Below are 461,373 nucleotides of genomic sequence, written 5' to 3'. Positions count from 1 at the left end.
CCTGGAGGATGACCTGCGCAAGGTGGCCTCGCTGATGTTCGCCAATGACATGACCTGGATGCCGTGCGTCGATGACGAGGGGCGTATCGTCGGCCAGATTACCCAGCGCGCCATCACCCATCATCTGGGTTCGCGCTATCGGGCGCATGCGGGTGGCGGGGCTTCGGGCCAGCAGGGTGAGATGTCCGCGACCGCGCTGCACAAGGAGTAAGCCCATGCCGACACTGAAATTCACGGGCTTGCTGCGGCTGGTGGCCGTGGTCGCGATCTTCATGGCCGGGGTCTGGAGCCAGTCGAGCGGTGTGATCGAAGAGTTCCTCTTCTATATCCCCGACATCCAGTTCCTGACGGTACAGCACCTCTGGTTGACGGCGCTGTCCGGCGGGCTGGCCATCCTGGTCGCGGTCCCGCTGGGCATCATCCTGTCGCGACCGAGCATGACGCGCTACGCCGAATCCGCCATGCAGGTGCTCAACGTGGGCACCACCATCCCGACGCTGGCGGTGCTGGCCCTGTCGATGAGCTTTCTGGGCATCGGCACCGTGCCGGCGGTCTTCGGGCTGTTCGTCGCGACCCTGCTGCCCATCACCCGCAATACCTACACGGGGCTCAAGGGCGTGTCACCGGCCTTGAAGGAAGCGGCAGCCGGGATCGGCATGTCGCCTCTCCAGCGTCTGGTGCGGGTCGAGTTGCCCAATGCGCTGTATGTGATGTTCGCCGGGATTCGTACCGCCCTGGCCATCAATGTCGGCACGGTACCGCTGGCCTTCCTGATCGGCGCCGGTGGACTGGGGGAGCTGATCTTTACCGGGATCGACCTCTATGACCCCATCATGATGCTGTCCGGTGCCATCCCCACGGCGCTGCTGGCGATCGGGGTGGATGTGCTGGTGGCCTTCGTGGCCTTCCTCGTGGTGCCGCGAGGCGTCAACCCGGCGCGAGCATGAACGAAGACCCACGCGCCGACTCGCTCGGCGCGTGGTGACAGACTGCACGACCTGAACAACAACAACCGGCTGGACCGAAATTTCACAGGATAGGAGAACACCATGAAGACCTTGACGACTCTGCTGACCGGCGCGGCACTGGCCGCTTCACTTTCCACGGCTCAGGCTGACGAGATTGTGGTGGGTGGCAAGAACTTCACCGAACAACAGATTCTCGCCAGCATGACGGGGCAGTATCTGGAAGGCCTGGGGTATGAGGTGAAAGAGCGCTCCGGCATGGGCTCCGCCGTCCTGCGTCAGGCGCAGGAAAACGGCCAGATCGATCTCTATTGGGAGTACACCGGCACCTCACTGATCAACTACAACGATGTCAGTGAGCGCCTGAGCCCGGAAGACACCTATGCCCGCGTCAAGGAGCTGGACGCCGAGAAGGGCCTGGTGTGGCTGGAGCCGTCTGCGGCCAACAATACCTATGCACTGGCGATGCGTGAGGCGGACGCCCAGGAGCGCGGTATCGCCTCACTGTCCGACCTCTCGCAGGCGGTCAATGACGACAAGGGGCTGTCCTTCGCGCTGAACGCCGAATTCTACGCGCGTGATGATGGCTGGCGTCCGCTGCAGAAGGCCTATGACTTCCGTGTCGGGCGCGCCGACGTCAAGCGCATGGATTCCGGTCTGGTCTACCAGGCCCTACGTGATGGTCAGGTCGATGTCGGCCTGGTATTCGCCACCGATGGCCGCATTCCGGCCTTTGATTTCACGGTGCTCGAGGACGACAAGGGCTACTTCCCGGCCTACGCCCTGACACCGGTGGTGCGTGAGGAGTCGCTCAAGGCCAACCCGGAACTCGAGTCGCAGATGAATGCGCTGTCCGCCGAGCTCAATGACGACACCATGGCGAGCCTGAACGCGCAGGTCGATGTCGAGAAGAAGAGCATCGAGCAGGTCGCCGAGGACTTCCTGAAGGAACACGGCCTCAAGTGACCTTCAGGTACGCCTGATCCTCTGACAGCGAGGTTCAGGGGCCACGCCAGCATGGACAAGGCCGCCTGCGGGCGGTCTTGTCGTCTCTGGCGGCCGCGTCTACTTCGCTCGCAACTGTCCCCATCCCGTTGGTCATTTCCGTGTCTGCCAAATTGGAGAAGTCCCATGTCTGCTCCGGATTGTCTGCCTCATGCCACGTCTACCTCTCATGCCATGCCCACCTCTCATGCACCTGCCGAGGATCGCCTGGCGCCTGCGCCGCTGTCCCTGATCCATGAATATGACGAGACCCGTCTCAGTGCAGAGCATCTGCACCAGGCCAAGCGCTGCCTGCTGGATCTGCTGGGCGTCGCGGCAGGTGCGACGCGGACTCCCCTGGCCGCCAAGGCGGTTCGCTACGTCACGCGCCAGCACGGCGGCGACTTGCCGCTGTTGTTTGCCAGCGGCACGGCCTCTTCCAGTGGCGTCGCCCTGCAGGGTGGCTGGTTGATCGATGCACTGGATGCCCACGATGGCCAGGTGCTGACCAAGGGGCATGCGGGGGTGGCCTTGTTGCCCGGCCTGCTGGCGCTCCCGGAAACCCGGCAACTCAGCGGGCATGCGTTTCTGGCGCTGCTGGCCTATGGCTATGAGGTCGCCACGCGCGCGGGCATCGCCTTGCATGCCCAGAGCCCCGATTACCATACGTCGGGGGCCTGGAATGCGCTGGGCGTGGCCGCAGTGACTGCCCGCCTGCGCGGCTTTGATCGTGAGACGTTGCACCACGCGTTGGGCATCGCCGAGTTCTATGGGCCGCGTAGCCAGATGATGCGCTGCATCGATCATCCCACCATGCTTAAGGATGGCTCCGGCTGGGGCGCGATGACCGGCATCTCGGCGGCGCTGCTGGCGGAAGATGGTTTTACCGGAGCGCCGGCATTGACGGTCACGTCGCCGGAGGTCGCTGCGCTGTGGCAGGACCTCGGTCAGCGTCATTATCTGTTCGAGCAGTACTTCAAGGCCTATCCAGTGTGTCGCTGGGCGCAGCCGGCAGTGGAGGCGGTACTGTCATTGGCAGATGCCGTGGCTGAGCCCGACGACATCATGCGTATCGAGATCATCACCTTCCATGAGGGCAAGCGGCTGCATGTCATGCACCCTGTCACCACGGAGCAAGCGCAATACAGCCTGCCGTGGTCGGTCGCCTGTGCTCTGGGGCGGGGCAGCGTGGATGTGGAGGGCGTCTGCGAGGCCCTTGACGATGCCGGCCTCAAGGCGCTGGCGAGCAAGGTGGTCATCGAGGAGGATGCTGCATTCAATGCCCGTTTCCCTGCCGAGCGCTGGGCTCGTGCGCGAATCGTGCTGAAAAGTGGTGAGGTGCTGGAAAGCGCAGACCATGAGGCATTGGGCAATCCGGACAAGCCGCTGACGGATGCTCAGGTGCTGGCCAAGTATCAGGCCCTGGCGGAGCCGGTGCTGGGAGACCGCGCGGCCAGGTTGCGTGATGTCGTGATGGACCTGGAGTCACACTCGGTCTCCGAGCTGCTGGCGCTTCTAGGCGCACCGGCTTGAATCTGGCGGCTGCGGCTGACATTCTGCGCGGCGCTTGATTCTCATTGGCCTGCTTCCTGGCCCTGGCCCTGGCCCTGGCCTTTCGCCTGGTTTTCTACCTGGCTCTGACCCTGACCCTGGCTTCTGCTGTTCGTTGCCTTCTCTTTTCATTACCGAGACATGCCCATGCACCATCAAGATCACCTGCGCTTTGGCGCGGCCCAGATCAACGCCACCCTCGGCGATATTGAGGCCAACCTGGAACGTCATCTCGACATCATCCATCAGGCGCGGGATGTCGATCTGGACCTGCTGGTCTTCCCGGAGCTGTCGCTGACGGGCTATGGCATGGGCAGCCGGGTCATCGATCTGGCCTTTCCGCCGCATGACCCGCGCTTGCTGATGCTCGCGCGTGCCGCGGGCGACATGCAGCTGGTGGTGGGCTTTGTCGAGGAGGCCAGTCCGGGGGAGTACTACAACGCCCTGGCGATTCTGCAGCACGGCGCGCTGCAGGCCGTGCATCGCAAGCTGAACCTGCCGACCTACGGCGGGCTGGAGGAGGGCAAGTTGTTCACCCACGGCAGCGACCTGACCCAGAACGATGTGCGTGAAGGCTGGTCGGCCACCTCACTGATCTGCGCGGACCTGTGGAATCCGGGCCTGGTGCACGCCGCCATGCTCGCGCGTCCCACCGTGCTGTGTGCGCCGATCAATTCGGCCTCGGGCATCGTCAGCGATGATTTCTCCAACGAGCAGAACTGGGCGATCAACCTTCAGTTCTACGCCATGACCTACGGCACGCCGGTCATCATGGCCAATCGCTTCGGGCCGGAAGGCGGCAGTCATTTCTGGGGCGGGTCGCGAATTCTTGGCCCGCGCGGGGAAACGCTGGCCCAGGCGGAAGACCGCGAGATGCTGATACATGCCGAGCTGTCGCGGACCGCGATCGCCAAGGCCCGTTTCGAGCTGCCGACGCACCGTGACGCCGACACGCCGCTGGTCCGTGATCTGATGTTGGGCTATCGCTGAGCGACTGGTGTTGAGCAACAGGCGCTGAGCGGCAGGTGTTGATCAACAGGAGCTGAGCAAGCCCAGCAGCAAGATATAAGCCTGTCGAACAACAAGACGCCCGCGCCAGAATTCTGGCGCGGGCGTCTTGTTTGCGGTCTTGTTTACGTTTTCGGCAATGCGGCTCAGGACGGGAAGCTGAACGGCTTCTTGGGAGCCCTAAAATGGAATGGATACCGGAAATTAGTTATCCCGGTATTGCTGCGGCTAAGCTACCTGTCACTGCTTACATGATTGGCTATTACAGTCGACTCAGGCCGCACCAGCATAACAATCTATCGCCGCCGAATGCGGCGGGAAAGAATTACTGGAATGTTCAAAGCTCTGTAGCCAAAGATACTTGAACACTACAATCACCAGTCATGAGAGTTAAGTGGATAACGGCGTGATTGTTGCTGTCTCGGATAATATCTCGAGGCGGTAAAATATCGTTAGGCTGCCATGATTGATTTTTCCATAATTAGCCTCACCCGAGCAAGCCATAGCTCGCTCGGGCCAGAAGCTCAGACGGCACTTTTTGGTGTTGGGTAGCGACGATTAGCGCGACCTGCCTTGACGACCTGGCCGGGCATCTCGTGGCCTAGCAAAGTTGGTAGCGTTTGGGCGACTTTTATCAAGGCTTCTAGATCGACTCCGGTATCTACCCCCATCTCCTCGAACATGTGAACTAGGTCCTCGGTACAGACGTTGCCGCTGGCGCCCGGCGCGAAAGGGCAGCCTCCCAGGCCGCCTAGCGCGGCATCGAAATGAACTACACCCACTTGCCACCCGGCCAATGCATTGGCCAGCCCCATACCTCGAGTGTTGTGTAGATGTAACGTCAAGCGGAGTTCCGAGTGGTGTGTCAGCACATGTTTGCACAGGTTGCTCACCTGGCTCGGATTAGCCATGCCGGTAGTGTCGCATAAGCTGATGCCGTCGACGCCCAGTCCACCGAGCCGCTCGACGATGCCCAGTATCTTGGCCTCGGCCACTGGTCCTTCGAAGGGACAGCCGAACGCAGTGGAGATAGAGGCGTTGAAGATCGTCGCGGGGGCGCGTGCTCGAACGTGAGCTATCACTCCCTCCAAGCGTTCCAGTGACTGCCAAGGCGTCATGCGCAGGTTAGCCAGGCCGTGGCTGTCACTGGCTGATAGCACTAGGTTGTATTCGTCGGCACCGCTTTCCAGAGCGCGTTCGGCACCGCGCTGGTTCGGTACCAATGCTACGTAGCGTACCCCTTTGTGACGGTGAATCCCGGCCAACACGTCGGATGCGTCCGCAAGGCTGGGAATAGCTTTCGATGATGTGAAAGAGGTTGTCTCAATGGCGGCCACGCCCGTGGCCGATATCGCATCGATAAGTGCTACTTTTTCCGTAGTCGGTACGAAAACGGGTTCGATCTGCAGGCCGTCGCGGGGAGCTACCTCATTGATGTAAATGCGCTCGTTCATGACTTCTCCCCCATACTGCTTTCATACAGCACACCACGCTCAAACAGCGCGCGCTGGGTGTCGCTATCGATACCCAGTTCGTCGAGTATCGTTCGCGTGTGCTGTCCCAACTGCGGGCCGCCGCCACCGACGCGGCCGGGCGTGCGACTCAGTCGTGGCAACACCCCCGGCACCTTCAAACGTCTACCACTCTCGGTGGTGATGGTTTCGATCATCTCCCGTGCCTGATAGTGAGGATCCTCGACAATATCCCGGGCGGTATAGGGGTAGCCGGAGGGAACGCTGGCCGCTTCCAGCACTTCCAGTACGTGGTCGCGTTCGTGCTGGGCGGTCCATTCGCCAATAGCGGTATCAATGCGTTCGGCGTCTCTCGAACGGCCATCGTTATGCGCCAGTGCGGCTTCTTCAGCAAGGTCGTCTCGCCCTATCGCCTGCATCAGTCGCTTGTAGATGCTGTCGCCGTTACCAGCAATCAACACGTGTTCACCGTCACGGCAGAGGTAGGAGTTCGATGGTGTGATCCCGGGCAGAGCACTGCCACTGGGCTCTCGTATGATGCCCGCGCCGTCATATTCGGGAACCAGGCTCTCCATCATGGCGAATACTGACTCGTAGAGTGCAACATCGATGTACTGCCCGCAGTCGCTGTGGTTACGCTCCTGCAGTGCTAACAGGGCGCCGATGACGCCGTACAGCGCCGAAAGCGAATCGCCCAAGCTGACGCCGACCCGCACCGAGGGTTCGTCAGGGTGCCCAGTGAGGTAACGCAGCCCCCCCATCGCCTCACCTATGACGCCGAAGCCGGGGCGGTCCCGGTAGGGCCCGGTCTGACCGTAGCCCGAGATTCGAACCATGATTAGTGCCGGATTCAGTTCGCTGAGCGCCTCCCAGCCCAACCCCCATTTTTCCAGCGTGCCGGGGCGGAAGTTTTCCACCACGATATCTGCCTCGGTGGCTAGCTGACGCACGATCTCCTGACCATCTTCGCTTTTCAGGTCTAGTGATAGCGAGCGCTTATTACGCGTTTGAACGTGCCACCACAGTGAGGTTCCCTCTTCGAGGACACGCCAGCGCCGCAATGGATCCCCGCTAAAGGGTGGCTCTATCTTGATGACATCAGCGCCAAACTCGCCTAGAAGTTTGGTTGCAAAAGGGCCAGCAATTAGCTGGCCAAGCTCCAGTACCTTCAGGCCGGAAAGTGCCGGATGATGGTCGGTATTAGTCATTGCAGTTCTCCCGAGGGTGTACTGTCTTTGAGCATGACCCAGGGTCGTGCGATGCAACAATTGGAGTTTGACCAAGGAAGATTTCGCAAACGACGAAGACGCATGCAAAATAGCGATCCCATCTTCATTGCCTAGATAGCAACGCTGACCATTACTGGAGAGCACCATGAAACGTCTCGACTTCGTTACCTTGCGGTTGTTCGTGGCAATCGCCGACGAGCGCAGCTTGACGCGCGCAGCAGAGCGCGAACACCTGGCACTGGCAGCTGTCAGCAAGCGCATTAGCGACCTAGAATATCAGCTCGGTATCTCTCTGCTCTATCGCCGGTCGCGAGGTATCGAGTTGACCGCCGCCGGGCATGCCTTTCTTCATCACGCTCGCCAAATGCTGGATGGTCTCCTTAGGCTGAACGCTGATATGAGTGAGTACAGCATAGGTATTAAGGGACACATTCGCCTGCACGCTAATACCTCCTCGATTATCGAGTTTCTTCCCGACGACCTGAGCGTATTCATGGAGCGCTTCCCTCAGATTCGTATCGACCTACGAGAGCGCGTTAGCCAAGAAATCGTTGGCGCGGTGCGCGACGGTCTCACCGATATTGGTCTCTATGCCGGCCATGTGCCTGCAGAGGGGCTCGATACGCGGCTATGGCGACGTGATCGTTTGGTACTGGTCACGCCCGCCGATCATCCGCTGGCCGTTCGAGGCAATGTAGCTTTGGCCGAGACACTTGATAACGACTTTATTGGTCTAGAGCAGGATACCTCTCTGCAGAGCCTTCTGCAGTGCGGCTCGCAGGGGCTCGACCGACCGTTGAGAATGCGCATTCAAGTGCGCAGCTTCGAAGGGATTTGTCGCATGATCGACCGTGGTATGGGCGTCGGAATTCTGCCTGAGCGAGCTGTGGAAGCGGTGCGCCACGGGCTGGCCTTGTCTATCGTGCCATTGATCGATGACTGGGCGGTACGCGAGCTGCATCTTGCGGTGCGCAATGTCGAAGACCTACCGGTAATCGCTCGCCAGTTGGTTGAACACCTAATGCTTTGCGCCAATGCGAGAAGGGAAGCATCTGATGATGATTAGACCATCGTATCGAATTTACGACCATGGTTCTAACTCTTCGTGATCGACGAAGTCTTGCTAGCTCAAACATTGATATCCAGCCTGCCGAGCTACTGGATAGAGTCTCTCCTGACTGTGCAGCAGTAAATCTGGGATAGTGCTCCCCTATAGAGGAGGATGACATGAACAAAATAACCGAGCCGGTGCATAATCGCCGTGTCTGGATCGGCTTTGCGTTGCTATTTATGCTTATAAATCCATGGTATTTCCCTAATGGTATGACCACGCCATTAGTCCTGGGTGTCCCACTTTGGGCTCTTATTGTGTTGGCGGCTTCACTATTAATGTCGATCTTTATCACTTGGGTAGTGATGACTCAGTGGCATACCGACAGTGATGAGCTCTACGGCGGCGCTCATGAGCGCCAACAAGAGGAGGAATAAATCATGGAAGTCGAACTGGCATTCAGTGGTTGGTCGGGGGTACTGGTCCTAGCGTTATATGGCGCACTAATGCTCGCTGTGGGACTCTATGCCTTCATACGTAATCGCGGCATGAGAGAAAGCTTGGACGAATACTATCTCGGTGGCCGTGGATTGGGTGTGATGGTGTTATTTTTCACCTTCTTTGCTACCCAATATAGTGGAAATACGGTTGTTGGCTATCCGCCCACCTCCTACCGGCTGGGGTATCAATATCTCGTTTCGGTTCCATTTTTTATCATGATCATTATGATCTACCTGTTTTTTGCGCCGCGCCTTTATGCTCTTGGTCGACGTTTCAATCTGCTCACGCCAGTGGATTGGATTGCACTTCGATTTCGCTCGCGCCGAGTCGCAATCTTGGCCGCCTTACTGATGCTCTACGGCTTGGCTAATTATCTGCTTGAGCAATTCGTGGCCATTGGTCAGGGCGTAGCGGGTCTCACCGGCGGCACTATTCCTTACCAGGTGGGAGTTGTCTTCTTCATTATCATCATGGTTGCCTACAGCTGGCTGGGCGGCATGCGCTCCGTCGCCTGGACCGATACTATCCAGGGACTGGCGCTACTATTTGGCGTCTTCACGCTGTTGTTTGGTTCGCTCTACTACTTCGGAGGCCTCGGTAGCGCCGCCGAGCAGATGCAGGCCACCTCTCCCGAAAAGCTCTCGCCGCCCGAGGGGCCTGCGCTCACGCGCTGGTTTAGTCTGCTCATACTGGTAGGCATCGGGGCAGCCATCTACCCCCATGCTGTGCAGCGTATATTCGCCGCTAAAAGCGAAGCGACCCTCAAGCGCTCTTTAATTCGCATGGCTTATATGCCGTTTTTTACTGCCGGTGTGGTGTTCATGATCGGTATCATCGGTATCGCCGCCTTCCCTGGGTTGACTACCGCTGAATCTGAGCAATTGGTGGGGTTCATGGCCAATGCGCTCGCCAACCAGAATTCCTTCTTTTACTGGGCCATGGTGCTACTTTTCGGCGGTGTAATCGCGGCGATAGTTTCGACCGCCGACTCGGTACTTTTGACCTTTTCTTCGATCGTCTCCAACGACCTCTATGGACGCTACATTCGACCCGATTCCAGCGAATACCAAAAGGTACTGGTAGGAAAGCTGGTGGGCCTGGTGGCCGTAGTTATTCTGGTCCTGATCGCCTGGTACCCACCCGCGACTCTCTATCAGATCTTTGTGATCAAGTTTGAACTGTTGATCCAGACCGCACCCGCGTTGATTCTGGGGCTCTACTGGGCGCGTCTCAACGAGCGTGCGGTGTTCATAGGCATGTTGGTAGGGGCGATACTGGCTGCCGGTTTTACTTTCATCGGGCTGCGTCCATTAGGTATCTACAGTGGCCTTTGGGGGCTGGCGCTCAACCTGACGATTTGTGTAATTGGCACCCTGTTGTCAGCGGCCTCGGAAGAGAAGCGCGAGCATGCACGTGAAGTCATTGGTTTTCGCTACTGACTCGCTTTCCGGCATTCATTCAATCGTGATACCAACACGCGGAAGACAACATGTCTCGTACTCTGACACGCATATTGATTGATGAGCGTCTCGTGGTGGGAACACCGGTACCATGTGAAGAGATCGCTTTGCGCATTGACTAGGCACTATATACAGGATGTGCTGGGTAGCGTGGTGATGCTCGAATTAGAGGCAATGGGGGTAGAGCGTGTGATCACTGCGCCCAGTGTCTAGTTAATCGATCATGATGTTGCCCAGTGACCATGAACACCAACCTAAGCGATCATTCGGGTCTCGAAGGCCGCTTGGCTGATCATCCCGATGGCACTGTGCCGCCGATGCCGGCCGTAGTCCAATTCAATATACTCGCATATCTGCCGCTGCATGGCTGCCTGGATATTGAATCGTTCGCCGTGGATCGACCCGGCCTTGAGGCTGTGGAAGAAGCTCTCGGCAAAGGCATTATCATAACTATTCCCCTTGTCGCTCATGCTGCATGGGATATCGTGTCGCGTCAGCGGCGACTGAATAGAGGGTCGAGCAGTACTGGCTGCCGAGATCTGAGTGGACAATCACATCTTTAGACTCATAGGCCCATCTTCAGGGCGTCACCGACCAAGCCGGCGGTCATCCGTTCACTCATCGCTGAGTCGGTGAGTAAAGATCGTTCAATAGCCAAGTAAAGCTAGCTTTCGCCGCTCGCCAAGTAGGTGTTGTCGCGGGCCTATTTCTGCTTTGGGGCCGTTGTTGTTAAGTTCTATTTCAGCAAATTGGACGCTACCGGCAGTGTGTGGCGTGAGTTCGTGGTGGCCTTGTGCTTCCGCGTCGCCTTGCCGCTGGAGACTGGCAGCGACGGCTTTGCGGTTTACCTGCAGTCCCTCGTCACACAGATCTAAGGCCAATTTGGGGGTGTCTGAGGGCCTCTACCCGTGGTGGTAGGCCTGGTCCCACTCGCTGATCAATAACGGTCTGCCGGCATCGCCCTCTACACGGTTTACCGCCACGCTGTCGCCAAGCGTAGTAGCCACTGCGAGCAACGATTAGAATGGCGCACATGCGCTGAATACTGAATGCCTGATGAAAGCGTACTTCACTTCAGGTTTTTGGCGAAGTACGCCGCGGATTTTTTGCGATTTTAAGCTCTTCTGACTTCTCGGTCAGTTAACGTTTAAGGCGAGTATTCTCGTCGGCTAGTGCCTGCTCTCGGGCCGAGGCACTTTGCTGCTGTTTAGCCTTGACGCGCCACTGTTAGAGTTGCTGGGCTGCAGACCCAACTTTCGGACGGCGGCACTGATAGCGATACGGTCGGTGAGTGCCAGGGACTCATCCTACTAGGCTTGAGAGTAACGGTACGGATCTTCTTGCCTTGCTATGGGTTACCTTGTTCAGTGTACTTCCTTGACGGAGTGTCGACTGTTGCTGGGCAAGATCAATTCGGCCTCGGGCATCGTCAGCGATGATTTCTCCAACGAGCAGAACTGGGCGATCAACCTTCAGTTCTACGCCATGACCTACGGCACGCCGGTCATCATGGCCAATCGCTTCGGGCCGGAAGGCGGCAGTCATTTCTGGGGCGGGTCGCGAATTCTTGGCCCGCGCGGGGAAACGCTGGCTCAGGCGGAAGACCGCGAGATGCTGATACATGCCGAGCTGTCGCGGACCGCGATCGCCAAGGCCCGATTCGAGCTGCCGACACACCGCGACGCCGATACGCCGCTGGTGCGTGACCTGATGCTGGGCTATCGCTGAGCGACAGGTGTTGAGCAATTAAGCCTGTCGAACAACAAGACGCCCGCGCCAGAATTCTGGCGCGGGCGTCTTGTTTGCGGTCTAGTTTACGTTTTCAGCAATTCGGCTCAGGACGGGAAGCTGAACTGGGCGGCTTCCTGAGCACTGCGCTCAGGCCAGCGCTGGGACACGCTCTTGCGCCGGGTATAGAAGCGCACGGCGTCGGGGCCATAGGCGTGCAGGTCACCGAACAGCGAGTCCTTCCAGCCGCCGAAGCTATGGAAGGCTACCGGTACCGGCAAGGGCACGTTGATGCCGACCATGCCGACCTCGATCTGGTCGGCGAAGCGGCGTCCGGCCTCGCCATCGCGGGTGAAGAGGCAGGTGCCGTTGCCGTACTGGTGATCATTGATCAGCGCGATGGCGTCTTCGAAGCTTGCCACGCGCACCACACAGAGTACCGGGCCGAAGATCTCGTCACGATAGATGCTCATGTCCGGCGTGACGCGATCGAACAGCGTGGCGCCCATGAAGAAGCCGGGCGAGCTCTCGACCAGCGGGTGAGTGCGGCCATCCACGATCAGCTGGGCGCCAGCGCTGGCGCCTGCCTCGATATAGCCGGCGACCTTGTCGCGCTGCGAGGCATTGATCAGGGCGCCCATGTCGTGACCGGGTTCGGTACCCGGGCCGATGCTCATGGCGCGGGCCTGAGGCGCGAGGCGTTCGATCAGGGCATCCGCGGTTTCATCCCCCACGCAGACGGCCACCGAGATGGCCATGCAGCGCTCGCCTGCGCTGCCGAAGGCGGCCCCGATCAAGGTGCTGGCGGCATTGTCGAGATCGGCGTCCGGCAATACCACGGCGTGATTCTTGGCGCCCCCCAGCGCCTGGATCCGCTTGCCCTGACGAGTGCCACCTTCGTAGAGGCTCCGCGCCACGGGCGTCGAGCCGACGAAGCTCATCGCCTTGACTTCCGGGGCCGCGATCAGCGCCTCGACGGCTTCACGATCACCATGCACCACGCTGAAGAGCCCTGCGGGCAGTCCGGCTTCTTGCAGCAGGTGGGCCATCTTGTTGGCTGCCGACGGACTCTGCTCCGACGGCTTGAGGATGAAGGCGTTGCCGCAGGCCAGCGCCATGGGGAACATCCAGAGCGGCACCATGGCCGGGAAGTTGAACGGCGTGACACCGGCCACGATGCCCAGCGGTTGATGGTTGGACCAGGTGTCGATGCTCGGCCCGGCATTGTGGGAATACTCGCCCTTGAGCAGCTCCGGCACGCCGCAGGCATATTCGACGTTCTCGATGCCGCGCTTGAGTTCGCCCATGGCGTCGTCGAGCACCTTGCCGTGCTCTTCACTGATCAGGGCGCAGATTTCCTGAGCATCCCGTTCCAGCAATGTCTTGAAGCGATACATGACCTGAGCGCGCTTGGCGGGCGGCATGGCGCGCCAGGCGGGCAGGGCACCCCTGGCGGTCTCTATCGCGCGTTGCACGATGGCGGCATCGGCCAGTGGCAGGCGGCGCACGGCTTGCGCGGTGGCCGGATTGAGCACATCCAGGGTGCGTTCGCCAGTCACGGCGTCACCGCCAATCAGGTGAGTCAGGGTATCCATCGGTCAGTTTTCAGCCTTGTGTTCAGTCGCAGAGAATGTGGCAGGGAAAGTCGCTGTCTTGAGCTGAGGTTGCTGTGAGCCTGGAATGACCAGTGCTCAGAATTGACGCCCCAGCAGTGCCTCATCGAAGGGATAGCGCGAGATCTTCTCGATGCCGGTCTCGGTGATCAGCACCTCTTCCTCCAGCTTGACGCCATCGGCCGCGCCGACTTCGCCGATATAGCTTTCCACCGAGACGACCATGCCGGGTTCCAGCACGCCATCCTTGGAGAAGCGATCAAAGTCCATGTGGTGCGCGACCAGTGGCGTCTCGCCATGCATGCCGACGCCGTGGATGATCGAGGGGTAACGGCGGTCGAGGAAACGCTCGGGAATCTTCCAGGCGCTCTCGGCGATCTCGCGATAGCTGATGCCGGGCTTGAGGATCGACATGTTGTGGTGCACCTGCTCGTGCGCCATCTGGTACAGACTCTGCTGATAGGCGGTCGGTCGGCCCGGTCCGACATGGAAGGTGCGTGAGAAGTCGGAGTAGTAGCCGTGGCAGCCGATGGTGTCGGTATCCAGCGCGACCAGCTCGCCGGGGCGTATCACGCGGTCGCTGGCCTCGTTGAACCACGGATTGGTGCGCGGCCCGGACGACAGCAGGCGCGTCTCGATGAACTCACCGCCCTGGCGGATGACATCGCCGTACATGATGGCGAACAGCTCATTCTCGGTGACGCCGGGCTTGATGGCGGCTTCCACGGCGGCAACTGCGGCCTCGCTTCCGGCCATCGACTGGGCCAGACAGGCAATTTCCTCAGGCGTCTTGAGGCGACGGCAGTGCAGGGTGTCCTGCATGCAGTCGAAGACTTCCAGCCCCTGCGCTTCCAGCGAGCGCGCCAGATTCAGGGTGCAGCGGTCCAGCCCGACCTTGCGATTGCCGCCACCATGTTCCTCGACCAGCTGGGCAATCTCGATGCCGAACGGGTCGCTCGAGAGGTTGTCGCGCTGGTTGACGGCGGACCACACCACCTTGGACGTGCGCGCCTCATCGATGGTTTCAAGCCAGGTCGAGACGTGGGCGCTGCCGGGGTATTCGAACAGGATCACCGGCCCCTCGAGGGGCACGTAGATGTAGCGGGTGGAGTTGCGCAGGAAGTAGCCGAACATGTTGCGCGAGCCGGTGGCATAGCGCTGGTTGTTGGGATCAAACAGCACCACGGCGGCGTAGCCCTTCTCCGCCATCATGGCGCGCAGGCGAGCCAGACGACCGCCGCGCAGCTGCACAGGGTCAAAGGCTGTGGGAATGCTGTCGCCATTGGCCATTGGCGCGGACGGCACGATCGGGAAGCTTGCGGGTTCACTGTCGGTCAGGCGTTCAAAGTCGACGATGCTCATGGTTGGTCTCGGCTCACGGTCTGGTGAAAAGGTCAGGAAAGGCGCTGGAAAAAAGGACTGGCACAGGCGCTGGTACAAGAACTGGTAGAGGACAGGGCGCGCCGGGCTCGGGCATGTCAGTCCGCCAGGTTGTCGCTGCGCTGCATGCCTTCCTTGAGCAGGCGCTCGTGGATAGGCGCCATGCGGCCGAAGATTCGCTGGGCGCGCTCAGGGCGACCGATGAAGCCGGGCTCCTTGGCGTACGCGAAGATCACGGTATGGCGTTCTCGCTCACCGCGAACCGGGGTGACGCGATGCAGGGAGTAGCGACCGAAGAAGATCTGCAGGTCGCCCGGCTTCAGATCGATGGCGGTCAGGCGCGAGCGGTCTCCGTCGAGCACCTTCTCGACGCCCTCGAAGTTCTCGCCCTCAGGGCTGCGGATTCCGGCGGCGTATTCGAAGCGGCCACCCGCATCGGACTTGCGGGTCATCATGGTGACGATGAATTCGTTGGTGTCGTAGTGCCAGGGATGCTGGCAGCCATCGCGCAGCACGTTGACGACCAGATCCGCGAGCGGGTCGGCATATTGGTGAATGTCGTCCATGCCGACGACGCTGGCGATGAAGTCCTGGAAATCGGGATGCGAGTAGACCTGGCGAATCAAGGTGTCCGAGCCGATGCGGTCACCCGCCACGAAACCGTTGGTGCGATCACCGAAGCGATTGCGCGGATGTGATGCGGGCAGTGAGTCATCACCGTCGCTGTTGTAGGGGTTGGTGACGGTCTGGTTGTAGTGCGCCAGCGGTGAAAGACGCTCCGTTTCCTGCTCCAGTCGGGCCAGCGCCTCCTGCGGCACGAAGCCCTCCAGCACGACGCAGCCATCCTGCGCGAGCTGTTCACGACATTGGCGCATCAGTTCGCGACCCCGCGCTTCTGTCAGCCGATGGATGGGATAGTGTTCAAGATCTATCAGCCCATCGAGAGAGGTATCACTGTCCTGCTGCTGGATTGCGTTCATGCCCGGCCTCCTGTTCCCTGATCGCTAAATAACGTAGGAATAGGTTAGAGGGCGTGTTTTGATAATAGAAATGAATGGTCAAGATCAAATGCATTGCGAGGGCTCATAGATCATGGATACCGACCTGCTTCGTGCCTTTGTCACGGTGGCCGAATGTGAAGGGTTCAGCGCCGCCGGCAAGGTGCTGCATCGCACCCAGTCTGCCGTCAGCCTGCAGATCAAGCGGCTGGAGGATCAGATGGGCGGGGCGCTGCTGTCCCGCACCAGCCGTCGGGTAGAACTCACGGCATCGGGAGGGCGATTGCTGCCCTATGCGCGGCACATTCTCAAGCTGCAGGATGAGGCACGGCAGGTGCTCGGGGTCGACCGTAAGAATGAGCTCATCCGGCTGGGCACGTCGGAAGAACAGGCCAGTACCTACCTGCCCGAATTGCTGTCACGCTTCGCCGCGGATCACCCCGAAGTGCGCCTGGAGGTGACCTGCAAGATCAGCGCCTCGCTGGTGCATGATTTTCAGGAAGGCTTGCTGGACGCCGTGCTGGTGGTGCGTCACGGGCCGACCCAGACCGGGCGGCTGTTGGGGCGCGAGCGCATGGTGTGGGTGGTCGCCGAGGACCAATCGCTTGCAGACTGGGAGGTACTGCCGCTCGCGCTCAATCCGGAAGGCTGCATCTTCCGCGCGCATGCCTTCGCCGCCTTGGGGCGGGATGACCGACAGTGGGATGTGCGTTACTCGAGCCAGTCGCCGACAGGCATCAATCTACCGGTGAAGGCCGGACTGGCACTGACCGTCAAGACCCCGCGCAGCGTGCCCTCCGGCTGTCGAATCGTCGGCGATGACGAAGGCTTGCCGCCGCTTGGCCATGTGGAAATCGAGCTTCATCGCTCGCCGGGCCATGTCAGCGATGCGCTGAGTGACTTCTGCGATCACCTGGAAGCCATCGTCACCGGCAAGGGCAAGCTTGAGGAAGTCGGGGCGCTGGAGGCGAGCGCTGAGGTTGGCACTGAGGTCAGCCCTGAGGTTGGCGCCGATTCAGATGTCGCGACAGCGCGTGAGGCAGCGACCGCTGGTTGAGCAGTCAGCTTGTGCCGATGACTCACTTTTCGAACATCTTGCCGGCGGGAAATACCGACTCTCGGGGAAGATTGATCTGTCGCAATGAGAGACGATGCGGTCATATGAACTACATGAAAACATGAGTCGTATACGCGAAAATGAAAACGATACGGGCACCCTGATCAGGGTGCCCGTATCGTTTTCATGCCAGTAGCATTGTCATTGAAAGACGCTTGATGGAGTCGCGAATATCAGGTGCGTCCTGCCAGTGGTGCCGAGGGAGATTGCGCACCCGATACCGGTTGCTGTGAGGCATCATCGACCGGCTCATTCATCATGTGTCCCCCCGGGATATTGGCCAGATTGAGGGTGGCATCGACCTGGCTGAGGAACAGCAGGTGGCGCTGATATTCATTCAGCACGTCATGGATCACCTGATTGCGTGTGAAGCCATTGAGGTCCTGACCGATGCCGCCTTCGGCGAGATGCACATCCAGGCGCAGGTAGTAGTCATCGTCCGCAGGCAGGAAGCTGGGAGTCCGCATGCGGCATGGGCGCACCTGATACAGGAAGCTGGGGGCACCGGGGAAATCGACCTGCAGCGTCGGGCAGCCACCCTCTATTTCTTCACTGTCGCGCTCCGTGACCGAGGCCTGATGGCCATGAGCCTGCAGCTCGCTGGCCAGCTGCTGCAATGCCGGGCGTACCGAATGCTTGAGCAGGCTGGCAGCACCATGTCGTGTCGAGCCATCCAATGTCCGTGATAGCCGCTCACGCCAGTCACTGTCTTCACCGCTGACGATGGACACCATCTGGCGCGCTTCGGCCTTGTCGCTTTCGATGCTCAGCGCGCGGTACATGCTGATCATCACCAGGAAAATGACCGCAGAGAATGGCAGAGCCGTGATCACGGCAACGCTTTGCAGTGTCTGCAGGCCACCGGCCATCAATAGCGCAATGGTGATCACGCCGATGACAACGGACCAGAAGATGCGCAGCCGGATGGGGGCATCGTGGTTCACGTCACGCAGCACATAGGTGAAATTGGAGAGTACCAGGGCACCGGAATCGGCAGAGGTCACGAAGAACACGATGCTCAGAAGTGTCAGAAGGCTGGCGGTAAAGCCCACGCCGGGCAGTTGTTCCAGGAAGGTATAGATGCTGGTCTGCGGCGTATTGAGTGCCTGCTCGCCCAGCTCCACGACACCGGACTGCACCAGCTCGATGGCCGAGTTACCGAAGACGCTCATCATGATCATGATGAAGGACAGCGGGATGAAAAGAGCACCGGCGACGAACTGGCGAATGGTGCGTCCTCGCGAGATACGCGCCAGGAACAGGCCGACGAACGGTGCCCAGGAAATCCAGAAGCCCCAGAAGAAGACGGTCCAGCTATTGAACCAGGGCTGCTTGTCGGGGGCATAGGCGTAGGTTTCAAAACTCAGGCCGAGATAGGCGCTGGCATAGTCGCCGACATTGGTCACCAGTGCATTGAGCAGGTGCAGCGTGGGGCCCTGGAGCATCACGAACAGTACCAGCCCTCCGACCAGCAGCAGGTTCAGTTCCGATAGCCTGCGGATGCCTTTCTCTACGCCGGAGATCACCGAAAGCGTGCCCAGTACGATCACCATGATGATGATCAGAAGTTGCGAGACCAGCCCTTCACCGACACCGAACAGATAGTTCAGACCGTAGTTCATCTGCATTACACCAATCCCGAGGGCGGTGGCGATGCCGAACACGGTGGCCAGAACGGCGGTGATGTCCACCGCGTTGCCGATGGGGCCATAGATGCGCTTGCCGAGCAGCGGGAAGAGTGTCGAGCGGATGGCCAGCGGCAGTCGATGGCGATAGCTGAAATAGGCCAGTGCCATGCCCATCACCACGAAGACGCCCCAGCCGGAAATGCCCCAGTGCATGAAGGTCTGCACGATGGCACGGCGCTGCATCTCTTCGCTGGTCCCGGGGCCGCCTGGCGGTGTCAGGAAGTGTGAGAGTGGTTCGGAGACCACGAAGAACAGAATGGCGCCACCGATACCTGCCGCGAACAGCATGGCCGACCAGGAAAGCGTCGAGAATTCTGGTCGTGAGTGGTCTGGCCCCAGTCGAATGCGGCCGAAGCGGGACAAGCCGATAGCGACCACGAACACGACATAGAGTGTGACGGCCAGCATGTAGTACCAGCCGAAGGTGTTGCCGATCCAGTCCAGGCAATGCTTGAAGAAGGCGGTGGCCTGTTCCGTGAAGCCCATTGAGTAGACCACGAGCAGCACGATGGCGATCAGAGAGTAGCGAAAGACCGCATGATTCAGGTGGCTACCCGAGTCTGTCTGGGGCGCATCATGCGCGACATGATGCGCTGCATCCTTTGGTGTCATGCTCAAGCTCCCGAAGAAAATGAACGAGGTGGGTGAGTTGCCAGCAGCGTGGCTTGGCCATCAGCAGGCAGGGGCTTCGGGGAAGCGTGAACGGCGCTCAAGGTCATCGAGATCAATGGTATTGCGCATGTACTGAGTGCTGGCATCGAATTGTGGGTCGTGATCCCAGGCGGTGGTCTTGCCCCTGGACAGGGCACGTGACACCAGACGCCGACGGCGCTGGCTGGCCAGGACCCCTTCATGGAGTTGCGGCATGTCCCAGCGCTCGGCGACCTCCGCGCGCAGCTCTGCCATGAGCTCGGCATGCAGGGGGGAGTCGGCGAGATTCTCCACTTCCAGCGGGTCACGAGACAGGTCGTAGAGCTGGTCAGGGTCGGCGGGAGAGTGGATGAACTTGTAGGAGTCGCGACGGATCATGATCAGCGGAGCCACCGCGCCTTCGCCCATGTACTCACCGATGACCTCGTCATGGCCTTCCTTGCCTTCAAGGTGTGGCACGAGGCTGCGGCCATCCAGCGGTGCGGCGTAGTCTGGTGGTGTGCCGTGGCCGGCCAGCTCGGCGAAGGTAGGCAGCAGATCCATGGTCGAGACACAGGCGCTGACCCGCGCGGGGCTGAAGTGGCTGGGGGCATGCACGATCATCGGCACACGGGCGGAATTCTCGAACCAGCTCATCTTGTACCAGAGGCCACGCTCTCCCAGCATGTCGCCGTGATCGCCCGAGAACACGATGATGGTGTTGTCATCCAGCCCCGTCTCTTCCAGCGTCGCCAGAATGGTGCCGATCTGATCGTCCACGTAGCTGATGGCGCCGTAGTAGGCATGCCGGGCATTGCGGATCTGCGCTTCGTTCACCGTACCTTCCTGCATCTGATAGACGTAACGCAGGCGTTCGGAATGCGGGTCACGTGGCGCGGACTGGTAGGTCAGCGTCGGCATGTCGATATCTTCATGCCGGTAGCGGTCCCAGTATTGCTGAGGGATGGCGTAAGGATCGTGCGGGTGCGTCAGCGAGACAGTCAGGCAGAAGGGCCGCTCATCGGCGCTGCGTGCCTGATCGTAAAGGTAGCGGCGGGCACGGAAGGCGACTTCATCATCGAAGTCCAGCTGGTTGGTGCGCACGGCAGGCCCAGCCTGAATGACCGATGACATGTTGTGATAGTAGGTCGGGCGCTTGTCGAAGTTCTCCCAGTCCACGAACCAGCCATAGTCGGCCGGATAGATATCGGTTGTCAGGCGTTGCTCGAACCCGTGCAGCTGGTCCGGGCCGCAGAAGTGCATCTTGCCGGAGAGAGCAGTCTTGTAGCCGGCATCACGCAGGTAATGAGCGAATGTCGGAATGTCGGCTGCCAGGTCGGCTGCATTGTCGAATCCGCCGATGCGGGAGGGCAGCTGGCCGGTCATCAGCGTGAAGCGTGACGGAGCACAGAGGGGGCTGTTGCAGTAGGCCGCATCGAAGACGACACCCTGGCTTGCCAGGCGCGAAAGATGCGGTGTCTTGACCAGCGGATGACCGTAGAAGGGCAGGCAGGAAGCAGTCATCTGGTCTGCCATGAGAAACAGGATATTGGGCTGTCGAGTCATCTTGAGGCCTCTGGCTTATTATTGGATGTGGGACATGTCGCATCGGGGGTTCAATGCACCGAGCGAGTCTCACTGGTGGCCAATGACCTGTAAACTGGCTGTTTTTTAATTCGAGGTATTAGCAGAGTTTATGGCAAACATCGGCCGGCATGTGTCACCCAATCTATTGCGTGTATTTGAGGTGGCGGCTCGTCATCTGGCGTTCACGCGTGCCGCTCAGGAATTGCGCTCCACCCAGTCCGCCGTGAGTCAGCAGATCAAGGCGCTTGAATCCTCGTTGGGCGTCGCGCTCTTTCGGCGGGTGCATCGCGGGGTGCGTCTGACAGAGGCCGGTGAGGAGCTGTTCAAGGGTGTGACGGAAGGCTTCGATGTCATCGAGCAGAGCATCAATCATATTCAGCACCCGCAGACCTGTGGCCCGCTCAATCTGCTGACGGACTTTGCCTTCGCCAGTGCCTGGTTGATGCCGCACCTTACGGAATTCCGGCGCCTGAATCCGAGCATTGATGTGCGTTTCATGACCAATCAGGGCGTGCTGGATCACTCAATGCAGGAGATGGATGTCGCCATCCTGTTTCGAGGGGCTGATGACCCCCAGCCCCGGCTGTTGCGCGAACGCGTCTTTCCTGTCTGCAGTCCGGCATTCCTGGAGCGGCACGGCCCGATCGAGAGCCTCGAGCAACTCAGCCATTTGCCCCTGCTCACCTTGACGGCCGAACAGGGCCAGGCCTGGATGGATTGGCCGACCTATCTCGCCGCGCAGGGCATTCATGGGGATGGCGGGCAACGCGAACTGACACTGAACAATTACCCATTGCTCTTGCAGGCCGCCGCCGCAGGGCAGGGGGTCGCACTTGGCTGGCAGGGTCTGTGTGAAGAAGCGCTGGCATCGGGCACCCTGATCGCGCTGGAGGAATTTGGGCTGAGTACCGATTGCGGGTATGTATTGATCGACGTAAATCCCGATGAGCACTCTGCGGCCAAACAGGCACTGATGGACTGGATCAAGGCGAGTTTTACAACGCCGGTAGCAGAGGTCTCATGAGAAGTGACGTGGCCCGTGTCGGTATTGATGATTCCTCCAAAGCAGCATGGCCCTCTCGGTAAGGCTACAAGCATTTTTGAAACCCGATCATTCGGCCTCGGCGACGGCGATAATGGATGTGTGGGTTACTATGCCCCAAGCCTTAAACTCTCCGCCACGCAGCGCGATAGGCTAGTGCTCGGGGCCCCCGACAGCAACGCCGGCTGGCCATGCCATTGGCCCAGCTGCTTGCAGGTCAGCTCACTGTCGAGGGCAACCACAATGATGTCGCTCGTCACAGCCACCAGCGATTTGTCATCGCTAAGCAAAACCTAATCATGAATGCTATAGCCCACCATGCTGTCGCCCTTGGCTCGACAGAAGTAGCTGGCGCTGAGGTGAGAGATCAGGTGTTCGGTGAGGCCCAGGACGTGACCAAGTTCCGCATCCGCGTGGATGGAAACCCTGTCCGAACCTCCCCAGCCATCAACGGCAGGGTATAGCAAGAATCGCTATCCGACTGCCCCAGCATTTCGACTCCGCAAGAGGTAGCGTCATCATGTTGGAAGGGCAACGTCTTTCTCTCGATTGCTGTGCAGGCATAAAGTGTCAGAGGGGCGAAGGAGCGAGGTAATAGCGCTCCTGAGAGAAAGAAAGGGCAACACACGGCTTTCCCGGTCCAAGGGAAGCGCTGACACTGAGGAGCGGGCGCTACAGGCGACGATCTGGAGTGAATTCGACCTCTTCGGCACTCTGGGCCAGCACCAGAAAAGCGGGGTGCTCTGGATTAACGAGGTAGTTCGTTTCTCGGGGCGCGACCACACTCGGAACCGCCAGAGCTAGGCTCGACTGTCCCTCAAGGCAGTCGTCACCGATCTCGGCTGTGGAGGGTGGCGCCGGCTCAGCTCGCCAATCTGCTGGCAGAACGTCCTCCGGGAGCTGCATTAGCACCTCCTCCCGGAATGTCACCTCCAGGAGCGCATACTCCTTCAGCAGTTGATTGTCTTCCAGGTGAACCATCACCTCGAGCATGGCCAATGACTCTGTGCTCGCGAGGTACACACAGGCCTTACCTTTGCTGTTCCAGCGCCCGCCGTACAGCCGAGCCCCTTCCCCATCAAAGGCTGTCTTTAGCCACTTCCGCTTAACGAGCCGATAACCGCGCACCACAGTCATGCAAAGACGCCATGCTCAAGCCGGCCGATCAGATCTAGAACGGCTTCGGCGCCAGCAGTGGTAGCCACCATCTCGACCGGTCGACGGCCCCCCAGCCCACGCACGGGGCTGAGCAACCATTCTTTCGCCTTCGCCTTGTCGCCTTCGAACAGGTCCACCGCGCTCTTGTACACCTCGGCGAAACGGTAAAGCCGATCGCCCTCGGCAGGTTTGAAGTAGCCAGTATCGGCACGACGCTTCAGGGTTGCCGGAGGAATGACCACATACCGTGCCAACTCCTTGCTCTCAAGCCCGGAGGCCTCGGTGAGCTTGGTATAGACTTTGTACGAGATGCCGGCACTCAGCGCTTCATGCAGCTTGGCTCCACGCGAGGGAAGACCCAGAGCCCTCCAGAAGTCGTCCTTCCGAGCGGCTGGATTTGGGCGATACTCTTTGATAGCGGCTTGCATAGCTCTCTCCCGTGACTTCATCTGATACCTCTTCAGGGTATCAGATGATTAATTTGACAGCATCTCGTATCGTTTGTCGGCTTCCTGAGGTGGTACTGGCCGTAGGCCAAAACCTGAACAGGCATCAGACAGAAGAACACGAACGCCGCCACCAGCCTCGCCAACGCGATATCGACAAGGGTGCCCGAGCGGATATCAATCTTGTTGTTGGTCATCACCCTGTCATTGCTTCCTGAAGTTTGACGCTATCAATCACAGGCTAGCGGGTTTACGGAGAAGGGGTTGGGCGAGGTTCGGGTGTCCATGGCCTACGCGCCCCCAGTATACCCGCGCGCTGGATGATCTCGGGCACGAAGGCTTCCTGACGGTGCGCCATGATATGCACGCCGCTGACGCCCTCGATCTCCCGTAATTGCTGGATCATCTCGATGCAGATATCACGGCCCTCCGCCTTCTGATCCCGGGCTCCCTTCAAGCGCTTGAGCACGTCATCCGGGATATGCACGCCGGGGACATGGCGACGCATCCATTCGGCGGTGCGTGCCGAGGCCAGTGGGCCGACGCCGGGCAGGATGAAGCATTTCTCCAGCAGGCCCAGATCACGAGCACGATGCATGAAGTCCTGAAAGCGCGGCAGATCGAAGCAGTACTGTGTCTGGATGAACTGGGCGCCGGCAGCAATCTTCTTGGCCAGACGGTGAGGACGAAACGCGAAGGGCGGGGCGAAGGGGTTGGCGGCTGCGCCGAGAAATACCTGGGGCGCTGAGGTCAGTGTTCGCCCGCTGGCAAAGGCGTGCTTGTCACGCAGCCCGGCGACGATTTCCAGCAGTGATAGAGAGTCGAGATCGAACACCGGCTTGGCCTCGGGATGATCCCCGACCTGCACGCCATCCCCGGTCAGACACAGCATGTTGCGGATGCCCAGCGCCGCAGCGCCCAGCACATCGCCCTGGATGGCGATGCGGTTTCTGTCACGACACGAGATCTGCATCACCGTCTCATGGCCTTCGCGGGTCAGCAGGGCGCACATCGCCACGCTCGACATATGGCAGTTGGCACCCGAGCCATCGGTGGCGTTCATGGCATCCACATGGCCGGCAAACAGCTGCGCGCGCGCATGCACCTCCTGTGGATCGGCCGAGTCGGGCGGCGCCAGTTCGGCAGTGACGGCAAACTGACCGCTGCGAAGCACTCGCTCCAGGCGACCGACGTTGCCGTCGCGCTCTGCAGGTGGCAGCTGGGAGCTGCCCGGGATAGTGAGTCTGGAGGTCATTTCAGGCTCTCTCGGCGTTCAGCGGCTTGCCGGGCCACGCGCAGCCAGGATGAGGTGCCCTGCAGGCGATGGTCTACCGGCAACTGCACGATCTGGATCGCGTCGCTGTCCTTCATCCGCTGGCTGCCTTCCCACGCTTCCACCCACACGCAGCGCGTGTCCGGTTCGACTTCACAGCTGCCATTCTGCATGACACCGCCGCAGGGGCCGTTGCGCAGGTGCTTGGGGCAGTTCATTGAGCAGGACATGCCGGTCGAACTCAGAATGCACTGGCCACACATCTGACAGTCAAACAGCAAGCCCTTGCAGGCTTGCTCTAGCCTGGCGACGGGCTTCTCGGCGCGTGCGTAACCGACGGACTTCCACAGCGGCTGCAGTTTGATGATCACCGGCTCGACGGCCTGATAGGTGAGCTCCAGCAGTCGCGCGTGACGTGCGGCCCACAGACGAATCGAATACACGCATGCCTCCTGTCAAAACCTGGCGGGGGTAACGCCCTGGGCGTTCTGGAGCGCTATCTTCGCATGGCCGCTGCCCGGGCCGACATCCCGTGGGCGACAGCGTCACTATCGAAAGGCGCAGGATAAGCCCGGAAAGGCATCGTTGCTTGGACTGAAGCCAAAAAGCCTCCGAAGCCCAGAAAGTCCCTGAAACCAAGAAAGCCCCTGAAACCAAGAAGACGCCGGAGCATTCGCTGCTCCGGCGTTTTTTGGTGTCTACGTCATGTCTTATTTCTCTGCTCTCAGGGCGTAAGGCCCGCGGCCTGCATGAAGCGGCGCAGTGCCAGAGAGGCGAGGCCCAGCGTGGGGACACTTGTTTTAAGGCATGGCTCATGTGCTTCGTGTGTCAGTGTCTTGAGCAGACCTCATGTATCCTGATTGTGCGTAACCTGATGCAGCAACGATGCTCTTTTCCGCTCGTCGTACGACACCGAGTTACCTCGAATACAGCTTCCCTCGGCCGTCCTGGTAGTGCCATGAGATGCGCTGACAAAAATGTGGTGGCGCTTGTTAATAAATGATTGTCAACCATTAACCATGGTGCTAGCTTTTGCTCATACCGCAGAAGGCATGCGGAGTTCATGTGTCCTGACATTCAGTGGAGGAAGCAGCAATGGCAGAATTTGAAGGGGCCACCTCGGCCAAGCCTCGCTTTACGCAAGATGAATGGAACGTTCGTGTCGACCTGGCTGCCATGCACCGTCTGGCGAATGTCTACGGCTACGATGACATCGTATGGAATCACATCACGGCGCGCGTGCCTGGAACCGACCATCACTTTCTCATGAACCATTTCGGTCTCCACAACACCGAGATCACTGCCTCCAATCTGATCAAGATTGATGAACACGGTAACGTGCTGGATGGCCCACCTGAGGTAAATACCGCTGGTTTCGTCATCCATCGCGGCATTCACCTGAACATTCCGAACGCCAAGTTCGTGTTCCACTCCCACGCCCCGGCGGGCCTGGCTGCCACCGCGATTCGTGATGTCGTGCACCTGGTGCAGGACTCTTCAATGCTTTACGGCAAGATTGGCTATCACGACTGGGAAGGACTCTCTGTGGATACCGATGAGAGCCAGCGCATTGCCGAAAGCATGGGCAACAACAAGTGCCTCATTATGCGCAATCACGGTTTCCTGACCGTCGGTGAAACCGCCGGTGAGGCCTTCATGAACATGCATTATCTGGTACGTGCCTGCGCCAACATGCTGCAGGTCTGTGCCACCGGTTTGCCGCTGGCCGAGACATCGCCGGAAATGTGGGAAAAAGCCGCTGAACAATATGCTGCCTTCGTGCCGGGCAAGTATGAGTGGCCAGCGCTGCTGCGCCAGATAGACCGGATCGATCCTTCCTACAAGTATTGATGGCCCGCTGTAATGGGGTAGCAAGGAGCGGTTCATGCAGATTTCACTGAAAGGCAAGCGTGCCTTCGTCACTGCTGGTGGGGCTGGCATGGGACGCGCCACGGTTCTGGCCATGCACGCACTGGGAGCGCGGGTATTTACCTGCGATGTAGATGGCGAGGCACTTTCCAGCTTGCCTGACGACATCACGACATCACGACATCACGACATCACGACATCACGACGTTCGTGTCTGATGTGTCAGACCCTGCTGCCGTGGATGCGATGTTCGATGAGTTCCTGCCCGGTGGCCTTGATATCCTGGTCAATAATGCGGGTATTGGTGGGCCGACGAAGCCTGTCGAGAATGTCAGCAATGAAGAATGGCGCGCCTGCATGGGCGTATGCATCGACTCACAGTTCTATTGTGCCCGTCGTGCTGTCCCGACATTTCGTGCCCAGAAGCATGGAGTGATCATCAATCTGGTGTCGGCCGCGGGCATCCACGGCTTCCCCAATCGCAGCCCCTATGTCGCGGCGAAGTGGGCAGTGACTGGCTTCACCAAGACATTGGCGATGGAGCTGGGGCCGGACAATATCCGGGTGAATGGTGTCGTTCCCGGCAACGTCAACGGAGAGCGCATGGAGCGAGTGATCCAGGCGCATGCCGAAGCCGAAGATATCGCACCTGAGGAAGTCCGCAGGCTCTATGGTATCGGCGTGTCAATGCAGTGCTATGTCGACCCGCAGGAGATTGCAGACATGATCTGCTACCTGTGTTCGGACTACGGACGGCATGTTTCGGGACAGATCATCGGTGTCGATGGCAATACTGAGACGCTTTATCCACGTCAGTGATGAAAGGTCATCCTGCCTGATCTACCCGCGGGATGATGCAGAATTTCGAGCAAATGAACGGCCATCTGATATGGGAGAACAAGAATGAAAATAGCTTTCATAGGTCTGGGTAACATGGGTGAGCCGATGGCCGCCAATCTGGTCAAGGCTGGCTTCGATCTGAACATCCATGACGTCGATCGCAATAAGGCCGAGAGTCTTGTTCAGGCCGGTGCGCATTGGGCCGACAGCATTCAGGCGGCCGTCAGCGAGGCCGATGTCGTAATGACCTCCTTGCCATCGCCAGCCATCATCAAGCAGGTGGCCAGTGCTGAGGATGGTCTGATTGCGCACATTCGCGAAGGCGCCATCTGGATCGAGCTGAGTACAAACAATCTGGATGTCTGGCGCGATGTACGTGAGCTGGCAGCATCGAAGCAGGTGCGCACGCTTGATGCACCGATTTCCGGTGGTGCCGAAGGCGCGGCAGCTGGCACTCTGACCGTGCTGGTGGGCGGCGATCAAGCAACCTTCGATGAATGCCAGCCAATCTTCTCTGCCATTGGCAAGCGCATCGATTATCTGGGCGAGGCTGGCGCGGGTTATGTCGCAAAGATCGCGCAGGTCGTACTCTGCTATCTGCACTCGGTGGCCTTGTCCGAGGCGTTGATGCTCGGCGTCAAGGGCGGAGTGCCAGCTGACAAGATGCTGGCAATCATCCAGAACAGTACCGGCCGCAGTTACGTCGCTGATCGCTATGGTCCAAGTATCCTTAATGGGGACTACGATCCGACTTTCGAGTTGGGGCTCGCACTCAAGGATATGCGCCTGACACTGGAGTTGGCCGGCCAGGTCATGGCTGAGCTGCCGATGTGTCGTCAGGTCGAGCAGATGTATGGGCAGGCGGTCGACCAATTCGGTGGCAAGGCTCCGCACCTGATGGCCGTCAAATTGCTGGAACAGGCCAACGACAAACCGCTCCGCGGCTGAATCATGCGCCCGATACGAGCACGCTGAAACATGAACATCTGAAGCCCTGGATTCCAGGGCTTTTTCATGTTTGTCACTTCTGATTTGGCGGTATGCCTTGAATCTCTTTCAATAGCGCTTGGCAGTACCAGCATCCGTGTACCGCCAACTGGGCCGTCACCATATGGGGGCAAGGTATAAATAAGCATTGCTGGTGACATGTGTATCCAAGGAGAGGAAAACACAAGCATCTGAGCGACGATGATAGGGGTATTGTCGTCGGTGTCGATGCGTCGTAATTGCAGATGAATTGGGTAACGAGCCTGATCACGAAACGTCAGTGTCGAGCCGTCTAAAATGCTTGTAGTCAGCGCTATAAGGACAGAATTATATAAATAAGGTCCTAGAGGCCGGGAAGCGTATATTGAGACTGAGCAGGGCGGTGGGGAGGGCGAGTGGGGAGGGCAGGAGAGAGCATAGTGCGGGGATGAACAGCGAGGTAAAGAGGCCGGGATATAGATAAGCAGAGAGAGGCGATGCTATTGGCCGAGTCATGCTGCAATGTGCAACCCCCCGAGATGATTCCCGGGAGCTTGCGCGGCACAGCCAGGGGTGGCGAGTTTAGCGATGATTTATATCATTGAGCTGACAAATTGACATCGCATCAAAACTCAATGATATAGCGCCGTCATTACCTTGTTCTTGTTGAGGTAACCAGTCAGGTTGGCATCATCGTCGAAGACCGCAAGATCGCTATCCGTTTCCATCAGCAATGGCATGATCTCCTCCAGTGATTGGCTCGCGCGCACCATCTCATGGCCCGCGGGTGGCGTCTGACTGAAATTCTCGCCTCCTTTCACCATGGCCAGCGGTTGTGCCTCGCGCATCACGTGGCCGACACGAATCGCCTTGTAGCGATTGACCCCGCCGATGAAGGATTTGACGTAATCGCCCGCTGGTTCCATGAGAATCTGTGCCGGAGTCCCTTGCTGAATCAGCTCACCATCCTTGAGCAGGGCGATACGGTCTCCAATCTTGAGGGCTTCATCCAGATCATGCGTGATGAACACGATGGTCTTGTTGAGTTTCTGCTGCAACTGCAGCAATTGATCCTGCATCTCGCTCTTGATCAAGGGGTCGAGAGCGCTGAAGGCCTCATCCATGAGCAGAATATCCGGATCATTGACCAGCGCACGTGCCAGGCCGACGCGCTGCTGCATGCCGCCGGAAAGCTGATGCGGGTAGTGTTCCTCGACGCCTGACAGGCCGACCTGCTCAAGCCAGTAGCGAGCCTTTTCCTCACGCTGTGAGCGCTCGACACCCTGAATCTTCAACCCAAAGGCGGCATTCGCCAAGACGGTAAGGTGCGGGCAAAGCCCGAAGCGCTGAAAAACCATACTGATCTTGTGGCGACGATAATGCTCGAGTTCCTGCTTGTTGAACTGGAGCACATCCTGTCCATCGACGATGACCTGGCCGCTGGTGGGGTCGATCAAGCGGTTGAAGTGACGGATCAAGGTCGACTTACCAGAGCCGGACAACCCCATGATTACGTGGATATGGCCAGCTTCAATGCCAAGTGATACGTCATTGAGTCCAACGACGCAGCGAGTCTGATCCAGGATGTCGCTCTTGCAGGTACCGGTCTTGATCTTGTCCATGGCAATGCCAGGGTCGGCACCGAATATCTTGTAGATATTCTTGATCTCGATCTTGTAGTGGTTGCTCATAATCGTACCCATCAGCTGTTGGTGTGCAGGTGCGCCTGAGCGCGCTTTCCAGAGGCCTGGGTGATGCGGTCGAAGACCATGGCCAGGAGAACGATGGCGAGACCCGCCATCAAGCCGCGTCCTACTTCAAGACGAGTAATGCCCTGCAATACCTGGAAGCCGAGTCCCTGGGCGCCGATCATCGAGGCAATGACCACCATGGAAAGCGCCATCATGGTGGCCTGGTTGATGCCGGCCATGATGTTGGGGAGTGCCAGAGGTGCCTGTACCCAGAACAGTTTTTGCATGCGGTTGGCGCCGAAGGATTGCACCGCTTCGACGATTTCCTTGTCGACCTGACGGATGCCCAGGTCAGTCAGACGAATCAGCGGTGGCACTGCATAGACGACCGTTGCCAGGACTGCCGGAATCTTGCCAGGGCCAAAAAGCATGATTGCGGGGATCAGGTAAACGAAACTCGGCATGGTCTGCATGATGTCCAGGATGGGCAGCATGATCGCTCTGAAACGGTCCGACCACGACATCAGGATTCCCATCGGGATGCCGATGATGATGGCGACAAAGGTACATACCAGCATCAAGGCAAGCGTGCGGATTCCTTCCTCCCACAAGCCGAGCAGGCCAATCCCCAGCATGGCCACGGTCAAGCCGATCGTCAGTGATATCTTGCGAGAGCTTGCGTAAGCCGCTGCAGCGACAAGGCCGATAATCAGCCACCAAGGGCAATTGATCAGCAATGATTCAAAGAGGTTGAGTGCCTTGAGAATGGGGTAGAACGACTCTTCCAGGAATGTCGCCCAATGGATGACAAACTGCTCTATCAAGTCGTCAATGGTGCCTCGTAGATACCGCGGGTCAATCAGGTCAGGGAACATGATGAAATCACCTGGTAGTCATTATTGTTGGCAATGATTCATTTGTGACGTTTGAATGATCAGGTCAATGCCAGTTATTTGAGCTTGGCAATGACTTTCTCGGCTACCTCGGCGGGAACCCAGGCGGTCCAGGTCGCTTGCTGGGTCTTCAGGAAATGCTCAGCAGTCTGCTCAGGGTCTGCGTCATTGTCTGAATTCCAGGCCAGCAGTGTGTTGACCATGTCATTCTCGAACTGGACCTTGCTCAGGAATTGATAGATCGAGGGCGCATTATCCTTGATGTTGTTGGCCACCAACGTATTGACTGCTGCGGTACGGAAGCCACTGGTCGTCGGGTTCTTGCAGTTCTGCTCTGCATTGCAGGAGTCATTTTCCGGGTCATAGGGGGCCATATCCAGCTGCACCATGTCGTACTTGCCGAGAATGGCGGAAGGCCCCCAGTAATAGAAGAAGATCGGCTTCTTGCGCTTGTAGTTCGAGACGATGGCAGCATCAAGCGCCGCCCCGGAGCCCGCCGAAAACACCTCGTATTTGTCATCCAGACCATAGGCATGCATCAAGTTGGTGCTGCGTGTTTCCGTGGTCCAGCCCGGAATACTGTTGTAGAAACGCCCCTTGTCAGAACCGGTGGCCGCGAAGAGTTCGCTGTGCCTTGCCATGTCCTCGACTGACTTGATGTCCGGGTATTGATCGACGACATAACGCGGTACCCACCAAGCATCCACTCCGCCACCTGCAAAGACATCACCTGCCACCACGGCAGTGCCTTTTTCCGCCCCTTCTTCGAGCAGGGCCTTGGCGTTGCTGCTCCAAAGCTCAGGCGCGATATGTGGGCGACCTTTCTTCACCATCGTGGTGGCCGTGGTCACGGTCTCGCCTGGAATCAGTTGAGTTTTGCACTCAAAACCGTTCTCGAGAATCTTGGCTTCTATGTGGGCGATCGTCGAGGCGGAAACCCAGCTCATGTCGGCAATCTGGATGGTTTCCTCCAGCTCGCAGCTCGCCTGGGCCTGGTTCGTGAGTGCTAGTGAGGAAACGATACAAGCTGCCAGCGTCGTAGCGGTTCTGACGGACTTATTCATGCTCAACCCCCTTGTAATTGTTGATATCTGGTCTTGCCGATCAAGCGACTCGCATGTTGCCCATCACCCTTGTCGTCCATCGCAGGAATGGCGATGTCAGGAATCGTGCAACGCGTCTGGTGTTACAGCCTATCAATCTTGTAAATCGATAATTGATGATTGTCAACCATTGTCAGTGGTTCTATGCTGAGTCTCAGAGAGCCAGACAGCAATGATCCGATGGCATCCAGTGAGAGCGTGGCCAGGACAGCGCAGCACCTCGGCCGACGCTTAAATTCAGTGAGTCAGGAAACGTACAAATGAAGATTACGAATCTGCGTACCGTGTTGGTTGAGGTGCCGCTGGACAAGCCGCTCATCACGGCGATTCACGAGACGCGCTCGGTAGGCTGCGTGCTGATCTATCTGGAAACCGATAGCGGTCTGGTCGGCGAGAACTATATCTTCACCCTGAATAGTGCTCGCTTGAGCGTATTCGACAGCATGATCAAGAGCTTGGCCCATCATGTCATTGGCCAGGACCCGCATTATGTGGAGCGCATGTGGGACGGGATGTGGCGCGAGATAAACCCCATCGGGCATGAGGGGATTACCATCGGCGCAATGTCGGCACTGGATACGGCGTGTTGGGACCTGATTGGCAAGGCGGCCAATCAACCGGTCTACAAGTTGTTCGGCGCATATCGTGACTCGGTCAAGACCTATGCCAGCAGCGGATTGTGGCTATCGCAGACCACCGATGAACTGATCGAGGAAGCCCGCGAGTTCATGTCGCAAGGCTTCCGCGCCATGAAGATGCGCCTGGGCAAGCCCCGCATGACGGAGGATGTCGCTCGCGTGGCGGCGGTACGTGAAGCCATTGGCCCGGACATCGAGCTGCTGGCGGATGGCAATCAGGCATTTACGCCGTCACAGGCAATACGGCTGGGGCGTATGCTGGAACCTTATGATCTCGGCTGGTTCGAGGAGCCGGTGGCTTCCTATGACCATCAGGGGCATGCCGATGTGGCGGCCGCACTGGATATGCCGATCGCCTCGGGAGAGACCGAGTACACCCGATATGGCATGCAGCGCATGATCCAGGCCCGGTCAGCGGATATCTTGATGCCAGACTTGCAGCGAATCGGTGGTCTGACCGAATTCCGTCGCGCGGCCAGTCTGGCGGCGGGGCACAATGTGCCCATTTCCACTCATATCTTTACTGAACAGAGTCTGAGCATTGCCGGCTCAGCTCCCAACTGCCTGTCGGTCGAGCATGTCTCCTGGTTCTCGCCGCTGTATCGGGAAAAGATCGAAATTGTCGATGGATTGATCACCATTCCTCAGCGCCCCGGTCTGGGGTTCAGCTTCGATGCCGATGCCGTGGACCGTTTCCGTGTTCGGTGATGTCAATTCCGTTCTTTGATGGAGGCCACTATGGCATTGCTGTTCAGTTATGCAGGCGCAGACCCGGAAGTCTGGCGCCAGGAGTTCACGAAGCACTTGCCCGAGACTGAATTCCGGGTCTATCCCGAGGTGGGGGACCCGGCCGAGATTGAATATGCGGCCATCTGGATGCATCCGGTGGGAGACCTGTGCCGCTACCCGAACCTCAAGGCGATACTGTCCTTCGGGGCAGGGGTCGAGCACATCCTCCGTGATTCGGACCTGCCACAAGGTGTCCCCATCGTGCGCCTGGTCGATGACCTGGTCGTGCGTGACATGGCGATGCATGCCGTGCATTGGGTGATCCATTTTCATCGCCAATATCATCGCTATCAGCAGGATCAGGCGCGAGCCCTCTGGCAACGACATCCTCACCGTGACCCAGCCCAGCGTCGTGTCGGTTTTCTTGGCATGGGTGCCATGGGTGCCGTGGCCGCCGGTTTCGTGCGTGAGCTTGGTTTCTGCGTGGCGGGTTGGGGACGCGATGTCGTCGACATCGAGGGCGTCGAGTTCTATAAGGGGGATGCGCGTCTTGACGAGTTTCTGCAGCGCACGGATATCCTGATCAACGTGTTGCCGCTGACACCCGCCACGCAAGGGTTGCTCAACGCCGAACGCTTCGCACAGCTGCCTCAGGGGGCCTGCGTCATCAATATCAGTCGCGGTCCCATTCTCGTGGAAGACGATCTGGTGGCAGCGCTGGATATTGGCCATCTGGAGGCTGCCGCGCTGGATGTATTCTGCAGTGAGCCTCTCGTGGCAGAGAGCCCCTTGTGGCGTCACCCCAAGGTGCATGTGACGCCGCATATCGCCGGCATCAATTACACCCACTCGGCTGCCAGGCTGATGGCTGACAATATCAAGCGCATCCAGCAAGGCGAGCCACCTTTTCCTATCTATGACCCTGTGCGCGGTTATTGATTCTTCTCGGACGAGAACAACTCTCCGGCGCTTGTCGTTGCTCCCAACGTCAGGCGCCTTTTGGTGTGTCAACGATATCGGACGGGAATTGAAGAGTTAGGCATACGATGCGCGGGGTCGTGTTGCAGGCAGTAAGAGCATGAGCATAAGGCAGCAGCGCAGTAGGCAGCAGGGAATGGTCAGCAGGCAATAGCAGGGCTGATGCAGAGAAGCAGGATAGGGAAAGAGCAGCAGGGTATAGGGCGAATAGAGGAAGAGACAGAGAGCGGGACGTGGAAAAAGGATTGTAACGAAGCAGATAGCGCTAAAGAGAGGGGCGTCGAAGCGAGTCGTAGCCAGAGGATTACCGCGAAGGGTGTTGGCGAAAAGCGAGCGTTAGAGAGCAAGGCATACCGAGTCTTTCAATCAACAAGGCGCCCGCCATACCGCTGGCGGGCGTCTTGAAAGGTGATTCACTCAGTCAAGCAGTGAGTCAGGACGCTTGGCTTCACGCTCATAATGGATCGCTTCTGCTCGGCCATAGAACTGCTTGGCACGCTCGGGACGATTGACACTGAAGGGGTCCAGAACATACGTCGGCAAGGCGATATAGCGGGGGCGACTGCCCTCGACCTTCGTGACTCGGTGCATCGAGAAGCGGCCCTTGAAGATCTGCAGGTCACCCGGCTGGAGGTCCAGTACTTGAACCGGGCCACGATCCCCGCGCAGTACCTGCGTGACAGCCTCAAGATTCTCGTTTTCCGCGCTGCGAAGATCCGGACAGTACTCGAACATGCCGCCTTTCTCCGCCGCCTGCACCAGGATGCTGATGGTGAATTCATTGCCATCGAAGTGCCAGGAGAACTCATGGCCCGGGTCCATCACGCTGTAGGGATTGCTACCCAGTGGGTCAGCCCAGCGATAGATGGGGGAGACGCCGAGACACTCGGACACGAAGTTCAACATCTCATCCGAGTCGTAGGCGCCTCGCAGGACGGAATCTGACTCGAGAATGTCGGAATTGATGAAGCCATTGCTGCGTTTGTTGAAGATTCTCTTGGGATGGTCTTCCGGCAAGGAAGGATCATCCTGGGTCATGTAGGGGTTGTTGGAATTTTCGGACCAGTAAGTCTGAGGCTTGAGGCGCTCAGCTTCGTCAAGCATGCGGGCGATGGCTTCAGGACGAATGAAATTACGTACGCAACAGCAGCCGACGGCATCAAGTTCGGCTCGACATTGCTCTATCAGCGCCACGGTCAGGGGGTTGTCTGGCTGCTCGATAGGGTACCGCTCGAGGTCGATGATTTCTTCCAGTGCGAGGCGGGTATCGGGCTCAGCGAGGAGAGTTGCGGCTTGATGCATTGCAGTGCCTCCGAAGTTATTGTCGTTTTGTTGACTTCAATGGTTGTCGTCTTGATTACATCGCGTGATCCACCCCCGAATCATCTGAAAAACCGGGAAATTAGAAAAACGATTTTATTCGCTGGCCTCCATTGAAATATTCGATGCAATCAGGAATACACCTTGAATATCAATCATATGAAAGCATTCATCGAGGTCGCCAAGAGCGGTGGATTTCAGTTGGCAGCGGATCGCCTGCACATCACCCAGTCGACGGTAAGTGCTCGTATCAAGGTGCTGGAAACTCAGCTGGGCCGACAGTTGTTCGTACGCAAGCGTGAAGGCTGTGAATTGACGGTGGCCGGACGGCATTTTCATCGCTTTGCCTACACCGCTGTGCGCGCCTGGGAGCAGGCACGTCAGGAGGTAGCACTGCCTGAAGAGCTCAATGCCGTCGTCACGTTGGGTGTGCAGATGAATCATTGGGAGCGGATCGCGCCTGCCTGGGTCGACACCATGCAATTGCGTGCACCGGATGTGGGGACGCGTGTCGTGGCGGATTACTCGGAGAACCTGCTGACGGACCTCAGCGATGGACTGATTGATCTGGCCATCACCTATATTCCGCGTCAGCAGGCAGGTTTGGCCTGTGAATTGTTGATGGAAGACCAGCTGGTGCTGGCTTCGACCGCACCGCGCAAGGTCACCAAGCATTGGCAGCAGGACTATGTCTTCGTCGATTGGGGGGCCGAGTTTCGAGCCGCACATAGCCTGGCGTATCCAGAGACTCGTGCGCCGCGGCTGTCGGTGGGGATGAGCATGATCGGTCTCGACTACATCCTGAAATATGGCGGGGCGGGCTACTTTTCCGCGCGCACCATCGAGCCATTGCTCAAGACTGGTCAATTGCACCTGATCGAGAAGGCGCCAACCTTCCAGAGACCCGTCTATCTCCTGCACCCTTTGGTCGCCATCGACGCCGAGCTATTGGAAGTTGCCAAGAAAGGTCTGAAGGATGTCGTGAAGGATAAGGTGAATCAGTCATCTGGGAGTGATGACGACATTTGAGGAGTCGAGACACCAGCCCCGTGAGGCAGGGGGCTGGTATGAGACGCATCACTTGCCATGAGGTATGACGAGTGATGATTCGCTTTGGGGGAAGGCACTTATTGAGTTTCCAGCTGACGCAGGCTGCTGATGAGCTCATCGCCTTGCGTAGCATTGTGCTCCTTGGCCAGACGTTCAGCCGTATCAGCATCGCCCGCCAGAATCGCCTTTATCAGCGGGTCGTGGCGTTTGCCAATATTCTTGTAGTCCGAGAATTCCGAGTCGCAGGAGGCGATGAATACGCGAATCTGCTGCTCCGTCAGCGTGTAATGTTCCTGCAGGCGACGATGGCCTGACAGCGCGACGATCAGCTTGTGCAATTCGAAATCTGCATCCGCGATATCTCTCGGGTCACCGCTATCGCAAAGCTCGCATAGCTTCTGATAGGCGTCTTCCAGCTTCTTGGCACCTTCAGGCTCGATACGCTCTGCAGTCAATCGAGCCGCCAGTCCATCCAGAACACGACGCAGGTTATGCAGCTCCCAGGCATCCTGTGCATCGAGTGCGATGACATGCCAGCCTGTATAAGGTACCTGAGAGACGAGGCCTTCATTGTTGAGTTTCTGCAGGGCTGCACGAATCGTGCCGCGGGAGACGTGGAATTGTTCGGTAAGCTTGGCTTCTGTCAGCCGTGAGCCTGCCTCAAGACTGCCTGTCACAATCATTTCACGCAGAATATTGGCGGTTTGAACATCAAAGCTTTGTTTTGAAATCATGCTGTTGCCAGGCATGTATGGCGCTCCAATCATGAATGCGGTGTAAGCGGGATCAGTCATCCATCCTGTTATGGAGCGATTATCGTATAATGGTCAACAATTGTCATGTGCTGTTGCCATCATGCTGATTGATGGACAGGCTGGAATCTGCCCATGGCACTTGGGTGGGGGGGGGGTGAAGCACGCCCCGTCATAGTGCGCTCTCCTCAGCAAATCGTTCACTGATGAAATCACCCATGGCCTGCGCCGCCGGCGACAAGCTGGCGCCCTTGCGGCGAATCAGGCCCACTTCGCGACTGACTCGCGGTTCAGCGAGCTCAATGAACCGCAGGCGCTCATATTCCTGCGGAAATGCCAGGCGGGGCAGCGTCGTGACCCCCATCCCGGCGACCAACGTGGCTGTCAACGAAATCATGTTGGAGATATACAAGGCATGCATCTCGAGCAGTGACTCGGCCGCCGTGCCCTGCAATAGCCGCGAGGTGCCATTGCCGATCAGGGATTCTGTCTCCAGTGCTTGCCATGTCAGAGTCTGGCGCTCGGCCAGGGGGTGATCGTCACGGCAGACCACGCCGACTTCGTCATGAAACAACGGATGAAAGAGCAATTCTTCCTCCAACCCCCACAGGCTGGTGATGCCGATGTCGACCTGACCGCTGATGACCTGCTCGCGGACAAAATCGGCGTTGCCATCGTGGAGACCGACCTTTATCCCCGGATAGCGACTGACGAACTCGGAGAGCAGTTTCGGCATCAGTCGGCTGGCCACTGACGGCACCACTGCCATGTCCAGTTGGCCTGCCTCCTTGGCGGCGCGCGCCTGCAGCTCCCGGCTCAGACGATCATGCTGATTGATCAGCTCCCGAAAGCGCGGCACGCAGTAGCTGCCATAGGGTGTCAGAGTCGCCTTGGCACCCTTCTCGAACAGCGCCTCCCCCAGGCGGTTTTCCAGCTCGCGGATGGCCATCGACAGGGCAGGCTGCGTGCGATGCAGATAACGAGAGGCAGCGTGAAAGCCACCGTGATCCACCACTGCCAGGACATAGCGCAGCGGCGTGATCTTCAGCTCTGCGACCATCGCGTCGATCCTCTTCAAAGTGGTAAGGGAAATTTATCATAGGGTATTTATTATTGATTATCTTTATCCCTCTGGGCCTCCTAGTCTGTTGTCACCGCGTTCAAGGAGGTTCACATGTCACACCACACTACTACCGCCACTCACGCCGCTGTTCACGATCTCTACATCGATGGTCAGTGGGTCGCAGGTCAGGGCAGCATCGCCAATCTCAATCCGTCCGATACCCGTGATGTCATCGGCCAATATGCGCAGGCCAGTGTCGATCAAGTTGCCGATGCCATCCATGCGGCCAAGCGTGGCCAGGCACAATGGGCCCAGTCGGGTCTCGAGCAACGTTATTCCGTGTTGATGGCCATCGGCGATGAGCTGATCGCCCGCAAGACGGAGCTGGGTGAGTTGCTGGCGCGTGAAGAGGGCAAGACCCTGGCGGAGGGAGTGGGTGAGGTTCATCGCTCCGGGCAGTTCTTCTATTACTACGGCGCTGAAGTGCTGCGCCAGATTGATGAGCGCGCAGACTCGGTGCGTCCTGGCGTTGAGGTCGAGGTCCGTCGGGAGCCTGTCGGTGTCGTCGGTGTGATCAGCCCCTGGAATTTCCCGATGGCGACAGCGGTCTGGAAGATTGCGCCTGCGCTGGCCTTCGGCAACTCGGTCGTCTTCAAGCCGGCCAATCTGGTCCCTGCGAGCGCATGGGCGCTGACCGAAATCATTCATCGCCAGTCACTCCCGGCAGGCACTTTCAATCTGGTGATGGGCCCGGGCAGCAGCATCGGGGATGAACTGATCTCCAGCCCTGACATTCATGCCCTGTCCTTTACCGGTTCTCTGGAAGTGGGTCGTCGAGTGGCGGCGGCCACTGCCGCCAATCTGGTCAAGTGCCAGCTGGAAATGGGCTCCAAGAACGCCCTGATCATCGCCGATGATGCCGACATGGAGCTGGCCGTCGAGGCAGCCTTCAATGGTGCCTACTCGGGCACTGGCCAGAAATGCACGGCATCTTCGCGGCTGATCGTGATGGAATCGGTCCATGACGAGTTCGTGGAAAAGCTGACTCAGCGCCTGTCTCAGGTCCGCGTCGGCCACGCATTGGAAGAGGGCGTGCACATGGGGCCGGCTGTCGATGCCAGACAGCTCGAGTCCAACCTGTCCTGGGTACAGCGCGCCCAGCAAGAGGGGGCAACGTTGGTCTGCGGCGGCGAGCGTGTGGAGTGCGCCACCGAGGGCTACTTCATGAGCCCGGCGCTGCTGGTAAATACCAGCAACGACATGGCCATCAATCGCGAGGAGATCTTCGGTCCCATCGCCTGTGTCATCAAGGTGAGCGACGCAGAAGAGGCCATCAATGTGCTCAATGACACACACTTCGGGCTCACGGCGGGCATCATCACCAACTCCCTGAAACTGGCCAGCAGCTTCAAGGCGCGTGCCGAGACTGGCTGCGTGATGGTCAATCTGCCGACTGCGGGGACGGATTACCACGTGCCCTTCGGCGGACGTAAGGCCTCAAGCTTCGGGCCTCGTGAGCAGGGGCGATATGCGCGCGAGTTCTACACCGTCGTGAAGACCTGCTACATCAAGGCGTGAGGAGGCCCCATGTCAAAGACAATGCTGACGATCGATGGCCTGCAGTATTCCAACTGGTCACGCGAGATATTTGAACAGATGCGTGAAGGCGGGCTGGACGCCGTGCATGCCACCCTCGTGTACCACGAGACGACGCGAGAGACGTTGTCGCGTCTTGGCGAGTGGAATCGTCGTTTCGAGGCCTGGCCTGATCTGATCATGCCCGTGCATGTGCCGCAGGACATCGCGGTTGCTCAGGCCAGCGGGCGTGTCGGCATCATCCTGGGGGCGCAGAACTGCTCCCCCATCGAGGACGATATCGACATGGTCGAGGTGATGCGTGACCTCGGGTTGATGATCATGCAGCTGACCTACAACAACCAGAGTCTGCTGGCCTGCGGGTGTTATGAGGCGGAAGACAGCGGGATCACACGCTTCGGACGCCAGGTGATCCGTGAGATGAATCGCGTCGGCATGGTCATCGACATGTCACACAGCGCAGAGCGCTCCACGCTCGAGGCGATCGAGATATCCGAGCGCCCCGTGATCATTTCCCACGCCAACCCGGAAAGCTTCCATCCGGCAAAGCGCAACAAGTCCGACAAGGTGCTCAAGGCCATCGCGGAGAGTGATGGGCTGTTGGGGTTCTCGGCGTATCCCTTCCATCTGCGCAATGGCTCCGACTGCACCCTGACCGAATACTGCGAAATGATCGCCAGAACCGCAGACCTGATGGGCGTCGAGCACCTGGGGATCGGCACCGACCTGTGTCAGAACCAGCCGGTGTCTATTCTGGAGTGGATGCGCAATGGCCGCTGGTCCAAGGACATGGATTACGGTGAAGGCAGTGCCAGCAACGCTGACTGGCCGCGCCCGCTGTCTTGGCTACGAGACAGTCGTGACTTCCCCAACCTGATTGCTGGTTTGCGCAAGGTCGGCATGTCCGAGGACGAAGTGGCCGGCATCATGGGCAAGAACTGGGTCGCGCTTCTAGAGCGCGCCGCGACCCGTCAGGAGACCGCGCCTGCCTGATCGCCGTAACGCTATGCCATGGCACCTGTGCCGAGCCAGGAATCCTCAGGGTATCGCTCGGCAACCAACAACCATAATAAATGCCTGCCAATGACGAGAGCTCGTCAGAGGAATGCCACATGACTTCATCTCGCAAGACCACGACGTCCGCCACGTCGGATGCGTTACCGGAAGGTCAGTACCGCTTTGGTGACCCTGTCGTTCTGACCTGCAGCATCGGCTTCATACTGTTGTTCGTCGGCCTGTCCTTGTTTGATCTTGAAGGGGTCGCGCAAGCCATCAGTGCCGGCTTTGCCTGGACCGCCAGAACACTGGGCAGCTACTTCCAGATTCTGTTGCTGCTCACCTTCTTCATTGCCCTGGGGCTGACCGCAACGCCTGCGGCCAGTGCCCGTATCGGTGGCACGCGAACGCCTGAGCTATCCACCTTCAAGTGGGTGTCGATCATCATGTGCACCTTGCTGGCGGGAGGCGGGGTCTTCTTCGCTGCCGGCGAACCGGTGTACCACTTCCTGGTGACGCCGCCTGCCTTTGATACCGAGCCGGGTACTGCGAATGCCATCGCGCCTGCACTGGCGCAATCCTTCATGCACTGGGGTTTTCTCGCCTGGGCCATCCTGGGCAGCCTGACCGCCATCGTGCTGGCGCATGCCCATTACGACAAGGGTCAGCCCCTGCAGCCGAGAACGCTGCTGTATCCCGTGTTCGGCGAGAAGATCATGAAGGGCAAGCTGGGCGGCGTGGTGGATGCCATGTGCGTCATCGCCGTGGTGGCAGGAACGGTGGGCCCCATCGGTTTTCTGGCCACCCAGGTCAGTTTTGGCCTGCATGAGCTCTTTGGCGTGACCAATGACTATTCGACGCAGCTGAGCGTGCTGGTAGTGCTCGGGGTGATCTATGTGACCTCGGCCGTGACCGGCATCGACAAGGGCATCCAGATCATGTCGCGCTTCAACGTCTTCCTGGCGCTGGGTGTGGCGGCGGTAATTTTCGTCTTCGGGCCGACCCTGTTCATGGTCAATGCCTTCACTCAGGGCTTTGGCGAGTATCTGAGCTCGTTCTTCACCATGTCGACCATGACGGCACAGAGTGCTCCTGACTGGTGGATGCAGTGGTGGACCGTGTTCTTCTTTGCCTGGTTCCTCGGCTATGGCCCGCTGATGGCGATCTTCGTGGCGCGTATCTCCAAGGGCAGAACCATCCGTCAGATGATCCTGACCGTTGCCGTGCTGGCGCCACTGGCCACCGCTGTCTGGTTCACTCTGCTGGGCGGGGCGGGCATCTTCTATCAGTTCACCGGCGTGATCGACCTCACCGAAGCGCTCAACAACTTCCAGTTCGATGTCGCGACCCTCACCGTGGCGCAGGCATTGCCCGGCGGGACCGCAATGGCAGCTGCCATCCTGACGCTGACCACCATCTTCGTCGCCACCACCGGTGACTCGATGAGCTACGCGATCGCTGTCGTCAGTGCCGGACACGATGACCCCAGCCCGCTGGTGCGTGCCTTCTGGGGCATCAGCATGGCGTTGATGGCTGCGATACTCCTCTATATGGGGGCCGGTCAGATCAGTGCGCTTCAGCAGTTCATCGTCATCACGGCCATCCCTGTCTCGCTGGTGCTGCTGCCCTCCTTGTGGACAGGACCTCAATCAGCCTTCGCGATGGCACGTGCGCAGGGAATCACCAGCCAGCGGTCAGCCATGCCGGCCCCGGAAGACGCAGGAGAGCGTTGATATGTCTCGCAATCACCAGGGCATGCGCCTCTCATCCACCGAGCAACGGCTGCGGCTGCGGGCACCGGACGATGTGATGCAGCTGGAGCGCCTCGGCAGCCTGCATGCCAGCCGCCTGAGTTTCGTGAGAAGTCTGGTGCGCCAGATGGCACACGAAAAATGGAAGATCACCACGACCCGCTTCGAACTGGATGCCCTCGGTCACGGGGTGGCGATCTACTGCCTGCAGACGCCCAGCAAGCGCTATCACGGCGTCATATTTTCTCAGGCGCTTGAGGATTCCGCACGTTCTGACCGTGTCATCGCCGAGGCCTGGGATGTCACCTTCGGCGTAGTGGAGGGGGATGTGGATGATGCGCTTCTCGAGCAGATGGCGGCCAATGTGCCGTTGCAGGAAGCCGGGCGCCAGCATCCCAGACTGCTGGTCCTTTCGCGTGCCAATCGCAGCTTGCGCAACTTCGCAAGCTTCCTGGAGGCACTGAGTGCAGGCCAGCAACCTGATCCTGCGTGGCTGACCCGGGTCGGCTATCTGTATCGGACCACGGCCGTCTATGGCAATGGCAAGTTCGGCATCGCGGATTATGGCCGTCTCAAGGACAACGCGGATTTCCATCGGCCATTTTCTGCCCAGATGCTGGGCGTCTATCTGCTGCGTCACTTCTCGATCCAGCAGATAGAGCACATGGCCCGTGCCCGGGCTCCCGAGACCGCCGCACCTCTGGCAACCTCATTGAAGCGCTATCTGGGCATCGGCAACTCCACCGGCCTCGGGATGGCGCCGTTCCTGATCAATCATCCGCAGTTGGTACAGCGCTGGGTGGAAAGCCGAGAACTGGCGCTTGCCGAGGTGACGGCACAGGTACCGGGAGAGCAGGAGCGTTCATGTCTGCTGGCACTCCTCAAGCGCGCCGAGACTCATCTGCGCCAGACGGTCACGGACGATCACGAGCAGACCCTGCGCAACCAGGCCACGGTTGCGTCCTTGCCTGAGCTGATGACATGGCTCGAACTCGTGCCGCTGTCGCCGGAGCTCTGGCAGGAGCTGATCGACTGGAGCCACCAGCAGCATGGGCTCGAGGCTCAGGAGCTGGTGAACACTCTGCTGCTGGAGCTGTATCCGAGCATCGTCGACCGCTATGAGGACCTGATGGCCGTGGAGGAAAGCCTGGAGCTGACCCCGGACATGCCGCTGGTTCACCTCAAACAGGTGATCGAAACGCACTACGACTGGGCGTTGCGCTTCGATTTTTCACTCGCCGAGAATCGCCACTGGTTCTGGTATCGCTCGGTCGAGAAGGAGGAGCCCCGTCTGGGAGTCCGCGACACGGAGGCAGGTGCCGACAAGGAAATGAAGCTGGCGATTGCCCCGCGTGTCGCCGATACCCATGCGGCGATCAGTCAGTACCTGGAAGATCACCCTCGTGCCTTGGTGGTGGAATTCCTGATCCAGTGCCCGCGTCACAAGGATATCGTTCGCCGCATTCAGAGCATGGCCAGCACGAGTTTCGGCGAGATACGCGCCAATCTGTGGGCGCGCGACATGAAGCCCATGCACCTGTTGCGGACCAAGCTGTCGTTCTTCGGTGCCAGTCGTTTCGATCCCAAGTCTGATCGTTGGGTGCGTATCACGCTCTTCCAGGGGGCTCCGCTGGTGGAGGAACTCAACGCCGAGCCGCAGGATCCTGTCGCGTTTGATGATTGGAGCTTCCCGCTGGCACCGCAGATTGCGCGCACGGTGCTGCCAGAGATGACCGCCGACCCTCGGCAGGTCAATACCACGACAGTGGGAGGAATGTCATGAAGGTCTCCTACAACGAGCTTCACGGACTGTGTCGCAAGGCCTTTCAGGCGATGGGCTTTGAAGACGGTGACGCCGGTGACGCCGCCGACATGGTGGCCTGGATGCAGCTCTATGAGCTGGAAGGGCTGGCGGCGCTCAATCGCGGACTGCGTTTCTTGCTGGAGGATACCGATGAGCGTCCGCCGGAGATCGTCTATGCCGATGGCGACCTTGCGGTACTCGACAGCCACGGTCACAGCGTATTGAAGAGCTCATCGCTGGCGCTGGAACTCGGCTTCGCCAAGGCACGTGCGCGTGGCCTCGCCGTCATCAAGATCCAGCATTGCCACAATCGGCAGCTGATCATGGGTTATCTGGCGCGCCTTGCGGGGCGCGGCATGAATGTCACCGCCTTCTGGCGCAACGCCCAGGACGTGGACGAGGCGGTCGGCTGCCCCATGATCGAGCAGGTCGTGGGCTTCAGAGCCAACAGCTCGGTCCCCGAGATACGGGTCTATGCCGTGCGTGAAGTGCCAGAAGAAAATGAGCCCAATGATGGCATCACGCTGGTGATGGCCAACCATGTCGACCTGCTGCCATCCCTTCGCTCCGACTATGACGTCGACCTGCTGGCCTGTCATGAAGAGTCGAAGCTGCTCGCCTGTCGCCAACGAGCCATGCAGGAAGGCATCGAGGTGGATGACGAACTCTGGTCACGCCTGAAAGCACTCTCGACACGCCTGCTGGTCGAGGCAACGGAAGATTCTCGCAGTGGTGCCGGCGCCGGTTCCACCGACAACGACTGACCTCTCGCCTCTCAATACGTCCCATCATTCCATGATCCGCCGCTCTTGCGCCGGCGGGTCATGGAGTGCGCCATCGAAAGATTCTCGAGGAATACCCATGGTTCATCCCGTCAAGACCGATCTTTTTGCTTCTCGTGCACCCCTGTCATGGGCGAGTGTCGGCAATGGCATCCTGTTCACTGCCCAGATTCCGATCGATGCCGCCGGCAATGTCGTGGAGGGCGGGATTGCTGCCCAGACCCGCCAGACGCTGGATAATCTGATTCATACCCTGGAATGCGCCGGTGGTGACGCCTCCTCGCTGACTCAGGTGCTGATCTATGTGACTGATCGCGAGCACCTGGCGACAGTGAATAGCCTCTATGCAGAATATGTGCGTGAGCCCTATCCCAATCGGGCTGCCATCATCGTCTCCGGGTTTGCACGCGAAGAGATGCTGGTCGAGATGGTCGCCTACGCCGCACTGGAGGTTGATGTCTAAAGTCGCCGTGATGCGGGTGAGGGAGTGACCCGTCACATTTGCGCCCTGCATTGACTGGTCATTGAGGCCCATCGGTTCACCAAGCCCTCAGGCCAACAAGAAAGACGCCGGAGCATTCGCTGCTCCGGCGTCTTTTTGTGTCTACGTCATGCCTTCTTTCACTGCTGTCAGGGCGTAAGGCCCGCGGCCTGCATGAAGCGACGCAGTGCCAGAGAGACGAGTCCCAGCGCGCTAACGCTGCCTCCCCAGATCACCACCAGCCAGCCGATCTTGCTGAGCCAGCTGGCCGGGCGCGCGAGCGTCCCGGATGGCTCGTCGTCGAGTCTGGCTGTGGGGGCATGCAGTGGCGCTGAATGTGTCTCGCGTGTCGGGGATGTCATGTCAGCACCTCTCAATGGTAGCCATCGGTATGACGGACCTTGCCCTTGAACACGAAGTAGCTCCACGCCGTATACACCAGGATGATCGGCAGGATGAAGAGCGTGCCGACGAGGGCAAAGCCCTGGCTTTGTGGCGGAGAGGCCGCTTCCCAGATCGTCACATGACCGGGAATGATGTCAGGCCACATGCTGATGCCGAAACCGCTGTAGCCCAGGAAGATCAAGGCCAGCACCAGCAGGAAAGGCTGGGCATGATATTCAAGGGCGACGGCGCGGATCAGCGCATAACCGGCCAGCACTACCAGCACTGGCACCGGCAGGAACCAGAACAGCTGCGGCAGCGTGAACCAGCGTTCGGCGATGGCGGGGTGTGCCAGCGGTGTCCACAGACTGACGGCCGCGATCATGATCAATACCCACAGCGTCAGCGGGCGCGTCAGGGCAAACATGCGTGCCTGGAGAATGCCTTCGGTCTTCATGATCAGCCAGGTGCTGCCGAGAAGCGCATAGGTGAACAGCAGCGCCACACCGCAGAACAGCGGGAAGGGTGACAGCCAGTCCAGCGAACCGCCGCTGAAGTGAACCCCACCGAAGGCGATGCCCTGGATGTAGCCTCCCAGTGCGACGCCTTGACTGAAGGTGGCCAGCACCGAGCCGCCCACGAAGGCCTTGTCCCACCAGTGGCGACTCGCGTCCGAGGCCTTGAAGCGAAATTCGAAGGCGACACCGCGGAAGATGAGGCCGATCAACATGGCGACAAGAGGAATGCTCAGGGCTTCCAGCAAGACGGCGTAGGCCAGCGGGAAGGCCGCGAACAGCCCCGCGCCGCCCAGCACCAGCCATGTCTCGTTGCCATCCCACACGGGCGCCACGGTATTCATCATCACATCGCGGTCCACCTTTTCCTCCACCCACGGGAAGAGAATGCCGATGCCCAGATCAAAGCCGTCCATGATCACGTACATCATCAGGCCGAACAGGATGATGCCTGCCCAGATGACAGAAAGGTCGATACCCATAGCGTTCATCGCTCCGGTCAGTGAGTGGTGCCGTCGAGAGATTCCTCGATGGCCGACAGTGGGCGGGATGGCGTGCGTGGCTTGCCGGGGCCGCCGCTGGGGGCGTGGCTGTCATCACCCTCAGGCCCTTTCTTGATCAGCTTGAAGATGTAGTTGATCCCCGTGCCGAAGACGATGAAGTAGACCGTGACAAAGGCTGTCAGGCTGATGCTGAGGTGAACGGCACTGTGGGCAGAGACGGCATCTTCCGTTCTCATCAAGCCGTAGATCACCCACGGCTGGCGGCCGACTTCGGTGGTGAACCAGCCTGCGAGTATCGCGATCAGCCCGGCCGGCCCCATGGCGACGGCCAGCCTCAGCCAGCGCCGCGAGGTGAAGAGCCTGCCCTTGCGGGCCAGATAGACACCCGAGAGGCCGAGCAGAATCATCGCAAGGCCCAGGCCGACCATCAGGCGGAAGCTCCAGAACACGACGGTCGAATTGGGGCGGTCGGCGGCGGGGAAGTCCTTGAGCGCCGGCACCTGTTTGTCGATGTCATGCATCAACAGCAGGCTGCCGAGGGCCGGAATCTCGAGCGCAAATCGCGTCTCTTCGCGCTGCATGTCGGGCACACCGAACAGGATCAACGGCGTCGGTTCCCCATGGCTGTTGTCCCAATGGCCTTCGATGGCCGCGATCTTGGCCGGTTGGTGCTTGAGCGTATTCAGGCCATGCATGTCGCCGACGAAGGCCTGCAGCGGGGCGGTCACCATCAACATCAGCACCGCCATGACGAGCATCTTGCGCACTTCCGGGGTATCGCGCTTCTTGAGCAGCAACCAGGCGGCGGAGGCAGCGACGAACAGCGAGGTGCTCAGGAAGGAGGCCAGTGCCATGTGGGCCAGGCGATAGGGGAAGGAGGGATTGAAGACGATCGCGAGCCAGTCGACCGGCACGACGATGCCATCGATGACCTCATGCCCCTGAGGGGTCTGCATCCAGCTGTTGGACGACAGGATCCAGAACATCGAGACCAGGGTGCCGAGCGCCACCATGCAGGTCGAGAAGAAGTGCAGGCCGCGGCCGACGCGATTCCAGCCAAATAGCATCACGCCGAGGAAGCCGGCTTCGAGGAAGAAGGCGGTCAGCACTTCATAGGTCAGCAGTGGCCCGGTCACGCTGCCGGCAAAGGCCGAGAAACCGCTCCAATGCGTGCCGAACTGGTAGGCCATGACCAGCCCTGACACCACGCCCATCGCGAAGTTGACCGCGAAAATCTTCGACCAGAAATGATAGAGGTTGCGGTAGACCTGTGTGCCCGTCTTCAACCACATGCCTTCCAGCACCGCCAGATAGCTGGCGAGGCCAATGGTGATGGCCGGGAAGATGATGTGAAACGAGATGGTGAAGGCGAACTGTATCCTGGCCAGGTCGATGGCCTCGGTGCCGAACATGGCAATGTCTCCTGAGTAGGCGGCAAGGGGGACGGCCCTGCCTGAATCTTCGCCGCTACTCTAGGGAGCCACCGGAAGCCATAACAGGCTCAGTTGTGCGAGAAAAAACCATATCAGTTGCGAGCTGAATCTTGGTCAGTCGTTAAATGCCCGTGAGCCAGTCAGCCGGCCAGCCAGGTGGTATGGCGAGAATCCAGCAAGGCGAGTCGGGCAGGAGGGCGCACTCTGATTCATGTCAGCACTATGACGGGGTCAGGCGCGTGCCACATCGCCCTTGGCGGCAGGCCCCGCCATGGCGGGCTCTTGCGCACCCTGCTAGGGCTCTTGCGCACCCTGCTAGGGCACGCGTGCGGCATCAAGGCATGCAGCCAGGGTGCGCAACAAGGTGCGACATCCAGATGTGGCAAGCGGCTGGCGCGCAAGTGACATGTGCCGCAAAAGGCTGTTTTCGCCCCCGCGGATGACGAGTGAAGACTGTGTGGCAAGGCGGCCACAAGGGCTGCGGCATTTGCGCGCATATACTCGAGGCACTCCTCGTACCTCGCATGCAGCCTGAGCGGTCCGCGTTTCAGGCTGCCTTGAGCAATTCACCCAATGTCTGCATGGCGCGCTCTGACGCCGCATCCCATGGGTGGCCGTAGCTCAAGCGAATGCAATGCTTGAAGCCCTGGGTGGCCGAGAAGATAGGCCCCGGCGCTAGGCTGATGCCGTGGGCCAACGCCTGCTGGAACAGGGCCAGCGAGTCGATGTGCTCGGGAAGCTCGCACCACAGGAAATACCCCCCGTGGGGGTGGGTCACGCGAGTGTCTTCGGGGAAGTAGCGATCAATGGCTGCCAGCATGGCTGTCTGCTGGGTTTCGAGCGCCAGACGTAGCTTGCGCAGGTGGCGGTCGTAGCCGCCATGCTGAAGGTAGTCGGCCAGGGCCACTTGGGCGGGCAGCGATGGCGAGATGGTCGTCATCAGCTTGAGGCGCGAAATCTCCCGGGTATGCCGCCCCGCGGATATCCAGCCCACCCGATAGCCCGGTGCCAGGCACTTGGAGAACGACCCGCAATGCATCACCAGACCTTCGACATCCAGCGCCTTGACGGGTTGCGGGGGCGACACCTCGGCACGTTGATCGAAATACAGTTCCGCGTAGACATCATCCTCCAGCATCGGTAGCTGATGACGGCAGAGCAGCGCATACAGTTCGGCCTTGCGTGCATCGCTCAGGCTGGCCCCCAGCGGATTCTGCAGATGACTCATGAACCAGCAGGCCTTGATGGGCAGCGTCTCCAGACGATTCTCGAGTACCTCGAGATCAATCCCGTCGCGTGGGTGTACCGGAATTTCCACCGCGCGCAGCTTGAGCCGCTCAAGCACCTGAAGCGTGGCATAGAAGGCCGGCGCCTCGATGGCGACAAGGTCCCCGGGCTGGGTGACACATTGCAGGCCAAGATTGAGCGCCTCCATGGCGCCATTGGTGATCACCAGCTCCTCCGTCGGCAGCTGCATGCCGTTGACCATGTAGCGCTGAGCGATCTGTCGGCACAGGTCAGGATGGCCTGTGGTCATGTCGGAGATCACGGCATGCGATGACAGCTGGCGCAGCCCGCGTGTCATGCTGGTCGCAAGCCGCGCGAGGGGGAAGAGCTCCGGGCTCGGGAAGGCAGACCCGAAGGGGACGGTGTCGTTGTCGCGCAGTGAGCCCAGCACTGAGAATACCAGTTCACTGACTGCGACATCGGAAGGGGCTTGCTGCTGCAGGGCGACATGCGGCTCATCGAGTATCCGCGAGGCATTGTCACGCACGAAATACCCCGAGCGCGGCCGCGCACTGATCAGGCCCTGATTCTCCAGCAGGTAATACGCCTGAAAGACGGTAGAGGGGCTGATGCCATGCGCCTTGCTGGCCTGACGCACCGACGGCACGCGCTCACCCGGCGCGAGAATGCCGGTACGAATCAGGTTGGATATCTCGGCGGCAAAGCGTTCATAACGCTTCATGGGGGATTTCCTGGAGAAGTCGGGGAGGCAAGGATACCGGAGTGATTACGCCGGCGCATGGCGCGGTGGCCGGCATAGATTATTGTCCATGCCAAAAGAGTCGGGGAGGGCAATGCATCATCAGCGTGCTGCTGATGCTGACGTGTCCTGCTCGACTTTCGCCCGCTGCACCAGTCAAGGCCATGCTTTTGACTGGTAATCTCCTCATTGCGCCATGCCGGGATGAGTTTTGTGCACGATATTCATAAATTCACCTGTTTGGTGCAAAAAGCTGGCTGGCATATTTTTGATTGAGCATATTTGGTGCGGCTTATATTCAAAACGATATCGAGATTTCCTTTTGACTGAACGATGGCAACGCACGGCACCGATGTTTCGTGTGATTGCCTGCTTTGCTGGCACATCAATTGCACTACCTCAGTCGGGATAACAAGTACAACAAGATACGAGGGAATGTCGTGAACAAGAAAATTGCTGCCGCAATGCTGTCCGCCTGTGTCGGTTTCTCGCTGGCCAATGTCGCCCAGGCGGAAGAGGGGCCGATCAAGGTCGGCATCCTGCATTCACTGTCCGGCACCATGGCGATCAGTGAATCGACTCTGAAAGACACCATGTTGATGCTGATCGAGAAGCAGAACGAGAAGGGCGGGCTGCTGGGACGCAAGCTGGAGCCCGTCGTGGTCGACCCGGCCTCCAACTGGCCGCTGTTTGCCGAGAAGGCGCGTGAACTGCTGGCGCAGGACAAGGTCGATGTGATCTTCGGGAACTGGACGTCCGTCTCGCGCAAGTCGGTGCTGCCGGTGGTCGAGGAGCTCAACGGCCTGTTGTTCTATCCGGTGCAGTATGAGGGCGAGGAGTCCTCGGAGAATGTCTTCTATACCGGGGCGGCGCCCAATCAGCAGGCGATTCCGGCAGTGGATTATCTGATGAACGACGTGGGCGTGGAGCGCTGGGTGCTGGCAGGCACGGACTATGTCTATCCGCGTACCACCAACAAGATCCTGGCCGCCTACCTCAAGTCTCACGGTGTGGCCGATGAAGACGTGATGGTCAATTACACGCCCTTCGGTCATTCCAACTGGCAGTCCATCGTCTCGGACATCAAGTCCTTCGGCAGCGCGGGCAAGAAGACCGCCGTGGTGTCCACCATCAACGGCGATGCCAATGTGCCGTTCTATCGTGAGCTGGCCAACCAGGGCATCGATGCCGAGGACATTCCGGTGGTGGCCTTCTCGGTGGGCGAGCAGGAGCTCTCGGGCATCGATACCGCACCGCTGGTCGGGCATCTCGCGGCCTGGAACTACTTCATGAGTGTGGACAGCGACACCAACTACGACTTCATCGATGAGTGGATCGCCTACACCGGCAAGGAAGATGCGGTCACCAATGATCCGATGGAAGCCCACTACATCGGCTTCAACATGTGGATGGAAGCCGCTCGCAAGGCGGGCAGTGTCGAGGTCGATGCGGTCAAGGACGCCATCATCGGCGTGTCCGTTCCCAACCTGACCGGCGGCTACGCCACCATGATGCCCAACCATCACATCACCAAACCGGTGCTGATCGGCGAGATCCAGGACAACGGTCAGTTCTCCGTCGTCTGGCAGACCCCCTCCACTGTGGCAGGTGATGCCTGGTCGGACTATCTGGAAGGTTCCAAGGACCTGATCAGTGACTGGCGCAAACCGATGGAATGCGGCAACTACAATGTCGTGACCCATTCCTGTGGGGCTCAACAGAACGTCGCCACGCAATGAGGCGTAGCACGTTCTGAGAGTGAGGCGGCGTGCAGGGGAGCCTGCACGCTGCCTCGTTGAGTGTCAGTCTCCGAGGCCACGATGCCCTCGGAGACTGATGACGCCTTTGCGCGTTCACCATGGATGGCCTTCTTGATGTCTATCTCCGTTGCAACGATGTACCGCTGGTGCTGGCAGTGGATGCTGCTGGTCTGTCTTCTGTCATTCCCCCTGTTTGCCGCTGCCCAGTCCGAGTCCGCGACTGGCCAGTCTGCGCGCCTGTCTGATGGCGCTGCCCAATCCCTGTTGACCCGGCTTGCCGAGGCACGCAACCCGGCCAAACCGGCCGTGATCGATGAGATCGCCATGAGCGGCGATGCGCGCGCGCGTGGCTGGCTGGAAGCCTTTTCCGCCAGCAAGCTGGCTCGCCTCAAGGACGCCGAGCGCTTCTTGATCATCGACAACAATCGTGGCCGCGAATGGGCCGTTTCCGACGCCCTGTCGGGAGAATCGGCGGGCAAGGTCTCGCGCCGCGACCTCAAGACACTGCGCAGCAACAACTCGCTGCGTGGGCATATCGATGGTGTGCTGTCGATGATCGACCTGTCTTCCCCGGATGCCGAGGTCAGACTCGCGGCGGCGCGCGGTCTGCGCGGCAGCGTCGATGAGGCCATGGCCGAGCGGTTACCGAGCCTGATCGAGCAGGAGGGTGATGACGCTATCCGCACCACGCTCAAGGAAGCGCTCGCCATCCAGCAGCTGGAAGCCACTGGCGACCCCGCAGCGCTGGAGACGCTCTCCGGCAGCCTGAACGCCGCCGCGATCGCCGCCATCAATGGCGCCGCGGTGAGTGATGATCCGCAGCTGGCCCAGGCCGCCAAGGTGGCGCTGGCCGGTATCGAGCAGAAGCTTCAGCTCAACAGCGGGCTCGAGACGCTCTACTTCGGCCTCTCGCTGGGCTCGGTGCTGGTACTGGCCGCCATCGGACTTGCCATCACCTTCGGTGTCATGGGCGTGATCAACATGGCGCATGGCGAACTGATCATGCTGGGCGCCTACACCACCTGGGGCATGCAGCAATTGCTGCCGGGGCAGCCGGGGCTGGCGCTGCTGCTGTCGATTCCGGCGGGCTTTCTGGTCGCGGCGGCGGTGGGAATCGTCATCGAGCGCAGCGTCATCCAGCACCTCAAGGGGCGTCCGTTGGAGACCTTGCTGGCCACCTTCGGCATCAGCCTGATCCTGCAGCAGCTGGTGCGTACCACCATCTCGCCCTTGAATCGCATCGTGGTCACGCCGGAGTGGATGAGTGGCTCGCTGATGATCAACGAGGCGCTGTCACTGACGCTCAATCGCCTCTACATCATCGGCTTCGCACTGTTCGTGTTCGCCGGGCTGATGCTGATCATGCGCCGCACCCGTCTCGGCCTCGAGGTGCGGGCGGTGACCCAGAACCGGGCCATGGCGCGCTCGATGGGCATCAAGGCAACCCGTGTCGACATCATGACCTTCGCGCTGGGCTCCGGCGTTGCCGGCCTGGCCGGTGTCGCGCTCTCCCAGATCACCAACGTCGGGCCGAACCTGGGCCAGAACTACATCATCGACTCCTTCATGGTCGTGGTGTTCGGCGGGGTCGGCAATCTGTGGGGCACGCTGGTGGCTGGCATGTCGCTGGGGCTGCTCAATCAGTTCCTCGAGCCCTGGGCGGGTGCGGTTCTCGCCAAGATCGTGGTGCTGGTCTTCATCATCCTGTTCATTCAAAAGCGCCCGCGGGGACTCTTCCCGCAGAAGGGCCGCGCCGCGGAGGGTTGATCCATGCCTGATTCACGTTCCTGGCTGGCGCGCCCCTTTACGGAGCGCTCCACCCAGATATTCCTCGCGGTGCTGACGCTGTCGGTGCTCGCCATCACGCTGCTGCATGTGCTGCTGCCCGAGGGGCATCCGCTGCATGTCAGCACCTTCACCGTCACCCTGCTGGGCAAGTACCTGTGCTATGCGCTGCTGGCGGTAGCGGTGGATCTCGTCTGGGGCTACCTGGGCATTCTCAGCCTGGGCCACGGCGCCTTCTTCGCGCTGGGCGGTTACGCCATGGGCATGTATCTGATGCGCGAGATCGGCGACCGCGGCGTCTATGGCAATCCGGAGCTGCCGGACTTCATGGTCTTCCTCAACTGGCAGGAGCTGCCGTGGTTCTGGCAGGGCTTCGACATGCCGGCCTTCGCCTTCCTGATGGTGCTGCTGGCGCCGGGGCTGCTGGCGCTGGTGTTCGGCTTCCTCGCCTTCCGCTCCCGCGTCACCGGCGTCTATCTCTCGATCATCACCCAGGCGCTGACCTTTGCCTTGATGCTGGCGTTCTTCCGCAACGAGATGGGCTTCGGTGGCAACAACGGCCTGACCGACTTCAAGGACATTCTCGGCTTCGACCTGCGCACGGATGCGGTGCGCATCGCGCTGTTCATCGCCAGTGGCGTGGCGCTTGGGCTCGGCTATCTGCTGTGTCGTGGCATCGTCGGCTCCAAGCTCGGGCGTTTGAGCATCGCCTGTCGCGACGCCGAGGCACGCACGCGCTTTCTGGGCTACCGCGTCGAACGTGTGCAGCTCTTCATCTTCGTGGTCTCGGCGATGCTGGCCGGGGTAGCCGGGGCGCTGTACGTGCCGCAGGTCGGCATCATCAATCCCGGCGAGTTCTCGCCGCTGTTCTCCATCGAGGTGGTGGTGTGGGTGGCGCTCGGTGGTCGCGCGACACTCTACGGTGCCGTGCTGGGCGCGTTGATCGTCAACTACGCCAAGACGGTGTTCACCGGCATCATGCCGGACGCCTGGCTGTTCGCCCTCGGCGGCCTGTTCGTGCTGGTCACCGTGCTGTTGCCCAAGGGCATCGCCGGCCTGTTCGCCCAGCGTGGCTGGGGCAGACGCTCGCAGTCGTCGGCGGCCAAGACCGAATCGGCATCCGGTTCCCGTCCCATCGAGGAGGCCACCGCATGAGCCTGTTGAAAGAGATGGCCACGCGTGACCGCGTGTTCGACTTCCTGACCCCGCGCATCTCGCCGGTGGACGTGACCCACGGGCCGATCCTCTATCTGGAGGATGTCAGTGTCAGCTTCGATGGCTTCAAGGCGATCAATGACCTCAACCTGACCATCGACGATGGCGAGCTGCGCTGCATCATCGGCCCCAACGGCGCGGGCAAGACCACGATGATGGACATCATCACCGGCAAGACGCGCCCCGACAGTGGCTCGGTGTGGTTCGGCAGCCGTCACGATCTGCTGCGCATGAGTGAGCCCGAGATCGCCACCCTGGGCATCGGGCGCAAGTTCCAGAAGCCCACCGTCTTCGAGGCGCTCAGCGTGTTCGAGAATCTCGAACTGGCCATGGCCACCGACAAGCGCATCTTTCCGACGCTGGCCGCGCGCATGAGCGGTGAGACCCGCGCCAGGATCGAGGAGGTGCTCGAGACGATTCACCTCAAGGAGTGGCATGCGCGCGAGGCGGGCATCCTGTCCCACGGCCAGAAACAGTGGCTGGAGATCGGCATGCTGCTGATGCAGAAGCCGCGACTGCTGCTGGTCGACGAGCCGGTGGCCGGCATGACCGAGCAGGAGATGGAGCGCACCGCGGAGCTGCTGACCAGCCTGGCGGGGCGTCAGTCGGTGGTGGTGGTCGAGCATGACATGGGCTTCGTGCGCTCCATCGCGCGCAAGGTCACGGTGTTGCATCAGGGCGCGGTATTGGCGGAAGGCAGCATGGATGCGGTATCGAGCGACCCGAAAGTCGTCGAGGTCTACCTGGGAGAGAGTGACGGATGACGCAAGCGCTGAACACCAAGGCACCGATGCCGAGCGGCGAGTCGCCGCTGCTGACCATCGACACGCTCAACCAGTTCTACGGGGAAAGCCACACGCTGTGGGACCTGACGCTGGAGATTCCCGTTGGGCAATGTACCTGCGTGATGGGCCGCAACGGCGTCGGCAAGACCACGCTGATGAAATGCATCATGGGCGAGGAGAGCGTCCGTGACGGCAAGCTCCTGTACCGCGCCGATGGCGATGCCAGTGGCAGCGATTCCGGTCGCGATGCCAGTAGCAATGAGCCGCTTGATCTGACGCGGCGCAAGCTCGAGGAGCGCGCCCGCCTGGGTGTCGGCTACGTCCCCCAGGGGCGACAGATCTTCCCGATGATGACGGTGGAAGAGAATCTGCGCACCGGGCTTGCCGTGCGCCGGGATGGCCTGCGCCAGATTCCCGAGCGCATCTATGAGCTGTTTCCCGTGCTCAAGGAGATGCGTCACCGCCGCGGGGGCGACCTGTCTGGCGGCCAGCAGCAACAGCTGGCCATCGGCCGCGCACTGGTGATCGAACCGCGCCTGCTGATCCTCGATGAACCCGGTGAGGGCATCCAGCCCAATATCGTCGCCCAGATAGGCGAGGTCATCCGTCGCCTGATCAAGGAAGACGGCCTGACGGTGCTGCTGGTCGAGCAGAAGTTGCCCTTTGCGCGCAAGTACGCCGATCGCTTCGTGATCATGGATCGCGGCCGGCGGGTAGCCGAAGGCGAGATCGCGGCGCTGTCCGATGAACTGATCAAGCAGCACCTGACCGTATGACGATCCGATGCGTGATTCCCGTTGATGGTGCGACGGATGCCGCGCGCAGTGAGGCCAATGCCTCCGGCCATCGCTTCGATGACCAGCGCCAGTGGCAGGCCGCGCTGGCGCTGCGTTTCGAGGCGGATGCGCGCGACACCAGTGATAGCGGGCGCGCCATCACCCGCCTGACGCGTAGACGTCATCATGGCCCGCTGCGCGTGCAGCGCCCCTTCTACCCTGAGGGCCGCCACGGCTGCTGCCACGTCTATCTGCTGCACCCTCCGGGGGGGCTGGTCAGCGGCGATGCGCTGCAGATCGAGGCCGAGGTGGAGGAGGGCGCGCATGTGCTGTTGACCACACCGGCGGCGGCCAAGCTCTACAAGGCGGACCGCAACGGTGTGGCCTGGGGCCAGCATACGCATCTCAAGGTCGCCGACGGGGCCACCCTGGAATGGCTGCCTCAGGAGACGCTGGCCTTCAATGGCTCGCGCGGTGAGCAGACCACTACCCTCGAGCTTGCCGGCTCTGCGCGCTGTCTGGGCTGGGAAGTGCTGGCACTGGGGCGCCCGGTCGGTGAGCTGCCCTTCGTCAGCGGCCATCTCGAACAACGCTTTCGCCTGACCCGCGACGGCAAGCCGGTGTGGATCGAGCGCCAGTCGCTGGACCCGCTGCATCCGCGCTTCACCGGACGCTGGGGGCAGGGCGGCTGCAGTGTGCAGGCCACGCTGTGGGCGGTCGGACTCGAGGATGAGGCGGCGGCCATCGAGGCGCTGCGTGAGGCGATGCCGGCTTCCCCGCGCTGGGCGGTGACCCGCCGCGAAGGCGTATTGCTGCTGCGCTATCTGGGCCATGAACGCAACGAAGCCTGGGCGCTGTGCCAGCAGGCATGGCAGCTCCTGCGCCCTCTGATGACGGGGCTTGAGGCACAGGTGCCACGTATCTGGCTGACCTGATCTCGAGAGACCCCACTGAATGACAACCACAAGAGCCACGACATGGAACTGACGCCAAGAGACAAGGACAAGCTGTTGCTGTTCACCGCAGCGCTGCTGGCGGAACGCCGCAAGGCCAAGGGCCTCAAGCTCAACTACCCGGAATCCATCGCCTTGATCAGCGCCGAGATTCTGGAAGGTGCACGCGAAGGCTTGAGCGTGGCCGAGCTGATGGGGCGCGGCGCGGAGGTGCTGACCCGTGACGACGTGATGGAGGGCATCGCCGAGATGATTCCCGAAGTGCAGGTCGAGGCGACCTTCCCGGACGGCACCAAGCTGGTGACCGTTCACAACCCCATCGTGTGAGGCGATCAATCATGATTCCCGGTGAATACCTGGTGGCTGACGGCGAGATCTCTCTCTGCGAAGACCGTCTGCGCACCACGCTCTCGGTCGGCAATACCGGCGACCGGCCGATCCAGATCGGCTCGCACTATCACTTTGCCGAGGCCAATCCGGCGCTGGTGTTTGATCGTGAGGCCGCCCTCGGGCAGCGCCTGGACATCGCCGCCGGCACGGCGATTCGCTTCGAACCGGGACAGACGCGTGACGTCACGCTGATCCCCTTCGCCGGCAGCCGTCATATCTATGGCTTCCGTGGCGAGGTGATGGGGCAACTCAAGGATGACGGCAGTGTCGAGCGCTGAGCGAGCGACGCCCTTTACCTCAATGCGCCAGGCAATGGCGCTGACAGGCATTCAGTTCGGAGCTCACTTGGCAACGGCAGTTCAGCAACTGCAGCTCAGAAGCGTTGGCTTAAAAGCTGTAGCTCAGGGATCAAGAGGCAACCCATGAAGATAACGCGACAGGCCTATGCCGACATGTACGGCCCGACCACCGGGGACCGCGTGCGTCTGGGCGACACCGCGCTGTGGATCGAGGTGGAGAAGGATTTCACCCACTACGGGGAAGAAGTGAAGTTCGGCGGTGGCAAGGTGATCCGCGATGGCATGGGCCAGAGCCAGCGCGCCGATGACAGCGTGATGGATACCGTGATCACCAATGCGCTGATTCTGGACTGGTGGGGCATCGTCAAGGCGGATGTCGGTCTCAAGGCCGGGCGCATCGCGGCCATCGGCAAGGCGGGCAACCCTGATACCCAGCCCGACGTGGATATCGTGATCGGCCCGGGCACCGAGATCATCGCCGGTGAGGGCAAGATTCTCACTGCCGGTGGCGTCGACCCGCACATCCACTTCATCTGCCCTCAGCAGGTGGAAGAGGCGCTGATGAGCGGCATCACCACCATGCTCGGCGGCGGCACCGGGCCTGCCACCGGCACCAATGCCACCACCTGTACGCCGGGGCCGTGGCATATCGGCAAGATGCTGCAGGCGGTGGATAGCCTGCCGATGAACATCGGCTTTCTCGGCAAGGGCAATGCCTCGCTGCCCGAGGGACTGGAGCAGCAGATCGAAGCCGGCGTGATCGGCCTCAAGCTGCATGAGGACTGGGGCACGTCGCCGGCCTCCATCGACAACTGTCTGAGCGTCGCCGATGCCTATGACGTGCAGGTGGCGATCCATACCGACACCCTGAACGAGTCGGGCTTCGTCGAGGACACCCTGGCGGCCTTCAAGGACCGCTGCATCCACACCTTCCACACCGAAGGTGCCGGTGGCGGCCATGCCCCGGACATTATCACCGCGTGCTCGCGGCCCAATGTGCTGCCGTCATCCACCAACCCGACGCGTCCCTACACCGTCAACACGGTGGATGAGCATCTCGACATGCTGATGGTTTGTCACCATCTGGACCCGAGCATTCCCGAGGACGTCGCCTTCGCCGATTCGCGCATTCGCCGTGAGACCATCGCCGCCGAGGACATCCTGCATGACCTGGGTGTCATCTCGATGATGTCCTCGGATTCCCAGGCGATGGGCCGCGTGGGTGAGGTGATCTGCCGTACCTGGCAGACGGCGCACAAGATGCGCGAACAGCGCGGCCTGCTGGCAGAGGACAGCGAGCGTGGCACCGACAACTTCCGTGCGCGACGCTATATCGCCAAGTACACCATCAACTCGGCCATCACCCACGGCATCGCCCATGAGGTCGGCTCCATCGAGGTTGGCAAGCTGGCGGATCTGGTGCTGTGGTCGCCAGCATTCTTCGGCGTCAAACCGGCCTGCATCCTCAAGGGCGGCATGATCGCCGCTGCGCCGATGGGCGACCCGAATGCCTCGATTCCCACGCCGCAGCCGGTGCATTACCGCCCGATGTTCGGCGCCTTCGGCAAGGCGGCTAGCGCCACGCGCCTGACCTTCGTCTCCCAGGCGGCGCTCAAGGCCGGTGTTGGAGAAGCGCTCGGGCTCGACAGCCCGCTGTCCGCCTGCCGCGATGTACGCCAGGTGCGCAAGTGCGACATGAAGCTCAATGACGCCTGCCCGGAGCTCAAGGTCGACCCCGAGACCTATGAAGTCTTCGCCGACGGTGAGCTGCTGACCTGTGAGCCAGCCAGCGAGCTGCCGCTGGCCCAGCGCTACCACCTGTTCTGAAGGCCCGTTTTAAGTGCCTGTTCTGATTCCCTATTCGAGATCGACGCCATGATGGAACTGATACATCGCCTGCCAGACGCCAGTGGGTCAGGCGACCCAGCGAGCGCTCACACCGACGCCGAGCCCCTCGACATCCTGACCCTGCCGCTGGAGCTGCGCATCCGCGGTCGTCTGCGAGCCACCACGGACGGCGGACGCGAGGTCGGCCTGTTTCTGGATCGCGGTCCGGTACTGCGTGACGGTGATCGGCTGGCCTCGCGCGAGGGTGAGGTGATCCGCATCCGCGCCGCGGATGAGCCGGTAGTGACTGCCCACATCGCCGCCGGGCGCCCGATGGCCGCGCTCTGCTATCACCTGGGCAATCGCCATGTGCAGCTCGCCATCGGCATGCAGGCGCCTGACGCTGGCGCTAGTCAAGCAAAGAGCGAAGGAAAGGACGAAGCAAAGGGCGAAGCAGAGAGCGCAACCGGCTGGGTGCGCTTTCCGCCGGATCACGTGCTGGAAGAGCTGGCCGAGCGCCTGGGCGCGACCCTCACCCATCACGAGGCGCCTTTTGACCCTGAGCCGGGCGCCTATGCCCAGGCGGGGCAGGGGCATGCTCATTCACACGGCCACTCACACGGTCATGGCCACGGCCACTCACATACTCACGACCATGCCCAAGATCATGACCATGAGCACAGCCACGGTCATTCTCACAGCCACGCCCATGAGCACTGATGCCATGGCGGGCCTGCCGGCGCAGGAGGATCTGGCGCTGCTGGGGCTGTTGCAGCTGGTAAGCCCTGCCTTGCCCATCGGCGCCTTTGCCTGGTCCCAGGGGCTGGAGAGTGCCTTCGAGCTTGGCTGGGTCACTCAGGAGAAGGAGCTTGGCGAGTGGATCGACGGTGTGCTGGAAGACGGGCTTGGCCGTTGCGAGCTGCCATTGTTGGTGCGTCTGCAGCAGGCGTGGGCCGAGGGGGATGCAGCGGCGCTCGACGAGTGGGATGGCTGGCTAAAGGCCACCCGTGAGACCGCCGAACTCAGCGATGAGGACGCGCGTCTCGGGGCGGCGCTGCTGCGCCTGCTCAGAAGTCTCGAGCTCGAACCGCCAGTCGCGCTGATGCCGCAGGCGCCCGGCTACGTCACGGTGTTTGCCTGGGTGGCGCACCAGCGTGGGGTACCACCGCGTCAGACCTTGATCGGCTTCGCATGGGCCTGGCTCGAGAATCAGCTGGCGGTGGCCTGCAAGGCCATGCCGCTGGGGCACACCGCGGCCCAACGCCTGACCGAGCAGCTGCGCCCCCGCGTAGTGGAGGTCGTCGCGCAGGCGCTCACGCGCCCGGAGGCAGAGCTTGGCCCGATATTGCCGGGGCTGGCGCTCGCCTCCGCCCAGCACGAAACCCAATATTCCCGTCTGTTCAGGAGTTGAGCCAAGGCCGCCTGTCTTGAGGCGGCGGCGCCTGAACCGACCGACATGAACGTCTGATATCTCACGAGAAAGGAAGCTGCCATGAAGCATTGTCTACGCGTAGGAGTGGGTGGGCCGGTGGGCTCCGGCAAGACGGCGCTGCTGCGCCAGCTGTGTCTGGCCCTGCGCGATCATTACGACATCGGGGTGGTCACCAATGACATTTATACCCGCGAAGATGCCGATTTCCTGCTGCGCCATGAAGCGCTGGAGGCGGACCGTATCCTCGGGGTCGAGACTGGCGGCTGTCCGCATACCGCGATTCGCGAGGATGCCTCGATGAATCTGGCGGCCATCGATGATCTGCAGGCGCGTCACCCGAACATGGAGCTGGTGCTGGTGGAATCCGGTGGCGACAACCTGTCCGCGACCTTCAGCCCCGAGCTTTCCGATCTCACCCTCTATGTGATCGATGTCTCGGCAGGCGACAAGATTCCGCGCAAGGGCGGGCCGGGCATCACCAAGTCGGATCTTCTGATCATCAACAAGATCGACATCGCCGAGCAGGTGCATGCCTCGCTCGAAGTGATGGATCGCGATTCGCGCAAGATGCGCGGTGAGCGGCCCTTCGTGTTCGCCAATCTGTATGACGGTGTCGGGCTGGAAGAGATCATCGCCTTCATTCTGGATCGCGGCATGCTGCCGGAGCGGCGCCCGCAAAAGCTGGCGGCACAGGCCTGACGGCGCAGCGTTGTCTGCCGCTAGCTCAGGATTCATTGTCTCCCGGCATTCGTGTCACCACGGGTGCCGGGGGGATCCATCATCATCTTGTTCAGGAATGACACATGAAGCGTTCTCACTCCGCACTGCTTGCCACCTCGCTGCTGCTGGTGGCGACCTCGGCCTCTGCCCACCCCGGCCATGATGCCCAGGGGCTGTTGGCGGGCCTGTCGCATCCCTTCACCGGGCTGGACCACCTGCTGGCCATGCTGGCCATCGGCATCTGGAGTGCGCGTCAGTCGCGGGCCTTTACGCTTGCCACGCCGTTGTTGATGGTCGTCGGCATGCTGGCGGGGGCGGGCATCGCGCTGCTCAGCGGTGGGCAGGCGCTGCATGCGCTGATCGCCGAGCAGGGCATTCTGCTCTCGGTGCTGGCCTCCGGTGCGCTGGTGGCACTGCTGCTGCGTCTGCCCACCCTGGCTGGCACCGTCATGGTCGCCGGTTTCATGGCCTGCCACGGCTTCGCCCATGCGCTGGAAATGCCGGCAGCGGGCAGCGCCTTGGGCTACATGGCGGGCTTCGTGGTCGCGACACTGGCCCTGGCGTTGCTGGGCCGTGCAATCGGCCAGCGCCTGATGGGCGTGCCCGCCATCGCTTCACGCCTGGTGGGTGGGGCGGTGATGGCCTCTGCCGTGATCATGGCGGTCTGATCGTCAGCTGAGATTTGCTCGCGGCTAAGACGTACTGCTGATTGCACCACTTCACGCCCCGCTGGCTTGCCAGCGGGGCGTTTTTGTCTTCTGGAAGAAGGGGGTAAGGGATTGCCTTGTAGAAATGTTATAACGTATCATTTTTGGGGTCGAGTGGATGATGGCGCATTCCTCGACCTGCCGCGCAATCGTGCTTGCTGATGCAAGGGCTCTGACAAGGGCTCTGTGAGACAAGCCCTCATGGGCGTCATGCAGCACCTGATTCGGCGTGATGCCCCCTCATGAATCCAAGGCAATGACTGATGACAACTCTGCAATCGACTTCCTCTCCTGACAGGCCCGCTTCACTGCCTCCGGCTCTGCCAGTCACCGTGCTGTCCGGCTTTCTGGGCGCCGGCAAGACGACGCTGCTCAATCACATCCTTGCCAACCGCGAAGGGCGCCGGGTGGCGGTGATCGTCAATGACATGAGCGAGGTCAACATCGATGCCGCCATGGTGCGTGGCGCACCCGGTGCGGACAACGAGGTGACGCTCAATCGTGCCGAGGAGCAGCTGGTCGAGATGAGCAATGGCTGCATTTGCTGCACGCTGCGTGAAGACCTGCTCATCGAAGTACGGCGACTGGCCGAGGAAGGGCGCTTCGATTGCCTGGTGATCGAATCCACCGGCATTTCCGAGCCGCTGCCGGTGGCGGAAACCTTCACCTTCGAGGACGAGGACGGCCAGTGCCTCTCCAGTGTCGCGCGTCTCGACACCATGGTTACCGTCGTGGATGGCGCCAACTTCCTGACCCAGTATCGCGAGGCGCAGTCACTGGCCGAAGCGGGGGAAAATCTCGGCGAAGACGATGAGCGCAATGTCGCGGATCTGCTGGTCGATCAGATCGAATTCTGTGATGTGCTGTTGATCAGCAAGACGGATTTGCTCGATGCCTCGCAGCTGGATGAGCTGAGCGCGGTGCTGCGCTCGCTCAACCCGGAGGCCGAGATTCTGCCCATGACGAAGGGCGCCGTGCCGCTTTCCAAGGTGCTGGACACTGGCCGCTTCAGTTTCGATCGCGCGCAACAGGCACCGGGCTGGCTGAAGGAGATGCGCGGCGAGCACGTGCCGGAGACCGAGGAGTACGGTATCTCGAGCTTCTCCTACCATGCGCGCGTGCCGTTCCATCCCGAGAAATTCCACCAGCTGCTCCACGGTGACTGGTTCGGAGGCAAGTTGCTGCGTTCCAAGGGCTTCTTCTGGCTAGCTACGCGGCCGCAGTTTGCCGGGCAGTGGAACCAGGCCGGCGGCATCGCGCATTACGGGTTCGGGGGCATGTTCTGGAAGGCAGTCCCGGAGGTTGAATGGCCAGAAGATCCCGAGTACCTGGAGTCGATCCGGGAAAAGTGGCAGGAGCCGTTCGGTGACATGCGCCAGGAGCTGGTATTCATCGGTCAGAACCTGGACGAAGCCCGTATCCGCCAGGCGCTGGATGAATGTCTGCTCGATGACGCCACGCTGCTGGCGGGCAAGGAAGCCTGGCGTGACCTGCCGGACCCATTCCCCGCCTGGGAATGAACGACGGCACCTGAGTCCCTGATCGGCTGACACTCGCCAAGACACCCCACTGATCCGCGATCAGTGGGGTGTCTTCATTGTTGGCGCGTCTTTGGCGCTCTTGATCGGCACAGTCGTGCTGATCAAGAAGGGAGGGGCCGTCACTTTCCTCGAGCAGACGCTTCGCTGCCGGTCTGTGAGGCAAGGCGTTAGACAAGGCGTGAGATGCGTGCCGCTGCGCTACTCAGGACAAACAGCAGGGTGGCGAGGCACACGATGGTGGGGCCGGTGGGGGTATCCAGCCAGTAAGCCGCCTGCAGTCCGCCGGTGGTGGAGACTCCGCCGATGAGGGCGGCGGCGATCGCCATCAGCTCCGGGGTGTGACAGAAGCGGCGCGCCGTGGCGGCCGGGATGATCAGCAGCGCGGTGATCAATAGCGCACCGACCACCTTGAGGGCAACCGCGACCACCACGGCCAGCGACAGTGTCAGCACCAGCTGCTCGCGTCGCGGGTTGATGCCGCTGGCACGCGCCAGGTCCTCATTCAGGGTGGCGGTGAGCAGCGCTGACCAGCGCCAGTAGATGAGGCCGATGACCAACACGCCACCTGCGGCGATGATTGCGAGGTCTGTCTTGCTGACCGCCAGAATATCGCCGAACAGATAGGCCATCAGGTCGATGCGCACGCCGGGCAGGAAGGAGACGGCCACGAGGCCGAAGGCGAGTGCGGAGTGCGCCATCACGCCAAGCAGGGTGTCCATGGCATAGCCGCGTCCGCTGAGCAGCGTGACCAGGGTCGCCATGATCAGCGAGACGACGAGCACGCCGGCCAGAATCGAGGTGGACATCAAGAGCGACAGCGCCACGCCGAGGATCGCGGCATGGGCCGTGGCGTCGCCGAAATAGGCCATGCGTCGCCAGACGACGAAACAGCCCAGCGGCGCTGCCGCAAGCGCTACGAATATCCCGGCCAGGGCGGCGCGGAGCATGAAATCATCTAGCATCAGTCCCTCCAACATCAGTGACATCCCTCTGCGGTCGGTGCGATGAGCTGGAGCGCTGGCTCCCGACTCTGCGTTGTCTGCTTGAGCACAGGTTTGGCTGCAGGCGCGGGTGCAGGTCCGGATGAGGGCCGACAGGTGGGCGCAGCGTCAGCGGGCGAGTGGGTGCGAGAGTCAGAGTGATCGTGAGACAGAGCAGGAGAGTGATCGTGAGAGTGAGCAGGAGAATGCTCATGGCGATAGAAGGCCAGGGCGTCAGCGGTATCGAGCCCGAACAGGTCCTGGTAGGCCGGTGAGGCCATGACGCGCTCAGGCGTGCCCTGACAGCAGACGTGGCCATGCAGGCAGACGACACGATCGGAGGCGCGCATCACCACATGCAGCTCGTGACTGACCATCAGTACCCCGCAGCCGAGGGTGTGGCGGACGCGATCGATCTGACGGTAGAAATCCGCGATGCCACGGTGATCCAGCCCCTGGGTTGCCTCATCGAGCAGCAATATATCGGGCGAATCCATCAGGGCACGGGCCAGCAGAATACGCTGGAACTGTCCCCCCGAAAGATCGGCGATCTGCTGTTGCTCGACGCCGGGGATGCCGGCCTGCGCCAGGGCATTTGCCACCGTCGCGCGCGAATGGCGATGGGGCAGAGTCAGGAAACGCACCACCGTCATCGGCAGCGTCGGGTCCAGGCTCAGGCGCTGGGGCACGTAGCCGATTCTGCAGCCTTGCTGACGATGTATCCGCCCGCTCGTCGGGGCCACCGCCCCGATGATGCTGCGCAGCAACGTAGACTTGCCTGAGCCATTGGGGCCTACCAGGGTGACGATTTCGCCGCGCTCAACCTCGAGATCGATCGCATCGAGGATGCGATGCCTGCCGAGCGTGACACACAGATTCTTGATCGATAACAGCGACATGGGGACCTCTTGGCGCTGAAGAGTTGACGGGTCAGTGACCATTAATGTTATGTTATAACATATTGAGGGTGGCCATTGCAGCCTTCGATCTTCCTTCCGTGATTTCGCTTCTATTGGAGAACCGCCATGCGCCATCGGTTACTGCCTTCCCTCTCTCTGCCCCTCATGCTGGCACCTGCCGTGGCAGTGGCCGAGGTGCCATCGGTCGCGGTGGACATCCCCCCGGTGCACTCACTGGTGGCACGTGTCATGGGGGAGCTGGGCAGCCCCGATCTGGTCATCCAGTCTGGCGCCTCACCGCATGGCTATTCCATGCGTCCCTCCGAGGCCAGGGCACTGTCGGATGCGGATGTGGTGTTCTTCGTCAGTGATGAGCTGACGCCCTGGCTTGCCAAGGCGCGTGCGTCGCTGGCCGCGGATGCCGATACCGTCGAGTTGATGGAGGTGCCGGGCACCCTGCACCTGACCTATCGTTCGGGCCCCACCTTCGAGGCACATCATCACGCTGATGAAGCCTCTTCCGCGCATGGCGAAGAGCACGACGAGCATGGTGGCCACGAAGCCCATGCGGATCACGACGAGCATCACGGCGACCATGACGAGCATCACGATGGCGATCACGAAGCCCATGCAGATCACGACGAGCATCACGACGAGCATGGTCATGACGGCGAGAATCCCCATGGCTGGCTGGACCCGGTGAATGCTCACACCTGGCTGGGCGCCATTGCGGAGTCACTGGCAGCACAGGACCCGGAGCACGCGGCGACCTATCGCAGCAATGCCCAGGCGGGGCAGCAGGAGCTCGAGGCGCTGACCGAATCACTGTCAGCTCGTCTGGCTCAGGTGCAGGGCACTCGCTACATTGTCTTCCATGATGCCTATCAGTACTTCGAGCACCGCTTCGACGTGCCGGCGTCTGGTGCCATCTCGCTGGGCGACGCCTCCACCCCCAGCCCGGCCCGCGTCAAGGAGATCCAGGCGCGCGTGAAGCAGGACGACATCCAGTGCGTCTTCCGAGAGCCACAGTACAACCCGGCGTTGATCGAGAGCGTCTTCGAGGGAACCGGCGTCAAGACCTCCATCGTCTTCGAGCCGCTGGGTGTGGGACTGCCGCTGGGCGAGACGCTGTATCCGCAGCTGATCGAGCGCCTGGGACAGGGCATCCTGCGGTGTGCCGACGCCTGATCGCTCCGTGACAAATCGACGGGGCCGCTGTCGGCCCCCGTCTTTCCTCAAGAGCCTCATCCTCAAGGGAGAGCCACCGCATGCCCCACCCGACATCGCCACCGCTGAGTGAGCGTGACGCAGAGTTCTGCATCAATGCCGCGACGCGCACGCTGGAGCGCTGGGCGATTGCCGTCACTCGCGGGGAGAAGGAGACGCTTCTCTCGCTGTATGCAGAGGACGCGATTCTGGTGCCGACGGTCGCCGATGATGTGCGTGAGAATCGCCAGCAACGACAGGCCTACTTCGATGGCTTTCTCGCCAATGAAGCGCTGGCCTGCGAGTTGGGGGAGTACTCACCCCGAGTCAGTCGCAAGCTGGGTACCGTCGTGATTGGAGGGCACTACACCTTCGAATATCGCGTCGCTGACGAGACGGTCACGATTCCGGCCCGTTTTCTGTTCACCTTCGAGGAGATCCTCGGTGAGTGGAAGATCACCGGTCATCATTCCTCGCGACTGGCGGGATGATTCTGACCTGACGACGAGCCGTCCGCGCTCTGCTCTTCATTTCTCCTGACACACCCCACACTTCGGCTGAGCTCAGTGCCGCCTTCCTGCATCCTGGGGGAGGTGGTCGCTGACGAGGTCCGCCTTGGATATCTGACGAATGACCGCAATACTCCCTGACGTTTCCCTGACCGAGCGCTCGCGCTCCTTGAGTCCCCTGGAATGGGTGGGCATGCAGGGGATCGATCTGCCTGTACTCATCGAGGAGGGCGATTATCGCCGTGAATTGCATGCCCACGTGGATGCGCAGGTCGACCTGCCGATGCCGCATACCAAGGGCATTCACATGTCGCGCCTTTACCGCCTGCTGGATGGGCTGGCGGAGGGCAAGCCACTGACCCCGGGCATTCTGCGGGAGGTGCTTGCTGCGATGGTGGCAAGCCATCACGACTGCGCCTCGCGCAATGCCCGCGTCAGGCTGGAATTCGCGCTGCTGGTTAAGCGTCCGGCGCTAGTCACACCGCAACTCTCAGGATGGAAGTCCTATCCCGTCACGCTGGAGGCCAGCCTGCACGAGGGCAGGTTCACACTGCAGGCCAGTGTCACGGTGGGGTATTCCTCCACCTGTCCGTGCTCGGCGGCCCTGTCGCGCCAGCTGATCGAGCAGGCATTCCTGGCGGCTCATCGCAATGACACCACGCTGACGCCTGCGCAGGTCGCCGAGTGGCTCACCCACAACGCCACTCTGGCCACGCCCCACAGCCAGCGTAGCGAGGCGCAGGTCCAGGTCGAGCTGAAGCCCGCTGCGCGGGATCTGGGGTTGATCGCACTGATCGATGCCATCGAGCAGGCCGTGGCCACGCCGGTCCAGACGGCCGTGAAACGCGCTGATGAACAGGCCTTCGCGGCGCTCAATGGTCAGAATCTGATGTTCGTCGAAGACGCTGCACGCAGGTTGATCAATGGCCTGGCTATCTCAGACGGCGAGGCGCATGTGAATGTACGGCATATCGAAAGCCTTCACCCGCACGACGCCGTGGCCTGGGGTCGCCGTGACTAAGTGAAGTCCAGCCTGGTTCTTCAGCTTCGTTCTTTAGTTACGCCCTATTTCGAGGCGTTGACGTCTTTGATCCGCATGCACGCCCCGCCGAGGAAATCGGCGGGGCTTTTGGTTTTGCAGGGCTAAAAAACCTCCAGACACCGCTGCTAACGATAGCAGACGGGCGATGTCGGTATGTGGTTTGCCATCCAGTCCAGATGAGGCTGTGGAAGGGGGATTGTTGCGTGCTTCGCTAGACAAAGGTCTATTTCTGCGGCGGTGTGATTGACCGATGCGGCAGTAGACGGCTAAATTTTGCTTCATCTGGTATGGTTTGCAGTCCACTTGAGGGAGTGGAATTTGAACGTGACGCACGTGAGTCAGTCTCGCCAACACAGACTCAGGTCCGGAGCGATCAAATGGCAAGCCAGGCCCGATACGTCCATATCCAGAATCATAACAATCAAAGGGATTCGACAATGAAGCGAGCCATGCTTGCCGCCACGCTGTTAGCCGCCGCCTTGGGTACCACCACCGCGCATGCCGAGAAGATCGTGTTTGCCATCGGCGGTAGCCCCAACAGTCTGCAAGGTCTGACTGCACAACATTTCGCCGATAGTCTGCAGGCTCGACTCGGGGATGAGCATCAGGTCGAGTACTACCACAGCGGTCAGCTGGGCGATGAGCGCCAGCTGATCCAGAAGCTGCGCCTCGGCACGGTCGATCTGGCCGCGATTTCCTCGGTGATGTCGTCCGTCTCGCCAAGTTTTGCGCTGTTTGACATGCCGTTCATGGTCAAGGATCGCGAGCACCTCAAGCGCATCGATGACGAGATCGTGATGACTGACCTGGCCGAGGATGCCAAGGCAAAGGGCCTCAAGCTGGTCTCCACCTGGGAGAACGGCTTCCGCCAGATCACCAACAATGAACATCCCGTGGTGGAGCCGGAAGACCTGGACGGGCTGAAGCTGCGCACCCCGCAGAGCGAATGGCGTACCGGCATGTTCACGGCGTGGGGCGCCAATCCGACACCGATGGCCTTCTCGGAAGTCTTCGTGGCACTCCAGACCGGGGTGGTCGACGGCCAGGAGAACCCGCTTTCCAACATCGATGGTGCCAAGTTCCAGGAGGTCCAGAAGTACCTGTCACTCTCCAATCATGTCTATTCGCCCATCTGGCTGACCAGCAGTCAGGCCGGCTGGGGCAAGATGCCCGAGGACGTGAAGGCCGCGATTGCCGAGGTGTCCGCCGAGACCCAGAGCTGGGCCTTCGCCAAGGGTGCAGAACTGGATGACAAGCTGCTGGCGAGCCTCAAGGCGGGCGGCATGGCCGTCAATGAGGTGGATCGGGATGCCTTCGTCACCGCGAGTGCGCCGGTCTATCAGGCGTTCTCCGACAAGGTCGACGGTGGCCAGGCGATGGTTGACCGGGCCATGGCACTGGCCAAGGAGTAAGTCATGAGCTCGCATTCCCATGCGGCCAAGGCAACCTTCCCCACCGAGAGTGGGGAAGGACTGACGGCCACGACTGACGTGACTCTGCTGGACAGAGTCAACCAGGTGGTGGAACGCTGCCTGGAAGTGTTCACCGTCGGGTTACTGCTCTCGCTGACGGTGATCGTGCTGGCGGCGGTGGCCTTGCGTACCTTCGGTAGCTCCTTGCCCTGGTATGACGAGGTCGCCTCGATCAATCTGGCTTGGCTCAGCTTCTATGGTGCTGGTCTGGCGGCTCTGAAGCGTTCCCACATGGGCTTCCCTGGTCTGATCACCAAGGCGCCCATCGCACTGCGCAGTACGCTGTTCATTACCTCTGAGCTAATCGTGATCGGTTTCTTTGCCGTGGTGGGCTGGTTCGGCTATCAGGTGCTGGACGTGCTGGCCTGGGACTCCCTCATCGCCTTGCCGACCATCGGTCTAGACGTCACCCAGTCGGTGATTCCGATCAGTGCGGCGCTCTTCATTCTGTGTGAACTGCTGAGTATGCCTCATGCCTGGCGCAAGATGTGTGCAGGCGTCAACAGTGAAGAGGAAGAGATCGCGGAAGCCATCCGTCTGGCCGAGCAAGACCTCAAGGAGCACCGTTCATGACGCTACTGATCATTATCGCGGCGCTGTTCGCACTGGTGTTGATCAACGTGCCCATTGCGGTCGCCATCGGCACCGTCGGGGTCGTCGGAGTGGTGATCTTCATGGGCGTGGATGCGCTGGTGAACGTGCCGCTGACACTCTTCAATGGCGCCACCAAGTTCCCGCTGATCGCGATTCCGCTGTTCATTCTGGCCGGCGCGCTGATGAATACCTCGGGTATCTCCATGCGACTGATCAACCTCGTCACGGCCATGGTCGGGTTCGTGCGCGGTGGTCTGGCGATGGTCAATGTCGGGGTATCGCTGTTCTTCGCCGAGATTTCCGGCTCCGCGGTGGCCGATGTGGCCGCGACGGGTTCGGTGCTGATTCCCGAGATGAAGAAGCGCAAGTACACGCCGCAGTTCTCGGCGGCGATCACGTCGTCTTCGGCGTCGCTTGCCATCATCATTCCGCCGTCGCTGTCGATGATTCTCTACGGAGCCATCGCGGACACGTCCATCGTCAAGCTGTTCGTCGCCGGCATCATCCCGGGGATTCTAGGTGGTCTGGGGCTGGCGATGCTCTGCTACTACTACGCCCGCAAGTACGACATGCCGCGTGAGGCTGCCTTCTCGCTGTCGACACTCGGCAAGTCGTTCCGCGAGGCCTTCTGGGCCCTGACGCTGCCGGTCATCATTCTGGGCGGCATCTTCGGTGGCTTCGTGACCGCCACCGAAGGCGCGGGCATCGCCGTGCTGGCGGCGCTGGTCATCGGGGGGCTGGTCTATCGTGAGCTGAACCTGCAGGTGCTGTATCGCGCGGTGATCGATGGCGTGATCCAGACTTCCGTCGTGATGCTGCTGGTCGCCACATCCGCGGTGCTGGGGCTCTTCCTGACAGAGATGCAGCTGCCGCAACAGCTGGCCCAGGAGATCACCGCGATCACCACGGACCCGGTGGCAGTGCTGGCGTTGCTCAACATCCTGCTGCTCCTGCTCGGCATGTTCCTGCACGGCGCCGCTGCCATCATTCTGGTGGTACCGATCGTGATGCCATTGATCCAGCAGATCGGCATCGACCCCATCCACTTCGGCCTGATCCTGACCCTCAATCTGGCCATCGGTCAGCAGACGCCGCCCGTGGCCTCGGTACTGGCCACCTCATGCTCCATCGCCAAGACGGACATGTGGGAAACCACCAAGGTCAATCTGCCGATGATCTTCGTGCTCTTCCTGGTGCTGATGTTGGTCACCTACGTGCCGGCGATTCCCATGAGTCTTGTCGAGCACTTCTATGGTTGATAGCTATGGTTAAGCGCTATGGCTGAGAGCAATGGTTGAGAGGGCAGTGGTGGAGACTGCCCGTCAGACACGCCAAGGCCGCCCTTTGAGGCGGCCTTGGCGTGTCTGAAATAGGCGAGTGAAATAGGCGAGTGAAATGTGCGGGGGATACCCATCAGGCGACCCAGACTTCATCAGGCGGGATATATCACTGATCTGATCCCGTAACAGGTACGCCTTTCGCAACCTCTCGAGGGCCGGCCACACGCTGCTCGGCGCGCAGCGTCCACATCACACCGCCGAGAATCAACAGCATGCCCAGTACTTCATTGGTCTGCGGCCATTGCCATGCCAGCAGATATCCGTAGAGCAACGCACAGCAGGTCTCGAAGACGATCATCTGGCCGCCCACCGATACCGGCAGGCGCTGGGCCGAGGAATTCCACAGGGCATTGGCGATCCAGGAGCCCCCGACCGACATGAACAGGGCTGCGGCAGCGAAGGCCAGCCAGCGTTCAGACGAGAGCTCCAGCGGCAACATCCGCGGCTGCAAGACGGCGACCAGCACAAGAATCATCACTGCCACGACCCCGGTCGCGATGCCTTGCAGGGTGGACCACTCTCGCGCGGAAAAACGTCCGGCCTTGAGCTGCTGGGCATTGCGCAGCGCGAACCATGCCCAGGACATCACGCCGAGCGAGCCACACAGCACGCCGAGCAGGTCTTGCCACTCTCCTGCGCCCTGCAGGAAGCGAAGCAGAACAGGCACGTTCATGCAGACGATTCCCACCCCGATCAGCGTCAGGGACAGGCTCACGGACAGGCGGCTCGCCTGAATATGGCGTCTCCCGATCAACATCACCGCCACCGGCACCAGCCCGTTGATCAATGCCGCGATGGCCACGCCGGCATATTGGACGGCCGCCGTCAGCAGGATGAAATACGCCACATTGCCTGTCAGCGCCAACTCCAGCAGCAAGCGGGTATCGCGCGCAGTGAGGCGAGCGGACAGGCAGCGAGCATGGGGCAACGCGATCGCCGCGGCAAACAGCCCATAGAGCCCGAAACGTGCGCAGCTGATGACAACTGGATGGATGTCACCCAGCAGTGATGGCAACACGATGACGCCTCCCCAGAGGGCACCTACCATGCCAGCATGGACTATTGCTTTCTTCATGATGAGTTGCCCTTGTCTTGATCAAGGGGCCACTCTAATGCGTTACTTAGCGATGAAGCAGCGACTTTGCCGCATCCAGCCATTCCATCAAGGAATGTGTGGTGAGAGTGCTGCCTGGAGCCATCCGCGCGAGCGCAATGACGAACACAGACACAATTCCAAATACAGGGAGCCACCATGGCAGGACGTTTCCGCCATCTTCCCTCACTGGAGGGACTCGCGGCCTTCGAGTCCGTGAGTCGCTTGGGAAGCTTCACCCGTGCCGCCGATGAGCTGTGCCTGACCCAGAGCGCCATCAGCAAGCAGATTCGCGCGCTGGAAGCGTCACTTGGCACGCCGCTGTTCGTGCGCAAGGCGCGCGGTGTCACGCTTTCCAAGGCGGGAATGCTCTACCAGCAGCACATTCTCCCGGCGCTGCAAGGGCTCGAGATGGCCGGACAGCTCCTGCGCGCGCTCCAGCACTCTGACACCGTCAGCGTGCTGGCAACGCATGCCGTCTCCCAGTACTGGCTGTTCCCCTGCCTGTTGAGCTTCAGCGCCGAGCACCCCGAGATCACCGTGCACATCCACGCCAGCAACGAGATGGATGCCAGCATGGTGCCGGACCATGATCTCGCGATCCTCTATGGCGACGGCGAATGGCCAGCGCTGGGTGCCACGCCGCTGATTCACGAAGATATCTATCCGGTGGCGCGTCCGGAGGTGATCAAGGAGCAGGGACTTTCGCTGGAAGAGCTGGCCCAGCGGCCATTGATCCAGCTGGATTCCTCCTGGAACTGCATGGACTGGTCTCATTGGTTCGCCCACTTCGGTATTCGCTACCGTGCGCCCAAGTCCGACATCACCTTCAATCAGCTGACGCTGACCTACGCCGCCATTCAACGAGGCGCCGGCATCGGGCTGGCGTGGGACTTCATGGCGGCGGACGCCATCGCCAAGGGCGAGCTGGTTCGTGTCACGGATCATCGCGCGATCACCGGCCTCGCGGAGCATCTCGTGTTTGATCTCGATCGACCGCTCTCGGCCTCCGCGCGATTGTTCCGGGATTGGCTGATCGCCAAGGCTGGGGAGGGCGGTGTGACAGGGCAGAAGGACTGAGCAGGAGAGCTGAACAGGAAGGCTGAGCATCGTGTCTAGACATGAGCCCTGAACGAGAAAGAGCCACCCCGTGGGGTGGCTCTTCTGGCAGGTGTGGACTGCACTACACCTTGTTCAATAGCGGGGTATCACCCCTCCCGCTCGCCATCCACCAGGCGGCTGATGTCGGAGGGTGCATCGTGCTTGAGCTCCGGTGGCAGCAGGGCATCCGGCAGGTCCTGATAGCAGACCGGACGCAGGAAGCGGTGAATCGCGGCGGTGCCCACCGAGGTGGTGCGGCTGTCGAAGGTGGCGGGCCAGGGGCCACCGTGGACCATGGCGTCACAGACTTCGACCCCTGTCGGCCAGCCATTGACGAGGATGCGCCCGGCGCGACGCTCCAGCACCGGCAGCAACTGGCGTGCGGCATCGTGATCAGCATCATCCAGGTGCAGAGTGGCGGTCAGCTGGCCTTCCAGCGCGCTGCAGACCTGCTTGAGCTGAGCGAGATCATCGCATTCGATGATCAACGAGCTGGAGCCGAAGACTTCCGCCTGCATGGCCTCATTGGCCAGGAAGTCGCTCGCCTGGGTGCTGAACAGCTGGGTCTGGCAGGGGCTGGCGATGGGCGAGTCGCTTTCGCCACTGGCCAGGCAAGTGATGCCGGGCTGTGAGGACAGGCTCGCCACGCCCTCGGCATAGGCCTTGTGGATGCCCGGCGTCAGCATGGTCTGCACCGGACTTGCCTGGATGGCGGGAATGGCGGCTTGCTTGAAGCGCTCCAGTGCTTCGCCCTTGATGGCCAGCACCAGCCCCGGGTTGGTGCAGAACTGACCGGCGCCCATGTTGAGCGAGCCGACGAATGCGCTGCCCAGCGCTTCGCCGCGGGCTTCCAGTGCGGCCGGCATCAGGATGACCGGGTTGATGCTGCTCATCTCGGCATAGACCGGAATCGGCTGCGGGCGCGCCTGAGCGAGGGCCAGCAGGGCGGTGCCGCCACTGCGCGAACCGGTAAAGCCGACCGCCTGGATCTCGGGATGCTTGACCAGCGCCTGGCCGACCTCATTGCCCGGGCCAAACAGTAGTGAGAAGACGCCTTCCGGCATGTCGCAACGCTTGGCGGCGCGCGCCACGGCCTGACCGACCAGTTCCGAGGTGCCCGGGTGAGCCGAGTGTCCCTTGACCACCACCGGACAGCCCGCGGCCAGCGCGGAAGCGGTATCGCCACCGGCCACCGAGAAGGCCAACGGGAAGTTGCTGGCCCCGAAGACGGCCACCGGGCCCAGCGGGATCTGACGCTGGCGCAGGTCGGCACGCGGCAGGGGCGCGCGTTCCGGCAGCGCAGGATCGACGCGCACATCCTGCCATTCACCGCGGCGCAGTACCTTGGCGAGCAGCTTGAGCTGCCCGCAGGTGCGGCCGCGTTCACCGTTCAGGCGTGCCTCGGGCAAGCCGGTCTCCTGCATGGCGCGCTGGGTCAGGGTATCGCCCAGTGCATCGATTTCCTCGGCGATGGTCTCGAGGAAGACGGCTCTCGCGTCGGGCGACGTGGCGCGATAGGCATCGAAGGCCTGGCTGGCCAGCTGGCAGGCCTCTTCCACCGTGCTCGCGTTGGCACCCGGATAGGCGGGCTCCAGACGCTCACCCGTGGCCGGATTGATGGCGTGGAGCGCCTCGCCCTGAGCGGCGAAGCTGCGTTGTCCGATAAGCTGATGACCGTTGAGTGACATCGTGTCTTCTCCTTGATAAGTGAAGCCCTGAGGCAGGTTGAGTCAGGCTGTGGGTGTCTTGTGGGCTGCAGTAGAGGACGTAATAGAAGGTGTAGTAGCGGTGGAGCTGGGGACAGCGGCAGCGCCTGTAGGCGATGCGATAGCGGCAATCGGCAGTCGGTACCAGTGAATGGCGTTGTCGTGCAGTACCTTGTCGAGCGTGCACTGGCGCAGATCGGGTGACAGGAGGGCGGAAGGTGGTGTGATCCCTTGTTATTGTCATGAAGCCTGGACGTACGGCACATCATCGGAACGATGGGAGTGGCATTGCGAGTGACGTCCATGCTCTTGCAAGTGTCGGACGTTGGCGGGAGTGCGCCCGACACTGGCTAAACTTTCTCTCAGGGCTGTCTTGTCGGTCTGTCTTACAGATCTGTCTTGCCCCTCTCTGCGCTGACTGCCGTGAGCGTCGGCGGCCCTAAAGCACTGCCATGGCGGATGGCTGCTCCGCTTGGTTGTCATGGGACTCGAAGGCGACCGGGTTGCGTAGCGCGCGCCCGAAGGCCGGTAGTTCGATCTCGAAGCGGTCTCCTTCCTGCACCTTGATCTGATCGGCGAAGCTCAGCGTGGCGGTGCCGAAGAAGTGCACATGCAGGTCACCGGGCGCGCGGAACTGGGCGTACTTGAAGTGGTGGTGTTCCAGGTTGGCCAGGCTGTGCGCCATGTTGGCCTCACCGGTCAGGAAGGGCTTCTCCCACAGGGTCTGGCCTTCGCGGGTGATACGGCTGGTGCCTTCCAGGTGTTGGGGCAGTTCGCCGATCAGCAGCTCAGGTCCGTAGCTGCAGGCGCGCAGTTTGGAGTGGGCCAGCCACAGGTAGTTGGCGCGCTCGGTGATGTGGTCGGAGAATTCGTTGCCCACGGCGTAGCCGATGCGATGCGGCTGGCCATTGGCATCGTTGAGGTACAGGCCGACCAGCTCGGGCTCTTCGCCGGCATCCTCGGCGAAGGCCGGCACGCTGATCGCGGTTTCCGGCGCGACCACGATGCTGCCGTCACCCTTGTAGAACCATTCCGGCTGCGCGCCGACCTGGCCTGCGGCGGGCTTGCCGCCTTCGAGGCCCATGCGGAACATGCGCATCGAGTCGGTGACGTTGGCGTCATTCTCGCTCTGTGCCTGGGCGGCGGCATGCATGGCATCGCGGGTATCGGCACTGCCCAGGTGGGTCAGGCCGGTGCCGGTGACGGTGCAGCGCGCGCGGTCGGGGTGGGTGACCGGCGGCAGCACTTCGCGGCGATCGATCGCCTGCTTGTAGTCGACCAGGGTGTGCGAGTAGTGCTGTTCGATCAGCGCGCTGAGCCCGATGCCCAGCTCGATGGCGCGGGTGGCCAGCTCATAGGTGCCACCGGGCAAGTCGAGCAGGCGCAGCTGGTCGCGGCTTTCGACCACGGCGACCCGCGGGCCATTGGCGGTGCGAAGTTGGACGAGTCTCATGATGGCTTCCTCACTCGATGATGTTGAACTGATCGAAGTAGTCGCTGTTCAGCTCGAGGCCCAGCCCCGGGGTCTCTTCGTCGAGGTCGATGAAGCCGTTCACCGGCTCCGGGTCGCCCTTGAAGATGTAGTAGAAGAGCTCGTTGCCGATCTCGACATCGTGCACCGGGAAGTACTCGCTCATCGGGGAGGCCAGTGAGGCCATGGTCAGGTGGTAGTTGTGCATCTGGCCGGCGTGTGGGATGACCGGCACGCTGAAGGACTCGGCGAGGGCGTTGATCTTGCGCGCGGCGGTGATGCCACCGACCCGGTTGGTGTCGTACTGGATGACGGAGACGGCGCGCTTTTCCAGCAGCTGGCGGAAGCCGTAATGGGTGAATTCGTGCTCGCCGCCGGAGATGGGAATGCTGGTCAGCTGATTGAGTTCGGCGTAGCCATCGATGTCATCGGCGATCACCGGCTCTTCCAGCCAGCGCGGCTGGAAGCGTTCCAGCTTCGGCAACATGCGCTTGGCGTAGTCCAGGTTCCAGCCCATGTAGCACTCGAGCATCAGGTCGACATCCTCGCCGATGACTTCGCGCACGGCGGCCACGCTATCCAGGTTGGCACGCACGCCCTCGACCCCATCACGCGGACCGTAGCCGAAGCGCATCTTCATGGCGGTGAAGCCTTGATCCAGATAGGACTGGGCCTCTTCCTGCATGCCCTTGAGGTCGGTGCGGTAGAGCTTGGAGGCGTAGCAGGGAATCTTCTCCTTGGTGCGCCCGCCCAGCAGCTTGAAGACTGGCTTGCCGACCGCCTTGCCCATGATGTCCCAGATGGCGATATCGACGCCGGAGATGGCGGCCATGCCGATGCCCTTGCGGCCCCAGGCGTGGGTGGAGCGGTACATGCGCTGCCACAGGTATTCGTAGTCGAAGGGGTCCTGACCGATGATCAGCGGCGTGAGGTACTGATCGATGATCGCCTTGGCGATGCGCGGTGCCAGCGCCACGTTGCCCAGCCCGACCAGGCCGTTGTCGGTCTCGATCTCCACCACTGTCCAGCCGTGGAAGCGGAAGGTGCCCATCGAGTCGCCCTTGTCCCACAGCTCATCCATGGCGTTGGAGCAGAAGTGGGCGGTCGGGGGGACGGTGTGGCCTTTCCATTCGAAGACGCGGGTTCTGACGTTGGTGATCTTCATCGAATTATCCTTGTTGTGGATGGCGTTGATTCAGGTTCATGAGCGAGAGGCGCAAGCGCATCAGGCAGAAGCGGTCTCGAGGCGCAGCGCACGCAGGTTGGTGCCCATGCGCTTGGCGATCGCGAAGGCATTGCGGGTCGGGTTGACGTCTGCCTTGCCCTGACCGGCGATATCGAAGGCGGTGCCGTGGGCCGGCGTGGTGATGGGGATAGGCAGGCCGCCCTGGACGGTGACGCCGGACTTGAAGCCCAGCAGCTTGATCGCGATCTGCCCCTGGTCGTGGTACATGGTCACGATGGCGTCGTACTCGCCATCGCGCGCCTTGATGAAGATGGTGTCGGCCGGGAAGGGGCCCTCGACCGGGTAGCCCTGTTCATTGCAGCGCGCGACGGCCGGCGCGATGACGTCGATTTCCTCGCGCCCACAGGTGCCACCTTCACCACCGTGGGGATTGAAGGCGGCGACGGCGATGCGCGGGTGTTCGAAACCGGCCAGTTTCAGCGAGTCATGAATCAGCTGGCTGGCGGCGATGATGCGCTCCTGGGTGACGTACTCGGCGGCGTCCTTGAGCGGGATGTGCGAGGAGATGCGCGAGGTCCACAGCGTCCCCAGGGTGTTGAACTCGCAGAAATAGCCCTCGACTCCCAGTTTCTCGGCGAAGAAGTGCAGCTCGTCCTCGTGGCCGAGGCAACCTTTCTTCATCGACAGCTTGTTGAGCGGTGCGAAGCAGATGGCGTCGACTTCCTCGTTCTGGGCCGCCTCCAGGCAGCGGGACAGCACCGCGAGGGTCGAGGCGCCACAGGCGGCGCTTTCCTCGGCCAGCGTCACCTCCTGCTGGGCCACGCTTTCCACCAGCATCAATGACAGGCCTTCATGCTGGCGGGCCTCGGCGAAGCTTGCGACGCGCGGCAGCTGGGTGAAGAGACCGGCCTGGCGTTGGCCCTGCTCCCACAGCCACTGATCGGCGACCAGTACGCTGTGGGTCTCGGCGAATTGCTCGGGTTCCGCGACCAGGCGCGCGATCAGCTCCGGGCCGATACCGGCGGGGTCACCAAGGGTGAGGGCAATGACAGGGCGTGTTGCTGACATGTGAATTCCAGCCTTGTGAGAGTTGGCGTTGTTGTTGGTTTCTTCAATCAATTCGCACTTTATGGTCTGCTGGTTGGTTTACCGGACCAGTTGAGATAAAAATTAGCCGAGCCCACGCTGATCGGTCAAGGTTTTCTCGAAAATTGCGACCATGGTCGGTTTGTGGATGCGCGATTAGCGGTTGTCGGTTATGCTGGTATGAAATATATACCAGTGGAGGCTGCATGAAGCAGACGCCTTTCGCCTTCGAGAAAGCGCTGAAGAATCAGACCAAGAAGGAAATTCTCGCCGACAAGCTCATCGAGATGATCCTGACGGGGCTGCTGCGCGATGGAGATGAGCTGCCCAGCGAGCGTGAGCTGGCGCAGTTGTTTGAAGTGAGTCGTGAGACCGTGCGCGGGGGGCTGGCGCTGTTGACGGGCTATGGCCTCTTGAATGTCTCGCACGGCAGCAAGTCACGGGTCTGTGCCAGTGAGGTCGTGATTGACAGCTTCCGCAATCATCCCGCGCGTCAGCAGGGCGATGAGCTCAACAACCTGGATATCGAGAGCGTCTTCGAGAGCCGGATCGTGGTGGAATCGGCCATCGCCCGCCGCGCCGCGCGGCATATCGATGAGGTGGGGCTCAAGAAGCTCGACGCCTTGCTGGAGGCTCAGTCGCAGCACTTTGACTCACCGGTGAACTTCCAGCTCTCGGATCAGAACTTCCATCACGTCATCGCCGAATACTCGCGCAACGAGATCCTGATCCGCTATGCCGATGAGCTTTATACCTACGCGCTCAACATTCGCCGCCAGGTCATGGCCGAACATGGCTCGATCAAGCGCAGCTATGGAGAGCATGTGCGTATCGTCGAGGCGCTACGTGCCGGTGACCCGGATGCTGCTGAACGCGCCATGCTCTCGCATATCGACAGCGTCTATTACACCACGCGCGACAAGATGCCCCACTGAGAGGGGGGGTATGAAGCACGAGAGTTATGCATAAGTGGGATGTATATAAGCAAGAGAAAATAAAAGAGAGCGAACAAGCGGACTCTGAGCGCGATGCCTCAGTACTCCACGCCCGTCATCACCCAGACGATGCGGGTCTCGGTCTCGCCGGGGTTGCGAATCCAGTGGGGTTCTTCCCCGGTCAGCGAGAAGCTGTCGCCCGGGTTGAGCAGGAAGACCTGCTCGCCGAGGGTGAGCTCCAGTTGGCCACTTTCTACATAGCCCGCTTCCTCACCGCGCCGTTCACGCGGCGTCTCGCCGCCGCTGCCACCGGGTTGCAGGCGGGTCATGATCAGGATGAGCTGACCGCTCAGGCGGGGGGAGAGCAATTCTTCCCGCGCACCGATGGCACCGAGGTTCATGGCACGGCGCTGATCCGCACGCACGATGGTTTCCTGCTCGACCGCCGAATCACTGCCGCCCGGCTGGAAGAACCAGCTGACGCGCACGCCAAGGGCGTCACTCAGCGTCTGCAACACCCCGATGGGCAGCGAGGAGACGCCGCGTTCCACCTGGCTGAGATAGCCGACGGATTTGCCGACGCGTTCCGCCAGTTGGCTGAGGGTCAGCTGGCGGGACTTTCGCAGGTCGCGCAGCTGCCGGCCGATTCGGCGGTCTTCCTGTTCTGCATTGCTGAGTGTGCTGCCGGTTGATGCCGGTGAGGAGTCTGAGTCCGTGGTCATCCGGTTTCCTCTTGGCAATGGGAGCTGGCGGTCAATGAGTGGCATTTCATGTGGATGAAAAGCATGCAGCGGTTTTCATCAGCAAGATTATCAGCATGCGGCGTCGAGAGATAAGCCTGTGTCGTTATCAAATCGTCGTGTCGAGGCGGAGATTGATAGGGGGCTGGCGGGTATTGATAAGGGACTTGAGATAGAGACTCTTGAGATAGGAACCTCAGAGATAGGGCTTGAGACGCAAAAGGCCAGTCATCACGACTGGCCTTTTGCGTCTGAGCTGCGCATGAAAATCACGCGGCTGGCGTAAAGGCCGGTCGCTGCTTGCGGAAGGCCTGTTTGCGGGTGATCTTGCCCTTCTCGATGGTGAAGAGATCCACGCTATCGGCCTCGACACGCAGGCCATCGGGCTGGGTCGCGATGAAGGTGCATTCGGAGACGACGCGCTGATCGGCGAAGAAGAACTCGCCCTTGGCCCACTGCACATCGGGCATGGTCGTCCAGGTATTCACGAAGGCGTCGCGCACGGCGGCCTTGCCGACGATACGCGTGCCGTGCGCCTCATCGCCGGACACGGTGTCGAAGACCACATCGTCGGCGAAGTATTCCATGACCTCATCGATGGCGTGGCGATTGAAGGCATCGAACATGGCGGTCATCTGTTCACGATTCATGGTGCGTCTCTCTGGTGCTTGCATGCCGAAGGAGGCATGTCAGTGGGAGGTGCCGCGACGGGGTTCGAGAGCGCCGCGGCGTGTCGGGAAGTGATAGCGGGAAGTGATAGGAGCGATCAGTGGCGCAACTCGCGCGGCGCGTGACTCAGCTCACCTTGTCCAGCACCTGGAAATACTTGTAGAGCAGGTGTTGCCCCATGCGCCGGATAGGCCTGAGCGGATGGGCGGGCAGCGGCGAGTTGAAGATCGGCAGATGAACCTCCGGCAGCGACTTCCCGGCGATCAGCGCGGCCAGCTGCCTGGAGGCATAGGCCGAGAACGACACGCCGTTGCCGCTGTAGCCCTGGGAGTAGAAGATCTGCTGCTTGGGGTCCGGCTGCACGATGCGCGGCATCATGTCGTGGGAGATATCCATCCAGCCATGCGAGAACCACGGCGTCTCGATGCCGGCCAGCGCGGGAAACTTGCGCGCGATGGCCTCATGCACCACATCCAGATGTCGGGCGTTCTGCGCATCCGCACCACTGATGGCGCTGCGCGTCCCGATCTGCAGGCGCTTCTCGGGCAGCAGTCGGTAGTAGTGGCGCAGCTTGCGGGTGTCCGTGGCGAAGATGGTGGAATGCAGGCCGCAGGCCTCGATCTCCTCGTCGGTCAGCGTGCGCGTCCACACCGAGTTGGCCATGATCGGCATGTTGCGATAGGCGGTCAGCGAGTGAAGGTTGGGGCTGGTATAGCCCGCCGTGGCGATGCCCACCGCGCGAGCCTTGACCGTGCCACCCGGCGTCTGCAGATAGTGGATGCCGTTCTCGGTCGTCCAGTGCTGCACCGGGCTGCTGGTGTGGATTCGGGCGCCATGGCGGCGCGCGATACGCGCATAGCTGTAGGCCAGCTTGAGCGGCTGCACGGCGATGCCCTCTGGCTCCAGCATCGCACCGTGACTCTCCTGATCGCCCATGAAGTCACGATGCACTGACGCGCGGTCCAGCGTTCGGGTCCGGTAGCCGAGGATGTTGTTGCACAGGCGTGATTCGGCCTCGAGATGCTGCATGGCCTGCGGGCTGTGGGCGATCAGCAGGTTGCCCAGCGGCTGAGGCTCGCAATCCACCTCCGGGTCCTGGGTCAGGGACTTGAAGACCTCGAACCCCTCCAGGCTATTGGCGTGCAGCTGGCGCGCCATGTCTACGCCCCATTTCCTGACCCACTGGCTGCGGCTCAGGCGCCCCCAGGCCAGATGCCCCTGGCCGCCATTGCGGCTGGTGCAGCCCCAGCCGATCTGATTGGCCTCCAGCACCACCGCCTTGATGCCATGCTCACGCGCCAGGAACATCGCGGTGGCAAGGCCGGTGAAGCCGGCGCCGATCAGCACCACGTCGGCCTCCATGTCGTCAGTGACCGGGCCATCATCCTCGGGCGGCGGCCCGGCGTGGTAGCGCCAGTAGCTCGGCGCATAATCCACCCCTTCGCCCGGGGAGCTGTCCTTGAGAGGGTCGTAGTGAGGGTTGTAAGGCTGCTTGACAGTCATCGTGGGTCACCATCCGTCTTATTGTTGGCGATCGTTGTCATTGGTGATCGTTGTTGGTGATCATTGTCATTGGCGATCAATGGCGGTGTTGGTTCGTGCGCGTTGCGCTCGGCTGGCTTGCCTGCTCGAGTCGACGTGTGCCCGTCTTGCCGCTCAGGTCGCGCCCGGGATGGGCTGGCTTCCCGACCCCGGGAGGGAGGGCGGTGTTGGCGTGGGCGTGCTAGTTGGCGTAGCGGGTGTCACAACGCTGGGGGCTTCCGGCTCAGCGGCTTCGGCAGGCATAGGCTTTACCTGATGGGCCGGCTGCATGGCCGTCGCGGGCTGTTCATGGGTCGCCTTGAGCATGCGATAGACCGAGAACATGTAAGCGATGCTGACGAGGAAGAAGGGCGCGCCGACCACGATCGCCAGGCTCTTGATGGCGTTGAAGCCACCGGCAAGCTGGAAGACGATGCCGGTGACACCGATGATCACGCCCCACAGCAGGCGCATCAGGATCTTCGGATTCTCGTTGCCATTGGAGACCTGCATGGCCGAGAAGAACGAGGCCGAATCCGAGGTGGTGACGGCAAAGACGATGATGTTGAACAGCACCGCGAGACATAGCCACCAGCCGCCGGGCATGCTCTGCAGCAACAGGTAGATGCCGGATTCCGGATTGCCCTGCACGCTTTCCCACAGCGGCACGATCTGATTGACCTCGGCATAGCCGGCCGAGCCACCCCAGATGCTGAACCACACGATCGACAGCAGCATCGGCACCACCACTACGCCGAACACGAATTCGCGCAGGGTGCGGCCGCGGGAGATGCGCGCGATGAAACCGCCGCAGAAGGGGATATAGGAGATGTACCAGAGCCAGTAGAAGATCATCCACCAGCCCACCCACTCACGCTGTTCGAAGCTGCCTGCGTCGGTCCAGAACTGGTTGACGAACACCGAGCCGAAGTAGTCACCGAACTGCTGGGTGATCATGTTCAGCAGGTACTGCGCCGGGGCGTGGCCGAAGGCCAGCAGCGCCAGCAGAATGGCGCCGGCCATGATCATGTTGAGCAGGCTGAGGTACTTGATGCCGCGCTCGATGCCGGTCGCCGCCGATGCCACATAGGCGATGATGATCACCAGCATCACCATGGCCTGACCGAAGGCACCGAACTCGAGTCCGAACAGTACCTTCAAGGCATAGCTGATGGAGGTGACGCCCAGCCCGATCATTGTGGCATTGCCGCCGATGGTGCCGATCACGCCAAGACCATTGGCAAGCTTGCCCCACACGCTGCTGTTGCAGCGCTCTCCCAGAAGACCGTAGAGGCCGGTGGCGACCGTCAGCGGCTGCCCGAGGCGATAGGCCGGAAAGGCGATGGCCCAGGCGGCCACGGCAAACAGTGCCCAGCCATTCATGCCCCAGTCCATCAGCGTGTTGCGGATTGCGGTCGAGACCCCGGCCTGCTGGCCGACCTGATTGAGGTCCTGCACATGCGAGGAGGTATAGAGATGCGTCAATGGCTCGGCGACGCTGAAGAACACGAAACCGATGCCCAGCCCGCAGCTGAAGATCATCGAGATCCACGCTACATAGCTGAACTCAGGGCGTGAATCGTCTGGCCCCAGGCGAATGCCGCCGAAGGGGCTGAGCAACAGATAGAAGCTGAAGATCAGCGTCGCGGCGACCCCGAGCACGAAGCTCCAGCCGAAATTGAAGATCAGGAAGTCACGTATGCCGGATAGCGCCGCGCCGGTCTGCTCCGGCGCCGCCAGGGCATAGATCATGATCAGGGTGTAGATGCTGAGGACGGGCCAGAACAACCCTTTATCGTAGTCGCCAAGCAGACCGGATGAGCGCGGAACGCCGTTGTTGCCAGCGCGCTCAGCCGCTGCGGGATTGCGTGTTGCTGTCACTGGGGTGCCTCCAGGAAGGGGCCCTGATGCTCCACGCCAGATCTCGTCAGACACCTGACAAGCCGACAGGAATATCGAGAGCAGATTTTATTGTTGTCATGGGAGCGGGGCTGGGACATCGCCTTCATCGAACCGGCTAGGTCCCCATCCATCGTCAGTGAATGCGCTGCAGCTGATACAGCACTCGATGAATCTTCACGCGTCACAAATGAAAATAGACGGCGAGTAAAATCGCGCAAGTGAAATTTTTCAGTATTTTTTCATTCATATGTAAATTGATTGTCTTCCGACATTAACTTCTTGAAATACAGAGAAAATAACGCTGATGCGCCGCCTGGCCCGATGGCGGCAGGCCAGCGAGCAGAGGCAGGAGGGGATAGAGAGCGGAGTAGAGGTAGGAGCAGAGAGGGGGCAGGGATAAGAGTCGGGAGGTGAAAAAGGGGACAGTGCTCATGTCCTGGTGTATCTCTCCCAGCACGCTGGGCCAGCTCGGGTATCGCTTGCTCGGGCATGAAGTTCACGCCCCATCACACGCAACGCCGTGTGCCAACGTGAGTTTCGGGGCTGGCCATTGTTTTCCGCGGCTTGGACCCAAGGTCATGTTCACTGTTTATTCGAATGAGTGAATGCATTGCTCATCCTGACCCGAAAGTTCACCGGAAAAGGAAAGCACCTCCATGGCACTAACCACATCTTCGTCAGCGTCCGTCTCCGAGATCATCGTCGATTCACTGCTTGAGGCCGGCGCCAAGCGTTGCTACGGCATCGTGGGTGACACCATCAACCACTTCACCGACGCCATTCGGCGCTCCGAGATGGAATGGGTGCATGTGCGGCACGAGGAGGTGGCCGGTTTCGCGGCAGGGGGCGAGTCCTTCATCAGTGGCGAGCTTTCCTGCTGTGCCGGCACCTGCGGGCCGGGCAGCACGCACTTTCTGAATGGTCTGATCGAATCACACCGCAATGGCGCGCCAGTGGTGTTCATCGCCTCGCAGATCGATACCAGCGAGATGGGCGTCGGCTTCCCGCAGGATGTGGATCAGAAGGCGCTCTATTCCCAGTACAGCGTGTTCTGCGAGTACCTGACCAACCCCGAGAATGCTCGCCGCATGGTCGCCATCGCGGCGCAGAAGGCGCTGGCGGAAGGCGGGGTCGCGGTGCTGATCGTGCCGGGGGATCTGTTCACCCAGAAGCCCAAGGGCTCGCTGCCGTGGCGTGCCCATCGCTTTACGCCGGTGATTCGTCCCGGCGAGCAGGAGCTGGCCGCCGTGGCCGAGGCGCTGAATGCGCCGGGCAAGGTCTCTATCTATGCCGGCATCGGCTGTCAGCACGCGCAGGAGGAAGTGCTGGCGCTGGCACGACGACTCAAGGCGCCAATAGCCTGGACGTCGCGCGCCAAGGACTTCATCGAGCCGAACAATGAACTCGAAGTCGGCATGACCGGCGTGTTCGGGCTGCAGGGCGGCTACGAGGCTGTCGCGGAGTGTGACACCTTGCTGCTGCTCGGTTGCAGCTTCGCCTGGACCCAGTTCTATCCGGACAAGGCGACGGTGATTCAGGTCGATCTGGACCCCGGCAAGATCGGTATCCGCCACCCGGTGGATCTCGGGGTCGTCGGTAGCGTCAAGGACACCTGCGCGGCGCTGCTGACCCGCGTCGATCCGCGTGACGATAGCGCCTGGCTCGACAGCTGCCGCAAGAAGTATCTCGAGGCGCGTGACGATGCCGCTGTCACCTCCGATGACGAGCGTCTGATCCACCCGCAGGAGCTGACACTGGCGCTGGATCGTCACGCCAGCGAAGACGCCGTTTTCACTGCCGATGGCGGCAGCCCGATGGTGTGGTGCCTGCGCCACATCCGGGCCAACGGCAAGCGCCGTACCCTGCCGAGCCTGATGCACGGCACCATGGCCAACGCCTACCCTCAGGCCATCGGCATCCAGAAGGCCTACCCGCAGCGTCAGGTGATCACCATGTGTGGCGATGGCGGCCTTGCCATGCTGATGGGGGACCTGCTGACCCTCAAGCAGGAGAAGATCCCGCTCAAGATCGTCATCTTCAACAACAGCACGCTGGGCTTCGTCGAGCTCGAGCAGAAGGTCGAGGGCATTCTGGATACCTACACCGAGCTCGAGAACCCTGACTTCTCGCTGCTGGCACAGTCGATGGGGCTGTGGGGGCGTCGCGTCGAGGAGAAGCACGAGCTGGATGAGGCGGTGCAGAGCCTGCTGGCCCAGGACGGCCCCGGGGTGCTCGAGGTCAAGGTCAACCGCATGGAGCTGGTGATGCCGCCACACGTGGAGGCTGGGCAGGTCGCCTCCACCGCGCTCTACTCCGCCAAGGCGGTGCTCAATGGTCGCATGGATGACGTGGTCGACCTGGTGCGCAACAATTTCACCAAACGCTGAGCGCATGACATGAGCCGGTAAGCTGCTCGGTTGTCTGTGCGAAGCTGATGCGACAGAAGGCCCCGATCCTGTGGATCGGGGCCTTCTGTATCTTTCTGTCGGGGGTATCGCTGGAATTTTTGATACTTGGCTCCTTTCGTTGTTAACGGGGCACCTCGTGCTGCTCATATTAGAAATTTGCGTCGATTCGATATCAGGTTTGCAGTGCGGGTTATGGCTAAACAACGTTATCCTTTGTTGCCAGTATCCTTTTGACGGCAGTCGGCTCTTGGTGTAGCCATCGCAATGCTTGAATTTTCGAGTGGGCGGATGTCAATTGATATATGAACGAATATAGGAATTATTGGAATGAAAATCGCCATCGCAGGCACTGGCTATGTCGGCCTCTCCAACGCCATGCTGCTCGCACAGCATCATGAAGTGATCGCACTGGATATCGTGCCGGAGAAAGTGGAAGGGCTGAACCGTGGTGTCGCACCGATTGAAGACGCCGAGATTGACGAGTTTCTGGCACGTGGAGATCTGAATTTCCGCGCTACCCTCGACAAGGAAGAGGCCTATCGTGGTGCCGATTTCGTGATCATCGCCACGCCGACCGATTACGATGCCTCTACCAACTACTTCAATACCAGGAGTGTTGAAGCGGTGATTCAGGATGTGCGCGACATCAATCCTGACGCGGTTATGGTGATCAAGTCCACTGTGCCGGTGGGCTATACGGTAGAGGCGCGTGAGCGTTTCAATACCCAGAATCTGATCTTTTCGCCGGAGTTCCTGCGCGAAGGCAAGGCCCTGTACGACAACCTGCATCCGTCTCGCATCATCGTCGGTGAGCGCTCCGAGCGTGCCGAGGTGTTCGCTGGTCTGCTCAAGGAAGGCGCGATCAAGCAGGGCATTGATGTGCTCTTCACTGACAGCACCGAGGCGGAAGCCATCAAGCTGTTTGCCAATACCTACCTGGCGATGCGCGTGGCCTACTTCAATGAGCTGGATACCTATGCCGAATCGCGTGGCCTGGATGCCAGGCAGATCATCGAAGGTGTGGGGCTGGACCCGCGCATCGGGCAGCATTACCACAACCCGTCATTCGGGTATGGGGGCTACTGTCTGCCGAAGGATACCAAGCAGTTGTTGGCCAATTATCAGGAAGTGCCCAACAACATGATCCAGGCCATCGTCGATGCCAACACCACGCGCAAGGATTTCATCGCGGAATCCGTACTCAAGCGCAACCCGCAAGTGGTGGGGGTGTATCGCCTGGTGATGAAGTCCGGTTCTGACAACTTCCGTGCCAGTGCCATGCAAGGCGTTATGAAGCGCATCAAGGCCAAGGGCGTGGAAGTGGTGGTATACGAGCCGGTGCTGGAAGAAGACACCTTCTTCGGTTCACGCGTCATGCGTGATCTCGAGGCGTTCAAGCAGGAAGCGGATGTCATTCTGAGCAATCGCATGGCCGAGGAGCTAGCTGATGTGGTCGACAAGGTCTACACCCGCGATCTGTTCGGCAACGATTGATCCAGAGTTCTGATTCTTGATCAAGACTCAAACGCCGCATCCTCGTGATGCGGCGTTTTCGTATGGGTTCACAGGGTACGGGGTAGAGGGAGCAGGTGATGACTTTCATGCTGCGCGCCTGATGCCAAGGAGGAGGGCAGTTGTGTCAGGCTATCTCGCTCATCAAGCTCACGATAGCGCTTTGCCGTATTCGATTGAGTTGCCCGTATCACCGTTCACATCGTCATCATTGGATCAGGAAGGCAAGGTATGCCGTCATTCGCTTCTGCTGCGCGCTCGGATTCATCCGGTGTTGCTCCGTATTTTCCCCCTATGATCTCGCGCGCCGTTTCCTGCAGTGTCTTCCTGTTCGGCTTGCTCAGCCTGGTGATGCCTTCTGGCTATAGCCTCGGGCCGGCGTTGCTGGTGTTGATCAGTGGCTATTGTCTGCTGCGCGAGCCGCGCAGGCTGTTGGGGGCCGCCCACAAACAAGACCTGGCAGTGATCGGCGTGGTGGCGGGCCTCGCTGCCTTGTTGCTGGTGAGCATCCTGCTGCAGGGGGATGCATGGCAGACGACAGGCGTGCCGATTCGTCTGTTGCTGGCTGTGCCGGTGCTGTTGCTGGTGTTGTCGTGTCCCCCCTCGCTAGGGGCCATGTGGGGCGGGTTGATCCTCGGCAGTGTGCTGACCGGCAGTTGGGCGATGTGGCAGAAGCTGGTGTGGGGTGTGCATCGTGCGGGAGGCTTCACCAATACCATCAACTTCGGTGATATCTGCATGTTGATGGGGCTGATGTGTCTGGCAGGCCTTGGCTGGGCGATGAGTCAGGCGGGAGCTCGGCGGCGCTATTGGTTGCTGGTGCTGCTGATTGGCGGTGCGTTTGGCATCATCGGCTCCTTGATGTCGGGGACTCGCGGCGGTTGGATCGGCTTCCCGTTTGCCGCCTGGGTGCTGTATCGCAGTTATGGTGAGGTGATCTCGCGGCGTGTGCTGCGGTTGGGCGTCTTCATGTGTGCCGTGGTGATCGCCTTGATGGTGATGACGCCGGCGACCGGTATCCAGCAACGTGTCGAAGCCGGCGTCTCGGATGTCACGAAGTACGTGGAGGACCGCAATGCCGGCACCTCGGCGGGGGCGCGCCTCGAGATGTGGCGGGGCGCCTTGTTGATGATTGCCGAGCAGCCGTGGCTGGGCAGGGGCGAGACAGGCTACGCCGAGGCGCGTGATGCGATGATCGAGCAGGGCGAGCTGAGCCGCCATGTGCAGCCCTATGAACATCCCCATAACGAGTTTCTCGATGCATGGGTCAAGCGCGGGGTGTTGGGGCTACTTGCGTTGCTGGCCCTCTATCTGGTGCCACTGCGTCTCTTCTATCGTCGCCTGGACAGTGACGACCTGACATTGCGCTCACTGGCTGTCGCCGGGGTACTGCTGCCGCTGACCTTCCTCGACTTCGGCATGACCTGGGTGATGTTCTCCCAAGCCAGCGGCGTCATGGTTTACGCCTACTGGTTGTCGATCGTCTGGGGTACGCTGTGCGCCCACGAGCGTCGCTTTGAGGCAGCGTCGCATGCCGCTTGCGATACAACCCAAGCCAAGCATGACTGATCGCGATGTCTGCATGGAATGTCAGACCTGAAGAGGCGACAGCGTTCAGCGCATGACGCTCTCGAGGTTCAGCGCTTGGCGCTTCGGAACTCTGGAGAGGCTTTGACCTGAGCGCGCACGGGGTCTACAGTACGCGCAAATTTGAGCAGTCGCTCACGAATATTGACGAGCGGTGAGGCGTGTTGCCTCGCCGCTCAGGAGAATGGATATGCAAGACAAGCTCAAGATCGACATCGTCTCCGATGTGGTGTGCCCGTGGTGCATCATTGGCTACAAGCGCCTCGAGAGCGCCATTCAGTCACTGGGCCTGGAAGACAAGGTCGAGATCGAATGGCAGCCCTTCGAGCTGAACCCGGACATGCCGGCCCATGGCGAGAACCTGCGCGCGCACTCTGAACGCAAGTACGGCACCACGCCCAAGGGCAGTGTCGAGGCGCGCCAGAACCTCGCCAACCTGGCGGCCGAGGAAGGGCTGGTCTTCAACTACTTCGGCGACATGCGCATGGTCAATACCTTCGAGCTGCACGTATTGCTCGAGTATGCCGCCGAGCAAGGCATGCAGCATGACCTGATGATGCAGTTCTTCGCGGACTTCTTCACGCTGCAGAAGGACATGTCGGACCGCGCCGTGATGGCGGACTCGCTGGCAGCGGTCGGGCTGGATGCCACGGAAGGGCTCGCGCAGCTCGATGACGCCGAAGCACGTGAGCAGGTGGTGCAACATGAGAACCACTGGAAGCAGATGGGCATCTCCAGCGTGCCCACCTTCGTCTTCAACCGCCGCAGTGCCCTGAGCGGTGCTCAGCCCAAGGAAGTGTTCGAGCAGGTGCTGAGCGAACTGATGGCAGAGAAGTCTTGAGTCACTGACGCCTGGCTCCGTCACTGACTCCTGTCGTGACAAAAAACGCGGCCCCGCTGAAAAGCAGGGCCGCGTTTTTTGTTGTGAGTGGGCAGCAGTGAAGGCATTGCGAAACCCCGATCAGCCTTGGCTCACGATTCTGAGTTCTTGCGCTGACTTGTCACTCTGGCTCACAACTCTGGCTCACAAGTCTGGTCAAAGACCCGCCTTGATATTGCTCAGCTGCTGCATGAGCGTGTCGAGGACGGCGTCCACCTGCGCTTCGGTATGCTCGCAGGAGAGGAAGAAGCGCAGCCGCGCGCTCTTCTCCGGGACGGCGGGGTGCAGGATGGGCTGGACGTTGAAGCCTGCCTCGAACAGCTGGTTGGAGAGGCGAGCGGCCACCAGCGAGCTGCCCAGAATCACCGGCACGACGGCAACGCCCAGGCTGTCGCCGACATCGAGCCCCAGGGCGCGGGCGCGCTTGAGGAAGTAGCCGGAGACATCATGCAAACGTGCGATGCGCTGCCTGGCATCGTCGCCTTGGAGCAGTTCGAGAATCTTCAGCGACGGGGCGGCGACCTGTGCCGGCATGCCCACCGAGTAGAGGAAGCCCGGCGCGAAGTAGCGCAGCATGCTGACCAGCTCCTTGCAGCCGGCGATATAGCCGCCGCAGCCGGACAGCGTCTTGCTCATCGTGCCCATCCAGATATCGACGTCACGCGCAGCGATGTCGAAGTGCTCCCTCAGGCCGAGCCCGCGCTCCCCAAGCACGCCGAAGGAGTGGGCTTCGTCGACCATCAGCCAGCAGCGGTACTTCTGCTTGAGGGCGATCAGGCGCGGCAGGTCCGGCACGTCACCGTCCATGCTGTAGAGGCCTTCGGTGACGATCAGCACGCGCTCGAACTTGCCCCGCTGGGCACGCAACAGCGCTTCCAGCGCGTCCGGGTCATTGTGCGCGAACGGCATGCGCCGGGCGCCGGACAGCTGAGCGCCGACCAGCGAGCTGTTGTGGATCCACTCGTCATGCAGGATCAGGTCCTTCGGCCCGAGCAGATAGCCCAGCGTGGAGACATTGGTGGCGTGGCCACTGACGAAGACCACCGCATCCTCGACGTCGTAGGTGCGCGCGACGGCGGCTTCCAGCTGCTGGTGGATCGGTCGCTCGCCGGAGACGGCGCGTGAGGCCGACACCGAGGTGCCATAGTGCGCGGCAGCATCCGCCGCGGCCTTGACCACCTCCGGATGGCGCGAGTAGTCGAGGTAGTTGTAGCTGGCGAAGTTGACCAGCTCACGCCCTTCGATACGCGTCGTGGCGCCAGCACAGCCTTCATGCACGCGGAAGAAGGGCTCCGGCACGCCAAAGGCGGCGCCGGCCTGCTGCATCATGCTGAGTTGCTGATAGCCCGGTTGGCGATCGAAGCGCACGAAGTCATCGCTGATCTGAAGCGGTTCAGCGCTCTTGTGGGCGAAGATATCCTCATCATTCGACTGCGTATTGGCCGGGCGAGTGCGGCGCGCACGCGCCTTGTCGAGCAGTTGCTGCTTCATGTCACTGGCGGATGAACCGGGGGAATTGCGGGTTGCCAAGAGTCGAGTTCCTTACACATGTGATGCTGACCCAAAAACGGGCGCAAGAGCTTTGGCTCTCCGCCCGTCGGGTATCTTCAAGCTGATCGTGTGCGCTGACGAGGCATGGGCCTTGGCGAGAGCGAGGACTGCTGTCAGGGCCCGATCTGGCGATGTCCGTCTGCCTGTCACCGTTGCGCGAATGGGTCGACGTTACGCCAAGATGGCGCATGGCACCAGCCCACACCTGCCATCCGGCATCAAGGCGTGGGCTGGGCGCCGAGGCTGGCGGCTACTTGCTGACCATCTCTCCCCGCTCTGTCAGCGTGGCCGTCTCGCCGCCATGCTGCTTCACCAGCTGCGCCATGGCCTGGTCTTCGGCGTTGCTTTCGGCTTCCTCGCCGTCGGCATTGCCCATCTTGTGCATCAGACGCTCCGCCAGTCGCCACAGGGTGGCGGCTTCGCTGATCATCATCACCGGAATGCTGATGCCCAGGCGCGCCTCGACCGCCGTCATCAGCTCGACCCCCATCAGCGAGTCGAAGCCCATGTCGTAGACGCTCTTGTTGACGTCGATGGCGCTGGCGTCAATCAACAGAATCTTGCTCAGCTCGCCCTTGAGAATCTCGACGATGGCGGTCTGCAGCGCTTCGCCGCTCAAGCCCGCCAGTGCCGCGGCGATATCATCCTGCTGCGCCTGGCTGTTGTCATCCTCACCGGCGCGGCGGGCGATTTCCTCGAAGCGTGGGGTGGCGGCGGTCGGCAGAAAGCGTGCAAGCGCGCCCCAGTCCAGTTCCAGCACGCCCAATGAGCGTCCCGGCAGGCCGAGTGCCTGGGCGTGCTGATCTGCACTGATCATCTCACCGAGACACGCCAGTGCGTGGTCTGCCATCAGCGCATCACCGCCGAGGCGATTCTTGAGTGCTTCGCGGGTCTTCTCGTTGCGTGCCAGGAAGCCGGCATCCTCGATCGCGCCCCAGCGTGCGCAGGTGGCGGGCAGGCCACGCGCACGACGGTTGGCGGCGAGGCCTTCCAGCCAGTGGTTGGCCGCCACGTAGACGCTCTGCCCCGGGTTGCCGAACAGGGTGGTGGCCGAGGAGTAGAGCACGAAGAAGTCCAGCGCATGCTCGGCACTCAGGCGATCCAGCAGGCGCGCGCCTTCCAGCTTCGGCGTCATCACGCGCTGGATGCGCTCGGCATCGAGATGGCGAATCAGCGCATCATCGATCACCGCGGCGGCATGTATGATGCCCTTGAGCGGGGCGATGCCATCGTCGTCAGCGGCTTTGCCGAAGCGTGCGAACACCTTTGACAACGCGGCGTCATCGGCGACATCACAGGCCAGCGCATGCACGTTCACGCCCTGGGCCTCGAGACGCGCGACACCTTGCTGCGCTTCCTCACTGGCCGCGCCGGAGCGCCCGAGCAGTACCAGCTCACGCGCGCCCATCGCGGCCAGCCACTCGGCGCTGCGCAGGCCAAAGCCGCCCAGACCGCCGGTGACCAGATAGCTGCCCGCCGGGTCGATCGTCAGTGTCTTTTGATTGGCCGCTAGCGCGTCGCGCTGATTGGATCCTGCACTTGCACCCGGCCCCGCACTTGCACTTGTCTGCTCAGCGGCGTGTTCGGCTACGCGCTGAGTGACGACGACCTTGCCGATCTGGCGGGCCTGCTGCATGTAGCGGAAGGCCTCGACCACCTGGCTGGCATCGAAGGTGGTGTAGGGCAGCGGCGCCAGGGTGCCGTCCTCGAACAGCGCCATCATCTCGCGGAACAGACGCGTGGTCAGGCCCGGGCATTCCTTCATCAGCTGATCGGAATCGATGCCGAAGTAGCTGAGGTTATTGCGGAACGGACGCAGCCCCATCGGGGTGTTCTCGTAGAAGTCGCGCTTGCCCAGCTCACAGAAGCGCCCGAACGGCTTGAGCACGCGCAGGTTCTGGGCGATGGCTTCACCGGCCAGCGAGTTGAGCACCACATCGACACCGCGCGCATCAACGGATGGGTCGCGCTGCTGGCGTGCGGCGAGATCGGCCAGGATATCCTCGGCGAAGCCATGGCTGCGCGAGTCATAGACGTTGTCGATGCCCATCAGCGCGAGGAAGTCGCGCTTGGCCGGCGAGCCGACGGTGGCGAACACCTCGGCGCCCAGCCACTCGGCGATCTGCAATGCCGCGATGCCCACGCCGCCGGCGGCGCCGTGAATCAGTACCTTCTCGCCTTCTTCCAACCGTGCCAGATGCTTGAGCGCGTAGTAGACGGTGAAGAAGGTGGTCGGGATGGTCGCCGCGGCTTCCAGGCTGACGCCGTAGGGCACATGGGCCAGCGCCGTGTCGGCGATCACCAGGCGGTCGGAGAAGCTGGCCGGGCCGAAGCCGACCACGCGGTCGCCGACCTTGAATTCGGCATTGGCGCCGACCTTAGTGACGATGCCGGAGAACTCGAGCCCCAGGCTCGGGCCGGAGAAGCCGTGTTCGATGGCTTCATCCGACAGCAGGCCGAGGGTGTACATGACATCGCGGAAGTTGAGACCGGTCGCCTCGACACGCACTTCGACTTCGCCGGCTGCCACGGCGGGCAGAATGCGTGGCTGCCATTCCAGATTGCGCAATTGGCCGGGCTGGCTGAAGCCGAGGCTGACGCCGTGGCGCTGAGCGCCTGGGGCTTTAGAGGCTGATGTCTGAGCGCCTGAGGCCTGCGAGCCTGAGATCTGGGAGAGGGCGCTCTCGCCACCAGCGTCCTGCTGAGGCGCCGCCACCTGACGCAGGCGTGTCGCGAAGCGCGCGCCAGTGGCATTCAGCACCACCTCCTGCTCGTGATCCGGCGCTTCGAGTTCCTGCACCAGCGCGCCCATCAAGGCCGGCGTGCAGGCGTCGTCGTGCTCAAGCGTCGGCGTATCCAGCAGGCGAATGGCCAGCGACTGGCTCTCATTGGCCAGACTGCGCGCAAAGCCCCAGCTGGCGGCATCTGCCGGTGGCGTCGCGGCGGGGGTGCCATCTGTCTGCCAAAGCGTCGCCACGTCATGTGTAAGCACCCACAGGGTCGGGGCGACGCGGCTGTCGTCCTGCTCCTGGGCGCTATCAAAGGCCTGGGCGACCTGTGCCAGCAGCTGTTGGCGTGCGCACTGGAGAGCATTGGTGTGATCCGCGTCGCTCTGCTCATCTGTCGTCGCAGCGCTTGGCAGCGCGATCAGGTGATCAACGTCGCCAAGCTGCTCGATCAGTGCGGAGACGTCCGCAGGCAGGCTGGCTGACAGGCGCTGATGGCGGACCTGATGACCACGCGCGGTCAGTGAGTCGCTCAAGCGCGTCAGCAGTGCCTGATCCGCCGGTGCCTGCGGGCAATCCAGCAACGCGATGGAGAGCGTGGCGGCTTGGCTTTCTGCGGCCTGGCTTGCTACTGATTCGCTCTCGACTGATCCACTTGCCGCCGTCTGGCCTTCCGCAAGCGGTGCCTGAGCGGCAAGTGTCGCGGACAGCCACCAGGCGCCTGATGTTTCAGTACCCAGGTGATCGCTGGCCAGGCTATCGCTGGCAGGCGCTGATGACTCTATGTCGAGGCCCAGCTGGGTCAAGAGACGCTGCCATTGCGCGATGCCCGGATGACTGCGCAGCTGCTCACCATCATCGAGGGCCAGAATCGGCCCGGCCCAGGCCGCCGGTTCACAGCCACACAGCAGCAGCTGCGCGCCGGGGGCCAGACGGGCGATCAGTGCTGTCAGCAGCTCGCGCGCCTGTGACGGTGCCTCGAAGTCCAGATGCACGATGGCGAGCTGCGTCTTGTGGGTCGTGGCGGTGTCCTGGAAGGCCTCGCCCGCGATCACCTCGATCAGCGGCAAGTCATCCTGCAGACGATTGGCTTCACTGAGGGCGCCGGCACTGGCGGCCACGAAGCGGTAATCCAGCGCTGAGTAGCGACCGTTGCGTACATCCGCCTCGCGCAGTGTCGCGAGACGCTGGCCCAGCCAAGGGCCGCCGGCACCCAGCTCCAGCACATCGAGGCGCTGGCCGGCAGGCAGAGTGGCAAGTGCGCTGCTGATACGTTGATCGAGCTGTGAGCTCAACCACTGCCAGCCGGCATTGCCGACCGCTGTCTTGAGCAGCGTCGGGATCAGCGGCTGGCGCAGATGCTCCAGTGCGGCACTGGCGTCCGTTGAGAGCAGCGCCTCGCGATCTGCCACCACTTCATCAGCGGTACCGTCCAGCTGAGTCCCTTCTGACTGAGCCCCTTCTAACTGAGTCCCGCCCAAGGGCATGCCGCGATTGAGCCATTCATCCAGGTGCAGGTGCAGGCGACCGGCGGCATGCGTCAGCGGGAACTGGCCCGGGTAGTCGCGTACCAGCAGCTGCCAGATGTCATTGGCGGCGGGCAGATCCAGCGAGTTGATCTGCCAGTCGCCGCTGTCGAGTGCTTCCGTCAGGCCTTGTGACTCGGCCCAGTCGAGCAGGGCACGGCTGAACAGCGGGCAACGGCGCTGCCAGCGCGACAGCGCCTCGTGATCGAGATGGGCCAGTTCCGGGTCACCCGGCGCGGCGTGACGCAGCAGGGTCTCGTGGACGCTGGCGAGCATCAGGCTGTCGAGCAGCGGCTCCAGCTCATCGCGGAAACACTGGCTGTCGGCCAGCAGCGTCTGTGCGCTGGCGGCCGCGTCTCTCTCACCCACATTCTCACCAACACTCTCACCAACATTCGCCTCACCGTCATCGGCAGCCTCTGTGGCCTGCATGGCGTCATTCACCAGGCCTGCGAGATTCAATATCGGCGCGGTCGGTTGAGTGAGCGGGTGCGGGGCGGCAGTCAGTTCGATATCCAGGTAATCCAGGTGCGCCGTGCCATCACGTCCCAGGCGTACGGCGCGGAAGCGGGCCTCTTCGGCAACCGCCACGGCGCGGCCTTCGGCGTCGAACAGCTCGAAGTCGGCACACAGGGAGTGCGGGCCACGCGAGCGCAGCACGACACGCGCGGTGACGATCTGTGAGGCGCGTACCTGCTCACGCACCTGCAGGCGACCGACGCGTACCGGCACGAAGGCCATGCCATTGCTGGCCGCCATCTGGCCCTTGAGTACGCCCAGCAGCGGAATGAACAGCTGGAAGGCGCTGTCGAGCACGCCGGGGTGCAGGTGGAAGTCTGCGTCCTGGCTGGCCATTTCCTCGGTCAGCGAGAAACGGGCCAGCACCTGCGGACGCGCAGTGCCCGGTGCGTGATGGTCGGCGCCCGCGTCGACCCAGATCTGCTCGGCGGCGCGGAAATGCGGACCGTAATGCAGGCCGAGTTGCGCGGCAGCCGCCACGTGCTCATCGCGGCCGAAATCGGCGGCGCGAGTCGGCATGATCGGGGCGGCTCGCTCCAGCAGGCGTCCACGCGTGGCGGTGAAGGCGCGCGCCACGGCGTGCAGATTCCACTTGTCGGCATCTTCCGCGCGTGTCTCACGACTCTCCAGACGCATGGCGCCATTGGCGCTGTCCAGCGACAGGCGGGTCAGACGCAGCGTGCTGTCATCGAGCAGCAGCGGGGCGCGAATCTCGAAGTCTTCCAGATCCAGCACGTCGGGCAGGCTGTCCGCATCGGCGCTGGCGGCCTGCCATTCGTGGGCGGCGGCCAGGCATTGCTCCAGATAGCCGGCCCCCGGGAAGACGGCACTATCGCCGACCTGGTGATCGGCCAGCCACGCGACCTTCTGGGTGTCGAGCTGGGCTTCCCAGGTCAGGCGTTGCTGGGCGAGACGATAGCCGAGCAGCGGATGTACGTAATGACGATCCAGCAGACGCTGGCTTTCGCTGGTGGTCTGGATCCAGCACGGGATGCGTTGCCATGGATAGCTTGGCAGCTCGATGAACTGACCGGCGACCGGGAACAGGCCGGTGATGTCGACGGCGCCGGAGAGCAGCACGCGACCGCGCAGGTGCTCCAGGGCATCTAGCCCGGCATGGCGACGGTCGAGACTGGCGAGCACCTGGCCGGCGGGTGCCTCGTCACTGCGCGCCTTGAGGATGTCGTTCAGGTAGCTGCGCAGGATCGGGTGCGCGCCGATCTCGACCAGCAGGCGATGGCGGCCGAGGAAAGCGTTCTCTTCCGCGTCGGAGTGCCAGTTGACCAGCGACGTGACGGCGGCCTCGAACATGACCGGCTGGCGGATGTTCTCCCACCAGTAGCGTGCATCCAGCTGCTCGCCGGCAATGACGCTGCCGGTGACGGTGGAGATGAACGGGGTATGGGTGGCGCGGGGCGTCAGGCCGTCGAGGGATTCGAGCAGGCCGGGCTTGATCGGATCCATCGCCGGGCTGTGGAAGGCGTAATCCAGCCCCAGTACTCGCGCGAAGGTGCCCTGGGCGGAGAGCTCCTTGCTAAGCGCCTCCAGCAGCTCACGCTCGCCGGCCAGGGTGGTGCCGCGTGGGCCATTGATGCCAGCCAGTGACAGCGACGCCCATTGCGGCTGCTCCAGCCACTCGCGCATCTCGCACTCGCCGAGACCGACGGCCATCATTGCGCCGGTGCCACGGGTGCGCCCCTGGTGATAGCTGCGCTGGAAGATGACGCGGGTGGCCTGTTCGAGCGTCAGCGCGCCACTGGCCCAGGCGGCAGCGACTTCGCCGACACTGTGGCCGGTGACGGCAGCAGGACGGATACCGCGTTCGATCAGCCACTCGGTGACCGCGACCTGCAGCGCGAACAGCGTCGGCTGGGCGATCTCGGTGGCGTCCAGGCGGTTCTCGCCTTTGTCGCTCAGGCTGCCGTCCAGCTCCTTGAGCAGCTCGAAGCCATTGAAGTCGCGGAAGGCGACATCGAGGCGTTCAAGACAGGCGCGCACGCTGGCGGATTCTTCCAGCAGGGCACGGCCCATGCCGGCCCACTGGCAGCCATTGCCGGAATACACGAACACCGGGCCGCGCTCCTGCTGCGCGCTGCTGACGGCGTTTGCGCCCTGGCGCGGCGATGCACCATTGTCGCTGGCGCTCGGCAATGCCGGCAGACGGTCCGCCAGGGTAATGCGCGGATGGTCGCCGAGATCCCCCTCGCTGCCGAGGGTATCGAGGTCCTCAAGCAGGGTAGTGAAAGTGTCTGCGCTGAGCAGGGCGCCATGCACATGGTGCTCACGACGGGCGGCCAGCTGCCAGGCGAGATCGTAGAGGCCTGGCGCCATGTCGTGGGCGGCGAGCTCACGCAGGTGCTCTGCCAGCTCCAGCGCGGATTGCCTGAGCGCCTGTGGCGAACGGGCGCTCAGGCGCAGCGGCGGCGTCTGTTCGCCTTCAGTATGCGGTTGCGCTACCGACTGTTCGGGGGCACTTTCCAGCAGCACGTGGGCATTGGCGCCACCGAAGCCGAAGGAGTTGACGCCGACGACCAGGCGACCGTCTGCCTTGAGCTTGCGCGGCTGGGTGACGATATCCAGATTCCACTCGTCGCTACGAATCTTCGGATTCAGACGCTGGATCTTGATCGTCGCGGGCACTTCACGGTGCGCGATCACGCCGAGTGCCTTGGCCAGGCCGGCCACGCCAGAGGCGGTTTCCAGGTGGCCCATGTTGCTCTTGATCGAGCCGATCGGCAGCGGGTTGGAGCGCTTCTGGCCGATGGCGGCACCGATGGCGCGGGTTTCCAGCGGGTCACCGACTGCGGTGCCGGTACCGTGGGCCTCGAGGTAGTCGATCTCGTCCGGGCTGATGCCGGCCTGCTCGCAGGCCTGTTCCATCAACTGGATCTGCGCCGCCGGGTTGGGCACGGTCAGGCCGGACTTGTAGCCATCGGTATTGACCACGGAAGAGGCCACCACGGCGAGAATGCGATCGCCATCTGCGATGGCCTGATCGAGATCCTTGAGCAGGAAGACGCCGCCGCCTTCGGAGCGCGCATAGCCGTCGCCGGCCTCATCGAATACCTGACAGCGGCCGGTCTTCGACAGCATCGTGGCCTTGGAGAAGATCAGGAAGCCGTACGGATGCAGGTGCAGGCTGATGCCGCCGGTCAGCGCCATGTCGGTCTCGCCGCTTCGGATCGACTGGCAGGCCTGGTGGAAGGCGACCATTGAAGAAGAGCAGGCGGTATCCAGCGACAGGCTCGGGCCGTGCAGGTCGAAGGCATACGACAGGCGGTTGGAGGCCACGCTGGAGGTATTGCCGGTCGCGGTATTCGGGCCGATGGCGCTCAGGTCATCCGCCATGCGGTAGGAGTAATCCAGGCTCGCGATACCCATGAAGACGCCACAGCGTGAGCCGCGCATCTTCTCGGCCGGGATGCCGGCGTGCTCGATGGCTTCCCAGCTCATCTCCAGCAGCATGCGCTGCTGGGGGTCCATGCTGGCGGCTTCGCGCGGGCTGATGCCGAAGAAGGCGGGGTCAAAGCCGGTGATGTCGCCCAGTGAACCTGCGGCGAAGCTGTAGCTCATGCCCGGGGCTTTCTTGTCCGGGTGCGAGAGAGATTCCTTGCTCCAGCGGTCGTCGGCGACTTCGGTCACCATGTCCTTGCCGGCCAGGAGGTCGTCCCACAGGGTGGCCTGAGTGGTGCCGGGGAAACGGCTGGCTGCGCCGATGATGGCAACGCGTCGGGTCATGACAAGCTCCTGAACTTCTGAGTCACGGCACTGTGGCGAGCATGTTTCGCGGTCGCCTTCAGCAGCGCACTTCCTAATGTATCGATATTGATGACGCGCGGGTCGCCCTTGCGGCATTGCTCGTCAGTCTTGAAGGGCCCTTCGCAGTCGAGGGCCCACTCCATCAGCTGCGGGTCCTTGTCGCGCACGGCCGCCATGGTCTGGCGGGCGGTGTCGTCGGACTCCGGCAGGGCGCTGGACCAGATGAAGCTGTCGGTCACGCCATTGGGCTCGCCCAGGGTCGTATAGACCTCGGGCATGATCGGCACATGGTCTCCATAGAAACACAGCAGCCCGCCGCGCGGCAGTCGCGCCAGCGCGGTGGTGAGCTGGTCGATCATCGCATCGGCATTCACCAGATGACGCAGATAGATGCCCAGTTCCTGACAGTTCTCCGGCAGGTCTCCGTCATACCACTCCGCCAGACGTACGCTGTCGAAGGTTTCCAGATGCAGCGGGCCATGATTCTCCATGGTGATCACCTGGATGAACAACGGCGTGTCGCCGGCTTCCAGCAGGCAGTCTTCGACCTTGGCGGCTACGGCGGCATCGCTGATGTACTGGCCACTCTTGTCGGCATCGCTGAAGTGGGCGATGTCGAGAAATTCATCGAAACCGAGCTGTTTCAGCACCTGATTGCGCAGATAGAAGGTGCCGGGATAGGGATGGATGCACAGCGTGCGATAGCCCATTGCCTTGTAGCTGGCGGCCAGATTGGGCACGGCGCGACGCGCCAGCTGATGGTAGGGGTTGAACTGGTGCACGCCGAGCTCCTCGGCGGTCAGGCCCGTCAGGAAGGCGGTTTCGGTGCGCACGGTATTGGCGCCCCACGCCGGCACGGCCAGGCGCCCGCACGGCAGGCCCTGGGCCAGGGCGATGAAGTGGCAGCGGTCCAGGTTCGGCAGCAGGTCGTCACGTACCCGGGGGTAGACGCGGCGGGCATCGAAGAAGGATTCGCTCTGCACGCTGACCACATGGGGCAGTGCCTTGGTCGCATCTTCATCATCGAGTTCGCGCAAGGTGGCGTCGAGCTCGCGCTGTGCCTCCTCCAAGGGGTTGCGCAGCGGCGTCAGCGGGCGACGCGCCAGCCGCGCATAGGCCAGCAGGTAGGCCACCATGCCCAGCTCGCTCAGGTCGAACTCGGGGACCAGCATCACCTTGCTGGCCAGACGGTTGCCCAGGGCATAGGTCAAGACGCTCGCGCCGATCAGAACGCTGATCAACGGCACCAGCCATAGAGCGGCGTTGCCTGAGTAGGCGGCGGAGAAGCCCAGCGCGGGCTCGAGCCAGAGTCCCAGACCGATCGCCAGCGCCCCGGCCGTGGTCGCGGCGATGGTCAGCCCGATGCCGAAGAAGGGGATATACAGGCGCGGGTGCTTGATGGCGTCGGTGAAGTACTCGAAGTCCTGGCTGAGGAAGGGTTCGCGCAGCGACACGTACTTGGTGTGGCTGACCTGCAGCACCACCAGCCACAGCGCATTGACGACGATCAGCGAGAACCAGGGGCGCTGGGTGATCAAGGTGCACAGTGACCAGCTGGCGCACCAGTACCCGACATGTGCCAGCCTGGCGCTGACGGGGCGGCGCCAGAATGCGGCTGGCGGTGACGTCATCTGTTTCAGCAGCAGATGCTCAAGCCCCAGCGTCAGCCCGAAGCCGACCAGCAGTGGCCCGGCCATGAAAGACACAAACGCAATGACAAACTCCATGTAATGCCGACCTCGTTAGCCTCTGCCGTCGCAGGGGCTGTGTAGTGTCCGGTCGAGTACTCGACCCTGATCAAGATCCATGGCGGCCAGGGGAGTGACAAGTCGGCCCCTCGCCGCAGTATTTTCAGGCGCTCTGGTGTCCAGGTCCTGATCGTTCCAGCGTGTTCAACTGTCGCTTTGGCGTTCCCGCCACTGTCTTCTTTATCGATCCTGCACGATGTACTCCAGTGGCAGGTGCTGGGGTATTACGCTAACTCATTGTCATGACAATGGAAAAACGCTGAGTCATCGCCTGCTGCGCATGGCGGGCCGTCTCACGGTTCACGGCTCAGGTTCACGAAGACGCAAGCCCCGATCAATGAGTGTAATTGAACCACCCGAGCAGGCGCTGGGAGATTCCGGCGGGCAGGACGCTTAACCACCAGCACCCGAAGTTGAGCGGGAAGGGAAAGCTGATACGCGCCCGGTTACGCGCTGCACCCTTGAGGATCCGGCGTGCGGCCTTCTCGGGTGGCATCTCGAAGGGCTTGGGCCCTGGCATGGCCTCGCACATCGGCGAGGTGACATAGCCGGGCATGACGACGGTGACACCCACGCCATGGGGTTTGAGCCAGCTGCGCAGGCCTTCGCCATATGCCTTGACCGCCGCCTTGCTGCCGCTGTAGCTGGGCGTCAATGCCAGGCCATGCCATGCCGCCAGAGAGCTGAGCAGTACCAGCTGGCCACTGCCGCGCTGCTTCATCGCCATGGCCAGATGGTGGGCCATGCCCAGCGTGCCGATCACGTTGGTCTGCAGCAGGCGGCGTGAATCCTCCCAGCGCTCTCCGTTGCCCTGGGGGCCGATATCGGTGTTCATGCCGGCGTTGGCGATGGCGATGTCCGGCACGCCGCGCGCGCAGACTTCATCCAGCCAGGTGAACAGGGTCTCTTCATCACACAGATTGAGTACCGTGCATTCCACCTCGGCGCCCAGCTTGCGGCAGTCGTTGGCGATCGCATCGAGCTTGCGCTGCTTGCGGCCGGTGAGGATCAGCGTGGTGCCCGTCTCGGCGTAGGCGCGCGCCAGGGCGCTGCCTATCTCGCCCGTGGCACCGGTGATCAGGACGCGCCGCTGGCGGCTGGCATCCTGGGCAGCTTTCGCACTGGCGTCGCTCTCTGCAGGCCGGCTATCCGCTCGGTGAGTGCCAGTGTCGCGTTCAGCGTCGGTAGGCTCTGGCTGCTGGGGGGGCATGGCCGTCATCTTTGGTCTCCTTGAATCCCGACACCGAAGGTCGGCAGTTCCCTTGCGTTTCTCGTTATGGTCGGGTGAGAGAGGCTGCCATCATTGGCGTATCTCACCGTTGTTGCGTGGTCCAGCAGTCTTTTTGCATGTTCAGCAGCGGCTCAACATGTTCTCCAGCGGCGAGCGTTCGGCGCACAGTATCTTGGAGGCGCCCAACACGGCCAGTTGCATGCCCGGCTTGCAGTAGAAGCCGCCATTGAGCTGCACGGTATGAATCACCGTATTGCGGAAATGTCGGAAGAGCGTGGTGTCGGGGCGCTGACCCTGGGTCCAGAAATCATGCAGCGAACCCTGGAAGGTCAGGCCCGGCAAGTTGAAGATCGGATCGCCCATGCAGAAGGTCGGGCAGCGATATTGCAGCGCCACGTTGCCGGTCGTGCTGTTGACCGTGATCATGCCCTTGGCCTGCTGCAGCAGCTTCTCCAGGTTGCCGCTCTCCAGATAGACGATACGCCCGATCAGGTCGTAGCGGCGCTCCAATGAGCGAATCAGCCTAGGGTAATCCACCAGCCCCATGTCGAGGGGGTGGTTCTTGATCACCAGGCGTGCACCACGTGGCGCATTCAGGGCGAAGCTCTTCATCACCCGCTGGATGACTTCCTGCATGTTGGCGAAGCGCGAGTGGTGGCGTATCTGGGCATCGGTATTCAACTGCAGCGGCAGCATGTAGTAGGGCGCGCCACTGCCCATCAGCTGATCGATACGCTTGGCATCACGCCGCTTGTACCAGCGCATCAAGGGCAGTCGTGTCGCATAGCCCGCGTATTCCTGCACGGCGTGAATGCTGTGCGGGCGGTAGCGCGGGAACAGCAGCGGATTGGCCGCGCCCGCCAGGTGGTAGGTGATGTCATGGCGCGCACGCTCACTGAAAGGCGCCTTGAAGCGCTGTGGCGTGGGGGCATCTTCGAGATGCTTGCCTGCCTCACGGAACCAGTCAGGGTCGCGTGGCAGCAGGGAGTGGCCATTGACGCCTTCACGCTCCAGTGTCACCCAGTAAGGGCGGAAGTAGCCCTCCTCGAACACGTGGGTACGGATGCCGAGATATTCCGCCTTGAGCACGGCATCACGATGTACCGGGCGTCGGTCGCCGAACAATACCTGATCGGTGACGTGATGCTTGCGCCAGAGTTCGGCGATCCAGTCGCCGAGGTCCTCGAGCTTGCCGCGATAGGCATACGCCTTGTCGTGGCGCCAGTAGAAGCTGTCGCCGCTGTTGAAGTTGACCTTGATGACCTCATGGCCACCCTGCTTGAGCTTTTTCGCCAGGTGCAGGAAGAAGGGCGAGCACACCCCCTGCAGCAACATGAAGACGCGCCGGCGTCCCCCCTCACGGGGGCGCAGCTGGATATCGGGTGCCTTCGATGCTGCCCAGCCATCGCTGATGAGAGGGGCTGAAGGGTGATTCAGCGGGGGCGTCAAGACGGCATCATCAGACAGCTTTGCAAGAGCGCCATCGCCCATGATCCGCTCCAACGCCTGGCCAAGCCTTGCGCTGACAGGCATGTCGGCACCGGTTGGTGGCGTGAGGCTAAGGGGTGGTGTCAGACGTCCATGTTCCATGAGTCAGTGCTTCCCGATGAACAATGCTCGATAGCCGCGATATAGCCGGGTTTTCCAAGGTAATGAAAGTCGCATGGTGCCATTCCTGAGCATGGTTCGTTGGCGTTCAAGTATTGTGACAACTGTTTCGGCATTGCATAAGTCCCCCCGATCGGGATCCACGTAGATCGGATATTCGATCAGCGCACCAGCGACAAGGGCATCCACGCTCAAGTGCCGAGTTCGTCCTGGACACTCGACAAGGTCATTAGTCAGCCCCCAGCCAGCATAGAAGGGCAGGCCATGGGTCGTGACGGGCACACCTCGTATCAGGGCTTCAAAGCCCGCGAGCGAGCAGAGCGTGTGTACATGATCCACCTGCTCAAATAACCGACTGATATTGCCGGTGGTCAATTCGAGATCGTACGTCCCGCCTTCAGTCGCCACCTCGCCACTACGCCCCCCTGTGACAACGTCGGGGTGCGGTTTATAGATCACGTAGCTTTCAGGGTGCAATTCCCGCGCCGCCTCAAGCAGAGCCTGATTGGTACGTATCCCGGGACACGCATGGCGTATCGAGGCGTCTGACTCCACCTGGCCGACGACCAATATCACGTCACGGCCCTTGGCCATCGCGCGAAGGTCCGGCAATTCATCACCTTCCGAATTGTACTTGCTCAGGCCCAGCGTGATCAGGCGCTCGCGTAATTGGCGTGCGCGGCCTAACTCGGCATCGGTGAAATCATGATGCATCAACCACTGCTCCAATGCGCTTGAGCGACTGGCGTCAAAATGCATGCCGAGCGGGTCGAGGATCAACGAAAGTGGCCGCGTGAGATCCACCCCCAGGCCGACTGAGCGCAAGAAACCGTCCTCGATTCGCCACAGAGCGCCCCCTTGTGCAATGACGGAGGCTTCCAGCTCTGCTGTGGTTCGGCTCGCCCAGCTCAGCACGCGGGTAGGGTGTGGGGCCTGTTGTTCGCGCTGCGACAATGCTCGCGGATCATGCGCGATGGTGACACCAGCTGTCTTTTGCAGCTTCTGCAGTGCGATGGCATCGCTTTTGACAAAGTCGCAGTGCGCCAAGGGTCCCAGGAAGCCGGGCAGGAAATTACGCTTCCAGCGCGAGTACCCCGGCGCTATCCAGTGACCTGCCAGTCTGGCAGCCATTCGCTTCTGGTCTGCAAGCAGTTGAATGACCTCTTCGAGCGTCGCGGCCTGCTGGGTATAGGGGTTGGCATAGCGGCTGTATTCGAGATAGGCCGCGGCAAACACCTGCTCAAGCGTGCGTGACTGGCCTCGGCGCGGACATTGCTGCCGATCATCCGTCAGGCCCCACCCGGCATAGAACGGCATACCGTGACAGGTCACCGGCAGGCCTGCCATCAGGGCCTCGAACCCAAGCTGGCTGGTCACGACATGGACGCCATCGACCTGTTCGAACAGGCACCATGGGTTGATGTCGTCACTCAGCAGCGTGCAGCCAAGCTTGCGTGCCTCTTTCAGCAGATAGCCGCGCTTCTTGCCGGCGATCACATCCGGATGCACCTTGACCCACACTTCGGCTCCCTCGATGGCACAGGCCTCCCTCAGCATGGCAAGGAAAGTCTCCGGGCTGGCCATGCCGCCCACGACAGACGCATCCTCGGCGGTCTGATCCACGATGAGGAGTCGCTGCATGCCAGGCTTTCGGGCTGGCAGCTTGCGCTCTGGTGCATGGTTGTACTTGCTCAAGCGATGCATGCGCAGGCTTTCGAGAGCCGCGCGCGCGCGCGCCAGCAATGCGTCTCCCTGACGAGCTGGCGCTTCATCGATCAGTTGCTCGAGATCGCTCGGTTGGCGCGCATCGTAATAGATGCCTTGGTAGTCCACCACCATCGACATGGCTGGATAGCCCGCGCTGGACAAGGTGAGTGAGCGCAAAAAGCCGTCTTCCAGCGCGATATAAGGTAGTGCCTGTTGTCTGGCGTAGGTGCGAGCCTTGTTAGCGGTTGCCTTATGGCCCCAGCCAACAACGGCACTCGCCCTTTGCTGACATTCTCTATGGTCTTGGCCGGCCATTGAGTCAAAGTCAGGCCATGCATTCGCGTGCTTCTCAGTGGTATTTGTTCGACAAAAGTCTAGCGGGGGGGCGGCGGCCATGTCTTTGACAGGGGCTCGCTTTTTGCAAGAGAAAAAGCCAAAAAGTAATGGTCTTCTCACATTATTGTAACTTGTGTCTTCTTCTGTGCCGCCTGTTGATGCCCTAACTGAGTGCAAATGGTCTGCTGTCGCGCGATGCGCCATGGCAAGTCGTGCCCGAAGGCTCGCCCGAGTCAATGGCTGCAGCTCCGGGATGAAGGCATCCAGGTGCGGCTGGAGAAAAATAGCGCGAGAAAAGCACAATACCTTCCGGAAAGTCTCGCCATGCGGGGCCTTGCAAGCATCACGAGAGATGGGTTGGCAGATGTGGTGAGACTGCATGGGAAGCCACCATCCATGTTTTTGGGTTGCGTCGAACAGGCAAAAGCTCCGTTGCACAGTCCGAAAATACTGCTCAACTTGTCACCCGTGTTGGCGGCAATATTCTCGCAACACTTTCTGTATTACCGTTGACGCAGAGTTCGTAAATAGGGAAAGTACGCAAAGTGACGACTGAATTCAATTAAACTCTTCATGGGCAAAGTTGCTAGCAAGCAAACTATTAGCTTGTATATTTTTCATCGGTTAACCTTATTGGCCGTATGCTTTAGTGGCATGAGGTTTGCTGTTAATGTGTCGCGCTTACACAGAGTAAACCTATCCCCAGGTTTGGTAGTCGTAGACCTCACGAGCGAAAGTACAGAGCAGAGCAAAGCAAAGAGTAGCGGCAGGATGCCAAGGGAACGCTTGTCAATGGAAATCGAACAGCACGTAGGTACTTTTGCCACCTTGATGGCGACGTCAGTAGTGTCGGCAAGACTTGTCGGGAATCATTGGCCGGCGGAATGGCTGTTGATCGCTGCATTGCTGCTGATACTGTCGAGGGCCGTCTCTAAAGCTCTGCACTGTTGCGACAGGTCAAAAAATTCCCCCCTTCTGTTCAGTGGTTCGGGCCTTTGCAGCATCAGGATACTTTCATGATTCAGAAATTTTATTGTCAGACATCATCTCGCATCGGTCGCTTGATCTGTGCCGCTGGCCTGGCACTGGCCATCACCGGTTGCGCGACCTCCTATCCGGAATCCACCGGTGCCGGCAGTACCAACCTGGCCAACCTGACCGGCGCTGCGTCGCTGCCGGCGGATGTCTCGTCATTTCTCGACAGCGCGGCCCCCGGCAGCGTGGTTGCCGTGCCGACCAGCCCCTGGGGCAGCAACGTCGAAGTGGTCGCCCATGAGCGCTACTTCGCGGCCAGCGGGCGTATCTGTCGTGAGCTGACGGTCTCCAATCAGCGTGATCTGCCCAGCAAGGAACTGGCGTGCCGGACCAGCAATGACGGCAAGGCCGGTGAAGGCACCTGGGTGACCCAGCGGTTGGTGACCGGCCTGCTGGAAGAGGCCCACTGAGGAGCTTCTCAATAACTTCTCGGTACCTTCTCGCTGAAAGGCCCGCACCTGGCTTGGCGTGAAACGACGATTGCAGGAAGCAGGCTGGCCTGGCCGGCGCTGCCATTCCTGACTGACACTGCATTATCTTTTTGCACGATTTTCTTTGCATTACGAGGGGCCTAGCCCGATGACAATTTCCAGATTCTTGCTCCGGGCCGGGTGCCTGGTGGCGGTAGCGTGCCTGAACGCCAGCCCTGCCATGGCAGCCGGCCTGGACAGTGGTTCCATCCTGTCCAGCAATGACCAGGCCTCCAGCATTCCGCAAAAGACGGATAGTGTAGAAGACAAGGCGCGTGCCGATTGGCGCAGCGGAACCTACGGGCCGCTGACCTCCCAGGAGCAGACCGACCCCGACTCTCTGCCGCCGTTCGGCGAAAACCTCTTCAGTGGTGGTTTCCGCGGCATGATGGCCGATGGTCTCAATAGCAGCTACACCATCAAGCCGGGTGACCAGATCACCCTGCGCGTTTGGGGTGGCGTCGAGATCGAATCCGTGCTGCCTGTCGATGCGCAGGGCAACATCTTCCTTCCCGGTATTGGCCCGGTAAATGTGCAGGGCACCACCAATGGCCAGCTGGATGGCAAGGTGCGCAGCGCCATTCAAGAGGTGTATCCCGAGAATGTCAGTGTCTATACCAATCTGCAGGGCGTGCAGCCGGTGGGCGTCTTCGTGACCGGGTATGTCAAGAATCCGGGCCGCTACGCCGGCACGCCGAATGATTCCATGCTGTATTTCCTCGACCAGGCCGGCGGTATCGACCAGGCACTCGGCAGCTACCGCAAGATCAAGATCAAGCGCAACGGTCGTGTCATCAATACGGTCGATCTGTATGACTTTCTGATCAATGGCGAGATTGCCCGCCCGCAATTCCGCGATGGCGATACCGTCGTCGTCGAGGAGCGTGGCCCGGCGATCAGCGTGGTCGGGGATGTCGAGCGTGACTATCGCTATGAGCTCACCGACTCGCGTCTGAGTGGTGAAAACGTCCTGAACCTGGCGCGCCTCAAGTCGGGTGTCTCTCACGTGCTGCTGCGGGGCTCTCGTCCCGACGGGCCCATCTCGCGCTATCTGCCAGTGACGGAATTCCGCGCTGCTGACGTGCGCGCAGGGGATGAAGTGCTGTTCAGTGCCGACCAGCGTGACGAGACCATCGTCGTGCAGCTGGAAGGCAGCTTCTATGGCCCGTCACGTTATGCACTGCCGCGCGATGCCCACTTGGGTGAATTGCTCAATGCCGTCGGGGTGCCGAAAGGACTGACCGATTACCAGAGCGTTTCCATCCGTCGTGAGAGCGTCAAGGAACAGCAGGCGCAGGCACTGCAGGACAGCCTCAAGCGTCTTCAGGCCACCTATCTTGGCGCGTCTTCCTCGACCACCGAAGAATCCGAGCTTCGTGTCCAGGAAGCTGAGATGATCGAGAAGTTTGTCGAGCAGGCGAAGCAGGAAGAGCCGACCGGACGACTGGTCGTGGCACGAGAAGACGGCAACATCGCTGATGTGCGTCTGCAGGATGGCGATGTCATCACCATCCCGGAAATCAGCGATTCCCTGTTGATCAGCGGCGAAGTCGTGGTGCCTCAGGCCATGGTCTACACCCAGGGCATGACGGTGATGGACTATATCAACAGCGCCGGTGGCTTCACGCAGCACGCGGATGAAGACCAGATTCTGGTCGTGCGTCAGAACGGCGCCGTGCGTCGTGCCGAGGAAGTCGAGCTGCGCTCGGGTGATCAGATTCTGGTACTGCCGGAACCGCCGACCAAGAACCTGCAGCTGGCCACCAGCATCACGCAGATTCTCTATCAGGTCGCCGTCGCCACCAAAGTCGCGATAGACCTCTGATCATGGCCAGTGACATGAACGGAGACATGAGACCTACAACTGAACTCCCATCTCGCGGCAGTACGAGTGGATCCAAAGCTCGCACTTGTTGGGCCGTAACGCGCAGTGTCTGGTACGCCATGTTCATTCGTGAAGCAATTGGCCGCACCATGACTGACCGCATGGGTTGGTTCTGGATGGTACTTGAACCCTTCGCCATGGTAGCTCTTATGGTGGGTATGCGTTCCTTTATAAAAGGGGATGGGCTCATCATGAATGCCCCATTCATTCCATGGATGGTAACGGGTTTAATGGGGTTTTATTTACTGCGTGATGGATTGATACGAGGAATGGGAGCGGTTAAGGCAAGTCAAGCACTGTTTACTTATCGACAAGTACAAACTACAGATCCTGTCATAGTTAGAATTTTTTTAGATGGTATGTTACGTACCTTCGTTTTAATGATTTTTGTTTGTATAGGAGTGTTGTTGGGCTTAGAGCTCTATCCGGATAATGCAATAGAAGCATTTTTTAGTTGGTTTTCACTCTGGCTGCTTGGTTTAGGGTTTGGATTGACACTATCGGCATTAGCAACACTAGTTGAGGAAATAGGAAAAATAGTTAAACTACTTAGTTTGCCTTTGCTCATGATTTCTGGTGTGATGTTCCCATTGAATCATTTGCCCCATTGGCTCCTTGAGTATGCAATGATCAACCCGATACCGCATGGTATAGAGATGCTTAGGTTAGGCTTTTTTGAAAACTACCATATGGTCAGAGGGACTAGTAATCTATATCTTTGGTTCTTTATATTAGGGTCTAACGCTTTAGGCCTCATGCTACATATTCGTTTTTCACATAAACTCAAGGCACAGTAATCAATGAAAGCCTTTATTCAGCGTCAGCCGCATTGGGCAGTAGCGATACTAGCTATTTTACTTGCAACCTTTTATTGGAGCTTCTGGGCAACAGATCGTTATGTTTCCAAAGCAACTGTTGTCTTGGAGAGTCCTCAAATCACTTCTACAGAAATCAATTTCTCTTCAATATTAACTGGAGGAGGGGCAGATAAAGATTTGCTTTTATTAAGAGAGTATTTGCTTTCTACTGATATGCTCAAGGTGGTTGATGAAAAATTAGGATTCCGGCGGCACTATAGTGAGCATGGAGACTTTTTTTCCACTCTGGGAGATGCAGATTCTCCTATTGAAGATCTACATAATTATTATTTAAAGCGTGTCAGTGTTGAAATGGATGATTATGCTGGTGTGCTTAACGTGGAAGTTCAGGCTTATACGCCTGAGTTTGCTCATCAAATGACCCAGTTACTACTCAATGAGGGCGAAGCTCACATGAATGATATGGGGCGTCGTTTGGCAGATGAGCAGGTCAATTTTCTTGAGAAGCAAATGAGCCGGCTAGAAGCAAGGTTGAATCATACTCGAGATGATCTTTTAAAGTTTCAGAATAAAGAAGGCTTGATATCTCCCACTAGCACGGTCGAGAGTATCAATCAAGTTGTTGCAACTCTAGAGGGTCAGCTTGCGAAGCTACAGGCGCAGCGTAAAGCATTGGCAAGCTACCAAAGTGAACGCTCCTCTGATATGAAAAGGCTTACTTCTGAAGTCGAGGCGATGCGTGAGCAGATTTTGAAACAAAGAGATAGGCTGGCCCAAGCAACAGGGGATTCTTTGAATAAAGTGTCTTCTCAGTACCAATCTTTAGAATTGAAAGCGAAATTTGCGCAAGAAACCTATTCTGGTGCAATCGCCGCATTGGAAAGTACCAGGCTGGAGGCGGCACGTAAGTTGAAACAAGTTAGTATCCTACAAAGCCCATTGATGCCAGAGTATTCTACGGAGCCAAAGAGGGTATATAATATTACGGTATTCGCCTTGATTACCATTCTTTTGGCATTTATTGCAAGTATGCTAATGTTGGTGATCAAAGAGCATCGTGATTAACTATGATAGAAATAAAGAACCTCTATAAGCGCTATCATAACCATCATAGTAATGAATGGGTGTTGAAGAATGTTAATCTTACAATCCCAAAAGGCATAAGTGTTGGCTTGGTAGGCCGGAATGGTGCTGGGAAGTCCACACTGCTGCGTTTAATCGCTGGCATGGACACACCGGAACGCGGCGAAGTCATTCGGCATAGCCGAGTTTCATGGCCAATAGGGCTTAGTGGTGGCTTTCAAGGCAGTATGACTGGGCGTCAAAATGTCAAGTTTGTGACACGCGTGCATGGTCGAGGAGATTATGTCGATAGCATCATTCGTTATGTTGAAGAATTTGCCGATATCGGCCCTGCTTTTGACGAGCCTATAAAAACCTATTCCTCTGGCATGAAAGCACGTCTGGCGTTTGGTTTGTCGTTAGCTTTTGATTTTGATATTTATATCTCAGATGAAGCTACGGCGGTGGGTGATAAAGCATTTAAAGCTAAAGCGAAAAATGCGTTCCGAGATAAGGTGAATAAGGCTAGTTTGATCATCGTTTCTCATAATGAGGGGATATTGAGAGAACTCTGCCAATCCGGGATTATGATTCATAATGGAACTGCAATATGGTTTGAGGATATTGGCGACGCTCTTAAATCATATCATGATAGCCTGGTAAAGGGTAAGTAACCTTTTAGCTTATGCTATGTCATTTATATTCGATATCTAAAGGATGAGATTGTTGTGAAATTCAGCGCGCTCAGTTTTATCTATAAGTATGTAAAAACATTTCATGCGTTTTTTGATAATGTTAAAAGGAAAAGAGAAGCTGTAGAGCTGGTTGGAAGTAACTGGTTGGAAGGGAGTGACCTTCCCATAGCTATTTTGTATGGGTTTAACCCTTGGAAGCGAGAAATTATAAGTGCCTATCTGCCTGAGTATAGAACTGCTTTTGTTCAAGGGAAGTCTTCTTTCTCTAGGGTAAAAAAGAATTTTATAAATCATCTTTCCGATGATGAAGAATTCGTTTTTATCGGCTGGGGGAAAAAGTTACCTAAAAGTTTTGTATTTTATGCAAGTTACCTTAATAAATACAAAGGTAAGTCTGTTAAGTGTGGGTCTATTGAAGATGGTTTTTTGAGGTCGATAGGTGCAGGGCTTTTACATACACGTCCAAGCTCAATATGTATTGATTGGCAAGGAATATACTTTGATGCTACTCAGGCCTCGGATCTCGAAAGCATACTTAATGAGTATGATTTTTCTAGTAATACAGAATTGCTCAATAGAGCTGAAAGATGTATGGAGTTAATGCGAGATGCTCGCTTAACAAAATATTATAATCCAAGGCCATATGAAGGAAAGGGTAAGCTGGAAAGAACAGGAAATTATTCTATTCTTGTGATAGGGCAAGTTGAAGATGATGCCTCAGTGTTGAGCGGCATGTCTAGAATTAAAGATAACGTGTCATTGGTTTTGCAAGCTAGGAAGGACTTTCCAGATGCGGATATATACTTTAGGCCACATCCCGACTATTGGTCTGGGATCCGAAAACAGAAAACTAAGCTTGATAAATTAAAAGATGTTTGTGCGATAGTCTCTCCTGAGATAAGTTTGTATGAACTATTCGATGTTTCTGATCATGTGTATACCATTACTTCATTGTCAGGCTTTGAAGCGCTAATTCATGGGTTGAAAGTTACCACTTTCGGTGCACCATTCTACTCAAATTGGGGATTGACAGACGATAGAGTTAAAGTAAAAAGGCGTAAACGGAATCTTTTGTTGACTGAGCTTTTTGCTGCCTCTTATTTGCTTTACCCCCGCTATATATCTATTTATAGTGATACTTTTGTTAGTTATGAGTATACTGCGGGGGAATTTTTAGTTGAGGCTTTGAAGCATGAAAATACCTTTAACTTACAGAATAATACTCTCTTCAAAAAAGCTGAAGGGTATAAAACTCACCTGGGGAGCAGTTATCGAATTCTTAGCTATTTGGTAGAGACAGGTAATTTTGCTGAGGGTGATGTTTCAAATATCCATGAGTTGGTTGTTAAGCACTCTTCAGTAGAAGAGTTGCTTAAGTTCTATCCTCAAATTAGTTACTTGTTAATTAGAACTTCTAACTATGACTCTCTCGTTTATTATACTAATATTTGCCTAGCTGGTTTAAGTAAGGAATCTAGCGTACACACAAAGAATTTCTCTTTGATAAGTAGCTTCTTTTATGCACTTTCCGTTTCTCTTTATCAGACCAATGGGCGCTCTCTCGATATCATTCCCGATATCTCTAGCCAATTGTTAAAAGAAGCAAGCTATTTCAAAGGCTCACAAAGTTTACTCAGAGATTATTTAAAATGTCTTTCAGCTAATCTTCAGTATCAGGACTCAGAAAGATTGATTTGTTTGACTCAGAAGAAATTGTCTGAAAAAGAAAGTGTTACTAAGTACATTCCCCATTATACGTTTGATGATTATATTTCTGGATTTTTCCGTGTGAAGTTTAATCATAATGTGTATAAGCATTTTTCACACATTTTAGCTCAGAAGCCATCTCGCTCAGAGAGAGACGCAAATACTCGTCATGCTTTATTAACTAAAGCCGCGGGGAATTATGAGAAATTTCTACACGAGAAATTTTCAGGATCAGATGACGCCTGGCTAAATAAAGTTATTTTCCATATGGTGCAAAGTGATCATGTGCAGGCTCGTCGCGAGTTTTTAAAATTTTCTAAAACCACATCTTGGATGCGTTTAGTAGAACAGGCTGAACAAAAAGATCGTTTTTCTCATCTAAGAAAGAAAGATATTCTTGCCATTGGGAATTTCTTCTTGAAAAAGCGATTACTTGATGTTGCAAGGCTTTTCTCTCCTTTGTTTAAGGTTGAAGGTGGAGTTGTTGGAGCTTTATACATGCTGTCACTTTATAGGCATGGTCAAGATGATGTTTCGTTTATTGATTTTTATCATAACCTTGAAGAGAATGTAAAAAATGACGAAAAAATAATGGCTCTTTACGCTCGTCAGATGCGGGAAAGAGGTTTCTTTGAGACATCAAAAGAAATATATCAAACATTGGCAAGGCGTCCAGCTACACTTTCAAAGAAAGTAAGTGTAGAGTTAGATGCTGAAAAAATAAAATTTTGTCAAGAGTCGAGTGATATACTCAACTCTATTCCTCAGCCGAGGTTACCAAAAGGTGTGATATTTCTGACCTCCCAGACCTGTTTCAATACCTTGGCTATGATGATCCCAAGTTTGCTTCAGTTGAAGAAAAAAGGTTATGCGGTTGTTAACCTATGTTCAGGTATGACGGTGCATCAGTCGACAGGCATTGATTATATTGATGAGTTTGCCGGCTCAATTCCTCTTGACTTGTCTTATTCAGAGAGAAAAAACGATTGGTATATTGATTGGGAGCAAAAAACTGTTTCTGCAAAAGGAATTAATTTCTACCAAGGATTTTATGAAAGGCTTTCAACTTCATGCAGGCGTTTCTTTGTTGATATCAATGTCCCCTCTGTTTATTCTGACTTTGAAAATTATTTGATTAGGTCGGACACGTGTTTATGGCTATGTGAAAAAATATTTGATAATGTGGTTAAAAAAGGCATTCCCGTAGCTTTTGTCTCAGGGAATAGCCATGTCGCACCCTTTAGTGTCTTCAGGGATTATGCTAGATTTAAAGATCATCCGAAATTGAGTTTTATAAATTGCAACGTGGCTTATGAAGCATATTTCTCTAATCTTGGGAGTAAATTTGCTAATACTATGTGCGTAACCGATATGACCTTGTATCCTAATGTGCGCGCTCCGTTTATGGCAAGGGAAGATAAATTCAATTCTTGGTACGAAAAAAATAAAAGCAATATTGATTATGTTGATTATGCCAATAGTTTGATTAATGTTAATAGGGTTGGTTCAACTTCTGATATAAAGGAAAAGAAGTTGATAGAATTTTTGGAGAAGAAGAAAGGCGAAGGAAAGAGAATAATTTGCGCTTTCGGGAAGGTTCCAGTTGATTTAAATGTTCCTTACGATGGAGGCGCAGCACATGCTGATATGTCCGATTGGATAACTCATACTGTAGCTACAGCCAGTATGTCAGATGATATTATTTTGCTCGTAAAGCCGCATCCACATGAATTGCGTCCTGAAATAGCTCTAGATTTGGTCGAGAGCTTTGAAGATCTAATAAAATGTGTGGTGCCTAAGAATACTATTGTTCTGGGCCATAAAGATATTAATGGCCATGCTTTGGCCCCTTTCCTTGATCTTGCGTTGCTTTATAATGGATCTAGTGCTCTAGAGTTGTGTGCTCAAGGGGTACCAGTTATGATGGCTTCTTACTTTGGGAAGCATGACTATCCAATAGAATTGAATTATCCTCAGTCTCGTGAGGATTATGAAAGGTTTGTTTTGTCAAGTGATTATCCTAAGCCCAGTTCGGAGCTGAGAAAGAGGGCGGCTTTTTTAATGAGCTACCTAGGAACAGATGAAATTTCTATTGTTAATCAATATTCGTTGCGTCAGTTAACAAATGACAGGGTTGGTATTCCAAAGTGGAGGTGGGATAAGGTAGAAGAGTTTCTGACGAATGGTGATGAAAAAATGAAACTTGTAGCGGACAGAATTGTCGAGAAGTTTGAGAACTGTAATTAAGGATGATTTGATGAAAAACTCTACTATTTTAGTGACTGGTGGCACTGGTTCATTTGGGCATATGTTCGTGCCTATGGTGCTCGAAAAGTACAACCCCAAAAAAGTGATCATTTACTCGCGCGACGAGATGAAGCAGTGGGAGATGGCCAAGAAGTTCGCTGGCGATTCCCGCGTACGATTCTTCATTGGTGATGTGCGTGATCGGGATCGCATCTATCGGGCGCTGGATGGTGTCGATTATGTGGTGCATGCGGCGGCCACCAAGATCGTACCTACTGCCGAGTACAATCCCTTCGAGTGCGTCAAGACAAATGTCCAGGGCGCCATGAACTTGATTGATGCTTGCATCGACAAGGGTGTCAAGAAGGTAGTGGCGCTGTCTACTGACAAGGCCAGTAGCCCGATCAATCTGTATGGCGCCACCAAGCTGACCTCCGACAAGCTCTTCGTCGCCGGCAATTCCTATGCCGGGGGCCATGATACCCGCTTTGCGGTCGTGCGTTATGGCAACGTAATGGGATCGCGCGGTTCGGTGATTCCGTTCTTCATGTCGATCCGCGACAAGGGTGTGCTGCCGATCACCGACAATCGCATGACCCGCTTCATGATTTCCCTTGAACAAGGGGTTGAGTTGGTGTGGCACGCCTTCGAGGATATGGAGGGGGGCGAGATCTACGTCAAGAAAATCCCTTCCATGAAAGTTACCGACCTGGGCCGCGTCGTCGCACCGGAAGCCCGGCAGGAGGTCGTTGGCATTCGACCCGGCGAGAAGCTCCACGAGCAGATGATTGGCGCCGAGGATGCTTACTACACCTATGAGTACCCCGAGCACTTCAAGATTCTGCCCGCGATCAATAGCTGGGACCAGGATGCCAACCGCATCAAGGACGGCAAGAAGGTGCCGGAGGGGTTCGTCTATTCCAGTGATAACAATGCAGACTGGATGAGTGACGATGAGCTTGATGCATGGATTGATACCAACTGGGACAAGATCGGAGCCATCTGATGATTCCCTACGGACGCCAGGATATTCAGCAGGCCGACATTGATGCCGTGCTTGCTGTGCTGCAGTCGGACTTCCTGACCCAGGGCCCGATGGTACCGCGCTTCGAGAGCGCGGTGGCCGATCAGGTTGGCGCGCGCCACGCCCTGGCGGTCAACAGTGCCACTTCGGCACTGCATATCGCTTGTCTGGCGCTGGGGCTGGGTGAGGGTGATTGGTTGTGGACCTCGCCGATCACCTTTGTGGCCTCCGCCAATTGTGGCCTGTACTGCGGCGCGGGGGTCGACTTCGTGGATATCGATCCCCGCACTTACAATCTGTGCCCTACGGCACTGGAGGCCAAGCTCAAGCAGGCCGAGCATGCGGGAAGGCTTCCCAAGGTGCTGGTGGTGGTACACCTTTGCGGCCAGCCTTGCGACATGCAGGCCATTCATGCCCTGGGTCAGCGCTACGGCTTTCGGATTATCGAGGATGCCTCGCACGCCATCGGCGGCAAGTATCAGGGCGACTACATCGGCAGTGGTCGCTACAGTGATATCACCGTCTTTAGCTTCCACCCGGTGAAGATCATTACTACTGCCGAGGGCGGCATGGCGCTGACCAATGATGATGCCCTGGCCAGTCGTATGGAGTTGTTGCGCAGCCACGGCGTGACCCGCGCCCCGTCGCTAATGACCCACGAGGCCGACGGGCCTTGGTATTACCAGCAGGTCGACCTGGGCTTCAACTACCGCATGACCGAGTTGCAGGCGGCCTTGGGGCTCTCCCAGCTTGAGCGCCTGGATAGCTACGTATCACGGCGCAATGAGATCGCTGCTCGTTATGATGACCGGTTAGTCGCGTTGCCCGTGATCACGCCTTGGCAGCACCCGGATGCTTATTCCGGGCGCCACCTCTACGTGATTCGCCTTGAGCTTGGTCAGATCAATGTGACGCATCGCCAGGTGTTCGAGGCGCTGCGCGAGCAGGGTATCGGTGTGAACCTGCATTACATTCCGGTTCACACCCAGCCCTATTACCAGCAACTGGGCTTCCGGCAGGGCGACTTCCCCGCCTCTGAAGCCTACTACGCCGAAGCGATCAGCCTGCCGCTCTATCCCAACATGACCGATGTCCAGCAGGACGAGGTGGTGACGGCCTTGGCACGAGCCTTGGAGGCCCCATGACAGAGCCGACAGAATTGCAGGCCATTGCGGTCATTCCTGCTCGGGGTGGCAGTAAACGCATCCCGCGCAAGAACATTCGCGAGTTTGGCGGCAAGCCCATGATCGCCTGGTCGATTGAGGCGGCCTTGGCAAGCGGCTGCTTCGACAGAGTCCTTGTCTCCACCGATGATGATGAGATAGCCGCCATGGCTATTGCGCTTGGCGCCGAAGCACCCTTTCGGCGTCCGGCTCAACTCGCTGACGACTATACAGGCACCGTGCCGGTCATCGCTCACGCTATCGACTGGCTTCAGTCTCAGGGCGAAGCACCGCAAGCAGTGTGCTGCCTCTACGCTACTGCGCCCTTTGTGCAGGCAGAAGATCTGAAGTCAGGTTTCTCGGCGCTGCAGGGCGGAGACGTGGACTACGCCTTTTCGGTGACGAGCTACGCCTTCCCCATTCAGCGCGCCCTTCGTCTGACGGACGAAGGGCGCGTGGAGATGTTCCAGCCAGAGCACTTCACCACCCGCTCGCAGGACCTCGAGGAAGCGTGGCACGATGCCGGACAGTTCTACTGGGGCAGGGCTGAAGCGTGGTTGGCCGGGATGTCGATCTTCAGCCAGCGTACAGTGCCGGTGAAGCTCCCTCGTCATCGCGTGCAGGATATCGATACGCCGGAAGATTGGCAGCGTGCCGAGTGGCTGTTCCGAACCTGGCAGGCTGAACTCTCCAAGAGGCCAGAGGATCAAGTATGAGTGCTGAAGGGAATCAGGCAGCCGCCCCTGTAGTGGTTTTTCGCGCCGATGCTTCGATCGAGATCGGTACTGGGCATGTGATGCGCTGCCTGACTCTTGCCGATGCCCTCAGGACGCAGGGCGCCGACTGTCACTTCCTCTGTTGTGAGCATCAGGGCCACCTGATCTCGGTGATCGAGGCGCAGGGTTTTACTGCTCATCGCTTGCCCGGTGTGAGTCAGGTAGGCGCCGTACAGGTGGATGATACCCAGCCCGATCATGCCCATTGGCTGGGTACTACCTGGGAGCATGACGCCGAGGTCTGTCTTCCCCTGATAATGCAATTGGCCCCGGACTGGCTGGTAGTGGATCATTACGCTCTTGATGCCCGCTGGGAATCGACCGTACTGGCGGAAGCCAAGGCGAATCCCGTTACCCGGCTGCTGGTCATTGACGATTTGGCCGACCGCCATCATCACGCTGATGTGTTGCTCGATCAGAATCAGGGTCGTGCGGCCGAGGATTATATTGGTCTGGTGCCAGCAGCTTGCCAGGTGCTGGCCGGCCCCCGGTTTGCTCTCTTGCGATCGGAGTTTGCCGAAATGCGGGGGAATAGCCAGGCTCGCCGACGCCAGCAACCGCGGCTCAAACGTTTGCTGATAAGCTTGGGCGGCGTCGACAAGGATAATGCTACTGGTCGGGTGCTCGACACTCTCAAGGCTTGCCATCTTCCCGATGAACTCGAGATCACCGTGGTGATGGGCCCCACGGCCCCTTGGTTGGATGACGTCAAGACCTCGGCTGCTGAATTGCCGTGGCCCACCGAGGTGGTGGTCAGCGTGTCGGATATGGCTCGGCGCATGGCCGAAGCGGATCTCGCCATCGGCGCCGCAGGCAGCACTTCCTGGGAGCGCTGTTGCTTGGGCCTACCCACACTGATGCTCATACTGGCCGAGAACCAGGAGGGCATTGCCCGAGCGTTGGATGCAGCCGGGGCGGCGATCTGTCTGGGCAGGCCGGAACAGCTTGCCGATAGGCTGTGCCACCATCTTTCCGCCCTCCAAGTGCCCCATCCCCTGCAGGCAATGAGCCACGCCGCCGCTCAGCTGACATCAGGTGAGGGGGTGATGACTCTCTGCCATACCATACTGCAGGAGGACGTATCTGTATGACACCGTCGGCTACTATCTTGCGCCCTCTTGAGGAAGCAGATCTCGCTCAGGTGCGCCAATGGCGCAACCATCCCGAGGTACGTCGTTTCATGTATACCCAGCATGAAATCGTCGAGGCCGAGCATCGCGCCTGGTTTCATCGTTCCCAACAAGAGCCACATCGCCATTTGCTGCTGGCCGAAACGGAAGGACGGCCATTCGGCTTTGTCAACATTCAGCTTGAGGATGTTGAGGCTCAGCGTGCGATATGGGGTTTCTATCTCGCTCCCCAGGCGCCGCGAGGCAGCGGCCAAGCGCTAGGACGAGCCGCACTAGCGCATGCCTTCGGAGAGTTAGGGCTGTACAAGCTGTGTGGTGAAGCGCTTGCCGGCAATGTGCGTTCACTCAAATTTCACGAGCGGCTGGGCTTCATCCGTGAAGCTCATCTCCGTGACCATCACTTTGATGGTCACATTTATCACGACGTCATTGGCTTCGGTTTACTCCGCAGCGAATGGCAAGCACTTCAAGGAGCCTGACGTCTCATGATGCTACCCCCTATTGAAATCGCTGGCCGTCGTATCGCGGCCGATCAGCCTCCCTATATCATCGCTGAGCTCTCTGCCAACCATAACGGCAAGTTGGAAACGGCCATGCGTATCATTGAGGAAGCCGCCAAGGCCGGTGCAGATGCCATCAAGCTGCAGACCTACCGCCCTGACACCATCACGCTCGACTGTGACAGTGAGGACTTCAAGATCAAAGGGGGGTTATGGGATGGACGTACCCTCTACGAACTCTATGAAGAAGCGCATATGCCTTGGGAGTGGCACCAGCCGCTCTTCGAACACGCCCGCAAGCTGGGCATCACCATCTTCAGTTCGCCCTTCGACACCACGGCTGTGGATCTTCTTGAAGAACTCGGCGCGCCGGCCTACAAGATTGCCTCCTTCGAGGCCGTAGATCTTCCGTTGATCGAGTATGTGGCCAAGACAGGCAAGCCGATGATCATCTCCACCGGGATGGCCGACGCCGAAGAGATCCAGGAGGCTGTTGACGCCGCCCGCGGTGCCGGATGTGAGCAATTGGCCATCCTGCAGTGCGTCAGCGGTTACCCGGCACCACCTGAAGACTACAATCTGCGTACTATCCCTGACATGATCGAGCGCTTTGGCCTGGTAACTGGACTCTCTGACCATACCATCGACAATACAACCGCCATCACTAGTGTGGCGCTGGGTGCCAGCCTGATCGAGAAGCACTTTACCCTGGACCGCGACGGAGGTGGCCCTGATGACAGCTTCTCGCTTGAACCGGCAGAGCTTGCCGCACTTTGTCGCGATACCAAGACTGCTTGGCAGGCACTCGGAAAAATCGACTATGGCCGTAAGTCAAGCGAGCAAGGGAACGCTCAATTCCGTCGCTCCCTATATTTCGTCAAGGATCTGAAGGCTGGGGAGGTGGTTACCGCGGATGCTGTGAAGAGTGTAAGGCCGGGCTACGGGATGTCCCCAAAATTTCTTGATAGTGTTGTCGGTAAAGAAGTAGCAGTTGACTTGAAAAAGAATTCACCCGTCAAAGAGGATGTTTTGAAAGTCTGAGGTTTGGTGCGGTTGTTGGCCTGGCGTTGCGAGGTGGCCTTTCGCTTGGCCGAGGGCATGGGCTTGTTCAAGGTGGTATTGAGGGAGTGTCGGAGCGACGAGCGCCGGCTCATCTGTCTTGGGTGCCATCTGGCACGTGGTGGGCAGGCGCTGCAACCCGAGCTCGGATCTTGCCGACACTGGCATCAAAGGCTCGGTCCAAATGGGGGCACCCTTGGGCGGTTTCTTGAAGTTCTGCCTGGCGGCGGGGGGAAGCCCCAGACGAGAGTAATGCATGAAAACTGCCTAAACCGGACTTTGTAGCGCATTGCCAGCAGGATTGAGCGGCCTTATAACAGTTTTTGCTCATGGATGGTCTGATGCATGCACCGTCCTATTTGCAACATTCGTGATTTTTACGACTTTCACCAAGCGTTGAAAGTGTAACAGAAGTTGTCAGACATCTTCTTTCTAAACGTTCTGCGGTAATTTTGGCTGCCGAAGACTGGGGTGAAATCGAAAATTTTTGAGGCATATAAAGCTTTGATTTTCTGCGTCAGTACGGCGTTTTTGATTCGGACGTGTCCAGTCATAAGCCGCCAGTACCAGCTCTTGCCACCAAGCGATTGTAGAAGGATTCTTCCGGCTCCTGTGTCATTCGCAGACGCAGGAGTGGAGAAGCACTCACGAGATGTAAAGAGGCCTTTTCATGTCGAGCCATCTCAAGACATTGTCTGCCGGCCTTGCGGTACTGACAGGTGCCAAGTCCTTTGTGGCCAATCCTGTGCTGGGGAACCCCGGGCTGAACCGTCGCGGGCTTCATCTTGTGCGCTTGCGCGCCGCGCGTTGGATGATGCGTGTACGTCAGGCCTGGTTTGCCTATGGGGTGCCACGGGAACAGCGTCAGGCCTTTCAGCAGAATGGCTATCTGCTGCTGGAGGATTTTCTGCCTGCGGAGCAGTATGAGCGGCTGGTCAGGGAGGCTGAGGGGGCACGTGGCGAGATTCGTCAGTGCCGCCAGGCAGATACCTTGACCCGTCGTCGTGTGATGGCGCCGGACAATGTCGCAGCCTTGCCGGAAATGCAGGCCTTGATGCGTGACAAGCGATTCCGGCGCCTGATGCGTTACTGCAGTGGACATGCGCGACAGCCCATCATGCATCTGGAGCGTATTCACAATGGCGTGCTGGAAAGCCATGAGCGCGACCCCCAGAAGTCCCTGCATGTGGATACCTTCCAGCCCACCATGAAGTTCTGGCTGTATCTTCAGGATGTGACACCTGCACAAGGGCCTTTCATGTTTGTCCCGGGCTCCACGCGCATGTCGTCAGCGCGTCTGTCGTGGGAAAGACACATGAGCCTGATTGCACGCGACCACCCCAATCGATACACGCAGCGTGGGTCTTTCCGTGTGGATGAAGGGGATCTCGAGCGATTTGGTCTAGGCGAGGTCAAGCACTTTGCCGTCAAGGCCAACACACTGTTGATCGCCAATACCTATGGCATGCATGGGCGTGGTGAAGCAGAGCAGGGCAGTACACGCTTTGCACTGTGGGGGATGAGTCGCACGACTCCCTTTTCCCCCTTGCCGGGATTTGGCTTCGAGTGGATCAATCGTCTCCAATATCGTGTGCTGGAAGCGGAGCGGCAGCGTGATGATCGCAAGGCCGCCGCGCGAGGTGAGAAGGCTTCCTGGTTCGTGCCTGCTGACAACGGGGATCTTTGACCCGGGCTCATGTGACAGAGCCTTGTGACAGGGCGTTGTGACAGCGCCAGGAGTCAGTGAGCTTTATTGCTGCCGTCAGATTTTGCGTGTCATCAAGCCCTGAGGCTCATCCTTTAGCCACCTTGCAAGCCAGGCCTCTCTCATGATGGACGAGAGAGTGAAAAGCCCCGTTCGCTACGCGTTCGGGGCTTTTTTGTGCCTGTCATACTGGAGACGGAGTCATCTGGCTCTCTATATAAGTTGGTTCTCATTATGTGGGTATGCCATTCGGGCGAGGAATTTCAGCTGTGATACTGCACGCTAATCGGCCAAGGGCGGGCGGGGCGGTGGCGTATCATCTGAGAGACAACAAGGGACGAGCCTGGGGACGTTGTGTGGCAGCCCCATGACTCTGACCCTTGATTCTCTGCACTCTCAATTTTCTTTCTGCGCCGAGTGCGTGGCTGAGGTGAAGCATGAAGTTCCTGATTACCGGTGGAGCCGGGTTCATCGGCTCTGCCGTGGTGCGCGAGCTGATCGATTCGACGTCTCATGAAGTGGTCAACCTGGACAAGCTGACCTATGCGGGCAATCTGGATTCGCTGGAGTCCGTCAGTGATCATCCGCGCTATGTCTTCGAGCATGCGGATATCTGTGATGCTGAGGCACTGGCACGAATCTTCAGTGTGCATCAGCCGGATATCGTCATGCACCTTGCCGCCGAGAGCCATGTCGATCGCTCCATCGATGGGCCGGAGGCCTTCATCGAAACCAACGTCATGGGCACCTGCCGGTTACTGGAGGCGTCACGCCGTTACTGGAAGCAATTGGCATTGGTGAATCCTGCCAAGGCTGAGACGTTCCGCTTCCATCACATCTCGACCGATGAGGTGTTTGGTGATCTTGCTGAGGATGACCCCGGCTTCACGGAGCAGACACCCTACGCGCCGAGTTCGCCCTATTCGGCCAGCAAGGCGGGGTCGGACCACCTGGTAAGAGCCTGGCAGCGAACCTTCGGTCTACCGACAGTGATGACCAACTGCTCGAACAATTATGGCCCCTATCACTTCCCCGAGAAGCTGATCCCTTTGACCATCCTCAATGCCCTGGCGGGCAAGCCACTGCCGGTGTATGGCAATGGCCACCAGGTGCGCGATTGGCTGTATGTCGAGGACCACGCGCGTGCCTTGATCAAGGTGGCGTGTGAGGCGCCGTTGGGGGAGAGCTACAACATCGGCGGGCATAACGAGCAGCGCAATATCGACGTGGTTCGCCTGATCTGTGAGACGTTGGAAGCCTTGGTACCGCAAAAGCCTCAAGGCCTTGCGCACTACAGTGATCTGATCACCTTCGTGACCGACAGGCCCGGGCACGATCTGCGTTATGCCATTGATGCCGACAAGATAGCGCGTGATCTGGGGTGGCGGCCGCGGGAGACCTTCGAGTCGGGCCTGCGCAAGACGGTTCAGTGGTATCTGGATAATCCTGAGTGGTGGCAGCGGATTCGTGATGGCCGCTACCAGGGAGAGCGTCTGGGAGCCGAGATCTGATCCGGGCAACGCGCAGGAGGTGAAGTGACTCAACTGCCTGAGGTGACTTGGCATGAGTCTCATCATGCTCCTGCCTTGCCCAGCTCTGAGCTGTATATATTGATTTAGTGATATTTTGATAAGCAGTATAAATAGCAATAAAATGCGCAATCTTGCGGCGAAAACCATGCTGCAGGCGGCCTTCTTGCTGTTTACGCTATGAGCTGAATCAGATGCTGCGTCAGGGAGCCCGGTGAGCTTGTCAGTTCACTGGGTCAGGGAGCGTAGGCACTGACTGATCCGCGACGACAGCGGAAATTCAGCAGGGACAGGGAGCGTAACATGGCACGGAAAGGCATCATTCTCGCGGGGGGCTCCGGCACTCGCTTGCACCCGATCACGTTAGGCGTTTCAAAGCAGTTGCTGCCTATCTACGACAAGCCGATGATCTTCTATCCCGCCTCGGTCCTGATGTTGGCCGGCATCCAGGACATCATGATCATCTCGACGCCTGAGGACTTGCCGCAGTATCAGCAGCTGCTGGGCAGTGGCGAGCAATATGGCGTTCGCTTTGAATATGCCGTGCAGCCTAGCCCTGATGGGCTGGCTCAGGCTTTCCTGATCGCCGAGGACTTCATCGGTGATGATGATGTCTGCCTGGTGCTGGGGGATAACATCTTCCATGGCCCCAACTTCACGGGTCAGCTCCAGCACGCCGCGTCCCGCGCCACGGGGGCGACGGTCTTCGGGTATCTGGTGCAGGATCCGGAGCGCTTTGGCGTGGTGGAGTTCGACGAGCAGGGCAAGGCGCTTTCCATCGAAGAAAAGCCTGCCCATCCTCGTTCGCCCTTTGCGGTGACCGGCCTTTATTTCTACGACAACGATGTCGTGGAGATCGCCAAGCGCGTCAAGCCTTCCTCTCGGGGGGAGCTGGAAATCACCTGCATCAACAATGCCTATCTGGAGCGGGGCGACCTACATGTCGAGCGCTTGGGGCGTGGCTTCGCCTGGCTGGATACCGGCACGCATGACAGCCTGCTGGAGGCGGGGCAGTACGTGCAGACCATCGAGCATCGTCAGGGACTCAAGATCGCTTGCCTGGAAGAGATCGCCTGGGGCAATGGCTGGATCGATGACGATGAGATGTTCGCGCTCGGCCAGCGTCTCAGCAAGACTGGCTATGGCCAGTACCTGCTCAAGCGACTGGAGGATGTGCGCCGCGCCACGGCGCTCGGTGAAGACCGCCATGAACTGATACGCGTGGCGTGATGAGAGTCAGCTTCACGCAAGGCAATTGACCCGATTCGACATCGGATTCATCAACCCACAAGGCCCGCAGCTTACCCTGCGGGCCTTGTCGTTTCTGGACTTGGACCGTCCAATAGGGCGCTGCCAGCGGCGATTTGGCGTCCAACGCAGGTAACACGTTGATTACATCCGCTACACATCAGCAAAATTTGAGTGGTGTGATGCCCAGAAATCATTAAGCTCAAAGTAAGCGTCCCAGAGTCAGTGTGTGCTCTCGCTCGCGCTTGTTTGGCGGTGACGCCGAACGTGCCGGGACCATGAATGCCTCGAGTAAAGGAGACTGACATGACCGCCTTCCCGACCACTCCTCGTTGGATCGTACTCAGTGATGAAGCCCAGGCGCTGGAAGATATCTACTTCTTCCTGCCTGCCATGGCCGCGTTGCGCAAGGAAGGCACACGTGTCGAGCGTTTTGAAACCCGCCGCTGGAAGTTCTCTCCCAAGCTTGCCCAAGCGCGCCTTACCGGCGCTTGCCTGCTGATCGCGCGTAGCCTGGGGCGGGAATGGATCGAGATGCTGGAAGCACATCGTGAGCAGCACGGTCGTATCTGCTACCTCGTCGATCATCTGTATTCGCCTGAGTTGCTGCCATCGGAGCAAGATACCTCCACCCCTGAAGCAGGCTCTGAGGCTGAAGCGGCTCAATTGCAGCAGCGATTGTTCGCGCTGGCGGATGAGGTCGTCGTGGTCAGCGAGCAGCTGGAGGCCGCTCTGGCGAGTCTGCATCCCAAAGTCAGCCTGTTGACGCCGCCGTTGACCGGCATGCTGCCGGATCTGCATCATCTCGAGCAGAGCGACTGGTGCATCGGCTTTCACGGCACTCTGGCGCATCGTGTGGACATCCTCACGCTGGCCCCAGTGCTGCGCGATATCCAGACGCGGCATTCGGACAGTGAGGTGGAACTTATGATGGGCCGCCATCTGCCGCTGGCGCTCAGCGATATTCCCCGCCTCAAGACGATGGAGGCCGTCAGCTGGGAGGCCTTTCAGGATTATTGCTCGCGGCGTCGGATCGCCATCGGTCTGGCGCCCTTGATGGAAAACTCCGACAACCGTGCCGCCTCCTGGCTGCGATTTCTCGATATCACCCGCATGGGCGGGGTGGGCATCTACAGTCGCCGGGCGCCCTATGTCGATCTGATCGAGGACGGCGTCGATGGCCTGTTGGTGGGGGATGACTCGGCAGAATGGACAGCCGCCCTTGAGCGCCTGCTGGGCGACCGTGATGCGACGCGTGCCATGGCGCACAACGCGCAACACAAGGCCCATGAAGTGGGCGACCCGCTGCGGGTACTGGATTTCTGGCGTGCGCGTTCGACGGTGGCGCGTGCCCGCTAGCGGAGTCGTCTGTAATGGCCTGACTCAAACAGCTTGACCGAAATCGCCTGATCCAATCACTGTTTGCTCAAGCGCCGCACCCCTCAGGGGTGCGGCGCTTTGTTATGATCTAGCCATCTTTTCGTTCTGAGTCATTTGCCCTGTTGAAAGGAGTGCTGCATGGCCACCCCCGAGTTACCCGATGACTTGCCAAGCGCGACGTCGCGATCATCGCAGCAGGATGCCGAGGTAGCGCACAGTCAGCGTCTCGCGAGCCCAGCGGTCGCCCGCAATCGTGACGTGATTCTTGATGTCCTGCGGGATGTGCTGGCACAGCGGCGTCAGGTGCTGGAACTCGCCAGTGGTAGCGGCGAGCATGCGGTGCATTTCGCTCACGGATTGCTTCATCTCGAATGGCAACCCAGTGATGCCAGCCCGCGTGCCTTGGAATCCATCGCGGATTGGCGCGCCGAAGCCGCACTGCCCAACCTGAAGGTGCCGATCACGCTGGATGTGCAGGCCGAGTGGCCTGAGGTGGCCTGCGATGCGCTGGTGGCGATCAATCTGATCCATATATCACCATGGCGAGTCACGTCCGAGCTGATGTTGCAGGCCGGTCGACGTCTCCCGAAGGACGGCGTGCTGTATCTCTACGGTCCCTACAAGCGGGGAGGGCAGCACACGGCGCCGAGCAACGAAGGCTTTGATGTGCAGCTCAAGAGCCGCAACCCGTTATGGGGCGTGCGTGATCTGGAGGCGGTCATCGAGGAGGCGGAGCGCAACGGCCTGACCCTCGACAAGGTGGTCGAGATGCCGGCGAACAATCTGAGCGTGGTCTTTCGGCGCTAACGCTGGCGGTCAGTAGCCCGTCAGAGCGGGTGAGTACACCTGATGTGACCCACTCACTACGACAATGCCCCGTCCTGTCGCCAGGTCGGGGCATTGTCGTGCATTGACGAAGGAAATGCGGCTGCACGGTAGTGCGCAAGCGCTTGAATCCCCGACTCACCTTCAATAAGGGCCGTGATGTAGACGTGAGCGGTCGAGGAGCGCCGAGGCAGGCGCAATGCCGCCGGCGGTCAGGGAGGCGCGGCGCGGATGGCCGTCAAAAAGGCCAGCCTCAAGGAGGCTGGCCAGGACATGCGAGAGGCGGGAGTGGCGTCAACTTGCCGCTTGCGGCGCGGGCATCACGGCAGGGGGCGTGGAGCTATTGGCGCCAGGCGTCGTGCGCCATACTGCGATGTTGGCGTAGCCGTACAACAAGGTGATGGCCAAGACCAGCATGTGATACCAGAGGAAGGGCAAATACGACAGTGTGGAGACACCAAGCGTGGTCGCCATGAAGACCCCGCCATCCGTCCAGGGCACCATCGGGGTCGTGACAGTCCCCCCAGCTTCGGCATTGCGTGACAGGACACGCCGGTCGATGCCCTGGTCATCGTAATTTTTCTCGGTAATCGTGCTGGCGGTAATCAACGAGACGTAGGCTGCTCCGCCGAAGAAGTTACCGAAGAAGCCCCCCAGCATGGTAGAGAGCGTCAGGCGCCCAGGAGTGCTGGCCCAGCGTAGGAAGCCTTCACTGATGGCTTTGAGAATTCCGATACGCTCCATCAATCCGCCCAGCCCCAGTGCGAAGAGAATCAACACGACGACTCCCAGCATGGATTCAATGCCCCCTCGATTGAGCAGGGTGTTGAGAAACTCGACATCCGAATGCATCGCGTTACCGACATAGGCGATCTGAATCGCCTCAACCGGGCTGATCCCTTGCACCCACCAGGCACAGACGCTCCCCAGGAGTGCGCCAAAGGTAATGACTGGAATCGCCGGGTAGCTACGCGTCAGCAGCGCGATGATGACCACGGCAGGCAAGAGCAACCAGGGGCTGATCGTGAAGTGCTCTTCCAGGGCTTGCATGGCGAGGGTGGCGCGTGAGGTATCGACGTCGCCATTCACATAAAAGAAGCCCACGATGAGAAACATGATCGAGGCAATGACGATCGCGGGTGCGCTGACGAGCATCATCGAGCGAATGTGGTCGATCAGGCTGACTTTGCACAGTGAGGCGGTCATGACGGTGGTATCGGACAACGGCGACATCTTATCACCGACATAGGCCCCTGAGATCACCGCACCGGCGACAAGCGGCAGCGGTATGCCAAAGCTGTGGCCGATCCCTATCATGGCCACCCCGGCTGTCCCGACTGTCCCGAAGGAGGTGCCGGTGGCCAGCGAGGTGAGTGCGCAGATCACGAAGGCCGCAAACAGGAATATCTGCGGATTCATGACCGTTAGCCCGTAATAGATGATGCTGGGCACAATCCCCCCGGCGATCCATGTCCCGATCAGTGCCCCGACCGTGGTCAAGACCAGTACGGCCTCCATGCCGTTATGAATGCCATTGATGAGGCCTTCCTGCATGCTGGCATAACTGACCTTGAGCCTAAGCCCCAGCGCCATGACCAGAAACCATGAGGCAAAGAGTGCCAGTTGGATGGGAAGGTGGAGCACATTGATGCTCAGGAACATGATGGCAATGAATCCGACCATCACGGCCAGCACCTCACTGAGGGTTGGCAGCCGTATTGGGCCCGTAGTGGTAGACATGATCTCTCCTTTGCGTTGTTGTCGTTATTGCGATTAAAAGCGAGTGAGCCGATAGGGCGTCATCTCGGGGAGGGCACTTGCGAGGGAAGGCTGACGCGTGCTGGCGAGGTGGGCGACCATCTCTGCGGTGATCGCGGCTTGCGTCAAACCCAGGTGATGATGACCGAAGGCCAGAAGCACTCTGCCGTTGTGTACTTGGTCAATAATCGGGAGCGAATCTGGCAGTGACGGTCGGAAGCCCATCCATGGCGTGGCGTTCGTGGTGTCGAGGGGAGTCTCGAACAATCCTTCGGTCAACTTGTGAAGTTGCCAGGCGCGTTGCATGTTAGGCGGTCGTTTCAGTCCGGCAAATTCGACGGTGCCTGCCAGGCGAAGTCCATCTTGCATGGGCGTCATGATGAAGCGGCGCTCGAGTGATGTGACGGCGCTGGGAAGGCGGTCCGCTTCTCTCGGCAGCATCAGGTGATAGCCGCGTTCGGTATCCAGCGGGACGTTGACGCCCGTCAGGGCCTTGGTCAGTGCGGCGGAATGCGCGCCACAGGCGATTAGTACCCGGGACGCTTCCAGCGTTTGCGCATCATGCGTGCGCAATGCCACGCCGCTGGAGGTCAGTTTGCCTCCGACGATTTCCTGCGTCTGAAATTCGACACCTGTGTGCCGCGCTGCGCGAACGAGCGCCTCGGTTACCGTGAACGGATTGACGACATGGCCCGTCTCCGGGAAGCACAAGCCGCCTTGTATCCGGGAGGAAAGGGCGGGCAATTGTTGACGGATCGCTGCGCCTTCCCATAGGTCGACGGTCACGCCCTGCGCGGCCATTCGGGCGTGGACGGCCATGAGATCACGGCGGGTGCTGGCATGCTCATGGATCAGGAACGAGCCATGGTCCTTGAGAAGGTCCTGCGCCCCGATGGACGAGAGCAATGCGCGCCAGGCCCTCAGACTGGATTCATTGAGGACCCGCAATGCCGTTACGCTCTGGGCGTAAGGGCTCGCGCGCAGGTTGAACAAGAGGCGGGTGAACCAGGGGGTTGCGCGGGGAAGGTGTCGCCAATCCAGACGCAGGGGCCCCATGGGGTCTGTCAGCATGCCCGGAATTTTTTTCAGTAGGCTGGCATCCGCAATCGGGAAGACTTGCTCGGTGGCCATGTGACCGGCATTCCCCCAGGAAGCGCCATACCCGGGGAGCTGGCGGTCAATGACTGTCACTTTCTTCCCCTTGCGAGCCAGTGACAAGGCGCAGGCCACGCCGATAATCCCTGCTCCGACGATCGTGATGTCGTCACCCGCTGTGACGGCCGCGTGTGTGCGGTTTACCGAGCCCATGATGTCTGCCCTGTGTTGTTGTTTTGTCGATTGTATAAAATATATGTTAGCGGGTCGTCCGGAGCAATAACCCTGTGACTAAAGTCGGGGGAGTGTCGCTAGAGCTGCCCCCGACTCGGCGCCATCGGGGACGCATCACCCGGCGCAGGCGGAGGAGGCTAGACGCCTGCGCGACTTTGAACGAGGCGATCATGGTCGCTCGAATGCTCGTCGATATTGCGCAGTCTCTGAGGGAGCGTCGGTCGTGCCGTTCTTGTGTGGCAAGACGAACGGGCCGATGGGGGATGACTCATTGGACCGTTAAGGCCAGGTGACTGGCCGCACCACCAAGCAGAGGAGGTATCAATCATGGCATGGTGAGGGGGAGCAAGAAGCCTGTGAGTGAAGCTAGGCTGGGGGCAGGAGGCGTGGGCTACGCGAAAGGGAAACTGGGATACATTGGCGTATCAGTCATCGGGGGGGGGGCGTTTAGGCTTGGGCAGGCCTGACTGAGCATGGCGGCAGGCATTCGTCTGCGATTCATGAAGCGATAGCGCATCCGTTAGGCATGCGCTTGGGCCCTCAGGTACCTGGTTTTATCGGCCCCTGTCCACTTGGCGAAGCGTACTCATGATCAGCGGCTGGCATCGGACTCGACATCTAAGGCCGGATAAGAAAACGGTAAAGAGGACGGGCAGAGATCGCGCACGTTTGCCTCCTATCCGGCGGGTTGCGCGGGGCGGCAGGAGGGGGGCTTCGCTATTTGAAAGGGCCCGCCGAGACAGCGTATCAGCGCCCCGCTGCGAGGGGGGGCAGGTTAGAGGCGTTCCTCGGGGAGCGTGCGATTCTCCAGAAGCGTAATAATGCCATCGCAGGCCTCCTTGATGTGGACTTCCAAGAGGTGGCAAGCCTCTTCGATCTTGCCGTGGCGCGCGAATTCCAAGAGTGCGTGATGCTCGCGCTCTGCTTTTTCGATCTCTTGGGTATACAGCAGCTGCATACGAATGTAGCGATCGGACTTGGTATTGAGGTGACTGATCAGCGCCATCGTTTCTGGCAAGTTGGCGGGCGCATATAGCGTTTGGTGGAAAGCAAAATTGTATTCGCTCCAATTATCGATCTCTCCGCGGGCGTCCAAGGCCTCATCGTATTTATTGAGAATTGCCTCCGCCTTATCTAAATCTTGCGCTGTCAAATGATCGATAGAGTGGCGGAGTACGTAAGTCTCCAGCAAGATTCTTAGGTCAAATAATTCTCGAATCTTGGCGATGGAGAGCTCCGTGGTGAAAGCACCACGGTGAGCATGGAATTCTACAAGCCCTTCGGCTTCCAAGGTGAGCAACGCCTCGCGGACAGGAATGCGACTGACACTGTAATCGCTGGCCAGTGCATCCTGTCGCAGTTGAGTTCCCCCTTTGAACTCACCGCTGAGGATGCGGCTTCTCAGGTCGTCAGCGACGAGTTGAGCTCGAGTCTTGAACGCTGCCATGGGAACTCCCTGTCATCGGATATAAGTTTGCACATTGTATACAAGGAGTCCCAGAAGTCTATTTGTCGAGCTGCGTGGAAGCCTCGAGATAGAGTGGTGCGCCCATTGAGCTCCTCCCCCCAGGCATACATGGTGTGCCTGGGGGGCACTACCGGCGAGGCCTGTCACCGGTAGTGCACGTGAGCTCATTGTTCGCGGCTGCCATTCACCAAGCGTTTCAGGGAGAGGGGGTTCCCCTGTTTGAGCGCATCTGACAGCAAGACCTCTGGGAGGTCTTGATAACACACCGCACGCAGGAAGCGCTGAATGGCGGCAGTGCCAACAGACGTTGAGCGGCCATCGGATGTCGCCGGATAGGGGCCGCCATGCACCATGGCATCGCAGACCTCTACGCCTGTTGGCCAAGCGTTGGCTAGGATGCGGCCGGCTTTTCGTTCCAATATCGGGAGTAGGCTTGAGGCGAGAGCATAGTCGGCTTCGTCCATCTGAAGGGTTGCTGTCAGCTGGCCTTCCAGACCTTTGAGAACGCTTCGAATTTCCTCATCACTGTCGCACGCTACGATAAGCGCAGTCGCGCCAAAGATTTCGGCTTGTAGTGAGGTGTCCTGCAAGAAATCTGTCGCAGTGGTCACAAATAAGCCAGTGCGACATTGATTCGCTGCCTCGCCTTGGGTGCCACGAGCGATTTCACGTGCCTTGTCATTGCGCTTTAGTGCGTCGACACTCTTTACATAGGCGTCATGGATGCCTGGGGTCAGCATCGTTTGGGAGGCGCTTTGCTCTACGGCTTGGCGTGCTGCACCGATAAAGGCCTCCAGGGAAGCCCCACGTCGGGCGATCAGAAGGCCCGGGTTGGTGCAAAATTGTCCTGCTCCCATGTTCAGCGAGGCGATAAATGCTGCGCCCAGAGACTCGGCGCGACATTCAAGTGCCGATGGCATCAAGATGACGGGGTTGATTGAGCTCATCTCTGCATAGACGGGGATGGGCTGCGGACGCGCTTGGGCATGGTTCAGTAGGGCGGTGCCACCACTACGCGAGCCGGTGAACCCGACGGCTTGAATCTCTGGGTGCTTCACTAGCGCTTGGCCCACTTCACGTCCTGACCCAAATATCAGGGAGAAGACGCCCTCAGGCAGCTCGCAGCGTTTCACTGCCTTTTGAATAGCCCGACCGACCAATTCACTGGTGCCGGGGTGAGCAGAATGTGCTTTCACAATCACCGGGCAGCCTGCTGCGAGTGCTGACGCCGTATCTCCCCCTGCGACAGAGAAGGCCAGTGGGAAGTTGCTGGCGCCAAATACAGCGACTGGCCCCAGTGGAATCTGCTGCTGTCGAAGATCTGCACGAGGCAAGGGAGCCCGCTCTGGCTGTGCTGGATCAATCCGCACATCGAGCCATTCCCCGGTACGAAGCGTATTGGCAAACAGGCGAAGTTGACCGCAAGTCCTTCCACGCTCTCCCTCAAGGCGTGCTGACGGGAGCCCTGTTTCTTGAAGAGCACGTTGAGTGAGATGCTCACCGAGCAACTCGATCTCTTCGGCAATACATTCCAGGAACTGCGCGCGTTTCTCGATCGACGTTGAGCGATAAACCTCAAAAGCGTCGCTTGCCAACAGGCATGCCTTGTTGACATCGGATGACTTACCGCCTGGATAAGCGGGACTGAGTTGCTGATTGTCAGCAGGGTTGATGGCATAAATAGGGGCTTGGTCGCCCAGTATCGCGGATTGACCGATTAGCATCTTTCCTTCCAATAGCATATTAAATCTCCGTAGTAGTAAGAGGGGGAAATCTTTACAGTAATGATGATAATTCTTGATAAAGATGGTCAGGTAGCCAGACACCCTCGCGCTGAGAGCGTTCGCGTGCCTCGTAACGCCGCTGTGAGGGGAGGCGTGCACCTTGTGATGTAATGGAGGTGAACACCTCTTCGGCTTGCTGGAGGAAGTGTTCCGTCCTCTCGCCAAGGAAGCGCTTCGGATCCATGGCGATCAGTAGCACTCCGTGGTACGGGGAGCCTCCTGCCCCTGCATCATGCTTGAGTGACTGGGCACTGGTCAGGTCGCCGATCAACGGGCCTGCAATCAATTCAATCATGGTGGACAGGGCAGACCCCTTATGGCCGCCGAACGTCAACATAGCGCCTTCCAGCACGGCTTCAGGGTCGCGAGAGGGATGGCCACAACGATCAATTCCCCAGCCTTCAGGCAATGCCTTGTTCTCTCGCCGATGTAGCTCGATATCCCCTCGCGCGATGGCACTGGTAGCAAAGTCGAAGAGGTAAGGTGGGCTGGCAGCGCGAGGCCAGCCAAAGGCCAGCGGGTTGGTGCCAAGTACCGGTAAGATTCCACCCGCCGGGGCGACCCACGCATGGCTTGGGTTGCAGGCAAGCCCGACTAACCCGTGGCCGGTAATGGCTTCTATCTCTATCCACAGGGCAGAGAAATGGACGCAGTGATTGATCGCCATTGCCGCGATACCCTGTGTCCGAGCCTTAGAGGCGAGTAATGGCAAGCCTGATTCGAAGGCGAGTTGGGAAAAACCGCCCTGAGCATCGACTCGGACGATACCGGGGGCAATGTCGTCGATCATCGGTGCGGCTTCTGCATTGACTTTGCCAGCGGCGAGTGTCTTGATGCAATTGAGCAATCGATAAAGGCCATGCGATCGGCATTCATCACGCTCGCCAGCGACAACGGCACGGGCCAGTGCCTGGGATTGTTCCTGGCTGAACCCGTGGCGACTCAATACGTTCAAGGCCAGCGTATGGGCTTCGTCTAGCGTTAGAGGATGCATGCTCAACTCCTCACGACAGATGCATCGGCCCCTTTCGAGAGGGGCCGATGATGAATGGAGCAAGGGGGGAGAGTTAGACCAGGTTTTCTGCCTTTGACCACTGTGCATACCAGCTGCGGAACTGGTCGTACTGCATCTCTACATAGCGTTGCTGAGATTTACTCAGTTTGTCTGTCTCATTGAAGTGTAAGGCGTATTCGTTATCCCCATTGATGACCATCAGGTGCTTGTAATACAAAACGAGGTCGGCTCCTTCATCGAAAGAGGATAAAACATTTAGGGCCTCTTCCAGTTCCTGGGCCTGGCGGCGTGCAGTGGCATCTCCCTTGGCGGCCTTCTTGCTAAGTTCCACCATCTTGAGAACTTCTTTGGGAAGTGCGTTACCGATACCAGTAATCGCTCCCGTTGCACCACAGTTGACGAAGCCATGATAGACCGCAGTATCGACACCCACCATCAGAGTCACATCTTCATCTTGAGAGGTAATGTTTTCTGCGGCATAGCGGAGTGCCTCTGCGCCACCGAATTCTTTGAAACCAATCAGATTCTGGTGATCTTTGCGCAAATCAAAGAATAAGTCAGCGCGCGTTTCGAAGCCATAATGAGGGCTGTTGTAGATCACGGACGGAAGGTCAGGTGCGGCTTCCAGGATGGCCGAGAAATGCGCCTTCTGTGCGGTAATGGAAGAGCCACGCGATAACACACGAGGAATGACCATGAGACCGGCGGCGCCGACTTTATGCGCATGTGCAGCATGAGACACCGCTTCTTTTGAGTTGACTGCGCCAGTGCCCACAATCGTCGGTATCCCCGCTTCTACCAGTCGTGCCACGCCTTCCTGTCGCTGCGCTTCTGTCAGTAACGGCCAATCCCCCATGGAACCGCAATACACGACACCACTCATGCCGGCCTCAATCAGTGCATGCCCTTTCGCAACAAGTGCGTCGAAGTCAGGCTGACGTTCTGCGTTGCAAGGAGTCATGAGAGCCGGGATACAGCCAGTAAAAATGGAATGATTCATTGTTTATCCTAATTTTATAAAGGGTGTTTAATGCGAGCTCTTGAGAGCTGACGTATTGTTGTATGCGTTTGTATGAAACCGCACTAGTGGTGTATTCCCCAGGCGAAGGGGTCATCGTCATCAATTACTAATATACTTTCTGCACTGATATAGGCATGCCCTTTGATAGAGGGGATGAGGTCAGTGCCTTCTTGTGTAAAGAAAGCTTCAAATATACCGCCACAGATACCTTCCTGCCGCCAAGTATGGCCAGGGGACAGTGCACCTTCAGCCGCAAGGCATGCTAATTTCGCACTTGTCCCAGTACCGCATGGTGAGCGGTCGTAGGCTTTTCCCGGACACAGTACAAAATTTCGACTATCGGAATTACTTCCTTTTGCAAATAGCTCGATGTGATCAATGTCGCCGCCACATTCCCCCTGTATATTTTGTTGAATCAATGCCTGCCTAACAGACCAGGTATATTCTGTTAGGGCATCAACATTTTCCAAGCTGAGTTGCTGGCCATGGTCGCTGATCAAAAAGAACCAGTTACCCCCCCAGGCAATATCTCCCTTAACGATCCCATGCTCCGGAAGCGTTACTTCTACTTCTTTCCGGAAGCGATATGAGGGCACGTTGTGAACGGTAACCGCGCCATCTTCATCTAGTTGCACCGTTACGGTTCCTACCGGGGTGTCGATCTTGTGAATGCCTGAGGTGATCTTTCCTGTATGGGCAAGAGAGGCGACTAACCCCATCGTGGCGTGACCACACATGCCCAGGTATCCACTGTTATTGAAAAATATGACCCCGCACAGGGAGTCCGGGGCCGTGGCCTCGCACAATAGTGCCCCCACCAGCACGTCATTCCCACGCGGCTCAAGAACGGTAGCCCGTCGCCAAGCATCGTGGTTCTCACGTAGATCAATGAGTTTCTCGGCTACAGTGCTGCCCCTGAGAGCCGGGAACCCATCAAGCACCAGGCGCGTCGGCTCACCGGCAGTATGAGAGTCAATGACATGCACACGCTTCATGGGACACCTTTAGAGTTGTTGTGGCGGAACGAGGGCACGCTGCGCCTCATTTGGATGATTTATATTTTATACAATCTTCAATGAGAGAAGGGAAGAGGAGCTGGTGCCTCATATGAGATCGCGATAGGAGAGGAGGAGGGCCAGTGAAGTGCCAGGCCGCGTGGTTCTTGGGGTGGCTGAGGAATGGGCTTAAGCGTGTAAGGTGAGTATAGGAGACTAAAGTTTAACCAAGATGGGGTATTGTTAGACCAGATCCGGCAGTGAGAGCACCCGATGAGAGTGACAGCGTCATCGAGGGTGATAGTTCACTGATAAGCCGCTCAAGTGCGAAGCCCTGCAGGTGCTGAAGAGATAGCGTTTGAGGTCTCGTTAGGTTTTGTACGAAAAGTCATTTTTGCTAATGTCACCCATGCATATCCAGCATAGGTGCGGCATGGCAGGACGCTACGAAATCTCGGATAGCCAATGGCAGTTGATCGAAGACATTGTCTCACCGGCTCAATCGATGGGCAGGCCCAGGAAAGACGACAGACAGAAACTGAACGGCATCTTTTGGGCCCTATGTTCTGGCGCCAAGTGGCGCGACCTTCCCGAACGTTATGGCCCTTGGAGTACTGTCTACGCCAGGTTCCGACAATGGCGTGATGACGGTACCTTTGAGGCAGTCTTGTCGCGGCTTCAACTTCGGCTTCGTGAAGATGGCCTGATGGATCTCGAGACCTGGATGATCGACTCAACCGCCGTTCGTGCAACACGCGCCTCCGCTGGTGGAGGCAAAAAGGGGGATCTGAAGACCCCTTAGACCATGCGTTGGGCCGGAGTCGTGGCGGCATCACGACCAAAATCCATTTGATCTGTGATCGCCTTGGCTGGCCCGTCGCCTTCACGCTGTCGGCGGGGCAAGAGTCGGATACACGGTACTTCATGCCCACTCTGGTAAAGGTTCATCTACCAGGAAGTCTTGGTCGGCCACGAAAACGTTGCCGCTACATCGTGGCAGACAAGGGCTATGACAGTGACGAGTTGCACCGTTACTGCGACCGTGTACGAATCAAGCCGGTCATCGCTCAACGAAAGATGAAGCGGAAACCCCGGCCAGGTTTCCCACGCGGTTTCGATAAACCCATGTACCGTCAGCGAAATATCGTGGAGCGCTCTTTCAGTTGGCTGAAAGAGTTCCGTCGTATTGCGACGCGATATGAGAAGTTGGCCCGTAGCTTTTATGCGATGGTATGCGTAGCTTGCATACGCCGCTGCCTACCAGCCGACTTTTCGTACAGAACCTAGGGCTACACAAGTGAAATAGTGGTGCAAAAGCGTTCGCTCCTGGGAAATATCGCGACGATTGTCCGAACGATACGCATTACACAGCAAGTTGACCCCTATCGGGATAGTCCCGTGTCGGCGACTCACGCGTCTGCTGTCTCGCCGCCGTCGTCTTCCTTGAGCGAGCCTTCTGCCAGAGGGGATGAGAAAGGTTGCGGGTCGTGAGAGGCAGACCTTGCGTCACTTTCCATAGTAAAAGGCAGGAGGGCTGACAACAGGACCGCCGCGAACAGCGAGAACAATGAATCGAAGTGTTTCATGCGCATACCCCTCTAGACCGTGAGTGTGTCTACAGAGCCTATGCCGCCCAAGGCGTGATTGCCTTTCGGTAATCTCGATATGGGCTAGTGGCGCAACCGATGTCACCCCCTTCAGGCGTAGTAACCGAAGTATCAGCGAACGTCGGGTTCTCGCTCGGTATCATTCCAGTCGATCACATGGCTGATGATCTTCCAGCCGGCCTTGCGTGCCGCCTTCTCGGCATGGATACGCGCTTCCATTCGCGAGATGCTGTCGGTCTGCACCGTGAAGGGCACTTCCAATGCCAGTCGCTTCTGCTTGACGCCAAGCGTCACCCGCAGCCCCTTGAGGGGAGTGGTGGTCTCTCTGGCGCGTGGTGCTTCAGGACGCGCGCGAGGAGCGGTCTCTCGGGAGGTTGAGCTGGCGGTTCTGTTGGTACTACGCACGAACTTGTCGAGTTCGCGTTTCATGCTTTCTTCGAATTGGTCGACTGACATGTCACTCATCTGGGTAACCCCGTTTGATCAAAGGAATTCACATCTGAAGCAGCAGGGAGTCAACACACATAGGTGGTGATGACTTGTGAGATTTCGGTAAGGCGTGTCTTGCCGGTAAATTCAAATCTCACCGTACCGAGTGCCGAGAAATAGATCGTGAGCTCTGAATCAAGATCAAAGGTGCCGGAAGTTTCGATGGAATAGGTTTCAATCTTCTTGTAAGGGAGGGAGGTGAAGTCTTTCTTGCTGCCTGTCAATCCTTGAACATTGACAGCGATAATACGCTTGTTGGTAAACACGACCCCATCACGCATTGATTTATAGGCTGAAATGATTTCTTCGCCATCGATCAGCAGGTCATTGACGCGTTCGGCATATTCATCGTTCTGTTTGAGTTTAAAAAAGCCTTTATTATTGAAATCTATCATTGTATTACCTTGTGATTCGACAGTGCTGCCATCTGGGGATACTTCGATAGCGCATGAGCAGGGGCCATCCCTCGGCCTCTGGCGGGACATGCGGCTTTTTCAGTATCACGACTAGAATAATCCATCCCGCGCCAACGGAGTAGCCCCGTGCTCTGACACCAGAGCTCCGAGGCGATCAAGTGTGCTGCATGGCAGTGCAAGAAGGGAGAACGTCGGAATGCACACCTGCCTCTCTGGACAGCATATAGCTTGCTGTCCGATCTCGGGAGGTCACCTTCCTTCACTCAGACGGCCAGACCTCTTCGAGACTTTGCAGGGCGGCTTCGACACAGGGTTCGTGTTGCTTGTCGTGACGCCATACCACGCTCAAGGCGCAGGGCAGGCGGGTGTCCGGCACGATATTGAGGCCGCGTTCCTGGCGCTCGGCCAGCGCCAATACATCGCGAGCCAATGTCAGTCCGACGCCGGCGCGTACCAGGTCCAGCATGCAGACTTCCTGATCCACCTGCGCGACGCGGTGGGGTGTGCACTGACTGTCGCGCATGGCATGCGCCAGCAGGCGTGAGTGGACGGAATTTTCCGGCGTCACGATCCATGGTAGGGCGGCCAGGGAGGGCCAGTCAGTCTCCGTCAGGCGCGATGACCAGCCGGTGGGGGCGAGAATGAAATAGTCGAAGAATGCCAGCTCGCGATAACAGAGGGAGTCATCGCGTGGGCCTTCACCGGGGGGAGCGAGGTAGAAGCCGATTTCCAGCTCATTCTGGCGCAGCGCCTTGAGGACGCAGCCGCTCATGCCGTGGTGGAGTTCCGTTTCCAGATTAGGCGCGCGTTCCAGTAGATGGCGCAGCAAGCTGCCCAGACGGATGAACTCCGGGTCGACGATGGTGCCGATGCGCAGCTTGCCGCGCACTGTGCTGTGCAGTGCCGCAGCGGCCTGCTCGAAGCCACGCGCGCTGGCCAGGGTCTTCTCGGCACTGGGCAGCAAGGCCTGGCCATCAGCCGTCAACAGCAGGCCATGGGGGTGACGCTCGAACAGGCTCAATCCCAGGCCTTCCTGCAATTGCTTGAGCTTGAGGCTGATCGCGGGCTGGGTGAGGTGCAACGCCTGCGCCGCTCGCGACACGCTGCCGGTGCGCGCCACGGTGACAAAGGCGTTGAGTCGGGACAGATCCTGCATCAGTGACATCCATGTGTTTGGCATTTTCTGGCTGGCGAGACACGTGCTGCTGGCCCTGCATCACGCATTGTGGCCTGAATGCGTTCTCTGCCACCTATTGGCCATTGGTCGCGGTAAGCCGTGTTCACCCGGGACAGGCCTCGTGATCGAAGCGCCTGTCGCTGTCGGCACTCCTTTCTTATTTATCGTTATAACTGATTGATTCCCAACACTTAACTGCTTCTCTGGTTCTCGAGGAGAGCTGAGGCGTTTTCGAACGAAATTGGATATCAGCAATCGTTATATCTCACCCAAGAATTACTCAATTGCACCCTGCGCGTGGCGGCGTAATTTCATGGACACCTGCTGATGGCATGTCCTCATTCGTCATAGACCAGGCGAAGGACCTTCAGCGCCAGACATGTGCATTACACAGGCTTATTCCTATAAAACACCGCCAGCGGAGATCAGCACCATGACGACAGCAGCCAACGCTATCCAGCATTTCATCAACGGCCAGGTGACTCGAGGCGACTCCAGCGCCACTCAGGATGTCTTCAATCCGGCCACCGGCAAGGTGACCGGTCAGGTCGCGCTGGCCCGCAACAGTGATGTCGATGCCGCCGTGGCTGCTGCCGACGCCGCTTTCCCGGCCTGGGCCGACACGCCGCCGATTCGCCGTGCCCGAGTGATGTTCAAGTTCCTCGCACTGCTCAACGAGCACAAGGATGAACTGGCGGAGGCGATCACCCGCGAGCACGGCAAGGTGTTCACCGACGCCCAGGGCGAAGTGGCACGCGGCATCGATATCGTCGAATTCGCCTGTGGTATCCCGCAGCTGCTCAAGGGTGACTTCACCGACCAGGTCAGCACCGGCATCGACAACTGGACGATGCGCCAGCCGCTGGGCGTCGTCGCCGGCATCACGCCGTTCAACTTCCCGGTGATGGTGTCGATGTGGATGTTCCCGGTCGCCATCGCGGCAGGCAACAGTTTCGTGCTCAAGCCGAGCCCGCTGGACCCCAGCGCCTCGCTGATGATGGCGGACCTGCTCAAGCAGGCGGGCCTGCCGGATGGCGTCTTCAACGTGGTGCAGGGCGACAAGGATTCCGTCGAGGCGCTGATCGATCATCCCAAGGTGCGCGCCCTGTCCTTCGTGGGCTCGACCCCGATCGCCAACCTGATCTACGAGCGCGGCGCACGTCACGGCAAGCGAATCCAGGCATTGGGTGGCGCCAAGAACCACATGGTGGTGATGCCGGACGCCAACCTCGACAAGGCGGTGGATGCCCTGATCGGCGCGGCCTACGGCTCCGCCGGTGAGCGCTGCATGGCCATCAGTGTCGCGGTGATGGTGGGCGATGTGGCGGACACCCTGGTGCCGCGTCTGGCCGAGCGTGCCCGCGAACTCAAGATCAAGGACGGCATGAACCTGGACGCCGAGATGGGCCCGATCGTCACCCGTCAGGCGCATGAGCGTATCTGCGGTTATATCGAAAAGGGCGTCGCGGAAGGCGCCGAGATGATCGTCGACGGGCGTGAGTTCACCGGCAACGACATCGGCGGCGACAGCACTGAAGGCTTCTGGATGGGCGGCACGCTGTTCGATCACGTCACGCCGGACATGACCATCTACAAGGAAGAGATCTTCGGCCCGGTTCTGGCCTGTGTCCGTGTGCCGGACGTCGCGACCGCCATCCAGCTGATCAACGACCACGAATTCGGCAACGGCGTGAGTTGCTTCACCGAGAGCGGCAGTGTCGCGCGGGAATTCGGGCGCCGCATTCAGGTTGGCATGGTCGGCATCAACGTGCCGATTCCGGTCCCGATGGCCTGGCACGGTTTCGGTGGCTGGAAGAGCTCCCTGTTCGGGGATACCCACGCCTACGGAGAAGAGGGGGTGCGTTTCTACACCAAGCAGAAGTCCATCATGCAGCGCTGGTCGGATTCCATCGATGCCGGTGCCGAATTCGCCATGCCGACGGCCAAGTAAGTCGCCATGCCGACGGCCAAGTAAGTCGCTCGCGACTGCGGTCATCTGCACTGTCGCCATCTGCATCGTAGTCATCTGCATTCTGGTTACTTACCAGCATACGCCAGCTGTCTGGAGAGGGACGCGCCATGTCAGACAACAAGAACAACCCGCATCGATCCCCGGAGGGCGAGCAGGACGCTCGCCCCGCCAAACCGGGCGACGATCTCTCTGAATTCGATTACATCATCGTGGGCGCCGGTTCCGCCGGCTGCCTGATGGCCAATCGCCTCAGCGCCAACCCTGACCACCGCGTGTTGCTGGTCGAGGCGGGCGGACGTGACAACTACCACTGGATTCACATTCCAGTGGGCTATCTGTACTGCATCAACAACCCGCGCACCGACTGGATGTTCCGCACCGAGCCGGACAAGGGACTCAACGGCCGTTCGCTGATCTACCCGCGCGGCAAGACGCTGGGCGGCTGTTCCAGCATCAACGGCATGATCTACATGCGCGGCCAGGCGCGGGATTACGATCACTGGGCCGAGGTGTCCGGCGACGACGAGTGGCGTTGGGAGCAGTGTCTGGCTGACTTCATGCGTCACGAGGATCACGCGCTACTGGATGACGGCGCCAGCAGTGATCCTGAGCAGCGTGATTTCCACGGTCACGGCGGGGAGTGGCGCGTCGAGCGTCAACGACTCAATTGGGAAGTGCTGGATGACTTCGCCAGTGCGGCCGAGCAGGCCGGCATTCCGCGCACCAAAGACTTCAACCGCGGCAGCAATGAAGGGGTGGCCTATTTCGAGGTCAACCAGCGGGCGGGTTGGCGCTGGAACACGGCCAAGGCCTTCCTGCGCCCGGCGCTCAAGCGCAGCAACCTGACCCTGTGGCATTCCACCCAGGTCAATCGTCTGCTATTTGCGGGCGGCGAGCAGGGCATGGGGGCTGAAACACGGGCTGGCACAGGGGCGACGGACGCAGCGAAGCAAGCCTCCGATCTGCGCTGCACGGGGCTACAGGTCGTGCGTGATGGCAAGGTCATCAACCTCTCGGCGAAGCGTGAGGTCGTGCTGTGTGCCGGCGCCATTGGCTCGCCACATCTGCTGCAGGTTTCGGGCGTCGGGCCCAGGGCATTGCTGGAGGAACATGGCGTCGAGGTGGTGAAGGACCTGCCCGGCGTCGGCGAGAACCTGCAGGACCACCTGCAGATCCGCTCAGTCTACAAGGTCACCAATGCCAAGACCCTGAACGCCATGGCCAGCACCTTGCTGGGCAAGATGGGCATCGGCATGCAGTACCTGTTCAAGCGTTCCGGGCCGATGAGCATGGCGCCGTCGCAGCTGGGGGCCTTCACGCGCAGCAGCGATGACTACGCCCACCCCAATATCCAGTATCACGTCCAGCCGCTGAGCCTCGAGGCCTTCGGGCAGCCGTTGCATCCTTTCCCGGCGATCACCGCGAGTGTCTGCAATCTCAACCCCACCAGCCGTGGCACGGTGCGTCTGCAGAGCGCCGACCCGCGTCAGGCCCCGGCGATCGCGCCCAACTATCTGAGCACCGATGAAGACCGCAAGGTCGCGGCCGATTCCTTGCGGGTCACGCGGCATATCGCCTCCCAGCCGGCCTTTGCGCGATACAAGCCCGAGGAGATCAAGCCGGGTGTCGAGTACCAGACTGATGAAGAGCTCGCCAGGCTCGCCGGCGATATCGGCACCACCATCTTCCATCCGGTGGGCACCACGCGCATGGGGCGCGCGGATGACCCGATGGCGGTGGTCGACAGCCGTCTGCGTGTGCGCGGTATCCAGAGATTGCGGGTGGCCGATGCAGGCATCATGCCGACCATCGTCAGCGGCAATACCAACTCGCCGACCCTGATGATCGCGGAGAAGGCCGCCGGCTGGATTCTGGAGTCTACTGGCGGTGCCGATTTGGTCGAGCTACCGCCGCGATCGGCCTGACAACGGCCATCTTCCTCCACCCATATCACGACCTTGCCGATACGCCATGCATGGAGACCTTGCGATACGCCAATCGCAGGGAACTCCCCGCGTCTCAACACCGAATCGCATAACCACAATAACGGTGATCAACATGAGCAGTTCTGCGCCCAAGACGGCTTCCGGCAGCGGGAGCCCGACACGCGAGCCCCGCGCCTCCCACAAGGCCCGCGACGAGATCGACTGGCGGGTTTTCCTGCCCTCGGTGCTCGTCATCGCTGGCCTCATCATTCCCATCATCCTGTTTCCCGAATCCGGTGAGGCTGCCGTCAATGCGGCCTTCGCCTTCGCGACCGGCAATTTTGGCTGGCTTTACCTGCTGGCGGGCTTCTCCGTCGTCGTGTTCCTGATCGGTCTGGCGTTCAGCCGCTACGGCAATGTCCGTCTGGGCGGCCCGCAAGACACGCCGGAGTTCTCGTATTTCAGCTGGGTCGCGATGATCTTCGCCGGCGGCATCGGTATCGCCATCGTCAACTGGGCGTGGGTCGAGCCGATCTACTATTTCACCGGCCCGCCATTTGACGTCAAGGCCGGCAGTGACGCAGCGGCCGAGTGGGCGCTGGCCTATGGCCAGTTTCACTGGGGGCTGACGCCCTGGGCGTTCTATTGCCTGCCGGCGATTCCCATCGCCTATTCCATGTATGTCCGCAATCGCCCGGGCGTGCGTCTGTCCGTGGCCTCCAGCGGCGTGCTCGGCAAGCATGCCGATGGCTGGTGGGGCGTGTTGCTGGATGCAGTGGTGGTGTTCGGCATCGTCGGCGGTGTCGGCACCTCGCTGGGGCTGGCGGTGCCGCTGGTATCACGACTGCTCGGCGATCTGCTGGGCATCGAGCCGTCCTTTGCGCTCAATCTGGGAGTGCTGCTGATCTGGACGGCGATCTTCTCCGCCAGTGTCTGGTTCGGGCTGGCCAAGGGCATCAAGATCCTCTCCGACATCAACGTGATTCTGGCCATCGCCTTGCTGGCCTTCACCTTCACCGCCGGGCCGTCGCTGTTCATGGTGGAAGGCTGGGTCAACAGTCTCGGCACCATGCTGTCGAGCTTCGTGACCATGAGCCTATGGACCGACCCGGTGGGCGATTCGACCTTCTGGAAGGACTGGACCGTCTTCTACTGGGCCTGGTGGATCGCCTACGCGCCGATGATGGGGCTGTTCGTCGCCCGTATCTCGCGGGGGCGCACCATTCGTGAACTGATCATCGCCGAGCTGGTGTTCGGCTCGCTGGGCTGCTGGGTGTTCTTCGCGGTCTGGGGCGGTTATGCGCTGGACCTGCAGGTGAGTGGCACCCTGGATGTCGCGGCTGCACTCAACGACGGCGGTATCCCCGGCGCCGTGTCCGCGATTCTCGCCACGCTGCCGTTCTCCGAGCTGATCACCGCAAGCTTCATCCTGCTGTGTTTCATCTTCCTCGCCACCACCCTGGACAGTTCGGCCTATGTGCTGGCGTCGGTGACCACGCGTGAGCTCTCAGGCTATCAGGAGCCCAAGCGCAGCGTGCGCCTGATCTGGGCCTTCCTGATCGCCGGTGTCGGGGTGGCATTGATCCAGCTGGGCGGCCTCAAGGCGGTGCAGACTTCCACCATCGTGGTCGCGCTGCCGATGATTCCGGTGCTGTTCATCCTGACCTGGTCGCTGGTGCGCTGGTTGCGCCAGGACTTCGCGCGCAAGGTGCTGGAACCGCATCTGGTGCTGGAGACCCCCAGCCCGCGCGATGACGCCAAGCCTCGCTGAGTGCACTTTTTCCTGTCTCTCTCAACACATGACGCTCACCGGGGCTGACGCAACCCGCATGCCCCCCGGACAGAAGGACCGCACCGATGACAATCCACTCCGAAACCCGCCTGCCGCTGACTGACGTCAAGGTCATCGATTTCGGTCAATACATGGCGGGCCCGGCCGTCGCCATGATCCTCGCCGACCTGGGCGCCACCGTGGTTCACGTCGACCCGCCCGGCGGGCCGATGTGGCAGTCGCCGGCCAACGCCACGCTCAATCGCAACAAGCTGATCGTCTCGCTGAACCTCAAGTCAGAGGAGGGCGTCGAGCAGGCGCTGGCGCTGATCGAGGAGGCCGACATCGTGATCGAGAGCTTCCGCCCCGGGGTCATGAAGCGGCTGGGCATCGACTTCCAGGCCCTGCGCGAGGAGCGCAATGAGCTGATCACGCTGTCGATTCCCGGCTTTGCCTCCAATGACACCCTGCGCCGCGACTGGCGCGCCTTCGAGAGCGTGATCGCCGCCAACTCCGGCGTCTTCACCGACATGGGCCTCAACCGGGTGCTGATGGGCATCAACCCGTCCTTCTCGCCACTGCCGCTGGGCTCGGCCTACGGCACCATGCTGGCGGCTTCCTCGGTGGTACTGGCGCTGCAGGCCCGCGAGCGGACCGGCATGGGTGACGAGATCGAGGTACCACTGGTCTGCGCGCTGATGGAGGGGCTCTGCTACAACTCGATCAAGATCGAGGGCCTGCCGGAGCGCTACAAGACCCAGCGCGAGAAGGAGATCGAGCGTCGGCGTATCGAGGGCCAGCCGATGAATCTCGACTACGACGAGCTGCAGGAGCTGCTCGATCCCTTCTATCGCAGCTACAAGTGCAAGGATGGCCGCATGTTCTATGTGGTCTGTCCGAGTCATCGCGAGCACGCCAAGCGCTGCCTGAAGGTACTGGGCCTCTACGATGAGCTGGTCGCCGAAGGCATGAGCGAGGAGCCGGATACCTATCGCCCGAGCAGCGAATGGCAATCCGACATGTCGCTGGGCGTCTATCCGTTGCCCAAGTCCTGGGCGGACCATATCGCGGCGCGCATGAAGGAGGTCTTCCTCACGCGCACCTCCAAGGAGTGGGAGAAGATCTTCGGTAAGGGCAAGTTCCCCGGTGCGCCGCAGCGCTGGCTGCAGGAGTGGATCCACGATGACCACGCCGAGACGGCGGGCCTGATGGTCGAGGTCGAGGACCCGGAATTCGGGCTGATGATCCAGCCCGGCCCGATGGTGTGGATGGCCGACAGCGGCCAGGAGATGCTGACGCCCAGGCCGCGGCGCTGGGTGAGCGTCACCCATGCGCTGTCGGTGCTGACCCGCATCGAGACCAAGCTGCCACGGGTGCGGGCACGCAATGCCCGCGATGGCTGGCTGGAAGGCGTCAAGATTCTGGACCTGTGCAACGTGATCGCCGGGCCGCACTCGGTGGCGTATCTGGCGCGCTTCGGTGCCGAGGTCATCAAGGTCGATCCGGCCAAGCCGTTCTATGACTGCTGGAATACCGTCATCTTCGGCCTGTCGCACATGCGTTCCAAGCGCTCGCTGCTGACCGATGTCAGACAGCCCCGCGGGCGTGCCATCCTGGATGAGTTGATTCGCCAGAGTGATGTGGTGGTCTGGAATGCCACCGACCGGCAGGTGGCCTCCATGGGCCTGAGCGAGGAGGCCATGCGCGAGCTGAATCCGGACGCCGTCTTCTGTCAGCTGGACTGCTTCAGTGGCGTACTGCCCGGGCCGCGCACCAACTACCTCGGCTATGACGATCTGGTGCAGGCCACCACCGGCATCATGCTGCGCTTCGGTGGCAGCATGGACACCCCCGAGGAGCACGCCCACGTCGGCACCATCGATGTCATGTGCGGCTTTGGCGCGTCGCTCGGGATTGCCACCGCGCTGTATCGCAAGCTCAAGACCGGCCGCACCTCGCGCATCAAGACCTCGCTGTCGGCATTGAGCGGTCTGGCCCAGCTGCCGTTCTGCTATGACTATGAGCGCCGTGGCCTGTTCGACGAGCCCTCCGGTCGTGAGGCGACCGGCTACGATGACCTGGCGCGTTTCTATTCGGCCTCCGATGGCATCCTGCTGGTCAGTGCCTATGAATCGGAGCTGGAGAAATTCCGCAAGGTCGAGGGACTGGAAGAATTGCCGGAAATCCCGCGTGAGGAGCGCGCCGCCTACCTGGCACCGCGTTTCATCAGCGCGCGAGCCAATGACTGGGTCGAGCGACTGCAGGCGGCGGATATCGCCGCGGCCGTGTGCGAGAACCTGGAGACATTGCGCTCCTACAACGTCCACCCGGCTGGCGAGCGGACCGGGATCGATGCCGGCAGCTATTCGTTCTCGGTCTACTCGGACCACCCCAGTGGTCACGAGATCACTCAGCTTGACCCCTATGCCATCCGTCCGCGGCGTGGACGTATCTACCCACTGTCGCCGGCCGAGAAATACGGCGCCTCGACCCGCTCGGTACTCAAGGGGCTTGATCACAGCGATGAAGAGATCGATCAGTTGATCGAGGAGGGCGTGGTGTCCGAAAGCTGGAGTGAGGAGTACCTGCCAAGCTGATCGCGCCATACGGTGCCTGTTCACTGAGGGCCGCCGACTGAAGGCTGTCGATAGCGCCTGAGACGTTCAAACACCTCATCTCGTGATTCACGAGGTGGGGCGTTTTCGTGACCCAGTACGTCAGCCAGTGCTGATTGCTCAAGGCCGGCTTGCCTGACCCTGAGCTGGCAGGGGGCAGCTCCCGGCGCATGAGAAGTGCTCAAGCGCTGAGCGTCTTGTGACATGAGGTGAACGTCGAGGCTTCTGCGTATGACGTTGGTGCATCGGCTGGCGTGACCCTCGCGATGCAAAGGCGAAAGACTGCTGCGACAGGTGCAGGATTCTGCGTGACAGTCGCCGCTCATGAGCGCTTGAGACCCACAGGCCGCCGACATTGACGTGTCGGCGGCCTGTTCGCGTCTGGTGGAAGTCAATGTACGAGGAGGGCGCGAGAAGGCGAGTGCGCAGTGCGAGATTAATGAATTAAATTCATGTTTTCATGAGAAAATACCGTGTCGCGATTCATACTCCCCGCAGTTTCCGGGAAAGTATAATGCGCGTGGAATAGAAAAATGTATAATACCGCGCTCTTTTCATTACGAAAAATTATTGAATACAGCGAACTGCCCGAGCAAGAGCGATGTCTCGCCCCTCTTGCTCGGGCTTTCTCACTAAGGTGGTAGTCGTGCAAGAAGCAGTTCCCCCCGCCAGTGATGGCGATCATCTGGACCCGCGTGTCTTCATCCCCGCCGTATTGGTCATCCTGGCCTTCATCGGCCCGGTCATCCTGTTCCCGGAGGCCAGCACCGCGCTGATCAATGCTGCTTTCTCCTTCGCCACCGGCAAGTTCGGCTGGCTGTATCTGGTGGCCGGCCTGAGCGTCGTCGGATTCCTCATCTGGCTGGCCTTCAGCCGCTACGGCAACGTCCGCCTGGGCGGGGCAGAGGACACGCCCGATTTCTCCTACTTCAGTTGGGTGGCGATGATTTTCACCTGCGGGATGGGGATTGCGATCGTCAACTGGGCGTGGGTCGAGCCGATCTACTACTACACCTCGCCGGCCTATCACGTGGCGGCCAAGAGCCGTGAGGCCGCGGAGTGGGCGCTGGCCTTCGGTCAGTTCCACTGGGGGCTGACACCGTGGGCCTTCTATTGCCTGCCGGGCCTGCCGATCGCCTACTCCATGTACGTCAAGAAGCGTGATGGCGTGCGTCTGTCCGTCGCCTCGCGCGGCGTGCTGGGCCGTCATGCGGATGGGGCCTGGGGCGTGTTGCTGGATTCCATCGTCGTGTTCGGGATCGTCGGCGGTGTCGGCACCTCGCTGGGGCTGGCGGTACCGCTGGTGTCACAGCTGGTCAGCGGTATCCTCGGCATGGAAGCCAACTTCGGGCTGGAAGTCGCGGTGCTGTGCATCTGGACGGCGATGTTCTCCGCCAGTGTCTGGTTCGGCCTGGCCAAGGGCATCAAGATTCTCTCCGACGTCAACGTGATCCTGGCGATCTTCCTGCTGGCCTTCACCTTCATCGTCGGTGACTCGCAGTTCATGGTCGAAGGCTTCGTCAACAGTCTCGGCAAGACCCTGGGTAACTTCATTCCGATGAGCCTGTGGACCGACCCAGCGGGGGATTCCACCTTCTGGAAGGACTGGACCGTCTTCTACTGGGCCTGGTGGATCGCCTACGCGCCGATGGTGGGCCTGTTCGTGGCCCGTATCTCGCGCGGCCGTACCATCCGTGAGCTGATCATCGCGGAGCTGGTGTTCGGCTCGCTGGGAACCTGGGTGTTCTTCGCGGTGTGGGGCGGTTACGCGCTGGACCTGCAGATCAGCGGCGCGCTGGATATCAAGGCGCTGCTGGACAGTGGCGGTATCCCGCTGGCGGTGGAAGGCATTCTGCAGACCCTGCCGTATGCCAAGCTGGTCACGGTGGCCTTCATCCTGCTGTGCTTCATCTTCTTGGCAACCACGCTGGACAGCTCGGCCTACGTGCTGGCCTCGGTGACCTCACGCAAGCTGTCCGGGTATCAGGAGCCCAAGCGCTCGTTCCGCTTGATCTGGGCCTTCCTGATCGCGGCCGTCGGCGTTGCGCTGATCCAGTTGGGTGGCCTGCAGACGGTGCAGACCTCGACCATCGTGGTGGCGCTGCCGATGATTCCGGTGATGCTGATTCTGGCGCTCTCGATGCTGCGCTGGCTCAAGAATGACTTCCCCAAGGAAGAGCTGAATCCGGTACTGGTCATCGATGACATGCCGGCCTTCCAGCGCAAGTCGAAGAAGACGAATCGCCAGGCGTAACCGCTATGCGCTGAAAGAGACGTCGCAAGACCTAACGACAAGGGCCCCTCACATGAGGGGCCCTTGTCGTTTCTGGCGTATGGACACGCCTGACAGGGAGCAGGTTTGGCCTTGCTCAGGCATACCATGCCCATCCCTTCGCTCGGCCCTTTCTCTTGGTCATTTGTATTCGAGGTGGGCGACGGCCAGCATCGAGTATCTTGAGCCGCGCGGATTGGATGACAGGACGCAACAATCCTGGCCTGAACGTCTTGCCCTCAGACCTTGGATTCGCGTTTTCTCGCTGGGAGATTGATGACGGTGAAGTTTGCATCTGACCTGAAAACCGCAGCAGCGCGACACCTGTATGCATGAACATGCAGAAAGTCGTGGCCGTCGTGGTGGACGCCACCTCGGGTTCCTCGCTGGCGGGATGAATCAACTGGTGCTTATATTGCAACACGTTAGGTTTTCGCTATTCCCTGGTTAGTTATTATTTATTTTTGCTATGGGAACTTCTCGCCAATACTCCTCGCCCCGTTACTCCCTGATTTAACGAGGAATTTGCGAGATGCTGAACGTACGTTTTCCCATGAAGACCCTGACGGCCGTGATGGCGCTGGGCCTTTCTGCCAGCAGTCTGGCGCAGCAGGAAGTGATGACTCGCTCCAATGGTGCGCCGGTCGGCAACAACCAGAACTCCCTGACCGCCGGCCCGAACGGCCCGACACTCCTGCAGGACCACCACCTGCTGGAGAAGCTGGCGCACTTCGAGCGCGAGCGCATTCCGGAGCGTGTCGTCCACGCTCGTGGTACCGGTGCCTACGGTGAGTTCCGTGCCACCGCGGACCTGACCGACCTGACCGTCGCGGCACCTTTCCAGGACAAGGGCCAGGTGACGCCGGTCTTCGTGCGCTTCTCCAGCGTGATCAACAGCAAGGGCTCGCCGGAGACCCTGCGCGACCCGCGTGGCTTCGCCGTCAAGTTCTACACCGAGCAGGGCAACTGGGACATCGTGGGCATCAACTTCCCGGTGTTCTTCATCCGCGATGCGATGAAGTTCCCGGACATGATCCATGCGCTGAAGCCGGACCCGCGTACCAACCTGCAGGACCCGAATCGCTACTTCGATTTCTTCAGCCATATCCCCGAAAGCACCAACATGCTGACCTACCTCTACTCGCCGCTGGGGATTCCGACCAGCCTGCGTGAGATGGATGGTTCCGGCGTGCATGCCTTCAAGTTCGTCAATGCCGAAGGCGACTGGAAGTACGTGAAGTTCACTTGGAAGTCGCGTCAGGGCAACCACGGCATGACGCCGCAAGAAGCCGCCAAGGTGCAGTCCACTGACTTCAACCATCTGACCGATGACCTCTACACCCATCTGGATGCCGGCGATGACCCGGTCTGGGATCTCTATATCCAGACTCTGGATCCCAGCCAGCTGAACAGCTTCGATTTCAATCCGCTCGATACCACCAAGTTGTGGCCGGAAGACCTGATTCCTGCCCGCAAGGTCGGTGAGCTGACGCTGAATCGTACGCCGGACAACTTCTTCCAGGAAACCGAGCAGGCGGCCATGTCGCCGGCCAACCTGGTGCCGGGTGTCGAGCCCTCCGAAGACCGCATGCTGCAGGGACGTCTGTTCGCCTACGCCGATGCCCAGCGTTATCGCCTGGGGGCCAACTTCATGCAGCTGCCGGTGAATGCGCCCAAGAATGAGGTGCACAACAACCATCAGGACGGCGCGGGTTACTCCAAGCCGCGTTCCGGCTCCATCAACTATCAGCCGAGCCGCAACGCCGACTCGCTGGTGGATGACAGCCAGTACGAGTACAAGCGCTACACCCTGAATGGCACCACCCAGCAGCAGCCGATCGGCAAGCAGCAGAACTTCGCTCAGGCCGGTGAGCTGTATCGCTCCTTCTCCGAGCAGGATCAGGATGCTCTGATCCAGGCGCTGGGGACTGACCTGAGCAAGGTCAAGAACGAGGAGATCCGCGAGATCATGGTCAGCCACTTCTACCAGGCCGACCACGAATACGGTGAGCGTCTGGCCAAGGTGGCAGACGTCGACATGGACGACGTGGAAGAGCTGATCGAGGACTGAGACATCTGAGTCAGCGGCTGAAAGCAAAGCGTACAAAGAAAAGCGTGATGCGATCGCGATCAACCGCTGCCGGAAGTCCCGGGCCTGATTGACCCGGCAGGGGAGCTTGCGCTCCTCTGCCGGCCGGCACACGAGCGCAACATGTGCGCCAGACGAGCTCAACACGAGCGAAAGACGAGAGAGGAGCGCAAGATGCATACGATGCGAGCCACAGACTCCAGCGAGCAGCAATACGGCCTGGGCAGAAGATGGCTGGCGGTGTTGGCCAGTCTGCTGATGATGGTGATGGCGGGGCAGGCTGTCGCGGCTGGCGACATCGATATCTTTGACGCCGCACGCGATGGCGACAATGCCGCGATCCGTGAATATGTTCAGCAGGGCGGTGATCTCTCGGTCACCAATTCCCGCAGCTATACCCCTTTCATTCTCGCGGCCTACTACGGACATACCGACACCCTGGCGCTGCTGAAGTCCGCCGGTGCTGACGCCTGTGCACTCGATGAGAAGGGCAGCAATGCCTTCATGGGCGTGGCGTTTCGCGGCTTTGACAAGACAGCCAGATGGCTGATCGCCAATACCGACTGTGATGTGAATCATCGCAATTACAGTGGCCAGACGGCGCTGATGATGGCGTCCCTGTTCGGCAATGAAGACATCATCAAACTGTTGCTGCAGGCAGGTGCGGACCCCTCGATCCAGGATGCGCGTGGCAATACTGCGCAGTCATTGGCGGCGGCCCAAGGCCTGTCACGTATCGTGACGCTGGTGAAGTTCAATATGTGAGGTCAGGCGTGGCCAAGGGTGGCCAGTGAAGCCTGTTCGGTGAATCTATCGGCTGACAACGCGCTTGGCTCACAGGCCCTTAGCTCACAGGCCCTTAGCGCCACCAACCTGACGTTCTATCTATTTTACGTACCATCAATCTGACGTTCAGCAAATTGCAAGTCTTGCAGATCTGACCAACCCAACGCAAAAGACGAGAAGTGACATCATGAAAGCCATGAAAGTACTGTGTGTGACAGCTGCGCTGTGTGCTGCGAGCAATGCGGCATTTGCCGACAATGGCGAAAGCGACACCCGTGTCCGTGAGGCATTGAGCGAGAGCCGTATCATGGGGCAGGCGCAGCCGGCCGAGCGCAGCACGCAAGTCTATGTGGAGAGTGGCATGAGCGTGGCGGCAGGCAGGGTGCAGCATGCCTTGAGTGAAGAAGGCAGCCGCGGACATGCTCGCAAGTGGGCCATTGAAGACAAGAATCACGCGACGGATTTCGTGAATGATGCCGGCAAGAGTGTTCCCGCCACCCGCATCGAACATGCCTTGAGCGAGAGCGCCTGACAGCCGATATCACCTCCGGGATGGAGTGTGCGTGACATCATGGTCGAGTCTTTCTGAGCGCTAGCTGCCAGCCAGCAATGATCAGCACGACACAATAACGTGAAGCCCGCCATTTGCGGAAAGACGCTTGACCATGACGATGTCATCTTGCTCCCGGAACCGGCAGGAACCCTTCAGCAAGGATTCTTGTTGAACCACGCGTTCAATCGCTGACGCCAGAATGTCTTCAATCGGCGTGATTCAGCGGAACAGAGTCCTTGCTCAAGCGCTCCTCGCGCCTATATCACTACCGACTGTGCCCCTCCCATTACCCCCAGTGTTGTGCCCTGATCAGTCCTTTACGCATCTCACCGAGAACATGCCACTTTTGCCAAGTGTCGCTCGGCGGATCTCGCCCTTGTGCGGATTCCACCAGGAGTAGGCCAGTGTTCTGGCAAACGCTTTGGTCGGCGTCGCCTCACTGCGGGTCCAGAATTCGGCGTAGGCGCCCTGGGTGATATACCAGCCCTTCCACTTCACGCCCGCCGGCCTTGCAGAAAAGCCGGTGAGATTGATGCGCGCCTGATCGAAGGACGTCAACAGGGAGTCGGGTTGAGCCGCCTTGAGCGTGATGGCGATATCATCATCGCCACGCCAGCCCGTCGAGTCGATCTCCTTTTCTGCAATTCCGATGGCGCGTTCCAGCGCTTTCCAGTCCTCATCCGAGGCGACTCTCCAGCCCACCGGGCAGAGATTGCGTGCATCACTGACATCGTGCCAGTCATACAGACGGCCATATGACAGCAGGTTGTCAGGGTCATCCTTGGGGATGAATGCCGTTCGGATGGGCGAGCCATCCTGAAAGCGAGTCGTTCTTAGGTTGTCGGCAAGCCAGGTCTGAGCGCCGATCTTGACGGTACGATAGAGATTGCCTTCACTGTCCTGAATCGAGGTCTCCGGCTGGATGATCTCGTCATAAAGGCGGTTGGCAAACGACATGTTCGGAATCATCATCAGGAGACCTGTGACTACCAGTGGTACATTCATGGGATTCGCCTCCCTGAAGGTGGCGGGAAGGTCGGTGGTCGGTTCAAGGTCAAATCGGCCAGCTCAACTGCGTTGCCTTCTCCGAGACTTGCCATAGCCGGGTCATGACGCTCTTCTCCAGAACGAATGCCCCCAATTCGCACTCACCCACCGGCCCGCCGAAATTCATCAGCCCCGTCGGGCCATGGTAGGCCCGCTGCCTGAGGGTCTTCTCGGTGGCGCACATGACTTCCGGGTAAGCGCCTCTCTTGGCCGTCTGCGCCATTCCCGTCTTCACCATCACTGCCCAGCTGAGTCGAGTCGCCAGATTGGCGTTGTCACGAATCAGTGAGGTGTTGGACGCGCCCGGATGGCAGACAAAGACTTTTACCCGGCGGCCTGCGGCCTCAATCCTGTCCTGCAATTCATAGGCGAACATCATCTGCGCCAGCTTGCTGTGGCTATAGACCTTGTTCGGGTGATAGTTGTGCTCCCAGTTCATGTCATCGAACTGGATGGTTTTCAGGCCCATCTTGTGGCCTTCACTGGAGACCACGACGATCCGCCCGTTGGAGGCATCGATACGCTCGAACAGCAGCCCGCACAGCAGGAAATGCCCGTAGTGATTCACGCCCAGCTGACTTTCGAAACCGTCGACGGTGAGTTGCTGTCGGGAAACCTGAGCGATGGCGCCATTGCAGATGAGGGCATCGATCTGCGGGACCTTATCCAGCACTTCCGCGGCCGCGCTGAGCACGCAGGCCAGCTCCGCCAGATCCATGTGTATATGACTGACATTCGCCGCGGGGCCAAACTCCTCTTGCAGCGCCGCGATGGCCGCCTCTGATCTGGTCGGGTTGCGATTCAGCATCACGACGTCGGCACCCTTGCTCAGCAATATGCGCGTTGCCTGAAAGCCCGCGCCGCTGTTGGCGCCGGTGATGAGATAGGTCTTGCCGACGAGCGAGCCGATTCTGTCCGGGGTCCAGCCCTTGGGGCCAAATGGTTGGTTGCGAGTCATGGTCAAGATCCTGATGGCAGGTGTGCGGCGGTTGCGCTTGGGATACGTCAGGGGCGCGCACGACAGCTGCGACTGGCTTTGCGTACGGTCGTGTCCTGCGAGCCTTGCGTATCTGGTGCGTGTTTGCTGTAAAGACACTATAAGTATCGAGAAGGGCGATATATAGGCGCTATAGTCGCTAAAACGTGCCTATTCGTATCGGTAGGAGGGGTGGGCTTGCGGCATTCGCGAACGGGAGTGCTGGTGGCTGCAACAGGCAAAGCGAGTCACACCACAAGCAGCCTGTCTTGTGCGCCAGGCATGAAAAATCCCGCCTCTAGGGACGGGATTTCTCGGTGCGGAATTTCATGGGGCGGGAACTGAGGGAGAAGGCGCGACGATGTCTAGTACTGCGCAGCGAGCTTCTGAGAAATCTGCGCCACCAGCCTCGGCAGCTCGCGCGCGTGGTGCATGCGCAGTGCGCCACGCGGCGTTTCATGGCCGTCGTCGTGATGGGCGAAGTGGATGACCTGCATACCGGCATCCAGCCCTGCCTGTACCCCGACGATGGCATCATCGATCACCACGCAATGTGATGGCGAAAAGCCCATCTGCTCGGCTGCGAGTCGATAGATGCGCGGGTCCGGCTTCCACACGCCCAGGGTATAGGCGCTGTAGATATGGCCATCGAAGAAGCGCGCCAGGCGTGTGGTATCGAGCGCCAGACGCACCTTGCGCTCAGGCCCGTTGGACACCACACCACAGGGGTAGCCTGCAAGCTCCATCAAGGCGGCTGCCATGTCGGGCATCGCCGTCAGGCGTGCCTTCATCAACTCTTCCAGCAGGGCGCGCATCTCGCCTTCCATGCGCCGTGTGGGCGCTTCTTCCAGAACGCCATGGGCTGCCTCCAGCGTGCGCACGATGCTCATGAAGCGCATGCCGCGAAACTCGTTCATGTAGCGGTCGCTGGTAAACGGCAGACCATAGCGGGGCAGGGTGCTGGACATGGCCTCGGCGAGGAGGATTTCGCTATCAACCAGGGTGCCATCGGAATCAAACAGCAGGCAGAGTTCAGCCATCGATGCCTCTCGTGGGCGTCAGGAATGTGTGGCCTTCGACCTTAGCAGGTTCCCGCTCGCTGTCACCATGTCACGCAGCAAGAGTTGCCGAAAGCGCGCCTGGCAGTGGAGGGAAGAGTGATAGGCACATGAGGTTTTTGGCATTAAGATGAGAATGCTTCTCGATCATGTTTTTGTTGACAGTATCAACCATCTGCCAATATAGTTGACCTATACCAACCATATGGTGAATGACACATGAGTCAGGCATCACTCAATGATGTGCTGCATCAGCTGATGCATGTCTATCGCAGGCAGCTTCGCATGGGCATTCAGCGCTACCAGCTTGATCTGCCTGTCACGCACGTTCGGGTGCTGAAGGGCATTGGCCGTACCTCCGAGTGCACGGCGCACAAGATCGTGCAGCATCTTGGGCAGGACAAGGCGCGCGTGACGCGGGTGCTCAATGAATTGATGACGGCGGGATTGATCGTCAAGACGGAAAATCCGCAGGACCGTCGCAGCCTGTTTCTCGCCCCTACCGCGGCGGGCCACGACATGCTCAAAGAGATTGAAGCCCTGGAAGATGAGACCGCTCGGCGGATGGCGGGAGACCTCAGCGATGAAGAGGTCGCCACATTCCTGAAAACGGCATCTGCCATGATCCACAATACAAGCGAGTGTGAAGCACGCGATGCTGAACAACTTGAAGGCGTTTGCCAGAGGAGTGCGCAAGATGGGTAAGCCCGCAATGCGAGAGCTTGAAGTGATTCGTTCCACCCCGGTGACGGAGCACATGCTGCGCGTCACCCTGGGCGGGGAGAATATCGGCTCCATCCCCGAGGGGCAGGAGAGCGCCTATATCAAACTGGTGTTTCCGCGCGGGGAAGGCGAGCGCCCGATGATGCGCACCTATACCATTCGTCATCAGCGTGCGACCGAGATCGATGTCGATTTCGCGCTGCACGATCACGCCGGCCCGGCATCTGCCTGGGCCGTCAGCGCCCAGCCGGGGGACCGCATCACCATCGGCGGCCCGGGGCCAAAGAAGCTGATCAACATGGAAGCCGACTGGTTCCTGCTGGCGGGTGACATGACAGCCTTGCCGGCGATCAGCGTCAATCTGGCCGAGCTGCCGGCAGACGCGCGCGGCCACGCCGTCATCGAGGTGACCAGCGAAGCCGATATCCAGACGCTTGAGCATCCGGCCGGCATCGAGCTGCACTGGGTCATCAATGCGCAACCGGACCCGAGCGGACAGCCGCTGCTGGACAAGATCGCCTCCTTGCCGAGCCTGGAGGGTCAGGTGTCTGTCTGGGCGGCCTGTGAATTCGGCAGCATGCGAGCGCTGCGTGCTCACCTCAAGCAGGTGCATGAGATCCCCAAGTCCCACTTCTACGTCTCCAGCTACTGGAAGATCGGGCAATCAGAAGACGGTCACAAGCTGGCCAAGCAGCAGGACGCCGAGGCGGAAGGGGCGAACTGAAGCCTGAGCCAGTGACGCCATCCAGCTCCAGAGAGGAAAATGCCCCACAGGCCAGGCCTGTGGGGCATTTTTTCGTCAGCTCATCGCGAGCTGATCGTGAAGTCAGGGACTGGGTCAGAAGCTGTAGCTGGCACCCAGGCGGATGTCACGGCCCGGCTCCAGCATGCTGTCACCGCTGCTGAGCAGGTAGCTGCTGTGGTCGCTGTAGCGCTTGTCGAACACGTTGTTGACCGCCAGTGTGAGGGTCAGGTCCTGATATGAGGCGGGTGTCCACTGGGCGCGTATGTCGTGCGTCACGTAGCCCGGCTTCTCCTCGTCGCCTTCTGCCACCCGATCCAGGCGTTCCACCGCGTTCAGGGTGTAGCCCAGGGTGACGTTGTGGTTTGGCAAGCGATACTGGTGATCCCAGGTCCACTTGTCGCCGGTGGAGGCGCCGATGTTCATCTCGTCACCCAGCGGGTCGCCGTCGTTGTTCTTCATCACCACCTTGGCATAGCCCAGACGCGTATCGTAGCCGCCCACGCCCCAGTTCAGGCTGGCTTCATAGCCACGGCTCTCGACTTCGCCCTCCAGGTTGTAGAGCACCGCCGGATCACTGCCGCGATCATAGGCCTGATAGTTCTCGATATCGGTATGGAAGCCGGTCAGCGCGAAGCCGAGGCGATCTCTCGCCATCAGGGCATCGCGCTGATGCCAATCCAGACCGATCTCGCGCTGGCGAGCGCGTTCCGGCTCAAGCCCCTCCGCGATGGTGACGTCATCGCCGATCAGGATCACTTCACGTGCCTTGGCACCGCGAATGGCCTCGCCGTAGCCGGCATGCAGGGTGAGGTTGTCTGTGGCATCGACACTCAGAATCGCGTTGGGGGAGACCTCGCTGCCACTGACGCTGCCCGCCTCGCCGTAATCACTGTCGTAATCATCCAAACGCGCGCCAACGGACAGGGCCCACGGGCCCAGCGTCATGCGGTTCTGGGCGTAGACTCCCAGGTTGCGTGAGGTGTCTTCGTTGTTGGGGCCGGCGCTGCCTGAGTCATCGGAGCGACGAGTGTCCTGATCATAGAAGTCCACGCCAGTGGTCAGCGCATGTGCCACGTCACCCGTCTTGAGGCGCAAGGTGTTGCGGACATCCGCGCCGAATTCGCGGGAACGGCTGGTGCTGCCGGCCTCGACACGATCCAGTTCCTGGGTGGTGTGATAGAGGGTGGTTCTGGTGTCGATCAGGTCATTGCCCGGGTGCCAGGCATGATTGACGGTGAAGGTCTCGCGCTCCATTTCCTGATAGGTCGGCTGCTGACTGCTGAAGCTCGGCATGTGCGGACGCGTGAAATAGGTGCCGTGATCGGTGGTGCGCTCGGCGCTGATGCGCAGGTCCTGATCATTGACGTCCAGCAGTGACATCTTGAGCAGGTAGCCACGCTGCTGGCCTGCGGTCTGTTCCTGCTCACCGCCACCGCCAACTTCATAGTCATCGCTGTTGCGGCCGCTGACATATCCCATCAGACCGAGATTCTCCCCCAGACGGCCATAGAACGCCGTGGTGCCAGAGGTGGCGTCCGCCGCACTTTCGGTGCCGACGGAGACGCGTGCGCCCAGGTCCTGGCCGGGCTTGAGCAGGTCCTGCGCATCCTTGGTCTCGAAGCGGAGGCTGCCGCCAAGCGCGCCCGGGCCGTCATCGGCGGTCGCGGGGCCTTTATCGACTTCCGCCTGCTTGAGCAGTGCCGGGTCAATGGTCAATCGACCGGTATGGTGGAAGAGGTAGCCGCCCTGACGCGCGCCATCGATGGTGACGTTCAGGTTGGTGTCTTCCAGGCCGCGTACATAGACCTTCTGGCCGATGGCGATGCCACCGCCGACACTGACGCCCGGTTCGGCGCGGAACAGGTCTTCCAGGTCGCGTGCCTGACGCTGATCGATCTCTTCAGCGCTGATCACGACATTCTGTTCGAGACGGTCTTCGCTGATGACGAGGGTGGACATGTCGTCAGCCGAGGCGTGGCCCGAGAGGCTCAGGGTCAACGCACTGGCGGAGAGGACGGCTGCGGTAAGCGGATGGAGGCGGAGGTGCACGTGAGATCCCTTGCTCTGAATAGTTATATGTTGCGTCTGGCAATGCTAATCGTTCTCAATAATGAATTGCAAGATTCTTGCACAATTCTTGCCTGAAGGGTCTGCTGGCGTCGTATCGGGGAGAAAGACCGCGATTGAGTTGCCCGTGCAAGGCATTGTCACGTGCAAGCCGATAGGGTTGCTGGAGATAAGGGTTGCTGAATAAGGGTTGCTGGATAAGGGCTGCCGGATATCGGTGCGCTCTGTATCGTGCTCGGTTATCGTGGCAAGCCACGCCCCCTTTTTTGACCACCGTCACGTGAGGCACCAGAGTGGATCAAGCAGAAGCACTGTACGAAGCCGTCAATCAGCTCATTCGTGTCCATCAGTTTCGCGACAGGGAAAGCATCTGCCACCACAACGTCTCCGTCGCTCAATGCTATGCACTGGAAACGCTGGTCAAGCGCGGACCGCTGAGACTGCAGGCGCTGGCGGACGAGATGTACCTCGACAAGAGCACGACAAGCCGGGTCGCCGACTCACTGATCCGCAAGCACTATGTGCGCAAGATCGAGGACCCCAACGACCGGCGTGCCGTTGAGCTTTCGCTGACCCCGGAGGGCAGGGCGCTGTACCAGCAGATTCACACCGAGCTGGTCGCGGAAGAGGCCTCGATGATCGAGGGCCTGTCGCCGGAGGTCGTGGAGGGCGCAGTGACACTGCTCAACAAGCTGACCCTTGCCGCGCGGCAGCGCCTGGGTGACTGATTGAGCGCCTGGCAGTAGACATTAGCGTGGAGGGATACTAGGTTTGTTGTCACTGACAACATATTGCTGCGAGAGACTGCCATGAGTCGTGATATCAAAAGCCTGCCGGTGGCCATCATCGGCGCCGGGCCGATAGGGCTGAGCGCTGCTATCAATCTGCTGGAGGCAGGGTTGGAGCCGATTCTCTTCGAGTCGGGCGCACACGCAGGCGCCAACCTGGCCAGCTGGGGACATGTACGCATGTTCTCGCCCTGGTCATGGAATATCGACGCTTTAGCGGCCGAGTTGCTGCAGGAACAGGGTTGGCAGGCCCCGGACGCCGCTGCCTATCCCACCGGGGCCGAGTTTCTCGACCGCTATGTCGCACCGCTCGCCGCGCACCCGTCGATCAGCTCGCGCCTGCATGTCGATAGCCGCGTCACCCATGTCAGTCGACAACAGCATGATGTGCTGCGCAGTGGCGGTCGCGATGAGGCGCCCTTCGTGCTGCGCGTCGAGGGCCCTGATGGCCCGCGCGATGTGCTGGCCCGCGCGGTGATCGATGCCACCGGCACCTACCAGACCCCCAACTGGATCGGGGCGCACGGCATTCCCGCCATTGGTGAGCAAGTGGCGGCCGAAGTCATTGCCTATGGCGTGCCGGACATCCGCGGCACACAAGCGGCTGAGTATGCCGGCAAGTCGGTACTCGTGATCGGCAGCGGCCACTCGGCGCTGAATGCGTTGCAGGACCTGATCGCGCTGGCAGACCGTGAAGAGGGGATGCGAATCGTCTGGGGTGTTCGCTCCGCCAATATCGAGGAGGTCATCCGCCCGGCGCCCAATGATGAGCTGGAGGAACGCAAGGCGCTCGAACTGCGTATCAAGGCACTGCTTGAGGAAGGCCGGATCGAGGTAGTGACCGAGCTTGCCGTCGAGGCGATCGAACACCAAGCGGGGCGCTGGGTAGTACAGAGTGGCGAACACCGGCTGCCAGCGGTGGATCGCATCATCGCGGCCACCGGCTTCCGCCCGTCTCTGGGGCTGCTGTCTGAATTGCGTGTCTCGCTGGACCCCGCGACGCAGAGCCCTATCAAGCTTGCGCCGCTGATCGATCCCAACCAGCACAGCTGTGGGTCGGTGCCGGAACACGGCGCGGCCGAACTGCTGCATGCCGAGCCAGGCTTGTTCATCCTCGGCATCAAGAGTTACGGCAGAGCGCCGACCTTCCTGATGCGCACCGGCTATCAGCAGGTCAGATCCGTGGTGGCCGCGCTGGCAGACCCCGCCTCCATTCGCCCGGCGCCTGTCTGCAATGCCCCAGCTACTCGCAACGCCTGCTCTGCCCCTGCCTGATCGTCGCGCACCGGCCTGGAAGTGTGATGTGTTGGCAGTAGTGGTGATCGGCGGCTGATACCGCGATACCTGAAACGCCCCACCCACTGATGCGGTAGTGGGTGGGGCGTTTCGTATTTCAGGACTTGTAAGCGATTATCGTGGGGTTCGTTACAGCCCGAATAGGCGGAAAGCTTTCTGGCGAAGTTGTTCGCGGTGATAATCGTTGATCAATGGAAGGTCGTAGCAGGTCACGCCTTCAATATAGACGCCCGTCACCTTCTTGTTATGGTTGTGGGCAGAGAGCGTGATGCGTTGTGCGCAATCTGGCGCCAGTCGTGGGATAAGACTGGACTCACTTACCATGTCTTCGAATCGCCCCTGAGCAAACTTGTATTGCACTCTCTGGTTACCCACGAACTGGTAGCCATCCGTGTCTGTCCATTCGAGATAACGCGCTGAGTGCCCGAGTGACCCTGCAATCACCATCATCAGAGCAGTATTGTCATCATCGGTATTCCAGGCGACAGCTTCTCTTCTGACATGTGCATTGCCCTCCGTTGATGCACTGGCGAACCCTTCACGAGAATCAGAACTGTCCTGTCCTACCAGCTTGAAGCCCTCGGGTTGATTGACCCGCTCGATGGGGTAACCCGGTGAAAGAAAAGCGTGCTGTGTCTTGTCATAACTGGGAGGTGTGGACTGCAAGGCTGCACAACCAGAGAGCAGGCAGAGGGCGGCGAGACTGGCAAAGGACTTCATGTGACGTTCCCTGTCGTTTCCATTGACTCCGATCAACTTCAGCACTGCTGGCTCTTGAATGCTGCTATCCGAGCCTGTCAGAGGCATGATGGCCAGCGTTGCGAAGCCTTACGGAAGTGAATTCTCGCATTCTTGATATATATCAGCTGCGAGTATTAGATTTTTGATTTCGAATATAAAGTGCCAACATTGTGAGGTATTGGCAAGTAACACTTTTGGCAAAATTGGTATGGCTGATGAATACAAAAAAGCCCGATACCTTTCGGTGTCGGGCCAACTAATCATCGAGATATGGTCTGGTCAGGACTCGAGCGGTGATTGCAATCTATGACGCTGTCACTTTCCAACCTGTCCTTTCAAGGGCTGGCTCTGCGTTTTCGGATCCGCCTGCTTCAACTGCACCGGTTTGCGAATGCCGAGGAAGTAGACGAAGACCACCGTCAGTACGACGAAGAACAGGCTGTCCGGCGTGGTGATGAAAGTCATCGGGTTGCCGTTGGAGAGCGTCAGCGCGCGACGCAGGAATTCTTCCAGGTTCGGGCCGAGGATGAAGCCGAGCAGCAGCGTGATCACCGGATAATCATGTTTGCGCATCAGGTAGGCGACGATGCCCAGCACCAGCGTCATCATCATCTGGAACACGGAGTAGGTGGCCACGAAGCTGCCGACCACGGCCAGCAGAGCGATGGCGCCATAGAGCACGTCCTTGCGGATCGTGACGATGCGCAGGAAGTAGGGGCCCATCAGGTAGAGCGTGAGAGGAATCAGGATCAGCGCGCTGAACAGCAGCGAGGCCAGCATCGGTGCGATCAGTCCGGATTGCGAGGCCATCAGCTGCGGTCCCGGCTGGATGCCGTTGATCACCAGCACCCCCAGCACGATGGCCGTTACCGGGTCGCCCGGAATCCCGAAAGTCAGCATCGGCACCAGGGCGCCACCGCACACGGCATTGTTGGCACTCTCTGCGGCGGCGATGCCTTGGGGATTGCCCTTGCCGAAGCTCTCCGGCTTCTTCGAGGTGCGCACGGTTTCCACGTAGGCGAGAAAGCCGCCCATCGAACCGCCTGCGCCGGGCAGGGTGCCGACCATGTAGCCGATCAGCGTCGACTTCAGATAGCAGCCGATGCCGATCTCGCGAATGGCGCTCAGCGGCGGAATGAAATCACGCCGCTTGAGCTGCTTGCTGGCCTTGAGTTGCTGGCGGATGGCGGCGTCCTTCTTGCGGTTGCCGACCTGGATCAACAGCTCGCTGATGGCGAAGGTGCCGATGATGACCGGCATCAGGTCGATCCCGGCGGTCAGCTCACTGATGCCGAAGGTGAAGCGGGCCAGCGGCTGCATGGCGTCCAGCCCGACGGTCGCGAGCATCAGGCCCAGGCAGGCAGTGATGCCGGCCTTGCGGATGTTGCCGCGTTGGGCGACCACGATCACGATCAGCGCGAAGGCGATCAGCGCGCACTTGCCCGTCGTCTTGACCAGCAGTGAGGCCTCGGCGATGAAGGGGGCCAGCACGATCAACAGCAGCGCGCCGAGGCTGCCGCCGATCATCGAGCCGAAGGAGGCATGGCCCAGCGCCAGCGCGCCTTCGCCACGCTGCTGCATGGGGTAGCCTTCCAGCGCTGTCATCATCGAGGACGGCGCGCCGGGAATATTGATGGTGGTGGCCGTGATGCTGCCGCCACACATGCCGGCCATGTAGATGCTGGCACACGCCATCAGGGCGGTGGTGACATCGAGGCTGTAGGTCAGCGGCAGCAGCAGGGCGAGTGCCAGCGTCGCGGTCAGACCCGGAATGGCCGAGAAGATGGTGCCGATCACGAAGCCGGCGACCACGTAGAACAGAATCACGGGGTCGAGCAGCAGGGCGAAGCTCGAGAATACCTGGGCGATGAATTCCATGGGTCAGCTCCCGTTGCCCAGGCCGAGCGCTGATAGATCCAGCGCAGGGAGATGGACGTTGAACAGTTGCTCGAAGAGGCCATAGCCCAGCGCGGAAATGGCGCAGGCGATCACTGCCTTGCTGATCCACTTGTCGCGCCCCGCGAACAGCAGCATCACGGCGAAGACATACAGCGCTGACGAGAGCAGGTAACCCAGATGCGAGAACGCCAGGATATAGAGCGCGGTCACCAGCATCAGGCGCAGCGCCGGCGAGAAGAGAGGCGAGCTTGCGTCGCTGTGCGCGCTGATGGCGTCATCGTTGGCGGTCTCGGTGCTGGTGGACTCAGTACTGGCGGACTTGCTACTGCGGGAGTCGTGGCTCGCCCGTTGTTGGCTCACCAGCTGCGCCACGCAGAGCACGAGCGCGATGCTGCCGATCAGGGCGGGGAAGAAGGAGGCCGTCAGGCGGCCATTGTCCAATGGCGGCGCCATCAGGAAGGCACTGATCAGATAGAGGGCGCTGATGGCGGTCATGACCAGCGTCAGCGGTGTCGCCCCGCTGAGCAACCAGTGACGCCGGACGGGAGGAGAGGCGGAAGGAGGCATGACAGAATTCCCTGGCGGCGCCCGTGGCCGAGCGCCGCTTGACGATGGAGTGAAGGGGGACGGGTAGATGTGAAGTGGCAGCGGCACTCAGAGGTGCCGCGTGCCAGCGCGTCTACAGGCCGAGTTCATCCATGGCAGTGAAGGTCTTCTGTTGGTAGTCCTCGATCCAGGCGTTGACCTCATCGGCCCCCAGCCAGCTGGGCGTGACGCCGACTCCCGTGATCCACTTCTGGAATTCTGGTGTCTCGTAGGCGCTGTGGTAGGCGCTTTCCAGGGTGCTGACCACATCCTCCGGGGTGCCCTTGGGCACGGCCAGCACGATGAAGCTGCCGGTCTCGAGATTGCCGCCCAGCTCGCTCATCGGCGGCACTTCCGGGTAGGCCGGATTCTGCTCGGAGGAGAACTCGACGAGGCCGTGGGCGTCGCCGGAATCCAGAATGCCGGAGAAGTCTCCCAGGCTCGAGATGGCGCCGTCGATCTCACCGGAGAGCAGGGCTTCGGCTTCGGCGGTGGAAGAGCCAGGATAGCTGATGACATTGAACTCGACGCCCGCTGCCGCTTCCAGGCGGCGCACCGCCAGATAGGGGCCCGAGCCTTTAGGAGCGACACCGATCCTCACGGTGCCGGGGTTTGCGCGTGCGGCCTCGATCAGTTGCTCATAATTCTCGTAACCGGACTGCTTGGAGACCACGATGGCATCCGCTTCCTTGGTAATGCGGGCGAAGGGGATCATCCGGTCCAGCGAATAGCCGGGCACCAGATTGCCGCGTGGCAGGGTGATGATGCTGTCATAGGTCATCACGCCGACGGTATGGCCGTCCGGACGCGCCTTGCTGAGCTGCATCAGGCCGGTGGCGGTGATGGCGCCGCCGATGTTCTCGACGTAGATCGATTTCGGCAGGTCCTGCTCGGCAAGGTTGCTGATCTTGCGACTGATGGCGTCGGCACCACCGCCGGCCGGCCATGGCACGATCAGGCGAATGTCTCGCACGGGATAGTCGGCCTGCACACCGCTGCTGACGAAGGGTGAGGCCGCCACCATGCCGGACAGGGCCAGCGGGGCGAGCAAGGCCAGCAGCGGTCGACTGCGGCGCTTGCGGTCTGCGCGGGATTGCTGACTGGCATCAGAGCTGGCGTGAGGGATGGCCTGACGGCTATTGAGACGGCTATTCAGATGGGTCATGGCATGACTCCAGTGTTGTTATGGTTGTGGTCACTCGAGGCGCATTGAGGCAGGAGGGATGGCGGACGACAGGTCGGCGTGGCCTGTCGTCCGTGGCCGCCGTGGACAAGACGGCGGCTGGCGAGCTGATTACTGCTTGGCGGCCATATAGCGTTCGAATTCTGCGCGCGCTTCGTCGGTCGGCGGATACAGACCGATCACCGGCGTGCCGTTGCGTACCTTTTCCAGCACGTAATCCTCGAAATCTTCCATCTGGCTGGCTTCCTCGGCGATCTCATCGGCCAGTTCCAGCGGCACGACCATGACACCATCGGCATCGCCGACCAGTACATCGCCCGGGAAGACCGGCACGCCACCGCAACCGATCGGCACCTGCAGTTCTACCGCGTGATGCTTGGTCAGGTTGGTCGGCGCGCTCGGCTTGGCGCAGAAGATCGGCAGGTTCATCTCGGCGGCGGCGCCTGAATCACGAATGCCGGCATCGGAGACGAAGCCCGCGCACTGACGATACTCCAGACGTGTCAGCAGAATGCTGCCGGCGCTGGCGGCCGAGGCGTCTTGGCGGCAGTCAGACACCATTACGTGACCGGCCGGGACGGTTTCCACCGCCAGACGCTGCGGGTGCTTGGGGTCGCGGAAGGCGGCGACGGTATCGATGTCTTCCCGCGCCGGGATGTAACGCAGCGTGAAGGCCTGGCCCACCATCTGGGTGGTCCTGTTGTTCATCTGCACCACGTTCTGGATGAAGGTGTTCCGCAGGCCGCGCTTGAACAGCAGGGTGTGCAGGGAGGCGGTGGAGGCGCGCATCAAACGCTCGCGGGTCACGGAGGAGAGCTCGGCGTAGCTGGGATGCTCTGTGGAGGTAATGGCAGTCATATGGCGTCCGTCGTCAGTATAGGTAAGGAGTCTCGGCTCTCGGCAACGTGCCTGGCCCAAGTGATCAGTCGACACGTGCGTCTGATGTGTTTTCGAGACTCACTATAGGGGGGAAGGAGTGACTGATCAAACAAATATTGACAACTTTTGATGAGCAATAAGTCTAGTGTCGTGACCCAAAAAGCGCGTCTTGGTGGCCACCAACAGACATGTCACGAAAGGGGTGTGGCAGCGATTGCGCAAGGAGGAATGATGGTGAGCTATTGGGTAATGATGGCAAGCTACTGATTGCAAGGGGTTTTTTGTGAGGTGTGAGCGCGATGGGTATCTGGTCGGCCTGGTATCTCGAGACGCGATCAAGGGTTGAGCCCATCTTCAGAGGGAAGTGCGCCGGGAGAGCCGCTCGCCGGCAGCGACATAGGTCGCATGGCAGCAGCTGATACAAGTTGTCATATTTTGTCGGCAGGTGGCATTTGTCCCCTTTGACCGTCAAGGAGATGACATGGAAGCGACATGGCGCTGGTTCGGTCCCGCGGACCCCATCACGCTCGAGGAAATTCGCCAGACCGGCGCGACAGGTATCGTGACGGCGCTGCATGAGATTCCCAATGGCGAGGTCTGGCCGCTGGAGGCCATTCGTGAGCGCAAGGCGCAGATCGAGGCGGCCGGCCTCAGGTGGTCGGTGGTCGAGAGCATTCCGGTGCATGAGAGCATCAAGCAGGCCGCGCCCGGCAGTGATCGCCATATCGCCAACTATCAGCAGTCGCTGCGCCACCTGGCGGAATGCGGGATCGGCACCGTGTGCTACAACTTCATGCCGGTGCTGGACTGGACGCGCACCGACCTCGCCTGGCAGCTGCCGGAGGGCGGCACGGCGTTGCGCTTTGATCAGGTTGCCTTCGCGGCCTTTGATCTCTATCTACTGGAGCGCCCCGGCGCCGAGCACGAGTACAGCAGCGAAGAGCAGCAGGCCGCGCTCAGGCATCTGGCGTCGCTCGATGATGCCGGGCGTGAGACGTTGATCCGCACCATCATCGCGGGGCTGCCGGGGGCGGAAGAAGGCTACACGCTGACCCAGTTCCGAGCGGCGCTTGCGGCCTATGACGGTATCGATGCCGCGCGACTGCGCCAGCACCTGGCCACTTTCCTCAAGGCCATCGTGCCGGTGGCGGAAGAGGTCGGCATTCGACTGGCCATTCACCCTGATGATCCGCCGCGCCCGATGTTTGGCCTGCCGCGCGTGGTCTCGAGCATGGTGGATGCCGATTGGCTGCTGGGCGTCGTGCCCAGCCCCGCCAATGGCCTGACGTTCTGCACCGGCTCCTACGGGGCCAATCCGGATATTGATCTCAGCATCATGGCGCGCCGCTTCGCCCCTCATATCCACTTTGCCCATCTGCGGGCCACTGGGCGTGATAGCGAGGACAAGCGCTCCTTCCATGAGGCTGAACATCTCGAGGGCGACCTGGACATGGTGGAGATCATCCGTGTGCTGGTGGCAGAAGAGCGCCGCCGCCTGGCGTCTGGCGGCGCGCCCCTGCCGATGCGCCCGGATCATGGCCACCACATCCTGGACGATGCACGCCGCGAGACCCGCCCGGGGTACCCGCTGTATGGGCGCATGAAAGGGCTGGCGGAAATCCGTGGCCTCGAGATGGCGATCCAACGGTTGGCGACCTAGCGGCTGGCGATCCAGCGTTTGGTATAACGGCGTCGCGTGATGACAGATACACAAACGGCCACCTCATGGGCGGCCGTTTGTGTATCTGTATGGTGTCATGCATGCCTCACGTTGTTTTGAGCTTTTTTGCTTGAGGAGCATTACGACGTGAGGCATTGATGCGGAAATGGACTTCGTGCTAAAGATGAGAGCTGGCACAAATGCTGATGGCGCTCATCTCAGAGTTTATTGGTCTTGCATGTTGGCATCGGTGATGACGAAATATTTCTTTACGTAGTTTTCGACTGACCATTCAGTTTTCAAACCTGGCTCCATGACAAAGGCATCGCCGGTAGTGACGAGGTGGGTCTCTCCAGTGCCAAGGTTTTTCACCTGAGCTGATCCTTCTATTATGTAGCAGAACTCGATTATACCATCCATCGTTGCAAGGTGGCTGCCTGCCTGACAGTCCCAGGTTCCGAATCGTGCACCTGCTGCTGTATTGTTGCAGTATAGCCAGACGTTCTGCTGTGGATTTCCGGCTGTGGCGCACGATGAGATATCCTTTTGAAAAGGAGCGACATCGGTGCTGGAAAATGGAATGAATCTGGGGATGGAATTCATATGAGTCCTCTGGGGTTGAAAACAAGAATCGAAGATATCTTCAGTAGAGTGATCAATGATCTTCGAATAACGTTATCGAATAGCTATTTATAACAAGTCAACGAGAATCAAAATGAGCACTCGACAGGTAAAGCAGAATTTCTCAGCTAACTTGCAGCATCTTTGTCATTTTTATTCCTCTGCGTCCGAGGTCTGCAGAAAGATCGGAATCAATCGGCAACAGTTCAATCGCTATCTGCATGGTGAATGCTTACCCTCTTTTTCCAACATGAAGAAAATATGTGACTTCTTTGGTGTGGAAAGTGAAGAGATCACTATCGATAATCATGACTTTTGCAAGAAGATATCTCCTGTCAAGGCAGATGATTCCGAAGATGCGACTGCAAAACTTGTAAAACGCCTGCATCCCGTCATCACCAACCATGGTGAATCATTGCAGAGATTTGTAGGGTATTATTACCGATACTTCATCTCGCATGGCTACCCGGGGCATATCTATCGGTCGTTCAATCATATTTACCAAGAAGATGGAGTCACGTATCTCAAGCACATAGAGCGCGTGCGCAAGACGGATGTTTCACTCGGCGGTGGCTCTTCTGTCAAATACGATGGAGTCGTCATTATGATGGCCAATAGAATTTTCATTGTAGAGACAGAACCCTTTCTGAATGCGACAGTGTCAGAAACCATTCTGGCGCCCAATAATCGACCTTCTGAACATTATATACCTGGTCTACAATTATACGCTTCTGCATGTAGTAACCATTATCCCGTGGCTGCGCGGGTGATCTTTGAGTTTCTCGGCAAGAATATCAATGTCAGGGAAGCAATGCGTAAATGTCGCCTGGTACATCATGAGGAGGATGATATTCCTCTCTCCATTCGTGAAGCGATCAAGAATACAATATCACCATCGGATATGCTGTTGCATCCAGCAAAATTATAGACCTCATGGTGCACTCTCTATCTTCCTTCGTGTATTCATGAAGAGCACAGTAGGGAGGGCTGATGGTTCAAGCCCTCCCTTTCTGATCTATTCCTGAATTGGTTCACGCCCTAGCGTGGTCAATGCTTTATTGATATTGTCAAGCCCGATGGTTTCATAGTAATTTGGCCAGACATTCTTGACTACCTTTTCTCTCCATTCTGATTCATCAAGAGATGTGATCTTCATGCCCTGTGTCTTCAATGACTCAATAGCGGATTCCTCTTCGCGCTGAAGGAACTTGAAGCTCTCTTCTGTTGCGAGTTTCCCTGCTTTGAGAATGGCAGATTGGACCTCTTTGGGCTGAGATTGGAAAATCGACTCAGACATGATCAAAGGTTCCAGAAGGAAGTTGTAGTGCAGCCGAGATAAATAATTCTGCACTTCGTAAAACTTGGATTTTTCAATGTCAATAACCGAGAGGTCTTGTCCATCCACTACTTTTTGTTGCAGAGCAGTAAAGACTTCAGACCATGCCATGGGAGTTGGGTTGATCCCCCAGGCACGGTAAGTATCGATCATGATTTCATTCTTGGGAACACGAATAACCAATCCCTGGAGGTCATCAAGTGTCTTGATTTCTCGTTTTGAGTTGGTCAGATACCGGAAGCCAGATAGACTCCATCCGACGATTCTAACGCCTGCATCACGCACTGTATTGTCAACGACAGACTGAGTTGCATCACTCTTCAGGACCTTCATGACATCATCTTCATTGTTGAAGATGTAAGGAAGCGTGAATAGTCCAGAGGTCGGGGAAAAGGGAGTGATATTGTTGATTGCGACAACAGAGAAGTCGAGCAACCCCATCGCGGCGTCATTCACGGTACTTTGTTCTGTTCCAAGTTGACTATTGACGAAGAGATCAGTCGAGTACTTCCCATTCGTGAGTGATTCAAGCTCTTCTGAGAACTGGGATGCCATGAAATACTGAGAACCGCTTTCTGGTCCACCCAATGCGATCTTGAATGTTTCATCAGCTTGTACGCAAGAGAATGCTGAGGGGATCATCAATGCAGCTGTCACTATTGATGCGATTTTCTTGAGTTTCATTGTTTCACCTTTTGTAATTATATTGGTTCGAGAATCAATTTCCCTGAAGGGTGCTACGATGGCGAGATTGCCAATATGTCACTTGTGTCTCCATATAGTCGTACAAACCGTGTTTACCATCTGTTCCTCCTATCCCTGATTGCCGGCGCCCTGCATGATATCCTTGCATGGTCTCGATGTTCTCACGATTGACATATACCTCACCAAACGCAAGATTCTCACATGCATATCCTATTTCATTGATGTCATCAGAGTAGACTGAAGAGGACAAGCCATATCTTGAGTCATTGGCCAGGTGAACTGCTTGCAATATATCATCCACGATCATGACAGGAAGTACTGGTCCGAATATCTCTTCTTGCATGATTGCCATGGAATTATCTTCTACGACGAGCAGAGTTGGTTGGTAATGAGCGCCATTCGTCTTCACTGAACGTGATCCACCACATAGTAGTTGTGCGCCATCTGCGATGGAGTCATTTACCATTTTCTCTATCTTTTCGAGCGCATTGAAGTTGATCAACGGCCCCATCTCTACCATCTGATCTTCGATGGAATCGCCAAAGGTCGTCTCTTTGAAGGCCTGGGTCAATTTACCCAGAAAATCATCTGCAATGGCTCGTTCTACATATACTCGTTCTACGCAGATACAAGTCTGGCCTGCATTTATGATTTTGGAATCTTTTATGGCTTGCACTGCAAGATCAATATCTGCTTTTCTTGAAACAATGGCGGGAGCTTTTCCTCCTAGCTCAAGGTTGACCTTTGTTATGTTCTGAGAACATGAGGCCATGATCTTCTTTCCTGTTTCAACACTACCTGTAAAACTGATCATGCCGACTTCAGGTTGCTTGCAAAGGTGGTCGCCTGCAAGGCCATCGCCATAGATAATATTGCAGACACCCGGAGGAATTCCGATCTTGTGCAATATATGTGCAAATATATCGCAACAGTCAGGTGTTTCTTCACTTGGCTTTATGATTAGGGTATTGCCCGAAAGAAGAGCAGGGGCAAATTTACGCACTATCATGAAGAAGGGGAAGTTCCAGGGCAGTATGGCACCTACGACCCCGATCGGCTTTCTGCTAAGGTAAAGTGTTTCACCTTCTCTGTCGCTTTCCAGAACTTCACCTTCGATGCGTCGTGCCCACCCAGCAACGTAGAGCAAGTATTGTGCAGCACCTGCGACTTCAGCATTAGCCTGGGGAAGTGTCTTGCCTTGTTCCTTGACAAGCTGGAGAGCGATAACTTCCTGTTGACGCATCACTTCTTCAGCTATGAGGAGGAGGTATTCAGCACGCTTTGTCGTTTTCAGGCGAGCCCACTCAGGTTGTGCATCCTGAGCTGCCATGATGGCCATTCTGACATCATGCTCGTTGCTATTGTGAAAGACACTGATGATGTCTTGTGTGTTGGGGTCAATATTCTTCAGTGAATTTTTTTCACGGTAGTCAGTGAAGCTTGAATTGATATAGTTGTGTATTTTTCTCATGTCATGATCCCTTCAGGCAACGCCAGATATCTTGATATCCCAACGGTCACGTGTTTCTAGGTAGGGTATTACTAGCCCGATGGCGAGTGACTTCGCATCGGAGAAGCGGTACCGCGGAAGATCAGTTGTGGGAATGTCCAAATCTTTTGAGGCTTTCCCCAGCACTCTTTGTGCCATGACTCTACCCATCGTACTGCCCATTGCGACGCCACGACCATTGAATCCAAGTCCTGCAAGAATTCCTGGGGCTGGCTCATGAAGGTGAGGCAGCAGGTCGGGAGTAAAAGCAACACGCCCTCCCCAGAAGTATTCAATGTCATTTTCTGAAATACTGGGGTAGACAGTCTTGAATGCAGTAATCAATCGTCGCTTGTCGGAAGCTAGAGAGCACTCCGGAGTCCTCCCGAGACTGCCGAGAAGGATACGGTTGCGATTGTCTCGTCGTGAGTAGTAAATGACACGTCGCGTATCAGCGATCGTATGGCCTTCGGGCAATATCTTCTTATATTGTTCATTTGAAAGTGGTTTGGTTGCTGCTTGCAAGCTGACAAGGGGAATGAATGTCTTGTTCAATCCTGCTAGTACATTATCCGTATAGCCATTGGTGCAGAAGAGTACCCAATCACTGAGAACGCTGCCATCATGGAAGTTGACACGCCATTTATTTCCTTCAGGCACGACGCTTGTGACTCGTGTGTTTCCATGAATTTTGCCACCCATGGAAGATATTTTCTTGGCCATGCTACGGCAATAGGATAGCGGATGAATACAGCCAGCCGACTTTGTCAAAGTTCCAATCCGATAGGAGTTGGAACCTGATAGGCGAAGGAGTTCTTCTGTATCAATCATCTCGATATCCAGGCCTTCACGTGCCCACCCCTGCTGCATGGAGTGCAGGCTTTTCTCTGCCTTTCGGCAGTGCGCTGCTCTTATCCATCCTTTTTGAACAGGCTCACAGTCAAGGTTATTGCTCTTGATGACTGAAAAGAGTTCGTCAGCGGAGTTGATATAGGCCTGTGACAAGCGTGTGCCGAAGACATCACCGAGCTTGCTTCTCATCTGATCGGGTGTTTCGTGTGCCATTGGATTGACTTGGCCGCCCGTTCTTCCTGATGCTCCAAAGCCGGGCTCCTGGCTGTCCAGAATCATGACATTGGTGCCTTGGCTGACAAGTTCAAACCCGGCTCGTAGCCCCGTGAAGCCGGCACCGATAATGGTGACATCCGCTTGATGATGATCATGAAGCGCAGGATATTCCGTTCTTTCGATTGCTGTCTGGCTCCATAGAGAGATGCCAGGCTTCGAAGAGTTCGTCATGAATTTTTCCTGTTGTTGATATTATGTTTCGAGCATATCAACACGTTCTTGCCGTCTGCCATTCACCTCTTTACGCTGTTTTAAGCAGTTGAGCTGAATATTTTTCGCACATCAATATCTTCAGGAGGTGATGGGGCATTATCCAACAATATTCGTCGAGGGCATTATCCTGATGTCATCATGTTGATGAAGGCTGGAAGGAGATGGTTGGCTGTGATGCGGCAGACACTCACCCTGTTTGAATACAAACGGCCACCCATGGGTGGCCGTTGTCGTTGCCGCAGATAGGCGCGCCAAGCCGCGCATGGCTCAATTTTCACTCCTCGACGATGTCGAAATCACCATTGGTGCGCACGTAGAGCAGAGTCTCGCCGTCGGCGCCGGTGGTGATGTCATGGGTGATCTCGCCCTGAGAGCCGAAGTAGCTGCCAGTCGCCAGGCTCTGGCTGTCGTCCTTGCCTTCGGTCTCGTGGGTCAGGTCGCCCTTGATGACCACGGCGCGGAATTCGTCAGCGTGGCTTTCGATCTCGCCGGAGAAGTCGGCCGGCAGTTTCACCAGGCGGCCGCTCAGCTGGCCGACGTCCGGGTTGCCCCACAGGAAGGCGGTCTTCGGGCCTTGCTCGGCGTCGTCGCTGCCCGGCAGGTTGATCCAGCGGATGTCATTGGCATCCAGCCACACCATGTTGTTCTCTGCGACATTCAGCGGCTCTTCATCGTTGTGGAAGGCCTCGGATTCCGGCTGTACCAGGTAGGGCCCTTCATTGATCTCGATGTAGGCCATGTTGACCTTGTCTCTGGCCGCGGTGATGTGCGATTCCCCTGACGGCTGGATCCAGAACGAGCCTGCGGGCAGCCACTGCTCATCGGCGTTCTTGTCATCGTTGTGGACCTCGCCCTGGATGACCACGCCACGGTAGGTGATGTTGTGGATGTGAGGCGGTGAGGAGAAGCCTTCGTTGAACTTCACCAGGAAGCCTGAAGCGCCATCCTTGGTGCGGTCGCCCCACAGGTCGCCGGCCGCCGGGCTCTGGTCACCGCGCAGCGGATTCAGGTAGCCCCAGTCGATGTCGGACTGCTGGACGACTTCACTGGACGGTGTGGGCGTGGAGTGGTCATCGGCGTGGGCGGTCATGCTGGCGAAGGCGACCGAGAGGCCGAGAAGAGCAAGAGAGAAGGGACGTTTCATGGTGGCTGCCTGTCTGGTCATGGGAAGAAGGGGGACAATGCCGATGCGCTGGCAATCGACGCAGTGAATCTTGGAACGGGCAGGCGGCGGGATATAGCGGCAGATGGCGTAAAGACTTTCAATCAAAGCATGATAATCAGCCGTTCATCTTGGGCGTGTTATCGGCGCAAAGGCTCAAGACGATGCCATGACCTGTGGCGTGGCGCTCACCCTGAGTTGCGGAGGATTCTTCGACGGATCACGACGTTGGCGCGCTTTTGGGGCGGGTTCGTGCCGCTAGTGCGGCCCGGCCCGCTGGGATGAGGCGGGCAGGAATGAGCCGCTAGGGGAGGCAGAGAGGTATGCGAGGACGAGAAGTTGGCAGTTCCGGACATTCCTCAAACAGTTTTCGGAATGTCCGGATAGTGCGCCGGGTCAGACGAAGTCAGGGGCGATGAGGCGCGGAATGGTCAGCACGAATTCCGGGAACAGGATCATCAACAGGATCACGGCCAGCATCACGCCAAGATACAGCATGGTGGTCGCCATGGCCTTGAGCAGAGGAATGCCGCCTATCTTGGCGGATATCATCAAACACAGGCCGTAGGGCGGCGTGATCAGGCCCAGCCCCAGCGCCATCACGCCGATGACACCGAACTGCACGGGGTGCACACCTGCCGACATCGCCAGCGGATAGAAGATGGGCGCCATGATCGCCATCGCGGGCAGGGCATCCATGAAGGTGCCGATCACCAGCAGCACGATGGTCATCACGATCAACAGCACCGTAGGGTCAGTGATGCTGACGCCCGCCATCAGCTTGGGCGGAATCTGATAGAAGCTGATCAGATAGCCGAAGATGGCCGCGCCCACCAGGCTGAACAGCGACAGCGAGCACAGCCTGACGGTGTCGGTGGAAGCATTGAGCAACTTGGTGAGATCCAGCTCGCGATAGACCACGAAGCCCAGCGCCAGCGCATAGACCACCGCGATCACCGCGGCCTCGGTGGGGGTCACGATGCCCAGGGTGATGCCACCGATGATGACGATCGGAATCCCGGCGGCCAGCAGGCCATCCTTGCCGGAGCTGGCCAGCTCCTTGAGGGTGGCGCGCTTGCGCACCGGCACATCATAGCGGCGGACATAGCGGGTATTGAGCAGCAGCTGAGCCACGCCGATCATCACGCCGGGCAGGATACCGCCCAGAAACAGGCCGGCGATCGAGGTATTGGTCAGTGCGCCCCACACGATCATGTTGATCGACGGCGGGATGATGGTGCCCATCACGGAGGAGGCCGCGGTGACCGCGACGGCGAAGCTGACCGGATAGCCTTCGCGTTTCATGGCCGGAATCAGCACCGTGCCCACGCCGGCACTGTCGGCGGTGGAGGAGCCGGACACCCCGGCAAACAGCATGCTGACCAGCACATTGACGTGGGCCAGCGCGCCACGGAAGTGGCCGACTAGGCGCATGCACAGCGTGATCAGACGATCGGTGATCCTGGCGGCATTCATCAGGTTGCCGGCCAGCAGGAACAGCGGCACGGCCAGCAGCACGAAGGAATCCATGCCGTTGTACATGCGCTGGAACATGATCCAGTAGGTCAGGCGCGGGTCGAGCAGAATCAGTGTCGTCGCCGTCAGCACCAGCGCCATGGCGATGGGGATGCCGATCACGATCAACACGCCCAGCACGCCGAACAGCAGCCAGGGCATCAGGTAGAGCCAGTCCATCGGCATCATGACAGGGGCCTCCGATCAGTCGCGCCATGCGCATGGCTGGCGATGGCGGGAGACAGAACCGCTGCCGTCCCCTCCGGTATTGCCAGCGCTTCCGCCTCGTTGGGCGTATTGAGCGCCTTCTCCATGGCCTGCATGCCGTGCAGCCAGGCATGCAGCAGCCGTTGCAGACTGAACAGCACGATGAAGATGCCGCTGACGGTGAACACCGAGTAGACGTAGATCATCGACAGTCCCGAGGCCATCGCACTGCGGCGTAGACCGGAAAGGGCGAAGTCCTTGCCGTGCACGATGAACAGTACCCCCAGCAACAGGCAGGCGAGATCACGGATCCAGCGCGTGACGAGATCGGCACGGCTGCCACGCGCAAAGGCTTCCAGCACGAAGTGATCGGCGTGCAGCACCCCGACCGCAGTGCCCAGCATCACCATCCACTGGAAGGCGAAGCGGCTGAATTCCTCGGTCCAGAACAGGCGAGGCAGGAAGGCCAGATTGCGACTGGCGATCTGATAGATGATGAAGACGATGAAGCTTGCCAGCAGCGCCAGCAAGACGAGATAGAGCAGACGTTCGAGCGTCCGGTTCAGGCGCGAAAGCCCTGAGAGCACAGGATGCATGGCACTGTCCTCAAGAAGAGTGCGAGGGGGGGAGGAGCTCGACGCAAGGCGGCGAGATCATTCAAGCCAACCTGAAGGCGGGGCAGCCAGACGCTGAAGGGCTGCCCCTCAGGCGTGACTTACTTGACCGCACGCACCTTGTCGTAGATTTCCTTGAGGCCCATCTCGGCGATCACTTCCTTGAGTGGCTCGGCCACGATTTCCTGCATGCGCTCACGGTCGATCTCATGCAGCTTGGCGCCCTGCTTCTCGAGCTCGGCGAGGGCGTCCGCATCCTGCTCGAGCTGCACCTTGCGGGCATAGGCCGCCGCGTCATGGGCCGACTCCATCAGGGTCTTCTGCTGCTGCTCATCCAGATTGTCCCAGGACATCTTGGACATGGTCAGCAGGCGCACGGTGATGTCGTGCTCGGACAGCGCGATGTTGGGCGCGACTTCGTGGAAGCGCATGCGCAGGGTCCATTCCGGCTCGTTGAGCAGCCCGTGGATCGCGCCCAGCTGGATGGCGGTGTAGATCTCCTTCCAGGCCACCACGCTCGGTTCGACCCCGAGTGCCTGCCAGGCGACGATCAGCGGCTTGGTCGGGTTGGTACGCAGCTTGAGGCCCTTGAGGTCATCGAGTGAGGTGACCTCGCGCGAGCTGACGATATGCCGCTTGCCGCCCCCGAAGTAGGCCAGAACTTTCACATCGGTCTCGTCACTGATCTTCTGGGCGATCTCCTGGCCGACATCGCCATCCAGCACCTTCTGCCAGTGATCGACATCGCGATACAGGAAGGGAATCGTGAACACGTTGGCGGTGGGCGAGAAGTCGGTGATCAGCCCCGGGCTGACGATGGACATGTCCAGCGCGCCGGCCATCTGTTGCTCGAACATCTCGGTCTCATGGCCCAGCACCGAGTTGCCCATGATGGTCATGGTGATGTCGCCATCGGTCTTCTCGGCGAGCAGGTCGCGCAGCCGCTCGGCGCCGAGTTGATAGGCGGTATCTTCGGTGCCGGCGTGGCCGAAGCGCAGCTCCATCGCCTGGGCACTGGCCGAGACACCGAGCGTGGCACCCAGCAGGGTGCCGGTGGTGGCCGCGACGGCCAGGCTCTTGCTTAGCCCTTTGCCTAGCCCTTTGCTTAGCCGGGCGCTCAAACGGGAGCCCAGAGGTGAGCGCTGGGAGGGAGAGGTGGGAATAGAGGTAGAGGTGGAGATAGAGCGAGAGAGAGAGGCATTGGTTGGATTGATCCAATTCAGCATGATGGCGTTTTCCTTGGCGTTGTTTGTTGTTGTGCCTTGTATCTTCTGGTCTTGCCGTCTTGCGCTTGCCAGACCGACAGTCTCCAGACTGCCGGTCCATGCTCGGGTGCTGCGCGGCTTGTCGATGCTCTCCAGGCATGACGTGCCGTTCAGCTGAAGCTTGGTATCACTCCTTCGGGGGCGTCGCGACGCTGGCGTCGTCAGGACTCCCGCAGGAGCGGCGTATCTTGAGTTCCGGCGGCATGATGACGCTCTCTCGCTCGCCGCCGGGATTGGCAATCCGGCGCAAGGCCAGGCGCGCCGCCTGTTCCCCGATGGCGTAGGGGTGCGTGGCGATACTGGTCAGGGGCGGGTCGCCCAGCTCGGCTTCCTCGACGTCATCGGTGCCGATCACGGCGCAGTCGCGGCCGGGCTCGAGCCCCATTTGGCGCAGGCCCAGCATGGCGCCGAAGGCCACCAGGTCGTTATGGCAGACCACCGCCGTCGGGCGCGGGCTTTCTTGCATCAGACTCTTGATCAATTCATGGCCGACGCGTCGGGTCACGCCATTGCCGCGTACCAGACGGCGATAGGCCAGGCCGTGGCGATCCAGCGCGGCCTGATAGCCCAGCCAACGGTCATGGCTGACTGAGTGATCCGCGCCGCCGATGAAGGCGATGCGCTGATGGCCCAGGCCGACGAGATGATTGACGGCCATCTCGGCCACGCGCCGAAAATCGGTGCCGGCGTAATCGAAAGGCGGCGCGTCCAGATAGCGCATCACCTGGATGCAGGGCATGCCCCAGTCGGCCAGTTGATGGATCAGGTTGGGGTCTGTGTGTTCGGCGGGGCACAGCAGCAGGCCATCGACGCGATGTTCACGCATGCGCTCGATGAAGCGTTGCTGGCGCTCGGGGGAATCCTCGCTGTTGGCGAGAAATGACACATAGCCTTCCTGATGCAGGGCGGCATCGATGCCCGCGACCATGGAGCCGAAGAAGGGGTTGGCGATGTCATAGACCACCACGCCCAGGGTGGCGGTGCGGCTGCCACGCATGGCGGCGGCGCCACGGTTGTAGACATAGCCCAGTGCCTTGATGGAGGCTTGGACCTTCTCGCGGGTGCGCTTCGCCACCAGCGGGCTTTCGCGCAGCACCAGCGAGACCGTGCTGCGCGAGACCTTGGCGTGGGCCGCGATATCCTGGAGCGTGATGCTGCTCGAGGCGCCCGGGGTTGAATGGCCCTGTGATAACGAGGCCTGCGATGACGAGGCCTGTGATGACGGGTCGGCATCTTCCCGTGCAGGGGGTGGCGTGATGGGCGCTTTCATGGCGTCGTTCCTGGGCGTTTTCTTGTTGTCATCCCAAGCCTGGGCTGGGGCGCTGGCGTTTTGGATTGTTCCAATTCCTTGTCGTCAGCATAGAGCAATCCCTCGGCTATCCCTTCAGCACTTTGGTCTGGCAGGCGTGCCCGTGCTAGCGGCGCGTCCAGTGGGCTTCATTGACCGTGCTCAAGGGGGATTCGCTTGCCAGCGCCAACAGCAGGTTGTCCAGCGCACGCTGCGCCATGGCGCGTCGGGTCTCATGGGTCGCCGAGCCGATATGCGGCAGCGCCACGACTTGAGGCAGGCGCGTCAGCGGCGAGCTTGCCGGCAGCGGTTCCTGCTCGAAGACATCCAGCCCCGCCCCGCGAATGCCGCCGCGCTCGAGACACTCGATCAAGGCGCCTTCATCGATGACGCGCCCGCGGGCGATGTTGATCAGAAAGGCGCTGGCGGGCATCAACTCCAGCTCGCGCTTGCCGATCAGGCGTTCGGTCTGCTCGCTGAGCGGGACGGTGACGCACACGAAGTCGCTGGTCTTGAGCAGTGAGTCCAGTTCGACGCGGGTCGCGCCAAGCTCGCTTTCCAGCTCAGGCTTGAGAGAGGCGTTCGAGTACTGGATGCGCATGTTGAAGCCGAGCGCGCCGCGCCGTGCGATCGCCGCGCCGATGCGCCCCATGCCGATCATGCCTAGCGTCTTGCCGTGCACATCCGTGCCGAAGTGGGACGGTGTGAGGCTCTCTGTCCATTGGCCATCGCGAACCTTGCAGGCCAGCTCCACCGCGCGCCGCGCCGTGGCCATGATCAACAGGAAGCCGGTGTCCGCCGTGGTCTCGGTCAGCACATCCGGGGTATTGCACAACAGGATGCCGCGCGTGTTCATCGCCGCCAGCGGGTAGTTGTCATAGCCCACCGAGACCGAGCAGATCACCCGCAGGTTGGGGGCGGCGTCCAGCAGCGCTGACGTGATCACATGACCTGAGCTGATCAGGCCGTGGGCATCGCGCAGGGTATCGCGCAGCGCGTCTTCCCGCGCCTGTGCGGACAGACCCTCAGGCAACACCACGACATCATGATGCTCGCGCAGGGTGCTCATCTGGTCATCGTCGAGTGCCTTGAGCACGACGACCTTGCGGCGGGGTAGGGGGTTGGCCGCATCGCTGGCCATCTGGCTGGCTCCCTGTGGCGAGTAGTGCTGTGCGTGCATGGAGGTCTCCTTGAGTTCATGAGCGTTCGACAGGCGCGGATCGACAGGATTGGATCGCGGCTCAGGACACGAGACTGGCGGCCTCTCCGTTCTCGATCGCCGTGAGTGTCTGGCGATCCGGCAGGCCCTCCATGTCACCGCGCACCTGCACCGCGCGACTGCCCAGCAGGTTAGCGCGAATCATGGCAGCTTCAGGTGACAGTCCATCGAGCAAGGCGCTGATGGCACCCACCGCAAAGGCATCGCCGGCACCGACGGTATCGACGACCTGGTCGACGCGCTGGCCGGGGACACTGAAGGCGGCTTCCTGGCCACCGATCAGCCCACGGTAATAGCTGCCCTCGGGGCCGAGCTTGATGATGACGGCCTTGGCACCTTGTTCGAGGTAGTGGCCCGCGATGGCCTCGGGGGTCTTGTGGCCCGTCAGACGTTCGCCTTCCGCCAGTCCCGGCAGTACCCAGTCAGCGCGGCTTGCCAGCTTATTGAGGGTGTCGCGCATCTCACGCTCGCTCGACCACAGGGTGGGGCGCAGATTGGGGTCGAACGAGATGCTGGCGCCTGAGGCGCGGGCCTGCTCGAAGAGGTGGAAGGACAGCTCGCGGCAGCTGGGGGAGATGGCCGGCGGAATGCCTGTGGCATGCAGGTGGCGCAGGGCGCTGAAATCGATGCCATCGGCATCGCGTGCATTCATGCGGCTGGCGGCGCTGCCCTGGCGGAAGTACTCGACGTGGGGGTCTTCGCCCTGACTGGCGCGCGCCTTGAACATCAGGCCGGTGGGCGCTTCGCTGTCCCGAGTCAGATGGCGACAGTCCAGGCCATTGTCTTGCAGGGTCTGGCGCAGATAGCACCCGAGACTGTCGTCACCCACGCGGCTCAGCCAGCCGACATGAAAGCCCAGGCGGGCGAGGCCGATGGCGACGTTGGTGTCGGCCCCGGCGATACGGCGCTCGTAATGTGAGACGTGCGCAAGATCTCCCTCGCTCTCGGCGACCAGCATGGCCATGGCTTCGCCAAAGGCGAGGATTTCCAGTGGCGAGGAAGAAGTGAAAGAGGTGGGCGTCGAAGACGCGCTGGCTTGCTCAGACATCATGGCGTGTCCTTTGTCTTGGAGACATTCCTTGTATTTGTCAGGCATGACGGCGCGGCTGGCGAAGCCGCGCCGTCATGGTAGTGCTGCACCGATAGTGCTGCGCCGTCTTGCTGGTCGCGTGTCACTTGTTGCGTACTGATTGTCGCGTACTGATTGTCGCGTACCAGTTGCCGACAGACTCAGTGCTGGCGCGACTCAGTGCTGGCGCTTGCCGTCCACCAGGCGTGGCAGGTCGGCGCTGTCACGCAGGGTCGGGCTCAGCAGTGCTTCGGGCAGGTCCTGGTAGCACACCGGACGCAGGAAGCGTTCGATCGCCGCGCTGCCCACCGAGGTGGTGCGGCTGTCGGAGGTGGCAGGCCAGGGGCCGCCGTGGACCATCGCCTGACAGACCTCGACACCGGTTGGCCAGCCATTGGCGAGAATGCGGCCCGCGCGGCGCTCCAGTACCGGCATCAGGCTGCGCGCGGCATCGATATCGGCATCGTCCAGATGCAGGGTGGCGGTCAGCTGGCCTTCCAGGTGCTCGCAGACCGCACGCATCTCGTCCAGATCGCGACAGGCGATGACCAGCGAGCTGGCGCCGAAGACTTCTTCCTGCAATGCGGCTTCACTCAGGAAGTCGCTGCCAGTGGTGCGGAACAGCGCGGTCTGACACGGGCTTGCGTTATCGCCATCCAGCGCACCGCGCGCCACTTCCTGTACCTGGGGCAGGGCGGAAAGCTTCTCCACGCCACCGCGGTAGGCGTCATGAATGCCTGGCGTCAGCATCGTCTGGCAGGCACTGGCCGCGACGTTGTCGGCGGCGGTGTTGAGGAAGCGCTCCAGCGCCTCACCTTCCAGCGCCAGCACCAGCCCCGGATTGGTGCAGAACTGGCCGGCACCCATGTTGAGCGAGGCGATGAAGGCCTGTCCCAGCGCTTCGGCGCGAGCTTCCAGCGCGGCCGGCATCAGCAGCACCGGGTTGATGCTGCTCATCTCGGCGTAGACCGGAATCGGTTGCGGGCGGGCTTGAGCCGTCTTGAGCAGCGCCGTGCCGCCACTGCGCGAGCCGGTGAAGCCCACGGCCTGAATGCGCGGGTCATTGACCAGTGCCTGGCCCAGGGTGTTGCCGCTGCCGTAGAGCAGCGAGAAGACGCCTTCCGGCAGGTTGCAGCGCTTCACGGCACGCTGGATGGCGCCGCCGACCAGCTCGGATGTGCCCGGGTGAGCGGAATGCGCCTTGACGATGACCGGGCAGCCCGCCGCGAGGGCCGAGGCGGTATCGCCACCGGCCACCGAGAAGGCCAGCGGGAAGTTGCTGGCCCCGAATACCGCCACAGGGCCGAGACCGATACGCCGCTGACGCAGGTCGGCACGTGGCATCGGGCTGCGTTCCGGCATGGCCGGGTCGATGCGCACATCCAGCCATTCCCCTGCGCGTACGACACCGGCGAACAGACGCAGCTGACCGCAGGTGCGTCCGCGTTCACCTTCCAGACGTGCACGCGGCAGGCCGGTTTCCTGAAGGGCGCGTTCGGTGATCTGCTCGCCGATAGCCTCGATTTCCTCGGCGATGGTCTCGAGGAAGCCGGCGCGGGTCTCGGCGTCCGTCTCCCGGAAGCTGTCGAAGGCGTCATGTGCCAATTGGCAAGCCAGCTCCACCTCGCGGGAACCACCGGCCGGATAGCCGGGGGCCAGTCGTTCGCCATTGGCAGGATTGATGGCATGAACCGTCTTGCCGTCAGCCAGCAGGCTCTGCTGGCCGATGAGCTGATGGCCGCGCAGTGTCGTCTGATCGGAAGGTGACATGAGGCGTCTCTCTTTTCGTTGGGCGTGCTGTGCGTGGGACGTACGGTGCTTGGTAGGTGCTGTGCGTAGGACGCGCAGTGGGACAAGGGGGCAGCCGCCTCGACAGGCCAGGCCGGTCGAGGCGTCACCGCCTTGGGGGTTGCGCGTCAATTCACGCCATTCCACCGCGCTGAAGGTGACAGGCGACATGCCTTACGGGCACATCTGGCCGCCGTTGATGTCGATCACCTGGCCCGTGATGTAGCCACTGGTGGCGTGCGAGGCGAGGAACAGGAAGGTCGGCGCGCATTCTTCGGAGGTGCCGAAACGGCCCATGGCGATGCTGCCGGCGATCTTGGTGCGCAGCTCTTCGCTCTTGTCGGCATGGAAGACGGTATCGATGGTGCCCGGCGACACGATGTTGAAGCGCACGTTGTCCTTGGTGAATTCCTTCACCCAGTTGCGATGCAGGTTGTGCAGCATGGCCTTGGTGCCGCCGTACAGGGAGGCGCCCAGTCCGCCGCCTTCGCGACCCGCGATGGAGCCGGTGCTGATGACGCTGGCGGTGGTGCCGGAGTCCTTGGCGGAGGCCTTCAGGTGCGGCATGGCGTACTTGGTAGTCATGATCGCGGAGCGCAGGTTCAGGTCCATCACCAGGTCGAAGGCGGCATCGTCCAGACTCTCGAGTCCCGCACGCACGCCCAGGCCACCGGCGTTGTTGACCAGCACGTCCATGCCGCCGAAGGCCTTGGTGAAGTCTTCCACCAGGGCGGCGCAGCCTTCGCTGGTGGACAGATCACGTGCGAAATATTCAAAGCGTGCCCCGGTGGCTTCCAGCTGGGCGATGGCGTCACGCGCGGCGTCATCCTGCTGACGGCTGTTGATGCCGACCACGGCACCCTCACGGGCGAAGGCGACAGCGGCAGCCAGACCAATGCCCTTGGTAGAGCCGGTGATGAGAACTTTCTTCTGCTTGAGATCGGTGAACATGTGGGATTCCTGACGGTGGAAAGCCGTACGCTCTTGGAGGCGGCATGGCGAATGAAAGGTGGAGGGGCCTGCGGCGAGCATCGGCTCCCTCTCGGCACGAGTCACCTTAGCCCAGACAAACAGGATCGACAAACAAATAATGACAACTAACGAATAGTGCTTTAGTGCAGTCCCGCCTATCAAATGACGTGAGAAGGCTGTCTTGAGACCTGGTTCGCGCGGTGCTGACTGGGGCTGGAGGGGGAAGGGGTTGTGCTTATCAGGCAAGAGACTGATTTGTCGTAAAAACTCTGATAAATAATCTATATCAACGGCTTATGGCGGCGCGTTCGATGCGGATCGGTCAATGAGTCGCAAGACATTGCGGCCATTGGATAAGGGTCGCAGGGGCCGGGGTCGGCTATCCTAGGGGTTGATCCGGCCAGCCCGTCACGACCTGCAATCCCCGCTCCCTCCCTGCCGTCCATTTTTGGATTGGTCTAAAGTTCAAGTTGTCATAACTTGTAAAATTCGTGCATCCCGCTGACACTGATCTGCGTATTCGGGGCAGTCAACGCCAACCCTCAAAGCGGCTGCCCCACGCTGCAACGCCACAATCGACACAGCCACGCAACGCCTCCATAACAAGACAACGAGAGAGTCTTCGCCATGCGTAAATTGTCACAAGTCCTCTGTGCCTCTGTGCTGACCCTGTCCGCTTCCGCGGTGATGGCAGCCGACTATCCCTACAAGCCCATCACGCTGATCGTGCCTTGGTCTGCCGGTGGTGGTACTGATGCGGTCGGTCGTCAGCTGGCGGCGGGCCTGCAGGAAGAGCTCGGTCAGCCGGTCAATGTGGTCAACAAGACCGGCGGTTCCGGGGTGGTGGGGCACATGGCCATGAAGATGGCGCGTCCCGACGGCTATACCCTGGGGCTTGGCACGGCAGAGATCGCCACCTATCAGCACATCGGCACCGCGCAACTGTCCTATGAGGACTTTACGCCGATCGCGCTGCTCAACCTGGACTACGCCTCCTTCACGGTGAATGCCGATTCCGAATGGAAGACGCTGGATGATGCGCTGTCCGCGCTGAAGGCCAACCCCAGTGACTACACCGTGTCAGGTTCTGCGCCGGGGGCGGCCTACCATCTGTCCTTCGCGGGCTTCCTGGATCAACAGGGCATCAACCCGAATGACGTGACGCTGGTACCCAGCGAAGGCGCGGCACCGGGCCTGCAGGAACTGGCCGCCGGTGGCGTGGATGTCGTGTTCTCCTCGCTGCCGGAAATCGAATCCATGCGCCAGTCGGGTCGCGTCAAGGCGCTGGCGGTACTGGCCAATGAGCGTGTCGATTCCTTCGAGGACATTCCGTCTGCCAAGGAGCTGACCGGTTCCGAGTGGAGCCAGGGTTCCTGGCGTGGTCTGGTCGGTCCTGAGGGCCTGCCGGAAGAGGTCACCGCGCGTCTATCTGAAGCCACCGAGAAGGTCTGGAAGTCCGAGCAGTTCCAGGACTTCATGGCCAGCCGCGGTTACGGCACCGTGTGGGAAGATGCCGAAGGGTTCCGTGCCTTCATGAAAGATCAGGATGAAAAGAACGCTGCCACCATCGAAAAACTGGGGCTGGCCAACTGAGCATGTCGCATCGCTTCGTGTTCGAACGTTTCCTCCTGAGTCTTCATGAGTAACCGCACATGCGTACCAACGACAAGGTAACGGGTGTGGTGACGGCAGCCTTCGGGGCTGCCGTCATATATGCCTCCCTCGACCTGAAGAACCTGCCGCGCCAGGAATATGGGGCCGGTACCTTTCCCACCGTTATCGGCGCACTGCTGATACTGTTCGGGGCCATCCTGCTCGTCCGTGGGCTGCGCAATCGTGAAGTCTGGTTTGCCTGGCAGCACCCCGTGCCGCTGATCACCTTCATTCTGACGCTGGTGGCCATCTGTGCCTCCATCATCGCCTACATCTATCTCACCCCGGTGGTAGGCTTCCCCGTGGTGTCCTTTGTATTGCTCACCTTGCTGCTCTACACCTTCCATCATCGACGCTGGATGCCCGCTGCCGGCATCGCGGTGACGGCGACGGGGGTGATCTGGGGTGTGTTCGGCCAGTTGCTGCACGTGCCGCTCGAGCTGGGACTGCTGGAAAAGGTGATTTACTGATGAGTGACTTACTGCAAGCCGCCACGATGGTCTTCACTTGGGAAGTGATGCTGATCATCCTGGCCGCCTCCCTCTTCGGGCTGTTCATGGGCGCGATTCCGGGCCTGACCGCCACCATGGCCACGGCCCTGCTGGTGCCGGTCACCTTCTTCATGGACCCGCTGCCGGCCATCGCCGCCATCGTGTCCGCCACGGCCATGGCGATCGTGGCCGGGGACATTCCCGGGGCGCTGTTGCGAATCCCCGGTACGCCAGCCTCGGCGGTCTATACCGAGGAAGCCTATGCCATGGGCAAGCAGGGCAAGGTGGGTCTGGCGCTGGGCCTCAACGTGACCTGCTCGATGATCGGCGGCGTGATCGGGGTGCTGATCCTGGCCTTCTTCGCACCGCGCATCGCCGAGTTCGCCATCCAGTTCACCAGCGATGAGTACTTCTGGCTGGCACTGCTGGGGCTGTCCTGCGCGATCCTCGTCTCGGGGCGTGATCCGCTCAAGGGCGGCATCTCGATGCTGGCAGGTCTGGTCATCGCGATGGTGGGCATGGACAGTGTCTCCGGCCAGATGCGTTTCACCTTCGGCAACTACGACCTGCTGGCCGGTATCTCCATCCTGCCGGTGCTGATCGGCCTGTTCGCGATCTCCGAGCTGATTCGCCGCATGCCCGAGACGCGCAACCCGGCGCCGATCGTACCGCCGGTCATCAAGCGTCCCTTCGAAGGCGTCGGCTCGACCCTGTGGAAGTACAAGGGCGGCGTGCTGCGCGGTGGGGCACTGGGAACCGTGATCGGCTCTCTGCCCGGCGCCGGTGCCGACATCGCCTCCTGGATCAGCTATGCCGTCAGCCGCAAGTTCTCCCGAACGCCGGAGAAGTTCGGCAAGGGCCATCCCGAAGGCCTGGTGTCGGCCAGTTCCGCCAACAATGCCTCGCTCTCCGGTGCCTACATTCCTGCGCTGGTGTTCGGTATCCCGGGCGATACGGTGACGGCGATCATCATCGGCGTCCTGATGACCAAGGGCATCACCCCGGGGCCGGACGTCTTCACCGACCAGGCACCGCTGGTGAACGCCATCTTCATGGTCTTCGTGCTGGCCAACCTGCTGCTGTTGCCGCTGGGCTTCATGGCGATCCGTGGGGCGCGTCACATCCTGTCGATTCCCACTGGCATCCTGTTCCCGCTGATCCTGATGTTCTGCATCGTCGGTGCCTTCGCGGCCAACAATGCCATGTTCGACATCTGGATCATGCTCGGCATCGGTCTGATGGGCTTCTTCATGGCCGAGAACGACTTCCCGGTCGGGCCGATGATTCTGGCGGTGATTCTCGGGCCGATCGTCGAGAGCAACTTCATGCGCTCGATTCTCAAGTCCAATGGCGACCTGACCGCCTTCGTGGACCGCCCCATCGCCATGGTGCTGGCCATTGCCGCGGTGGCGGTGTGGAGCATGATCATCGTCAATGGCGTGAAGGCAGGGCGCAAGGCACCGCAGGCAGAGGAAGCGACTCAGCCCCAGGATGCCTGAAAGGACGTCAGCCGAGTGGAGCGGGTGGGCGAGCGGCAGTGATGACGCCGGGGAACGTCGCTGTCCCGTGGCCTTTCCTCAACTGGCAGGGTTTCCGGTAGAATTGCACACCATCTGACATGCCTGAAGGTGGACCAAGAGTGATGAGAAAGGGCGACATGACACGATGAGTGACGCAGCCAAGCATTCACTGGCACTGGTGGTCTACGAGAAGATTCTGGCGGCCATCATCAGCGGTGATTACCCCGTCAACAAGAAGCTGCCCACCGAGGCGCGCCTGTGCGAGCTGTATGAGGTGTCGCGCCCAGTGCTGCGTGATGCGCTGGCGCGGCTGCGCGAGGACAATCTCGTCGTTTCGCGGCGGGGCTCCGGCAGCTTCGTCATCAATCGACCCGACAGCGCCGTGCTCGAATTTGCGCGCATCTCCAGCATCGCCGACATCCAGCGTTGCTTCGAGTTTCGCACCAATGTCGAGGCCAGTGCGGCGGGTCTTGCCGCACTGCGACGCACCCCGGAGCAGCTGGAGCACATTCGCCAGCGCTTCGAAGCCATCAACCAGGCCAATCTCAACCACGATCGTGCCTCGGATGAAGACTTCGAGTTCCATCTGGCGATCACCGAAGCGGCCAGCAATCACTACTACGCCACCGTGCTGCGCTCGCTCAACCAGAGCATCAAGGAGGGCATGAACCTGACGCGCGGCCTGTCACTGCGAGCCTCGGAGGAACGCCTGCGCATCGTTCAGGATGAGCATCAGGCGATCATCGATGCGATTGCCGACAAGGACGCCGCCGCGGCCGAAAGCGCGATGCGGGCGCATCTCGAAGGGGCGCGCCGACGCATGTTCGAAGGCGTCCATGCGCCTTAGTCCCACAACAGGTAAGCGCCTCGACTGGTGAGTGTTTCGCCGACGCGTCATGACCCACGACAATGCCTCTGATCGTCACCGATCAGAGGCATTGTCGTATCGGGAGACTTGAAAACGCGGCCTGCAGGTGCGCAAGCGGCCTATGAAGATATGCATAGCACGATGCTCGCAAGGCTAGTGTTCGCCCAGCCAGCGACGTGCCACGGCGACGGCGCGTGGCAGGCTGCGGCACCAGCTGAGCTTGTGCGCACGCGTGCGAATCCCGGCCCGGCGCAGCTTGACGATCAGATGGCTCGGCAGCCCCGCCAGAATCAGCGCCACTCTCTGGTGATGCATGTCATCGATCAGGGATTTCAGGGCCACGATGGCCGTGCCATCCATGCTCGGCACATCGCTCATGTCGAGAATCACGACCCGGACCCTGTCATCGACCAGGCGCAGTGAGGTCAGCGCCTTCTCGGCCACGCCGAAGAACAGGGGGCCATCGATGTCGTAGAGCGCGATGGCGCTGCTGTCGCTTCCCTCGCACGGTGTCTGGCGAAGCGCCTCGCCCTTTTGCGTGTCGGTGATCTGGCGGGTCTGCGTCAGCTGCATCATGCGGCGTATAAACAGCGCCGCCGCCAGACCGACGCCGACTGCCACCGCCAGCACCATGTTGAACAGCACGGTGAGGCCGAAGCAGATCAACAGGATCGCCACATCGCCTCCCGGGGCGGAACGCAGGCTATGCACGAAGTGGCGAGCCTCGCTCATGTTCCAGGCGACGATGAACAGCAGCGCCGCCAATGTCGCCATCGGCACCTTGCCCAGCAGATCCGCCAGTGCGATCACCGCAAGCAGTACCACCGCGGAATGCACCACTGCCGCCAGTGGTGAACGGGCTCCGCAGCGAATGTTGGTGGCGGTGCGTGCGATGGCGGCAGTGGCCGTGATGCCCGCGAACAACGGCGCTATCAGATTGCCCAGCCCCTGGCCGATCAACTCCGCATCCGGGTCATGGCGCGTTCGCGTCAGTCCATCGGATACCACCGAGCACAGCAGGGATTCGATCGCCCCCAGCATGGCAATGGCGATGGCGGGCCCCATCAGTGCACGGATCAACTCGAAATCCAGTGTCAGCGGCTGGCCATCCGCGCCGGGCAGCTGCCAGGGAGCCACCAGCGTTGGGGCGATGGGCGGAATGCCCGTGCCGCTGCTGCCCGCCGCTTCCCAGCTGAAGCGGGAGGCGATGGTTTCCACCAGCGGGCCCTGGGTGTCGCCGCCGAAGGCGAGTTCGAGCGCATGGGCCGCCAGTGCGCCGACGATCAAGCCGACCAGTGGCGCGGGGACGGGCAGGTGCAGGCGTGGCCACAGCAGCATGACGGCCAGTGAAAAGACCCCGATGGAGAGCTCATGAGGATTCAGCGTCGGCAGGGCGGCCAGAATATGCCCGACATTCTCGACGAAGTGCTCGCTGAGCTGTCCGACACTCAGGCCCAGAAAGTCAGGCACCTGCAGGACGGCGATCACCACGGCGATGCCGGCGGTAAAACCGAGCACGACCGGATAGGGCACGAACTGGATCAGCCGCCCCATGTGCGTCAGCCCCAGCAGTATCAGAATCGCCCCCGCCATCATGGTGGCGATCAACAGGCCGCCGAGTCCGTACTGCTGAACGATGGGAAACAGGATCACCACGAAGGCCGCGGTGGGCCCGGAGACGTTGACGCGTGACCCGCCCGTCATGGCGATGATTGCCCCCGCGACGATGGCCGTATAGAGGCCATGCTGTGGCGCGACCCCGGCCGCGATGGCCAGTGCCATGGACAGCGGCACTGCCACGGTGCCGATGGTCAACCCGGCCAGGATGTCCTGACGCAGATCGGTGAGGCCGTAGCCTGAGTGCCATGCACTGCGCAGGCCGGTGGCAATCGGGGGCAGGCGCATGGGAGAGCGCTTGGAGGTCATCGGGGCGGGTCCTCGCGGAGGGAATCTCGACGCTGAACCTGGTGCTGGCCGTTTCAGGGCATGGCGTGGCATGTCCGAACATGTCACTGCGCCAGGCGACAGCAGGCCAGCCGTCTGTGACGGACTGCCCTGGCATGATTACATGATAATCACATGGTAAAAAACATTAACATGTAATTAGCATGATCGTCATTCGCTTGCCCAAAGAATCGACTCGGGTTCACAAGGATTGGCTTGTCGGTATCGGCGTCCCGGCATTACCATCTGATGTTAATGATTTCGGGAGAGCTGAAGATGGAAAAGAAGACCGCACGCCTGACCCTGATGATTGACCCGCACAAGAAGCAGGCCTTCGAGCAGCTGTGTGCCTCGCAGGATCAGACGCCGTCTCAGGTCGTCCGTCAGTTGATCCGCGAGTATCTGCAGGCGCATGGCGTCGAGTACGCGTCCCAGCCCGGGCGTCCACAACCCCCATCTTCCTGAACGAGCGGGTTGGGTGGGGCGCTCTGGCAAGCCCTGCGCTGATGAGCCCTGCTCTGATTAGCCCGGCTATGACGCAAGAAACAAGAAGCCCCTGACAGGTTCGCCTGTCAGGGGCTTTCGTCTTCATGGGCAAGAGTGCAGTTCTGCTTGCTCAGGCGAGCGGGATCATTGGCAGAACCTGGCGGGCGACAGGCTGCGCGCGTATTCCGGCAGGGGGTCGTGCGCCACCGTGCGTGCCACCAGATCTCCCGTCTCGGCCGAGAGTGTCAGGCCCAGGTGGCCATGCCCGTAGGCAAGCAGCAGGCCGGGGCAGCCGGGCATTTCGCCTACTACCGGCAGGCCATCGGGAGTGGAGTGGCGCACGCCCATCCAGTGGCGGGCGACGTCGAGCGGCTGACCGAAGAGTGTCTCGCCCCATTGCTTGAGGGCTTGCCAGCGTTGCGGCGAGGCGGGGCGCGATGGCGCGCAGAACTCGGTGGTGCCCGCCAGGCGTATGCCTGCGGCCATGGGCGAGGCGTAGAAGTGATGCGCCAGCCAGCCCACCGGGCGTGCGAGTGGCAGCGAGGTGGCGAGTTCGATGTGATAGCCGCGCTCGCTAACCACCGGCAGTCGCTTGCCGAGTCCTGCCAGCAGCGTATTGCTCGCGATACCGGCGCAGATCACCACATGCGGGACCTCCTGTGAGGTGGTGGCGGTGTCGATGCGCCAGCCACCACTGGAAAGCGGCGTGAGGGCATCGACCTGCTGAGCCGTCCACTCAAGGCCGCCTTCTTCCAGCTGTGCGAAGAGCTGGCGGCTGAGTGACAGCGGGCTGGTGAGATGGCGGGTATCAGGGTAGTAGAGGCCGCCTGCCAGTCCCTTCGAGTTGAGCGACGGCTCCAGATCCCGCAGCTGGTTCGCGCCCAGTGCCTGACATTCGACTCCGTCATGACGTTTCGCCTGGGCCATCTTCTCCAGCGCTGCCGGGGTGATGGCGGTGTCGCGCTGGATCTGCAGGCAGCCTGTCTGGCTGGCCAGCGCAGTGGGCGCTCTGGTCTGCAGATCATCGATCAGAGCATGCTGTCGTTCGACGGCATTGGCCAGCAGGGCGATCAGGTCCGCCTTGTGGCGCTGGAAATTGGAGGGCGTTGCCGCCTTGAGGAAACGCCAGCCGAAGTCCGCGAGGGCAGGCGTGTGGCGCAGGGCGATGGCTAGGGAGGGCTGCCTGCTCAGCAGGTGGCCCGGCAGCTGACGCAGGGTATCGCCGCTGGCCATCGGTGAGGTGGCGTAGTTGGCGATGAGGCCGGCATTGCCGAAGGAGGTGCCTTCGCCGATGGGGTTCGGGTCATACAGTCGAACGTGATAGCCACGTGCCTGCAAGGCGCGGCAGGTCGCCAGACCGATGATGCCGGCGCCAATGACGGCAATGCTGTCGTGGCTCGCCGCTTCGGCGGCGGAGGATTGCGGGGTCATCGCGCGTACTCTCTTTGCCGGTCATGCCGGGCGGATTGCCCGACATGATCGGCGTGATGAAGACGGTGGCAGGGCCATGACAGGGCCTTGGAAGACTCATGGTCGAGCGGCGCAGGCCCTGCCGATGGCTCAGTTGTCGCGGTAGAACTTCCAGGAGGCGATGGCGATGCCCACGGCGGTGAGGATGCTCAGCAGGCAGATCACATACAGGGTCAGTCCGAACATGGTCAGGTCCTCAGGAGTGGGTGGGCTGGGTCGGGGCGTTATTGCCGTTGTGGTCCGGCACCGCGTTCAAGAACTGATAGACGAGGGTGAAGACCACGATATTGGCGATGACGCCGGCGATCAGCGGCGTGATGCCGCTCAGTGCCTCAAGTTCCAGGCTGCTCCACTTCCAGACGCTGGTGGCCAGTGCCCCGGCGAGCATCGCGGCGATGCCGGCACGCTTGCAGCGAATCTTGAACAGCACGGCGAAGATGAACGGCAGCAGGATGGTCGGTGCCCACAGCGCGTAGCTCAGCAGCAGCGCATCGATGATCGAGGTGGCGTAAAGCGCGAAGACGATGGCGCCCAGCCCGATGGCCAGATTGACGCCGCGCTCGATCCACAGCTGCTGCTTGCCGGACATGGCGGGATTGATGAAGGGCTTGTAGATGTCGGTCACGAAGATGACCGCTGCCGAGTTCAGGTAGGAATCCGCCGTCGACATCACCACGGCCAGCAGTGAGGCGAGCACCAGACCGGTCAGGCCCAGCGGCAGGGCGTCACGAATCAGTTCCGGCATGGCCTGATCCGGCGAGATCTGCGGATAGAGCACCAGCGCGATCAGGCCGATGGTGGAGCTGACGGCATAGAACAGCAGGCCAAAGCCGCCGGCCAGCGAGTAGCCGATCTTGGCATGACGCGAATCCGGCGCCGACAGGGCGCGCTGGGTGTAGGGCGGGACGAGGGTCTCGCCGAGCAGGAAGGCGATGAAGATGCTGATGAACATCAGCGGCGTGTAATCGCCCATGATGCTGAAGTGCTCGGTGGGCAGCGCGGCGATCAGGGCATCGGGGCCGCCGATCTTGTCGAGCCCGACGATCATGGTGATGGGCAGGAAGACCGCGAGCATCACGAACTGCACCACGTCGGTCTGGATCACGGCCCACATGCCGCCGGCCGTGGAGTACACGAGTACCACTGCCATGCCGATCAGGATGCCGGTGCTGATCTCGATGCCCAGGATGGCATTGAAGACGGTGCCGATGGCCAGCGCCTGAGCGCCGAGGATGCCGACGCAGAAGATCAGCGAGAAGATGCCGGTCAGCAGGCGAGCGCTGCGACCATAGTGATGCGCCATGATGTCACCGACCGTCTGGGCGCCCGCATAGCGCTTGAGGCGCGGTGCGATGTAGAGGCCTGCGATGATGGTGGCGATGGGGAAGGCGGAGGCCGCGAACATGAAGGCGTAGCCCTCATCGAAGGCCTTGCCGGCACGGCCCATCGAGGCACCTCCGCCGAGGAAGGAGGCGGCGAGTGTGGCGAACAGCACCGGCCAGATGATCTTGTTGCCGGCGACGGCGAAGTCGGCACTGCTGGAGGTCTTCTTGGCACTGCGATAGCCGATGTAGAGCAGTATCGCGAAATACAGCAATAGCCCCATGAGGTCGATCATATGCATTGTCTGTGGCCCTTTGTTGTTGGTTATGAGGGTCTGGTCAGCTTCCTACCGCAGGGGGTATAAGCACAACTAAAGGCTGTCTATTAAGTCATAAGAACAATTTAGAGTCTGCCCGAGAAAGGCTAGTCTCGAGAATCCGGACATGATTGCCCCGCCGCGAGAGCTTGGCCACAAGAGCCCTGTCACAAGAGCTCTGCCACGAGAGCCCTGCCACGAGATGAGAGCCCAGCCGTCATGAAACTCAGACACAACCTGCGTCAATTGCAGATCTTTCAGGAAGTGGTACGCACGGGCAGTCTCTCCCAGGCAGCGCGTCGCCTGGCCATCACCCAGCCCGCGGTAAGCACGGCGATCACCAATCTGGAAAGCGAAGTCGGCTTTCTGCTTTTTCGCCGCAACCACTACGGCACCCAGTTGACGCCGGAAGCCGTCCATCTGGCCGAGGGGGTCGACAAGGTGCTGGCCTCGGTGGGCCACCTTGATGAGCTGACCGATGGGCTGCGTGACGGCCATGCCGGCAAGCTCACCGTGGCTTCGATGCCGGGGCTGTCTCCCACGGTGATGCCCCGAGTGATGGCGCGCTATCTGGTCGATTTTCCCGACAGTCGCCTGTCGTTGCAGACGTTCAGCTCGCGCAAGATCGCCGAGTGGGTCGCCGAGGGCCAGTTCGATCTCGGCGTGATCGAGTCGGATGCCGCCATCGAGGAGCTGGTGCTCGAGGAGTATCGGCTGTGCATGGCGCTTGCGGTTCCCGAAGGCAATCCTCTCGCCGAGAGGGCATCACTGAGCCCGGCGGACCTGACCGGGGAGACCATCATCACGCTGGACCAGCATCACCAGAGCACTCTGAAACTCGCGCGGGCCTTCCAGCAGGTCGGCATGACCTTGCAGGCGAGCATCGAGACCCATCTATTTCCCTCGGTCGCGATGCTCGTCAATGAAGGGCTGGGGATCGCCCTGATAGATCCGGTGACGGCGGAGGCGATGCTGGCACGTCGCGATTGCCATCTGCGCATCGTGCCCTTCACACCGACCATCAATCTGGATGTCGCGCTGGTCACCTCGCGCTTTCATCCCGTCTCGCGTCAGGGGCAGCGCTTCATGCCCTATCTGGCGGCGGAGCTGGCCGCCTGGCAGCAACACTCGCAGGACAGATACGCGCCAGGCGCCTGAGTGGGCGCCTCAGACCGATGTTCTCGGCAGAGTGCGCTGCCAGTCACGGCGGTGGACCTCCTCGTCGTCTTGCCAGGCGATCTGCTCGGCTTCGAGATAGAAGTTCTCGGCGTCGCAGCGCATGCGGTAGTGGCTCTCGACGCGGACGTCGAACTGGCCCGGGGTGGTCTCGCCAAGCGCACTGTCACGCTCGTGCTGATCGCGTCCGGCGTGGTAGTGCCAGACGATCTCGGCACGCGTGCGATCCGCATCTTGCGGATGCGCGGTATAGCGCTCGGTACAGCGATACTCGACCCGCATGCCGGTGTCTTCGAGCGTCATCGCGCCCATGTCGTCCTCGACGATGGTGGTGACTTCGCCGCTGGCCACGTCCTCTACCACGCTGCGGCTGGGCTTGGCAGCGCGTTGCTCACTGATGTTGGCCGGTGGGGCGGATTCCGGTGCCGCGAAGGGGTTGTCGACGGCCTCGCCGGTAAAGACCGGCAACGCGAGTGACTGCAGGCCCGGTTGCAGGGTCAGTGCCGCTCGCCGGGGCGCCGGCCACACCATCGGGAAGTTGGCTGACGCCAGTGCCACGCGTAGACGGTGGCCGGCTGGAATCCGATAGCCCGCCATGTCCAGTTCCAGCTCGATATTGACGGGCTCACCGGGAGTGAGAGGTTGCGGAGTGTCATGATCGCGCAGCGCGAGGTTGAGCACGCCGTAGGTGATGCGTGCGACCTGACCATCCGGCTGCACGTCACTCAGGCGCACCGTCAGCTGGCCGCAGGTCTGGTCACTGGTCAGTGACAGCGTGACCCTGGGCTTGCCGAGGATATCCAGCGGCGCGTCGAGCGGTTCACTGTCAAAGCACACGGCGAGTGCATCATCGAGACGCTGATCTCCCGGCAGGTCAGGCCCGAACCAGATGGCGCAATACTCGCCCTGATGGCGGCCAGCGGTCAGCGGTGAATCCACCACGACCGGCCTGGCGAGTGCCTGCTGACCCTGATGTGCGTCGTCGCTCAGGCCTGATTCGCTCAGCGACATCTGGTGCATCTCGACATGGCTGGCGGGCCAGCCGTCCGTCTGCACCCAGCGTCCCGGACGTTCGGCATACATCGTCTTCGGCGGCAGAGCATCCTGCAGATAGAAGGTGGCGGACGGCTCGTCCATCACGCCATTCTCCGCGCCTTTCAGCCAGTGGTCCCACCAGCGCAGCGCTTCCTGCAGGAAGCCGATGGCCGGATCGGGCACCGCGAAGTGCGGATACTTGTGAATCCACGGGCCGATCAGCGCCTTGCGCGGGCAAGTCAGATTTTCCATCATCCGCCCGACGGTGTTCTTGTAGGCGTCGCCCCAGCCACCGATGGCATAGACCGCCGCTTCGATGTCGGCGTAATCGGTATTGATGGAGCCCTGCTTCCAGTAGGCATCGCGGTGCTGATGCGAAAGCCAGGTCTCGGCCAGCAGCGGCATCTCGTCCAAACGCTCCTGCCACATGGCGCGCCACTCATCGCCGACCAGGCGCGGGTCCGGCGGTGCTGCGGAGAAACTCAGCATGGTGGCGGCCCAGGCCAGGTTCTCGTTGAGCAGGCAGCCACCCTTGTAGTGGATGTCATCCGTGTAGCGATCATCGGTGGAGCAGAGGGTGATGATGGCCTTGAGTGGCTCGGGTCGGTGCGCGGCCAGTTGCAGCGAATTGAAGCCGCCCCAGGAGATGCCCATCATGCCGAGCTTGCCGCTGCACCAGGGCTGATTGGCGATCCAGTCGATCACCTCCAGCGCATCGGACTGCTCCAATGGCAGATATTCATCTTCCATCAGCCCCTGGGATTCGCCGTTGCCACGCATGTCGACGCGCACTGAGGCGTAGCCGTGGCCCGCGAAGTAGGGGTGGGTGAGGGCATCCCGCGCGATGGTGCCGTCACTCTTGCGGTAGGGCAGGTATTCGAGGATGGCCGGCACTGGCGCCTGTTCCGCATCTTCCGGCAGCCAGATTCTGGCGGCCAGCTGGGTGCCGTCGGAGAGTGGAATCAGCGTGTGCTCGATCTCGCGGACGCGATGGGGGAAGTCGGTCTTGACGCGCATTCACGTATCCTTGTGTCGTCGGGGCGATGGACGGATGCCTTGTCTCGAGAGTACTGCTTGCCACTGGCCGCGACGCCGGGACTCAGAATTCGGAAATCAGAAGTCGGGAGTCGATGCTGGCGCATGCCGTCAAACGCCGCAAGGCGACGTGGAGGGAAATCCACGGCGCCTTGCGGTGTCATGCGGGGAGGGAGCAAGGATGCATGGCATTTCAAGGCCATGCATCCCGTTGACCACTGCTTGTCTTGAGTGCTGCCCTGCTGACAGGCAACACGATCACATCTGGCTACTCCAGACTCGCCCCATAGCCGAAGCTGGCGGCGGGCTCGGCTGCCGTCTCGACCCACACGCTCTTCACTTCGCTGTATTCGCGCAGCGCATCCAGCCCAGATGAGCGGCCATAGCCACTCTCGCCGTAGCCACCGAAGGGTGAGCTGACGTGAATGGTCTTGTAGCCATTGACCCAGAAGGTGCCGGCACGCACCTGACGTGCCACGCGGTGGGCGCGGCCGACGTCGCGAGTCCAGACGGCGCCGGCCAGCCCGAAGCGACTGTCGTTGGCGATGCGGATGGCGTCGGCTTCCTCCTCGAACGGTATGGCCACCACGACCGGGCCGAAGATCTCTTCCTGCGCGCAGGTCATGGCGTTGTCGCCCAGCAGTACCGTCGGCGCGACATGATAGCCGCCGGTGTCCGGTACGGGGTCTGCTGAGCCATCGGCGAGACGCGCGCCGTCCTCAATGGCGCCGGCAAGCATCGACTTCACATGCTGATATTGCTTCGCGTTGTTGATCGGGCCGATCTGGGTATTCGGGTCCTGCGGGTCACCGAGGGTGAACTGCGTGGCAGCCTTGGCCAGCGCAGTGGTGAACTTGTCGAAGATCGAGGCCTGCACCAGCAGGCGCGAGCCCGACACGCAGCTTTGGCCGGCGCCGGAGAAGATGGCCGCCTGGGCGCCGCGCAGGGCCACCTCGAGATCGGCATCCTCGAACACGATGTTGGCGGACTTGCCGCCCAGCTCCAGCACGCAGGGGATGCAGCGCTGCGCCGCGGCGGTGGCGATGTGGCGGCCGGTGGCGGGCGAGCCGACGAATACCACCTTGCGAATGTCGCCCTCGGCGATCAACGCCTGGCCGATGCTATGGCCGTAGCCGGCGATGACATTGACCAGCCCGCGCGGCACACCGGCGCGCTCGATCAACACGCCCAGCGCCAGCGAGGACAGCGCCGTCAGCTCCGAGGGCTTGAGAATCACCGCATTGCCGGCGGTGATGGCCGGGGCGATCTGCCAGCCGGCGGTGAAGATGGGCGCATTCCACGGCGTGATCTGCAGTACGGTACCCAGCGGCTCGTAGGTGACGTAGTTGAGGTGCGAGGTCGGGACCGGAATCACCTCACCGTGCAGCTTGTCGGCCCAGCCCGCGTAGTACTCGAACATCTCGGCGACCTTGGCCACCTCGACCCGTGCATCGCGAATCGGCTTGTTGGCGCTCAGCGCCTCCAGTTCGGCCAGGGTATCGGCCTGCTCACGGACTAGGCTGCCTATGCGGTAGATGGCGCGTCCGCGGGCCTGGGCGGTCAATTCAGCCCATTGCTGCTGGGCCTCGCGGCTGGCGGCATTGGCAAGCGCGACCTGAGAGATGTCGGCATCCGGGAAGGACAGCATCAGGCTGTCATCCTGAGCGTTGCGTACCTCGATGCTCTCACCGCTTCCTTTGATGAACTCGCCACCGATCAGGCTACTGACGACAAGCGTGTCGTCATGAGATTGGCTGCTGTCCTGAAACGCCTGCATCAGTTCCGCGATACGCTGAGTCGTTGAGGGTACCGGGGTCATGTCGTGGGTCAGCATGGCTTATGCTCCGTGGCCAAAGAGAGTCGGGTCAGTGCGTTGCACGATGGCGCAGAAATCCTCGCTGTCATCCAGCGTCGCGCTGCTTTCATTCCAGAGCTGGGCGACGGCGCGAGCGAGGGGCAGCTCCATCCCGAGCTGTTGCGCCAGATCACTGGCCAGCCCGACATCCTTGCGCATCAGGCCCATGGTGAAGCCGGAATCGTAGGCCTTGTTGATCACCCAGCTGGGGAACATCACCTGGCTCGCGCCACTGCGCCCGGAACCCGCATTCACGCCTTCCAGCAACTTCTCGGGGGAGACGCCCGCTCTGGCGGCCATGGCAACGGCCTCCGCCGTGCTGATCAGGTGACAGGCGGCCAGCATATTGTTGGCAATCTTGGCCACATTGCCCGCGCCACAGCGACCGACATGCACTCGGCTGCCGCTCATGGCCTCCAGTACCGGCATGGCGCGTGCCAGCACCTCATCCTCGGCGCCGATCACCATCGACATGCTGCCGCTCGCGGCGCCCTTGGGGCCGCCGGACACCGGGGCGTCGATGAAGTCGATACCGCGCGTCGCCAGCGCCGCCGCCACCTTGCGGCTGGTCTCGGGGGTCGAGGTGGTGGTGTCGATCACGATCAGTCCCGGCCTGGCCATGGCCAGCAGGCTTTCGGCCTGGCGGTCTTCTGCTGCATCGCCGCCCAGACACAGGCGTTCGACATGCTCGGCCTTGGGCAGCGAGAGGATTACCACCTCAACATTCGCGAGCAGCTCGATGAGGGAATCGACCGGCGTGACGCTTGCCGCAGCCGCCTTGTCACGCGCAGCCTGAGAGAGATCGAACCCGATGACGGGGAAGTCATGACGGGCGAGAGTCGCGGCCATGCCGCCGCCCATGTTGCCCAGTCCGATGACACCGACGGTTGTTGTCATTGTGTGATTCCTGTCGTGGTGAAAGGGGGAGTAGCACCCGGTGACTCGAGTATGGACAGCGCTTCTGTGTTCCAGCAATAATCCAGAATTCACTTTAATGTTGCCTTCAGGGCAATGCTGGGGGCGTGATGAGTCTGGTGCAGGATCGACGTATCAGTCACTTCCATGAGGCGGCAAGACTCGGTAGCGTGCGCGCGGCGGCGGATTTCCTGAATGTGGCGCCTTCCGCGGTCAGTCGACAGATCACCCAGCTGGAGCATGAGCTGGGCATGCCGCTGCTTGAGCGCCATCGCCGCGGGGTCAAACCGACGGAGGCGGGCGAGCGGGTACTGGAGTATTACCGGCAGCGTCTGGCCCAGCAGGAGGTTCTACTCGAGTCGTTGCAGTCATTGAAGGGGCTGCAAAGCGGCTCGCTGGTGCTGGCGATCGGTGAGGGCTTCATCGAGGGGCTGGCGGGGCCATTGAGTCGTTTCTCCGCGCGTTATCCGGGCATCGAACTCAAGGTGAATCTATGCGGGACCAATGAAGTGATCCGGCAGGTGGTCGAGGACGAGGCGCATCTGGGGCTGGTGTTTCACCCGACTCGCGATCCGAAGATTCGCACGCACGTCTCGCGGCCGCAGCCGGTGTGTGCGGTAGTCAATCCGCAGCATGACTTGGCTCGACAGTTCGGGGGGCAGCCGCTCGGGGGGCAGCAGTTCGCGGCTCAGGAAGGCTCAATGCGGGCGGCAGGAAAGGCCGAGCCGCTGTCGCTGGCGGTACTGGCCAATCACTCCCTGGCCCTGCCGGAGGTGTCATTCGGCATCCGCCAGATCGTGGCCCAAGCCGAACATCAGGCCGGAGTGATGCTGAGCCCGACCCTGACCTGCAACGCCCTCGCCATGCTCAAGCAATTCGCGCTGCATGGCGGCGTGACCCTGCTGCCGGAATTCGTGGTCTCCGAGGAGGTCGCCGCCGGCCGCCTGTGTCGAATCCCGCTGCAGGAAGCCCAATTCGTCACGCCGCATGTGCAGTTGATCAGCCGCCTGGGCCGTCAGTTGAGCGACGGCGCCAGTCGGCTGTCGAGCCTGTTGCAACAGGACATGACGGCCTTCAGCCCGTCGGAGGGGGGCTCAGTCGGTCAATCGCGCTGACGGTGAGGGATTCAGTACAGAATTGGCGCGCAGGCGTTCGGCGGCAAAATCCAGGAAGGTGCGTACCTTGGCCACCGCGCCGCGCCCCTCGCTGTGCAACAGGTGGATCGGCAGCGGCGGTGGCTCTAGCTCCTCCAGCACGGCCTGCAGTCGACCCGCGGCGAGATCCTCGCCGACCTGATAGGACAGCACGCGGGTGATGCCCCAACCACTGCGGGCGGCCTCGATGCAGGCGGCAATGCTGCTCATCGTTAGCCGGGGGCTCACTCGTATGGCGTGTTCTCCTGTGTGGCCGAAGCGCCACTCCTTGCTGGCATTCATGTTGCTCGCGGCAACGATGCGCAGTCCGGCCAAGGCCTCCAGCGAGTCCGGCGTGCCCTCGCGGGCGAAATAGCTCGGTGAGCCACACACCACGAGCCGCACGCTGCCGACTCTCAGTGCCGAAAGCCCCGAGGACGGCAGGGAGCCGATTCGCACGGCGATATCGAAGCCTTCCTCGATCATGTTGACCACGCGGTCCACCATGACCACCTCGGCGCGCATCTCGGGGTAGCGTTCGAGGTATTCCATCAGCAGTGGCATCACATGGAGACGGCCGAATTCGGTGGGACAGGTGATGCGCAATACGCCAGTGGGGCGTGTCGCGGCGCCGCTGACACCATCCTCCGCTGCCTGAAGCTCCGCCAGGATGCGCCTTGCATCCGCCAGATACCGCTCACCGATCTCGGTCAGGCGCACGCGACGTGTGGTGCGCGTGAAAAGACGTGCGCCCAGGCGGGTTTCCAGGGCATTGATGCCGCGTGTCACCGAGGGGGCGCTCATGCCCAGCGCCCGGCTGCCTGCCGCGAAGCTTTCGGCATCCGCCACGGCCACGAAGACCTCCAGTGTCTGCAGTCGGTCCATCTATGGCTCCCATTGGCGTCGATTATCGTCATTATCTGGAATGATCAATTGTGTCTGCTGAGGATTCTAGCAGCCAGATGAGGAGAGTAGTGTGGGGATGTGTTTGATCACCCCAACCGCTGGAGCCTCTTTCATGTCAGCCAATCTCCCCCGCCATCCCTTGCCACCGTTCACGTCAGACACTGCGGCACACAAGGTGCGTCTTGCCGAAGATGGCTGGAACAGCCGTGACCCCGAGAAGGTAGCGTTGGCGTATTCGCCGGACGCCCGCTGGCGCAATCGTGCCGAATTCGTGACCGGCCGTGATGAGGTGGTGGCCTTCCTGACCCGCAAGTGGGCAAGCGAGCTCGACTATCGCCTGATCAAGGAGCTGTGGGCCAGCGCCGGAAATCGGATCGCCGTGCGTTACGCCTATGAATATCGCAATGACAGCGGCCAGTGGTTTCGCGCCTACGGCAATGAGAACTGGCAGTTTGATGAGCTGGGGCTGATGACCCATCGCCACGCCAGCATCAATGAGCACCCCATCGCGCAGAGCGAGCGCAAGTTTCATTGGCCATTGGGGCGCCGACCGGATGACCACCCCGGGTTGAGCGATTTCGGCTTCTGAGTCGTCATCGCCAGCCACGTTTCCTGCAGCGCACTGCGCTTTGCCGCTCTCGGCTTTTTCCTCTTTTCTCACATTGTCAGGTGAATCATGAACTCACGCTTTGCTGCCACGTCAGCGCCCATCCGTCTGTTCCGCAATCCGAAGTCCGGCCACTGTCACCGCGTCGAGCTGATGCTGGCGCTGTTGGACATTCCCTATGAGACGGTGGATCTCGACATGGCCAACGGCGCGCACAAGGCGCCCGACTTCCTCAAGATCAGTCCGTTCGGGCAGGTGCCGGCCATCGAGGACAATGGCGTCTTCCTGAGTGATTCCAACGCCATCCTCGTCTATCTGGCCCAGCGCTATGACGGCGAACGACGCTTCATGCCCGGCGACGCCCTGGCAGTGGCCCAAGTGCAACGCTGGCTCTCGGTCGCGGCCGGGGAGATTGCCGCTGGCCCCTGCACGGCACGTCTAGTGACCGTCTTCGGTGCCCCCTTTGACCACGAGCAGGCCATCGCCCGCGCGCAAGCCCTGTTCGCCGTCATGGAGTCCCATCTGGATCAGCGGCAATACCTGGTGGAGGAGCGGCTGACGTTGGCCGACATCGCGGGTTACAGCTACATTGCCCATGCCCCGGAGGGGGGTGTCAGCCTGAGTCCTTATCCCGCCATTCGTGGCTGGCTTGCGCGTATCGAAGCCGAGCCGGGCTTCGTGGGCATGGCGACGAGCCCGGTACTGGCCTGAGCCCCACCGTCATTCTGAGGGTTTGTCCATGAATGAGCATCGGCAGGTGTTTCATGCAGGTGAGCGACGTGTCCAGGCTCGCGCAGGCGTGCCGGAGCATTATCTCGAGCAGGTCGCCCCCTACGTGCGCGACCGGATGCCTGAGCAGCATGTCGCGTTCTTCGCGAGTCTGCCGGTGCTGTTCATGGGCGTGCCTGACAGCGACGGCTGGCCGTGGGCGGTGGTGAGCCTTGCGCCGCCCGGGCAGCTTTGCGATGCCACGCCCGGTGAGCTGCAGGTGCATGCACGACCGGCGCTGGGGCAATTGCTGGGGCTGAATTTCACTCCCGGTACCAGGGTCGGCGTGCTGGGGCTGGATCTGGCCAGTCGGCGGCGCAATCGCCTGAATGGCACCCTGCTTGCCCCTGAAGCGGTGGCGGGTATGGCGCCCGATGGGCTGCGGATCGGGGTCGATCAGAGCTTCGGCAACTGTCCGCAATACATCCAGCAACGTGAGATCGACTGGGCTGCCGAGCAGGCGAAAGCGCTGGTCAGCCGCGAGGTGGCACTCAATGACGAGGCGACATGGAACGATGAAAAAGCGCGCGCCTTGCTGGCCCAGGCGGACACCTTCTTCATCGCGACCTGCGCAGGTGAGCTGGACGATGCTGCGCCCAACGGCGTGGATGTCTCGCATCGTGGCGGCAGGCCAGGCTTTCTGCACCTGAATGCCGATGGCAGCCTGTCGTTTCCCGATTTTGCCGGCAATCACTTCTTCAACACCCTGGGCAATATCGAGCTGGATTCCCGCGTCAGCCTGTTGATTCCTGACTTCATCTCGGGCGAGGTGTTGGTGCTCAAGGGGCATGCCCGGGTCGACTGGAACCCCCAGCGGGCAGCGCTGGTCGCGGGCGCCGAGCGCATCGTGGATGTGGTGCCGGAGCAGGTACTGCATGTCGAGCATGCCTTGCCGGCGCAGGGGCGTCTGATCGAACTCTCGCCGTCGCTTGAGCAGACCGGTGACTGGCCAGCCCCTGATGAGGCGCCCGTACCCTTGCGTCGTCTGAGAGTCATCGACAAGGTGCGCGAAAGTGACTCGATCACCTCCTTTTATCTGGAGCCATGGCTGCTAGCGGGGCAGGAGCGCGAACCGGCGGAAATCGCCGCCTATCACCCCAGCCAGTTTCTGACCCTGCGTCTGGCCTCGACGCCACGCAAGCCCTTGTCCTGCGGCGAGATCGCGGTGATGCGTAGCTACAGCATTTCACAGGCCTGGCGGGCGGGGCAGAGTGCCTATCGCATCTCGGTACGCCGCGACCCCAAGGGACTTGCCTCACGACTGCTGCATGATGAATTCGCGGTGGGCGATGTGCTGGAAGCGACACCCCCGGCGGGGGATTTCGTGTTGCAAGACTCGCCCACACCTCGCGTACTGCTGTCATCCGGCGTCGGCATCACGCCGATGATCGCCATGCTGGAGGCCTTGATACAGCAGGCAGAAGCGGGGCATCCGCCGCTCGGTGAAGTGGTCTTCCTGCATGCCGCGCGTGATGGGCGTGAGCTGGCATTTCTCGACACGCTGGAGCGCTGGTCGCGCGCCCATGCGTGGCTGCATCTGCATATCGCCTTGTCGCGCCCGAGTGCGGCGGATCTCGTGGCCGGGCGGCATCAATCTGTGGGCAGATTGGAGCTGGTGAGTCTGGCGGGCAGCCTGCCGGAACTTGCTTCCAGCCATGTCTATCTGTGTGGCTCCGAGGGCTTCATGCGCGCGCAATATGCCGCCTTGCTGGCGCTGGGGTTACCGCGGGAGCAACTACATCACGAATTCTTCGGGCGTGGTTCGCTGGAGGAGGGGGAGGCAACCGCGGTTGCGCTATCGTCAGACTTCCAGGCGAGCTTGCCGGAGCGTGCTCGGGTCACCTTCACGCCTCGCGTGGCACCCGGGCAGCCATCGGCCAGCGCTGCGGACATCACACGACAGTGGACACCCGTACAGGGCAGTCTGCTTGAGCTGGCCGAGCAGTCAGGCGTGAATACCCTGTCCAGTTGCCGCACCGGGCGCTGTGGCAGCTGCGCATTGCGACTGCTCGAGGGTGAGGTCAAGTATCCCGAGCCGCCACAGGCCGGCGTGGCTCAGGGACAGGTGCTGATGTGCTGTGCCTACCCGGCTAATGATCAGCCGCTGGTCATCCAGACGCTTTGAGCTGCGTCATCGGGCGCGAATGGCTCGGTGTGAATGGCTCGGTGTGAATGGCTCGGCGTGAATGGCTAGGCATGAATGACTGGGCGCGGCTGACAAGCTCGAGGAGAATCAGTGAGATAGCGATAGGTCAGTTCATGGTCCTGACAAGTGGCTGGCGGTATAGTACGAAGCGTGTGTCATTTATCCGAGCCTGTCGCAGATTGTTGCCCGATCGGCATCACAGACAAGGGTTTTCACGATGGCTTCATTTCGTATTCTGACGCATCCCGAGCACGGGACGCGTGCCGTCAAGATCGGCTGGTCGTGGCCGGCGTTCTTCTTCGGTCTGTTCTGGGCGCTCTACAAGCGCATGTGGCTGCTGGCGGCCAGTCTGTTCGGCTTCATCGTGCTCAGCTCGGTCTTCATTCCGGCGACGCAGGGAGGGCAGCTGATCTCCAATATCCTGTTCCTGGGCCTCAACTTGACCATCAGCCTCAAGGGCAACCTTTGGTACGCGAGCCTGCTGGAAACCCAGGGCTATCAAGAGCAGGCCCAGGTCTCGGCGCGCAATCCCGATGATGCGCTGGCCGTGTACGCCAATTCACAAAAGGCCTCTGCTGCCAATATCCGCGACCATGAACAAGGCGGCGCTGACTCACGGGATCAGGGCCTATGGGGCGATCAGCGTGACGAGCGGGAGCGTAAGGATGGCAGGGGTAACAGAGTTGAAAGAGATGAAAAAGATGAAAGAGATGACGACAACGGCGATGGTGGCTCCAGTGGCAAGGGCGGCGGCAACGCCACGGGCACCTTCATCGGTTAAGCTTTGCACGATAGGGTGACACTCAGTACCAGACGGTCTGATTTAAGGCATGCCATCGACCGGAGTGGCGCTTAATATTGTGGAGGTGCTGCTCCGGTCGATGGCATTTCTGGGGTCAGACTTTAGCGGCATGTGAATCAGGTCAGTGAAGCTCGGTTGACAGTTGATGGGAAGCGGCAGGCCCTGATAGCGTCACTCCAAGCGATGCCAGTACTACTAGGCCAACGGCTACCCACTGGAGAAGCGCCAGCTCCTGCCCCAGCAGTAGCAATGCCGAGAGTGCAGCTGCGGCAGGCTCCAGGCTCATGAGCGTGCCGAAAGCGGGGGCGGAGAGCCTGGGAAGCGTATACATTTCCAGCGCGTAGGGAATCGCCGCCGAAAGGACTGCTACACCCAGTGCCAGTGGCAGGATGTCCCAGGACAGCAGCGTGCTACCTGCCTCCCATATGCCTATCGGCGCCACGACCAACGCTGCTATAGCCATGCCCAGCGCAACGGCCGAAGTACCATGTCGATTGCCTGCCCGCTGGCCGAACAGGATGTAGCCTGCCCAGCAAGCTCCTGCGCCCAACGCACAGACCGCACCCCACGGGTCGATCGGGCCTGAATCCTGTGGCCCGAGAGTCAGTAGCATGACGATACCCAGGATAGCGAGGCACACCCAGGCAAGGTCTCCTCTACGTCTTGAACACAGCAATGCAACGCTCAAGGGGCCGGTGAATTCCAGTGCAACGGCGATACCCTGTGGAATCGTCTGCAGAGAGGTGTAGTAGAGCAGGTTCATCATGCCCAGGGCCGCACCATAGCCGAGGATGATCGGCCAGTCGGCTATCGTGATGGGCTTTCGCCATGGACGGAGTACCGCAAGCAGCAATATTGCGGCGACGAGCAAGCGCAATGTTGTGACACCGCTGGGTCCTATGCTGGGGAACAGGCTCTTGCCGAGAGATGCGCCGACCTGGAAGGATGCGATGGCAGCGATCAGAATCATCACCGGCCATATGCGATGGACGATGTCTTGAACAAAGGGGGGCATGATGGACTCCGGTAGCGACTTCCCCAGGGTGGCGTAGGGAAGTCATGGCGCAGGTTTTTTTCTGTAGAAGCTGTGTTGGCCTGAGTGGCACTTGGCTCTTTTATTTGTCGCTTGATGATGGGAGGCGATGAGTGAATTTCATGGTGTGCCTTTCGCCGTGGTTGTCAGCGCCATGAATCCGGTTATATTCGAAGTCTTGCCAGATGGCATGGCTGGCCTTCTGGCGTGAAAAATCGAGCAAACCACAAACGCAGGTGGCACTTAGATGCTGGGCAATCTTCACGATATCGATCTCAAGTTGTTACGAGTCTTTCATGCTATCTGTGAGTGTGGTGGCTTCACTCAGGCACAACTGCGGTTGGGCATGAGCCAGGCAAGCATCAGTACCAAGATGGCTCGTCTCGAGGGGCGCCTGGGGTATCGGTTATGCTACAGAGGGAATGCCGGGTTTAGCCTGACACCGGAAGGCACTCAGTTGCTGCGCAGTACCCAGCGACTGCTGGCGGCGGTAGACGCTTTCGTCGATGAGGCTGGTGACGTCGGACAGCAACTCAGTGGTGAGCTCAATCTGGGAATCATTGATAATGCGGTCTCCAATCCGGACTTTCGGGTGGCCGATGCTCTCGAGGTATTCCTAGCCGAGGCCCCCGGCGTCAGTGTCAATATCAGTGTTGGTGATCCTGCCAACCTGGAAGCTCAGGTGCTGGATGGTCGCTTGCATCTGGCGATCGGTCTCTTCAATGGCAGTCGTCAGAATCTGGATTACCTGCCGCTCTATCAGACAACTCATGGCTTGTTCTGTGGGCGAGAGCATCCTTTGTTTGCCATCGAGGACGAAGAACTTACCGAGGATGATCTGCATAAAGCCTTGTGTCTGGATGCCGGCTATCTGGACACGATAGAGGGCTTTCAGCGCGATATAGGTCTGGGCCAGGTCAAGAGCGATACGCATCAGAATGCTGAAGGCGTGGCACTGTTGGTTCTCTCTGGACGCTATGTTGGCAACTTGCCCGTGTCCTACGCGCAGCGCTGGGTAAAGGAGCAGCGGCTGCGCTTGTTGAAGCCGGATGTCAGTCTGGTGACATCGACTGTCACTGCCATCCATCGTGCTCAACGACCGCCTGCTGCCTTGGTGCGTTTTCTTGAGGTGTTGCGCTTGCAGCATGGATCAGCCCGAAGTTCTTCAAGCCAATCCCCCTGACGGGTGCTTGTGAACCGAATCTTTGTGAACAGGCATCGGCATGCACTGGCACTGATGTCGTTGCAATGACATCAGTGCCAGTGCATGCCGGTTGTGGGGGTTACAGAATGAATCGTCCCATCAGGCTGAGGATCGGGATAGCGATCAATAGACGTAACAACCAGATCATGAACAGCTGCAAAAGATTCAGACCAATGCGCGCCTTGAGAATCACGATGGCCACTTCCGTCAGGAAGATGATGCCATTCACGGCAGCCCCGGCGACCACGAAGCGTGTCAGTTCGCTTTCGATGCTCGAACCGAGAATCACGGGCACCAGAAGGTCAATGAAGCCTGTCAACATGGCGGTTGCGGCGATTCTGGCTTCCGGCAGTCCCACCAGCTCCAGATAGGGCACCAGGGGAGTCGCCAGCACCTCGACGACCGGGGTGTACTTGATCAACGCAAGCCCCAGGACCCCCAGGATCATCATGGTCGGGTAGACCGTGATGGAAAGGTCGGCAGCTGCATACAGCGAGCTCTTGAGCTTTGCCAGTGGCTTTTGCGCCCTGTCTGCACGCTCGATGCCGCGTCGCAAGGCCCAGCCCAGCAGTGGCTCGTCAGCGGCGCGATCTTCCTGTTCCGGTTGAGGCGGCTCATCATCGCGCGTCAAGTTCGCGACTCTGCTCAGCGGTGGCAGGCGTGGAACGATCAAGGCACAGGCGATACCGGCCAGGGTTACCGACAGATACCAGCCCAGAAAGACGCGTTCCAGATTGACGAAGCTCAGCACTACATAAGCGAAGGCGATGGAGACAATTGAATAGTTCGTCGCAATCGTCGAAGCCTGACGTTTGGTGTAGTGACCATCATGATACTGCTGTGAGGTCAGAATGATGCCCACTGAGGAGGCGGACAACCAGGAAGCCAGACAATCGATAGCGGCACGTCCCGGCAGCTTGAACATGCGCTGGAAGGGACGATTGATCATGACGCTGATGAATTCCATCAGGCCGTAATCCGTTAGCAGCGGCAGCAGAATGGAGCTCAGGAAGAACAGCGTCAGCAGAATCGGTGCCACTTCATATAACAGGACGCCACCAGTATCCTTGTCCCACACCCAGACGGGCCCAACTTCGAAGTACACCATCAGCAGTGCCGCGGTGCCAGCCAGGCGCAGCAGCAGCCAGCCCGGGCGGACATTGAAGAGCTGAAAGAAGGGATGTGGATGACGTTTCAGGGCGGGGGACAACAGAATGACCAAACTGAAAAGCGAGGGGATCACCACGATGATGATGGCAATCGTCATCATGTAGGGAGCTACCATTGCGGTGACCTGGCTGATCAGATAAGCGATGGGCACCGTCCACTGGCCCCCCAGCAGCATTGGTGTCATGAATAGCAATACGCCAATCATTGACGGTATCAGAAATCTGAGTAGTCGCTTAGTGCTGACGGGTTGTCCAGTGGAGTGAGTGCCATCCATCAGGTCGATAGTTCCCCGACCTGTACTTGTCTCACGGCGGGTAGGTTTCATGTCAGTTGCCTCGATATTGTAATTATCATGTGCTGCTGGCAGTAGGTCTTCGCGGATATTGTCTTCACGTGCTTCATGCACATGCAGTGCCAGGCATATGCAGCTTCACAACGCCAAGGGCGGGAGATTCGCTTGCGGGCTGTCCATGCTGCATCGTAGGACGTCAATCCGTTGCCATTTCTTTCCCTGTCCTTGCCGGGGGCGAACAGGCATGAACGACGCCATGCTGGCGCTTCATTGAGCCGGTTGCCCCTGAGATAGTCATCTCACGGCCTCGCCATCCACTCGCTTGATCATGAGACGATGACGAGGCAGTGAGCCTGTGAATTTCAGCTCTCTGGCAATGCGGCAATGACCATCATCTCGACCTTCCACTCAGGTCTGGCGAGCACAGCCTGCACTGCAGCACGCACCGGCGGATGTTGCGGTGAGACCCAGGCATCCCAGACCTCGTTCATCTCGGCAAACTCGGCCATGTCAGTTACCCAGACCTGAGCTGAGACGAGGTGATGCTTATCCGTGCCGGCGCGTGCCAACAGGGCATCGATCTGTTTAAGAATCTGGCGAGTCTGGTCTCCCATGCCGGTGGAAGTGTCGTCAGCCACCTGGCCTGCCAAGTGAACGGCCTGGCCGTGAATAGCGACCTGACTCATTCGGCGGCCTGAATCAATGAATTGCAGTGTCATGATGAATTCCTTTCGAGAGGTAAGCGGGAGAACATTCAGTATTTCTTGCCCAGAATGGGAGGGAGACTCCGTGCAAGAGCAGGCGTACTGCTAGGATGATCGGGGGATTCAGACACGGCGTTCAGGCTTGATATGGCTGTCCATTGCACTGAGCATGCTATCAAGGGAGCGCCGCGCGCCACGCTGCAGGTACTCCATGGCCTCCAGCGCACCTTCATGCGCTCGGTAGGACGATCCGGCCACACAGTCTTCGGCGACACGACAGAAGTAATCTCCTTGATGGCCATCAACGAAGGTGTAGTGCACGCAGACATCGGTCAGACCACCGCACAGCAGCAGAGTGTCGACATCCAGGCCTCGCAGTAGAATCTCGAGGTCCGTGCCATAGAATGCCGAGTAACGGCGCTTCTTGATCAGATAGTCATCTTCGCAATAGCCAAGTTGTTCAGCGGCGATCTCGGTATGTGGGTGGCCTTCGATGCAGTGGCGATCTTCATCGCCATCCAGCTCGCGACCAAAGTCGATGCCGTCTGGACGATGGACTTCCTGAATAAAAATGACGGGAATACCGCGTTCGCGCGCCTTGTCGATCAACTTGCGTGACAGGGCCATGCGCTCGACATAATCCGGCATGTGGGCGATGGCACGCTTGTCTTGATTGATGAAGGCGCCCGCCAGGATGTCGATGACGATGAGGGCCGGGCGGCCTTCGATGATCTTGCGGTTCTTGGCGTCAGGGATAGACATGATGGGCTCCAGCAACGGGGGGGGGGTTATTGTCGGGAATGTTGCACCGCGTGAGGGCAGCGATGATTGACGAGAATCATCCTGCTACAGGCCTGAGCATTCGGGAATTTCGCGCTGGTGATGTGTACATTGCGCTGCCGTTAACTAGCTGCTTAGTTACGGTTAAATTATTGATATATGATTTTTTGTACCGACGTGATGCTGGATCATGTGGTGGTGACGCTAGTTAAAAGGGTCGTGTACGAGAACTGCCATTGTTTCGATGGTGATGCTGACAAGAGAAGATGCAATGAATCATCAGGGAAGATTGACGCGCTGGAACGATGACAAGGGCTTTGGCTTCATTACCCCGGCGTCGGGTGGCAAGGATGTCTTTGCCCACATCAGCGCCTACCAGGGGCGCGGGCGACCCAAGGCCAGCGCGCAGGTGCACTATCAGTTGGGCATGGATGACAACAACCGCCCACGTGCCATCCGCTTTCGCACCCATGGGGCCGGAGCTTCCACCACCTCTACCGGGATGTGGCTTGCATGGTTGGTGGCGTTAGCCGTGATGGTCGTTCTCGGGGCGGGATGGCAGCAAGGGCGTCTGCCATGGATGTTGCCTGCAGCGTATCTGGGCATGAGCCTGGTGGCGTACATGGCGTATCGGGTAGATAAATTGGCCGCTACTGAGAGTGAACAGAGAGTCCGCGAGGATACCTTGCACTTCATGGAGCTTCTGTGTGGATGGCCGGGCGCGCTGATCGCCCAGCAGAGCCTGCGCCACAAGACGCGCAAGACAAGCTACCGGTTCGTGTTCTGGTGTGCGGTACTGCTCAATATCGCGGCCGTGAGCTGGCTGACTCTCTCGCCGGATGCCGCGACCCTTCGTGACCTGCTCGGCTTTCCCGTCATGGCAGGCGAGGCCATGATCAGATGGTCATGAGCGGATAACCAAGCGCCGTTATCGATCGCATGACAACGACAAAGGGGGCCTATCAAAGGCCCCCTTTGTCGTTGTTGCTCACTAATGTTTACCAGTAGAGCACGCTGGCCATCAGAACGGTGCGAAATCATCCTGTTCGGCGCTCGAGGCGACCCAGCGGTCTCTGGCAGGTATCGCCCGGCGTTGGGCGCCCTGTGGCGGTATCTGGCCTCGCTCACCATACAGCCACAGCACCAGGTTGGAGCGCTGGCCGCTGGTGATCGGCTGCGCGGCATGCGGCACATTACCGCGATGCAGCATGGCCGAGCCGGACGTGAACGAGAAGCGCACTGCGTCGCCGCTCGCGGCGTCCAGAACGTCCAGTTCAGAGCCCTCGAAGGTCTCATCGGGCAGGTTCATGTTGATGTTGAGAGTCACGGACGAGGCGTCGGTATGCGGCCGAATCGAGGCGTCCGTGGTGGGCTGGTAGTGGATCGAGAAGCCGAAGGACTGGCTGTCGTAGCCGATGATTTCCGGGAACAGCAGCCGCGAGATCGGGCGCATGTAGGTGTCCAGCAGCTGCTGATAGAACGCCTGGAAACCCGGTGCCGCCAGATAGCCCTCTGAGCGACGGTCGAGCATGGCGCCGCGTCGGTTGAGCACGATGCCGTAGGGCGGGCGCAGCGGAATGCCGGCGTCCCATGCCTGTTCCAGCATGTTGCGCAGATCAGCAATTCGCTCGACATCGAAGAGCTGGAACTGATAGACGTCAGTAGCGACTTCTGTCATCAGCGCCTTGACGTCCGTCTCGCGCTCGGGATTTTCCCACGCCTGCTTGACGGCAGTGCGCAGCGCCTCGTCGATCAGTCCACTATCGAGGATGGCGAGGTCGTCTTGCTCGACGGCTTCCCATTCACGCCAGGCGTCACTCAGCAGCTGACGATGGCTGTCCCAGAATTGCTGGACGGAGGGAGCGCGTCGCAGCATGGCCTCGCGGGAAGGAAGTTCAAGCTCGCGGGCCTGCTGCAACCGGGTCTGCTGTAGTCGGGTAGGGTGCAATACAGAATGGGTCATGGGATGTCTGCTCCAGAAACTTGCGACATGAAGGCTGCCGTTTCGGCGATGTTGGGCAATTTATTACGCCGTGCCTTGTTGATAAACAGGCCCCTGGAGTAAACACATTCAATATTCTGTTGATGATCTCCACACGACAGCAGGCCCGCACACAATGCGGGCCTGCTGTCGTTTGCCAGAGTGATACGAGGCGTGTTGTCAGCTCATCAAGCCGTCGACCACCCCCAGGCCGTGGAAGGCGATCATGCCGATGATGCCAGCGAAGATCACGTAGTAGAGCGTCGGCAGGATCGTCTTGCGGAGCGTGACGCCTTCGCGACCCAGGAGGCCGACGGTGGCCGAGGCGGCTACCACGTTGTGGATGGCGATCATGTTGCCGGCAGCCGCGCCGACCGCCTGGAGGGCGACCATCATGGCGCTGGAGATGCCCAGGGCCTGGGCGACGTTGAACTGGAAATCGGCCAGCATCAGGTTGGAGACGGTGTTGGAGCCGGCGATGAAGGCCCCGAGGGCGCCGACACTCGGCGCGAACAGCGGATAGATATCGCCCACGCTATCGGCGATGAACTGCGCCATCGCCACCGGCATCGACACCAGGTCCGCCTCGTTGACGCCGGAGTTGATCAGGATGCGCACCATCGGGATCGTGAACAGCAGCACGAAGCCTGCGCCGAGAATGGTGCGTCTGGATTCGCTGACGGCAGCACTGACGTCTCGCATGCGCATGCGGTGCAGCACGATGGTCAGCAGTACCACGACCACCAGGATACCGCCGGGCAGGTACAAGGGCTGCAGGCTGCCGGAGATGTCAGCCTCCCCGAGAATGCCGCTCCAGCCGAAGCTCCATGAGGTCAGCGCCTCCTTGATCGGCGCGATGACGCGCGACATCACCAGCAGCACCGCGAGCAGCACGTACGGCAGCCACCCCATGCCGACCGAGAGCGGCTTACGGCCCTCGACGGGCTCAAGTGTCATGTCCAGCTTGCCGATCCACTCCGCGGGCCAGCTGTCAGCGTTCGGGAAGTCCCAGGTCCGGCTGGGCAGCAGGAAGCCCTTGCGCGCCGCCGGAACCACGATGGCGAGCCCCACCATGGCGCCGATCATCGACGGAAATTCCGGCCCCAGCAGCATGCCGGCCAATACGTAAGGCACCACGAAGCAGACACCGGCGAACAGCGCGAAGGGCGCGACTTCCAGCCCTTCACGCCAGGAGCGATTGGCGCCGAAGAAGCGCACCATTACCGCGACCATGATCAGCGGCATGCAGATCCCGATGATGCCGTGGGTGATGGCGACCTCAGAGGTCACCAGTTGGAAGTAAGCGTCCCAGCTCGAGCCATTCGCGGTCAGTGTCTCGCTGACACCGGCCTTGTCGAGGCCACCGGAGACCCCGACCACGATCGGCGTGCCGACCGCACCGAAGGAGACCGGCGTCGATTGCACCATCATGCCCACCACGACCGCCGCCAGGGCCGGGAAGCCCAGCGCCACCATCAAGGGGGCGGCGACGGCGGCAGGGGTGCCGAAGCCGGAGGCACCTTCGATGAAGCAGCCGAACAGCCAGGCGACGATGATGGCCTGTACGCGGCGGTCTGGGCTGATGCCGGAGAAGCCGTTGCGTATCGCGGCAATGCCGCCGGAATGCTTGAGGGTATTGAGCAGCAGCAGGGCGCCGAAGATGATCCACAGGATCGCGACCGTCAGTATCAGCCCTTGGAGTGACGAGGCCAGGACACGAGTGAAGGTCATGTCCCAGGCCAGAAGGGCGATCAGCGCAGTAACCACGAAGACGATGGGCATGGCGAGGCGGGCGGCCATGCGAAAGCCGATCAACAGCACCCCGGCGAGCAGCAATGGCACAAAGGCCAATAGTGCCAATAGCGACTGATTCATGTGCAGCACTCTCCCTATGTTGCGTGGCGAACGTCGTTTTAAAAGCTTTTGTTGTTGGTGGGTGCGTGGTTATGTCGCACCTGACGCTAGCTCAAGGTAAGAGAGTCCATTTGTTTCTGCTACTTGAGGTCATCTGGTATTACCAGTGATGATCGTGAGGTTTATTTGCGCCAACTCATTGATAGTCAATGCCTCTGTGAGGTGTCGCAGCCCACTCATCACGCGCAGCAGGTCACTTTATTAGACTAAAAGGCGGCAGTTTACCGGGTGAGAGGCGTCTGCTTTCTGAGCGTGACAGGAAGGGCGTCCGGCCAATGACATCTGCATGTCACGCGCTTCACGTGCCCCAAGCGCCCCAATAGAAGGAGGAATGGCGAACAAGAAGCTGTCGGGCGGGGTTGTCTTGCGCGCCATAAGGGCGGCTCACGCCTTGTTGGCTTGCGTGAATCCCCTCTTTCTGGTGGTCGTCATTGTCTCGAGATGCTGGGCGAAATGAAGGCCTACTCAGGCAAGGATATATCCACTGATTATTCAAGAAGTCGCGCACGATTCAGTGACAAGTCACTAGTAGCCGTCATGTCTGTCATGCATTGGCGACAGGTATTCAAGTTTAACTTTCGTTGGCTGATTGAGAATAACAATTGGATACCATTTAAATAAAAGAAAGCACAAATAAGCCGGCTGTGTATATTTACAGGGTGTGGGCGTGTCTTGTTACGCTGTCTTTCCTCAATCAATCACGTCTATGGAGAGCGCATGGCACAATGGGGCATGTTATTGGTCATTCTTGCAGCCCTCCAGTGGGGGATTACCGGTGGGCTGGGAAGTCAGTTGATGTCGTGGGGCTGGCAGGCCGAAGTCATTTCGTTCTGGCGCGCCATGGTGGGGTTCATCTGCATGCTGGGCTGGATGTTTCTGCTGGGCTATCACAAGCGCCCGGCCGACTCCACGCGGGGTCTGTTGGGGTGGTCATTGTTGGCGGGGCTGGGTGTCGCCGGCAATTTCATGTTCTATTTCAAGAGCGTCAATGAAAGCAGCGTCGCGGTGGCTGCCACGCTGATGTACAGCGCGCCCATCTTTGTCTATATCGCCTCTTTCCTGGCGCGGGTCGAGAAACCGACGCCGGTCAAGTTGGGGTCGATCGTGGTGGTGATGATCGGCATCGTATTGCTGACAGGCGTGCTGCAATCCGGCTCTGCCTCTGTCACCCCATTGGGCATCGCCTTTGGCTTGTTGGCGGGCGTGTCTTATGCCGTGTTCATCTTTGCCTTCAAGTCCGCTTCGCGGCACGGCAGTGTGCCGGGCATCCTGGCCATCGCGCTGGGCTTGAGCACCTTGATCATGGTGCCGTTCACGGACATGGGGCAGGCGATTGCGGTGCCCTTCGCCGACGAGTGGTGGGTCTTCATCCTGTTCGGGCTGGTGGGCGGTGGCTTGTCCTTCTATTGCTATATTGCCGGGCTGCGTCATAGCTTGCCGTCGGTCGCCTCCATCGTCGCCATGATCGAGCCGATCACTGCCACTCTCTACGGCCTGTTGATTCTGGGGCAGGGCTTGAGTGCCATGCAGGTAGGTGGCATGGCGCTGATTCTGCTCGCGATCACGGTGCTGAGCCTGGCGCAGAATCGCCCGGATGTGTTGCTGCGCATGCCGCTCGGGCTGCGCAAGGCCATGCCGAATGAAATGCAGCCGAATCAAACGGAACAGTCAGGTAAATGATGCCTTGTGAGCCCTGAACTGATGTCTTCATTCTGCTCGCGATCGTGCTGAATGCCGCGCGGTACACGATGCGCGAGTCTCGAGGGCAATAGCGAAGGGGTGAAGGGGCCTGAAACACGACAACGCCTCGTCAGCATGGCTGGCGAGGCGTTGTCGTGTTTATGGTTTTCATGAGCTCGTGTCTTGCCAGTGCGTGCTGGATCTACCTCGCCGTCAGCTATCGCTGAGTACGGCGGCAAGTTCAGGGCTCGGGCGACTGGCGTTGACGAAGAAGTCATTCATCGTCAGCAGCAGGTACTTCTTCATCATGTTCTGGGCCGGCAGGAAGATGCGATCACCGAAGTCGAAGTTGCCTGCCTGGTGCGGCACGGAGTCCTGAACGGCGTAATCCTTGCTGAACAGCAACTGCTCGTTCTTGTCGTAGAGACGATACTGGACATCGAAATCGGCAATGATATCGAAGTCTTCATTGGCGACACCGAAGGTCAGCAGATTCTTGGTCAGGTTCTGGGCGATCAGGTAATCAAGATAGACAGGGCCACGATTCTCATGGGCCTGGATTTCCACCTGCAGGCGGTAGTCGCTGGCACGTGCATCATGGGTGATGCGCGAAGACGCGGGCAATTGCTCACGCAGCAATTGATTGAAGTGGGTCATTGCCGGTGAACAGGCGCGCGACAGCTTGATGTTGCCCAGTGGTTGCATGGCCTGTTGGGCTGCGCCGGAAAACAGATTGGCCTGTGGCTGACTGTAATAGACGTCGGAATAGAACACCTTGTGCTGGTAGGCCTGCGCCTCCACCGGCGTTACCTTCGGGACATCGATCTGCGCGCGCGACACACAGCCGGCCATCACCATGAGGGCAATGCCCGCGCTAGCGAGTTTCATCAATGGCATGGGCATTCGAGTGACGGGCATATGACGAATTCTCAGGCGTGGCGAAGTTGTCGCTCACCGTAACATGCGCATGTGACAAGGCTAAACACGGGCCAGACAACGCCTTTCAACCATTGTTAACTTTTGTTGAATATTGTTGCATTTGTATATATGAAGACTCGCAAGAGGCGCCAGCTCAATCGAACCAGCGCTTGAGCGTCGTCTCCGCGCGCGCGGAATGTTCCGGTTTGATATGCGCGGCGACGATGGCGACGGCACCCGCCATCAGCGTCAGGTCATCGGTGTAGCCAAGCAGCGGTGTGAAGTCGGGCAGACCATCGATGGGCGAGATGAAATAGCCCAGCGCCCCATAGATGGTGGTGCGCGCCCAGAGAGGCGTATCGGGGTCCTGGGCGGCAAAATACATGCGAAATGCGGGATTGAGCACGCGTTTGCCGGCCTTTCTGGCGGCGCCGCTCACCTTGCGCCAGAAGCCGGCCTCCGAGTAGTCCTCGGTATGGGCGTCGAGGGCCTCCTGGTGTGGACGGCTGCCATCGCCCGTCTGCGCTACCTGATCCGGTGCTGGCAGCCTGAGTGTCTCAGGCGGCTCGGCGGCGATGATCGTCTCATTCGTCATGGCGCTGTCTCCGTCATCTGAAGGTGTCGGCAATGGCTGCCAGCTTCATACCCTGCGCTGTAAGCCTTACTCTACCATGTGACTTTGCGCGGGTTGTGTCGTTCCGTGAGTCGCTTCGGCAATCGCTGCGTGCTGGCAATGACAGACAGAAAGACGCCGCCTCCTCACCCGTATCGACTGGGCAAGGAGGCGGCGTCTTTTTTGGCGATCAGGAATTGGTCAGCAATAACGGCTCAGGCGGGCAGGTCGAACAGCAGGGCGTGCAGCCGGTGGGCTTCGCTCAGCGAGAGCCGTGATGCCTGATCCAGCGTCACGGCGTCACCTGCGCCCAGCGAGATACTTTGCGCATCGTCCGCGCTCAAGCGCGTGGCCCCGTCGATCACGTGCAGATAGTAGCGGCGCTCGCTGTCCAGTGGCAGCTCCAGTGCTGCGCGCTGCTCGTCATCCCCTTGCAGGGCGATGCGATACATCCGGGCATCCTGATTGATGGCCAGCACCCCAGGCGCGGCTTGCGCCGGTGGTGCGATCAACAGGGTGAGGCCGTCGCGGGCGGCGAAGGGCTGCTGCTGATAGCGCGGCGGCAGCCCCTTGGCCTGTGGCGTGATCCAGATCTGCAGAAAGCGCAGTGGCTCGCGGGACGAGGCGTTGTATTCGCTATGCTCGATGCCCGTCCCGGCACTCATCAGCTGGACTTCGCCCACTCCCAGGGTATGCCGTGAGCCCATGCTGTCGCGGTGCTCGATGCTGCCTGACAGCACATAGCTGATGATTTCCATGTCGCTGTGCGAGTGCGGATCGAAACCTGCGCCCGGTGCCACGCGGTCATCGTTGATCACGCGCAGCACGGAGACGCCCATGTGAGCCGGGTCGTAGTAGCTGGCGAAGGAGAAACTATGGCGGCTCTCCAGCCAGGCGAACCTGGCATGGCCGCGCGCATTGCCGGGACGTAACGTGAGCATGGCAACCTCCTGAGACTGTGCGGGCGCGCATTGAGTGATGAATAGCCAGCCTTCAGCAGGCTCATGAATCGTGCCTGGCCGGGCTCAGCAGGCGGTCGAGTGACAGCTTGCCGCCGCCGGTGATCGCCAGGCTCGCCGCGATGGTCAGCAGTGCCAGCGCGTATTCGTAGCCGTTGTTGCTCGCGAACAGCCCATTGCCGATATGCACGGTCAGGATGGCGACCAGCATGGTGAAGGCCAGCACGGCAGCCGCCGGACGTGTCAGCAGGCCGATCAGGATCGCCAGTCCGCCGAAGAACTCGCCGCTGCCGGACAGCAGCGCCATCAGGTAGCCGGGTTCGATACCGATGGAGGCCATCCACTGGCCGGTGCCTTCCAGACCGTAGCCGCCGAAGGCGCCGAACAGTTTCTGTGAACCGTGGGCCATGAAAATGATGCCGGTCGGGACACGCAGCACCAGACTTGCGAGGCTGGAATCGGTGGTCATCAGGCGAGAGAGGGCAGACTTGAACATGTGTGGCTCCAGTGATCAGGGGATATGAGGTCTTTCAGATCAGTGTGTTTGATCGATGGAGCTACTATAGAATGGGGCTTATCAAAAAAATAACGGAGGATTCTGGTCTCAATGATCAGAATTTTTGAATCATGGTCTCTCCCATCACACTCGACGCCCTGCGCGTGCTAGATGCCATCGAGCGGCGGGGCAGTTTCGCCGCGGCCGCCGAGACGCTGCACCGCGTACCCTCGGCGATTTCCTATTCGGTCCAGAAGCTGGAGGAAGAGCTGGGCGTGCCGCTGTTCGACCGCTCGCGTCGCAAGGCCGAGCTGACCGATGCGGGCCACCTGGTGCTGGCGCATGGGCGGCGCATTCTGTTGGCCACCGAGGAGATGGCGGCGCTGGCGCGTCAGGCGGGAGCGGGCTGGGAGGTCGAGCTGCGTATCTGCGTCGATACCATTCTTGATCCGGAGGCGCTCTATCCGCTGTTGGAGGAGTTCCAGGCCATCCAGCCGCGCACGCGGGTGGTGTTGAGCGAGGAGGTGATGGCGGGTGCCTGGGATGCGCTGCATGACAATCGCTGTGATCTGGTGATCGGCGCGCCCGGCGAGCCACCGGTGTCGGGTCTTGCGTGCCGGCGGTTAGGCGCAATAGAACCGGTCTTCGCCGTGGCGGAAGATCATCCGCTGACCCGGCTGGCGCAGCCGATTGCCATCGAGGCGCTGCAGGAGTATCCCACCGTGATCGTGGCGGACAGTTCGCGCAGCCTGCCCGGCCATTCTTCCGGCTTGCTGGATGGCCGCAGCCAGATCATCGTCAAGACCACGGCGCAGAAGATCGAGGTCCAGTGCAAGGGGCTGGGAGTTGGCTATCTGCCGCGGCATCGAATCCATCGCCAGCTGGAGGAGGGCAGTCTGGCACTGCTGCAGCTGGAGACGGCGCGCGCGCCGATCGATCTCTCGCTCGCGTGGCGCAGTGGCCGTCAGGGCAAGGCGCTCAAATGGTTCCTCGAGCGCCTTGCCGCCCCCGGCATTGGTGAGGCCTTCGGGCTGTTGCCGCGCGCGCCGGCGACTGACTTGCGTGGAGACTGAACCGAGCAAACGCCCTCAGCCCCAGTCGAGCACCACCTTGCCCGACTGACCGGAGCCCATGATCTCGAAGCCCTGTTGGAAGTCTGCGACGCCCAGGCGATGGGTGATGATGGGCGAGAGATCCAGCCCTGACTGGATCAGGCTGGCCATCTTGTACCAGGTCTCGAACATCTCGCGGCCATAGATGCCCTTGATGGTCAGCCCCTTGAAGATGACCTTGGTCCAGTCGATGGCCATCTCGCCGGGCGGAATGCCCAGCATGGCGATCTTGCCGCCATGATTGATGACATCGAGCATCTGCTCGACGGCGGAGGGCACGCCGGACATTTCCAGCACCACATCGAAACCTTCATGCATGTCGAGCTCCGCCATCACCTCCTTCAGGGATTCGCGGCTGACATTGACGGTGCGGGTCGCGCCCATCCGCTCGGCCAGTGCCAGTCGATAGTCATTCACGTCGGTGATCACCACATGGCGAGCCCCGATATGGCGGATGACCGCCGCCGCCATGATGCCGATGGGCCCGGCACCGGTGATCAACACGTCCTCGCCGACCACATCGAACGCCAGTGCCGTATGCACGGCATTGCCGAAGGGGTCGAAGATGGCCGCCAGGTCATCGCTGATCTCATCCGGCAGCTTGAAGAGGTTGTAGGCGGGCAGGGCAAGATATTCGGCGAAGGCGCCGGGGCGGTTGACGCCCACGCCCTCGGTATTGCGACACACATGGCGACGCCCCGCGCGGCAGTTGCGGCAATGGCCGCAGGTGATGTGCCCTTCGCCTGAGACACGGTCGCCGATCTCGTAGCCACGCACCTCGCTGCCCAGTGCGACGATCTCCCCCGCATACTCATGACCGGTGACCATCGGCACCGGCACGGTCGCCTGCGACCACTCATCCCACTGATAGATGTGCATGTCCGTGCCGCAGATCGCGGTCTTGCGGATCTTGATCAGCACGTCGTTGTGGCCGATTTCCGGCACGGCCGTTTCGGTCATCCAGATACCGGGTTCGGCCTTGAGCTTGGCCAGCGCCTTCATGCATCACCTCCCGTCGTGGACTCGATCACGCCCATCTCGCCCCCGATACGCGTAAAGGCGGCAATGGCTGTCTCGATCTGCTCCGGAGTATGCGCCGCCGAGATCTGGGTGCGAATGCGCGCCTGTCCCTTGGGCACCACCGGATAGGAAAAGCCGATCACGTAGATGCCGGCCGCCAGCAGGCGATTGGCGAAGTCGCCCGCCAGTCGTGCATCGCCGATCATCACCGGAATGATGGCGTGACCGGCGCCCGCGAGGGTGAAGCCGGCCTCCTGCATGCCACGACGGAAGCGTTCGACGTTCTCCCACAGCTTACGGCGCGCCTCGGCGCTGTCCTCGACCTTGTCCAGCGCCTTGAGAGTCGCCGCCACGATGGGCGGCGCCAGCGAGTTGGAGAACAGATAAGGGCGCGAGCGCTGGCGCAGCCACTCGACGATGGGCCCGCGCGCGGCCGTCACGCCGCCCGAGGCCCCGCCCAGTGCCTTGCCGAAGGTCGTGGTGATGATGTCGATCTGGTCCATCACGTCATGGTATTCGTGGCTGCCACGCCCGTTGGCCCCCACGAAGCCGGTGGCGTGGGAGTCATCCACCATCACCAGCGCGTCGTAGCGTCTGGCGAGCTCACAGATGCCCTTGAGGTTGGCGATCACGCCATCCATCGAGAAGACACCGTCGGTGGCGATCAGCTTGAAGCGTGCACCGGCGGCGTCCGCTTGCTGGAGGCGGGCCTCGAGTTCGCGCATGTCATTGTTGGCATAGCGATAGCGGCTGGCCTTGCACAGGCGCACGCCATCGATGATGGAGGCGTGATTGAGCGCATCGGAAATGATGGCGTCCTCAGGGCCGAAGAGTGTCTCGAACAGGCCGCCATTGGCATCGAAACACGAGGAATAGAGGATGGCATCGTCCATGCCGAGAAAGGCCGCGAGGCGCTTTTCCAGCACGCGGTGCTGATGGTGAGTGCCGCAGATGAAACGCACCGAGGCCATGCCGAAGCCGTCACGCTCCAGCGCCTGTTGCGCGGCCGCGATCAGCTCGGGGCTATCGGCCAGGCCCAGATAGTTGTTGGCGCAGAAGTTGATCACCTCCGACCCTTGCCCCTCGTGTTCATCACCGCCCGCGACCCGCAGGCTGGCACGCTGGGGCGAGGTGATCTCGCGCTCCTGCTTGTAGAGGCCTTCTTCATGCAGCTCATTGATCTGACGGCTGAGGTGGTCGTGGAAACTGGCTGGCATGCGTCGCTCCTGTGGTCCGTCACACTGTCGGGTGTCACCGCTGGGCTCGGTCTGCTTGAGCCGTCTTGTTCGCAGAGACGGTCAACCTGTTACTGACAGCATAGTGGTCTGCCAGAGCGTATGCCGACAAGGGGCGAGCGTCGGGGGAGGGAAAAGGTCTGCAGCAGACGTGACACGGCCCTGCACCTCTTGCGAGGGCAGGGCCGTGGGGTCTAGAGACATGAACACCGATGTCTTGGCTTGCTATCACGCATGGCGAGCGTTGGAAGTGATGCTGTCCTCACGTCAAGCGCCAGAATAGAAGTTGGAGTCGTGTTCCATGGGCTCCCTGCGAGGCTTGGCGTTATAACGTTGATTTATTGGATAATTTGATTGGGCTAACACGCCTGTGAAGATAAATTATCCGGGTTGTCCGAGAAGGGTGAAGCATCAGCAATACCATTGCAGGCCTGTCAGTGACAGGCCTGTCGTGTGGGTTTATTGCAGTACCTTCGTTCTTTCTTCCTTGCCTTCCAGTATCTCCAGAATACTATCGAGAAAACGATGTGCTTCCTTGGGCTCGGTAGCATCACGCAGATATTTGGGGATCATCTCGACAAACTCTGAACGTGAGCAGGGCTGGTGCTCGGCCAGCGCTTCTATCATTGCTGGTCTCAGCAGCCGGCGCTCGGCTGGTGTGTCTGGGAAAGCCTCTTCAATCACCTGTTCGGCGAAGCCCTTGAGACGCAGGCTCAAGGGCTGATCTCCTGAATCAACTGCTTGGGGCCCTGGACTCTGAGCAACTGCTTCGAGTTGCTCATTCACTTCAACTGCAACTGCTTCTTCGATAAAAGGCTGTTGTTCAGTTGCCGTTTTCAGTTGATTCAGCTCACGAATGATAGGGTCCAGCTCGCCATCCGGGTTACTGAACCAGTCGGTTGACCAGATGCGTCGAATGCGCCACCCCAGGCGTTCCAGCACTTCCTGGCGCAGGCGGTCTCGGTCTCTGGCTGACTTTGCTGAGTGGTAGGTCGCACCGTCGCATTCGATGCCCATGAGATAGCGCCCTGGGTTACCTGGGTCTCTGACCGCGATATCTACAAAGAACCCCGCTACGCCGACTTGAGGCTCGCAATGGAAGCCGGCGGCTTGCAGAGACTCCATGACTGCAATTTCGAAATCACTGTCAGGTGCCTTGCCGGTGGAATAGCTGATGCCTTCCATGTTCCCCTTTTCAGCAAAGTGCAGGAAGCCACGCAAGGCACGTACACCGCTTTTGGTGGTTTCACTTACCAGAATGTCTTCAGACTTCATGGAGCTGAACACATGCATGCGCTTTTTCGAGCGAGTGAACAAGACATTCAGTCGACGCCAGCCAACATCGGAGTTGATAGGGCCAAAGCGTTGATAGACTCGTCCTCCAACTTCTCCCGGACCATAGGTGAAGGAGATGAAGATGACATCCCGCTCATCACCCTGAACATTTTCCAGGTTTTTGATGAATAGCCCATCCTCCTGATTGCGAAGAGCATCTATGGCGTTGCTGATCTCTGAGCTTGTCTTGCAGAGCTCATCCACCGCTCGCTCAATCTGCTCGCGCTGCTTGGAGTTCATGGCGACGATGCCCAGTGATTCATGTGCATTGTGCACCGCATGTCGGGCCACGGCTTCTGCCACGACTCGGGCTTCTTCGATGTTGTGCTGGTTGACGAACCGCCCCTGCTTTACAAGCGTAAACTTGACGCCGAAGTCTTCCGACTGCGCATGTGGGGAAGGGAATACCACCAGGTCACTGTCGTAAAAGTGGCGGTTGGAGTAAGCAATCAGGTGCTCATGCTGCGAGCGGTAATGCCAGCGCAAGCGCCGCATGGGGAACAAGGGTAGAGCAGCATCCAGAATACTGTCAGTTTGTACCATTGCCGCCACATCTTCTTCTTCACCTGAGACATCGGAGCGGTCGAAGAAACTGGTAGGCGGTAACTGTTTGGGGTCTCCCACGACCACCAACTGACTGCCTCGAGTAATGACCCCCAGGGCGTCTTCAGGTTTCACCTGAGAGGCTTCATCCATCACCACCAGATCAAATTGTATTTCACCCGGCTGCAGATAGTGCGCCGCAGACATGGGCCCCATCATGAAGCAAGGTTTGAGCTCTTGCAGAGCTCTACCGGCACGGTTGATCAACTGACGGATAGGAATATGCCGCGCCTTCTTGCCCAGCTCATGCTTGATCAATGCAAGCTCGGTATACTCCGACTTTCGTCCACCAGATACTCCTTCGGGAATCTTTCTCTGGGCGATGATGCTGGCGATACGCTTGCGCTGGAGCTTTTGAAGCTCCTTGTCGTAATGACGGAACGTTTTCTGGTCCTGATTTTTGCTGAGACCGGAGATTCTTGCCAGATGCGGTTTGGCCGCAATGATCTCTCTGGACAACTGATCATGGATTGCCAGTGACAGCCCTTCATCGACCTGATCGATGAGGATGTTGCCTGCCATGACTTCCTTCCAGATTCTCTCCAGGCCATTGGCGAACATCTCATGCTCTGAGCGAATAAAGTTGACCCAGCCATTCAGCCAGCGAGGGTTTGAGATAGCTCTGTCATTACGTTTCGTAATGCCAGTGAGGGTAGGGTCGGTTGACGCCACCCAGAGCTTGTTGTCAAGTTGAGTAGCCTCTGCATAAGTATGATAGGCCGATTTCTGCTGCTGCCATTGTTGTTGATATTCAAGTGCATCATGCCGTAACTGCTGGAAATCTTCGGTTGATTTCATCTCTTTAATGGCCTGAGCCAGCGAGCTTACCGAAAGATGTTGCAGTTTTCTGGCAAAGGACAACGTGCTTTGAATCGTGGTGAGAGCAGCTTGATTGTCCTTGCCCACCCCCCAGTACAATCGGGCTACGTCTCCAAATAGAGAGGAGACCAGCGGGTCATGGCTGAGGCGCTGTTGCAGCGAGGATAATTGCTCTAGCTGTGACACTCTTTGCTGCAGCTCTAGTAAAGAAATATCCTGTTTCAACACCCAGGCCAGAGTCGTTTCCAGCACTGTCGACAGAGACATGATGACCTGTTGGATTTGCCCGGTGGCCCCTGTCAGCTGTTCCCTGTCACTGAATGATTGTTGCAGTTTTGGGTAGAGTCCCAACGTCTGCTCGAGCCCGGCCATGGTGTCACGAATGGAAGTGACGATATCTTGTTTATGAAGTTGCTGGATGCCCTTGATCAATTGAGCGTCAAGGTCGAGCAAAGCAGTCCCTGCTATGACTCTTGGGCCAAAGCCAATGCCATAAACCTCTCGAACTTGGCGATACCAACTTCTGAGCATCAGCAGTGATTCAATATCTGTATCCAGGCTGGCATAGAGTTCTCCTAGAAGCTTGCTGAAATTGCTTCTTTCCAGATGCCCGACCTGTTCAGAATATTTGATCAAGGTATCCAGCTTTTCGACCATTTCCGCTATTTTGGTGTCAGGGCTCTTCGCCATGCTCTTGAGATTTTTTCGAGCAGTACGCCAGTCACTATTGAACCACTTGAACATGCCTGCATTGGCAAGATGATGTTGTATGTTTTGCAAATCTTCATGTGGAAGCAGTGCGTCTAGATGATAAGTGTTGCGCAATGTAGCTCGTAGTGGGTGGAGCTCATGCAGTTGCTGCTTCAAATTGGCAAGAATCGCATCCATTTCATCATCGTCGAAACGACTTGACCGAAGTTTGACAAGCTCGCCTGGAAGTTCGTTGGTAAGCTCTACCAGTTCGATGAAAGCTGACAGTCCTTCCTTGCTGTTGGTCAGGAGAGCTGCAAGTGGCTCCGGCAGCGCAGTCTTCAACTCTTGTTGCTTGACAAGATATTCATCTAGTTCGTTTGAGGCTTTGGTCAGATGAATTACGGACTTCACTATATCCGATAGCAATAACTGCGTTGATGCTCCGAAAGCAGTTACAGGGTCAGTGAATACCGGTGGTATCTCCCCGTCCATAAGCAAAGTCAGTTTATCCCGAACCAGTTCTGGATCTAACTCTTCATACAGGCTTTGGAGAGTGATGAAGTCATTTATATTGCGCTCAACATCATCTATGGTTTCTTGATTCAGTCGTCTCAAGGCTGGGAAGTACTCTTGGCCTTTCAGATCCGGCAATTTTGAAAAATCTTGATCAAGACAGTCAAGTTCTGGAAGCATTTGTAGTGTATTCGAGTCAAGCTGCCAGCGTGATACCAAATGCTCAGTGGTGTCGATAAGCTGACCAAGTGTTTTCTGCCAGCTACTCAATAACAGGACTATTCTCTCGCTATCAAAGATCTGAATGTCGGTATTGGTGACGCCACTCCAAGGGTGATCATATATAGCTGAATTTTCACCGACCTGTTGGCGAACTTCAGCATAAATCCCCGTGAATGCTTTTATCTGATCGCGTAGTCTGAGTAGTTTGATCTCATCGAGGCTTTCCCCAGAAAGGCCAGTCACATGTAAGCGTGTAGGATCAATGGTCAGCTGGCGGCGGTAGCGTGAAGCCCCGCTGAAAATATCATGGATACTCTTGTTTGTGGCACCCCAGATCCCGTTTATTTCTTTGGCATAATCATTGAGTTGATTTTTCAGTTCTTCATAGCGAGCTACTTCGGCATCAATTTTTTGGGGGCTCTGTAGCTTTGACTGACCCACGATGCGAGAATTTATCTCCTCAAGGACTTTCCGCTTCTGCGACTTGTGGCTGTGAAGCTCCAGACAAAAATCGCCCAAGCCGGCTTTGTCGAGTCGGCGTTTGACGACTTCCAGTGCTGCCAGTTTTTCGGCAACAAATAATACTTTCTTGCCGCTTAGCATGGCGGCAGCAATCAGATTGGTAATGGTCTGCGATTTACCGGTGCCCGGTGGGCCTTCAATCACCAGGTTATGACCGTCCACAGCATCGATCAAAGCACTATGTTGTGAGCTGTCAGCATCATCAATAAGTGGGAAACGCTGATGAATGTCACCAAGCTCATCTATTTCATGCTCCAGCTCAGTGCCAACTCCACCCTCGTTGGCACTTGTCTCTACGCTGGTAAAGAACCGGGTTACCACTGGATGTTGAGTGATATTGCGACCGTCCAGAGGCCAGCGTGCCGGATCGAGATCCAGGTACATCAGCATCTTGCCAAAGTTGAGCAAAGCCAAGGAAGCATAACGCTTGACTGACCACCGAGGTTGAGTCTTTGAGATAATGTCTTCTACCCACGAAAGATATTTCTCGGGTGGCATGTTTTCTTCAAGATCTGGTAAATCAATGCCAAAGTCATTGGCTAGCTTTACCTGCAATGACAAGTTGGGAATGATATCTTCGCCGGTATATTTTATCTGGTACCGGTACACCCCAGCGTTGGCATTCAGCTTTCCTCTTTCCAGCATCACTGGAATGGTAAACAACGGGGCGAGTCGACTCTTGTCGGAATTCGGTGATTCAAACCATTCCAGGAAGCCCAGCGCAAGATACAGAATACCTGTACCGGTTTCTTCAATTGCAGTTTGGGACTTGTTTCGGATTCCACGTAGCCTGGATTCCATTTCCTGAGGAAATAACAGGATCTGGATGTCATTATCACAATGTTCAGGCTTGGTGTGATGCTCATCGGGGCGGGGTAGATCGTAGCTATTATCAATGCCCAATACCTTTGCCCACTCGCGTGCAGTCGGATCCGGCTTCAATCGCTTCTCGCTGCCGTCTTCCTCAGTCGTCAGGTATCCGTGTTCGAGCAGCTGTTTATATTGTGGGTCGGGTACAGCAGCGAACTGCATACCCTTTTCATCAATCAAGTTTTGATACAATTGATCTGGCAGCTCATTCACGACACGAAGTGAGCTACCTTTTTGATCAATTGGAAAGTTAAGCAGTCGATTCCTGCTGGTAATGTCTAGCAGCTTTCTGCGCATATTCTCGAGCGACTCGAGGACAAAAGGATCGACGTCTTGTGAAAATTTCTCGAATTGAGTCATTGTCATCTGCTCTACCATAAGTAGTTGACCGGGCCCGCTTACCACGGTTGGCAGCCATCTTCTTGGTGGCTGGATATGCGTCTTGTCGACCGCCGGCTTCTGCGAGCTAGCTTGAAGTGGGGTTAACCATATGATTCTGAAAATTGTTGGTAATGGTTAGCGATGGTTGATAGTTGACTAACGATGTCACTGGACCAGGCAGCAGGCCTGTCTGCGCATGACAAAATGGAACAATACTAGCATATATTATAATTTGAGTATGATTGGATGAAACTTCTGAGCTAATACCGTGAGCGCAGTAGTAGCGGTTCCCTGGGGGCGTAAATTATTCCTTGGGAGCACCAGCACTGGACTCGCTTGCTGAGTGACTTTGCTCAGCTGCCTGGCGGCGATTTCATTTCGTTCGCAGCTGGGATAGCTGGCTTGCTGGAAGCCCTTCCGGAGCTTGCAACGTGAGGGGGAGAGTTAAGAAGGAGGCGGAGGCGGGTAGTGCACAACCATTCTTCACTACTGCGTAATACACAACGGCCCTGCACCTCGTTTGAGGGCAGGGCCGTTGTGTTGGATAGATTGTATTGCGTCAGTACGCGCTGCGACGCCTCTCACTCCATGGCGTTCAGCGCTGGGTGAGTGGCGCCAGTGCCGGGACGGCGCGGGAGGCGCGATCACGGCGTACGCGGATCACGAAGGCGATTACCAGCGCGAAGATACCGAAGGCGACCGGGATGGCGGCGACCGAGATCAGGCTCAGCAGGGTCTTGTAGACATCGCCGCCCAGCCAGCTGACCACGACAGCCAGGGCCGCCATGGAGATGATCCAGAAGGCGCGTGAGCGTTTGACGGTCAGCATCTCGCACACCAGGCCCGCGGAGTCGGCGCTGGTGATGAAGAACAGCAGGATGTTGAGCGTCAGGATCAGGGACAGCAGGCCGCTGCTGTCGATGGTGTCGATCAGCTTGAACACGTCATTGACGCCCAGGCTCAGGCTGCCGAGCCCGAAGACCACGAACCACAGGCACGAGAACAGGGTCGGCACCAGCATCACGCCCAGCACCATGCCGCGCAGGGTGCGGCCTTTGGAAATGCGGGCGATGAAGACACCGGTGAAGATGAACCAGCCATACCAGGCCGCCTCGAAGGCATACAGCCAGTCTGCCAGCCATGTCTTGCGCTCTGGGTCGCCTAGGCCGATATCGGTGGCCATCGCGGGGTACTTGAGCAGGTATTCCGGCACCAGGCGCACGAAGGTGGAGAGGATGTCGCCGGGCACGGTCAGCACCAGCACGCCGAGCATCAGGATGATCGCGAACAGGGTGTTGTAGTTGCTCAGCCACTTGATGCCGCGCTTGAGGCCCGAGGCGGAGGAGATGATGGCGCACACGGCCAGCACGCAGATGATCAGGGTCGGGCTGAATTCGATGCCGACCAGCTTGACCAGCCCCTGCTGGATCGGGGTGGTCGCGTAGGTGAAGGACAGTGACAGGCCGATGACGGTGGAGACGACGAGGCTGATCAGGTTCAGCTTGCTCCACAGGCCGTTGCCCAGCAGTTCTTCGGCAGGCTTGGCCATCTTCATGTTGTACATGGCGTGGGCGAAGAGCGCGCCGATGGCCAGATAACCGGCCCAGGCGAGCAGGCCCCAGTGATTGAAGGCGTTGAGCAGCGCCATGTCGGTGCTCAGGCCGGCATCGGTGTGATATTTGGGTTCCAGCACGCCCCAGGTGAGCAGGCCGATGCCCATGCCGGTAGCGAACAGCATGCCCATCCAGCTCAGGGTATGGAATTCAGGGTCGCCTTCGCCGAAGCGCAGCTTGCCCAGCGGGGTAAAGCAGACCGCGACCAGCAGCAGCGAGACGGCAAAGGCCGGCCAGGTGAACAGGAAGCCGAAGTTGCCGATCACCGAGCCCTTGATCAGGTCGAGACTGGCCAGAAATCCTTCGGGAAACAGGGCGGCGGCACCGATCAGTAGCGCGATCACGCAGACGGTCGCGATCGAGGTCAGGTATTGCTCCTTGCCACAGGTCGAGTTTCCCAGTCCGCAGATGTCGTCAGCGGAGTGCGCGTTCTGTTGTTCATGATTGGACTGTCCAGAGACGGACTGTTCAGAAGCAGGCTGTGCAGAGGGCGAGTGGTGGGTCATTGTGCGAGTCCTGATGTTGTTATTGTCGTGGCAGGCAACGTGATACGGGGATGAGGTGACGCGTTGAAGAGGCCGATGCTGAGCTCCTGTGAATGGCAAGGACCTCATAAGACTATCCGTACTGGGTAAGCAGTTTTGGATATGCACGACAACTAATTGGCTTGTTGCGACATGACGGCCCACTCCAGCGCGATATCGGCAGGCATGAGCTTGATGTGTTGCCCACCCCCACTCGCCGAGCCGCCCCTGTGACGGGATGGCTCGGCGAGTGGGGGTGGGCAGGACCGGTCTGGCAGAACATGTCATGCCAGTGAGGCTTTATATGGGGACTGGCACAGGTTCAGGCTTACTCTCAGCCTCGAGCTCAGGCCTGGCTTCTGTCCGGCTTTGGCTTGCCGAGCTTCATGAGGGCGATGCCGGACTCCTGACATAGCGCCACCAGAAGGCCCAGCGTCATCGCCACGATCACGAAGCTCATCGGCAGGGCGGCGGCCATCAGGATGGTCTGCAGTGCCTTGAGCCCGCCCGCCATCAGCAGCGTACCGGCCACCAGCCCGATGCAGATGCCCCAGAAGATGCGGTGGCGTGCCAGCGGTTCTTCATCGCCCAGCGACAGGATGGTCGTGACCACCAGGGTGCTGGAATCCGAGCTGGTCACGAACCAGCTGATCAACAGGAAGATCAGCAGAGACGACAGGATGACGCTCAGCACGCTGTTGCCCGCCAGGGCATCGGCGGTGGCGAACAGCGCTTCGGGCAGGTTCCAGTTGCGCACCAGCGTCATCAGCTCGCCGCTGCCGGCACCCATGCTGGCCGTCAGCTCCTGATACAGGCCAGTACCACCGAACAGCGCCTGCCAGATGAAGATGATCAGCGGCGGGGCGATCAGCACGCCCAGAATGAATTCCCGCAGGGTGCGGCCCTTGGAGATGCGGGCGATGAACAGCCCGATGAACGGGGCCCACGCCAGCCACCAGGCCCAGTAGAAGATGGTCCAGCCGACCTGCCAGCTGTTTTCCCCCGCAGTCTCGGCGACCCACAGCCCCATCGGCACCACATCGCGCAGATAGGCCAGCAGCGTTTCGCCGAACAGCGAGATCAGCCATAGCGTCGGGCCGCCGATCAGGAAGCTGCCGACCACGAGGACCGACACGCCGATGTTCAGCTCGGAGATGAAGCGAATCCCGCGCTTGATGCCGGAAACCGCCGAGGCGATGGAGATCGCACTGATCGCGACGATCAGCGCCAGCTGGGTGCCGATGCCGGCATCCAGACCGGTGAGGCGATTGAGGCCCACCGCGATCTGGCTGACGCCCAGGCCCAGCGAGGTGGCGATACCGAACACGCAGCCCAGCACGCCCATGATGTCGACGGCATGGCCGATCGGACCGTAGATGCGATCACCGATCAGCGGATAGAGCGCGGAACGCAGCGCCAGCGGCAGTTTCTTGCGATAGGCGAAGTAGGCCAGCGTCATGCCGACCATGCCGTAGATCGCCCAACCATGCAGCCCCCAGTGGAAGAAGGCCACCTTGAGCGCCTCGACGGCGCGGGCGTGATCCATGGCGGTCGCGCCGGCCAGATCCGCATGCGGGTTGTTCGGGTAGCCGAAGCCACCGGAATTGTCGAAATAGAACATCGGCTCGGCGACACCGAAGAACAGCACGCCGATGCCGACACCTGCCGAGAGCAACATCGAGATCCAGGTGAAGCGTGAGAACTCCGGGGCGCTGTCCTTGGGACCGAGGCGCAGGCTGCCCCACGGCGAGCACACCAGTACCAGCGACAGGGCGATCATCGCGACCACCAGCACCAGGTAGTAGGTGCCGAAGGTATGTTCGATCCAGCTGCGCGCGGCACCGAAGATGGCGGCCGCCCCATCGGGAGAGAGGCCGGCCCCGACGACGAACGCCAGCAACAGGCCGGCCGATGTCAGGGTCATGCCCTTGTGCATGCCCTTGAGCGGGCCGCTAGTTTCCACCTGGATATGTGCCGTGAGGGCATTGTTCTGCGAAGGGTGTGGTGCGGAATCACCGAGCGGATCATGGTCTGTCGCTGCCATGAGAAGACTCCTGAATTGTTGTAGTTGTTGTGTGAGTTGTTGTGTGAGCTGTCGTTCTAATTGCTGTTTGAGCGTCGCTCCTGCTGCAGCCTGAGTGCCTTGAGGCCTTGAGAGCGGAATCGATACGGGCAAGGCCGGTGGCTAAAGTGGGGGTGGGATTCTCGTTCAGGCCAATGCCGGGGATGGCCAATCTCGAGAGCGCCAAGAGTGTCATGCGTACCTGGCTAGGCACTTTTGCTGTCAGTGTCCTGTCAGCAACGCAACCGGTTGTCAGGCTGAGGGTTGCGCCTTTCCAGACTAGTCAGGCGCGGTGCGTGGACGTTGGAGGTAAGCGACGCCTGCTTGCCACAACACGACGTGAAGAGCATGCAAAAGACGCCAGAAATGACAATGCCCGCTCAGGTGTTGGCCTGAGCGGGCATTGATGACGCGTGGGTGACACGATTGTGACGCTATGGTCACGCGATTCTTATGCTGTGGTCACACACATTCTAATAAATGCGGGCCAGTGAGCCTGTGATCTCGGTGCAATTGCCGAGAGAGCCGTGTTGTCTTCTCTACGCTTGCATTATGAAACCTTACATTCCGAAACCACTGGCAGAGGGCCTAGCCCGCGTTGGTCTGGCTGACTGCTCGCGGCGTGGCTTGCGGGCCGGTCTTCGGCTGACGACGCGACTTGATCATGCTGCGCGATTCATCGACCAGCGCGACCAGCAGGCCAAGTGTCATGGCGAGGATCACGAAGCTGACCGGCAGGGCAGCAGCCATCAGGACCGTCTGCAGCGCCTTGAGCCCGCCTGCCATCAGCAGCACCGCCGCGACGGAGCCGATGCAGACACCCCAGAAGATGCGGTGACGCGGCAGCGGGTCTTCATCGCCCATCGACAGGATGGTGGTGATGACCAGGGTGCTGGAGTCCGAGCTGGTCACGAACCAGCTGATCAGCAGGAAGATCAGCAGCGATGTAAGCACGGTACTAAGAATGTCATTGCTCACCAGCGCATCGGCGGTAGCGAACAGCGCCTCTGGCAGATTCCAGTCGCGAATCATGCCCATCAACTGGCCAGTGCCCGGGCCCATGGCCGCGTTCAGCTCCTGATGCAGCGCGGTGCCGCCGAACAGGGTCTGCCAGATGAAGATGATCAGCGGCGGGGCAATCAGCACGCCGAGGATGAACTCACGCAGGGTGCGGCCCTTGGAGATACGCGCGATGAACAGACCGATGAACGGCGCCCATGCCAGCCACCATGCCCAGTAGAAGATGGTCCAGGCATCCTGCCAGTCGCGCTCGACCGGCGTGCTCGCGACCCACAGCCCCATGGGGATGACGTCACGTACGTAGGAGACGACCGTCTCGCCGAACATGCTGATCAGCCATAGGGTCGGGCCACCGATCAAGAAGCTGCCGACCACGATGACGGACACGCCGACATTCAGCTCGGAAATGATGCGGATGCCGCGCTTGACGCCGGAGACCGCCGAGGCGATGGAAATGACGCTGATGATCGCGATCAGCACGACTTGGGTGCCGATACCCGAGTCGATACCGGTCAGGCGGTTGAGGCCGACGGCGATCTGACTGACACCCAGCCCCAGTGAGGTAGCGATACCGAACACGCAGCCCAGTACCCCCATGATGTCGACGGCATGGCCGATGGGGCCGTAGATGCGGTCACCGATCAGGGGATAGAGCGCGGAGCGCAGTGCCAGCGGCAGATTGCGGCGATAGGCGAAGTAGGCCAGCGTCATGCCGACGATGACATAGACCGCCCAGCCGTGCAGACCCCAGTGGAAGAAGGCCAGCTTGAGAGCGTCGACGGCGCGGGCGTGATCCATCGCCATATGGCCGGCGAGGTCAGCGTGCGGATTGTTGGGATACCCGAAGCCGCCGGAGTTGTCGAAGTAGAACATCGGTTCGGCGACGCCGAAGAACAGGATGCCGATCCCGACGCCTGCCGAGAGCAGCATCGAGATCCAGGTGAAGCGCGAGAATTCAGGGCGGCTATCCGGCGCGCCCAGGCGCAGCTTGCCCCAAGGGGAGAAGACGAGGGCAATGCACAGGCCGATCAGGCCGACGATGGTCACCAGGTAATAGGTGCCGAAAGTGGATTCGATCCAGGCGCGCGCGGCGCCAAACAGGCTGGAGGACAGCTCGGGAGCCAGACCGGTGGCGAGAACGAAAAGCAGCAGCAGGCCGGCGGAGGTCAGGGTCATGCCCTTGTGCATGCCCTTGAGCGGGCCGGAGGTCTCGACGCGCAGGCTCAGGTCCGGCGAATGGTAGCGCTGAGAGCCGACGGCTGCCGCGGCGCTGCCATCAGAAGTGGCGTTGTTGGAGGTGGTGTCTTTAGCGGTGGCGTTTTTGGTACTGGCAATGTCAGGTGAGGCGGGATCAGGCTGAGGTGGGGTCACGCAATATCTCCTGTTCGAGCTGGTCGTAGGGCCAGCGTTCCCTGTCGCGGTCACGGCGGAATGACCGTTCATCTGTCGCGAAAAATTGTTGTCGATAAGGCAACGAGATGAAGACGTGAATGCTTGTCGAGAGGCGCAAGAAGACGCTAACTCCCTCAAAGCATTACAATATATTATGTATGGAATTGATTTTGATGGCTACAGCTTCTGGTAAATTGGCTGTGTCGCAAGAGCGCGTTTGCCAGCGAGCCCATTCGGTCACGCAGACTCATTGGCAAGGGCTATCGCGCTGGGGCGTCGTGGCTGTCCGAGAGGCAGAAAACATGCAATGATATTCTTGACGTTATGCGACTCTTGATTGCCTGAAAGCGACAATGTTGGCCGTCTGCTGGGCGCTTTTGGGATAACATTCGGCGGTGCAGGGTCGTGAGCGGAGCCTGCACCTCAGGCGCTTGCCCTCACGACGTCATTGACGCTGCTTGCGCTCAGCCGGCGGGCAGGGCGGATTTACCTTCTTACTCTCTGGAGCCACTGCACGATGCGACTCGATTACATCGGCCCGCTACCGGAAACCATCGGGTTTCTCTTGCTGCCACGCTTCTCGATGATGGCGTTCTTCGCGGCCGTGGAGCCTCTGCGAATCGCCAATCGCATCAGTGGCAAGCCGCTGTTTCGCTGGTTGCTCATCAGTGAGGATGGCCAGCCGGTCACGTCTTCCAGTGGCATGACGCTGGTCGCCGACCACAGCATTCTCGATATTCGCTCCCTGCCTTCGCTGGCGGTATGCAGCGGTTTCGAGCCCGAGGCGCACCTCAATCGCGCCTTGACCGGTTGGCTGCATCGTCTCGATGGCGGAGGCTGTGTGCTGGGTGGCCTGGATACCGGCTGTTTCCTGCTGGCGGCGGCAGGACTGCTGGACGGTGAGCGTGTCACGCTGCACTGGGAAAGCCTGCCGGCGTTTCGTGAGCGATTCCCGACCATCAGTACCTCGGATGAGCTGTTCGAGCTGGGCGCGCGGCGCTTTTCCTGTGCCGGTGGGGCAGCCGCGATGGACATGGCGCTGGATGTGATTGCCCGCCGGCACGGCACGGCGCTGGCGGTGGATGTCTCGGAGCAGCTGGTACACGACCGTATGCGCACGCGGACGGACCAGCAGCGCATGACGTTGGCGCGCCGCCTGGGCACCCACAAGCGCCAGCTGGTGGATGCGGTCGCCCTGATGGAGCAGAACCTGGATACCCCCTTGTCGCTGGAGGAGCTGGCGAAGCGCTGTCGCGTCTCGCTGCGCCAGTTGCAGCGCCTGTTCGAGCAGGAGCTGTCGACCTCGCCGCGGGCCTGGTACCTGCGGCTGCGCCTGGAGCGGGCGCGGCATCTGCTCAAGGAAACCGACCTCGATATTCTCTCGGTCGGGCTGTCGAGCGGTTTTACCTCCAGCTCCAGCTTCTCGCGTGCCTACCGCAACCACTTCGGGCATTCCCCGCGCCAGACGCGCTGAGACCTGGCCAAGGGCGCTTCTTTCAACACAAGGGCGCTGCTTTCAACAATTGCTGCAAGTTCGTGCGCCACCTTGCCTGCGTTCGGCTCTCACCACTGGCTTTTGCCGGCGGTCCTCATGCGGCTGTCATACCCGCGTGTCAAAACGTGATCTGATGGGAAAGGCTGCCAGAAAGCGGGTATCCACGCCTTGAGATGCCATGCTGTCGGGCAGGGTGCGTCTTGTGCTGGAGGAAGTACGAGGTTTCAGTCGGCGTTTGCCGCAGGTGAGTGATAGCTGCGTGTGGCCTGCAGAGGCATGAGAGCGACTTTCGCAATGACAAGGGGATGGGGAATGAAGCATCTGACAAGCAAGCTGCTATTGGGGAGCGCCATCGCCTTGATGGCCTCCACGACCGCCGTGGCTCACGGCACCGACATGAGCGAGCGCCTGGCAACTATCAAGACGATGTTCGATGCCGATAGCGTCGTGGCAGGCCCCGAGGTGGTGGATTGCACGCTTTCCGGCGGCACCGAGACCCAGTGTTTCAGCATCACGCTCAAGAACTCGCTGGCCGCCGATGAGATGGGCCCCTGGTGCCCGGGCAATATCTCGGACACTGCTGATGAGGGCGGTATCTGGGTGCGCGACGGCACCCAATACGACGTCGATGGCGCCTTCATCGAGAATCTGGCCACCTTCTATGATGACCCCGAGTGGCAGTTGTTCGATGAGGACACCGGCAAGGTTCACGTCACCGATACCAGGGCCGCGTGCGATCAGGCGGCGCGGCCGGATGTGGCCGAGGAGTACAACAACTACTGCGTGGAATGCCGCACGGAATACATGGAAGAGGTCGTCGAGACCACCTATGTGCTGCCCTTGGTGCCTGTCGCCCGTCAGGATGAGGCAACAGGGCGCACGCCAGGCACGCCAGGCCCACGGGGTATCGCCTTCAATGGCGTCAGATTCGATGCCGCAGCGCCGCAGGATGCGATTCTCGCTGCCCATACTCTGGCCCCGTTCGACGATTGCGGGGGGCATGTGAATCTGCACGTGGGCTATCACTACCACGGTGCCAATGGCTGTAGCCCCAAGCAGGAGAAAGCGGAAGCGGATGCCCCGATGATCGGCTTCGCGATGGACGGTTACCCGATTCTGGCCAAGCTGACAGGTGATGACGCTGAAAAGGCCGAGCTGGATGCCTGCAGCGGTCACGTCGCCGTAGGGATCGGCTATCACTATCACGGTAACAGCGCCGAGAAGAACGAGATTCTGGGCTGCTTCAAGGGCGAGATCGGTTGTGCGCTCGACTCGCCGGATGCGGTCTGCAAGGCAGATGAACGCCCGGCAGGTGGGCCGCCAGAGAGCGGGCCTGAAGGGCAAAAGCCTCACGACGAGGCGTGAGGCCGAAGGCTTCTCTTGTGTGCATGGGGGAGCCCTTGTAAGTGCAGGGGATGCCTCGGGTTGTCGGCTTGGTTGCGGCTTTCTGACATATTACCTGCACACTCTGGCGGCACCCTGCGTTCATCCGCATGAATACACAAGGAACGAGCATGATGAAGCTTTCTGGTCTCTCTGGCGTGAGTCAGGCCATCGCCCGCAGTGGCGCAATGTTTGCCATCACCGGTGCCCTGCTGGCAGTCAGTGCCGTGAGTGCGGCGCAGCAACCGCCGCGCGGCAAGCCGCCTCAGGAAGCGTTGGAGGCATGTATCGCCAAGCAGGTGGGAGACCAGTGTCAGATTCAGGTGCAAGGGCAGCAGGATCTGATCCCCGGTCAGTGCATCGCACCGCCCGAGGGCGGCCCTGGCCCGGGTGCATCAGATGACGCGCCGGCCGATGGTGGCGAAGGTCTTGCCTGTCTGCCCGAGGGTGCCAAGCCGCCGGGTGGCCCAGCGGAACGCTGAGGCTGAAGGCGCCTGCGCCGCATGCACCGTGAATGCTTCGCCCGCCACTCTGATGATGTTGCATGGAATCAGAGGGCGGGCGTTGCTGTCTGTGGGCTGCCGGTTGTCAGTGCTGGCTTTTGGACTGAAGCGCTCTCTTTTGCATGCGTTCTGGTTGATTCACCCTTTCTGTCGCGGTGGCACCTTGCGCTTGCCGCGACGTTCAAGCGTCCTGTCAGGAGTCATTGAATGACCATCACACCTCCTCAGCGTGCAACTGCCGTGCGGCACAAGGCACGCTTGCCCGCTTATGTGCTGTCAGCATCGGTCGCGATGCTGATGGCCGGCGCGGCTCACGCTGAAGTCGTGCCGAGCCAATTCTCCTCGGCCGCGCTGGTGAAAGCCCCTGAAACGGTGAGCTGTACGCTGGAAAATGGCACGCAGACCCAGTGCACCCGTCTGGTGGTCAAGTACAAGCCGGATGGCCTGAAAACCGGCCCGTTCTGTCCGCCATCTCTGGATGACGAGGGCGGTATCTGGGATTGGGATGGCGAGAACTCGGGCCTCTATCGTCTGGATCGCGCCTTCTTCGAGATGCTCGATACGCTCGGCTTCCATTTCCATGATGATGACGAAACGCTCCACATCATGACGGACCTTAGCAAGAGGCCGGTCGAGGCCAACAACTGCCTCAACGTGGCCGAGGATGAAAGCGTAGAGATGACCGTGCTGCTGCCCCTTGAGCCGGTCGAGGCTGCCGAGCCCACGCCGCTGGGCACCGTCGCCAAGATCGGCCTCGCCCTGGATGGCGTGCCGATCTTCGCTGACGCCCCGTCAGTGCTGGATACCGGCAACCTGCCGGCGCTGGATACCTGCGGCGGGCATGTCGATCCCGGTGGCTGGTATCACTGGCATGCCACGGCGACCGATATCGACACCCTCTATGATGAGCACGGTGTTGATGCCCACTGTCAGCTGCCACAGAGCCATACCGCCCAGTTCGCCTATGCCTTCGATGGCTATCCGATGTTCGGCACCCAGGACGCCGGCGGCAGCGCCCCGACGGACCTCGACAGCTGCAATGGTCACTTCGGCCCGACCGAGCGCCACCCCGAGGGCGAGTACCATTATCACGCCACCGACGAGTTCCCGAATCTACCCAAGTGCCTCAAGGGCGTGGTCGCCAAGGACAACTTCGTGACCACGGCCAGCATTGGCATCGGCTCGCCGCGCATACCGGGCCAGGGCCCCGGCCCGGGTGGGCCGGAGAAGGACACGTCTGATCGCCCGGAGTCTGATCAGCCGTCAGAGGCCCCGTCTCAGGCATCCAGCGAGCAGTAGAGGCGGTTGTTTATCAGGCTGCTGACTGCCAGCTTAGGACGGCAGCTTGGGGCGGCAGCTTGGGGCGGCAGCCTGGCGCGCCACCTTGCCGACAGTCGCGCGGACTGCCTGAGCACACGCGCTGCATGAAATAGCGTGCTGTATGAAGAAGCCCTGCGGCCATGCGAGAGACCTGCATTGCCGCGGGGCTTCATGCTTTTCACCGAAGGATTGTTACCTCATGACGTTCACCCGCTTTTCGGCGCCGCGACTCACGCGGGCAGCCATCTCTCGCCTGGGCCTGTTGCTGGTCATGTTCTCCGGGGCTGCGCATGCCCATGTCGATACCGATTCGGTCGGCGGCTTTGCCGCGGGCTTCCTGCATCCCCTGACCGGGCTTGATCACTTTACGGCCATGGTGGCGGTGGGCCTGTGGGGCGTGATTCTGGGGCGGCCCGCCACCTGGCTGCTGCCGGTCGTCTTCCCGATGATCATGGCGCTGGGCAGCGTGGTCGGCATCGTGGGCCTGGCGCTGCCTGGCATCGAGATCGGTATCGCGCTTTCCGCGCTGGTGCTCGGCGCCTTCATCGTGTGGCGGGTCGCATTGCCGCTGTGGCTCGCCTGTCTGGTGGTCTCGGTGTTCGCGATCTGTCATGGCTACGCCCACGGGGCGGAATTGCCCCTGGCCTCTGATCCCTTCGCCTTCGCGATGGGCTTCATGTTGGCCACCGGCAGTCTGCATGCCGCCGGTATCGGCGTGGGCGTAGTGGCAGAGCGCTTTCGTCAGGGCGTGTTGCTGCGGGTACTGGGCGCAGTGACGGCGCTGTTGGGTGTCTACTTCCTGATGGAGGCCCTGGCATGATGATGTGGGATCAATGGCTATTGGGTGTTCGCGCCGCCACCGGAAGCCCGGTGATCCTGTATCTGCTGCTGACGGCCAGTCTGGTGGGCGTTGCCTGTCAGAGCCGCTTCACGACTGGCGAGGGGTTGCGCGGTGTTCTGCGTCTTATCAATGCCATGGTGCTGGGAATCGTGGTGGCGCTGTACGCGCCGGATTCGCTGGTGATGGCAGTGGTGGGGTTCGCGATCGTCACGGCCTTGCTGGTGTCGATTCATCTACCGCTGCGCACGCTGTGGGGCAGGGCGCTGATGGCGCGTGTCCCGGCAACGTTGTCGGGGCTGGTGGTCGCCCTGCTGTTCGTCGGGCATGACGTGGCCACTACCCCAGTGGCAATACTACTGGGCGTAATGACGGCCATATTCCTCATCGTTGTCGCCGGCTGGGGGATTCTTGCACTGGCCGGGCGCTTGCTCCCCGAGTCGGCTTTCGTCATCGCCCAACGCGTGCTGGGCGCCTGGCTGGTTGCCATCGGCGTGATGACCCTGACATTCATCGTCATGCAGTGGTAGTGCCTGCTGTTCGAGCCGGCATCGGAACCACCACAAGAACCCAAGAACCACCACACGTGAAGTTGCCCAGGGTTGGGCGTGGGGCGGCCCATCGGGCCGCTCTCTCTTCAAGGAGTCCGGACCGGATTCCATCGCCACGACATCAAAGGAGGGGGCATGTCATCCACCGATCAGAACTCGCATGGACGAGGACGCGTCATGCGTCGTTCCATTGCGCTGGGCATGGCGACTGCGCTTCTGGCGCCGTTGGCATTTCACGCTGCGCAGTCTATCGCCAACGACCCGGCATCACTGACAGCCCTGCAGAAGACACGCTGTGATGCAGTGAAAGCCTCGGTGAAGGACGCCGGCTTTGACGATTCGGTGTCGGTCAGCTGTCACGATGGCAAGGCATTGATTGCTTCGGACACCTGGCCGGACCACGAGATGATGACCGGCATCGTCGGCACCAATGAGCAGGTACCGGTGCCGGCCAAGGGTTACGCATCGCCCGTAGTGCTGGAGCCCAAGATGCGCGGCAGTGAGGAGATACCTTATACGCGTGATGCTGCGCTGGGTGTCGCCGTCAATGGCGTGCCGATCTACGACTACACCGGGGGCGGAGAGATGTCTCAGGATGACCTCGCAAGCTACCAGGCAGACAACGATACCCTGGCCACCAAACAGCTGGATGCCTGCGGTGGGCATTCCGGGCGTGGCGATGATTACCACTATCATGTCAAACCCACCTGCATGATAGACAAGATGAAGAATGCCGATGACAACCCCATCATCGGTTGGGCGCTGGATGGGTACCCCATCTATGGCGACGATAATCCAGATGGCAGTCATATCGCGAACGAAGCGCTGGATATCTGCAATGGCCAGCCGGACAAGACCTTTGGCTATCGCTACCACACTTCGCAGAAGGCGCCCTATATCGTGCAGTGCCTGATGGGAAAAGTGCCTGACCAGAAGGACTTGCCACGTGTGGCGCCATTGTCAGCCGCAAACGATACCAGCGATGCCAATAGCCGTGGGCGTCCTGCCGGGACACCTCCGCAGGGCGGCGTGGAAGACCTCGTTTTTACGCAGCAGGAAAACGGCAAGCGCAGCATGGATTACATCTATCACGGTGAAGCCTATTACATTCGCTATACGCCCAGCGACACGCCCGATTGCTATGACTTTGAAATGCGTACCGTGACAGATGGTGGAGACGTCAAGACAGGGGAGTACTGCCGATGAGTCATGCAGAGTCGTGCAAGTCATCGTGCAGTTCATCAAGCAATCTGGCGGGCAAGTTCTCAAGTGCCTTGCAGACGCGCCTCGCGCGTGGGGTGGCCGCTGGGCTTTGTACGTTGGCCCTTGCCGAGCCCATGGTCACGCCTGCGCTGGCACAAGGCGACTTCACGCTCACCAGTCCTGCCTTCAGTGATGACGGCTGGTTGCCGGATGACTTGAAATGCACTCGTGACGGCGGCGATGGCCTCACACCCCCACTGACATGGGGGGATGTGCCTGACGGCACACAGAGCCTTGCCCTCATCATGCATCGCTATCCCAAAGGCACTGTCGAAGGTCGTGACGCTCCGAGCCAGTATTGGCTGCTGTGGAATCTTCCGGCAGATACCCACGCTTTGCCGCGCGGCAACCCGGCGTCGTTGGGGGATGAGGGCGCCGACAAGGACAAGAAACGTATCGGGTATACGCCGCCTTGTTCACCTCCCGGCCTCGAGGGCTCATATCACGAATACATGATCACGCTGTATGCCTTGAAAGCACCGCTGGATGCATTGCCGGATCATGACGACATGAGCGTGAACTGGGAGACGATGACCGAGGCGCTCAAGGGCAAGGTCATTGATTCATCCTCCATCACTTTGCGCAACTGAGCAGATGATGGACGCAAGCCCCCCCTGCAAGCCAAGAAGACCTATCGCTATTCACCACGAAAGGAATCCTCATGCGCACATTACTGACCGCCGCCCTAATTCTGGCTGCCGCACCTGCCTTTGCCGATTCACACGCCAAGGATGCGCATGCAGCAAAGCCCAAGGCCGGGCCCCAGAGCGGTACCAGACTCAAGGCCGAGGTCTGGGTCGATAACTGGTTTGAAATGTACGTCAATGGCGAAAAGGCGATGCAAGACAGCGTGCCGATCACCACTGAGCGCTCTTTCAATTCAGAAACCGCCATCATCGAGACGCAATTCCCGGTGACGATTGCCATCAAGGCCAAGGACTTCAAGGAGAATGACTCAGGACTTGAATATATCGGCACCGATCGTCAGCAGATGGGTGATGGCGGCATGATTGCCCAGTTCAGTGATGCAAAGACAGGTGACGTCATCGGTGTCACCAACAGCGACATGCATTGCCTCGTGGTACATCACGCACCGGTGAAGACTTCCTGCGAAGACGAAAATGACCCACAAGCGGGTGAGGGTGCTTGTGCCTTCGAGGAAACCACGGTTGATGGTGATTGGACCGCCCCGGATTTCGACGATAGCGACTGGCCGGCTGCCATTGAGCACGCTGCCAGCGACGTCAGCCCGAAAGATGGCTATGACGATATCGACTGGGACGACAACGCCAGGTTCGTCTGGGGGGAAAGCCTCAAGCAGGACAACACACTGCTGTGCCGCATGACTCTCGAACGCTGATCGAAAGCGCTGGCTCATTTTGCTGTGGCCCTGAAAAGCCGCCTCTGAGAAAGCTGCGGCGGCTTTTTATCGTGCTCATCCCTAGTGCAGGAAGTTACTTGCTCCAGACACCCTTGAGTGGCTTGGAGAAGTGCGCCGGCACGGCGCTCATGCAGACTTCAATCGATATGGGCCAGTAGATATGGCCGAGCGCTTCGTTCCACAGTTCATAGCCGTTGAGGTTCCAGAGTCAACCAGTCGTTTCATCGCCAAGATAGGCCGGGTGGCGGAAGCCAAGTGGCTACGCGGTGTCCTGCGTCTGATCAATGCCATGGTGCTGGGAATCTTGGTGGCGCTATACGCGCCGGATTCGCTGGTGATGGCGGTCGTAGGCTTTGCGATCCTCACGGCGTTGCTGGTGTCGATTCACCTACCGCTGCGCACGCTATGGGGCAGGGCGCTGATGGCGCTTGTCCCGGCAGCGATGTCGGGGCTGGTGGTCGCCCTGCTGTTCGTCGGTCATGACGTGGCCACTACCCCAGTGGCAATACTGCTCGGCGTAATGACGGCCATACTCCTCATCGTTGTCGCCGGCTGGGGGATTCTTGCCTTGGCCGGTCGCTTGCTCCCCGAGTCGGCTTTCGTCATCGCCCAACGCGTGCTGGGTGCCTGGCTGGTCGCCATCGGCGTGATGACCCTGACCTTCATCGTGATGCAGTGGTGAGGCTGGCCTCTTGCATTATCGGGCTGCTCGCCCCCATTGCATGAGGATGCCCTCAGTAAGCCCCAAGGAATGGAGCGCGTATGCAGTTCATGAAATATGCCAGGCAGTTGGCGCGGAACCCGCTGGGGATCATCGCGTTGTTCATCTCGTTGATCTATGGCTTCGCGAGTCTGTTGCTGAATTCGGCGGCCGAGACGTTGACGGTGGCGGAGCGTTGGCCGTTGATCGGTTTCATCGTGGTGTTTCCGCTGCTGGTGCTGGCGGTGTTCTATCGACTCGTGACCCATCATCACGGCAAGTTGTATGCGCCGGGGGATTACGACAAGGACCGCTCCTTCATGCGCACGCTGTCGCCAGCCGAGCAGGAGCAGCGTCTGACTCGCGAGGTGCAGGAGTCGCTGGGGGAGAGTGATTGGCAGCAGGGCGGAGCAGACGCCGAGGCTCAGGGGTCAGCCGTCGCTGAGGATAGCGGGCAGGCCGTCGACGATGCCGATGTCGCGCAGCTGTTGAGCCCTGAGGACGGCGCCGACAAGAAGGCGCCGTTATCGCGTGCCGAGCATCTGGATCATCATCGCCAGCAGATGACCCAGCTGAAGGATGCGGTGCTGCGTCAGATGCAGGAGTCCTCCACTGCGGGTGGCGGTGCGAGCGGCGCGATGACGCGGCATGTGCGTGTCGGCGAGACCGATGCCTGCTTCGATGCGTTGCTCGAGGGAGAAAGTGCCCCCTTCACGTTCATTGAAGTGAAGGTGCTCAAGCACTACGCCAGAGCGCAGACGGTGCTGCAAAGTCTGCTCTACGAGGCGCTGCTGGCGGACCGCACTCTGGAGGCCAATTTCAGACTCATCGTCGTGGTCGTGCTGACGGACGATTCGTCTCAGGACATGACGCGGGAGCGGCTGGAGCAGGAGTGGCATCAGCGCATCCGTCAGTGCCCGGTCGCCATCGAGCTGCGCTTCATGTCACCGGCCAGCCTGAAGACTTGACCGACGGCTAGACGCTCGAGCGGTGGTCACCGAGCCTTTCAGTAATCAGCTATATCTGCCGTCAGCTATGTCGGTCACCAGATACACAAACGCCCAGTCACGACTCTCGTGGCTGGGCGTTTGTGTACGTGAGGGGCTTTCGCTAGTTCAGGGCGCACAGGCGCCGATCGAGGGCTTCACAGAAGGCCTGCCAGGCTTGCTGCATCTCGGGGAGCGCATGATGCGCATGCAGCGCCGCATGCACCATGCCGCGTGCACTGCGATAACCGACATCGGCACCGCGCCAGCGCCAGACATCCACCGCTGCCTCCAGCGGTTGCGTCAGCGGGTCATGCTCGGCGGCCAGTACTTCGATCTGGCGTGCCGGCGGCTGCTGGGAATGGGCCGGCGAGGGCGAGTAACTGGCGGAGCGGTCGCCCTCAGCGATGGTCAGCCACATGCTGACCACTTCATCGCGGCCGAGCAGCGGCGCATCCGAACCCAGCGCGAACTCGTTCTCCTTGGCCAGTACGAAGACCGGGTCCATCGGCGGGTAGATCAGCCCCAGCACATAGCTGACGGGCTTCTCGGGGGCCGGATGCTCCTGATGGCGGGCCGTTTCCATTTCCGCGCCATGGGTGCCGAGGCTCTGCATGCGCGTGCCTTGCAGGCCGATGTTGGGCATCTCGGTATCGAGTCGGCGTGCCACATCCATCGCCAGTCTTGCGCCGGCGCTGTCACCAACGATGGCCACTGGCTCGACAGTGGCGGAGAGGTGCTTGATGGTCGCTAGGCAATCCGCCAGTGCGTCCTGATAGTTGGCTTCGGGCAGCAGGCGATAATCAACACTGACCACCTCACGACCCAACTGGGCGGCCAGGCTGGAGGCGATGCCCTGATGGCTCTCCGGCGAGCCTATCTGCCAAGCCCCCCCATGCAGAAACACCACCGGTGCCGGCAGGTTACCGTCCGCCTTGCGCGCCACCTCCGGGATGAAGTGGCGCAGGCGCAGCGGTGTTGCCCGGCCGATGATCTCGACATGATTCTCGTGGGTCGTGACGCCCTCGGCGAGCGGCGCGCCAAGTTGCTGGCATAGTTGTTCATAGCGCATGCGGGCGTCTGCCAGCGGCATCTCTACCATTTCATCCATGCCGCGCGCGAAGTCAGCGATGAAGGCGCGACAGGTGATGGGGGAAGGGGTCATGGTCATGAATCGGCTCTCGGCGGGTGTCCCAAGACAATAACACCCCGCCAGAAGACTGGCAGGGTGCGGGTTTCGACGCTAAATCAGCGACTTGTTATCCGAAGCGGACATCGGTTGTCACACGTCTCAGGCCGTCTTGCGGCGGATGGCGATACGACGACCGGTCGCCTTGGGCCAGTCCTCTTCGCCTGCCGGCTGGGGCAGGACGGCAATGCGCTCCGCCACCGATTCCGGGCAGGGCGTCGGACGACCGCCACTGATGCTCATCGCCATCAACATCTGCTCGCTGGTGGCGATCTCGCCGCCGTCGGCATCCGTCAGGGTGAACAGCACATGTTGACGCTTGGCGTCATGGTCCAGCAGCAGCACCTTGACCTTGAGCGTCTGACCTTCATGCGCTTCCGCCAGATAGCACAGGTGCGTCTCCAGGGTGTAGATGGTCAGGTCGTGTTCGCGACGACCCTCGGCATCCAGCCCCACGTGCTCCATCAAGGCTTCGACCGCCATCGAGAAGGCACGCGCGTACTCGGCATCATTCATGTGGCCGTTATAGTCGACCCACTCATGCGGTACCGTGATCTCGAGCAGGTCCATCAGATACGTCCCTCGAGGCCTTCGGCTTCCGGCCAGTACTTGCGCGTCAGGCTCAAGAGCTCGACCAGGAATTCATCGCGACGACGGTCCAGCTCGGCGACCGGGCGACCCGCAGCCTGGTATTCGCAGCCTTCCACGACCTTGTCGATCAGCTCGTCGGTCAGCTCCGGCGCTTCGAGTTTGGTCCACGGCAGTTTCAGGGCCGGGCCGAACTGCTCGAGCATGTGACGCATGCCCGGCTCGCCGCCTGCCAGGTGGAAGGTCAGGAAGGTGCCCATCAGCGACCAGCGCAGACCACAGCCATAGACGACGGCAGCATCGATCTCTTCGGTGGTGGCGACGCCGTCGTTGACCAGGTGCAGGGCTTCACGCCACAGCGCTTCCATCAGGCGGTCAGCGATGTGACCTTCGATCTCGCGACGCACGATCAGCGGACGCATCGCCAGCTGCTGGTAGTCGTCACGGGCGCCTTCCAGCAGTGCCGGTGAGGTGTGCTCGCCACCGACCAACTCGACCAGCGGCAGCAGATAGACCGGGTTGAAGGGGTGAGCGACGATGACGCGGCCCGGTGCCTTCTTGCAGTCCTGTTGCAGATCGGTCGGCTTGAAGCCGGAGGTGGAAGAGCCGATCACGACGTGCTCTTCGGCAGCGGCATCGATGGCGCTGAGGATTTCCTGCTTGAGCGGCAGACGCTCCGGCACGTTTTCCTGGATCAGATCGGCGCCGACCACGGCTTCCTCGAGGGTCGCGGCGAAGCGCAGACGATCGACGGAGGCACCTTCTGCCAGGCCATCCTTTTCCAGCGCATGCCAGGCATTCTCTACGAAGGCGCGAGTGCGGGCTTCAGCGTCCGGCGCCGGGTCAAAGGCGACCACATCCCAGCCATTGGCCAGTGCGCGTGAGATCCAGCCATTGCCGATGACACCGGTTCCTACGACAGACAACTGGCTCATGCGACACCTCCAGCGGTTTCGAGTGCAGCGATATCGCCAGCGGTCTTGCCGGTGGACGGATCACGCAGCTTGAGGAATTCACGCGTCTCGGCCGGGGTCATCACGCTGGAACCCAAGTTCTCGATGATGCCAGAGGACTTCTCGACCAGCTGCGCGTTGGTCGCCATCACGCCCTTGGACAGATAGAGGTTGTCTTCGAGACCGACGCGAGCGTGACCGCCCAGCAGCACGGCCTGTGCGACCATCGGCATCTGCATGCGGCCGATACCGAAGGCTGCCCAGTTGGAGTTGGTCGGCAGCTTGTTCTTCATGGTCAGCATGGTTTCGGTGTCAGCTTCTGCGCCCCACGGGATGCCCAGGCATAGCTGGAAGAGCAGGTCGTCGTCGAGCAGACCTTCCTGCTGCAGCTGACGGGCGAACCAGACGTGGCCCAGATCGAAGCACTCGAGCTCCGGCTTGACGCCAGCGGCCTGCACCAGACGAGCGTGCTCGCGCAGCCAATCAGCGGTGTTGATGTAGACCATGTCGCCGAAGTTCAGGCTGCCGCAGTCCAGGGTGCACAGTTCCGGCAGCAGTTCCTGGATCGGCGCGTGACGCTCGGCGGGGGTCTGGATGTCGGTGCCCGGGCCACCACGAGTCGGGTCGTTGACGTCCGGAATCCAGTCGCCGCCGCCACCTGCGGTGATGTTCATGACGATGTCGGTGTCGGCGGAACGCACACGGTCCATGACTTCACGGAAGTGCTCGGTGGAGTGGCTGATGCCGCCGGTCTCCGGATCACGCACGTGAATGTGGGCCACGCTGGCACCGGCCTTGGCGGCCGCGATGCAGTCATCGGCGATCTGCTTCGGCGTCACCGGGACATTTGGGTTCTTGCTGGCGGTATCACCCGCGCCAGTGATGGCGCATGTCAGGATAGTCTTGCGATTCATCGTCGGGCCTCACGTGTCAGAACACTTGTCTGCGGTAAGTCGCAGCGGCCATGTCACCAGACGTCGACCTGCACGTCCCGGTCGCATCGCCTCTGCGCCTTTGTTGAACACAGTGTCGTGAAGTTGAGGGCAGCGAGATGATCAGAAGACGCCGGATACTTTGCGTTTTACGCCAATTTTCCGCTCTCGTAAGATTGAGGGCGGTCACTGGCTCCCATTGCAGGCTCGTCGATGTCTTCCTTCGGCGACCATGGCAAGGGGCACGATACTCTCAGAGCGTCGAGGAAAAGGTGAAAGAGAGCGAAGAGGGCGGGGTCATCGACAACGCAATTCCCCTTGGATTGGCAGAGATACGGCTTCTGACAATCCAAGGGGAAGAGGGGGATACGGCATTTCTGTAGAGGAAGAGTGGCAGTCCCCTGTCCGAGATCTGCGATCTCACACGGATTTCATCACTTCAGTTTCTTTTCTTCAGCTCCATTTCTTCAGATCCAGCAGTGCAATATCACATCCGGACGACTTGTCATCACTGAACTTTGCCGCTTTCAAGCTCGGTGAAGACCACCTTGGCATAATCGCCATTGGCTTCATCCTTGGCCCATTCGCCGGTGCCTTCACAGGCATTGGAGGAGGGCTTGGTGTTGCACTGGTTGTAGGAGCCCGCCTTGAAGTACATCCAGTCACCGGCATACCCCGCTGGCAGGTCTTCCTGATCCACCTGGCCGTTGGCATCGACATTGTCTGCCAGGTTGATCTCGAAGTTGCGCGTGGGGTGGCCTTCCGCATTGAAGGTCAGATGCATGATGTCGCCCTTGACCACGACCTTGTAGCTGAAGGTCTCACCCAGTGAAATGCCTTCCTCGCCGGGGTCAGCGTTGCTGCTCCAGTCGTTGCCCCAGACCGCGTAACTGACATCCGTGCGTCTGGGATCTTCCTTGGCGAGATTCTTCTCATAGTTCCAGAACACGGAGCCCGTGTCCTGATCCGGCAGTTTCTTGTAGAAGATCTTGAGCGGCTCATTGCCGTGACCGAAGCCCTCATCCTCTTCCATCAATGCCTTGTCCTTGCCGGCATGAATCTGACCGACCACCACCGAATAGGCTGACTTGCGATCAGGCTTGCGGGAACGTTCCGCGACATGCTCCACCCGTAGTGTCGCTTCAAGGAAGCCGCCGACCTGAGCATATTGATCGGCATGCTTGTGGGAGGCGAGCGCGAAGTTGTTCTGAGGGTCGTGTGTGCCGATGCTGGTATCGGTTCCACGCAGCATCTGACGCAGTTCAGTCCGTGCATTGCTGGAATTTGGTGTCGTGAATGCCTTGTTGGGGGTCACGAATACCAGGTGATCTTCATCGTCGAGATAGAAGTAATCCGCGTGTCGATAGGACTGAAGGTCGCTGACTTTTATCTCGTCGACCTTGCCATCACCGTTACCATCCATGGGAAGCGTCAGTTTCCAGGTGTCCAGGTTGAAAGCTTCGGCGGGTGGCGTGTCATTGGCCAGAGATGGCGCGGAAATGGTGACTGTTCCCAGAGCGAGAACCAGTGCATTCATGAGGGGCTGGCGTGCCCGATTGTGTTGCATGGCGTCCTGCCTTTTCTTGTGCTTTTGGGAGGGTTTCCGTTGCAGCAAGCGAAGGCTAGAGCCTGACAGTTCTGACTGTCAAGGTATCATTCAACAATAATGAAATGCTATTTCATATTTATTTTTATCGTTATATCAATGGGTTGCAGGTTGTCTGTGCATTTCTTCAAGCCCTGTGAAGGATGTTGCAGCGATGAGTGATCGATCTGCTATCCGCTTGAATAGACTGGATAAAATTGGATTAACTGCAAGTCGTTGCTCAATGATCATTATCCATTGGTCTTGGGGTGGCAGCGTCAAAGTCGTCAGCAGTCCCGTCAGAAGCGCCGGCTTGTCGCTACCCATATCTTGCCTTCAGCCACGCGAGGGAAACTGACATCCGTGTCTGTTTTCCTCCGCGTCATCAGCCATGGGCGTGTTCATGAGATGGCTTCCAACCAAGGTTCGCGGAAATGTTCCGGCCGGATTCACACAGGATCTTCTTGTACTCGAGGGTGACATCCTGATGATAACGAATCGTCGGGATCGACATGCTGAGCGCCGCAATGGCCTTGCCGGTGTGATCGAGAATCGGTGTCGCGAAACAGCATACCCCGGCGTCCATTTCCTCGAGGTCTTCTGCCAGACCGGACTGACGTGCTTGTGCGAGCTGCTCATCCAGTGCCTGCCGCGAGGTCAGCGTGCGCTCGGTACGTGGCTCCAGCGGCTGCAGGGTCAACAGGTGCTCCAGCTGGGCGTCACTCATGCGTGACATCAGCGCCTTGCCCATGGCGGTGGTATGCGCGGGGCAACGGTCGCCGATGCGGGTGTTCATGCACAGGTTGAAGTGCGAGTTGTACTTGTGGACATAGACGATCTCCCCGGTGCTGGCATCGAGAGTGCCGAGATGAACCGCTTCTCGCGTCAGCTGAGACAGCGCGGCCATGTCGGGGTCTGCCATCTTGATCAGGTCCATGTTGCCCAGCGCCGAGCTGCCCAGCACGAAGGCTTTCATGGTCAGGCGATATTTCTCGCTTTCGCTGTCCTGGGCGACGTAGCCGAGGTTCTTGAGGGTCTGGAGAAACCGGTAAGCAGTGCTTTTCGACATCATGGCGCGCTGTGAGAGTTCGGCAAGACTGGACTCATGGTCGATATCCAGTCCCTCCAGCACGGCCATCACCTTCATCACCGCAGTGACGTTGTCCACCTTGGCTTCGGCAGGCTTGGTTTCTGAAGACATGAGATCCCTTATTCTGAAATTAATGAAACTCGATTTTAGAGTACTCACCTTCGCTTTTACACTCTCAGCCGCGCTACCACAACGCCTGGCGCCATCTGGGCTTCATTCTTCGGCCATCGGCGACGAAGCGTCTTCCAGGCTTGGAACGGTCTAAAAGTCTAAGATGGAATGAAATGCTGTTTCAAAAACAAAAATCCCCTGCTACGTTTTCAAAACGCCATTTCAGATTGATGTCTCAATCGACGGTGTCCCTTCTGGCTTTGCTGTCTTTGTGCCTCTATCGCCAACTGAGGCCATCGCGGCAACAAAGGCAAAGCAGGCAGAGCAGGGTCAAGGGAGCGTCTCAAGGATGGGGCATGTACCGGTGACACAACGGGTACCCAGCAGGGAGTCATAGCGATGAACGCAGGCAGTTTCTTCATCAACGACGAACATGATTGGCAGGATGTCGAACCCGGCATCCAGCGCAAGATTGTCGCCCACACCCCGGACTTGATGGCGGTATGCGTCAAGTTCGATCGCGGTGCCGTCGGCACCCCACACCAGCATGAACGTCATGACCAGATTGGCTATGTCGTGCAGGGCGCTTTCGAGGTCGAGCTTGAGGGTGAAAAACGCAGGCTCTCGCCAGGCGATGCCTTCGTCGCTCCGCATCACACCTCGCATGGCGCTGTGGCGCTCGAGCCCGACAGTCTGGTGATCGACCTGTTCTCGCCCCGCCGCGATGACATGCTGACCCCATGATGTCATGCCGCTTTCAGGCTCAGGCCTGGGCAGCATTTTGACGCGCTAAATAATGCGAAATATCTAAAAAAGAAGTTGCTTATTTGTTAGTGGCGGTCGCGTCAGCGAAGCGCCTGATCACAAGAGTTCACCCGTTTCAGGAGTAGTCGTGATGTTTGATGATCTTCAAGGCAAGCGTGTACTGGTGACCGGTTCGACCGCGGGCATCGGTCTGGATGTGGCGCGCTCCCTGCTCAAGGCCGGGGCCAAGGTGGTATTGCATGGAAGCCGCGCCCCTGCCGAGGCAGAAGCCCTGCTTGCCGAGCTGGATGCACCGGGACGTTCCTTCTATCTGCAGGCAGATGTGCGTGATACCGCGCAGTGCGAGTCACTGGTGGCGCGTGCGGTAGATCAACTGGGCGGTCTGGACGTGTTGATCAACAATGCCGGTGGCCTGGGCGGGCGTCAGGGTCTGGAGAGCATCGATGATGCGTTCTTCGACACCGTCATCGATCTCAATATTCGCTCCGTGGTGATGGTGACGCGTTTCGCGATTACGCATCTGCGTGAGTCTGCCCGGCAGAGTCAACAGACCAGTAGCGTGATCACCACCGGCTCCATCGCGGGGCGTGAGGGCGGTGGTATGGGCGCCAGCCTGTATGGCGGCAGCAAGGCGATGGTTCACAACCTGCATCGCAACTGGGTGAAGGAATTCACCAAGGACAACATCCGCTTCAACACCGTCGCACCGGGCACCATCGATACGGCCTTCCATGAAGACAAGAGTGATGATCTCAAGCAGACCATCGCCGGCAGCATCGCCATGGGCCGCTTCGGGCAATGCCACGAACTGGCACCGACCTACCTGTATCTGGCATCGCATGCGCTGAGCGGCTACATCACCGGGCAGGTGATCGACGTCAATGGCGGCCAGATGTGCCCCTGAATCGGGCACCCGTCAGGGTGCCCAACCGAAAACGCCACAGGTCATCACACAACGAGCGGTTACGTCATGGAACAGACATTGCTATTGGATCGTGCGGCCCTTGCCGGACTGCGCGCCGCCCACGAGGCACCGGATTCCTCGCGCGTATTGTCAGAGCGGCTCGCGCTTGCAGAGCAGGACATGCGCTCGGTGCTGGCCGAGCCCCTGAGCATTCCCGGGCAAGGTGAGGCGGGCGGAGAAGAGCACGCGCGCCACAAGCTCAATTATCAGCATGTCAGCCTGGCCTCTCAGCTGTGGCTGGTGACGCATGATGAGCGCTATCTCGAATTCGTGCGTGGCCTGTTGCTGGGTTACTCGCAGATGTATGAAGCACTGCCGGCGCATGTCTCCAGGGACAGCAATCCTCCCGGCAAGCTGTTTCACCAATGCCTGAACGAAGGCATGTGGCTGTTATATGCCGCGGACGCCTACGGCAACATCAAGGCACAGCTACCGGTCGGTGAGCGCGAGCAGATCGAACAGCACCTGTTGCGGCCGATGATCGACCTGCTGGTGGTACAGAACGCGCATGACTTCGATGTGGTGCATAACCATGGCATCTGGTCGGTGGCCGCGGCTGGCATTGCCGGGCTGGTGCTCGAAGATGAAGCATTGGTGGAGCAGGCCTTGCTCGGCAATGCACGCGATGGTGTCAGTGGGGGCTTTCTGGCTCAGCTTGACCAGCTGTTCTCACCAGATGGCTATTACCTGGAAGGCCCGTACTACCATCGTTTCGCGCTGCGACCGATGGTGCTGTTCGCCGATGCGCTGATCAACAGTGGGGTGCGTCCTCGGATTCAAGAACATCGTGATCAGATCATCCGCAAGGCCATTGTGTGTCTGCAGCAGATGGCCTTCCCGGATGGGCGTTTTCTGGCCTTGAATGACAGCTCGAAGACGATGGGGCTGGTCGACGAAGGTGCGATGCTCGGCGCGGCCTTCCTGCTGCAGCACTACCGGGATACCCGCTTGAACCCGGCGGTAGCAGGGCTGATTCGCGACAGGGTACAGCGCTTGCCGCTGTGCACGGGCTCTCTTGCATTGGCCGAGTTCGTCGAACAGGCGAGTCAATCAAGTGAAGCGCGTGACAGTCGCTTCATCAGTGATGGCAGTCAGGGAGATGCTGGCGGAATCGCCATTCTGCGCGCCCCGACGTCGCGTGGCAGCGAGAGCATGCTCTACCTGAGCTTCGGTCAGCATGGCAGCGATCCGACACTGCATTCCGCGCTGGATCACGGACATTTCGATGGCCTGCATTTCGGATACCACAATGGCCAGCATGAGGTGCTCACGGATTATGGCTTCAGCCGCTGGGTGAATATCGAACCCAAGTTCGGCGGGCGTTATACCCCGGAAAACCGTAGCTACGCCAAGCAGAGCGTGGCGCATAACACCCTGGTGGTGGATGAGACCTCGCATCATGACCTGGACACCGCACGCGCCTGTCAGCATCACGGCACCCTAGTGTGTTTCGAGACCTCCCATCCGCAGGTTCAGCTCGCCAGTGCGCGTCTGGATGACTACGTGCCCGGCGTCACTTTGCAGCGCAGCCTGATGCTGGTCACCTTGCCGGAGCTCGCCGAGCCACTGGTGATCGACCTGATGCGCGCCACCAGCGATACCCCCCATCACTATGATTATCCCCTGCACTATCAAGGCCAGTTGATGGTCGCTCAACCCGCCTTGCACCAGCAGACCTCGCCCACGGCATTGGGCGACGCCAATGGCTATCAGCATCTCTGGCAGATGAGTACCGGGGATGAGCTGCCCGCAGGTGCCGATCAGGCAGTCACCTGGCTGCAGGACGATCAGTTCGTCACGGCGCGCATGGTGTGCTCGGCGCCTGCCACCCTGGTGCAAGGCCTGATCGGCGCGAATGATCCCCAGAGCAATCTGCGCAATGAGCCTTATCTGATCCTGCGCTCCACCGGCAGTCGTCACACCGTTGCCAGCGTGATCGAGACACACGGTGTCTTCGATGAAGCTCGCGAGATCTCGCGTGACGCCCGCCCGCAGGTAAGCCGTTGCCAGTTGCTGCATGACAGTGACGAGGCCTGCGTGCTGGAGCTTGAGACGTGCAGCGGCGCTCGACATCGTCTGGCCGTGGCATTGCGCCCCTCACAAGGGCAAGCGCCAGGCGAGCATAGGGTGGAAGTGGCGGGAGAGACCCTCTGCTGGCAAGGCTGGTGGACGATGGAGCCATGACTCGACCACAAGCTTGTGCCATCGCGTTCGTCCGTGGCAATCGGCAGTAGCACTCGCCCATTGTGAGGCAGCACGGGTTGTTGCCTCCTTTTTATCCCTATCGATGGTCGGTCGACAGCGCCAGGGCAATGCGCTCGGTCGGCGGGGGTTGTCTCGGCCTGAATTTCCCCGACGACCCGCCATTCATCAGTGAGAAATCGTTATGTCTGCAAAGAGTGAGTATCTGTTGTGGTCATCCAGTGAGCTCGAAATGCTTCGTCGGCAATGCGAGGCAGATAGCTCACTGGGGCGCAGCTTGAAGGTGTTGGAGCAGCAGGTGGCTGCCAGCATCGCACGCGGCGTGGTGGTGCCTGGCCAGGGTGAGGCCGGGAGTTTCGAGCACAACACCCACAAGGAGAATGCCCGCCTGATAGAAGGTGCGGCGCTGTTGGGACGGCTCAACGATGATGAGGCGGCCCTGGCGCATGCCCGGGAGTTGCTGGAATCCTACGCGGCCTGCTATCGCGAGATGCCTTTTCAGGTCGCGCGCAATACCAACCCGCCGGGCAAGCTGTTTCACCAGATTCTCAACGAACATATCTGGTTGCTGCATGCCTCACTCGGCCTTGCCTTGCTCAAGCCGTCATTGAGCGATAGCCAGTATCGGGCGCTGCTGGAGGACTTGTTCCTCCCGATGCTTGAGATGTTCACCGAGACCTATCGGCATGATTTCGATCGTATCCATAACCACGGGCTGTGGGCCGTGGCGGCGGTCGGGATCTGCGCGATGGTGATCGAGAGTCCTGAGCATCTGGCGATCTCCATCGACGGACTGGATGGCAGCGGCGAGACCGGGGGCTTTCTCGCCCAGATAGCGCTGCTGTTCTCGCCGCAGGGCTATTACGTGGAAGGGCCGTATTACCATCGTTTCGCGATTCATCCGCTGTGCCTGTTCGCCGAGGCGATCGAGCGGCAACAGCCCGAGCGCAATATCTTCGCGCACGCCGACGGACGTATCGGCAAGTCGCTGCATGTCTTGCTCTCCACGGCCTATCCGGATGGTCGCTTCCCGGCGCTGAATGACGCCTCACGCACCATGAACCTGGATGATGAAGGGGCGCGCTGCGCCATGGCGCTGCTGGCAGCGCGCTACGAGGCGGCCCCGGAACTGCTGACTCTCGCGCATCAGCAGCAAGGCAGCTGGTTGCATGCCAATGGCGTGGCACTCAAGCAGGCCATGCAGCAGGTCCATGCTGATGTGCAGGCCACCAGTCAGCGTTTCAGCGATGGCCCCGAAGGCAACAGCGGGGCGCACGCTCACCTCAAGCACGGCTATGGATTGCAGGCGCAGCATGTGGTGCTCACCGCGGGGCAGCACGGCATGGGGCATGGCCACTTTGATCAGCTGGGCATGACGTATTTCGCGCGCGGCAAGGAAGTGCTGCAGGAATATGGTTTCGCGCGCTGGGTCAATGTCGAGACCAAGTTCGGCGGGCGTTACCTCAAGGAGAACGAGGGCTACGCCAAGCAGAGCGTCGCGCACAACCTGGTGGTGGTCGACATGCAATCCCAACATGACGGTGATCACGCGCTGGCGGATACGCACCACGCTGAGCTTGCGCTGCTGGCGGGCAGTGATGCCGCGGCGACTGCCCGCTGTGACAACGCCTATGCGGGCGTGACCATGCAGCGTCAGCTGGTATTGCTGCACTCGCGCCATACGCAGACACCGCTACTGGTCGATATCTTCGCGCTGAGCTCTGCAGAGCCGCATGTCTATGACTACACCTTCAATCACGGCGGCCAGGTGGTGCGGTGGTGGGAAACGGAATCGTCTCCGCAGCCTGTCTCCACCGCCCTGGCGACACTTGAGGTACTGGGCGACAGCGCGGGCTATCAACACCTATGGAAGGTGGCCCAGCGTCCGGCGGACACCGCGCACTGCATGACCTGGCTTGCAGGCGACAGCTTTCATAGCTGGCACCAGATCACCCAGGCACCCGCCGAAGCCTATCAGTTGCGGGTCGGGGCCAACGACCCGGACCACAACCTGCGTCCTGACGCCAAGGTGATGACACGTCTGACCGCCACCTCTCAGACCTTCTATTCGCTGTTCGAGAGCCACGGGCATTTCGATGAATCCCTGGAGCAATGCAGTGGCGCACGCCCACAGGTGCTGAACCTGCGTGCGCTGGAAGCCTGCGAAGGGGCAGTAGCGGGTATCGAGGCCCTCGAGATCACCTTGCGTACCGGGCAGCTGCTGTTGGTGCTGGCTGAAGCGGACGCCGTGCCGCCGGGGGGCAACATCACCCTGGGGGACCATGAATGTCGCATCCATGCCGGGGTGAATCTGATCGATCTCTGAGGCTTGAGAAGTCCCTGAACCGACGCCTTTCCCTGGATGAGAGCTCTTTGTGATGAAGGTTCTTTGAGGTGAGGTCTCCCTGAGCTGAAGGCACGTCTGTGGTGAGGGCACGGTCGGTGCTGTTGTTGGAACGATCTAGTTGGATCGATCCAGCCGGAGCGTTTCAAGTTCGAGCGATCGTCCCACCAGTCATCAGCAGAACCTCTGGCCCAGGGAAGGGGCCAGAGCCAGGCGCGCACTGCCGGGTGCGCAACAACAACGACAAGACAGATAAAGACAAGAGTGCATCGCCATGAATCTGGATCTGGATACTGCCGTCATCGGCATCTACTTTCTCTTTCTGATCGCCATAGGCTGGCTGTTCAGAACCTTTACCTCGAGCACCAGTGACTACTTCCGCGGTGGCGGCAAGATGCTGTGGTGGATGGTCGGCGCGACCTCCTTCATGACCCAGTTCAGTGCCTGGACCTTCACCGGTGCGGCGGGCAAGGCCTATAACGATGGCTTTGCCGTGGCGATCATCTTCATGGCCAATGCCTTCGGCTACCTGATGAACTACCTGTATTTCGCGCCGCGTTTCCGACAGCTGCGCGTCATCACCGTGATACAGGCGATCCGACAGCGCTTCGGTGCCGTCAACGAGCAGGTCTTCACCTGGTCTTCCATGCCCACCAGCATCATCAATGCGGGTATCTGGCTCAATGGCCTCGCCATCGTGACCTCAGGTCTGTTCGGTTACGACATGGAAACCACCATCATCGTGACCGGGCTTGTCGTGCTGGTGATGTCGGTGACGGGCGGCTCCTGGGCGGTCATCGCGTCCGATTACATGCAGATGGTCATCATCATGGCCGTCACCATCACCTGCGCCATCGTGGCCGTGATTCATGCCGGCGGGCCGACCCAGGTCGTGGATGACTTTCCGGTCGACTTCCTGATTGGCGGTGACATGAACTATCTGTCGCTGTTCGCGCTGTGGGGGTTCTTCATCTTCATCAAGCAGTTCAGCATCACCAACAACCTGCTCAATTCCTATCGCTATCTGGCGGCGAAAGACTCGAAGAATGCGCGCAAGGCCGGTCTGCTGGCCTGTGTCCTGATGACCATGGGGCCGTTCATCTGGTTCATGCCCAGCTGGTTCATGGCCAATGAAGGGGTGGACCTGTTCGCGATGTATCCCGAGGCAGGTGCCAAGGCGGCCGATTTTGCCTACATGAGCTTCGTCAGTCTCTACATGCCTGCCGGGATGCTGGGGCTGTTGGTGGCCGCGATGTTCGCCGCGACCATGTCCTCGATGGATTCCGGCTTGAATCGCAACTCCGGCATCTTCGTGAAGAACTTCTATGAGGTCGTGCTGCGTCCCAAGGCGTCTGAAAATGAACTGCTGCTGATGTCGCGCCTGTCTTCCACCGTCTTCGGCCTGGCGATCATCGGCTTTGCTCTGTTCATCAACTCCCTGAAAGGGTTGAGCCTGTTCGACGCCATGATGTACGTCGGTGCCTTGATCGGTCTGCCGATGACCATCCCCGGTCTGCTCGGCTTCTTTATCCGCAAGACACCGGACTGGGCAGCATGGGCCACCCTGGTGGTCGGTGGCCTGGTGTCCTATCTGGTCGGTTTCGTGATGACACCGGACTTCATCGTCGACACCTTCGGCCTGGAGGCGGACCTGACCTCGCGTGAGTGGAGTGACATGAAGGTGGCGGTCGGCATCATGGCGCACACCGTGATCACGGCAGGCTTCTTCGTGATGACCACGCTGTTCTACCGCGGTCTTTCGGCTGAACGCGAAGCGGAAGTCGCAACCTTCTTCACCAACCGTGACACGCCCGTCATCAGCGATGACGAGGAACACCGCAGCGTCGACAATCGCCAGCGCAACATTCTCGGCTACCTGATTCTGGTCGCTGGACTTGCCGTGATGCTGATGTTCCTGGTGCCCAATCCCTTCTGGGGACGCATGGTCTTCGTACTGTGTGGCGGCATCATCGTGGCAATCGGTCTGCTGCTGGTGACTTCCATTGACAGGAAGTCTCACCCCAAGGAAGAGAGCCTGGTCGGCGAAGGCAGCACGCGCTGAGACACCATGAGTGAGGGGGAGCGGCGCTGGCATCTGGTGCCACGTCGCTCCCTGACCTCGCACTCGTCTTCGTCACTCCTTTGCCAGCCGCTTGTCACTCGCTTGCTGCCAATCTGGCACCCCGAACCCGAATCTCCCTCTCTGCTCGGTCAACGCCAATGACCACGTCAGCAGAAGAGTCGATGCGCCCTTTGCGCCATCGGCAGGGGATTCTGCGGCCTGCATCTGGCGTCTGGATCGATCCAGGACGCCGATGCCAACACAGGGCAACCCACGCGCTAGCCAATGCCGGGCTCGCGACAGGACGCAGGTTGCCTGCAAGTCAATTGACTGACTCCCCATAAAAACAAAGAGGTACGCCATGAAACACTACAACAAGATCTCCCTTTCAATTGCCGCACTGGTATTCACTACCAGCGCCCAGGCTGTGACATTGGATATTCGTCATGAATACAAGCATCACGCCAAACAACATGCCACCCGAGTCAAGGTGAGTGATTCCATCGACAACTTCTATTATGGGCTGGAATCCAAGTTTGCCTCGGAAAAGCGCGACGATGGTTCGCAACCTGCGATGGGAAATCTGCAGCGCGGTGACAGTGAGATTGATTGGGGCTTCAAGTTCAAGCTGGACAAGAACTGGTATATCCAACCAGGCATGCCCATTGCCTTCGGGGACGGCAAGTACACCCTCAAGCCCCAGCTACGCATCGGCTACAAGGCCAGCAGTATCCCGCTGACCACGGCGCTGCGCTACCGTCGTGAATATGCCAACTACAGTGAAGACTTCAATGATGATTATGAACAGAACAAGATCACCTTCACCATGTCCTACAAGCACGGCAAGAATAAATATTGGCTAGAGGCCAATTATTATCGCAATGAAGACAAGGATATCTACAACAATACCCGCGAGAACTACGACTATATTCTGAGTGCCGGGCGGCGCATGGGGTCATGGTTCCCGTATATGGAGTTGGCGGATGTCAGTTCCAGCTCCAGTTCCGATACGCGTCAGCTCAAGACGCGTGTTGGCCTGAAATATTATTACTGATCATGAATTGCTAGATAGATGAGCGCGCAAATCTTGCGCGCCCGGCGAATGTATCATGCCTCATGATGAGGAAGGGCACTCTCGAGCCCCTGAATGCGCGGGTTCGAGAGTGCGGAAATGCGCGTTGGCACGGGAATGATCGGCAGGGAGCCACATGACACAGCTGGATAAAGTTGCATTGTTCTTTTCCGTCGTCCTGATCGTGCTGACCATTCTGGTCTATCGACGTCGCAGTCAGACCCCGGACAGCTTCATCCGGGGAGGTGGCAACGTGCCCTGGTGGATGGCGGGAAGTACCGCGTTCATGACGCAGTTCTCCGCCTGGACCTTCACCGGCGCCGCCCAGAAGGCCTACGAGGATGGCTTTGCCGTGCTGGTGATCTTCTGGGGCAATGCGCTGGGCTTTCTGCTGGCGGCGCTGTATTTCGCGCCGCGTTTTCGACGGCTGAGAGTCAGCACCTATTCCGACATTCTGGAGCTGCGTTACGGCAAGACGACGCAGCTCGTGTATGTCATCAGCCAGATCCTTCTGACGCTGATGACCGCCTCGATCGGGCTCTATGGCGTCTCACTGTTCCTGAGTGCGGTCTTCGGTCTCTCGGTGGTGAGCATCGCCGTGCTGATCGGCAGTCTCATCATCGCCATTACCCTGGTGGGCGGCGTGTGGATCGTCTCGGCCAACAATTTCATCCAGATGATGCAGTTGGCGATTCTCACCCTGGTCATTGGTGGCTTCTGTCTCACGCTGATGTGGAGCGGATCGTTGAGCTTCCCGGAGTCGAACAGGGACTTCTGGATCGGCAGTTCTCACAACAGCCTGCTCATCATGGGTATCTGGTCACTGGCCATGCTGGTCAAGCAATGCATCAGCATCAACAACGCCACCTCCAGCTATCGCTTTCTGACCACGGCCGATGATGGCGAAGCGCGCAAGGCGGCAGGACTCGCCTCGATCCTGTTCGTGGTCGGCCCCGTCACCTGGTTTCTGCCGCCCTGGTTGCTGGGCACGGCGGGCATCGACCTGGCGGCACGCTATCCTGAGCTTGGCAATGACGCGGCCAATGTGGCCTATGTGCACTTCATCATCCACTACCTGCCGTCGGGCGTACTGGGACTGGTGATCGCCGCCATGCTGGCGGTCACCATCGCGCCCATCACCACCGCTTTCAATCGTGACGCCGGCGTGATGATGCGACTCCTGATGCCCGTGCTCAAGCAGACCTCCAGCCTGGCGGCGCGACTGGTGCAGATCGGGCGGATGTTCGGGGTCGTCCAGGGCATCATCGTCATCCTGTTCGTCATCGGCCTGAGTCGGCTCGAGATGGTGAGCCTCTTCGACATCATGATCATGTTCGGCGTCCTGCTGCAGATGCCACTGGCGCTGCCGGCGCTGATGGTGCTCTTCAGGACGGGAGCGCCGGATTGGGCCGGGTGGGGCAGTGTCCTGATCGGGGTCACGGTCACGCTCGGCAGCTATCTCTGGCTCGACATGGCGACACTGCAACGCCTGCCCTGGATTGCCGGCTTCCCGCCTGAACAGCTGGTCGATATCAAGCTGGCCATCTCGCTGGTCATCCAGATCGCGAGTGTCGTCGGCTTCCTGTTCCTCGCCCGCTATCTGTACGCGCCACGACGCCCACTCTCACGTGCGCGACGGCTGGCGGAGTTCTTCGCCAACCTCAAGCGTCCCGTCAGTCCTCCGCCCTCCGAAAGCGAATCCCGTCGTCGAATCAGCCTGCCATCGCGCCTGCTGTGTGTCGCTGCGTTGCTGTCGGTGGCGCTGGCCGTCTTCTCCTCCACGTTGGCGGGCCTGGCTGTCTTTCTCTGTGTCGCGCTGGGACAGCTGATGATGGCGTGGCTGATGCGCTGAACTGGCGTGGCCTCAGTCCATGATCAGTATGATCAGTGTTCAGGTGCTGCCACCGACCCGCAGCGTGAACCCCAGGTCGTGGCTCAGTTCTCCGACGGGTTCACCATTGATGCGCGCCAGCAGCTTGCGCGCTGCCATGCGGCCGATCTGCTCCCGCGGTGAGACGATAGTGGTGAGGCGCGGCGTGACATGCTCCCCGATCGGCAGGCCATTGAAGCCGGCGATGGCGATGTCGTCCGGGATACGTACGCCAAGCCGCGCGGCGGCAAGAATGGCACCGCAGGCCATGTCATCGTTGGCGAAGTGGATGGCGTCGCAGTCAGGGAATGTCGCTTTGATACGCTCAAGCGCCTGAGCACCGCTGGTCATCTGTTGACGCACGGGCAGGTCGAGCAGGGGGGCGTCCTCGATGCCGGCCGCTGCCAGCGCCTCACGGTGCCCGGCATAGCGCATCGCCGCGCGATAGTCGCGATCGAGCTCGGCACCGGCGAAGTGGATCGTGCGATACCCGCGTGCCAGCAGGTGCTCGGTCATGGCGCGTCCGGCGGCGACATGATCCATCCCCACGTTCAGATCCAAGCCTTCCCCCAGCTCCATGATCTCCACGATCGGCTGATTCCAGTTCTCCAGTATCTGGCGCGTCGCATCGTCATGGCGCAGTCCCGTCACCACCAGGCCCGCGGCCGACCAGCCCAGAAAGGTACGGATCAGCTGGGTTTCCCGAGCCAGATCGTAATCCGTCTTGCCCAGCAGCAGCTGATAGCCGTGTGCCTCGAATTCGTCCTGCAGGCCCTTGATCACATCGATGAACACCACGTTGGACAACGAGGGCACGATCACCGGAATCACGCGACTGGAGGCCGAGGCCAGGCTGCCGGCAATCATGTTGCGCACGTAGCCGACCTTCTCGATGGCCGCTTCGACCTTGATGCGGGTCGCTTCGCGCACGCTGTCGGGGCTATTGAAGTAGCGCGAGACGGTGATCGAGGAGACCCCGGCTTCCCGGGCCACGTCATTCAGGGTCGGCTGCATGGCGCCCTTGCGGCTGCGGCGGGGAGATGATGGTGGATTAGACATATGTCGCGTTTTCTCATTTGCCGCTTGTCGTGGCTTGGAGCCTAATCTATTAATGATGTTAGCGCTAACATGGTAGCGCTAACATTCAGTGAAGTGCTGATCGGTGTGCCGCATGAGGTCGCCTTGATCATCACTTGAAACAGCTTCCGCGGGAGATGCGAGATGACAGCAGCAACGACTTCACCAGTGATCGGCCTTGTCGGCCTCGGCGCGATGGGAATGGGCAGTGCGCGCGCCATGCTGGAAGCAGGCCTGGACGTGATCGGCTGTGATATCTCGCCCGCCGCCTGTCAGGCCTTCGAAGCGGCGGGTGGCCGCGCCGTTGCCTCGCCGCTGGAACTGGCGGCCGAGTGTCAGGTGGTGGTGCTGGTCGTGGTGAATGCCGATCAGGTCGAGCAGGTGCTGTTCGGGGCGCAGGGAGAGGGCGGCCTGGCCGAGCAACTCGCGCCGGGTAGCCTGGTGATCCAGTGCGCCACCGTGGCGCCGAGCTTCGCGCGTGATCTGGAAACCCGTCTGAACGGCATGCAGCTTGAGTTGCTCGATGCCCCGATCAGCGGCGGCGCCGTCAAGGCACGCAGTGGTGAGCTGTCCGTGATGTCCTCCGGCAGTGAAGCGGCTTACGTCAAGGCGGAACGCGTGCTGGCGGCGATGGCAGCCAATGTCTATCGGCTGGGCGACTGCGCCGGCCCGGGCTCGAGCGTCAAGCTGGTCAACCAGCATCTCGCCGGCGTGCACATCGCGGCGGCGGCAGAAGCCATGGCGCTGGGCATGAGCATGGGGATCGACCCCGACACCCTCTATGACGTCATCACCCATTCCGCGGGCAATTCCTGGATGTTCGAGAATCGCGTGCCGCACATCCTCAAGGGCGATTACACGCCGCTGTCGGCCGTCGACATCTTCGTCAAGGACCTGAACATCGTGCACAGCACCGGGCGCGAGCTGAAGCTTGCCATGCCGGTGGCCAGCAGTGCCCTGCAGCAGTTCACCGCCGCCAGTGGCGCAGGTTTCGGGCGCGAGGACGACTCGGCCGTCATCAAGGTCTATCAGCGTCTCGGCAGCTTCAGCCTGCCGGCCGCGAATGATGAAGGAGCGCAGTGATGCCGATCGTACTGGGCGGAATCGCCGATGACTTCACCGGCGCGACGGATCTTGCCAACAACCTGGTACGTGCCGGCATGCGCACCGTGCAGGTGATCGGGGTACCCCAGGACGCGCTGCAGGAAGGGGCGGCGAACGGGCTGGATCTGACTGAGGTCGACGCCGTGGTGGTCGCGCTCAAGTCGCGCAGCTGCCCGGTGGATCAGGCGATCAGTGAATCCCTCGCGGCGCTTGAATGGCTGAAAGCCCAGGGCGCGCGCCAGCTGTTCTTCAAGTACTGCTCGACGTTCGATTCCACGCCCGAGGGCAACATCGGGCCGGTCGCCGATGCCTTGCTGGCGGCCTTGTCCGCCACGCAGACGGCCTTCGTGCCGGCGTTCCCGATCAACGGGCGCAGTGTCTATCAGGGCCATCTGTTCGTCGGCGACCGCCTGCTCAATGACAGCGGCATGCAGCATCATCCTCTCAACCCGATGACCGATGCCGACATCGTGCGCGTGCTGTCACGCCAGACCCCGCATGGGGTGGGGCTGCTCGATCACGCCACTCTACGCCGCGGCGCGCAGGCAGCCCGTCAGCGTCTGGACGAGCTTGCCCATCAAGACGTGCGTCATGTGGTCTGTGACAGTCTCGATGAGCAGGATCTCGAGGTACTGGCCGAGTCACTGGTCGATCACGCGCTGGTCACTGGTGGCTCTGGCCTCGCGCAGGCCTTGCCTGCCCAGTACCGCCGCAAGGGCTGGCTTGAGCCGATCGATGATGCGGCGGTGCTGGCCCCGGCGCAGGGCGCCGCGATGGTGCTGTCCGGCAGTTGTTCTCGCATGACGCTCAAGCAGGTGGCGCACTTCACGCAGCAGCATGCTGCCTTCGCGCTGGATCCCGTCAAGCTCAACGCGAGCGATGCCCACTTCGAGGCGGCGCTGGGCTTCGCCCGTGAGCAACTGGCGGCGACGGACCCCAAGCCATTTCTGATCTACGCCTCGGCCGAGCCGGAAAGCGTCAAGGCGGCGCAGGCGTCACTGGGCGTCAAGCAGGCCGGTGAGCTCATCGAGTGCGCCCTGGCCAGTCTGGCCAGCACGCTGGTTGGAGAAGGCGTCGGGCGCCTGCTGGTGGCGGGGGGAGAGACCTCCGGCGCGGTGGTCTCGGCACTCGACATCCGTGAGCTGCGTATCGGCGGTCAGATCGACCCCGGCGTGCCCTGGACACAGGCACCGCACCCGGCCGCCGGCCCCTCGCAGCCGGAGGCGATGCTCTCGCTGACACTCAAGTCCGGCAACTTCGGGGGCGAAGACTTCTTTACCCGGGCATTCGACGTGCTGGATGCCATGAATCCTCGCGAGGAGAACGCATGAGTCAGTCACAGCACGACATCAACGTGTTGCGTGAGCAGATCGCCACTTACGGCAAGTCACTGTTCGACCGCGGCCTGACCATGGGGTCCAGCGGCAATATCAGCCAGCGGCTGGACGATGGCGGCTGGTTGATGACGCCGACCAATGCCTGCCTGGGGCGCCTGGATCCGGCGCGCATCTCGCGCCTCGATGCCCAGGGCGTGTTGATCGATGGCGATGCGCCGACCAAGGAGCACTTCCTGCATCGCGCCATGTATGACGAGCGCCCGCAGTCGGGTGCCATCGTCCACCTGCATTCGACCCACTCGGTGGCGGTGTCCTGCCTGCCGGACGTGAATCCCTGCGAGTGCATTCCTCCGCTGACGGCCTATTACGTGATGCGGGTCGGCAAGCTGCCGCTGGTGCCTTACTACATGCCGGGCGACCCCGCGTTGGGCGATGCCGTGCGTGGCCTGGCCGGCAAGCACTGCGCCGTGTTGCTGGCCAATCATGGCCCGGTAGTGGCTGGAAAGACGCTGGAAGCGGCGGTCTATGCCACGGAAGAGCTTGAGGAAACCGCCAAGCTGTTCCTGCTGCTGCAGGGCAAGAACCCACGTGGGATGACCCCGGAACAGGTGGCGGAACTCGAAGCCAGGTTCGGGCGCCCCTGAGTGATGACGTCTTCGTCTGTGAAATCCAAGGATCTGACATGACCCGATTGGCCGCCAATCTCAGCATGCTGTTCACCGAGCATGACTTTCTCGATCGCTTCGCGGCTGCGGCCGAAAGCGGTTTTCGCGGGGTCGAATATCTCTTCCCCTATGCCTATTCCCCGGAAGAATTGCGCGCAAGGCTCGATGAGCACCAGCTGTCGCAGGTGCTGTTCAATCTGCCGCCGGGCGACTGGGAGGCCGGTGAGCGTGGCCTGACCTGCCTGCCGGGGCGCGAGGAGGAGTTTCGGGCCTCGGTGGCCGAGGCGATCCGCTATGCCCAGGCGCTTGATTGTCCGCGCGTGCATGCCATGGCGGGCCTGGTGCCGCAGGGCGCGGATGACGCCATGCGCACGCGCTGCACCGAGACCTATATCAGCAACTTGCGTTACGCCGCCGCCGAGCTTGAGAAGGTCGGCAAGACACTGCTGATCGAACCGATCAACCCGCGCGACATGCCCGGCTTCTATCTGAGCGGCCAGGCGCAGGCACGCGAGATTCTCGCCCAGGTCGGCGCCGCCAACCTCAAGGTGCAGTTCGATCTCTATCACTGCCAGATCGTCGAGGGCGATCTGATCCGCAACCTGGAAGCGCAGTTCGCGCATATGGGCCATGTGCAGATCGCCGGCGTGCCGGACCGTCACGAGCCGGATGTCGGGGAAGTGCATTATCCGGCGCTGTTCGACCGGATGGAGAGTCTGGGTTACGACGGCTGGATCGGCTGTGAATATCGTCCACGGGGTGAGACGCGCGCAGGCCTCGGCTGGGGTCGTGAGCATGGTCTGACGCCCTGAATCTGATTCAGAGGGCTCGCCCGGCGAGGGCCAAGGGTTTGGGGCAGGTGACTGCGCCGGGCGAGCGTTTAAGGATCAGTAGCAAAAAATTATTGGTATGTATTTCAGACCAGAGTGTGCGGAAAAGATGAAAGAATTGAGTGAGTGACGCCCTTTTAGTCGCATATACCTTCTTCCCATTGCTACTGAAGAGCGTGAAGCGCTATTTTCTCATCCCTTCTGGTCTGGTTGTTGTACCACTTGAGGGCTGCTGCTGAGTGATCTGCCCATGCGGCAAGCCTACCTACGCCAGAACACAAAAGTGGAGTCCACACGATGCACGTCATGATTACCGGCGCCGCCGGATTTCTCGGTCAGCGCCTGACCGAGGCCTTGATCGACAAGGGCAGCCTGAAGGGGCAGCCATTGTCACGCTTGACCCTGCTGGATCAGATCGAGGCGCCACGTCCCGAGGCGGCGTCATGTCTGGCAGTCGAACCGGCCACCTCGCTGGATATCGAGATCGTGGCAGGCGATATCGCCGATGCCGAGGTGCTTGATCGCTGCCTGGTGGGCGAGCCGCAGGTGATCTATCACCTGGCAGCCGTGGTCAGCTCGGCAGCCGAGGCGGACCTGGCGCTCGGCATGCGCGTCAACTTCGACGCGACTCGCCTGCTGCTGGAAGGCTGTGCGGCGCGTGGATTGCGCGACACTCGGCTGGTGATGGCCAGCTCGGTCGCCGCCTACGGAGGCGATCTCCCCGAGACGCTGAGCGACATGACCGCGCTGGTGCCGCAGAACTCCTACGGCACCCAGAAGGCGATGTCGGAACTGCTGATCAATGACTACAGCCGTCGCGGGTTGGTGGATGGCTGCGTGCTGCGTCTGCCCACCATCATCGTGCGCCCCGGGCGTCCCAATGCGGCAGCCTCGAGCTTTGCCTCCTCCATCCTGCGCGAACCGCTCAATGGCGAAGCCGCCATCTGCCCGGTACCGAGCGAGCTCGAGATGTTCGTGATGTCGCCCCGTCGGGTGGTCGCGGCCCTGATCAAGGGCGCGGAGGTGCCGAGCGCGGACTTCGGCCTCTCTCGCTGTTTCATGCTGCCGGGCATCACCGTCAGCGTCGCGTCAATGCTCGCGGCGCTCAAGGATATCGCCGGTGAGCAGGCGCTGGCACTCGTCAGGCATGAGCCTGACCCGCGTATCACCGACATCGTCGGTAGCTGGCCGGCGCGCTTTGACACCCGCAAGGCGCGTTCGCTGGGCTTCGTCGGCGATGCCGACCTGCACGAGATTCTCAATGCGTATCGCGACGAGAGCGCCATCGCCTAGCCAGCGTCTGGTCCTCTCACCCAGGACGAGCTCGCCAGACACCTTTGCCAGACCTGCTCGTCACTTCAGTACGTCAATAACAACGATCGGCGTCATGCCAGCCGGCAGCGCCGACACCGCATACCTGCGCCACACAATAACAAACTACAGGAGTAGCACCCCATGACAGACGCCGCCGTCGCGGGGCCACAGGTCATCATCGGCCTGGGCATCGCCATCTTCGTCATGATCTATCTGGTATTGAAAACCCGCGTGCATGCCTTGCTGGCCTTGATCATCGCCGCCTCGCTGGCGGGGTTGATCGGTGGCATGCCGCCCAATGAGGTCATCAGTGCCATTACCACCGGTTTCGGCAAGACGCTTTCCACCATCGGTCTCGTGATCGGCTTCGGCGTGATGATGGGGCGTGTTCTGGAAGTGACCGGTGCCGGGCAGCGCATGGCCTACGCCATCCTCAACCTGCTGGGCAAGAACAAGGAAGAGGCCGCGATGGCACTGACGGGCTACATCGTCTCCATCCCGATCTTCTGTGATTCGGCCTACGTCATCCTCAACCCGCTGGTGCGTTCACTGGCGCGCAACAGCGGACGTTCGGTGATCGGTCTGGGCATCGCGCTGGCGGCTGGCTTGATCATCACCCACTCGAGCGTGCCACCGACCCCGGGCCCGCTGGGCGTGGCCGGCATCTTCGGTGTCGACATCGGTCTGATGATCGGCTGGGGCCTGGTGATTACCGCGCCGGCGCTGATTGCACTGGTGATCTATGCCCGCCTGATGGGCCCGCGTATCGAGGCGATGCTGGAAGCCCAGCCGGGGGGCTTTGAAGGTAGCGTCAAGCATGACACCGACAGCATGATGCCTGAATCGGAGCTGCCGTCCCTGCTGATGTCCTGCATGCCGATCGGCCTGCCCATCGCGCTGATCTTCCTCAATACGCTGGTCGGTGCCGTGATGGGCGATACCAGCAATGCGCTCACCAGCACCATCGCCTTCGTCGGCAACCCGGTGATCGCCGTGGGCATCGGGGTGCTGGTCGCCATCTATGGTCTGATGCCGAAGACCCCCAAGCAGGAAGTGTTCGATCATCTGGAAAAGGGTGTCGAGACGGCGGGTATCATTCTGCTGGTCACCGGTGCCGGTGGTGCGCTGGGCTCGGTACTGCGTGCCAGTGGCGGCGGCGATTACATCGCCATGCAGGTGGCGGCACTGGGGCTTCAGCCGCTGTTGATTCCCTTCATCATCGCCACCCTGGTGCGCTTCATCCAGGGGAGTGGCACGGTGTCGATGATTACCGCGGCCTCGATCTCCGCGCCGATCCTGATGGGCATGCCGGACGTCAACATGGTGCTGGCCGCGCAGGCCGCCTGTATCGGCGCGATGTTCTTCAGCTACTTCAATGACAGCTATTTCTGGGTCGTCAATCGCATGCTCGGCGTCAAGAGCACCAAGCATCAGATGCTGGTGCTGACCCTGCCGACGACGCTGGCCTGGGCCATTTCCATCATCACCCTGTTGCTGCTCAACGCCATTGTCGGTTGAACCAGCCAGAGAAATCAGCTTTATCAGGAACGCCGGGCCTCATCGAGGTCCGGTGTTTTCGTTGGATTTTCGTTCACGAGCGAGGTATCAACACGGACATGCGGCGCTTGAACATCTCCGTCAGCGTGGCTTTCAACATTTGCGCATGTGATAAAGAAAGCAGGGCGATTGAAGGGAAATCAGACATGCCTTCACGAATGGCAATATTGGAGCAACACCTGAGTGCCACGACTCCTGCAAGGCTGAGCTTTGCCCCTGAACTCGAGAGGGACTTTGAACAGTTCGAGCATCGTCGGCGCATGAGTCGTGCAGTAATGGGCTGCTGGAGCCTGATCATCTTTCAGCTGATGTTCGTGCTTTATGACACCGTCTATGCGCCGGTCGCGATGCCGGTGACAGAGAATCTCGCCGTGATGCTGCGGCTGTATGTCTGCATCGCGTTCGCGATCCTCGTGCTGGCCCTCAAGAGCGAGGTCTGTCGCCCCGTCGGGCGTGAGGCGCTGCTGGTCGCGACCCTGTGGGGCGTGATCGGCCTGGCGGCGTGGCTGGCAGTGCGCGAGAACCACCTGCGCTGCTTCCTCGAACTCTATGCGCTGGGCGTGGTGCCTCTGGTCGGTATCGTCCTGATGCAGCTGCGTTTCGTCGCGGCTCTGGTGCTGTCGGCAGGGGGGATGGTCATCGTGATCAGCGTAGCGCTGAGCGTATCGATGCCCTATGCCCATATGGACTTCGCGATCGTCTTCGTCTTCATGGCGTTCTGCCTGTTTTCGCTGATTGCCAGCTTCCGCATCGAGTTCTCGGCCCGTCATGCCTATCTGATGACCTCCATCGATCAACTGCGCCTGCAGGATGTGGAGTCACGCAATGCCGAGCTGCAGGAAATGGCCTGTCTCGACCCGCTGACCCAGCTCTACAATCGCCGTCATCTGATCGAGGTGCTCAAGCAGCACCATGGCGATGCTCAGCAGGCGAAGAACGGCGTGTCCGCGTCCCATCCGGTGCCACCGTTACCATGTCTGGCGCTGATGATGATGGATGTCGATCACTTCAAGGCCTTCAATGATCACTACGGACATGTCCCGGGCGACAACTGCCTGTATCAGATCGCCCAGGCCTTGCAGGAAACACTGGACAGGGAAAAAGGCGCTGGCATCGCCGGTGCTCTCGAGGGGAAAGAGGCTGCGTTGGCCAGCGTCGTCCGCTTCGGTGGCGAGGAATTTACCGCCCTGGTGGCCGTGCGAGATCTCGAGCATGCGCACAGCCTGGCCGAGGCGATGCGCTATGCCGTCAAGTCGCTAAAGCTGCCTCACCGCGAGTCGGAACTCGGCGTCGTCACTGTGAGTGTGGGGCTTTGCGTCATCCCCTTGTCGCGCCTGCTCGAGGGCGAGGGAATGGAGGATGAGATGACGCGTGACATGGCGGTCGAGACGCTGCTCAGCCGCTGGGTCGATCAGGCCGACAAGGGGCTCTATCGTGCCAAGCGCCATGGCCGCAACCGTACCTGCGTGCAACGTGGTAACGGCCATGGCAAGGTGCGCGCCCAGGCCAGTGATGACCTGCGTGATGGCCTCCACGATGGCCTTGATGATGAGCGCCAGGCTGCGCAGCAGGGTGAGCGGCAGAATGCGCAGCACGATGAACAGAAGGCTGAGTCGCCTGATCACAGGCCGCCGATGGGCGGAGCGGGCCTGTCATGAGAAGTCAAAAGCGACTCCCCGGCGCCGGCGAGGCGACGATGCCGGCGGCGTTGGCCGCCGAGCGCGGTGTCGTCGAGGGGTTGATCGACGGTCGCGGCGCGTCACGCTGGCGGCTCATGTTCCCCGACGCCCTCGAGACCCGGTATGTGGAAGAGGCGCGCGTCTCGCGCACGCGCGGCTTGCTGTATTCCGGCATCTTCGCCTTCGTGATGTATGCCACCTTCCTGATCAGTGACACCATTCATCGCAGTGAGGACCTGGCACTGGCCGCCATGCTGCGGCTGGGCTGTGTTTGCGTGGTGGCCATGCTGGTGCTTCCTCTGGTGCAGCGCGCGCCTTCCATGCGGCTCAAGGAGTGGCTGATGACCGCGCTGGTGATCAACACCATGCTGGTCAGCGCCATCCTGTTGCAGCTGTCGCGCACCGAGCTTTCGCATGTCGATACGCTGTTGTTCGGCTTCTTTCCGATGGTCGGCAACATTCTCTTTCGACTGCGCTTCCTTCAGGCACTGACGGCGTCGCTGACCTGCACGCTCATCATGGCCGGTGTGATCGCGTTGGAACCTGCCGGCCAGGAGGGGCTGGAGCTGCTGGCGATGGTGATCTTCGCCAGCACCACGGGGCTCTCGCTATTGGCCAACCATCAGCTCGAGTACAATCAGCGTCAGGTGTGGTTGCTGCGCCAGCGTGAGCGGCTGTTGCTGGAGGAGAAGCGCGCTGCCGGGCAACGTCTTACCCGAGAGGCCAACTGCGATGCACTGACGGGCGTCTACAACCGGCGTCACCTGGAGCGGGATCTGGCCCAGCGCTGGGCGGACCTGACCCGAGAGGACGGGCTGGCGATCCTGATGGTGGATGTCGATCACTTCAAGGCCTACAACGACCATCATGGACATGTGGAAGGGGATCACTGCCTGCAGCAGGTTGCCGGTGCGCTCCAGGCCGGCATCGGCCCGCAGCCGGGCATGGTGGTGCGCTATGGCGGCGAGGAATTCCTGGTTCTGCTGGAGTCAGTGACCGAGCGGCAATTGCGTGCCTGCGCCGAACGCATCCGCCGCAAGGTGCGTGCGCTCAAACTGATCCACCCTGACAGCTCCGTGGCGAAAGTGCTGACCGTCAGCGTCGGGGCGGTGAGCTACAAGGCCGAGCAGCACACCAATCTGACCGATCTGGTACGTGCCGCCGATGCGGCGCTCTATGACGCCAAGCATCAGGGGCGCGACTGCTGTATCGTACGGTGAGAAGAGGTGGGCTGTACTGACAGCAGACGCCGGGTCTCGCTGGCGATGATACCTTCTTCATCGGTGGGGATGACGAGGATCTCGAGGGCAGAGTCCTTGCCAGTGATGGAGGTGGCGTTGCGCTGATTGGCATCAGTGTCCAGCGTCGCACCGAGCCAAGCGAGACGCTGGATGATCAAATGGCGCACCAGTGCCGAGTTCTCGCCGATACCGGCGGTGAACACGATGCTATCGAGGCCTCCCAACGCCGTTGCCAATGATGTCATTTCGCAGGCGGCGCGATAGCAGAACATCTCGATGGCTTCGCGTGCCTCGGGCGCTGGATGGGCCTCCAATTCTGCCATGTCATTGCTGATGCCGGAGACCCCCAATAGCCCCGATTCCTCATAGAGGAGGTGGCGAAGTTCCGTCGTGCTCATGCCCTTGCCATCCAGCAGGTGCAGCAGTACACCGGGGTCTAGCGAGCCGCAGCGCTGACCCATCATCAATCCTTCCAGTGCAGTGAAGCCCATGCTGGTGGCGACACTCCTGCGCTGCCTCATAGCGCACAGGCTGGCCCCATTGCCAAGATGCGCGACGATGACTCGACCTTCGCTGCGCGTTCCGAGTGACGTCTCGGGCAGCCGGTCGGCGATGTACTGATACGAGAGACCATGAAAGCCATAGCGCACGATGCCAGACTCGCTGAGGGCTCGGGGTAGGGCGAAGGTCTGCGCCATTGAATCCTGGGTGCGATGAAAGCTGGTATCGAAGCACACGACCTGCGGGAGTCGTGGGGCTGCATCGACGAGACACTGGATCGCTACCAGGCTGTGGGGCTGATGATTGGGGGCCAGCGGGATCAGCTCGGCCAGATCGTCAAGCAAGGTCGGGCAGACACGTGCGGGGCCGTGATGCTCGCGGCCGCCATGCACGACGCGATGACCGGCTGCAGTGATGGTCAGGCCATCATCATGGCGCTCCAGCCAGTCGAAAAGCGCCGGGATCAGATCCTCGTGACTGGCCCCCGGATGCAATGGCAGCTGAGCATCCCAATTCGGGGTGGTGCCATCGCGGGTTTGCGCTGTGAACCTGGGATGGCTGCCGATGCCGGAGAGCTTGCCGCGCAATACTGGCTCCTGTACACCCTCCACTGCTGGGAAGAGGGCAAACTTGATGCTGGAGGAGCCTGCGTTCAGCACCAGCGTGACATCGGTCATGAGCGGATTTCCGTCTGGTGGTTTAGATAGCGCTGTGCCAACGCGCAGGAAGCCAGTCGTGACAGCAGGCTGTCTGCGCGACTGGTGAGAATGATCGGGACTCGTGCACCGAGCACGATACCGGCGGCATCGGCTCCTGCAAGATAGATCAGCTGCTTGGCGATCATGTTGGCGGCTTCCAGATCCGGCGCGACCAGGATATCGGCATCCCCCGCGACCTGAGAATGAATGCCCTTCTCGGCAGCGGCCTTGGCCGAGATGGCATTGTCGAACGCCAGAGGACCATCGATCATCCCTCCCTGGATCTGGCCACGGTCCGCCATCTTGCAAAGGGCGGCGGCATCGAGCGTGGAGGTGATGTGAGGATTGATCGTTTCCACCGCCGACAGCAGCGCTACCTTTGGGCAGGTCACGCCAAGTGACTGCATCATGTCGATGGCGTTCTGAACGATATCTCGCTTGTGGGCGAGATCGGGATAGATGTTGATGGCGGCATCCGTTACCAGCAGTGGCTTGGGATAGGTTGGCACATCCAGCGCATAGACATGACTCATGCGGCGCTCGGTGCGCAGGCCAAGCTCTGCATTGACCACTGCTTCCATCAGTTCATCGGTATGCAATGCGCCTTTCATGAGCGCATTGACCTTGCCACTGCGCACCATTGCTACGGCCATTGCGGCCGCTGCGTGGCTATGGGGAGCATCGATGATCTCGATGCCTGTGAGTGATTCGCCGGCCTGGGCGGCAGCGGCGAGAATGCGCGCCTTCGGTCCGATCAGGACAGGCTGGATCAGTCCATGGCGACCCGCTTCCAGCGCACCTCCCAGCGATAGCACATCGCAGGGATGCACGATGGCGGTGGCAATCGCGGCCAGTCCTTCGGTGGCCGCGATCAAGCGCTTGTACTGAGCGCCCTGGACGTGCAGATGCACTTCGGGCAATACCACGCGCGGACGTCTTATGCGCTCGCGTGGCGCGATGACCTTGGCCACACCCTCAATGACCGTCTCACCTTGCTGGTTCGTGCAGCGGCATGCCAGGAGCAGGCGTCCCTTGGGCAGCTTCTCGCTGACCTCCAGACGCACGGCGAGGGTATCGCCCAGACGCACCGGCGCCTTGAAGCTCAGGGTCTGGTCGAGAAAGATGGTGCCCGGCCCCGGCAGTTCGGTTCCCAGCACGGCCGAGATCAAGGCGCCGCCCCACATGCCATGTGCGATGACGCCATGGAACATGTCAGTACTGGCAAATTCCTCATCGACGTGGGCGGGATTGACGTCACCGGACATCACCGCGAAGAGCTGAATATCCTTCGCCTGCAGAGTACGCACCAGCTCGGCGCTATCGCCAACGGCGATATCATCCCAGGTACGATTCTCGATGTACTCCAAGCTGTCGCTGGGGGCTGTGTCGTGAACTGTCTGTCCTTCTCGGGGTGGGACGAGTGGCTCACCGAATCCGAGCAGCCCCTCCTGCATCGGGCCTTTGCGGGGTGGCTCATCTGATGAATCATTCGGACCTTTCTCAGGCGAGCTTGCGCGTGACACGTTGTCGTCATGCTCGGACATGCAGACCTCCATCGATATGGACCGTTTCCCCTGTGACGCGACGGGTCGCGGGGCTTGCGTAAATCACCGCCAAGTTGCCGACATCCTCGATCGTCACCAGAACACCTTCAGGGGCGCGAGTACGAGCATCGTCGATCAGCTCATCGAAATGTGCGATGCCGGACCCGGCTCGTGTCTTGAGTGGGCCCGGTGACAGGGCATTGACACGGATATGACGTGGCCCCAGCTCCACGGCCAATGAGCGTACCGTTCCCTCCAGTGCCGCCTTGACCGGCCCCATGATGTTGTAGTGATCGACTACCTTCTCGCCGCCGTAATAACTCATGGCCAGGATGCTGCCACCTTCGAACATCAATGGTTCGGCCAATCGTGCCATGCGGATCAATGAGTGCACCGAGATATCCATCGCGCGTGAGAAGCCTTGGCGTGAACAGTCCGTTACCCGGCCATGCAGGTCTTCCAGCGGACAATAGGCGATGGAGTGCACCAGAACATCGAGGCGCCCGAAGCGAGTTTCGATCTGAGAAAACACGGCTTCCATCTCGCCTGCGGCCTCGACATCCAGCGGTAACAGCAGCGCTGCACCCACCTCCTTTGCCACAGGCTCCACATAGGCTCTGGCCTTGGCATTCAGATAGGTCATCACGATGTGTGCTCCGGCCGCACGAAACGCCTTCACGCAGCCGGTAGCAATGGAATGCGCATTCGCCACGCCCACCACCAGCACTACCTTGCCTTCAAGCGGCTTGAGAGGGGCGGGAGAGTCAGCTGTACCGGGAGTCTCAGATGAGTCTGGCGATTGGAGCGACATGATTGGCCTCGTTGATCGGATGTGTCGGGTGGCTCAGGTTTGCTTCACGTAGGTGCCGGGTGCATCACAGAGCACGCGATAACGCCCGTGCTCCATGCCCATCGGCGGAGGCGCAACGCGCTGACTTGAGTGCGCCTCGAGCCAGTTGGCAAAGGCCGGCCACCATGAACCGTCCTGCTCGGTGGTATCGGTAAGCCATTCGTTCGGTGCGCGATAGGCGTCAGTAGCCCCTGTCGTGGCGATGCGATAATGGCGTCGAGAGTGGCCGGGTTCCGAGATGATGCCGGCGTTATGGCCACCATTGGCCAGCACGAAGGTCATTTCGCTATCCGCGAACAGATGCAATTTGTAGACCGATTCCCAAGGGGCGACGTGATCATCCTCGGTCCCCACCGCAAAGATGGGCGCGCGGATATCGGAAACGCTGACGGCCTTGCCAGCGACTCGATAGTGGCCTTCGGCCAGGTCGTTGTTCAGATAGAGGCGTCGCAGATACTCGGCATGCATTGTGGCTGGCATGCGCGTGGCATCGGCATTCCAGGTCATGAGATCAAAGGAGTGGCTGGGCTTGCCGAGCAGGTAGTGGTCGACGACGGGTGCCCAGATGAGGTCTCTGGCGCGCAGCAAGGCAAAGGTGCCAGCCATCTGCTCGGAGGAGAGATAGCCCTTGTCGGCCATCATGTCCTCGATCAGCGTGACCTGGGAATCGCTGATGAACAGACGCAGTTCACCGGCTTCGGTGAAATCCGTCTGCGCGGCGAACAGGCTGACGCTGGCAAGGCGTTCATCGCCATCGCGACCCATCGCTGCGGCGGCAATGGAGAGCAGGGTGCCGCCGAGACAATAGCCGACGGCATGCAGGTGTTTGGCGGCTGTGATTGCCTGGATGGCATCGATGGCCTCGAGCACGCCCAGATGGCGATAGTCCTCCAGGCCCATGTCGCGAAGCGTTGCATCGGGGTTGGTCCACGAGACCATGAAGACGCTGTAGCCCTGGTTCACCAGGAAGCGCACCAGCGAATTGTGGGGCGAGAGGTCGAGAATGTAGTACTTCATGATCCAGGCAGGCACGATCAATACCGGCTCCGCCTGGACCGTTTCCGTGGCAGGCGAGTACTGGATCAACTCGATCAGGCGGTTGCGCATCACCACCTTGCCAGGCGTGATCGCCAGTGTCTGGCCAACCTCGACAGGCGGTTGCTGTGCCGATGAGGCAGCGTCATGCAAAGCTGAAGTGGAGGCCGGTGTTGCGCTCGCTGCCCGTCCGCGCCGTTCCAGGTCCTCCATCAGATGCTGAGCACCTCGCATCAGGTTTTTGCCACCCTCACTGAAGGTGGTCGTCATCACTTCAGGGTTGGTCTGCGCATAATTCGAGGGTGACAGAGTATCCACCATCAGCCCTGACACGAAGGCCAGCAGGTTCTCGTGCGCCCGCGACATGCCGTGTACACCGGTCACCGCCTGTTGCCACCATTGCCAGTTCTGGGCATGGGCGTTCGCCCACAGTGAGAAGGGGGGCTGCTGCCAGGCGGCATCACGGAAGCGCCGATCGGCAATATGCGGGCCTGCCGGTGCTCTGCCTTTGGCCCCGCTTTCCTGAGCCTCGCTTTCTTGAGACTTACCGCCTTGATCCTTGCCGTCCGGTTGGTCGACAGCCTGTTCCTTTATCCCGAGCGCTTCCTGATAGACGGCCCAGCTCCTCCACAGGGCAGATTCCAGCAACTGCATCTGCTTGCCGGGAGAGATCGCCATGTGTACAGCCCAGTCCATCCAGGCCTCTGCAAGCACCGAGGGGGAAAGGCCCAGGGTGGACCTGGCGACTCCTGCATGCACGATGCGGTCGATTGTGTCGTAAAGCGATGGTGCAAGCGTTGTCTCATCGTCACCCTCGATCGCGTGTGACACGGTGCTGGTCTGTGTCGTGCAAGTGGCTTCTGCGCCACCCTCGCGCTGAGACAGATGATGGCTCGATGCACCGGGCTGGGCTGGCGACTGCATGGCACCTCCTGTTGAGACGCACCTTGACTGGGGGCATCTTGATTTGGGCACACTTCGTGCGAGACGGTGTGCGGTCTGATCCGATCATGCCTGCGTACTGGCGATGGCAGCCTGATCTTCGTCAATGATCCTGTCTGGCGCTGGCATTAGCGGGTCTTGCGTTCAGTGCTGCTGGCGCCCGTGCCCAGCTCGATGATTTCAGCGGTAATCGTTTCCTGGCGTACCTGCTGCAGTGTGGTCTTGTAGTCGGCAAGTTCTCGCTCTATCTGGCTGGCGGCGGAGGCCATGGCTTGCATGCGCGCCTCGTTCTCGGCGGCGAAGGCGTGCAGTGCCGCCTGGCAGAGTTGGGCATGCACCACATCCTGATAAAGTTGCTCAAGCAGCTGCGCAGGGGGCAATTGCAGCAGAGGACGCTCCCGTGGTCTGGCAGCGGTGTGAGGCGTTGATATGCGCGCGTCCTGGGGACTCCCTGGCGCGAAGCTCTCAAGCTCCAGTGGCAGCAGGCGGCGATGTAGCCGCTGTGGTGCCCCCCCTTCCCAGCGGGTATACACCAGCTCCAGGCGCTCAAAATGCCCTTTGCTTAGTTGATCATGGATGACTGTCGTCAGGGTGTCGGCCAGTGCCGGGATGCCAGGCGAGTGGGATGGCATGGGCGCCGACCACAATGGCGTGATCTCGCGTGCGGCCAGTATCGAGAGTCCGCGTGTTCCCACCACCATGAGAGGGGCGGAACCGAGCGCAGTGCCGAGGCTGTCCAGGAGTCGCTCACTGAAGGCGCCGGCGAAACCCTGTTCGGCCAGAAACAGCAACCACCCGGTGCTTGCATCATCACTGGCAGGCTCCTGCTCACGAGTGTCGTGAGTGCAGGTGGCAATATCGTGACCGAATGCTGACACCACTGCTTCGACTATCACCGCGCTGTAGCGATCCACTGCCTGCACCTCGGCGCGGGCGTTGCGAGCACGTGCAGCGGCAATCCCCTTGATCGCGTTCACCACGGAGCCCAATTGGCGAACGCTGTCGATATGGGCGCTGATCTCGGCCATGCGTTCGCTCATTTTTCGGCCTCACTGATTCTGCCCATCAGACTTGTCACCGCTGTCAGCAGACGATCATGCGTCGCGTCGCTGCAAGGTGCATGTGTGTCAGCGCTCAACTCGGCGACTCCCGACGCTGCAGCGCGGTCCAGTGCGGCCGGCAGTTCGCGAACGAGGGCGGGAAGGAAGCCGACCGGCAGGTCATCGAAGTGTCCGGCATGCAGTGCCAGCAGCAATGCGACCTCATCCACCAGGCGCAACGGCATATGTTGTGGTTGATGCAGGAGGGCGCGGATACGCTCACCACGCTTGAGTTGGTCGCGGACCCGGCCATCCGGCATGCCGCCGAACCGCGTGAAGACCTCCAGTTCGAGAAACTGGGCATAATCCAGACGCAGGGTGCCCGCGGCCTTGCGCAGCGCGACAGCTTGCGTCTTGCCGCCGACTCGGCTGACGCTCAGACCGACATCAACTGCCGGTTTCTGGCCTTGATGGAAGAGTGCGGCGTCCATCACCACCTGGCCGTCAGTGATCGAGATCAGATTGGTGGGGATATAGGCCGAGAGATTGCCCGAGTCCGTCTCGGCGATGGGCAGGGCGGTCAGGGAGCCACCGCCACATTCGGATGAGAGTCTGGCGGCACGCTCCAACAGGCGTGCATGCAGATAGAAGACATCGCCGGGATAGGCCTCGCGACCTGGCGACTGGCGCGTCAGCAGTGCAATCTCGCGATGGGTCGCGGCGTGTTTGGAGAGGTCGTCGATCACGATCACGGCATGTTGTCCGTTGTCGCGGAAGTACTCCGCCATGGTCATCCCCGCGTAGGGCGCGATCCATTGCAGACCGGGTGCCGTGGCCGAGCCGGCCACCATCACGATACAGCGCGAGAAGTTGCCGTGAGTGGAGAGTGCATCGATCACACGCCTCACGCTGGAGGTCTTCTGGCCTACCGAGACGTACACACACACCATGTCGCTGTCGCGCTGGGCAATCAGGGTATCGATGGCCAGCGTCGTCTTGCCGGTGGCATGATCGCCAACGATCAATTCGCGCTGACCGCGCCCCAGGGCGAACAAGGTATCGATGGCAAGAATGCCGGTCTGCACGGGTTCGGTGACCAGTTCACGTTCGATGATCGAGGGGGCCGGTCGTTCGATGGGCCAGTGCAGTTCACTCTCGAGGGGCCCAAGGTCATCCAGCGGGCGGCCAAGCGGGTCCACCACGCGGCCCAGCAATACCTCCCCCACCGGTACCTGCACGACGTCTCCGCTGGCATGGACGGCATCGCCAGCTTCGACGGCATTGCCGGCATCGAAGGTGTCAAGCAGTACGCAGCCGATGCGGTCCTCATCGAGTACCTGCACGAACCCTACCTGGCCACGTGCAAAGTGCAGGACTTCCTCCAGGCCGACATCGGGCAAGCCGGAGATGATGGCGACACCGTCGGCGATCTCCTCGACGCGTCCATGTTGCTCGGCGTGGACTCCTAGAGGGGCATCTTCCAGTGCCTCTTTTGCAGCCAGCAGCCAGCTAGGTGTCTGATCAGATGACATCCTGCATCTCCCTGTCGACGTTTCTGAGGTCGGCACGCCAGCTGTTGTGCAGCACGAAATGCGCGGAACGCAATTCCAGCCCCGCGATCATCTCAGGGTCGCACTCGAAGGCTATCCTTGCCTGTTGGCCCAACGTGTCGGCAATGGCGTCTCTCAACGCGTGCTGCTCATGGGGGGGCAGTGTCGCGACGGAGACCACGTGGATAGGTTCCGGCGTGGTGACCAATGCCTCGCGTTGCGTCGCTGACATCGATGCCAGGGAGTCCAGCAGTCGTGTGCGAAATGCCTCATCAAGACTCTGGCCGTTGAGCTGCTTGAGCAGACGCGTCGCGATATCCACCGCCAATGTAGTGGCGTCTCGCACATCCTGCTGACGTGCCTGATGACGTTGCTGCGTGATCCGGGACTGCGCTTGCTGCTGCAAGCGTTCTACCTGCTGGTGAGCACTGCTGAGCAGCGCATCGGCGCTGGCGGCGGCTTCAATCAGGCGAGCCTCGCGTATGGAGTCGCACTCCGCCGTGAGCTGTGCCCGCGTCTGCTCGACCTCGGCCAGGAGAGCCTCTGCTCTGGTCTGTGTCGCACTGGCAGTCTCCAGTTCGGCCTGGATGGCGGCGCGACGCTGCTCGATGGCATTGACGATCGGTCGCCACAACACGCGTGACAACAGCCAGATCAGGATCAGGACATTGAGTGCCTGCAGACCGATACCCCACCAGTCGATGGTCATGGCGTCATCCCAGCAAGGGGTTGGCGAACAGCAGCAGCAACGAGATGACCAGACAGTAGATGGCGGTCGTCTCTATCATGGCCAGACCGACGAACAACGTGCGCGAGATGGTGTTGGCAGCCTCGGGCTGGCGAGCGATGGCATCCATTGCCGCGGCGACGGCGCGTCCCTCGGCGAGGGCAGGGCCAATGGCACCGAAGGCCACGGCAAACGCTGCCCCGATGATGCTGGCGAAAGCTATCAGGTCCATTTCGACTCCTTGTCTCTTCAAACAGTGGTCAATACATGTACTGGTCAGCAGCGGTGTGGCGGATCGTACGGGATTGTTCAGACAGGCCTTCCCTCCATCACTTGAGATAGGTCTTGGAGAAGCCCCTCCAACACGATTCCCTGCCACGAGTGTCAATGATTCCTTGCCTGTCCTTCCTCGATGGTCGAAGTGATGAACACCAGCGCCAGAATCGCGAAGATATAGGCCTGTACCAGACCGGTGAGCAAATCCAGCGCCATCAAGGGGATAGGCACCAGCAGCCCCGCCAGTGAAGCGACGATGCCGATGATGAACACGCCACTCATCACGTTGCCGAACAGGCGCACGAACATCGAGAAGGTGCGGGTCACACTCTCCATCATGTTGAGCGGAATCATCACGGCATTGGGTGCCGCAAACGAGCGTAGGTAGCCACGCACACCATTGCTGCGTATCCCGAACCAGACCACTGACACGAAGACCAGCAGTGCCAGCGCCACATCGGTCTCCATCTGGGCAGTAGGGGGCTCGACCCCTGGCAGCAGCGAAGATCCGTTGGCGACGAGAATGAAAAGGAACAGGCTGCCGATGAAGCTGCGGTAGGGGGCCGGTGACGCACCGCTGGTTTCGCGAATCTGGAGGTCGAGCACCGAGACCATCAGCTCAAGCGCTGCCTGGCGTTTGTCGGGCAATCGCGTCAGATGGCGCGTCAGCAGATAGCTTCCGATCACCAGAATGGCCATGATGGCCCAGCTGGTCACGATGGCCTGGGTGATCGGCAGGGGGCCGAGGTAAAACAGGGGCTGTGATTCCAGAGGAGAGTTCATGACTGAGTCTCCCGTGGCTTTCCTGGTGGGAGCGTGCCTGATTTGAGCTCGTCAGATCGGAGCTTGTCTGGCCTCAAGCTGCCTTGTCGTAAGCTGTCTGGCCGCAAACTGACAGGCGGTGGCTTGCGCATGTGCCCTGCCTTGGCGATGAGGATGCCGATCAGAGTGACCAGCAAGGCGGTAGCTCCCGCCTGCACGGCCAGCAGCAGACCCAGTGTCATCAAGGTCAGTCGTCCCAGGGTCAGCAGCACGCCGAGCATCGGGTTTGTCTGGCGGACGATCAGCTCTGCCGTCCGTTTCAGCGCATGAAAATAGCCATGTCCCAGCAACAGGCCACCGATCAGACATGCCGGATACAGCACGCTGGCGGGTATCTCATTCAGCCAGTGCGCCAGCAGTTCTCGCAGCACCAGCACCTGGGGCATGTCCGTCATGTCGATCATCGTGCGTTCATCCATTTCCAGGCGGACCAGCCGCCGATCGCCACCCCGGCCATCATCAGGGGAGCACTCCAGAAGATGTCAGTTGCCAGTCGGCCATCGAGCCAGCGACCAAGATAAAGACCAGCCAGCGTAGGCGTGATGATGATCCAGCCCAGCACGCCGATCTGCGCCAGACGGCGGCCGACGGAAAGATCTCCCTCGCGTAGCCAGCGCGAGTGGCGTTCTCGCTTGCGGCGAACGGCATTCAGCAGAGGATCATTGTCGCCGTGGGGCGTGGCGTCTCTTGTTGCCCGTGCACTCGGCGCAGGTTTGTGTGGCGCTTTCATCACCACTCTCTCGTGGCTTTGCCACGTCGCGCCACCATCTGGCGCAGGGCATTGAGCTGGAGCCGAAGACCCTCGACATGCTCGTGCCGTTCATGCTCCAGGTCTTCACGAAAGCGTGTCAGTACCTGGCGATCCAGTGTCTCCAGGTCATCGCCAGTCACGGCTTCGCGAGTTGCGATCGTGATGTCGCCTTGGCGGAGGGTTAGCACGCCGCCACGTACCGCACAGAAGTGTTGCTCAGCTCCCAGTCGCCAGCTGATGGCCGAGATGCTGAGTGCCGTCATGAAGTCGCAGTGGCCCTTGAGGATGCCGAAGCTGCCGCTGGGATCCTCGGCGCGCAGACTGTCGATGTCTTGTTCGACGATGATGCTCAGCGGTGTGACGATGAAGAGCTTCATGCGCCACCCCTTGAGCTCGAGGCTTCCTTGCACTGTGCGGCGTCAAGGCTGCCGACCATGTACAGAGAGCTCTCGGCCCAGTCGTCGGTCTCACCTGCCAGGATGGCGCGGCAGCCGGCCAAGGTGTCAGCCAAGGGCACGCTAGCGCCGGGAGAGCCGGTGAAGGCTTCGGTGACCATGAATGGCTGGGTCAAGAAGCGCTGCAGACGACGCGCACGGACCACTACCAGGCGATCTGCAGCCCCCAACTCCTCGACGCCCAACAACGAGATGATGTCGGCCAGCTCGCGAAAGCGCGCCAGCGTGCGGCGAACCTCATCGGCGACCTGGTAATGCGTTTCACCTACCACCAGCGGGTCCAGCAACATCGAAGAGGACTCCAGCGGGTCAATCGCGGGGTAGAAGCCTTCCGCCGCCATGTTGCGCGACAGCATGATGACGCAGTCCATATGACTGGAAATCGTCGTCACTGCCGGGTCGGTGAAGTCATCCGCGGGTACGTAGACGGCCTGGATTGCCGTCACGGCCGAGCCTGCGACCGAGGCGATACGCTCCTGCAGACTTGCGACTTCACTGGCCAGTGTCGGTTGATAGCCGACGCGTGAAGGCAGTCGCCCCAGCAGACTGGAAACTTCCGCACCGGCTTGCACGAAGCGAAAGACGTTATCCATCAGCAGTAGCACGTTGCGGTGTTGCTGGTCGCGGAAGTATTCCGCCATGGTCAAGGCCGTCAATGGTGCACGCCAGCGGGCGCCGGGCGGCTCATTCATCTGGCCGTAGACCAGCACGCTGCGTTCGAGAACGCCGGAGCCCTTCATCTCGGTGAGCAACTCATGGCCCTCGCGGGAGCGCTCGCCGATGCCGGCGAAAACTGAAATACCCTGGTATTTCTCGACCATGGCACGGATCAGCTCCATCACCAGCACCGTCTTGCCAACACCGGCACCGCCGAACATCGCAGCCTTGCCACCCTGGGCCATCGGCGTCAGCAGGTCGATGATCTTGATGCCGGTCTCGAACATCTCGCTGGCCCCTATCTGTGAATCAAGGGCAGGGGCCAGGGCATGGATGGGGCGTCGTGGGGTGTCAGCAGGCAGGGCTGGGCCATTGTCACGCGTGTCACCCACGACATTGAGCAACCGACCGAGCACGGCGTCTCCCACGGGGACACTGACCGGACTGCCGGTGGCGTGGACGGCTTCACCGCGTGCCAGCCCGGCGGTGGAGTCAAAGGCCACCGCACGCAGAGTGTCGACACTTAGATGACTGTGTATTTCAAGTATCAGAGTGGGCCGGTCCGCACGCTCGATGAACAACGCCGTCTTGAGCGCCGGTAGTTCAGATGTGAGGAAGGTGACATCCACCACAGCCCCGCGTACGGCAATGACCTTGCCCATGGCAACGGAGCCTGAGCCTGCCTCAGCGAGTGTATGCAGATCTTTATCATGCGCCGACGAAGGAGCTGAGTCAGACGTCGGAGCTGCAGAGGTCGAGGCTTCAGAGGTCGAGGCGACAGAAGCCGATGGCGTAGAAGTCGCTGGGGAGACTGATGAAGATGAAAAGATAGAGGCAGAAAAGACGTTGGACGAAGAGGAGGTCGTGGCAGAGTCGACCGCAATATTGGAGGAATAGACGTCCATGTCGACCTGGCCTCCCTTGTCACGGCTGCGCTACTTGATACTTTCTGTTCTATCACCTAATTCGGGCACGATCAGCTTCATTGGTCGAATCTGATGCTCGACGTGTGGTTATCTTGATGTACGTCAATAAAGGCGGATGTGCGGCGAAATATAGATGGCAAGCCTGAGCATGCCGAGTGGAAAATACGTGGATGCTGTCATGCAATATGGCGGGCCTGATCGATCACCACCATGGCGACTGATCGGATGGCTGGGCCTGCGGCAAAGCGTCATCGTGCACGATAGCCTGGTGTTTTCTATGCTCTTTGGGTCAGCTGGTAGAAAGATGACTGCCATGATCGATGGAGTTTGGTGGTATGCCTTGTCGTCACGGGCCTGACCGTGATATCGCTGCGACTGTGCGTCCCACAACGGGATGAACAGAGTGCAACCCCTGGAGTCCTGAGGAGTCGCCCATGGAACTGGATCCCGTGATCCTGTCACGCATACAGTTCGGATTTGTCGTGTCCTTTCATGCCGTCTTTCCGGTGTTCACCATCGGTCTGGCATCCTATGTGGCCTTGTTGCATGGCCTTTTCTACAAGACAGGCAATGCCGCCTGGGAACGTCTTGCGGCGTTCTGGGTAAAGGTATTCGCCGTGGTCTTCGCGATGGGCGTGGTCTCCGGCATCGTGATGGCCTTCCAGTTCGGCACCAACTGGAGCAACTTCAGTTATGCCACCTCCAACTTCATCGGCCCGATGCTCAGTTATGAGGTGGTGACTGCCTTCTTCCTCGAAGCCGGCTTCCTCGGCGTGCTGTTGTTCGGGCGTGGCAAGGTGCCGGAAGGCGTCCACCTGTTCGCGGCACTGATGGTGTCATTGGGCACCTTCATCTCCTCCTTCTGGATCCTGTCCTCCAACAGCTGGATGCAGACACCGGCGGGCGTCGACTTCATTGATGGCCACTTCTTCGTGAATGACTGGAGCGCGGCCATCTTCAATGCCTCCTTCCCATATCGCTTCACGCATATGGCGATCGCCTCGTTCTTGACCGGCGGCTTCGTGGTGGCTGGGGTCAGTGCCTGGTATCTGCTGATCGGGCGTGATGTCGAGGCCAACAAGCGCGCGCTGTCCATGTGCATGTGGCTGCTGCTGGTGCTGGCGCCGGCGCAGGCGGTGGTGGGTGACATGCACGGCATCAACACGCTGGAGCATCAGCCGACCAAGGTGGCGGCGATGGAAGGCAACTGGGAAACCCAGTCGGGCGCGCCCTTGCTGCTGTTCGCCTGGCCGGACAAGGAAGCCCAGATGAACCACTTCGAGATCGCGATCCCGAAGCTGGCCAGCCTGATCCTGACCCATGACCCCGATGGCGTGGTGCCGGGCCTCAAGGAGGTCGAGCCCGACATGCAGCCGCCGGTGTGGTTCGTGTTCTGGTCGTTCCGCGTGATGGTGGCGGTGGGGCTGGTGATGATCGCGGTGGCGTTCATCGGCCTGTTCCTGCGTCGCGATGGCAAGCTCTATCGCTCGCGCCCCTTCCTGCAGACGCTGCGCCTGATGTCGATCGCGCCATTCTTCGCCGTGCTGGCCGGGTGGTTCGTCACCGAGGCCGGGCGCTCACCGTGGCTGGTCTACGAGATGATGACCCAGCAGGAGGCTGTCACGCCGTCACTGACCGGCTGGATGGTGCTGGCCACGCTGATCGGCTACTTCCTGGTCTATCTGGTGGTCTTCGTGACCGGCAGCTACTACCTGACGCGCGTCATCCGTGGCGGCATGCAGCCTGAGCTGCCGCATGACGATGTCGAAACCGCGATGCGCCCGCTGTCTGCCGCGCACGAGAGTCTCGATGATGATGCCAGCCGTACGGTAAGGAGTTGAGCACATGGAACTGATCAATCTGACCATGATCTGGGCGCTGATCATCGGCTTCGGCATCATGATGTACATCCTGATGGATGGCTTCGATCTCGGGGTCGGCATCCTCTATCCCTTCGCCCCCAATGAACACGCTCGTGACGTGATGATGAATTCGGTCGCACCGGTCTGGGACGGCAATGAAACCTGGCTGGTGCTGGGCGGGGCCGGCTTGCTGGCGGCGTTTCCGGCGGTGTACTCCATTCTGCTGCCGGCGTTGTATCTGGGGGTCTTCCTGATGCTGGCCGGGCTGATCTTCCGCGGGATCGCCTTCGAGTTCCGCTTCAAGTCCACGCGCAATCGGCATTGGTGGAACGTCGCCTTCAGTGGTGGCTCCTACGTGGCGACCTTCTGTCAGGGCGTGGTGGTCGGGGCCTATATCCAGGGCTTTGCCACCGAAGGTCATATCTATGTCGGCGGTGCCTTTGACTGGCTGACCCCCTTCACGGTGATTACCGGGCTCGCGCTGGTGGCGGGCTACGCTCTGCTGGGCGCCACCTGGACCATTCTCAAGAGTGAAGGCGAGGTTCAGGCCTGGGCCTATCGCATCACGCCCAAGTTGCTGATTGCCGTGCTGGTCGGCTTCGGGGTCATCAGCCTCTACACGCCGTTCGTCGATGAATACGTGCGCGAGCGCTGGTTCAATCATATCGGCATGTTCTGGGTCTTCCCGGTGTTGGCACTGTGCTGTGCGGCCTTCATCTGGCGTGCCGTCAGCAAGCGTCTGGAGGGCCAGCCGTTCGTCGCGACCCTGGGGCTGTTCCTGTTTACCTATCTGGGGCTGATCTTCAGCAAGTGGCCGTATCTGGTGCCGCCGGACATCACCATCTGGGATGCAGCGTCAGACCCGGGCGCGCAGCTGTTCCTGCTGATCGGCGTACTGTTCGTGATTCCCATCGTGCTGGGCTATACCGCCTGGAGCTACTGGGTCTTCCGCGGCAAGGTGCAGGACGGTGGCTATCACTGATCTCACGCAGGGGGCCGCGCAGAACGCCCCGGCCAGCGCTGCTGGCAATGACACGGCGCGCGCCAGCGTCAGCGACGCCAGTGTCACTGGTAAGGAGCGCGACAAGGCCAGACGCAAGGCCGCCGGCAAGTGGCTCACCCAACAGGCGACGCGCGAGCGTCGCCTGTTGGGTATGGCGGCGCTGTGCGGCGCCTTGGCGGGGCTGGCAACGGTTGCGCAACTGGTACTGCTGGCCTGGCTGGTCACTCAAGTGATCGAGCAGCCCGAGGCGTTGGCTCGCCTGTGGTGGCCGTTTGGCGGCCTGGTGGCGCTGCTGGCAGTGCGCGCCTTGCTGGGTGCCGCGCAGGAGCTATGCGCCCAGAAGGCCAGTCAGCGCCTGCGCCAGCGGGTGCGTCGAGAGGTGCTGGATCACCTGCAGGCACTGGGCCCGGTGCGCGCGGCGCAGTTTCATGGCGCCGATGTGGCCCAGCGCTGGGTCGAGCAGGTCGAGGCGCTGGAAGGCTACTTCGCGCGTTTCTACGTCCAGCTGCGCCTGGTGTTGATCAGCCCGCTGGTGATTCTGGCCATCGTGGTCAGTCAGGACTGGCTGGCGGCGATTCTGCTCGCACTGACCGCGCCGCTGATTCCGCTGTTCATGGCGCTGGTCGGCATGGGGGCCGAGTCGCTCAATCGCGAGCAGTTCGTCGCGGTCGCGCGCCTGTCGCGCCACTTCGTCGATCGCGTCCGCGGGATCACCACGCTGCGGCTGTTCGGCCTTGGCGAGCAGGCCACGCGTGAGGTCACGCTGGTCGCCGATGATTATCGTCGCCGCAGTCTGCGCACGCTGCGCCTCGCCTTCCTCTCATCAGCGGTACTGGAGTTCTTCTCGTCGGTGTCGATCGCGGTGGTCGCGATCTATATCGGCTTCGGTCTGCTGGGCGACATTCCCTTCGGGCCCGCCCAGTCGCTGACCCTGTTCAGCGGGCTACTGATCCTGCTGCTGGCGCCGGAGTTCTTCCAGCCGCTGCGCACCCTGTCTCAGCACTATCATGATCGCGCCTCGGCCTTGGCCGCCGCGGACTCGCTGCTGGAGCTGCTTGATACGCCCATCGCGTCGGCGCGTCAGGCCTCCACGACGGCGACGGATAGTGTCTCGCTGCCCGGCGATGTGATGTTGCAGCTGGAGGCCGTCACGCTGACGCATCCCGGGCGGGGCAGGGTGCTTGGCCCGCTGGATCTCACCTTGAAGGCCCACGAGGTGCTGGTGATCAGCGGCCCGTCCGGGGCCGGCAAGTCATCGCTGTTGCAACTGATGGCGGGATTCGTGGCACCCGATGAAGGCCAATGCCTACGCCGAGATACCACTGGCCTTGCCTGGATGGATCAACGCCCGCTGCTGATGCAGGGCAGTCTGGCCGACAACCTGCGCATCACCGCGCCAGACGCCAGTGACGATGATATCGCGCAGGCGCTGACGCGCGCCGGCCTCGCCGAGGTGCTGGCCGCCTTGCCGCAGGGCATCGACAGCCCGTTGGGTGAAGGCGGGCGTGGGCTGTCCGGCGGCCAGGCTCAGCGTCTGGCGCTGGCGCGGGTCTTCTTGAGCGATGCGCCGCTGGTGTTGCTCGACGAGCCGACCGCCAGTCTGGACGCCGACACCGAACAGCGCCTGATCGCCGGCTTCCAGGCGTTGGCCGAAGAAGGCCGTACGCTGGTCATCGCCACCCACCATCCGGCCTTGAGGGCCATGGCGACGCGTCAGCTGTGCCTGACCCGCGATGGGGTCGTTGGCACCATTGGAGAGACACAGGATGCTGGGGAGGGCGCATCATGATCGAACCCGCTCGCACTCTCGGTCCTGGCTCCACTCCCTCGACGCGCGAGGCACTGGCCACGCTGGCGCCCTGGTGGCGGGTGCATGAGCGCTACCGTCGTCGCTTGCTGCTGGGCGTGGTGCTGATGATGATGACCGCGCTGTCGGCACTCGGGCTGCTGGCGGTCTCGGGGTGGTTCATCACGGCATCGGCATTGACGGGGGCGGCGCTGGCTGCCGGTGCCGTCGCCGTGCTGGATGTCTACACGCCGGGCAGCGCGATTCGCCTGTTTGCCGTCTCGCGCACCGTCTCGCGCTATCTGGAGCGTCTCTACAATCACGACACCATCCTGCGGCTGCTGGCCAGCCTGCGCGGCAGTGCCTTTGCCTCGCTGGTCAGCATGGACCCCGCGCGGCTGGCATCCCGGCGTTCCAGTGACTGGCTCAATCGTCTGACCGCGGATATCGACACCCTCGATGCGCTCTATCTGCGTCTGGCGGCGCCTCCGGTGATGGCCTTGCTGCTGATTGTGGCGCTGCTTGGCATCACCCTGGTGTGGCTACCGGGCGCGACGCCGTGGCTGGCGCTCTTGCTGTTGACTGGCTGGGCGTGGCTGACACTTGGACAGGCACGCTGGGGGCTGGTGGCCAGCCGTCGGCGTGTGACCACTCTGGAGACATTGCGCTCAAGCCTGATGGAGGCGCTGCGCGGGCATGCCGAACTCGAGGCCTACGCGGCGCTTGGCCATGTGCGTGAGCAGCTTGAGACGGTGGAAGCGCGTATGCTGGCAGACCAATGGCGGCTGGCGGTCATCAGTGCCGTCGGCAATGCGCTGGCCGCGCTGGTGATCGGACTTGCCTGGTTGCTGTTGCTGGCGATGGGCATGCTCGCCCTGCGTGATGGCCAGCTCAGCGGCCCGATGCTGGTGATGCTGCCGCTTGCGGCGATGGCGCTGGGCGAGGGGCTGGCGGGGCTACCGGCGGCCTTCAGTCAGGCCGGGGCGACGCTTGGCGCCGCGGAGCGCCTCAACGATATCGAGCACGCCGCGGGTGTCGTGCACGGTGATGCTCGCCTGTCAGCAGGGCCGATCAGCGTCTCGCTGGAGCAGGTCAGCTACCGCTACCCGGGCGCCTTGTTCGAGGCATTTTCAAACGTCTCGCTCACTGTCGAAGCCGGTGAGCAGGTCGCGATCTGTGGCGCCTCCGGCGCTGGCAAATCGACGCTGGCGGCGCTGCTGACCGGGCAGACCAGCTTGGCCTTCCGCGGCCTGCAGAGCAGACGCAATGAACAGCAGGGCGGGGGCACTGAAGAGAAGCGAGGTGAAGAGCAGAGCGGGCGAGTGTTGCTCAATGGCCGTGAGGTGCATCACTACGCGCCGCTGGCGATTGCCGATGGCGTCGGCTGCCTCACCCAGCGGGTCGATCTGTTCGATGCCAGTCTGGCTGACAACCTGCGATTGGGGGCCGCCGACGCCGATGATGCCGCGCTATGGCGGGTGATGGCCGCAGTGGATCTCGCCGACTGGGTCGCGAGTCTGCCGCAGGGGCTGGCGACACGCGTCGGCGAGGGCGGTCGTCAGGTGTCGGGTGGTCAGGCCCGGCGCATCAGTCTGGCGCGCCTGGCGTTGACCAACCCCGGCCTTGTGCTGCTGGATGAGCCCTTCTCGGGGCTGGATGCCACGACGGCGCAACGCGTCGCGCAGGGCCTTGCTGACTGGCTGGCGGGCCGGACGGTGATCTATCTGCTGCATGAGCATGATCTCGTGGCGCCACGCCCCGGCACCGAGGCCGTGACTCGGGTGTGGTGGCTGGATCGCTGAGCATCCATCGGGATCAAATCACGGCAGGGTAGAAATGCGAAGAGCCTCCCGGGCAGGGTGCCCGGGAGGCTTTCTTGTCACTGGACCAGCCGATCAGGCTCAGTCAGCTGGGCTCAGTCAATCAGTCCCAGTCGGGCGCGATATCCGGGTTGGCGATACGCTCGCCGCGGTCCAGCTCTGCGATCTTGGCCATGTCCTCGCCGGTCAGCGTCAGCGAGAAGGCCTCGATGTTGCTGCGGATGTTCTTGGGCTTGGTGGAGGACGGGAAGGTCACGATGTCCTGCATCTTCAGCCACGCCAGGGCGATCTGCGCCGGGCTGACACCATGGCGGTCCGCGATGATCTTGAGGGTCTCGTCATCCATCACCTTGCCGACGGCCAGCGGCATGAAGGCGCTGACCTCGAGCCCCAGCTCCTGACACTTGTCGAGCACCTTGCGGTTCTGCAGGAAGGGATGCACCTCGACCTGGTTGGTCAGCAGCTCATCACGCCCCAGAATGCCGACGGCGCGTTCCATCTGCTCGCAGGTGAAGTTGGAGATGCCGATATGACGCGTCTTCTCCTCGGCCTTCATCTTGGCGAGCGCTGGCAGGTAGTCCTCCATGGCGACTTCGTCATTGGGTGACGGCCAGTGGATCAACAGCAGGTCGACGTAGTCCATCTGGAGCTTCTCGAGGCTTTCCTCGACGCTCTTCTCAAGATCACCGGGCTGGAGGCGGTCGTACCAGATCTTGGTGGTGACGAACAGCTCGCTGCGCGGGATGCCGCTGTCGGCGAGCACCTGTCCCACTTCGGCTTCGTTGCCGTAGAACTGGGCGGTATCGAAATGACGATAACCGGCGTCCAGCGCCGCCTTCATGCTCTCACGCAGGGTGTCGCCTTCCAGACGGAAGGTGCCAAAGCCGGGGTTCGGTAGGGTAGTCGACATGCGGTAACTCCTGTTGACGTTCCCGCCGGGTGCGGCGGGGACGTTTCCATGTGTTGTGTCGTGTTTACTGGGGCTGTGAAACTGGCGCGACAATGGCGTGTCTACGCATCAGTCATGTGCCGGTTGCGCAACAATCCTGCGCCGCCCACCATGCGCCTCATTCATTGGCCGTGATCACGAATTTCAGGGCGCGACGCTCACCACTCTTCAGTTCGGCGAGGCAGGCCGGCAGCGCCGTGAACGGCTCGATGCAGGGCGCCGGCTGGTTCATGGAGCCATCGGCGATCGCTTCGAGCAGACCTTCCCCCGCCTCGACCAGGCGTGCCCAGTCCTCGTCGTCACCCGCCCAGTGCAGCGCACCCAGTGCAACTTCGTGCTGCGAGATGGCGCGATCGAAGGCCGGCGCGGCCGCCTGCTCCAGACGGTCCTGAATGCAGACGATGTGGCCATTGGCCCCCAGATGGCGGGTCATCTTGTGGGCGTGATCACCATTGACGGTATCGATCACGGCGAAGGCCGGCGCGTCCAGTTGCTCGGCGTCTGCAAGCGTCTCGTCGGCGCCCAGCGCCTTGAGGTCCGCGTGGCGCTTCTCGGAGGCAACGCCAATGACGTGGAAGTTGCGCTGTCTGGCCAGCTGGATCAACCAGCGGCCCACACTGCCGGAGGCGCCGGTGATCAGCAGGCGTCGGCCGGCCTTGATGGGCAGCTTGTCGATGGCAAGCCAGGCGGTCAGCGCCGGGCAGGGAAAGGCGGCGGCGTCATTGAAGCCCAGGGTGACGGGCAGACGCATCACGGCGCGCGCCGGTACACGCAGGCGTTTGCTGAAGGTGCCCGGCCCCGCCAGGGTGGTGTGGACCGCGATGCGATCGCCCGGCGATACGTGGCGGACATTGGCACCGCAGGCGATCACCTCGCCGGAGGCATCGACGCCGGGAATCTGGCCGGTTTGCCACAGCTCGTTGTCCATTGCCATGAACTTCCAGTCGACGGGATTGAGGCCGATGGCACGCGTGGCGACCAGTACCTCGTCGTCTCCCGGGGCGCCGATGTCCACCTCTGACTGCTCGAGCGCCTCAGGCTCGCCCGGGCCTTGCCATACCCAGGCGGGTGCCCGGGTGGCGCTGTGACTGATGTCTTGCTGGGTGGTGGTCTCTGTGGAATCTGACATGGGATCTCCTTGCAGCGTGAACGGTGAATCCTTTCCGCCATGGCGGGGGCAGGTCGCGCGACCCGCCCGGCTTGCCAGTGCGCTCAGCCAGCCGGGCAGATCAGTGCAACCCTTGCGCCCTCATGAGAAGTGCGGCAGCACCTCACGGCCCAGTTCCTCGAGGGTTTCCGTGAGCGGGCGGCGATTGCGACGCAGGTGGAAGCCGATGTGATTCACCCCGGCATCCTGCATGGCCGACAGTTCTTCCATGAGGGCAAGGCGGCCACTCGACAACCCGAAGCGATGACGACGCACCGGGGCGTGCGGATCTTCTTCCAGATTGAGGTGGATGAAACTGACGTAGGGTTTGTCACCGGCGACCTGACGCCAGAGCGCCACGCGACGGATGTGATCCTCCGGCGTGCCCGGGTAGGCCAGCCAGCCGTCCATCTCGCGACCGATCCACTCGGGGGGCTGCTGGGAGAGCCCGGCACTCAACAGCGGCGGACGCGTCGCGGCAGGCAGGATGGCCTGACCTTCGCTCAGGGCGTCGTCCGCCTGGCCCTTGATGACATCCACCGCGTGACGGAAGGCGGCACCACGGGTCGCGAACTCCTCGCCGAACAGCGGGTATTCCGCCGGTCGGTCGCCACTGGCGACGCCCAGCAGCAGGCGGTCTTCGCTCAGGGCCTGCACGCTGGCGGCGGCCTTTCTCACCAGCCACGGCTGGCGCAGCGGCAGCACCGCGGCGGCGGTACCCAGCAGCAGGTTGTCGGTGTGACTGGCCAGATAGCCCAGGTAGGTGAACAGCTCGAAGACCTGACCGGTGTCGCCGAAGGCGGGGTCGAAAAGCGGCACGTCACGCAACCAGGCGGCGCGGAAGCCGAGCCTGTCGACCTGGCCGATCAGCTCGGCATGGGTGCGCATGTCAGGCACGCCGAAGGGCGTGGAGGGGGCTCTGTCAGTGCGGACCCAGTCATTGTCGAGGGGCAGTTCGACGCCCAGGGTCAGGGGGCCTTGAGTGAGGCGATCCAGCGGGCGGGTCGGGGAGATCATGATGGACTCCTTCAGCAAGCAGGTGGGTAGACGACGGTGCCCCCGAGCCAGCAGGCTGAGCTGTCGGAATCGGGGGCACGTCGTGATGGCGGGAGGCTTCGCGGCGGATCAGGCGGTCGCGATGGAAGACGCGTGACGCTTGTCGAGGCGACCGGCCAGCAGGGTCAGCAGCAGGGCAGCGGTGACGATCAGCGCGCCGATCCAGGCGGTGTCGGTCAGTGCCATCTCGGAGACCACCTGGCCACCGACGATGGAGCCCAGCGCGATGCCGATGTTGAAGGCGGCGATGTTGAGGCCGGAGGCCACATCAACGGCCTGCGGCACGAAGCGTTCGGCCTGCTGCACGACGTAGACCTGCAGGCCCGGCACGTTGCCGAAGGCGAAGGCACCCCAGATCAGGATGGTGATCACGGCAGTGATCGGGTTGGCGGCAGTGAAGGTCAGCACGCCGAGGATGACGATCAGGCCACCGAAGATCAGGGTCAGGGCGCGAATCGGGCCCATGCGGTCGGCCAGCTTGCCGCCCTGGATGTTGCCGATGGCGACCGAGACACCGTAGACCAGCATGATCAGACTGATGGCGCCTTCATTGAAGCCACTGACGTCCTGCAGCAGCGGGGCCAGATAGGTGAAGGCCGTGAAGGTGCCGCCGTAGCCGAGAATGGTGATCAGGTAGACCAGCAGCAGGCGCGGATGGGTCAGAACCTTGAGCTGTTGGGCGAAGGTGGCCGGTACGCTCTTCTTGAGATTGTTGGGCACCAGGATGGCGCTGCCGATCAATGCCAGCACGCCGAGGACCGAGACCACGAGGAAGGTGGCGCGCCAGCCGAAGTGCTGACCGATCCAGGTGCCCAGCGGCACGCCGGTGACCAGAGCCACGGTCAGGCCGGTGAACATGATGGCGATCGCACTGGCTTCCTTGTCCTTGCTCACCAGGCTTGTCGCGATGGTGGAGCCGATGGAGAAGAAGACCCCGTGGGCCAGGCCAGTCAGGATGCGCGCCGTGATCAGCGAGCTATAGCTGGGTGCCTGCCAGGCCAGCAGGTTGCCGGCGATGAACAGTGCCATCAGGGCCAGCAGTACCAGCTTGCGATTGAAGCGGCCGGTCATGGCGGTCAACACGGGGGCGCCGATGGCGACACCGACGGCATACAGGCTGACCAGCAGGCCAGCGGAAGGCAGAGAGACGCTCAGGTCCTGAGCGATGGTGGGTACCAGTCCGACGATCACGAACTCGGTGGTCCCGATGGCAAAGGCGCTCAATGTCAGCGCCAGCAGGGCAAGGGGCATGGCAGTTCTCCATCAGCAATGGGTGGGTCTTGGATGCTGTGCAGTCTGCCGTGAGTTACCTTTGTGATAAATGCACGAAATGATGAAAGACTTTTGCAGTTTTCGTAAATATTCCCGATGACGACGTCCTTTCCCCCCATCCTTGCAGCGCCTGTCTCTGTCTCTGTCAGCTTGTGTCTCCATCTCGATCTCATGCCAGATGGCGCCACAGGGTGACTCAACAGCGTGATTCAATAGGGGGACTCGACAGCGCGACTCTACCGGGTGACTCAACAGCGGGATTCACCAGGGTGACTCCACAGGGCAGGGCACAGCGGCTACACTGCACGCCGAGAATTTTCATTCACTCCCTGTTCACATCGGAGATCGTCTTGGCCGCGCCTGACACCCCGTCTTCCTCTCAGCCTGATGCCCGGACTGCAGAGACTCCCTGTTCCTTGCCGCGCCTCGTCGTGCCCTCGACCTGGCGGGGCTGGAGCCTGCTGGTGATCTTCCTGCTGCTGGTCGTGATGGGTATCTGGCCGGTGATCGGCTGGATCAATCAGCAGACCCTGTTGTGGGGCATGCCGTCCTTGATCATCTGGAGTTACCTGATCATCTTCGCCTCCAGTGGCGCCATGTTGCTGGGCAATTGCCTGTTGCGCCGTCGCCACGGCGCAGACCCGCTGTCGAAAGCGTCCGCTGGCGAAAGAGACGGAGGCACCGCGTGATCGATCCGCATGCCTTTTCGTCCGTGCATGACAGCGTGCCCTTGCTGGTCACCCTGGGGTATGTCGTCGTCGCCATGGCCATCGGTCTCGGCGCGCGGGGCGGCCGACGCATGGACACGCTGGAGCAGTGGGGGGTCGCCGGGCGCTCGATGGGGCCCGTGACGCTCTATCTGTTGATCGCCGCCGGCAGCGTCAGTGCCTACACCTTCATGGGCGCGCCGGGCTGGGCCTACAGCAAGGGCGTGCCGGTGTTCTATGTCGCCATCTATCTGGCCTATCTGGCGCTGGTGGCCTGGTACTTCGGCCCCAAGGTGTGGAAGTTCGGCGAGCAGTTCGGGCATGTCACCCAGGCAAGCGCGATCGCGGACCGCTATCAGAGCCCTCTGCTGGGGGCGCTGTCGGCGCTGGTGATGTCGATTGCCTCCATCGCCTATGCAGTCCTGCAGACCATCGGCTCGGCCTATATCCTGCTGGTGATGAGCGGCGGGCGCATTCCGCTCTGGGCTGGCGTGTTGCTGGTGCTCAGCGCGATCGCCGTCTATCTGTTCGTCAGCGGCCAGCGCGCCATCGGGCGTACCAATGCCTTCCAGGGCGTGCTGATGCTGGTCGTTGCCTGGGTGATCGGCCTGTGGGCGGCCTATCTCTCCACCGGCGAATGGGGCTTCAGTGGCGTGTTCACGCGTCTTGAGGCCAGTCATCCGGAGTATCTGCGTCTGCCCGGCGCCGGCGGCGACATGAGCTTCAGCTTCTGGACTACCTCGATCATCGTCTCGATGCTGTCCTTCATGCCGCCGGTATGGACCCAATGGATGAGCGCCGCCTCCGCCGGTACCATCCGCCGCAGTGCCAGCTGGCTGCCGACCTACTATGTGGTGATCCTGCCGCTGGTGGTGGTCGGCTTCATCGGCATCTACAGTCTGCCGGAGCTTGAGCGCGCCGACACCGTGGTGCTCGAATACGCGATGGCCAACATGCCGGTCTGGCTGGTGGGCCTGTTGGGCGCGGGCACGTTGGCGGCCTCGATGTCCTCCAGCGAGCCCTTCATTCACTCGGTGGCCCTGAGCCTGAGTCGTGATGTGATGCAGCCAGGCCTCAAGCTTGATGACCAACGCGCTGGCAAGCTGGCGCGCTGGCTGATCTTCCCGGTGATGTTCCTGGTCGTGGCACCCCTGGCGATCTGGGAGCCGGGCAATCTGGTGATGATCCTCTTGATCGGACTGGGCTTTGCCTCTCAGGTCTTGCCGGCATTTCTGGGCATGTTCTTCTGGCCGCGTGCCTCGGCGGCAGGTGTCATCAGCGGCATCAGTGCCGGCTTCGTGGTCACGGTGCTGTTTACCGTCGTATGGCCGCATCCGCTGGGCCTGCATGCCGGTTTCTGGGGGCTGATGCTCAACTTGCCGGTCTTCGTGCTGGTGTCATTGCTGACCCGGCCGGTGGATGAGGCGGTGACGTTGCGCTTCTTCCGCATCGCCGCCCCCTGGAGTCTCAAGCGCTGAGATTGCGCAGGGAAGATCGCGAGCGGAGTGATGTCGGGGACATCACTCCGCTCTGATAATCGAGCGTTTGGCTCTACCAAACAGTTGTCTGAAATTTGGACAAGCGTTTGACAAGCTTGTGAACGATTGTCACGTTTGCGCCCGAGCGCTTATTGATCCGTGTCGCCTTGTATAGAGTGAGATCATTGATTGGCTGTCCTCAAGGGAGGGGACGTGAATGAATGATCTGATGGTGCAGGTGGACAGACAGATACAGCGTGAGGGCGTTCTGGGAGTGCATTTCCCGGCCGAGATAGAAGCGCGCTTCGAGCACGATATCCATGTCGCGCGCAGTCACAAGCTTGCCTGCATGGGCGCGGTGGCGATCAGTATCTATGTGCTGTTTCTGCTCAATGACTGGCGCTTTCGCCCAGACCACATGCTGGAGGCCATCGTCATTCGCGTCGGGGTCATGACGCCCATCGCCCTGATCTGCATCTACATGCTCAAGCGGGGTGTCTCGCCGGTATTGCGTGAGATGTTGATGACTGCGCTGGTGTGCTTCGCGATGATCTTCACGGCCCTCTTGATCCAGTTGTCAGTCTCGCCACATTCCTTCCTCGACCTGTTCGCACTCGGGCTTATCGTGCTGGTGGGCAATGTCCTGTTTCAGCTGCGCTTCTGGTATGCCCTGTGCTCTTCGGCCTTCCATTTCGGCGTGATGCTGTATCTCGTCAATGCTCATCCTGCGCCCTATGCCTCGGCGGGTTTCATGGCGTTGATGGTGTTCCTGTCCATCACGCTGTTTTCGATCATTTCCAATCTGCGCAGCGAAAAGGCCGAGCGCCTTTCCTACCTGCTGTTGCTGCGTGAGCAGCTCAGGGTCGAGGAGTTCACCGAGAAGAATGAAGAGTTCCGACGCCTGGCCTCGATCGACCCCTTGACCGAAGTCTATAACCGGCGCCACTTCGACAGCCTCGTGAGTTCGCTGCTCGGCAAGCAACTCGACAGCCGGCTTCAATACGGTGTGGCCATGATCGATGTCGACCATTTCAAGGCCTACAACGACCACTACGGCCACGTGAAAGGGGACCTGTGCCTCAAGCGTATCGCGACGGCAATCTTTGAAAGCGTGCACCCCGATGTCGATATCGTGGCGCGTTTCGGGGGTGAGGAGTTCGTGGTACTGCTGCCATCCTGTACACCGCAACAGGCATTGGCGCGCGCAGAAGAGATTCGCCGCCATGTTCGCGACCTGGCGCTACCGCATGCGGGGAGTTCACGCCATGGCATCGCCACCATCAGCATCGGGGTCTCTGCCGCCGGCACCGGTCAGGGCTGCAGCTTCGAGACCATCCTCAAGCAGGCGGATGAGGCGCTTTATCGTGCCAAGGCCTCGGGACGAGATCGCTGCGAACTGTTTGCTCAGCAGGATCAGCAGGCGCTGGGCCGAGCCTTCGCCGGCTAGCGTCGTGGTGTCGCCGTGGTGGTGTCGTGGAGTCTGAGACGAGAGCCCAAGGGGGGCGTGCGCTCACGTCTCGTGTGACAGCCCCAGCTGCTGGCGAAGCCACGGCAGCATGATCTGTTCTGCCTGATGCGCCCGTGCGCCGGGGTAGACCAGATAGAATCCCTGCCCCTGATCCGGCAGGCCACACAGGGTGACCAGTTGCCCCTTCGCGATGCCTTCCGCCGCCATCAGGCGCGGTGTCAGCGCGATACCCTGATCCGCCAGAGCGGCATCGATCGCGAGACTAGTGTGATTGACCCAGAGGCGATCGGCCTTCTCCAGGCCCGAGAAGTGCGCCGCAAAGGTATGCCACCCCTGATGGCTGTCCTCGATCAATACGCACCCGCGCATATCGAGCCTATCCAGTCGCTCGCCCAGCTGTTCCCGATAGCCGGGACTGCAGACGGCGATACGCTCGAGCCCCGTCAACCATATCGCCTTGAGTCCGGCGTCATGCTGGCCATAGCCTTGGCGGATGGCGAGATCGATCCCGTCCTGATGCAGATTCGAAAGTCCCTCGCTTGCGTGTACCCGCAGTTGCCATTCGGGATGTGCGTGGCGAAAGCTTGCCAGCCGAGGCATCAGCCATTTGGCGGCAAAGGAGGGTGGTACGCTCAATGACAGGGTGGTGTCAGCGGGGTCATGGCTGGCATCTCGCACGGCCTTGTCGATGTTGCCCAGCGCCAGGGCGATCTGCTCATGGAAGCGCTGGCCTGCGTGAGTCAATGCCAGACCACGCGGGAGACGATGGAAAAGCTTTATCCCAAGCTGTGTTTCCAGCTCGCGTACACGCTGCGCTACGGCGCTCTGGGTGAGCGATAGCTCTTGCGCCGCGCGGCGAAAGTTGAGATGGCGCGCTGCTGCATCAAAGGCCGGCAGCGCGCCCAGGCGCAGTTTCGTGGTCAGGTTCTTGCTCATATTCAGGCTCATGTAAGGGGCATGCTCATGCTCAGAGCCATGGGCGCTTGGCCGGCGGGGGCGACGATACCCCTCCGGCGCCAGCACGCTATCTGAGCGGGAAGCCGACGCACCGCGTGTGAAGCCATATGGCACAAGAGTGAAGATTTTCTACAGGGTAATGCAAATAATGCCCGCTTGTCGCGACGCGGAGCACAGCCGAACATGGCGCTATCGACCTCACATGACGCTATCGCTAAGGGCGCCATGTGGTTGGCTCCCCAAGTATCCTCGCCACAAGGAGTTCTTCATGCCTCGCTCACGATTCTCGGCACATCTTGCCTTTCTGGCGCTCGGTACCATCTGGGGCAGCAACTTCCTGTTCATGAAATGGGCGGCGGAGTGGATCACCCCGGGTCAGGTGACCCTGCTGCGTGTCGTGGCAGGCTTCATCCCCTTAGCCCTCTATGCTGTCTGCCAGGGCGTTCTGCACCGGACGCACTGGCGCCATCTGCACCACTTCGTTGTCATGGCCCTGCTGGCGACAGCTCTGTACTACCTGGCATTCGCCTATGGCAGTTCGGTATTGCTTTCGAGTGTCGCGGGCATGCTCAGCGGCGCCATCCCGCTCTTCACCTTCGTGGCGGCGGCATTGTTTCTGCGCAACGAGCCGATCAATGCACGTTCGATCACCGCCACCTTGCTCGGCATCATCGGTATCGCGCTGATTGCCCGCCCATGGCAGGGGCTGCAGGCGGATGTCTCGCTGGCGGGCGTGGCCGCCATGCTCGGCGGCGCGATGTGTGTCGGCTTGTCATTCGTCTATGCCAAGCGCTTCGTGATGCCGTTGGAGATTCCTTCGCTGGCCCTGGCTACCTATCAGACGGGGATAGCCACTCTGCTGCTGCTCGCCGTCATCGACCTTGAGGGTATCCTGGCGCTGAGCAACGACGGTGTTGCTTTGACCGGGCTGGTAATCGGCCTCGGGGTGTTGGGAACCGGCGTAGCCTATGTGCTTTATTACTTCATCGTCGGCGAACTTGGTGCCATCAAGGCCTCTGGCGTGACCTACCTGCCCCCCGTGGTCGCCGTCATCATCGGTGTGCTGCTGATAGGGGAGCCCATCCGCGGACTCGACCTGCTGGCAATAGCGATCATTCTGGTGGGCGTCATCCTGTTGCAATCCGCGCGTCAGAAGCAGGAGGTTGCGACTCCCAAGGCAGACGACAACGAGACTGAACAGGTATTGCCTCGCTCAGGCGGCCTCGAAATCTCGAATCACTCGGCGCGATGATCAACACTGGGGATCGCGACTGAGGCCGCAGCAGAGAAGCACGACTGAGCATCGCAACTGTAGCTCGTGATAGTGATGGGGAATGATCGAACGCCTGATGCTGCACCCTGCCTGTGAGCGGGGTGCAGCATCATGTTTCATCCGGTATGACCTGTCTCAACTCTGTGCCACTTACCTCCCGTGCCTGACACGGGTAAGGTTGAGGCAAATGGCCACAAGTTGATGAAATTTGCCTCATGTCTGAACCGCAGCCCGACCCCTCTGGATCCTCTGGGCTTTCAGAACAGCCCGCGCCATCCCGCATGCCTCCTCTAGCGACGGCATCGGAGCCCCTCTCTGCGCCGTATCCGCGCCCGGATTCACCGCCGCTGCTGGCACCGGGGGCCGCCGAGCACACGCTGAATGTCTGGTTGGTGCCGCGCTTCTCGATGTTGACGTTGTTCTGCCTGCTGGAACCGCTAAGGGTCGCCAATCGCTTCGGACGGTCTCTGTTCGCCTGGCGTCTGCTGTCCAGTGATGGCGAGGCTGTCGTGGCCAGCAATGGCGTGCGCATCGATGTCGATGGTGCCTTGTCGTCTCTGGTCAATGACACGCAGTCGGGTGGCCAGAGTGGGGCGCAGACGCGCTTGATGGTGGTGTCATCCTACGGGCCGGAAGTCAGCGTCGGCAGCCTGGCGCGTGGCGTGATTCGTCATCTGGCAGCCCACGGCGCCTGGTTGGGAGGCTTGGATACCGCCCCCTTCATTCTGGCGCGCGCCGGGGTGCTCGCCGGTCATCGGGTCGCCCTGCACTGGGAGAGCGTGCCGGCCTTTCGCGAGGAATTTCCTCAACTCGAGATCAGTCAGGCCGACTATGAATGGCAGGGCGAGCGGCTGACGGGGTCTGGCGGCGCGGCCAGTATCGACATGATGCTGGCGTGGATCGAGTTTCTGTACGGACCGTCGCTGGCGGACGCCGTCGGGCGGCAGCTGGTGCATCAGCGCGGGCATATGGCGTCGCCTGCTACTGTCAGCGCTCGAGACGATTCGCTGCCACGCAGTGTGGTCAAGGCGCTGGCCGTGATGGAGGCCAATCTTGCCCAGGTGCTGACGATCCCCGACATCTGCCGTCTGGTCGGCCAATCCCAGCGCCAGTTGACGCGCCTGTTCATGGCTCACTTCGAGGAAGCGCCCAAGCAGCGCTATCTCGGCATGCGCCTGGATCATGCGCGGTGTGTATTGGCCGACAGCAGTCGCAGCGTTTCCCAGGCGGCCCTCGGCGTCGGATTCACGCATCTGGCGCACTTCTCGCGTGCCTATCGCCAACGATTCGGTGAGCCGCCCAGCGCGACCGCTCGCCGTGGTCAGGCCACGCCCTGAGGCGGGTCATTGTCCTCCGCCCCTCAAGGAGGCGCGGATGGTGCCAAGGGCGCAAAAAGAGCCGCAAAAGGGAGTATGATCGCGCCGCTGAGCCGAAACGCCATCGCAGCAGACGACTTGGCAGAAGAGGCCATCACGGTTCGCGACAAGCATACACGCCATTGTTTCATGCGCACGCCAGCGCACTGCAGGAGGCTTCACGAGAATGAACTGGATAACCTGGCTCGACCTGGCCGGTGTGATGATCTTTGCCCTGACCGGTGTCGTCGTGGCGTGCCGTTCACGCATGGACCCGATCGGCATGCTGGTGCTGGGCGCGGTGACCGCTATCGGGGGCGGTACGCTGCGCGATCTCGTGCTGGGAATCGGCCCGGTGTTCTGGGTCGAGCAGCCGATCTATCTGTGGGTCATCCTGTTGACGGTAATGGTGGCGACGCTCGGCTTTCATTATATCCATCGCCTGACGCGGGTTTTCCTGCCGGTGACCGATGCCTTCGGGTTGGCGCTGTTTACGGTATTGGGCGCGCACAAGGCGCGCATGCTGGGCGTGGATGGCATCGTGGCCGTCTTGATGGGCACCATGAGCGGCGTGGCGGGTGGCATGATCCGTGATGTGCTCGCGCGCCGTGTGCCGATGGTGCTGCGTCAGGAAATCTACGCCTCGGCGTCGCTGGCGGGTGGCATTCTCTATATCGCGCTTCTCGAGGCGGGCGTTGGCCTGGCGTGGGCCACCGGTGCTGCCATCTTGCTGATACTGGCGATTCGCCTGCCGGCGATCTATTGGCATCTGACCTTGCCGACCTTTGCCTGGGTGATCATCCCGCCACCCCCGCTGGCTTCGCAAGACAGTGGCCAGAGGCATGATCAGGCCCCGTCGCGGGCAGCGGGCATGGACGGGGAGAGTCGCGAGGGCGTGCACGCCGCCCCAGATGGCATACCTCGTCAGCGCTCGGAATTCGCGACGACGCTGGGCGGCTCGATCGGTGCCAGCGATGTCTCGCCCTCGGGTCAGCTGGAGACACCACCGGCGCCTCCGTCATTGCCGCGGCGCACCCCCAAGGCGCGGGTCAGGATGCTGCGCCCCGGCGAACGCCGCCGTAGTGGGCTCTAGGCGTCATCTTATGCAGGCCATGGTTGACGACGGCGTCGCCTGGATAGCGTTTCTTACCATCTGGTACAATAGCGATATAAGACGCGCATGACCTGATAGTCAGGTGAATGCCTAGAGAGGAGTCATTGAGATGGCCGGTGGACGCAAGCGCGAGTTTGACGAGCACATCGCCTTGCAGCGGGCGATGGAAGTGTTCTGGCGAAAGGGCTATACCGCTGCATCGCTGTCCGACCTGACCCAAGAGATGGGGATCAACAAGACCAGCATGTACAGCGCCTTTGGCAACAAGGAGGCGCTATTCATGAAGGCGGCACGCCATTATCTCGAGACGGAAATGCATGCGCACTTCGCACACCTTCGGACACCTGATGCCACGTTGGGCAAGCGTCTGCATGACTACATGTGCTCGGTAGTGAGGATGCAGGCGGCAACGTCACAGCCGCGGGGCTGCCTCCTGGTGCTGTGTCAGTCAGAGGTCGCGGCTGGCGATCTGCCACAGGAAGCACAGGCCCTGCTGGAGAGTGAGGACCATATGGCGCGCGAGATGTTCGCGACGCTGTTCGCTCATGATCCCGAGTCCATTGCGCTGGGGCTCAATACCTCGGCGGATGCCAATGCGCTCACTGTCTATTCCGTTCTGAAGGGAACTGCCGCAATGGCGCGATCCGGTGTGCCAGCGGATGAGCTTGAAGCCGTCATCGTTACGACACTGCGTGGCATCGGGCTCGTGACGCTGCGCTGATTCACTCTGCGTATTGATATCGTCCCACAAGGGCTCTCTCAGGAGGGCCCTTGGCGTTTCTGAAAGGTCATCTGCTCATCAGGTATCGGGAGTCGGGGAAGATGAAGGCCTATGCATTGCAATAACGTACCGATCGGTTTAGGGTTTATTTCATACCGACCGGTAAGAAATTCCGTCGGTCGAACTTCCCCGATTCAGGAGACATGACATGAGCTATTCCCTCGCAGGCAAGGTGGCATTGGTGACCGGTGCCAACCGCGGTATCGGCAAGGCGATCGTAGAGGCATTCTTCGACAACGGTGTCGCCAAGATCTATCTGGCCGTGCGTAATCCTGAGAACACGCAAGAACTTCAGCAACAGTACGGCGACAAGGTGGTGGCATTGCCGGTGGATGTCACCGATGAAGCCTCTGTCAAGGCATTGGCGGAACAGACACGTGATGTCGAGATACTGGTCAACAATGCTGGCGTGATGAATCTGGTATCACCCTTGGACGAAGGTGCCGAGTCTGCTCTGCAGCAGGAATTCAACGTCAATGTCTTTGGCCTGCTGCGTACCGCACAAGCCTTTGCTCCGGTTCTAGAAGCCAACAAGGGCACGTTGGTACAGCTCAACTCCATCGCTTCCATCAAGACCTTCGGAGATATGACCACCTACAGTGCCTCCAAGGCGGCCAGCTACTCCGTGACCCAGGGCCTCAGGGAGAAGCTTGGCGAGAAGGGCGTGAGCGTGCTGAGTGTCCACCCGGGGCCGATCGCCACCGATATGGGCAAGAATGCCGGCTTTGATGATGCGCCGGGCGCGGAAACTGTCGCGGCAGGTATCATCGAGGCGCTGAAGGCAGGCGATTTCCACCTCTTCCCGGACCCGATGGCCAAGCAGTTGGAAGCGGCTTACCAGAGCTATGCCGATGACATCATTCTGAGTGAGATGTCAGTCTGATATTGGCTTCCCCCTGCTCGCCTCGTGGAGGGCGTCTTGATGATTCAGGTAAATGTGCTGTATCCCAATGGTCCCCAGGCCAGCTTCGACTTTGGTTATTATCGCGAGACACATCTGCCCCTGGTGGCTGAGTTGCTGGGCGATGTGCTCAAGGACACCGGGGTTGTGCGCGGAGTGAGTGGCGGGGCGCAGAATGAGTCGGCGCCGTATATCGCGATAGGCTCACTCCAATTTGCATCAGTCGAGGACTTTCAGGCGGCCTTTGCGCCGCATGCCGAAAGGATTCTGGCTGATCTGCCCAACTTCACGAATACTGAGCCGGTCATTCAGGTAAGTGACATGTTGTAAGCGATTGCGAGACGTCACTGCATGCGCAAGACGGCCTGCCTTTCCTGCATGGATCGGCAGGCCGTTTCGGTATGGAGGCCGTGACCCGAGCGGCAAGCAATATTGCAACAGCGATCATGAAGCGCATCATTATTGTGATTTCTGCAAAGATGCATGGGACCATGCATCTTGCACTTTCAAGGAGATCACAGCATGCGCAGCCGTTCGGATGACCTCGAGTTGCTACTGGCCGTGGTGGATAGCGGGGGCTTCAGCGCCGCCGCCAATCGGTTGAACATTCCGGTGGCCAAGGTATCTCGGGCCATCCAGCGCCTGGAGGGTGAGCTGGAAACGCCGCTGTTGAATCGCACCACACGCAGCGTGGCGCTGACCGATGAGGGGCGCGGTTTCGTCGAGCGCGTGCGCGAAGGCTTGTTGCTGCTCGGCAGTGCCGAAGAGGCCCTGTTGCAGCAGCGCGATCAGCCCAGCGGGAGGCTGCGTGTCGATGCCGCGAGCCCCTTCGTGCTGCATCAGCTGGTACCGCTGGTCGCGGAGTTCTCGCGCAGCTATCCCGGCATCGCGCTGGAGCTGTCAGCGGCCGATGACATCATCAACCTGCTGGAACAGCGTACCGATGTGGCCATCCGCATCGGCGAGCTGGATGACTCCACGCTGCACGCCAAGGTGCTGGGGCGCTCCACGCTGCATCTGGTCGCAAGCCCCGCCTATCTGGCCGAGCATGGTGTGCCGTCCAGTGTTGCCGCGCTGCAGACCCATCAGCTGCTGGGGTTCCTGCCCCCCAGTCGTCTCAATCGCTGGCCGCTCAAGGGTTCCGCACAGGGCTTTGACACGACACCTCATCTGCCGACCACCAGTGGCGAAGTCATGCGTCAGCTGTGTCTGGCGGGGCATGGTATCGCGCTTATCTCGCGCTTCATGCTGGGCAATGACCTCAAGACCGGCGCTCTGGTGGAAGTGTTGCCCGGCCAGATCCAGAGTCCCAATCCCCGCGAGCAGATCCAGGCGGTCTATTACCGCAATAGTACGCTGTCGCCGCGCATCAGCGCCTTCGTCGAGTTTCTCGCCACCCGCCTGACGCTGTGAGTGGCTGATGTCTGGTGCCCCAGACTTGTCCTGACAACAGCGGGTAAAGTGGCGCGGATATGTCCTGGCGCAGAGTTTTAACGATTATCCCGCTCCAGAAACATGGCAGTGGAGTCGGGCTGATTTAAATAAAGTTTATAATCTCTTGATGAAATCTGTTTATTGACGCATGTTGCATGGCGTATTTCACGGGCAATAGCGATATATTGGGCTGACAAGGATGTAATCAGCGCTTCAGGGACGAGCAGATGATAGCCAAGGAAAAAGAGGCCTACAGTGGCGACGATGAGCGCGCCAGGTACGGTCACCGCCAGGAAGAGGATGTGGCCTTCCATCTACGGCGTGCCTTCGGGGACGACCCCGAGGTCGTGATCTTCAATGATCTGCGACTGAAATACGGTGAGGAGAATGCCCAGATCGATCATCTGGTCATGCATCCCTTCGGCTTCATTATCATCGAGTCGAAAAGCATCACTGGTGAAGTCAGGGTCAATGCGGCAGGTGAATGGCAGCGCAGCTATCGAGGCAATTGGTCTGGGCTCAAGTCACCACTGCGTCAGGCGGAATTGCAGCAGGATATTCTCAAGCGCCTGTTGATCGAGCATCGCACTCGTTTGATGAACAAGACCCTGGGGCTGCAAGGCGGTTTTGCCGGTCGACAATGGAAAGTGCTGTGCGCCGTCTCGAGCAATGCCATCGTGCACCGTGACGATATGGCCAAGGGGGTCTCGGCTCAGGTGGTGAAGCCGGAGTTTCTTCACGAGCAGGTCAGTGGTCTGATCGGGGCGCGTTCGATGGTCAAGCGTGCCTTGCTGTTCGATACGCGTCCGGAGTTCACCAAGGATGAGCTTGAGCGTGTCAGCGAGTTTCTGCTCAAGCAGGACGCCCGTTCGCGTCGCGCGCATGCCGTCGAGACCGTTCGTCGCGAGGTGAGTCGTCGCCCGCCGCCGGCAGCGAAGACGCCAGACGCCGCTGACAGTGCCGCGAGTCGATGGGCGATCAATGAGGGTGGTATCCGCGAATCTGATAGCAAAGCCCTCGCCAACAAAGCCCTCGCCAACAAAGATCTCGGTAACAATGGCGCGGGCTACAGTGCTCATGGCAGCAATGGCATTGGCGACAATGCGCCTGGCAGTCATGAGCTTGACGACCAGGAGCGCTGTAATAAGAAGCAGCACGCCATGGCCAGGCAGGGAGGCGCTTCGAGTGCAGTGGCAGTTGCCATCCCCGCCGCCGCGGCAGTCAATGAGGCGAAGGCAAGCGCCGAGAGTGTCGCTAAGCCCAAAGCTGAAACCAGAGCCGAAACACCAGCGCCGCCAGCCGAGGCACCTGTCGGGTCGCCAGTGCCGGAAGCGTGCCTGGCCTCGCCACAGTTGAGCGAGCATCTCGACAGAATCACCGCACACTTGAAGGCTTCCGCCGCCACGCAAGCGCCACCGGAAGTGCGTGCCCAGTGCCAGAAATGTCAGGAAAAAGATGCACTGCTGGGGCGTTACGGCCCCTACGGCTATTACGTCAAATGTCAGGTCTGCAACGCCAATACATCACTCAAGCAGGGCTGTCCGGCCTGCGAGCATCACAGCGTACGCCTGAGCAAGTCCGGGGCGGTCTACTCGGGGCATTGCCCGCAATGTGAGCACGAGTTCGTGATATTTCGACAGCCCGATTGATGTGGTGCCTTGCAGAAAGACAACGACAGCATGACAGCGGCAGCCCTCGGGCTGCCGTCTTGCGTATTGCGGCCATGAAACTCGCATAGGCGGCTTCATTTCCCCCGAGCGGCTGCCGCCTGGCGTTCCAGCCAATCGATCACCAACGGCCAGTGGCTGTCTCGATGTTGGCGGCGGAAGAACCCCATATGCCCGATGGGCCCCGTAGCGTGTTGGCGTGGGTCGATCTGATGGCGCTCCAATGTGGCTTGCGTGAAATAGCCGGTCAGCAGATCAATGCCGGGGGCCGTCGCCCAGGGGTCATCGTCAAAACCCAATACCAGCAATGGCTGGGTGACTCTGGCGAAACGGCGTTCTGCGTGCATGGAGGGATCATCGAAGAAGTAGCGTGGCAGGCTGGTCCAGCGACTCCACTCAAGGGCGACGCCACGGGGCAGATTCTCGCCGATGCCGAGCCGCCGCCCCGGCACATAGCCCAGGGTGTGCGACGTCAGTGGACCGATCACCTTGAGCAGGGCCGTGACCCGAAGGCGCTCGCCAAGCGGCTTGATGAAATGCAGGCAGCCTGCGTGGGAGGCCACCAGCGCCGCGGCACTCAGCAGGCGGCTCGAGTCACTCAGGCCCACGGCGTGACCACCGATGCTGTGGCCCACTGCCAGAAGCGGCAACTCTGGCCAGCGCTGTGCGGCCCAGCGGGTCACGCCCTCGACATCCTGATCGATCCAGGTGGACATGCTGGCGGCGAAGCCACGCAGTCTGGGAGGCGCCGAGCGGCCGATGCCGCGATAGTCGTAGCGCACCACATGGAAGCCGCGGCTGGCCAGCGCCTGCGCGAAGGCGCGATAGATGGACTGCGGCACGCCAGTGGCGGGGTGGAGAAGGACGACGCCCTTTACGCTGGCGGGATGCAGGTCAGGCTCATGCACGCTCGCCGCGAGGCGATAGCCGTCTGCCGCCGCAATCTCGCACTCGTGTTCACCATTTGAGCGGGCGGGGTGTTGTGCCGTGTCGTGATTCTGTGGCGCTGTTGAAAGCGCACTGGCAGTAGCGGGGCAGGTATCCGGCAAGCGTTCGGTCATGGCGATCAGGTCTCTTTTTATTTTGGGCTGGGCTTGTCACTGGGCTGGCTTGACACGATGCTGGTCAGTGCAAATTCAAACGTTTGTTTGTCGTCAGTATTGTTCAGTCCTCCTGCAAGTGTCCAGCAGGGTTTCAACAGGATGAGAAACGACAACGCCCGCATTCCTGACCAAGGAATGCGGGCGTTGTCGTTCAGAGGGTCGACTCGATGGACCTCTTTATAGCCGTCTCAATTATCGACTCAATTATCGACCGGCCAGACCTTGAAGATACGGTACGGCGCCTGGCCGCTGTCCTTGCCGTCATTGAAGGGCGGCGTGCTGTCGAGCTGGTTGACGGTGACATAGAGCCAGCCGTCGGCTGCCATGCGCACGCCATCCGGCCAGTCGAGACGCTCATCGCGCACCAGCGGCGTCAGTTTGCCATCGGCGCCCAGTACATCCAGCCCATGCTGATTGAGGTTGGTGAAGTAGTGGATGCCCCCGGCGGTATCCGCGCCATCGGAAACGGGCTTGTCGCCGACGCGCGTGATGGCAGCGGCGATGGTGGAGTGATCGGCGCCTTCGCGCAGCAGTCTGGCCGGTACGCTGTACCAGCTGTGGCCGGTCATGGCGCCGAAGAAGACTGTCTCGCCATCGCCGGACAGGGTGATCGGGTCGACGCCGACCTTGGCAGGCTTGCCATTGAACTGGACGTCCTTGCCATCGATCTTGAGCTTGGCGCCGGGTTCTGCCTCAAGCGCCGGGTGCTCGCTGAAGCGGGTGGCCTTGCCGCTCTCCAGGTCGACGGTGATCAAGCCCGGATTGGCGATGTCTGCCAGATAGGCCACGCCACGGCTGCGGTCCACTGCCAGGTCCTGCACGAAGCTGCCCTCGGGGGCGATATTCGCAGGCAGAGTCAGCTTGGTGATCAGCTTGCCCGAGGCAATATCGAAGCCCCACAGGCGGGTCTTGCCCAGATGCAGCCCCATGTCGGTGATCCACAGACCGCCCTGGCCATCCTGGTAGATGCCCAGCGGGGAATCGATGGTGGCGTCGCTGTAGCGGCCGGCATGCGTCTGCAAGGCGGGGGAGGGCCAGGCACGGTAGCTGTTCTGGCCGGTGATCTCGACCAGCTGCACGTCGTGATCTCCATCCATCGGGTGGATGGTGGCGAAGACCTGCCCATTGGGCGTCACCGCCACATTGCCGGGGCGAATCTGCATGACGGCGACAGAGCGCATTTCACCGTAGGCAGGCCCGGCCTTGAGCGCTGAGGTAGTGGCCGGCAGGGTCGTATGGCCGTTGGCGCAGCCCGTCAGCAGGCCGGTAAGCAGGGCGACCATGCCCAGATGTCGGGTCGAACGGACGGGGTCAGGCATCAATGTTTCCTTGTCGTGGTAATGCTGGTGTTACTGTCGCGATGAGCGAAAACTTGAAGGCAGGGATTTCTCGATGACGATAATTGCCTGAAAAATCATGGGCATAGAGTAACCTAAAGCACCGTGCAGACCAAAAAAACGCCCTCATGGAGGGCGTTTTTCATTTCAGCGTCAGTGCCTTGCGGCCAGAGGCCGATTCGATCAGGCGTGACGCGAGATCATGGCATCGAAGTTTTCCTTCGGCTGGACACCGGTCAGGGCTTCGAGCTTCTCGCCGGACTTGAACAGCGCGATGGTCGGCAGGCCGCGGACGCCATTCTGGGCGGCGAGGTCCGGTGCATCATCGACATTGATGGCAACAACCTTGAGGGCATCACCCTGTTCTTCGGCGATGGATTCGACGATCGGGTCGAGCATCTTGCACGGTCCGCACCACGGTGCCCAGAACTTGACCAGTACCGGCTGCTCGCTCTCGATGACTTCCTGGGTGTAGTTGCTATCGACGACTTGTGCGAAATCCGCCATTTGTCTCTCCTGTGCATCACGAGGGATGCGTGATTCAAAAGGGCACTTGGTGTGCTTGATGGGCACACACTAACGCTGCTCGACTTTTGTTCGCAAGCGCATTCGCTTTTGAGGCCAGGCAACATATGCGTGCCGTTTGCGCAACAGTGGCGATGGTGTGACCGCCTACCCGCTGGTACACCGAGCCAAGCGACACTCTGATCGCGCTTCATTCGCCCTCCATTCACCCTCCACTCGCTCTCCATCGCTGCCATCGATTCACGCACCGACTGTCATCTAACTGTCATGCATGTGTCACTTGATATATGGGAAAACACATATATGATATTTCGTATGTCACCGCGCTTCAGCCGGCTGGCAGGCAACCTGCCTTGCCATGCGTCAGGTGCTGGTGAGAGGGGGGCGGGAGTGGGAATCGGGTGGGGGAATCGAGAGGGGAGCAAGATGGCTCAGGCATACGCGAGGACATCGCCATGAAACCGTCAACCAATGACGTTATTGATGGAGCGGGAGACATGGCGGCCCGCCTGACACCATTGCAGGTCTTCAAGTGCCTTGCCGAGGACACTCGCCTGACCGTCGTGCAGCTGTTGGCCCAGATGGAAGAGTTGTGTGTCTGTGAGCTTATCTGGCTGCTGGAGCAGCGCGCCATGCCCATCTCCCAACCCAAGGTCTCGCGGCATCTCGCCCAGCTGAGAGATGCTGGCCTGCTGACCAGTCAGCGGCGTGGCCAGTGGGTGCACTACCGCCTGGCACCTGACCTGCCTGCCTGGTGCCATCAGATTCTCGCGACTCTCTGTCAGGCCAACGCCCGCGAGGTGTCGCGCTGGGTGGCGTGGCTGGAGACGATGCCCAACCGCCCTGTGCGCTGCTGCTGAGCGCACAGGGCGTAGAACGTTAGCCGAATCTTTTTGAACACTCTCAAGGAAATGCCCATGTGTCCTGCTCATAGCGCTCCGTCCTATTCCTCGTCCATCAGCGTGCCGGAGGGCATGCCGGCCCTGCGCGTCGGTATCAACGGCTTCGGGCGCATCGGTCGTCTCGCCCTGCGCGCGCTGTGGAAGCTGCGCGAGGATATCGCGCTGGACGTGGTGCGTATCAATGACCCGGGTGGTGATGCCGCGACCTTCGCCCATCTGCTGGAATTCGATTCCGTGCATGGCCAGTGGTCGCCGGGCGCCGGTATCACCAGCGACGCGGATTCCATCACCCTCGATGGTCAGCGCACGGCATTCTCAAGCCAACGTGAGATCGGTGATACCGACTGGTCGGGCTGCGATGTGGTGATCGAGGCCTCCGGCAAGAAGAAGAGCACCGAGGTGCTGAACGCCTATCTCGAGCAGGGCGTCGCGCGGGTCGTGGTCTCCGCGCCGGTCAAGGAAGAGGGCGTGCTCAACATCGTCATGGGCGTCAACGATCACCTCTACAACGCAGAACAGCATCGCATCGTGACGGCGGCCAGCTGCACCACCAACTGCCTGGCACCGGTGATCAAGGTGATTCAGGAGCAGTTCGGCATTCGTCATGGTTCCATGACCACCGTGCACGACATCACCAATACCCAGACGATTCTGGATGCGCCGCACAAGGACCTGCGCCGCGCGCGGGCCTGCGGCATGAGCCTGATTCCGACGACCACCGGCTCCGCCAAGGCAATCAGCGCCATCTTCCCAGAATTGGAAGGCCGCTTGAACGGCCACGCCATTCGCGTGCCGCTGGCCAATGCCTCCCTGACCGACATGGTATTCGAGCTCAACCGCGAAGTGACGGTGGAAGAGGTCAATCAGGCGCTGCAGAGCGCGGCAGAAGGCGAACTGGCCGGCGTGCTGGGCTACGAGACACGCCCGCTGGTGTCGATCGATTTCCGTACCGATTCCCGCTCCAGCATCATCGATGCGCCCTCGACCATGGTCGTCGCGGGTACCCAGCTCAAGCTGTACGCCTGGTATGACAACGAGTGGGGCTATGCCAACCGCACCGCAGAGCTGGCGCTGAAAGTGGGCCTGGGTGATCTGGCCGACGCCAGCACACAGGAGCGCTGAAATGCTTGCCCGCCTGCGAGAGCTGCCCCATGAGGTGCGCCAGTACCTGCTGGTGACGGGGAATTACTGGGCCTTCACGCTGACGGATGGTGCACTGCGCATGCTGGTGGTGCTGCATTTCCATTCGCTGGGCTATTCGGCGCTGGATATCGCGCTGCTGTTCCTGTTCTACGAAGCCTTCGGTGTCGTCACCAACCTGGTCGGCGGGTGGCTGGGGGCAAGGCTCGGCCTCAATCGCACCATGAATGCCGGGCTTGCGATGCAGCTGGTAGCGCTCGGCATGCTGTTGGTGCCGGAGCCCATGCTGACGGTGATCTGGGTGATGATCGCCCAGGCGCTGTCGGGCATCGCCAAGGACCTCAACAAGATGAGCGCCAAGAGCGCCATCAAGGTGCTGGTGCCGAAGGGGCAGCAGGCGGCGGAATCGCAGAGCTCGCTGTATCGCTGGGTCGCGTTGCTGACCGGTTCCAAGAATGCCCTCAAGGGCCTGGGCTTCTTCCTCGGTGGCGCGGCGCTCAGTCTCATCGGCTTCCAGGGCACGGTGTTGGCCATGTGGCTCATGCTGGCCGTGGTGCTGGTGCTGTCACTGCGCAAGCTCTCGGCATCGCTAGGGCAGAGCAAGGCCAGCCGCAAGCCGGCGTTTCGTGAGATGTTCTCGACCTCGCGGGCGGTCAATGTGCTGTCGGCGGCGCGCATGTGCCTGTTCGCTGCACGTGATGTCTGGTTCGTGGTCGCCTTGCCGGTCTATCTGGCCGAGGTGCATGGCTGGAACTTCTGGACGGTTGGTATCCTGATGGCCACATGGGTGATCGGTTACGGCGGGGTGCAGACCCAGGCCCCGCACATCACCGGGCCGATCGCGCGTCGCTTGAGCGGTGATGCGGGCGTGCGCTGGATGACCGTGCTGCTGGCCGGCGTGCTGGCGCTGTTGCCCGCGCTGATGGCGAGCATGTCGCTGGACGCCGAGCTGGGTGGCGACAGCAGTGCGGCCATCCTGTTGGGGCTGGCGCCCCTTGAGTGGTTGATCATCGGTCTGCTGGTGTTCGGCGTCATCTTCGCCGTCAATTCCAGCTGGCACAGCTACCTGATCGTGCGCTTCGCGCGCAGTGAAGGCGTGTCGATGGATGTCGGCTTCTATTACATGGCCAACGCCATGGGGCGCCTGCTGGGCACGTTGCTGTCCGGTTGGCTCTATCAGGGCTATGGTCTGGAAGCCTGCCTGTGGTGGTCGGCGGCACTGGTGGCGGCGAGTGCCGTGATGGCCATCGCATTGCCCTCGGACACGCAGCATGCCTCCACTCAGGAAACGTCGGCCAACTGAAGCCTTCGCCGGGCACCTGACGCCTAAGCCCTTATGCAGGAAGCCCGTCCCAACCATGGGGCGGGCTTCCTGTCATCTGGCGGCGATAGTCTGGTGGGTGATGCAAGGGGCGAGAATCAGGACATTGCGCATTCACCTGATGTCACCGTAGCGTCAGCAAGTGAAAATTCTTTCGTATAGCTCTCACATAAGCCCCTCGCTGGATTTCTGATCGTTATCCTTTCCTTTCCGCTCCAAGAGAAACGTCATGTCACATCCGGATGAAACTGCAAAGCATGAGCGCGATCCTGCGACGCCTGATGCCCCGCTTGCGAGCGACAAGGCGCGGCGCAGTGAAGTGCTGCGCACCTTCCTCGCGCTGGGGCTGACCAGCTTCGGCGGCCCGATTGCTCACCTTGGATACTTCCGCGATGAGCTGGTACGCAGGCGAGGCTGGTTGAGTGACAAGGCCTACGCCGAGCTGGTCGCGCTCTGTCAGTTTCTGCCGGGGCCGGCCAGCAGCCAGGTCGGTTTCGCGCTGGGCATGGTGCGTGGCGGTGGTGTAATGGGCGGGATACTGGCGTGGATCGGCTTCACCTTGCCGTCTGCGCTGGCATTGCTGGTATTGGCACTGGTGGCGGGCAGCCTCGAAGGGCCGCTGGCCTCGGGGGTGATCCACGGCTTGAAGCTGGTGGCGGTGGCCGTCGTCGCCCAGGCGATCTGGGGCATGGCGCGCAAGCTGTGCCCGGACTTGCGGCGTACCTGTCTGGCGCTGTTGGCCATGCTGGGCCTGGCGCTGGCGCAGGGCGCTTGGGCGCAGGTCGGGGTGATCGCGATGGGCGCAGTACTCGGCAGCCTGCTGTGTCGTGATGACAAGGCGGCATCCGTGCGCCAGCAAGTCCAGGCAGCGGGGCTGTCACTGCCGGTCTCGACGCGCCTGGCGCGCTACTGCCTGGTCGCGTTCTTCGTGCTGTTGATCGGCCTGCCGCTGGTGGCCTCCGGCAGTCTGGTCGATATCTTCTACCGTGCCGGGGCGCTGGTGTTCGGGGGCGGGCACGTGGTGCTGCCGCTGCTGGAGGCCTCCACCGTCGAGACGGGCCATATCGCGGCCGATACCTTCCTCACCGGCTATGGCGCCGCTCAGGCAGTGCCGGGGCCGCTGTTCACCTTTGCCGCCTGGCTGGGGGCCGGCATGGCGCAGGTGGGCGGCGGTTCGGCATTGCTCGGTGCCGTCATTGCGCTGTTGAGCATCTTTCTGCCGGGGATTCTGCTGCTGATTGGTGTGGCGCCACTGTGGGGGCGTCTGCGCGCCCGCGCCAGGGCGCGCGCTGCGCTCGCCGGCGCCAACGCGGCCGTGGTGGGCGTGCTGGGCATGGCGCTCTATGACCCGCTGTGGACCACCAGCGTGCTGAGCCGCACGGACCTGGTGATCGCTCTGGCCGCCTTCATCGCTCTGACGCGTTTCTCGCTGGCACCCTGGAAGCTGGTGCTGGGGATGGTGATTCTCGGCGCGGTGCGTGGCGTGATCTAAGCCCCGACGTCGTATCTGACAAAAGAACGCCCCCGTCTGCTGTTGGCAGGCGGGGGCGTTCTTGTTCTGCAGAGCAGTTCATGCAGAGCAGTTCATGCAGAGCAACTCATGCCGAGCATTTCATGTCGAGCGGCTCGCGGTTGGCATCACACCAGCGACAGCAGCGCGGTGACCAGCAGCTCGTTGTCGTAGTAGGGCGCGCTCTGCTCGCTGATCAGGCGGGTGTCGATCACGGTGATGCCCATGCGCTCGAGCGCCTCGATGCAGGGGCCGCCAGGGTAGTCACCGCGCTGGCTGTCGAGAAGCACGATGTTGAGCAGGTTCTCGGTGGGACAGTCTTCCATGCGACCGGTGAGGTCAGCACACAGGGTGTCGAGCAATACGCTGACCAGCTCATCCATACGCTTGCCGGTCTGCTCCGGGTCCGGGCAGCAGTTGGGGATGTAGACCTTGGGGCAGGGGTTGGCCAGCACCGCGCGCCCGACGCCCTTGGGCAGCAGATTGGCGAGCACGCTGGAGTAGAAGCTGCCGGGAGGGAAGCAGATCAGTTCGGCCGACTCGATCAACTGGCGATTGTTGGCGTGCAGCTCCGGTACCACGGGGACATGGTGGTCGCCCTCTGCCGCGGCCAGACGCATGCGCGCGATGGGTGAATCGAGAGGGGCGACTTCCTTGCCGGTGATGCGGTGCTGGCCAATGATCTCGCGGCCATCTTCCAGCGTTACCGCCAGATGGCAATCGGCATTGACCACGGCGCGCACCGTGCCGCGCACGTGCACCAGCTTGGAGAACAGGAAGATGATCTGATCCAGCTGCTGGTGATGGTTCAGATAGCCACCGGCAATGATCAGATTGCCGATGCTGGCGCCGCGCAGATCGAAGCCTTCCGGCATGGCGTCGATGAGAAAGCCCAGCTGATGGCAGATCAGGGTGCGCATCGGTTCCGCGACCGCCATGGTCAACGGATGACGTCCGGCCGCCAGTTCGCGCAGCGTGGCGTGCAGCATCTCCGGGCGCGCTTCACGCGGCAGGCGGTGGGTAAACAGGCGATAGATATCGGGATGGCCCAGGACGCTGTCATCGGCCAGCGCCATCAGGCGAGAACGCAGATCGCCGATGGCGGGCATCGAGAAGGCGTCGCGCAGTTTGGCCGAGCTGCCACCGGAGTCGAACGGCGTCACCAGATGGATGCTGTGGTGGGTATAGCGGGTCAGGGTGCGCGAGACCCCGGTCAGCGCGGTACCGCCACTGAAGAACAGCACGCGCGGGCCGACTTCGGGGGCTTTCAGATAGCGCCTGACGCGCATGGGATCGGGTACGCGTGCGGTCCGACTGACCCTGACCTTGGCCATTGCATGGCTTCCTTTATGCTTGCATTTTTGGCATAGAGTGCCTTTTTTTATGCCCAGCGTCGCCTATTATGGATTTTCACTCAATTCCAGCGCAGGAACTCTCGACTCCAGTTCAGTCTCTCAATTCCAGCCCAGCGTCTCTTGTTGCCAGCGTCTCTTGCTGCCAGCCTCTCTCATTGCCAACCCGGTTTCCTTCATTGCCAACGTAGTGTCTGCCAGGCGCGCTGTTGCGCCAGGCTGGCAAGGGTCGGGTCCGGGTGGACGGCGAAGGGGTGATCGACGAATTCCAGCAAGGCCAGATCATTGCGTGAATCCGAATAGCCCCAGTTGGGCACCCCGGCGCTGTGGCCTGCATGTTGCTGTTGCCATGCCTTGAGTGCCGCGAGCTTGCCCTCGCGGAAGGTGCGAATGCCACAGGCGCGCCCGTTGTAGCAGCCTTGCTCGGTTTCAAGGGCCGTGGCCAGGGCCGCGTCCAGCGCCAGGCGCTCGGCGAGGGGGGCGACCAGATGCGCCGTCGAGGCCGAGATGATCACGACCTGATGATTCTGCGCGCGGTGCCAGTGAATTCGCTCCAGCCCCTCACGATACAGGCGCGGCATCAGCTCGGCATCGAGAAAGCGTGCCACCTCGGCATCGACCTCACTGACGGCGCGACCTGCCAGCGGGGCCAGCAGGTGGGTCAGGTGGGTCTCCATGTCCAGCTCACCGGCCGCGTAGTCCAGCATCTGTTGTGCCCAGATCGCGCGATATTCCTCGCCATCGGCGATCCAGCCCCTTGCGATCAACCAGTCAGTCCAAAGCCCCGTGGCATCGCCCTCGAGCAAGGTGTCGTCAAGATCGAAGATGGCAAGCCCTGTGATGTCATCCATGGGACACCTGCGACGTGGCGGCGGTCTCGTTACCGCCCAGCGCCTGAACCTCATCCAGATCGGCATGCAGCATCACGCGCAGATGGCGCGGCAATAACTGCCGAGCGCTGCGATTGAGGACATCGACATTCAGGCGCAGTCCCTGACAGTCCACCTCGTAGCGCACGATATTGCCGAGCAGCTGGTGGCGGCGGATCACGCCCGGGCAGCCGGGGCCGGCATTGTCCGGCAAGGGCTGGGTCGGGAAGTTGGCATATTCATCCTGCTGTCCCTGGGGGCTGGTATCCGGTTGCAGATACAGCGCTTCCGGGCGCAGTGCCACGCGCGGGCTGTCGCTTTCGTAGCCGAGCAGCGGGCGCGCCACCTCGCGACCGATCAGATTGTAATGCCCCATGAAGCCTGCCGCCGTGGCATCCACCGGGCGGGTATACAGCGACTCGGCATTGCCCTGTTGCAGGATGCGCCCCTGATGCATCAGGAAGATGCGGTCCGACAGCAGCAGCGCCTCCTCCTGATCGTGGGTCACGAACAGGGTGGTCAGGCCGAGGCTCTTCTGAATGTCGCGGATCTGATCACGCAGATGGCGACGGATACGTGCATCGAGTGCCGACAGCGGCTCATCCAGCAGCAGGATCTGCGGCTCGACCACCAGCGCGCGTGCCAGTGCCACGCGCTGACGCTGGCCGCCGGACAGTTGATGCGGGAAGCGCTGCGCCTGATCGGTCAGCTCCACCAGTCTGAGCACCTCGCTGACACGCCGCTCGCGTTCTTCCGGGCGCACCTTCTTCATGCGCAGCCCGAAGGCCACGTTGTCCGCCACGCGCATGTTGGGGAACAGCGCATAGTGCTGGAAGACCATGCCGATGCCGCGACGCTGCGGCGGCAGTGGCGTGATGTCGTGACCATCGACGATGATCTGGCCGGCATCGACATCATTGAGCCCAGCAATGGCGCGCAGCAGGGTCGACTTGCCGCAGCCGGAGGGGCCGAGCAGGGTGATGAATTCCCCGCGCGCGATCTCGGCCTCTATCTCGGCGAATACCTGGGTCTTGCCGAAGCTCTTGGCCAGGCCATTGAGCTTGAGGTAGTGCTGGTCGGCGGCGCGTTCGCGCAGGGCGCTGGTCAGAAGGCCGCCGGCGCTCTGGCTATCGAATGTGGTGGCGGTGTCGATGGCAAGCATCAGCGGTCCCCTCGGGATGCGGAGTCTGACGACTGGTGGTGGGTGTGGCGCGGCTCGGATTCGGCGCTCGGCACCGGGCCGGGCAAGCCGTCGGTCATGGTGGTGGCCAGCGCCTCGTCGGGGTCATCTGCGGGCATCTCCTGCTCGGCGGGCTGACGATTGCCGAGCCAGGTCAGGATCAGCGTGAATACGAACAGGGTGATGACCAAGGCGCTGGTGAAGTGGCCGCTGGCGCCGCGGATATTGTTCAGATAGACCTGCAGGGTCTCGAAGCGGGTGCCGACCAGCATGTTGGCGAACACGAATTCGCCAGCCAGGAACGAGAAGGCCAGGAAGACGGCAATCTGGATGCCGACGCGAATATTGGGCAGCACGACCAGGAAGAACGCCTTGAGCGGACTCGCCCCCAGCAATTGAGCGGCCTCCATCAGGGACGCCACGTCCAGTGCGCGCAGGCTGTTGGCCAGGGCGCGGTACATGAAGGGCAGCACGATGGTGAAGTAGGTGGGGATCAGGATCCACGGCGTGCCGACGATGGCCAGCGGGCCACCTGCGTAGAGCTGCAGCAGGCCGACCGATGACACGATGGGTGGCACGGCGAAGGGCAGCAGGATCAGCCCATTCATCACGCTGTCCAGGCGCGGATAGCGTGTGTGGGCGAGAAACACCACCGGCACGATCAGTAGCAACGACAGTGCCAGCGCGCCGACGGCGACCAGCAGCGAGCGCCCGAACGCCGCCAGAAAACGCGGTGTGGTCCAGAGCTCCAGAAACCATTTCACGGTCAGGGCATCGGGGGTCAGGCTCGCGCCCCAGCGTGTCGCCAGGGCGTAGAACAGCGTCGCGATCAGCGGCAGTGCCAGCAGTGCGAAGACACTGGTGACGATGAAGGTGTAGATATTCACGCGGCGCAGGCGCGCCATCAGGCTGGGCAGCAAGGGCTTGCCGTGGCGATAGGGCAGTTCAGCGGGAAGTGACATGGTAGCTCCTGCGCATGAGCCATTGCTGAATCAGCGTGACGATGACGAGGATGACGACCAGCACCAGGGCCAGCGCGCTGGCCAGTTCCGGCTGCAGGAACAGGTCGCCGGAGACCAGATTGGCGATGCGGATGGTCATCAGGTTGTAGCTGGTATTCACCAGCGCATAGACGGTGGCGTAGGCGCCCATGGCATTGGCGAACAGCACGGTGAGCGTGCCCGCCAGTGACGGCCACAGCACCGGCAGGCCGATGTGCTGCCAGTAGGCGAGGCGATTGGCGCCCAGCAGGCTGGCGGCTTCACGCCACTCCGTCTTCAGGGTGCTGAAGGCGGGATACAGCAACAGGATGCCCAGCGGAATCTGGAACCAGGTGTAGATGACGATCAGGCCGGTGCGCGAGTAGAGATTGAAGTCCTCGAGCAGACCGAAGCGCTCCAGCATCAGGGTCAGCATGCCGTTGGCGCCCATCAGGATGATAAAGGCGAAGGCCAGCGGGACACCGGCGAAGTTGCTGGTCATGTTGGTGAAGGCGATCATCATGCGCGTCAGGCGCGGGCCACAGCGGTGCATGCTGTGACAGGTCACGGCGGCGATCGCCAACCCCAGCACACTGGACATGAAGGAGATCTCGAGGCTGCGCCAGATGGCCTGTCGAAAGAAGGCCGAGGAGGCGATCTCGTGAAAGTTGGCCAGCCCCCAGCCCGTGGGGGTCTTGAAGGCGCTGATCATCACCCACACCAGCGGCGCGATCTGGAAGGCGCCGAAGATCAGCGCAAACGGCAGTAGCCACATGACGGGGCTGGTCAGGCGGCGCTTGAAGGCGGCAGACATCACTCGAGGCCTCGCGTGGCAGCATGACTCGCCAGCAGCGACGGATTGCTCGCCTTGCTGTGCTCAAGCCCCAGCAGTGTGGCCAGGGTGCCGCAGAGCTCGCGTTGCTTGAGGTTCGTCGCGGCGCCGTTGGCGAAGGCGCTGCCGAAGGTCCACAGCGGCACGCGACGCTCCTCTTCCAGCAGGCCGGAGTGAGAGCGGTCGGCATTCATGCCGTGATCGGCGGTGACCATCACCTGATAGCCGGCTTCCAGCCATGCCGGCAGGTAGTCGGCCAGCGCGACGTCGGCATGCCGTGCGGCATTGCGATACTGCGGCGTGTCGCCGCCATGACGATGGCCGGCATCGTCGATGTTCATGCTATGCACCAGCAGGAAATCCGGGTCGTGACGCAGGCGCAGCATTTCGGCGTCACTGAACAGATGGTCATCCGGATAATGATCCTGCCAGTAGAAGATGCCCGCCTGGATGGCGGATTCCGGGTTGTCGAGCCAGCGATGGCGGGCCGGCACGAAGGGGGCCGCGACATAGAGTTCGCTGACCCAATGATAGGCGGCGGCAGCCGTGCGCTTGCCCTGCTGGCTGGCAAGGTCGAACAGGCTGATGCCGAGTGAGCGGCGCACGATACCGTTGTTGACGATACCTGAGTCGACAGGCAGGTCGCCGGTCAGCAGGCATTCATAGAGCGGGCGCGACATGGCCGGCAGCTCGCAGTCCAGTGATTGATACTGGCCACGGCCGGCCTCGACCAAAGCACTCAGATAGCCCATGGCATGATGACCCACGGCGTGGTTGAGGCCGTCGAGCACGACAAGAATGACACGCTGAGACATGGTGACTCCGTGAAGCTCAAGACGGCACCGCAAAGGCGATGCCGTCTGTCAGGATGGTGCGCGCTCTGCTCGCGTGAAGCAGAGGCCGGGGATCACTGCTGGTGGATCAGTACCTGGGACTGCCACTGACGCGGCAGCTGCTTGGCACTGGCTTCCCAGCCCGCGAAGTCCTGGACCGGACGTGCATTGGCGTACTGCTCGTTGGGCAGCAGTTTGGCGGCGATATCCTCGGGCAGGGTGAGGTGCTCGGCGCGGATGGGACGGGCATAGCCCTTGGCCAGGTTCAGCTGACCGGCGTCGGAGAGGATGTACTCACGGGCCAGCTTGGCGGCATTCGCGTGCGCGGCATGCTTGTTGATGATGGTGGCGTAGCCGGAGGTCACGGAGGCATCAGACGGGATGACGACCTCGAAGGTGTCGCGGTTGATCTGGTCGCGATAGTTCAGGGCATTGAAGTCCCACAGCAGGGCGACTTCGACTTCGCCTTTCTCCAGGTTGGCGATGCTCGGCTCTGCCAGTGACAGACGGCCCTGGCGCGCCAGTTCCGCGAAGACTTCCAGGCCCGGTGTCAGGTCGGATTCCTTGCCGCCATTGGCGAAGGCAGCGGCCAGAATGGCGTTGTTGGCCTGGGAGGCCTTGCCCACGGCGCCGACGGACACCTTGTAATCACCCTCGACGAGATCGGCGAAGGAGGTCGGGCGCTCATCTTCGCTGACCAGTGTCTTGTTGATCATGAAGGAAATGGTGCCGGTGTAGCCCAGTACCCAGTGGCCGTCCTTGTCTTTGGCCCACTCCGGGATCTGCTCCCAGGTCGTGGTCTTGTAGGCCTGGGTCACCCCTTGCTGCACCGCGATCGGACCGAAGGCGAAGCCCACGTCACCGATATCGGCGGTGGCGTTCTCACCCTCGGCCTTGAACTTGGCGACTTCCTCGGCGGAGCTCATGTCGGTATCGCTATGCGCGATGGAATACTTCGACTCGAGGTCTGCCCAGGTGTCCTTCCAGTTGGCCCAGCTGTCCGGCATGCCGACGCTATCGGCACGGCCTTCGGACTGAGCGGCCTCGAGAAGGTCAGCCGGCATGTCGGCGGCACTGACGGAGGCACTGCCCAACAGGGCGGCCATGCAGGTGGAAACCAGCAGGCCGGTGGAGCGGGATGAGATAGTGGCAATCGACTTCAAGGAGATTTCCCCAGTAGGTGATGAACAATCGCTGCGCTGAAGGTAAGGCGTGACGGGCATCAGGCACCCTGTCGACACGCTGAGAGCACGTCCGGGTGCTCAGGTCATTGCTCAGGCCAGTTCTCGGATCATTGATCAGACCAGTGCTCTGCCAAGTGCTCAGCCAAGTGTCGAAAGCCGAGACTGTGTGGTCTAGTTCAGTTCGAAAGGCACGATCGACTCTAGCGCTCGCCTGTGACAGTTGCATGTCGTCAACATGTCGTTGTTATGGCATGGGGTGGCGGCTCTGCCTCTGCCTCCTTCATACCTTCTCCGCGCCTTGCCGCGGGCCCCGGTCCTCGCTATCTTCCACAGCCTAGGCGGACAAGGCATGAGTCAGCACGTGATGACTGGCCTGTCGTGGCAGCCAGACCTGCGCTGTAACCGAGTTGTCACGCCAATGCCACTATTCTCCTCATGCGTGTCTCGACAAGCGTGTCTTGAAAAGTCGCACTGAGCTTTGCGGGGCATCTGAACTAGACCACAGGAATCGCTTCGCTCTGACCCTTTCCATCCTGGACGCCCTGGATGTCATGCAAGTGACTCGCCAGAAATTGCTGTCTTTCGTTATCTTTCAGGAACTTCGCATGCCTTCATCTTCGCTTGAGCCCCAGAGTGACGCCGCTTCATCGGCAACTCCTGACGCGGATGTCCCCGTGGCAGGGCTCAAGGGCAAGCTGCTGAACCATCTTGAGGCAGCGCCGCTGCGCGCTTCACAGCGCCTGCCCTCCGAGCGCGAGATGATCGAACGCTTTGCCACGACGCGGGTCACCCTGCGCGACACCCTGCTGCAGCTGGAGGCGGAGGGGCGTATCTATCGCGAGAATCGGCGGGGTTGGTTCGTCTCGCCGCCACGACTGCGCTATGACTTGCTGGCGTGCCTGCCATTTCGCGACATGGTCGAGTCACAGCAGCGGGTGGCCAGCACCGAGGTACTGGCGGCAGGAGAAGTCGCTGCCAACGCGGTGATCGCGCGGCGGCTGGGGATTGCGGAGGACTCAGTGGTCTATCGCATCACTCGCGTGCGGCGTATCGACGGGCGGCGCGTGCTGCATGTCTGCCATCACCTGCGACGTGACTGCTTCCCGGGCATCCTCGATTTCGACCTCGCTGCCCACTCCCTGACCGACCTCTATCGGCACGAATACGCCATTCGTGTCAGCCGCGTCAGCTTCGAGCTGGCTTCCACGGTGTTCGACGCTGAGGCCGCCGCCGCGCTGAACGCCGCACAGGGCAGCCCCGCGCAGCGCATCACTCGCATCAACTTCGATCAGAATGGCCGCGCGGTGGACTGCGATGATGAACACTGGCGCCACGACGCCATCGAATTGACGCTGAGTGCCGCACCACAGAGCTAGCCGGCAAGTTCGCGGTAAAGCCTGAATGCCTGGCAAGCCGCTGGTGGCCCAGACGAAAACACCCGCCATGGCGAGAATCAGTCGCTGTGGCGGGTGTTTTGTCATCGCTGAGGAGGCATGTCTGTCAGGCCGATTTCATCAGTGGTCACGAGATCTCAGTTCATGCGGCCGGCATGACGCTCGACGCTCTCCTGCGCGGAGTCTCTGGGATGTCGGTGAGCGAGATGCCACGGGTTTCCGGCAGTCGCAGGCCACCGAGCAGGGCCACGGCGGCGATCGCGATCAGGTACCAGGCGGGTGCCAGGTTGTTGCCGCTCAAGTCGATCAACCAGGTGGCGACCAGCGGGGCGGTGCCGCCGAAGATGGTGTAGGCGACATTGTAGCTGAGTGCCGAGGCGGTATAGCGCACGCGGGTCGGGAACTGCTCCGAGAGCAGTGCGGCCGTGACGACACCGCAGAGCACGGCACCGACCGCCATCAATGAAGCGCCCAGCATGGACGCCCACAAGGTGCCACTGGCGGCAAGCGAATAGGCGGGAAATACCGCGATGGCCAGACTGCCACACGCCATGATGATGGTATTGCGTCGCCCGACAAGGTCCGAATACCGTCCGGCCAATGGGCACAGCAATGCGGCGACGATGAGGCCACCCAGGCTTGCCAGCAATGCCGTCTGGCGCGTGGCGCCGCCCGCCACCTGCATATAGGTCGCGAAATAGGTGCTGAACATGTAGAACGACAGCGCCGTGGCAGAGATGAAGGCCATCAGACTTACGATGGTGCTGCCGTGGGTGGTCAGTGTTTCCTTGAGCGGGGCGCTGGTGGCGTTGTGTTCCTGCTGAATCAGGCGGAACGCCGGTGAGTCATCCAGCTTGAGGCGCATGTAAAGCCCGATCAGCCCCAGTGGTGCAGCGATCAGGAAGGGGACACGCCAGCCCCATGCCTGCATGGTGGCTTCCGGTACCAGGCTGTTGAGGCCTAGACCGAGTGCTGCTGCTGTGGCGAAGGCGCTGAAGGTCGAGACGGGAATGAAGCTTCCGTACCAGCCCCGCTTGTCGTCAGGGGCGTGTTCCATCACGAAGGCGCAGGCACCGGCGTATTCGCCGCCTGCCGAGAAACCCTGAGCGCAGCGAGCCAGCGTCAACAGCAGCGGAGCCAGCATGCCGATGCTCTGATAGGTCGGCAACAGACCGATCAAGGCGGTGGCGCTGGCCATCATGATGATGGTGATGGCCAGGACATTCTTGCGCCCGATGCGATCCCCCAGGGTGCCGAAGAAGATGCCGCCGAGGGGGCGCAAGGCAAAGGACACCGCAAAGACGGCAAAGGTCTGAATCAGTGCCAGAGTCGGGTCGCCCTGCGGGAAGAAGTGCTGCGAGATGATCACGGCCATGAAGCCGTAGATGGCGAAGTCGAACCATTCGATGAAATTGCCGATGGCAGAGGCTGCCAGCACGCGTCTCAGCGTGGCTGGCGAGATGCTGTCGGCCCCGCCTGTCTTGTTGTTGTTCATGTCTTGCTCCGCATGAGAGGAATCGGGAAGAGGTGTGGCTTTAGCAGCGCACAGCTCCCTGCGTCATCCTGCGGCACGCGGTAAAGGGCGATCACGCTCAATGCGACATCAGTAATGTCCGATGCGACATGACCGATCGGACATGACTGATGGGACATGACCGACGCCGTCAATATGCTGTGGCGCCTTGGCATCAGCATGTCGGGTGCAGGAATCCCGTCTCAGGCCGTTGCTGACATGACAGAGAACAAGCTGATCAAAAGGGAGAAGAGCGCCTGGCAAACTTCAGCGCATCAGCAGGCTTTCATCGACTTCGCGGAAGTGATGGGCGCTTTTCATCAGGGCGAGGGCGGTGAGGGCTTCGACGCCATAGACGCGGGTGGTGATGGCGTGGCGGGTGGCGACATGGTCCAGCAGCAGGGCGAAGTCGCCATCGCCGGAGGCGAGGATGATCTCATCGACCTCGGGGGCGGCTTCCATCACGTCGATGGTGATGCCGACATCCCAGTCGCCCTTGGCCGAGCCGTCGCCGCGCTGGATGAAGGGCTTGAGTTTGACCGTGAAGCCTATCTCGCGCAGGCGCTGCTGGAATTGCTGCTGCTTGGGGTCGCCACGCTCGATCGCGTAGGCGTAGGCATGCTGAATCGAGCCGAGGCGCTCGAGCTCTGCCCACAGGCGACGATAATCGAACTGCCGGCCGAAGGTATCGCGGGTGGTGTAGTAGATGTTCTGCACATCAATGAAGACGGCCAGGCGTGTGCGTGCCCCATCCGCGTCGCGAGTGCCATGCACGCTGTGCTGGCGGGAGTCGAGGGAGCTGTCGCGCGAAGTAGAGGCTGGCATGGGCGTCGCCGTGGCGGGAGGAGCAAGGGCAGGCAAGAGATGATTTTCCTCTCCCCAGAAAGAAGCCGGCCGCTACCTGATGATGCAGGGCAGCGGCTGGAGGTCTAGCGATGAACAACGCTCTCACCGGTCAGTGACTCGATGGCAGACGCCAGTTGAGTGAGGCGAGCAGCGCGTTCGGGCACCAAGGCTTGATGGGCAAGCCTCAGCTCTTGGCAGCAGGGTTTGACGGCTTGGTCGGCTTGACGCCAATGACCTGGCCGCTGACACCGGATTCAATCACATCCACCTTGCCACCACGGTCCAGGAAGGCCTGCATCTGAGCTTCAAGCGAGGCTGAGGTTTCGACAGCAGCCGGTGCTTTTTTCTTTGCAGCAGTACGAGTATTCGCCATGCGGGACTCCGTTCCAAGACGTGAGGGGTGAAGATGCATGATAACACAGTGGCAACTTTGCTGCTTGATGGCGTCAATTTGGAATCAGAAGCAAGATGTTTTGCGTCGCTTTCCCTTGTGTCTGCAAGCCTCGCGCAGCTTGGTGGGGCGCTGTTGCGATCTGACCAACACAGTGATGCAGAGCAGCCAAGCCATTGAAAAGTCGGGCTGTCGGCAAGAAGTCAGTGGGCATGATCGCGATTGCCGCATGGCATGCGAATCCTTTTACGGGCGCTGAATCATCTTTGATGACCAGGCTGTCCGACGCTCAGCCAAGCAAGGAGAGACTCCATGACAAGCCCTTCCAACGGTGATTTTGACGGCCAGACTCGCGCTTATGCGGTGGCATCCGAAACGGCAGACCTGGCGCCCTGGAACTTCGAGCGTCGCCAGCCGCGACCGGATGACGTGGCCATCGAGATTCTCTACTGCGGTGTCTGTCACTCGGATCTGCACGTCGGCCGCAATGACTGGGGCTTTTCTCAGTATCCGCTGGTGCCGGGGCACGAGATCGTGGGTCGGGTGACCCAGGTGGGCAATGACGTCAGTCAGTACAAGGTGGGCGACATGGTCGGCGTCGGCTGCATGGTGGATTCCTGCCGTGAATGCAGCGCCTGTCAGAAGGGGCTCGAGCAATATTGCCTCGACGGCATGACCATGACCTACGGCAGCCCGGACCGTCACGATGGCAGCCTCACCCAGGGCGGCTATTCCGACAAGATCGTCGTCAGCGAACGCTTCGTGGTCTCCATCCCGGACAAGCTCGACCCGGCAGTGGCCGCGCCGCTGCTGTGCGCGGGTGTCACGACCTATTCGCCGCTGCGTCACTACGGCGTGAAGTCCGGCGACAAGGTCGGGGTGATCGGCATGGGCGGCCTGGGCCACATGGGCATCAAGTTCGCCAAGGCGATGGGTTGTGAAGTGACGCTCTTCACCCGCAGCGAGAGCAAGGTCGAGGAAGCGCGCGAGAATGGTGTCGATCATGTGATCGTCTCGACTGATGACGAGCAGATGGCAGCCGCCACCGAAACCTTCGACTTCCTGCTCGACACGGTGCCGGTGCCGCATGATCTCAACCCTTACCTCAATACCCTGAAGTACGACGGCACGCATATCCTCGTCGGCCTGGTGCAGGAAGTGGACCCCGCGCTGCAGGGCGGCAACTTGGTCATGAAGCGCCGTGTACTGGCGGGCTCGTTGATCGGTGGCATGCCGGAGACCCAGGAAGTGCTCGACTACTGCGCCGAGCACGACATTGGCTGTGATATCGAGATGATCGACATCGACACCATCAATGATGCCTGGAAGCGCATGCAGGAAGGCAAGGTCAAGTATCGTTTCGTGATTGACATGCAGAGCCTCAAGAACGCCCAATAAGCGCTGGCGCTGCTGCCGCCGAGGCAGTCTGTCAGTGAATGCTGAACCCCCCGCCAATGACGCATTGGCGGGGGTTTTGTCGTAAGGTATGTCACAAAATTGCTACAGGGTGATTCCCGATGTATCGCAAAACGCGTATAAGAACGCGATGAAAACGCCAAAGAGAATCCAGCCGCTCATAGATGACGGTCTGGTCGATGAAGTGCTCCGCCCCTTGATGAGTGGCAAGGAAGCCTCGGTTTACGTCGTGCGCTGCGGAGAAGAGATTCGCTGTGCCAAGGTCTACAAGGATGCTGCCCAGCGCAGCTTCAAGCAGGCTGTGCTGTATCAGGAAGGCCGCAAGGTGCGTAACAGTCGCCGTCAACGGGCGATGGAGAAGGGCTCCGGCTTCGGACGCAACCAGCAGGAGGCCGCCTGGCAGAATGCCGAGGTCGATGCGCTGTATCGTCTGGCCGATGCCGGTGTGCGCGTGCCGCAGCCGTTCGGCTGCTTCGATGGCGTGCTGCTGATGGAGCTGGTCACCGATGACGACGGCAATGTGGCACCACGACTGAATGATGTCTCGATGTCCGCCGAGCAGGCGCGGGAAGACCATGCGCTGATGATGCAGTACATCGTGCGCATGCTGCATGCCGGCCTGGTACATGGCGACCTGTCCGAGTTCAACGTGCTGGTCGATGACTATGGCCCGGTGATCATTGATCTGCCGCAGGCGGTCGATGCCGCGGCCAACAACAATGCCAAGAGCATGTTGGCGCGTGATGTTGCCAATATCACCGCCTACTACGCGATGTTCGCGCCTGAACTGGCACAGACACGCTACGCCGACGAGATCTGGGCATTGTTCGAGGCCGGCGACATGGACCCGGATGTCGAGCTGACGGGCCTTTATGAGGACGACGCCGAAGCGCCGGACGTGGATGCGCTGCTCGAGAACATCATGGCGGCCATGGAAGAAGAGCAGGAGCGCAAGGCGCGCCAGAAGAGTGCCGAAGAGGGCGATGATGACTAGCAGGAATCTTTAGCTGCTAACTGCTGGCCGCTAGCCGTTTGCCAGGCCTTGGGCTCCCGCCAGAAGCGTTGAGGAGGGGCTCGCCAGTCGCTAGCGAGTGATGCCCTGTCACGCACGCTGCTGTTTCGATGGCCGGATCTTCCCACGAGTGGCTGGGGAGATCAGGCCATTTCTGTTGGGGCCTTGTCTCGGCCGAAGGTAAAGCAGAGAGGCGAAAGGGGAAGGGATAGAGGAAGGGATAGAGGAAGGGATAGAGAGGCAAGGCAGCCCGCGACAGGATTCTCAGCGGAGATGTCACGCCCCTGCAATAAAATGATGCTCATATATGCCTATGCGTATTTAACGACATGCCGTGTCATCGAGATACGTGTTCAGCATGCCGAGGGTGATTCTCATCACTGGCATGTGGCGATTGGCGGGGTGTCGCGCCAATCGGGGTAGCGGAGTCGTGAGGGATTTCGTCACTAAATATATGCTTATTCATATAAATCAATGCATCGGAGCACCGCAATGAATCGCCCTCTCAAGCAGCTCGCTTTCGTGATCGCCTCTGCGGCTATCGTGTCCAGTGCACAAGCACGTGACCAGGTTCGCATCGTCGGTTCCAGCACCGTCTATCCCTTCTCGAGCTATGTGGCGGAAGAATTCGGTGTCACCACGGATCATCCTACTCCGGTCATCGAGGCCACGGGTTCCGGTGGCGGCATGAAGCTCTTCTGTGAAGGTGCCGGCAGCAACACCCCGGATATCACCAACGCCTCGCGCCGCATGAAAGCCTCCGAATTCGAGCGCTGTCAGGAAAATGGCGTGACCGACATCACCGAAGCTTTCATCGGTTATGACGGCATCGCCTTCGCGCAGTCCAACACCAACGACCCAGCCGCCTTCACGCTGGAGCAGATCGCGCTGGCGGTCGCGGCCCAGGTGCCGGTCGATGGCAAGCTGGTGGCCAATCCCTATACCCGCTGGAACCAGATCGATTCCAGCCTGCCGGACCGCAAGATCACCATCTATGGGCCGCCCAGCACCTCCGGGACACGCGATTCCTTTGAGGAGCTGGTGCTGGAAGCCGCCACCGAAGAGATGGACGGCTATGGTGGCGAAGGCTACTCCAAGGTGCGCAACGATGGCGTCTTCGTGCCGGCCGGTGAGAACGACAACCTGATCGTGCAGAAGCTGTCGGAAGACACCGAGGCCTTCGGCGTCTTCGGTTATTCCTTCCTTGAGGAGAACGAAGACTCGCTGAGCGGCGCGACCATCGACGGCATCGCCCCGTCTCCCGAGGCCATCTCGGAAGAGACCTACCCGGTCGCACGTACCATGTTCTTCTACATCAAGAATCAGCATGCGGAAGAAGCGCCGGTCATGTATGACTACGCGGACCTGTTCATGAGCGAGAAGATGGTCGGCAACCTGGGCTACCTGAAAGGCATCGGCCTGATTCCGGCGCACGAAGAAGCGCGCAAGGCGGCGCGTCAAGCCGTCGCCGACAGGAAGACCCTGACGCTTTCGGACCTGCAGGGCTGATGACGTGAGCCACGCGGTGCGGCGGTCGAGCGCATCGTGAACGTAGCGAGTGGCGATCTTCGCGGGCTGGCGTGGTGTGCCTGGCAGTTGCCGGTCACTGCGCTGGCCCGTTCGCGTCTGTTGCAGGGTCTGTTGCAGGTGTTGTTACAGGGTTTGTTGCAGAAAGTGATCTGAAGCTGGGGCGCCGAGGCCTGAAAGGCTACTGACATCAGTTTGTTATACAAGCGCGGTACTTCTGATATGCGACCCTATGGTAAGGTAAAATTGCAGCTCTGGAGATGAGTCATGTCCAAACAGCGAGTGCTTTTTCTGTGCAATGCCAATTCTGCCCGCTCCCTGATGGGAGAGGCATTGCTGCGTAGCATGGCGGGGGACGAGTTTGACGCCTTCAGTGCCGGTGTCTCGCCTGATGCCCCGCAACAGCATGCGTTGGACGCTCTGGCGCGCGCCGGGGTGGATAATTCAGGTCTGGCGAGCGAGTCGATCGATCGCTACCGCTCTCAGTCCTTCGATGCCGTCATCGTGCTGTGTCAGAAGGCGCAGCAGCAGTGTCGCCAGTGGGATGGCCAGACCGATGAGCTGTTGTTCTGGGATATAGAAGATCCGCGCAATGAGGATACTGCGGTGTCCTATGGGCGCGCCTTGAACGAAATTCGCACGCGCTTGCAGCTGTGGTTGGCGGCACGCTCACATCATTGAATCAGGTGGAATTCTGCATTGTCTCTTCTGACCCCGACACGTCTTTTCAAATGCCTCAGCGACGATACACGCCTTGTGCTGATGTTGCTTATCCATGTAGAAGGCGAGCTTTGCGTATGTGAGATGACCTACGTGTTGCAGGAGTCGCAGCCCAAGGTGTCGCGCCATCTGGCCCAGTTGCGCAATTGCGGTCTGCTGCTGGACCGCCGCCAGGGGCAATGGGTCTATTACCGTCTGATGCCTGACCTGCCGTCCTGGGTATTGCCGGCGCTGGTCGCGGCGGCGGAAGGGAGTCAGCACCGCATGGCGCCGTTGCTGGCGCGCCTGGCCACCATGGAAGGGCGCCCCAACCGCGAATGCTGAGCCGCTGTTGGTACCGCCATTGCCGTCATACAACAACGCCGCTCCGGATTCCGGGGCGGCGTTGTTGTTGAGAGCGCATCAGGGTCTGATCAGACCGGATCGACGGCGTGCTGCTCGGTCTCCGGGTCATGGCGACGATGGCGCAGCTCGATGCCCTTGAGCAGGTTGCGCAGGATCTGGTCCTTGCACTCGCGGTAGTGGCGATGATCGGGCTTGCGGAAGAAGGCAGACAGCTCGGACTTGGTGATCAGTTCGAAACCGGCCAATGCCAGCAGCTCGAGCATGTCGTCATCCTTGAGCTCGAAGGCGATCTTGAGCTTGCGCAGAATCACGTTGTTGTCGAGACGCTTTTCAGGCGCCGGCTGGGCGCCTTCGCGCTTGCCGCGACGCACGTTGATCAGGCCATTGAGGAACCTGGCCAGGTCGATGTCCTTGATGCGCTGCTGAGCCTCATCATCATCGCGCTTGAGCCAATCGCTGATCTGGGCGCGTGAGACCTCGTGGTCCGCGGCAGCGAAGGTGTTGATCATGTCGGTGTCGGAGAGATTCAGCGCGTAGCGCAGGCGACGGATGATGTCGTTATTGGTCACGGGCGTGGTTCCGGTCGTGAAGAGTGTCAAAGGGCGGCAGGCGGCGCAGTCGGCACAGCAGAACTGATGCCCAGGTGCCGGCCAGCATGGCCGTGGATGGCGCGCAGCATACCAGATCAGGCGGGCGGTTCGCTCCACTGCAGGCGATGGGGATCGAATCCGGCGCACAGGGTCGGCTTGATGATCTCGAAGTAGGGAGAGATATCGAAGTCGCAGGGCGCAAACAGGCTGTGATGGCGGATATGCAGCAACTCCTGATAGCAGTGCAGGCATGCCGGGTCGCTGGATGGCAGGACGTCACTGTCTGGCAGGATGGGATAGCGCACGGCCTGGAAGGCCTCGGCGATCAGCGATGAGCAGATCGCGCGGGTCGGGTCGCCGCTGCCCAGTGCCAGCATGCGGCGCCGATAGCGGCTTGGCACCGGTGGCGTGCGAATCAGATAGCGAGCCAGATCGACGATGTTGCGCAGGTCATATTGATGGCCCAGCCGCGCCTCGGCATGGGCGATCAACGCGCTGATCTCCTCCTCCGTGAGTCCGACCGGGCGGCAGATGCGCGTGTGCTGATGCCAGTAATGGTTGAGGGGGACGCGGCGCACCCCGGCGGTGACGTCCGCTTCCAACAGGCAGTCGCCCCTGACCGGACGTCCTCTGCTGTCCAGCGGCGTGCGCACGCAGAGCGCGGCATGAGACCAGGTCGATTGAGTGAGGTAGCGAATGGCGGTGCTGATACGCGAGGAGCCCTCGACCAGCAGGACATCGCCGCGCCGCAGGGTGGCAGCCAGCTTTTCCGGTGATGACGTGGCGCGATGCGCCGGCAGCTTGCCCGGCGCCGTGAGATGACGCGCCAGCCGCGTGCCCAGCCAGTCGAGTCCTCGCATGCCTGCCTCCCGTATGGCTCAACCCTCATCAGCCAGTCTGGGACCTTTTGGAGAATTCAGCCAAATGCCACCTCAGGCATGTCGGGCTCAGCGACCCGGTTTCGGCACGTCCTGCTGGCTGACATTCTCGTCACTGGCGGTCTCGCTGGCCTCGGCCTGGTCGTCGGCGTCCGGCTCCGGGGCATCGAGTGTCTCGTCGGTGTCCTGGGCGGGCGTCAGCGCCAGTTCGGTGAGCAGCGGGAAGTGATCGGAGCCGAAGGCTTCCATGCGCGCCACGCGCACCACACTGAAATGCTCGCTGTGGAAGAGGTGATCCAGTGGCCAGCGCAGCAGGGGAATGTTGGCGTGGAAGGTATTGAACATGCCGCGGCCGACGCGGGGGTCCAGCAGGCCGGACAGCTTGCGGAACAGGCGCGTGGTGCGAGACCAGGCCACGTCGTTGAGGTCACCGGTGACGATCACCGGTTGCTGGCTGTCGGCGACGCTGCGCGCCACGATGATCAGCTCGGCATCCCGCTCGGATGACTCGTCATTCTCGGTCGGGCTGGGCGGCGCCGGGTGCAGGAAGTGCACTCGCACGCGGTCACCGCTGGCCAGCTCCAGTTGCGCATGCATCGACGGCACATCCTCTTCGACCAGGTAGTCGATGCTGGCGTCATGCAGTGGCAGGCGTGAATAGACATGCATGCCATAGAGGTTGTCCAGCGGGCATTTGAGAGTGTGCGTATAGCCGTATTGCTCGCTATCCGCCTCGAGCACGTCGAGCCGCTGCTGCCACCAGTCATCGGATTCCAGCGTCACCAGCACGTCGGGCTGTTCGCGTTCGACGATGGCCAGCAGCTTGTCACTATCGTGATTGCTGGTCAGGACATTGGCGGTGAGCAGGCGGACCTGACGCTGCCGGTCGTGCTGTCTGGTACGCGCGGACTCGCAGGGAAAGAGGCGGGTATAGGGCACGATCCAGTGTGCCTGATAGACAAGCCCGGCCACGGCGATCACGGCCAGTGACACCCTGAGCCCGAAGGCAAGCTGGGACACCGCGAGGTCGGCGATCAACAACATCGCCCACAAGGCGGCCAGCTGCAGACGGGGGAAGTCCATGATGCGCACCGACCAATGGCGAATACGCGTCAGTGGCAGCAGGGTGAAGGCTGCCATCAGCAGCGTCAGTACGCCGAGTAGCGTGGGGATCATGGTGGCTCCGGTGGCAGAGAATGGGGCGGGAAGTCGAATGCTCAAGCGTCAGACATGGTGGCGACATGCCTGACACTCAAGTCAGGACGCTGTTCTCACGAGGCAACCCGTCGCTGACGCCACAGGCGTGAGATCCATTGCCAGCGATTGATCAACAGGGCAGTGAAGATGAGGCCGCAACCGGTCATCTGGATCAGGGTCATGCGCTCACCGAACCAGGCGGCCGACATCAGGGCGGCCCAGACCGCTTCCAGCATCAGGATGACCGAGGCATGGCTGGGGGTGGTCAGGCCCTGTGCGTAGATCTGCAGGAAGAAGCGCAGCGTGCTGGCGATCAGGGTGCTGGCCAGGAACCAGCTCAGGATGTCGAGACTGATGCCGGCGGGCCAGCTCTCGCTAAGTGCCGAGAGTATCAGGCAGGTGACGCCGGTGGTCATCAGCTGGATGGCCGTCAGCGGCAGGGCCGGGATATTGCGCACCAGGCGTGAATTGAAGTTGAACACCAGAGCGAACAGGCAGGCGGCGCCGAAGATGAGCCACTGGGCGGGCTCGATGGTGAAGCCATCGGTCGCGCCGGGCTGGCCCATGCCGAGCAGGGCGAAACCGAGCAGGGCGGTGGGCAGTGCGATCCAGGTGCTCAGCGGCGGTCTGTCCTTGAACAACAGTCGCGCGAGTACCGGCACCATCAGGATGCCGAAGCTGTTGATGAAGGCGATCACGCCCAGTTGATCAGATAGTGCGACCCCTAGCGACCAGCAGGCCATGGCACCCCCGAACAGGACACCGACGCCGCTTGCGCGCAGCTTGCGCGCGGTGGACAGTTGGCCCAGTGAGCGCGCATCGAAGATGGCCAGAATGAGCCCCGCAAGCAGGAAGCGACTGCCGATGAACAGCAGAGGGGGCATGCCGGCCATCGCCTCCTTGGAGAAGATCCAGCCTGCGGCGGCGATGATGGTGACCAGCAGGAGCAGCAGATCGGCCTTGAAAGGCGAGCGGGAGGGGGTCGTCTCGGAGGAGAGGCTCATGGGGAAGGCGGGAATCCTTTATTCGTTGCTTCGCAAGTGATAACTATCCTATCAAGCTGGCGCAGTGGTTGCTGGCCTTTATCGGAACGCGAAAATCCGCCAATGCGTCTTGAAAGACGCGCGACCGACGTTACGCTGCGCATCATGCAGACACGTTTCTTTTTTCATTAGATGGCCGGAGGTTGAATGGCATCGACACCGCAAGATGACGCCCGCGAACCCTCGCATGAGCCTTCCGGGCAGCACGCTCACGATCATTCTCATGGCTCCGACCCTTCAGGCGTGCACTCGCATGGAGATTCACACGGTCATTCGCACAGCCACTCACATGATCATCACGGACACCACCATGATCATGCGCCAGAGGTGACCGCCGACAGCGAGCGACGCGTCAAGCTGGCCATGTATCTGACGGGCGGCTTCATGCTGGCGGAGGTGGTTGGCGGGCTGGTCGCGGGCTCACTGGCCCTCTTGGCGGATGCCGGGCACATGCTCAGTGATACCGTGTCGCTGGCATTGGCCTGGGGCGCGTTTCGCCTCGGGCATCGGGCGGCGACCCGCAAGCTGACCTTCGGCTATGCACGCTTTCAGGTGCTGGCCGCGTTCGTCAATGGCCTGACTCTGCTGGTGATCGGGGCGGCGATCGTGGTGGCCGCCATCAAGCGGCTCTGGCTGCCCTCCGAAGTACTCGCGGGGCCGATGCTGGCCATCGCCGTGCTCGGACTTGTCGTCAATATCGCGGCATTTCGTATCCTGCATCAGGGCGATCAGGACAACCTCAATCTACGCGGCGCGGTACTGCACGTGATGGGGGACCTGCTCGGCTCGGTGGCGGCCATCGTCGCCTCGCTGATCATAATGACCACCGGCTGGAATCAGGCTGACCCGCTGTTGTCAGTGCTCGCGGCGGTGCTGATATTGCGCGGTGCCTGGTCGTTGGTGAAGCGTTCGGCGCACACCTTGCTGGAAGGCACGCCGGAGCAGCTCGATCACGCCGATATCCAGGCAGGCGTTCTGGCGCTTGAGGGCGTGGAGAGCGTACATGACCTGCATCTCTGGGGGCTGACGCCTCAGTCGCCGATTGCCAGCCTGCATGTCGTCGTGGCCGCCACCAGCGTACCCGGCGATGTGCTGGAGCGCGTCCAGGCCTATCTGCGCGACGGCCATGACATCTCGCATGTCACGGTTCAGCTGGAAGGCGAGGCATGCCTGCAGGGCTGCGTGACGCGCTGATGTGATGAGTGCGATCAGCGCGCTGGTCGAGGAAGGGGGATATCGCAAGGCAAAGCATGCGAATCCCTGACGCAAAACGCCCCGCTGAGAAGCGGGGCGTTGTTCGTTGCAGCGAAGGGTCTGGAGCGCATCATCCGCTGCAGTCTCTTCAGCTATTCAGCTATTCAGCGTCGCTGGCGTCGCGATACGCCTTGACGCGCAACGAGTCTGTGCTCAGCGACTCAGTGCTCAGCGGCTCAGTGCTCAGCGACATAGACGGTGCGGATGTTCATGAAGGCACCGAAGCCATATTCGCTCTGCTCACGACCATAGCCACTGCCTTTGACACCACCGAAGGGCAGCTGGGCGAAGGGCGTGGTCGGGCGGTTGACGAAGCTCATGCCAGCTTGCAGCTGACGAGAGACGCGTTCACCCCGTTCGTCGTCCTTGGCCACCACGGTGCTGCCCAGGCCATAGGGGCAGTCGTTGGCAAGCTCGATGGCATGTGCTTCGTTGTCCGCGACCACCACGGAGGCGACCGGACCGAACAGTTCTTCATTGAAGGCCGGATTGCCCTGGGTGACATTGGTCAGCACCGTCGGCGGATACCAAGCACCGTCGCGATTCGGAATCTCACCACCGCATTCAAGCTTGGCACCTGCCTTGATGGCGCGCTGGACCTGGTCATGCAGGTCATCGCGCAGGTCCTTGCGAGACATCGGACCGATATCGACCCCTTCGCTCATCGGGTCATCCATGCGCATGTCCTTGACCTTCTCGATCAGACGCTTGGAGAAGTCCTCGGCGAGGGATTTGTCGACGATCAGGCGCTTGGACGCGGCGCAGCTCTGGCCGGTGTTGTCGAAACGCCCGGCGATGGCGAGATCCACCGCACGCTCAATGTCGGCATCATCCAGCACGATCAGCGGATCGATACCGCCCAGTTCCAGCACGCTTGGCTTGAGCGCCGCGCCTGCCTGCTCGGCGACCTTGCGACCCGCCTCTTCACTGCCGGTCAGGGTGACGCCTTGGACGACGGGATCATTGATGATGTCTTCGATCATCTCCGAGCCCACCGGCAACCAGGTGAAGATACCCTCTTCAAAGTCGGCCTTGTGGAACAGCTGAGTGATCAGATCGGCACAGCCCGGGACATTGGAGGCGTGCTTCATCAGGCAGACATTGCCGCCCGCCAGGGCCGGAGCCGCGAAACGGATGACCTGATAGAGCGGATAGTTCCACGGCATCACGCCGAGGACGGCGCCGATGGGGTCCTTGACGATCCTGGCACGCACGGCACCGTCGACGTCACGCTGCTCGGTTTCCATCAGCTTGGGCAGGTTGTCGGCATAGAAGCGTGCGATGCTGGAGGAAATCTGCGTCTCGCTGATGCCCTGATCATAGGGCTTGCCCATCTCATGAGCGATCTGCGTGGCGATTTCCTTCTGATGTTCATCGATCATGTCCGCCAGAACGGTGAGGCGCTGCGCACGATCCTGCACGGTGGTCTGGCTGAAGCTCGAGTACGCCTTGCGCGTCTGCTCCAGTTTCTGCTGAACCTCTTCCTTGCTCAGCGTGGCGTATTCCTTGAGAACCTTGTCATTGGCCGGGTTGGATGCGGTCAGTGTCTTGTTGCTCATCTTGCCTCCCTGGTGGGTGCTGGTTCAGCAAGTGACTGAATGGGGATCGCGAGGGATCGAGATCGGCCCTTGAGCCAGTCACTTCATTGGCTACACATCAGGACTTGGAGATATTGCCTGAGGTCTTCAAGGGGCTGGGGGCTAATGCGTCGGGTCACCTCAGTGTTGCCATATGAGCACGCTGTTGTCCCTTGAAAAGCCACAGGTGTCATCAGTGGTCGATCGCGAAGCGGTCAAATGTGAACCTGCCGAACAGGCTGCCAGCATGCGACAATGGGCGTCTGACGTCCGTGCGGGGCCAAGCTTGCCGCGTGCCGGGCCATCAACATGAGTGCAAGCGTCACAAGGAAGAGGAAGTCAGCGTGTTCAACAATATTCTGGTGGTATGTACCGGCAATATCTGTCGCAGTCCGGTCGGCGAGTCACTGCTGAAGCAGGCGTTGCCTGGCAAGACGGTGCACTCGGCGGGTGTGGGCGCACTGGTCGATCACCCGGTCGAACCCACGGCAGCACGCTTCGCCGTCGAGTCAGGGCTCGAGGTAGATGAGCATCGAGCGCGCCAGGTGTCGGTCGAGATGCTGACGGCTGCAGACCTGATTCTGGTCATGAGCGATGGCCATCGCCGCGCCATCAACCAGATGGCACCGCAGGTCAGTGGCAAGACGATGCTGTTCGGCCGCTGGCTGGCTGGCGGCCAGGGGGAAGAGATTCCCGATCCCTATCGCAAGAGCGAAGAGGCCTTCCGCCATGCGCACCAGAAGCTGGTGGAAGCGGCTGCGCTGTGGGTCAAGAAACTGATGTAATCAATATTCTGTTTTTAAAAATATTTTATGGATTTTCCCCGCCGAGCATCGCGTGGAGCAGCTGGGCTGGTGTCGCTCCGCCAGTGGTCTGGATCGTAGGCTGCTGCAGGATAGCCCAGTGGTGCAGGCTGATCTGGACGTGCAGCGCCAACGGGGCCGCGCGCTGCAAGCCGAGCAGGCGACCCTGACGGCCCGGATGGAAGAGGAAAAGGTGCTGCGCGTCGACGAAGGTGCCACTGCTGGTTCTATCCGCTGGCGCCGGTAGGCAAGCCGCTGGAAATGCGCGTGGTCAGCATCGAACCTCAGGCAGTCGCAGTGCTTGAGCAGCCGGAAATGGCCGCGCCCTACGGTGGGGAGTTGAAGGTTCGCGAGGGCGAGGAAGGGCAGCTGGAACTGATGCGCAGCCTCTATCGGGTCACGCTTGAGCCAGTGGACTTCTCGCAGGCGCTGGCACTCTCGATGCCTGGCCGGCGCGGCATGGTCAACGTCGAGACCGAGCCGCGCAGCCTGTTGAGTCGAACCTGGCGTGAAGTGGTAGGAGGCTGGGCTTCTCTGGTCTGGTTCTGGAGAGCGGACTTCTGGAGACAGGGCTTATGGAGAGGGCTTGGAAAGAGCGTTTTTGGAAAGAGGGCTTTGTGTGGTTTCGAGGAGATGCCGCGCTCTGCTTATGGTGCGCTCCGCCTAGAACCGGCAAGCCCCTGATTCAGCCAGTTTTAGGAGCAAGAGGCTGCGCCACCCGAGCGTCATTGACCCGTGAGATCGGGCTGGAGTCCGTGCCGCCGGTATGTCCCTTGCCGTGGCCGTCATCGGTATTGGAGCAGATGGCGAGTGTCTCGAGTGGCTCCGGCATGCCCAGTGCATAGCCCTGCACATAGTCGGCGCCGATGGTGGCGACGGAGGCGAGCACTTGCGCACTTCCCACGAATTCCGCCACGGTCTTCATGCCCATTTCACGCGCGACCTCGGCAATGGCGCGGGCGATGGAGTAGGAGACGCGGTTGGTGTCCATGTCGCGAATGAAGGCGCCATCGATCTTCAGGAAGTCGACGGGCAGGTTTTTCAGGTAGCCAAAGGATGACACGCCACTCCCGAAGTCATCCAGCGCGAAGGAGCAGCCGAGTGCACCGAGTGCCTCGAAGAAGGCACGAGCGTCACCCAGCCGCGTGATGGCGACGGATTCGGTGATCTCGAAACACAGCTTGTCACCCGGGATGCCACTGTCGCGGACCAGCGTGACCAGCAGGTCGCGAAAGCTCGGGCTGCTGATGGAATGCCCGGAGAGATTGAGTGACACCATGGTCAGTCGCTGGGCATGCTCAGGGTGCGCCGTCAGCCAGCTCAGGTATTGGCGAACGACCTGTTCATCGATGGCGGCTGACAGGCCATAACGCTCCGCCGCAGGCAGGAAGGCGCCCGGCGCAATGATGGTGCCGTCCCGGCCTTTCAAGCGCACAAGCACTTCGTAATGTAGCTCGCAGTGCGGGTCGTAGCCAGGCTCTGCGTTGTCAGCTTGTGCAGTGGCGTGGGTGCTGACAATCGGCTGTTGGTAAAGCACCAGACGCTGTTCTTCGATGGCCGCGGTGATTTCTGTCAGCCAGTGCATTTCCTGCATGCGCCGAGCTACCTCGTCACCGGATTCACTGTGGCGATGAATGCGGTTACGCCCGGCATCCTTGGCTTCATAGCAGGCAGCGTCGGCGGCACTCAGCAGTTGGTGCGGGTCGTTGTGATTGCTGTCGATGCTGACGAGGCCAATGCTGGTACTGATGGTGAACAGCTTGTCTTCCCACATGAATCGGAAGTTGGTGACGGACTGGCGCATCTCTTCGAGCAGCGGCTCGGCGGCGTCCAGCGACATGTCTGGCATCAGCAAGCCGAATTCATCCCCTCCCAGGCGCGCGAGACGATCCTGCTTGCGCAATCCGGCGGCAATGACGTCGACCAGCTGGATCAATAGCGCATCGCCGGCCGAGTGGCCGCAGGTGTCATTGACGACCTTGAATTGGTCCAGATCGATGTAGGCGAGACAATGCAGTGCGCGAGTGGCGCGTGCATCATCGCAAAGTGTCGTCAGTTCACGCTTGAAGGCGCCGCGATTGAGCAAGCCCGTCAGGCTGTCGTGATTGGCCTCGTGAGCCATGCGCTGCGACATGGTGTGATTGAGCGTATTGTCGATCAGCGCCAGCAGCGTATAGCCATCCTGGTCTGGCGTCGCCTCGACCGCAGAGACACTGATCTCTGCATGCACCGAGTTGCCGGAGGCATGGATGAAGCGACATTGCTGGGTAAAGAAGTCCTTGCGCTGCTCGATCAGCGCCTGATGTTGCTGCAGGAAGCTTTCCAGGTCTTCCGGCTCGATCAGTTCGCGTATCACACTCTGCGACAAGGTGGCGGCGGTGTAGCCCAGGATGCTCTCGAGTCGTTGATTGACGCGCAACAGCTGGCCACTGGTGCTCAGGTGCGCCATGCCGACAGCGGAATGCTCGAAGGTGGCGCGGTAGCGTCGCTCGCTCGCACGCAGGCGTTTCTGAGAGGCCTGTTGCTCGAATTCGGTCATGAGCTGTGAGACGTGATCCGCCACCGAGGCCAGAAACGCCTGCTCATCATCTGCCCATTCGCGTGGGGCATTGCTTTCCGTGCAGCAGATGACGGCCACCACCTGGCCCGCCACACGGATCGGGCTGTCGATGATGGCCTTCACGCTGCAGCGGAAGGTGCCATCAAACAGCAATTCCTGATTGGCCTTTGTCACATCGGCCAGGGCGAGAGCATGACCGGCATCCAGAGCCTCGAAATAGACCCGGTTCTGGGTGCGGGTAAGGCGAGTGGGGACTGTGCTATGCGTGGCATCGTGCGGCGGTGGGACCCACGTATCATGGACATGGGCCAGCGACAGGCAGTCGCGGTCTTCATTCATGTACCAGAAGCTTACCTTGCGTATCTGCAGGCCCTTGGCGACTTGCTCACATAACCACGGCAGCAGGCTGTCGAGCTGCGCGTTCTCATCGTGGCGGGTGTTGCCGAGCTCGATCAAGGCCGCCTGCTGACGTTCATAGCGGCGCAGCTTGTCGGCCTGGGCATCCTTGGCCAGATGCTGCTGATGGATATCCAGCAATGAGCCGATGAAGCGGTAGGGCGCGCAGTTTCTGACCTCGAATTGAGCGCGCAGCTCAAACCAGCGATGATCTCCCTGCTGGGTGCGGATCAGCAACTCGCAATTGAAAGGTGTCCCGCTCAGTCGCTTGGCGTTGATCAAGGCCTTGAAGTCGTCACGCATGTCGGGCGCGACTCTCTCATGCAACGCCTCGAGTGCGGTGTCGAGTGTGCCGGCTTCATACCCCAACTGGTTTTCCAGGCGGGTAGAGATGGTCAGTCTCTCGTTGCCTGTTTTCCACTCGATGATGCCATCGGAAATGCTGCGCAATATCCAGCTGGCGCGCGACTGACTGTCTGCGAACTCTGCATTGAGGTAGCTTTGATTGACCTGACGTTTCAGCGCCTCGGTCGCCAGGCTCGCGAGCTTGTCCAGCCGGACGAGGACGTCCGGGCTGGGCAATTGTTGACGCGGCTCAGCGTCCGCCAGGCTCATGCAGCCGATTATCTCGCCATTGTCTGCCTTGAGGGGCAAGCCGATGTAATAACGAATGCCGTCGGCAAGAACCGATCTGCAACCGGCGAGTTCCGGTTGTCGACGGGCGTCACACGTGATGAGGGGACTGGCTTGCAGTACCGCTGCGCCACACAGCGCATCGTTGATGGGGACGGACTCGTGCACGTTGTCGTCCAGACTCAACCAGCGCTTGAGCTGCTCGCCATCACGCAGGTTGATCATCGCAATGGGAGCGCCAGCCAGGTCGGCAGCCAGTTCAAGGATCATCAGGGCCTGATGATCCTCTTCATGCCGCAATGTCTTGATCCAATTGGGAATAATGGATGTATCAAGCCCGAGAGAATCTGGCATCGTGTCGCAGCCTTCCCTGTCTGTAACGGTGATGGGGGATCAAGAAAGATCGCAGATTACCACAGTAAAGCGTTGCCTCACCGTTGTTGGGGTTAAGAGCACTGAGAGCACTGAGGGCAGCAAGGGCGCTGGGGTCTTGAGGATGCCGGGAGGGAGAGGCAAGGGCGTCAGGGATGGCTGTGACATAATTGTCAGCATGGCGGCCTGACGGGCTGACACGGTCAAGAGGAGTCTGTAAGGAAATGGCGTTGATCAAGGGGTTCTGCATCTTGCTGCTTTGCCAGTTTCTCGGCGAGGTGACGGGGCGTGCGTTGTTGCTTCCGGTGCCGGGGCCGGTACTGGGAATGTTGTTCCTGTTGCTGGGGTTGATGTTGCGAGGGCGGCTGCGTAAACGGTTGTTGCCTGCCCCGGACAGAGAGGGGGAAGGAGTGCTGCGTGTTGACGAGAATGCGGATCGAGACCTCGGTCAACGTCAGCTGGCCCGAGCGCTGCTGCGGGAACGTGTGCCTGCCAGTCTCAGGCTTGCCAGCAATGGCCTGCTCTCGCATCTGTCGCTGCTGTTCGTGCCTGCGGGCGTTGGCGTGATGGTCCATTTCGAGCTCATCGCACGCGATCTCACCGCCATCGCCATCACGCTGGTCGCGTCGATCGCGGTTACCCAGTTCGTCACGGCCTGGCTATTGCAGCGCTTGATCGATCGAGGTTCTGCGACACCGAGTGGAGCAGGGGGCAAGTCACCCAGCGCCGATGAGGTGTCCTCATGAATCTGGCCCCGCTTGACGCCCTGTGGGTGTACCTGAGCGCTTCTCCGTTGCTGCATCTGCTGTTGACGCTGGTGGCCTTTCTGCTGGCGACGGCGATCAATCGTCTGGCCCGGGGCGCATCGCTGGCGCATCCGGTACTGGTCTCCATCGCGCTGATCATCGGGTTTCTGTGGTTGACGGATACCGACTATCCCACCTACTTCGAAGGGGCCCAGTTCATCCACTTCCTGCTCGGGCCAGCCACCGTCGCGCTGGCGGTACCGCTGTTTGATCATCTCGATCGGGTTAAGCAGATGCTGTGGCCACTGCTGACGGCCTGTTGCGTCGGTATCGTCACTGCCGTGACCACCACCCTGGGTCTGGCGCTGGCACTGGGGGCACATACCCAGGTGGCCTTGAGCCTGGCGCCCAAATCCGTCACATCGCCGATCGCGATGGGGATCGCCGAAAAACTGGGCGGTATTCCCTCGCTGACGGCAGGGCTGGTGCTGCTGACCGGCACTCTGGGCTGTGTGGTAGGCCCCGTTGTCATGCGACTGGCAGGGGCGCGAGACGATACCGTCAAGGGCTTCACCATGGGCTTGTCAGCGCATGGTATCGGTACCGCCTTCTGCTTCTCGTCGGTGAGCACGTTGGCGGGTGCCTTCGCTGGCATGTCGATGGGGCTGACCGGTCTGCTGACCGCCTTCATCGTGCCGCCTATCGTCAGGCTGTTCGGCTTCTGAGCATGAGGGGCATTGGTGGAGAGTCGAGCTGGGGGTGAGCAAGCGGCGAGCAAGAAGCAGGCAGGCCAGCGCTATCGTGACATCGTCTTGTGAGAGCTTAAGTTTGCGTTAAGCGCAGCCATTCATGCTGGTGATCACTCCATGGTTCAGCTCAGCGCTTGCGTGTTGGCCATGGGAATCGCCAGCACGTCTTGTGAAGATGTCACCTCGTTGCCACATGTCTGTCAGTGAGCTGATCGATCATGCTCCTACGCAGGTCCACAAGGCGTGGCATTCACTCGCGCCTCTGTGGCTGGCAATGCCTCGACCCAAGGAAAGCCCTCATGTTCACCTCTCTTGCACGCACAGTTCTTGAACGCACTGGTCTTGCCCGCACCGCTGCAAATCTCAAGCCCGCTGGCCTTGCCGGGCATCGTGTACTGGTCGAGGCGCCGATGGCCTCCAGCTGTCGAGAGCTCTGTTGGCAGCTGGCCGCAGCAGGGGCTGCATTGATTCTGGTCGAGCGAGAGGGGGATGACCTTGCCTTGCTGTGCAGGTTGTTGCCCACCCCGAGTGGCCAGCAACACCGCCGCCTGTCACTGACGCACGCAGATGTGAGGGGTGACGCGCTATGCACGCAACTGCACAACATCCCGGCTTCGGAGCGCCCCGATACCTTGCTGAGCCTGCCGGGCGATGGCCGCTGGCATCTGGAGAGTGGCCGCGCCTGGCATGTGCTCGAGCGTGGGGGGTGGCCGGCCGAGGTGCGCGCCAAGGTACTGGAGTGTCTTGAGCTTCATGGCTCGGCGGATGGCCGACGCGCGCTGCTGGAGCTGATCGTGCAGGCAGACGGCGACTTTTTCGTTCCGCTGCCGGCAGCGAAGCACTCTCGTATCCGGTTGCATACCCCGGCGCTGATCACCGGTGAAGAGGACCCTCTGTTGATGCGCCTGGCGCGCCATCAGGGCAATCATCCTGTCAGTGTGGCACGTCAGGCGCGCAAGCTGATCTTCCGACTGCGGCTGGCGCGAGCCAGGCACCCGCTCGCGTATGGCTGGTTGTTGGCGGGTGAGGCGTTGCGGCGGGTCATCGGCGGGCCGCGCCGCATGCTGGAGCGTGGCGCGCTCGGGTTGCGCGAGCAGAGGATGCTGCTGACGGCGCGTCTGGCCCGGTGGCGCCATGCCCGACACCAGGGGCGTCGCGCACGCAGCGGTGTGTAATGGCTGGCTGATCCATCGACACCGGCGATGTGCTATCCCGCAGTATGCTTGCAACGTCCGTCACCTTTCGGTGGCGGACGTCTTGTCTCATGTCCCCTCATGTCCCGATATGACATGGCAGAATCAGAACGATTTCAAGGAGTCCAGATGCGAGTTCTGCTCGTCGAAGATGATCCGTTGTTGGGCGAGGGGGTCAGCCATACCCTGCGCCGCGAGGGCATGAGCACTGAATGGTTGAAGGAGGGCGCCAACGTCGCCGCCACGCTCAAGCATTCGCCCTTTGATGTGCTGGTGTTGGACCTTGGCCTGCCGGATCTCGACGGTCTGCAGGTCTTGAGTCACCTGCGCCGTCAGGGCCAGACGTTGCCGGTATTGATCCTGACGGCACGTGATGACATCAGCGACCGGGTACGTGGTCTGGACGGCGGCGCGGACGACTATCTGGTCAAGCCGTTCGACATTGCCGAGCTGGTGGCGCGTCTGCGTGCGTTGGTCAGGCGCCATGCCGGGCAGGCCAACGGTTGCCTGCAGCTGGGGCCGTTGCGCATTGATCAGGCTGGCCGCACTGTCACGCTCTCCGGTAGTGAGGTCGCGCTGGGGCGGCGCGAGTTTGATCTGCTGGAGTTCCTGCTGCTGCACCCCAGTCGTGTCTTCAGCCGGGATCAGCTCGTCGAGCAGCTCTATGGCTGGGATGGCGATGTCGAGAGCAATGTCATCGAGGTACATGTGCACCATCTGCGCCGCAAGTTCGGCACCGGGGTGGTCAAGACCGTGCGCGGCGTGGGCTATCGGCTGGGGGAACTCACGTGAAATCCATCCGCAGTTTCCTGCGGCGCAACCTGATCGGTGGCGTCGTGGTCGTGCTGGGGACGGCCGCTGCCTGGAGTTACTTCGATTCCCGCGAGCAGATTGATGAGCTGTTCGATGCTGAGCTGGCCCAGAATGCACGCATGCTGGGGCGACTCTATCAGTCCCGACTCGCCTCGTTGACACCGGTCGAGCGTCAGGAAACGTTGCAGCAGATGACATCGGGCCAGTTCAGCCTGCGTCCGCCCTCCTTGAGCTTTGCCGATGGCCACGAGAAATCCCCGCTGGGACATGTCTATGAAGACAAGCTGATCTTCCAGATGTGGGATGCGCTGGGCCAGCCGTTGCTTGGCCTCTCGTCACGCTCAGTGGCGCTCGATTACCTGCCGGTGCCCGGCTATGGCAGGCAGCATGACAATCACCATGACTGGTTCACCTTCACGCTGTATTTCCCCGAGAGTGGCATCTGGGTCACGGCGGCCCAGCGTGAAGATGTGCGCGATGAACTGACCGGCCAGATTGCGTTGCACAACGTGCTGGCGCTGGTGGTCGGGTTGCTCGTGATCGCCTTGCTGATCGGTGTGGCGGTCTCGCGGGGGTTCCGCCCCGTATTGCGTATCAGTCATCAGATCACGGCCCGTCAACCCGGGTACCTTGAGCCGCTGAATGCCAGCGAGGCGCCGGACGAGATACGCGGCATGGTGGATGCCCTCAATGGACTGCTGGCGCGTCTGGCGGACACCCTCGACAAGGAGCGGCGCTTCACGGCCAATGCCGCCCATGAATTGCGGACTCCCTTGGCGGGCATCAAGGTGCATGCCCAGAATCTGGAGGCCGATGCCAGGGATGAGGCCTCGCGGCGCTCGGCACGCATGATCGTGGATGGCGTCAATCGCATGACGCGGGTAGTGGAGCAGCTGTTGACCCTGTCACGGCTGGAAAGCGGCGCAGAGGCACCGCGTCGTCCGGTCGATCTCGCCCAGCTGACCCATGAGCTGGCGCGGGACCTGGGCCCCATGGCACGCCAGCGAGGCATCAAGCTGCATATCGAGGTTGCGCCCGGCGCGCAGCTGGTCAGTCACGAGAACGGCCTCTACGTGCTGCTGCGCAATCTGCTCGACAATGCGCTGCGCTATACGCCAGAAGGCGGAGAGGTGCATCTGGATATCCGCCGCGACGACGCTGGATGGCGCATGGAAGTGGCCGATACGGGCCCCGGAATCCCGCTGCGTGAACGCGAGCGCGTCTTTGAACGCTTCGTGCGTCTGGCCGGCCAGAGGACTCAAGGTTCCGGGCTGGGCCTTTCCATCGTGCGCGAGCTCGCCGAACGTCTAGGCGCAGCGCTGGCGCTGAAGGAGAGCCCCTTGGGAACGCCGCAGGCCCCGGGGCTGCTGGTGCAGGTTCGCTTCCCGTCATAGCAGGTTCGCTTCTCGTCGTGAATAGCGCCTGTCGGCCGGGTTGCGTCAGCGGAGGCCAATGATTGCGTCGAATGCATCATGCGGCTGTGATGCTGGCTGGCGCTCGATAATGCCAACGGGGAGTGCAACTCGGCGATGGTCGGGTGGCAAAGACGGCTAGATTAGCGCTATCTTCATTATATGTTGCAGAGCAGCATGACATTCCCCTCTGTCAGGAGATTCGCATGAGTGAACAACAGTCTTCCCCTGTCCGTGTTGCACTGGTGACCGGCACCGCCAGTGGTATCGGCGCCGCCATCATGCAAGCGATGTGCGATGCCGGGCATCAGGTGCTGGCGGTCGATTTCAGTGATGAGGGGGCAGAAGTCGCCGACAAGGCAGGGGCTGCCTTCTTCAAGGCCGACCTGACGGATGCCGAGCAGTGTCGCGCGGCGGTGGATGAAGCTGTGTCCCGTTTCGGGCGCCTCGATATCCTGGTCAACAATGCCGGTATCCAGCATGTCGAGCGCATCAAGGACTTCCCCGAAGCCAAGTGGAATCAGATCATCGCCTTGATGCTGAGTGCGCCGTTCACGCTGATCCAGGCGGCCTGGCCGCACATGGAGAAGAATGGGTATGGGCGCATCGTCAACATGGCGTCCATTCACGCCCATGTCGCGTCACCGGGCAAGGCGGCCTACGTCAGTGCCAAGCACGGCCTGATGGGGCTGACCAGAACCGCTGCGCTGGAAGGGGGCGAAAGCGGCATCACCGCCAATGCCATCTGCCCGGCCTACGTGCGCACGCCGCTGGTCGACAAGCAGATCGCCGAGCAGGCCAAGCTCAATGACATGCCCGAGGATGAAGTGATCGAGAAGATCATGCTCAAGGGCGCGGCGATCAAGCACATGATCGATCCCTCCGAAGTGGCGGACATGGCGGTATGGCTGGCCTCCGACAAGGCAGGCTCGGTGACCGGCTCCAGCTTCAACATGGACCTGGGGTGGACGGCGCAGTAACGGCGTACCCTTGAAGACCAGCTAATTCCAGTCAATGCAGAGACACGAAGCCCTCAACATCGATTCGCGCTTGCGAGCGAGGACGGTGAGGGCTTTTGCTTGGCCGGCAGCAAAGTGTCGCCTGGGATGTAGACCAGGCCAGGGGCGCGGTCTCAGCGCTTGACCGGGCGCTTCTGCAGCTTGCGTTGCAGGGTGCGGCGGTGCATGCCCAGGGCGCGGGCGGTGGAGGAGATGTTGCCATCGTGCTCGTTGAGCACCTTCTGGATGTGCTCCCAGGTCAGGCGGTTGACCGACGGCGGGTTGTCGGAGATCTCGGCGGCAGGGTCGCCGCCTTCGCGGTTGAAGGCGTTGAGAATCTCGTCGGCATCGGCGGGCTTGCACAGGTAGTTGACCGCGCCGAGCTTGATGGCTTCCACCGCGGTGGCGATGCTGGAATAGCCGGTCAGCACCACGATACGCGTGTCAGGCAGCAGGGCGATCAGCTCGGGCAGCAGCTTGAGGCCGGAGCTCTGCTCGAGCTTCAGGTCGAGCGTGATCAGCTCCGGGCGGTGGCTGCGTGCCACGCTGAGTGCCTGGGCTTCATCACGGGCCACTTCCACTTCATAGCCGCGACGCGTCATGGCGCGCGCCGTGACCTGGCAGAAGAATTCATCATCGTCGATGATCAGCAGTCGGGTTGCATCGCTCATCAGGGTTCTCGCTTGGGCGGTCTTTGCCGCCATCATGTCAGATGAAGGGGGAGGCGCACTTCCGTCAAGGTGCCGCCATCTTCGTGGTTGTACAGACTGACGCCGCCACCGAACCGATTGATGGTGGCATGCGTGAGGAACAGGCCGATGCCCATGCCCTTGGATTTGGTGGAGATGAAGGTCTCGCCGAGCTGATCCGCCACCGCCATGGGCACACCATCGCCATGATCGCGGATATCGATCAGCACTTCCTGATCGCGTTGCTCCAGGGTGATCTCGATATCATCCGGGCAGGCGTCAGCGGCATTGTTGAGCAGGTTCATCAGCGCCTGCTCAAGCGTTGTGTCCACCAGCATGGAGGCCTGTTCAGCGCCGGGCGTCACCTCGACGCTATGCTGCACGTCCGGGCGCACCACCAGCCAGCGCTGCACGATTTCCTCCAGCCACTGGGCGGCATTGATGGGTTGGGGCTGCTCCATGCGGCGGCGGTCGGCTGCGGCCACCATCGCCTGCAGGCGTTGCTTGCAGGTGTCGACCTGACTGCGCAGCAGGGCAAGATCATCCTCTAGCTGCGGGTCGCCCTTGTCCTTGGCATCCTCACGCATCTCGCTCAAAAGCACCGCCATGGTGGAGAGCGGGGTGCCCAGCTCATGCGCGGTGCCGGCGGCCTGACTGGCCACCGCCAATACCTGCTCGCTGCGCAGGGCGGCCTCACGCGTGGTGGACAGCGCCTGATCCCGGGTGCGCAGGGCATGGGCCATCTTGTAGATGAAGTAGGTCACCAGCGACGCCGACAGGCCGAAGTTCAGCCACATGCCGATGACATGCAGGCTGATGCGTCCGCCCAGCTCATAGGTCGCCAGCTGCGGCACCGGCTCATAGAACACCATCAGGAAGCTGTAACAGCCCATGCCGACCGCGGCAATCACCCAGGCATAACGCCAAGGGAGCGTTGCGGCCGCCATGGTCACCGGCACCAGATAATAGGGCACGAAGGGGTTGGTGGAGCCACCGGTATGGAAGAACAGCATCGTCAGACCGGCGATATCCACCAGCAGGTGAATCAGGTTCTCGGTGTCGGTGACGGGATGCGACTGCCCGAGGCGCCACCAGGTCGCGACATTGACCAGCCCCATCGCGATGATGATCGAGATGACGGGCAGCACGTTGAGCTGAAAGCCGATGATCTCGATCCCGAAGATGATCAGGATGAGAAAGCCGGTCCAGGTGATGCCGCGCGCGATGGTCAGACGAATGAGATTGCGGTGCGGCGTGGACAGTGGTGGCGGTAGCGGCTGATTCATGACGACTCCTGCGAGGAATGCGGCCATGATAGTGAATAAGGCTCATAAAGTGCAGCCCTGACGGCCAGTTAGCGCCAAGGCGCCATGCAATCCCCTGCGTTGCTTTCTCTTCGTTGTGCCCGCTTTGTGGCGCTCTCTTCGTGGTTCAACGCTTGTCAGCCTCGCTCGAAGGAGCCACTCAGCCAGGGCGTCACGCGTGTCGGTGTGATGTCGGCCAGATGGGCCTCCCAACCCTCGACATGCGTGAGAGGCTGGCGCGGGTAGTGGCCCGCTGATCCGTTGCGCCCTGCGCTGCTTGACCAGGCGAGCCAGGGCGCATGGCGCTGCATGCCGGCGGGTAGTGTCGCAAGCTCCGGTATCCAGCGGCTGACGTAATGGCCGAGAGGATCATGCTGGCGTGCCTGCTTCATCATGTTGAAGTGGCGATCCCCGCGCGGATCACGTCCGATACCCGCCAGATAGCGCCAGTTGCCCCAGTTGGAGGCGACGTCGTGATCCAGTAGCTGATGCTCGAACCAGGCCGCTCCTTGGCGCCAGTCCACGCCAAGGTCCTTGACCAGAAAGCTCGCCACGTTCTGGCGCATGCGGTTGCTCAGCCAGCCGGTAGCCGCCAGTTCGCGCATGCCGGCATCGACCCACGGCACCCCGGTCATTCCGGTCTGCCAGCGTTCAAGCGCTTCCGACGTCTGCGCATGGCTGCGCGGCTGAGCCGCGTCGTGGCTTGGGGACTCGCCCGTGAAGGTGTGCCTGCCCAGCCGCCGTGCATCCCAGTGGAAGTACTCGCGCCATAAAAGCTCGACGCGGATCCAGTCGCTGTTTTTGAAGGCAGCCTGCGGATGCGCGCAGTCCTCGGGCAGTGTGGTCTGAAAGCGGTGCAGCGTGTCCAGTATCCGCCGCGGTGACAGACAGCCCAGTGCCAGCCACACGGAGAAGCGGGTCGAGAAATCTGCGCCGCTGAGACGATTGCGGGTGGTCTTGTACTGGCCGGCGAAGGCCGGGCTCAGGTAATCCTGCAGGCGCTGCAAGCCGGCGGGCTCTCCGGGGGCAAAGGTGTATTCGCCACGGGTGTCGGCCTGCCAGTGGCGAGCCTTGAGCAGGTGCCTGGCCGTGCCCTGAAAGCCGCGAGGGGCGGACTCTGGCCAACCGGGGAGCGTGGACGGCGCGTCCAGCGGGGCAGGCATGTCGGTGAGGCTCGGGCGTGCCTTCTCCAGCTTGCGCCGGAAGGCACTGAAGCTCTCGGGGAGTGCGGCGAGTGGTTCCGGCAGCTCGTCTTCGTCCAGCAGCAAACCACTGTTCAATTGCCGCAGGCGACACTGGCTTGCCACCGCGCGTTGCTGGCGTTGTTCCACCACGCCCGTGGCGCGGCGCGTGATGACGCCTCGGCAGCCATATTGCCTTGCCAGTTGCCCAATCAGCTGTGCCGCGTCGCCATGGAGGATCAGCAGGTCACTGCCCAGTGCCTGAAGTCGCGTGCGCAGCGATTCCAGGCTCCCGAGCAGGGCATGTTGCCGTCCCATGCTGAGCGGCTGCAGGCGTGACTCTCCGGCACTGACGCTGCCGAAGGGCTGAAAGGTCGTCTCCGCCACCACATGCACGACCAGCAGGTGCGAGGCTTGCTCCTCGAGCGCGGCTTGCCACAACGGGTTGTCATACAGGCGCAGGTCCTCGTTCAACCATACCAGCCAGGGGTCAGTGGACGTCATCGCGCGCCTCCCTTGCCAGCTGGCGTGCGTTGCGACGACAGCGCTGACTGCAATGGCGTACGTCGTCCCAATAGCCCTGCCACTTCTTGCGCCACGTGAAGGGGCGCTGGCAGGTCTGACATGGCTTGCTGGGCAGGTGCGGTTTGCGATGCATGCTGGCAAGGCTCCTTAAAAACAGTACGCAACCTATACCATAATTGTACGTCACGCGAAATGGCGGCCAGGAAATCCCCTGTCATTCAGTTGATGAGCGCCTTGCATGCCTGCCTCAGTCGCTGCCCGGCAGTTGATCCAGTTGTCGCTCCAGAGTCTGCATGGTGAGCAGCAGATCACGGTATTGGCGTGCATTGACGGCGCCGAGCAGCTCATCCTCGAAACGCCGCGCTTCGGGAATCAGCTCGGCGAGCATGGCCTCGCCCTCGGCGGTCAGGACAAGCAGCTGCGCACGCTGGTCCTGCTCGCTCGGACGACGCAGGATCAGTTCACGGCTCTCCAGTGATTTGACGGCGCGCGAGACGCGTACCTTGTCCATGTGGGTGCGCAGGCTGATTTCCCGCGCGGTCATCGGCACGCCGCGGCTCAACCAGGCCAGCAGACGCCACTCGGCGACATTGATGGCGAAGCGCTCGCCATAGCGGGCGAACATCGCCTCACTGGTGCGCTCGGCCAGCCGGTTGAGGCGATAGGGCAGGAACTGGTCAAGATCCAGCTCGCAGCGGGGCGTGTCCTGTGAGGCATCCCCATCAAGGGCATCGCGCGCTTCGGGAGTGTCATCAGTGCGTTGCATCGAGAGTTACCTGTCTCGGTGAGAGGGCTGACCTGCGTTGTCACGACAGTGCAGGGCGGTCGGATCAGGTTACCGATGTTACCACTTTCGACAGCGAGCAAGACAAAAGTCGAGCACTTGAGCGATTGCCAAGGTATGGATCTGTCTATATGGTTTCATGTGTAACTAGTTGAGGGCGGTGGCGGCATGTCGTGCCGTGGATGCCCCAGGTCATCAGGAGCCGCGAGCCCACAAGGAGATGAATCGTCATGCGCGAGCGCAATGCTGAGTGTCATTATCACGCCGGTTTTCGAAATCATGTCTCCAGCGAGGCGTTGCCTGGCGCCTTGCCGCAGGGCCAGAACTCTCCCCAGCGTTGCCCCTATGGCCTGTACGCGGAGCAGTTGAGTGGCTCGGCCTTCACCGCGCCGCGTAGCCACAATCTGCGCAGCTGGCTTTACCGCATTCGGCCCTCGGTGGTGCAGGGTGCCTATCAGCCCATGGAGATGCCGCAGGTCGCCACCGCACCGCTGGCCGAGGGAATGCCGGATCCCAACCCGATGCGCTGGGACCCCATCGAGTTCTGTGCCGGCGATTTTCTGGAAGGCCTGATCACGCTGGCGGTCAATGGGGACGCCCAGGCGCAGCAGGGCTGTGCCACGCATCTCTACGCCTTCTCTCGCGGCATGCAGCAGCGCTTTTTCTACAATGCCGATGGCGAATTGCTGATCGTGCCGCAGCAGGGTGCCATCGAGGTACGCAGCGAGCTGGGCCTGCTGGAAGTCGCCAGCGGCGAGATCGTCGTGATTCCGCGTGGTATCAAGTTCCAGCTCAATCCGCTGGCGGGGCACGCGGAGGGCTGTCGAGGCTATGTGGCCGAGAACTATGGCGCGCCTCTCGAGTTGCCCTCGCTGGGACCCATCGGCAGCAATGGACTGGCCAATCCGCGTGACTTCCTCGCGCCATCGGCGCGTTTCGAGGACGAAGCCGGTGACTTCACGCTGGTGGCCAAGTTCGGCGGGCGTTTCTGGCGCGCGAGCCTGGGTCATTCGCCGCTGGATGTCGTGGCCTGGCACGGGAACTACGCGCCCTACAAATATGATCTGGCAACCTTCAATACCATCAATACGGTCAGCTTTGATCACCCTGACCCTTCGATCTTCACCGTGCTGACATCACCGTCTGACACCGCCGGGGTCGCCAATCTCGACTTCGTGATCTTCCCGCCACGCTGGATGGTCGCCGAGAACACTTTCCGGCCGCCGTATTTCCATCGCAACCTGATGAGCGAGTTGATGGGGCTGATCCATGGCGAATATGACGCCAAGCGCGAAGGCTTCCGCCCGGGCGGCGCGAGTCTGCACAACGCCATGACCCCGCATGGCCCCGACGCTGCCACCTTCGAGGCCGCCAGTCAGGCGGAACTTGCCCCCCGCTATCAGGGCAATACGCTCGCCTTCATGTTCGAGAGTCGCTATCTGTTCCAGCCCACCCCGCAGGCCCTGTCGTCGAGCGCTCGTCAGCGCGACTACGGCTCGGTCTGGCAGGGGCTCGCGTCTCACTTCACGCCTCACACCACTCCTCAATTCACCCCTTGATTCACTCCTTAATTCACCCTGCATCAGTGATGACCTTTGACTGTTCATCGTCATCCGACCCCAGGCAATTCCTGCATTTTTGCTCACGTTGCTCTTCAAGGAGGCACCCATGAAATTCGCTACCTACCAGGATGGTTCCCGTGATGGAACGCTGCTGCTGGTCTCCCGTGATCTGACCCACGCCGTCAAGGTCGCGGATGTCGCAACGACCCTGCAGGCGCTGTTGGAAGACTGGACGTCGCTGGCGCCCAGGCTCGAGCAACGCTACGCGGCGCTCAATGATGGCACGCTGGCGGACGCCATTGCGCTGGAAAGCCAGGCGCTGCATTCCCCGCTGCCGCGCAGTTATCAGTGGGCAGACGGCTCGGCGTATCTGAACCATGTCCAGCTGGTGCGCCAGGCGCGTGGCGCCGAGATGCCCGAGACCTTCTGGCATGACCCGCTGATGTATCAGGGCGGCAGCGACAGCTTCCTGGCCCCCAGCGCCGATATCGTATGCGTCAGTGAGGAGCATGGCATCGATTTCGAAGGCGAGATCGCCGTCATCACCGATGATGTGCCGATGCACGTCAGTCCGGAACAGGCCGAGGACCACATTCGCCTGTTGATGCTGGTCAATGACGTCAGTCTGCGTGGGCTGATCCCCGGCGAGCTGGCCAAGGGCTTCGGCTTCTTCCAGGCCAAGCCGTCGTCAAGCTTCTCGCCCATCGCCGTGACGCCGGATGAGCTGGGGGATGCCTGGCAGCAGGGGCGCGTACATCTGCCGCTGAGCGTGCATCTCAATGGTGAGAAGTTCGGTGAGCCAGAGTCCGGGCCAGACATGATCTTCAGCTTCCCGCAGCTGGTGGCGCATGCCGCGAAGACTCGCCCCCTGGGCTCCGGTGCGATCATCGGCTCAGGCACCGTGTCCAATCCCGGCAAGGATGGCGGCCCCGGCAAACCGATCAGCGAAGGGGGCGTGGGCTATAGCTGTCTGGCGGAAGTGCGCATGGTCGAGAAGATCCTGTTCGATGAGATTCGCACGCCCTTCATGCGTTTCGGTGATCGCATCCGCATCGAGATGTTCGATCGCGATGGTCAGAGTATCTTCGGCGCCATTGATCAGCAGGTGACGCAGTTGGACGCCTGAGGGCGTCGTCGTGAGGTAGAACTTCTCAGAGACACGTCTCGGGAAGACGTCGTGTGCCGGTAAGCCTCAAGCCAACTGGGTGCGAGGTAGTGCGAAGGGGCGGCCGGCACCCAACCGCGTCACAGGGGAGTGCAGCATGAGTTCAATGAGCCTGTATGGCTATTACCGTTCATCTACCAGCTATCGGGTAAGAATCGCGCTGGCGCTCAAGGGGATAGAGGTCGCTCAGGTGCCGGTCAATCTGCTCAAGGGCGAACAGCGCAGCGAGGACTATCTGGCCATCAATCCCCAGGGACTGGTGCCGACCCTGATGGTGGGAGATACCCCAACATCTGTGGCCCTGACCCAGTCACTCGCGATCATGGAATATCTGGAGGAGCGCTGGCCCACTCCGGCGCTATTGCCCTCAGCGCCGGAAGCGCGTGCGAAGGTGCGCTCACTGTGCCAGTTCATGGCCTGTGAGATGCATCCGCTCAACAATCCGCGCGTGCTCAATTATCTGACCGATCGGCTTGAGGTCACCCAGCAGCAGCGCCTTGAGTGGTATCGACACTGGGTCGCCGAGGGCTTCGCGCGTCTGGAAGTGATGCTGGCGGAAAGTGCAGGGCGGTTCTGCCATGGCGATAGCCCGGGCATGGCGGATGCCTGCCTGATGCCCCAGCTCTACAATGCGCGCCGCTTCGAGTGTGAACTCAAGGACTACCCGAGGATTCTGGCCATCGAGGCGGCCTGTCAGTCACTGGAAGCTTTCCAGCAGGCCCACCCCGAGCGTCAGCCAGATTGTCCGGTGGGCTGATCATTGTCGGTATCCCGACAAGAAAGCGCCTCGGCGGTCTCGACGGGGCGCTTTCTTGTCTCGGGTCATCGTCTCACCGACAGCACTTGCTGGAGCTGTCGCCGCTGGCGGGTGTCTGCTCGACCACCACGGCAGCCGTGGATGGCGCGCAACAACTGCGGGTGGCGCAGGATGATGGCGGAGCGTCAGAGGTTTGCGAGCTTGCGTCTTGCTCATGCTCAGCTTGCGCGCTTTCGGCCTGCTTGGCCTCGCCAAGCTCTACTCGCGCGTCGCGAATCACCTGCCAGGCGGACTGCAGGAAGAGTGCGGCAATCGCCGCCCCCAGCAGCACATCCGGCCAGCGGGAGCCCGTCCAGCCCACCAGTATCGCGGCCCCGAAGACCGAGGCATTGGCGATGATGTCATTGCGTGAACACAGCCAGGTGGAGCGCATGTTCAGATCATCCGACTTGAAGCGCCACAGCAGGCCGAAGCAGACCAGATTGACGGCCAGCGCCAGCAGGGCGAAGGCGCCCATGCCGTATGCGGCAGGGGCGACGCCATGGAGGGCCTGATAGCCCGCCTCGCCAAGGACGATCACGCCCAGCGCCAGCATCACGATGCCTTTCACCAGCGCGCTCAATGCACGTTCACGCACGCTGCGATGCAGGACATAAAGGGTCAGGGCGTAGACGCTGGCATCGCCGAACATGTCGAGTGAATCCCCCAGCAGTGCGGTGGAGCCCAGCCACCAGGCTGCGGTGAATTCGATGAAGAACATGCTGGCATTCAGTGCCAGCAATATCTTGAGCACCTTGCCCTGAGAGGCTCTGAGCTCTACCAGCTCGTCGGACTTGCTTTCGCAACAGCTTTTCATAAGGGGTCTTGGCCTCCTGTCGAATTGCTGACAGCATGGAGGTTATAGTCACTATAAGGTCAAGCATCATGACACAAGGATCCGAGCGCGAGCCGGGAATAGCAGCGCAAGACCCGCAAAGATCATCGGCTTGCACAGGGGCTGTTACAGGGGCGATGAGCATCGGTCAGCTGGCCAAGGCCTCAGACGTCCAGGCGGTGACGATCCGCTACTACGAGAAGCAGGGTCTGTTGGCCCCGCTGCGGCGTGCGGCCAACGGCTATCGTGAATATGGCAATGCACAACTGCGCCGGTTGACCTTCATCCGCCGTTGTCGACGTCTGGGTTTCTCGCTGGATGATATCCGCGCCTTGCTGGGGCTGGCGGATCAGCAGGCGTTGCCGTGCCATCAGATAGATGCGCGCATCGAGGCGCAGCTGGCCGAGGTGCGCAAGCGTCAGCGCGACCTCGCCGTCATGGAGGAGGAATTGCAGCGCCTGACGCACTGCTGCGCCGGCGGGGTGGTGGCGCAGTGCCGTATCGTCGAGTCACTGTCTGAGAGCGAGGAGTAAGGCCCTGGCAGGCAGTTAACTGTTGCCAGGGCTGGGTCAAGGAGGGGGAGGTCAGGCGGGGTCAGGCGGCGCCAAGCGGGGTCAGACGCCGCAGGACTTGCGGGCGAGTTCCTCCGCGACCAGCTCCGTGACATCGATCAGTGTCTTGGCGGGGGCTGCGTCGTTGTCTGACAAGCTGACGGGAATCAGTGGCAGCTCGGTACAGGCCAGCAGCACGGTGTCTGCCGACAGGCTCTCCAGCAGCGCATGAAAGCGCTGGACCACGCTCGGGTCATCGCCGCCATGCGCCTTCACGTCATAGATGATCTGATGCAGCAGGTGTGGGTCGGCGGGCACCTCGACTTCAACTACCTCCGCCAGTGCCCGATAGGGTGACCATTCCCCCATGTCCGTCACGGACTTCGCGCCCAGCAGCGCCACCTTGCTCAAGCCGTCGCGCCGCCCCCTGTCGATGACGACATCGCTGAACGACACCAGCCGGGCATTCAGCGCCAGAGCCTCCAGCTGGGGCTGATAGTAGTTCAGCGTATTGCAGGCGATGGCGTAGTAGTCGACATGCTCGGCGAGCTTGTGGGCGCTGTCGGCCAGCGCCTCCCACACCTGTTGGTCATGAGTCTCGAGCTCCATGGACAGCCCGAGCGCCGGCTGGGAGATCAGGTGGACATGCGGGGCATCCAGATCTCCCCGATAGCCAGGCCCGATACGGGCCTTGTTGGCGATCAGCAGCTTGTTCCAGAGATCCAGTCCGGCATCCGGGCCGGAGCCGGTGAGGATGCCGATCACGTTGCGTTGGCGCAGCTCAGTATCTTGCATGGCGGTGTCCGTCGTCATGTTGCGGGGCAGGCAGTGAAGGTTCAGTCGAGGGCAGCTCAGTCAAGAGCAGCTCAATCAGGGGCAGATCAGTTGGCTGAACTTACTGAACTTGAGACTGAACTTGGGGCTGACGCTGACAGTGAGGAGCGCACAGCGGGCGTGTCGCCGGTGGCTTCGTCCTGGACGCTCGCCTGGCCTGCCGGGCTGAAACGACGGCCCCAGCCGGTGGCGATGGAGACACTCATCACGGCCAGCAGGACCCAGACGTAGAGCACCCAGGGCGTCAGATCGAGCGGCATCAGGGCCGGCACGCCGGGGAAGGTTTCGGCGGCTTTCACGGACAGCCCGGAGGCGAACAGCAGCGCGGCGGACCAGGGCAGCGAATAGACCAGGGTGCAGGACATGCTGTCGATGATGTTGGCGCGTCGGTAAGGGCTCAGGCCGAAGCGTTCACCGACCGGTTTGGCGTAGGACAGGCCGACCGCGAGGATCGCAGGGGCATTGATGCTCATCAGCGAAGACATCAGCAGCGAGAGCCCGGCGGAGGAGGCTTCCGCGCCACGCGGTGTGCGCACGACGCCCTTGAGCGCATTGATGAGCTTCTCACTGCCACCGCCATCGAGCATCAGGCGAATGCCCGCCGACAGCAGGATCACCAGAATCGACAGGTCTGCCATCCAGCCGGCCACGCCATTGATCAGCGCGCCATTCTCGACCGACACGAAACCGCTCAGCGTATTGAGGCCGGTGAGCATCGCCACCAGCATGCCGGACAGAATTCCCACGGTGGTGGCGAAGATCACATCGCCTTTCTTCATGGCCACGTAGATGGCGGCCAGGGCGGGCAGCAACATCACCAGGCCCTTGGGGTCCATGTGCTCGGCCAGCTGTTCATGCGCGATGACCAGCGGCGTCGTTTGCTGCGTCAGACTGATCAGCACCATCACCACGAGCGTGATGCTGCCGGCCACCAGCGTGAAGGGCAGTCGGGAGCGAACCACGCCACCGATATCAGCGCCCTGACTCGCCGCCGAGGAGATGGTGGTGTCGGAGATGGGCGCCAGGTTGTCGCCGAAGGCACCGCCGCCCACGATGGCCCCTGCCAGCAGCAGCGGGTCGGCGCCCAGCATGACGCCCGCGGGATAGAGCACGCCCATGCCCGCGGCGATGGTGCCGAAGCCGGTGCCTGCCGCGGTGGCGAACAGGGCGCAGGCGAGGAAGGTCACGACGAGGAAGGCCGTGCCGGTGGCGCCGGTGTGATAGGCCGCCCACAGGATGCCGTCCACCAGTCCCGAGGAGCGCAGTACCGTGGCGAAGATGCCGGCAAAGATCCACGCCGCCACCGGGGCGATGGCCACCTTGCTGGCCATGCCCTTCATGATGGTGTCGCTGTAGACGGACTTGTCACGGGCAAACAGGAAGGTGACCAGCAGGCCGGCGAGAATGCCGACCCACATGCCCTGGATGGTCGGCTCCTCCAGGCTGGTGGCCACATGGATGGCCGTGGTGATGAAGCACAGGATGGGCAGGAACGAGACCCAGGGCCCGCCGTGGAACGTGAGTTTGGATGCAGGAGTCATGCGATAGCCTCTTTTATGGTTATTACTATCTGCGTGTGAGGGACTTCTGCATTGCATCATTCACTCGTCAGGCACGGAATTTGACGACCTGACTCAAGGTGGCGCACTCAGACGCACTATCTGATACAGACTGCGCCTGACGCACTCTGGGTCATGGCGGGGGAGCGGCGTAGACTGAGGCTCTATCCCGGCGCGAGACAGACCCATGAACGAAGACCTGGCCCTCAATCTGCGACTGCTGTGCAGCTACTACCGATCCATCGCCGAGGTGAGTCGGCGGCTCGAGATCAGTCGGCCGCAGTTCAATCGATATCTGAGCGGTCAGTACCGGCCCGCCGCGCATACGCTGCGGCGGATCTGCGAGTTCTTCGGGGTGGAGGAGCACGAGATCCTGCTGCCCAATCGTCAGTTCCAGCGTCTGGTGCAGGTGCGCCCCAAGCCGCGCGAGAGTCACGCCACGCGTGTGGAGAGCGAGCCGCTGGCGCAGCTGAGACGCTCGGGCGCCTCCGAGCTGAGCCGCTATGTGGGCCACTACTATGAGTATTATCTGTCGATGTCGTCGCCGGGGCGGATACTGCGGGGGCTGGTGTCCATCATCCAGCGTGAGGATGGCGTCTATTACCAGCGTCTTGAGCGCCTGGTCGAGCGCGAGTCGTCCGGTATCGGCGTGTCACACTGCAAGTATCAGGGGATGGCGTTCTATCTGAGCGATCGCATCTTCATGACCGACTACGAGTCGATGACCGGCAATGAGATCACCCAGACCATTCTCTACCCGACCTTCACCAGCCGTGTGTCGCGCCTCAAGGGGCTGCGGATCGGGGTATCGGCAAGTGGTGACCGCACGCCGGCCAGCACTCGCGTGCTGCTCGAATATCTCGGGCGTGATATCCGGGTTCGCTGCGCACTGAAGCAATGCGGGCTCTATCCCCTGGACAGCGACGAGATCGAGGATGCCATCCGCCACGAGATCCTCAATGATCAGGCGCCGGTGGGCGAGGGGCCCTGGCATTTTCGCGCGCGCAAGGATGACTGAAGGGCGCTGATCGCGCTCGCCTCTGTTGCCGCGCCGCGCCAGCCGCTACAATGCGCGCCATTCGTCTTGTTCTGCTATTCACCCAACAGTGCGCGCGGCGTGCCTCACGTCGGGCCGGATGCCTTTCAGCTCATGTCAGATTCCCAGATTGCCAAGGCGGCGGATGTGCGCCGTACATTCGCCATCATCTCTCACCCGGATGCCGGTAAGACCACCATCACCGAGAAGCTGCTGCTGTTCGGGAATGCCATCCAGATGGCCGGCTCGGTCAAGAGCAAGCGGGCCGATCGCCACGCAACCTCTGACTGGATGAAGATGGAGCAGGAGCGTGGCATCTCCGTGACCACCTCCGTGATGCAGTTCCCCTACAAGGACCGCATGGTCAACCTGCTGGATACCCCCGGGCACGAGGACTTCTCCGAAGATACCTACCGGACGCTGACCGCCGTCGACTCGGCGCTGATGGTCATCGATGGTGCCAAGGGTGTCGAGGACCGCACCATCAAGCTGATGGAAGTCTGCCGCCTGCGCACCACGCCGATCCTGACCTTCGTCAACAAGATGGACCGCGAGACGCGTGACCCCATCGAGGTGATGGACGAAGTCGAGACGGTGCTCAACATCCAGTGTGCGCCGATGACCTGGCCGATCGGTGTCGGCAAGGGTTTCAAGGGCGTCTATCACCTGCTCAATGACGAGATCCATCTCTACAAGCAGGGCCAGGGCAACCGCATTCCCGATGACGTGCGCATCAAGGGCCTCGATAGCTCCGAAGCCATCGAAGTGCTGGGCGAAGACCTGATCGAAGAGTTGAGCATGGAAGTCGAGCTGGTGCGCGGCGCCTCCCACGAGTTCGATCTCGAGGCCTATCGTCGCGGTGAGCTGACGCCGGTCTACTTCGGTACTGCCATGGGCAACTTCGGCGTGCGCGAGATGCTCGACGGCTTCGTCGAATATGCCCCGCCGCCCCAGCCGCGCGATACCGATACCCGCGAAGTCACCGCCCACGATGAGCGCTTCACCGGCTTCGTGTTCAAGATCCAGGCCAACATGGACCCGAAACACCGTGACCGTGTCGCCTTCCTGCGTGTCTGCTCCGGCAAGTACGAGAAGAACATGAAGATGCGCCACGTGCGCATCAACAAGGACGTCAAGATTCCTGACGCCCTGACCTTCATGGCGGCGGACCGCTCCCACGTGGAAGAGGCCTGGCCGGGCGATATCATCGGCCTGCACAACCACGGCACCATCCAGATCGGTGATACCTTCACCATCGGCGAGGACATGCGCTTCACCGGCATTCCGCACTTCGCGCCGGAACTATTCAAGCGCGTGCGCCTGAAGGACCCGCTGAAGATGAAGGCGCTGCAGAAGGGCCTGCAGCAGCTCTCCGAAGAGGGCGCGACCCAGGTCTTCCAGCCGTTCGACAACAACGACCTGATCGTCGGTGCCGTCGGTACGCTGCAGTTTGACGTGGTCGCTCACCGCCTGAAGGAAGAGTACAAGGTCGAGTGCATCTATGAGGCGATCAATGTGCAGACCGCACGCTGGATCTACTGCGATGACACCAAGATGCTGGAAGACTTCAAGCGCAAGGCCAGTGCCAACCTGGCCTACGACGGCGGTGGCTGGCTGACCTACATCGCGCCGACCCGCGTCAACCTGCAGCTGACCCAGGAACGCTGGCCGGACATTACCTTCCGCGCGACTCGTGAGCACTGAGACAGTTGCCATAACGGCGTTGCCGCGACGGAGTTGCTGCAGCGGCGATGTAGTAATGGCGCTGCGATAGCGAGTCTGTCGATCACGCCATGAAGAACGCCACCCCTCGGGGTGGCGTTTTTTTATGCCCGGATAAAGGTGGCGTTTTTTGTGTCCAGACATGCGTGTAACCCTACGTTTACACAGCCAACCCATGGCGTGGCATCAGCACGGCATAATGTTTGGGTCATGTTGTCTTGCTGGCATCCGTGTGATGAAGCTTGCTGGGGCGAAGGTCGGTAGGGCGCAGACAATGACAACAACAATGGCGTGGGATGTGTCTCAGTGCGGGCCATGCATGATGCGTGGCAATCCACCGGATGGTTAGCGAGTGACAGGAGATGACAGATGTCCGGATTCATGCAGGAATTTCGTGATTTTGCCGTCAAGGGAAGCGTCGTCGACATGGCGGTCGGCATCATCATCGGCGGGGCATTCACACTGATCGTCAAGAGTCTGGTCGGTGACATGCTCAACCCGCTGATCGGGCTGCTGATCGGCGGAGTCGATTTCGCCAACTTCTTTGTCGTCCTCAAGGAAGGCGCTCAGGCCGCGCCCTATGCCAGTCTCGAGGCCGCCAAGGAAGCGGGAGCCGTCACGCTGAACTATGGCTTGTTCATCAATGCCATCATCAGCTTCGCCCTGGTTGCGCTGGCGGTGTTCGTGTTGATCCGACAGATCAACAAGCTCAAGAAGGAAGCCGAGGAAGCGCCGGAAGAGGTCACCGACAAGGATTGCCCGTATTGCCTTTCCAAGGTGCCGCTGGCGGCGACCCGTTGTGGTCATTGCACCTCCGAGCTGGCGCCGGCAGCGCCGGTGGAGGCGGCCTAGGCCATCTGCGTCAGTCACGGTGACTGACAAGCAATATCGATACTCGTCCTCAAGGGACCGGCCACCAGGCCGGTCCCTTCGTTTGTCTGTCACACGCAGATATAGCACGATGGCTGTACGACCATCCCCGGGAGATTCCATGCTGATCGACAGCCATTGCCATCTGGATTTCGCTGACTTCACGCCGGATCGTGAGGCGGTCATCGCGCGTGCCGAGCAGGAAGATGTCTCGGCCTTCGTGGTGCCCGCCACCACGGTGGCAAGCTTCCCGGCAGTGCTGGCGCTGGTGGATTCACCGGCGCGTATCTTCGGCGCCCTGGGACTGCATCCCTATTTTCTGTCCGAGCATGGCGATGACGCGCTGGCGGCGCTTCATCAGGCCCTCGATCAGCATGCTGGCCAGGTCGTCGCGTTGGGCGAATGTGGCTTCGATGCGCGACTGGCCGATCATGATGCCCAATGGCAGCTGTTCGAGGTCCAGCTGAGCATGGCACGCGAATTCTCCCTGCCTGTCATCGTGCACTGCGTGCGCGCCAATGACGAAGTCGCCAAGCGTATCAAGCAGGCACGACTCACCCGTGGCGGCATCATCCACGCCTTCGCGGGCAGTCAGGTGCAGGCGGAGCGCTTTCTCGAGCTTGGCTTCGTGCTGGGGCTGGGCGGTAGCGTGACCTACCCGCGTGCCAACAAGCTGCGCGGAGTGGTGGCGTCACTGCCCGACGATGGCTTCGTGCTGGAAACCGATAGCCCCGACATGCCGCTGTGCGGGTTTCAGGGTCAGCGCAATGAACCATCGCGAGTGGCGAAGGTCGCGGACGTGGTGGCGGAACTCCGCGCGAGCAGTCGCCACGATATCGCGTTATCCACCACGACGAATGTGCAGCGTATTCTTCAACTGAACGTCTGATCTAGACTGACCTCATAGGCCAGGCGACAGCCTGCCGACCCGGTTCAGGAGGTCGCCTCATCATCGGTAAATCAATGTCAGATTCTTCAGCATCGCGTTCCTCCTCTCGTGTGCCGGCACACGAGTCTTCTGCTGTCTTCGCGCACGCCTCTCTGCCTGCTGGCCCCCGCTATCGGATGTACCTGCTGCCGCTGCTGTTGCTGGCGGCATTGCTGGCCACCGCCTGGTTGACGGCCAGCCAGATTTCGCAATCCCGCGAGGCGGATCGTGAGTCCGACAGGCAACGGCTGGCCTTGTGGGTCCAGAGTGAACAGCGCCTGCTCGCGGGACAGTTGCAGGAGAATGGCTACTGGGAAGAAGCCGTGACCAGGTTTCTGCGCGAGCCCGAGCTCGACACGACCTGGCTCGAGTACATGTATGGCCCCGAGTTCGCCATCAATACCGGCATACATCTGATCTCTGCCGTGCGTGGCGATGGGCAGGTGGCCGCCTGGGTGCAGCACAACGCCGGGTCGCCGGGGGCCGACTGGTTGGGCAAGCAGCCGGTGAGCTGGCGACGTGCGCTCGCCCCCGTCATGCAGGCTGCCCGCCAGTCACCGACACAACCTCAGCTGGCCTGGTTGATCGTCGACAACCAGCCATGGCTGATCGGCATGCAGGGGCTCTACGAGGATGAGGAGGCCTTGCCAGCGCAGGATGAGCAGGGGCTGTTGATTCTGGGCATGCCGCTCACGACAGACCTGCTGGATGAGCAGGCGGCCGTGCTGGGCTTGAAGGGTCTGCAGGTCGTCAGCAACGCCATGCCACAGCCCATCGCGACGCAGCAGGTCTGCGTGGCCTTGCCCGCTTCTGGTCGTGCCGATCGCTACAACCATGCAAAGACCTGCTGGCAGGATGAAAATCGCGTCGCTCAGTTGCTGCAGGAGATGGGCACTCCGCTGGCGGTACTGCTGTTGATCATTGTGCTGGCGGGCATGGGCACCATCGGCATGCTGGTGCGCGACAGTCGGCGCCGCAGGGCGAGTCGGGCCTATGGCGCCTACCTCGAGCATCAATACCAGCGCCACAGCATTCTCAACCAGCAATTCCTGAGCGTCCCCTATGAAACCCACACGCCGCAGAATGCGCGTGCCTCTCTCACCCGCTACCTGCAGCGCGTGCGCGAGATGCTGGGGGCAGAGATCATCATCTATCGGCGTGAGGTGGGAAATCCCAACGCCGGCTACCTGATTCTGCAGAGTCATGATGAGCGTGAGTGGTTGAGTGAAGCATCGTTGCGGCGTGATCCTCTCTGGCGCCTGCCGGTGGGGCGCGTGTGCGTGTCAGCCGGTGATCGCTCGCGACGCGATGGCGATGGGAGCGTCGATAAAAGTGTCGATGAGCAGGAAGATCGCGCGCTGCTGCTGTGTCAGCGACTGGGCGCCAGCCAGCTGATGGGCTATTCGGTCTCGCCGCATCCCGGACGCAGCGAATTGCTGCTGGTGGCCAGTCGCGGCCATCGACTCAACGCCACCGAGATGATGCCGTTGCTGGACATGACCCTCGATACGCTGGTGGTACGAGGGCTGGAGCAGGAACGCGTGCTGCTCCAGCACCAGTTGCTCGAGGAGCGTGAGACGGATCTCGATACCGGTCTGCTCAGTCGTGAAGGCATGCTGCGCCTGATCAAGGTGCGGATTGACCAGCTGGGCGAGGTCGCGCCGATGGAGGGCTTCGTGCTGATGGCGCTTAGGATCGGCGGCTTGCAGGTGCTCTACGATCATGCCGGCGCCGAACCGGGCAATCACCAGCTGGAGCAGGTCCAGAAGCGTATTGCTCCCTTGCTGGGCAATTCCGGCGATGTGGCGCGCCTCGAGACCGACAGGCTGCTGATCATGGTCCAGCGCCGGCTGCTGGAAGCGACGCGTGGCGGTATCAGCGGCTGGCTGGACAACCTGCTGAATGCCGTACGCGACAAGGTCACGCTCAATGATGAGGTGATCTATCTGCAGCCGAGCCTGGGCATCACGCGCTATCCCGAGGATGGCCATCAGGTGGATGCGCTGGTCTATCGCGCCGAACGTGCCCTGCACGATACCCAGCAGTGCCAACGCGAGTGGCATTTCTTCGATGAGGAGGCGGAACGTGAGTTGCGTCGCCTCAAGCAGCTGGAGGCCGAGTTCACCGTCGCGCTGCGCGAGAATCAGCTCAGGATCTTCGTGCAGCCGATCGTCGACGGGCGTACTGGCCGCTTGCAGCTGTCGGAGGCGTTGATTCGCTGGCAGCACCCGGAACATGGCTTGATGGGCTCGGCGGATTTCATGGCCATCGTCGAGTCCGCACGCCTGGATGTCGCGCTGGGGCGCTGGGTGCTCAAGGAAAGCATCGCGACCCTGATGCGCGTCCACGAAAGCGGTCATGAGCTGCATCTGAGCGTCAACGTGACCGTACGCCACATGATGGACAAGCGCTTCCTGTCAGACCTGGAAATGTTGTTCCGGCATCCGGAGCTGTGTGAGCGCCTGACGCTTGAACTGGTCGAGAGCCAGCTGCCGGATGACATCCAGGCCCTGGCCGTGCTGTTCCAGACCATCCGGGCTCACGGCGTGGCGTTGGCACTGGATGATTTCGGCACGGGCTACTCCTCGCTGTCGCAGCTGCAGCGACTGCCGTTCGACAAGCTCAAGATCGATCGGCAGTTCGTGACGGCGCTGGGCTCCAGCAAGGGGCAGGCCATGATCGAAGCGATGCTGGGGCTGGCGGAGGCCTTCCATCTTGCGGTGGTGGCCGAAGGCATCGAGACGCCAGAGCAGCGAGCCGAATTGCTCGCGCATGGCTGCTCGCTGCATCAGGGCTATCTCTATGCACGACCGATGCCGGTGCAGGAGCTGATCGAGCACCTGATCGCAGGGGATGGCTGGCTGCCGGAAGGACTGTAAGGGCTGTAAGGGCTGTAAGGGCTGGGAGCCCCGTCAGGCGCCTGAAATCAGCAATCCGTGACAGACAAAAGCCCCGCACCTTGGCACGTGCGGGGCTTTCCTGTGGCGGCTTTCAAGCGATCAGTCCCTCAGGGCGATCAGCCTTTCAAGCCGTACCCTTCAGCCCTTGAGCTGCTCCGGGTCGCGACGCTCGACGGCATAGGGCAGCGCGCTGCGCTCAAGCCGGGTGCCATCTTCCAATGCCAATGCGATCTCTTCATCGCGCAGGCTGATCACGGCCAGCAGCTCCAGGCGTCCCTGCCCATCATGGGCTGCCTGCAGCACTTCGCCGAGGGACTTGCCGTCGGGGCTTGTGACCTTGCTGCCCACCGCAGGCAAGTCGGCCGGCTGCGCCGTCGTCAGGCGTTGCAGGCGCTTCTTGACCTGACCGCGGAAGTGGGCGCGTGCCACGACTTCCTGACCGGTGTAGCAGCCCTTCTTGAAGCTGATCGCGGCGAGGGCTTCCAGATTGAGCATCTGCGGCAGCCAGCTGTCAGTCTGAGCGGAAGTGACCCACTGCAGCCCGGCGCGGATATCTTCCAGGCACCAGCGGGTGTCATCGCTGGCGGCCACATCACGTGCGAAAAGCGCCGTCGCGAGGTCTGCCAGGGCGGCATGCGGGCCGACCAGTATCGCGCGCGGGGTATTGCCTGACGGCTGGCGCGCCAGCGCGCAGGTCTGCGGTTCTTCGTCCTCGTTCGACTGCAGGGGCGAGGGGAGAACCGAGCGCATGGCCAGGTCATGCTCGGCCAGCGCAGGTGCCGTCAGGGTATCGGCAAGGGCTGCCAGAGTCTGCTCGCCGAGCAGGCCGAGCACGCTCAGCTCACTCGACACCTCCAGCGTCACCTTGTAGAAGGGCGCGAACTTGGCCAGATGGGCACGCAGCGGTTCGGCGGTGCCAGCCGGCATCACCAGCCACAGGCGCTCTTCGCTGACGCGCAGCAGCTGAGCCATGGCCAGAATGCGTCCCTTCGGGGTGCAGAAGGTCGTCAGCGGCGCCAGCTCGCCATCGACCAGACTCAGCTGCTGTGAGGTCTGTCCCTGCAGAAAGCGTTCGCCATCCTTGCCGCAGACCTCGAGTACCTCGAAATTGCCCAGTGGAGTCAGCACATTCTCGGCCAAGGCACGGTCGGCTACGCCAGCGTGAGGCATGTCAGCGAGTGGCATGGAGGCGTCGGCTGGCTCACTCAGCGTCAGGCGGCCGTCCTCGCCGAGCTGGTAGCCGTGGTCTTGCATCAGGGTCTTCAAGGGATTCATCTACCACCATCCTGTTGCGAAGGAGTGAACTGCCGGTGGCGCACTGGCAACCATGCGGCATGTCGGATGCCCGCATTGTCACGCGCCAGCTGGCGGCTGTCAGCCCCTTGTGCCCCAAGTGGCAGTAAAAGAACGGGCAAATCAGTGTTCCCGTCCTGCCAGGCGTTTCTCGGGCCTTGCTCGCGACGAGTCTGATGCGCGCTGACTGTCAGGCAACCGTGCTATTCTTGACGGCTGCAATGCGCCGCGGCGCCCCTTTTTTACTGCATGACAGGAATGACACGATGGCCAGCTTTTCTCTTACTCTGATCGGCGTCGAGAGCGTCAAGGACGTCAACAAGGTCACCACGGCGCTGATGATGATGGATGGCGTCAAGGAAGCCGAGGTCGGGCGTGGCTTTGCCGAAGTCGACGGTCAGGTGCGTTATGACGCGCTGGTCAAGACGGTCGAGAAGGCCGGTTACAAGGTCAAGTGACCGCAGTGCGGTGACGCTGGACAGGCGGGAAACAGGCAACGTCTCACGAGCGGGATCACGGACAGATCAGCGACAGGGAGGTGACGAATGAGCATCGAGGTAATCAGCCGTCGGTCAGGCAGCTTCGTGCAACGGGTACAGGTCGCAAGCTTTGATGAGTTGCTGGTCGATGTGCCGGCGGTGGTCGGTGGCGACGAGAGCGCCCCGGATCCGCATGACTATTTCGACCTGTCGCTGGGGGCCTGCAAGTCGATCACCGTGCAGATGTACGCTCGGCGCAAGGGCTTGCCGCTGGCGGGGATCATCACCACGGTGGACCGGGACGACAGCGACGAGCGCCGTGGCAGCAACAGCGAATATCGCCTCACGGTCAGCATGCAGTTCCTGGCCGAGGAGGGTCATGAGCTGGACGCCGAGACCCGCGCGCGCCTGATCGAGATCTCCGAGCGTTGCCCCATCCATCGCCTGATGACCAGCACCCGGGTCTCGGTGACCAGTCGAGAAGCGCCCGCGAGCGAATGATGCCGCCGGGCAATCATCTGCCTGTCGTCAGTTGAAGACCCGACTGACTGCCACCATTGAGAGCGCATGAGCAAACCATTTCGCATCGATTCCAAGTTTCAGCCGGCCGGTGACCAACCGGCCGCCATCGAGAAGCTGATCACCGGCCTGGACGCGGGCCTGGCGCATCAGACCCTTCTGGGCGTGACCGGCTCCGGCAAGACCTTCACGGTGGCCAACATCGTGGAGCGCCTGCAGCGTCCGGCCATCGTCATGGCCCCCAACAAGACATTGGCGGCGCAGCTGTACGGCGAGTTCAAGTCGTTCTTCCCCGACAACGCCGTCGAATATTTCGTCTCCTATTACGATTACTACCAGCCCGAAGCCTACGTCGCCTCCTCGGACACCTTCATCGAGAAGGATGCCTCGATCAACGACCACATCGAGCAGATGCGTCTGTCGGCGACCAAGGCGCTGCTGGAACGCCGCGATGCGATCATCGTGGTCTCCGTCTCGGCCATCTACGGCCTGGGTGACCCGGACCAATACCTGAAAATGCGCCTGCACTTCAATCGTGGCGAGCAGATCGATCAGCGCGGCTTCCTCAGGCGACTGGCGGAGCTGCAGTACACCCGCAACGACATGGATTTCCGGCGCGGTACCTATCGCGTGCGTGGCGATGTGATCGACATCTTCCCGGCCGACTCCGAAGAGCAGGCGGTGCGTGTCGAGCTGTTCGATGACGAGATCGATTCCATCCGGCTGTTCGATCCGCTGACCGGTGAAGTGGCCGAGTCGGTGCCGCGCATGACCATCTATCCCAAGAGCCACTACGTGACGCCGCGCGAGACCATCGTCGCTGCGGTCGATCACATCAAGGAAGAACTGGTCGAGCGCCTCGATTATCTGCGCAAGCACGACAAGCTGGTCGAGGCCCAGCGCCTGGAGCAGCGCACTCTCTATGACATCGAGATGATGATGGAGCTGGGCTACTGCAACGGCATCGAGAACTACTCGCGCTATCTGTCGGGGCGTGATCCCGGCAATGCGCCGCCGACCTTCTTCGACTACCTGCCCAAGGACGCGTTGGTCTTCATCGACGAGTCCCACGTCAGCGTGCCGCAGGTCGGCGGCATGTATCGCGGTGACCGCTCGCGCAAGGAAACGCTGGTGGAGTACGGCTTCCGTCTGCCGTCGGCCCTCGACAACCGCCCGATGAAATTCGAGGAGTGGGAGAGCATTCTGCCGCAGACGGTATTCGTCTCGGCGACGCCTGGCCCCTACGAGGAAGAGCATGCTGGCCAGGTGGTGGAGCAGGTGGTACGTCCCACCGGGCTGCTCGACCCGGTCATCGAGGTGCGTTCGGCCTCGACCCAGGTGGATGACGTCCTCTCGGAGATTCGCGCGCGCACCAAGGTCGGCGAGCGCGTGCTGATCACCACGCTGACCAAGCGCATGTCGGAAGACCTGACCGAGTATCTGGGCGAGCACGACGTGCGGGTGCGCTATCTGCACTCCGATATCGATACCGTCGAGCGCGTCGAGATCATTCGTGACCTGCGTCTGGGCAAGTTCGATGTGCTGGTCGGCATCAACCTGCTGCGTGAGGGTCTCGATATTCCGGAGGTCTCGCTGGTGGCGATCCTGGATGCCGACAAGGAGGGCTTCCTGCGTTCGGAACGCTCCCTGATCCAGACTATCGGTCGCGCGGCGCGTAACGCCAACGGCAAGGCCATTCTGTACGGGGACCGCATCACCGATTCCATGCAGCGGGCCATTGCCGAGACCGAACGCCGTCGCGAGAAGCAGATGGCCTTCAATGACGAGCACGGCATCACGCCGCGCACCATCACCAAGTCGGTGGCGGATATCATGGAAGGTGCCCAGGCGCCGGGCCGCAAGAGCAGCCGTCGCAAGGGCAGCGAGCGTCAGGTGGCGGAAGAGACGCCGGACTACGCCGCGCTGGCGGCCGAAGGCCCTCAGGCGCTCGAGAAGGAGATCAGCCGTCTCGAAGATGCCATGTTTGCCGCGGCCAAGAACCTTGAGTTTGAGGAAGCCGGTCGACTTCGCGACCAGATCAACGATGTCCGCAATCGCCTGATCGCGCTGGGCTGACGCTACTCTCCATTCCCCGGCATTCGCGTTGCTAAAGGCATGACCCTGCGCGCCCGACGATGTCACCCATCGTCGGGCGCGTGGCATTCAGGGCTGGCGGGTATCTGATGGGGGAGTGCCATCGGCAAGTTATCCCGTTATCTTAACTGTTGCCTTGCAGATCATCACATTGCAGCTCAGTGCATGGCTCAGGAGCAACCGGTTGCTCGGGGAGGGCGGCAGGATTGCTTCTCTTACAACCTTGGGCGTAGCCGGGCAGGGGGCTGCGGCGCGTCCTGATGGTGCAAGAGGAGAGGGAAATCCTGTTATCCGCGTGTTGGCATGTGCCAATGACTGGCTTTGATCGGGATTTCCGAGGATTGTCTGGCCATATTGGAAAGCGTGGTGCTTTTCGCTATTGGCAGGCTGCCGAGCCGCATTCATGAGCGCCCAAACGGTCACTTTACATGCGTATTCGCTGCTGCCAATAATGCTTTCAAGGCATTCCTGACGTGTCGACCCCCTGCCTGCAGGCTGGCAGCGGCGCACAAGGTCAGCGAATGACAGACACTGCCGCCAGCCTTTTTCGGTCAGCCCAGCGCTGCCACCAGGCGTCAGTCAGGTCTGCCCGGCCGTAGTACAACAATAATCGGGAACAGGAATTCTCATCATGATGCGCAGGTCTCTTCTCGCTCTCGGTATCGCCGCGGCGATGTCCACCCAGGCTCAGGCCGATATCACCATCGCCATGGCAGGCCCGGTCACGGGGCCGGTCGCCCAGTACGGTGACATGCAGTTCATCGGTGCCGAGATGGCCATCGAGCGGATCAATGCCGCCGGTGGCGTCGACGGCGAGATGCTCAAGGGCGTCAAATACGACGACGCCTGTGATCCCAAGCAGGCGGTGGCGGTGGCCAACCAGATCGTCAATGACGGTGTCCAGTACGTGATCGGCCACCTGTGCTCCAGCGCGACCCAGCCGGCTTCGGACATCTACGCCGAGGAAGGCGTGATGATGATCACGGCGGCGTCCACCAGCCCGACCATCACCGAGCAGGGCTATGAGCTGGTCTTCCGCACCATCGGTCTGGATTCCCTGCAGGGGCCGGTCGCCGGGCGCTATATCGCCGAGACGATCAAGCCCACGCACATGGCCGTGATCCACGACAAGCAGCAGTACGGGGAAGGCATCGCCACCGGCGTGCGCGACACCGTCGAGGAAGCAGGCATCGATGTGGTGTTGTTCGAGGGCATCACGGCGGGCGACAAGGATTTCTCGGCGCTGATCTCCAAGCTCAAGAAGGAGAACGTCGACTTCGTCTACTACGGCGGCTATCACCCGGAGCTGGGCCTCTTGCTGCGTCAGTCGCGTGAGCTGGGCTTCGATGCCCCCTTCATGGGCCCGGAAGGGGTCGGCAACCCGGACATTTCCAAGATCGCCGGTCAGGCCTCCGAAGGGCTTTACGTGACGCTGCCGCCGGCCTTCGAGACCGACCCGAAGAACGCCGATCTGGTCGCGGCCTTCAAGGACAAGGATCAGGACCCCTCCGGCCCGTTCGTCATGCCGGCCTACACCGCGGTGGAGCTGATCGCCGATGGCATCAAGGGCGCCAACTCCACCGACCCGTATGACGTTGCCGAATATCTGCGCGCCAACAGCTTCGACACGCCCATCGGCAAGGTCGAATACGACGAGAAGGGCGATCTGAAGGACTTCAACTTCGTCGTCTACAACTGGCACGCCGACGGAACCAAGAGCGAAGCGGCACATTGATCATCGGCTGGCCTCTGCTCGTCTGAGCCCAGCCTTCGCCACGGCCATGTGACATCTCATTCGGTACCTCATTTGAGCGATCATTTGAGACCTTGTTCGAGACCTCATGTGGCCGTGGTGGATCAACCCCGAGACGCTTCCCGTCATGCCACCTGGCATGGCGGGCTTCTCCGTTCGGTCGAGTCCACGGTGATGCAATATCGCCGTGCCTTCCCGTTGTCGCCGCGCATGCGGCATTTCCCTGACGGTCACCGGCCACAAGCCGAAGACAGTCGCGGCCAAGGGTCGTTTCAATGGAAGACATCCTCTACTTCCTGCAACAGGTCATCAATGGCCTGACCATCGGCAGTACCTATGCCTTGATCGCCATCGGCTACACGATGGTCTACGGCATCATCGGCATGATCAATTTCGCCCACGGCGAGATCTACATGATCGGCACCTACGTGACCTTCATCGTCATCGCGGCGCTGGGCATGCTGGGCATCGCCAACCCCTTCTTTCTGATGGCGGCCGCCTTGCTGGTGGCGGTACTGGTGTCCTGCGCCTACGGCTTTGCCGTGGAGCGGGTGGCCTATCGCCCGGTACGTGGCTCCAAGCGTCTGATCGCACTGATTTCGGCGATCGGCATGTCGATTTTCCTGCAGAACTACATGCGTCTGGCCCAGGGCTCGCGTGACATGGCGATCTCCAGCCTGATCCCGGGCGGTTGGGAGTTCGGGCTGGAAAGCTTCGCGGTCAATCTCTCCTACATGCAGGTGATCATCTTCAGCGTCACCCTGGTGTGCATGCTGCTGCTGTCGTCCTTCATCTCGCGCTCCCGCCTGGGACGTGCCTGTCGTGCCTGCTCACAGGATGCCGGCATGGCGCGTCTGCTGGGCATCAATACCGACATGATCATCTCGATGACCTTCGTGATCGGGGCGGCGCTTGCCGCCGTGGCGGGCCTGCTGCTCGGCATGTATTACGGCGTGGTCAATCCCTACATCGGATTCCTCGCCGGCCTCAAGGCGTTCACGGCGGCGGTGCTGGGCGGTATCGGCAGCATCCCCGGCGCGATGCTGGGCGGGCTGCTGTTGGGAGTCGCGGAGGCACTGACCGGCGGTTACCTGTCCACGGAATACAAGGATGTGGTGGCCTTCGGACTGCTGATCCTGATTCTGCTGTTCCGTCCCTCCGGGATTCTCGGCAAGCCCGAAGTGGAGAAGATCTGATGCCCAAGCTTGCGAAACAGACTCTGAAGAAGGCGGGCACCTCGCCTGCCGAGACGTTGCCGCCCCAGCCTGCCTATCGGCGCCCCTGGTGGTCGGCGCTCGCGGCCGCCGTGCTGACCCTCGTGCTGGGCGGCTCGGTGCTGGGGGTACAGCTCGAATCCACCGGCATCACCACCACGGTGCGCTTGATGGGCATGGATACCTGGGGCTGGTTGCTGGCTGCGGCGCTGGCCGTCTTCCTGCATCAGCTGGTACGCCCGCAGATCGAGGAGTGGCGGGCGCGTACCCGCAAACCTTCGCATTTCAGCGTCCCTGATGTGATGAGCGGTCAGAAGCGTCAACTGTGGATCATGCTGGCCATCGGTGCACTGCTGATCTTCCCGTTTCTCTCCAACCGCTCGGCGGTGGATCTCGCCACCCTGACGCTGATCTACATCATGCTGGGCCTGGGGCTCAACGTGGTAGTGGGGCTCGCCGGACTGCTGGATCTCGGCTACGTGGGCTTCTACGCCGTCGGGGCCTATACCTATGCGCTGCTCAACAGCTATCTGGGCTTCAGCTTCTGGGAGGCATTGCCCATCGCCGGGTTGATGACGGCGCTGTTCGGCTATCTGCTCGGCTTCCCGGTACTGCGATTGCGCGGGGATTACTTGGCCATCGTGACGCTGGGCTTCGGCGAGATCATCCGCATCCTGCTCAACAATTGGACCGAGTTGACCGGCGGCCCGAATGGCATCGCGCGCATTCCCAAGCCGACCTTGTTCAACCTCGAGTTCTCGCGGCGGGCCGACGAGGGCAATATCGCCTTCCATGAGTACTTCGGCATCGACTACGACCCGGCCCTCAAGGTGATCTACCTGTATCTGCTGGCCTTGATCCTGGTGCTGATCACGCTGTTCGTGATCTACCGCTTGCTGCGCATGCCCATCGGGCGCGCGTGGGAGGCACTGCGCGAGGATGATATCGCCTGTCGCTCGCTGGGCATGAACCCCACCGGCATCAAGCTCTCGGCCTTCACGATCGGTGCGAGCTTCGCGGGCTTCGCCGGCGCCTTCTTCGCCGCGCGTCAGGGCTTCATCAGCCCCGAGTCCTTCACCTTCATCGAGTCGGCGATCATTCTGGCCATCGTGGTGCTGGGCGGAATGGGCTCGCAGCTGGGCGTGATTCTGGCGGCGATCGCCATGACGCTGTTGCCGGAGCTGGCACGCGAATTCAATGAATATCGCATGCTGCTGTTCGGGCTGATGATGGTGTTGATGATGGTCTGGCGTCCTCAGGGACTGGTGCCGCTCAAACGACCGCAGATGGAGCTCGACCGTGGCTGACACACATTACAAACAGGTCCATGACAAGCAGGCCCGCGACAGGCAAGACCTCGACAATCCGACACCGGTCGCCTCCTCGCGTCGTCAGGCGCGCGCCGAGGGCGGAGCGCCATTGCTGGATGTGCGCGATCTCACCATGCAGTTCGGTGGCCTCAAGGCCGTGGACGGCGTGACGTTGCAGGTGCATCCGGGCGAGGTGGTGTCGGTCATCGGGCCGAACGGTGCGGGCAAGACCACCGTCTTCAACTGCATCTCCGGCTTCTATCAGCCCACCGGTGGCGAGGTGTATTTCCAGAACCGCGCCATGCATCGTCTGCCGGGCTATCGCATCGCCCAGGCCGGCATGGTGCGCACCTTCCAGAACGTGCGGCTGTTCAAGGAGATGACCGTCATCGAGAATCTGCTGGTGGCGCAGCACATGCACGCCGAACGCAATCTTCTCAAGGGACTGTTCAAGACGCCGGGCTATCGACGCAGTGAAAAGGCGCTGATGCAGCATGCTGGCGACTGGCTGGAGCGAGTCGGTCTGCTCGAATTCGCCAACCGCGAGGCCGGCAATCTGGCCTATGGCCAGCAGCGCCGACTCGAGATCGCGCGCTGCATGGTCGCCAGGCCGCGGCTGCTGATGCTGGATGAGCCGGCGGCGGGCCTCAATCCCAACGAGACACGTGATCTGGATGATCTGATCGTCAGCCTGACCCGCGATGAGGGCATCTCGGTGCTGTTGATCGAGCATGACATGAGTCTGGTGATGGGCATCTCGGACCACATCTACGTGGTCAATCAGGGCCAGCCGCTGGCGGATGGCAGTCCGGAGGACATACGGCGCAACGATGCCGTGATCAAGGCCTATCTGGGGGAAGAGTGATCATGAGTGAGCATGTCGAAGACGTGACACCCGAGGCCACGCTTGCCGGTGAGGAACTCGCGCCCCGGGAGGCCATGCTGGCCCTCGAGCATCTGACCACCCACTACGGGCCGGTGCAGGCGCTCAATGATGTCTCGCTGGCCGTCGGCCAGGGCGAGATCGTGACGCTGATAGGTGCCAACGGCGCCGGCAAGACGACGCTTCTGATGTCGATCTGTGGCGATCCGCGTCCGACCAGCGGGCGGGTGTGGTTCGAGGGCGAGGAGATCACCGGCACGCCCACGGCGCGCGTGATGCGTGGCGGGCTGTCGGTGGTGCCGGAAGGTCGCCGCATCTTCACCGGCATGACGGTGGAGGAAAACCTGGCCATGGGCGGCTATTACCAGAGCAAGGAGGAGAACGAGCGCAGCATCGAGCACGTGCTGGGGCTTTTCCCGCGTCTCAAGGAGCGCTTCCAGCAGCGCGGCGGCACCATGTCCGGTGGGGAGCAGCAGATGCTGGCCATTGGGCGCGCCCTGATGAGTCGGCCGCGGCTGTTGTTGCTCGATGAGCCATCGCTGGGGCTGGCGCCCATCGTGATCGGGCAGATCTTCGAGATCGTCGAGCAGCTGCGCGAGCAGGGCACCACCATCTTCCTGGTGGAGCAGAACGCCCATCGTGCCTTGTCGATCGCCGATCGCGGTTATGTACTGGAGCATGGTCGAGTGGTATTGGCGGATAGCGGCAAGGCGCTGCTGGCCAACGACGACGTGCGCCGCGCCTATCTCGGAGGCTGATCGCTGGCAGTGATCGGATTCACCAAGGCAGGACGCCGCCCCCGGCACTGAATCGTCAGTGTCGGGGGCGGCGTCTTGTTTCGCTCTCGAGATGGGGATGAGGTGGAAGTGTGGGAAGGAGGGAAAGGAGAGGGTAAAGGCTGGCTCGGTCAGAGGTGTGCTGCTTGTGCCAGCCCCTGTATCAAATCCTGTCTCATTGAACTGCGTGAACAGAGGTCAGGCAGAGAGCGATTCGGGAAACTCTTCGGGCATGTAGGCGACGCCGTCATGAATGCGGTAATGATCGGTGGGGCCCGAGGCCTGGCAGCTGTTGACGCATGCCTGGCTGGCGGGAAGCTGGCGCAGGGGGTAGCGCACGCCGGCCCGGCACAGTTCCAGCATCTTCTTGAGCGCGCTGCGCTCACAGTAACCACACAGGCACTCGAGGGCGTTATCGAGGCAGTCTTCTTCGCTCATGCCAGCGCCGTAGATGCGATTGTCATCACAGACGACGAATCCGAGAGCGCCGGGGGATGTGGCGGGTGTTGTCATGTCTGCTGCCGTGTCAGGTACTGCACTGAGAATGTTGTCAGCCATGATGAACCTCATTGTGATGGGGTATTCCGGCTTCTCCGAGCCAGTCGCTAGTTTGTCTGTCCATGACCCTCTCTGGTCATGCCTCATCCCAGAGTAGACGGCGGTCGTCAAACTGCCATGCAAATCTGTTTGGCGCGTCAAGGACGAACCGATGCTGCGTCAGGAATGTGACAGAGAAATGACATTCAGATGACTGCCCGGGTCCCACACCTGGCGGTTTCAGGACGGCTGGCAGCCCGGCGACTGGCGGTAACGTGTGTTGAGCGCCAGCAATATCGCGACACTTTCGGCATCGAAGGCCCCGCTGATCGCTCCGGGACGAAAATGTGCCTGGAACGCGGCAATCGCCAATTCGGGACGTGCGGCGTCCACCGGATAGCCGTAATGCGTGAGCGCCGTGAGCAGAACCTCCTCTGTTGGCAGCCCCTCGCTTGCCAGCTGACGCTGGAAGCACAGCACGTCAGAGGTGCGTGGCCAGGCGCCGATACCGGCGTCATGCAGGCGTTGCCAGGGGAAGCGCGGGCCGGGGTCGGTCTTGCGCTCAGGGGCGATGTCCGAATGCCCGACGACATCCACCGCCTTGATGCCATGGCGCGCGATGATGGGCTTGAGCAGCGTGATCAGTGCGCTGATCTGCGCTTCGCTCCACGGCGCGAAGTCACGCGAGGGGGACCAGCGTCTGGCGACCGCCGCCCTGGCATCTTCCTGCTCGCCAGTCTGCAGTGGCACCAGTGCTAGCGGCCCGGCATTGACGATCTCGATGCCGATGGAAGTGTCATTGAGGTTGCTGCGTTCACCCCACTGACTGACGCCGGCATGCCAGGCACGGCGCGCTTCCGGCACCAGCGGATAGACGCGCGGCAGGCCGGTCGCGGGCATCGGCGCCGACAGCAGATAATGCGCGCTGACCTGAGAGCCGGTCAGGCTGATCAGGGAGCCGCGGAGATCATCATCGGTGTAGTGCAGTACCAGATGGCGAACCCGCGAATTGCTCTTGCCCTGGGGAGAAGATGTTACCCAGTCGAAGTTATCGCTCCCGTCACCTGCGCCAGAACCCGGCTGGGTGCCACAGCCTGCCAGCAACACAGTGAGCGCGGCAGCGGCCAGTGACAGCAGACGTCGCGACAAGAAGCGTGACGAGAAGGAGGGTGGCGAACAGGGGCGTGGTGAACAGGAGGGTGGCGTCATTGAGCGGTCATCGTGGCTGAAGAAGGAGAAGCTGCATGACAAGACGGTACCGCAACGGGACGGCGTTAGTCGCCTCGCGATGCACGCGACTGCCGGCAGCGAAGCAGACGGCTCCGGGCGGGAGAGCCTCACGCAGACTGGGCCATAACCTGCTGAATTCTCATGACTTGCGGGTTGCAGGATTCGCTCTGCCGCCTCGTGCTCGCATGAGGTATAATCCTGCGCACCTGACCTGACGCTCGCCCCGTGGCGGCGCGATTGCCGTGCCTGACAACAGTAATCGCCCCTGTGCCCTGCGCGCCAGTGTGTCTGTCTTTCCCATCGCTTGCCCTTGAGGAGCCGATCCTGATGACCGTGATCCGCCAGGATGACCTGATCCAGAGCGTCGCCGACGCGCTGCAGTACATCTCCTACTACCATCCGAAGGATTTCATCGACGCCATGAACGCGGCGTACGAGCGTGAAGAGAATCCTGCCGCCAAGGATGCCATCGCGCAGATCCTGATCAATTCCCGGATGTGTGCTCTGGGTCATCGTCCCATCTGTCAGGACACCGGTATCGTCACCGTCTTCGTTCACGTCGGCATGAACGTGCGCTTCGAGGCCGACATGAGCCTGGATGACATGGTCAACGAAGGCGTGCGTCGCGCCTATCTGCTGCCGGACAACGTGCTGCGCGCCTCCGTGCTGGCAGACCCGGACGGCAAGCGTGCCAACACCAAGGACAACACGCCGGCCATCATCCACCACAAGCTGGTGCCGGGTGACAGCGTCGAGATCCACGTCGCGGCCAAGGGCGGCGGCAGCGAAGCCAAGTCCAAGTTCGCGATGCTCAACCCGTCCGACTCCGTAGTCGACTGGGTGCTGGAGCAGATTCCGAAGATGGGTGCTGGCTGGTGTCCGCCCGGCATGCTGGGTATCGGCATCGGCGGTACCGCCGAGAAGGCGATGCAGCTGGCCAAGGAGTCCCTGCTCGAGCCGATCGATATCCAGGAGCTGCAGGCGCGTGGTGCCTCCAACCGCGCCGAAGAGATCCGTCTCGAGCTGTTCGAGAAGGTCAACGCCACTGGCGTCGGTGCCCAGGGCCTCGGCGGCCTGACCACCGTGCTCGACATCAAGGTCATGGATTACCCGACCCACGCGGCCAACAAGCCGGTGGCGATCATCCCGAACTGCGCGGCGACCCGTCACGTGCACTTCACCCTGGATGGCAGCGGTGTGGCAGAACTGCCGGCACCCAAGCTCGAGGACTGGCCGGAAATCACCCGTGAAGCAGGCGATAGCGTCAAGCGTGTCAACCTCGACACCGTGACGCCCGAGGAAGTGCAGAGCTGGCAGCCGGGCGACACCCTGCTGCTCAATGGCAAGCTGCTGACCGGCCGTGATGCCGCTCACAAGCGCATGACCGAGATGCTGGCACGCGGCGAGCAGCTGCCGGTCGACCTCAAGGGTCGCTTCATCTACTACGTCGGCCCGGTCGACCCGATCCGTGACGAAGTCGTCGGTCCGGCTGGCCCGACCACCGCGACCCGCATGGACAAGTTCACGCGCACGCTGCTGGAAGAGACCGGCCTGCTGGGCATGGTCGGCAAGGCAGAGCGTGGCCCGACCGCGATCGACGCCATCCGCGACAACAAGTCCAGCTACCTGATGGCCGTTGGCGGCGCTGCCTACCTGGTCGCCCAGGCGATCAAGAAGTCACGTGTGCTGGCGTTTGAAGACCTGGGCATGGAAGCGATCTACGAATTCGAGGTCGAAGACATGCCGGTGACCGTGGCCGTCGACAGCGCGGGCGTCTCCGTGCACCAGACGGGCCCGGCCAAGTGGAAGGAAATCATCGCCAGCCGCGCCTGATGACGGCCGAGTGATGAATCGTCACGTCCTGTGGTATGCGTCCTTGTGACATGACCTGAAGAACCCCGCCCGTGATCACTCATCGGCGGGGTTCTTGACTTTGCGGCGCTCAGACATCTTCCTGAGCGCCAACGCAACGGCATCGTCGCGCGCTACTGTGGCATACTCTGGCAACCCTGACGCCTGCAATGGAGTTGCAATGACCGCCTGGCTACTCGGCTTTCTACTGCTGACCAGTCATATCCTCGGTGCCATGTCTGCCGTCATGGCCCTGATGTCGAGCCGCACTTCACAAGGGGCGATCGCCTGGATTCTGTGTCTGCTGACGTTCCCCTATGTGGCGCTGCCACTGTACTGGGTGTTCGGACGTCCACGCTTCTATGGTTACGTCAGCGCTCGTGAGGAGCGCGATTCGACTATGCGCCGCGTGCTGATGCGCTTTCGGCCCAAGCTTTCGCCGTGGCTGTCACGCCCACTGGGCGGCAACCCCACCCATCTGGATGCCATCGAGCGTCTGGCGATGATGCCGGTCACCACCGGCAACCGCGCCAAGTTGCTGATCAATGGCGAGCACACCTTCGATGCGCTGTTTCATGCCATCGATGCCGCCGAGGATTACATCCTGATTCAGTTCTTCATCGTGCGTAACGATGAGCTTGGGGTGCGTCTCAAGCAGAAGTTGATGCGCCGCGCCGAACGCGGCGTGCGCGTCTGTTTCCTGTATGACGAGATCGGCTCGCGCAAGCTGCCCGACGGCTATCTGAATGATCTGCTGGAGTCGGGGTGTGAGGTCAGTGCCTTCAATTCCTCGCGCGGCTGGCGCCATCGCTTCCAGATCAACTTCCGCAATCACCGCAAGATCACCGTCATCGACGGCCGCGTCGGCTTCGTTGGCGGGCTGAATGTCGGTAATGAATATCTGGGCCATTCCGAGCGCTATGGTGCCTGGCGCGATACCCACCTCAAGCTTGAGGGGCCCAGCGTGATGGGCCTGCAAGAAGCCTTCTGGGAAGACTGGCACTGGGCGACCGGTGAGGTACTGTCGCTCGAATGGCAGCCGCAGATCAGCTGTGACGAATGTCAGCATGTGGTGATCGTGCCCTCCGGCCCGGCGGACCGCCGCGAGACGGCCAGCCTGCTGGTGCAGCAGGCGATTCACTCCTCGGTCAGTCGCATCTGGATCACGAGCCCCTATTTCGTGCCGGACCAGGGCGTGCAGGATGCGCTCAAGATCGCAGCGCTGCGCGGGGTGGATGTACGGGTGATGATTCCTGAGCGTCCCGATCACCTGCTGGTGTTCCTGTCGGCGTTCTCGTTCCTGTCCGAGATGATTCGCTCCGGCGTGCGTGTCTTCCGCTATCAGCCCGGCTTTTTGCATCAGAAGGTGATGTTGATGGATAGCCATACGGCGACCATCGGCACCGTCAATCTCGATAATCGCTCCTTCCGCCTCAACTTCGAGATCACGGCGTTCGTGCCTGATCACCAGTTCGCCTCGGAAGTGGAGGAGATGCTCGAGGAAGACTTCCGCCACTGCCGTGAAATCAGCTGCGAAGAGCTGGATGCGCGGCCGATGTGGCGCAAGCTGGTCTCGCGGGCGGCCTATCTGCTGGCACCCATCCAGTAATGCAGCACCCTGCATGCAAAGACCTGCATGCGACAAGCGCCCGCCGAGCTGATCAAAACTCACTCGGCAGGTCTTGCCAATCGCCGCGCCAGCAGGCATCTTCTCGCTATAACTGATCGCCTTCTTATTTCTTCATTGAATAAGGTGAGAGCCTTGAGGTGCTTCACGTGCCATGCACGCCAAGCGCCACCGAGGCCGGCGACTTCATGATTCAGCGCTGAGACCCGCCATGACTGCTCAAGACTCCACTGCTAGCACTGCACCCTCCATCGACTATCAGTTTCGCGATGATGCGGATGTGATCGCCTTCGCGCGCCAGCACGTCGGCGCGCGCTATCCGGCCTTCGCGACCGCTGAAGAACTTCAGGTCGAAGAGATCGGCGATGGCAACATCAACTATGTCTATCGCGTCTGCACGCCGGACCGCTCCGCCTCGGTAATCGTCAAGCAGGGCCTGCCCTGGGTGCGCATCATCGGCGAAAGCTGGCCGTTGTCGCTGGTGCGTGTGCGCATCGAGGCGGAAACCCTGCAGTTCGAGGCCGACTGCGCACCGGACCTAGTACCGGCGCTTCATCATTTCGATGAAGCTCGCTCGGCGATCGTGATGGAAGATATCGGTGATCACCGCAATCTGCGCCATGCCTTCCTGGAGCGCGCGTCATTGCCACGGCTGGGCGAGCAGATGGGGCGTTTTCTGGCCACAACGCTGTATCGCAGCAGCGACCTGGCACTCGATGCCCACGACAAGAAGGCGCGCGTCGCACGCTTCATCAATCCCGATCAGTGCAAGATCACCGAAGACCTGTTCTTCATCGATCCGTTCTGTGATCACGAGCGCAACAGCATCAATCCGGCGCTGCGCGCGGATGCCGAAGCCCTGTGGCAGGACACCGCCCTGAAGGTCGAAGTGGCGGAGCTCAAGCAGCGTTTCCTGTCCGCGCCCGAGGCACTGCTGCATGGCGATCTGCATGCTGGCTCGATCTTCGTGCGGGAAGACAGCACCAAGGTCATCGATCCGGAATTCGGCTTCTTCGGTCCGGCGGGCTTCGATATCGGCAGCTGGTTGGCAGCACTGTGGCTGGCGGCCTGCGCGCATACCGAGCTTGAGGGAGAGCAGGGCGACAAGCGTGACTACGTGGCACAGCTGCGTGCCCAGGCGGTCGCCAGCTGGGAAAGCTTCGCTCGGGAGTATCGTGAGCAGGCCGCCCACACGCCGGATGCCAGCTTCGCTGCGCTGGGCGTGGCAGAGCGTCTATTGGCTCGCATGTTGCGCGATGCGCTGGGCTACGCCGGTTGTGAGCTGATCCGCCGCACCGTGGGGCTTGCGCATATTCTGGAACTCGAATCCATCAGCGATGCGACCACCCGCGCGCGTGCCGAGCGGCGGGCGCTGGCGCTCGGGCGCGAGTTGATCATGGCGCGCGAAAGCCTGGGCGATATCGATGCCATCGATGCCCTGGTGGCGCGTCACCTCGCCTGAGGGATGGCATGCCAAGCAGGAGTCGGGCGTTCAGGGCCCGGCTAGGGTAGACTCTGCGCTCCGCACCCACGCGCTTGCCCTGTCACGCGCGTGGTTCAGTCGAGGAGCATGGTGCTTTATCGGGAGAGTGACTTCCTGGCATCGCCTTTCCAAGACGTCTGCCTTTTCAAGAAGAGATTTTCATGGCCCTGTCTTCCACGCCTTACAAGGTGGATCTGTCGCTGACCGACCTGGATCGCGGCGTCTACGAGACCCTGCGCTTCACCGTGGCTCGTCATCCCTCCGAAACCGAACTGCGTCTCTGCGTGCGTCTGCTAGGCCACGCTCTGTGGTACAGCGAGAACATCGCGTTCGGTCGCGGCCTGTCCGATGTCGATGAGCCGGCGCTATGGGAAAAGAGCCTCGATGGCCGTGTCCTGCACTGGATCGAAGTCGGCCAGCCGGATGCCGAGCGCCTGACCTGGTGCTCGCGACGCACCGAGCGTACCTCGCTGCTGGCCTATGGCAGCCTGCGCGTGTGGGAAACCAAGGTCGTGCCGGCGGTGGCGGGGCTTTCCAACCTCAACATCGCGGCCGTGCCGGAAGGTTCGCTGGACGCCATCACCGAGTCGCTGCCACGCAACATCAAGTGGACCGTGATGATCTCCGAAGGCACCATCTTCATCACCGATGACAACGGCCAGCACGAAATCAATCTCGAGTGGCTGAAGGGCGAGCGCTGAGCGATAGCGTTTGCTTGATGTCATGCGGTACACGAAACGCCCCCGCAAGCCATGCTTGCGGGGGCGTTGTCGTTGGGGATGGCTCAGCCGGAGCGGCTGTCGTGATCGAGGCTGGTTCGGTCCGGCCGCGGCTCAGATGACGCTCAGGTCCTTGTCGACCATCAGGCGGCCTCGGCCATTTTCCTTGGCGTGGTAGAGAGCGTCATCGCTGCGCTTGACCCAGCTCGACAAGGTGTCGTCGGGGTGCAATTCGCTGGCGCCGGTGCTGAAGAGGATCACGCCGTGCAGCAGGGGCGAGGCTTCGCAGCGCTCCCGCAGGCATCTGTCGAACTGGCGAGCCGTCGCCAGGGTGCCGGGAATCAGGATCATGAACTCCTCGCCGCCATAGCGTCCCGCTTCCCCCGAGAATTCCTGCGTCAGCTGGCTGACATGGCGTGAGAACTCTTCCAGTACCGTGTCGCCATACGGATGCCCGTGGTTGTCATTGATCATCTTGAAGTGATCCAGATCGCAGATCAGCAGGCAGGCGCTTTGCGAACGCCTGATCCAGGCTTCGGCCTGTTCATGGATGGCGCGGTGATTGTAGAGGCCGGTCAGGCTGTCCAGCAGGCTGAGGCGCTCGAGGCGCGCCGCATAGGCATTGGCGATATCGCGCTCTTCATGGATGCGTCGGGCGTAGCCTGCGATCACCACGCTGAGCAGCCCGAAGGCCAGCGTGTAGCTGAAGCCCATATCGAGAAAACGTATGCCTTCGGAGGCATAGCGGCTGACCAGGCCCGGCCTTGCATGTTCAAAGGCCAGCAGTGCCCATGGCATGAACATCAGGCCGATGATGATGATGCCTCGGCGCTTGGGGTTGGCGGGCAGTACCGCCAGCACATACGCCGACGCCATCAGGTAGAACAGCAGGGTCGGGCCGGTCGCGCCATGATTGAACAGCCAGTTGCCCGGCAGCATCACGAAGGTGACCAGCGCACAGAACAGCCAGGCCATGCGCTGGAACTCGCCATGAAAGCGAGAGCGATACCACATCAGGGCGATGAACGCGCTGGTGATGACCAGCACGATGTTGTACGCCGGCAGGGTGAGATCCAGCAGGGAATTGAAGAGGGCCGAAATCAGCCCGATGAAGAATGCGGAAACGAGAAAGCCATGGTGGAGTATCTCACGGGCGGAGCCGGTCTTGCCGACCAGCCAACGCCAGGGGGTAACTATCAATTTCAATGGGCTGACCATGTGACCTCGGGCATCGAGATATCAGTGCCCGCCAGGCACCAACCGGGAAAGGCTGGATGATACACCACCTCATCATCAGCCACAGCTCGCCAGAGCCAACGAAAGGTTCGCAAACTCTATGCTAACGAAATGTGGGTCAAAAAAATGCCGTATCCATCACTGCGCGCAATAACGCGGATCTCTTTTGCGCGCTGTGCGCAATATATTGCCTGTTCGGTACTGGCGCGATAACTCCTGATGCCTTCCCAATGATTTGCGTCGCCGCTCCGTTACTTCCAGGGCGTGTAGCGGTAGCTGTCGGGATCGTTGGCATCCGGGCTGTCGGCTTCCTTGAGGCGCACGAGGGTGTTGCCATCGTCATCCTCTTCGACTCCCGTCACTGTCACCGGAAAGTTGGGTGACAGGGCATCGAGTGCCGGCCATTGCCCCTTGGTGATCTGGCTGCCGGCGGCAGGGGCGCTGTCGGCGCTTACCTTGATGGGGTCTCCGCTGACGCTGGTGCCGCCTTTTAGCGTGGTGGTAAGCGTAAATTGGATCATCAGTCGCGAACTCCTCTGGACGATTGTTCTTCATGGGGCGTTGCATTCGAAGGTGCGCAATGAATGCCTGCTTCATGAACATGCGTCGCACCCGGGCATTTTGCAATGCCGACAGCGGATTCAGGTGTCACTGCGACACCAGATCACGATGCAGGTAAAGAAATGTGAGATTCCTGCTTTTCTTTTTGAGATCAATGCGGTACATTACGTCTCGTCTTGAGGGGGAAGCTCTTCCAGACACTGTCGGGACGTGGCGCAGCTTGGTAGCGCGCTGCAATGGGGTTGCAGAGGTCGCAGGTTCGAATCCTGTCGTCCCGACCAGATTCAAGTGAAAAGGCCATCCGGAAACGGATGGCCTTTTTGCGTTTTCGCACGTTCGAAAGATACCTGCCTCCTCACTATTCGCTCTCTGCTCCTCGTTCCATGCTTAATTTCCATTCTCGCGACTACCAGCCTGCCTCCCGCATCTCGCCTTCGTTGGTATGGCTCACTTTCCTGGCCCCTCAGCTCAATCAGCACTGTGCTCGCGCAAGTTCTGTCCTGAAGTTCTGTCCTCAAGTTCTGGCGCAAAGTGCTGCTCTGATTCGTTGCGACCTAGCACGTCCCTGGTGATGACTTGTCTGCGCGCAGCCATCCCCTTGAGCGTTGATCCAAGCAGGTGCCGCTGAAATATGGCCCTGACAATGCTGCCGCTTGAGTTGATCTGGATCAATTGGTTGTCGGTTCGAAGGGTAGAGCAGGCAGGATGAGTTCTCTAAGCATGTAAGTATTAGGGTTTTCGTATATACTGCGCCAGTCGATATTGGGGGTGATAATGAAAATCATAGACATTTACACGACATCTCGATTCAATCCCGAACGATCCATCCTCAGAGAAAAGCTGGGCGGAGGCTATGTGGTGCAGACCTGCGCCGTGGCCGCCGAGAACTACTGCTTCGAGGTCTCTCAGTCGCGGCATTTCATTCTAGGGTTTGAGGTCGCGGGTGCACGCAGTGCTGAATTTCTTTCGATCATCACCGAGGATTACGTCTTTCAGCATCCCGGCATTCGTCCGGAAACGCTCTCGGCCTACCTGCAGGATCGCGCCCGACATCCATTACGTCGTCGCGCCGCCTCTGCGCCTTCCGCCACTGCGTCAAGCGCCGCACGGCGCAGCGTCGCCAGGATTGCCGTTGGCTGATGATTCTTGAGGCAACGCTCTTCAGCGAATGTCGTTGCGCCTTGCTGAGGTGAAAAGCAGGCAAGAGACAGGCAAGCGCAGGGCTAGCGAGACAACTAGATAGACAGCCAGGAAGACTACAAAGACAAGAAAAACCAGCAGGGCAAGGAAGGGCAGAACGCAGCGTTGGGGATGGGGAGCCGTTCAGAGAAGACTGCGCAGATTTTTTTCACTTTTTGCGGCGCACACTTTTTCGGCACGGGCTTTTTCGACGCACACTTTTTACAACGTTCACTCCTCGCCGTGCATTTGTTCTTCACCCTGTATTTGCGCGCCCCATGTATTCGCAAGGCGCGCGCAGGGTCATGTTCTGGCCTGATAGCGCCTGAGCGCCCAGACCGTGCAGGCCAGGCACATACAGCAGAGCAGCGGCAGGGCGACATCGAGACAGGAATCCAGATTCCAGTGTTGCAGCAGGCCGTAGTCCCAGCGCTCCGCCTTGGGGCCGTCGCCCTTGTATTCGTGCTGAGCGATCTCGCGGCCCAGAAACAGGGCCACGGCGATGGCGCCTGCCGACCACACGCCAAACAGCGGCCATAGCGCCAGCTGGATCAGCACGGCGATCACGCCATGCTGAACGGCACTGCCCAGAATCTCGGCCGTCATATCTCAGCCATCATGCTTGAGAGCTCATTCTTGAAAGTCATCTCTCGTCCTTCACTTCTCGATCCTCATCTCTCGCCCTCATCCCTGGACCCTCATTTTTCTCCCCTCATTTCTCGACTTTGGTTGTTCGATTAAGCTTGCGCCTCTCACGCATAGCCCAGCGCCTTCTGCAGGCGTTCGGCGTTGTCGGCGACCCACTGGGCATTGATCGGCCCCCAGTCACGAATCACGTAGTGGCCGATGTTATTGCGCTGGCCTTCCTCGCGCTGAAATTCACAGACGATCTCGAGCTCACCCAGGGCGGTAATGGTGTCCTGAGCAGTACGCCGCGGCATGCCGGTGGCCGCGATGATGGCCGGTACGCTGGCGATGTCATGCGCGATGAGGTGGGCCACGAACAGGCGTCGATAGAAGCTCGTCTGGGTCTTGCTCAGCGGGATGTCGGACATGGGGGCTCCATACGGCGAAGAAGGGGGCTGTCGAGAGGTGATCAGTGGCTCAGGGTGTAGTCGATGGTGGTCACGACTCTGACTTTCTTGATGTCAGGGGTATAGCTGTCGAGATCCGAGATCGAGAAATAGCCCTGGCTGGCATGCTTGATGTGACCGACCGTGCTGCCGGAATCCTCTGCGAACTGCTGGGCGGCGCGCCGGGCATCCGCGGTCGCGGCCGCGATCATGTCGGGCTTGATGGCCTCAAGCCCCGTGAACAGGAACTCGGTGCGATAGGCATAGTCAGCCGACAGCAGGATACCCTCGCGCACCAGCTCACCGGTCAGTGAGGCACTCTGCTTGACGAGGTCGACCTTGGGCGAGCGCACCAGCACCGTGGCTTCGGCGCGATAGCGCTCATCCGGGCGCTGAGCGTTGTAGCTGTTGGCGTAGAGGTCAGTCACTTGGGGAGAGGTCACGCTGACCTGGTCGGCGGGGAAGCCCTGGGCGGTGAGAAAGGCGCGAATCTTGCGCTCATCATTGGCCAGCGCCTCATGAAGCCCGGTCAGCTGATTGGCATTGACGCTGAAGTGCAGCGGCCAGAGGGCCAGGTCGGCCTTGACCTCACGCTCCGCGAGCCCCTTGACGGTGACCACGCGGCTGGAAGATTCCCACACCTGCGCGGCCTGCTTGAGATAGCTGCCACTCCAGACCATTCCCACGGCCAGCAGGCCGCCCAGCACGGCCGAGCTGATGATGTTGCGCATGAATTGTCGTCCCTGACGTGAGCTGTGAGCTGTGAGCTGGCCGCCGCCTGTGGCGGGGTCAGTCCTGTACCTTGCCGCGCATGGCCTTGATCTTGCCCTTGCGCGTCTTGCTGTCGACCCGGCGACGCTTGGCGCCCTTGCTGGGCACTGTCGCACGGCGCGCCTTTTGCACCTTGACGGCCTCCAGAATCATCGCCTTGAGGCGCGCCAGCGCATCTTCCTTGTTCAGCTCGAGGGTGCGATGGCTCTGCGCCTTGATGATGATGACGCCTTCCTTGCTGATGCGCTGATCCGACAGCTGCATCAGGCGCTCCTTGTAGAAGCCGGGCAGCGTCGAGCGCTGCACATCGAAGCGCAGGTGAACGGCGGAGGCGACCTTGTTGACGTTCTGGCCGCCATTGCCCTGGGCGCGAATTTGGGTGAGGTCGATTTCCCAGTCGGCCAGCGCTACCGAATTGGAGATGGTCAGCATATTGAATCTCCTTGTTTTTTGGACTGTGTGGTTCGTCACGCAGGCACAGTCAGTGAAGCGATGGTCCATCTTAGCCTATTCGCGCACTGGCTTCAGAATGGCGCTTGTGTCTGCCCCTCCATTCGGTCAGCTCGCGACGCTGATCGTCTGCCCTCGCGTCACAGCGCAGAGAGCTGTGAGAACTGTCATGAAGAGGAGGAGAGGCGAGGAGGCGAGGCGACAATTCATTCTGATATGGCGTTGAGGGAGGGTGAGTTCAACCGCACGCTGCCCGAGACACCCGAATATCGGGTACTCTGCTGGCTGCGTCTTGCGTCAAGTCTCTCTACTTTGCTTAGCCCCTCTCCCATCCTCTGCAGAGCGCCTCATGGATATCCCGCATCAGCGTCTCGTCTATTTTCAGGTCACCGTCGAAGCCGGCTCCATCCGGCGTGCCGCCGCGCGTCTAAACATCGCCCCCTCGGCTGTCAGTCGTCAGATAGGTCTGCTGGAAGAGGCCATGGCCGCCTCGCTCATCGAGCGCACCCGTGACGGCGTGCAGCCGACGCGAGTCGGCGAGATGCTGCTGGATTACATCCTGCAGCGAGAGAAGCTCGACCAGCACCTCGGCGAACGCCTCGATGCCTATCAGCGGCTGGAAACCGGGGAAATTCGCCTGATCATCGGCGAAGGCTTCGTCGGCGACATCATCAACAGTCCGCTGCGCGCCTTTCGCAAGCAGTATCCCGGCATCACGCTCAAGGTCGATACCGGCAGCATGCAGAGCATCATCGACAGCGTGATCGAGGATGAGGCGGATATCGGCCTGATGTATCACGAGCGGGTCCATCCCCAGCTGCGCTTCTGGCATTCAAGCCCGCAGCCGCTGGTGGCCATCATGTCGCCGGAGCATCCGCTGGCGAGCGAGACCCATGCGCTGACGCTCGAGGAAGTCGCTCAGCATCCCATGGCGCTGTGGGGGCCGAGCCACGGCGTGCGTCAGCTGATGGACGATGGTTTTCGTGAGGCAGGGGTGCGCCCGCATATGGTGGTGCAGACCAATTCCATGGAGGTGCTCAAGCAGGCGGCGCGCTCCGAACTGTGCATCACGCTGTTGCCGGCCTTCGCCGCGGCGCGTGAGCTTCAGGAGGGCGTGTTGATCGCGCGGGATGTGGAGTGCGCCAGCTTCCGCCAGGCCCGCGCGCATATCATCACGCGGGTCGGGCGGCGCATGCCGCGTGCCAGCCTGCAGCTGCTGCGCCATCTCGAACGCTGGATCGCGGCGTTCAGTGGTCCGCGTCAGGAAGCGCGCTGATAGCAAGGGCTTGTGGTCTAGGGGCTCTGGTTTGGGTCAGGCGAGGCGGGTGCAGCTGGGCAGGCACCTTGCTCAGCCAGCGATCGCACAGATGATGGAGATCATCCTCGTCCGCCGGACACAGCTCCGGCGGCTGACAGCGCTCGAAGACCGCCTTCATCAAGCCTTCCGGCAGGTTGAGCGTGGTGACGAAACTGCGTGCCAGGCGCAGGTCGCGGCGCAGCTGACCGGTGGAAATCCCCGAGTCGTAGCGGCCCGGCAGCACCCAGCGCGGAAAATTCACCTCGCTCACGGCACTGCGCCCGGCGCCCAGGTTGATGGCATCGATGCACGCCTGGGGTGTCACCCCCGCTCGATAGGCCATGGCGACCGCCTCGGCGGTGGTGATCAGGTGCGCGGCATGCAGATAGTCGCTGGCCAGGGCGGCGGCATGGCCACAGCCGGCGTCCCCGACATGCAGATGCTGCGTGCTGATGATGTCGAGCAGCGCTGTCATGCGCGTCACTGTCGCCTCATCACTGCCGATCAACAGCGTCAGGCTGTCATTCGCCTCATCGGCCGGATTGCGACTGGTGGCCGCTTCCAGCCAGTGATGGCCGGCGAGGCGTGTCTGCACGGCCAGTTCGCGGCTGAGCGTGACATCACCACTGCAAAGATCGATCACGGTACTGCCGGGCGGCGCCCTGCGCAGCAGGCCTTGCTTGCCCGTCAGTACCTTCTGCACCTGTTGCGATGTGGCCAGCGCCATCAGGTAGACCTCGGCGCTGAAGGACGAATGGCTCGCGACTTGCCCTTCGGGCGCCGCCACTGCCGAGACGCGCTCGACTCCGGCGTGTGCAAGCGCCTGTGTGGCCCGAGTGCCAATGGGCGCATCGCCAATCACGCAGATCTTCATGCTTAGCACTCCTCGCCGGGCCCGTGTCGCTGGTGGTCTTGATCAGTGGTTGTCTTTATCAGTGTTGGTGGTTTCGTCAGTGCTTCACCCCGGCCATCTGCTATCCGCCAACGGCCAGCAGCTGACGTACCAGCGACGTCCAGTAGCTGACGCCGATGGGCGTGGCAGCATCATTGAAGTCGTAGTGCGGATTGTGCAGCGAGGCACTGTCTTCGCCGTTGCCCAGCCAGATATAGGCGCCCGGGCATTCCTGCAGCAGATAGGCGAAGTCTTCCGAGGCCATCGAGGGCGGCAGATCACGATGGACCTGCTGGATGTTCGGCAGCTGCTCGAGAACGCTGGCGCAGCGTTCGGCATGGCCGGGTGCATTCCGGGTCGCGGGATAGCGCGGCTGATAGTCGAAGTTGACCTTGAGACCGTGGAAGGTCGCCATGGCATCGACGGCGTCATGGAAGCGCTGCTGCAGATGCGCGCGCAGTGTCGGGTCGAAGCAGCGCAGGGTGCCGCGCAGTTCGACCTCTTCCGGCATTACGTTGAAGGCGTCGCCGGCATGGAACTGGGTGATGCTGAGAATCGCGGTCTGATGCGCCGGCGTCTCGCGGCTGATCAGCCCCTGCAGCTGGGTCACCAGCTGACAGGCCGCCAGGATGGTGTCCTTGCCCAGATGCGGCATGGCGGCGTGGCAGCCGTGACCGCTCAGGGTTAGGGTGAAGACATCGAAAGCCGCCATCACCGCCTCTTCATGCACCGCCGCCTCGCCGAGTGCCAGTCCCGGCCAGTTGTGCAGGCCATAGATGGCGTCCATCGGGAACTGCTCGAACAGGCCGTCCTCGACCATGCGACGCCCGCCACCTTCGTTCTCCTCGGCCGGCTGGAACACGAACACCACGCGGCCGGCAAAGTCCGGGTCGCGCGCCAGTTCACAGGCCGCGCCCAGCAGCATGGTGGTGTGGCCATCATGGCCGCAGGCATGCATCTTGCCCGGCGTGTGCGAGCAATGTGAGACGGCGTTGGCCTCGGTGACATCCAGCGCATCCATGTCGGCGCGCAGGCCGATGGTCTGGCCCTTGCCCAGCTTGCCGTCGAGCACCGCGATCACGCCGGTCTCGGCAAGTCCCGTGGTGACTTCCAGGCCAGCGGCACGCAGGATCTCGGCGACGCGCGCCGAGGTGCGGTGCTCCTCGAAGGCCGTCTCGGGATGCTGATGAAACTCATGACGCCAGCTGCGCAGCAGTGCCTCGTCGATCTTGTCGGGTAGTTGCATGCTGAATTCCTGTGGAAACCGGCACCCTGGAGTGCCGGCGTGAAAGTGATGAGAAGGGGGTAGCAAAGTGAGAAGCGAAAGGTAAAGCCCGAAGCCCGCGTGATCAGAGCAGTGCCTGCGCCACGACCGCCGAGCCGATATAGGTGCCAGTGAAGACCAGCAGCGAGATGATCACCAGCTTCCAGCCCGCCTGGCGGAACATGCTGAACTCGCGCTTGCTCAGCGCCAGACCCGCATAGCCGAGTACCGGCGTGACGATGGCGAGGAAGTTGACGAAGCCCAGCTGTTCGGTGATCCAGCCGCTGCCCGGGAACCACGGCAACGTCATCAGGATGCTGACCAGCGACACCCAGGCGATGGCCGGCAGGTAGAAGGGCATGACGCGGGCGACCAGCAGGCCGAGCATGGTCATCACGTACAGGATCAGCATGCCGGGGGCGGCGTCGATCAGGCTGGCACCATTGATGGTGTTGACCACCCAGCCGACCACGCAGACGGCTGCGACGACCATGGCCGTCTTGCCCAGCTGGTTCTCCGGGCGGTCTTCAACCAGTGCCTCGGAGGCGAGCTTGGCTTCCTCGTCATTCATGGCGTCATCGCTGGCGGCCCGCTTGCGGCTGAAGAAGCGGAACAGGCGCTCGGCGACCGGCAGGGCGATGAACAGCGAGACGTAGAGGCCGGTGGCATAGGTCAGCAGGTTGCTGGCGCCGGCGAAGGCCAGCAGCTCTTCGCCCATCTCCGGCAGGGCACCGGCGATGGCGCCGGAACACGCCGCCACCATGCTGCCGCTGCCGACACCGCAGGCCATGGCCAGCGCACGCGGGTCGAAGATGTCCAGTGAGGTCAGATAGCCCGCCATCAGCGCGAACCACAGGGTGCCGAACATGGTGCCCACGACATAGACGCCCATCACGCCGACGCCTTCCGGGCCCTTGAGGCCGTATTTGTCGGAGATGATCGCGATATTGGGTTCACGCGCGATGGAGTAGGTCGCACCGATCGCCTCACGGCCCATCTTGAGCACCACCACCGCGATCGGCATCGCGATCAGCATGGTGCCCAGGTTGCCCAGTTCCTGCAGGATCAGTGCCGGACCCGCCGAGATCAGCTGCTCGATGGCCGGGCCGATGGTGGAACCGAAGCGGGCGATGAACGGCATGATCGACAGCAGGATGACCGGCCCTGCCGCCGCGCTGACCACCGGCGGGATGAAGCGCCTGGTGCCACTGAACAGGTGCGGATTGCACAGTACGGCGGCAATGAAGGCATAGAACAGCGGCAACAGCAGCAAGGTGCCGGGGCCGAGCGGGAACTTGAGAATACCGATCAGTTCGGCGCCGAGAGACAGCACCACGACCAGCAGGTGCAACCGCCAGTCCAGGAGTTGAGAAAGGGGCATGTGGGACTCCGCTTGTTATTGTAGTTTCTTCAGCTGATGAAACGTCTGGAATGCAGCGCCTCGGGGCATGCCCGCGGCTGTCGGCTGCCACCCTCTGTCGGGGCGGTCAGCGCAATCCAGTATTGTCAGGAGCGGTGCTCTAAAGAAACACGGAGGGTGTTCGAAATAATAGCGCGGGTCGTCATTGCCACTGAACCAGGCGCCCACAACGCAGCGACCCGACACGCCGCGGGAGGCGGCGTGTCGGGTCGTCGGGTGTATCGAACGTGTCGGGTGTATCGAATGTGTCGGGTGTGTAGAGAGTAAGAGTGACGAGCGTGTCGCGACTGGCTGCGGGCCACCATTCACGGCCCGGCGGGCAGTCAGTCGCGGGTGATCACGCGCAACAGTTCATGGCAGGCGCCGAGACTGTGATAGTCACACTTGGCACCCGGCGAGCTCTTCAGGTCATCGAAGCGCTGGTTGTCGGCATTCAAAAGGCGATACCAGGCACCGTGCTGGTGATCGATGAAGTGCTGCCAGGCGTAGCCCCACAGGCGCTCGTACCACTCGGCGTAGTGTGAATCTCCGGTGGCCTCGTGCAGCAGCGCCGCGGCCACCAGGCTCTCGGCCTGCACCCAGAAGTACTTGTCGTCGTCGCAGATGGTGCCATCCGGCGCGAAGCCGTAGTAGATGCCGCCGCGTTCGCTGTCCCAGGCCAGATCCAGGGCGGTATCGAACAGACGCTGCGCGGTCGGCAGCAGCCAGTCGTCATCGCGATGACGCTTGAGCATCAGCAGTAGCTTGGCCCACTCCGTCAGGTGCCCCGGCTGGAAGCCCCACGGACGATAGAGGTTCTTGGGGTCGTCGCGGTTGTAGTCCCAGTCGACGTTCCAGTCGCGATCGTAATGCTCCCAGATCAGGCCATCGGCCTTGGCGGCCTGACGCTGGCAGATGTTGCTGGCCAGGGTCATGGCCCGCTCCAGATAGTGCGCCTCGTCGGTGGCCTCGAAGGCGGCCAGCATGGCTTCACAGGCATGCATGTTGGCGTTCTGGCCACGGTAGTCGGACAGCGTCTGCCAATCGGCGCTGGCCTCGTCGGCATAGAGACCTGCCTCTGGCGACCAGAACTTGTCTTCCATCAGCGCGCGGGTCTCCTCGAGCCAGCCGCGGGCCTCCTCGATACCGGCGCGCCAGGCCGTCGCATAGGCCAGCATCACGAACGCCAGGCCGTAGCACTGGTTGGTGTGGTCTGCCTCGCCTTGCTCGCTCAGCGACCACAGGTAGCCACCGGTCTGCGGATCGAGATGCACATCGCGCAGGTAGTCGATGCCGTGACGGGTCGCGGCCAGACACTGCTCATCATTGCTGCGCAGATATTCCATCGCGAAGTTGAAGACCATCCGCGTGCTGCTGACCAGATGACGCGCCGCGGGCGCATACACGGTGCCATCGTCGCGCCAGGCCTGGAAGTAGCCACCGCGCTCATGATCTATCGCCTTGGGCAGATAGAAATCCATGATCGAGCGGATATGCGTGTCCAGAAAGCCGCGGCTGGCGAACGTTGCCGGCATGGGCGGTACTGCCTGGCGTGACAGCGGTGCCTTTTGCGGTGCCTGCGCCAGTGGAGAGGCTTGTTGAGACTGTTGCCGAGAGGCGTGCTGAGTCATCAGGGAGCCTCCACGACGCCGGCTGCCGCCTTGCTGGCAGTGAAGCTCTCCAGCGGGTTGAGCCAGTAGAGGTCCATCGCGGCGGTCCAGGAGAAGTCGCGACCGCCACAGCCTTCGCCGGTCACCGAGTTGAAGTACTCGTAATAGCCGGCGGCCTCGATGCACTTCTGGCTGGCCTGCTTGATCTGGTCGGCCTCGCGGGACATGCCATATTCCTCGCAGCCGATGGCCAGCATCCAGTTGATGTGCAGCCAGCTTGGTCCGCGCCAGTAACGCTTCGGCTCGAAGCGGGTGCTTTCCGGATGGGTGGAGGCGACACCGAAGGGCGCCTGTTCCAGCCATTCCTCGATCAGGCCGCCCATGCGCTGCGCCTGGGCGCCGCTGGCGACCCCGGCGAACAGCGGCAGGATGCCGGCGGTGGTGACGTGCTCCAGCAGCACGTTGGCACGCGCATCGCGGCTCAGGAAGCAGCCCAGCTCATCGCTCCACAGCGCCTGCACGCCTTCCTCGGTGCGCGCCAGCGACTGCTTGAGGCTGAAGAGCGCCTCGCCGTGGGTGTTGACCAGACCCAGACCGGCGGCATCCTCTTCGCACAGCGCGATCAGGTCGCGCGTGCCACGGTGCAGGATGGAGATCAGGCTGATGTCCTCGACGCGGTACGGGCAGTCGCGATACAGCACCTCGGCCTCGTGCTCGTTCTGCTGGAAGAACTTCACCAGATAGATGTAGCGATCATATTCGTACTTGTGCGGGCGCTCGGACGGATCGACCAGCCCGGTATCGCGACGCACGTATTCGGCATCGACCGGCGGCACGCCAGCCAGCGGGCCATCCCACTGGGGGCTATTGTCCATGCCCGATTCCCACGGGTGATAGCTGCACACGCGGCCGGTGTGTTCCGGATCACGATCGCGGTAGAACCACAGGTGGTAGCGGATGACGCCGGGCAGGGTGGCGGCCAGCTTTTCCTCGGCAAGCCGGCGATCACGGCCTTCCTCGAACAGCAGCTTCATGACGCTGGCCAGCACCGGCGGCTGGGAGATGGCACTGGTCGACGGGCTATGCTTGACGCCCCAGACTTCCGGCCCCGGGAAGTAGGTTTCCGCGTCACCGTGGAAGACGATGTGCGGCACCATGCCGTTGTCCCACTGACCTTCCAGCAGGCGCTCGACCTCACGCCAGGCACGCGCTTCGTCACCGGCGGCCAGCCAGCCCAGCGCGGTGATGGCGGCGTCCCAGTTCCACTGGAAGGGGTAGAGGCCACGCGTGGGCACGGTGTAGCCGCCCAGGTCGTTGAGCTTGAGAACGTCGTGAGCGCTGAGCGCGTCGAGCTTGGCATTCATGTAAGTCGGCTCCGTTCGGGATGAAAGGTTTGGGCTGAAAGGTTGGGTAGAGAGGGGTCGGGGTGCCTTACGCCGACATCAGGTGGCCGCTGTGGTCGTAGAAGCGCACCTTCTCGGCCAGCGGGCGGATGTGGATGTCGCTGCCATTGCCGACATCGAGATCACTCGGCACGTTGACGCGAATCATCTCGTCACCGAAACGCGCGGTCAGCTGCTTGTGAGACCCCAACAATTCCGAGACCAGCACGCGCACCGGGGCGAAGTTCTCGGTGGGCTCGAAGCGCACCTCGAAGTCCTCGGGGCGGATACCGCACTTGTGCACCTGCTGGCTCGACTGCTCGGGGCGGGTCGGGTGATTCCAGCGTGCATCCGGCGGGATGAAGTTCATCGGCGGATTGCCGATGAAGCTGCCGACGAATTCGGTCGCCGGGTAGTGGTAGATCTCGGAGGGCGGCGCGTACTGCTCGATCTGACCACCCTTCATGACCGCGATACGGTCCGCCAGGCTCATGGCCTCGACCTGGTCGTGGGTCACGTAGATGGTGGTGGTGTCGGAGGCGGCGAGAATGGTCTTGAGCTCGGCGCGCATCTCCAGACGCAGCAGGGCATCCAGATTCGACAGCGGCTCATCCATCAGCAGCACTTCCGGCTCCATCGCCAGGGCGCGCGCGACCGCGACACGCTGACGCTGACCGCCGGAGAGCTGACCGGAGTAATGATCGAGGCGGTCCTCGATATGCATCAGTGCGGCGGTTTCCTTCACCTTGCGCTGGATATGCGCCTCGCTGTCCTTGCGCACGCGCAGGCCGAAGGCGATGTTCTCCGCCACGGTCATGTGCGGGAAGACGGCGTAGTTCTGGAACACCATCGCGATGCGGCGATCGCGCGGTGCCAGCGAGGTGATCTCCCGCTCGCCGATGCGGATCGAGCCGCTGCTCTCGTATTCCAGCCCCGCGATGATGCGCAGCAGGGTGGACTTGCCGCAGCCGGACGGGCCGAGCAGCACGGTGAATTCCTTGTCGCGGATCTCGAGATCGATGGACTTGAGGATTTCCTGCTTGCCGAACTGCTTGCGTACGGCGCTGATTTGGATGGCTGACATGGTCTGACTCCTTTGATCGAGAGCGGCGGCGAGGAAGTGAACTCGCTTGCGAGAGACGATGGAGATCGCCGCCGGTCATTGGCCTGATGAGCGGGCGTACGTTAGCGGTTGGAAATGCCCCACATGCTGAACAGGTACTTCCTGATCGCGAACAGGAACAGCAGCGCCGGGACGACCAGAATCAGACCACCGGCATACTTGATCTCGGCAGGTGACTCGGAAAGGCTCTGCACCAGGAAGGCGGTCAGGGTGCGGTTCTCGACGGTGAGAATCGCCGAGGCGAACACCTCGTTCCACGAGATCACGAAGGCGAACACGGCCGAGGCGGTGATGCCCGGCGCGGCCAGCGGCAGCACCACGCGGCGGAAGGCCTGCCAGCGGTTGCAGCCCATCAACCAGGCGGCTTCCTCGAGTTCCACCGGAATGCCCATGAACAGGCTGGAGGTGATCAGCACCGCAAACGGCAGTGCCAGGGTGGCGTGCACCATCGCCAGACCCAGGATGGAGTCATCGATGCCGACCTGGATGAAGATGACGGCCAGCGGCAGCGCCAGCAGCGGCATCGGGAAGGCCCGCGACAGGATGATGATCATGCGGTAGGCATTCATGCCCGGGAACACGAAGCGGGCCAGCGCATAGCCTGCCGGCGCGCCGAGCACGATGGCGATCACCATGGTGAAGACGGCGGCCAGCAGCGAGTTGCCCAGCGCACTGATCACGCCCTGGTAGTGCCAGAAGAAGTCGAGGGTCTCGAAGCTCAGCGCCGGGGTCAGGGTCTTGGGCCAGCCGGTGATCTGCTCCGGCGTGCTGACGCTGTTGAGCATCAGCAGGGCGATGGGCACCAGCACCCACAGCACCAGGATCGAGACGCCAGCCCGGAACAGCCATTTCCAGGCCATGTCATTGCGACGAGGCTTGTGGGCGGTCTGTGCCACCTGGCGTGAGGAGTCGGCTGAGGAGTCGCTTGCGCGTGACGAAAGCGATGACGGCATGACGGCCTCGGAAGAAGAGGATTTCATCAGCGGGCCTCCTTCGGCACATTGAGGAACTTGATGTAGAAGCCGGTGATGACCACCGAGATCAGCATGATCAACACCGCGTAGGCCGCAGCGGCACCCGTCTGCTGGTAGAGGAACTGCCAGTCGAAGGTCTCGCTCATCAGTACCGGCATGTCACTGCCGCCCAGCATCATCACCACCGCGAAGACCTCGAGTGCCAGCAGGGTGCGCAGAATCAGCGCCGACTGGATGCTGGGGCGCAGCATCGGCAGGGTGATCTTCCACAGGCGCTGCCAGTAGCTGGCGCCGAACACCTGACCGGCCTCGTCATATTCCTTGGGGATCAGTCCCATGCCCGATACCAGGATCACCAGCACGATGGCGGTACCGCGCCAGATCTCGGCGACCACCACGGCCAGGAACAGCGCGAAGGCATTCTGATAGTTGAGCCAGGACGCCGGCGCATCGATCACGCTGACCGCACTCAGGAAGCTATTGAGGAAGCCGAACTGCTCGAGGATCGCCAGCCAGATGATGCCGGCGGCCAGATCGGAGATGCCCAGCGGGATGGTCCAGATGTAGAGGATGCTGTCGCGGCCCTTGTTCATCTTGGTGACCATCAGCGCCATGCCGATGGCCAGCACCAGCTGCAGCGGCACCACGACCCCGGTCAGCAGCAGAGTGTTCTTGAGTGACGGCCAGAAGTTGAAGTCCTGATAGATGCGCGTGAAGTTGGCCAGGCCCACGTTGCCGTCACTGCTGGTGAAGGCCTCGGCGAAGATCTGGATGAACGGATAGAGAAAGAAGGCACCCATGAACAGCAGGCTGGGGGCGATCAGGTAATAAGGTAGCCAGCGATCGTGCTTCATCTTTGCTCACCTTTGGCGTTGTTGTGATGGCTTGTCGGAATGGTTTGGTGGCACCGGGTCGGCATGACAGGGGTTGGCGTACCGTCATGGCAACCCGTCGGGGGGTGCCGTTGCTGCTGCTGTGTTGCGAGTGCTGCTGTGTTGCGAGTGCTGCGTGTGTGGCGAGTGTTGCGTTCTTGAGTGCTGCGTTCTGGCGCCAGCGGCTTACTTGACCGGGCAGGGACCGTCGCTGGGCGTATCCGGGAGCCAGCAGCCTGCACCTGATGTGTTGATCAGCGTCTGCAGGCGCGGGGCGAGGATATCCAGCGTCTCCTCGATGTCGGCGTCGCGCAGTACGATCTGCACGAAGGCATCGCGGTAGATCTTGTTGAACAGGCCCGACTGCTGGCCCAGGCCGCTGGGCAGCAGCGAGAGCACGGCGTCATCGGCGGAGGATTGGGCCGCGACCGCCTTGCCGGACATGCGAATGCTGGCGGGCAGGTCATCGGGCAGTTCAGCCTCCACCACCGGGAAGAAGTTGGTGGCCCGCAGGGTGCGAATCTGGGCTTCCGGTGTCATCAGATAGCGGATCAGCTTGCGCGAGGCATCGGGATTCGTGGCATTGGCGGGTACCGCCAGGCCAGCGACCACCGGCATGTAGCCGCGTCCGCTGGGGCCAGCGGGGGCCGGGAAGGCCACGTACTGATCCGGCTGCTTGTTGAAGGCATCCTTCAAGCGCGCGGTGTGATCGAAGGCGACCCACACCTCGCCATTGAGCAGCGGTTCCTGCATAAAGCCGTAGGCGGTGGAGCGTGGATTGGTCACCGCCCAGATCTCGCGGAACTTCTGCCACATGGCCACGGCGTCATCGCTGCGGAACTCACGCACCACCGAGTGGGTGAAGGACGGGTAGAGATAGCCTTCCAGGAAGCGGTGGATCAGCCCCTTGCGACCGGCCGGGAAGCCCAGCTTGGGGCTGCCGGTGGCCTCCTGCATGTTGCGGCCCCAGGCCAGCAGCTCGTCATAGCTCAGTGCGTTCAGGTCGGCGCCTTCGGGCAGGTAGGGCAGCGCCTTGCGGTTGGCGGCCATGATGTAGGTCGCCTGCATCCACGGGATGTAGCGCTGCTGGTCGCCGCCCAGCTTGCCCAGCGTCATGTACTGCTGGCTGATGCCCGCGTCCGCAAGCGAGCCTTGCAGGTCGTCCAGCGGCGCCAGAATGCTGGGCGTCAGCGACCCCAGTTCGCCGTGCAGCCCGCCGAGCAGGTCCAGCGCGCCATCGGGGCTGGTCTTCTCCGCCTCGAGACGCGACAGGAAGGTGCCCGTCTCCTGCGGCATGTAATTGATGGCCTCGGCGTAGGGTGCCAGCGCGATCTCGCGCATCTGCTGGGCCTCTTCCAGCGGTCTGGCCTGGGTGCTGAAAAAGGTGATGTCAGCGAGGGCGGACGTACTGCTCAGCAGCGCCAGCAAAGCGAGGGCGGTTGGCATCTTGCGCATGGAGGTCTCCCCGGTCGGGTGTTGTTTTTCTGGCGTCACGCTGACCACGTTCTGACGGTGGCATTTTCAGATCAGGCGTTTTGCAGTCAGGCGTCTGGCGTCGTGAGATCAGTCGGTGGTCCAGTGTGCTCAGGCATGTGTGCTCAGGCATGTGTGCTCAGGCAGTGGTATCGCGCAGCAGCAGGTCGTAATCGAAGCAGCGATGGCGTGGCGCGCCATCCTGCGGTGCTAGCACCAGTTCGATCAGCGCCTGACTGACGGTCTCGAACGAGATGTCCAGGGTGCTGAGGCTGGGCTGGCGGTACATCTGCGGCGGCAGGTTATCGGCGCCGATGATGGCGATGTCCTTGCCGGGTGTATGGCCGCAGGCGCTGACCGCTTCCATCACGCCGTAGGCGAAGATGTCGCTGGCACACACGAAGGCGGTGGGGGCGTTGGCCCCGGACAGCGCTTCATGGGCAACCTGATAGGCGCTGGCATAGCCGTGCGGGCAATGGCGCGAGCTGGGCGCGAGGCCGGCGTCGTGCATCGCCTGCAGATAGCCGGTCTCACGTTCGACGGCGGTATAGAGGTCGCTGAAGAAGTTGAGGAACAGGATGTTGCGATGGCCCAGGCCAATCAGATGGCGGGTGGCGCGCATGAAGCCGTCGGCGGCATTGATGTCGACCCAGTCGTGTTCGCTGGCGCGGCCGGTACGACCGTGAGTGACGAAGGGGATGCCGCTGTCGAGCAGGAAGTCGACGCGCGGGTCCTGAATGCGGGTACGTGCCACCACGAAGGAATCGACCTTGCCGCCATCGATGAAGCGCTTGTAGGTGTCCAGCTCGTCGCGGTCCTCGGGCACCGTGGTGACGATGAGGTCATGTTCCGGTGCGGCGTCGTGCAGCGCCTGGCCCAATGCGACCAGCAGGCGGGTGTTGAACTGATCACGAAAGTCGCCCTGGGCGCCGTTCATGATGTAGCCCACCGAGGAGGTGCGGCCTGTCTTGAGTCGGCGTGCACTCTGATTGGGCTTGTAGCCCACTTCACTGGCGTAGGCCTGCACTCGCTCACGGGTCGTGGCGCTGACATCCTCGAATCCGCCCAATGCCCGCGAGACCGTCGTGACCGACAGGCCCAGCTGGCTGGCGAGATGCTTGAGTGTGATGTTCGGCGGCATGGCACTTTTCCTTTGCGGTAACTGTGAGCGGAAACCGTTACCCGAAACGTTTCGGAAGCGATCTTTTCACTGTTTTGATTAGCTTGGCAAGAATGACGAGACCAAAGAATATATCCGTAATAATCCCGACATATGGCGCTGAAAATCGCCGCTCTGGCTGGCGATTGAGCCGGCGACGATACCACGCTATTTGCACGTAGCGATCTGGCGCGCGTCAGCGCAGGAGTAGGGCAGCAAGCCATGTGCGTTGTGGGTAGCGGAGCCGCTCTCATGTCGTGAGGCGACGCTCGGCGGGGGCTCCTGACGGGCATGACTGCCAGAGCCATAAACGCCGACACCCCGCACAGGGCGGGGTGTCGGCGTCTGTAGAGCGTTATTCGAGTCAGACTTCAAAGCTAAGTCGTCAAGAGCCTCAGTTGCCCTGTGGCGCGAGTGCCGCGGCCTGCTCCTGCTCCTGCTCCTTGCGCGAAGGGCGGATCAGACGGCCCTGCAGGTCCTCAAGCGAGACACCCTTGGTCTCGGGCATGAAGAACAGCACGAACACCAGTTGCAGCAGCATCATGACGGCGAAGAAGGCAAACACCGGCCCGCCACTGAAGTGGCTGAGGATGGTCGGCATCAGCAGCGCGATCAGCGCCGCGAAGATCCAGTGCACGGAGCTGCCGAAGGACTGGCCCATGGCGCGTACCTTGTTGGGGAATATCTCGGAGATGAATACCCAGATCACCGTGCCCTGGCTCATGGCATGCGCCGCGATGAACACGCCCAACAGCACCGGTACGCCGTAGCCGCCCATGGCGGAGAAGTCCTCGAGATGGAAGGCCCAGGCGATCAGGCACAGCGACACCAGATAGCCGGCAGAGCCGATCTTGATCAGGGTACGGCGCCCCAGCTTGTCGATCAGCGCCATGCCCAGCAGGGTGAAGACGAGGTTGATCACCCCGATGCCCGCCGTCGAGAGCAGGGCAGCACTCGCTTCCAGCTGCGCCTCGGCCAGAATGCGCGGCGCGTAATAGATGATGAAGTTGATGCCGGACAGCTGGTTGAAAGCCGCGATCAGGAAGGCGAACAGCACCGGCAGACGATAGCGCCAGGCGAACAGACGGGTGTACTGCTTGGCACTTTCCTCGCTTTCGGTGCCGCGGATGATGGCGATTTCCTCGGCGATGTCGGCCTTGGGGTTGATCAGCGCGATGATCTCGGCGGCGGCCGTCTCATCGTTGCGCTTGAGGATCAACCAGCGTGGGCTGCGCGGCACCTTGCAGATCATCAACAGATAGAGCGCGGCCGGCACGGCTTCCACGCCCAGCATCCAGCGCCAGTTCTCACCATCGATGAAGCCGATGAAGTAGTTGGAGACGAAGGCGATCAGAATCCCGAAGACGATATTGAACTGATAGAGCCCGACCAGCGCACCACGCCGCTTGCGCGGTGCGATTTCCGAGATGTAGATAGGCGCCGCGACGGATGACGCCCCCACGCCCAGTCCGCCCAGCAGACGGAAGAACGAGAACACATAAGGGTCAGTGGCCAGCGCCGATCCCAGCGCCGAGACCAGATAGAGGATACCGATGCCGATCAGCGTGGCGCGGCGCCCGAAGCGATCGGTCGGCCAGTTGCCGAAGATGGCGCCGATCACCGTGCCCCACAGGGCCATCGACATGATGATGAGGCCGTGGTTGAGATCGCTCAGCCCCCATTGGCTCTGCAGTGAGGTATCCGCTCCCGAGATGACGGCGGTATCGAAACCGAACAGAAAACCGGCGAGGGCAACCGTGATCGACCATTGAAGTATGCGTGGCATGGCGTGTCTCATCCTTGAGGGCGGGTGTAAGAAAAGGGCGTTGGCGTGAGCGGCGAGAGACAGGTGCAGCCGAGCCATCATGTTGATGTCCTCTGCAGGCGCAGATAAGCGTCTTTAGCTGTCATTTCGTCCGGATATGCCTTGGATAGGCTTAGATGAATCGTGTCACCTGGCAATGTCAGCCTATCTGCCCTGCTGCGTGCCATCCGCTATACCTTAGGGGGAGAGTCACCCTGAGAGCCGCCATCTCTCTACCTCGACTCAGGAATTCCCTCGCTAGAACAGCAGGTTATTGAAATTGCCTTATTGTTATTCTTTATAGTTTTAACGTTATTCTTTTTTGCGTTGTTGCCGCTTCAGGCGTAGGCTTGAGACATCAATCCTTGAGCGAAGCAGGAGGTCGGAAGATGGCAACCTCAACACAGCGCCCCCAGGTCGAGAGCTTCTTCGACGAAGACAGCAACACCTTCACGCACCTGGTGCGCGACCCGCAGTCCCGCCAGTGCGCGATCATCGATCCCGTGCTCGACTTCGATTATCCCGCAGGCCACACCAGCACCCGCTCAGCGGATGCCTTGCTTGCGCATATCGAAGCCGAGTCCCTCGAGGTGGCGTGGATTCTCGAGACCCACGTGCACGCCGACCATCTGTCAGCGGCTGCCTACCTGAAAGGCAAGCTGGATTGCCAGCTGGCGATCGGGGCGCGCATACGCGAAGTGCAGGACATCTTTGCCGATATCTTCGCCGCCGAGGCGGGCTTCGCGCGTGATGGCCGCCAGTTCGATCGCTTGCTGGAAGAGGGCGACAGCCTGGCGATCGGGGGGCTTGAATGCCGCGTGCTGCATACGCCGGGCCATACGCCGGCTTGCATAAGCTACGTGATCGGTGACGCCGTCTTCGTCGGCGATACCCTGTTCATGCCCGATTACGGCACCGCGCGCTGCGATTTCCCCGGCGGCGATGCGCGTACGCTGTATCGCTCGATTCACAAGGTGCTTTCGCTTCCGGACAGCACGCGCATCTTCCTGTGCCATGATTATTCGGCTGAAGGGCGGGAAGGCTTCTGCTGCCAGACGTCGGTGGGGGAGCAGCGTGAGCACAATATCCATGTGCATGACGGCATCGATGAGCAGGCCTTCGTCGATATGCGTACCAAGCGTGATGCCGGGCTTGGCATGCCGCGTCTGATGCTGCCGGCGGTACAGGTGAACATGCGTGCCGGCCAGATGCCGCCGGCGGAAGACAACGGTCACGCCTATCTGAAGATTCCGCTCAACCTGCCGTTTGATCAGCTGTGATGGCTGCCATGTCGGCAGGGAGTATGTCCAGGCGCTTTGCCTATGTAGCTTGCTTACGTAATTTTGTGACTCAAATGGACGAATTTCCGCGATGGGAGCCTTATCGATGAGCCAGAGCACGCCACATACCCCGCCAGTTTCGGATTCTGCAACGACGCCTTGTGACAACCAGGGGGCTGATTCGGCCGCGGAAGCGACCCGCGCCGCCAATCACCGCCTGGCACCCAACGCCCACAAGGTGGTGATCATCGGTGGCGGGGCCGGCGGTATCGCGGTGGCGGCCAGTCTGCTCAAGCGCCAGCCGGGCATGGACATCGCCATCGTCGAACCCGCCGAGCAGCATAGCTATCAGCCGGGCTGGACGATGGTCGGTGGCGGCATCTTCACGCCGGAATTCACGCGCAAGCCGATGCACTCGGTGATGCCCAAGGGCGTGCACTGGTATCGCGATACGGCCACCGGCATCGATGCCGAGGCACACGAAGTCACGCTCGGCAATGGCCATCGCCTGCGCTACGAGCGCCTGGTGATCGCCATCGGGCTGGAGCTGGACTGGGGCGCCATCGACGGGCTTGAGGAGACGCTGGGAATGAATGGCGTCACCTCCAACTATCGCTATGATCTCGCGCCCTATACCTGGCAGCTGGTGCAGACCCTCAAGGGTGGCAAGGCGCTGTTCACCCAGCCGCCGATGCCCATCAAGTGCGCCGGTGCGCCGCAGAAGGCGATGTATCTGGCCTGCGATCACTGGCAGCGCGAGAACGTGCTGTCGCAGCTCGAGGTCAGCTTCCACAACGCCGGCGGCGTGATGTTCGGGGTGCCGGCCTACGTGCCGGCGCTGGAAGAGGCGGTCGCGGGCTATGGCATCGATGTCAGGTTCCATCAGCGGCTGGTCGCGGTGGATGGCGAGACGCAGACGGCACGCTTCGAGGTGCCGGCAGCCGAGGAGGGCGGCGAGCCGCAGATCGTCGAGCAGTCATTCGACATGATGCATGTGGTGCCGCCGCAGAAGGCACCGGCGTTGATCGCGCAATCCGGGCTGGCCAATGCCGCTGGCTGGCTGGATCTCGAGCCCGAGACCCTGCAGCACATGACCCATCCCGACATCTTCGGGCTGGGCGATGTCAGCGGTACCTCGAATGCCAAGACTGCCGCGGCGGTGCGCAAGCAGTCCCCCGTGGTGGTCGAGAACCTGCTGGCCACGCTGACCGGTGGCGCGCTCACCGCAGGCTATCGGGGCTATGGCTCCTGCCCGCTGACGGTGGAGAATGGCCGCATCGTGCTGGCGGAATTCGGCTACGGCGGCGAACTGCAGCCGACCTTCCCCAAGTGGGTCAATGATGGCACGCGTCCGACTCGCCTGGCCTGGCAGCTCAAGGCGCGGGGGCTACCGTTCATCTACTGGAACCTGCTGCTCAAGGGCCACGAATGGCTGGCGCGTCCGGCGTCACGCGATGTCTGAGCCGGTTCGAGAGGCAAAGGGGACGTGGCTTGCCCGCTGGCTGCCGCTGGTGGGTTGGCTTGCCCACTATGACCGCCACAGTCTCGTGCGTGATCTGCTGGCGGCGGTGATCGTCAGCGTCATGCTGGTGCCTCAGGCGCTGGCCTATGCACTGCTGGCGGGGCTGCCGGCGCAGGTCGGCCTTTACGCCAGCATGTTGCCGCTGGTGCTGTATGCCCTGTTCGGCACCAGCAGCACCCTGGCGGTGGGGCCGGTGGCGATCATCTCGCTGATGACGGCCTCGGCGATCGCGGGCATGAGCGGCGCCGATGGCGCGGCGCTCACCACGCCCGAGATGCTGGCCGCCGCGCTGCTGCTGGCCTCTCTCTCCGGTTCGATGCTGATCGCCATGGGGCTGTTGCGCCTGGGAGTGCTGGTGAATTTCATCAGCCACCCGGTGATCTCGGGCTTCATGACTGCCTCGGGCATCCTGATCATCGCCAGTCAGCTCGGGCCCATCACTGGCCTGAGCCTGAACGGCGGCAATCTGATCGCGATGGGCGAGTCGCTGTCGGCAGGCGCGCAAGGGCTGCACTGGCCGACACTCGCCATCGGGCTGGGCTGCCTGGCGTGGCTGATCCTGGCACGCCGCCATCTCAAGCACGGCCTGATGGCCTTGCGGATGAGTGAGAGCGCGGCGGGCATGCTGTGCAAGACCACGCCGATCATCGCGGTCATCGTCTCCAGCCTGCTGGCTTGGGGGCTGAGTGATCCTCTCGTTCAGGACAAGAGCGGCATGGCGCTGGTCGGTGCCGTGCCCGGTGGGCTGCCCGACCTCAGCTTGCCGAGCCTTGTCAGCCATGACTGGTCGGGTCTGCTGATCTCGGCACTGCTGATCAGCGTGGTCGGCTTCGTCGAATCGCTGGCGCTGGCCCAGACCCTCGCCGCGCGCCGCCGTCAACGCATCGACCCCGACAAGGAGCTGATCGCGCTGGGCGTCTCCAACATGGGCGCAGGCGTCAGCGGCGGCATGCCGATCTCGGGCGGGCTGTCGCGCTCGGTGGTCAACTTCGATGCCGGTGCCGCCACGCCCTTGGCGGGGGCCTTCACCGCCATCGGCATTCTGCTCGCCAGCCTGTGGCTGACCGACTGGCTGGCGTGGCTGCCGCGCGCGACGCTGGCGGCGATCATCATCGTCGCCACCACCAGCCTGATCGACATCGCGGCGATCAAGCGCACCTTCCGCTATTCGAAGGGTGACGGTGCGGCGCTGATGATCACGCTGATCATCACTCTCGCGCATGGGGTGGAGAGCGGCATCATCGTCGGCATCGCCGTGTCGCTGGGGCTCTATCTCAAGCGCACCAGCCAGCCGCACAGTGCGTTGGTTGGGCGCGTGCCGGGCAGCGAGCACTTTCGCAATGTTGAGCGTCATGAGGTGGAGACCGACCCCGAACTGGCGATTCTGCGCATCGACGAGAGCCTGTATTTCGCCAATGCGCGCTATCTGGAAGACACGGTGCTGGCGCTGATGGCCGAACGCCCCTCGCTCAAGCATCTGGTGCTGGCCTGTCAGGCGGTCAATTTGATCGATGCCTCGGCACTGGAAAGCCTGGAAGTCATCAATGAGCGCCTGAGCGCCGCTGGCGTGAAACTGCATCTGAGCGAAGTGAAGGGCCCGGTGATGGACCGCCTAAAGTGTTCGGAGCTGCCGGCCAATCTCGGCGGCGACATCTACCTCAGTACCTTCGATGCCTGGCAGGCGCTGAGCATTCACGGCAGCCACTGCGGCCAGTCCTGCGCCCGGGACGGTATCAGCCAGACGGCTGCAGTCGGCTGATGGGATCAAGGGCTGGTTGCAAGGAAGAGCCGTGAAGGGAAAGCCGTAAAGGAAAAGCGGTGAAGTAAAAAGATGAACGAAAACGCCCCGCCTCGGTGCTTGCCGAGGCGGGGCGTTTTCTTATCTGGTCACACAAGCTGCTCAGTCAATACGTTCAGTCAAGTACTGGGCCGATGATGTGCTTGACCTCCAGATAGCCCGCCAGGCCCCACGGCCCCAGCTCACGGCCGATGCCGCTGCGCTTGAAGCCGCCCCAGCTGGCCTGCACCAGCGGCAGCTGCTCGCTGTTGTACCACACCACCCCAGCGCGCAGGCGACGGCCGAGCTGCTGGGCGCGCCTGGCATCGCCGCTGACCACCGTGGCCACCAGCCCGAAATCACAGTCATTGGCGAGGCGGATCGCCTCGGCCTCATCGGCGACGCGGCGCGAGCACAGCACCGGCCCGAAGATTTCCTCACGCCACAGACGGCTTGCTACCGGCACATCGGTGTAAAGCGTCGGCGCCACGAAGTAGCCCTTGCTCGGCAGGCTGCGATGGGTGCCATCGCGCAGCGCCGTCAGGCCTTCCTCGCGCGCCACGTTCAGATAGCTCAGCACGGTGTCGCGCTGGCGGGCGCTGGTCATCGGACCCATCTGGGTCGCGGCGTCCAGCGGGTCACCCAGCACCAGCGCATCGATGCGGCTGGCCAGTGCGGCGTGCAGCTCATCGGCGATGGCCTCGTGCACCAGCAGGCGCGAGGTGGCAGAGCAGATCTGACCGGCATTGAAGTAGATGCCCGCCATCACCCAGTCGGCGGCTTCCTCGACGTCGGCATCGTCGAGCACGATGATCGGCGACTTGCCGCCAAGCTCAAGGGAGACACCGCGCGTGCCGCAGGCTGCGGCCTGCATGACCTTCTCGCCGACCACATTGCTGCCGGTGAAGGAGATCTTGTCGATGCGCGGATGACGAGTCAGCGGCGCGCCGATGCCCTCGCCATCGCCGTGCAGCAGGTTGAATACGCCCGCCGGCAGACCGGCTTCCAGCGCGATCTCGGCCATCACCTGCTCCGGCAGCGGCGTCACTTCAGACGGCTTGATCACCAGGGTGCAGCCCGCGGCGAGCGCCGGCGCTACCTTCCAGGCGCTGGTGACCAGCGGGAAGTTCCACGGCGTGATCAGTCCCACCACACCAGCCGGCTCGTGATAGGTGTGCGCGGCATAGCCCTCGACATCATGCGCGACCTCCGCGCCCTGACGCGCATCCAGCGCGCGTGCCTGGGCGGCGTAAAAGCGGTAGCAACCGATGGCGTCATCGAGATCGATCTCGGCCTCGGCGCGAATCTTGCCGTTGTTGCGACACGACATCTCCACCAGCGCTTCCCGGCGTGAGGTCAGCCCCTCGGCGAAGGCCTCCAGATAGACCGCACGCTCGGCGCCACTCAGTGCCTGCCAACCCTCGAAGGCCTCGGCGGCGGCCGCGACGGCGGCCTGTACATCACGCGCATCACCTGCCATCACCTCGGCGATGACGGTCTCCTCGAAGGGGTTGGTGACCGCCAGACGACGCTCGCCGTGGGACTTGACCCACGCATTGTTGATGAACTGATGATCGAGCCTGTGCATGGACGTTCCTGACATGTGAGTTCCTTGCCTGAGGGTTTCTGGCATGAGTAATGTGAGATTTCGTGAAGCTAGGTCGGCTTAGCGCTGATGGACCCGAAGCCATTGATCAATGAGTGCGCGCAGGTGTTTTCCCGAGAAACTCGGGAAGTGGCCGCCATGCACAGTTCTTATTGGTAACTCGCGCAAGCGTCTGAGACTGGATGTGTAATCATCCAGATCGCTGTGATAGGCATCCTCGATAAGCTCACCGTCATAGATGACGTCGCCCGATATCAGGGTGCCGGTGCGTGATTCCCAGAGTGACAATCCACCCGGTGAATGCCCTGGAGTATGCAATACCGTGAAAGAGCGATTTCCCAGATCAATTACGTCACCATCTTCCACTTCGGCAATCTTGGCGGGGGATGTGATGCGATATCCGGTGTGCGTGTAGGGGGCAGGTGGCAGCACATCGAACATCTCATCGTTCAGGAACAGGTTCGCCAAGGTGCGCTGGTTATCAGGCGCGGCCAAAATACTGGCTTCCGCAGAGTGCACATGGCAACACTCGAACTCATGGGCAGCACCGATGTGGTCGAAATGACAGTGGCTGGCGATTGCCGTGATCTCTCGCTCTGCCAGCAAGGCGACCTGCCGCCTCAATGGCACTGCCCCCAGCCCGAAATCCACGACAAGATCGCGTTCTCGGCCGCGGACGTGCCAGATGTTGCAGCGATAGAAAGGTTTGATGCCCGGTTCATCGATCAGCGTGATGTCATCACTCAGACGGCGTGTTCGATACCATTGCCCGTCAGTACCTCGGGGGAGGGAGAAATGTGTCATGGGACTAATCTCACTGGCGGTCGCAAATCCTTGAGATAGTTCTGATGTCGCTGGCTTTCGGGAATCCGCTCCAGATCGATATCGATCACCAGTGAACCGGCCTGAGAACCTAACTGACCGATGATCTCACCATCAGGACCTGCCACCAGGCTGTGTCCGCAATAGTGGAGGGTGTCCTCGCTGCCTGAGCGATTGATACAAGCGACGAAGCATTGGTTATCCATTGCGCGGGCACGTATCTGCAGTATCTGGCGCTCGGCATTCGGCAGCATGTTGGCCGTCGGTGAAAGGATGACCTCGGCTCCCGACTGTGCCAGTGCTCGTGCCATCTCCGGGAATTCATTGTCGTAGCAGATCATCAGTCCCAGCCGGCCCAGACGTGTCTCCACGACGCACAATGCCTCTCCCGGTGTGAAGTGGCGTGTCTCTTCATCCCACAGGTGGCGCTTGTGATAGCTGGCCAGTGTCTTGCCATCTTCCCCGATCAGCACCGCTGAATTTCTCAAGCAGCCGTCAGCCTGCCGCTGCGCTACGCCAAACAGGATAAATAGGCCGTGGCTGCGTGCCAGTGCGGCTACCTGGTGCTGCAGAGGCCCGTCGTCAGCCAGCGCTTCGAGCTGCCCGAAGATGTTGTAGCCCGTCAATGCGAGTTCGGGAAGTGCCACGATATCCACCCCGGCAAGTACCGCCTGCTCGCACAGGCGGTCTAGGGTATCCAGATTGTGTTTGATATCGCCGCGTATCGGATTTGTCTGTGCGATCAATAGTCTCATGCGGCGCGGTCCGTATTTATACTGGAGGGCTTGGAATCCATGCTGGCGGTCGCATCCCTGTCTTGCGCCAGTACCATTGTGCCCAGCCAGTAGAGCCCCCCCGTGATCAGGAAGACTGGCAAGGAAGCACCGAAGGCTAACGGGGAGAACAATGTCCAATAAGCGGCAAGTGCAGCCCCCATCAGATAGGCCCCGATCGCGACTCCTGCTGTCTTGCGCCCCACTTGCTCGGTCGCTTCCAGAAGCGATTCGTCATAGCCCTGAGTTCCCACCAGGTAGTAGTCCACGATCATGACCGCAAACGCTGGAATGAACAGTGCGCCGATGATGAGCAGGAAGTTCTGGAATTGATCTAGAATGCCCGGAATCAATGCGCCGAATACGGTTACGACACCTATGATCAGTGCTGGCTTCCAGAAGCTCATCTTGGGAGCGACATTCATGCAGGACAGAGTCGCGCTGTACACCGCCATCACGTTGGTTGTCATGACAGAGAAGAAGATGACCAGTGCTGCCGGTAACCCGAATCCGAAACCGGAGAGGAGGCGAGTCGGGTCATAGGTCTGTTCCATACCGTTGAGAACGGAGAGCCCAGAAACAGCCGCTCCCAGGCCCATTGCAATCAATGCTGCCAGCACGTAACCGGCATAGGTGCCCCATACCGCGATCGCACCACTCTTGCAGTTACGGTTGTAGTCAGCGGAAGTGGAGATCCAGGAGAAGGCCGTGGCAATCACGATATCGAAGGCAATCCCCAGGGTGACTCCATTGCGTGCTTCCTGCGGAATGTCGATCAGCGTGGTCAGATCGTAGTGGCTGTTCAGTTGGTAGATGACCAAGGCGGCCAGGCCACCCATTGCCAATGCGGCCCAGCGCTCTACTCGCTCGATACCAAGATGACCGCGCAAGACAATCACCACGACTACGACCTCGCACAGAATGGTCATCAGTGGCAGGTTGGAATATCCCGTCACCTCACTGATGGCATAGTCCAGGCTCATGCCGGCCAGCAACGCCTGAATCCAGCTCCAGGCGATCAGCACCCCCATATTGATAATCGAGATGAGCTTGCTTCCGAGGGGGCCGTAGGCTCGCCTCGTCAACACCATGCTCGGCAGGCCGGTGCGTTGGCCCATCAGCCCGACCAGCAACAGGGGTATAGCACCTATCAAGGAGCCCACCACGATGCTTCCGATAGCCGTCGAGAAGGCCAGATCAGGTACCAGTAGCATCCCTGTCAGGATGGTAGTCACGACTACATTGGCCCCTAGCCACAATGCCAGGGTACCGACGGCGCCCATGCTTTTATGTTGTTGATGGTTGAGTGTGTCCTTGCCAATGAATCCTTCAAGTATCGACATACCAGAGCCCTCTTGTTTGTTCTTGTTGATCTCGCTGGTGAGTGACTATCTGTCGTTCAGGCTCGCATGAGCGTAAGCGCTCTCTAATGGAGGCTTTTGTTGAGGCTGATCTCTTGAAATGTGTCCCAGGCCAGCCTCAGGCGTTATCAGTGAGAGACTTTGGCATTCCATCCCGCCGCGTCGATTTCCACCAGCAGCGGGGCGCTTGCGTCGCGCTCGCTGATCGCTGTCGCCAGCTCACTGGGGGAGTCGATCGCCACGGCGGCGCAGCCGAAGCCCTGGGCGAGCAGCTGGAAGTCGGGGGCCTTGATGTCGACGCCCAGCCGCGTGACGCCGGCGTTGTCCATGAAGCGGCGAATCTCTTCATAGCCCTGGTTGTGCCACAGCACGATCACCACCGGCAGCTGTTCTTCCACCGCGCAGGCGAGTTCGGACAGCGTGAACATGATGCCGCCATCGCCGACCAGCGCGATCACCGGCAGGTCCGGGCGGCCCAGAGTCGCGCCCATCGCGGCGGGTAGGCCGTAGCCGAGCGTGCCGTAGCCGGTGGAGGCATTGAAGTAGCGGCGCGGCGCCGGCTGGCTGAGCAGATGATTGGCGGCGTAGACGGTCGCGCAGGAATCGCCGACCCAGATCGCCTCCGGCAGTGCTTGCTGGAGGGTATCGAACAGCGGCACGTAGGGCGCGAAGGCCGGGTCAGTCGGCAGCGCGAGGGCCTCAAGCGCCGCAGCGGTGATCTGCGCGCCGCGTGTCTTGCCTGCCTTTGCGTCAGCTGTTTCAGCCGGCTTGTCATAGGTTTCCCCCAGGCCGCCGACGACTCGCGCGGCGAGAGTCTCCAGCGCCAGGCCGGCGTCGGCGACGATGGCGAGTGTCGCCTGCTGGTTGCGCGCCAGCTGTTCGGGGTCGATATCGATGCGGATCAGCTGACCGCCGATCACGAAGCCATCATCGAACACCACGTCGTAGTCGGTCTCGCCAAGTTCGGTGCCGATCGCCAGTACCACATCGGCGTCGCGCGCCAGTTCACGTACCGCAGGCAGCGCGGCGTTGGCACCGAGATCCAGCGGGTGGGCGCTGCCCAGCAGGCCCTTGGCATTGATGGTGGTGACGGTGGGGGCATCGAGTGCCTCCACCAGCTGGCGGGCCGCCTCGGGCGCAGCGACACAGCCACCGCCCAGCAGCACCAGCGGCCGCTCGGCGCCTTGCAGCAGGCTCACGGCGTCAGCGAGCAGGGCCGGGTCCGGCGCGAGGCGGCCGATGCGCGGACGGGTGAAGTCATGCGTGGTGCGACCGGCGGGTGGTGGGATCTCGGCATCGAACAGGTCGATGGGAATCTCGATATGCACGGGGCCGGGGCGGGCGCCCTCGAACAGCGCGAAGGCGCGGGCCAGCACTTCCGGCAGCGCGGCCGGGTCGAGCAGGGTGTGGCTGAAGCGCGCCACGCCCGATACCAGCTGCTGCTGGCTGGGCAGCTCGTGCAGACGTCCCTGGCCACGGCCGAGGGTGTCGGTGCGATTGACGCTGGAGATCACCAGCATCGGGATGGAGTCGGCCAGCGCCTGTCCCATCGCGGTGGTGATGTTGGTCATCCCCGGGCCGGTGATGATGAAGCACGCCCCGGGCTTGCCGGTGCTGCGGGCATAGCCATCGGCCATGAAGCCGGCGCCTTGTTCGTGGCGCGGGGTGACGTGGCGAATGCTGCGCGCGGCGGGATCGGCATCCGGCTCCAGGCCACGGTAGAGCTCGACGGTATGCACGCCGGGAATACCGAAGACGGTGTCGACGCCGTAGGTGTCACGCAGCAGTCGGATCAGGAGTTCAGCACAGGTCATGGCAGGTTATTCCAATGACGGGAGCACCGTGGTGCTCCCGTATGAGATGAGAAACAAGTTGAGTGCCCGCTTGGCTCAGAACACGAACAGATGCGCGATACCGGCGATGATCGGCAGGGTGATCAGCGTGCGCAGCACGAAGATGGCCACCAGCTCCCAGATCTTGAGCGGAATCTTCGACTTGAGCAGCAGGGCACCGATCTCGGACATGTAGATCAACTGGGTCAGTGACAGGCAGGCGATCACGAAGCGGGTCAGTTCGCTGTCGATGTCCTTGGCCAGCACCGCCGGCAGGAACATGTCGGCAAAGCCGACCAGCGTCGCCGGGGCTGCCTCTGCCGCGTGAGGAATCTGCAGCAGTTCCAGCAGCGGAATCATCGGGTAGGAGAGCCAGGTGAAGACCGGCGTGAACTCGGCCAGCATTAGCGCCACGGTACCGATGGCGATCACCACCGGCAGCAGGCCGAGGAAGATGTCCGCCACGTTGAAGCCGGCCGATTTCACCAGCTTGAGCGGGCCCGGCGCATGCTCGGCGCGCGCGACGGCCATGCCGAGTGAGTAGCGCAGCACGCCACAGTCGCTCTGGTTCTCTTCGCTGATCTGACAGCCGACTGGCTCGTGGTAGTCATCACGCTTGCGTGACAGCGGCGGCAGACGCGGCACGATGACGGCGGCGATCAGGCCCGCGATGACGACGGTCAGATAGAAGGGCACGAACAGGTGGTTGATGTTCATGAAGCTGGTGACCAGCAACGCGAAGGCGATCGAGACCACCGAGAAGTTGGTGGCGATCACTGCCGCTTCACGCTTGCTGTAGAAGCCCTGCTCGTACTGCTGGGTGGTGATCAGCACGCCGACGGTGCCGGAACCCATCCACGAGGCGGTGGCATCGATGGCGCTGCGCCCGGGCAGGTTGAAGATGGCGCGGAACGGGCGACGCACCAGGCTGCCGATGAATTCCATGAAGCCGAAGTCGACCAGCAGCGGCAGCAGAATGGCCGCGAAGAAGAAGAAGGTCAGCAGTACCGGCGCGAGATCATTGAGCATCACGCCGCCGGTGAAGGCCGCGGTGACCTGGGTCGGCCCCCACTGGAAATAGGTCATCAGCGCGAAGATGGCGCCGAGGGCGCGCATGGCGAACCACACAGGAGAGACGTCGAACAGCTCGTGCGCCGCGCCCTGACGTGCCCAGGCCGGCTTGGCTAGCTTGACGAAGCCGGTGAGGATCACCGACAGACACAGCACCGCGACGGCGATGGCGGGCAAGGCGCTGCCGAGCGTGGCCTTGAGCCAATCGGCCATCAGGCCCATGCCGATATTGATGGTGTCGCCGACACTGAACGGCACCAGGAAGAAGCTGACGCCGAGCAGTGACGGCACCAGGAATTTCATCAGTCCCCTGGCCGTGAGCGGCACGGGACGGGTGGCGATGAGGTCTTTCTGCGCCTTCTGTGGCTTGGCGGTCTCAGGCTGTTCAGCACCTGAGCCAGAACTTGATACGGAACTTGAGACAGAGTCAGAAATAGCGCGGGGCGGCGTATGGTCCGCCGCGGAGTCGATGCTGGTTGTCATTCGGGTCACCTAGATCTTGTTGTAATGGTCAGGCTCTAGCCGAGCATTGTGTGATGCATCATGCCGTATCGTGTCGGGTGATTCTGTGTGCGCCGAGGGCGGGACGGGCCCCCGGCGCGGGTACAGCAGGACAGCGGGTCATTCGTGGGTTGTTCGTGGATCAGTCGCGCTGTTGCACGCCCGGCAGTACACACAGCATTTCGTAGAGCAGGGTCGCGCCCATCAGCGCGGTGTTGCCGCTGGTGTCGTAGGGCGGGGAGACTTCCATCAGGTCACCGCCGACGATGTTGAGGCCACGCGCGCCGCGCACGATCTCCATGCCCTGAGGCATGGTCAGGCCGCCGGCTTCCACGGTGCCGGTGCCGGGGGCGACGGAGGGGTCCAGGCCATCGATGTCGAAGGTGATGTACACCGGGCGGTCGCCCATCATGTCGCGCACTTCGGCCATCAGCGGCGCGAGTGACTTGAACCAGCACATTTCTGCGGTCTCGACACGGAAGCCCTGCTGGCGGCACCAGTCGAAGTCATCGGCGGAGTAGCCGGTGCCACGCAGGCCGATCTGCACCACGCGATTGCTGTCGAGCAGGCCTTCTTCCTGGGCGCGACGAATCGGCGTGCCGTGGGCGATGGGCTCGCCGAACATGTGGTCGTTGACGTCGGCGTGGGCATCGATGTGGATCAGGCCGACCGGCCCGTGCTTCTTGGCGATGGCGCGCAGCACCGGCAGGGTGACGGTGTGATCGCCGCCCAGCGTCAGCGGTACGCAGTCGTGGCGCAGCACCTCATCGTAGAACTGCTCGATGATGTCCATGCTCTTGGGAAGGTGGAAGGTGTTGATCGGCACATCGCCGATGTCCGCCACCTGCAGGCTATCGAAGGGCGCGGCACGGGTGGCCATGTTGTAGGGGCGCAGCATGCGCGATTCATCACGGATCTGGCGCGGGCCGAGACGCGCGCCCGGACGGTTGGAGGTACCGATGTCCAGCGGAATGCCGATGAAGGCGGCGTCCAGGCCTTCCGCGGTTTCCTGAGCCGGCAGACGCATCATGGTGGCCGGGCCGCCGAAACGTGGCATGTCGTTGCCGCCCAGCGGCTGATTGAACTCGCTCATCTGTCTCTCCAGGGTCTTGAGTCGCTCGCGCTAGCGTGACGGCGAGCGGGGTATTGTGATTGTTCGCCTGATCGGCAGGCCGGACGGTGGCATGAAAGCCGGCGATCTTCCTTGGCGCATACCCCAGCATTGCAGTAACCATGCCAATTTTTAGTCAATTGATTTTATTGGATTTTATTTGAGGGTGGTGTCTGAGTGATTCATTTCTGGATCACTAGCGCACTGATAATGATTCAAAAATGGATCACTGATTCATTTGTGGATCACATTCGGGCATCATCGAGAGTGTCTTCAAGCGCAGTGCGACAAAGAACTGCTAGAAAGAAGCGATAGAAAGAAGCGCTGGAAAGCCCCGCCCCGATTCACAGGCTCGACCATGAGGTGCCCGCCATGTCAGAGCTCGACCGTCAGATTCTCAAGACCATCATCGACACCGCTCATGATCACTACTTCGTGGTCAATGCGGATGGCCAGGTGACAGATGTCAGCCCCGGCGCCGCGGCGGTCTATGGCATGACCCGCGAGGAGTTGTGTGCCGCCAACGTGCATGAGCTGGAAGCCAGCGGCGTGCTCAAGCCCTCCATCAGCCTGGAGGTGCTGCGCACGGGGCGCACGCTGCAGATGATGCAGCTCACCGCCACCGGGCGGCGGGTGGTGGCGCAGGCGCATCCGGTGTTCGTCGCGGGCAAGCTCGAGTGCGTGGTCAGCCGCTCGATGGATCTCACCGATATCCAGCTGTTGCAGCAGGAATACGCGGTGCTCCAGCAGCGCTTCAGTGATCACCTGCGCCGCAATTCGCGCGGTGGCGAGCTGGGCGGCGTCAGCCAGGGAGAAAGCGATTGGGCAACGGCGGGGGCAGGGCAATCAGTCCAGGCCACGGAGCAATATGCACAGAGCCAGGCTGAACAGCGGCAACGTGAACAATCAGCGCGCGAGCAGGCCGAGTGCGAAGACGCCGCGCTGGAGCTGGGCGAGCTGCAGGTCAGAAGCCCGGTGATGCGCGAGATCGCGCTGCTGCTCAAGCGGGTTGCGCCCACCAACGCCACGGTATTGATGCTGGGTGAATCCGGGGTCGGCAAGACGGCCTTCGCCCATCAACTGCATCGCTGGAGCCAACGCGCCGACGGCCCCTTCATCGAGGTGAACTGCGGCGCCATCCCCGAGAGCCTGTTCGAGTCCGAGATGTTCGGCTATCAGGCCGGTGCCTTCACCGGCGCGGGTAACCGTGGCAAGGCGGGCCTGATGGAGCAGGCCGAAGGCGGCACCCTGTTCCTCGATGAAATCGGTGAGCTGCCGCTGGCCACCCAGACCAAGCTGCTCAAGGTGATTCAGGACGGGATGATCACCCGCCTGGGCGACACCACCACCCGCCGCGCCGACTTCCGCCTGGTCGTCGCCACCAATCAAGACCTCGCCGCCCGCGTGGAGCAGGGCCAGTTTCGCCTCGACCTCTACTACCGCATCAATGTGCTCCCCGTCAGCCTGCCGCCGCTGCGCGAACGCCGCGAAGATATTCCCGCCCTCATCGAGCAACACCTCTCCCGCCTCAATCAACGTCACGGCCGCCGCAAGCTCCTCGACGCCTCGTTATGGCCCATCCTCATGCGCCAGGACTGGCTCGGCAATATCCGCGAACTGGAAAACTGGCTGGAACGCGCCTGGCTCAGCGCCCCCAGTGATGTTATCGACAGCGACTCAGTGAAAACACTGCTCAACACTTGTTCCACGAATAACGCTAATGGACTAGGCAATTCATTTGGCTTCAGTAATGACAAATCTAATGGAATAGGCGTTACTGAAAGTTTTACCACTGCCGATAACTCTCATCGTCCCAATTCCCTCTCAGAGCCTGCCGCTGAGGGGGCGGTAGCCATGCCAATACCAAAACTCGGCCCCAACGAAACCCTCAAGGAAGGCCTGGCACGCATCGAAGCACAATGGCTACGCGAGATGGCAGCCGAGCTGCCCAGTACCTATGCAATAGCGAAGAGGGCAGGAATCAGTCAGCCGTCGGTGGTGAGGAAGTTGAGTAAGTATATATCACGTAATTTTGCGTAGGTTTAATAAGGATCGCCTTATGATTATTTATGTTGCCTCAGGGAAGGGCATACCTCTAGTTAATAAAGTTAATTGCATTGTTTTGTTTGAGGATAGTTGGAACGACTATTCCTTTTTTACTATGTTTAGCTTGATGTATATAGATGAGAATGGCAATAGGATAAATTTAGGGAGGATAAAAATAGGATTTAAAGGCCAGACTGAGGATCAAAAGACTATATCAGAGCTGGACAGTATAATGTTTGATCTTGAGGACAGGTTCTTTTCCGTAGGTGAAGACGTTGAGTTATATAGAAATATATCCAGTTTAGGAGGCGATAAGTCAAGAGCTATCTTGAAAAGCTTGCGAGATATAGTATTTGACAATAGTCTCATCGAGGAAAATAGAAATGAAGATGTTCTGAGTAAATCATTGCTGCGTGAATTCAGTGTTTCTATGTTAAAAGGGCAGCTAAGAAGTGTTTTACAAGGAAATTCTGAATGTACCAACTATGAATTTAAGTTTGTGCGACCCGAAACTCAATATTGTGGTCGTGTAAGCCTAGATTTCGATGTAATAGCTTACTCAAAACCTGCGACAAATATCCATGCTTTAATAGGGCGAAATGGAATTGGTAAAACCACTTTGCTTAACGATATGATATCAAGTGTTATAGATCCTAGTTCTACTTGTGCTCGTTTTTATGAAAACTATACTGATTCACAGAGAGTTATTTCTAAAGATTACTTCAGCAGGCTGATATCAGTATCATTTAGTGCTTTCGATCCATTCTCTCCTCTTAATGATCAACCTGATCCAGCCAAAGGCACATGTTATTACTATATAGGCCTTAAAGATACGTCTAGTTTAGGGAGTAATAGAAGTATCGAAGATCTTTATAAGTTGGGTGCGGAGTCCTTGGTTAATTGTTTTATTAGAGAGCCTAAAACTACACTTTGGCGTAGTGTGGTTGAGAATTTAAGTTACGACATAGGTTTTGCAGACATTGATATAAATCGCCTTGAATCCAGTTTTAGAAAGGTTGAAGAAATATTTTCCCAAACGATTCTACGTGATCGTAGTTTTACTGATAGTCGTAGATTTATTAATACATATTATAGATATATTTTACCATTATTGAAGACAATGAGCTCAGGCCATGCGATTATAATTTTAACACTAGCACGTTTAGTTGCTACCGTAGAGGATAAAAGTTTAATTATAATAGATGAGCCTGAAAGCCACCTTCACCCTCCGTTGCTATCACTATTTATCAAGTCTTTGTCTGATTTGCTTTATGTTAAAAACGGAGTAGCAATATTAGCAACACATTCCCCTGTCGTCTTGCAAGGCATTCCTAAATCATGTGTATGGAAGATTTATAGGAATGGAAATAGTATTACACATGAACGACCTTCCATGGAGACTTTTGGTGAGAATGTTGGTGTTTTAACATCCGAGGTTTTCAATTTAGAAGTAGCTCGTTCAGGATTTCATGCCTTACTAGCACAATCGGTTGGCGAAGGTGCTAGTTACGAGGAGATAATTAAAGAATATAGAGGGCAGTTAGGACTCGAAGGACGAGCTATATTAAGAGTGCTTTTGGCTAAGAGAGAGAGGGATGCTCAATGATGCGCATTGAAGGCTTGAGTTTTTCTTATGCCGAAGTTATAGAAATTTGTTTGACGGGAATTACCGGCAATGATGGATTAAGAGAGCGCTTAGATTCTAGCAGGTATTCGTTAACTAGGGTGGCGGAAGATTATACTGAACTTGGTGAGCGAGGATTGCTTAGTGATATTGTACCTTTAAAGAATGGCATGGGCATAAACCCTATTGTTTTGGAGGGCCTGAATAAGAAGGAGTTGATTTCACTCTACAACTTGTATTTTGTAAACAAGCAAAAGCCAGAGGCTAGAAAGATATATAATGAAATCATGAGCTTGGCTAAAGAGCGATGCCCTTTTTGTGGTGGAATCGGCAAACCTAGGAACTTAGATCATTATTTGGCAAAAAAATATTATCCTCAGTATTCTATACTCCCTCAAAATTTAATACCTTCATGTCTTGATTGTAATATGGTAGGAAAAGGCCAGTCTCTTGCAGAGAATGCTGCAGAACAAGTTATTCATCCATTTCTTGATGATAATAAATTTTTTAATGAGCAGTGGATATTTGCAGAGTATCGAATTAACGGTGTAGGGCGGGATCTTGGAGTAATCCATTATTATGTAGATCCACCCGAGGAATGGAACGATATAGATAAAGGAAGGGTTAGTCAGCATTTTGTAGCATTTGATATAAATAAGATTTATTCATTGCAAGCAGTGGATAATTTGCAGGCAATAATAAATCAAGCAAATAAGTTGCGCGAATATGGTTTTAATAATGAAGACATCGTTACTACATTGTTACAACCAGCTTTAGATGTTGATATGATACCTAATCATTGGAAAAGAGGTTTTTATCAAGCATTGAAAGATTGGTATTTAAATGATAATTTTTGATTTTCAATATTAGTGCTGCATGGGCTAAGTTAACTACCGGTGTTTATAGTCAGCCTCCATCACCACCAAACTCCCCATCACCCCTTCACACAACGGCTTGATCTCGCTGAAGCTGTCATCGACGGCGAGGTCTGTCTTGGCTTTGGCGTAGGTGGTGCCGTCGGCGGTGGGGTGGTAGCTGGTGCAGTGCAGGCGGATCAGCTTGTCGTCGAGGAAGAGACCGTATTCGCGGGTCTGCGAGGTGATGGGCGTGCCCTGGTGTCGTTGTGTCATGGCGATATCGAACCAGTAGACCTGACGGTGATCCACTCGGGTCAGGCCGGAGTCGAGCATCTGGCTGTTGATGGGCGCCCATTGCGCCAGTTGGTCCGTGGCGGCCATTACCTTGAGCTGCGCGTCGCTGACGGTGTCGCCATGCAGATCATAGATCTCGAGGATGATCATGTCGGTGCCGGTACCCGCCTGACTCTGCCACTTCTGCACGATATGCGGCAGGCGACCCTCGGCGGCAGACCACGAGGCGGGCAAGTGCAGCGCCAGGTTGATGCCCTGTGACTTGGCGTGGCCCTTGGTGTGGAATTCCTGAAAATAGCCGTCGTACAGCTCGTATACCGGCTCGATCTGATACTTGGTCGCCAGCAGAAATTCCTTGAACGGTGAGGGCAGGTATTCCCCTTGGGCACGCAGATGAATGGCCTCGATGAAGCGGGCCGCGAAGTCGCTGGTCAGCTTGTCGGTGGTCAGCTGGGAATCCAGTTCCTTCTTTATCTGACGGCGGATGCCCTCCAGCACTTCTCGCGCGTGGTCCTTGCCCATCAGGGTGGCGAGGTTTTCCGCCAGACGATGGGTGATGTTCGGGAAGGCATTCTTGAAGTAGGCGGAGGCCAGCTCCGCATCCGGCGCGAGGCCGGGATACTCATCGGCGATGCGTGACAGCGTGATGTCCTGGGCGATGACGAAGCCGTAGGTACTGCTCAGCGTATTGATGACCTTGGGCGTGGGGCGAAACTGTGCGGCTTCGGCGCGTGCCGAGGCACCGGGGGTAATGAGACATAAGCCCAGGCTCAGGCCCAGTCCGAGCGTCAGGGCGGCGGCGGCCAGCCCGGGAATTGCCCCAAAGGAGCGTGTTACGGCAAACGCCATGCGTGACATCCTGTCAGAGTGCGATCGATTCAATCCTATCATCGGCCTACGGTGACTTCTTGCGTGCTGACGCTGTTCAGATGCCTAATCAGGCAGAAGTATCAGACTGCGCGTCATGCGACGCACGCGGTTTCCCTTGTGAGAGAGCAGCAGACAACGATGTCCAGACGACACCAGTATTCGGTTGAACTTGAGTGGACCGGCAATCGCGGTGATGGCACCCGCCATTACACCGCCTATGAGCGTGATTTCGTGGCCCGTGTCAGTGGCAAGCCCAGCCTGGCAGGCTCCGCCGACCCCGCCTTTCGGGGCGACGCTGGCCGCTGGAATCCGGAAGACATGCTGGTGGCCTCGGTCTCGGCCTGCCACAAGCTGTGGTATCTGCACCTGTGTGCTGAGGCCGGCATTCGTGTCATGAGTTATCACGACCACGCCGAGGGCACGATGCAGGAAGGCGCGCCCGCCGCTGATGACAAGACTCAGACAGAGAACCAGGGCGAGGCGGGACGCTTCACCTCCATCGTGCTGCGCCCCGAGATCACGCTGGCCGCCGGTGACGATATCGCGCTCGCCCATGAGCTGCACCACCGAGCGCATGCGCTGTGCTTCATCGCCAATTCGCTGAATTTTCCGGTCAGCTGTGAGGCGGTGATCACCCATCAGTGATGGGTAGCCCTCAGCCCGCGTCGGACTGACCGTGTCCGACCGACCGTGTCATACTGACCGTGTCAGAACCCAAAAAGGCCACCAGAGCAATCTGGTGGCCTTTTTTGGTTTCAGCGTCTCTCTAAAGACTCAGCATCACGCTAAAGAATCAGCGTCTCGCGGGCGAATCAGAAGGGTGGATCAGCCGCGTGCGTTCACTTCCTCGATCAGCTTGCTGGAGCCGGTGAGGTCCGGTAGGCAGGCGCCGTCGGCGATCTTCGCCAGCAGCACTTCTTCCGCTTCTTGCACCTCGATGGCGTGGCTGGCGATGGCCGAGACTTCCTCGGGCGCCATCACGATGACGCCGCTTTCATCGGCGAGGATGGCATCGCCCGGATTGACGACGACACCGCCGATGCTGACCGGCACATTGAGTGCGCCGCCGATACCGGCGAAGCGGGTGGTCAGCGAGGCGACACCGCGACTCCAGACCGGGAACTGCTTGTCGCGAATGGTCAGCGCATCGGTGGCCATGCCGTCGATCACCACGCCTGCCACGCCGAGGCGCGAGGCGACTTCCGTCATCACGCCGCCCCAGCAGGCGCGGTGGCGATCGCCCTGACGATGCACGATCAGCACATCGCCTGGTCGCACCAGGCGCATCAGGTGGTTGAGCAGGGTGCCGTCTTCCGGCGGCAGCGAGACGGTGACGGCGGTACCGGCGATGCGCACCTCGGGCAGCATGCTGGCAATCGCCGGTTCGACGAAGCCGTGGGTGTGGAAGTGGCCGATGGTGGCCGTCTCGCACTGCTTGAGCTGTTCCAGCCGTTCAGGCGCGACCTGCGCTGGCATGTCATTGAGTTGGTACATGGAAGTCTCTCGTCGTGGTCGGTCAGATCAGGCTGGGCAGGAAGGTCGTCAGCCACGGGGCCCAGTAGAGCATCAGCATCGCGAACAGGAAGCAGATGACGATCGGCCAGGCCGCGGCGTAGATGGTCTGCATCGGCGTCGCCGGGGCGGCGCCTTTCACCGCGAACAGGTTGTAGCCGAAGGGCGGGGTCAGACTGCCCACCGAGATGTTGATCAGGAACAGCGTCCAGAACCACACCGGATCAAAGCCATACAGCTTGACCAGCGGCGCGTAGATGGGAATCACCACCATCATGAAGGCGATCTGGTCGATGAACATGCAGGCGATCAGCGGAATCAACATCAGGATCAGCAGCATCCACACCGGGTCGAGATCCAGCCCGGTCACGCTGCTCACCAGACCGCTGGTGGCGCCGGTGAAGCTCAACAGCTGCGAGAACAGCTTCGAACACGCCAGGATCAGGATGATCATGGTGCTGACCTTGAGCGAGGACATCACCGCCTCGCCGGCCATCTTGAACGAGAACTTGCGGTAGTAGGCCGCGACTACCAGCGAGCCCAGTACGCCAGTGGCGGCGGATTCGGACGGCGTGGCGATGCCGAGCAGAATCAGGCCGAGCACGGCGAAGATGATGATGGTGAACGGCAGCATGTTGATCACGGCGCGGCGCTTTTCCTGGGCCGTGCCGCCACCGCTTTCATCGACGGGCGGCGCACGGCGCGGGTCCATCGTGATGCGCACCTTCACGTAGAGGATGAAGAGTGCGGCGAGCAGGATACCGGGCAGAATACCCGCGATCAGAAGGCGTGCGATGGAGACATCCACCATCGAGCCGATGATGATCACCAACAGGCTCGGCGGGATGATCGGCGCGAGACTCGCACCGCCCAGAATCAGGCCGATGGAGAGCCTGTCGTCATAGCCGCGCTCCTGCATGGTCGGCAGCGCCGAGCGGCTGAGCATGGCGGTCACGGCCAGCGCCGAGCCGGACAGGGCACCGAACAGCGTCGAAAGGGCGACGACGAAGAAGTAGAGGCGACCCTTCATGCGGCCCATCAGGGCATCCAGCGAGTCGAAGATCACATCGATGGAGCCGGAGCGGAACAGCAGCTCCCCCATCAGCACGAACAGCGCGATGGTGGTCAGCGTCTCCGAGGTCATGCTGTCGTAGACACTGTTGGCGAACATGCCGAAACCGGCGGTGCCCATCAACCACAGCGTGCCGAGCACGTTGATGGTCAGGAAGGCGGCGAAGACGGGAATGCCGAGGGCAAACAGGCCCATCAGCAAGGCGATGGCCAGGCCCAGAGAAGTATACCATTCCATGACTCAGGGTCCTTTTCTGGCGGCGGTAGCCGGGGGCGTCGCGCGGGTGAAGGCGTGGCGCAGGAAGTACAGGGCGGCGCTGATCATCGCGTAGGCGATGAAGCTGGAGACCCAGTACTTGGGAATGTCGAGGCCCATGGCGGTGGTGGTGTGGTAATTGAACTGACGCAGGCTTTCCTGCACGCAGATCCAACCGGCCACGGCGCAGACGGCGCCGGTCACCAGGGCGAGGAGACGATCATAGAAGGCGCGCGCGGCAGGGCCGAGGCGCTCCGGCAGCACGGTGATGGCGATATGGCCATGGGTGCGTGCCAGTTCCGGCGTTGCCAGCGAAATCGAGAGGCATAGCAGGTAAGCCACCATCGCGCCGGACCACAGGGTGGGAGAGTTGAAGAAGTAGCGCGCGATGACTTCCAGCCAGAAGCACAGGACGATGCCACACAAGGTGACACCGCCCAGAAGGAAGCCTGCTCGCGTCACGCCGTCATGCACACGTGCAAGCAGGGTTAGCATGGTGGATTCCTTACTCGCTGACGGTGGTCAGGTTCTTCTCGATCGCCAGTTCACGCATGGCGGTCACCGTGTCCGGGGTCTTGTCGATGCCCAGCTGCCAGATACCGTCGGTGACGAGGGCATCCAGACGCTCGGCGTCTTCCGGTGCGAATTCGGTAGGCTGCATGCCGGCTTCGTCCAGCGCCTTCCACTCTTCGACTGCCAGCTCATCCAGGATCGGGACGATCTCGGTTTCCAGCTCACGCCCTTCGTCGAGCAGCACTTGCTGCTGTTCCGGCGACAGGGTGTTGAAGGCGTTCAGGTTCATCAGCACGAAGTTGTAGGTCTGACCGAAGGTCGGCTTGGAGTAGTAGCCGGCGACTTCCTGCCAGCCCATGTCCTTGACGCCATTCAGGCCCCAGGCCGCGCCGTCGATCACGCCACGGTCCATCGCGGAATAGACATCGCCACTGGACATCAGCACCGGCGTACCGCCCAGGCCCTTGGTGACGTTGGTATAGGTGGGGCTGCCGCGCAGACGGCGGCCATCCAGACCCGGCGTACCGGTGATCGGCTCCTTCAGCACGTACTGGAAGCCGTGGCTGCCCAGCGGCGGAATCGCGATCAGCTTGAGGCCCAGGCCGTTGTAGTGCTCATCGACCATGTCCCACAGGCCGGATTCACGCGTCTGTTCCGGATTCACCGCCACGCCATCCATCGCGGCGCCGACGCCGGTGGTGTTGGTGTGATAAGCGGCGTGGGTATACAGCAGCTGGAAGACACCGGCCGCGACAGGCTGCAGCTGCTCGAAGGGCGGCACCACATCCGGGCCGGTCAGCTTGATGGTGAGGTCGGCGGCCTTGTTGGCTTCGACTTCCTTGATGAAGCGCTGGGCAATCTCGCGGGAGTAGGCAGTGGTCTGGTCGTAACTGGACAGCATGCGCAATTCGGTGGCCATGGACTGGGTGGCCGGGAGGAGAGCGAGCAGCGGGAGCAACAGAGCGGGCTTGAGGGTTTTCATAGCAGTATCCACGTTATCGTTATTGTGAGCGGGGCAGTGCATGCGGGACTTCTCGTGACCATGATGCTGCGTCCGGGAGATGCATGCGGTACCTGTCCCTGCTTCTTGTTGTGATGGTACGCCTTCAATCTATGAGGCCCTCCCTTCGCGGTCAACGAATCATCAGCCTTTTGGGCTTTCAAATTTCAATACGCAGTATTTGCCAAATTTATGTAAGAAAACATGTGTGTATTGCGCGGTGACAACATGCGGGGATTCCGATGAGAAATTGGCCGATTGATGACAGAAAAGGCAGCCAAGTCGTCGCAAGGATAGTCGGCAGTCGCTCACGAAAAACCTGCCTGAAGGCATCTGCTCGGTCAGCAGAATGGTCATCGGAATGGCCATCATGGTGACCAGCAGAATGGCTATCAGAGTGGCGCGCAGGAAAACCGCAGAGCGATGGATCCTGAACACAGCAAAGCCCCTGTTGCCGATGCTCTCAAGTGGTCATCGGCAACGGGGGCTTTCGGGTGGTACATCACTACTTGATAAGCACTGAGCGCAACTGTTCTCTCAGTCAGTCAGCTCGCCAAGTCAGTTCGGTCAGTCAGCGCGCCGCAGACTCGGTCGAGAGGCTCAGGCTCGGCTTGCGCAGCGCCAGCGGCATCAGTGCCAGCGAGACCGGCAGGCCGATCATCACCGGGTGCAGGCCGAAGGGATGGCCCAGCACCTGCCACAGCACGGCGGTGGCCAGCCCGCCCCACATCATGATCACCCCGCCACGCGGGTCTGGCGTGCGACGGCACAGCGCGACCACCGTCGGCACCAGCACACCGCAGACCAGCATCGCGCTGCCGAGAATCCAGATATCGAGCAGACGCGGGGCATAGAGCGCCAGGCCCAGCGAAATCAAGGACATGGCGACTACCGAGTGGCGGCTCATGCGCAGCATGAAGGCATCATCGCGGCCCTTCATGCGCGGCTTGATGATGTCATTGGCGATGGAGGACGCACCGGCGATGAAGAACGAATCCGCGCACGAGATGATGGTCGCCAGCAGCACGACGACCATGCTGACCATCAGCGGCAACGGCAGGGTGGCCTTGATGATGGCGTAGAAGGACAGGTCCGGATTGGCGACCGCGATATCCAGCCCCAGCTTGGCGAAGGCGCCGATCAGGACCACGGCACCGCCGACCAGCAGTGTGAAGACGATGGCGACGGCGTAGCCGGTGCGTGCCGCCTTGAGGCTGCGCGCGGCCCAGAAGCGCTGCCACAGGTCCTGGCGCACGAACTGATAGGCGCCGATGGTCAGCATGTAGACCGCCAGTTCATGCCCGGAAATGCCGGTCAGGCTCAGGAAGTCAGGGTTGCCTTCGGGCATGGGGGCCGCGCTGATGAACTCCCAGCTGCCGCTGGCGTAGTAGACGGTGACCAGCAGGAAGAAGATGCCCAGGGTCTGCAGGGTGCCCAGGATGGCATCTGACCAGATGACCGCCATCAGGCCGCCCAGCCATGTCTTGGCGGTCAGCAGTGCCCAGGTCAGCAGGATGCCCACCGGCAATGCCAGGCCGAACACCAGCTTGAGCACCGTGGCCACGGCCACGAACTGCATGCCGGTGATGGCCGCGTAGGCACACAGGATACTGAGTAGCGTCGGCACCCTGACGCCTTCGCCAAAGCGACTGACCAGGAAGTCGGCCAGGGTCACCATGTTGAGGCGCTCGCCCTCGGCGTGGATCTTGCCGATGAAGAAGTACAGCGCAATGCCTGCGAAGGTCATGCCCACCGGCAGCCACAGCTGGCCCATGCCGAAGGTGTAGCCCTTGGAGACGAAGCCCAGCAGGGTAGAACCGCCGACGGCGGTACCGATCAGCGTACAGATCAGCGGGAAGGTCGAGGTGGAACGGCCTGCGACATTGTAATCATCATAGGTCTTGATGCGGCGGAAGAAATAGAGCGAAAGCCCCATCAGAAATACGCCACATGCTATGATCATGATCGAGAGAATGAAGGTTTCTCGGGTATCGAACATCGTCGTGTTTTCCGCTTTATTGATATTGTATTGATCGTCATTAGTGTCTTGAGCGAAGGGGAATATATCACTCGAGGGCAGACGTTGGTGACGCGGTGCTGACTTTATTACCATCTGGCGCACCACCGGGAGTGCGTTTCATTGCGCTCTTGCCGGTCGCGCCACTTTCGGGACAGGAACAATCGCCATGCGACCCATACATGACACGCTGGACTGGAACCTGCTGAGAACATTCATCGTCATCGTCCAGGAGGAAAGCGTCAGTCGGGCCGCGGCGCGTCTCTACCTGTCACAGCCAGCGGTGAGTCTGTCACTCAAGCGCCTGGAAGAGCGCCTGGGGCAGCGTCTTATCGAACGGGACAGTCACAGTTTTCGCGTGACCGGGGCGGGGCAGGTGGTCTATCGCGAGGCGGTGGAGATCTACGCCAATGTGGCGCGACTCGCCTCTGAGGTGGGCAATAGTCATACGGAGATTTCCGGACATGTCTCGCTCCTGTTCATCACCGGCATTGAATGCCGTTTCCTTGATAGCGTGTTCGCACGCTTTCACCGCTGTTTCCCCCAGGTCACCTTCTCGATCCAGGAAATGTCCAGTCACGAGGTGCAGCAGGGCTTGCTGCAGCGCCAGGGGGCCTTGGGTATCTGTCTGGCCCAGCAGACGCCTGAACAGCTGATGTCCCAGGTGCTGGCGCGCCAGAATTACCGCTACTTCTGTGGTCGCATGCATCCGTTGTTCGGCCAGCAGAACCTGCCGATGGATGCGCTGCGCAATGAACGCTATGTCTCCTTTGGCAGTGAGCAGCTGGATGGCGTGCTGTCACCGCTGGCGATGTTCCGTGCCCGCGAAGGCGTGCAGGGCCCGGTGATCGGTCAGTCCAGCAGCCTGCAGGAAATCCGCCGCATGGTGCTGGCCGGTTGGGGCATCGGCTGCATGCCCGAGCACATCGTGCGCCGTGAAGTCGCGGAAGGAGAGTTGTGGCCCCTGCCGCCCTACGGTGGCGTGGCCGATATCGACCTGCACCTGATGTGGCACCGCGAGGCACGTTTCAGTGCCGCCGAATCCACCTTCGTCAACTTCATGCACAACGCGCTGGCCAAGGTGCCGCTGGAAGAGCGTCTGCATCGCGGGCTGGAAATGCAGCCCGCCGCGGCCTCTGCCGCAGCCGACGGTGTGCCGGCCAGTCGCGACCCGCTTGCCGCCGTGCATGCCGATCCTGATGCTGAACGGCCCATGTCCGACGAGAATGAGGGCGAGGGCACGGGCGAGACCGTCTAGACCGAATTTCAGTTTCAAGCCCCATTTCTCGACGACCACCATCGGCACCGCTGCCTCCTGCAACATAGGATGGCAGCGGTGCCGATGGTGGGTGGGTCGTCACAGCCCTCAGTAGGCGAGATTGATCCAGGTGGTCTTCAGGTCGGAGTACTTGTCCAGCGCGTGCAGTGACTTGTCGCGCCCGAAACCGGACTGCTTGACGCCACCGAAGGGCACGCTGATATCGCCATCGGCGTAGCAGTTGACCCACACCAGACCCGCCTTGAGACGCCGCGAGACACGATGGGCCCGTGCCAGGTCGCGGGTCCACAGACCAGCGCCCAGCCCGTAGATGGAATCATTGGCCAGTTCGATGGCCTCTTCCTCGCCGCTGAAGCGGGTCACGCCGAGCACCGGGCCGAAGATTTCCTCGCGCATCACGGTGCTGTTCTGGCCGCCTTCCACGATGGTCGGCTCCAGATACCAGCCGCCGGCGGTGGCGTCGCTGGGCGCGATCGCCTGACCGCCCTGGTGCAGCGTCATGCCTTCCGAGAGCGCCGTCTCGACGAAGCCGAGCACCTTCTCGTGGTGGTCCGCGCTGACCAGTGCGCCCATGCGCGTGGCCGGGTCGAGCGGATCACCGGCCGGCATGGCGCGGGCGCAGGCGATCAGGCGCGGCATGAAGTCATCGAAGATGGCCTCATCGACATACAGGCGCGAACCGGCGATGCAGACTTCGCCCTGATTGATGAAGATGGCATCGGCGGCAGCGCGTGCGGCCTGGTCCAGGTCCGGGCAATCGGCGAACACGATATGCGGTGACTTGCCGCCACACTCCAGCCACACACGCTTGAGGTTGGAGTCGCTGGCGTAGCGCATGAAGCGCTTGCCGGTCGCGGTGGAACCGGTGAAGGCCAGCGCATCGACTTCCATGTGCAGGCCGAGCGCCTGACCCGCCACCGCGCCCAGGCCCGGCGTGACGTTGAATACGCCCGCCGGAATGCCGGCTTCATCGGCCAGTGCCGCCAGACGCAGCGCACTCAGGCTTGAGGCTTCGGCCGGCTTGAGCACCACGCTGTTGCCCAGCGCCAGCGCCGGCGCGAACTTCCAGGAGGCGATCATCAGCGGGAAGTTCCACGGCACCACCGCCGCGACCACGCCCAGCGCTTCACGGGTGATGGTGGCGTGCACGTTCTCGCCGGTAGGCGCGATCTCGTCGTAATGCTTGTCGATGGCCTCGGCGTACCAGGCCACCGAGCGCGCGGTTTCCGCCAGATCAAAGCCCAGGCTGTCGCCGATCGGCTTGCCCATTTCCAGCGTCTGCAGCAGGGCCAGTTCTTCGGCATTGTCGCTGATCAGCTGGGCAAAGCGCTGCAGCACGGCCTTGCGGGCCTGGGGGGACTGACGCGACCAGACACCGGATTCGAAGGCGCGACGCGCGGCCATCACGGCGCGGTCGATGTCCTGCTCGGTGCAGGCGGTGATATGCGCCAGCACTTCGCCGGTGGCCGGATTGTAGGCCGGGAAGGTGTCGCAGCCGGTGCTTTCGGTATAGGCGCCATCAATGAAGGCACGCGTCTCGAAGGTCAGCGCGGCGGCGCGTTGCTGCCAGTCGGCATGCGTCAGCGGGGCGGATGTGGCAGTGCTCATTGGGCGTTCTCCGCGGTGTTGTGGGTCGCATTGGCGTCGTCAGTGTCAGTGCTGACGATGCCGGCACGCTTGAGCATCGCCAGCAGCAGGACGTTGGCGCCATCCTCGAGATCGGACGGTTCGGCGTTCTCGCTCTCGTTGTGGCTGATGCCGTCTTCGCAGGGCACGAAGATCATCGCCACCGGATTGATGCCGGCGATCTGCACGGCGTCGTGACCGGCGCCGGTTTCCATGTCGCGGTAGCTGAGTTCCAGCTCTTGACTTGCGCTGCGCACCATCTCGATCAGTTCCGGCGCAAAGGGCGTCGGCGGAATGTGCTGGACCTCGATCAGCTCGATGTCCACGCGTTGCTTGTCGCTCTGGTTGGCGGCGTGATACTTGAGGCACAGCGCCTTGAGCTGGTCGTGCATCTCGGCGAGCACCGCCGGTTCCAGGTGACGCAGGTCGACGCTGAAGCGCACCTGGCCGGGAATCACGTTGCGCGAGTTGGGATGCACATTGAATTCGCCACAGGTGACGCGACCGTTGGGCTGGTAGGCATCGGCCAGCGTCAGGATGTCGCTGACCAGCGCGCAGGCGGTCTTGAGCGCATCGCGGCGGTAGGGCATCGGTGTCGGGCCAGCGTGGGCTTCCTGACCGCTGACCACCACGTCGAACCAGTGCAGACCCAGCGAGCCGGTGACGGCACCGATGGTGATCTCTTCCTGTTCCAGCACCGGGCCCTGCTCGATATGCGCCTCGAAATAGGCGCCGAAATCATGGCTGCCCACCGGCACGTCGCCGGCATAGCCGGTACGCGCCAGTGACGCGGCAACGCTGTCGCCGTCACGATCAGTGGCGGCCAGGGCCTTCTCGAGCGGGATCAAGCCCGCATGCACGCCGGACCCCATCATCACCGGCACGAAGCGGCTGCCTTCCTCGTTGGTCCAGATCACCACTTCCAGCGGGGCTTCGGTCTCGATGCCGCGCTCATCCAGCACGCGCATGACTTCCAGGCCGGCCAGCACGCCGTAGCAACCGTCGAACTTGCCGCCGGTGGGCTGGGTGTCGATGTGGCTGCCGGTGGCGACCGGCGGCAGGTTGTCATTGCGGCCCGGGCGACGGGCGAAGATGTTGCCGATCTCGTCGACGCGCAGTGTCAGGCCAGCGGCCTCGAGCCAGCCGGTGACCAGCTCGCGGCCGGCGCGGTCTTCTTCGGTCAGGGCCAGACGGCAGTTGCCGCCCTTGGGCGTCGCGCCGATCTCGGCCAATGTCATCAGCGCGTCCCACAGGCGCTTGCCATCGACGCGCAGGGCGAGGCTATCCAGAATCTGCTGGGTCTGTTCGGTGTTGGCAGAGGGAGCTGAAGGGGTAGTGGTAGTGGACATGTTGTTGTATGACTCCTGTCGTCGCGCTCTGGCGGCATGGTTCAACTGTTCTGACTGGCGACCTTCCCGCCTTCGGGCGACGGGAAGGTCGTCCGAAGGCGGGAAGGCGCGCCTCCCTGTGACTTACTCGGCCGCGTTGCGCGTGAGGGCATCTTCACGGATGCCGCTGAGCAGCTTGCCCGGGGCGATGCCGTCCGGGTCATAGCGCAGCTCGATCAGGGCCGGCAGACGCTCGCGGTCGGCGAATTCCAGGGCGCGCTTGAAGCTTTCCTCGAAGTCCTCGTCCTTCTCCACCACCTGACCCAGGCCGCCGTAGGCGGTGACCAGCGCGGCGAAGTCCGGGTTGGTGAAGGTCAGCGCGATCTCGCGGCCCGGGAAGTCGTTTTCCTGGTGGGCGCGGATGGTGCCCCACATGCCGTTGTTGAACACCAGCACCACGACGCCGAGGCGGTACTGCAGTGCCACGCCCAGTTCCTGCAGGTTCATCTGGAAGCAGCCATCACCGGCGTAGCAGACGGCGGGGCGTTCCGGGAATTCCAGCTTGCTGGAGATGGCGGCGGGCAGGCCGTACCCCATGGAACCGACGGTCGGGGCCAGCGAGCTGCCCAGGCCACGGAAGCGCACGTAGCGGTGTGCGTAGAGCGCGTAGTTGCCGGCGCCGACGCTGATGCAGCCCTTGCCATCGAGAATGCGGTCGACGGTCAGGCTGACCTTGTCCAGGCTCAGCGGGCCCGGCGACGGCTGCTCTTCCAGCGTGGCCAGATAGGCGGCGCGCGCCTCGCGGGTAATGCCGGACCAGCGCGGCGCGCTATCCGGGGACAGGGTGGAAAGCGCCAGTGCGAAGCCGTTGACGTCGGTATTGATGGCCAGCGTCGGCTGATAGACACGGCCCAGCTCTTCCGGGTCTGCGTAGATATGCACCAGCTTCTGGGTCGGCACCGGCGACTGGATCCAGCTGTAGCCTTCGCTGGTGGCTTCGCCGATACGGGTGCCGACGGCGATCACCAGGTCACTCTCGACCAGCTGCTGGCGCAGTGCATCATGCATGCCCATGCCGACGTGACCGGCGAATTGCGGCAGTTCGGCATCGACGCACTCCAGACGGCGCCAGGCGACACCGGTGGGGATATCGAAACGCTCGGCGAAGCCTTCCAGCGCGACCTGGGCATCGCGGGTCCAGCCGCTGCCACCGACCAGCAGGAAGGGACGCTCGGCAGTCGCGAGCAGGCTCTTGAGCTCATCGAGCTGCGGCTGACCCGGGTAGGTGGCCAGACGCGGGTGCGGCTTGACGTCCGCGACCTGGGCTTCGCCCCACAGGGTGTCTTCGGGCAGCGCCAGCACCACCGGCCCCGGGCGGCCGCTGCGCGCCACCTGATAGGCACGCGCGATGTATTCCGGAATGCGTGAGGTGTCGTCGATCTGCGCGACCCACTTGGTCATCTCGCCGAACATGCGGCGGTAATCGATTTCCTGGAAGGCTTCGCGCTCGATGAAGTCGCCCCCGACCTGACCGATGAACAGGATCATCGGCGTGGAATCCTGATAGGCGGTGTGCACGGCGATGGAGGCGTTGGTGGCGCCCGGGCCACGGGTGACGAAGCACACGCCCGGCTCGTTGGTCAGCTTGCCGTAGGCTTCGGCCATGTAGCCTGCGCCACTTTCCTGGCGGCAGACGATGGGCTCGATGGCGCCCTTGTGCTCATTGAGCGCATCGATGCACGGCAGATAGCTTTCGCCCGGCACCAGGAAGACACGCTTGGTGCCGTGCAGACGGATCTGGTCGACGAGGATCTGCCCGCCATTGCGCAGCGGCAGGGTGGAAGCGGAGGAAGTGTTCGCGGCCTGAGTCATGGGAGTGCTCTCGTTGTTGTTGAGAAATCAGTGTTGAGAAATCGGTGTTGAGACGTCGGTACTCTTGACGCGGTAATGAATTCGGTGCGGCGCTCGTGAGGGCAGCGGCTCAGGTCTGAGGGACGGGCATCGGGTCAGCGCCGCGAGCGGGCATGAGGTCGTAAAGCGCTTCGAGCTGTTCGGGGTAGATGACGCAACGCGCCTGCAGCCCCTGCTGATTGGCCCAGTGCTGGTCGGTGCCCAGCCCGTGCTTCCAGCGCCACGGGCCATCGATGGCCAGCCGGCGATGGGTCTTGCAGGCCCGCGCCAACCGCTGACGCCACGGCTTGAGCCTCTCGGTGATGGTGGCGGCGGGCTGGTCGGGCATCAGGCCCAGATCCGCAGCCAGATCCCCGGTACCGATCAGTGCTCCCAGCAGGCGTGGCGTGTCATCGCCCGCGGCGAGCAGTTCCTCGGCGGCCAGCAGTCCGGCCTGGCTTTCCAGCGTCGCGACGCTCTTCAGACTGCCCCGTGTCAGGCCATGCAGGGCTTCCTGCTCGGCGAGGGCGTCATCCAGCGCAGCCAGCTGGGCGCGTTGCTCGACGGCGGGCAGGAAGATGGCGGCGGGAGTCCCGGTGGGATCGCCCAGGGTGGTGCTGATCAGCTCTGCCAGCTCTTCGCGACCGCCGTGCTCCAGCAGGTTGAGGCGCACGGCCGGCCACACCTTCAGGGCACGGGCGCGTCTGGCGAAGTCGGCGAAGCGACTGATGGCAAGCTTGCGTCCGGCGGCCGGGGTGAACTCTTCGAGATCGACGACGATGGCATCGGCGCCGCTGGTGAGGGCGGCCTGCAGACGGGCGGCATCGTCACCCGGTACGAACAGCCAGCGCTGGGGAAGCTTGTGGTCCATGGCGGTGGTCATCACTCAGCCCTCCATCAGGTTGGGCAGGAACAGCACGAGTTCCGGAATGAAGGTGATCAGCATCAGCACGGTCAGCATCGCGCCCAGCATCAGGCCCAGCGGGCGCAGCGAATCGCTGACGTTGATGCCGGCGATGCGACAGGCGGCCATCAGGTCGATGCCCAGCGGCGGCGTATTGGCGCCGATGGCCAGATTGACGGTCAGCAGTACCCCGAAGTGCACCGGACTGATGCCGTATTGCGCCAGCAGCGGCATCACGATGGGCGTCACGATGATGATGATCGCCACGCTTTCCATGAAGGAACCCAGCACCAGCAGCACGGCGGTCAGCAGCAGCAGGACGCTGATGCGGCTGTCGGTGAATTCGCCGATCAGCTGGGCGATGGCCTGCGGCACCTGCTCGTAGGTCAGGCCCCAGGCGAACATGCCGGCCGCACCGATGATCAGCAGGATGGCGCCGGTGGTCTCGGCAGTTGCCTTGACGCTGTCCAGGAAGCCGCGCCAGGTCAGGCTGCGATAGACACAGGTGCCGATGATGATGGCGTAGAGAATCGCGGAGGCGGCGGCTTCGGTGGGCGTGAAGACCCCGAAGCGGATGCCACCGATGATCATCACCGGCACCATCAGGGCCGGCATGGCGCTGAGCAGGGCGCGGCGACGCTCGCCGGGCACACGGGCCGCGACACCACCCGACCAGCCATGCTTGCGTGACATGTAGAGGGCGACGCCGACCAGCGCGACGGTCAGCATGAGGCCGGGGATGATGCCGCCCATGAACAGCTGGCCCACCGAGGTATTGGAGGTGGTGCCGTAGACGATCATCACGATGCTGGGCGGAATCACGGTGCCGATGGAGCTGGCGGTACCGACCAGCGCACTGCTGAAGCCCTTGTCATAGCCGTTGCGAGCCATGGTGGGCAGCAGCATGCTGCCGATGGCGATCACGTCCGCCACGCCGGAGCCGGACAGCGCGCCGAACATCATGCAGGCGAGCACCGCGACCACCGCCAGACCGCCGCGGATGTCACCGACCATCGCCATGCACAGGCGTACCAGGCGTTCGGTCAGACCGGCGCGGTTCATCAACTGGGCGGCGAGCACGAACAGCGGGATCGCCAGCAGGGTGAAGCTTTCCATTCCGGCCACGAATTGCTGCGCCGAGACCATCATGGGCGCGGCACCGAAGGCCAGCAGGTAGAAGAGGGCCGACATCAACAGCGCGAAGGCGATGGGAATGTCGATGAGGATGCCGAGCGCGAATACGCCGAGCAGAGCCAGGGCGCCGAGAGTCATGAGGCATCTCCTTGGCGTGGGGATGACGTGGCGTCATCGGCCAGGGTGTCACGGGAGGTTGCGGTCGGCGTCAGCAGGTGCTCCAGCTGTACCAGTGCCATCGCGGTGCAGCACAGCGGCACGGACAGATAGACGATACCGGCCGGAATCTGCAGCGCGGTGGTGGTCTGACGCATCGTGATGGCAGACAGGTCCATGCCTGCCTTGGCCAGCAACAGCAGCATGATCAGGATCATGGCGTCAGTGATGCGTCCGGTGATGCGCTGGATACGCACCGAGCGCACCAGCAGCGGCAGCAGGCCCGCGCTCAGGTGAGTGCGGTTGCGGGTGCAGGACACCGCGGCCAGCAGGGTGGTCCATACCAGCACCAGTTGCGGCAATTCTTCTGCCCAGTGCGGCGGCTGACCCATGACCCAGCGCATGAAGACGGTCCAGATCACCAGTGCCGACAGCGCGGCAACTCCGCTGGCAGCCAGGGCCAGACAGCCCCGGCAGCTCCAACGTGAGAGGGTGATCATCAAGGTACGCACGGCACACAACACGGCCAGCGGCTTGACGGAGGGAGAGGCGGAAGACATCGTTACTCGCCCTTGCGGTATTGCTCGACCAGGCCCATCAGCTCAGGCCCGAAGACGTCGGTGTACTCGGCCCACACACCCTGCACCTTGGCATTGAAGGGCGCGGTGTCGACCTCGTTGACCTGCATGCCTGCCTCTTCCAGCTTGGCGACCAGCTCGGCGTCATCCTTCTGGGTCATCGCGCGCTGCTTGTCACGCCATTCGTCGGCGCTCTTCTGCACTGCGGCCTGATCCTGCTCGGAGAGCTGATTCCAGGTGAAGTTGGAGATGGTCAGACACGCCGGTGCCCAGACGTGGCCGGTGAGGGAGACGTAGTCCTGCACTTCGCTGAAGGAAGAGGAATAGATGATGGCCAGCGGGTTTTCCTGGGCATCGAACACGCCCTGCTGCAGCGCGGAGTAGAGCTCACCGAAGGACAGCGGCGCCGGGCTTGAGCCCAGTGCGGTGAAGGTGTCCAGACGCATCTTGTCCGGCGTGACGCGAATCTTCAGGCCCGCGAGGTCTTCCGGGGTGGTGATGGGGCCACGGTTGTTGGTGACGTGACGGAAGCCGTTTTCCCACCACGACAGGATCTTCATGTTGTGCTCGTCGGCGACGTCCTCGAGCGCATCGCCCAGCTTGCCATCGTAGGCGGCGTAGGCGTGTTCGCGGTCCGGCCAGGAATAGGGCAGTTCGACGATGCCGAAGCGGGCATCCAGCGGCTGGAAGGAGCCACAGCCGATCACGCCAGCCGGCACGCTGCCGATCTGCATGCCTTCCACGACCGTCTTCTCGTTGCCGAGCTGTCCGCTGGGGAAGACCTGGAAATTGACGCGGCCATCAGTGGCCTCGGCGACATCCTTGGCAAAACCTTCCGCAGCGATGTTCCAGCTATGGGTGGGCGCCAGCACGTGGCCGAGCTTGATATCCTGAGCCTGAGCGGCGCTCAGCGGCAGGATAGCGGTAGCGGCAATTGCAGCGGTCAGCAGGGTACGCTTCATCGGGACACCTCTTGGAGTTGTTATCGTTGTGACAGGCGCCTCTGTGTGCGCCTTGATCCAAGAGTGTGTTCTGTTCGTGTATTTCGGTAGTTTCGATTTTTTATTCTTGGTATTAATCAGATTTATGCTGGGTCTCGATGGTTCGCCAATCCTGGAGTTCAGTCCGTTTATATACCGTTATCTTGGTGGGGGGCATGACTGACTTCAACAAGTTTGAGGGGGGCAATACGCGTAAGAACCCTCTTGATCAGTGCAGCTGGCGAGGCCTGGAGCGTAAGGAGTGGAGAGTGAGAAGAAGATCGTGAATATGCTGCTCATGGCGCCGGAAAGAAGGTCAAGCTATTGCTGATCAATGCCACTCTGGCAGGGATGTTCACCATCGATGCTCTGCGATACATCGCGTGCCGAACTGGAGGCTAGGTCTGCTTTACCGCCGAGTTCCTCGTTGCGATGACAGGCGGGTAATCATCAGTGGGTACACTCGACGCAAATCTTGACTGCCAATCAGGAGGAAGACAATCCCTAGACCATGATCACGCGCACGCTGTGTGAAATATGATGCTTTCGTTCAGTGAATTGATAGTAGTGGATCTACGTCAAGCAAAGGATCAATCACCAAGCGGCTTTGCGTATCAATTTCACCAATGTTGCATGAGATTGACTAGTTTACAACAATAAATTAGAATTGATTGATATAAATGATATCATGAGGCGTGTAATGCTAGAAAAAACCAACAAGATTTCTCGCGGGTACTTTTATGTTGCTATAGTGTTGTTGGTGTTTTGTGTCAATATTGCTATTCTGCTTGCTCAGCATCACAGTTTGATACCGGCGTCGATTTATATATTTGGGTGGTCTATTTCTGCCAAGATCATCAGTCCTGTCGTTTATTCCACCACATTGGCTGTCATTGTTTCTGGATTCATCGTCAATGAGATGAAACCAACTTCGCATATGCTGGTCGGGCTTTTACCGATTCCTATCATCCTACTTGTGTCCTATGGAGCATTCTACACTCCAGAATATACAGGATATGGATGGATGAGTAAGAGACATGCGCAGCCGCCTCTGGAAAGCATGGAATTCTTTGGACCCCGAGACGAAGCCAAGAGGGCAATATCTCCATTCTTTGTGACGATATATAAGAAAATTGGAGATCGGTCTGAATATTCGGAATGTCCCTATCGTCTGGTTGAAAAGGCAGGGCCTTTTTATACTTCCAAAAGTTATGACTTTGAACCCGATAGAAGTAGTCTGTCTTATCCTAGTCGTTTTGAGATCGAGAGAGGGAAGAGGCTGGGGACTGATGACGAAAGAGCTGAGAAATGCAAATCGATGATGAAGAGTATCATGTCTCAGCATGATTGGGTAAAGTTGGATGATGCCACGTTCAAGAAATGGAATGATGCAGATTATATATCTGATTATAATAAAAACTCCAGTTTCAAGACGGATCTCTGGAATCTTTACTATGTGAAGCCATAGCCATAGCCATAGCCATAGCCATAGCCATAGCCATAGCCATAGCCATAGCCATAGCCATAGCCATAGCCATTTTCGATTTTCCGTTTCTGTTGGCCTATAGCCCATGAGGTCTCATCTCCTCATGGGCTTTTCATGTTCTTCAATCAGCCCTTACACAGTGGCCTTGTCCAGCGCCTGGCTGACATCGGCGATGATGTCATCGATATGCTCGATTCCCACCGAGATACGCACCAGATCCGCCGAGACGCCGGCCTTGGCCAGTTCTTCCTCGTTGAGCTGACGGTGAGTGGTGGAGGCCGGGTGGCAGGCCAGCGACTTGGCATCGCCGATATTGACCAGGCGTAGAATCATCTGCAGCGCATCGATGAACTTGCCGCCGGCGATGCGCCCGGCTTCGGCCTTGTCGTCCCCTGTCGCGTCCGTCTTGATGCCGAAGCTCACGATGCCGGAGGCCTTGCCGCCGGTGATCTTCTGGCAGGTGGCGTGATAGGGGCTGTCGGGCAGCGCGCCGTAGTTGACCCAGCTGACGCTCGGGTGCTGCTGCAGATACTCGGCCAGCGTGAGCGCATTGCTGCAGTGGCGTTCCATGCGCAGGCTGAGGGTTTCCAGGCCTTGCAGCAGCAGGAAGGCGCTCTGGGGTGACAGCGCCGCGCCGGTATTGCGCAGCGGCACCACGCGGCAGCGCCCGATATAGGCAGCGGGACCGAAGGCTTCGGTGTAGACGACGCCGTGGTAGGAGGGGTCCGGCTCGTTGAGAATCGGGAAGCGCTCCTTGTTGGCGACCCAGTCGAACTTGCCGGAATCGATGATGATGCCACCCACGGTGGTGCCGTGGCCGCCGATGTACTTGGTCAGCGAGTGGATCACGATATCGGCGCCGTGATCGAAGGCGCGGCACAGCACCGGCGTGGCGACGGTGTTGTCGACGATCAGCGGTACGCCATGCTGGTGGGCGATCTCGGCCAGGCGCGCGAGATCGACGATGTTGCCGGCAGGATTGCCGATGGACTCGCAGAAGACGGCGCGGGTCCTGTCATCGATCAGTGCCTCGAGGCCAGCGAAGTCATCGAAGGCCGCCATGCGCACCTCGACCCCCTGACGCGGCAGGCTATGGGCGAACAGGTTGTAGGTGCCGCCATACAGCTGGCTGGTGCTGACGATGTTGTCGCCGACCTGCACCAGCGCCTGGATGGCATAGGTGATCGCCGCCATGCCGGAAGCCACCGCCAGCGCCGCGATACCGCCCTCGACGGCGGCCATGCGCTGCTCCAGCACGTCATTGGTCGGGTTCATGATGCGGGTGTAGATGTTGCCCGGCACCTTGAGATCGAAGAGGTCCGCGCCGTGCTGGGTATCATCGAAGGTGTAGGAGGTGGTCTGGTAGATCGGTACCGCCGCCGCCTTGGTGGTGGCTTCCGAGGTATAGCCGTGATGCAGGGCGAGGGATTCCAGCTTCATGTTGTCAACCGACATGACAGTGTCCTTGTGCGAGAGCGTGGCGAGATCTTGTTGTGTCGTGCTGTTTTTGCGTGCTGTTGTCGTTCTTCCGTATGCGGCTGCGGTCTGCCTGCACCGCCAGCAGAGCGCATGCCGCAACGACGCTCAACATTAGCAACGGGTCATCGCCAAGTCCAAGCGTCGCTCACGCCGGCACCACCGGCCGTTGACTGGGCGGTACGCCGAACTGGCGGCGAAAGGCAGTGGCGAAGTTGGCCGCGCTGCGATAACCCGCCAATTCCGCTGCGGCTTCAATCGTCAGCTTGCGGTCCTGCAGCAGGTGCGCCACTCGGGTCAGTTGCCGCCGCCGCAGGTCCTGCGCCAGGGTCTGGCCGTAGGCGTCGCGATAGCGGCGCTGCAACTGGCGCACGCTCATGCCCAGCCGCGCCGCCATCTCCGCCTGGCTCAGATAGGCGGCTTCCCCGCTGTGTATCCAGTCTTCCAGCCTTGCCGCCCAGTGCTCGCCAACCCCTTCGGGAGTCGGATGAGAAAGAGAGGCGCTGGCCGCCAGACATTCGCTGATCACTTCCAATGCCAATGACTCGATGCCGAGGCGCAGCGCCAGCGTCCCCGGCCGTTGGCGGCTGAATTCCTCCAGTCGCTCGATCAGACGCGCAGACGGCTGCCAGGCGTAATGGGCCAGATGCCGCGTCTCGGGCATGAGCTGGCTGGCGCGTGATACCCCCAGATGCAATTTCAACCACGCCGGCGTCAGCGACAGGATGGCGCTGTGCTCCTGCGCGCCTTTCACGCTCTTGAGCGCGAATTCCGTCACCTCATCGAGGGCGATGCATAGCGCGCGCCCCGGTGCCAGTGCATGGCTGTCCGGGCCGAAACTGACCTTCGGCTCCCCGCGCCATACCACGGCGATCTTGAGGGACGGCTCGATACGGGAGCGAATCATCAGATCGGCACGTTTGCGCACGCGGTTGAGGCGCATGAACAACCCCGGCTGAGCCTCGTGCAGATGCATGTTGCCGATCAGCGCGCCATCGCCTGACTGGCCCTCGGCAGGCTCGCATTGGTGGTCGCTGGTCAGGGCGCGCGCCATGCGGTGGACGTGTTCCAGCTCGATGATCCTGTGCCTTGCGCTCTCGCTTGAGGGCGAGGAGGAGGCTCTGGAGAACGCAGTGGAGGCGAAAGCAGAGGAGAAAGAAGAGGAGGGCATAGAGGAAGAAAGAGAGGAAGAAATGGAGGGCGAAGCGGAAAGCGCATCAGCGGTCGTCGTGGCACCGCCAGCGCGGCCGGAAAAGGAGGTAAGGCTCATCTTGTCGCACCTGCAAACATCACGGAGGGTTCCGCAAAGGTTTTTGTCGTCGTGGAGTGCCAAAATGCCCCGTCAATGCATCAAATGCAAATAATTATCATTAGTGGCGACAGGCAGTGAGCACAACACAATGAGCACGAGGCAAGGGGACATGATGAAGACGATGAAGACTCGCGGAGGCGTGCTGTGTGGGGCAAGGGCGCGTCGTTTGATGCTCGGGGCGGGCGTGGTGCTGGTAAGTCTGCCGGCGCAGGCGGACGAATCGACGCTGGTGCTGGATACGCAGCGGGTCACTGGTCTGCGGCTGTATGACATGGCCTCCAGCGAGGAGAGCGGTGGCTACAGCGTGGATGCCGCCACGGTGGGTTCCAAGGTGCCGGCCTCGCTGCGCGACATCCCGCAGTCGGTCAGCGTCGTGACCCATGACGCCATCGAGGACCAGAACTTCATCACCCTGGATCAGCTGGCGGCGCGTACGCCGGGCGTGCGGGTGCTGAACAACGACAGTGGCCGCTCGTCCATCTTCGCGCGTGGCTATGAGTACGATGCCTACAGCATCGATGGCCTGTCCGCGCCGATGTCGAGCCTGACGGGCTCGGTGCCTTCGCTGACCGCCATCGATCGGGTCGAGGTCATGCGCGGGCCATCCGGCCTCTTCAACAGCACCAGTGAGCTGGGCGGCGTCATCAATCTGGTGCGCAAGCGTCCGACCGATACCTTCCAGGGCTCCATCAGCGGGAGTGTCGGTACGCTGGATGACAGAAGCATCAGCGTCGATATCTCCGGGCCCATCGATGAGCGGGGCCGTATCCGCGGGCGTCTGGTAACCCGCTCCACGGAGCAGGCGCAGTGGGTCGATGACAACGACAACACGCTGAATGATTTCTATGGCGCGCTGGAACTCGATCTCGACGAGAACACCGAGCTGTCACTGGGCGTGATCCACAACACCAAGGACATCACCGTCAATCAGGGTCAGCCGGTGGGCAGCGATGGCGACTTCACCTACGGACGAAGTTCGGCCTTCTATGGTGCGGACTGGAACAGCTTCGAGAGCGACTCCACCGATGTCATCGCCGAGCTGACGCACCACTTCAGTTCGCGCGGTTATGGACGTCTGGCGGCGCGTTACAGTGATCGCAATGCCGATTACGAGTACGCCTACAGTGGCTCCGCGCTCAGTGACAGCGGCGACATGAGCAGTGTCGCGGGCTATGCCGGTTTCACCGATGAGACCTCGGTGAGCGTGGATGCCAGCTACACCCAGGGCTTCGATGCCTTCGGCAACCAGAACGAATTCGTGGTCGGGGTCGACTACAAGACCTCAGAGGCGGACACCACCGCGGCGCGCACCAGCAATCTGACCGGCTCCAGCGCCAGCATCAGCGAGCTGAACAACCTGGCCTATGTCGACATTCTCGGCAACGCGCGTGACGGCGTCAGTGGCTACAGCCTGTCGCGCACCAAGACCACCCTCGAAGAACAGGGCCTGTACGGCAAGGTGACGCTGCGTCCCGTGGCGCCGCTGGCCGTGATACTGGGCGCGCGGGTAAGCCATTTCTCGGCGGATTCCGAAGACAGGATCAATGGCGGCAGCAGCGACATGCAGGACACCGCTGTCACGCCCTACGGCGGACTCGTGTACGACCTGGACGCCGATCACTCCGTCTATGCCAGCTACTCCAAGGTCTTCGAGCCGCAGACCAGCGAAGGCGAGGACGGGGACCTGATCGACCCGCGGGAAGGCGAGCAATACGAGATCGGCATCAAGGGCAGCTATCTGGATGGCGCCCTCAATGCGCGCATCAGTGGCTTCCAGCTGACCGACAGCCACCGCGCGGCATCCTCCACCGACAGCAGCGTCGATTACTCGGTGGATTCCGGCAAGATGCGCATCACCGGTGCGGAGCTTGAGCTGGCCGGCAACATCACGCCGCAGTGGGATGTCATCTTCGGCTACACCTACATGGACTCCGAGGTGCTGGAGGCCGGCAGCTCCGATGCCCTGTTGATGCTGATGCCCAACAACATGGTCAATCTGTGGACCCAATATCGCTTCGAAGGCAACCTGCTGGACGGCGTATCCGTCGGTGCCGGCATGACGGCGCTGAGTGACTTCGACAACACCCAGGGCACCATCCATGCACCGGGCTATGCGGTATTCGATGCCATGCTCGGTTACCAGTTCACGCCACGACTCAGCGGCCAGCTGAACGTCTACAACCTGTTCGACCGCGAATATTACGTGCGCGCCGGTTCAGCCAGTGTCTTCAACTTCGTCGGGCGCCCGGCCAGCGCCGTTGCCACCATGAAGTATGAGTTCTGATGATGAGCCTCGGATTGCGTGCGCGCTTGAGGCTATTCGCCCGGCTACAGGCATGGGGGCTCATCATGCTGACATCCGCTACTGTCAGCTTGCCGGCCCTTGCCATGACTCACGTTGCTGATGAGGAGCTGCCAGGCACCACAACCTCCTTCACCCAGCATTCGCGCCTCACGGGGCATGATTATCTGATCCAGGTGGCATTGCCCAAAGTTGCGCCTCCTCCGGGAGGTTATCCCGTGCTGCTGGTACTGGACGGCAATCGCCATCTCGATCTGTTCACGGCGGTGCGGGATGTGCTGGGTCGCCGTGGCTTTGACAAGGCGCCGGCGAATCTCGCCATCGTCGCGGTCGGCTACGCGGGCAGTGACGATCAGGCAGAGGCGACGCGTACCACCGTCACGACACTGCGCTACAAGGACTTCACGCCACCGCTTACCAGCGGCACCGCACCTGAAGGCACGGGTGGCGGGGCGCAGTTTCTGGCCTATCTGACGCAATCCCTGACGCCTGAACTGACCTCACGCTATCCGCTCGATCTCAAACGTCCAGCGCTGGTCGGTCACTCGCTTGGCGGCCTGTTCGCGCTCCATGCCCAGCAGCAGGCGCCCGAGGCGTTCGGCGCCATCTTCGCGATCAGCCCATCGCTGTGGTGGCTGCAGGAGAATGACCAGGCCAACTGGCCGCTGCGTCTTGCCTGCTCCGAGGCGGCGGGCCCGGTGTTGATTGCCGCTGGCGGACGCGAGCAATCGCCGCAGCCACAGCGCAATGACCCGAAGCGGGACAGGCTGCGTGTCCAGCGCGCGATGATCGACAACGCCCATGCGTATGCGCGCCAGTTGGGCGAGCGCTGTCCGCAGACCGAGGTGCAATGGAAGCTGTATGAAGGCGAAGACCACGGCAGTGTGATGTGGCCCGCCGCGCGCTCGGTGATGGAAATGTTGTTGGGGGCACGCTGATCAGGCTTGCCTGCGTGAGAGCGTGCATGCGAAAGGAAGCAGCTAGACAGGGCGGATGCAGGCTCTGAGTGCAACACCCTATTGAATTGAGGGTGGTGCTTCATTGTGCTTTGCCATCAGTTCATTC

Annotated in this window: 383 protein-coding genes, 1 tRNA gene and 2 pseudogenes (1 of these 386 only partly in view); 194 read left to right on the top strand and 192 right to left on the bottom strand. The window is 60.9% G+C overall.

Features of this window, described 5'->3' with window-relative positions; genetic code table 11:
- The 6 genes from R2R70_RS05930 to R2R70_RS05905 all read left to right on the top strand — a co-directional run.
- Positions 1-211, top strand: the final stretch of a protein-coding gene (locus R2R70_RS05930; RefSeq protein ID WP_192837739.1) for an ABC transporter ATP-binding protein. 971 nt of this gene lie to the left of the window's left edge; the window shows 211 of its 1,182 coding nt (coding positions 972-1,182); the start codon falls outside the window, past its left edge; its stop codon occupies positions 209-211.
- A 4-nt stretch (positions 212-215) separates the two neighbouring features.
- The gene (locus tag R2R70_RS05925) at positions 216-947 is read left to right on the top strand and encodes an ABC transporter permease (protein ID WP_216060389.1); all 732 of its coding nucleotides are present in this window, start codon (positions 216-218) and stop codon (positions 945-947) included.
- 102 nt (positions 948-1,049) lie between these two features.
- Positions 1,050-1,931, top strand: coding sequence for a glycine betaine ABC transporter substrate-binding protein (locus tag R2R70_RS05920; RefSeq protein ID WP_410977552.1), 882 nt, complete (start codon positions 1,050-1,052; stop codon positions 1,929-1,931).
- A 165-nt stretch (positions 1,932-2,096) separates the two neighbouring features.
- Positions 2,097-3,482 carry an MmgE/PrpD family protein gene (locus R2R70_RS05915; protein ID WP_410977551.1) on the top strand — a complete coding sequence of 462 codons (1,386 nt, stop codon included), beginning with the start codon at positions 2,097-2,099 and terminating at the stop codon, positions 3,480-3,482.
- 165 nt (positions 3,483-3,647) lie between these two features.
- Complete coding sequence (locus R2R70_RS05910) at positions 3,648-4,490, top strand: nitrilase-related carbon-nitrogen hydrolase (RefSeq protein ID WP_410977550.1); 843 nt, start codon at positions 3,648-3,650, stop codon at positions 4,488-4,490.
- 203 nt (positions 4,491-4,693) lie between these two features.
- On the top strand, positions 4,694-4,873 hold the full coding sequence (locus R2R70_RS05905; RefSeq protein ID WP_410977549.1) for a hypothetical protein: 180 nt from the start codon (positions 4,694-4,696) through the stop codon (positions 4,871-4,873).
- A gap of 159 nt (positions 4,874-5,032) precedes the next feature.
- Here R2R70_RS05905 and R2R70_RS05900 read toward each other — a convergent pair whose 3' ends face one another.
- Both R2R70_RS05900 and R2R70_RS05895 read right to left on the bottom strand, forming a co-directional pair.
- Positions 5,033-5,962 (bottom strand): hydroxymethylglutaryl-CoA lyase, encoded by a 930-nt coding sequence (locus R2R70_RS05900; protein ID WP_410977548.1) that lies wholly within the window; start codon positions 5,960-5,962, stop codon positions 5,033-5,035.
- Positions 5,959-7,188 (bottom strand): CaiB/BaiF CoA transferase family protein, encoded by a 1,230-nt coding sequence (locus R2R70_RS05895; protein ID WP_410977576.1) that lies wholly within the window; start codon positions 7,186-7,188, stop codon positions 5,959-5,961. Before R2R70_RS05895 ends, R2R70_RS05900 begins: the two co-directional genes overlap by 4 nt.
- A gap of 166 nt (positions 7,189-7,354) precedes the next feature.
- Between R2R70_RS05895 and R2R70_RS05890 the strand changes: the two genes are divergently transcribed.
- From R2R70_RS05890 to R2R70_RS05880, 3 genes are all read left to right on the top strand, one after another.
- Positions 7,355-8,275, top strand: a complete 921-nt coding sequence (locus R2R70_RS05890) for a LysR family transcriptional regulator (protein ID WP_410977547.1) — start codon at positions 7,355-7,357, stop codon at positions 8,273-8,275.
- 161 nt (positions 8,276-8,436) lie between these two features.
- Positions 8,437-8,697: a hypothetical protein gene (locus tag R2R70_RS05885; RefSeq protein WP_404982945.1), complete on the top strand. Its 261-nt coding sequence runs from the start codon at positions 8,437-8,439 to the stop codon at positions 8,695-8,697.
- 3 nt (positions 8,698-8,700) lie between these two features.
- Positions 8,701-10,200 (top strand): sodium:solute symporter, encoded by a 1,500-nt coding sequence (locus R2R70_RS05880; protein WP_404982944.1) that lies wholly within the window; start codon positions 8,701-8,703, stop codon positions 10,198-10,200.
- A 275-nt stretch (positions 10,201-10,475) separates the two neighbouring features.
- Here the strand turns inward: R2R70_RS05880 and R2R70_RS05875 are convergent.
- Positions 10,476-11,528: pseudogene (locus R2R70_RS05875) on the bottom strand (IS3 family transposase); the annotation flags it as partial.
- A gap of 88 nt (positions 11,529-11,616) precedes the next feature.
- Between R2R70_RS05875 and R2R70_RS05870 the strand changes: the two are divergent.
- Entirely contained in the window at positions 11,617-11,949 is a 333-nt protein-coding gene (locus tag R2R70_RS05870) for a nitrilase-related carbon-nitrogen hydrolase (protein ID WP_404982943.1), read from the top strand.
- A 107-nt stretch (positions 11,950-12,056) separates the two neighbouring features.
- On the opposite strand, the gene R2R70_RS05865 is transcribed toward R2R70_RS05870, so the two are convergent.
- From R2R70_RS05865 to R2R70_RS05855, 3 genes are all read right to left on the bottom strand, one after another.
- Positions 12,057-13,544, bottom strand: a complete 1,488-nt coding sequence (locus R2R70_RS05865) for a CoA-acylating methylmalonate-semialdehyde dehydrogenase (protein ID WP_410977546.1) — start codon at positions 13,542-13,544, stop codon at positions 12,057-12,059.
- A 96-nt stretch (positions 13,545-13,640) separates the two neighbouring features.
- Entirely contained in the window at positions 13,641-14,924 is a 1,284-nt protein-coding gene (locus tag R2R70_RS05860) for a M24 family metallopeptidase (protein ID WP_410977545.1), read from the bottom strand.
- Between the two features lie 116 nt (positions 14,925-15,040).
- The gene (locus R2R70_RS05855) at positions 15,041-15,922 is read right to left on the bottom strand and encodes a hypothetical protein (RefSeq protein WP_410977544.1); all 882 of its coding nucleotides are present in this window, start codon (positions 15,920-15,922) and stop codon (positions 15,041-15,043) included.
- A gap of 112 nt (positions 15,923-16,034) precedes the next feature.
- Here R2R70_RS05855 and R2R70_RS05850 point away from each other — a divergent pair, with 112 nt between their 5' ends.
- Positions 16,035-16,997: a LysR family transcriptional regulator gene (locus R2R70_RS05850; RefSeq protein WP_410977543.1), complete on the top strand. Its 963-nt coding sequence runs from the start codon at positions 16,035-16,037 to the stop codon at positions 16,995-16,997.
- 233 nt (positions 16,998-17,230) lie between these two features.
- Here the strand turns inward: R2R70_RS05850 and betT are convergent, their stop codons facing one another.
- Both betT and betC read right to left on the bottom strand, forming a co-directional pair.
- Positions 17,231-19,357: a choline BCCT transporter BetT gene (betT, locus tag R2R70_RS05845; RefSeq protein WP_410977542.1), complete on the bottom strand. Its 2,127-nt coding sequence runs from the start codon at positions 19,355-19,357 to the stop codon at positions 17,231-17,233.
- A gap of 60 nt (positions 19,358-19,417) precedes the next feature.
- A complete protein-coding gene (gene betC, locus R2R70_RS05840; protein WP_410977541.1) occupies positions 19,418-20,941 on the bottom strand; it encodes a choline-sulfatase in 1,524 nt (507 codons plus the stop codon).
- Positions 20,942-21,071: 130 nt separating this feature from the next.
- Here betC and R2R70_RS05835 point away from each other — a divergent pair, with 130 nt between their 5' ends.
- Complete coding sequence (locus R2R70_RS05835) at positions 21,072-21,986, top strand: LysR substrate-binding domain-containing protein (RefSeq protein WP_410977540.1); 915 nt, start codon at positions 21,072-21,074, stop codon at positions 21,984-21,986.
- A gap of 690 nt (positions 21,987-22,676) precedes the next feature.
- Here R2R70_RS05835 and R2R70_RS05830 read toward each other — a convergent pair.
- Genes R2R70_RS05830 through R2R70_RS05810 form a run of 5 tightly spaced genes read right to left on the bottom strand, consistent with a single transcriptional unit; the run spans position 22,677 to position 25,324 of the window.
- Complete coding sequence (locus R2R70_RS05830; protein ID WP_410977539.1) at positions 22,677-23,141, bottom strand: RES family NAD+ phosphorylase; 465 nt, start codon at positions 23,139-23,141, stop codon at positions 22,677-22,679.
- Positions 23,138-23,590, bottom strand: coding sequence for an antitoxin Xre/MbcA/ParS toxin-binding domain-containing protein (locus tag R2R70_RS05825; protein ID WP_410977538.1), 453 nt, complete (start codon positions 23,588-23,590; stop codon positions 23,138-23,140). The genes R2R70_RS05830 and R2R70_RS05825 overlap by 4 nt, the downstream gene beginning before the upstream one ends.
- 32 nt (positions 23,591-23,622) lie before the next feature.
- Positions 23,623-23,805 carry a hypothetical protein gene (locus R2R70_RS05820; RefSeq protein ID WP_410977537.1) on the bottom strand — a complete coding sequence of 61 codons (183 nt, stop codon included), beginning with the start codon at positions 23,803-23,805 and terminating at the stop codon, positions 23,623-23,625.
- A gap of 53 nt (positions 23,806-23,858) precedes the next feature.
- Positions 23,859-24,863 (bottom strand): methylenetetrahydrofolate reductase, encoded by a 1,005-nt coding sequence (locus R2R70_RS05815; RefSeq protein ID WP_410977536.1) that lies wholly within the window; start codon positions 24,861-24,863, stop codon positions 23,859-23,861.
- Positions 24,860-25,324: a methylenetetrahydrofolate reductase C-terminal domain-containing protein gene (locus R2R70_RS05810; RefSeq protein ID WP_410977535.1), complete on the bottom strand. Its 465-nt coding sequence runs from the start codon at positions 25,322-25,324 to the stop codon at positions 24,860-24,862. Before R2R70_RS05810 ends, R2R70_RS05815 begins: the two co-directional genes overlap by 4 nt.
- Before the next feature lie 637 nt (positions 25,325-25,961).
- Between R2R70_RS05810 and R2R70_RS05805 the strand changes: the two genes are divergently transcribed.
- The 3 genes from R2R70_RS05805 to R2R70_RS05795 all read left to right on the top strand — a co-directional run bounded on the left by R2R70_RS05805 (position 25,962) and on the right by R2R70_RS05795 (position 28,538).
- Positions 25,962-26,732 carry a class II aldolase/adducin family protein gene (locus tag R2R70_RS05805; RefSeq protein WP_410977534.1) on the top strand — a complete coding sequence of 257 codons (771 nt, stop codon included), beginning with the start codon at positions 25,962-25,964 and terminating at the stop codon, positions 26,730-26,732.
- Positions 26,733-26,924: 192 nt separating this feature from the next.
- A complete protein-coding gene (locus R2R70_RS05800) occupies positions 26,925-27,569 on the top strand; it encodes an SDR family oxidoreductase (protein ID WP_410977575.1) in 645 nt (214 codons plus the stop codon).
- An 84-nt stretch (positions 27,570-27,653) separates the two neighbouring features.
- Entirely contained in the window at positions 27,654-28,538 is an 885-nt protein-coding gene (locus R2R70_RS05795; protein ID WP_410977533.1) for an NAD(P)-dependent oxidoreductase, read from the top strand.
- Positions 28,539-29,188: 650 nt separating this feature from the next.
- Here the strand turns inward: R2R70_RS05795 and R2R70_RS05790 are convergent.
- From R2R70_RS05790 to R2R70_RS05780, 3 genes are all read right to left on the bottom strand, one after another.
- On the bottom strand, positions 29,189-30,247 hold the full coding sequence (locus R2R70_RS05790) for a glycine betaine/L-proline ABC transporter ATP-binding protein (protein ID WP_216060376.1): 1,059 nt from the start codon (positions 30,245-30,247) through the stop codon (positions 29,189-29,191).
- A gap of 11 nt (positions 30,248-30,258) precedes the next feature.
- Positions 30,259-31,122 (bottom strand): ABC transporter permease, encoded by an 864-nt coding sequence (locus R2R70_RS05785; protein ID WP_410977532.1) that lies wholly within the window; start codon positions 31,120-31,122, stop codon positions 30,259-30,261.
- A gap of 74 nt (positions 31,123-31,196) precedes the next feature.
- Entirely contained in the window at positions 31,197-32,204 is a 1,008-nt protein-coding gene (locus tag R2R70_RS05780) for an ABC transporter substrate-binding protein (protein WP_216060374.1), read from the bottom strand.
- 299 nt (positions 32,205-32,503) lie between these two features.
- On the opposite strand from R2R70_RS05780, the gene R2R70_RS05775 reads away from it, so the two are divergent.
- Both R2R70_RS05775 and R2R70_RS05770 read left to right on the top strand, forming a co-directional pair.
- Positions 32,504-33,589, top strand: coding sequence for a mandelate racemase/muconate lactonizing enzyme family protein (locus R2R70_RS05775; protein WP_410977531.1), 1,086 nt, complete (start codon positions 32,504-32,506; stop codon positions 33,587-33,589).
- Positions 33,590-33,619: 30 nt separating this feature from the next.
- On the top strand, positions 33,620-34,549 hold the full coding sequence (locus R2R70_RS05770) for a 2-hydroxyacid dehydrogenase (protein WP_410977530.1): 930 nt from the start codon (positions 33,620-33,622) through the stop codon (positions 34,547-34,549).
- 456 nt (positions 34,550-35,005) lie between these two features.
- On the opposite strand, the gene R2R70_RS05765 is transcribed toward R2R70_RS05770, so the two are convergent.
- Positions 35,006-35,890, bottom strand: a complete 885-nt coding sequence (locus tag R2R70_RS05765) for a hypothetical protein (protein WP_192837755.1) — start codon at positions 35,888-35,890, stop codon at positions 35,006-35,008.
- Positions 35,891-36,052: 162 nt separating this feature from the next.
- On the opposite strand from R2R70_RS05765, the gene R2R70_RS05760 reads away from it, so the two are divergent.
- Positions 36,053-36,937: a LysR family transcriptional regulator gene (locus tag R2R70_RS05760; protein ID WP_410977529.1), complete on the top strand. Its 885-nt coding sequence runs from the start codon at positions 36,053-36,055 to the stop codon at positions 36,935-36,937.
- Between the two features lie 98 nt (positions 36,938-37,035).
- Here the strand turns inward: R2R70_RS05760 and R2R70_RS05755 are convergent, their stop codons facing one another.
- Together R2R70_RS05755 and R2R70_RS05750 are read right to left on the bottom strand one after the other, a co-directional pair.
- Complete coding sequence (locus R2R70_RS05755; RefSeq protein ID WP_303568402.1) at positions 37,036-37,707, bottom strand: GntR family transcriptional regulator; 672 nt, start codon at positions 37,705-37,707, stop codon at positions 37,036-37,038.
- Between the two features lie 175 nt (positions 37,708-37,882).
- Positions 37,883-38,770, bottom strand: coding sequence for a LysR family transcriptional regulator (locus R2R70_RS05750; protein WP_405278924.1), 888 nt, complete (start codon positions 38,768-38,770; stop codon positions 37,883-37,885).
- Between the two features lie 114 nt (positions 38,771-38,884).
- On the opposite strand from R2R70_RS05750, the gene R2R70_RS05745 reads away from it, so the two are divergent.
- The 6 genes from R2R70_RS05745 to R2R70_RS05720 all read left to right on the top strand — a co-directional run bounded on the left by R2R70_RS05745 (position 38,885) and on the right by R2R70_RS05720 (position 46,165).
- A complete protein-coding gene (locus R2R70_RS05745) occupies positions 38,885-40,351 on the top strand; it encodes an aldehyde dehydrogenase family protein (RefSeq protein ID WP_410977528.1) in 1,467 nt (488 codons plus the stop codon).
- Positions 40,352-40,360: 9 nt separating this feature from the next.
- Complete coding sequence (locus tag R2R70_RS05740; RefSeq protein ID WP_303592670.1) at positions 40,361-41,362, top strand: dipeptidase; 1,002 nt, start codon at positions 40,361-40,363, stop codon at positions 41,360-41,362.
- Between the two features lie 119 nt (positions 41,363-41,481).
- Entirely contained in the window at positions 41,482-43,098 is a 1,617-nt protein-coding gene (locus tag R2R70_RS05735; RefSeq protein ID WP_131432365.1) for a BCCT family transporter, read from the top strand.
- 1 nt (position 43,099) lies between these two features.
- On the top strand, positions 43,100-44,899 hold the full coding sequence (locus R2R70_RS05730) for a hypothetical protein (RefSeq protein ID WP_410977527.1): 1,800 nt from the start codon (positions 43,100-43,102) through the stop codon (positions 44,897-44,899).
- The gene (locus R2R70_RS05725; protein ID WP_107336417.1) at positions 44,896-45,684 is read left to right on the top strand and encodes a DUF3726 domain-containing protein; all 789 of its coding nucleotides are present in this window, start codon (positions 44,896-44,898) and stop codon (positions 45,682-45,684) included. The genes R2R70_RS05730 and R2R70_RS05725 overlap by 4 nt, the downstream gene beginning before the upstream one ends.
- A 97-nt stretch (positions 45,685-45,781) precedes the next feature.
- Complete coding sequence (locus tag R2R70_RS05720) at positions 45,782-46,165, top strand: RidA family protein (protein WP_054556192.1); 384 nt, start codon at positions 45,782-45,784, stop codon at positions 46,163-46,165.
- Positions 46,166-46,332: 167 nt separating this feature from the next.
- On the opposite strand, the gene R2R70_RS05715 is transcribed toward R2R70_RS05720, so the two are convergent.
- From R2R70_RS05715 to R2R70_RS05700, 4 genes are all read right to left on the bottom strand, one after another.
- Entirely contained in the window at positions 46,333-46,545 is a 213-nt protein-coding gene (locus R2R70_RS05715; protein WP_410977526.1) for a DUF2474 domain-containing protein, read from the bottom strand.
- Positions 46,546-46,556: 11 nt separating this feature from the next.
- On the bottom strand, positions 46,557-47,564 hold the full coding sequence (cydB, locus tag R2R70_RS05710; protein ID WP_410977525.1) for a cytochrome d ubiquinol oxidase subunit II: 1,008 nt from the start codon (positions 47,562-47,564) through the stop codon (positions 46,557-46,559).
- Between the two features lie 17 nt (positions 47,565-47,581).
- Entirely contained in the window at positions 47,582-48,997 is a 1,416-nt protein-coding gene (locus R2R70_RS05705; RefSeq protein WP_035160064.1) for a cytochrome ubiquinol oxidase subunit I, read from the bottom strand.
- 568 nt (positions 48,998-49,565) lie between these two features.
- The gene (locus R2R70_RS05700; RefSeq protein WP_131432363.1) at positions 49,566-50,987 is read right to left on the bottom strand and encodes a PLP-dependent aminotransferase family protein; all 1,422 of its coding nucleotides are present in this window, start codon (positions 50,985-50,987) and stop codon (positions 49,566-49,568) included.
- A 482-nt stretch (positions 50,988-51,469) separates the two neighbouring features.
- Between R2R70_RS05700 and urtA the strand changes: the two genes are divergently transcribed.
- The 14 genes from urtA (at position 51,470) to zigA (ending at position 65,174) form a co-directional block, all read left to right on the top strand.
- The gene (urtA, locus tag R2R70_RS05695; RefSeq protein ID WP_084208274.1) at positions 51,470-52,744 is read left to right on the top strand and encodes an urea ABC transporter substrate-binding protein; all 1,275 of its coding nucleotides are present in this window, start codon (positions 51,470-51,472) and stop codon (positions 52,742-52,744) included.
- A 135-nt stretch (positions 52,745-52,879) separates the two neighbouring features.
- Positions 52,880-54,532: an urea ABC transporter permease subunit UrtB gene (urtB, locus tag R2R70_RS05690; RefSeq protein ID WP_410977524.1), complete on the top strand. Its 1,653-nt coding sequence runs from the start codon at positions 52,880-52,882 to the stop codon at positions 54,530-54,532.
- 3 nt (positions 54,533-54,535) lie between these two features.
- Positions 54,536-55,705, top strand: a complete 1,170-nt coding sequence (gene urtC / locus R2R70_RS05685) for an urea ABC transporter permease subunit UrtC (RefSeq protein WP_024952518.1) — start codon at positions 54,536-54,538, stop codon at positions 55,703-55,705.
- Entirely contained in the window at positions 55,702-56,529 is an 828-nt protein-coding gene (urtD, locus tag R2R70_RS05680) for an urea ABC transporter ATP-binding protein UrtD (RefSeq protein ID WP_175089551.1), read from the top strand. Before urtC ends, urtD begins: the two co-directional genes overlap by 4 nt.
- A 47-nt stretch (positions 56,530-56,576) precedes the next feature.
- A complete protein-coding gene (gene urtE / locus R2R70_RS05675; RefSeq protein WP_216060482.1) occupies positions 56,577-57,326 on the top strand; it encodes an urea ABC transporter ATP-binding subunit UrtE in 750 nt (249 codons plus the stop codon).
- Between the two features lie 11 nt (positions 57,327-57,337).
- A complete protein-coding gene (locus R2R70_RS05670) occupies positions 57,338-58,261 on the top strand; it encodes an urease accessory protein UreD (RefSeq protein ID WP_410977523.1) in 924 nt (307 codons plus the stop codon).
- Positions 58,262-58,303: 42 nt separating this feature from the next.
- A complete protein-coding gene (ureA, locus tag R2R70_RS05665; protein ID WP_024952521.1) occupies positions 58,304-58,606 on the top strand; it encodes an urease subunit gamma in 303 nt (100 codons plus the stop codon).
- Between the two features lie 11 nt (positions 58,607-58,617).
- On the top strand, positions 58,618-58,947 hold the full coding sequence (locus R2R70_RS05660) for an urease subunit beta (RefSeq protein WP_107336426.1): 330 nt from the start codon (positions 58,618-58,620) through the stop codon (positions 58,945-58,947).
- A gap of 144 nt (positions 58,948-59,091) precedes the next feature.
- Entirely contained in the window at positions 59,092-60,795 is a 1,704-nt protein-coding gene (ureC, locus tag R2R70_RS05655; protein ID WP_410977522.1) for an urease subunit alpha, read from the top strand.
- A gap of 48 nt (positions 60,796-60,843) precedes the next feature.
- Positions 60,844-61,515, top strand: coding sequence for an urease accessory protein UreE (locus R2R70_RS05650; protein WP_410977521.1), 672 nt, complete (start codon positions 60,844-60,846; stop codon positions 61,513-61,515).
- The gene (locus tag R2R70_RS05645; protein ID WP_410977574.1) at positions 61,505-62,206 is read left to right on the top strand and encodes an urease accessory protein UreF; all 702 of its coding nucleotides are present in this window, start codon (positions 61,505-61,507) and stop codon (positions 62,204-62,206) included. The genes R2R70_RS05650 and R2R70_RS05645 overlap by 11 nt, the downstream gene beginning before the upstream one ends.
- A gap of 81 nt (positions 62,207-62,287) precedes the next feature.
- Positions 62,288-62,926, top strand: coding sequence for an urease accessory protein UreG (gene ureG, locus R2R70_RS05640; protein WP_347420933.1), 639 nt, complete (start codon positions 62,288-62,290; stop codon positions 62,924-62,926).
- Positions 62,927-63,030: 104 nt separating this feature from the next.
- Positions 63,031-63,615, top strand: a complete 585-nt coding sequence (locus tag R2R70_RS05635) for a HupE/UreJ family protein (RefSeq protein WP_410977520.1) — start codon at positions 63,031-63,033, stop codon at positions 63,613-63,615.
- Between the two features lie 302 nt (positions 63,616-63,917).
- Positions 63,918-65,174 (top strand): zinc metallochaperone GTPase ZigA, encoded by a 1,257-nt coding sequence (gene zigA / locus R2R70_RS05630; RefSeq protein WP_410977519.1) that lies wholly within the window; start codon positions 63,918-63,920, stop codon positions 65,172-65,174.
- 188 nt (positions 65,175-65,362) lie between these two features.
- Here zigA and R2R70_RS05625 read toward each other — a convergent pair whose 3' ends face one another.
- Together R2R70_RS05625 and R2R70_RS05620 are read right to left on the bottom strand one after the other, a co-directional pair.
- Positions 65,363-66,157 (bottom strand): metal ABC transporter permease, encoded by a 795-nt coding sequence (locus R2R70_RS05625; protein ID WP_410977518.1) that lies wholly within the window; start codon positions 66,155-66,157, stop codon positions 65,363-65,365.
- Between the two features lie 14 nt (positions 66,158-66,171).
- Positions 66,172-67,074, bottom strand: coding sequence for a metal ABC transporter ATP-binding protein (locus tag R2R70_RS05620; RefSeq protein ID WP_410977517.1), 903 nt, complete (start codon positions 67,072-67,074; stop codon positions 66,172-66,174).
- A gap of 126 nt (positions 67,075-67,200) precedes the next feature.
- On the opposite strand from R2R70_RS05620, the gene R2R70_RS05615 reads away from it, so the two are divergent.
- From R2R70_RS05615 to R2R70_RS05590, 6 genes are all read left to right on the top strand, one after another.
- Positions 67,201-68,262, top strand: coding sequence for a zinc ABC transporter substrate-binding protein (locus R2R70_RS05615; RefSeq protein WP_107336433.1), 1,062 nt, complete (start codon positions 67,201-67,203; stop codon positions 68,260-68,262).
- Between the two features lie 80 nt (positions 68,263-68,342).
- Positions 68,343-68,771 (top strand): DUF4440 domain-containing protein, encoded by a 429-nt coding sequence (locus tag R2R70_RS05610; RefSeq protein ID WP_107336434.1) that lies wholly within the window; start codon positions 68,343-68,345, stop codon positions 68,769-68,771.
- 139 nt (positions 68,772-68,910) lie between these two features.
- The gene (folE2, locus tag R2R70_RS05605) at positions 68,911-69,810 is read left to right on the top strand and encodes a GTP cyclohydrolase FolE2 (RefSeq protein WP_410977516.1); all 900 of its coding nucleotides are present in this window, start codon (positions 68,911-68,913) and stop codon (positions 69,808-69,810) included.
- A 458-nt stretch (positions 69,811-70,268) separates the two neighbouring features.
- Entirely contained in the window at positions 70,269-71,243 is a 975-nt protein-coding gene (locus R2R70_RS05600) for a TRAP transporter substrate-binding protein (protein ID WP_131432345.1), read from the top strand.
- Between the two features lie 3 nt (positions 71,244-71,246).
- Positions 71,247-71,876 carry a TRAP transporter small permease gene (locus tag R2R70_RS05595; protein WP_410977515.1) on the top strand — a complete coding sequence of 210 codons (630 nt, stop codon included), beginning with the start codon at positions 71,247-71,249 and terminating at the stop codon, positions 71,874-71,876.
- Positions 71,873-73,156 carry a TRAP transporter large permease gene (locus R2R70_RS05590; RefSeq protein WP_410977514.1) on the top strand — a complete coding sequence of 428 codons (1,284 nt, stop codon included), beginning with the start codon at positions 71,873-71,875 and terminating at the stop codon, positions 73,154-73,156. Before R2R70_RS05595 ends, R2R70_RS05590 begins: the two co-directional genes overlap by 4 nt.
- Before the next feature lie 187 nt (positions 73,157-73,343).
- Here R2R70_RS05590 and R2R70_RS05585 read toward each other — a convergent pair whose 3' ends face one another.
- On the bottom strand, positions 73,344-74,312 hold the full coding sequence (locus R2R70_RS05585) for a DMT family transporter (protein WP_410977513.1): 969 nt from the start codon (positions 74,310-74,312) through the stop codon (positions 73,344-73,346).
- A 177-nt stretch (positions 74,313-74,489) separates the two neighbouring features.
- Here R2R70_RS05585 and R2R70_RS05580 point away from each other — a divergent pair, with 177 nt between their 5' ends.
- A complete protein-coding gene (locus tag R2R70_RS05580; protein WP_216060352.1) occupies positions 74,490-75,410 on the top strand; it encodes a LysR substrate-binding domain-containing protein in 921 nt (306 codons plus the stop codon).
- Between the two features lie 128 nt (positions 75,411-75,538).
- Here the strand turns inward: R2R70_RS05580 and R2R70_RS05575 are convergent, their stop codons facing one another.
- From R2R70_RS05575 to R2R70_RS05560, 4 genes are all read right to left on the bottom strand, one after another.
- Complete coding sequence (locus tag R2R70_RS05575) at positions 75,539-77,119, bottom strand: aldehyde dehydrogenase (NADP(+)) (protein WP_410977512.1); 1,581 nt, start codon at positions 77,117-77,119, stop codon at positions 75,539-75,541.
- Positions 77,120-77,576: 457 nt separating this feature from the next.
- Complete coding sequence (gene araD1 / locus R2R70_RS05570; RefSeq protein WP_410977511.1) at positions 77,577-78,590, bottom strand: AraD1 family protein; 1,014 nt, start codon at positions 78,588-78,590, stop codon at positions 77,577-77,579.
- Positions 78,591-78,600: 10 nt separating this feature from the next.
- A complete protein-coding gene (locus R2R70_RS05565) occupies positions 78,601-79,773 on the bottom strand; it encodes an L-rhamnonate dehydratase (RefSeq protein WP_024952543.1) in 1,173 nt (390 codons plus the stop codon).
- A gap of 60 nt (positions 79,774-79,833) precedes the next feature.
- Positions 79,834-80,862, bottom strand: coding sequence for a 4-hydroxythreonine-4-phosphate dehydrogenase PdxA (locus R2R70_RS05560; RefSeq protein ID WP_410977510.1), 1,029 nt, complete (start codon positions 80,860-80,862; stop codon positions 79,834-79,836).
- Positions 80,863-81,086: 224 nt separating this feature from the next.
- Here R2R70_RS05560 and R2R70_RS05555 point away from each other — a divergent pair, with 224 nt between their 5' ends.
- Positions 81,087-81,815 carry a FadR/GntR family transcriptional regulator gene (locus R2R70_RS05555; RefSeq protein WP_410977509.1) on the top strand — a complete coding sequence of 243 codons (729 nt, stop codon included), beginning with the start codon at positions 81,087-81,089 and terminating at the stop codon, positions 81,813-81,815.
- 98 nt (positions 81,816-81,913) lie between these two features.
- On the opposite strand, the gene R2R70_RS05550 is transcribed toward R2R70_RS05555, so the two are convergent.
- The 4 genes from R2R70_RS05550 to R2R70_RS05535 form a co-directional block, all read right to left on the bottom strand.
- The gene (locus R2R70_RS05550) at positions 81,914-82,537 is read right to left on the bottom strand and encodes a helix-turn-helix domain-containing protein (RefSeq protein WP_410977508.1); all 624 of its coding nucleotides are present in this window, start codon (positions 82,535-82,537) and stop codon (positions 81,914-81,916) included.
- 287 nt (positions 82,538-82,824) lie between these two features.
- Positions 82,825-83,205: a nuclear transport factor 2 family protein gene (locus R2R70_RS05545; RefSeq protein WP_410977507.1), complete on the bottom strand. Its 381-nt coding sequence runs from the start codon at positions 83,203-83,205 to the stop codon at positions 82,825-82,827.
- Positions 83,206-83,350: 145 nt separating this feature from the next.
- Positions 83,351-84,727: an NAD(P)/FAD-dependent oxidoreductase gene (locus R2R70_RS05540; protein ID WP_410977506.1), complete on the bottom strand. Its 1,377-nt coding sequence runs from the start codon at positions 84,725-84,727 to the stop codon at positions 83,351-83,353.
- A 153-nt stretch (positions 84,728-84,880) separates the two neighbouring features.
- The gene (locus R2R70_RS05535; protein WP_410977505.1) at positions 84,881-86,626 is read right to left on the bottom strand and encodes a BCCT family transporter; all 1,746 of its coding nucleotides are present in this window, start codon (positions 86,624-86,626) and stop codon (positions 84,881-84,883) included.
- A 677-nt stretch (positions 86,627-87,303) separates the two neighbouring features.
- Between R2R70_RS05535 and R2R70_RS05530 the strand changes: the two genes are divergently transcribed.
- From R2R70_RS05530 to R2R70_RS05515, 4 genes are all read left to right on the top strand, one after another.
- Positions 87,304-89,034 (top strand): thiamine pyrophosphate-dependent enzyme, encoded by a 1,731-nt coding sequence (locus R2R70_RS05530; protein WP_410977504.1) that lies wholly within the window; start codon positions 87,304-87,306, stop codon positions 89,032-89,034.
- 348 nt (positions 89,035-89,382) lie between these two features.
- A complete protein-coding gene (locus R2R70_RS05525; protein ID WP_410977503.1) occupies positions 89,383-90,549 on the top strand; it encodes a nucleotide sugar dehydrogenase in 1,167 nt (388 codons plus the stop codon).
- A 249-nt stretch (positions 90,550-90,798) separates the two neighbouring features.
- Positions 90,799-92,136 (top strand): O-antigen ligase family protein, encoded by a 1,338-nt coding sequence (locus R2R70_RS05520; protein ID WP_410977502.1) that lies wholly within the window; start codon positions 90,799-90,801, stop codon positions 92,134-92,136.
- Between the two features lie 208 nt (positions 92,137-92,344).
- Complete coding sequence (locus R2R70_RS05515; protein ID WP_410977501.1) at positions 92,345-92,995, top strand: DsbA family oxidoreductase; 651 nt, start codon at positions 92,345-92,347, stop codon at positions 92,993-92,995.
- Positions 92,996-93,190: 195 nt separating this feature from the next.
- Here the strand turns inward: R2R70_RS05515 and R2R70_RS05510 are convergent, their stop codons facing one another.
- From R2R70_RS05510 to R2R70_RS05485, 6 genes are all read right to left on the bottom strand, one after another.
- Positions 93,191-94,525 carry an aminotransferase class I/II-fold pyridoxal phosphate-dependent enzyme gene (locus R2R70_RS05510; RefSeq protein WP_410977573.1) on the bottom strand — a complete coding sequence of 445 codons (1,335 nt, stop codon included), beginning with the start codon at positions 94,523-94,525 and terminating at the stop codon, positions 93,191-93,193.
- 310 nt (positions 94,526-94,835) lie between these two features.
- The gene (locus tag R2R70_RS05505) at positions 94,836-103,094 is read right to left on the bottom strand and encodes a type I polyketide synthase (protein ID WP_410977500.1); all 8,259 of its coding nucleotides are present in this window, start codon (positions 103,092-103,094) and stop codon (positions 94,836-94,838) included.
- Positions 103,091-104,812 carry an LTA synthase family protein gene (locus tag R2R70_RS05500; protein ID WP_410977499.1) on the bottom strand — a complete coding sequence of 574 codons (1,722 nt, stop codon included), beginning with the start codon at positions 104,810-104,812 and terminating at the stop codon, positions 103,091-103,093. The genes R2R70_RS05505 and R2R70_RS05500 overlap by 4 nt, the downstream gene beginning before the upstream one ends.
- A gap of 385 nt (positions 104,813-105,197) precedes the next feature.
- Entirely contained in the window at positions 105,198-106,082 is an 885-nt protein-coding gene (locus R2R70_RS05495) for an SDR family NAD(P)-dependent oxidoreductase (RefSeq protein ID WP_410977498.1), read from the bottom strand.
- 132 nt (positions 106,083-106,214) lie between these two features.
- On the bottom strand, positions 106,215-107,627 hold the full coding sequence (locus R2R70_RS05490) for a capsule biosynthesis protein (protein WP_410977497.1): 1,413 nt from the start codon (positions 107,625-107,627) through the stop codon (positions 106,215-106,217).
- A 60-nt stretch (positions 107,628-107,687) separates the two neighbouring features.
- Entirely contained in the window at positions 107,688-109,724 is a 2,037-nt protein-coding gene (locus R2R70_RS05485) for a capsular polysaccharide biosynthesis protein (protein WP_348473547.1), read from the bottom strand.
- Positions 109,725-110,761: 1,037 nt separating this feature from the next.
- On the opposite strand from R2R70_RS05485, the gene R2R70_RS05480 reads away from it, so the two are divergent.
- The 17 genes from R2R70_RS05480 (at position 110,762) to R2R70_RS05400 (ending at position 131,985) form a co-directional block, all read left to right on the top strand.
- A complete protein-coding gene (locus R2R70_RS05480) occupies positions 110,762-111,190 on the top strand; it encodes a DVU3141 family protein (RefSeq protein WP_410977496.1) in 429 nt (142 codons plus the stop codon).
- Positions 111,191-111,431: 241 nt separating this feature from the next.
- Positions 111,432-113,075 carry a polysaccharide biosynthesis/export family protein gene (locus R2R70_RS05475; RefSeq protein ID WP_405279032.1) on the top strand — a complete coding sequence of 548 codons (1,644 nt, stop codon included), beginning with the start codon at positions 111,432-111,434 and terminating at the stop codon, positions 113,073-113,075.
- Positions 113,076-113,194: 119 nt separating this feature from the next.
- Complete coding sequence (locus R2R70_RS05470) at positions 113,195-113,932, top strand: ABC transporter permease (RefSeq protein ID WP_410977495.1); 738 nt, start codon at positions 113,195-113,197, stop codon at positions 113,930-113,932.
- A gap of 3 nt (positions 113,933-113,935) precedes the next feature.
- Positions 113,936-115,018 (top strand): chain-length determining protein, encoded by a 1,083-nt coding sequence (locus R2R70_RS05465; protein ID WP_410977494.1) that lies wholly within the window; start codon positions 113,936-113,938, stop codon positions 115,016-115,018.
- A gap of 2 nt (positions 115,019-115,020) precedes the next feature.
- Positions 115,021-115,689 carry an ABC transporter ATP-binding protein gene (locus R2R70_RS05460; protein ID WP_410977493.1) on the top strand — a complete coding sequence of 223 codons (669 nt, stop codon included), beginning with the start codon at positions 115,021-115,023 and terminating at the stop codon, positions 115,687-115,689.
- A gap of 54 nt (positions 115,690-115,743) precedes the next feature.
- The gene (locus tag R2R70_RS05455; RefSeq protein ID WP_410977492.1) at positions 115,744-119,664 is read left to right on the top strand and encodes a hypothetical protein; all 3,921 of its coding nucleotides are present in this window, start codon (positions 115,744-115,746) and stop codon (positions 119,662-119,664) included.
- Positions 119,665-119,671: 7 nt separating this feature from the next.
- Complete coding sequence (pseB, locus tag R2R70_RS05450; RefSeq protein ID WP_410977491.1) at positions 119,672-120,670, top strand: UDP-N-acetylglucosamine 4,6-dehydratase (inverting); 999 nt, start codon at positions 119,672-119,674, stop codon at positions 120,668-120,670.
- Entirely contained in the window at positions 120,670-121,833 is a 1,164-nt protein-coding gene (pseC, locus tag R2R70_RS05445; RefSeq protein WP_410977490.1) for a UDP-4-amino-4,6-dideoxy-N-acetyl-beta-L-altrosamine transaminase, read from the top strand. The genes pseB and pseC overlap by 1 nt, the downstream gene beginning before the upstream one ends.
- The gene (gene pseF / locus R2R70_RS05440; RefSeq protein ID WP_410977489.1) at positions 121,830-122,567 is read left to right on the top strand and encodes a pseudaminic acid cytidylyltransferase; all 738 of its coding nucleotides are present in this window, start codon (positions 121,830-121,832) and stop codon (positions 122,565-122,567) included. Before pseC ends, pseF begins: the two co-directional genes overlap by 4 nt.
- On the top strand, positions 122,564-123,718 hold the full coding sequence (gene pseG, locus R2R70_RS05435; RefSeq protein ID WP_410977488.1) for a UDP-2,4-diacetamido-2,4,6-trideoxy-beta-L-altropyranose hydrolase: 1,155 nt from the start codon (positions 122,564-122,566) through the stop codon (positions 123,716-123,718). Before pseF ends, pseG begins: the two co-directional genes overlap by 4 nt.
- On the top strand, positions 123,715-124,236 hold the full coding sequence (pseH, locus tag R2R70_RS05430) for a UDP-4-amino-4,6-dideoxy-N-acetyl-beta-L-altrosamine N-acetyltransferase (protein ID WP_405279058.1): 522 nt from the start codon (positions 123,715-123,717) through the stop codon (positions 124,234-124,236). The genes pseG and pseH overlap by 4 nt, the downstream gene beginning before the upstream one ends.
- A 6-nt stretch (positions 124,237-124,242) precedes the next feature.
- A complete protein-coding gene (pseI, locus tag R2R70_RS05425; protein WP_405279061.1) occupies positions 124,243-125,298 on the top strand; it encodes a pseudaminic acid synthase in 1,056 nt (351 codons plus the stop codon).
- A 688-nt stretch (positions 125,299-125,986) separates the two neighbouring features.
- Complete coding sequence (locus R2R70_RS05420; protein ID WP_410977487.1) at positions 125,987-127,003, top strand: phytanoyl-CoA dioxygenase family protein; 1,017 nt, start codon at positions 125,987-125,989, stop codon at positions 127,001-127,003.
- Positions 127,004-127,458: 455 nt separating this feature from the next.
- Positions 127,459-128,532, top strand: a complete 1,074-nt coding sequence (rfbB, locus tag R2R70_RS05415; protein ID WP_410977486.1) for a dTDP-glucose 4,6-dehydratase — start codon at positions 127,459-127,461, stop codon at positions 128,530-128,532.
- Positions 128,533-128,853: 321 nt separating this feature from the next.
- Positions 128,854-129,780 carry a glucose-1-phosphate thymidylyltransferase RfbA gene (gene rfbA / locus R2R70_RS05410; RefSeq protein WP_410977485.1) on the top strand — a complete coding sequence of 309 codons (927 nt, stop codon included), beginning with the start codon at positions 128,854-128,856 and terminating at the stop codon, positions 129,778-129,780.
- Positions 129,781-130,104: 324 nt separating this feature from the next.
- Complete coding sequence (locus R2R70_RS05405) at positions 130,105-131,157, top strand: glycosyltransferase family 1 protein (protein ID WP_410977484.1); 1,053 nt, start codon at positions 130,105-130,107, stop codon at positions 131,155-131,157.
- A 159-nt stretch (positions 131,158-131,316) separates the two neighbouring features.
- Positions 131,317-131,985 (top strand): DUF938 domain-containing protein, encoded by a 669-nt coding sequence (locus R2R70_RS05400; RefSeq protein WP_410977483.1) that lies wholly within the window; start codon positions 131,317-131,319, stop codon positions 131,983-131,985.
- 312 nt (positions 131,986-132,297) lie between these two features.
- On the opposite strand, the gene nhaC is transcribed toward R2R70_RS05400, so the two are convergent.
- The 7 genes from nhaC to R2R70_RS05365 form a co-directional block, all read right to left on the bottom strand.
- A complete protein-coding gene (gene nhaC, locus R2R70_RS05395) occupies positions 132,298-133,743 on the bottom strand; it encodes a Na+/H+ antiporter NhaC (protein ID WP_324689871.1) in 1,446 nt (481 codons plus the stop codon).
- A gap of 33 nt (positions 133,744-133,776) precedes the next feature.
- Complete coding sequence (locus tag R2R70_RS05390) at positions 133,777-135,105, bottom strand: FAD-dependent oxidoreductase (protein ID WP_324692517.1); 1,329 nt, start codon at positions 135,103-135,105, stop codon at positions 133,777-133,779.
- A 760-nt stretch (positions 135,106-135,865) separates the two neighbouring features.
- On the bottom strand, positions 135,866-136,537 hold the full coding sequence (locus R2R70_RS05385) for a GntR family transcriptional regulator (RefSeq protein ID WP_324689869.1): 672 nt from the start codon (positions 136,535-136,537) through the stop codon (positions 135,866-135,868).
- 185 nt (positions 136,538-136,722) lie between these two features.
- Positions 136,723-138,300: an aldehyde dehydrogenase (NADP(+)) gene (locus tag R2R70_RS05380; RefSeq protein ID WP_410977482.1), complete on the bottom strand. Its 1,578-nt coding sequence runs from the start codon at positions 138,298-138,300 to the stop codon at positions 136,723-136,725.
- Between the two features lie 34 nt (positions 138,301-138,334).
- A complete protein-coding gene (locus tag R2R70_RS05375; RefSeq protein WP_410977481.1) occupies positions 138,335-139,336 on the bottom strand; it encodes an Ldh family oxidoreductase in 1,002 nt (333 codons plus the stop codon).
- Positions 139,337-139,409: 73 nt separating this feature from the next.
- The gene (locus tag R2R70_RS05370; protein ID WP_410977480.1) at positions 139,410-140,357 is read right to left on the bottom strand and encodes a dihydrodipicolinate synthase family protein; all 948 of its coding nucleotides are present in this window, start codon (positions 140,355-140,357) and stop codon (positions 139,410-139,412) included.
- A gap of 83 nt (positions 140,358-140,440) precedes the next feature.
- The gene (locus R2R70_RS05365) at positions 140,441-141,373 is read right to left on the bottom strand and encodes a 4-hydroxyproline epimerase (protein ID WP_410977479.1); all 933 of its coding nucleotides are present in this window, start codon (positions 141,371-141,373) and stop codon (positions 140,441-140,443) included.
- Positions 141,374-141,806: 433 nt separating this feature from the next.
- On the opposite strand from R2R70_RS05365, the gene R2R70_RS05360 reads away from it, so the two are divergent.
- Positions 141,807-142,660, top strand: a protein-coding gene (locus tag R2R70_RS05360; RefSeq protein WP_410977478.1) for an IS5 family transposase whose coding sequence is annotated in 2 segments (ribosomal slippage) — positions 141,807-142,149 and positions 142,149-142,660 — 855 coding nt in all. Because the reading frame shifts where the segments join, the coding sequence is not laid out codon by codon here.
- A 122-nt stretch (positions 142,661-142,782) separates the two neighbouring features.
- On the opposite strand, the gene R2R70_RS05355 is transcribed toward R2R70_RS05360, so the two are convergent.
- The 4 genes from R2R70_RS05355 to R2R70_RS05340 form a co-directional block, all read right to left on the bottom strand.
- Entirely contained in the window at positions 142,783-142,959 is a 177-nt protein-coding gene (locus R2R70_RS05355) for a hypothetical protein (protein WP_324689861.1), read from the bottom strand.
- Positions 142,960-143,091: 132 nt separating this feature from the next.
- Positions 143,092-143,436 carry a hypothetical protein gene (locus tag R2R70_RS05350; protein WP_348473565.1) on the bottom strand — a complete coding sequence of 115 codons (345 nt, stop codon included), beginning with the start codon at positions 143,434-143,436 and terminating at the stop codon, positions 143,092-143,094.
- Positions 143,437-143,495: 59 nt separating this feature from the next.
- Positions 143,496-143,864, bottom strand: coding sequence for a PH domain-containing protein (locus R2R70_RS05345; RefSeq protein ID WP_054557116.1), 369 nt, complete (start codon positions 143,862-143,864; stop codon positions 143,496-143,498).
- Positions 143,865-144,144: 280 nt separating this feature from the next.
- Positions 144,145-145,041 (bottom strand): LysR family transcriptional regulator, encoded by an 897-nt coding sequence (locus tag R2R70_RS05340; RefSeq protein WP_107334493.1) that lies wholly within the window; start codon positions 145,039-145,041, stop codon positions 144,145-144,147.
- Positions 145,042-145,495: 454 nt separating this feature from the next.
- On the opposite strand from R2R70_RS05340, the gene R2R70_RS05335 reads away from it, so the two are divergent.
- The 8 genes from R2R70_RS05335 (at position 145,496) to R2R70_RS05300 (ending at position 159,024) form a co-directional block, all read left to right on the top strand.
- A complete protein-coding gene (locus R2R70_RS05335; protein ID WP_410977477.1) occupies positions 145,496-147,013 on the top strand; it encodes a CoA-acylating methylmalonate-semialdehyde dehydrogenase in 1,518 nt (505 codons plus the stop codon).
- A 128-nt stretch (positions 147,014-147,141) separates the two neighbouring features.
- Entirely contained in the window at positions 147,142-148,959 is a 1,818-nt protein-coding gene (locus R2R70_RS05330; RefSeq protein ID WP_410977476.1) for a GMC family oxidoreductase, read from the top strand.
- 133 nt (positions 148,960-149,092) lie between these two features.
- Entirely contained in the window at positions 149,093-150,730 is a 1,638-nt protein-coding gene (locus R2R70_RS05325; RefSeq protein ID WP_410977475.1) for a BCCT family transporter, read from the top strand.
- An 86-nt stretch (positions 150,731-150,816) separates the two neighbouring features.
- On the top strand, positions 150,817-153,327 hold the full coding sequence (locus R2R70_RS05320) for a CoA transferase (RefSeq protein WP_279838685.1): 2,511 nt from the start codon (positions 150,817-150,819) through the stop codon (positions 153,325-153,327).
- A gap of 664 nt (positions 153,328-153,991) precedes the next feature.
- The gene (locus R2R70_RS05315) at positions 153,992-155,599 is read left to right on the top strand and encodes a BCCT family transporter (RefSeq protein ID WP_197738664.1); all 1,608 of its coding nucleotides are present in this window, start codon (positions 153,992-153,994) and stop codon (positions 155,597-155,599) included.
- 550 nt (positions 155,600-156,149) lie between these two features.
- Positions 156,150-157,688 carry a catalase gene (locus R2R70_RS05310; protein WP_410977474.1) on the top strand — a complete coding sequence of 513 codons (1,539 nt, stop codon included), beginning with the start codon at positions 156,150-156,152 and terminating at the stop codon, positions 157,686-157,688.
- A gap of 192 nt (positions 157,689-157,880) precedes the next feature.
- Positions 157,881-158,471, top strand: a complete 591-nt coding sequence (locus R2R70_RS05305; protein ID WP_410977473.1) for an ankyrin repeat domain-containing protein — start codon at positions 157,881-157,883, stop codon at positions 158,469-158,471.
- Between the two features lie 208 nt (positions 158,472-158,679).
- Complete coding sequence (locus R2R70_RS05300) at positions 158,680-159,024, top strand: hypothetical protein (RefSeq protein ID WP_404324901.1); 345 nt, start codon at positions 158,680-158,682, stop codon at positions 159,022-159,024.
- Positions 159,025-159,354: 330 nt separating this feature from the next.
- Here the strand turns inward: R2R70_RS05300 and R2R70_RS05295 are convergent, their stop codons facing one another.
- From R2R70_RS05295 to R2R70_RS05285, 3 genes are all read right to left on the bottom strand, one after another.
- Positions 159,355-160,050, bottom strand: coding sequence for a fibrobacter succinogenes major paralogous domain-containing protein (locus R2R70_RS05295; RefSeq protein ID WP_410977472.1), 696 nt, complete (start codon positions 160,048-160,050; stop codon positions 159,355-159,357).
- A gap of 49 nt (positions 160,051-160,099) precedes the next feature.
- Entirely contained in the window at positions 160,100-161,188 is a 1,089-nt protein-coding gene (locus R2R70_RS05290; protein WP_410977471.1) for an SDR family oxidoreductase, read from the bottom strand.
- A gap of 245 nt (positions 161,189-161,433) precedes the next feature.
- A complete protein-coding gene (locus R2R70_RS05285; RefSeq protein ID WP_153636035.1) occupies positions 161,434-162,108 on the bottom strand; it encodes an HAD family hydrolase in 675 nt (224 codons plus the stop codon).
- A gap of 237 nt (positions 162,109-162,345) precedes the next feature.
- Here R2R70_RS05285 and R2R70_RS05280 point away from each other — a divergent pair, with 237 nt between their 5' ends.
- A complete protein-coding gene (locus tag R2R70_RS05280; protein WP_107334509.1) occupies positions 162,346-162,831 on the top strand; it encodes a MarR family winged helix-turn-helix transcriptional regulator in 486 nt (161 codons plus the stop codon).
- On the top strand, positions 162,824-163,573 hold the full coding sequence (locus tag R2R70_RS05275) for a siderophore-interacting protein (protein ID WP_107334510.1): 750 nt from the start codon (positions 162,824-162,826) through the stop codon (positions 163,571-163,573). The genes R2R70_RS05280 and R2R70_RS05275 overlap by 8 nt, the downstream gene beginning before the upstream one ends.
- 114 nt (positions 163,574-163,687) lie before the next feature.
- Here R2R70_RS05275 and R2R70_RS05270 read toward each other — a convergent pair whose 3' ends face one another.
- Positions 163,688-165,643, bottom strand: coding sequence for a TonB-dependent receptor domain-containing protein (locus tag R2R70_RS05270; RefSeq protein WP_410977470.1), 1,956 nt, complete (start codon positions 165,641-165,643; stop codon positions 163,688-163,690).
- Positions 165,644-165,954: 311 nt separating this feature from the next.
- Between R2R70_RS05270 and R2R70_RS05265 the strand changes: the two genes are divergently transcribed.
- The gene (locus R2R70_RS05265) at positions 165,955-166,389 is read left to right on the top strand and encodes a MarR family winged helix-turn-helix transcriptional regulator (protein ID WP_131432280.1); all 435 of its coding nucleotides are present in this window, start codon (positions 165,955-165,957) and stop codon (positions 166,387-166,389) included.
- Between the two features lie 81 nt (positions 166,390-166,470).
- A complete protein-coding gene (locus tag R2R70_RS05260; RefSeq protein ID WP_410977469.1) occupies positions 166,471-167,724 on the top strand; it encodes an FAD-dependent oxidoreductase in 1,254 nt (417 codons plus the stop codon).
- Positions 167,725-167,874: 150 nt separating this feature from the next.
- Here the strand turns inward: R2R70_RS05260 and R2R70_RS05255 are convergent, their stop codons facing one another.
- From R2R70_RS05255 to R2R70_RS05235, 5 genes are all read right to left on the bottom strand, one after another.
- Positions 167,875-168,465 (bottom strand): hypothetical protein, encoded by a 591-nt coding sequence (locus R2R70_RS05255; protein WP_054557129.1) that lies wholly within the window; start codon positions 168,463-168,465, stop codon positions 167,875-167,877.
- A gap of 336 nt (positions 168,466-168,801) precedes the next feature.
- Positions 168,802-170,364 carry a tripartite tricarboxylate transporter permease gene (locus R2R70_RS05250; protein ID WP_410977468.1) on the bottom strand — a complete coding sequence of 521 codons (1,563 nt, stop codon included), beginning with the start codon at positions 170,362-170,364 and terminating at the stop codon, positions 168,802-168,804.
- 3 nt (positions 170,365-170,367) lie between these two features.
- Positions 170,368-170,952, bottom strand: a complete 585-nt coding sequence (locus R2R70_RS05245; protein WP_410977467.1) for a tripartite tricarboxylate transporter TctB family protein — start codon at positions 170,950-170,952, stop codon at positions 170,368-170,370.
- A gap of 112 nt (positions 170,953-171,064) precedes the next feature.
- Positions 171,065-172,135 carry a Bug family tripartite tricarboxylate transporter substrate binding protein gene (locus tag R2R70_RS05240; RefSeq protein WP_410977466.1) on the bottom strand — a complete coding sequence of 357 codons (1,071 nt, stop codon included), beginning with the start codon at positions 172,133-172,135 and terminating at the stop codon, positions 171,065-171,067.
- Positions 172,136-172,264: 129 nt separating this feature from the next.
- Positions 172,265-173,011, bottom strand: coding sequence for a ribonuclease activity regulator RraA (locus R2R70_RS05235; RefSeq protein WP_052384648.1), 747 nt, complete (start codon positions 173,009-173,011; stop codon positions 172,265-172,267).
- A gap of 502 nt (positions 173,012-173,513) precedes the next feature.
- Between R2R70_RS05235 and uxuA the strand changes: the two genes are divergently transcribed.
- Positions 173,514-174,692 carry a mannonate dehydratase gene (uxuA, locus tag R2R70_RS05230; protein ID WP_410977465.1) on the top strand — a complete coding sequence of 393 codons (1,179 nt, stop codon included), beginning with the start codon at positions 173,514-173,516 and terminating at the stop codon, positions 174,690-174,692.
- A 225-nt stretch (positions 174,693-174,917) separates the two neighbouring features.
- Here the strand turns inward: uxuA and R2R70_RS05225 are convergent, their stop codons facing one another.
- A complete protein-coding gene (locus R2R70_RS05225; RefSeq protein WP_410977464.1) occupies positions 174,918-175,295 on the bottom strand; it encodes a cupin domain-containing protein in 378 nt (125 codons plus the stop codon).
- 112 nt (positions 175,296-175,407) lie between these two features.
- Between R2R70_RS05225 and R2R70_RS05220 the strand changes: the two genes are divergently transcribed.
- Complete coding sequence (locus R2R70_RS05220; protein ID WP_216060850.1) at positions 175,408-176,241, top strand: helix-turn-helix domain-containing protein; 834 nt, start codon at positions 175,408-175,410, stop codon at positions 176,239-176,241.
- 87 nt (positions 176,242-176,328) lie between these two features.
- On the opposite strand, the gene R2R70_RS05215 is transcribed toward R2R70_RS05220, so the two are convergent.
- From R2R70_RS05215 to R2R70_RS05160, 12 genes are all read right to left on the bottom strand, one after another.
- Positions 176,329-177,333: a TRAP transporter substrate-binding protein gene (locus R2R70_RS05215; RefSeq protein ID WP_244995066.1), complete on the bottom strand. Its 1,005-nt coding sequence runs from the start codon at positions 177,331-177,333 to the stop codon at positions 176,329-176,331.
- A 34-nt stretch (positions 177,334-177,367) separates the two neighbouring features.
- A complete protein-coding gene (aldA, locus tag R2R70_RS05210) occupies positions 177,368-178,825 on the bottom strand; it encodes an aldehyde dehydrogenase (RefSeq protein ID WP_410977463.1) in 1,458 nt (485 codons plus the stop codon).
- A 12-nt stretch (positions 178,826-178,837) separates the two neighbouring features.
- Positions 178,838-180,142, bottom strand: coding sequence for an NAD(P)/FAD-dependent oxidoreductase (locus R2R70_RS05205; protein ID WP_216060848.1), 1,305 nt, complete (start codon positions 180,140-180,142; stop codon positions 178,838-178,840).
- 316 nt (positions 180,143-180,458) lie between these two features.
- On the bottom strand, positions 180,459-181,328 hold the full coding sequence (locus tag R2R70_RS05200) for a DUF4437 domain-containing protein (protein WP_410977462.1): 870 nt from the start codon (positions 181,326-181,328) through the stop codon (positions 180,459-180,461).
- Positions 181,329-181,742: 414 nt separating this feature from the next.
- Positions 181,743-183,050, bottom strand: a complete 1,308-nt coding sequence (locus R2R70_RS05195) for a TRAP transporter large permease (RefSeq protein WP_054557135.1) — start codon at positions 183,048-183,050, stop codon at positions 181,743-181,745.
- Positions 183,047-183,664 carry a TRAP transporter small permease gene (locus R2R70_RS05190; protein ID WP_410977461.1) on the bottom strand — a complete coding sequence of 206 codons (618 nt, stop codon included), beginning with the start codon at positions 183,662-183,664 and terminating at the stop codon, positions 183,047-183,049. The genes R2R70_RS05195 and R2R70_RS05190 overlap by 4 nt, the downstream gene beginning before the upstream one ends.
- Positions 183,665-183,783: 119 nt before the next feature.
- The gene (locus R2R70_RS05185; protein WP_410977460.1) at positions 183,784-184,908 is read right to left on the bottom strand and encodes a TRAP transporter substrate-binding protein; all 1,125 of its coding nucleotides are present in this window, start codon (positions 184,906-184,908) and stop codon (positions 183,784-183,786) included.
- Positions 184,909-185,074: 166 nt separating this feature from the next.
- The gene (locus tag R2R70_RS05180) at positions 185,075-186,217 is read right to left on the bottom strand and encodes a LacI family DNA-binding transcriptional regulator (RefSeq protein WP_410977459.1); all 1,143 of its coding nucleotides are present in this window, start codon (positions 186,215-186,217) and stop codon (positions 185,075-185,077) included.
- Positions 186,218-186,362: 145 nt separating this feature from the next.
- Positions 186,363-187,376: a 2-hydroxyacid dehydrogenase gene (locus R2R70_RS05175; RefSeq protein WP_410977572.1), complete on the bottom strand. Its 1,014-nt coding sequence runs from the start codon at positions 187,374-187,376 to the stop codon at positions 186,363-186,365.
- Positions 187,377-187,476: 100 nt separating this feature from the next.
- Positions 187,477-188,502, bottom strand: coding sequence for a sugar kinase (locus tag R2R70_RS05170; RefSeq protein WP_410977571.1), 1,026 nt, complete (start codon positions 188,500-188,502; stop codon positions 187,477-187,479).
- 198 nt (positions 188,503-188,700) lie between these two features.
- Positions 188,701-190,293 (bottom strand): aldehyde dehydrogenase (NADP(+)), encoded by a 1,593-nt coding sequence (locus R2R70_RS05165; RefSeq protein ID WP_107334522.1) that lies wholly within the window; start codon positions 190,291-190,293, stop codon positions 188,701-188,703.
- A 192-nt stretch (positions 190,294-190,485) separates the two neighbouring features.
- Complete coding sequence (locus R2R70_RS05160; protein WP_107334523.1) at positions 190,486-191,262, bottom strand: SDR family NAD(P)-dependent oxidoreductase; 777 nt, start codon at positions 191,260-191,262, stop codon at positions 190,486-190,488.
- A 648-nt stretch (positions 191,263-191,910) separates the two neighbouring features.
- Here R2R70_RS05160 and R2R70_RS05155 point away from each other — a divergent pair.
- The 4 genes from R2R70_RS05155 (at position 191,911) to R2R70_RS05140 (ending at position 195,794) form a co-directional block, all read left to right on the top strand.
- Positions 191,911-192,876, top strand: coding sequence for a Bug family tripartite tricarboxylate transporter substrate binding protein (locus tag R2R70_RS05155; protein WP_107334524.1), 966 nt, complete (start codon positions 191,911-191,913; stop codon positions 192,874-192,876).
- 59 nt (positions 192,877-192,935) lie between these two features.
- Entirely contained in the window at positions 192,936-193,406 is a 471-nt protein-coding gene (locus R2R70_RS05150; RefSeq protein WP_107334525.1) for a tripartite tricarboxylate transporter TctB family protein, read from the top strand.
- On the top strand, positions 193,406-194,926 hold the full coding sequence (locus tag R2R70_RS05145) for a tripartite tricarboxylate transporter permease (RefSeq protein WP_043334188.1): 1,521 nt from the start codon (positions 193,406-193,408) through the stop codon (positions 194,924-194,926). The genes R2R70_RS05150 and R2R70_RS05145 overlap by 1 nt, the downstream gene beginning before the upstream one ends.
- 166 nt (positions 194,927-195,092) lie before the next feature.
- Positions 195,093-195,794, top strand: coding sequence for a FadR/GntR family transcriptional regulator (locus tag R2R70_RS05140; protein WP_107334526.1), 702 nt, complete (start codon positions 195,093-195,095; stop codon positions 195,792-195,794).
- Positions 195,795-195,968: 174 nt separating this feature from the next.
- Here R2R70_RS05140 and dauA read toward each other — a convergent pair whose 3' ends face one another.
- Positions 195,969-197,741, bottom strand: a complete 1,773-nt coding sequence (dauA, locus tag R2R70_RS05135; RefSeq protein ID WP_410977458.1) for a C4-dicarboxylic acid transporter DauA — start codon at positions 197,739-197,741, stop codon at positions 195,969-195,971.
- A 294-nt stretch (positions 197,742-198,035) separates the two neighbouring features.
- On the opposite strand from dauA, the gene R2R70_RS05130 reads away from it, so the two are divergent.
- Positions 198,036-198,224: a CopG family transcriptional regulator gene (locus R2R70_RS05130; protein ID WP_131432268.1), complete on the top strand. Its 189-nt coding sequence runs from the start codon at positions 198,036-198,038 to the stop codon at positions 198,222-198,224.
- Between the two features lie 165 nt (positions 198,225-198,389).
- Here R2R70_RS05130 and R2R70_RS05125 read toward each other — a convergent pair whose 3' ends face one another.
- Together R2R70_RS05125 and R2R70_RS05120 are read right to left on the bottom strand one after the other, a co-directional pair.
- Positions 198,390-199,676, bottom strand: a complete 1,287-nt coding sequence (locus tag R2R70_RS05125) for an FAD-dependent oxidoreductase (RefSeq protein WP_410977457.1) — start codon at positions 199,674-199,676, stop codon at positions 198,390-198,392.
- Positions 199,677-199,911: 235 nt separating this feature from the next.
- Positions 199,912-201,339, bottom strand: a complete 1,428-nt coding sequence (locus R2R70_RS05120) for a sodium:solute symporter family protein (protein ID WP_410977456.1) — start codon at positions 201,337-201,339, stop codon at positions 199,912-199,914.
- Positions 201,340-201,573: 234 nt separating this feature from the next.
- Between R2R70_RS05120 and R2R70_RS05115 the strand changes: the two genes are divergently transcribed.
- Positions 201,574-202,512 carry a LysR substrate-binding domain-containing protein gene (locus R2R70_RS05115; RefSeq protein ID WP_410977455.1) on the top strand — a complete coding sequence of 313 codons (939 nt, stop codon included), beginning with the start codon at positions 201,574-201,576 and terminating at the stop codon, positions 202,510-202,512.
- Between the two features lie 9 nt (positions 202,513-202,521).
- On the opposite strand, the gene R2R70_RS05110 is transcribed toward R2R70_RS05115, so the two are convergent.
- The 3 genes from R2R70_RS05110 to R2R70_RS05100 all read right to left on the bottom strand — a co-directional run bounded on the left by R2R70_RS05110 (position 202,522) and on the right by R2R70_RS05100 (position 207,445).
- The gene (locus R2R70_RS05110) at positions 202,522-204,582 is read right to left on the bottom strand and encodes a CocE/NonD family hydrolase (protein ID WP_410977454.1); all 2,061 of its coding nucleotides are present in this window, start codon (positions 204,580-204,582) and stop codon (positions 202,522-202,524) included.
- 286 nt (positions 204,583-204,868) lie between these two features.
- Positions 204,869-206,434 carry an aldehyde dehydrogenase family protein gene (locus R2R70_RS05105; protein WP_410977453.1) on the bottom strand — a complete coding sequence of 522 codons (1,566 nt, stop codon included), beginning with the start codon at positions 206,432-206,434 and terminating at the stop codon, positions 204,869-204,871.
- 3 nt (positions 206,435-206,437) lie between these two features.
- The gene (locus R2R70_RS05100; RefSeq protein ID WP_410977452.1) at positions 206,438-207,445 is read right to left on the bottom strand and encodes an NAD(P)-dependent oxidoreductase; all 1,008 of its coding nucleotides are present in this window, start codon (positions 207,443-207,445) and stop codon (positions 206,438-206,440) included.
- A 35-nt stretch (positions 207,446-207,480) separates the two neighbouring features.
- On the opposite strand from R2R70_RS05100, the gene R2R70_RS05095 reads away from it, so the two are divergent.
- Positions 207,481-208,485: a LysR family transcriptional regulator gene (locus R2R70_RS05095; RefSeq protein ID WP_410977451.1), complete on the top strand. Its 1,005-nt coding sequence runs from the start codon at positions 207,481-207,483 to the stop codon at positions 208,483-208,485.
- Here R2R70_RS05095 and R2R70_RS05090 read toward each other — a convergent pair.
- Positions 208,465-209,388, bottom strand: coding sequence for a LysR substrate-binding domain-containing protein (locus tag R2R70_RS05090; RefSeq protein WP_410977450.1), 924 nt, complete (start codon positions 209,386-209,388; stop codon positions 208,465-208,467). The genes R2R70_RS05095 and R2R70_RS05090 overlap by 21 nt on opposite strands.
- Positions 209,389-209,521: 133 nt before the next feature.
- Here R2R70_RS05090 and R2R70_RS05085 point away from each other — a divergent pair, with 133 nt between their 5' ends.
- From R2R70_RS05085 to R2R70_RS05070, 4 genes are all read left to right on the top strand, one after another.
- Positions 209,522-209,998: a DUF1348 family protein gene (locus tag R2R70_RS05085; protein ID WP_410977449.1), complete on the top strand. Its 477-nt coding sequence runs from the start codon at positions 209,522-209,524 to the stop codon at positions 209,996-209,998.
- Positions 209,999-210,085: 87 nt separating this feature from the next.
- Entirely contained in the window at positions 210,086-210,727 is a 642-nt protein-coding gene (locus R2R70_RS05080; RefSeq protein WP_107334539.1) for a glutathione S-transferase family protein, read from the top strand.
- Between the two features lie 28 nt (positions 210,728-210,755).
- The gene (locus R2R70_RS05075) at positions 210,756-212,909 is read left to right on the top strand and encodes a pyridoxamine 5'-phosphate oxidase family protein (RefSeq protein WP_410977448.1); all 2,154 of its coding nucleotides are present in this window, start codon (positions 210,756-210,758) and stop codon (positions 212,907-212,909) included.
- Between the two features lie 238 nt (positions 212,910-213,147).
- Positions 213,148-213,711 carry a DUF2628 domain-containing protein gene (locus tag R2R70_RS05070; protein ID WP_410977447.1) on the top strand — a complete coding sequence of 188 codons (564 nt, stop codon included), beginning with the start codon at positions 213,148-213,150 and terminating at the stop codon, positions 213,709-213,711.
- 142 nt (positions 213,712-213,853) lie between these two features.
- Here R2R70_RS05070 and R2R70_RS05065 read toward each other — a convergent pair whose 3' ends face one another.
- Positions 213,854-214,747 (bottom strand): EamA family transporter, encoded by an 894-nt coding sequence (locus R2R70_RS05065; protein WP_410977446.1) that lies wholly within the window; start codon positions 214,745-214,747, stop codon positions 213,854-213,856.
- 265 nt (positions 214,748-215,012) lie between these two features.
- Here R2R70_RS05065 and R2R70_RS05060 point away from each other — a divergent pair, with 265 nt between their 5' ends.
- A complete protein-coding gene (locus R2R70_RS05060) occupies positions 215,013-215,948 on the top strand; it encodes a LysR family transcriptional regulator (protein ID WP_410977445.1) in 936 nt (311 codons plus the stop codon).
- Positions 215,949-216,048: 100 nt separating this feature from the next.
- On the opposite strand, the gene R2R70_RS05055 is transcribed toward R2R70_RS05060, so the two are convergent.
- The 3 genes from R2R70_RS05055 to R2R70_RS05045 form a co-directional block, all read right to left on the bottom strand.
- Positions 216,049-217,545 (bottom strand): YjiH family protein, encoded by a 1,497-nt coding sequence (locus R2R70_RS05055; RefSeq protein ID WP_410977444.1) that lies wholly within the window; start codon positions 217,543-217,545, stop codon positions 216,049-216,051.
- 248 nt (positions 217,546-217,793) lie between these two features.
- Positions 217,794-218,150, bottom strand: coding sequence for a RidA family protein (locus R2R70_RS05050; RefSeq protein ID WP_410977443.1), 357 nt, complete (start codon positions 218,148-218,150; stop codon positions 217,794-217,796).
- A 108-nt stretch (positions 218,151-218,258) separates the two neighbouring features.
- Complete coding sequence (locus R2R70_RS05045) at positions 218,259-218,897, bottom strand: cysteine hydrolase family protein (RefSeq protein WP_410977442.1); 639 nt, start codon at positions 218,895-218,897, stop codon at positions 218,259-218,261.
- A 289-nt stretch (positions 218,898-219,186) separates the two neighbouring features.
- Here R2R70_RS05045 and R2R70_RS05040 point away from each other — a divergent pair, with 289 nt between their 5' ends.
- Positions 219,187-219,825 (top strand): DUF1294 domain-containing protein, encoded by a 639-nt coding sequence (locus R2R70_RS05040; RefSeq protein WP_410977441.1) that lies wholly within the window; start codon positions 219,187-219,189, stop codon positions 219,823-219,825.
- A gap of 111 nt (positions 219,826-219,936) precedes the next feature.
- Here R2R70_RS05040 and R2R70_RS05035 read toward each other — a convergent pair whose 3' ends face one another.
- Together R2R70_RS05035 and R2R70_RS05030 are read right to left on the bottom strand one after the other, a co-directional pair.
- Positions 219,937-220,878 carry a 2OG-Fe(II) oxygenase gene (locus R2R70_RS05035; RefSeq protein WP_410977440.1) on the bottom strand — a complete coding sequence of 314 codons (942 nt, stop codon included), beginning with the start codon at positions 220,876-220,878 and terminating at the stop codon, positions 219,937-219,939.
- Between the two features lie 198 nt (positions 220,879-221,076).
- Positions 221,077-222,771, bottom strand: coding sequence for an L-lactate permease (locus tag R2R70_RS05030; protein WP_410977439.1), 1,695 nt, complete (start codon positions 222,769-222,771; stop codon positions 221,077-221,079).
- A 756-nt stretch (positions 222,772-223,527) separates the two neighbouring features.
- On the opposite strand from R2R70_RS05030, the gene R2R70_RS05025 reads away from it, so the two are divergent.
- Positions 223,528-224,490, top strand: a complete 963-nt coding sequence (locus tag R2R70_RS05025; RefSeq protein WP_410977438.1) for a DMT family transporter — start codon at positions 223,528-223,530, stop codon at positions 224,488-224,490.
- 213 nt (positions 224,491-224,703) lie between these two features.
- Here R2R70_RS05025 and R2R70_RS05020 read toward each other — a convergent pair whose 3' ends face one another.
- The 4 genes from R2R70_RS05020 to R2R70_RS05005 form a co-directional block, all read right to left on the bottom strand.
- Positions 224,704-225,387, bottom strand: coding sequence for a hypothetical protein (locus tag R2R70_RS05020; protein ID WP_192839265.1), 684 nt, complete (start codon positions 225,385-225,387; stop codon positions 224,704-224,706).
- Between the two features lie 175 nt (positions 225,388-225,562).
- The gene (locus tag R2R70_RS05015; protein ID WP_279835624.1) at positions 225,563-226,003 is read right to left on the bottom strand and encodes a YkvA family protein; all 441 of its coding nucleotides are present in this window, start codon (positions 226,001-226,003) and stop codon (positions 225,563-225,565) included.
- A gap of 233 nt (positions 226,004-226,236) precedes the next feature.
- Positions 226,237-226,962, bottom strand: a complete 726-nt coding sequence (locus tag R2R70_RS05010; RefSeq protein ID WP_410977437.1) for a pirin family protein — start codon at positions 226,960-226,962, stop codon at positions 226,237-226,239.
- Between the two features lie 61 nt (positions 226,963-227,023).
- Positions 227,024-227,476, bottom strand: coding sequence for a DoxX family protein (locus R2R70_RS05005; protein WP_213114470.1), 453 nt, complete (start codon positions 227,474-227,476; stop codon positions 227,024-227,026).
- Positions 227,477-227,607: 131 nt separating this feature from the next.
- Between R2R70_RS05005 and R2R70_RS05000 the strand changes: the two genes are divergently transcribed.
- Positions 227,608-228,549 carry a LysR substrate-binding domain-containing protein gene (locus R2R70_RS05000; protein ID WP_410977436.1) on the top strand — a complete coding sequence of 314 codons (942 nt, stop codon included), beginning with the start codon at positions 227,608-227,610 and terminating at the stop codon, positions 228,547-228,549.
- Between the two features lie 15 nt (positions 228,550-228,564).
- On the opposite strand, the gene tdh is transcribed toward R2R70_RS05000, so the two are convergent.
- The 6 genes from tdh to R2R70_RS04970 form a co-directional block, all read right to left on the bottom strand.
- Positions 228,565-229,590, bottom strand: a complete 1,026-nt coding sequence (gene tdh, locus R2R70_RS04995) for an L-threonine 3-dehydrogenase (protein WP_107334550.1) — start codon at positions 229,588-229,590, stop codon at positions 228,565-228,567.
- Positions 229,587-230,825 (bottom strand): glycine C-acetyltransferase, encoded by a 1,239-nt coding sequence (locus tag R2R70_RS04990; protein WP_410977435.1) that lies wholly within the window; start codon positions 230,823-230,825, stop codon positions 229,587-229,589. The genes tdh and R2R70_RS04990 overlap by 4 nt, the downstream gene beginning before the upstream one ends.
- Positions 230,826-231,302: 477 nt before the next feature.
- The gene (gene hhe / locus R2R70_RS04985) at positions 231,303-236,780 is read right to left on the bottom strand and encodes a DUF4011 domain-containing anti-phage protein Hhe (protein WP_410977434.1); all 5,478 of its coding nucleotides are present in this window, start codon (positions 236,778-236,780) and stop codon (positions 231,303-231,305) included.
- A 616-nt stretch (positions 236,781-237,396) separates the two neighbouring features.
- Positions 237,397-238,920 (bottom strand): BCCT family transporter, encoded by a 1,524-nt coding sequence (locus tag R2R70_RS04980; protein ID WP_410977433.1) that lies wholly within the window; start codon positions 238,918-238,920, stop codon positions 237,397-237,399.
- A gap of 364 nt (positions 238,921-239,284) precedes the next feature.
- Positions 239,285-240,982, bottom strand: a complete 1,698-nt coding sequence (locus R2R70_RS04975; RefSeq protein WP_410977432.1) for a BCCT family transporter — start codon at positions 240,980-240,982, stop codon at positions 239,285-239,287.
- Positions 240,983-241,588: 606 nt separating this feature from the next.
- Positions 241,589-243,391: a BCCT family transporter gene (locus R2R70_RS04970; protein WP_410977431.1), complete on the bottom strand. Its 1,803-nt coding sequence runs from the start codon at positions 243,389-243,391 to the stop codon at positions 241,589-241,591.
- Positions 243,392-243,929: 538 nt separating this feature from the next.
- On the opposite strand from R2R70_RS04970, the gene R2R70_RS04965 reads away from it, so the two are divergent.
- From R2R70_RS04965 to R2R70_RS04915, 11 genes are all read left to right on the top strand, one after another.
- Complete coding sequence (locus R2R70_RS04965; protein WP_054557162.1) at positions 243,930-244,886, top strand: GlxA family transcriptional regulator; 957 nt, start codon at positions 243,930-243,932, stop codon at positions 244,884-244,886.
- 333 nt (positions 244,887-245,219) lie between these two features.
- Positions 245,220-246,272, top strand: a complete 1,053-nt coding sequence (locus R2R70_RS04960; protein ID WP_410977430.1) for a YHYH protein — start codon at positions 245,220-245,222, stop codon at positions 246,270-246,272.
- A gap of 149 nt (positions 246,273-246,421) precedes the next feature.
- On the top strand, positions 246,422-246,772 hold the full coding sequence (locus R2R70_RS04955) for a hypothetical protein (protein ID WP_410977429.1): 351 nt from the start codon (positions 246,422-246,424) through the stop codon (positions 246,770-246,772).
- A 228-nt stretch (positions 246,773-247,000) separates the two neighbouring features.
- On the top strand, positions 247,001-248,092 hold the full coding sequence (locus tag R2R70_RS04950; protein WP_410977428.1) for a YHYH protein: 1,092 nt from the start codon (positions 247,001-247,003) through the stop codon (positions 248,090-248,092).
- A gap of 220 nt (positions 248,093-248,312) precedes the next feature.
- The gene (locus R2R70_RS04945; RefSeq protein ID WP_410977427.1) at positions 248,313-248,933 is read left to right on the top strand and encodes a HupE/UreJ family protein; all 621 of its coding nucleotides are present in this window, start codon (positions 248,313-248,315) and stop codon (positions 248,931-248,933) included.
- Positions 248,930-249,481 (top strand): hypothetical protein, encoded by a 552-nt coding sequence (locus R2R70_RS04940; protein ID WP_410977426.1) that lies wholly within the window; start codon positions 248,930-248,932, stop codon positions 249,479-249,481. Before R2R70_RS04945 ends, R2R70_RS04940 begins: the two co-directional genes overlap by 4 nt.
- A gap of 198 nt (positions 249,482-249,679) precedes the next feature.
- Positions 249,680-250,708, top strand: coding sequence for a YHYH protein (locus R2R70_RS04935; RefSeq protein ID WP_199852315.1), 1,029 nt, complete (start codon positions 249,680-249,682; stop codon positions 250,706-250,708).
- Positions 250,705-251,355: a YbhB/YbcL family Raf kinase inhibitor-like protein gene (locus R2R70_RS04930; RefSeq protein WP_410977425.1), complete on the top strand. Its 651-nt coding sequence runs from the start codon at positions 250,705-250,707 to the stop codon at positions 251,353-251,355. Before R2R70_RS04935 ends, R2R70_RS04930 begins: the two co-directional genes overlap by 4 nt.
- Before the next feature lie 71 nt (positions 251,356-251,426).
- Entirely contained in the window at positions 251,427-252,125 is a 699-nt protein-coding gene (locus R2R70_RS04925; RefSeq protein ID WP_410977424.1) for a PEBP family protein, read from the top strand.
- A gap of 262 nt (positions 252,126-252,387) precedes the next feature.
- Positions 252,388-252,828: a hypothetical protein gene (locus R2R70_RS04920; RefSeq protein WP_410977423.1), complete on the top strand. Its 441-nt coding sequence runs from the start codon at positions 252,388-252,390 to the stop codon at positions 252,826-252,828.
- Between the two features lie 80 nt (positions 252,829-252,908).
- A complete protein-coding gene (locus R2R70_RS04915; RefSeq protein ID WP_199852316.1) occupies positions 252,909-253,814 on the top strand; it encodes a hypothetical protein in 906 nt (301 codons plus the stop codon).
- A 142-nt stretch (positions 253,815-253,956) separates the two neighbouring features.
- On the opposite strand, the gene R2R70_RS04910 is transcribed toward R2R70_RS04915, so the two are convergent.
- The 6 genes from R2R70_RS04910 to kdgR all read right to left on the bottom strand — a co-directional run bounded on the left by R2R70_RS04910 (position 253,957) and on the right by kdgR (position 260,280).
- A complete protein-coding gene (locus R2R70_RS04910) occupies positions 253,957-255,003 on the bottom strand; it encodes an alpha/beta hydrolase (protein WP_131432246.1) in 1,047 nt (348 codons plus the stop codon).
- A gap of 120 nt (positions 255,004-255,123) precedes the next feature.
- Positions 255,124-255,591: a thioesterase family protein gene (locus tag R2R70_RS04905; protein ID WP_131432245.1), complete on the bottom strand. Its 468-nt coding sequence runs from the start codon at positions 255,589-255,591 to the stop codon at positions 255,124-255,126.
- Positions 255,591-256,544, bottom strand: a complete 954-nt coding sequence (locus tag R2R70_RS04900) for an L-carnitine dehydrogenase (RefSeq protein WP_131432244.1) — start codon at positions 256,542-256,544, stop codon at positions 255,591-255,593. Before R2R70_RS04900 ends, R2R70_RS04905 begins: the two co-directional genes overlap by 1 nt.
- A complete protein-coding gene (locus tag R2R70_RS04895) occupies positions 256,541-257,476 on the bottom strand; it encodes a 3-keto-5-aminohexanoate cleavage protein (protein ID WP_131432243.1) in 936 nt (311 codons plus the stop codon). Before R2R70_RS04895 ends, R2R70_RS04900 begins: the two co-directional genes overlap by 4 nt.
- Before the next feature lie 526 nt (positions 257,477-258,002).
- Positions 258,003-259,061, bottom strand: a complete 1,059-nt coding sequence (locus R2R70_RS04890) for a polysaccharide lyase family 7 protein (protein ID WP_410977422.1) — start codon at positions 259,059-259,061, stop codon at positions 258,003-258,005.
- 403 nt (positions 259,062-259,464) lie between these two features.
- Positions 259,465-260,280 (bottom strand): DNA-binding transcriptional regulator KdgR, encoded by an 816-nt coding sequence (gene kdgR / locus R2R70_RS04885; RefSeq protein WP_107334566.1) that lies wholly within the window; start codon positions 260,278-260,280, stop codon positions 259,465-259,467.
- 399 nt (positions 260,281-260,679) lie between these two features.
- Between kdgR and R2R70_RS04880 the strand changes: the two genes are divergently transcribed.
- From R2R70_RS04880 to R2R70_RS04850, 7 genes are all read left to right on the top strand, one after another.
- Positions 260,680-261,024 carry a cupin domain-containing protein gene (locus tag R2R70_RS04880; protein WP_107334567.1) on the top strand — a complete coding sequence of 115 codons (345 nt, stop codon included), beginning with the start codon at positions 260,680-260,682 and terminating at the stop codon, positions 261,022-261,024.
- Between the two features lie 151 nt (positions 261,025-261,175).
- Positions 261,176-261,949: an SDR family NAD(P)-dependent oxidoreductase gene (locus R2R70_RS04875; protein WP_107334568.1), complete on the top strand. Its 774-nt coding sequence runs from the start codon at positions 261,176-261,178 to the stop codon at positions 261,947-261,949.
- Positions 261,950-262,015: 66 nt separating this feature from the next.
- Entirely contained in the window at positions 262,016-264,193 is a 2,178-nt protein-coding gene (locus tag R2R70_RS04870; protein WP_410977421.1) for a heparinase II/III family protein, read from the top strand.
- A gap of 250 nt (positions 264,194-264,443) precedes the next feature.
- Positions 264,444-266,537 carry a heparinase II/III family protein gene (locus tag R2R70_RS04865; RefSeq protein WP_410977420.1) on the top strand — a complete coding sequence of 698 codons (2,094 nt, stop codon included), beginning with the start codon at positions 264,444-264,446 and terminating at the stop codon, positions 266,535-266,537.
- A 292-nt stretch (positions 266,538-266,829) separates the two neighbouring features.
- Positions 266,830-268,617 carry a sodium:solute symporter family transporter gene (locus tag R2R70_RS04860; RefSeq protein ID WP_279838748.1) on the top strand — a complete coding sequence of 596 codons (1,788 nt, stop codon included), beginning with the start codon at positions 266,830-266,832 and terminating at the stop codon, positions 268,615-268,617.
- A gap of 361 nt (positions 268,618-268,978) precedes the next feature.
- Positions 268,979-269,671 carry an oligogalacturonate-specific porin KdgM family protein gene (locus R2R70_RS04855; protein WP_107334572.1) on the top strand — a complete coding sequence of 231 codons (693 nt, stop codon included), beginning with the start codon at positions 268,979-268,981 and terminating at the stop codon, positions 269,669-269,671.
- Positions 269,672-269,825: 154 nt separating this feature from the next.
- Complete coding sequence (locus R2R70_RS04850) at positions 269,826-271,541, top strand: sodium:solute symporter family transporter (protein ID WP_107334573.1); 1,716 nt, start codon at positions 269,826-269,828, stop codon at positions 271,539-271,541.
- A 39-nt stretch (positions 271,542-271,580) separates the two neighbouring features.
- On the opposite strand, the gene R2R70_RS04845 is transcribed toward R2R70_RS04850, so the two are convergent.
- Positions 271,581-272,618 carry a LacI family DNA-binding transcriptional regulator gene (locus tag R2R70_RS04845; RefSeq protein ID WP_107334574.1) on the bottom strand — a complete coding sequence of 346 codons (1,038 nt, stop codon included), beginning with the start codon at positions 272,616-272,618 and terminating at the stop codon, positions 271,581-271,583.
- 162 nt (positions 272,619-272,780) lie between these two features.
- Here R2R70_RS04845 and ltnD point away from each other — a divergent pair, with 162 nt between their 5' ends.
- The 8 genes from ltnD (at position 272,781) to R2R70_RS04805 (ending at position 282,342) form a co-directional block, all read left to right on the top strand.
- A complete protein-coding gene (gene ltnD, locus R2R70_RS04840; RefSeq protein ID WP_107334575.1) occupies positions 272,781-273,719 on the top strand; it encodes an L-threonate dehydrogenase in 939 nt (312 codons plus the stop codon).
- Positions 273,719-275,071: a 3-oxo-tetronate kinase gene (gene otnK / locus R2R70_RS04835; protein WP_107334576.1), complete on the top strand. Its 1,353-nt coding sequence runs from the start codon at positions 273,719-273,721 to the stop codon at positions 275,069-275,071. Before ltnD ends, otnK begins: the two co-directional genes overlap by 1 nt.
- A complete protein-coding gene (gene otnC, locus R2R70_RS04830) occupies positions 275,068-275,721 on the top strand; it encodes a 3-oxo-tetronate 4-phosphate decarboxylase (protein ID WP_107334577.1) in 654 nt (217 codons plus the stop codon). Before otnK ends, otnC begins: the two co-directional genes overlap by 4 nt.
- A 38-nt stretch (positions 275,722-275,759) precedes the next feature.
- Entirely contained in the window at positions 275,760-276,554 is a 795-nt protein-coding gene (gene otnI, locus R2R70_RS04825) for a 2-oxo-tetronate isomerase (RefSeq protein ID WP_107334578.1), read from the top strand.
- A 315-nt stretch (positions 276,555-276,869) separates the two neighbouring features.
- Positions 276,870-277,865, top strand: coding sequence for a D-erythronate dehydrogenase (gene denD / locus R2R70_RS04820; RefSeq protein WP_107334579.1), 996 nt, complete (start codon positions 276,870-276,872; stop codon positions 277,863-277,865).
- 162 nt (positions 277,866-278,027) lie between these two features.
- A complete protein-coding gene (locus tag R2R70_RS04815; RefSeq protein WP_107334580.1) occupies positions 278,028-279,404 on the top strand; it encodes a GntP family permease in 1,377 nt (458 codons plus the stop codon).
- A 299-nt stretch (positions 279,405-279,703) separates the two neighbouring features.
- Positions 279,704-281,101 carry a GGDEF domain-containing protein gene (locus R2R70_RS04810; RefSeq protein ID WP_159055705.1) on the top strand — a complete coding sequence of 466 codons (1,398 nt, stop codon included), beginning with the start codon at positions 279,704-279,706 and terminating at the stop codon, positions 281,099-281,101.
- A complete protein-coding gene (locus R2R70_RS04805) occupies positions 281,098-282,342 on the top strand; it encodes a sensor domain-containing diguanylate cyclase (RefSeq protein WP_107334582.1) in 1,245 nt (414 codons plus the stop codon). Before R2R70_RS04810 ends, R2R70_RS04805 begins: the two co-directional genes overlap by 4 nt.
- Here the strand turns inward: R2R70_RS04805 and R2R70_RS04800 are convergent.
- The 13 genes from R2R70_RS04800 to atpD form a co-directional block, all read right to left on the bottom strand.
- A complete protein-coding gene (locus R2R70_RS04800; RefSeq protein ID WP_107334583.1) occupies positions 282,312-283,541 on the bottom strand; it encodes an acetate/propionate family kinase in 1,230 nt (409 codons plus the stop codon). The two genes, R2R70_RS04805 and R2R70_RS04800, sit on opposite strands and share 31 nt — an antisense overlap.
- A complete protein-coding gene (locus tag R2R70_RS04795) occupies positions 283,538-285,106 on the bottom strand; it encodes a bifunctional enoyl-CoA hydratase/phosphate acetyltransferase (RefSeq protein ID WP_410977419.1) in 1,569 nt (522 codons plus the stop codon). The genes R2R70_RS04800 and R2R70_RS04795 overlap by 4 nt, the downstream gene beginning before the upstream one ends.
- A complete protein-coding gene (fabI, locus tag R2R70_RS04790) occupies positions 285,093-285,917 on the bottom strand; it encodes an enoyl-ACP reductase FabI (protein WP_410977418.1) in 825 nt (274 codons plus the stop codon). The genes R2R70_RS04795 and fabI overlap by 14 nt, the downstream gene beginning before the upstream one ends.
- Positions 285,918-285,950: 33 nt before the next feature.
- Complete coding sequence (locus tag R2R70_RS04785; protein WP_410977417.1) at positions 285,951-287,915, bottom strand: PHA/PHB synthase family protein; 1,965 nt, start codon at positions 287,913-287,915, stop codon at positions 285,951-285,953.
- A gap of 146 nt (positions 287,916-288,061) precedes the next feature.
- The gene (locus R2R70_RS04780; RefSeq protein WP_410977416.1) at positions 288,062-288,973 is read right to left on the bottom strand and encodes a F0F1 ATP synthase subunit gamma; all 912 of its coding nucleotides are present in this window, start codon (positions 288,971-288,973) and stop codon (positions 288,062-288,064) included.
- Positions 288,970-290,505: a F0F1 ATP synthase subunit alpha gene (locus tag R2R70_RS04775; RefSeq protein WP_410977415.1), complete on the bottom strand. Its 1,536-nt coding sequence runs from the start codon at positions 290,503-290,505 to the stop codon at positions 288,970-288,972. Before R2R70_RS04775 ends, R2R70_RS04780 begins: the two co-directional genes overlap by 4 nt.
- Positions 290,495-291,232, bottom strand: coding sequence for a F0F1 ATP synthase subunit delta (locus R2R70_RS04770; RefSeq protein WP_410977414.1), 738 nt, complete (start codon positions 291,230-291,232; stop codon positions 290,495-290,497). Before R2R70_RS04770 ends, R2R70_RS04775 begins: the two co-directional genes overlap by 11 nt.
- Positions 291,233-291,236: 4 nt before the next feature.
- A complete protein-coding gene (locus R2R70_RS04765; protein ID WP_107334590.1) occupies positions 291,237-291,482 on the bottom strand; it encodes a F0F1 ATP synthase subunit C in 246 nt (81 codons plus the stop codon).
- Between the two features lie 152 nt (positions 291,483-291,634).
- Positions 291,635-292,309 (bottom strand): F0F1 ATP synthase subunit A, encoded by a 675-nt coding sequence (locus tag R2R70_RS04760; RefSeq protein WP_131432228.1) that lies wholly within the window; start codon positions 292,307-292,309, stop codon positions 291,635-291,637.
- The gene (locus R2R70_RS04755; protein ID WP_410977413.1) at positions 292,306-292,752 is read right to left on the bottom strand and encodes an ATP synthase subunit I; all 447 of its coding nucleotides are present in this window, start codon (positions 292,750-292,752) and stop codon (positions 292,306-292,308) included. Before R2R70_RS04755 ends, R2R70_RS04760 begins: the two co-directional genes overlap by 4 nt.
- Positions 292,749-293,078: an AtpZ/AtpI family protein gene (locus R2R70_RS04750; RefSeq protein WP_131432226.1), complete on the bottom strand. Its 330-nt coding sequence runs from the start codon at positions 293,076-293,078 to the stop codon at positions 292,749-292,751. Before R2R70_RS04750 ends, R2R70_RS04755 begins: the two co-directional genes overlap by 4 nt.
- Entirely contained in the window at positions 293,078-293,476 is a 399-nt protein-coding gene (locus R2R70_RS04745; RefSeq protein WP_410977412.1) for a F0F1 ATP synthase subunit epsilon, read from the bottom strand. Before R2R70_RS04745 ends, R2R70_RS04750 begins: the two co-directional genes overlap by 1 nt.
- The gene (atpD, locus tag R2R70_RS04740; RefSeq protein ID WP_410977411.1) at positions 293,473-294,873 is read right to left on the bottom strand and encodes a F0F1 ATP synthase subunit beta; all 1,401 of its coding nucleotides are present in this window, start codon (positions 294,871-294,873) and stop codon (positions 293,473-293,475) included. Before atpD ends, R2R70_RS04745 begins: the two co-directional genes overlap by 4 nt.
- Here atpD and R2R70_RS04735 point away from each other — a divergent pair.
- From R2R70_RS04735 to R2R70_RS04715, 5 genes are all read left to right on the top strand, one after another.
- Positions 294,872-295,108 (top strand): hypothetical protein, encoded by a 237-nt coding sequence (locus tag R2R70_RS04735; RefSeq protein ID WP_410977410.1) that lies wholly within the window; start codon positions 294,872-294,874, stop codon positions 295,106-295,108. The two genes, atpD and R2R70_RS04735, sit on opposite strands and share 2 nt — an antisense overlap.
- Positions 295,109-295,571: 463 nt before the next feature.
- Positions 295,572-296,978: a cytochrome ubiquinol oxidase subunit I gene (locus R2R70_RS04730; protein ID WP_054557186.1), complete on the top strand. Its 1,407-nt coding sequence runs from the start codon at positions 295,572-295,574 to the stop codon at positions 296,976-296,978.
- A 4-nt stretch (positions 296,979-296,982) separates the two neighbouring features.
- Entirely contained in the window at positions 296,983-297,981 is a 999-nt protein-coding gene (gene cydB / locus R2R70_RS04725) for a cytochrome d ubiquinol oxidase subunit II (RefSeq protein ID WP_410977409.1), read from the top strand.
- Positions 297,968-299,791 (top strand): thiol reductant ABC exporter subunit CydD, encoded by a 1,824-nt coding sequence (gene cydD, locus R2R70_RS04720; protein WP_410977408.1) that lies wholly within the window; start codon positions 297,968-297,970, stop codon positions 299,789-299,791. The genes cydB (R2R70_RS04725) and cydD overlap by 14 nt, the downstream gene beginning before the upstream one ends.
- Positions 299,788-301,590: an amino acid ABC transporter ATP-binding/permease protein gene (locus R2R70_RS04715; protein WP_410977407.1), complete on the top strand. Its 1,803-nt coding sequence runs from the start codon at positions 299,788-299,790 to the stop codon at positions 301,588-301,590. Before cydD ends, R2R70_RS04715 begins: the two co-directional genes overlap by 4 nt.
- Before the next feature lie 121 nt (positions 301,591-301,711).
- Here the strand turns inward: R2R70_RS04715 and dkgB are convergent, their stop codons facing one another.
- The 4 genes from dkgB to R2R70_RS04695 all read right to left on the bottom strand — a co-directional run bounded on the left by dkgB (position 301,712) and on the right by R2R70_RS04695 (position 306,011).
- The gene (gene dkgB, locus R2R70_RS04710; RefSeq protein WP_054557189.1) at positions 301,712-302,518 is read right to left on the bottom strand and encodes a 2,5-didehydrogluconate reductase DkgB; all 807 of its coding nucleotides are present in this window, start codon (positions 302,516-302,518) and stop codon (positions 301,712-301,714) included.
- Positions 302,519-302,675: 157 nt separating this feature from the next.
- Positions 302,676-303,686, bottom strand: coding sequence for an alcohol dehydrogenase catalytic domain-containing protein (locus R2R70_RS04705; protein WP_410977406.1), 1,011 nt, complete (start codon positions 303,684-303,686; stop codon positions 302,676-302,678).
- A gap of 120 nt (positions 303,687-303,806) precedes the next feature.
- Positions 303,807-304,721: a TIGR03571 family LLM class oxidoreductase gene (locus tag R2R70_RS04700; protein WP_410977405.1), complete on the bottom strand. Its 915-nt coding sequence runs from the start codon at positions 304,719-304,721 to the stop codon at positions 303,807-303,809.
- Positions 304,722-304,829: 108 nt separating this feature from the next.
- Complete coding sequence (locus R2R70_RS04695) at positions 304,830-306,011, bottom strand: MFS transporter (protein ID WP_410977404.1); 1,182 nt, start codon at positions 306,009-306,011, stop codon at positions 304,830-304,832.
- Between the two features lie 437 nt (positions 306,012-306,448).
- Between R2R70_RS04695 and R2R70_RS04690 the strand changes: the two genes are divergently transcribed.
- The 3 genes from R2R70_RS04690 to R2R70_RS04680 all read left to right on the top strand — a co-directional run bounded on the left by R2R70_RS04690 (position 306,449) and on the right by R2R70_RS04680 (position 309,664).
- A complete protein-coding gene (locus R2R70_RS04690) occupies positions 306,449-306,721 on the top strand; it encodes a hypothetical protein (protein WP_410977403.1) in 273 nt (90 codons plus the stop codon).
- A gap of 74 nt (positions 306,722-306,795) precedes the next feature.
- A complete protein-coding gene (locus tag R2R70_RS04685; protein ID WP_410977570.1) occupies positions 306,796-308,217 on the top strand; it encodes a sodium:solute symporter family protein in 1,422 nt (473 codons plus the stop codon).
- Between the two features lie 217 nt (positions 308,218-308,434).
- On the top strand, positions 308,435-309,664 hold the full coding sequence (locus tag R2R70_RS04680; protein ID WP_410977402.1) for a GGDEF domain-containing protein: 1,230 nt from the start codon (positions 308,435-308,437) through the stop codon (positions 309,662-309,664).
- A gap of 63 nt (positions 309,665-309,727) precedes the next feature.
- On the opposite strand, the gene R2R70_RS04675 is transcribed toward R2R70_RS04680, so the two are convergent.
- On the bottom strand, positions 309,728-310,621 hold the full coding sequence (locus tag R2R70_RS04675) for a LysR substrate-binding domain-containing protein (protein ID WP_410977401.1): 894 nt from the start codon (positions 310,619-310,621) through the stop codon (positions 309,728-309,730).
- Positions 310,622-310,910: 289 nt separating this feature from the next.
- Here R2R70_RS04675 and R2R70_RS04670 point away from each other — a divergent pair, with 289 nt between their 5' ends.
- The 7 genes and pseudogenes from R2R70_RS04670 to R2R70_RS04640 all read left to right on the top strand — a co-directional run bounded on the left by R2R70_RS04670 (position 310,911) and on the right by R2R70_RS04640 (position 317,479).
- Complete coding sequence (locus R2R70_RS04670) at positions 310,911-311,894, top strand: DMT family transporter (protein WP_410977400.1); 984 nt, start codon at positions 310,911-310,913, stop codon at positions 311,892-311,894.
- A 302-nt stretch (positions 311,895-312,196) separates the two neighbouring features.
- Complete coding sequence (locus R2R70_RS04665; RefSeq protein ID WP_410977399.1) at positions 312,197-313,252, top strand: GlxA family transcriptional regulator; 1,056 nt, start codon at positions 312,197-312,199, stop codon at positions 313,250-313,252.
- A gap of 205 nt (positions 313,253-313,457) precedes the next feature.
- Positions 313,458-314,078: pseudogene (locus R2R70_RS04660) on the top strand (trimeric intracellular cation channel family protein); the annotation flags it as partial.
- Positions 314,079-314,493: 415 nt separating this feature from the next.
- Positions 314,494-315,105, top strand: a complete 612-nt coding sequence (locus R2R70_RS04655; RefSeq protein ID WP_107334603.1) for a TetR/AcrR family transcriptional regulator — start codon at positions 314,494-314,496, stop codon at positions 315,103-315,105.
- A 208-nt stretch (positions 315,106-315,313) separates the two neighbouring features.
- The gene (locus tag R2R70_RS04650; RefSeq protein ID WP_410977398.1) at positions 315,314-316,048 is read left to right on the top strand and encodes an SDR family oxidoreductase; all 735 of its coding nucleotides are present in this window, start codon (positions 315,314-315,316) and stop codon (positions 316,046-316,048) included.
- Positions 316,049-316,087: 39 nt separating this feature from the next.
- Positions 316,088-316,396, top strand: a complete 309-nt coding sequence (locus R2R70_RS04645; protein WP_107334605.1) for an EthD family reductase — start codon at positions 316,088-316,090, stop codon at positions 316,394-316,396.
- Between the two features lie 192 nt (positions 316,397-316,588).
- Positions 316,589-317,479 (top strand): LysR family transcriptional regulator, encoded by an 891-nt coding sequence (locus tag R2R70_RS04640; RefSeq protein ID WP_153635964.1) that lies wholly within the window; start codon positions 316,589-316,591, stop codon positions 317,477-317,479.
- 77 nt (positions 317,480-317,556) lie between these two features.
- Here the strand turns inward: R2R70_RS04640 and R2R70_RS04635 are convergent, their stop codons facing one another.
- A complete protein-coding gene (locus R2R70_RS04635) occupies positions 317,557-317,814 on the bottom strand; it encodes a hypothetical protein (RefSeq protein ID WP_410977397.1) in 258 nt (85 codons plus the stop codon).
- Between R2R70_RS04635 and R2R70_RS04630 the strand changes: the two genes are divergently transcribed.
- Positions 317,803-319,149, top strand: a complete 1,347-nt coding sequence (locus R2R70_RS04630; protein ID WP_410977396.1) for an NERD domain-containing protein — start codon at positions 317,803-317,805, stop codon at positions 319,147-319,149. The two genes, R2R70_RS04635 and R2R70_RS04630, sit on opposite strands and share 12 nt — an antisense overlap.
- 95 nt (positions 319,150-319,244) lie before the next feature.
- Here R2R70_RS04630 and R2R70_RS04625 read toward each other — a convergent pair whose 3' ends face one another.
- The 3 genes from R2R70_RS04625 to trxA form a co-directional block, all read right to left on the bottom strand.
- Complete coding sequence (locus R2R70_RS04625) at positions 319,245-320,228, bottom strand: alpha/beta fold hydrolase (protein ID WP_410977395.1); 984 nt, start codon at positions 320,226-320,228, stop codon at positions 319,245-319,247.
- A 242-nt stretch (positions 320,229-320,470) separates the two neighbouring features.
- On the bottom strand, positions 320,471-321,589 hold the full coding sequence (locus R2R70_RS04620; protein ID WP_410977394.1) for an L-dopachrome tautomerase-related protein: 1,119 nt from the start codon (positions 321,587-321,589) through the stop codon (positions 320,471-320,473).
- A gap of 201 nt (positions 321,590-321,790) precedes the next feature.
- Complete coding sequence (gene trxA / locus R2R70_RS04615; RefSeq protein WP_054557199.1) at positions 321,791-322,114, bottom strand: thioredoxin; 324 nt, start codon at positions 322,112-322,114, stop codon at positions 321,791-321,793.
- Positions 322,115-322,629: 515 nt separating this feature from the next.
- On the opposite strand from trxA, the gene R2R70_RS04610 reads away from it, so the two are divergent.
- From R2R70_RS04610 to chrA, 4 genes are all read left to right on the top strand, one after another.
- Positions 322,630-322,992 carry a metalloregulator ArsR/SmtB family transcription factor gene (locus tag R2R70_RS04610; RefSeq protein ID WP_410977569.1) on the top strand — a complete coding sequence of 121 codons (363 nt, stop codon included), beginning with the start codon at positions 322,630-322,632 and terminating at the stop codon, positions 322,990-322,992.
- Positions 322,993-323,106: 114 nt separating this feature from the next.
- Positions 323,107-324,156 carry an ArsJ-associated glyceraldehyde-3-phosphate dehydrogenase gene (locus tag R2R70_RS04605; RefSeq protein ID WP_410977568.1) on the top strand — a complete coding sequence of 350 codons (1,050 nt, stop codon included), beginning with the start codon at positions 323,107-323,109 and terminating at the stop codon, positions 324,154-324,156.
- 1 nt (position 324,157) lies between these two features.
- Entirely contained in the window at positions 324,158-325,477 is a 1,320-nt protein-coding gene (gene arsJ / locus R2R70_RS04600; protein WP_410977393.1) for an organoarsenical effux MFS transporter ArsJ, read from the top strand.
- 247 nt (positions 325,478-325,724) lie between these two features.
- Entirely contained in the window at positions 325,725-326,987 is a 1,263-nt protein-coding gene (gene chrA / locus R2R70_RS04595; RefSeq protein WP_410977392.1) for a chromate efflux transporter, read from the top strand.
- Positions 326,988-327,133: 146 nt separating this feature from the next.
- Here the strand turns inward: chrA and R2R70_RS04590 are convergent, their stop codons facing one another.
- From R2R70_RS04590 to R2R70_RS04560, 7 genes are all read right to left on the bottom strand, one after another.
- Positions 327,134-328,339: a GAK system CofD-like protein gene (locus tag R2R70_RS04590; protein ID WP_107334613.1), complete on the bottom strand. Its 1,206-nt coding sequence runs from the start codon at positions 328,337-328,339 to the stop codon at positions 327,134-327,136.
- Positions 328,340-328,533: 194 nt separating this feature from the next.
- Positions 328,534-329,208 carry an HAD family hydrolase gene (locus R2R70_RS04585; protein WP_410977391.1) on the bottom strand — a complete coding sequence of 225 codons (675 nt, stop codon included), beginning with the start codon at positions 329,206-329,208 and terminating at the stop codon, positions 328,534-328,536.
- Entirely contained in the window at positions 329,201-330,388 is a 1,188-nt protein-coding gene (locus R2R70_RS04580; protein WP_410977390.1) for an ABC transporter ATP-binding protein, read from the bottom strand. Before R2R70_RS04580 ends, R2R70_RS04585 begins: the two co-directional genes overlap by 8 nt.
- The gene (locus R2R70_RS04575; RefSeq protein ID WP_234368161.1) at positions 330,388-331,368 is read right to left on the bottom strand and encodes an ABC transporter permease; all 981 of its coding nucleotides are present in this window, start codon (positions 331,366-331,368) and stop codon (positions 330,388-330,390) included. The genes R2R70_RS04580 and R2R70_RS04575 overlap by 1 nt, the downstream gene beginning before the upstream one ends.
- Positions 331,352-332,200: an ABC transporter permease gene (locus R2R70_RS04570; protein ID WP_054557250.1), complete on the bottom strand. Its 849-nt coding sequence runs from the start codon at positions 332,198-332,200 to the stop codon at positions 331,352-331,354. The genes R2R70_RS04575 and R2R70_RS04570 overlap by 17 nt, the downstream gene beginning before the upstream one ends.
- Positions 332,200-333,033 (bottom strand): alkaline phosphatase family protein, encoded by an 834-nt coding sequence (locus R2R70_RS04565; RefSeq protein WP_410977389.1) that lies wholly within the window; start codon positions 333,031-333,033, stop codon positions 332,200-332,202. The genes R2R70_RS04570 and R2R70_RS04565 overlap by 1 nt, the downstream gene beginning before the upstream one ends.
- Positions 333,034-333,125: 92 nt before the next feature.
- Positions 333,126-334,214 (bottom strand): ABC transporter substrate-binding protein, encoded by a 1,089-nt coding sequence (locus R2R70_RS04560; RefSeq protein WP_410977388.1) that lies wholly within the window; start codon positions 334,212-334,214, stop codon positions 333,126-333,128.
- Between the two features lie 626 nt (positions 334,215-334,840).
- Between R2R70_RS04560 and R2R70_RS04555 the strand changes: the two genes are divergently transcribed.
- Positions 334,841-335,611, top strand: a complete 771-nt coding sequence (locus tag R2R70_RS04555; RefSeq protein WP_410977387.1) for a UTRA domain-containing protein — start codon at positions 334,841-334,843, stop codon at positions 335,609-335,611.
- 160 nt (positions 335,612-335,771) lie between these two features.
- Here the strand turns inward: R2R70_RS04555 and R2R70_RS04550 are convergent, their stop codons facing one another.
- The 3 genes from R2R70_RS04550 to R2R70_RS04540 form a co-directional block, all read right to left on the bottom strand.
- On the bottom strand, positions 335,772-337,124 hold the full coding sequence (locus R2R70_RS04550; protein WP_410977386.1) for an MFS transporter: 1,353 nt from the start codon (positions 337,122-337,124) through the stop codon (positions 335,772-335,774).
- A gap of 285 nt (positions 337,125-337,409) precedes the next feature.
- Positions 337,410-337,967, bottom strand: coding sequence for an NYN domain-containing protein (locus R2R70_RS04545; protein ID WP_410977385.1), 558 nt, complete (start codon positions 337,965-337,967; stop codon positions 337,410-337,412).
- A gap of 205 nt (positions 337,968-338,172) precedes the next feature.
- Complete coding sequence (locus R2R70_RS04540) at positions 338,173-338,361, bottom strand: hypothetical protein (protein ID WP_084589604.1); 189 nt, start codon at positions 338,359-338,361, stop codon at positions 338,173-338,175.
- A 330-nt stretch (positions 338,362-338,691) separates the two neighbouring features.
- On the opposite strand from R2R70_RS04540, the gene R2R70_RS04535 reads away from it, so the two are divergent.
- From R2R70_RS04535 to R2R70_RS04515, 5 genes are all read left to right on the top strand, one after another.
- Positions 338,692-339,777: an NAD(P)-dependent alcohol dehydrogenase gene (locus tag R2R70_RS04535; RefSeq protein WP_052384834.1), complete on the top strand. Its 1,086-nt coding sequence runs from the start codon at positions 338,692-338,694 to the stop codon at positions 339,775-339,777.
- A 148-nt stretch (positions 339,778-339,925) separates the two neighbouring features.
- The gene (locus R2R70_RS04530) at positions 339,926-340,789 is read left to right on the top strand and encodes a PA4780 family RIO1-like protein kinase (protein WP_054557253.1); all 864 of its coding nucleotides are present in this window, start codon (positions 339,926-339,928) and stop codon (positions 340,787-340,789) included.
- 510 nt (positions 340,790-341,299) lie between these two features.
- On the top strand, positions 341,300-342,316 hold the full coding sequence (locus R2R70_RS04525) for a substrate-binding domain-containing protein (RefSeq protein ID WP_107334618.1): 1,017 nt from the start codon (positions 341,300-341,302) through the stop codon (positions 342,314-342,316).
- Positions 342,317-342,601: 285 nt separating this feature from the next.
- The gene (locus R2R70_RS04520; protein WP_410977384.1) at positions 342,602-343,015 is read left to right on the top strand and encodes an arsenate reductase ArsC; all 414 of its coding nucleotides are present in this window, start codon (positions 342,602-342,604) and stop codon (positions 343,013-343,015) included.
- A 27-nt stretch (positions 343,016-343,042) separates the two neighbouring features.
- On the top strand, positions 343,043-343,378 hold the full coding sequence (locus R2R70_RS04515) for a metalloregulator ArsR/SmtB family transcription factor (protein ID WP_410977567.1): 336 nt from the start codon (positions 343,043-343,045) through the stop codon (positions 343,376-343,378).
- An 89-nt stretch (positions 343,379-343,467) separates the two neighbouring features.
- Here the strand turns inward: R2R70_RS04515 and R2R70_RS04510 are convergent, their stop codons facing one another.
- The 4 genes from R2R70_RS04510 to R2R70_RS04495 all read right to left on the bottom strand — a co-directional run bounded on the left by R2R70_RS04510 (position 343,468) and on the right by R2R70_RS04495 (position 347,068).
- On the bottom strand, positions 343,468-343,968 hold the full coding sequence (locus tag R2R70_RS04510) for a DUF1456 family protein (protein WP_054557257.1): 501 nt from the start codon (positions 343,966-343,968) through the stop codon (positions 343,468-343,470).
- Between the two features lie 116 nt (positions 343,969-344,084).
- On the bottom strand, positions 344,085-344,849 hold the full coding sequence (locus tag R2R70_RS04505; RefSeq protein ID WP_410977383.1) for a YiiX/YebB-like N1pC/P60 family cysteine hydrolase: 765 nt from the start codon (positions 344,847-344,849) through the stop codon (positions 344,085-344,087).
- 87 nt (positions 344,850-344,936) lie between these two features.
- Complete coding sequence (locus R2R70_RS04500; RefSeq protein WP_107334622.1) at positions 344,937-346,043, bottom strand: endonuclease/exonuclease/phosphatase family protein; 1,107 nt, start codon at positions 346,041-346,043, stop codon at positions 344,937-344,939.
- Positions 346,044-346,138: 95 nt separating this feature from the next.
- Complete coding sequence (locus R2R70_RS04495) at positions 346,139-347,068, bottom strand: DMT family transporter (RefSeq protein ID WP_054557260.1); 930 nt, start codon at positions 347,066-347,068, stop codon at positions 346,139-346,141.
- A gap of 366 nt (positions 347,069-347,434) precedes the next feature.
- Here R2R70_RS04495 and R2R70_RS04490 point away from each other — a divergent pair, with 366 nt between their 5' ends.
- Positions 347,435-348,301, top strand: coding sequence for a cation diffusion facilitator family transporter (locus R2R70_RS04490; RefSeq protein ID WP_225346721.1), 867 nt, complete (start codon positions 347,435-347,437; stop codon positions 348,299-348,301).
- A 236-nt stretch (positions 348,302-348,537) separates the two neighbouring features.
- On the opposite strand, the gene R2R70_RS04485 is transcribed toward R2R70_RS04490, so the two are convergent.
- Positions 348,538-349,920 (bottom strand): NAD-dependent succinate-semialdehyde dehydrogenase, encoded by a 1,383-nt coding sequence (locus tag R2R70_RS04485; RefSeq protein ID WP_410977382.1) that lies wholly within the window; start codon positions 349,918-349,920, stop codon positions 348,538-348,540.
- A gap of 362 nt (positions 349,921-350,282) precedes the next feature.
- On the opposite strand from R2R70_RS04485, the gene R2R70_RS04480 reads away from it, so the two are divergent.
- From R2R70_RS04480 to R2R70_RS04470, 3 genes are all read left to right on the top strand, one after another.
- Complete coding sequence (locus tag R2R70_RS04480) at positions 350,283-350,723, top strand: phosphotyrosine protein phosphatase (protein ID WP_043336039.1); 441 nt, start codon at positions 350,283-350,285, stop codon at positions 350,721-350,723.
- A 121-nt stretch (positions 350,724-350,844) separates the two neighbouring features.
- The gene (locus R2R70_RS04475) at positions 350,845-350,988 is read left to right on the top strand and encodes a hypothetical protein (protein WP_410977381.1); all 144 of its coding nucleotides are present in this window, start codon (positions 350,845-350,847) and stop codon (positions 350,986-350,988) included.
- A 20-nt stretch (positions 350,989-351,008) separates the two neighbouring features.
- Positions 351,009-351,425 carry a hypothetical protein gene (locus R2R70_RS04470; RefSeq protein ID WP_410977380.1) on the top strand — a complete coding sequence of 139 codons (417 nt, stop codon included), beginning with the start codon at positions 351,009-351,011 and terminating at the stop codon, positions 351,423-351,425.
- A 1-nt stretch (position 351,426) separates the two neighbouring features.
- Here R2R70_RS04470 and R2R70_RS04465 read toward each other — a convergent pair whose 3' ends face one another.
- Positions 351,427-354,600 carry an EAL domain-containing protein gene (locus R2R70_RS04465; protein WP_410977379.1) on the bottom strand — a complete coding sequence of 1,058 codons (3,174 nt, stop codon included), beginning with the start codon at positions 354,598-354,600 and terminating at the stop codon, positions 351,427-351,429.
- Between the two features lie 326 nt (positions 354,601-354,926).
- On the opposite strand from R2R70_RS04465, the gene R2R70_RS04460 reads away from it, so the two are divergent.
- The 6 genes from R2R70_RS04460 (at position 354,927) to R2R70_RS04435 (ending at position 360,595) form a co-directional block, all read left to right on the top strand.
- Positions 354,927-355,448, top strand: coding sequence for a CidA/LrgA family protein (locus R2R70_RS04460; protein WP_215822922.1), 522 nt, complete (start codon positions 354,927-354,929; stop codon positions 355,446-355,448).
- On the top strand, positions 355,445-356,173 hold the full coding sequence (locus tag R2R70_RS04455) for an LrgB family protein (protein ID WP_054557016.1): 729 nt from the start codon (positions 355,445-355,447) through the stop codon (positions 356,171-356,173). The genes R2R70_RS04460 and R2R70_RS04455 overlap by 4 nt, the downstream gene beginning before the upstream one ends.
- A 323-nt stretch (positions 356,174-356,496) precedes the next feature.
- A complete protein-coding gene (locus R2R70_RS04450) occupies positions 356,497-357,372 on the top strand; it encodes a hypothetical protein (protein ID WP_410977378.1) in 876 nt (291 codons plus the stop codon).
- Between the two features lie 147 nt (positions 357,373-357,519).
- Positions 357,520-358,182, top strand: coding sequence for a response regulator (locus R2R70_RS04445; RefSeq protein WP_410977377.1), 663 nt, complete (start codon positions 357,520-357,522; stop codon positions 358,180-358,182).
- Entirely contained in the window at positions 358,179-359,597 is a 1,419-nt protein-coding gene (locus tag R2R70_RS04440) for an ATP-binding protein (RefSeq protein ID WP_410977376.1), read from the top strand. Before R2R70_RS04445 ends, R2R70_RS04440 begins: the two co-directional genes overlap by 4 nt.
- Positions 359,598-359,821: 224 nt before the next feature.
- Complete coding sequence (locus R2R70_RS04435) at positions 359,822-360,595, top strand: 3-hydroxybutyrate dehydrogenase (protein WP_054557012.1); 774 nt, start codon at positions 359,822-359,824, stop codon at positions 360,593-360,595.
- A gap of 152 nt (positions 360,596-360,747) precedes the next feature.
- Here R2R70_RS04435 and R2R70_RS04430 read toward each other — a convergent pair whose 3' ends face one another.
- The 5 genes from R2R70_RS04430 to R2R70_RS04410 all read right to left on the bottom strand — a co-directional run bounded on the left by R2R70_RS04430 (position 360,748) and on the right by R2R70_RS04410 (position 365,078).
- Positions 360,748-361,284: a response regulator transcription factor gene (locus R2R70_RS04430; protein WP_043336058.1), complete on the bottom strand. Its 537-nt coding sequence runs from the start codon at positions 361,282-361,284 to the stop codon at positions 360,748-360,750.
- A 32-nt stretch (positions 361,285-361,316) separates the two neighbouring features.
- The gene (locus R2R70_RS04425) at positions 361,317-362,588 is read right to left on the bottom strand and encodes an ATP-binding protein (protein ID WP_410977375.1); all 1,272 of its coding nucleotides are present in this window, start codon (positions 362,586-362,588) and stop codon (positions 361,317-361,319) included.
- Positions 362,589-362,743: 155 nt separating this feature from the next.
- Complete coding sequence (locus R2R70_RS04420; protein ID WP_410977374.1) at positions 362,744-364,291, bottom strand: DASH family cryptochrome; 1,548 nt, start codon at positions 364,289-364,291, stop codon at positions 362,744-362,746.
- Positions 364,278-364,445 (bottom strand): DUF2256 domain-containing protein, encoded by a 168-nt coding sequence (locus R2R70_RS04415; RefSeq protein ID WP_410977373.1) that lies wholly within the window; start codon positions 364,443-364,445, stop codon positions 364,278-364,280. The genes R2R70_RS04420 and R2R70_RS04415 overlap by 14 nt, the downstream gene beginning before the upstream one ends.
- Positions 364,446-364,559: 114 nt before the next feature.
- A complete protein-coding gene (locus R2R70_RS04410; RefSeq protein WP_410977372.1) occupies positions 364,560-365,078 on the bottom strand; it encodes a MarR family winged helix-turn-helix transcriptional regulator in 519 nt (172 codons plus the stop codon).
- A 248-nt stretch (positions 365,079-365,326) separates the two neighbouring features.
- Between R2R70_RS04410 and hmgA the strand changes: the two genes are divergently transcribed.
- From hmgA to maiA, 3 genes are all read left to right on the top strand, one after another.
- Positions 365,327-366,655, top strand: a complete 1,329-nt coding sequence (hmgA, locus tag R2R70_RS04405) for a homogentisate 1,2-dioxygenase (protein WP_410977371.1) — start codon at positions 365,327-365,329, stop codon at positions 366,653-366,655.
- Between the two features lie 109 nt (positions 366,656-366,764).
- On the top strand, positions 366,765-367,784 hold the full coding sequence (locus tag R2R70_RS04400) for a fumarylacetoacetate hydrolase family protein (protein WP_410977370.1): 1,020 nt from the start codon (positions 366,765-366,767) through the stop codon (positions 367,782-367,784).
- Positions 367,785-367,929: 145 nt separating this feature from the next.
- A complete protein-coding gene (gene maiA, locus R2R70_RS04395) occupies positions 367,930-368,580 on the top strand; it encodes a maleylacetoacetate isomerase (protein ID WP_410977566.1) in 651 nt (216 codons plus the stop codon).
- 73 nt (positions 368,581-368,653) lie between these two features.
- Here the strand turns inward: maiA and R2R70_RS04390 are convergent, their stop codons facing one another.
- Positions 368,654-369,436, bottom strand: a complete 783-nt coding sequence (locus tag R2R70_RS04390; RefSeq protein WP_410977369.1) for a cation transporter — start codon at positions 369,434-369,436, stop codon at positions 368,654-368,656.
- 68 nt (positions 369,437-369,504) lie between these two features.
- Here R2R70_RS04390 and R2R70_RS04385 point away from each other — a divergent pair, with 68 nt between their 5' ends.
- Positions 369,505-369,987 (top strand): MerR family transcriptional regulator, encoded by a 483-nt coding sequence (locus R2R70_RS04385; RefSeq protein WP_410977368.1) that lies wholly within the window; start codon positions 369,505-369,507, stop codon positions 369,985-369,987.
- Positions 369,988-370,068: 81 nt separating this feature from the next.
- On the opposite strand, the gene R2R70_RS04380 is transcribed toward R2R70_RS04385, so the two are convergent.
- Positions 370,069-370,800 carry an aspartate/glutamate racemase family protein gene (locus tag R2R70_RS04380; protein ID WP_410977367.1) on the bottom strand — a complete coding sequence of 244 codons (732 nt, stop codon included), beginning with the start codon at positions 370,798-370,800 and terminating at the stop codon, positions 370,069-370,071.
- Positions 370,801-370,886: 86 nt separating this feature from the next.
- Positions 370,887-372,380 carry a Na+/H+ antiporter NhaC family protein gene (locus R2R70_RS04375; RefSeq protein ID WP_410977366.1) on the bottom strand — a complete coding sequence of 498 codons (1,494 nt, stop codon included), beginning with the start codon at positions 372,378-372,380 and terminating at the stop codon, positions 370,887-370,889.
- Between the two features lie 205 nt (positions 372,381-372,585).
- Between R2R70_RS04375 and R2R70_RS04370 the strand changes: the two genes are divergently transcribed.
- From R2R70_RS04370 to R2R70_RS04350, 5 genes are all read left to right on the top strand, one after another.
- Positions 372,586-373,416, top strand: a complete 831-nt coding sequence (locus R2R70_RS04370) for a helix-turn-helix domain-containing protein (RefSeq protein WP_410977365.1) — start codon at positions 372,586-372,588, stop codon at positions 373,414-373,416.
- 132 nt (positions 373,417-373,548) lie between these two features.
- On the top strand, positions 373,549-375,138 hold the full coding sequence (locus R2R70_RS04365) for a peptide chain release factor 3 (protein WP_410977364.1): 1,590 nt from the start codon (positions 373,549-373,551) through the stop codon (positions 375,136-375,138).
- 387 nt (positions 375,139-375,525) lie between these two features.
- Positions 375,526-376,008 carry a large conductance mechanosensitive channel protein MscL gene (gene mscL, locus R2R70_RS04360; protein WP_054557004.1) on the top strand — a complete coding sequence of 161 codons (483 nt, stop codon included), beginning with the start codon at positions 375,526-375,528 and terminating at the stop codon, positions 376,006-376,008.
- A 139-nt stretch (positions 376,009-376,147) separates the two neighbouring features.
- Complete coding sequence (locus R2R70_RS04355) at positions 376,148-376,915, top strand: TatD family hydrolase (RefSeq protein WP_131432184.1); 768 nt, start codon at positions 376,148-376,150, stop codon at positions 376,913-376,915.
- A gap of 74 nt (positions 376,916-376,989) precedes the next feature.
- Positions 376,990-379,833, top strand: coding sequence for an EAL domain-containing protein (locus tag R2R70_RS04350; protein WP_410977363.1), 2,844 nt, complete (start codon positions 376,990-376,992; stop codon positions 379,831-379,833).
- A gap of 159 nt (positions 379,834-379,992) precedes the next feature.
- On the opposite strand, the gene R2R70_RS04345 is transcribed toward R2R70_RS04350, so the two are convergent.
- The gene (locus tag R2R70_RS04345; RefSeq protein WP_410977362.1) at positions 379,993-381,129 is read right to left on the bottom strand and encodes a YgfZ/GcvT domain-containing protein; all 1,137 of its coding nucleotides are present in this window, start codon (positions 381,127-381,129) and stop codon (positions 379,993-379,995) included.
- 284 nt (positions 381,130-381,413) lie between these two features.
- On the opposite strand from R2R70_RS04345, the gene R2R70_RS04340 reads away from it, so the two are divergent.
- The 8 genes from R2R70_RS04340 (at position 381,414) to R2R70_RS04305 (ending at position 390,157) form a co-directional block, all read left to right on the top strand.
- Positions 381,414-381,605 (top strand): hypothetical protein, encoded by a 192-nt coding sequence (locus R2R70_RS04340; RefSeq protein WP_054557000.1) that lies wholly within the window; start codon positions 381,414-381,416, stop codon positions 381,603-381,605.
- 87 nt (positions 381,606-381,692) lie between these two features.
- Positions 381,693-382,127 carry an OsmC family protein gene (locus R2R70_RS04335; RefSeq protein WP_054556999.1) on the top strand — a complete coding sequence of 145 codons (435 nt, stop codon included), beginning with the start codon at positions 381,693-381,695 and terminating at the stop codon, positions 382,125-382,127.
- A 66-nt stretch (positions 382,128-382,193) separates the two neighbouring features.
- Complete coding sequence (uvrB, locus tag R2R70_RS04330) at positions 382,194-384,221, top strand: excinuclease ABC subunit UvrB (protein ID WP_192838931.1); 2,028 nt, start codon at positions 382,194-382,196, stop codon at positions 384,219-384,221.
- Between the two features lie 652 nt (positions 384,222-384,873).
- A complete protein-coding gene (locus R2R70_RS04325) occupies positions 384,874-385,974 on the top strand; it encodes a branched-chain amino acid ABC transporter substrate-binding protein (protein WP_410977565.1) in 1,101 nt (366 codons plus the stop codon).
- 293 nt (positions 385,975-386,267) lie between these two features.
- On the top strand, positions 386,268-387,188 hold the full coding sequence (gene livH, locus R2R70_RS04320; protein ID WP_043336883.1) for a high-affinity branched-chain amino acid ABC transporter permease LivH: 921 nt from the start codon (positions 386,268-386,270) through the stop codon (positions 387,186-387,188).
- On the top strand, positions 387,188-388,513 hold the full coding sequence (livM, locus tag R2R70_RS04315) for a high-affinity branched-chain amino acid ABC transporter permease LivM (RefSeq protein ID WP_410977361.1): 1,326 nt from the start codon (positions 387,188-387,190) through the stop codon (positions 388,511-388,513). Before livH ends, livM begins: the two co-directional genes overlap by 1 nt.
- Before the next feature lie 112 nt (positions 388,514-388,625).
- Positions 388,626-389,381, top strand: a complete 756-nt coding sequence (livG, locus tag R2R70_RS04310) for a high-affinity branched-chain amino acid ABC transporter ATP-binding protein LivG (protein ID WP_082388869.1) — start codon at positions 388,626-388,628, stop codon at positions 389,379-389,381.
- Between the two features lie 74 nt (positions 389,382-389,455).
- On the top strand, positions 389,456-390,157 hold the full coding sequence (locus R2R70_RS04305) for an ABC transporter ATP-binding protein (protein ID WP_043336899.1): 702 nt from the start codon (positions 389,456-389,458) through the stop codon (positions 390,155-390,157).
- A 216-nt stretch (positions 390,158-390,373) separates the two neighbouring features.
- On the opposite strand, the gene R2R70_RS04300 is transcribed toward R2R70_RS04305, so the two are convergent.
- Both R2R70_RS04300 and R2R70_RS04295 read right to left on the bottom strand, forming a co-directional pair.
- On the bottom strand, positions 390,374-390,733 hold the full coding sequence (locus R2R70_RS04300; RefSeq protein ID WP_410977360.1) for a hypothetical protein: 360 nt from the start codon (positions 390,731-390,733) through the stop codon (positions 390,374-390,376).
- A gap of 219 nt (positions 390,734-390,952) precedes the next feature.
- Positions 390,953-391,861, bottom strand: coding sequence for an N-acetylmuramoyl-L-alanine amidase (locus tag R2R70_RS04295; RefSeq protein WP_410977359.1), 909 nt, complete (start codon positions 391,859-391,861; stop codon positions 390,953-390,955).
- 408 nt (positions 391,862-392,269) lie between these two features.
- Between R2R70_RS04295 and R2R70_RS04290 the strand changes: the two genes are divergently transcribed.
- The 4 genes from R2R70_RS04290 (at position 392,270) to R2R70_RS04275 (ending at position 397,604) form a co-directional block, all read left to right on the top strand.
- Positions 392,270-393,775, top strand: a complete 1,506-nt coding sequence (locus R2R70_RS04290; RefSeq protein WP_054556993.1) for a fumarate hydratase — start codon at positions 392,270-392,272, stop codon at positions 393,773-393,775.
- 199 nt (positions 393,776-393,974) lie between these two features.
- Complete coding sequence (gene cls, locus R2R70_RS04285; protein ID WP_107334654.1) at positions 393,975-395,402, top strand: cardiolipin synthase; 1,428 nt, start codon at positions 393,975-393,977, stop codon at positions 395,400-395,402.
- 229 nt (positions 395,403-395,631) lie between these two features.
- A complete protein-coding gene (gene mtnK, locus R2R70_RS04280) occupies positions 395,632-396,882 on the top strand; it encodes an S-methyl-5-thioribose kinase (protein WP_410977358.1) in 1,251 nt (416 codons plus the stop codon).
- Between the two features lie 182 nt (positions 396,883-397,064).
- The gene (locus tag R2R70_RS04275; RefSeq protein ID WP_043336867.1) at positions 397,065-397,604 is read left to right on the top strand and encodes a YaeQ family protein; all 540 of its coding nucleotides are present in this window, start codon (positions 397,065-397,067) and stop codon (positions 397,602-397,604) included.
- Between the two features lie 132 nt (positions 397,605-397,736).
- Here R2R70_RS04275 and R2R70_RS04270 read toward each other — a convergent pair whose 3' ends face one another.
- Positions 397,737-398,828 (bottom strand): GGDEF domain-containing protein, encoded by a 1,092-nt coding sequence (locus R2R70_RS04270; protein ID WP_410977357.1) that lies wholly within the window; start codon positions 398,826-398,828, stop codon positions 397,737-397,739.
- Between the two features lie 281 nt (positions 398,829-399,109).
- A complete protein-coding gene (locus tag R2R70_RS04265; RefSeq protein WP_107334657.1) occupies positions 399,110-399,379 on the bottom strand; it encodes a hypothetical protein in 270 nt (89 codons plus the stop codon).
- A 244-nt stretch (positions 399,380-399,623) separates the two neighbouring features.
- Here R2R70_RS04265 and R2R70_RS04260 point away from each other — a divergent pair.
- Together R2R70_RS04260 and R2R70_RS04255 are read left to right on the top strand one after the other, a co-directional pair.
- Positions 399,624-399,700: transfer RNA gene (locus R2R70_RS04260), tRNA-Pro, on the top strand.
- 493 nt (positions 399,701-400,193) lie between these two features.
- Entirely contained in the window at positions 400,194-400,559 is a 366-nt protein-coding gene (locus tag R2R70_RS04255; protein ID WP_410977356.1) for a hypothetical protein, read from the top strand.
- Between the two features lie 342 nt (positions 400,560-400,901).
- Here the strand turns inward: R2R70_RS04255 and R2R70_RS04250 are convergent, their stop codons facing one another.
- The 4 genes from R2R70_RS04250 to arfB all read right to left on the bottom strand — a co-directional run bounded on the left by R2R70_RS04250 (position 400,902) and on the right by arfB (position 402,874).
- Positions 400,902-401,204 (bottom strand): hypothetical protein, encoded by a 303-nt coding sequence (locus tag R2R70_RS04250; protein ID WP_199852321.1) that lies wholly within the window; start codon positions 401,202-401,204, stop codon positions 400,902-400,904.
- Positions 401,205-401,350: 146 nt separating this feature from the next.
- Positions 401,351-401,644 (bottom strand): helix-turn-helix domain-containing protein, encoded by a 294-nt coding sequence (locus R2R70_RS04245; protein WP_199852391.1) that lies wholly within the window; start codon positions 401,642-401,644, stop codon positions 401,351-401,353.
- A gap of 50 nt (positions 401,645-401,694) precedes the next feature.
- Positions 401,695-402,402 (bottom strand): SIMPL domain-containing protein, encoded by a 708-nt coding sequence (locus R2R70_RS04240; protein WP_410977355.1) that lies wholly within the window; start codon positions 402,400-402,402, stop codon positions 401,695-401,697.
- Positions 402,403-402,460: 58 nt separating this feature from the next.
- Positions 402,461-402,874, bottom strand: a complete 414-nt coding sequence (gene arfB / locus R2R70_RS04235) for an alternative ribosome rescue aminoacyl-tRNA hydrolase ArfB (protein ID WP_410977354.1) — start codon at positions 402,872-402,874, stop codon at positions 402,461-402,463.
- 367 nt (positions 402,875-403,241) lie between these two features.
- On the opposite strand from arfB, the gene R2R70_RS04230 reads away from it, so the two are divergent.
- Positions 403,242-404,168, top strand: coding sequence for a LysR family transcriptional regulator (locus R2R70_RS04230; protein ID WP_054556984.1), 927 nt, complete (start codon positions 403,242-403,244; stop codon positions 404,166-404,168).
- On the opposite strand, the gene R2R70_RS04225 is transcribed toward R2R70_RS04230, so the two are convergent.
- The 11 genes from R2R70_RS04225 to R2R70_RS04175 all read right to left on the bottom strand — a co-directional run bounded on the left by R2R70_RS04225 (position 404,140) and on the right by R2R70_RS04175 (position 418,201).
- Positions 404,140-405,063, bottom strand: a complete 924-nt coding sequence (locus tag R2R70_RS04225; protein WP_410977353.1) for an NAD(P)-dependent oxidoreductase — start codon at positions 405,061-405,063, stop codon at positions 404,140-404,142. The two genes, R2R70_RS04230 and R2R70_RS04225, sit on opposite strands and share 29 nt — an antisense overlap.
- A 100-nt stretch (positions 405,064-405,163) precedes the next feature.
- Positions 405,164-406,327: a M20 aminoacylase family protein gene (locus R2R70_RS04220; protein WP_410977352.1), complete on the bottom strand. Its 1,164-nt coding sequence runs from the start codon at positions 406,325-406,327 to the stop codon at positions 405,164-405,166.
- 103 nt (positions 406,328-406,430) lie between these two features.
- The gene (locus R2R70_RS04215; RefSeq protein ID WP_348471964.1) at positions 406,431-407,726 is read right to left on the bottom strand and encodes a DUF3100 domain-containing protein; all 1,296 of its coding nucleotides are present in this window, start codon (positions 407,724-407,726) and stop codon (positions 406,431-406,433) included.
- A gap of 362 nt (positions 407,727-408,088) precedes the next feature.
- A complete protein-coding gene (locus tag R2R70_RS04210; RefSeq protein WP_410977351.1) occupies positions 408,089-409,375 on the bottom strand; it encodes an AGE family epimerase/isomerase in 1,287 nt (428 codons plus the stop codon).
- Positions 409,375-410,718 (bottom strand): MGH1-like glycoside hydrolase domain-containing protein, encoded by a 1,344-nt coding sequence (locus R2R70_RS04205; RefSeq protein ID WP_410977350.1) that lies wholly within the window; start codon positions 410,716-410,718, stop codon positions 409,375-409,377. The genes R2R70_RS04210 and R2R70_RS04205 overlap by 1 nt, the downstream gene beginning before the upstream one ends.
- Positions 410,719-410,785: 67 nt before the next feature.
- Positions 410,786-411,820 carry an ABC transporter ATP-binding protein gene (locus R2R70_RS04200; RefSeq protein WP_107334666.1) on the bottom strand — a complete coding sequence of 345 codons (1,035 nt, stop codon included), beginning with the start codon at positions 411,818-411,820 and terminating at the stop codon, positions 410,786-410,788.
- Between the two features lie 101 nt (positions 411,821-411,921).
- Positions 411,922-412,839: a carbohydrate ABC transporter permease gene (locus tag R2R70_RS04195; RefSeq protein ID WP_225996575.1), complete on the bottom strand. Its 918-nt coding sequence runs from the start codon at positions 412,837-412,839 to the stop codon at positions 411,922-411,924.
- Positions 412,839-413,687 carry a carbohydrate ABC transporter permease gene (locus tag R2R70_RS04190; RefSeq protein WP_043334942.1) on the bottom strand — a complete coding sequence of 283 codons (849 nt, stop codon included), beginning with the start codon at positions 413,685-413,687 and terminating at the stop codon, positions 412,839-412,841. The genes R2R70_RS04195 and R2R70_RS04190 overlap by 1 nt, the downstream gene beginning before the upstream one ends.
- A 204-nt stretch (positions 413,688-413,891) precedes the next feature.
- Complete coding sequence (locus tag R2R70_RS04185) at positions 413,892-415,160, bottom strand: extracellular solute-binding protein (protein WP_410977349.1); 1,269 nt, start codon at positions 415,158-415,160, stop codon at positions 413,892-413,894.
- A 157-nt stretch (positions 415,161-415,317) separates the two neighbouring features.
- The gene (locus tag R2R70_RS04180; protein WP_284726973.1) at positions 415,318-416,319 is read right to left on the bottom strand and encodes a substrate-binding domain-containing protein; all 1,002 of its coding nucleotides are present in this window, start codon (positions 416,317-416,319) and stop codon (positions 415,318-415,320) included.
- A 412-nt stretch (positions 416,320-416,731) separates the two neighbouring features.
- Complete coding sequence (locus tag R2R70_RS04175; RefSeq protein ID WP_410977564.1) at positions 416,732-418,201, bottom strand: sugar porter family MFS transporter; 1,470 nt, start codon at positions 418,199-418,201, stop codon at positions 416,732-416,734.
- A 329-nt stretch (positions 418,202-418,530) separates the two neighbouring features.
- Between R2R70_RS04175 and R2R70_RS04170 the strand changes: the two genes are divergently transcribed.
- From R2R70_RS04170 to R2R70_RS04160, 3 genes are all read left to right on the top strand, one after another.
- A complete protein-coding gene (locus R2R70_RS04170) occupies positions 418,531-419,421 on the top strand; it encodes an MBL fold metallo-hydrolase (protein ID WP_410977348.1) in 891 nt (296 codons plus the stop codon).
- Between the two features lie 106 nt (positions 419,422-419,527).
- On the top strand, positions 419,528-420,883 hold the full coding sequence (locus R2R70_RS04165; RefSeq protein WP_410977347.1) for an FAD/NAD(P)-binding oxidoreductase: 1,356 nt from the start codon (positions 419,528-419,530) through the stop codon (positions 420,881-420,883).
- Positions 420,876-422,702, top strand: a complete 1,827-nt coding sequence (locus R2R70_RS04160) for a SulP family inorganic anion transporter (RefSeq protein ID WP_410977346.1) — start codon at positions 420,876-420,878, stop codon at positions 422,700-422,702. The genes R2R70_RS04165 and R2R70_RS04160 overlap by 8 nt, the downstream gene beginning before the upstream one ends.
- Before the next feature lie 154 nt (positions 422,703-422,856).
- Here R2R70_RS04160 and R2R70_RS04155 read toward each other — a convergent pair whose 3' ends face one another.
- The 7 genes from R2R70_RS04155 to speB form a co-directional block, all read right to left on the bottom strand.
- The gene (locus tag R2R70_RS04155; RefSeq protein WP_410977345.1) at positions 422,857-424,323 is read right to left on the bottom strand and encodes an aldehyde dehydrogenase family protein; all 1,467 of its coding nucleotides are present in this window, start codon (positions 424,321-424,323) and stop codon (positions 422,857-422,859) included.
- A 63-nt stretch (positions 424,324-424,386) separates the two neighbouring features.
- On the bottom strand, positions 424,387-425,130 hold the full coding sequence (locus R2R70_RS04150) for an MBL fold metallo-hydrolase (RefSeq protein WP_410977344.1): 744 nt from the start codon (positions 425,128-425,130) through the stop codon (positions 424,387-424,389).
- A complete protein-coding gene (locus tag R2R70_RS04145) occupies positions 425,127-425,903 on the bottom strand; it encodes a carbon-nitrogen hydrolase family protein (RefSeq protein ID WP_410977343.1) in 777 nt (258 codons plus the stop codon). Before R2R70_RS04145 ends, R2R70_RS04150 begins: the two co-directional genes overlap by 4 nt.
- Entirely contained in the window at positions 425,900-427,264 is a 1,365-nt protein-coding gene (locus R2R70_RS04140) for a purine-cytosine permease family protein (RefSeq protein WP_410977342.1), read from the bottom strand. Before R2R70_RS04140 ends, R2R70_RS04145 begins: the two co-directional genes overlap by 4 nt.
- A 146-nt stretch (positions 427,265-427,410) precedes the next feature.
- Positions 427,411-429,096, bottom strand: a complete 1,686-nt coding sequence (locus R2R70_RS04135; protein WP_410977341.1) for a 5-guanidino-2-oxopentanoate decarboxylase — start codon at positions 429,094-429,096, stop codon at positions 427,411-427,413.
- 75 nt (positions 429,097-429,171) lie between these two features.
- Positions 429,172-430,488: a YjiH family protein gene (locus tag R2R70_RS04130; protein ID WP_131433041.1), complete on the bottom strand. Its 1,317-nt coding sequence runs from the start codon at positions 430,486-430,488 to the stop codon at positions 429,172-429,174.
- Positions 430,489-430,828: 340 nt separating this feature from the next.
- Complete coding sequence (gene speB / locus R2R70_RS04125) at positions 430,829-431,779, bottom strand: agmatinase (protein ID WP_054556970.1); 951 nt, start codon at positions 431,777-431,779, stop codon at positions 430,829-430,831.
- Positions 431,780-432,169: 390 nt separating this feature from the next.
- Here speB and R2R70_RS04120 point away from each other — a divergent pair, with 390 nt between their 5' ends.
- From R2R70_RS04120 to R2R70_RS04110, 3 genes are read left to right on the top strand one after another with little or no spacing between them, the layout of a single operon-like run.
- Positions 432,170-433,837: a sigma-54 interaction domain-containing protein gene (locus tag R2R70_RS04120; RefSeq protein ID WP_410977340.1), complete on the top strand. Its 1,668-nt coding sequence runs from the start codon at positions 432,170-432,172 to the stop codon at positions 433,835-433,837.
- Positions 433,838-433,856: 19 nt separating this feature from the next.
- Positions 433,857-435,449 (top strand): AAA family ATPase, encoded by a 1,593-nt coding sequence (locus R2R70_RS04115; RefSeq protein ID WP_410977339.1) that lies wholly within the window; start codon positions 433,857-433,859, stop codon positions 435,447-435,449.
- Positions 435,446-436,324 carry a hypothetical protein gene (locus tag R2R70_RS04110; RefSeq protein ID WP_410977338.1) on the top strand — a complete coding sequence of 293 codons (879 nt, stop codon included), beginning with the start codon at positions 435,446-435,448 and terminating at the stop codon, positions 436,322-436,324. Before R2R70_RS04115 ends, R2R70_RS04110 begins: the two co-directional genes overlap by 4 nt.
- Before the next feature lie 33 nt (positions 436,325-436,357).
- On the opposite strand, the gene R2R70_RS04105 is transcribed toward R2R70_RS04110, so the two are convergent.
- Positions 436,358-437,467, bottom strand: coding sequence for a hypothetical protein (locus R2R70_RS04105; RefSeq protein ID WP_410977337.1), 1,110 nt, complete (start codon positions 437,465-437,467; stop codon positions 436,358-436,360).
- Positions 437,468-437,626: 159 nt separating this feature from the next.
- Between R2R70_RS04105 and R2R70_RS04100 the strand changes: the two genes are divergently transcribed.
- On the top strand, positions 437,627-438,133 hold the full coding sequence (locus R2R70_RS04100) for an OsmC family protein (RefSeq protein ID WP_410977336.1): 507 nt from the start codon (positions 437,627-437,629) through the stop codon (positions 438,131-438,133).
- A gap of 180 nt (positions 438,134-438,313) precedes the next feature.
- Here R2R70_RS04100 and R2R70_RS04095 read toward each other — a convergent pair whose 3' ends face one another.
- From R2R70_RS04095 to R2R70_RS04070, 6 genes are all read right to left on the bottom strand, one after another.
- On the bottom strand, positions 438,314-438,982 hold the full coding sequence (locus R2R70_RS04095) for an RraA family protein (protein ID WP_131432145.1): 669 nt from the start codon (positions 438,980-438,982) through the stop codon (positions 438,314-438,316).
- 22 nt (positions 438,983-439,004) lie between these two features.
- Complete coding sequence (locus R2R70_RS04090) at positions 439,005-440,309, bottom strand: TRAP transporter large permease subunit (protein ID WP_043334963.1); 1,305 nt, start codon at positions 440,307-440,309, stop codon at positions 439,005-439,007.
- Between the two features lie 3 nt (positions 440,310-440,312).
- Entirely contained in the window at positions 440,313-440,822 is a 510-nt protein-coding gene (locus R2R70_RS04085) for a TRAP transporter small permease (RefSeq protein ID WP_052384734.1), read from the bottom strand.
- A gap of 10 nt (positions 440,823-440,832) precedes the next feature.
- Positions 440,833-441,822, bottom strand: coding sequence for a TRAP transporter substrate-binding protein DctP (dctP, locus tag R2R70_RS04080; RefSeq protein ID WP_043334967.1), 990 nt, complete (start codon positions 441,820-441,822; stop codon positions 440,833-440,835).
- 162 nt (positions 441,823-441,984) lie between these two features.
- Positions 441,985-442,278: a hypothetical protein gene (locus R2R70_RS04075; protein WP_410977335.1), complete on the bottom strand. Its 294-nt coding sequence runs from the start codon at positions 442,276-442,278 to the stop codon at positions 441,985-441,987.
- A gap of 133 nt (positions 442,279-442,411) precedes the next feature.
- Positions 442,412-443,839, bottom strand: a complete 1,428-nt coding sequence (locus R2R70_RS04070) for a sodium:solute symporter (RefSeq protein WP_192838900.1) — start codon at positions 443,837-443,839, stop codon at positions 442,412-442,414.
- Between the two features lie 187 nt (positions 443,840-444,026).
- On the opposite strand from R2R70_RS04070, the gene R2R70_RS04065 reads away from it, so the two are divergent.
- Positions 444,027-445,115, top strand: a complete 1,089-nt coding sequence (locus R2R70_RS04065) for a LysR family transcriptional regulator (RefSeq protein ID WP_410977334.1) — start codon at positions 444,027-444,029, stop codon at positions 445,113-445,115.
- A gap of 108 nt (positions 445,116-445,223) precedes the next feature.
- Here R2R70_RS04065 and R2R70_RS04060 read toward each other — a convergent pair whose 3' ends face one another.
- From R2R70_RS04060 to R2R70_RS04030, 7 genes are all read right to left on the bottom strand, one after another.
- Positions 445,224-446,744, bottom strand: coding sequence for an aldehyde dehydrogenase (locus R2R70_RS04060; RefSeq protein WP_215822869.1), 1,521 nt, complete (start codon positions 446,742-446,744; stop codon positions 445,224-445,226).
- Entirely contained in the window at positions 446,741-448,111 is a 1,371-nt protein-coding gene (locus R2R70_RS04055) for a Zn-dependent hydrolase (protein ID WP_410977333.1), read from the bottom strand. Before R2R70_RS04055 ends, R2R70_RS04060 begins: the two co-directional genes overlap by 4 nt.
- Before the next feature lie 123 nt (positions 448,112-448,234).
- Entirely contained in the window at positions 448,235-449,962 is a 1,728-nt protein-coding gene (locus R2R70_RS04050) for a thiamine pyrophosphate-binding protein (RefSeq protein WP_279833467.1), read from the bottom strand.
- Positions 449,963-450,071: 109 nt separating this feature from the next.
- Positions 450,072-450,863 carry an aldolase/citrate lyase family protein gene (locus R2R70_RS04045; protein WP_410977332.1) on the bottom strand — a complete coding sequence of 264 codons (792 nt, stop codon included), beginning with the start codon at positions 450,861-450,863 and terminating at the stop codon, positions 450,072-450,074.
- 3 nt (positions 450,864-450,866) lie between these two features.
- On the bottom strand, positions 450,867-452,156 hold the full coding sequence (locus R2R70_RS04040; protein ID WP_107334689.1) for a TRAP transporter large permease: 1,290 nt from the start codon (positions 452,154-452,156) through the stop codon (positions 450,867-450,869).
- Positions 452,153-452,734 carry a TRAP transporter small permease gene (locus tag R2R70_RS04035; protein WP_284726952.1) on the bottom strand — a complete coding sequence of 194 codons (582 nt, stop codon included), beginning with the start codon at positions 452,732-452,734 and terminating at the stop codon, positions 452,153-452,155. Before R2R70_RS04035 ends, R2R70_RS04040 begins: the two co-directional genes overlap by 4 nt.
- A 2-nt stretch (positions 452,735-452,736) precedes the next feature.
- Positions 452,737-453,714, bottom strand: coding sequence for a DctP family TRAP transporter solute-binding subunit (locus tag R2R70_RS04030; protein ID WP_054556958.1), 978 nt, complete (start codon positions 453,712-453,714; stop codon positions 452,737-452,739).
- Positions 453,715-454,432: 718 nt separating this feature from the next.
- Between R2R70_RS04030 and R2R70_RS04025 the strand changes: the two genes are divergently transcribed.
- Positions 454,433-455,200: a hypothetical protein gene (locus R2R70_RS04025; protein WP_410977331.1), complete on the top strand. Its 768-nt coding sequence runs from the start codon at positions 454,433-454,435 to the stop codon at positions 455,198-455,200.
- 150 nt (positions 455,201-455,350) lie between these two features.
- Here R2R70_RS04025 and R2R70_RS04020 read toward each other — a convergent pair whose 3' ends face one another.
- On the bottom strand, positions 455,351-456,658 hold the full coding sequence (locus R2R70_RS04020) for an O-acetylhomoserine aminocarboxypropyltransferase/cysteine synthase family protein (protein ID WP_410977563.1): 1,308 nt from the start codon (positions 456,656-456,658) through the stop codon (positions 455,351-455,353).
- A 184-nt stretch (positions 456,659-456,842) separates the two neighbouring features.
- Positions 456,843-457,964: a helix-turn-helix transcriptional regulator gene (locus tag R2R70_RS04015; RefSeq protein ID WP_410977330.1), complete on the bottom strand. Its 1,122-nt coding sequence runs from the start codon at positions 457,962-457,964 to the stop codon at positions 456,843-456,845.
- Between the two features lie 163 nt (positions 457,965-458,127).
- Between R2R70_RS04015 and R2R70_RS04010 the strand changes: the two genes are divergently transcribed.
- Positions 458,128-460,290: a TonB-dependent siderophore receptor gene (locus R2R70_RS04010; RefSeq protein WP_410977329.1), complete on the top strand. Its 2,163-nt coding sequence runs from the start codon at positions 458,128-458,130 to the stop codon at positions 460,288-460,290.
- Positions 460,291-460,394: 104 nt separating this feature from the next.
- The gene (locus tag R2R70_RS04005) at positions 460,395-461,246 is read left to right on the top strand and encodes an alpha/beta hydrolase (RefSeq protein WP_410977328.1); all 852 of its coding nucleotides are present in this window, start codon (positions 460,395-460,397) and stop codon (positions 461,244-461,246) included.
- The last annotated feature ends 127 nt before the right edge of the window (positions 461,247-461,373 follow it).

Source organism: Cobetia sp. SIMBA_158, from assembly GCF_046566945.1.
Taxonomy (GTDB): domain Bacteria; phylum Pseudomonadota; class Gammaproteobacteria; order Pseudomonadales; family Halomonadaceae; genus Cobetia; species Cobetia amphilecti.
The sequence above is the reverse complement of the archived record's forward strand: the minus strand, read 5'-3'. Positions and strand labels throughout refer to the sequence as shown.

Excerpts from the sequence above, each read along its gene's own strand:
- R2R70_RS05925 (WP_216060389.1), top strand. The coding sequence starts at position 216 with ATGCCGACACTGAAATTCACGGGCTTGCTGCGGCTGGTGGCCGTGGTC.
- R2R70_RS05920 (WP_410977552.1), top strand. The coding sequence starts at position 1,050 with ATGAAGACCTTGACGACTCTGCTGACCGGCGCGGCACTGGCCGCTTCA.
- R2R70_RS05915 (WP_410977551.1), top strand. The coding sequence starts at position 2,097 with ATGTCTGCTCCGGATTGTCTGCCTCATGCCACGTCTACCTCTCATGCC.
- R2R70_RS05910 (WP_410977550.1), top strand. The coding sequence starts at position 3,648 with ATGCACCATCAAGATCACCTGCGCTTTGGCGCGGCCCAGATCAACGCC.
- R2R70_RS05905 (WP_410977549.1), top strand. The coding sequence starts at position 4,694 with ATGGAATGGATACCGGAAATTAGTTATCCCGGTATTGCTGCGGCTAAG.
- R2R70_RS05900 (WP_410977548.1), bottom strand. The coding sequence starts at position 5,962 with ATGAACGAGCGCATTTACATCAATGAGGTAGCTCCCCGCGACGGCCTG.
- R2R70_RS05895 (WP_410977576.1), bottom strand. The coding sequence starts at position 7,188 with ATGACTAATACCGACCATCATCCGGCACTTTCCGGCCTGAAGGTACTG.
- R2R70_RS05890 (WP_410977547.1), top strand. The coding sequence starts at position 7,355 with ATGAAACGTCTCGACTTCGTTACCTTGCGGTTGTTCGTGGCAATCGCC.
- R2R70_RS05885 (WP_404982945.1), top strand. The coding sequence starts at position 8,437 with ATGAACAAAATAACCGAGCCGGTGCATAATCGCCGTGTCTGGATCGGC.
- R2R70_RS05880 (WP_404982944.1), top strand. The coding sequence starts at position 8,701 with ATGGAAGTCGAACTGGCATTCAGTGGTTGGTCGGGGGTACTGGTCCTA.
- R2R70_RS05865 (WP_410977546.1), bottom strand. The coding sequence starts at position 13,544 with ATGGATACCCTGACTCACCTGATTGGCGGTGACGCCGTGACTGGCGAA.
- R2R70_RS05860 (WP_410977545.1), bottom strand. The coding sequence starts at position 14,924 with ATGAGCATCGTCGACTTTGAACGCCTGACCGACAGTGAACCCGCAAGC.
- R2R70_RS05855 (WP_410977544.1), bottom strand. The coding sequence starts at position 15,922 with ATGAACGCAATCCAGCAGCAGGACAGTGATACCTCTCTCGATGGGCTG.
- R2R70_RS05850 (WP_410977543.1), top strand. The coding sequence starts at position 16,035 with ATGGATACCGACCTGCTTCGTGCCTTTGTCACGGTGGCCGAATGTGAA.
- betT (WP_410977542.1), bottom strand. The coding sequence starts at position 19,357 with ATGACACCAAAGGATGCAGCGCATCATGTCGCGCATGATGCGCCCCAG.
- betC (WP_410977541.1), bottom strand. The coding sequence starts at position 20,941 with ATGACTCGACAGCCCAATATCCTGTTTCTCATGGCAGACCAGATGACT.
- R2R70_RS05835 (WP_410977540.1), top strand. The coding sequence starts at position 21,072 with ATGGCAAACATCGGCCGGCATGTGTCACCCAATCTATTGCGTGTATTT.
- R2R70_RS05830 (WP_410977539.1), bottom strand. The coding sequence starts at position 23,141 with ATGACTGTGGTGCGCGGTTATCGGCTCGTTAAGCGGAAGTGGCTAAAG.
- R2R70_RS05825 (WP_410977538.1), bottom strand. The coding sequence starts at position 23,590 with ATGCAAGCCGCTATCAAAGAGTATCGCCCAAATCCAGCCGCTCGGAAG.
- R2R70_RS05820 (WP_410977537.1), bottom strand. The coding sequence starts at position 23,805 with ATGACCAACAACAAGATTGATATCCGCTCGGGCACCCTTGTCGATATC.
- R2R70_RS05815 (WP_410977536.1), bottom strand. The coding sequence starts at position 24,863 with ATGACCTCCAGACTCACTATCCCGGGCAGCTCCCAGCTGCCACCTGCA.
- R2R70_RS05795 (WP_410977533.1), top strand. The coding sequence starts at position 27,654 with ATGAAAATAGCTTTCATAGGTCTGGGTAACATGGGTGAGCCGATGGCC.
- R2R70_RS05790 (WP_216060376.1), bottom strand. The coding sequence starts at position 30,247 with ATGAGCAACCACTACAAGATCGAGATCAAGAATATCTACAAGATATTC.
- R2R70_RS05785 (WP_410977532.1), bottom strand. The coding sequence starts at position 31,122 with ATGTTCCCTGACCTGATTGACCCGCGGTATCTACGAGGCACCATTGAC.
- R2R70_RS05780 (WP_216060374.1), bottom strand. The coding sequence starts at position 32,204 with ATGAATAAGTCCGTCAGAACCGCTACGACGCTGGCAGCTTGTATCGTT.
- R2R70_RS05775 (WP_410977531.1), top strand. The coding sequence starts at position 32,504 with ATGAAGATTACGAATCTGCGTACCGTGTTGGTTGAGGTGCCGCTGGAC.
- R2R70_RS05770 (WP_410977530.1), top strand. The coding sequence starts at position 33,620 with ATGGCATTGCTGTTCAGTTATGCAGGCGCAGACCCGGAAGTCTGGCGC.
- R2R70_RS05765 (WP_192837755.1), bottom strand. The coding sequence starts at position 35,890 with ATGCATCAAGCCGCAACTCTCCTCGCTGAGCCCGATACCCGCCTCGCA.
- R2R70_RS05755 (WP_303568402.1), bottom strand. The coding sequence starts at position 37,707 with ATGCCTGGCAACAGCATGATTTCAAAACAAAGCTTTGATGTTCAAACC.
- R2R70_RS05750 (WP_405278924.1), bottom strand. The coding sequence starts at position 38,770 with ATGGTCGCAGAGCTGAAGATCACGCCGCTGCGCTATGTCCTGGCAGTG.
- R2R70_RS05745 (WP_410977528.1), top strand. The coding sequence starts at position 38,885 with ATGTCACACCACACTACTACCGCCACTCACGCCGCTGTTCACGATCTC.
- R2R70_RS05740 (WP_303592670.1), top strand. The coding sequence starts at position 40,361 with ATGTCAAAGACAATGCTGACGATCGATGGCCTGCAGTATTCCAACTGG.
- R2R70_RS05735 (WP_131432365.1), top strand. The coding sequence starts at position 41,482 with ATGACTTCATCTCGCAAGACCACGACGTCCGCCACGTCGGATGCGTTA.
- R2R70_RS05730 (WP_410977527.1), top strand. The coding sequence starts at position 43,100 with ATGTCTCGCAATCACCAGGGCATGCGCCTCTCATCCACCGAGCAACGG.
- R2R70_RS05725 (WP_107336417.1), top strand. The coding sequence starts at position 44,896 with ATGAAGGTCTCCTACAACGAGCTTCACGGACTGTGTCGCAAGGCCTTT.
- R2R70_RS05720 (WP_054556192.1), top strand. The coding sequence starts at position 45,782 with ATGGTTCATCCCGTCAAGACCGATCTTTTTGCTTCTCGTGCACCCCTG.
- R2R70_RS05715 (WP_410977526.1), bottom strand. The coding sequence starts at position 46,545 with ATGACATCCCCGACACGCGAGACACATTCAGCGCCACTGCATGCCCCC.
- cydB (WP_410977525.1), bottom strand. The coding sequence starts at position 47,564 with ATGGGTATCGACCTTTCTGTCATCTGGGCAGGCATCATCCTGTTCGGC.
- R2R70_RS05705 (WP_035160064.1), bottom strand. The coding sequence starts at position 48,997 with ATGTTCGGCACCGAGGCCATCGACCTGGCCAGGATACAGTTCGCCTTC.
- R2R70_RS05700 (WP_131432363.1), bottom strand. The coding sequence starts at position 50,987 with ATGAAGCGTTATGAACGCTTTGCCGCCGAGATATCCAACCTGATTCGT.
- urtA (WP_084208274.1), top strand. The coding sequence starts at position 51,470 with ATGCTGTCCGCCTGTGTCGGTTTCTCGCTGGCCAATGTCGCCCAGGCG.
- urtB (WP_410977524.1), top strand. The coding sequence starts at position 52,880 with ATGTCTATCTCCGTTGCAACGATGTACCGCTGGTGCTGGCAGTGGATG.
- urtC (WP_024952518.1), top strand. The coding sequence starts at position 54,536 with ATGCCTGATTCACGTTCCTGGCTGGCGCGCCCCTTTACGGAGCGCTCC.
- urtD (WP_175089551.1), top strand. The coding sequence starts at position 55,702 with ATGAGCCTGTTGAAAGAGATGGCCACGCGTGACCGCGTGTTCGACTTC.
- ureA (WP_024952521.1), top strand. The coding sequence starts at position 58,304 with ATGGAACTGACGCCAAGAGACAAGGACAAGCTGTTGCTGTTCACCGCA.
- R2R70_RS05660 (WP_107336426.1), top strand. The coding sequence starts at position 58,618 with ATGATTCCCGGTGAATACCTGGTGGCTGACGGCGAGATCTCTCTCTGC.
- ureC (WP_410977522.1), top strand. The coding sequence starts at position 59,092 with ATGAAGATAACGCGACAGGCCTATGCCGACATGTACGGCCCGACCACC.
- R2R70_RS05650 (WP_410977521.1), top strand. The coding sequence starts at position 60,844 with ATGATGGAACTGATACATCGCCTGCCAGACGCCAGTGGGTCAGGCGAC.
- R2R70_RS05645 (WP_410977574.1), top strand. The coding sequence starts at position 61,505 with ATGAGCACTGATGCCATGGCGGGCCTGCCGGCGCAGGAGGATCTGGCG.
- ureG (WP_347420933.1), top strand. The coding sequence starts at position 62,288 with ATGAAGCATTGTCTACGCGTAGGAGTGGGTGGGCCGGTGGGCTCCGGC.
- R2R70_RS05635 (WP_410977520.1), top strand. The coding sequence starts at position 63,031 with ATGAAGCGTTCTCACTCCGCACTGCTTGCCACCTCGCTGCTGCTGGTG.
- zigA (WP_410977519.1), top strand. The coding sequence starts at position 63,918 with ATGACAACTCTGCAATCGACTTCCTCTCCTGACAGGCCCGCTTCACTG.
- R2R70_RS05625 (WP_410977518.1), bottom strand. The coding sequence starts at position 66,157 with ATGCTAGATGATTTCATGCTCCGCGCCGCCCTGGCCGGGATATTCGTA.
- R2R70_RS05620 (WP_410977517.1), bottom strand. The coding sequence starts at position 67,074 with ATGTCGCTGTTATCGATCAAGAATCTGTGTGTCACGCTCGGCAGGCAT.
- R2R70_RS05615 (WP_107336433.1), top strand. The coding sequence starts at position 67,201 with ATGCGCCATCGGTTACTGCCTTCCCTCTCTCTGCCCCTCATGCTGGCA.
- R2R70_RS05610 (WP_107336434.1), top strand. The coding sequence starts at position 68,343 with ATGCCCCACCCGACATCGCCACCGCTGAGTGAGCGTGACGCAGAGTTC.
- folE2 (WP_410977516.1), top strand. The coding sequence starts at position 68,911 with ATGACCGCAATACTCCCTGACGTTTCCCTGACCGAGCGCTCGCGCTCC.
- R2R70_RS05600 (WP_131432345.1), top strand. The coding sequence starts at position 70,269 with ATGAAGCGAGCCATGCTTGCCGCCACGCTGTTAGCCGCCGCCTTGGGT.
- R2R70_RS05595 (WP_410977515.1), top strand. The coding sequence starts at position 71,247 with ATGAGCTCGCATTCCCATGCGGCCAAGGCAACCTTCCCCACCGAGAGT.
- R2R70_RS05590 (WP_410977514.1), top strand. The coding sequence starts at position 71,873 with ATGACGCTACTGATCATTATCGCGGCGCTGTTCGCACTGGTGTTGATC.
- R2R70_RS05585 (WP_410977513.1), bottom strand. The coding sequence starts at position 74,312 with ATGAAGAAAGCAATAGTCCATGCTGGCATGGTAGGTGCCCTCTGGGGA.
- R2R70_RS05580 (WP_216060352.1), top strand. The coding sequence starts at position 74,490 with ATGGCAGGACGTTTCCGCCATCTTCCCTCACTGGAGGGACTCGCGGCC.
- R2R70_RS05575 (WP_410977512.1), bottom strand. The coding sequence starts at position 77,119 with ATGTCACTCAACGGTCATCAGCTTATCGGACAACGCAGCTTCGCCGCT.
- araD1 (WP_410977511.1), bottom strand. The coding sequence starts at position 78,590 with ATGAGACTCGTCCAACTTCGCACCGCCAATGGCCCGCGGGTCGCCGTG.
- R2R70_RS05565 (WP_024952543.1), bottom strand. The coding sequence starts at position 79,773 with ATGAAGATCACCAACGTCAGAACCCGCGTCTTCGAATGGAAAGGCCAC.
- R2R70_RS05560 (WP_410977510.1), bottom strand. The coding sequence starts at position 80,862 with ATGTCAGCAACACGCCCTGTCATTGCCCTCACCCTTGGTGACCCCGCC.
- R2R70_RS05555 (WP_410977509.1), top strand. The coding sequence starts at position 81,087 with ATGAAGCAGACGCCTTTCGCCTTCGAGAAAGCGCTGAAGAATCAGACC.
- R2R70_RS05550 (WP_410977508.1), bottom strand. The coding sequence starts at position 82,537 with ATGACCACGGACTCAGACTCCTCACCGGCATCAACCGGCAGCACACTC.
- R2R70_RS05545 (WP_410977507.1), bottom strand. The coding sequence starts at position 83,205 with ATGAATCGTGAACAGATGACCGCCATGTTCGATGCCTTCAATCGCCAC.
- R2R70_RS05540 (WP_410977506.1), bottom strand. The coding sequence starts at position 84,727 with ATGACTGTCAAGCAGCCTTACAACCCTCACTACGACCCTCTCAAGGAC.
- R2R70_RS05530 (WP_410977504.1), top strand. The coding sequence starts at position 87,304 with ATGGCACTAACCACATCTTCGTCAGCGTCCGTCTCCGAGATCATCGTC.
- R2R70_RS05525 (WP_410977503.1), top strand. The coding sequence starts at position 89,383 with ATGAAAATCGCCATCGCAGGCACTGGCTATGTCGGCCTCTCCAACGCC.
- R2R70_RS05520 (WP_410977502.1), top strand. The coding sequence starts at position 90,799 with ATGCCGTCATTCGCTTCTGCTGCGCGCTCGGATTCATCCGGTGTTGCT.
- R2R70_RS05515 (WP_410977501.1), top strand. The coding sequence starts at position 92,345 with ATGCAAGACAAGCTCAAGATCGACATCGTCTCCGATGTGGTGTGCCCG.
- R2R70_RS05510 (WP_410977573.1), bottom strand. The coding sequence starts at position 94,525 with ATGAAGCAGCAACTGCTCGACAAGGCGCGTGCGCGCCGCACTCGCCCG.
- R2R70_RS05505 (WP_410977500.1), bottom strand. The coding sequence starts at position 103,094 with ATGACCCGACGCGTTGCCATCATCGGCGCAGCCAGCCGTTTCCCCGGC.
- R2R70_RS05500 (WP_410977499.1), bottom strand. The coding sequence starts at position 104,812 with ATGGCCGGGCCACTGCTGGTCGGCTTCGGGCTGACGCTGGGGCTTGAG.
- R2R70_RS05495 (WP_410977498.1), bottom strand. The coding sequence starts at position 106,082 with ATGACGGCCATGCCCCCCCAGCAGCCAGAGCCTACCGACGCTGAACGC.
- R2R70_RS05490 (WP_410977497.1), bottom strand. The coding sequence starts at position 107,627 with ATGCCTGTCAGCGCAAGGCTTGGCCAGGCGTTGGAGCGGATCATGGGC.
- R2R70_RS05485 (WP_348473547.1), bottom strand. The coding sequence starts at position 109,724 with ATGGCCGGCCAAGACCATAGAGAATGTCAGCAAAGGGCGAGTGCCGTT.
- R2R70_RS05480 (WP_410977496.1), top strand. The coding sequence starts at position 110,762 with ATGATTCAGAAATTTTATTGTCAGACATCATCTCGCATCGGTCGCTTG.
- R2R70_RS05475 (WP_405279032.1), top strand. The coding sequence starts at position 111,432 with ATGGCAGCCGGCCTGGACAGTGGTTCCATCCTGTCCAGCAATGACCAG.
- R2R70_RS05470 (WP_410977495.1), top strand. The coding sequence starts at position 113,195 with ATGTTCATTCGTGAAGCAATTGGCCGCACCATGACTGACCGCATGGGT.
- R2R70_RS05465 (WP_410977494.1), top strand. The coding sequence starts at position 113,936 with ATGAAAGCCTTTATTCAGCGTCAGCCGCATTGGGCAGTAGCGATACTA.
- R2R70_RS05460 (WP_410977493.1), top strand. The coding sequence starts at position 115,021 with ATGATAGAAATAAAGAACCTCTATAAGCGCTATCATAACCATCATAGT.
- pseC (WP_410977490.1), top strand. The coding sequence starts at position 120,670 with ATGATTCCCTACGGACGCCAGGATATTCAGCAGGCCGACATTGATGCC.
- pseF (WP_410977489.1), top strand. The coding sequence starts at position 121,830 with ATGACAGAGCCGACAGAATTGCAGGCCATTGCGGTCATTCCTGCTCGG.
- pseG (WP_410977488.1), top strand. The coding sequence starts at position 122,564 with ATGAGTGCTGAAGGGAATCAGGCAGCCGCCCCTGTAGTGGTTTTTCGC.
- pseH (WP_405279058.1), top strand. The coding sequence starts at position 123,715 with ATGACACCGTCGGCTACTATCTTGCGCCCTCTTGAGGAAGCAGATCTC.
- pseI (WP_405279061.1), top strand. The coding sequence starts at position 124,243 with ATGATGCTACCCCCTATTGAAATCGCTGGCCGTCGTATCGCGGCCGAT.
- R2R70_RS05420 (WP_410977487.1), top strand. The coding sequence starts at position 125,987 with ATGTCGAGCCATCTCAAGACATTGTCTGCCGGCCTTGCGGTACTGACA.
- rfbB (WP_410977486.1), top strand. The coding sequence starts at position 127,459 with ATGAAGTTCCTGATTACCGGTGGAGCCGGGTTCATCGGCTCTGCCGTG.
- rfbA (WP_410977485.1), top strand. The coding sequence starts at position 128,854 with ATGGCACGGAAAGGCATCATTCTCGCGGGGGGCTCCGGCACTCGCTTG.
- R2R70_RS05405 (WP_410977484.1), top strand. The coding sequence starts at position 130,105 with ATGACCGCCTTCCCGACCACTCCTCGTTGGATCGTACTCAGTGATGAA.
- R2R70_RS05400 (WP_410977483.1), top strand. The coding sequence starts at position 131,317 with ATGGCCACCCCCGAGTTACCCGATGACTTGCCAAGCGCGACGTCGCGA.
- nhaC (WP_324689871.1), bottom strand. The coding sequence starts at position 133,743 with ATGTCTACCACTACGGGCCCAATACGGCTGCCAACCCTCAGTGAGGTG.
- R2R70_RS05385 (WP_324689869.1), bottom strand. The coding sequence starts at position 136,537 with ATGGCAGCGTTCAAGACTCGAGCTCAACTCGTCGCTGACGACCTGAGA.
- R2R70_RS05380 (WP_410977482.1), bottom strand. The coding sequence starts at position 138,300 with ATGCTATTGGAAGGAAAGATGCTAATCGGTCAATCCGCGATACTGGGC.
- R2R70_RS05375 (WP_410977481.1), bottom strand. The coding sequence starts at position 139,336 with ATGCATCCTCTAACGCTAGACGAAGCCCATACGCTGGCCTTGAACGTA.
- R2R70_RS05370 (WP_410977480.1), bottom strand. The coding sequence starts at position 140,357 with ATGAATCATTCCATTTTTACTGGCTGTATCCCGGCTCTCATGACTCCT.
- R2R70_RS05365 (WP_410977479.1), bottom strand. The coding sequence starts at position 141,373 with ATGAAGCGTGTGCATGTCATTGACTCTCATACTGCCGGTGAGCCGACG.
- R2R70_RS05355 (WP_324689861.1), bottom strand. The coding sequence starts at position 142,959 with ATGAAACACTTCGATTCATTGTTCTCGCTGTTCGCGGCGGTCCTGTTG.
- R2R70_RS05350 (WP_348473565.1), bottom strand. The coding sequence starts at position 143,436 with ATGTCAGTCGACCAATTCGAAGAAAGCATGAAACGCGAACTCGACAAG.
- R2R70_RS05345 (WP_054557116.1), bottom strand. The coding sequence starts at position 143,864 with ATGATAGATTTCAATAATAAAGGCTTTTTTAAACTCAAACAGAACGAT.
- R2R70_RS05340 (WP_107334493.1), bottom strand. The coding sequence starts at position 145,041 with ATGCAGGATCTGTCCCGACTCAACGCCTTTGTCACCGTGGCGCGCACC.
- R2R70_RS05335 (WP_410977477.1), top strand. The coding sequence starts at position 145,496 with ATGACGACAGCAGCCAACGCTATCCAGCATTTCATCAACGGCCAGGTG.
- R2R70_RS05330 (WP_410977476.1), top strand. The coding sequence starts at position 147,142 with ATGTCAGACAACAAGAACAACCCGCATCGATCCCCGGAGGGCGAGCAG.
- R2R70_RS05325 (WP_410977475.1), top strand. The coding sequence starts at position 149,093 with ATGAGCAGTTCTGCGCCCAAGACGGCTTCCGGCAGCGGGAGCCCGACA.
- R2R70_RS05320 (WP_279838685.1), top strand. The coding sequence starts at position 150,817 with ATGACAATCCACTCCGAAACCCGCCTGCCGCTGACTGACGTCAAGGTC.
- R2R70_RS05310 (WP_410977474.1), top strand. The coding sequence starts at position 156,150 with ATGCTGAACGTACGTTTTCCCATGAAGACCCTGACGGCCGTGATGGCG.
- R2R70_RS05305 (WP_410977473.1), top strand. The coding sequence starts at position 157,881 with ATGCATACGATGCGAGCCACAGACTCCAGCGAGCAGCAATACGGCCTG.
- R2R70_RS05300 (WP_404324901.1), top strand. The coding sequence starts at position 158,680 with ATGAAAGCCATGAAAGTACTGTGTGTGACAGCTGCGCTGTGTGCTGCG.
- R2R70_RS05295 (WP_410977472.1), bottom strand. The coding sequence starts at position 160,050 with ATGAATGTACCACTGGTAGTCACAGGTCTCCTGATGATGATTCCGAAC.
- R2R70_RS05285 (WP_153636035.1), bottom strand. The coding sequence starts at position 162,108 with ATGGCTGAACTCTGCCTGCTGTTTGATTCCGATGGCACCCTGGTTGAT.
- R2R70_RS05280 (WP_107334509.1), top strand. The coding sequence starts at position 162,346 with ATGAGTCAGGCATCACTCAATGATGTGCTGCATCAGCTGATGCATGTC.
- R2R70_RS05275 (WP_107334510.1), top strand. The coding sequence starts at position 162,824 with ATGGGTAAGCCCGCAATGCGAGAGCTTGAAGTGATTCGTTCCACCCCG.
- R2R70_RS05260 (WP_410977469.1), top strand. The coding sequence starts at position 166,471 with ATGAGTCGTGATATCAAAAGCCTGCCGGTGGCCATCATCGGCGCCGGG.
- R2R70_RS05255 (WP_054557129.1), bottom strand. The coding sequence starts at position 168,465 with ATGAAGTCCTTTGCCAGTCTCGCCGCCCTCTGCCTGCTCTCTGGTTGT.
- R2R70_RS05250 (WP_410977468.1), bottom strand. The coding sequence starts at position 170,364 with ATGGAATTCATCGCCCAGGTATTCTCGAGCTTCGCCCTGCTGCTCGAC.
- R2R70_RS05245 (WP_410977467.1), bottom strand. The coding sequence starts at position 170,952 with ATGCCTCCTTCCGCCTCTCCTCCCGTCCGGCGTCACTGGTTGCTCAGC.
- R2R70_RS05240 (WP_410977466.1), bottom strand. The coding sequence starts at position 172,135 with ATGACCCATCTGAATAGCCGTCTCAATAGCCGTCAGGCCATCCCTCAC.
- R2R70_RS05235 (WP_052384648.1), bottom strand. The coding sequence starts at position 173,011 with ATGACTGCCATTACCTCCACAGAGCATCCCAGCTACGCCGAGCTCTCC.
- uxuA (WP_410977465.1), top strand. The coding sequence starts at position 173,514 with ATGGAAGCGACATGGCGCTGGTTCGGTCCCGCGGACCCCATCACGCTC.
- R2R70_RS05225 (WP_410977464.1), bottom strand. The coding sequence starts at position 175,295 with ATGAATTCCATCCCCAGATTCATTCCATTTTCCAGCACCGATGTCGCT.
- R2R70_RS05220 (WP_216060850.1), top strand. The coding sequence starts at position 175,408 with ATGAGCACTCGACAGGTAAAGCAGAATTTCTCAGCTAACTTGCAGCAT.
- R2R70_RS05215 (WP_244995066.1), bottom strand. The coding sequence starts at position 177,333 with ATGAAACTCAAGAAAATCGCATCAATAGTGACAGCTGCATTGATGATC.
- aldA (WP_410977463.1), bottom strand. The coding sequence starts at position 178,825 with ATGAGAAAAATACACAACTATATCAATTCAAGCTTCACTGACTACCGT.
- R2R70_RS05205 (WP_216060848.1), bottom strand. The coding sequence starts at position 180,142 with ATGACGAACTCTTCGAAGCCTGGCATCTCTCTATGGAGCCAGACAGCA.
- R2R70_RS05200 (WP_410977462.1), bottom strand. The coding sequence starts at position 181,328 with ATGAAACGTCCCTTCTCTCTTGCTCTTCTCGGCCTCTCGGTCGCCTTC.
- R2R70_RS05195 (WP_054557135.1), bottom strand. The coding sequence starts at position 183,050 with ATGATGCCGATGGACTGGCTCTACCTGATGCCCTGGCTGCTGTTCGGC.
- R2R70_RS05190 (WP_410977461.1), bottom strand. The coding sequence starts at position 183,664 with ATGCATCCTGTGCTCTCAGGGCTTTCGCGCCTGAACCGGACGCTCGAA.
- R2R70_RS05185 (WP_410977460.1), bottom strand. The coding sequence starts at position 184,908 with ATGCTGAATTGGATCAATCCAACCAATGCCTCTCTCTCTCGCTCTATC.
- R2R70_RS05180 (WP_410977459.1), bottom strand. The coding sequence starts at position 186,217 with ATGAAAGCGCCCATCACGCCACCCCCTGCACGGGAAGATGCCGACCCG.
- R2R70_RS05175 (WP_410977572.1), bottom strand. The coding sequence starts at position 187,376 with ATGGCCAGCGATGCGGCCAACCCCCTACCCCGCCGCAAGGTCGTCGTG.
- R2R70_RS05170 (WP_410977571.1), bottom strand. The coding sequence starts at position 188,502 with ATGTCTGAGCAAGCCAGCGCGTCTTCGACGCCCACCTCTTTCACTTCT.
- R2R70_RS05165 (WP_107334522.1), bottom strand. The coding sequence starts at position 190,293 with ATGTCACCTTCCGATCAGACGACACTGCGCGGCCATCAGCTCATCGGC.
- R2R70_RS05160 (WP_107334523.1), bottom strand. The coding sequence starts at position 191,262 with ATGTTCACCGATCTCAAGCAGAAGAAAGTTCTCATCACCGGCTCTACC.
- R2R70_RS05155 (WP_107334524.1), top strand. The coding sequence starts at position 191,911 with ATGCGTAAATTGTCACAAGTCCTCTGTGCCTCTGTGCTGACCCTGTCC.
- R2R70_RS05150 (WP_107334525.1), top strand. The coding sequence starts at position 192,936 with ATGCGTACCAACGACAAGGTAACGGGTGTGGTGACGGCAGCCTTCGGG.
- R2R70_RS05145 (WP_043334188.1), top strand. The coding sequence starts at position 193,406 with ATGAGTGACTTACTGCAAGCCGCCACGATGGTCTTCACTTGGGAAGTG.
- R2R70_RS05140 (WP_107334526.1), top strand. The coding sequence starts at position 195,093 with ATGAGTGACGCAGCCAAGCATTCACTGGCACTGGTGGTCTACGAGAAG.
- dauA (WP_410977458.1), bottom strand. The coding sequence starts at position 197,741 with ATGACCTCCAAGCGCTCTCCCATGCGCCTGCCCCCGATTGCCACCGGC.
- R2R70_RS05130 (WP_131432268.1), top strand. The coding sequence starts at position 198,036 with ATGGAAAAGAAGACCGCACGCCTGACCCTGATGATTGACCCGCACAAG.
- R2R70_RS05125 (WP_410977457.1), bottom strand. The coding sequence starts at position 199,676 with ATGACCCCGCAATCCTCCGCCGCCGAAGCGGCGAGCCACGACAGCATT.
- R2R70_RS05120 (WP_410977456.1), bottom strand. The coding sequence starts at position 201,339 with ATGCATATGATCGACCTCATGGGGCTATTGCTGTATTTCGCGATACTG.
- R2R70_RS05115 (WP_410977455.1), top strand. The coding sequence starts at position 201,574 with ATGAAACTCAGACACAACCTGCGTCAATTGCAGATCTTTCAGGAAGTG.
- R2R70_RS05110 (WP_410977454.1), bottom strand. The coding sequence starts at position 204,582 with ATGCGCGTCAAGACCGACTTCCCCCATCGCGTCCGCGAGATCGAGCAC.
- R2R70_RS05105 (WP_410977453.1), bottom strand. The coding sequence starts at position 206,434 with ATGCTGACCCACGACATGACCCCGGTACCCTCAACGACTCAGCGTATC.
- R2R70_RS05095 (WP_410977451.1), top strand. The coding sequence starts at position 207,481 with ATGAGTCTGGTGCAGGATCGACGTATCAGTCACTTCCATGAGGCGGCA.
- R2R70_RS05090 (WP_410977450.1), bottom strand. The coding sequence starts at position 209,388 with ATGGACCGACTGCAGACACTGGAGGTCTTCGTGGCCGTGGCGGATGCC.
- R2R70_RS05085 (WP_410977449.1), top strand. The coding sequence starts at position 209,522 with ATGTCAGCCAATCTCCCCCGCCATCCCTTGCCACCGTTCACGTCAGAC.
- R2R70_RS05080 (WP_107334539.1), top strand. The coding sequence starts at position 210,086 with ATGAACTCACGCTTTGCTGCCACGTCAGCGCCCATCCGTCTGTTCCGC.
- R2R70_RS05075 (WP_410977448.1), top strand. The coding sequence starts at position 210,756 with ATGAATGAGCATCGGCAGGTGTTTCATGCAGGTGAGCGACGTGTCCAG.
- R2R70_RS05070 (WP_410977447.1), top strand. The coding sequence starts at position 213,148 with ATGGCTTCATTTCGTATTCTGACGCATCCCGAGCACGGGACGCGTGCC.
- R2R70_RS05065 (WP_410977446.1), bottom strand. The coding sequence starts at position 214,747 with ATGCCCCCCTTTGTTCAAGACATCGTCCATCGCATATGGCCGGTGATG.
- R2R70_RS05060 (WP_410977445.1), top strand. The coding sequence starts at position 215,013 with ATGCTGGGCAATCTTCACGATATCGATCTCAAGTTGTTACGAGTCTTT.
- R2R70_RS05050 (WP_410977443.1), bottom strand. The coding sequence starts at position 218,150 with ATGACACTGCAATTCATTGATTCAGGCCGCCGAATGAGTCAGGTCGCT.
- R2R70_RS05045 (WP_410977442.1), bottom strand. The coding sequence starts at position 218,897 with ATGTCTATCCCTGACGCCAAGAACCGCAAGATCATCGAAGGCCGCCCG.
- R2R70_RS05040 (WP_410977441.1), top strand. The coding sequence starts at position 219,187 with ATGAATCATCAGGGAAGATTGACGCGCTGGAACGATGACAAGGGCTTT.
- R2R70_RS05035 (WP_410977440.1), bottom strand. The coding sequence starts at position 220,878 with ATGACCCATTCTGTATTGCACCCTACCCGACTACAGCAGACCCGGTTG.
- R2R70_RS05030 (WP_410977439.1), bottom strand. The coding sequence starts at position 222,771 with ATGAATCAGTCGCTATTGGCACTATTGGCCTTTGTGCCATTGCTGCTC.
- R2R70_RS05025 (WP_410977438.1), top strand. The coding sequence starts at position 223,528 with ATGGCACAATGGGGCATGTTATTGGTCATTCTTGCAGCCCTCCAGTGG.
- R2R70_RS05020 (WP_192839265.1), bottom strand. The coding sequence starts at position 225,387 with ATGCCATTGATGAAACTCGCTAGCGCGGGCATTGCCCTCATGGTGATG.
- R2R70_RS05015 (WP_279835624.1), bottom strand. The coding sequence starts at position 226,003 with ATGACGAATGAGACGATCATCGCCGCCGAGCCGCCTGAGACACTCAGG.
- R2R70_RS05010 (WP_410977437.1), bottom strand. The coding sequence starts at position 226,962 with ATGCTCACGTTACGTCCCGGCAATGCGCGCGGCCATGCCAGGTTCGCC.
- R2R70_RS05005 (WP_213114470.1), bottom strand. The coding sequence starts at position 227,476 with ATGTTCAAGTCTGCCCTCTCTCGCCTGATGACCACCGATTCCAGCCTC.
- R2R70_RS05000 (WP_410977436.1), top strand. The coding sequence starts at position 227,608 with ATGGTCTCTCCCATCACACTCGACGCCCTGCGCGTGCTAGATGCCATC.
- tdh (WP_107334550.1), bottom strand. The coding sequence starts at position 229,590 with ATGAAGGCGCTGGCCAAGCTCAAGGCCGAACCCGGTATCTGGATGACC.
- R2R70_RS04990 (WP_410977435.1), bottom strand. The coding sequence starts at position 230,825 with ATGCCAGCCAGTTTCCACGACCACCTCAGCCGTCAGATCAATGAGCTG.
- hhe (WP_410977434.1), bottom strand. The coding sequence starts at position 236,780 with ATGACTCAATTCGAGAAATTTTCACAAGACGTCGATCCTTTTGTCCTC.
- R2R70_RS04980 (WP_410977433.1), bottom strand. The coding sequence starts at position 238,920 with ATGACCCACCACTCGCCCTCTGCACAGCCTGCTTCTGAACAGTCCGTC.
- R2R70_RS04975 (WP_410977432.1), bottom strand. The coding sequence starts at position 240,982 with ATGGCAGCGACAGACCATGATCCGCTCGGTGATTCCGCACCACACCCT.
- R2R70_RS04965 (WP_054557162.1), top strand. The coding sequence starts at position 243,930 with ATGCGACTCGATTACATCGGCCCGCTACCGGAAACCATCGGGTTTCTC.
- R2R70_RS04960 (WP_410977430.1), top strand. The coding sequence starts at position 245,220 with ATGAAGCATCTGACAAGCAAGCTGCTATTGGGGAGCGCCATCGCCTTG.
- R2R70_RS04955 (WP_410977429.1), top strand. The coding sequence starts at position 246,422 with ATGATGAAGCTTTCTGGTCTCTCTGGCGTGAGTCAGGCCATCGCCCGC.
- R2R70_RS04950 (WP_410977428.1), top strand. The coding sequence starts at position 247,001 with ATGACCATCACACCTCCTCAGCGTGCAACTGCCGTGCGGCACAAGGCA.
- R2R70_RS04945 (WP_410977427.1), top strand. The coding sequence starts at position 248,313 with ATGACGTTCACCCGCTTTTCGGCGCCGCGACTCACGCGGGCAGCCATC.
- R2R70_RS04940 (WP_410977426.1), top strand. The coding sequence starts at position 248,930 with ATGATGATGTGGGATCAATGGCTATTGGGTGTTCGCGCCGCCACCGGA.
- R2R70_RS04935 (WP_199852315.1), top strand. The coding sequence starts at position 249,680 with ATGCGTCGTTCCATTGCGCTGGGCATGGCGACTGCGCTTCTGGCGCCG.
- R2R70_RS04930 (WP_410977425.1), top strand. The coding sequence starts at position 250,705 with ATGAGTCATGCAGAGTCGTGCAAGTCATCGTGCAGTTCATCAAGCAAT.
- R2R70_RS04925 (WP_410977424.1), top strand. The coding sequence starts at position 251,427 with ATGCGCACATTACTGACCGCCGCCCTAATTCTGGCTGCCGCACCTGCC.
- R2R70_RS04915 (WP_199852316.1), top strand. The coding sequence starts at position 252,909 with ATGCAGTTCATGAAATATGCCAGGCAGTTGGCGCGGAACCCGCTGGGG.
- R2R70_RS04910 (WP_131432246.1), bottom strand. The coding sequence starts at position 255,003 with ATGACCATGACCCCTTCCCCCATCACCTGTCGCGCCTTCATCGCTGAC.
- R2R70_RS04905 (WP_131432245.1), bottom strand. The coding sequence starts at position 255,591 with ATGGACCTGCTCGAGATCACGGTACCGCATGAGTGGGTCGACTATAAC.
- R2R70_RS04900 (WP_131432244.1), bottom strand. The coding sequence starts at position 256,544 with ATGAGCCAGTTGTCTGTCGTAGGAACCGGTGTCATCGGCAATGGCTGG.
- R2R70_RS04895 (WP_131432243.1), bottom strand. The coding sequence starts at position 257,476 with ATGAATCGCAAGACTATCCTGACATGCGCCATCACTGGCGCGGGTGAT.
- R2R70_RS04890 (WP_410977422.1), bottom strand. The coding sequence starts at position 259,061 with ATGCAACACAATCGGGCACGCCAGCCCCTCATGAATGCACTGGTTCTC.
- kdgR (WP_107334566.1), bottom strand. The coding sequence starts at position 260,280 with ATGTCTTCAGAAACCAAGCCTGCCGAAGCCAAGGTGGACAACGTCACT.
- R2R70_RS04880 (WP_107334567.1), top strand. The coding sequence starts at position 260,680 with ATGAACGCAGGCAGTTTCTTCATCAACGACGAACATGATTGGCAGGAT.
- R2R70_RS04875 (WP_107334568.1), top strand. The coding sequence starts at position 261,176 with ATGTTTGATGATCTTCAAGGCAAGCGTGTACTGGTGACCGGTTCGACC.
- R2R70_RS04870 (WP_410977421.1), top strand. The coding sequence starts at position 262,016 with ATGGAACAGACATTGCTATTGGATCGTGCGGCCCTTGCCGGACTGCGC.
- R2R70_RS04865 (WP_410977420.1), top strand. The coding sequence starts at position 264,444 with ATGCTTCGTCGGCAATGCGAGGCAGATAGCTCACTGGGGCGCAGCTTG.
- R2R70_RS04860 (WP_279838748.1), top strand. The coding sequence starts at position 266,830 with ATGAATCTGGATCTGGATACTGCCGTCATCGGCATCTACTTTCTCTTT.
- R2R70_RS04855 (WP_107334572.1), top strand. The coding sequence starts at position 268,979 with ATGAAACACTACAACAAGATCTCCCTTTCAATTGCCGCACTGGTATTC.
- R2R70_RS04850 (WP_107334573.1), top strand. The coding sequence starts at position 269,826 with ATGACACAGCTGGATAAAGTTGCATTGTTCTTTTCCGTCGTCCTGATC.
- R2R70_RS04845 (WP_107334574.1), bottom strand. The coding sequence starts at position 272,618 with ATGTCTAATCCACCATCATCTCCCCGCCGCAGCCGCAAGGGCGCCATG.
- ltnD (WP_107334575.1), top strand. The coding sequence starts at position 272,781 with ATGACAGCAGCAACGACTTCACCAGTGATCGGCCTTGTCGGCCTCGGC.
- otnK (WP_107334576.1), top strand. The coding sequence starts at position 273,719 with ATGCCGATCGTACTGGGCGGAATCGCCGATGACTTCACCGGCGCGACG.
- otnC (WP_107334577.1), top strand. The coding sequence starts at position 275,068 with ATGAGTCAGTCACAGCACGACATCAACGTGTTGCGTGAGCAGATCGCC.
- otnI (WP_107334578.1), top strand. The coding sequence starts at position 275,760 with ATGACCCGATTGGCCGCCAATCTCAGCATGCTGTTCACCGAGCATGAC.
- denD (WP_107334579.1), top strand. The coding sequence starts at position 276,870 with ATGCACGTCATGATTACCGGCGCCGCCGGATTTCTCGGTCAGCGCCTG.
- R2R70_RS04815 (WP_107334580.1), top strand. The coding sequence starts at position 278,028 with ATGACAGACGCCGCCGTCGCGGGGCCACAGGTCATCATCGGCCTGGGC.
- R2R70_RS04810 (WP_159055705.1), top strand. The coding sequence starts at position 279,704 with ATGAGTCGTGCAGTAATGGGCTGCTGGAGCCTGATCATCTTTCAGCTG.
- R2R70_RS04805 (WP_107334582.1), top strand. The coding sequence starts at position 281,098 with ATGAGAAGTCAAAAGCGACTCCCCGGCGCCGGCGAGGCGACGATGCCG.
- R2R70_RS04800 (WP_107334583.1), bottom strand. The coding sequence starts at position 283,541 with ATGACCGATGTCACGCTGGTGCTGAACGCAGGCTCCTCCAGCATCAAG.
- R2R70_RS04795 (WP_410977419.1), bottom strand. The coding sequence starts at position 285,106 with ATGTCCGAGCATGACGACAACGTGTCACGCGCAAGCTCGCCTGAGAAA.
- fabI (WP_410977418.1), bottom strand. The coding sequence starts at position 285,917 with ATGTCGCTCCAATCGCCAGACTCATCTGAGACTCCCGGTACAGCTGAC.
- R2R70_RS04785 (WP_410977417.1), bottom strand. The coding sequence starts at position 287,915 with ATGCAGTCGCCAGCCCAGCCCGGTGCATCGAGCCATCATCTGTCTCAG.
- R2R70_RS04780 (WP_410977416.1), bottom strand. The coding sequence starts at position 288,973 with ATGAGCGAACGCATGGCCGAGATCAGCGCCCATATCGACAGCGTTCGC.
- R2R70_RS04775 (WP_410977415.1), bottom strand. The coding sequence starts at position 290,505 with ATGTCATCTGATCAGACACCTAGCTGGCTGCTGGCTGCAAAAGAGGCA.
- R2R70_RS04770 (WP_410977414.1), bottom strand. The coding sequence starts at position 291,232 with ATGACCATCGACTGGTGGGGTATCGGTCTGCAGGCACTCAATGTCCTG.
- R2R70_RS04765 (WP_107334590.1), bottom strand. The coding sequence starts at position 291,482 with ATGGACCTGATAGCTTTCGCCAGCATCATCGGGGCAGCGTTTGCCGTG.
- R2R70_RS04760 (WP_131432228.1), bottom strand. The coding sequence starts at position 292,309 with ATGAACTCTCCTCTGGAATCACAGCCCCTGTTTTACCTCGGCCCCCTG.
- R2R70_RS04755 (WP_410977413.1), bottom strand. The coding sequence starts at position 292,752 with ATGATCGACATGACGGACATGCCCCAGGTGCTGGTGCTGCGAGAACTG.
- R2R70_RS04750 (WP_131432226.1), bottom strand. The coding sequence starts at position 293,078 with ATGAAAGCGCCACACAAACCTGCGCCGAGTGCACGGGCAACAAGAGAC.
- R2R70_RS04745 (WP_410977412.1), bottom strand. The coding sequence starts at position 293,476 with ATGAAGCTCTTCATCGTCACACCGCTGAGCATCATCGTCGAACAAGAC.
- R2R70_RS04735 (WP_410977410.1), top strand. The coding sequence starts at position 294,872 with ATGGCAACGGAGCCTGAGCCTGCCTCAGCGAGTGTATGCAGATCTTTA.
- atpD (WP_410977411.1), bottom strand. The coding sequence starts at position 294,873 with ATGGGCAAGGTCATTGCCGTACGCGGGGCTGTGGTGGATGTCACCTTC.
- R2R70_RS04730 (WP_054557186.1), top strand. The coding sequence starts at position 295,572 with ATGGAACTGGATCCCGTGATCCTGTCACGCATACAGTTCGGATTTGTC.
- cydB (WP_410977409.1), top strand. The coding sequence starts at position 296,983 with ATGGAACTGATCAATCTGACCATGATCTGGGCGCTGATCATCGGCTTC.
- R2R70_RS04715 (WP_410977407.1), top strand. The coding sequence starts at position 299,788 with ATGATCGAACCCGCTCGCACTCTCGGTCCTGGCTCCACTCCCTCGACG.
- dkgB (WP_054557189.1), bottom strand. The coding sequence starts at position 302,518 with ATGTCGACTACCCTACCGAACCCCGGCTTTGGCACCTTCCGTCTGGAA.
- R2R70_RS04705 (WP_410977406.1), bottom strand. The coding sequence starts at position 303,686 with ATGTCAGATTCCACAGAGACCACCACCCAGCAAGACATCAGTCACAGC.
- R2R70_RS04700 (WP_410977405.1), bottom strand. The coding sequence starts at position 304,721 with ATGATCTCCCCGACCCGCCCGCTGGATCGCCTCACTCAAGGCCCCCTG.
- R2R70_RS04695 (WP_410977404.1), bottom strand. The coding sequence starts at position 306,011 with ATGCCCCTTGCCCTGCTGGCGCTGACATTGAGCGCCTTTGCCATCGGG.
- R2R70_RS04685 (WP_410977570.1), top strand. The coding sequence starts at position 306,796 with ATGGCCATCGGTCTCGGCGCGCGGGGCGGCCGACGCATGGACACGCTG.
- R2R70_RS04680 (WP_410977402.1), top strand. The coding sequence starts at position 308,435 with ATGAATGATCTGATGGTGCAGGTGGACAGACAGATACAGCGTGAGGGC.
- R2R70_RS04675 (WP_410977401.1), bottom strand. The coding sequence starts at position 310,621 with ATGAGCAAGAACCTGACCACGAAACTGCGCCTGGGCGCGCTGCCGGCC.
- R2R70_RS04670 (WP_410977400.1), top strand. The coding sequence starts at position 310,911 with ATGCCTCGCTCACGATTCTCGGCACATCTTGCCTTTCTGGCGCTCGGT.
- R2R70_RS04665 (WP_410977399.1), top strand. The coding sequence starts at position 312,197 with ATGCCTCCTCTAGCGACGGCATCGGAGCCCCTCTCTGCGCCGTATCCG.
- R2R70_RS04655 (WP_107334603.1), top strand. The coding sequence starts at position 314,494 with ATGGCCGGTGGACGCAAGCGCGAGTTTGACGAGCACATCGCCTTGCAG.
- R2R70_RS04650 (WP_410977398.1), top strand. The coding sequence starts at position 315,314 with ATGAGCTATTCCCTCGCAGGCAAGGTGGCATTGGTGACCGGTGCCAAC.
- R2R70_RS04645 (WP_107334605.1), top strand. The coding sequence starts at position 316,088 with ATGATTCAGGTAAATGTGCTGTATCCCAATGGTCCCCAGGCCAGCTTC.
- R2R70_RS04640 (WP_153635964.1), top strand. The coding sequence starts at position 316,589 with ATGCGCAGCCGTTCGGATGACCTCGAGTTGCTACTGGCCGTGGTGGAT.
- R2R70_RS04635 (WP_410977397.1), bottom strand. The coding sequence starts at position 317,814 with ATGGAAGGCCACATCCTCTTCCTGGCGGTGACCGTACCTGGCGCGCTC.
- R2R70_RS04625 (WP_410977395.1), bottom strand. The coding sequence starts at position 320,228 with ATGACCGAACGCTTGCCGGATACCTGCCCCGCTACTGCCAGTGCGCTT.
- R2R70_RS04620 (WP_410977394.1), bottom strand. The coding sequence starts at position 321,589 with ATGCCTGACCCCGTCCGTTCGACCCGACATCTGGGCATGGTCGCCCTG.
- trxA (WP_054557199.1), bottom strand. The coding sequence starts at position 322,114 with ATGGCGGATTTCGCACAAGTCGTCGATAGCAACTACACCCAGGAAGTC.
- R2R70_RS04610 (WP_410977569.1), top strand. The coding sequence starts at position 322,630 with ATGGCGGCCCGCCTGACACCATTGCAGGTCTTCAAGTGCCTTGCCGAG.
- R2R70_RS04605 (WP_410977568.1), top strand. The coding sequence starts at position 323,107 with ATGCCGGCCCTGCGCGTCGGTATCAACGGCTTCGGGCGCATCGGTCGT.
- arsJ (WP_410977393.1), top strand. The coding sequence starts at position 324,158 with ATGCTTGCCCGCCTGCGAGAGCTGCCCCATGAGGTGCGCCAGTACCTG.
- chrA (WP_410977392.1), top strand. The coding sequence starts at position 325,725 with ATGTCACATCCGGATGAAACTGCAAAGCATGAGCGCGATCCTGCGACG.
- R2R70_RS04590 (WP_107334613.1), bottom strand. The coding sequence starts at position 328,339 with ATGGCCAAGGTCAGGGTCAGTCGGACCGCACGCGTACCCGATCCCATG.
- R2R70_RS04585 (WP_410977391.1), bottom strand. The coding sequence starts at position 329,208 with ATGGATGACATCACAGGGCTTGCCATCTTCGATCTTGACGACACCTTG.
- R2R70_RS04580 (WP_410977390.1), bottom strand. The coding sequence starts at position 330,388 with ATGCTTGCCATCGACACCGCCACCACATTCGATAGCCAGAGCGCCGGC.
- R2R70_RS04575 (WP_234368161.1), bottom strand. The coding sequence starts at position 331,368 with ATGTCACTTCCCGCTGAACTGCCCTATCGCCACGGCAAGCCCTTGCTG.
- R2R70_RS04570 (WP_054557250.1), bottom strand. The coding sequence starts at position 332,200 with ATGTCTGCCGCCTTCAAGCGCCGCCTGACCAGCCCCGTCATGTGGCTA.
- R2R70_RS04565 (WP_410977389.1), bottom strand. The coding sequence starts at position 333,033 with ATGTCTCAGCGTGTCATTCTTGTCGTGCTCGACGGCCTCAACCACGCC.
- R2R70_RS04555 (WP_410977387.1), top strand. The coding sequence starts at position 334,841 with ATGCCTTCATCTTCGCTTGAGCCCCAGAGTGACGCCGCTTCATCGGCA.
- R2R70_RS04550 (WP_410977386.1), bottom strand. The coding sequence starts at position 337,124 with ATGAACAACAACAAGACAGGCGGGGCCGACAGCATCTCGCCAGCCACG.
- R2R70_RS04545 (WP_410977385.1), bottom strand. The coding sequence starts at position 337,967 with ATGCCAGCCTCTACTTCGCGCGACAGCTCCCTCGACTCCCGCCAGCAC.
- R2R70_RS04540 (WP_084589604.1), bottom strand. The coding sequence starts at position 338,361 with ATGGCGAATACTCGTACTGCTGCAAAGAAAAAAGCACCGGCTGCTGTC.
- R2R70_RS04535 (WP_052384834.1), top strand. The coding sequence starts at position 338,692 with ATGACAAGCCCTTCCAACGGTGATTTTGACGGCCAGACTCGCGCTTAT.
- R2R70_RS04530 (WP_054557253.1), top strand. The coding sequence starts at position 339,926 with ATGAAAACGCCAAAGAGAATCCAGCCGCTCATAGATGACGGTCTGGTC.
- R2R70_RS04525 (WP_107334618.1), top strand. The coding sequence starts at position 341,300 with ATGAATCGCCCTCTCAAGCAGCTCGCTTTCGTGATCGCCTCTGCGGCT.
- R2R70_RS04520 (WP_410977384.1), top strand. The coding sequence starts at position 342,602 with ATGTCCAAACAGCGAGTGCTTTTTCTGTGCAATGCCAATTCTGCCCGC.
- R2R70_RS04505 (WP_410977383.1), bottom strand. The coding sequence starts at position 344,849 with ATGCGAGGACTCGACTGGCTGGGCACGCGGCTGGCGCGTCATCTCACG.
- R2R70_RS04500 (WP_107334622.1), bottom strand. The coding sequence starts at position 346,043 with ATGATCCCCACGCTACTCGGCGTACTGACGCTGCTGATGGCAGCCTTC.
- R2R70_RS04495 (WP_054557260.1), bottom strand. The coding sequence starts at position 347,068 with ATGAGCCTCTCCTCCGAGACGACCCCCTCCCGCTCGCCTTTCAAGGCC.
- R2R70_RS04485 (WP_410977382.1), bottom strand. The coding sequence starts at position 349,920 with ATGAGCAACAAGACACTGACCGCATCCAACCCGGCCAATGACAAGGTT.
- R2R70_RS04465 (WP_410977379.1), bottom strand. The coding sequence starts at position 354,600 with ATGATCCTTGAACTGGCTGCCGACCTGGCTGGCGCTCCCATTGCGATG.
- R2R70_RS04460 (WP_215822922.1), top strand. The coding sequence starts at position 354,927 with ATGGCGTTGATCAAGGGGTTCTGCATCTTGCTGCTTTGCCAGTTTCTC.
- R2R70_RS04455 (WP_054557016.1), top strand. The coding sequence starts at position 355,445 with ATGAATCTGGCCCCGCTTGACGCCCTGTGGGTGTACCTGAGCGCTTCT.
- R2R70_RS04450 (WP_410977378.1), top strand. The coding sequence starts at position 356,497 with ATGTTCACCTCTCTTGCACGCACAGTTCTTGAACGCACTGGTCTTGCC.
- R2R70_RS04445 (WP_410977377.1), top strand. The coding sequence starts at position 357,520 with ATGCGAGTTCTGCTCGTCGAAGATGATCCGTTGTTGGGCGAGGGGGTC.
- R2R70_RS04435 (WP_054557012.1), top strand. The coding sequence starts at position 359,822 with ATGAGTGAACAACAGTCTTCCCCTGTCCGTGTTGCACTGGTGACCGGC.
- R2R70_RS04430 (WP_043336058.1), bottom strand. The coding sequence starts at position 361,284 with ATGAGCGATGCAACCCGACTGCTGATCATCGACGATGATGAATTCTTC.
- R2R70_RS04425 (WP_410977375.1), bottom strand. The coding sequence starts at position 362,588 with ATGAATCAGCCGCTACCGCCACCACTGTCCACGCCGCACCGCAATCTC.
- R2R70_RS04420 (WP_410977374.1), bottom strand. The coding sequence starts at position 364,291 with ATGACGTCCACTGACCCCTGGCTGGTATGGTTGAACGAGGACCTGCGC.
- R2R70_RS04415 (WP_410977373.1), bottom strand. The coding sequence starts at position 364,445 with ATGCATCGCAAACCGCACCTGCCCAGCAAGCCATGTCAGACCTGCCAG.
- R2R70_RS04410 (WP_410977372.1), bottom strand. The coding sequence starts at position 365,078 with ATGCAACGCACTGATGACACTCCCGAAGCGCGCGATGCCCTTGATGGG.
- hmgA (WP_410977371.1), top strand. The coding sequence starts at position 365,327 with ATGCGCGAGCGCAATGCTGAGTGTCATTATCACGCCGGTTTTCGAAAT.
- R2R70_RS04400 (WP_410977370.1), top strand. The coding sequence starts at position 366,765 with ATGAAATTCGCTACCTACCAGGATGGTTCCCGTGATGGAACGCTGCTG.
- maiA (WP_410977566.1), top strand. The coding sequence starts at position 367,930 with ATGAGCCTGTATGGCTATTACCGTTCATCTACCAGCTATCGGGTAAGA.
- R2R70_RS04390 (WP_410977369.1), bottom strand. The coding sequence starts at position 369,436 with ATGAAAAGCTGTTGCGAAAGCAAGTCCGACGAGCTGGTAGAGCTCAGA.
- R2R70_RS04385 (WP_410977368.1), top strand. The coding sequence starts at position 369,505 with ATGACACAAGGATCCGAGCGCGAGCCGGGAATAGCAGCGCAAGACCCG.
- R2R70_RS04380 (WP_410977367.1), bottom strand. The coding sequence starts at position 370,800 with ATGCAAGATACTGAGCTGCGCCAACGCAACGTGATCGGCATCCTCACC.
- R2R70_RS04375 (WP_410977366.1), bottom strand. The coding sequence starts at position 372,380 with ATGACTCCTGCATCCAAACTCACGTTCCACGGCGGGCCCTGGGTCTCG.
- R2R70_RS04370 (WP_410977365.1), top strand. The coding sequence starts at position 372,586 with ATGAACGAAGACCTGGCCCTCAATCTGCGACTGCTGTGCAGCTACTAC.
- R2R70_RS04365 (WP_410977364.1), top strand. The coding sequence starts at position 373,549 with ATGTCAGATTCCCAGATTGCCAAGGCGGCGGATGTGCGCCGTACATTC.
- mscL (WP_054557004.1), top strand. The coding sequence starts at position 375,526 with ATGTCCGGATTCATGCAGGAATTTCGTGATTTTGCCGTCAAGGGAAGC.
- R2R70_RS04355 (WP_131432184.1), top strand. The coding sequence starts at position 376,148 with ATGCTGATCGACAGCCATTGCCATCTGGATTTCGCTGACTTCACGCCG.
- R2R70_RS04350 (WP_410977363.1), top strand. The coding sequence starts at position 376,990 with ATGTCAGATTCTTCAGCATCGCGTTCCTCCTCTCGTGTGCCGGCACAC.
- R2R70_RS04345 (WP_410977362.1), bottom strand. The coding sequence starts at position 381,129 with ATGAATCCCTTGAAGACCCTGATGCAAGACCACGGCTACCAGCTCGGC.
- R2R70_RS04340 (WP_054557000.1), top strand. The coding sequence starts at position 381,414 with ATGGCCAGCTTTTCTCTTACTCTGATCGGCGTCGAGAGCGTCAAGGAC.
- R2R70_RS04335 (WP_054556999.1), top strand. The coding sequence starts at position 381,693 with ATGAGCATCGAGGTAATCAGCCGTCGGTCAGGCAGCTTCGTGCAACGG.
- uvrB (WP_192838931.1), top strand. The coding sequence starts at position 382,194 with ATGAGCAAACCATTTCGCATCGATTCCAAGTTTCAGCCGGCCGGTGAC.
- R2R70_RS04325 (WP_410977565.1), top strand. The coding sequence starts at position 384,874 with ATGCGCAGGTCTCTTCTCGCTCTCGGTATCGCCGCGGCGATGTCCACC.
- livH (WP_043336883.1), top strand. The coding sequence starts at position 386,268 with ATGGAAGACATCCTCTACTTCCTGCAACAGGTCATCAATGGCCTGACC.
- livM (WP_410977361.1), top strand. The coding sequence starts at position 387,188 with ATGCCCAAGCTTGCGAAACAGACTCTGAAGAAGGCGGGCACCTCGCCT.
- R2R70_RS04305 (WP_043336899.1), top strand. The coding sequence starts at position 389,456 with ATGCTGGCCCTCGAGCATCTGACCACCCACTACGGGCCGGTGCAGGCG.
- R2R70_RS04300 (WP_410977360.1), bottom strand. The coding sequence starts at position 390,733 with ATGGCTGACAACATTCTCAGTGCAGTACCTGACACGGCAGCAGACATG.
- R2R70_RS04290 (WP_054556993.1), top strand. The coding sequence starts at position 392,270 with ATGACCGTGATCCGCCAGGATGACCTGATCCAGAGCGTCGCCGACGCG.
- cls (WP_107334654.1), top strand. The coding sequence starts at position 393,975 with ATGACCGCCTGGCTACTCGGCTTTCTACTGCTGACCAGTCATATCCTC.
- mtnK (WP_410977358.1), top strand. The coding sequence starts at position 395,632 with ATGACTGCTCAAGACTCCACTGCTAGCACTGCACCCTCCATCGACTAT.
- R2R70_RS04275 (WP_043336867.1), top strand. The coding sequence starts at position 397,065 with ATGGCCCTGTCTTCCACGCCTTACAAGGTGGATCTGTCGCTGACCGAC.
- R2R70_RS04265 (WP_107334657.1), bottom strand. The coding sequence starts at position 399,379 with ATGATCCAATTTACGCTTACCACCACGCTAAAAGGCGGCACCAGCGTC.
- R2R70_RS04255 (WP_410977356.1), top strand. The coding sequence starts at position 400,194 with ATGAAAATCATAGACATTTACACGACATCTCGATTCAATCCCGAACGA.
- R2R70_RS04250 (WP_199852321.1), bottom strand. The coding sequence starts at position 401,204 with ATGACGGCCGAGATTCTGGGCAGTGCCGTTCAGCATGGCGTGATCGCC.
- R2R70_RS04240 (WP_410977355.1), bottom strand. The coding sequence starts at position 402,402 with ATGCGCAACATCATCAGCTCGGCCGTGCTGGGCGGCCTGCTGGCCGTG.
- arfB (WP_410977354.1), bottom strand. The coding sequence starts at position 402,874 with ATGCTGACCATCTCCAATTCGGTAGCGCTGGCCGACTGGGAAATCGAC.
- R2R70_RS04230 (WP_054556984.1), top strand. The coding sequence starts at position 403,242 with ATGGATATCCCGCATCAGCGTCTCGTCTATTTTCAGGTCACCGTCGAA.
- R2R70_RS04225 (WP_410977353.1), bottom strand. The coding sequence starts at position 405,063 with ATGAAGATCTGCGTGATTGGCGATGCGCCCATTGGCACTCGGGCCACA.
- R2R70_RS04220 (WP_410977352.1), bottom strand. The coding sequence starts at position 406,327 with ATGCAACTACCCGACAAGATCGACGAGGCACTGCTGCGCAGCTGGCGT.
- R2R70_RS04215 (WP_348471964.1), bottom strand. The coding sequence starts at position 407,726 with ATGCCCCTTTCTCAACTCCTGGACTGGCGGTTGCACCTGCTGGTCGTG.
- R2R70_RS04210 (WP_410977351.1), bottom strand. The coding sequence starts at position 409,375 with ATGACTCAGCACGCCTCTCGGCAACAGTCTCAACAAGCCTCTCCACTG.
- R2R70_RS04205 (WP_410977350.1), bottom strand. The coding sequence starts at position 410,718 with ATGAATGCCAAGCTCGACGCGCTCAGCGCTCACGACGTTCTCAAGCTC.
- R2R70_RS04200 (WP_107334666.1), bottom strand. The coding sequence starts at position 411,820 with ATGTCAGCCATCCAAATCAGCGCCGTACGCAAGCAGTTCGGCAAGCAG.
- R2R70_RS04195 (WP_225996575.1), bottom strand. The coding sequence starts at position 412,839 with ATGAAATCCTCTTCTTCCGAGGCCGTCATGCCGTCATCGCTTTCGTCA.
- R2R70_RS04190 (WP_043334942.1), bottom strand. The coding sequence starts at position 413,687 with ATGAAGCACGATCGCTGGCTACCTTATTACCTGATCGCCCCCAGCCTG.
- R2R70_RS04185 (WP_410977349.1), bottom strand. The coding sequence starts at position 415,160 with ATGCGCAAGATGCCAACCGCCCTCGCTTTGCTGGCGCTGCTGAGCAGT.
- R2R70_RS04180 (WP_284726973.1), bottom strand. The coding sequence starts at position 416,319 with ATGCCGCCGAACATCACACTCAAGCATCTCGCCAGCCAGCTGGGCCTG.
- R2R70_RS04175 (WP_410977564.1), bottom strand. The coding sequence starts at position 418,201 with ATGGCTCGGCTGCACCTGTCTCTCGCCGCTCACGCCAACGCCCTTTTC.
- R2R70_RS04170 (WP_410977348.1), top strand. The coding sequence starts at position 418,531 with ATGGCAACCTCAACACAGCGCCCCCAGGTCGAGAGCTTCTTCGACGAA.
- R2R70_RS04165 (WP_410977347.1), top strand. The coding sequence starts at position 419,528 with ATGAGCCAGAGCACGCCACATACCCCGCCAGTTTCGGATTCTGCAACG.
- R2R70_RS04160 (WP_410977346.1), top strand. The coding sequence starts at position 420,876 with ATGTCTGAGCCGGTTCGAGAGGCAAAGGGGACGTGGCTTGCCCGCTGG.
- R2R70_RS04155 (WP_410977345.1), bottom strand. The coding sequence starts at position 424,323 with ATGTCAGGAACGTCCATGCACAGGCTCGATCATCAGTTCATCAACAAT.
- R2R70_RS04150 (WP_410977344.1), bottom strand. The coding sequence starts at position 425,130 with ATGACACATTTCTCCCTCCCCCGAGGTACTGACGGGCAATGGTATCGA.
- R2R70_RS04145 (WP_410977343.1), bottom strand. The coding sequence starts at position 425,903 with ATGAGACTATTGATCGCACAGACAAATCCGATACGCGGCGATATCAAA.
- R2R70_RS04140 (WP_410977342.1), bottom strand. The coding sequence starts at position 427,264 with ATGTCGATACTTGAAGGATTCATTGGCAAGGACACACTCAACCATCAA.
- R2R70_RS04135 (WP_410977341.1), bottom strand. The coding sequence starts at position 429,096 with ATGACCTGTGCTGAACTCCTGATCCGACTGCTGCGTGACACCTACGGC.
- R2R70_RS04130 (WP_131433041.1), bottom strand. The coding sequence starts at position 430,488 with ATGAAATTCCTGGTGCCGTCACTGCTCGGCGTCAGCTTCTTCCTGGTG.
- speB (WP_054556970.1), bottom strand. The coding sequence starts at position 431,779 with ATGAGCGAGTTCAATCAGCCGCTGGGCGGCAACGACATGCCACGTTTC.
- R2R70_RS04120 (WP_410977340.1), top strand. The coding sequence starts at position 432,170 with ATGTCAGAGCTCGACCGTCAGATTCTCAAGACCATCATCGACACCGCT.
- R2R70_RS04115 (WP_410977339.1), top strand. The coding sequence starts at position 433,857 with ATGATTATTTATGTTGCCTCAGGGAAGGGCATACCTCTAGTTAATAAA.
- R2R70_RS04110 (WP_410977338.1), top strand. The coding sequence starts at position 435,446 with ATGATGCGCATTGAAGGCTTGAGTTTTTCTTATGCCGAAGTTATAGAA.
- R2R70_RS04105 (WP_410977337.1), bottom strand. The coding sequence starts at position 437,467 with ATGGCGTTTGCCGTAACACGCTCCTTTGGGGCAATTCCCGGGCTGGCC.
- R2R70_RS04100 (WP_410977336.1), top strand. The coding sequence starts at position 437,627 with ATGTCCAGACGACACCAGTATTCGGTTGAACTTGAGTGGACCGGCAAT.
- R2R70_RS04095 (WP_131432145.1), bottom strand. The coding sequence starts at position 438,982 with ATGTACCAACTCAATGACATGCCAGCGCAGGTCGCGCCTGAACGGCTG.
- R2R70_RS04090 (WP_043334963.1), bottom strand. The coding sequence starts at position 440,309 with ATGGAATGGTATACTTCTCTGGGCCTGGCCATCGCCTTGCTGATGGGC.
- R2R70_RS04085 (WP_052384734.1), bottom strand. The coding sequence starts at position 440,822 with ATGCTAACCCTGCTTGCACGTGTGCATGACGGCGTGACGCGAGCAGGC.
- dctP (WP_043334967.1), bottom strand. The coding sequence starts at position 441,822 with ATGAAAACCCTCAAGCCCGCTCTGTTGCTCCCGCTGCTCGCTCTCCTC.
- R2R70_RS04070 (WP_192838900.1), bottom strand. The coding sequence starts at position 443,839 with ATGTTCGATACCCGAGAAACCTTCATTCTCTCGATCATGATCATAGCA.
- R2R70_RS04065 (WP_410977334.1), top strand. The coding sequence starts at position 444,027 with ATGCGACCCATACATGACACGCTGGACTGGAACCTGCTGAGAACATTC.
- R2R70_RS04060 (WP_215822869.1), bottom strand. The coding sequence starts at position 446,744 with ATGAGCACTGCCACATCCGCCCCGCTGACGCATGCCGACTGGCAGCAA.
- R2R70_RS04055 (WP_410977333.1), bottom strand. The coding sequence starts at position 448,111 with ATGTCCACTACCACTACCCCTTCAGCTCCCTCTGCCAACACCGAACAG.
- R2R70_RS04050 (WP_279833467.1), bottom strand. The coding sequence starts at position 449,962 with ATGACTCAGGCCGCGAACACTTCCTCCGCTTCCACCCTGCCGCTGCGC.
- R2R70_RS04045 (WP_410977332.1), bottom strand. The coding sequence starts at position 450,863 with ATGACCACCGCCATGGACCACAAGCTTCCCCAGCGCTGGCTGTTCGTA.
- R2R70_RS04040 (WP_107334689.1), bottom strand. The coding sequence starts at position 452,156 with ATGACTCTCGGCGCCCTGGCTCTGCTCGGCGTATTCGCGCTCGGCATC.
- R2R70_RS04035 (WP_284726952.1), bottom strand. The coding sequence starts at position 452,734 with ATGTCTTCCGCCTCTCCCTCCGTCAAGCCGCTGGCCGTGTTGTGTGCC.
- R2R70_RS04030 (WP_054556958.1), bottom strand. The coding sequence starts at position 453,714 with ATGAAGCGTACCCTGCTGACCGCTGCAATTGCCGCTACCGCTATCCTG.
- R2R70_RS04025 (WP_410977331.1), top strand. The coding sequence starts at position 454,433 with ATGCTAGAAAAAACCAACAAGATTTCTCGCGGGTACTTTTATGTTGCT.
- R2R70_RS04020 (WP_410977563.1), bottom strand. The coding sequence starts at position 456,658 with ATGAAGCTGGAATCCCTCGCCCTGCATCACGGCTATACCTCGGAAGCC.
- R2R70_RS04015 (WP_410977330.1), bottom strand. The coding sequence starts at position 457,964 with ATGAGCCTTACCTCCTTTTCCGGCCGCGCTGGCGGTGCCACGACGACC.
- R2R70_RS04010 (WP_410977329.1), top strand. The coding sequence starts at position 458,128 with ATGAAGACTCGCGGAGGCGTGCTGTGTGGGGCAAGGGCGCGTCGTTTG.
- R2R70_RS04005 (WP_410977328.1), top strand. The coding sequence starts at position 460,395 with ATGACTCACGTTGCTGATGAGGAGCTGCCAGGCACCACAACCTCCTTC.